Raw genomic sequence first — 461,373 nt, forward strand, 5'->3', positions numbered from 1 at the left:
GGGATCAGCGACAGTCCCGGCGGCAACGTGTAGCGCGCACCACCGAGCCGCCATCGCGACACGCCAGGCGGCGTGGCGGCGACTGTTGCCGGCGGCAGAAGCATCTGCGGCGTCGTTTCGGTCAGCATCAAAGGTCCGCCTCCTCAGCCAGCATCCGGCGGAAGCTTTCGATCTGCGTGGCCAGGTAATCGGCACCGCGGCGGGCACACGCGGCGCGCGGATCGCCCAGGGTTCCACTCGCCGTTACCCNCCGCAGTCCCTCGCGCCGTAGCTGTGGCATCACCGCCGGCATCGGGCCGGTGTAGCCGGCGGCGGCGCGATCCATCCGCACCAGATCCGGGTGGATGTGCAGCATCTCCGAGGTTTCGCCCTCCCCCGCATGCAGTCCGACCGCTTCCGGAGTGATCCCATCCGTCGCGGCGATTTCCGCCAGTGTCTGGCTCATCGCCGGCGAACCGCCGAGCACCCGCACCTGCAGTCCCGGCACCTGATTGCGCAAGCGCGTCCGCGCAATCTCGATCGCCGCGGCATTGCCCGTGCGCCGATAGCAGGACCAGCTGTCGGACCCCCAGCCGGCCAGACGCCGGCCGCAATCGACGATCACCCGCGCCAGCGTTTCGTGGTCGAGACTGATGAGACCCGGGAAGCCGGTGTGCTCATCGGAGCAACCGACCGGCAGCACCGGCGCGACCAGGGTTCNGGGCAGCGCCGCCGCCAGTCCACCGGCGAGTGCCGTGGCGCGGATGCTGTCGGTGGCGAGCGGCAGGTGCGGGCCGTGCTGTTCGGTGGAGCCAAGCGGCAGAATGACCGTGGTGATACCAGAGGTAACGGCGTCTGCCACCTGTGGGGCGGTCATTTCAGCGAGCAGGCACCTCATGCCGGCTGATCCAGGAAGCCGCGATTCTTGAGAAAGGTGAGGATTGCCTCGGCCGAGTCCTCCGGCTCTCCCTCCACCAGTTGCGTCGTCTTGCGGCCAACGCCGGCCGACATGATCTGACCGACGCGCTCGTGCGGTGGCAACGCACCCGAGGGGATCATGATCGTGCGCGGCCGAGGTCGCGGCGGCGTCACCGCGTGCACCGTTGAAGCGGGAAAGTTCAGGTCGAGCGGCGAGAGCCCCAGGTCGGGGAGATGGCGGACGGGAATAGTGGCACGGCGCGCCTGCATCAAGCGCGGCAGGCTGGCGTAACGCAGACGGATGTTTTCGGCGGTGATGGCGAGCACCGCCGGCATCGTCACCTCCCCTTCCGATCGACCGCCACGGGCGAGGCGGCGCTGGAAGTAAACCTGTGCCGCATGGATCTCCAGGTGGAGAATATCGGTGACCACCGGCCAGTCGAGGTATTCGCCCAGCAGCGCCGGGATCTTTCCCGTGCCGCGGGCGAAGCTGCGCCAGCCGCAGAGAACCAGGTCGGGCAGGCCTTCCGTCCGCAGCGCCGCAGCGAGCAGTATCGAGGTCACTGCCGGTTTGGTGGTGGTGCGGCTCTCGTCCCACAATCGCAGCACCCGGTCGGCGCCGACGGCGAGCGCGTCNNGCAGCACCGCCTCGGCGTCCACCGGGCCCACCGTCAGCGCGGATATCGTATCGCCTTCGGCGCGCAACCGCAGCGCAAGCTCGAGGGCAACCGCATCGGCGGGGTTGAGGATGTGCAACGTCCGGTCGGGGTCGATCTCGCCGGAAAGAGGATCGACCTCGATCGTCTCCGGGTCGGGCACGAGCGTCAAGCAGACGGCAAAGCGCATCGCCCTAGGTCCCCATTATGATTCACGAAAGGTGACGCCATAGCCCCCGCAGGATAGGTCCAGCGCAACGCCCCTTCTTTGCTGCACACCAAAAACATGTACCACATTCGAAGCATTGCTCATAATTAAAGAGGACACTCCCATCATCAAGCGGGACAAATAGATTAGCCGGACAAATGGATACGCATGACTTCACCGCACACGATTTGCATTTTTCCGGGTCGACAACGATGTGCGGCGTATCGTCCACTTTGAAGCGAACGGTACGCATTTTTTCTTCATGGGTGTTCATTGCCATGCGTCGTTCTTCCTCACCATAGATAGCTTCTTGCCGCCTGATACAGGTCGCTCAGCAGCTGCCTCGGCTTCGCCTTGAACTGGCGCAGCGTCCGCAGCGACAGCGGCAGGATCTTCTGCTTGGCATTACCGTCGACCCGGAACAGGCGCTCCATGCCTTCGGCGACCATTTGCGGGTAGAGATTCTGCACCCGGTCGCTGTTGATGANAATGGGGGCATGGCGGTAGGTGCGGAAATCAGTGAACACGTTGCATGGCCACAGCAGTTCGGTGTACCGCGCCAGCGTGTAGCGGCTGAAGTCGCGAACCCGGTGCGCCTCGATCGCCGTCTCCGCCGCGGCGATGCCGGACTGCATGGCGTAGTTCATCCCCTCGATGTACAGACCGGTAGCGAGACAGAAGCCAGCGGCATCGCCGGCGATCAGCATGCCCGAGGCCACCAGCTTCGGCATCATGTCCCAGCCAGCCTCGGGAATCAGATGTGCCGAGTACTCGCGCAGTTTCGCGCCGCGCACCAATGGGGCGACGGCCGGGTGCGACTTGAACAACTCCAGGAGGTCGTAGGGACGCTTTTTGGTTTCGACCAGCGAGGCGACCTGGGCGATAACGCCCAGCGACAGCGAGTTGCGGTTGGTATAGAGAAAGGCGCCGCCGTGAACATCTTCGGTGATCGCGCCGACGTATTCCTGCACCGTCCCCTCATTGCCGGTGAGATGAAAGCGCTCGCGGACGATCGCCTCGTCCAGTCCGAGCACCTCCTTGACCCCAAGCGACATCTCCGTCGTCTTCAGACGCCGCTGTAGCCCGGCCTTCTGCGCCAGGAACGAGTTGGCGCCGTCGCAGGCGATGACCACGTCGGCGCGCAGTTCGCCTTCATCGCGACGAACCTTGACGCCAGTCACCCGGCCGCGCTCGATAATGACGTCATCGACGACGGTGGAGGTGAGCAGAAATGCGCCGGCCGCTTCCGCCTGAGCGGCAAACCAGCGGTCGAACTTTGGCCGCAGCACGGTAAAGGCATTGAACGGCGGCTCGGTATAAGCGGGGCTTGCGGAACGGAAGTCGAGCGAAACCGCCGTCGTCGATGACAGCAGCAGCAGATTGCGACGACTGATGTAGCGCTCCACCGGTGCCTGCTCCCACCAGTTGGGGATCAGCCTGTTGAGGATCGCACTGCCATAGAACGATGCACCGGAGACGTTCTTTGCGCCCGGGTATTCGCCGCGCTCGATGAGGAGAACATTGAGACCGGCGCGGGCCGCAACCAGGGCCGCGGCGCTGCCGGCCGGACCGGCACCGACGACGATGACGTCGAAGTGGTCGCTCGGCTTGGGCGCTTTCATCCGATTTGTTCTCCCGTCAGCGCCGCGGGCGTCGATCCGGGCGAGGTTTCGAGCTCGGCATCGGCATGGCTGCGCAGCTTGCGGATCAGGATCGGCACAATCTGATGGAGATCGCCGACCACCCCCAGGTCGGCCATCTTCAACAACGGCGCGGTGCGGTCGGTGTTGATGGCGATGACGGTTTCACTGCCGGTGATCCCGGCCACGTGCTGACCGGCGCCGGAGACACCCAGCGCCAGATAGAGCTTAGGGGCGACGATCTTGCCGGTGGTGCCGATGTAGCGGTCATGCGCCAGCCAGCCGCGATCGGCGACGACCCGGGTACCGCCCAGCGAGGCCTTCAACTCGTCCGCCAGTTGCTGCAGTTCCGCCATGCCCTCCGGTCCGCCGACGCCCAGCCCGCCGGAGACGATCCTTTCGGCATCGCCAAGGTCCACATCCTGCGGATCGGGAGGATGGGTGCGCAGCGTCCGGTCGCGGAACGACGACGGGGTGAGCGCCGGCCGGACGACCCGCACGTCGGCCTTGCGATCGGCACGGCCGGGGCCGACGCCACGCACCCCCGGGCAGAGCAGCACCATCACGGCGGTACCACGGGCCCAGATCTGGCGTTCATGCAGCCTGCCGTTGTGGCTGACCCGGAACACCTCCGGATAGCCCTCGTCGGTCAACTTGACGCGAATGCAGCCGGTGGCCATCGGGATCCGCCAGCGTACCGACAGCCGCGGCAACCAGGCGCAGGTGTAGCCGCTGTCCGGGGCAAGGGTCAGGATCGGGCGCGCCTCCTGCAACAGCGGTGGCACCGCCGCCAGCCAGCCGTCGGCGGTGAACTGCGCCAACGCCTGGTGTTCGATGACCGTCACCCGATCGGCCCCGTGCGCGGCAAGCTCATCCGCCAACGCCTCGACCTCATCGCCAGGAAGGATAGCATGCACGTCGGCGCCGATGCCGTCGGCAACCTCGCGCGCTTCCTCGACACACTCGAGGCTTTCCGGCGTCAGTTCGCCGAACCCGGTCTCGGCGATGACGACGATGGACGCCGGCATCAGACCGCCCTCCCAGCTTTTTCGCCCTCGATAATCGCCGCATGGGCGCGGCGCGGTGCGACACAGTCGCCGATACGGTAAAGCTCCGGCACCTGGGGCTTCAGCCGGTNGTAAAGGCGGCAGTCGGCGCGGCGATGCACCGCGAGGACAATCGTGTCCACCTCGGGAAACTGGACGATCTGCCCCGAGTAGTTGTGCAGCGCCGTGACCACCCGATCCTCGATGCTGAGCACCGAGTGATTGGGGGTGCAAGTAATGCCGAGCCGCCGTGCCTGGCGATACCAGTTCTCCAGGTCGAGGGTGACGCCCAGGTCCTGACCGACGTAGAGCGTCTGGGTCACCACCTCCACTTGGCAGCCATGCTCGGCGAGGAACTCGGCGGTGCTGGTGGCCTCGTGGAAGCCCAGCCGATCGATCACCAGCACCCGGTGACCCGGTTTCACCCGACCGGAGAGAATATCGGTCACGTCGGCTACGCTGGAGGATCCGTCAGCGCCGGGGATTGCGGAGCGGTCGGGGAGCGAGCCGGTGGCGACGATGACCGCATCCGGCTGCGCCGCCAGCACCGTCTCGGCGGTGGCGGCAACACCCGTCTGCACGTCGACTTGCAACTGCTCGACCTCGTGCAGGAGGTTGCGGACGATGTCGCCGAACTCGGCGCGGTTGGTCACCTGCACCGCCCAGACAATCTGGCCGCCGAGGCGCTCCTCCTTCTCGAGCAGCGTCACCTTATGACCGCGGCGGGCGGCAACGACCGCCGCCTTCAGGCCGGCCGGACCGCCACCAACAACTGTCACTCGCTTCGGCCGGACCGCCGGCTGCAGGGTGCCGATGCCCAGCGTCTGCTCCCGCCCGGTGGCCGGGGTTTCGATACAGCCCAGCCAGCGGTTGAGGCCCATCCTACCGACGCATTCCTGATTGCATGACAGGCACAGCCGGATGTCGTCGGCGCGGTTCTCGCGCGCCTTGCGGGCGAACTCGGGATCGGCGATCTGCGCCCGAACGATGCCGACGAGATCGGCGTGGCCCTCGGCGAGCAGGCGCTCAGCCTGGATCGGGTCCTTGACCCGGCCGACACCGATCACCGGCAGATGCACCGCCTTGCGGATCGCCGACGGGATGAACATCGCGTAGTTGGGCGGGATGCGCATCGACGCCTCGATCATGTAGAGCGTCTGCGTCGCGGTGCCGATGCTGGTGTTGATGACGTCGATCTGCCGGTCGCGTTCGAGCAGGCGCGCCAGATCGACCGCCTCCTCGATGGTGATACCGTCCTGGATCAGTTCGTCGCCGCACAGCCGCACGCTCAGTACATAGTCGCGGCCAACCGCGAGCCGGATCGCGCCGATGATCTCGCGCAGGANTTGCGCCCGGTTCTCCAAGTTGCCGCCGTACTCATCGCTTCGCCGGTTGGTGCTGCGCGACAGGAACTGACGGACGATCGAGGAGTGCGAGCATTGCAGTTCGATGCCGTCGAAGCCACCCTTTTTCGTGTAGCTGGCGACGGTGGCGTAGCCCTCGATGATCTGCTGGATGTCTTCGTGCTCAACTGCCTTCGGCACCTCGCGAAACAGCGGATCGGCAATCGCCGACGGTGCCCAGGCCGGCAATCGGGTAAACATGCCGCTCGCCTGGCCGCCGTTATGGTTGATCTGGGCGAGGATCGGCACGCCCTCGGCATGCACCATCTCGGTGATCCGCCGATAGCCCGGGATCACCGTCGGGTGGAAGGCGTGGATCAGCTTCTCGTACGGGTGGTCGGTCGGATGCGTCGAGTGCTCTTCGGTGATGATCAGGCCGACGCCGCCGCGTGCCCGCTCCCGGTAGTAGTAGGCGTGGCGGTCGCTCGGCATGTAGTCCACGGCATAGTTAGTCAGGTGCGCCGAGAAAACGATCCGGTTCTGGACGGTGATGTTGCCGACCTTGAGCGGGGTGAACAGCAGACGCGACGGGCCGCTCATCTCAGACCTCCCGTCCGGCGCGATAGCCCTCGAGAATTGCCTGGCTCAGGTAACGGGGCGCCACGCAGTCGCCAGCGCGAAACACCCGCTGCCCCACCTGCTTGAGGGCGAAGTAGAGATCCTCGTCCGGGACCTCGTGGGTGACGGGAACCACCAGATCCACCTCGTCGATCCTGATCGGCCGACGATCAAAACAATCGATGCCAATGATCGCCCGCTCCGCCACCGTCTCCGCCGTGATCTGTGGCCGGAAGGTGATCGCCTTCGCCGCCGCCCGTTGGTTCCACGGCGTCAGTTCCAGCGACGCGGTGAGGCGCTGGCCGACGAACATGTCGCTGGTCACCACCTCCACCTGCCAGCCGTGGTCGGCGAGCCATTCCGCCACCTCCATGCCGACGTGATCACCGATCGCATCCAGAACCACGACCTTGCCACCCGTCTCCGGGGCGTCGCCGTTCAGGATCTGGCGGGGCGTTAGCACGCGGGTGCCATTGGTGAACGTTACACGTGACAGGCTGCCCGGCCGGCCGCCGACGGCAACGATGACCGCGTCCGGCTGTTCGTCGCGCACCAGTGCCGGTGTCACCTCGACCCCGGTGCGGATCGTCAGGTTCAGCCCACGCACCTGGGTTTCGAGCCAGTCCACCGCCAGTGCCAGCCGCTCCCGTCCGGGCGCATTCGCCGCCAGTCGCAACGCCCCGCCCAGCCGATCGCTGCGCTCGCAGATGGTCACCGCGTGACCGCGCTGTGCTGCCACCCGCGCCGCCTCCAGACCGGCCGGACCGCCGCCGGCCACCATGACCCGATAGTGCACCGGGGCGCGGGTCAGGGCGGCAAACTCCACCGCCCCCTCATCGCCAGCGGCCGGGTTGTTGACGCAGCTGAGGCGCGGGTTCTGCACCAGGCCGATGACGTTATCCTGGTTGGACAAGATGCACGGTCGCACCGCGGCGAGATTGCCGTAGCGGACCTTGGCCGGCAGCTCCGGATCGGCGATCAGGGCGCGGGTCATTTCCACCGCATCTGCACCACCGTCGCGCACCAGGCCGGCCGCCATTGCCGGATCGACGATACTGCCCTGTGCGAACACCGGCACACCCACCGCCCGCTTGATCACGCCGGCCAGATGCGCCGCAAACCCCGGCGGCGCGTAGAACCCGGGGCGGGTCATGTGTCCGCTGTAGATGCTGCCGCTGGTGACGCTGATGAAATCGATCACCCCGTCGACGGCAAGCAGGTCGGCGATTTCGGCCGCATCCTCTGGCTTGATACCGGCCCACGGCGCGTATTCGTCACCGACCAAGCGAAGCCCGACAACGCCGGCGCTGCCGACCGCATTGCGCACCCCTTGCAGGACGGTGCGAGCGAAATGCAGCCGGTTGTCAAGGCTGCCGCCGTAGCCGTCGCTGCGGAAATTCGTCAGCGGCGAAAGGAACTGGCGGATCAGGCTGTCCTGACCGGCGTTGATCTCAACCCCGTCGAGCCCGCCCGCCATGACATAGCGCGCCGCCTGCATGAAGCCTTCGACGACAGCGGCGATGTCGTCTTCCTCCATCTCTTTCGGCATCTCGCGGCTGTTGACTTCCGGCACCGGCGACGGCGCCCACAGGGGCAGCTGCGAGTAGTGACTCGACCCCTGCATGCCGCTGTGGGTTAGTTGCGCCAATGCCAGGGCACCGTGACGATGGATCGCATCAGCGACCAGCTTGTAGCCTTCGACCACCGATGGGTCGTAGCCGAAGATGGCGTATTCGTACGGCCAGTCGGACGGATGAACGACACTGCCTTCGAGGACGATGGTGCCGGCGCCACCGGCGGCACGGCTGGCATAGTAGGCGGCGTGGCGTTTCTCGAAGCGATTGTGGGTGGCGAAGTTGGTCTGATGTGCGGCGAAGACGAAGCGATTTGTCGCCCGCATACTCCCTAGCTGCAGGGGCGCAAACAAACAGCCGTAATCATCCTGGCGTAGTTTGTTCATCTAATCCTGGTCCTGCGGGCCGATGCGCCGGCCCTCCTCCTGTTGGTTTTCTTTGCCGCTTCGCCATCGCCGGGACGTTCATGCCCGGCTGATTTTTTCAGCGATGCAGGTCGTCAGGCACGCACTGGCTCGCCCACCCCCGCGGTTGCCTGCAGCGGGGCCATCACACGGCGTCTCGACATTTTCGAACACGCAGTCGGGGTCGGGGGCGTCCGGCGACCAGCCGACGAAATGCTTCACCGCCATACAGCCGCCGTGGCAGCTTTCGTAGGCGTTGCAGCTCTGGCAGTTGCCGCCCACCTGCCACTCGCGGAGGTGCGCAAACAGCGGTGCCTCACGCCAGACCGTGGTGAATCCACCCACCTCGCGGACATTGCCGGCGCGAAACTCGGGTGCCAGGGTGAATGGACAGGCGTAGACGTCGCCCACCGGATCGACGCAGCAGACGATGCGGCCGGCGCCACACATGTTCAGGCCATCCATCGGCTGGCCGTAGGCCGAGAGATGGAAGAAGGAATCACCGGTCAGCACATCGCGATGCGCCAGGAGCCAGTGGTAGAGGTGACGATTCTGCGCATGGGTCGGCCGCAGTTCGTTCCATACCGCGGCGCCACGGCCGGTGGGACGCAGCCGGGTGAGCCGCAATTCGGCAGCGTAGGAACACGCAAGCGCGTAGAGGTCGTCAATCTCCGGAAAATTTGCTCGGGTGACGGTGGCGTTGATCTTGAACCGTACGCCGTGGGCGGCGAGGCGATCCATCGCCGCGCGCGCCCGGTCATAGGAGCCGTCACCTCGAACAGGATCGCTGGTCTCGGCAGTAGCGCCATCAATGCTGATTTGCAGGTCGAGATAATCGCGCGACGCGACCCAGCGCGCCGCAGCATCGTCGATCAGCGTGCCGTTGGTGCTGAACTTGACGCCGATCTTGTTGTCGAGCGCGTGCTCCATCAGTGTGAAGAAGTCAGGCCGGCTCATCGGCTCGCCACCGCCGACGTTGATGTAGAACACCTTCATCGCCGCCCACTCGTCGAGAAGGCGCTTGGCTTCGTCGGTCGAGAGTTCGTCGCGGCGACGCTTGCCAGATGACGAGAGGCAATGCACGCAGCGCAGGTTGCAGCCGTAAGTAATCTCCCAGGTCAGACAGATCGGTGACTGCAAGCCCTGACGAAAGACCTCGTAGCTCATCCCTGCTCCTCCTGTTGGATCCCGGCGGTTCCGGCCCGATCGACGATCAGCCAGCCGCCGTGATATTCGAAGTATTGGCAGTGCCCTCCGGTCAGCCGGCCCAGCGCCTGCAGGCGGTCCTGGTCGAAAACCTGACGGTGGCCGAAGCGCGGATCGGCAACGTCCTCGAAGGGGACAGCGACGATCAGCCGCCCTCCGGTCAACGCCCACAGGTTGGCGACTGCGGCGACGGTTTCCGCGGGGGTAAGGTGTTCAAGGAGATGGATGGCGGTGACGACGTCGAAAGGGCCGCCGGAGCCAGCGAGGCCGCTTCGGACGTCGGCGGCGAGAATGTCGGCGTGGACAAACGCCACACCCGGAATGCCCCGCGTCCGCCGATAGTCTTCGGCGAGCGCCACCAGGGCCACGTTGAGATCGCAGCCGGTGATCGCTCGCCTAGCAACGGCGCCGGCAGCGGCCCCGGCAACGGCCCCTTCGGCGGTCGCTAGGTAGAGTGGCAGGAAGCCGAAGCAGGTGGCGACATCGAGAAGGCAATCGCATTTCACGTCACCGACGAGGGCCGCTACCTGGGCATAAATGGCGCGGAAGCTGGCATTGAAGTCGGCGGCACCGTTGCTCGGGCGAGACGTCGACGTCGGATGCAACGCTGCGAGCGTGTTGTCGTAGAAGCGGTGCCAAGCCCGCCGTTCGTTGCCGTCGATGGAACGGACGATCGCGCCGACGTAGCGTTCGAACGTTTCCTGCTCGCTGCAGGCATAGCCGTTCGCTGGGGGAGACAGGCTCAGCCGCGCCCTGGCGAGCAGCGGCAGCAATTCATCGGCGACGTAGCCACCAATATTGTTGTCGATCTGCTCGGGGCAGAACTCATGCACAACGACGATATCGTCCGCATCGCACTGCTCTGGCATCAGCCCCCAGATCGTGAAGTGGTCGCTGCGGGCGAGAGGCGCCGCCCGATCGGCGAGGCCGTCAATGAGCAGACCGTGCCGGTGGCGAGCGAAGGTGAGTGGGCTCATCGCAGGGTCACCGACCGGCTCAAGCATGGTCCGCCCCGGTGGCAAAGCGGCGGAACAGCGCATCCGCAACGTCGCCGAGCTGGGTAAGGTTGCGCACCACTTCGGCGCGATGGCAGACCGGCTCATAGAGCGGCATGTCGGAGCTGCCGAGCCCCCAGCTGCCGCGCGGTTCCGGCGACAGCCAGATCAAATGTTTGGCACGTCGCCGGATCTCCTCCAGGGCGGCGACGTTGGGTGGATTGCGGTTGCCGCGGCCATCGCCGAGGACGATCACCGTCGTATGGTGGGTCACGCTGGCGAGGTGACGCTGGATGAAGATGCCAAGGGCCCGGCCGTAGTTGCTGTTGGCATCGCAGTCAACGAGGCTGCCATCGAGAACTGCGGCAATGGCATCGTCGATACTCAGTTGTTCGAAGTATTGGCTGGCCTCAGCGAGCTCACTGACGAACACAAAGCTGCGCACCTGTTCGAACAAGGACTGCAGGCTGTAAACGAGGTGCAGCATGAAACGGGCGGTGTTGCGGACCGACATGCTGACGTCACAGATGACGACGATCCGCGGCTTTTCGTTGTGGTGGTGGGTGACGACCGGTTTGAACGGAATGCCATCGTAGATCATGCTTGCCCGGAGCGTCCGCGCCACGTGAATGCGGCCATGATGCCCGACGACGCGACGGTAAGAGCGGGCGCCGCGCATGCGCCGACCGAGACGGCGGACCATGTCTTCCATCTGGCGGTGTTCGGCTTCACTGAATTGCTGCCGCGGCGCCGGCCGGCGTTTTGCCTGCGCGTTGGCTGTCTTCGTCCGCAAGGCAAGTTGTTGCAGCAGGTAGCGTTTGAGTGCCTCCGGCAGATGATCGATGACGGACGCGGCCTGCTCCCGGAGCTGATCGAAGAGTGTGCCATCGGTGTCGATGTCGTGCACGTCATCCAGCAGTTGTTCGAGCGCGGCGATGGCGAGATCGGCGTCCAGGGTCGGCTGGCCATCGGCGAAATTGAGCTCCCCGGNTCGGGCGCCGCTGCCGGGGCTGCGAACGTTGACTTGATGCGTTGAGCGCTGCATCACCTGATCGAGCAACGCGTCCGCCCGTTTGAGCAGAAGATTACGAGCCAGTTCTTCAAGGCTGCCGGGTTGAATCTTCTCCGTCTTTTCCAGTCCGCCGCCACCGCTGTTGAGGGTAATCCCGTCGTCCTCGGTATCCAGCACCACCTGCTGCGTCGCTGGCAGCACGGCATCGGACACGCCGCCAGCGTCATCGCCGGCAATTGATGTCATCGACCGCGGGGGACTGAAGAAAAGATCAAACATCTCCTCGAACACCGGTGCGTCATGCACATCCTTGATCAGCGTCGCGCGCAGGGTGTTGCGCGTCGTCTCCCGGCTATCGAGGGTGACCCAGGTGAGGGCCCGCATCGCGTCGATCGACTCTGCCGGCGAAATGCCGATCCCGGCCCGCTTGAGAGCGCGGATGAAGTGATTGATCACGGCGTCCATCACCGCTCCTCGTCGGCGTTCGCCGGCCGGATCCGGTCGCGGCCGTAATAGCGCGCCGCATGCTCCCGCTTGCGCGCCTCCATCTCATCCAGGTTCGGAACCGACTGCGGTGTCGGCGGCCGCACCGGCAGTGGGCGGTCAGCGGCGGTGCCAGACGTCTCCGCTGCGCCCTCTTTCAACCCCTCAAGCAGCCAAGCCATACGCTCGCTCACCTGGCCGATGTCGCGTTCATATTTGACCAGGAGCTGCAGCGTCTCCTCGACCAGGACACGGTCGAGCGACGTGACGTTGAGCAGCACCAGCGCTTGCATCCAGTCGAGGGTTTCGCTGATGCTGGGGGCCTTGCGCAGGTCGAGGCTGCGCATGCGCTGGATGACGTTCACCGCCTGTGCTGCCAGAGTGGCACTGATATCCGGCACCTTGAGACGGATAATGGCCAGTTCCCGCTCTTCGTCCGGATAGCCGATGAACAGATGCAGGCAGCGGCGTTTCAGGGCGTCGCTCAGGTCGCGGGTATTATTGCTGGTGACGACGACGTAAGGCGGCGTCGTCGCCTTGACGGTGCCGATCTCGGGCACGGTGACCTGATAATCGCTGAGCACCTCAAGCAGGAACGCCTCGAACTGTTCCTCGGCTCGATCGATTTCGTCGATGAGCAGGACCGCTGGTTCAGGCGACGTAATCGCCTGCAGGATCGGTCGCCGGACGATAAAATGCTCGGAAAAGAAGATGTCCTCGTGCTGGCGGAGACGGTCCACCGCGGCACGCAGATCACCGACATCTGCGAAGAAATGGCCGATCTTGTCGCGTAGGATTTGCGTATAGAGTAGTTGCTTGCCGTATTCCCACTCGTAGAGCGCCCGGGTTTCGTCCAACCCACCGTAACACTGCAGTCGGATCAGCGGTCGTTGCGTCGCCTCGGCGATCGCCTTCGCCAGTTCAGTCTTGCCGACGCCCGCCGGCCCTTCGATCAGGATCGGCTTGCGGAGCTTTTCCGCCAGATAGGCGACAGTGGCCAGCTTCCGGTCACAGATGTACCGATGCATAGCAAGCTGATCGATCGTCTGATCGATGGACTGAAACATGGCCGCTCCCGCTCTCTCGACCCGCCCACACGAGCGAGGGCGGGTCAGGCATTCTTGGCGACAGGTCTCTACGTAGGCGGCCGCCTAGTAATATGAGCCGACGAGCGCGTGCTTCACGACTGGTGCAACCGCGTCGAACGTTACTTCCCGGGCATTGCCTGGTGTCGAGCCGTCACCTTGAACGTGGCGGGTGATGCGATCGACGTTGTGGTCGTCGCCGTTGATCCCGCCGTTCATCCATTGCGCGTACTTACCTTTGCCCATCTGCGATTTGGTGTAGTTGCCGATGCTGGCAAAGTTTTCGGGAATGCCCACGTCCTTGCTCAGCTTGATCGCCGCTTCGAGGGCACGATCAGCGGCGGCGACGTCGCTCAAGCCGTCGACGTTTTCGCNCATCGCCCGGGCGATATCGCGGAACCGCTTGTAGCAGGTTGGCATGTTGAATTCCCACACGCGGGTGAGGCCGATGGCATTGTTCAAGCCATGATGGCTGTCGTAGAAGGCACTGACCGCGTGAGAGATAGAGTGAATGATGCCAAGACCGCCACTATTGAACGCCTGCGCCGAAATATACGACGCGTACATCATGTTGACTCTGGCCTCGTAATTAGTTGGCTCGAATACGGCGCGGCGAAGGTTTTGCGCCACCAGCTCAATTGCTTTCAGGGCATTGCCGAGGCTGGGCATGAAATCGAGCCGCGAGACATAGGGCTCTGAGGCATGCGCCAGCACGTCGAAGCCGCAATAGGCGGTCAGGTCCTGTGGCAAGGAAAAGTGGAGGACCGGGTCATTGATGCTGAGCGTCGCCGGACAGTTGTCATCGAAGCCGAGCCACTTGTAAGGCGCCTTGTCCGACGTGGTGTCGGTGATGACGAATGCCCAGCTGGTTTCCGAGCCGGTGCCGGCGGTGGTGTTGACGGCGATATGCGGCGGATTATTCGGATTCTCCGACTTGTTGAAGCCATCGAATTCGTTAACGTTGCGGCCGTCATGCGCGACGACGAGGCGGGCACCCTTGGTCGCGTCAGTAGTGCTCCCGCCACCGACTGAAATAAAGCTGTCGCATTTCTCCTTCATATAAAGATCGGCAATCTCCATGGAATTGTAATCCTTGGGATTGGACTCGATCTTGTCGTAGACGATGACGTCTATACCTTGATACTTAACCTTACCGACAATATCATCGATAATTCCTGTACCGCGCAGTCCGCTCGTCGTCAGCAGCGACCGTTTAAAGCCCAACTTCTTGGCTTCGACGCCGATCAGCTCATAGGAACCAGGTCCAAGCAGACCGCGCGGAATACGATGAAACTCTTTGATCGGAAATTGCCACAGCTTTTCGACTTGCATGACGAGCGTCCTCCCTCAGTGTGGGCCAGCGTCGTGGAAGTTCATGTGCCGGGGTCTTTCCTCGGGAACACTTGTCTTCCAACCGGTCCCAACGCTATGTACCGAAGGAAGCATGCCACGAGTATTACACGGACGCGCCGCTACTTTGGTAGCTCGACTTTGGTCGGACATCGCCGGGCCTGGTGCTGCCTCGGCTTTGCAACCGCTTTTCGTCGAATGGCCTCACCCTCGCCGATGCGACATAATCGGTGCGCGATCCTCAGCTTAGGCATCAAGATCATAAGGAGGGCGTGATGCCCACCGTGACTACTTTGCGCGACGTGGCCGGGATCGGCCATCAACCGGCGGCGTTGAGCCAATCGGCGCTGGTGATCATCGACTGTCAGAACACCTACCGCGAGGGAGTGATGCAGCTGGTAGGCGTGGAACCGGCTCTGGCGGAAGTAGCCCGCCTGCTGGTGCGTGCCCGAACCGCCGGCATTCCGATCTTCCACGTCATGCACGATGCCGGCCCCGGGACGCCCTACGACATCCGTGCCGAGATCGGCCAGATCAGCGATCCGGTGCGTCCGCAAGCCGGCGAACCAGTGATCGTCAAGACGTATCCAAACTCGTTCTGGGAGACCGATCTCGATAGCCAGCTGCGGGCACTGGGAATCCAGAGTCTGGTTCTGTGCGGCTTCATGACCCACGTCTGCGTCAATTCAACCGCGCGCGGCGCCTTCAACCTCGGCTACCAAGCGACGGTGGTGGGCGACGCGACGGCGACTCGCGATCTGCCCGGCGTTGATGGCAGCATCGTCCCTGCGCCGACGCTAAAGGCGGCGACGCTCGCCGGCATCCGTGATCTCTTCGCCGTCGTCGTCTCCAAGGTGGACGATCTGCCGGCCTGAGGCGCTCCCAATCGAAGACGGCCAGGGCGGCGGCGGAGGAACGCGGGGATCGTCAACCGATCCCGCACCTCTGCCCGGCGCTCCGAATGAGTTCGGTCAAAAAACCTTCATTATTCGGAAGCGTAGACCGAATACTTCCTTAAATTGACCTTGCGCCCAGACATCGGTCGTGACTCCCGCTTGAAGCTGCAGTGACGGCTCTGGGAAATATTGGGTGATCAGGCGAAGCTGCTGCACCCGCGTTGCCCCACCATTACTATCGCCGTTTACTTCCGTCACGCCGCCATACGTGCCAGAGTAACCACCACCGACTTGCCAGTTCGGCGTGATCGCATAACGCAGCCACGCCTGGAGTTGATAGGAATTATCCTGCGATAGGGTTTGCTTGCCTCGCTCCCCGTAGTCGTCATTGTCTTCGTAGAACGTAGTGTCGGCGATCAGGTCCGTGGTCCATTTCTCGGCGAAACCCTGGACAAACCCCACCTGGAGCACCTGCTTGAAGCGGTTCTCACCGACGTTCAAAGGCTTGCCGTCTTGATACTTACCTGTCGGGAAGAAAAAAAACGGCGTGAAACCCAGCCACCGCTTTTCATCCGGTTGATTAATGAACCAGAAGGTGCTGGCGATAATCGTGTCACCCAGCCCGAAGGAACTATCGAGGTTCTCGCCGCCCAGCTTACCGTTGTTCAGCGCACCGAAGGTGATAAAGATCTGAGGATCAGCCGTTATGCCTAGAAGATCCGTGTAATGGACAAGACGCAAGATGCCGATTTGCGTGTTCAGGCTGCTGTTGGAAATTCTGTCGCCCGTTTTGGTCTTAAAGCTGTTGTTCCATCCGAATAACGCGTAGCCCAGCGCCAAATTCGTTCCCGGTGCTGCCGCGGCATAGTCGCCCGGGTCCACGTCGAGCGCGGCTGCCGTCGGCGGCAATCCGGCCAGCGCGCCAAGTCCGACGGCGAATGCCGTAGCGACAATAGATAACCTATTGTTGCTCATGTCTACTTCCTCCCTCGCTCATGTTCATTGTATTCGCCATCTTGTACAAATACAGTAACGAGGTATCGCGCCTTGTTCTTGTTCGAGCGCGCCAAGATTTGGCTGACAACGACAAGCTGTTCTAGACTTTAGTCGAACGAGAGCGGTTTCGTCTAACCTGCCTCTTGTCTGTCACGTGGACGCGTGTAACCGTTGCATACGCAACTCGCTCGCGAGCGCCATTCGACAGACCGTTCGCTTGCGGCGATAGCGGGGGAAGGGATGCGAATGGAGACGCCGATGCAGGCCCCGAGCGCGCCCGATCGTGCATTGCCAGGTCGCGATGCCGGGCAGCGTCGCGTCGCGCCAGCGGCAGAACCACCATCGGCCGGCGGTCACGAGTTCATCGAAGTCATCGGCGACGACGGCGAAGAGGGCCGCGACCGGCCGCTTCCCGGCGCTGGCGACCATGATCATTACCTGCTGATCCTGCAGATCGAAGGCCGCTGCGTTGCCCAGGTAGCCGGATCACGGGTGCCGCTCGCGGCCGGCGACGTTCTGCTCATCGACACCAACGCCGCGGCTCGGCTCAAGGCATTCGGCCGTTCGCGCCAGCTGTGTCTCGCTCTGCCCTATCCGCCCTCGCGACAGCATTTGTCGACGCGCGATCCACCACCCGCCGGCGCGATCCGCGGCGGGAGCGGCATCGGAGTGGCACTTCGCAGCCTGCTCCTGGCGATGCGCAGCATCACTGGGATACTGACCGTCCGGGAGCAGCAGGGATTGCACGCTGCCGTACTCGATCTGGCGCTGACGGCGCTCGGCGCCGAAGCGGCGCGCGGCCAGGAACCGGTGCCGTATCGGCTGGAGGCACCGCGGCAGCTGGCTCCGCTTCAGGACACGATCGAACACTGGCTGGCCGATCCCAGCCTTTGCCCGGCGCGGGTAGCGGCAGCGCATGGCATCTCGACCCGTCAGCTGCACCGGCTGTTTAGGCAGGTGGGCACATCGTTCAGCGAGTTTGTCCGCCATCGGCGGCTGGAACACTGCCGCGACGATCTTGCCGATCCAGGGCTGCGCGGGTTGCCGATGACCGAGATCGCCTTCCGCTGGGGGTTCAGCGATTCATCGCATTTCAGCCGCTGCTTTCGTGCCGCCTACGGCTGCACGGCGCGCGATTTCCGTGCCGGCCGGCAGCCGCGCATGACCCACGCCGAGGGACGGACGTAGACGTAAAAGTCCCCGTGACGATCGCGGTCTGACCCGGGGAGAGTAGGATCCCGCCTCCTGTTGCCGCTGGACGCGCTGAGCTCTGCTTGCCAAGTGTGCTTGGCGGCGACGTTCCGCCTCTCGTCATGCCCCCGGCGCTTAGACTTTTGTCGCATCCGGTCGTGCGCCGACACGGTGATACACTCGTAATCTGATATAAACGGCATGAACCGACAAAGTTGATCCAGGCGCCGACGTTGCATAGCGAAGATGAGAACTAGAACTGGTCGCTCTGAGCTGCGAGTTTCGCAACTCAGCTAGGAGTGGAACCACGTACCTCAATATGGTACCCTTATAGAAGCATGCTGGTGCTGTTGCAGCGCCAAGGCAGCGTAATTTAACGAAAATGTGCTGGCTGTAAACGTTAGTGCGACTCAATCGCACCGCGAAGCCAGCGAGGGAGGCGAGATGTCCGTGGAGACCAAGGCCTGTGTTCGGCGGGGCTTTTCTCGCGCCCGAGATGCGGCTGAAGCCGCCGAACAGCTATACAATTCGATCTATCATCCCGAGTCCGCTCTAGCCGTTTTTTTCTGTTCCACCGATTACGACCTGCACGCCCTTGAACGCCAGCTGAACGAGCGGTTCATCGGCGTCCCGCTAATCGGCTGCACCAGCGCCAGCGAAATAACGCCGGCCGGCTACATGACCGGTAGTATCGTCGGTTTTTCCTTGGCGAAGCCCGATTTCGTCTCAGTCTCGGCCTCGATCCAAAGCCTGCGCAATTTTTCGATCGCCGACGGTCACGATATTGTCCGCAATCTGCGCCTGGAACTGGATCAGTCGTCGGAAGGCATGCCAACTGACAACGCCTTTGCCTTCCTGATGATCGACGGATTGTGCACCTGCGAGGAAATGGTTCTGAGCGCCATCGCATCAGCGCTCGGCGACATTCCGATGTTCGGCGGGGCCGGTGGCGGACTAACCTTCCAGCGCAGCTACGTCTTCCAGAACGGTCACTTCCAAAGCGATGCCGCAGTGCTCGTCCTCGTGCGAACACGGCTGCCGTTCAAGCTGTTCACCAACGACCACTTCATCAGCTCCGGAACCAAGATGGTCGTGACCGAGGCCGATCCTGTGAGCCGGATTGTCAGCGAGATCAATGCCGAACCGGCCGGACGCGAATACGCCCGCCTCGTCGGTCTGGAAGTCGACGAACTGTCACCGATGATCTTCGCCACCCATCCGGTGGTGGTGAAGGTGGGCGGCCGCTATTACACCCGTGCCATCCAGAAGGTGAACGAAGACGAAAGCCTTACCTTCTTTTGTGCAATCGACAAGGGCATCGTCCTCACCGTCGCCAATGGGACTGACCTGCTTGAGAACACCCGAGCCTTGTTTGATCAGATCTACAGCGAAATTGGTCTGCCGCAACTGGTCATCGGCTGCGACTGCGTTCTGCGTGCGCTCGAATTGGAGGAGAAGCGGCTGACAGAAGCGGTGGGCCGGTTGTTCGCACGCAACAACGTCATTGGCTTCGGCACCTTCGGCGAACAGTACCAGGCGATGCATGTGAACCACACTTTCACCGGCGCGGCGATCGGGTTCGGGGCCAGGTTTGGGAGTATTTGACTCGCAGGACGCCCCGGTCATGCCCGACTTAAACCTGCCACTCGACACGGCGAAGCTGCAGAAGATCGTCAAGGTTTTGATGGAGCAGGTGGAACGGGGCATCGATTCACAGGGCAATGCCTACTCCTTGTTCCAGACCGCAATCGTCCTCGAAGACAAAGTGCGCGAGCGTACGCGGCGGCTGGAAACAGCGCTACGCGAGCTGGAAAAGATCAATCACGAACTCGGCGCCGCCAAGCAACAAACCGAGACGGCGCAGATACGGCTGATGGAGGCGATCGAAAGTATCTCCGAAGGCTTTGCCCTCTTCGACCACGACGACCTTCTGGTGCTGTGTAACAGTCGCTTTATCGAATTCTGGTCGGGAGGTCGCAACATCCGCGAAGTCGTGCGCCCTGGTATTCCCTTCCGCGACATCTCGCGCTGGATGGTGGAGAACGGGATCGTCGCCAACATCGATGACGATCCGGAAGCCTGGCTGCGCGATCGCCTCTATCGGCACAGCAATCCAACCGATCCTACCGTGGTTCGCCTCACCAGCGGCCGGTGGCTGCAGATCCGAGAGCGACTGACCCAGGATGGCGGAATCGTCGGCATCTACACCGACATCACCGAGGTCAAGCTGGACGAACAGCGACGCCGCGAGCAGGAGCTGGCGGAAAAATCGATTCTGCTGCAGTCGACCCTCGATCACCTGATGCAGGGGGTCTCGGTGTTCGACAAACACTGCCAGCTGGTGGCCTGGAACGACCGGTTCCTCGAACTCCTCGACCTGCCCGAGTGGCTGGTGCGGCGAGGCGCCTCGTTCGCCGATTACGTCCGCTATCGCTCGGCGCGCGGCGATTATCCGGAAGAAACGGAAAGGGCTATCGCGCGGCGCACCGAGCAGGTGCGGCAGGCCTTGTCGACCAAGAGCGAGCAACTGCTGCACAACGGCACCGTGGTGGACGTGCGCTGCGATCCGATGCCNGGGGGTGGCTTCGTCACCACCTATACCGACGTCACCGACCGCAAGCTCGCCGCCCGCCAACTGCGCGAGGCCAACGAGAGCCTGGAGCGGCGCGTCCGCGAGCGCACGACAGAGCTGACCACGGTCAACGCCAAGCTGCGGCAGGAGATCTTCGGGCGGGTGAAGATCGAGGAGGCATTGCGCCAGGCGAAGGCCGAAGCCGAGCAAGCCAACTTGAGCAAGACCCGCTTTCTCGCCGCCGCCAGTCACGACCTGCTGCAGCCGCTGAATGCGGCGCGGCTGTTCGTCACCGCGCTCGCCGACCGGACGCTGCCGGAAAAGGAAGCGGCGTTTGTCTCGCAGATCGAGCGCGCCCTCGAGTGCGTCGAGGGACTGTTGGGGACGCTGCTCGACATCTCGAAACTGGATGCCGGCGCCATCACCGCCGAGAAGACCGATTTCGTCATCGGTGACCTGCTGCAACAGCTGGCTGAGGAATACGAGCCGCTCGCCCGCGTGGAGGGCCTGACACTACGCGTCGTCCCTTGCTCCAAGGTCGTCCGCAGCGATCTGGCACTCCTCGGCCGGGTGCTGCGCAATCTCCTCACCAATGCGATACGCTACACCCCGTCGGGTCACGTTCTTCTCGGCTGCCGCCACCGTGGCGACGTCGTCCGCATCGAGACACTGGATACCGGCCTCGGCATACCCGAGGCATCGGTCGGCGAGATCTTCGATGAGTTCAAGCAACTCCACCCCGACCGCGACAAGAGCAAAAGCTTCGGTCTCGGGCTTGCCATCGTCCGCCGCATTGCCCGGGTTCTCGGCCATTCGATCGGTGTGCGCTCGGTCGTCGACAAGGGCTCGGCGTTCTGGATCGACGTACCGGTCGGCGTCCTGCCGCAAGCGCTGCCGAAGCGGGAGGCGACCACCGCTTCGCTCGATACGCTGTCGTCGGCGCTGGTAGTCGTCATCGACGACCAGGAAAGCATCCTGCTTGGAATGCGCGAACTCCTGCAGGGCTGGGGGTGCAGCCCTATCGTTGCCGTCGATGGCCGGACGGCTCTCCTGGACCTGGCGCGGGGCGAATGCAGACCGGACATCGTCATCGCTGACTACCATCTCGAGAACGGTGCCAACGGTGTCGATGCGGTGGAGGAAATTCGCCATGTCTGCGGCCGCGACATTCCAGGGCTAATCATCACCGCCGATTGCAACCCAAAGGTCGCCGGAATCGTCCGCCGGCACGGTTTCCATCTGCTGCGCAAACCGGTCAAGCCAGCGAAGCTGCGGGCGCTGGTCTCACACTTGCTGGCGCGGCCATGACGATCCGATTCCCTTCGCCCGGCTCAACTGCCATCACTGGGCAAACCGCCTCCGTTACGGCCTAGGTTTCGCCCAGTTCGCGGGCGGCAATCACCGCCTGGGTGCGGCTGAAAACATGCAGCTTGCGCAGGATGGCGGTGATGTGCGCCTTCACCGTCGACCTTGATCCNNCCAGCTCGTAAGCGATGATCTTGTTGGATTTGCCCTTGGCGAGCCGCTCGAACACTCGCAGTTCGCCTTGAGTGAGCGCCGCCACCCGGTCGTGCAGCTTCGCCGCCGGCTCGCCGCCGCCGCCCCTGGCCTCGGTCAGTTCGCACGGCAGGAACACCTCACCGTCCATCACCTGACGCAGCGCATCGCCGATCTGGCTGCGTGAGAACGACTTCGGAACGAAGCCGGCGGCACCGTAGGTAATGGAGTCGCGGATGATCAAATCGGCGCTCGCGGCGGAAACGACGACAATCGGCACCTCAGGCACGGCGTTGCGCAGTTCAACCAAGCCGGAGAATCCAACCGAGCCCGGCATGTTGAGATCAAGCAGAATCATGTCGAGATCAAGCGCCGCCGCCTGCGTCGCTGCGATGTTCACCGCCGGAAACGACACNNCCGCGCCGATCAGCTGACGCGCCTCGTCAAGCGTGCTGGCTTCATAGATCCGGTGATCAGCGAACAGGCTGCCGATGACCTGACAAAGCGCTGCACGGAAGAGAGGATGATCGTCGGCAATCATGACCGTGAACATCAGTCAACCTCTCTCGCGTCGAGAAACCACCACGTTTGCTTGGTTGGTTGGTGGTCCTGAATGCCAGCAGCATCCTTCCGGCGACGTCCCGCCGCCGCTGCCTGATCCGGTCACCCACCCCATCCGGTCGCCGCCGACAGCCATCGCACCGCAGCCCGATGGTAGCCACTGACATCATAAGACAACGGGTATCCGCGTACATTGGCGAAAGGTCGGAGAGGCGGTGACAACCGGCGGCGGCCCTCGCAAGGCGGCCCCGCAAGCGGCGACAATGACGTGCGACAAGACTCGACCAAGGTCTCATTTACTCTCCTTTTGCCTGGCGCCAGTGTAGCAGCATTATAATCATGTATGGCTTCGCTCTGGGGCGCGGCGGCAGCGCCACCGACAGCCATGGGAGGAGAGGTCCGATGATCCATCAGGCGCTTGAAGAACTCAATAAGTCCGTGGTCATCCGACCGCGTTACGACAATTTCATTGGCGGCCAATGGGTACCGCCGGTGCGCGGCCAATACTTCAGCAACCTGACGCCGGTGTCCGGCAAGCCGTTGTGCGAGATTGCTCGCTCCACTGCCGAGGACATTGAGAAAGCGCTCGATGCGGCGCATGCAGCGAAGGATGCCTGGGGCAGGACTTCGCCCGCCGAGCGCGCGCGGGTCCTCAACAAGATTGCCGACCGGATGGAGGAGCGGCTGCACGTCCTAGCGATGGTCGAAACGCTCGACAACGGCAAGCCGATCCGTGAGACGACGGCAGCCGACCTGCCGCTTGCTATCGACCACTTCCGCTATTTCGCCGGTTGCATCCGCGCCCAGGAAGGTTCGATCTGCGAGATCGACCACACCACGTTTGCCTATCACTTCCATGAGCCGCTGGGCGTCGTCGGCCAGATCATCCCGTGGAATTTCCCGCTGCTGATGGCGGCCTGGAAGGTGGCGCCGGCGCTCGCCGCCGGCAACTGCATCGTCCTCAAACCGGCCGAGCAGACACCGATGGGCATCCTCGTCTGGGCGGACATCGTCGGCGATCTGCTGCCGCCGGGCGTCCTCAACATCGTCAACGGCTTCGGCGTCGAAGCCGGCAAGCCGCTCGCCTCCAACAAGCGGATCGCCAAGATCGCCTTCACCGGTGAGACGACCACCGGCCGACTGATCATGCAGTACGCGTCGGAAAATATCATTCCGGTGACGCTCGAACTGGGTGGCAAGTCGCCAAACATCTTCTTTGCCGACGTCATGGCCGAAGACGACGACTTCCTGGATAAGGCCCTGGAAGGCTTCGCGATGTTCGCCCTCAATCAAGGCGAGGTTTGCACCTGTCCGTCGCGCGTCCTCATCCAGCAGAGCATCTACGATCGCTTCATGGAGAAGGCGATCGCCCGGGTGAAGAAAATGAAGCAGGGCAATCCGCTCGACCCCACGACGATGGTGGGTGCCCAGGCCTCGAACGATCAGCTCGAAAAGATCCTCTCCTACATCGACATCGGCCGCAAGGAAGGNGCAAAGGTCCTGACCGGCGGCGCTCAGGCCAAGCTCGAAGGCGAACTGGCGGGCGGCTACTACGTCGAGCCCACCGTGTTCGAGGGCCACAACAAAATGCGAGTGTTCCAGGAGGAAATCTTCGGCCCGTGCGTTTCGGTCACCACCTTCAAGACTGAAGAGGAAGCGCTCGAAATCGCCAATGATACCCTCTACGGCCTCGGCTCCGGACTGTGGACGCGTGACGGTGGCCGCTACTTCCGCGTCGCGCGCGGGCTGCAGGCCGGCCGGGTCTGGGTTAACTGCTATCACCTTTATCCGGCCCACGCGGCGTTCGGCGGCTACAAGCAGTCCGGCATCGGCCGCGAAAACCACAAGATGATGCTCGATCACTATCAGCAGATCAAAAACATGCTGGTCAGCTATGATCCGAAGGCACTCGGCTTCTTCTGAGCCGATGGTGTGGGGCCGGCGTTGGCGGTATCCTCCCGCTGCCCGCCGGCCCCGATTGTCTTGGTCGACGAGAGGAGTGCATCCCTGTGGTGGACCGCGTTGTTGCGACCGACGCCGCCGCTGCCGTTATCGAACGACTGAAGCGGCTGCATGGCCCGTTGATGTTCCACCAGTCAGGCGGTTGCTGCGACGGCAGCTCGCCGATGTGCTATCCCGACGGCGAGTTCAGGGTCGGCGGCGTCGATGTTCGTCTCGGCGCCATCTGCGGCTCGCCGTTCTGGATGTGGTCGGATCAATATGCCTACTTTGCCAACAGCCAGTTGATCATCGATGTGGTCCCGGGACGTGGTGCCGGCTTTTCCCTCGAAAGTCCGGAGGGGGTTCGATTCATTACCCGCTCCCGGGTGTTCAATGACGCGGAAGCGGACGAACTCGCCCTGCAGGCGCCGCTTCCCCGCGGCGGCTCTTGAACCCTTGGCGTGACGGCGCGCGCAGAACAGGACGGACGGGTCTTGTCACGCTAACGGTAGGCGGCAAGGCGATCCGTCTGGCTGCGGTAAATCGGCACGCCCGCGCTGGTCCGTGGTAAGCGAAGCTCCGGCCGCACCTGCTTTTCGCTTGCCAGAGTGCTCGGTCTTGACCTCGGCCGCAGCGGAATGGGTCACGCGGCGGCGCGGTGGAGGGCGTCCTGCTCGGCCTTCCATGCCCAGGGGGTGAGCTCGGCGAGGCGGCGGTTCGGCCAGCCGGAGACGAGGCGGGCGAGCACGTCGGCGAGCCAGGCTTCCGGGTTGACCGCGTGCCACTTGCAGGTCTCGATCAATGACGCCAGCACCGCCCAGTTTTCCGCTCCCAGGTCATGGCCGGCGAAGAGTGCGTTCTTGCGATTGAGAGCAATCGGCCTCATTGAGCGCTCGATGACGTTCGGGTCGATCTCGATCCGGCCGTCGTCGAGGAAGAGGGTCAGCCCCTCCCACTGGTTCAGCGGGTAGCCGATCGCCTCGCCCAGCGGCGACTTCTTCGACAGCTGCGCCCGGCATTGCTCGAGCCATGGCCGCATCGCGTCCAGCAGCGGCTTCGTCCGCGCCTGCCGGACGGCTCGCCGTTCGCAGGCGGGCCTGCCACGAATCTCCGCCTCGATCTCGTACAGCGCGGCGATCCGCCGCAGCGCCTCATGGGCGATCGGCGCCGGCCGCTTCTGTGCGACCTCGTAGAATCGCCGGCGGCAGTGTGCCCAGCAGTGGGCGAGGAGGACGCCGCCGTCGGCGGACCCGGCAGCCGCTTCGTCGCCCGCAGCCCCGGCCACCGCCTTGTAGGCGGCATAGGCGTCGGTCTGCAGGATGCCGCGGAAGTCCTTCAGCAGCGTGGCCGCGTGCGCGTGGCCGCGGCCGGGTGCGTAGGTGAACACCACCGCCGGCGGATCGGCGCCGCCCCACGGCCGGTCGTCGCGGGCGATCGCCCAGAACCAGCCGGTCTTCGTCCGGCCGCGGCCGGGATCGAGCACCGGTGCCGGCGTCTCGTCGACGAACAGCTTCGCCGAGCCGAGCAGATCGTCGCGCAGCAGCCGCCACAGCGGCTTCAACTCGGCCGCCGCGGTGCCGACCCAGGAGGCCAGCGTCGAGCGGTCGAGGGCGATACCCTGCCGGGCGAGCATCTGTGCCTGGCGGTAGAGCGGCGCATGGTCGGCATATTTCGCCACCAGCACGTGCGCCACCAGCCGTTCGGTGGGCAGGCCGCCCTCGATCAGCCGCGGCGGCGCCGGCGCCTGCACCACAGCACTCCCGCAGGCGCGGCAGCCGTACTTCGGCCGGCGGGTGACGATCACCTGCCAGCGCATCGGGATCACGTCGAGGCGTTCGGAGCGGTCCTCGCCGATGATGTGCATCGCACCGGAGCAGCACGGGCAGATGGTCGTCGGCGGCTCGATCACCACCTCGATCCGCGGCAGATGTCCGGGCAGGGTGCCGCGGTTCTGCCGCCGCTCGCGGGCGCGGGCCTCGCGTCGCGGCGGATCGGCCTTCTCCGCCTCGGCGTCGGCTTCCGCCACCGCCTGCTCGAGGTCTTCAAGCGCCAGGTTCAGCTGGTCGGGGTCGAGCGCCTCCGACCGCCTTCCGAACTGCATCCGCTGCAGCTGGCGGATGAAGTGCTGCAGCCGCTCGTTCCGGTCCTCCAGCCCGCGGCGCAGGGCCCGCTCGGCGGCGAGCTCGGCCCGCATCGCCAGCAGCGCGGCGCGCAGCGCGGAAGGATCGTCGGGGATCGCGTCGAGGTCGGTCATGAGCGGCGATTCTAAGCACGATGCCAGACGCTTACCAGAGTTCTTGTGGCTTCCCCGGCAGGCCGGCACAGCCTATTGTGCCTTCTTCGGTCGACCGAGACGCGGCGCGTGCATCCGCGACCAGTCGAGGCCATCCAACAGCGCCGCCAGCTGCGCCGCCGACAGCCGCATCACGCCCCCGGTCACCGGCGGCCAGCGAAAGACGCCTGCCTCCAGCCGTTTCCACACCATCACCAAGCCGCTGCCGTCCCAGACGAGCAGTTTCAGCCTGTCCGATCGTTTGCAACGGAAGACGTAAATTGTCCCGGAGAAGGGGTCGTGCCCCAGCGCCGTCTGCACGATCGAAGCGAGTCGGTCGGCGCCGCAGCGGAAGTCGACCGGCCGCGTCGCCACCAGCACCCGGACGCCTGAAGGCGGGACGATCATCCGAGCGCCTTCAGCGTCCGGAGCACGTCCGCCAGGAGCACCGGATCGGCGCCCGGCGACACCCGCACCCGAGCACCGGCAAGCTCGATCTCGATCGCCGGACTGCCGGCTGGACAACGCCCCTCGCTCACCACTACCGGCACGAAGTCGAGCGGTACCGCGTCCGCCGTCGCCGCGTCCGCCGCTTGGCGCAACTCCTTCCGCCAGGCATACAGCTGGTTGCGGTGCAGCCCGTGCCGGCGGGCGACCGCGCTCGCCACGGCGTCGGGGGCGAAACTTTCGGCGACGATCCGCGCCTTCTCCTCCCAGCTCCACCGCCGCCGCCGCTCACCCCACGGCAGTACCTCGCCCTGACGGGCGCTTTGCCAATTAATTGGCACCTTACTTGGCAAACGATCCACGCGGCGCCTCCGTCCTGGGAGCCGCCATCATCCGCGAGCAATCACCGGCCGCAACGTGGGGTCAGAGCTCCGCTTACGGTCCGTGGTGTTCGCCTGGGTCAACAGTTCCGCCACATCGAGCTTCAGCCGCCCTGCGAGCGCGGCGTCCGGAGTGAACAGAGGTCATACTTTTGCAGTTGCGAAGAGACCCGCCGCTTTTGTTTGCCTGCGGCGCTTGTGTTTACAGTTGTATCCACAACGGCATGGCCGCTGCCGGTAGAAGCTGCATAATTATGCTTATTTCTAAGGCTGATGGCTGATCGACCTAATTAAATCAGGATCAAAATATCAACCATAGCGTTATTGCAGCGCGAAAAAGCCGAATAAATTAACTATAAGGTGGCACTTGCACCGGCTTTCGCTCGAATAACAGCACGAAATACATCCGATCAAGTGCGCTGAAAATCGCAGGCTTCTATAGTAGCGGCAAAACTTTGTGGCGACCGTTCGAAGTTATCCCCTCGTCTTGTCCTAACTATGCCCTGCGCCATCATCTTGATCGCGGCTGGCAGGTATTGCCTGCAGCGCCACTTTAGTTGGCGCGCACCGTCCCCTTACTTGGCGGTCGCTAAATAAAGATACCTGAATGGCGCCGTAAAGTACCTAATTTCACGGGATCTTCATAAATAATATGTACACAAAGGCGATCACGAAATGTGATCAAGCGTGTCTAAATCATAGATAAGGGTGGTCATGCGTTGTAATAAAATACAACTATAGGGTATAGAGTCTGTGTCATACAGGCTAGCTATGGCCATAAATCCATGGCCAACAACGCGAGGTGCGTACAGATTATACATATTTTATCAGTACCTACATTAATAAGTCATAATCATGCCACACTATGCTCCTACGTTCTCACCCGTCAGAGGTATGGCTAAATATCGCAGCCCTATTCAATAACTAGGGCAAGCTTCATTAATGTTACATTGGAGAATTACTCCCAATGTAAATAATCACCAAGGGGGCAGCGCCAAAGAGGTGGTGTCTGCAATGCACAAATGCCCCGATAAACATCCCACCTGCGGGTGATGCGTTCGTCGGGATTGATCGTGCTTTCTACGGCACGTAGTTGGCCGGTTCGAGTGGGGGTTCAGGCCGATAAGCATCGAAAGTATTCGTGCCTGAGCAAAACAAAATGTCTTCTGTGAAAGGGGATCTATTGCGATGAACACGCAACAGAGTGTCGCAGCGAGACCGGACGCACGCGGTAAATCAACAAATGATGGGTTAGCCATCTTTTGCAATGAAAACATAGATTGTGCTCAAAAGAGCGTATTGCCGTTACGAGACACAAAAAAGCACAAGCGCTCTTGCATAAAATCATGGAGAACCTGATGAACTCACTATCCAGGCATGTCGGCCGTTATAGCCGTTATATATGTCTCACCAGGAGGGGTTTTTGCCATATATCGTGGCGATATTGGCGATTTTTTGTGCGTTTACTCGGCCATCTTTCGCCGATGCGCCGATCCTGCCCTTGCTACCGTTCGACCGTCCCTCGCTAACAACGTTGCAAGCCTCCGACCACAAGGCGTGTGCTGTCTGGCATGTCTGGCGGACCTCCATGGACAACAAGGACCCCGCGAGCGATCAGTTCACCCTCCAGCAAATGAGTCCAACCGGAAACAACGGGCTTTATTACGGCTCTGGCGGCCGAATGCGGCAGCGGCCGCTGCCTAGGCCGGTGAGTTCGGACCCACAGTGGAAAATCCGTGACATGGAGGACGACGTCGATCGCGCCTCGGCTATCGGCCTCGACTGTTTCTTCCTCAGCCTCTGCACCATCTCTAACGGCTCCGTCTGCTGGGACGAGTTCCGCGACTTACTCGTGGCAGCCAATAATCGCAACAATGGCTTCAAGATTGTGCCGATGATGGATGTTGCCTCACTCATGAACGCCGGCAAAACCGGTGCCGAGATAGCAAGTGCCTTGGCATCGATTGCCAATAACCCGGCGCTGATGCGGGATAAAAACGGACATATCTACATCGGTGCCACCAACGGCGACCTGGCTCCCCTGTCCTGGTGGCAGGCGATCAAATCCAACCTGCTACAGCGTGGCATAGAAGCTTCGTATGTGCTCACCGTCCAGGCGTACGTGAAGAGCAAACCTACCTACATGCCCTTCGCCGACGGCTACGGGAACATGGGCGCGGGCACGCCGCTAAGCGTCACCGACGCCTCCGATCGGGTGGCCGAACTGCACCAATTGGGCAAGATTCACGTGACCAGTATCAAGCCACAGGACTTCCGCCCGTCCAAATTCTGGTACCTTGAACCCAACAACAGTGTCCTTCTCCGCAGTGTACTGACCAATGCCATCAGCAGCGGGAGCGACTGGCTGCTGTTCAATAGCTGGAACGATCGCACCGAATCGCACGAACTGGCGCCCTCCACCGGCACGCAGTATGCGTTATATGACGTGGCAGCCTATTATATCACCTGGTTCAAGACCGGAAGCCCGCCACCGATTGTGCGCGACGTGCTTTATTACTTCCACCGCATCATGTGGACGACCACCCCCTTCGATCCCACCAAGCAAACAATGGCGTTCTTCCGCCATCCCTCGGAAGACAAGCAGCAGCCAGTGAACGAGATCGAACTGCTAGCCTTCCTGACCGCGCCGGGAAAACTGCAGATTTCCCTCGGCGGCAAGGCAACCCCGCAGGATGCGCTGGCTGGCATCACCTCGTTCCGCATCCCACTCGCGGCGGGCAAGCCGACGTTCAAGCTGATTCGCAACGGTCTAACCAAGATCAAGCTGACCAGTGCTTTTCAGATTCGCAACACCACCACGTGGCAGGATCTGCTTTACCGCGGCGGCGGCTCCACCCGCCCGGTAGTCGACATGGTGGCCAATCCGCCGGTTACCCAATAGCCGGGGTCCGGCAACGACGCGGGCGGCGACGCACAGTCACCGCCTGCAACCAATCCCTTTGATCGGCGCGTTGGCACGGCGACGGTGGACAACCGTCGCCGTTGCCGTCTCAGCAATGCGCGCGTCCATGCCCTGACAGGAAATGGTGGCCCCGCTCGCCAGTTGAAACCCGCCACTGACGGACGCCATCGGCGCAGGGGCATGCGAACATAAAACTGGCGAAAACGGCTACAGAAACAGCAGGACAAAATAAAAACATTCCGAGACAAAATAAAGCAAAACTTGGTCAAGTGTGACATCAAGCGTCCGAAAAATACCACAATAAAAATTGATATAACGCCCTCGTTCGCGTCATCATCGATGGTGATTGCATAAATGTGCACAAAATTCAAAAAAGAGAGTGCACTCCATAAACGCTCTAGCGTAGAAAAATGGAATGGAGAAACTTATGAACGCGCCATTCAACTTATGCGGTTATTTGTGCCGCAGGGCTCGATTTTTAAATCGGGATTTCCCGCTATCGCTACTTTTTGTAATGGCGATATTTAGTCTCATTAGCGCACCAGCGCTAGCCGATCCCGCAATCGGACCTCTACTCCCGTTCAATCGTCCTGAACTCAGTACCCTGCACGCCTCGCCAAAGAAGGCGTGTGCCGTCTGGCATGTCTGGCGGGTATCGATGGACAACAAGCCAGCGGCCAATGATCTGTTTACCGTCAACGAGATGAGCCCTTACGGCCACAACGGTAAATACTACGGGGCAGGCGGGCGAATGCGGCAGCGGCCACTGCCACGGCCGGTGAGTTCGGACCCACAGTGGAAAATTCGCGATATGGAGGACGAAGTCGATCGCGCCTCGGCCATCGGCCTCGACTGCTTCTTCCTCAGCCTCTGCACCATCTCTAACGGCACCGTCTGCTGGGACGAACTGCGCGACATGCTGGTGGCCGCCAGGAATCGCAACAACGGCTTCAAGGTCGTGCCGATGATGGATGTCGCCTCACTCAGGAACGCCAACCGAACCTCGGCGCAGGTGGCGGCAGCCATTGCGTCCGTCGCCACCAGCCCGGCACTGATGCGCGACAAAGCCGGACGAATCTACATCGGTGCCACCAACGGCGATCTGGCCCCACCGTCCTGGTGGCAGGGGATCAAATCCGGCCTGGCGTCGCGCGGCATCAACGTGTCCTTCATGCTTACCTTGCAGAGCTACGCCAAAAGCAAGGATAAATATATGTCGCTGGCGGACGGCCTCGGGTCGATGGGGGCCGGCACGCCGATGAGCATCACCGACGTGTCTGGACGGGTGCAGGAACTGCACAACAAGGGCAATATCTACCTTAACGGCATCCGGCCGCAGGATTTCCGTCCGAAGGCCTTCTGGTTCCTCGAGTCGAACAACAGCGAGCTGTTCCGCAAGGCGCTGACCAGCGCGATCACCAGCGGTAGCGACTGGCTCATCTTCAACAGCTGGAACGATCGCGAGGAAACGACCGAGTTTTCACCCTCAACCGGCACCCAATGGGCCTTCTACGACCTGGCCGCCTACTACCTGACTTGGTTCAAGACCCGCCAGCAGCCGCAGATCGTCCGCGATGTGCTCTATTACTTTCACCGCGTCATGTGGACGTCGACGCCCTATAACCACAACAAGCAGACGCGGGCGTTCTACGAACATGAATCGGAAAGCAAACAGCCCCTCGCCAACAATATCGAGCTGGTCGGCTTTCTGAAAAATCCGGGGACACTGCAGATTTCGATCGGCGGCAAGACCTATTCGCAGGACGCCGGCAAGGGCATCACCTCGTTCCGTGCCCCGCTTGCGGGGACGACCCACCTTCCGCTTGCTGCGTAATGGCAACACGCAAGTTGCCATGCAGAGCGCCTTCCAGATCCGCAACACCACCACGTGGCAGGATTTCGTTTACCGCGCCGGCAGTTCCAGCCGCGAGCCCGTCGCTATGGTCGCCAATCCGGCTGTGACAAACTAAGGCCGCATCGCACCCAGCGGGCAACCTTCAAAGGCGGCGGCATCGTGTCGCCGCCTGTTTGTCGCGCCGACAGCGTGCGGGCGACAAACGCGGTGAATGGTCGGAGTGAGTGGATTCGAACCACCGGCCCCTGCCTCCCGAAGACAGTGCTCTACCAGGCTGAGCTACACTCCGACCGCGGCCGCGACGCTATATAGCCCGGCCGCGTGGCCAAGGGCAAGCAGTGCTCGTCAATGAAGGACGGGATCAATTTCCCGCCGCCCTCACCCCGCCCCTCTCCCAGAGGGAGAGGGAGGGCCCGTGAAAGCGGGAGGGTGAGGGAAAGGGGGTCAGCCTCGCTCGTCGCCCTCCTCGGCTAATTGGTCCCTTCGGCGAGCGCCTGCTCGATCAGCCGGGTATCCGGGCCGGGCCGGGCGGCGATATTCAGCCCGGCGCTGCGGCCATAGCACTCGATCACCTCGCCCTGGCGACGGACGAACCCGGCAGCGACCACCGGCAGCGGCGCCAGGATCGTCGCCACATAGCGATGCATGAAGCCGCGACCGAAGAGCACCGGCACCTCGCCCGAGGGCGCCTGGACGACGAGATATTTCATTGCAAGTTCCCTGCTGAGGGTTGCGCACCACCGTTAGGCGCGGCCGAAATTATCGTTTCATGACCTTCCCCGGCCGCAGTGCAGCCGCCTACCTTACCGTCAGCACCACTTTGCCTGTGGTCTTGCGCGCCTGCAGGGCCTGTAGGGCGGCGACAGCATCGGCCAGCGGATAGGTCTGCGAGACGTGCGGCTTGATGTCGCCAGCGGCAAGCCAGTGCAGCAGTTCCTCGAAGGAGGCACGCATCCATGACGGGTTCAGGGTCTGGTATTGGCCCCAGTGGAAGCCGAGGACGGAGATGTTCTTGACCAGAAGGATATTGGCCGGAATCTGCGGCACGTTGCCCGAGGCAAAGCCGACGATGAGAATGCGGCCGCCGAGCGCCGTGCAGCGCAACGACGCCTCGAACAACGCCCCGCCCACCGGGTCGTAGACCACGTCGGCACCACGGCCGCCGGTGAGTGCCTTCACCTGCTCGCGCAGATCGGCGTCGCCGGACTCGATCAGGTGATCGGCGCCGGCAGCCGCCGCCACCTTCAGCTTCGCCGCCCCGTTGGCGGTGGCGATCACCGTCGCCCCCAGACGTTTGCCGATCTCGACCGCAGTCAGGCCGACACCGCCGGCAGCGCCGTGAACCAGCAGTGTCTCGCCCGCTTTCAGCCTGGCGCGATAAGCAAGGCCGAGGTGAGAGGTCCCGTAGGCGATGGGAAAGCCTGCCGCCGCCACCGCCGGCACGCTGGNCGGCGAGGCAAAAACCTGCGCCGCCGGCGCCACCACCTCNNCATCGGCGAAACCGCCGTGATCGACCACCGCCATCACCCGCTGTCCTCGGCGGAAGCTGGGGACGTCGGCAGCGCAGTCCAGCACCCGGCCGGCGACTTCGAAGCCGGGGACGAAGGGCGGCGGCACCTTGTTCTGATACTTGCCGGCGATGATCAGCGTGTCGGCGAAATTAACCCCGGCCGCATCCACCGCGATCCTCACCTGACCGGCACCCAGTTGTGGCGACGGCACCTCTTCGACGCTCAGATCGCCCGGTTCGCAAAAAGCCTTGCAGACGACGGCACGCATTGTAAATCCCCTTCCCCAGGTATGGGCCGTTCGGCTGCAGCGAGGCTCGCCAAGCGGATGATTTGATTTTAAGGCAGCTAGTAAGGCACCGCGGGTCGCGGTGCCAGCATGGTGGAGCAACAGTGCGGGGATATTTCGGCATCGGCGTCGAAGATGTGGCGAAAGCGATGAATGTCGGCGCGCTGTGGCGGACGGCGCATGCGTTCGGCGCCAGCTTTGTTTTCACCGTCGGCCGCAGTTACGCCGCGCGCGAAGGTGGCCAGGCTGACACCGCCCGCACCGAGGCGGAAGTCCCGCTCTATCACTTCGATACTNNCCTGCGGACGTTCTGNCTGCCGCGCGGCTGCCGGCTGGTGGGGGTGGAGATCAGCGACGACGCGATCGAATTGCCGAGCTTCCACCACCCGCGGGCTGCCGCCTACGTCTTCGGCCGCGAGCGTCTCTCCCTGTCACCGGCGCTGCTCGCCCGCTGTGACCACGTGGTCAGCATTCCGAGCCGCTTCTCGCTCAACGTCGGTATCGCCGGCGCCATCGTCATCTACGATCGCATCATCAGCCTCGGCCGTTTCGCGCCGCGGCCGGTGGCGACGGGTGGCCCGACCGAGGCGCTACCGCCACCGGTGTTCGGCAAGCCGCGGTTTCGTCGCACCGATGTACCGGGCCGCGACTGAAGCGGGTCGGCAGTGCCGCCGCAGCCATCAGCTGACAAGCGCCTGCAGCCACTCGGGTGCCGGACGACAGCGGCCGACGGTGTATCCCTGGGTGTTGATGATCGGTGCCGGCAGATAGGCGCGCACAGTGGCAACGCCGCGAGCGTTGAGCGGCGCCAGCCGGGCGAGCAGCGCTGCCATCGCCGTCTCGCCGCCGCGCTTGGCACCATCGTCGATCTTCACCGCGATCCCCTGACCGAGGGAGGGNNGCAGCGCCGCCGCCGCCACGCCCTCGGCGCCACTCTTGACGATCACCGCACCGCCGGTGGCGGCGATGATCTGGGTATCGAAGCGCCCGGTGCCGCCCACCAGCGAAGGACACGCGGTCATCGCGCCGATGAGCCGCCGAGCCGCTGCCGCGTGCTCGGCGGACAGGCCTTCGCCGCTGCCGAAGCGGGCAAAGGCAAGGGCGAGACCGGCGAGGGGCATGGCAAAGGTCGGCACGCCGCAGCCATCGATGCCGACGGGCAGTCGGCTGATGTCGATGCCGGTCAGGGCGGAGAGGGTCGCCATCACCCGCTGCTGCACCGGATGGCCGATCTCGCCGTAATTCTCCGCCGGTGCGCCCAAGTGGCGGGCGACGGTGAGGAAGCCGGCGTGCTTACCGGAGCAGTTGTTGTGTAGCCGGCAGGGCGCTTCACCGGCCGCTGCCAAGGCGCTCGCCGCCGCCGTATCGATAGGCGGGTGCGGGCCGCAGATCAGCGCGTCCTCGCCGAGACCGAGTCGCCGCAGCCAGCCGGCGACGGTCTGCACGTGCACCGGCTCGCCGGAATGCGAGCCGCAGGCAATCGCCAGCTCGGCGGCGGTGAGGCCGAAGCGCAGGCCGGCACCACTTTCGAGAATCGGCAGCGCTTGCAAGGGTTTGACCGCGGAGCGAGGGTAGATGAGGGCTTCATAGTCGCCCCAGCCGGCAAGCAGCCGGCCGTCTGCCCCCATCACCACGGCAGCACCGCGATGAATGCTTTCGACCGAATCGCCTCTGGTCACTTGCACGAGTACGGGATTGGCGGATAAGGGCAACGGAACTCTCAACAGCCTAAAAACACGCTCGTTTTTTGCAGATGGCCGAATGGTTTGCAATCCGGCCACGCATCGCGACAATTCCGGCCTTACCACAGCCACAACAGGGGAGAAGCCGCGTCATGAGTCAGATGCGATCCCAAACCCGCTTGGCTTTCGGCAGTGTTATTGCTGTGGCCGCCGTTGCCGTCGCTGTCGCTGCCCATGCCCAGGAGGTCCTCGGGACCTACGATGCCTGGACGGCGTTCAACGACAAGTCCTCAGGGAAGCAAATCTGCTACATCGGCAGCAAGCCTAAAAAAGCCGAAGGCAACTACACCAAGCGCGGCGATGCGTTCGTGCTGGTGACCCACCGCCCGGCGGAGAAGGTAGTAGGCGAAGTCAGTTTCGAGGCCGGCTATACGTTCAAGACCGGCAGCGAGCCGACGGTGACCATCGGTTCGCGGACGTTCACCTTGTTCACCAAGGGCAGCAACGCCTGGGCGCAGGACGCCAGCGCCGACAGGTCGCTGATTGCGGCGATGAAGGGCGGCAGTGAAATGGTGGTCAAAGGCACATCGAGCCGCGGCACGCCGACCACCGACACCTACTCGCTCAGTGGCTTCACCGCGGCGTACGGCTCGATCAGCAAGTCCTGCGGCATCTGAGCCGCTTGCTTACGGCATCACGCCTGGCGAATTTCCCCGTCCTCCCTGGTTGCACCCGCCGGCAAACCGCCGCAGATTGGCGGTTGGAAGTTTTATTCGTCCGCGGGAGGTGATGATGGTGGCGTTCTGGCGCCAAGGCGTGGCAGCGGCGGTGGCCGGCTGGTTGGTGTGCGCCGGGTCCATGCCTGCCGTTGCGAGCGAGGCAATCACCAACATCGATGCCGCCGAGGCCGGACAACTGGTAGCCGCCGGGATGCCGCTGATCGACGTGCGGCGGGCAGACGAGTGGCAGGCGACAGGCGTTGTCGCCCATAGCCATCTGATAACCGCCTTTAACAGCGAGCCAGTTGATGCCGGGCTTTCTCGACCGCATCAAGGCCGAGGTCAAGCCGGGGAGCCGGTGGTGATCATCTGCCGCAGCGGCAATCGCTCCAGTCAGGTGGCGCGGCTGCTCACCGAGCAGGCGGGCTTTACCCACGTCTATAATGTTGCCGGCGGGATTATCCAATGGGCGCGCAACGGTCAGCCGCTGCAGCCTTGTGCCAACTGCTAGGGCGATGACGGTGCTGCCTGCAGCCCCGGATGATGCGCCCTCGCCGACGTTGCCGTCGCTGATCGGCTTTGACCGCGACGATCTGGCGGCGACCCTGGCGGCGATGGGCGAACCCGGGTTCCGTGCCCGTCAGTTGTGGCACTGGATCTACCACCGTGGTGCTACGGATTTTGCCGCGATGACGACGCTGGCGAAGGATCTGCGCAGCCGTCTGGCGACGACGTTCACGTTGCAACGGCCGCGCGTTGCCAGCGAGTTGCGCTCCAGCGATCGCAGCCGCAAGTGGNNCTTGCTGGCCTTCGAGGACGGCAATCAGGCCGAAACCGTCTTCATTCCGGAAGAGGATCGCGGCGCACTGTGCATGTCGTCGCAGGTGGGATGCACCCTGACCTGCGCCTTCTGTCACACCGGTACCCAGCGCCTGGTGCGCAACCTGAGCGCCGGCGAGATCATCGGCCAACTGATGCTGGCGCGCGACAGTTATGGCGAATGGCCGACGCCCAGCGGCGAACGCCTGCTCTCCAACATCGTGATGATGGGGATGGGCGAACCACTCTATAATTATGACAATGTGGCCAAGGCACTGCGGATCGCCATGGACCCCGAGGGCATCGCCATCTCCAGGCGGCGGATCACCCTTTCCACCTCCGGCGTGGTGCCGTTGATCCGCCGTGTGGGCGAGGAGCTTGCAGTCAAGCTTGCCATCAGCCTGCACGCGGTGACCGATGAGCTGCGCGACGAACTGGTGCCGATCAACCGCAAGTATCCCATCGCCGAGTTGCTGCAGGCCTGCCGCGACTACCCGGCTGCCGACAATGCCCGGCGAATCACGTTTGAATATGTGATGCTGAAAGGTGTCAACGACAGCCCGGCCGACGCCCGCGCCCTGCCCCGCCTCGTCGCCGGAATTCCGTGTAAATTCAATCTGATCCCGTTCAATCCGTGGCCCGGGGCAGCGTTCGCCTGTTCAGACGAGGCAACGATGGCGGCCTTCGCGGCTATTCTCAACAATGCTGGGTACACGGCGCCGGTACGCACACCGCGCGGGCGCGATATCATGGCTGCCTGCGGCCAGTTGCGCTCGGCAAGCCTGCGCGCGAGCCGTTCGCGCCGGCCATTGGATGCTGCCGGGGTGCCAGGACCGACGACGGCAGGCGAGACCCGGTCGGAGAACACCGCCGCGGAGTCGGCGTGACGAGAGGCGAAGAGGGATGCGGTTGCGTTATGTTCTGGCGATTGTCGGGATTTTGATCCTGGCCGGACTCGGCTGGTGGCTCTTTGGAGGTGGCCCCCGCGGTGAACTCGGCTCGGTTTCGACCAACTTTCGCTGGCTTGGCCCGAACGACAAGATCATCGTCGATGGCTTCGACGATCCCAAGGTCGAAGGCGTCGCCTGTCACATCAGCCGGCCGGAACGCGGCGGGGTCAAGGGAGCACTTGGCGTTGCCGAGGACGTCTCCGACGTTAGCATCGCCTGCCGCCAGGTCGGTCCGATTGTGATCAGGGAGCCGATCGAAGATGGCAACAAGGTCTTTGACGAGCGCAGATCTATGATTTTCAAGACATTGCAGGTAGTGCGGTTCTTCGATGCCAAACGCAACGTACTGGTCTACGTCGCCTACACCGACAAAGTAGTGACCGGCTCGCCGCAGAATGCCATCTCCAGCGTGCCGCTGATGCCGTGGGGCGGAGTGCCGCCAAAGTTGCCGGCGGCGACCAACTGAGGTCAGCGATGGCGCGGCCAGAGGTGACACGGTTTAGCCGCGTCACGGTCAGGGTATCGTCGGGGCGGCGCCCGGCGCCCACCTCGGGTCGCACCTTAGGTGAAATGTCGGCTTGAGGTGACAATGCCGCATTTTGTGCCTATATAAAGAATATATTCTTTTTGCTGCCCTTGTTCGTGGTATGTTCCCGCCACATCAAAGTCCGGGAGAAAGCCATGGATCAGGCCGAATTGGCGCAATTGGGCGTCCTTCTCCATTCGCACAGCTGGCAAGACAGTCACGATTGGGCGCGCGCCCTCGGGCAACTGGCCGGCCTGTCCGACAGTGAGATGGATACGGTTCTGCGTGCCGCCACCGAGACGCCGGGCGAAGAAGCGGTGCCGGCGCTGGCATAAGCCGGCGATCCGTAATTCCCCATTACGGGCTCGGCACCGGCTCGACGCGGGTTTGCCGCGGCCGAAACTGCGTCGTGCAACATCAGTACCCCATAAGCGCCATTCATGTATGATCCTTGATCGCATGCAAAATCAGGGCATGCAAACAAGGGAACAGGCGTGGGGAGCAAACGATGACCGGATCGCAACAAAACGGCCGACCGTCCTTGCGGATTGCGGCGGCAAGCGCTTGGGCTATCGGCCTCGCTGCATTGACGTTTGCCGTTCTGGCGCCCTCCGCCGTGGCGCAGTCGCCGGCCGCGACCGCCGCCGCGCTGCCAGCGGCACCGATCGCGCTTGCTGTCTTCACGCCACCGCAGGCGGTCACCGGTTCCGACGGCGAGCGGCATCTGGTCTATGAACTGAAGATCACCAACGCCAGCCCGGTCGGCACGGTGCTGGACGGCGTGACCGTTTTCGATCCCGAGACCCGGCGTGGCTACGTCGGGTTTGAAGGCGCATCCTTGGGTGAGCGGCTGCGCATCCCGAACGTACCGCTGGGCCAGCACCCCATCCCCATCGGCGCATGGGGCGCCTTCTTCATCCACGTCTCGGTGCCGACCGATGTGCCCTTCCCCGGTCGCTTGTCGCACGATGTGACCACCAATCCCGCCACCTCGCCCTACCCCGCCAACACTCTTGGCGGGGAGACGCAGGTCAACACCGCACCGCCGATCGTCCTCGGGCCACCGTTGCGCGGCAGCGGCTACATCGCCGGCGATGGCTGCTGTGATGCGCCGCGGCATGTCCAGGCGCTGCTGCCGATCGACGGCGGCTGGTGGAACGCGCAGCGCTTCGCCATCGACTGGGAACAGCTCGACACGCAAAACCGGCTGTGGGTGCCGCAGCCCGGGCGGGAGAAGACACCGCTGGTCACCGACTTCCACATCTACGGCAAGGACATCCTCGCCGTTGCCGACGGCACCGTTGTCGCCGTGACCAAGGATCTGCCCGACCAGCCGCCGCTGACGATGCCGTCNGATCTGCCGCTCGACCAAGCGGACGGCAACCACGTCATCCTCGATCTCGGCCATGGCACCTTCGTCCTCTACGCCCATATGGCGCCAGGCTCGGTCGCGGTCGATCTGAACCAGCGCGTCAGCAAAGGCCAAGTGCTGGGCAAGGTGGGCAACTCGGGCAACACCAGCGCGCCGCATCTGCACTTCCAGGCGATGGACCGGCCGTCGTCGCTGGCGGCGAACGGCCTGCCCTACGTGTTCGAGCGCTTCCACATCACCGGCTTCGATCCGAACGGTTCGGTCGATTTCCAGGATGCCGAAGATCGGGGGACGCCGGCAACGATCACCCCCGTCTGGCCGCCGAGCGAGCACGCCAACCAGTTGCCGCTCAACGTCACCGTCGTCGACTGGCTGAATTAGGTTATCGCAGCTGAGGTAGCATGCGACGGCAGTTCTAGCGTCGAGCCATCATCGGCGCGGACCCACACCGTAATCGACGTGGGATTGTGCAGCGCTCTCCCGTGCTCAGCGCGCTGCAGCTGCGCCGCTGCCGCTAGGTAATCGAGCACCTCGATCAGCGGCGCATGCCAGATGCCGCTCGCCTCGGCCATCATCCGGCAGAACGCCGCCATGTAGGCCCAGTCCTTGCTCCGATCGGCGGTCATGAAGCCGTCCAGCTCGAAGCTGTGGCCACGGACGCGCATCCACTGCAGCGCGTCGGCCGGGCGCTCGATCAGCCGCCGTCCCCAGTCCATCGCCTGGCCGTGGTGGCAGGTGGTCGTCAGCCGCATGGTTGCCTCGGGTGGCCGCAGATCGTCGGTGTCGGTCACCCCGCGGCCATAGGCGAAGCCGGCAGCCGCCGCCATCGTTTCGATGCGCGCGTCATGGGTGCCGAACGGATAGGCCAGCCCGCGCACCGGCTGCCCCGTGAGGCTCTCCAGGGCGGCCTTGTCGTCGCGCAACTCCCGGTCGACGTCGGCAGCGGCCAACTGGCCGAGGTCGGCGTGCGTCGCCCCGTGACAGGCGACCTCGTGGCGCTGATAGAGGCGAGCCACCTCGTCGCGGCCGACGCGGTAGTCCTGGCCGAGGGTGGATGAGGTGAGATGAAACGTCCCCCGCAGCCCATAGGCATCGAACAGCCCGACCAGCCGCCGATCATGCTCGCTGCCGTCGTCATAGCTCATCGACAGCGCCTTCATCGCGCCGTTGGGGAAACAGATCTGCACGCTTCGCCGCTCCTTCATGGCCGGCTCCCCAGTGGGAACACTGAGCCGTGATCCAGCCTATCAGCACTGTCGCCGGGATGACATCAGCGCACGCCGGAATCCGCCGTGAGGGAGCGGATGGTATTCCCGCGGCGAAGGTCGGCCATGCCAGCGCACAGTCAATCGCGGACAGGCGGACGAGCCGGCCTCGGCGGTCGCAGGCGCTGGTCGCCAATAGGGGACTCTGCTGTATCCCGATTGCAGCCTCTAGTAATGTGCGATACGAGATGTTCAGCGGACTTTGTAGGGTGGCTTAAAGATGAGGCATAGCGCACCGAATGCGCTGGGCCCCGTCGCGTCGTGTGGCGGCTCATACTTCGCACTAACGCCGCCTTGCCTCAATTAACTCAATGCCTGTGAGCTGATGGCAAAAAACGTTCATGAAATCCGCGACCCCATCCACGTGTTCGTCCGGCTCAGTTCGGATGAGCGGAAAGTCCTGGATTCGCGACCCTTTCAGAGGTTGCGACACATTCATCAGCTGGCCTTGACGTACCTCGTCTACCCCGGCGCCACCCACAAACGCTTTGAGCATTCGCTCGGGGTGATGGAGCTGGCGGGTCGCGTCTATGACGTCATCACCCGCCCTGAGAACATCTCCGACGAGGTTCGAGACTACCTGCCGGAAATCAGCGACGGTTACCAAAGGGAGTATTGGCGGCGCACCGTGCGCATGGCCGCCCTTTGCCACGACCTGGGACATCTGCCGTTCTCGCACGCCGCCGAGAAAGAGCTTCTGCCCGCTGGTTGGAAGCATGAACGGCTGACCGCAGCAATCGTTCAAAGCCAGGAAATGGAGCCGATTTGGTCGGGGATGAGGCTAACGCCGAACGACATCATCAAGTTGGCCCTTGGTCCCGGGGAGGCAGCAAAGTTCGAGGACACAGCGCATCTCATTTTCTCGACCTGGGAAACGATCCTTTCCGAGATCATCCTCGGCGACGCCTTCGGCGTCGACCGCATGGACTATCTGCTGCGCGATTCGCACCACGCTGGTGTCACCTACGGACGCTTCGATCATTATCGTCTGATCGATACTTTACGAATTCTGCCGACGCCACCTTCCGGCGAGGGCGAAACGCGCGGAGAACCAGCGCTTGGCATCGAGGANGGGGGCATCCAGTCGGCTGAAGCCTTAATGCTCGCCCGCTATTTCATGTATTCACAAGTCTACTTTCACTTTATCCGCCGGATTTACGACATACATATTAAAGATTTTCTTCGGGAATGGTTGCCAGATAGCAATTTTTCGACGGAAATTGAAAAGCACCTCGGTATGACGGATAATGAAGTCGCGGCTGCGATCCTCGCAGCCGCGCGAGACTTNTCGAGCGAGAAGGGGTATCAAGCGGCGCAGCGCATCGTCGGTCGAAGGCACTTCAAAGTCGTTTACGAGCGCACCCCGGCTGACGTCGCTGTCAACCTGGAAGCTGGCGAGGCAGTGTTTCGGGCGCTACAGAACCAATTCGAGCCAGATCTGTTCCGTCACGATCGTTATAGCCAGACGGGCGGCGCTCCGAATTTTCCCGTAAGAAGACGTGACGACTCCATTGAATCGTCGCTGACGATGTCGAGCACGCTGGAACGCGTGCCAGTCGTGATTACCGATTACGTCTTTGCAGACCGAAAAATCGCCAAGGAGACCGCTGACTGGATGCAGAAGAACCGGCGGCGTGTGATCGAGCCAACGGCTGAGGGAGGCCCCGGTGGAAAGACTTAAGAAGGCAGCGATTATCACCCGCTTGATCGAAATGCTCCGCCAACGCGGCAGTTGGTGTGGGGAGACGCACATACAAAAAGCCATGCTTTTCCTTCAGGACATGCTCCATGTCCCGACGGATTGGGACTACGTCCTCTACCGGCACGGCCCGTTTTCATTTGATCTGCGTGATGAGCTGACAGCTCTGCGCGGGGACGAGATCATCAAGCTTGAGCCGCAGCACCCNCCGTATGGTCCCAAGGTTGGCGTCACCGAACGGGCCAGCTACGTGCAGGGATTGTTCGAGAAGACTGTGAGAGAATACGAGCCACGGATCGCCTTCGTGGCCGACTGGCTCGGCGCGAAAGGCGTGACCGAGCTCGAACGGTTGGCGACTGCCTCCTGGGTGACAAAGGAAAGCCCATCCATGTCGGTGGCAGAGCGGGGACAGGCCGTGACGAAGCTCAAACCGCACATTGACCGCGCCGAGGCCGATCTTGCCGTTGACGCCGTGGACAAGATGGCTGACAAAGTGCGATCGCTCGTCCACTGAGCGAGGCTGGGCGCTCCCTTCGGAACTCCACCACCATAGCGGATGGCGCTATTACAAGGTCGGAATAGCCATCTGGCGTATTCCGACGCATGTCTTCAGCCGCCGCGTTCGCCGGCCTGAACATCCTTCGCCGCGTCTCCAACCCACCCACATTCATAACCGGCCGGCGTGAGACGCATGAACGGAACGCGGCGTACGCTCAGTCCGCCGGCGAAACGACATGTCGGTACGCGATCGGATTGAAGTGGGCGTCGACCTTGTGCGCCGCGCTGTCCTCTGCGTCGCGAATGGGATCAAAATTCGCCTTGCAGGACCAAGCCCAATCTTAGCAGCGACGGCAAGTCATTCATTGGAATCCGCTCCGCAGGGGCTATATCGACCTGCCGTGTCGCTGCGACACCGTGCCCTTATGCGTACCTGAAATAACGTCGTGGTATGCAGAATTGAAAAAATATGCTTTCACTGCAACGCATCTCCTTATCTGGCTTGATGCTGCTCGCCGCCAGCGCGGCCTTCGCCGCCGAGGACCTGCTCTACGAAACGCCCCAGGAAGAATTCGAAACGCTGCAACAGAAGAACCAGCCGAGCGCCCGGGGTAACTTCGGCAGAATCCGGCTCGACAACTGGGGATATTTTCAGGAGAACGTCAACGGCACCGACCAGTGGCAGTACCGAGCGCGGCTGTTCGTGCCGTGGGTTTTCGGCAACGAATGGATCGCCACCCTGCGCGCCGACGTACCGATCCTCTACACCAACAACAAGGGACCGGCCAACCGGGACGGCGGCTACTCGGTTGGCGTCGGCAATATCTTCTTCGAGCCGATCTTGGACACCGCGCCGGTTCTGCCGAACCTCACGCTCCGCACCAGCCTGCGGTTCATCCTGAAATCGCCCGATGGCCCGCCGTTCGGTGTCGACAACCAATACCAGATCGCGCCCGGCGCCGGCTTTACTTACCGCATGCCGGATGTCCTGCGCGGTGTAATCTTCAGTCCCTATTTCCGGTGGATACGCGGATTCAACGGCGACGAGCCGGACACCCAGCTGACCGATACCGTGCAGATGATCCCGGCGACCACCTTCCGCCTCGCCGAAGGATGGTCATTCGCATTCTATGGCGAGAATCCGATCACCTATAACCGGAACACCGAACGGTGGTTCGCGCCACTCGACATGCTCCTCATCTATCGCGCGCTCGAGAACCTCGAGTTCGCCTTCGGCGGCGCGACCAAAATCGGCGATCCCGCGGGGGCGACCTACAATTACATCATCAACGGCCGCGTGACCTTGTTCTTCTTCTAGCGAGCGTAGCTGCCCCCGGTAGGATGCGGCGCAATAAGTCCCCACAGGGCGGTAGCAACCATTAAGCCGCCGTTGGCCGTACGGTCCAAGGGGTTCCGCAGGCGACGAGGGTGTTGGCGAAGATGAGGAGTTTGCGGGCGCGGGCGACCAGGGCGACGCCATGGGGTTTGCCGCGATCGAGGGCGGAGAGAAGGGCGGGCAGCGGCTTTTCGAATGCCGCGAGGATCTCGCAGCGGCGCGGGTTCGGCAGTTGAACCCAGGTTGGCGTGCGTCGCCCCATGACAGGCGACCTCGTGACGCCGATAGAGCCGCGCCACCTCGTCGCGCCCGACGCGGTAGTCCTGGCCGAGCGTCGAGGAGATGAGATGAAACGTCCCCCGCAGCCCATAGGCATCGAAAAGCCCGACCAGCCGCCGATCATGCTCGCTGCCGTCGTCATAGCTCATCGACAGCACCTTCATCGCCCCGCCGGGAAAACAGATCCGCCCGCCCCGCCGATACTTTGGCCGAGTGATTTCAGTCCAGGGCATCCCCGTACCTGCGCTGCAATCAGCGCAACAATGCGAAGTGTTTCAAAGCTTTGGCTAACGCACGGCGACGACGATCGGCATTTGGGGGAAGCTACAGGGAAGGTTTTGCCGGATCGCGGCAAACGGCGGGGAAGCCGGGGAAGGCCGCGGCGCCGCCGGACCGGGCGAGGCTTGCCGGCGGCACGGAGTTGGGATGCCGCTTCCGACCGCGCGGGACTCTGGCAGTGCAATCGCGCTATCGTGCTCGCAGGCGGCAGGAGCCGGATATATGGCACACGACGAGGATCTCGCCCGACTCCGCCAGGGAGTCATCGTCTGGAACGTCTGGCGGGAGCAAAACCCCGGCCGCTGGTGGATAAACCTCATCGGGGCGGACCTCGGCGGGGCGGACCTCGGCTTGGCGGACCTCCGCGGGGCGAGCCTCATCGAAGCGAACCTCTCTGGGGCAAACCTCAGCGGGGCGCAACTCCCCGGGGCGAGCCTCGGCAAGGCAAACCTCAGCGGGGCAAACCTCCGTGGGGCGAATCTCATCGGGGCGAACCTTATCCAGACGGACCTGACGAATACCGATCTCACAGGCTGTTTTGTTTACGGAGCTTCCACATGGGACCTGAAGCTGGAGGGGGCCAAACAACGCGATCTCGTGATTACCCGTTTCGGTGAGCCCGCGATCACCGTCGACAACCTGGAAGTCGCGCAATTCATTCACCTGCTTCTCCACAACGAGAAGATCCGCAACGTCATCGACACGATCACCTCGAAAGTCGTGCTGATCCTCGGTAACTTCACGCCTGAGCGGAAAGCGGTGCTCGATGCCTTGCGGGATGAGTTGCGCCAGCGCGACTACCTGCCGGTGCTTTTTGATTTTGATAAGCCGCGTGCCCGGACAAGTCTGGAGACGATCTCGACCCTTGCACACATGGCGCGGTTCGTTATCGCAGATATCACGGACGCTAAGAGCATCCTTCAAGAGCTGCAGGAGATAGTACCGAAAAATCCTTCGGTGCCGGTTCAGCCCCTCCTCATTGCCGCGCAGGGGGAGCCAGGCATGTTCGATTTCTTTCGGCAGTTTAAGTGCTTGCTGGAGACCTATCGCTACGACGCCCCAGAACACCTGATCACGGACCTCGGCGAGCGGGTGATTGCTCCTGCCGAGGCGAAGGTTCGCGAGTTGCGAGGGTAGCGCCCTCGCCGTTTCCATAAGCGATCTTCTGACGTCTACCGCGGGGTTGTCCGGCGACGATCGGGGCGGCGCCGGCGTCGCCCGGCGGCGCGTACCAAAGCGCCGTCAGGATTGCCGACACCGACGGCGCAACACGGTTTGGCTGCGGATGGTCGGCTAACTCACGGGCGATCGGGGCAGGTGGGGGCCGTAGGCTGGGGGCAGGGTCAAGGGTGCCCGGGGTGTTTTATGCGGCGGCGGCGGATCGCTCACCGCGGGGCCCGGTTTCCGGCTGTGGGGCGGTTTATGGCGGGGGCGCCGGTCGGGGGCAAGGAAGCGGGGCGACAGGGAGCTCCGCTGGGCGAGGGTCCCGACCGGCAGGCGCTACCCTCGCCGAACCTTGGCGATTACGCGATCCCAGCGGCGGGCCGAGGCGGTGGCTGCCGCTGGCGGCCGAAGATGGACGCCGAACTGAGGACGAGACGCCGGGCACCATGTCTCGGGCGGGCGATCGTCACCACCGTCTTCGCCGTCGCCTTCGCCGGCCAGGTGCCCGAACCGTGAGCGGATAACCGCTTCCCAGCCCGCGTAGGGCGGATTCGAAGCGAAGCGCAATCCGCCGCATGCGAGTGCGGGCGCTCCCACGTCCGGCAGGTCACGCTACGCTTTAGACCTGCCCTACTTCGGTCTCAATGCGCATCATAGCTGACGCTGGATTGGCGGAGGTCAAGTGGAGCATGGCCGGCCCGCCGGCGACGCGACAAGGCCGTGCTTGACCGGATTGAAGTGGACGTAGTCGATGTGCGTCGCATAGTCCTCGTCGTCGCGGATGGTATGCTCCCAGAGCGGCGTTGCCAGATGGCGCGTTCACCGTCGGCTTGGCGGACACCCGATCGACGCTCCGTCCTCGGCAAGTCACGGGCGAAGAAGGTCTTGATCAGCCGCCAGCGGGTCGAAAAATCGTCAGGAGCAGCCAACTCCATCAGGAGGCCCCCTCGTTTTCCCATGTCGACATTCGCGTCAAGCGAACATCAATCGGCCGCGCGGTTGGGGAATGGTCCGGCCCAAGTCTCGCGCGGTTTCAATCCACTCCCTCATAACAGTCTCAAGCTGCTGCAAGGCATCCTGATGTGTTTTGCCGTCGGCCATGCAACCCGGCAATTCAGGCGCTTCGGCGATAAAGGCCTGATCTTCGGCGCTCCAGTAGATGATGACTTCGTACCTGAGGTCCATGCTACAGTTCCAATTTGTATCGCTGTATGGCGTTACGTACCTGTCGAANNCCTGATAGGGTTTTGCCTTGGCGCCAATCGGCTGGAGGTTCAGGATTTCCTCAACCCCGTAGCGGGTGAATATGTGGTGATCTCCACGAACTCGTTCCTCAAAGCCCAACGCCAGCAGCAAACTGCGCAAATCGGCAAACGGAATATTGGCGTCGGATCTTCCCAGCAAAACCTGCTGCAGTGTTTTCCCGTGCTTGCCCATCAGCTTTGACAGCCCGTTGATAAAGGGGCAGCGAATGATACGTATCCCCGGCTACTCCCCCGCCTCCGGATCATACCCGAGGTTGGGGGCGAGCCAGCGCTCGATCTCGCGCCGGCTTACGCCCTTGCGCCTCGCGTAGTCCTCCACCTGGTCGCGGTGGATGCGGCCGAAGCCGAAGTAGCCTGCGTAGGGCGGATTCGAAGCGAAGCGCAATCCGCCGCATGCGAGTGCGGGCGCTCCCACGCATCCGGCAGGTCACGCTTCACTTTAAACCTACCCCTCTTCGGTCGGTTCGGACGTGTCAACTTGGCTCGCGATATCCAGTTCCGGGCAAAGGCAGACGTGCCCTGCCCCCGCGCGTTCGACAAAGGCGGTCAGTCGCGGTCCGCACATCGGATCGTTGTCGCGATAGGGAGCGAAGCGACGGGACACATTGCCAAGGCGCGGGTAAACTATCTGTGGACGGCTGTAGCCTTAAGTCATCTGCCGCGTGGAGCGAAGCAATGAAGGACTTGGCGACCATATTAGCGGACCTTCGCGAGGCCGTGACGGAGTTGAAAGCGCGCTACCCGATCCGCCAGATCGGTGTGTTCGGCTCTTACGCTCGGGGTGAGCAGCGACCGGAGAGCGACCTCGACCTCGTCGTCGACCTGGGGCCGGGGTTGACGTTGATTGACCTCGCCCGCCTCGAAGGCGAACTGGGCGAGCGGTTGGGGTTGCCGGTCGAGATCGCTATCAAGGACGGGCTAAAGCCGAGAATCGCCAAGCGCATCCTGGCCGAAGCGATCATCGTNGTGACCCGCGATCCGCTCCTCTACCTTGATGACATGCTCAGCTATGCCCGGCAGGCACAGCAGTTCGTTACTGGCGTGACTCCAGAAGCGTTCATGGACGACACGCGCACGCAGTATGCCGTCAAGTACGCCCTGCACGTCGTCGGCGAAGCGGCAGCGAGGGTTCCGCCTCCCATCCGCAGGCGTTTTCCTCAGATCGCATGGCAACAAATCATCGGCATGCGTAACCGCTTGGCGCACGACTATCTCGGCACCCGCCTCGACATCGTGTTTGCGACGGCACGCGACTTCGCGCCGGTGTTGATCACCCAGCTCGAACCCATCATTGCGCAGCTAGAAGCCGATCCTGAACCCTGACGGATTTGGAACCGGCCTAGACAGACGACCGGCAGGCGACCGTCGCAATTGGGATCGACGCACGGCCCCGGCCAAGACCTGTTCAGGGCCAAGCCTGAACAATTCGGAAAGACGGTGCCCACGCGAGACGACGGCAAACGTTCCGCCTATCCCTCCCCCGTCGCCGGATCGTACCCCAGGTTCGGTGCCAGCCAGCGTTCGACTTCGGCGAGTGGCATGCCTTTGCGCCGGGCGTAGTCTTCCACCTGATCGCGGTGGATGCGGCCGAGGCCGAAGTAGCAGGCTTCGGGGTGGGAGAAGTAATAGCCGGAGACGGATGCCCCCGGCCACATGGCGAAGCTTTCGGTGAGCTCAATGCCGGCGTTGGCTTCGGCGGCGAGCAGGTTGAACAGCGTCCTCTTCTCCGTATGGTCGGGACAGGCGGGATAGCCCGGCGCCGGACGGATGCCGCGGTAGGCCTCGGCGATGAGGTCTTCGTTGCTGAGCCGTTCGTTGCCAGCGTAGCCCCAATACTCCTTGCGCACCCGCTCGTGCAACCGCTCGGCGAAGGCTTCCGCCAGCCGGTCGGCCAGCGCCTTGGCCATGATCGAGGCGTAATCGTCGTGGCGGGCTTCGAAGTCCTTGACCACGTCGTCGAGACCGTGACCGGCGGTGACGGCGAAGCCGCCGATCCAGTCCGCCACGCCGCTTGCCTTTGGCGCGATGAAATCGGCCAGCGCCAGGTTGGGTCGGACGCGGCCGTCCTTGCCCATGCGCTCGCGGGCCATCTGTTGGCGCAGGGTGTGAATCACCGCCAGCACCCCACTCCGCGTCGCATCGGCGAACACTTCGATGTCGTCGTCGCCGATGGAGTTAGCCGGCCACAAACCGATCACCGCCCGTGGCCGCAGCCACTTTTCGCCAACGATACGGGCCAGCATCGCCTGCGCATCGGCAAAGACACTGCGCGCCGCCTCGCCGACGACGGGATCGTCGAGAATGTCGGGATAACGGCCGGACAGCTCCCAGGTCTGGAAGAATGGCCCCCAGTCTATGTCCGNCTCCACCAGTTCGCCCAGGTCGTAGCCGTCGAAGATGTGGAGGCCCTGCGCCACCGGTGCCGGCGGTTGGTAGGCATCGAAGGCAAGCTGCAGCCGGTTCGCCCTGGCATCGGCCAGCGACAGCCAGGTCCGCTGCTTTTGGCCGCGGGCATGCGCCTCGCGGATGTGGGCGTAGTCGTCCTTCACCTGCGCCACGTAGAGCGCCCGCTCGTTGCCGGACAACAGACTGCTGACGACACCAACGGCGCGCGACGCGTCGACGACGTGGACCACCGGGCCCTCGTAGTTGGGGACGATCTTGACCGCGGTATGCACCCGACTGGTGGTGGCGCCGCCGATCAGCAACGGCTGGCGCATCCCGAGCCGCTGCATCTCCTTGGCGACGAACACCATCTCGTCGAGCGAGGGCGTGATCAGCCCGGAAAGGCCGATGATGTCGGCATGCTCCGCCTCGGCCATTTCGAGGATGCGGGCCGAGGGCACCATCACCCCCAGATCGATCACCTCGTAATTGTTGCACTGGAGAACGACGCCAACGATGTTCTTGCCGATGTCGTGCACGTCCCCTTTGACGGTGGCCATGAGGATGCGACCGGCGGCGCGGCGCGGCTTGCCCTCGCGCTCCGCTTCCATGAACGGCAGCAGATAGGCCACCGCCTGCTTCATCACCCGGGCACTCTTCACCACCTGCGGCAGGAACATCTTGCCGGCGCCAAACAGGTCGCCGACGACGTTCATCCCCGCCATCAGCGGCCCCTCGATGACGGCAAGCGGCTGGTCGAAGGTTTGCCTCGCCTCTTCGGTGTCGGCCTCGATGTGTTCGGTGATGCCGTTGACCAGCGCGTGCGTCAGCCGCTCGCCCACCGGCAACTCGCGCCAGGCAAGGTCCTGCTCCTTCGCCTTGCGCCCGCCCTTGAAGTCGGCGGCGATTTCGAGCAGGCGTTCGGTGGCGTCCGGGCGGCGGTTGAGGATGACATCCTCGACCCGCTGGCGCAGCAGCGGCTCGATCTCGTCATAAACCGCGATCTGCCCGGCATTGACGATGCCCATGTCCATGCCGGCAGCGATCGCATGGTAGAGGAAGACCGAGTGCATCGCCTCGCGCACCCGGTCGTTGCCGCGAAAGGCGAAGGAGACATTGGAGACACCACCCGAGACCAGCGCCCCTGGCAGTGCCGCCTTGATCCGCCGCGTCGCTTCGAAATAGTCGACGGCGTAACCGTTGTGCTCCTCGATGCCGGTGGCGACGGCGAAGATGTTGGGATCGAAGATGATGTCTTCCGGTGGGAAGTGGACGCGCTCGACCAGCAGTTTGTAGGCGCGGCTGCAGATGGCGACCTTGCGCTCGGCGGTGTCCGCCTGCCCCGCTTCATCGAAGGCCATGACGACGGTGGCCGCTCCGTAGCGACGAATGGTGCGGGCGAGGGCGAGAAACGANNCCTCTCCCTCCTTGAGACTGATGGAGTTGACGATCCCCTTGCCTTGCAGGCATTTCAGCCCGGCTTCGATCACCGTCCACTTGGACGAGTCGACCATCACCGGAACGCGGGCAATGTCCGGCTCCGCGGCAATCAGGTTGAGGAAGCGGACCATCGCTGCCTCGGCATCCAGCATCGCCTCGTCCATGTTGACGTCGATGACCTGGGCGCCGTTGGCGACCTGATCGCGGGCGATGTCGAGCGCCGCGGCGAAGTCGCCGGCGAGGATCATTTTGCGGAATTTGGCGGACCCGGTGACGTTGGTCCGCTCACCGATATTGACGAAGCTTCCGATCACGGCTGNGACGATGGCAAAGGGTTCGAGGCCGGCGAGGCGCAGTGCCCGCGGCAGGGTGGGAATGGCGCGCGGCGCCACGCCGGCGACGGCATCGGCGATGGCGCGGATGTGCTCCGGCGTCGTCCCGCAGCAGCCACCGACGATGTTCACCAGGCCGTCGCGGGCCCAGGACTGCAAATGGGCGGCGGTCATCGCCGGTGTCTCGTCGTATTCACCAAACGCATNCGGCAGCCCGGCGTTGGGATAGGCGCAGACGCGGGTGTCGGCGATGCGGGCGAGATCGGCGATGTGCGCCCGCATCTCCGCCGCACCCAGCGCGCAGTTGAGGCCGATCGATAGCGGCACGGCGTGGCGGACAGAATTCCAGAATGCTTCCACCGTCTGCCCGGAGAGCGTCCGGCCGGAGCGGTCGGTGATCGTCCCGGAGATCATCACCGGCAACACAATGCCGCGCGCCTCGAACACCGTGTCGGCCGCGAACAGCGCCGCCTTGGCGTTCAGGGTGTCGAACACGGTTTCGATCAGGATCAGGTCGCTGCCACCCTCGATCAGCCCGTCGACGGCCTCGCTATAGGCGGCCACCAGCGCATCGAAGTCGATGTTGCGGAAGCCGGGGTCGTCCACCCGGGGCGAGATCGATGCCGTCCGGTTGGTGGGACCGACCGATCCGGCAACGAAGCGCGGCCGTGAAGGATCAGCGGCGGTGACCTCATCGGCGGCACGCCGCGCCAGCCGTGCGCCCTCCACGTTCAGCTCCCGCGCCAGCGCCTCCATGCCGTAATCGGCCATGGCGATGCGGGTGGAACTGAAGGTGTTGCTCTCGATGATGTCGGCGCCGGCAGCGAGGTATTCCTTGTGAATGCCAAGGATCATCGCCGGCTGCGTTAGCGTCAGCAGATCGTTGTTGCCCTGCAGGTCGCTTGGCCAGTCGCGGAAGCGCTCGCCGCGATAGACGGCCTCGTTCGGCCGATGCCGCTGGATCATCGTCCCCATGGCGCCGTCGAGGATGAGAATGCGCTGCCGAAGCGCCGTCTGCAGCTGGGCGAGGCGATCTTCGCGGCTCAAGGTGCTCATGCTGGCGATCCTGTTGCTGCTGCCAGCGCTGTCGGTTCGCACGGGCGCACGCCGAGCACGTGGCAGATGGCGAAGGTCAGATCGGCACGGTTGAGGGTATAAAAGTGAAAGCGAGTGACGCCGCCGGCATGCAGCGCCCGGCACTGTTCCACCGCCATCGCCGCCGCCACCAGCCGCCTGGTATCCGGATCATCGTCGAGACCAGCAAACAGATCCGGCATCCACGCGGGAATACTGGCGCCACAGGGGCCGGCGAAGCGGACCACCTGGGCGAAATTGGTCACCGGCAGCACGCCTGGGATGATCGGCACGGTAATGCCGGCCTTTTCCGCCCGCTCGACAAAGCGAAAATAGACGCTGACGTCGAAAAAGAACTGGGTGATGGCGCGACTGGCGCCGGCGTCAATCTTGCGCTTCAGATTGTCGAGGTCGGCCGCGGCGCTCAGCGCCTCCGGGTGTGTCTCCGGGTAGGCGGCAACCGAAATGTCGAAGTCGGCGATCCGCTTCAGCCCGGCCACCAGATCGACGGCGTAGGGGTAGCCGTCGGGGTGAGGGGTATAGCGATCGCTCCCCTCGACGGGGGATCGCCGCGCAGGGCGACGATATGGCGAATGCCCGACTGCCAGTAGTGGCGCGCCACCTCGTCGATCTGGGCGACTGGCGCCGACGCAGGTCAGATGCGCCGCCGGTTCCAGCGCGGTTTCTTGCCGCAACCGGACAACGGTAGCATGCGTCCGCTCGCGCGTCGTCCCCCCGGCACCATAGGTGACCGAGACATACGCCGGATGCAGCGTCGCCAGCCGCTTGATGCAGGCCCACAGGCTCTGCTCCATCTGTGGTGTCCGCGGCGGAAAGAATTCAAACGAGACATGCACATCCCGCGGCAGCGGCGAGGCCACCGGCAGGTTGCGAAACGATCTCAGCGCGTGGGTATGCGCCGACACGGACGATCCTCCTACAGACTATCGATGCCCCCGAAGCCACCGGACCGCCGCGCTGGCGCGAAGCAACGCGTACCGCAGGCGCTGGGGTTAGCCGTCGGTCAAGCCAATGAGCTGGAAGCAGCCCGCAATCGCGCGCCACCGCACCAAGCATTCTCTGGCGGCGGACCGTACCCGAAGAAGCCCCTGCGACACACTGGTTTTTTTGCGACGACTGTGGTACCGCGAAGATCGATTGCCGTGGGGTGGAACGGCTCAAGGTGCCGGATCGGGCCACTGGATCGAGCTCAAGGCTGGTCTTCCCCAGCACCGCGTAACTACAAGAGAGACATCGGTCTTCATGATGAACATCCAGGCATATGCCTTTCGCTCGGTTCGCTCCCTGGCGCTGCAGAGCGCCCTGCTGGGGCTAGTGGCGGCGACGCTTCTTGCCGGCTGCGCCACCCCGCCGCCGAAGTCCGACCCGGAAGCCTATGCCGAATTCAAGGCGGACAATGATCCGCTGGAGCCGTTGAACCGCGGTATCTTTGCCTTTAATCAGGTCCTCGACGGGTTATTTCTCAAGCCCTTCGCCGAGTTCTACAAGCTTTTGCTGCCGCCACCGGTGCAGACCGGCATTCACAATGTCCTCAATAACCTGCGTGCACCGGTGATCCTGGTGAACAACCTGTTGCAGGGCGAGGGCAGCGAGGCGGCAAACACGGCCGGCCGCTTCGTCATCAACACCACTCTCGGCGTCGGCGGTTTCGGCGATGTGGCCGCATACTGGGGGATGCCGTACCGTGACGAAGACTTCGGCCAGACCCTGGGTGTCTGGGGAGTCGGCGAGGGCCCGTTCCTGATGCTGCCGCTGATCGGCCCGTCCAACCCGCGCGATGCCACCGGCCTGCTCGTCGACAGCATGTTCATCGATCCCCTCGGTATCGTCGGCACCTACGTCTTCGATGCGCCGCAGACGATGCAGACGATCTCTTTTATCCGCTTAAGCTTGACCGCGGTTGACGCCAGGGCGCGCAATTACGACGCGCTTGCCGACCTGGAGAAGAACTCCCTCGACTTCTATGCCGCGCTGCGTAGCCTCTATCGGCAGTATCGTCGCGGCGAAATCTACAACGGCGTGCCACCGGCCAATGATGACGCGCTGAAGGATGCACCAGAGGGCGTCATCGAGTAGGACGTCTTCGAGCCGGGCATCATCGCCTGACGCGGCGCCAACCGCTCAGCTACGCCGGAGCGGCTTGTACTTGATCCGGTGCGGCTGGTCGGCCTCGGTGCCGAGGCGGCGGTGCCGATCCACCTCATAGTCCTGGTAGTTGCCCTCGAACCAGACGACGTCACTGTCGCCCTCGAAGGCAAGGATGTGGGTGGCGATGCGGTCGAGGAACCAGCGATCGTGGCTGATGACGACGGCGCAGCCGGCGAAGCGCTCCAGCGCATCCTCCAGCGCCCTGAGCGTCTCCAGATCGAGATCATTGGTCGGCTCGTCAAGCAGCAGGACGTTGGCGCCCGACTTCAGCATCTTCGCCAGATGCACCCGGTTGCGTTCACCGCCCGAGAGGTCCCCCACCTTCTTCTGCTGGTCGGCACCGCGGAAGTTGAACTGGGCGACATAGGCGCGGCTCTGCATCTTGCGCTTGCCGAGTTCGATCTCGTCGTTGCCGCCGGAGATCTCCTGCCAGACGTTATTCTTCGCGGTCAGGGCGTCGCGCGACTGGTCGACGTAACCCAGCACCACCGTCTCACCGACGCGGAAGGTACCACCGTCCGGCGGCTCTTGGCCGGTGATCATCCGGAACAGCGTCGTCTTGCCGGCGCCGTTGGGTCCGATGACACCGACGATGCCGCCCGGCGGTAGCCGGAAGCTCAACTCGTCGATAAGCAGGCGATCGCCGTAGCCCTTGCGCAGTTTCTGCGCCTCGATGACCAGGCCGCCAAGGCGGGGGCCGGCGGGAATGATGATCTGCGCCTGGGTGATCTGCTCCTGGCCGGCTTCGGCAAGCAGGTCTTCATAGGCGGTGANTCGCGCCTTGGCCTTCGCTTGGCGGGCGCGCGGGCTCTCGCGGATCCATTCCAGTTCGCGGGCGAGGGTTCGTTGCTTCGCCGCCTCCTGCTTCTCCTCCACCTCGAGGCGCTTTTGCTTCTGTTGCAGCCAGGCGGAGTAGTTGCCCTCGTAGGGGATGCCGCGGCCGCGGTCGAGTTCGAGGATCCAGCCGGTGACGTTGTCGAGGAAATAGCGGTCGTGGGTGACCAGGATGACAGTGCCGGTGTAGTCCTTGAGGAACCGCTCCAGCCAGGCGACAGACTCGGCGTCGAGATGGTTAGTGGGCTCGTCCAGCAGCAGCAGGTCCGGGTGTTCGAGCAGCAGCCGGCACAGGGCGACGCGCCGCTTCTCGCCACCGGACAGCGTCGCTACCTCGGCATCGGCCGGCGGGCAGCGCAGCGCATCCATGGCGATCTCAATTGTCCGGTCCAGCTCCCAGCCGCCGACGGCATCGATCTGCTCCTGCAGCTCGCCCTGTTCCTCGATCAGCCGCATCATCTCGTCGTCTTCCAGCGGCTCGGCCAGTTGCATGCTGATTTCGTTGAAGCGATCGAGGTGCGCCTTGGCCGCACCCAGCCCGGCAGCGACGTTCTCGCCGACGCTCAGCGCCGGGTCGAGCTGCGGCTCCTGTGGCAGGTAGCCCACCTTGACCCCATCGGCCGGCTTGGCGTCGCCGGCAAAGTCGTGATCGAGCCCGGCCATGATCTTCAACAGCGTCGACTTGCCGGCGCCGTTGATGCCGAGGACGCCGATTTNTGACCCCGGCAGGAAGGAGAGCGTAATCTCCTTGAACACCTCGCGCGGCGCCCCAGGAAACGTCTTGGTGAGCCCTTTCATCGCGTAGATGTACTGGTAGGAGGCCATGTCGGTCAGAATCCGGCTGCACGAGGGAGAGCGAGGCGGGTTGGCAGCAAACAGCCGAGGGTTCTACCCCGCCCACCCCACGCGAGGCAAGCGAGCCGGTAACGGCGCATCCGCCTCCCCCGCCCGCGGGACGGTCGGCGGCGGTGGTGATGGCTCCCAGGTGCGCCGATCCATGTTGCCGCTTGCGGCGGTCCACGATCCTGCGCTGATCGACGAGATTAAGTCGGAATAGCCTTCAGGTTGTTCCGACGCCTGCCAACGCCGGAGCCTGAGCATTAACAGGAGACTCGCTTGACGTTCAGCACATAGCGAATACGCCAAGACTAACCCGCCGCACACAGGCTGATCCGCTAACGTCTCAAACAGAGCGCGATGATTTCCGAATCCGCGAAATATTCTCGTGCCGCAGTAGCGAATGCAACTCAACTCTTTAGGACGCTCTTGACTCTCGGCTGAAATTAGGAGGACTTCTTCACCTCTTCACTGGCGTCGCTTGCCTCTCCTGAAAATCCTGCGACCGGACTTCCGTGCAACCGATTTAACGCGGCTTCGAGCGCGCGGATGCGTTCGTCGCGCTCGGCAAGCGTAGCGGCGACATCGGCGGCTTCGAAGCGCTGCGGGATGTGCTGCGGGCAATTCGCGTCCCAGGCAGATAGGGTGAAAAGGATCACCTGTTCGGGGCGCGCCCTGTAGCCTCCGGGCATCAGCTTCTCCGTCAGTTCGGCGTCGCCTTCGACGACGCGTGCCTCGCCCCAGATCTTGATGCGCCGCTGGTGCGCATAGTCGATCAAGAACAGATGGGCTCTCGGATTATCCGCGAGATTGCCCTGCGTGATGAATTGCCGGTTGCCGGTGAAATCGACGAAGCCAATGGTCTGATCGTCAAGCACCCGCAAGAAGCCCGGTGGGCCACCACGATGCTGGATGTATGGTTGCCCCTCCAAATTCGCGGTGGCCAGGAAGACGCTCGTCTGCGCCTCGATGAAACCCGCGAGTTCAGGCGTGATCCTGGTTGCCCAGGAGCCTCGTTCCTCCATTCGCGCATAGCCGTGACGGGATCCCTTGCGCGCCTGTACCGATTTGACGGATGGCGTGAAAGCGACGTCGCTGGCATAGGCCTTGGCACTGGCCATGATTCACCTCCTTAAAAGCCCAGATCGCTCAGGGAAGGATGATCATCAGGACGGCGACCGAGCGGCCAGTGGTACTTGCGATCGCTCTCTGTGATGGGAGCATCGTTGATGCTGGCGAGGCGCAGCCGCATCAGCCCGTCCGCGCCGAATTCCCAGTTTTCGTTACCATAGCTGCGAAACCAGTGCCCGCTGTCATCGTGCCACTCGTAGGCGAAGCGCACGGCAATGCGGTCCTCGCGAAACGCCCAAATCTCCTTGATCAGTCGATAGTCGAGTTCGCGCTGCCACTTGCGCGTCAGGAATGCTTCGATAGCCTCACGGCCCTGCAGGAACTCGGCGCGGTTACGCCAGCGACTGTCCGTCGTATAGGCGAGTGCGACTCGCGCCGGATCGCGGCTGTTCCATGCGTCCTCGGCCAGCCGGACCTTGTGCGCGGCGGTTTCGCTGGTGAACGGCGGAAGTGGCGGACGGGTCATGGTGATGTTCCCCAATGGCGTTTGCGGCCCGCGACCGCCGGCAACGCGAACCGTGCGAAGCCGACGGCGGGCATTCCCGGTGTGAACGTCAAGCGGCCTTGCGAGCGGTGACGACGGGAAAGTCGATGTCGGTCTTGGCAACTTCGTTGATGTAGTTGGTCCAGGTATTCAGGGCCACGTGCAGCACCATCTCGATGATCTGCGCGTCGTCGTAACCGGCGAGCTTGACCGCTCGCAGGTCATCCTCGCCCACATGGCCACGCTCTTGCGCGACCTTGGCGGCGAAGCGGACGGCGGCATCGGCCTTCGGATCCATGGAAGCGCCATTGCGGTTGGCAGTGATTTCGGCATCGTCGAGTTTGGCGACATTCTTACCAAGATAGGTGTGTGCCGACAGGCAATAGCTGCAGCCATTGATCTCGGCGACGGCCAGGGCGATGCGCTCACGCGTCGGGGCGGGCAGGGCACCCTTGTTCAGCGCCCCGAAGAGTCCGAGATAGCCTTCGAGTGCGGCCGGGCTGTTGGCGATCAGGCGGAACATGTTCGGGACAACACCGAGTTGCTTCTTGACGGCGGCGAGCAGCGGCCGGGAAGCTTCAGGAGTGTCGTCAATCGTCGCTGGGGTCTGGATGCGGGACATCGTCGTTTCCTTTCGGGTTTCGCCGGAGCGGCTTGATGTCAAGGAACCTAGCTCCTTCCATAAAAAGGCGGCAGATGGTATATGTGAGATCATACCTCTCGAAAATTGGAAGCCTGGGTGGACCGTCTGCAATCGATGTCGATTTTCCTGGCGGCGGCTGAATCAGGCAGTCTTTCGGCCGCGGGCCGCCGCCTCGGCATGCCGCTCGCAACGGTGAGCCGGAAGATCTCGGAGTTAGAGACACATCTCGGGACCCGGTTGTTTCACCGGTCAAGCCGCCAGCTCACGCCGACAGATGCGGGCCGGTCCTATCTCGTCGCCTGTAAGCGCATTCTTGAGGACGTCGAAGAGGCCGAGCTCGTCGCTGGGGAATACCGGGCGCCAAGGGGCGACCTCGCGATCACTACGCCGATCGTCTTCGGCCGCCTGCACGTGCTGCCGGTGGTGATGGACTTCCTGAAGGCCTTTCCGGATATCAATATCCGGATCATACAGGCTGACCGGGTGGTCGATCTTGTGGAGGAGCATATCGATCTCGCCGTCCGGATCGGCGAACTCNNACTTCCCGATAGCAACCTTGTTGCGATCAAAGTTGGTTCGATCCGGCGGGTGATTTGCGGCAGTCCCGGCTATTTCGCCGAACGCGGCACACCGAGCAGCCCTGGTGACCTTGATGCCCTCGCTTGCATCACGTTCGAAAGGCTGACGCCTGCAAACACATGGAACTTTACGATCGACGGACGTGACGCTTCTGTCGCTATCCGCGCGCGCCTGATCGTCAATACCGCCGAGGCAGCCATAGACGCGGCCGCAGCGGGGCTGGGAATCACCCGTGTGCTTTCCTACCAGATCGCCGATCGAGTGCGGGCCGGAACGCTCGTGGTGGCACTAGAAACGTTCGAGCCACCGCCTTCGCCCGTCAGTCTCGTCTACGCCGGCCAGCGGCTGCTGCCGCAAAAGCTGCGCGCTTTCCTTGATTTCGCAGCACCACGATTGAAGTTCGAGTTATTGCACGACGCAGGCTGGGGCCCCGCCCGTCCGGCTCAGCGTTGAAGAAGAGCCTCAGCTCCACGCCCTTTGTTGGGTTGTTTCCCAGTGGCGCGCTTGCGGCGAAAGCCACTCAGACCAGCAATGGCGATCGAGCCCGTAGTTGGCGATCCGCAACTTTTTACAGTGGGCCCGACGATGCGAATTAGCGCCACTTGCCGGTTTTCTCGCCAACGACGCTACCGAAGGTAGAGCGGGCTCGATCGTCAAGAGGATCGAGAGACGGTTCGCTTCGTCCCCATCAACACTGCGAAGGCAAAGGCAACGGCGGGTGCATGACGCTACCCGACCGAAGCCTCATGGCAATGACGAGCCGTCATGCTCTCGTTAAGCAACAAAACATAGTATAACGACAAAATAACGACACATTAACTAATACAAAACGACGGATAGAAGACATATAGATCAGCCTTGACTTACCATACCGCCGCGCTCATCATTATAAATAGCTGAAGGAAGACGTCATTAATGGACAATAATAACGCACACTAAAGCATTAATTTGCTCAATATGCGTTATAAGCGTGGACGACGAACAAATAAAAATATCAATCGACTTATAGTTCTTCGTTAAAGTGTCAAAGCCTTCTGATACGCAGCCAATCGCTTGATACGTTGGCATGAATGCTCAGCGCGCCTATTTTGTCTGTATTTTGGGGCTTCTAACTTCACAGGGGGAATTGATCTATGCTCTTGGGAGACACAGAATATGAGCACGAGAAACCGTTCCTTACTTATCGCGGCTGGCGCGGCATCCGCACTTCTTGCACTTTCCATTGAACCGGCAATGGCTGGCTCCCGCATATGGGATAATACTTCCTCGACATGCGGATCCCTCAACTGTTCATCCCTGACAATCCCGGGGACCGTAACAAATCCGGCAAGCAATAACGACCCGTTCGAGATCCAGGTCTATGCCGCGGCCAACCAATGTCTTCGCCTCGAGGTGACGCAGTCGGTTCAGAACATCGACCTCGAGATGGTCGTCCGGGCGCCGAACGGCAGCATTTACCACCGTAACGACGATGGCTCTGGTGGCGGCGTGTTCGCCAACCCCGTAGTCAAGATCAATGGCACACCGAATGCGGGCTGGTATTCCGTTTCCATCAACCATTGGCTTGGAACTGCATCCTACGCCGACTTTGTCATGCTCTATGGGCGCTACAATGTGAACAACATCAACTGCTCCGGTGCCACAGCGCCCGCCTCGGCGCAGCAAGCCGATGCCGCCCCGGTAAAAGTGGACACCCCTTCCCGACCGCTGGTCCCCGGCCAAGGCACAGTGTCCAAATAAGCTGACTGTTCGTCCTCATCAGTTCGTCCACGAAACGGCGTGCGGTGCATCACATGTGTTCCGCACGCCACCCTTAACGAACCTCTGCCGCCGCTACCAGGCTGCAGGGAAAGCCAGCTACGTACGATCATTCTCGTTCTATTTGCTCGTGAAGTACCGAAGCCGCTCGCTGCTCTCGCGTTAGTCGAAGTCAAATAGCCGCTTTATTTGTGTGCCTCACCATCTCGCATGAAGCTTCAAGCTTACGGATGGCAAAGAGTGCGGAAACGAAGTTTAGCAATGTTCGCAGATATTCTGGCGATCGGCGATTCGCTTCTGGTAGAAGATTATGCGCTTGGCGAATGCATCGCGGCAGCAGACGACCGGCAGGAAATATCAGGGATGGTGTTCAGGGCGGTCGTAACGCCGAGAATTGCCGCCGCACTGCGGCAACACCTCCCGCCATTTAAACCCGGCTCCACCCCACGCTAAACACCGTTTCGCGTCAGCGCACCCTGTCAATCGCCTCACATTCCCTAAACCGGGCATCAGTGAGCCATCGGAGCGCACTATTTTGCGCAGCATGCTGTGCAATTGCGCTCATGCTTCGACGCCAAGCCTGCTGAGACAGCCTCGCAATATTTTGTTTCGCCGCGTTCATGATTGCGCATCGTGCTTGATCGCATCCGTGATAGGGTTGCGGTCCTTTGGTGAAGTGATGTGTTGGCGGTCGGTCATGACAATGAACGCCTCGCCCGCCACTTTTTCCGGCACCGCAGCAATGCTGATGGTGGGTTCGGACCACTCCCCGCAAATGAACGACAGGAGTATTACAGTGCTGTTTCCAGGCGGCTTTACGTTCGCTAATTTCGTGGCCGATGTCTTTACTGTATTTATATTTATCCTCTGGTTATGGTTGTTCATAACCGTGGCCAGCGACCTGTTTCGCCGCAAGGACGTATCCGGCTGGGGCAAGGTCCTCTGGGTCATCTTGCTGGTCATCCTGCCCTACATCGGTGTCTTCGCTTATCTGCTCACGCAAGGTCGTGGCATGGCCGAGCGGAATCAGGCGCGAAGCCTCGAAGCGCGGGACAATTTGCGTCAGATCGTCGGCTTCAGCGCTGCCGACGAGATCGAGAAGTTGGATCGGCTCAAGGCGTCCGGCTCCATCTCCGATCAGGAATATGGACGCCTGCGGGCGCGCGTGCTGCAGTAGCGAGCCATCAACGTTGCTGCATGCCAGATCTGTTGCAAAGCCATTGGAATATGATGGAGATTTAACGTAGCCTGTTTCGCTGGTGCAATATCAGGGCTGTGCTCATCCGTGATTTAGTGCGGGCCATTGCGGAAGCGGAACTCGGTGAAATGAAAAACACTTTTGGCAATTCGAGCCGCCATGACGACGACGGACTGGCCATCGCTCATGTTGCGCGCGCACGCGCAGCTGCTGTCGCCGCAACCACCACATCGGCGCTAAGCCGGGGCGACGCGATTGCTGCCGGCACCGTCCATGCTTCCGGGCATGACGGTGCCAACGCCAAGGTGATGCCGCTGGCGCTGGCCGCCATCGGCATCGTCTATGGCGATATCGGCACCAGCCCGCTTTATACCCTGAAGGAATGCCTCAGCGGCGTCCACGGCATCGGCGCCGGACGGGAAAGCGTCCTTGGCATCCTGTCGCTGGTGCTGTGGGCTTTGATCCTCGTCGTCACCGTCAAGTACGTGCTGTTTATTATGCGCGCTGACAACCGCGGTGAGGGCGGCATTCTGGCGCTGATGTCGCTGGCGCAGACGGCCAGCCCGCACCGCTCGATGCTGGTGGTCGCCGCCGGCCTGCTCGGCTCAGCGCTGTTCTTCGGCGACGGCATCATCACCCCCGCCATCTCGGTGCTGAGCGCCGTCGAAGGCATTGAAATTGCCGCCCCTAGCCTCGCCGAATACGTGGTGCCGGCGGCAATCGGCATCCTCGTCGCCCTGTTCGCGGTGCAGCGCCACGGCACCGCTGCTGTCGGCCGGCTGTTCGGCCCGATCATGGTGCTGTGGTTCGCCACCCTGGCGATCCTGGGTGTTGTCCAACTTGTTGCCAATCCAAGCGTCCTTGCGGCGGTCGATCCGCGCTACGCCGTCAGCTTCTTCGCCACCCACGGCCTCATCGGCTTCCTAGCGCTTGGCGCCGTCGTTCTCGCCGTTACCGGCGGCGAGGCGCTGTACGCCGACATGGGCCATTTCGGCGCCCGTCCCGTCCGCCTCGCCTGGATCGCCTTCGTCCTGCCCAGCCTCGCCCTCAATTATCTCGGCCAGGGGGCGCTGGTCCTGGCACACCCCGAAGCCGCCAGCAACCCATTCTACCTTCTTGCCCCCGGCTGGGCACTGCTGCCGCTGGTGGCGCTGGCGACGATGGCAACGGTCATCGCCTCGCAGGCGGTGATTTCCGGCGCCTACTCGCTAACGCAGCAAGCGATCCAGCTCGGCTTCTGCCCGCGGATGGAGATCCGCCATACCTCCGAACATCAGCAGGGGCAGATCTACATGCCCGAGGTCAACGAGCGGTTGTTGATCGGCGTCGTCGCCCTGGTTCTGCTATTCCGCTCCTCCGGCAACCTCGCTAACGCCTATGGTATCGCCGTGACCGGGACGATGACGGCAACGACGCTTCTCGCCTGGGTCGTCGTCCGCCGCGTCTGGCACTGGTCAGCCTTACCGGCGGTGGTGGTCGTCGGTGCCTTCCTGGCCATCGATCTCGCCTTCCTCGGCGCCAACCTGATGAAGGTGCACGAAGGCGGCTGGATTCCGCTGGCACTCGCCGGCCTGCTCTGCTTCCTGATGACCACCTGGCGGCGCGGCAGGATCACCCTCGCCCAACAGCTGCGCGAGGACAGCATTCCGATTTCGACCTTCCTCGACCGGCTGCACCGCAACACGCCGGTGCGCGTCGGCGGTACCGCCATCTATCTGACCCGCCACACCGACATGCTGCCCAATGCCCTACTCTACAACCTCAAGCACAACAAGGTGATGCACGATCGGGTGGTGCTGCTGACGGTGGAAAACGTCGATGTGCCGCGGGTGGCGGAAGCCGAACGGCTGCGAATGGAAACGTTGCGCCCGGATCTGCTGCGCATCTTCGTCCGCTACGGCTTCATGGAGATCCCCGACATCCCGCAGGCGGTAGCCGACTGCAGCCGCTTTGGCCTCTATTTCCGTCCCGAGGAAACCTCCTATTTCCTCGGCCGGGAAAACCTGATCCCCGCCACCCACCCGCCGTTTTCGCGCCTGCGCGAGCGGTTCTTCATCATCCTCTCGCGCAACTCGGTCAGCGCCACGGACTTCTTCCGTATCCCTCCCGACCGGGTGGTCGAATTGGGGGCGCAAGTTCCGATCTGAGAACCCGGCCGCGCGTGAGCTGCGCGATTTAAGCGGACCGTGACGTTGTCCGGATACAGACAGAACAGAGCCACGGAATGCCTTGGACGGCCATCAGGCGGCCAACCTATCGGCGCGACGGACTGATGTCTGCATTCGATGCGACATCTGACGCGTACCTCAATACTGCTCGTTCCCGGCCAATGTGCGGAGGCGATCGGTGCCTGCGGCGAGGTCGGGGATACGCTGGACGCGCTTCAGCGGATGGAAAGTGAGGACGCCTATGGCGACGAGACCGCCATAGAAGACGAGACCGGAAGCGAGAACCGCCGGGCCGGGAAGCGGACCTACGGAGGTGCGTTCCCACAGCTCGGCCAGCGTCGTCAGTGGTGTCGGGTGGACGGCGATCTTCGCCCAGTAACTCACCACCTGAATACCGAAGATCCAGCCGTAGTTGCGACGCAAGCGCAAGCCGATCGCATCGATGAGCGTGGTATGCAGCTGCATCCGCCGCAGGTCCGCCGCCAGCACCTGATTCCATTCGCGATCCTTGCGGCTGTCGCCGCCCACCAGCATCGGCTCATAGAAGTGATTTTCCAGCACCCGGACGCGCGTATTCCAGACGTCGAAAAACTGGTACCGCCGCGCTTCAAACAGCAGGAAGGCGGCGAGCAGGAAGGAAATGAGGACAATCGGCAACGGTGTAGCGGCAATATTGCTGAATGTCACCGACAGCGCGATCCCTGTGGTGACCACGGCCCAGTTGGACGTGGTATCAAGGCGGGTGCGCCAGACGGTGCTGCGATACATCTCGCCGCGATAAAGATGTGCCAGGGCGCCGATCTCGGCAGCATTGTAGTGGGAAGCGCCAAGGTAGGGGGACTGGTCGGTCGCACCGGCGTTCTCGGACATCGTCGGCCTCCGCTGTTTTTGTTGGCGCGCATCAGACGGCAACACAATACTAAGATTGGGAATGATCCGCAGCTCTGAAAGGTGCAGGCGTGCGCCGCCAGCCAATCCCAGCCAAACATTGACGATGGCAGGACGGGTGAGGCAAGAAAGGCAGCCGGCGGCTTCGGCGGCAATGATGGAGTTTGGGTAATTACGTGATGGCTTCCGCATTTCGGCTGGCAGCGCGCCGGCAAAGCATTCCGGTGCAGATCGGCCCGGTCACCGTCGGCGGCGATGCGCCGGTGGTGGTGCAGTCGATGACCAACACCGACACCGCCGACGTGGAGTCGACGGTCAGGCAGGTGGCCGCTCTCGCGCGTGCCGGCTCGGAGCTGGTGCGGATCACCGTCGATCGCGAAGAGAGCGCCGCGGCGGTGCCGCATATCCGCGAGCGGCTCGATGCTGCGGGCGTCGACGTACCACTGGTTGGCGACTTCCACTACATCGGCCATAAGTTATTGACCGATTACCCGGCCTGCGCCGAGGCGCTGGCCAAATACCGGATCAACCCCGGCAACGTCGGCTTCCGTGAGAAGCGCGACCGCCAGTTTGCGACGATGATCGAAGTCGCGATGCAATACGACAAGCCGGTGCGTATCGGCGTCAACTGGGGCAGCCTCGATCAGGAAGTGCTCGCCCGGATGATGGACGCCAATTCCAAGGCGGCGTCGCCGAAATCCGGTGACGAGATAACCAACGAGGCGATGGTGGTCTCGGCGGTGGAGAGCGCGCAACTGGCCGAAGAACTCGGTCTGCCGGCGAACCGGATCATTTTGTCGTGCAAGGTGAGCGCGGTGCAGAGCCTGATCGCCGTCTATGGCGACCTCGCAGCACGCTGCAACTACGCCCTGCACCTGGGCCTGACCGAGGCCGGCATGGGATCGAAAGGCATCGTCGCTTCGACGGCAGCACTGGCGGTGCTGTTGCAGCAGGGCATCGGCGATACCATCCGCGTCTCGCTGACGCCGGAGCCGGGCGGCGACCGGGCGCAGGAGGTGATCGTCGCCCAGCAGATCCTGCAGACGATGGGCTTGCGCTCGTTCATGCCGCTGGTCACCGCATGCCCCGGCTGCGGGCGGACGACGAGCACCCTGTTCCAGAAGCTGGCCGGTGAGATCCAAGACTACATCCGCGACCGGATGCCGGTGTGGGCCACCACCTTCGAGGGTGTGGAGACGATGAACGTCGCCGTCATGGGCTGCATCGTCAACGGCCCGGGAGAGAGCAAGCACGCCGATATCGGCATCAGCCTGCCCGGTACCGGTGAAGACCCGGCCGCCCCCGTCTTTATCGACGGCCGTAAAGCGATGACGCTACGCGGACCCAATCTCGCCAGCGACTTCCGTGGCATCGTCGAAGACTACGTGGAGAAGCGCTATCCCAGGCGTGATCCGGGTACGGCGGCGGAACCGCTCGCTGCGACGAGCGCCTGAGCGCGACCATGCCTGACCTTCGCCCCGTTCGCGGCACCCGGGACTTCCTGCCCGAGGACAGCCGATTGCGCCGCCACGTGGAGACGACCGCGGAGCAGGTGGCTGCTGCCTGCGGCTACGGGGAAGTGGCGACGCCGATCTTCGAGTTCACCGAGGTGTTCGCCCGTACCCTGGGCGACACCTCCGACGTGGTCACCAAGGAGATGTACACCTTCGCCGACCGCGGCGGCGAAACCATCACGCTCAGGCCGGAGAACACCGCCGGCATCGTCCGCGCCTTCATCTCCAACAAGCTGACGCAGCAGCTGCCGCTGCGCGCCTTCTACCGCGGGCCGATGTTTCGCTACGAGCGGCCGCAGAAGGGCCGGCTGCGCCAGTTCCATCAGGTCGGAGTCGAGCTCCTGGGTGTCGCCGACCCGTTGGGCGACGTGGAGGTGATCGCGCTCGCCTACGAATTTCTCGCTGCCCTCGGCCTCACCGAAACCACCGCACTCGAGCTCAACAGTCTGGGCGACGGGGAGAGCCGTACAGCCTATCGTGCCGTGCTGGTGGAGTACCTGCGCCAACATCACGGGGCACTGTCAGAAGACAGCCGCGTCCGCCTGGAACGCAACCCCTTGCGCATCCTCGATTCCAAGGATGAGGGCGACCGGCGGATCGTCGCCAAGGCCCCTCTCCTCGTCGACCACCTGAACGAGGCGTCGCGCACCGTCTTTGCCCGCACCCTCGCCGGTCTTGAGGCGCTGGCCATACCCTACACCCACAATCCGCGCCTGGTCCGCGGCCTCGATTACTATTGTCACACCGCCTTCGAGTTCACCACCCAGGCGCTGGGCGCCCAGGGGACGGTGCTTGCCGGTGGTCGTTACGACGGTCTCGTGCAGCAGATGGGCGGGCCGGCGACGCCCGGCACCGGCTGGGCGGCCGGCGTCGAGCGGCTGATGGATCTGGTGGTAGCACCGGCACCAGCACCGCGGCCGGTGGTGGTCATCGCCCTTGGCGCCGAGCAGCAGTTGCCGGTGATGACGCTGGCGAAGCGACTACGCGTCCCGGGCCAGGTGGTGCTGTTCGCCTTCGGCGGCAATCTCGGCAAGCAGATGAAGTGGACGAACCGGGTCAACGCGCGTCGGGCGGTGATCATCGGTTCGGAGGAACTCGCCCGTCACGTCGCCACGGTGCGTGACATGGATACCGGCACGCAGGAGGAGGTGTCGCTCGCCTATCTGGACGAACACCTCGCGCTCCTGGCGTGAGCTGGCACCGCCGGCGCGGGCGGTGGGTACGGTGAGTGACGAAGCCGCGTCCGAAGGCGGTCAGGTGCGCCCCTTCGTCGTCGGCGCCAACCAGCACTGCAGCAGCCTCGCCCTGCGCGACCGCCTGTATGTCGAGCCGGCAGCGCTGACCGACGTGCTCGACCGCCTGCGGNNCGGGCGAGATCTTCCCCAGGTGCTGCTGCTCGCCACCTGCGACCGAGTGGAGATCGTCGGTGCCGACGCAGATCCCGAAGCAGCAGCCGCAAAGGCGATCGCTGTTCTGTCCCGGCATGCGGGGCTCGACGACGCTGAACTGTCCGGCCAGTTTCTGTCGCTGAACGACGCCGACGCCATCCGCCACCTGTTTCGCGTCGCTGCTTCGCTGGACAGCACGGTGATCGGCGAGCCGCATATCCTGGCCCAGCTCAAGGCGGCACTTGCGGCCGCCCGCACCGCGGCGACCACCGGTCCCGACCTGGAAGCGATGATGCAAGCGGCACTCGCCATCGGTAAGCGGGTGCGCAATGAAACCAGCATCGGTGAGCGCGCGGTCACCGTCACCGCCGCCACGGTCGAACTGGCGCGCAGTGTTCACGGCGCTCTCACCGAGCGCACGGCGCTGGTGATCGGCGGCGGCGAAATGGGCGATCTGATTGCCAGCGCGCTACGTGAAGCTGGACTGCGCCGGCTCAGCTTCTCCCATCCGCGGCCGGAGCGAGCGGAAGCCCAGGCGCGGCTGCATGAATGCCATATGGTCGCCTTCAATAGCCTGGCAACGGCATTGGCAGAGACCGATATCCTTGTCGGATGCCTCGGCGTCCGCCAGCATGCGGTGGGTTTCGAGATGATGCGGGCGGCGCTCAAGACGCGCCGCCAGCGGCCGGTGTTGCTGATCGACGCCGCGGTGCCGGGCGATTTTGATCCGACGATTGACCGCCTCGATGCCGCTTTCCTGTATACGTTCGACGATCTGGAGAACGTGGCGGCCCGCGGCAGGGCGTCGCGCCAGAACGAAGCCGCGACCGCCTGCACCCTTGTTGAGGACGCGGTGGCGGCGTTCCAGCGAGAACGGTCGGAACGGCTGGCGGTGCCGCTGCTGGCGTTGATCCGCGGCTATTTCGAGGGCGTCCGCGCGGATGCCCTTGCCGACGCTGGCGCCGACGCCGAGAAAGCAACGCGTCTGTTGATCAACCGCCTCTTGCACGGTCCGACGCAGGCGTTGCGTAGTCTGGCGGGGCAGAGTGAGCAGACAAACGAGGACCGCGAGCAGCTGGCAACGTTGCTCAGGCGATTGTTCCAGATGAACGACGATGGTGATGGAAACAATGACGGCGCTCGATGAACGACTGGATCGGATGGTGGCCCGCCACCAGGAGGTGGCGGCTCGGCTGGCCGAAACGCAGGGCGCCCTGCCGGAAAACTATGCGCAGTTGAACCGGGAGCTGGCGGAGCTGACCACCGTGGTCGAGGCGATCAACCAGCTGAAGCGGGCACGCGCAGAGCTGAATGACCTCGAGGCGATAGCGGTTGACGCCAGCGCTGATTCGGAGATGCGCGAACTGGCGCGCGAGGAAGGGCTCGAATTGAAGCGGCAGCTGCCGGAGCTGCAGCACCATGTGCAGGTGTTACTGCTGCCGAAGGACGTAGCCGACGAGAAGAACGCCATTCTCGAGGTGCGTGCCGGTACCGGCGGCGAGGAGGCGGCGCTGTTTGCCGCCGATCTGTTTCGCATGTATCAGCGCTACGCCGAGGCCAAACGCTGGCATTTTGAGGTGATGAGCATCAGCGAAACTGGTATCGGCGGGATGAAGGAAGCAACGGCGACCATCGCCGGCAACGCCGTCTTCGCCCGTCTGAAGTTCGAGTCCGGGGTGCACCGGGTGCAGCGGGTACCGGAAACGGAAGCCAGCGGTCGCATTCACACATCAGCCGCCACCGTCGCCGTGCTGCCGGAAGCGGAAGATGTGGACGTGGCGATCGAAGAAAAAGACCTGCGGATCGACGTCTACCGCTCCAGCGGCCCCGGCGGCCAGTCGGTGAATACCACCGACAGCGCGGTGCGCATCACCCACCTGCCCACCGGCATCGTCGTCACCCAGCAAGACGAGAAATCGCAGCACAAGAACCGGGCGAAGGCGATGAAGATTCTCCGTGCCCGCATCTATGAGCTGGAACGGGAGCGGCTTGCCAACGAAAGGGCGGCCGATCGCAAGAGTCAGGTGGGCTCTGGCGATCGATCGGAGCGGATCCGCACCTATAACTTCCCACAGAGCCGGGTTACCGACCACCGGATCAACCTGACGCTGCACAAGCTCGAGCGGGTGCTGAACGGCGAGCTGGACGAACTGATTGAGGCGCTGATCGCCACCGATCAGGCGCAGCGGCTGGCACAGGACGCATGAGGGGAGCGCCCACGATCGCCCAGGCGCTGGCGACGGCTCGTGCCGCACTGGCCGACGCCGGCATCGATCAGCCCGCGCTCGATGCGCGGCTGCTGCTGGCGGACGCGACCGGTCTCAGCCGCGCGCAGCTGATCGGTTGGGGCGAACGGCCTCTCGCCGCCGTCGAAGCCCAGCGCCTCCACGCCGCCCTGCAGCGTCGCCTGGCACGCGAGCCACTTGCCTACATTCTCGGCCGCAAGGAGTTCTGGAGCCTCGATTTCGCCGTCGATCGCCACGTGCTGATCCCGCGGCCGGACAGCGAGACGCTGGTGGAGGCGGTACTGGCCTCGGTGGCGGATCGCCATCGACCGCTGCGGATCCTCGATCTCGGTACTGGCAGTGGCTGCCTCTTGCTGGCGTTGCTGAGCGAATTGCCCGCAGCCCGCGGCGTCGGTGTCGATTGCTCCGTCCAGGCGCTGCAGCTCGCACGACAGAATGCCGAGCGGCTGGGATTGGCGGCGCGTACCGGCTTCGTCAGCAGCGATTGGGGTAGCGCGCTTGCGGGCCGCTTCGATCTCATCGTCGCCAATCCGCCCTACGTGACCGAGGCTGACTGGCAGCAATTGATGCCGGAAATCAACCGCTACGAACCACGCGCAGCGTTGGTCGCGGGCAGCGACGGACTAAGCGCCTATCGGCGCATTCTGCCGCACGTGCGCCGACTACTCAGTGACACCGGAGCGATCTTTTTGGAGATTGGTACCGAACAAGCCGAAGCAGTGATTGACATCGCTGCCTCTGCCGGGTTTGAATGCGCCGACATCAGGGATGACTTGGTGGGGTTTGCGCGTTGCTTACGACTGCGTTTTAGTCGACGCCCCATCGGCCAACAAACGGCTTGGAAACAAAGCGTTTCCTGTTTAATGTCAAGAAAGCGGTGAAGTTACCGCCTTGGGTGGCGCCGTAAGGTGCCTTTACTCCGACTCCTGTTTCGGCTGCCGTGCCCCTAACCTAACGGGGCTTGGGTTTCGTTTGGGACCCGACGTGTTGCGGCGCAGGCGTCGAGATAACTCATAAATCTGCATTTTGGTGCAATGAAACACAATACTAACCTCAGAAGAGGGCGTAACCGTGGTAATGGGAAACGGTACGTACCTATTCGAAATCAAACTTTCGAGAGTAACGGTCCCGACGGCAAAATTCGTGGGACTGCGCAGCAGNNGGTTTTTGAACGTTATCTCGCTCTTGGGCGCGATGCATCCTCTTCCGGGGACCCTATATCAGCGGAAGGCTATTTTCAGCACGCCGAGCACTACTTTCGATTGTTGCATGCGGCTGAACTTGCAGAAGCTGAGCGCGCGGCGGAACGGATCCGTCGGTTTGGCAACACCCCGGATGGACAGCCTGAACCGGTTGCGCTCGATGCGCTCAACGATGATTCCCTCGACGAAGGCCCGGAAGAGCTTACGTACTAGGTGCGCTCACGCCGATCCGGACCAAACCCGTTACTGCTGCTTCGCGGGTTTAATCCGCGTCTTTGCCTTCGCTTGGGTCTGCAATGATCTCCTCCTCGTCCGCTGACGGCTGAACGCCTTTTCGGTGTAGCGTCCGCGGCGCGCGGGTGGTCGCGGCAACGCCACCCAGCTTAGCCTGGAGTTCGATCGCGCGGGCCGCTGCACCCAACTGATGCTGATCGATCGCCCGACAATACACCGTCTCGAGTTTGCTGAGCAGCGCATCCACGTCCCGACACTGCCCGTCGGCAATCGTGGTATGTAACTCGCCGATGCGCTGGATGATGCCGGGCAGCTTCAACAGACGGTATCCGGTGTTGCGCGCCGATTCGGGACGATAGCCCGCCGCACGGGCCGCCTGCGCGGCGTTGGCACATTCGACGAACAGCCGGCAGAAGCGCTCCTGGCGAGGTTTAAGAGTCATGGCCCGTCCTGATTGCGCAGATCTCTTGAGGACTATAGGCCTACAATTACGTCACGTCAAGAACTTGTAGCCAAGCATCCTGACTTTTGTCCTATAATGTGCTTGCCGATAGTGGGTGCTCCGCCACAACTGGTGACGATTGCAACCGCGGTCGCCAGCGGCGTAACAGCAGCGCATTGCTCACCACACTGACCGAACTGAGCGCCATCGCCGCGCCTGCCAGTGCCGGATTGAGCAGGCCCAACGCCGCAACCGGCAGTCCGACCACGTTGTAAACGAAGGCCCAGAACAAGTTCTGGCGGATCTTTCGCCACGTCGCCCGCGACACATCCAGCGCCGCCCCTACCAGCCGCGGATCCGGTCGCATCAGGGTAATGCCCGCCGCCTCGAGCGCCACGTCGATGCCGGAGCCGATGGCGAGCCCCACATCGGCAGCGGCCAAGGCCGGCGCATCGTTGACGCCATCGCCGACCATCGCCACCACCCGCCCGGCACTGCGCGCCCGGCGCACCGCCGCCACCTTGTCGTCGGGACGCATGGCGGCGCTCACCTGCGTGATGCCGAGGCTTTTCGCCACCTGACGCGCCACCGGCTCGGCGTCGCCAGAGAGCATTTCCACCTGAATGCCGCGCTCCTGGAGCTGAGCCACTGCGGCGGCGGCCTCCATCCGCAATGGATCCGTGAGCTCGATCGCCGCCGTCAGCGCGCCATCAAGCGCGACGAGCACGGTGGTCCGGGCCCGCCCCTCGGCGCGACTGACCACTGCGGCGGCGGCCGTCGCATCGATCCCTTCCGCCTGTAGCAGCGCCGGTGTTCCGATCACCACCGTGTGGCCCTCGGCGGTGCCGACGATGCCCAGACCTGGCCGGCTGCGCACATCCGTCGCAGCGCGCCACACCAGACCCTGGTCCTCGGCATGGGCGACGATGGCGCGGGCAAGGGGATGTTCGCTGCCCGCCTGCACCGCTGCCACCAGTTGCAGCGTGGCGTTTTGCTCACCCGCCAACATGGTGATCCCCACCACCTCCGGGTGCCCCATGGTCAGGGTGCCGGTCTTGTCGAACAGCACCAGGTCGACACGATGCGCTCGCTCCAGCGCGTCGATGTCACGGATCAGGATGCCATGTCGGGCAGCGGCGCCGGTGCCGGCGACAAGCGCCGCCGGAGTGGCGAGGCCGAGCGCACAAGGGCAGGCAATGACGAGAACGGCGACCGCGGCGGTCACCGCCTGCTCCACCGTGCCGTCGGCGATGAGCCAGCCGGCGAAGGTGAAGCCGGCGATCGCCACCACCACCGGAACAAACACCGCGCTGACGCGATCGACCAGTCGCTGCACCGGGGCCTTACCGGATTGGGCGTTCTCCACCAGCCGTATGATGCGCGCCAGCGTCGAATCCGCACCCACCGCCGTCGCTTCGATGCGCAACAGGCCGCTGCCGTTCACCGCACCGCCGGTCACCCGGTCACCGGAGCGGCGTGGCACCGGCTGGCTCTCGCCGGTGATCAGCGCCTCATCCACCTCGCTTTCGCCGGTCAGCACGATACCGTCCACCGGCAGCCGCTGGCCGGGACGGACAACCACCACGTCGCCGGCAGCGACGGCGGCGATGGCGACGGTCTGTTCCTGTCCGTCACGCTCGATCGTCGCCGACTCCGGCCGCAGGCGCATCAACTCGCGGATCGCCGCCGTGGTGCCGCGCTTGGCCCGGCCTTCCAGCCACTTGCCGAGGGTGACAAGGGTGATGATCGCAGCCGAGGCCTCGAAATACAGGTGAGCGCCACCGTGGTCGGCGGCCAGATTTGGCGACTGAGTTGGCGCCAGCATTCCCCACAGCAGGACAGTGAGGCTGTAGGCATAGGCGACGCTGGTGCCCAACGCGACCAGCAGGTCCATGTTGCCGCTGCGGTTGCGGATCGCCCGCCAGGCACCACGATAGAAGCGCCGGCCGATCCAGAGTTGCACCGGCGTTGCCAGGAGAGCCTGCCACAACGGCGGTACCGCTACGGCGACGCCGAGCAGCGGCAGCACCATGTGGGCGATCAGCGGCAGGGTCAGCGCCAACGCCAGCGCCAGTTCGAGGAGATCCCGCCGACCCTCGGCACGCTCCACCGCCGCCCGCTCGGCTTCCTGTGCCAGCAGCGCCGCGGTATCGCCACTGCGAACCACGGCACGAAAACCGATCGCTTCGATCGCTGTCACCAGTTGTGCCGCCTCCACACTCTCAGGGAGCAGGTGCACGTCGGCACGTTCCAGGGCGAGATTGACATCGGCCGCCACCACCCCCGGCGTCGCCCGCAATGCCTTCTCCACCCGTCCGGCGCATCCGGCACAGTGCATGCCGCTAACATCAAGAACGTGCGCCTGCGTCGGCACGGCAAAGCCGGTGGCGCGCACCCGGGCGACAATGGCGGCAGTGTCGGCAGCAGCCGGATCGTAGGTGAGATCGGCACGACCGATCGCCAGATTGACGGCCGCCGCACGCACCCCCGGCTCGGCACCCAGCGCCCGCTCCAGCTTGCTGGCGCAGCCGCCACAGGTCATCCCCTCCACCGGTAGGCGCAAGACTACGCTGTCGTTGCCGCGACGCTCCGCGAGGGGTACCTTCGACGACGCCCCGTTCACCGCCGGCAGTGTCGTAGCCGTTTCCATCGTACCCTCATCCTTCAATGCCACGGTCCGGGAGACTACCAACCGGCAAAGCCCGTCGCCGAATCCATCACCACCACAACGCCCTCGTTACTAAGAATCGCCATGCCTCGCCGTCTGCGCAAGGGTTGGCGTTGCCTGCCAGCCGAAGCGTCGGCGACATATCGGGCAGCGACTACCGCGTAACCGGTTCTCTGCTGCTTTTTTAGGCCATAGCGCTTCACTTCTGGTGCTGGTCTGGTGATGGCCTCCCTCCGTTGGCGGCTAATCGATGGCGGACTGAAAGTAGAACGTTCGCTCCAAACCGACGATGCGGGCGAAATGATCGGACCGCTGGCAGTGGACTCTATCTTGCTTAATTATTCAGTTTGCCGGACCCGAAGCTCTGTCGCCCGCGATGCCGTGGATGACCAGATATTCAGGGAGCGCGGATCGGCGTGCAGGGAAGGAGCATCGGAGTGTCGACACCAGCGGTTCGTTCGCTATCATGCCGAACGCTCCTACGCGCACTCTGCGCCGAGCATCACCGAAGCGGCATTCCGTTGGTAATCCGCATCAGGCGTCCATTCGTCACCCTGAGTGACTAAGAACCAGATTCACGAACAAGGCCCCGACCGACGCGCGCAATCGTCAATGTCGTCGGTGCTCACTGCGGCAGAACAGGATCGCTTATGGCTATCGACGTCGCGTTGACCCACGAAACCGTCTACCGGTACGACAGGCTGGTCCAACTCGGTGCGCAGGTCATTCGCTTGCGGCCGGCACCTCACTGCCGCTCGCGAGTTCTCTCCNNCTATTCATTGGATGTCTCGCCGCAGCCGCATTTTCTCAACTGGCAGCAGGATCCTCAGGGCAACTACCTGGCACGGCTCGTCTTTCCGGAGCGGGCGCGAGAGTTCCGCATCGTTGTCGATCTGGTCGCGGAAATGTCGGTGTTCAATCCATTCGACTTCTTCCTTGAGCCGGAGGTGGAGTCGTTTCCCTTTCCCTATGCGCCGTGGCTGCAGAAGGAGCTGGCGCCCTACCTGACGCCGCTCCCGGCAGGTCCGTTGCTGAGCGAGTGGCTCTCCCGGATCCCGGCGACCGCGGAGCGAACGATCGATTTCCTGGTGCAGCTCAATCAACGCCTGCAGGCGGATATTTCCTACGTCATTCGCCTCGAACCGGGCATCCAGACTTGCGAACAGACGCTTGGCCTGGGCACCGGTTCCTGTCGTGACACCGGCTGGCTCCTGGTGCAGATCCTTCGCCATCTCGGCCTCGCCGCCCGCTTCGTCTCCGGTTACCTGNNAATCCAGCTGAAGCCGGACGTGAAGTCGCTCGACGGCCCCGTTGGCGCGTCGCATGACTTCACCGACCTGCACGCTTGGGCCGAGGTCTTTCTGCCGGGTGCGGGCTGGATCGGTTTCGATCCCACGTCGGGACTGCTTGCCGGCGAAGGCCACCTGCCGGTCGCCTGCACGCCCGACCCGGAAAGTGCGGCACCGATCACCGGTGGTGTCGAGCCGTGTGAGGTCGAATTTTTCCACCGCATGTCGGTGCACCGCATCCGCGAAACGCCGCGGGTGACCAAGCCCTACACCGACGAGCAATGGGCGGCGATCGTGACGACCGGTGACCGGGTCGACGCGGTGCTGCAGGCGAACGACGTCCGCCTTACCGTCGGCGGCGAGCCGACGTTCGTCTCCATCGACGACATGGACGGCGCCGAGTGGACAAGCACTGCCGACAGCGCGACCAAGCGTCGCCTCGCGGCCGAGTTGATCGGCCGCCTGCGTGACCGGTTTGCCCCGGGTGGGCTGCTGCACTTTGGCCAGGGCAAATGGTATCCCGGGGAGTCGCTGCCACGCTGGGCATTTGCTCTCTACTGGCGACGCGACAGCAAGCCCTTGTGGCGCGAACCGGCGCTCGTTTCGCGCGACAGCGGCAACGAGCCGGCGACGCTCGACGATGCCGAAGCCTTTGCCCAAACGCTTGCCGAAACGCTGGGCATACACCCGGGTTATGTCATCCCCGCCTACGAAGACCCCTTCCCCTACATCGCCCGCGAACGCTCACTACCGGAAAACGTCGACCCCTTCGATTCCAAGCTTGAGGACGAAGAGGAACGGGAACGGCTGGCGCGGGTGTTCGAGCGCGGTCTCGGCAATCCCATAGGTTTCGTCCTGCCGGTCCAACGCTGGAACTCTCGTGACGGTGCCCGCTGGATCAGCGAGGTCTGGTCGTTTCGACGCAAGCGGCTTTGCGTGGTGCCGGGGGACTCGCCATTGGGCTTCCGCCTGCCCCTCNNGAAGGCCCTGCCGTGGATTCCGCCTGTCTGGTATCCCTATTCCTCACCCATGGATCCGTTTGCGCCGCGCGAGCCGCTGCCTGATCCGAAGCCATTGAGTCAGGTGATCAAGCAGCAGGCTGCTTACGGCGCCGGCGGCCGGCCAAAGCGGGCGAGACAGGTGGAGCAGCCAAGCCCCGACAGCAGCGGCAACTCGGTGCGCACGGCACTCTCCGTCGAGCCACGCGATGGTCACCTGTGCATCTTCATGCCCCCGGTAGACACCACTGACGATTATGTCGAACTGGTGATGGCGATCGAGGACACCGCGGCGACCCTCAACACGCCAATCCGCATCGAGGGCTACACGCCGCCGCCGGACCCGCGCCTCAACCTGATCAAGGTCACGCCCGATCCGGGGGTGATCGAAGTGAACATCCACCCCTCCCATTCCTGGGCCGAGTTGGTGGAGGTGACCACCGAGCTTTACGAAGAGGCACGGTTGTGCCGCCTCGGCACGGAAAAGTTCATGCTCGACGGCCGTCACACCGGGACCGGTGGCGGCAACCACATCGTTGTCGGCGGCTCAACACCGGCAGACAGCCCGTTCCTCCGCCGCCCCGATGTGCTGCGGAGCCTGATTGGCTACTGGCAAAACCATCCGGCGCTCTCTTACCTCTTCTCTGGTCTGTTCATCGGCCCCACCAGTCAGGCGCCGCGGGTGGACGAAGCGCGCGACGACCAGCTCTACGAATTGTCGCTGGCGTTTCGCCAGATACCCGAGCCGGACGCGGCGAGCCAGACCCCGCCCTGGCTGATTGATCGCATTCTGCGCAACCTGCTGGTGGATGTGACAGGCAATACCCATCGCGCCGAGATCTGCATCGATAAGCTCTATTCTCCGGACAGCAGCTCCGGGCGACTGGGTCTGGTGGAATTCCGCGCATTCGAGATGCCACCGCACGCGCAGATGAGCCTCGCGCAGCATCTGCTGCTGCGTTCATTGATTGCCTGGTTCTGGCGCGTGCCCTATCGCCGTCCCCTCACCCGCTGGGGAACCAGCCTGCACGACAGGTTCATGCTGCCCTATTTCGTTCACCAGGACTTACTCGACGTGATCGAAGACCTGCGCGGTGCCGGCATCGCCTTCGATCCCGCCTGGTTCGCACCACACTTCGAGTTCCGCTTCCCCCTGATCGGGACCATCGACCTGGAGGGTGTCAACGTCGAGCTGCGTCAGGCACTGGAACCCTGGCATGTGATGGGCGAGGAAGGAGCCATCGGCGGCACCGTCCGCTACGTGGACTCCTCGCTCGAACGCCTGCAGGTTCTGGCGACCGGGCTCGTTCCCGGGCGGCACGTCGTGAGCTGCAACCGTGTGCGCGTGCCGCTGCGGGAAACCCAGCGTAAGGCCGAAGCGGTCGCCGGCGTTCGTTACCGTGCGTGGCAGCCCGCCTCATCGCTGCAACCCACCATCCCGGTCAACACGCCGTTAACCTTCGACGTATACGATCAGTGGTCAGGACGTTCCCTCGGTGGTTGCGTTTATCATGTGGCGCATCCGGGCGGGCGAAACTACGATACCTTCCCGGTCAACGCCTACGAGGCAGAAAGCCGGCGTCTCGCCCGGTTTTTCCGCATTGGCCACACGTCGGGTTCATTCCAGGTGCAGGACGCGCCGGTGAACGATGAATTCCCGATGACCCTTGACCTGAGGTGGGCGTGGGGCGCTTGATGAGCAGGAGGCAGTCCCATGGTAACCGATCGCGGCGCCGCCTGCCGGGCGGATGTGGGTTGCGCTTACGTAAGCGCATGGAGGTACCCAGGCCGTGTCTGGTTTGCTCGTTCCGGATGACATGATGAGCACGGCTGAAGCCGAGTCGCTGGCATCGACTGGTGCAGGGGGCTGTTACGCTCGTATCAGCCCCTGCGTGGCATCTACGATGAAATGATCGGCGAAGATCGCCAGCTGCGGTCGCATTGGCGTCAATTTGTCGGCGCCATCGAAAGCCTGCCGCCGCGTGAACTGGCNCGGCGTTGGCGATTGGCCGAACGGCTGCTGCATGAGAACGGCCTCACCTACACCCTCGATCCGGGCGGCGAGCGTCCCTGGGAACTGGATTTTGTTCCGCTCGTCATCAGCGGGGAGGAATGGCGGGAGATCGAGGCCGGGCTGATCCAGCGGGCACGCCTGCTCAATGCGATCATGGCCGATCTGTATGGCGCGCAGACGCTGTTGCGCGAGGGCGCNCTGCCGGCGGCGCTGATCTTCGGCAACCCGCACTTCCTCCGTCCCTGTCACAATATCGTCCCCAAGGACGGCAATTTTCTCCATTTTTACGCCGCCGACCTAGGCCGCTGCGCCGATGGGCAATGGCGGGTATTGGGCGACCGTACCCAGGCTCCCTCCGGCGTCGGCTATTCGCTGGAGAACCGCATCGTTCTCTCCCGCTGTCTGCCGGAGCTGTTCCGCACCTGCCACGTCCATCGTTTGGCCAGCTATTTTCAGACGTCGCACGACTGCCTGGTACGCCGGACCGCGCGGGAGAACCCGCGCATCGTCCTGTTGACGCCCGGCCCGAGCAGCGAGGGCTATTTTGCCCACGCCTATCTCGCGCGCTACCTCGGCTATACGCTGGCGGAGGGAGGCGATCTTACCGTCCGCGATAACCGCGTCTACCTGAAGTCGGTGGATGGCCTAAAGCTGGTTGATCTGATCGTACGTCGTGTCGATTCCGAGGATTGCGACCCACTGGAGTTGCGTGCCGACTCGACGCTCGGAGTGGCCGGCCTGCTGCAGGCGGCACGCGCCGGCACCGTCGCCCTATCCAACGCGCTCGGCAGTGGACTGGTGGAAACCAAGGCACTGATGCGCTTCCTGCCCGAGCTCTGCCAACACATACTCGGCGAAGATCTTCGCCTGGCCAGCACCCCCACCTGGTGGTGCGGTCTCGAAGAAGACCGCGAGCGGGTTTTCGAAAGTCTCGACACCCTGGCCATCGATAGCGCCTTCATGCGTCGGCCGTTGCTGTCGGCGGCGGAAGGCATCGTTCTCGGCAGCGACTTGACTCGCGACGAGCAGGCAGCAGTACGCAAGCGCCTCGCAGCCCGCGGCCTTGATTACGTCGCCCAGGATATCACCGCGCTGTCGACGACGCCGGTCTGGGTGGACGAACACCTTGAGCCGCGCTCGATGAGCATCCGTGTTTTCCTGTCCGCCAAGGACGGGACCTATTCGGTCATGCCGGGCGGCTTAACCCGCGTCGCCGCATCGCGCAACGCGCATGCGATTTCCTTGCACCGGGGCCAGGGCACCAAGGACACCTGGGTGTTGTCCGACGAACCGGTGCCGACGATCACGCTGCTGCGTTCGCCCCTGAGCTACGCCCGGCCGAAGCGCACCGGCAAGGACCTGCCGAGCCGGGCCGCCGACAACCTGTTCTGGCTCGGTCGCTATACTGAGCGAGCAGAAGACTTGGTGCGCGCCTTGCGCAGTGTGGTCAGCCGGTTGACCGAGGACGCGGCGCCGGCGAGCGACTATTCGGCNGCTTCGCAGCATCCTGCGGGTGCTGCTGGAACGCGGCGAAGGCCCGCCCAGCAGCCCCACGCCCCCACCAGCGACTGGCGGCTTGGCGCGCATCAGTCGGTGATCGAGCGCAAACTGCTGACGTTGATGTTCGATCGCGGCTGCAGTTACGGACTGCAGGAGTCGCTCGAGCACCTGCATCGCACCGCCTCACTGGTACGCGACCGCCTCTCCGCCGATGCCTGGTCCATTCTCAGCCGGCTGCATTCGAAGAGCACCGGTCGTCTGGACGTCGGCGAGCCGACGTCCGGACGCATCGATATGGGCGGGTCGCTGGAAATCCTCGACGATGCCGTACGGTCGCTATCGGCATTCAGCGGCATGGAAATGGAGAACATGACCCGCAACCACGGCTGGCGCTTCCTCGACATGGGGCGACGGGTGGAACGGGCGCTGCATCTGGCGCAGCTGCTGCGCAGCCTCATCGCTCGCGGCGATCCGGAAGCGGATGGCACTCTGGTGATGATTCTCGAACTGGCCGACAGCATCATGACCTACCGGTCGCGCTATCTGACGACGCCGCTGGTCCCGCCGGTGATCGATCTCCTGGTGCTGGATGAAACCAATCCACGCTCCATCGCCTTCCAGATGAGCGTGCTTGACGATCACGTGGAACGGCTGCCGCGCGATACCGAACTGTCGGATGTGCGCAGTCCGCAACAGCGGGAAGTACTGTCACTCCTGACCGAGATCCGCCTGTCGGACATCGCCGAGCTGTGCCACCAGGACTCCAACGGCCGTCGGTCAGCCCTCGACCTCCTGCTTCGTCGCATCGTCACCTCCATGCCGCGTCTGACGGAGCTGATCAGCCGTGACTATTTCAGTCACGCCGAGGTTCGTCGGCCGGTCGACCTTCAATAGGGGCCCGAGCCAGATGCCGCGGTCACTGGTCGATGCTGAGGAGAAACACACCGTGGATGGTAACGGCTTGCAATCAGTTGTTCCAGGTCAGTCACCGGACCAGCTATCGCTACTCGGTGCCGGTGTCGCTCTCCCATCATGTGCTGCATCTGACGCCACGGTCGTGCATGAACCAGATTTGCCACAGCACGACGCTGAAGATCTCGCCCATACCGACGGCGCGAGGCTCCGGCCAGGACTACTACGGCAATCCGGTCGATTTCATCACCTTGCAGCATCAGCACAAGGAGCTGGTGATGGACGCCAGGAGCGTCATCGAGGTGTTGCCGCGGCCAGTTCCGAAGGCGTCGATAACCCCCGCCTGGGACTCCATCTACGTCAATCTCTCCCGCGACACCTCGGAGGAGGGACTGGAGGCGATTCAATATGCCTTCGAGTCACCGCAGACACGCACCACCGACGACATCCGTGCCTACGCCCGCAAATCCTTTCCCGTTGGCCGGCCGGTTCTCGAAGGCGCGCTCGATCTGACGCAGCGGATCAATCGCGAATTCACCTTCGACACGACGGCGACCACGGTATCGACGCCGGTGGAGGACGTGTTGCGGACGCGCCGTGGCGTCTGTCAGGATTTTGCCCATCTGCAGATCGCCTGCTTGCGCGCACTGCAACTGCCGGCTCGCTACGTCAGCGGTTACATCCTGACCCATCCGCCGGAAGGGCGGGACAAGCTGGTGGGTGCCGATGCATCGCACGCTTGGCTCTCTGTCTGGTGTCAGGAGGACGGCTGGGTTGATCTTGACCCCACCAACGACGTGGCGGTGGCGCTTGAGCACATCACCCTCGCCTGGGGCCGCGAGTACAGCGATATCAGCCCGGTCAGCGGCGCCATTTTTGGCGGCGGAGCACACAGCATCCAGGTGGGCGTGGACGTCAATCCGCTAGAACAGGATAACTGAAGCAGCTGCCGCGCCATCGGCTGCAAGCGCCGGCGCGGCTGACGCCAGCGCGCTTAACTCAGCGCGCCTGCAGCGGCGGCCGTTCGCTGCCGCCCGATTTATCGCCGAATAGGTAACGAGCCAGAACCGGCGACTTCAACACGAGAAACACCAGGATCGCCATTGGCCCGAATGCATTGACCAACGCGAGCAATGTACCGCGCATCCCGTAGATCGTGTACGAGGTGGCGATCGCGACCATGATCAGATACAGGTTCATCTTACCGTAATCGACGCCGGCAGCGCACACGTAGTCCATTCTTCGATAGAGATATCCCACGAACAGACCGCCGAGCCACGCACCGGCGTACGAAAAATCAATGTAAAACTCGGCAGGCAGGGGCGTTGACAGGTTGGTCATTGAATAACCAAGGTCCCTGCCAACCATAATGCCGGTCCCCTCGCCTTTTCCCTTCCAGATTGAGCGTGGAACGAAGAATAGCATCGACGAGAGAAGCTGGTTTCCATAGGTATAGCCATACATATCCGTATGCTTCACCGTGTTCATCGTCGTCTGGAAACCATCAAAATCCATCTGCTTGAGGTAGGTAATTGGATCTTCAATGTTCTCCTCAAGGCCACTCGAACTGCTATCGTAGTGTCTCAATACATTCAGCCATTGGAACAAGCTGAACATGGCGAGCAGCATGCCGACGACAAGACCAACGCGGATCCAAGGACGCCAGTTCTTCAGGAAGACGATCAGAAACGACAGCAGGATGCCGAACTGCCAGTTTCTGGCCAAGGCCGGGAGATAATTCACCACCAGGAAAATCGGCGTCAGCGTCGCCACTAGCGGTACGCCGATGAGCGCATTGATCGCCGGTCGTTCATGTCGCCAACGGCGGACCGCGTAAATTGCTAACAACAGACCAACCAAAACCATGCAGCGCGGCAAGCTGAGAAGAAGGCCGATCTGAATCTGCGACATGCCAAGGGTATCGAGGATATTTGACTTGAACTCGCCGCGAGTCGACAGCAACACACTCAAGCCGAATCGCTTGATACACAACAGGCCGAGAACAATAGCGGTCAGGCAGAAGAGCGTAATTGGGACAATGCGACTGCTCTCTTCGCTTTTCCTGATCATGGCAACGGCGTCATCGTAGCGATGACGACCGACCAACTGCTGACCGACGAAGAAACAAAGCAAGAAACCTGCGGTGACGAGCGCTGCCCTAGTGGCGACAGGATCGCTGTACAGCACATCAGCCATCTGGAAGGTGTTCGACGAAACCTGCACTAGGCCAGGCAGCAAATAGAAGAAAGAAAAATAAAACATGCAAAATATACTCGGAAGCGCCTGTAACGGCTCGAGCGCTCGCAACATCAATACAAAGGTCGTACAAAAGAAACAGATGATAAGAATTGACGATGCTATCTCATACTGCGGCCGCGCCTGAAACACGATCACGATCGCCGCGGTAAAGCATAACGTCGCGAAGAGGCCGGCGATCAGAATGCGGAACGGCAGGGAGAGCATCGGCATCGGTCCTTCGTCACAGCAGACGTCACGGCGATGTCTCCTCGACGGAGGAGCACTTCACGCCCTCGACTCGCCGGATCATCAACGAACCCAGGCGGGCAAACGTCCCCAGGGGACAGTCCATGGTCGCTTTATCCGCCAACGGCGGCAAGAAATCCAGGGTGGAGATCACATACGACCGCTCCCTGATCCTCACATCCCATAAACGTGACCACGCCACAGCCGCACTGGATGACGCCGCTGACAACTGCCCATCTATGCTTCGAGAGCGAAGCCGCCGCCGCGGAGGCCCCGTCCTGACACCGCATCAAGGCGACGGCAGTATACCAGAAGGGAGAGACGCATGCGCTACCTGCACACCATGGTCAGGGTCGGAGACCTCGAGCAAAGTCTTGATTTTTACTGCCACAAGTTCGGCCTGAGCGAGGTACGGCGGATGGAGAATGCCGCCGGCCGATACACCCTGGTCTATCTCGCCGCGCCGGCGGACAAGGTGCGTGCACGCGCGACTCAGGCGCCGTTGATCGAGCTGACGTATAACTGGGACGAACACGCTTATGATAGCGGCCGCAACTTCGGCCACCTGGCATTCGCGGTCGACGATATCTATGCCGTCTGCCAGCGCTTGCACGACCAGGGGATCGTCATCAACCGGCCGCCCCGCGACGGCCGGATGGCCTTCATCCGCTCGCCCGACGGCATCTCCATTGAACTGCTGCAGCAAGGCGAGGCGCTGGCGCCGGCGGAACCGTGGGCGAGCATGGCGAACACCGGCACCTGGTAAGCAGCCAGGCGGCAAGGCTGATCCGGCCACCCGGGGATTGGTGGGGCGCCCATGTTCCTCGGCAGCCGTCGCTTCCGCCCTTGGCGGCTCTTCCGACGAACGCTACAAGCAATCCTGATAGGGAGCGCACGCTGGTGAACGGCTGCGGTGCCGGCCCGGGTTCGAATGCGCAACGCCAGCTGGCCGCGCCAGGGAATGCCCATGCAATTCCGAGGGATGTCGGTGAAATACTGGGGACTGCGTCTGATTGCGGCGGCGATCGCTCCCGTCGCCCTGGCGGCGATCATCCTCTTCGCCCTAACAACAACGGGCGTCCGGGCGCAGGTCGTCGACTGGAGTGGCCCAAAGACGCCCACCGCCGCTCCGGCCGAGATTGCCGGCACATACAATCGCGGCTGCATCGGCGGCAGCGTCGCGTTGCCCCTCGACGGGCCCGGCTATCAGGTGATGCGGGTCTCCCGCAACCGCTACTACGGTCATCCCGAACTGGTGCAGTTTATCGAAACCATAGCGGCTGAGCTGGCGGCGGTCGGCCATCCGGGTCTGCTGATCGGCGATCTGGGGCAGCCGCGCGGTGGGCCGATGAACTCTGGTCACCGCAGTCACCAGATCGGCCTCGACGTGGACATCTGGTTCCTGCTCAAGCCCGCCGGCGGACTGAACGCAGCGGCACGGGAGGCGCTGCCGGCGCCATCGCTGGTGATCCCCGGCGGCGACAGCGTCACCGACGACTGGAGTGAAGCGCAGACACAAGCATTGCGCACAGCAGCGCTAGCGCCCGAGGTGGACCGCATTTTCGTCAATGCGGCGATCAAGCGACACCTGTGCGATACGGAAACCGGTGACCGCAGCTGGCTTAGCCGGATCCGGCCATGGTGGGGCCACGACGACCACTTCCATATACGCGTGGCCTGTCCTGCCGATCAGCCTCTGTGCGAGTCGCAAGCGCCCCTGCCACCCGGCGAAGGCTGCGATGCCAGCCTCGACTGGTGGTTCTCCGCCGAGGCGGCGGCGGAAGCGGCCAAGCCGGCCAAGGTACCGCCCCGGGCACTGAGCCTCGACGATATGCCGCCGAGCTGCCGCAGTATTTATTATGGTGAGTGATGTGGGACGGATGCGGGCAAGACAGCGTCTGACCCGCGCCATGCCACATACCCTCGCGGCTGGCATCGCCCTCGTGCTGCTCGCCATCGCTGCGCCGGTCGCCCGGGCGCAGACCACCATCAGCGCACCACCGCCCAACCTGTTGATCGACGGCAATCCGGACGAGTGGACCGACCGCCCCACGACGCTAACGTTCCTCCCGGCCACCCCGCCGCCCGCGGCGGACGCGTCTGGGTGGCGCAGTCGGCGGACGGTCTGATCATCGCCGCACGCGTCAGCGGTCCCGCCCCCAACTTTGCCAAGGCCGCGGCGGACATGGCCGCAGGTGATCATGTTGAGCTGTGGGTGGCACTCGCCGACGAGGTCGCCCTGCCGGAAGTGGGCTGGGGCAACCAGTTTGGTCCGGTGCTGCTGGAGTCGGCGGACGCCTGCGCCAAGAACGACGACATCGCCGACGACGCCAACGCCGTCGCCGAGTGCCGCACCTGGTACATGGAGCAGCAGGCCTATCGGCGCCAGTTTCGCAAGCTCTTCGTCCGCCAGTGGCAACTGGCACCGGCGCTCGCAGTGGAAACCTTCGCCCGCCCGGCGTTCGCACAGATGTCGCCGGAGGCCAGGGAGAAGATCAGCGCGCTTGCCCCGTCGGCCGCGGCCGCCGACCTCCCCACCGTCCGCTTCGCCCCGGTCGCCGATGGCGGCTATGGCTTCGAAGTCGCCGTTCCCTGGTCAGCGCTTCCGCCCTCGCCCACCCTCGACCTCGCTCGGCTGCGGCTGATGCTGGACGTTTTCTCACCGGGCAGCGACGGCAAGTACGGCCCCTTCTCGTCCACCGCAGCGGAGCGCAAATATGCTGAGGTGGCGACAATGACTGTCCTTCGCCTCGACCCGGTCCGGCACTGGCGGCTCAGCGATTGCGGTTACCCGCTCACCGCCGACGACCAGTGGGGCGAACAGACGCTTCCGGCCTACTTCTTTCCGTTGGCGGGCGAGGTTCTGCGGGACATCTTCGTCATTGAGAACGATGTGGCCGGCTATCAGTACACGGCTGGCGGCTATTCGCCGGTGATCACTCCGACTCGGTTGTTCAGCCAGCGACTGACCCCGGACCTGGTCCTCTGCGGTCCGCCGTTCGCCGTCCGCCGAAGCTCTCAGACCCGCTTCATCGATGAACTCACGCTCAGTCCCGGAGCCCGCGTGAAAGCGGTGAACGACGGCTGGCTGATCGCCCAGGGTCCCTTCGTCGGGCAGGCCAACCGGTTCGGTTCCGGGGCCTGTGGCGCCTGTCCCACCATCAGCCTGCAGGTCCTGTTTCTTCCGGCAGCCAACAGCAGCCCCCTCGTGGTCGCCTTCAACGACACTTGGCTGATCGAGGACGAGGACGTGAAGGAGGCAGGCGGCCGCAATGCGCGGGTTACCCTCAGCGACGACCTGATGACGATCACCGCATGGGAAGGCGAGGTCCCCGACGACCAGCCGAAGGCGTTGTGGACGCGCATTCGCAAGTGCTACGACGGGGCGAAGCACCTCTTCGCCGACTGCGCCCGCGAGGAAAACGTCAAGCCGCCGCTGGATATCCCGATGCCGCCCGAGGAGCCTGCGCCCTAGGTGAAGCTCAGGACTTGAGCATCGGGCGCTCCCCAACGCTCTCGGCCAGTTGCGTCAGGAACTGATTCTGTTCCTGCTGCAGTTCGATCAGCTTGGCCAGTTGCTCGACGCGCACAGCGTCCAGCTTCTCATGCAAACGCATGATCTCCAGTTCCGCCTTGAGATTGACCTCGTAATCGTGCGCCGCGGCGAGCCGGTCCTTATCCGACTGCCGGTTCTGCGACATCATGATGATCGGCGCCTGAATCGCCGCCAGCATGGACAGGATCAGGTTGAGAAAGACAAACGGATACGGATCGAAGGGCTTCCCAACCACCAGCACCACCGTGTTGATGAGTGCCCAGATGACCATGAAGCCGGCGAAGATCAGGATGAACGTCCACGAGCCGCCGAACTCCGCCACCTTGTCGGCGAGACGCTCGCCCAAGGTCATCTGCTGATCGTGGTCGCGATTGATGTCGCGACTGATGTGGCTGTGCTCGGCAATGCGGGCGAGGACGCGTCGCTCCCGCTCCGCCAGTCCGTCGAGCCCTCGATGCAGCAGCCGCTCGGCCAGATGGGTGACTTGCTCGTTCATGTTCGCATTCCGCATAGGCATGAGTCCGCCCCGCGTGGGCATCAGCACGGCCGCCGCAGCCGTCGTGCCGTGGATGTCACTTGGCGATGGTAATGGGGATCCCGATCTGATTGACCTCGGTCACCGTCGCTTGGAACAGCTCGTAGAGAATGGTAAACGCCAATTTGTCCCAACGAGAGGTGCCGACGGAATAGAAGCGTCCCAAATATTCGATCGCGCGGTCGCTGTCGGTGGGGCGATCGTCGGTAACACGAATATCCAGTGTGTTGACAGGGTTGCGCCTTTCGTCGATCGGCCCGCTGCGTGGATCCGGCGTGACGCCTTCTTCGGGAAATTTCTCGATGCTCTTGCCGACGAAGTCGAGAATGGCGAACAGGCTACGCAGCTTGAATGCGCCGCGAATCTGGAACGGCGCCCCCAACTCGCCGCTGCGGCCGGGAATTTGCCCATCGCGAACGTCGACGAAGACGAAGTTCTCAGGATAGACGGAAGCTACTTCGTTGAGTTCCTGCCGCTCGGCGTTGGTCCGGCGGATGTCCCGGTCGGTGATCACCACCCGCCCGCGCACCCGCCGCGTCAGGGTGAAGGTGCCGTCCGCATTCTGCCGCCAGGAGAGGTTGTTCTCGAGCGCCTTGGTAATGTCATCGGTGCTGGGCTGCGACCTGACGCGATCGAGGATCACCTGCTCATAGGTCAGGACGCTTACGTGCAGTCGGCCGGCGTCCTGCAATGCCCCCAGATGCAGGACAATCTGGCGAAACCTGTGGAACTGTGCGCGTTCGGTGATTTTATTGAAGTAGAACGCCTCCACCTGATTGTTGGCGTCGAGCACCTCGATACCGTCGGCCATCAGGCGGCTCAGCAATTCGATGCGCACCCCTGAAAGCCGAAGAAGGCGAAAACGTTCTCGTTAAACGGCTGGAGAACCCGTTCAGTGAACTCCTTGCCGGACATGGGCAAGATCGAAAAGGTAGGATTCTCCGAGGCGCGCGACTCCAGGCTGAGGGACAGCAGGTCCGTCCCCCGACCCTTCGAACACCGAACCGCCGATGCTGCCGCCGGTCTCGAAGTTGAAGGTAGCGGCGATGCTGGAGGTGACGGTGAAATGCGGTGGCCGATCGTCGCTCAGCCGCGCTACGTTCAGCAGCAAGATGTCCTGATCCAGTTGCCCCACCGTTTCATCGTAACCGAGAACGGATTGGCGTAACGCCGGTGGGCCAACGCAGCCCCCGAGCCCAAAGAGCGATACAACGATCGCCACCGCACATGCACCTCGCATCGCCGCCCCCATATCCCGGCGCCCGCCGTCGCGGGCACGTATCCGTTGCGGTGCCACGTCTTTCGCCGTGCCTGCGGAGTATGGGCGGAACCCTTGTTTGAGGCAATTGACGGATTGCGAGCGCACACTGTCCGGAGAGCCTGCCGGTCCACGGCGCTGGGCGTGCGGACGAATTGAACTGTATGAGGACATACGGATAGCTTAGCGTTAACGTGCGAGGATCACGCTGCGCGGCAACTGCGGCGATGGGGTGTGCCAAAGGTATGGGGGAGTCCCAACCTCCTCTGGCCGGCAGCAAATGAGCGGAGAACCGCGTGTGGGCACAGCCATGAAGATCGCTTTCCTCGCCTCGGAGGCGGTGCCATTCGTCAAATCTGGTGGTCTTGCCGATGTGGCAGGGGCCTTGCCGAAGGCTATGGCGGCGCGCGGGCACGAGGTTATCGTCATTCTGCCCAAATACCAGATGATCAACAGTGAGCATTGGCGGCTAGAGCCGTTCATCAATCCGCTAGGTGTGTGGATGGGAGACGGCGAAGAGTGGTGCTCGACCACCACATGCCCGGTTGGTAACGTTCGTTATTATTTTATAGAGTCGAATAAATATTTCGATCGTCATGGAATTTACCATGATGCTGAATTTGAAGATTATCGAGACAATGCGCGTCGTTTTGGTTTCTTTACCCGCGCAGCTCTGCAGCTCTGCCGCGATTCCGGCTTTGCCGCCGACATCATCCATGCGCACGATTGGCAGACGGCGCTCGCCCCCGCCTACCTCAAGGTCTGGCATTGGGATGATCCGGTGATCGGGCGCGCGGCGAGCGTGCTGACCATTCATAACATTGCCCATCAGGGCAAGTATGACCGCGCCGATTACGAGCATCTCGGCCTGCATTGGCACAACTTCACCGCCGACAGATTCGAGGATTTCGGCGGCATCAACATGCTCAAGGGCGGTATCTATTTCGCCGACATGGTGACGACGGTTAGTCCTACCTACGCCGATGAAACCCGCGGCGAAGTGGGAGGCAACGGCCTCGGCGAGGTGCTGTGCAACAAGGGTGACCGCTACTGGGGGATCCTCAACGGTGCCGACTACGATCACTGGGACCCGGCAATCGATCCGCTGATCCCGCGCCAGTATCGCCCACGTGCCAAGACCGGCAAGCGCATCTGCAAACGGGCACTGCAGGAGCGGCTCGGTCTCGAGCCTGCGGCGGACATCCCGCTCATTGGCGTTGTCGGCCGCTTCGTCGATCAAAAGGGCTTTGACCTGCTTGCGGAGTCGATCGAATGGATCATCGGCAGCATGCGCGTGCAGATCGCCATTCTCGGCGCCGGCGAGAAAGAACTGGAGTGGACCTTCGGGCCGTTGCCGGGGCGCCACCCCGGCCGGATAGGCAGCTACATCGGCTATAACGAGGAACTGGCGCACTGGATCGAGGCCGGCGCCGACTTCCTCTTGATGCCGTCGCGCTTTGAGCCATGCGGCCTCAACCAGCTTTATTCGCTGAAATACGGCACACTACCGATCGTCCGCGCCACCGGCGGGCTGAACGATACCGTCATCCAATACGACGAGCGCACTGGCGAGGGCACCGGCTTCAAGTTCCTGCTGCCCACCGCCCAGGCGGTCTACGACACCGTCGGCTGGGCGGTGAGCACCTACTACGACCGGCCAAAGCACATGAAGAAGATGATCGCCGCCGCCATGGCCGAGGACTTTTCCTGGAACCGCAGCGCCGCCGCCTACGAACACGCCTACGCCAAAGCGATCGAGATCAGGCGCAGCGGCGCGTGAGCCAACCGCATACGGCAGGGCGGCTGGCTGCAACGGGGCGGTGTCGGCGACAGGAACCAGGCCGAGACAAGATTCATGCGTTTTGGCGATCGGCGGTCACCAGGGCCAAAAACTCGCGCTGCGCCCGGGTGACGTAGCGTTCCTTATGGCGCAGGGCGAGGAACTGACGGCGGGGCAGTGGCAACGGTACCGCTGCCAGCGTTCCCGCCCGCAACGCACTCGCCACCACAAGCCCTGACATCACGGCAACCCCCGCCCCGGCCTCGACCGCAGCGCGCACCGCCTCGTTCGACGGTAGCTCGAAGACCACATCGAGCCGGTCTGGATCGATACCGGCGGCGATCAGCGTCACCTCGAACAGCGCCCGTGTTCCCGAACCGCGTTCACGCAGGATCCACCGACCGAACGGCACGTCGCGCACCAAGTCGGGCGGATGCTGCGTCCACGGATGACCGGGCGGAGCGACCAGCACCATGTCGTCATCGGCGATGGCGATCACCGCCAGGTGCGGATCGTCGACCGTACCTTCGACCAGCCCCAGGTCGGCCGCNNCGCCGGCGCGAACATGCGCCGCCACCGTCTCGGTGTTGCCGATGTCCACCGCCACCGTGACATGAGGGAAGCGCTGGCGGTAGCGATGAACGACGCCGGGAAGCCAGTAGTTGGCGACGGTCTGGCTGGCTGCGAGGCTGAGGGAACCGCGCTTGAGGCCGGCGAGATCAGCGAGTACCGCCTCGGCGGCGGCGGCCCGCTCCAGCACCGCCTTCGCTTCGACCAGGAACAGCCGGCCGGCTTCCGTCAGCACGATCCGCCGGCCGATCCGGTCGAACAGCTTGGTCTCATAGCGCGCTTCGAGCGCCGCGATCGCCGCACTCGTTGCCGACTGGGTCAGGTTCAGATCCCGCGCCCCTTGGGTGACGTGTTGGCGCTCGGCAACGGCGATGAAAATGCGAAGCTGCTCGAGCGTCATCAAAGCCTTCCTCAGGCGGTCATCGTCACCAGCATGAGGCTGAACAGGGCGATGAACAAGAAGGCGGCGAGGCCCAGCAGCAGCGGCCGGAGCCCCTTGGCGCGCAGCCGGCGGATATCCGTCTCCAGCCCCATCGCCGCCAGCGCCATTGCCAACAGGAACGTGGTGGCGGGAACAAGCACCGCCTTGGCGTCGGCGGGGATGGTGACCACGCTGTTGAGGCCGACGAGGGCGACGAAGCCGAGGACAAACCACGGCATCGGCGCACCACCATGGCTATGGCTCTCGGTGGTGTGACGGGCACGACGCGATGCCATCGCGCCGAGCGCGATCACCACCGGGGCCAGCATCATCACCCGTGACAGCTTGGCGATGGTGCCAAACTCGCCCGCCTGTCTGCCATCCTGGAACGACGCGGCGACCACCTGGGCGATTTCGTGGATCGACGCACCCGCCCACAGCCCGAAGGCGTGCGGATCGAGGTGGAGGAGCCCCGGCAGCAGTGGATAAACGAACATCGCGATCGAACCGAAGACGGTCACGCACGCAACCGCGTAGGCGACGTCCTCATCGGACGCACGGGTGACGGTATTGGTGGCGATGACCGCCGAAGCACCGCAGATCGAGGTTCCAGCAGCAATCAGTTCGCACAGCTTGCGCTCGACGCCGATCAACCGGCCGAGCCAAGTGGTAAAGACGAAGGTGGCGACGAGCGTCAGCGCGATGACAGCGATGCCCCTCGCCCCCACCTCGGCCACCTGCGCTGCGGTGAGCTGCAAGCCGAGGAGGATGATGGCAAACCGCAGCACCCGGCGCAGCGAAAAGGTGACCCCGGNCTTGGCCCGTCGCGGCGTGCCGATCAGGTTATGAAAGGCGATGCCGATGACGATGGCGAGGATCATCGGGCTGAAAATGCCGACACCGGGAATCTGCCGCAGCGCATACGCCGCCCCGGCGATCGCCGCTGTCAACAGTACGCCGGGGAGGATGCTTGCAGACCGGTGNNCGCCGTGGCGGCGGCAGAAGGATGGGCGACCGGCAGCGGCCGGCTCTCCATCGAAGGTGGCAGATCGTGAGCAGGCGTAGCAACGGCAGGCATGACCGAACTCCCCAAAAGCTCGGCACACCTTCGCACCTGCACATTGATCAGTCTAACGGATCGTATATGTGATTTTGTTCGTTGAAAACGAACGATCGCCGCGCCACCCGGCTCCCGTGCGCGCTACGCCAGGGAACATCAGCCGATAGCCCCGTGTTTGCACGCCATCTCACCGCCGCAACAGCGATTGGCAACGACGGCGGTGTTGATTTGATTCGGCAACGGAAGATTGAGATTGGTCATGATGGCAATGAACTCACCCAGCGTTTTGCCATCGCCAAGACGCGGATTGCGCAGCCGCTCCTGACCGACGGAGCTGACCCGCCGCTGGTTATAGTCGTGCCCCGGGTAGACGAGGGTGTCGTCCGGCAAGCTCAGGATGCGAGCGTGTACCGAGGCGTAGAGCGCCGCTGCGTCGCCACCCTGCAGATCGGTGCGGCCACAACCCTCGATAAGCAGCGCGTCGCCGGAAAACAGCATTGGCGGGGCGCGATCGGCGAGAAGGTAACAGGCACTGCCGACGGTGTGCCCCGGGGTATGCAGCAGCCAAAGCTGCAGCGCGCCCACCGTCAGCGGTTCTTCCTCGCTCAGTTGCACATCGGCACAGGCGACGCCCTCGGCCGCCGGATAGACGACCTGGCAGCCGCGGCGCCGGCGCAACTCCCAGGCCGCTGTCAGGTGATCGGCGTGAACGTGCGTCTCGATGCTGTAGACGAGGCGAAGCCCCAGCGACTGCAACAGGTGTAGATCGCGATCGATCGTCTCCAGCACCGGATCGATCAGGATCGCCTCCCCGGTCCTCACGCAACCGAGCAGGTAGGTGTAGGTCGATGTCTCCGGCTCGAACAACTGACGGAACAGCATCGTTACCGCCTCAGATTTCGTAGTTGCAGGCGTCCCAGGACAGCGCATTGAGGATCTGGTCCATGGTCTGCGATGGTTCGCCGGCGACGACGGCGCCCACTTGTCGCGCCGGCACCCCGGCGACGGTGGCGTTCGCCGGCACCCGACGCAGCACCACCGAGCCGGCGGCGATCCGCGAGCATTCGCCGATCTCGATATTGCCGAGGATCTTCGCCCCGGCGCCGATCATCACCCCGCGGCGAATCTTCGGATGACGGTCGCCCGATTCCTTGCCGGTGCCGCCCAGGGTGACGTTCTGCAGGATCGACACATCGTCATCGACGACCGCGGTGGCACCGACGACGAGGCCGGTGGCGTGGTCAAGGAAGATGCCGTGGCCGAAACGGGCCTCCGGGTGGATGTCGGTCTGGAAAACGTCCGACGAGCGGCTCTGCAGATAAAGGGCGAAATCCTTGTGGCCGGTCGTCCACAGCCAGTGCGCCATCCGGTGCGTCTGGATAGCGTGAAACCCTTTGAAGTAGAGGAACGGTTCCAGGAAGCGGTCACAGGCCGGATCGCGCTGCATCACCGCGGCAATGTCGGCGCGCATGGCCGCCGCGATCGTGGGATCAAGGGTCACGGCGCGGCGAAAGATGGTCGTCAACAGGCAAAGTGGCACCGTGTCGTTCTTCAGTCGGGTGCCGATGCGATGGAAGACAGCCTCCTCGAAGGACGGCTGGTTGATGATCGACTCGAAGAAGAGGGACGCCAGCATCGGTTCCTGCGCCACCGCGTCTTCCGCCTCGCGCTGCAACTGCAGCCACAGCGGCTCGTTGTCGTCTTTACGGCTGCCGACGCGAGTCTCGGCAAGCTCCTCACCAACGACGGCCAGATGGGAGAGTGTGGAGCGAAGCATGGCGTCCCGCCTTTCCGAAGGCTGTTGCATCAATCGAGGACCGGGCTGCGGCTGGCTATCCGCTGCAGGGCGGCAGTCAGCGCGTCGATGTCAGCGGACGTGTTGTAGAAGGCCAGTGACGGCCGGACGGTGCTCTCAAGACCGAAGCGGCGCAGGATCGGTTGGGCGCAATGGTGCCCGGCGCGCACGGCGATACCCTCCTGATTGAGAGCGGTGCCCACGTCCTCACTGCGGAAGCCATCGAGGACGAAGGAGAGCACAGCCGCCTTTTCTGCAGCGGTGCCGATCAGCGTCAGCCCCGGCACCGTCTTCAGCCTGTGGGTCGCGTAGGTGAGCAGGCTGTGCTCGTAGGCGGCGATGTTCTCCAGGCCGATCCGCTCCACATAATCCAGCGCCGCCCCGAGACCGACGGCATCGGCGATATTGCCGGTCCCGGCTTCGAAGCGCTGTGGTGGCTCCTGGTACTCGGTCTTATCGAAGGTAACGTCCCGGATCATGTTGCCGCCCCNCTGCCAGGGGCGCATGCCTTCCAGGACCTCGCGTTTGCCGTGGAGCACGCCGATCCCGGTGGGGGCGAAGATCTTGTGACCGGAGAAAACGAAGAAGTCGCAGTTGAGGCGTTGCACGTCGGTGCGCAGATGGGAGACCGACTGGGCACCATCAACCAGGACCTTGGCGTCGTATCGCTTCGCCATCTCGATCATCCGCGCCGCCGGGGTGACCGTACCGAGCGCGTTTGAGACTTGGGTGAACGCCACCAAGCGGGTGCGCGGCCCTAGCAGCCGCTCGTACTGATCAAGCAAGACCTGACCTCGGTCATCCACCGGCACGACCTTGAGCCTTGCGCCGGTCTCCTGACACAGCATCTGCCATGGGACGATGTTGGCGTGATGTTCGAGCCAGGTGATGAGGATCTCGTCGTCGGCGGTGATGTTCTGCCGCCCCCAGGTCTGGGCAACGAGGTTGATCGCTTCCGTGGTGCCGCGGGTGAAGACAATCTCCTCCACCGAAGACGCATTCATGAAGCGACGCACCTTCGCCCGCGCTTCCTCGTAGGCATCGGTGGCACGGGCCGCCAGCGTGTGCGCCGCCCGATGGATGTTGGAATTTTCGTGCTGGTAGAAATGAACCAGCCGGTCGATGACGAACTGCGGCTTCTGGGTGGTGGCACCGTTGTCGAGCCAGATCAGCGGCCGTCCGTTGACCTGTTCCTGCAGGATCGGGAAGTCGCGGCGGATGGCGTTGACATCGAAGGGCGGGTGGGCGCTCGCGGGCGACATGGCGGTGCCGGGCGCGGCAGAGAGACCCGACAGCGCCGGGGCGGCACCGGCAAGCACCGGTGCAAGCAAGCTACGTAGCTCAGCCTCCCAGGGTAACGGCACCGGTGAAACCCTGGTTCCCCGGGTCGTTGCCGCTGCCGTCTCGGGTGTGGCGGCGGGCGGCACGGTGGATGCCATTCCCCCAGTCGCGTCCTGGAGGAAGTAAGGAACACCGCCACCGGCAGCACCGCCCGCGCTGGGTCGCGCTACGGTGGTGCCGGCCAACCGCGGGCCGAGGATCGAGCGCAACTCCGCCTCTCCTGGCAACGGCACCGCCGCCGGCGTCGTTTTCAGCAGGGCGGGGGTGGCAACGATGGCAGCTGGCGCCACCACGCTCTCCGCTCCTGGCGGAACTGTGCCCGTTGGCAGCGGTGCCGAGGCAGAGCCGCTGGGTGGGGTAGACAACATGGCGCTGCCAAGGCTGGCAATCAGCGCCGCCGTAGCCGGTGAAGCAAATGCATCGGTGTCGGCAGGGAAAGCTCGCTCGGCAAGGAAAGCTTCCGGGGCTGGGACGCCCGGCCCCCGCCGGCGCGACGGTAATCCGCCGCGCGCCTGCATCATGACCCAGCTCAGCTGTAGACATGGTACTGATCCAANCTCGACGTTCTCGAGCACGCCAAGCGCATCTTCCGTCAGCACCGCCAGCGAGCAATACAGAGAGACGAGGTAGGAGGCGATGGCCTTGTGGTTGATGCCCATGAAGCGGACCGACAAGCCCATGCCCTGCTCGCCCGGCAGATTCGGCTGAAACAGCCCGACGACACCCTGACGCGCCTCGCCCGTCCGCAGCAAGAGAATGCTGGTCTTGCCGTCGACGATCTGCACCTTGTCGGAGGGAACCAGTGGCAGGCCGCGCCAGGTCAGGAACGACGAGCCGAACATGGTGACGGTTGGAGGCGGCACGCCACGCCAGGTGCACTCGCGGCCGAAAGCGGCGATCGCCTGTGGGTGAGCGAGAAAGAATGCCGGCTCCTTCCAGACTTTGGCAATCAGGTCGTCGAGATCGTCCGGCGTCGGCGCACCCGCACGGGTGCTCAGTCGCATCGATGGCGCGGTGTTACTCAGCAGGCCGTATTCAGCGTTGTTGATCAGCTCGCTTTCCTGCCGCTCCTTGATCGTTTCGATCGTCAGGCGCAGCTGTTCGGCAATCTGATTGTAGGGTGAGCTGTAAAGATCGGATACGCGGGTGTGGATATCGAGAACGGTATTGACCGCACTCAGCATGTACTCGCGCGGGTTCTCTTCGTAGTCAACGAAGGTCTGCGGCAGATCTTTCTCGTCGCGGGTGGAGCAGTCCACCGCCACGTTTGAAGCGTCCTTGACCTTGTTCAGTCGGAAGATGCCGGCCTCGACCGGAATCCATTGCAGGCAGTGCACCAGCCAACGCGGCGTAATGCTGCCCATCTGTGGGGCGGTCTTGGTGGCGTTGGCCAGCTGCCGCGCCGCCACATCGCCGAGGGCGGAGTGGATGATCGGATCATTAGGCATGCGAAGGTCTCTTTTCTTGGTGGTGCAGAAGATAAATCATCAATTTATGATGCACATCTTCAAGTAATGCACCAATAACAGAAGACTCTGTAAGGTTGGCAACGGAGCGGTAAAGCAACAACACGCAACATGCCGATCGCGCTTGCGGGCGGATTATCAGCAAATGGATTTTTAGGCGCAAGACAGCTCACGATCCGGCCGACCTTTTCCTCCAATAAAACAGACGATCGTCTGTTTTATTCGTTTTCCGTAAATGCAAATTATTTACTGTTCACAAGGTCGCTATAGACGATGACCAGATACATGACCGCCTCGTGACTGCCGCCATTCCGATACGAATGCGGAACATCCGCCTCGAATAGGATCGCATCGCCGGCAGCCAGCCGATGACGCTTTTCCCCAACATCCACCTCGATCGCGCCACGTTCGACCACCAGGTTCTCGATCGTGCCGACCGGATGCGCTGGCGCGGCCTCGATACCGCCAGCCGCAAGGCGCAGGTGATAGAACTCCACCCGCCGGTGAACGTGGGGTGGGAACAGCGCCCGCGAGGCGAAAGCGCCATCGTGGGACATCAGCACCTTGGCGTTGGCGGCGCGGATGACCGACGCAGCCTCAGCCTGCGCATCGACGGTGAACGCGGCAAACGGGACGTCAAGCGCCCGGGCGACCTTCCACAGCACACCGATAGACGGCACGCTGCGTCCCAATTCGATCTGGCCAAGCATCGCCCGACTGACACCCGAAGCGGCAGCTAGACGGCTGAGCGAGTGGCCCCGCTGGGTGCGCAGGCGCCGCAGGTTGCGGCCGACGACGTCGGCCAGATCCATCTCCTCCTCAGCCGCCACGTAACCACGCGCCGACGCTGCCGCCAGAGGTGCCCCCAGGGGCGCCCCCAGAGGTGCCGTTGACGACTCTGAGTCCGGTCCAGCTTGCGAGGCGAGCGGATAAGCAGGAAACTCCACAGGCTGGCCAGTGCGTTTGTTTCGATGGTCGCCGTCCATGACGTGCCCTTCTGCTTGTCGCTCACTCGACGCTACCACCCGTCCGGACAGGTCCGGATCAGGCGGCAGCGGGCGGACGAATGTTGCGTCCGGCTCCGGTCTGGCTCAGCGCCGACCTGCCGAAGATCAGGTTTTCGATCACCTCGCGTGCCTGACGGGAAATTTCCGGCACGCCGACAATATCGCCGCAGGCGCCGCGACTGAGTGGCCCGATCACATGGACACCAACGGTTTCGCTGCCCGCGTGGACAAGAGCGTTGTTGCGACCGACGACAAAGCCGAGCCGCGTCGCATGCGACTGGGCAAGACGGCGGCGCAGCAGCGCCTGGATGAACGGATTATCGATCTCAGCGACGTTGTGCGTCGGCCCGACGCAGCTGACGACGAGATCGAAATGCTCGTCCACCACCTCTGCGCCCAGGCGTGGGTGAAGGCGGATCGCGACATCGATGCCGTCGGCGTCGGGGCTCGGCCGGGCGGCGATTACCCGACCGGAGCGCAACTGCAAGCGTCCTTCTGTCCGAGCACGATTGACCGTCACCACCACCTGCGGCGCCATCCGATAGCGGTGTGCGTCCCAGAAAATGCGCGCGTGGCGGATCAGACGGCACTGCTCGCTGACCGCGAGACGCCGCCACAACGTCCCACCCCGCTCGCGCGTGGTCAGGATCACCGAATTACATGAGTCTCCGGTGCGAACCGCCGCGGCACACGCCTCGCGCATCAACCGGATCACCGCGCTGGCGGGCGCATCGTCGGGAAGCGACTCGAAGGCAACCGGCGCCTTGGGGCTGTCGGCGTAGGGGCGAGCGAGCAGGCCGCGGCGGGAGATGGCGACAATTTGCCCACGATGCTGCTGCTCTTCCAAGGACGACAGCACGTCACCCATAGTAAGGCCCTGGCCAAGAACGAGGATACGAGCGTCCGGACCAAAGTCGGCAAGGGCGCCGGCATCCCACGGATCGCCCAGCACGCGCCCGGTCGCCATCACCGCCGCATCGCTGAAAGGCCACGGCGGGACGGTGGTGGTATGGCCGATACAGACGGCGACGATATCGACGTCGACGCTGGCACCATCAGCAAGGCGAAGGCGCCATCCGGCTTCGCCTGTACGCTCGATGTCGACGGCAGTGGTACGACGATGGCGCAAGGTGCTGGCCGGTGCTGCGGCGCGGACCGTAGCGTCGAGGAGATCGATCACGTAACGGCCAAAATCGCGGCGCCGCGCGAAAAATANGCCGTCGCCCGCATCGCTGGCGGCATCGCTTCGGTCAAGCCCTTGGCAAAAAAACCACTCACGAAAATGCTCTGGCTGCTCGTCGAACAGCGTCATCCGGTGGGTGGGCACGTTGAGTCGATGCTCCGCGTGCGTCGTCGAATAGGCGAGTCCGAGACCGAGATCGTCGCGCGGCTCAATGATGTCGATCCGCAGCGGCGAGCGCGCAGCACGCAAGGCATGGATGGCGACGATGGCGCCGGTGAAGCCACCGCCAACGATGGCTAACCTGGTCATCGCCCCGCCCTCGCCGCCTGTATTGCGTTTTGGTGTATCGCCACCGGCTGCGTCGGCAGCAGCGGAGCCTGCGCCTGGCTGTTCCGCTCGCGAGCGTGTCCGACGAGGCAACGGCTAGCGGCGAGAGACGACGACCGGCTCGACATACCAGAGAAGGCCTCCGCCAACCGGCGGTGGGCGGTCTGTTGCCGGATGTGGCGCTCCGCCCATCCGGCTACTGACGAGCGATAAAGGTAGCGCAGGGCGTCGGCTGCTTCGCTGACGGCATCGTCAGCGCGACTCACCGCCGACGCCAGGGTGGCAAAGCCGTGCGGCAGATCTGCGTAAACGGAGAGCACGTGCTGGGTGCCGGCGACCCGCAAGCGCTCAGCCAAACGCAGCGTATCATCCAGGAGGCAGTCGAGCCCGGCCCCGATCAGCAGCGTCGGTGGCAGCCCGCTCAGATCCGCGTGGAGCGGTGCCGCATACGGGTTTCTTCGATCCGCCGGATCGGGAACGTATTGCTCCCAGAACCAGCGCATCCGTGCCGTCGTAAGCCCGAACCCGCCGCTGCCGAAGGTTCTGTGTGAGGGTGTATCGAGGTCGTCACTGAACATGCCGTACAGCAGCGCCAGGAACGCAGGCGCGGCCTCGCCGCTGTCGCGCAGCGCGCAGGCGGTCGCCAAGGCGAGATTGGCGCCGGCGGAGTCGCCGATGAAGGCAATCCGGCCCGTCGCGATGCCGAGTTCGCCGGCATGCTGGACGATCCACCGCACGGCGGCGAGAGCCTCCTCCACCTGCACGGGAAAGCGATGCTCCGGCGCCAGGGAGTAACCGACGCCGCATACCGGCATCCGGGCGCGGATGGCAAGATCACGCAGCAGCCGTTCGTGTGTGGTCACACCGTTGAGGACAAAACCGCCACCATGAAAGTACACGGCAAGCGGACTCACCTTTCTGCGGCCTGGATAAAAAATGCGCAAAGGAACCGGCCCCACCGGGCCGGGGATTCTCTGTTCAATGATCCGGTGCAGGCGAGGCAGCGGGTCCTGCCAGTAGCCGTGCCAGGCGAGGGCGTCCTGCCGGGCGCGGGCAAGTGATGTAGCGAGCGGGTCAGCGGGCTGCACGCCGTCGCGTCGTGCCCTCAGGATGGCGCGACGGTATTCATGATTCAACCGGTCGGCGTCCAGAAGGTTCGGCAATGCGGAGCCATCCATCAGCGACGCTCCGGCCAACCGATTGTGGCGACACTCACTTGAGGTGCTGAGACAATCATCGGCGTCCTCCTTCTCTGCCGGCCCGATCCGCACGCGCGGAATTGCCGTGTGATCTTTAATGGCGAAAGCTAATATTAGTAAGTCGATTTAGTCAATAGAGAATAGGATTAATTCGAATCAGCTTTCTCTAACATATTGACAGAACGTGATTTATCCCCACTGCGGAACGCGCTGGCAAAGCCATCTCCGGCTGTGCAGGTGCTGCTCCCACCATCCTTGAGCCGCCGCCGCCTCCCGGCTACGATCGTGCCATGCTCAATCCCCGCCTCGACGCGCTTACCGACTATCCCTTCGATCTGCTGCGGGCCCTGCTGCGTGGTGTTGAGCCACCAGCGGGAATGACGCAGCATTGGCTTTCGGTAGGGGAGCCGCGACATGTGCCGCCGCCTCTGGTGGCCGAGACCATCGACCGCCATCGGGACGACTGGGGCCGCTATCCGCCAATCGAGGGTACGCCGGCGTTTCGCACCGCGGTCGCCGCCTGGCTTGCCCGACGCTACCGTCTGCCGCCGTCTCTGCTCGACGCTGACACACACATCCTGCCGGTGGCCGGCACCCGCGAAGCGCTGTTCCTGATCGCCGAAGTGGCCGTACCACGGCGCAAGGCCAAGGCCAGGCCGGCGGTGCTGATGCCCAATCCCTTCTATCAGGTCTACTATGGCGGCGCGGTGATGACCGGCGGCGAGCCGGTATACCTGCCGGCGACCGCCGCCACCGGCTTCCTGCCCGACCTGGATGCAATCGATCGCGCCACCCTCGACCGCACCGCCCTCCTCTACCTCTGTTCACCCGCCAACCCGCAAGGAGCCTGCGCCAGTCTCGACCTCCTCACCAAGGCGGTAACGCTCGCTCGCCGTCACGACTTCGTCCTTGTCGTCGACGAGTGCTATGCCGAGATCTACGACAAGACTCCTCCCGTCGGCGCCCTCGAAGCCTGCGCCGCCTTGGGCGGCGGCCTCGCCAATGTCCTGGTCTTCCACTCGCTCTCGAAGCGTTCGAGCGTGCCCGGATTGCGCTCCGGCTTTGTCGCCGGTGATGCAACGCTGATCGCCGCCTTTCGCCGCTTGCGTTCCTTTGGCGGTGCCGCGCAGCCATTGCCGGTGCTCGCCGCGGCGACGGCGCTGTGGCAGGACGAGACGCACGTGGCGGCAAGCCGGGCGCTCTACCGCGCCAAGTTCGACATGGCAGCCGCCATCTTCGGCAATCGATTCGGCTTNTTTCGCCCCGCNGGTGGCTTCTTCCTCTGGCTCGACGTGGGCGATGGCGCAAGCGCCACCCGCCGACTCTGGGGCAATGCCGGGGTTAGGGTCCTGCCGGGAGCCTATCTTTCCAAGGCGCAAGCGGATGGAAGCAATCCGGGAGCGTCCTTTATCCGCATTGCCCTGGTGGATCAGCCGGCGGCGGTAGAAGACGCTTTGAGGCGGATTGAACGCCACTTATAAGCATTCTATCTGTTCATCGTCGAGAGTATACGAGGATGCTGCGTACCGGCACCCTGTCGATCCTCCCGGCCGGCACCGCAGTGTTCATGCGGCGGCGGCTGGCTGAGGTCGGTGGTCTTGCGATTCTCGTCCTGGCTGCGCTGCTGCTGGCAACCTTCGTCAGCTACGATCCAGCCGATCCCTCTTTTAATAATGCCACCGGCGCAGTTGCCACCAACTGGCTTGGCCGTCCGGGTGCGCATATCGCCGATCTCTTCCTCCACAGCTACGGTGCCGCGGCGTTGCTGGCGGTGGTCGGCTTGGCCGGCTGGGGCTGGCGACTGTGTCGCAAGCTGTCGCTGACCCGGCCGGTTCTCCGCGCGATGGCGCTGCTGCTGGCCGTAGCCCTGCTTGCTGTCGCCCTGGCCTCCATCCCCGCGGTTCCCGGTTGGCCACTGGTCGCTGGCACCGGCGGTGCCATCGGTGCTATCTGCCTGCGTGCGGTGCAATGGCTCCTTGGCTCCTCCGCCGGTGGTTTCGACCCCAGTGCGATCACCGCCATATTCGGTGGCTTGGCAACCGTCGCCTTCCTTTACGGCTCGGGCCTCTCCTTCAGCGATTGGGGCATTCTGTGGCGCGCTCCGGCCCGCTCGCTGGCCGCGGCCCGCGGTCTCGCCGCCCGCGGCGCCGAGGCCAAGCGAGACATCAGCGGCTGGGCCCAGGCGTTGCGCGCACGGTTCCGTCGCCGCACCGATAAGGCGCCCGAAGACGATGACGACGGCGATTATGAGGACGGTTATGAGGACGCCTACGCGGATGGGAGCGACGTTGACGCATCGATCAAGGCGCCGTTAACCGAGGAAGGGATCGCGCAGCGCAGCGGTCCCGAGGTGATCGTTACCCCGAGGCCGCGGCCAAAGCGCGATCGCAAGGGCGGTGCGACCCAGGGTCGCCTCGACTTCGATCAGCCGCTCCGCTATCGGCCGCCGGCGCTCGATCTGCTGAAGCCGACCGCCGTCAGCGTCGTCGGCGACGGTCTCAGCCGCGATGCGCTGGAGCAGAACGCACGAATGCTGAAGACGGTGCTCGACGACTTCAGCATCCGTGGCGAAATCGTCAAGGTGCGTCCCGGCCCGGTGGTCACCCTTTACGAACTGGAGCCGGCACCAGGCACCAAGAGTTCGCGCGTCATCGGCCTCGCCGATGACATCGCCCGCTCGATGAGCGCCATCTCCGCCCGCGTCGCTGTGATCCCGGGACGCAACGTCATCGGCATCGAACTGCCCAATCAGCGGCGCGAGACGGTGGGGTTGCGCGAATTGCTGGCGACGGAGGCCTTCGAGCGGTTCGGTGGTCAGCTCAGTCTCGCCCTCGGCAAGGACATCGGCGGCGGATCAGTCATCGTCGACCTGGCACGAATGCCGCATCTCTTGATCGCCGGCACCACCGGCTCCGGCAAGTCGGTGGCGATCAACGCGATGATCCTGTCACTGCTGTATCGGGCGACTCCCAGCGACTGCAAGTTCATCCTCATCGATCCGAAGATGCTGGAGCTATCGGTCTATGACGGGATCCCTCACCTCCTGACTCCGGTGGTTACCGAACCGGGCAAGGCGGTGGTGGCGCTGAAGTGGACGGTGCGCGAAATGGAGGAGCGCTACCGTGCCATGTCGCAGCTCGGCGTCCGCAACGTCGCCGGCTTCAATCAGCGCATCGCCGAAGCGAAGCAGAAGAACGAGCCACTTAGCCGCCGCGTCCAGACCGGCTACGACGACAACGGCCAGCCGGTATTCGAGGAGCAGAACCTGCAGCTCGAACCGCTGCCGCTGATTGTCGTCGTCGTCGATGAGATGGCCGACCTGATGCTGGTCGCTGGCAAGGATATCGAGGCCGCGGTGCAGCGGCTGTCACAGATGGCACGTGCCGCCGGCATTCATCTGATCATGGCAACGCAACGGCCCTCGGTGGACGTCATCACCGGCACCATCAAGGCCAACTTCCCCACCCGCATCAGCTTCCAGGTCACCTCGAAGATCGACAGCCGTACCATTCTCGGTGAGCAGGGAGCGGAACAACTGCTGGGTCAGGGCGACATGCTGTTCATGGCCCCCGGCGGCCGGGTGACCCGTGTGCACGGCCCCTTCGTTTCCGATGCCGAGGTGGAAGCGGTGGTCGCCCACTTGAAGGCGCAAGGCGAGCCCACCTACATCGAGGCGATCACCCAGGCCGAGGACGAGGACGGCGAATCCGGCTTTGCCAGCGAAACCGAGGAGCAGGACGAGCTTTACGACGAGGCGTTGGAAATCGTCCGGCGTGACCGCAAGGCGTCCACCAGCTTCATCCAGCGGCGCCTGCAGATCGGCTACAATCGCGCCGCGCGGATCGTCGAGCGCATGGAAGCCGAGAACATCGTCTCCAAGCCGGACCGGGTCGGCCGTCGCGAGGTATTGCTCCGCGGCGACGACGACTGATCCTGTAACACTGAGTGCAAGTCCCGGCGGCTTTGCATTATCGGAAGGACGCACCATGGACTTGCGACGTGGCCTGTTAGCTTTGGCAGTGGCGGCACTGCCGCTTCTGCCCGGCGAAGCGAGCGCTACGATTCCGTCGTCGCTGCAACTGACGGCGGAGACACGCCAGGAGCTGCAGGACATTCAGGCCTACCTGAACACCATTCGAACGGTTGAGTCCGACTTTCTGCAGACATCGTCGAACGGCGAGCATGCGTCAGGGCGGCTGTACATGTCGCGGCCTGGCAAGCTCAGGGTCGAGTATACGCCACCGCCGGCGATCCTTGTCGTCGCCGACGGTACCTTCCTGATCTATTACGACAAGGCGCTCGATCAGGTGAGCTACGTGCCGCTGAGTGCGTCTCCGGCCGGCATTCTCCTCGACAAGCGGATCAACCTCGACGATCCAGCCCTAACCATCACCGACGTCGTTGATGATGGTGACACGGTTCGCATCAGTGTCGTGCGCACCGAAAGCGCCGGCGATGGATCGCTGACGCTGTTTGTGACCAAGTCACCCTGGCAGCTTTCCGAGTGGGAAGTCACCGACGCCCAGGGAATCACCACCCGGGTGACGCTGGCCAATCCGGTCTTTGGCGGATCGTTGAATGCGAAGCTGTTCGAGTTCCGCAATCCCCGCATGCCAGGGGAAGGCGATTATCCCTCCGGTCGCTAAAGCGTGTCGTCAGGCGTTGATGGAGGAATAGGCTTCGCGGCAGGCGGGCCCGGTCGACAGCCATTCGTAGCCGCCATCTTTTGCCGCGACTGACGACAGGTCCTAGAAGCCCAAATCTTCGGGCAGCACCCGGTTTGGCGGGCTGTGGCCGTCGCAGAAGCTCTTGATGTTGATGATCACGCAATCGCCCATGCCGATGCGGCCCTCGGTGGTGGCCGAACCCATGTGCGGCAGCAGCACCACATTGTCGAGCTGCAGCAGCTTCGGGTTCACCGCCGGCTCGTTCTCGAACACGTCCAGACCGGCGCCGGCGATCTCGTGCGCCCGCAGCATCTTCACCAGCGCGAGTTCATCGATGATCTCGCCGCGCGCGGTGTTGACGATGAAGGCGTGCGGCGGCAACAGCTTCAGCCGCCGCGCCGAGAGCAGGTGATAACTGGCCGGGGTATGCGGGCAGTGGACGGTGATAATGTCCATCCGCGCCAGCATCTGATCGAGGCTCTCGTGGTAGGTGGCCTCCAGCTCGGTCTCGATCTCCGGATGCAGACGGCGGCGGTTGTGATAGTGAATTTTCATGTTGAAGGCGCGCGCCCGGCGCGCCACCGCCTGACCAATGCGGCCCATGCCGACGATGCCGAGCCGCTTGCCGGAGACCCGCTGTCCCAGCATCCAGGTGGGTGCCCAGCCGGTCCAGTGACCCTCCCGCAGCACCCGCTCGCCTTCGGTGAGCCGGCGCGGCACGGCGAGGATCAGCGCCATCGTCATGTCGGCGGTGTCCTCGGTGAGCACGTCCGGCGTATTGGTGACGACGATGCCACGCTCGCGCGCCGCCCGCAGATCGATGTGATCGAAGCCGGTGCCAAAGTTGGCGATCAGCTTCAGTCGCTCTGCGGCGGTGTTGATGATCACCGAATCGATGCGGTCGGTCACCGTCGGCACCAGAACGTCGGCGACCTGCGCCAGTTCCAGGATCTTGTTGCGGCTCAACGGCTCGTCGGAGAGGTTGAGGCGCACGTCAAACAGCTCCATCATCCGCGTCTCAACGACATCGGGGAGCTTTCGGGTTACAACGACGAGCGGTTTTGCTTTGGGCATGCCGGTCCGTGAGCGGCTTATCTCGAAATGTTATGCGGGGTTAGCAGGCTCCTGGGTGCCTGTCCAGCAGAGCTACGATATGATGGTGACGTAAGCGTGATATAGTAAGTTTTTGGCAAATGAAGCTCAAAATATTGAAAGCGATCCGGCGAATTCCTGGGGGAAAAACGATGGCGGCGAGGATCTTCGTAATCCTGGCGATGCTGCTGGCATCGGTGGCGGCGGAAGCCGATGCCGCGCCTAACGATTCCGGCCTGCCGATTCCACGCTTCGTCAGCCTGCGCTCCGGGGAGGCCAACATCCGCACCGGTCCGGGTGAGCAGTATCCCATCAAGTGGACCTACCAGCGGCAAGGGCTGCCGCTCGAAGTGGTCGCCGAATATCACCACTGGCGTCGCGTCCGCGACTGGCAGGGCACCGAAGGCTGGATGCATTCGAGCATGCTGACCGGCAAACGCGCCTTCATGGTTATCGGCGATGGCAGCGCGGTGTTGATCCGCGCCGACGCCAACGCGTCAGCGCGGGTGGTCGCCCAGGTGGAGCCGAAGGTCGTCGGCCGGATCGATGCGTGTGCCAAGGGCAGCGACTGGTGCCGGGTGCGGGTGGACGACGTCAAAGGCTGGCTGCCGCGCAAAGCCATGTGGGGAATCTATCCCAACGAGGAGGTGGACTGAGCGGGAGCCGCAGCCGCGCCACCACCGCGTCATCTCGGGCTAAATCAACGTGTCCTGATCGCTATCGTCCTTCCGCCCGCTCCGCCTGGCGGCGTCGANNTCGTCGCTCCCGCCTCGCCATCGGCCATGCGCAGCCTTACCCCGGCGCGTGGCCGCAGGTCGCCGACGCGGGTGAGCAGTCGGCCAAGGCGATCGTAGACCAGGGCAAACCCCCGCTCCAGCACCCGCTCGTAGGAATAGCTATCGAGCAGTGCCGCGGCCCGCTGGAAGCGGTCGAGACGATCGCGGACCAGCACCGCAATCGACGTCTCCAGCGCCCGCGCCTCGCCGTGCAGCCGTTGCCGGGCGTGGGCGATCCGCGGCTCCGGGCTCTGCAACCGCGCCGCGGTCAGTGCCAGATCCCGCCGCCGACGATCAAGACCGACAGCAAGGCCATTCGCCAGCCGCTCTCCCCAGTCATCCAGGCGCTGGCGGGCGTCGTCGATCAGCCGTTGCGGTCGCGGCAGGCCGCGCTCCGCCGCGATCAAGCGAGTTCGCCGTTCGCCGAGGCTGCGGTTGGCCGCCCCTAGCAACCGCGTCGTCAGATTGAGGGTGCGGGCAACCAGTTCGAGGCGAACCGGAACCGCCATTTCCGCCGCCGCCGTGGGTGTCGGCGCCCGCCGGTCGGCGGCGAAATCGATCAGCGTCGTGTCGGTCTCGTGCCCCACCGCGGCAATCAGCGGGGTCGCCGAGCCGGCGGCGGCCCGCACCACCACTTCTTCGTTGAACGTCCATAGGTCCTCGAGCGACCCGCCGCCGCGGGCAACGATGAGCACATCTGGCCGCGGCACCTGGCCACCGGTGGCAAGCGCATTGAAGCCGCGGATCGCCTTCGCCACCTGCTCTGCCGCCCCAGGCCCCTGCACCAGTACCGGCCACAGCAGCACCCGGCGCGGGAAGCGATCGGCAAGCCGGTGCAGGATGTCGCGGATGACGGCGCCGGTGGGCGAGGTGACGACGCCGATCACCTCGGGAAGGTAGGGGATCGGCCGTTTGCGCTCGGCATCGAACAGCCCCTCGGCGGCCAGCGTCTTGCGGCGCTCCTCCAGCAGCTTCAACAGCGCGCCTTCGCCGGCGATCTCCAGCCCTTCCACCACCATTTGGTACTTGGAGCGGCCGGGATAGGTGGTCAGCCGCCCGGTGGCGATCACTTCCATGCCGTCCTGCGGCCGCAGGGCAAGCCCGGAGGCCGTCCCCCTCCAGCACACACTATCGAGGACCGCGTCCACATCCTTGAGCGCGAAATAGATGTGGCCGGAGGAATGCCGCTTACAGCCGGAGATCTCGCCGCGCACGCGCACGAGATCGAATTGCCGCTCGATCTGCCGTTTGACCGCCTGCGCAATCTCGCTGACGGAGTAAACTTGCAGGTTGTTGGCACCGGCGGGACGAGTGGGATAGCTTGTCATCCGATGCAGTATGAAGCCGGGACGAGGCGACGCAAGTCCGCGTGCGCGACAATCGGCACAGCTGAGGAAGAGGGTCCATGAAGGTTCTGGTTGTCGGCTCGGGAGGCCGCGAACACGCGCTGTGCTGGGCAATCGCCAAATCGCCCTTGTGCACCGAGATCCTCTGCGCACCGGGCAATGCCGGCATCGCCCAGTTGGCACGCTGCGTCGATGTGGGCGCCGAAGATGTGAATGGTCTGGTCAGGCTCGCCCAGCGTGAACGCGTGGACTTTGTCGTCGTCGGCCCGGAGGTAGCGCTGGTCAATGGACTGGTGGACCGGCTGAGCGCGGTGCGGATCAAGGCCTTCGGTCCTTCGGCGGCAGCGGCGGCGATCGAGGGCTCGAAGGTGTTCATGAAGGACCTCTGTGCCCGCTATGGGATCCCCAGCGCCGGCTTCGCCCGCTTCGACGAACCGGACGAGGCAAAGGAGTACATCCACCGCCACGGCGCGCCGATCGTCGTCAAGGCCGACGGGCTCGCCGCCGGCAAGGGGGTGATGGTCTGCCGCAACGAGAACGAAGCCTTCGCCGCCATCGACCACATGATGATCGAGGCGGCTTTCGGTGAGGCTGGACAGCAGGTGGTGATCGAGGATTTTCTCGAGGGTGAGGAGGCGAGCTTCTTTGCCCTCGTCAACGGGCCGCGCGCCATCGCCTTCGCCACCGCGCAGGACCACAAGGCCGCCTTCGACGGCGACCAGGGCCCCAACACTGGCGGCATGGGCGCCTACTCACCGGCGCCGGTGGTCACCGCCGAGATGGCCGAGGTGGTGATGCGCACCATTATTCAGCCGACGGCGATGGCGATGGCGGCTGAGCATCGGCCCTACGTGGGGGCACTCTTCGCCGGTCTGATGATCACCGCCAAAGGGCCGGTGCTGCTGGAATACAACGCCCGCTTCGGTGATCCCGAGTGCCAACCGATCCTGATGCGCCTGAAGAGCGATCTGCTCGCGGTGTTGCTGGCGTGCGTCGAGGGACGGTTCGATCAGATCCACCTCGACTGGGAGGCGGACCCCGCGCTGCTTGTCGTCCTCGCCACCCATGGCTATCCCGGCCATTACGCCAAGGGTTCGCTGATCGGCGGCCTCGATGCCGCAGCTAAGGTCGACGGCGTCACCGTTTTCCATGCGGGAACGAAAGCTGCCGGTGGGCGGATCATCGCCAGCGGTGGCCGCGTGCTCGGCATCGGCGCCCGCGGCGCAAGTTTTAGCGAGGCGCAGCAGCGTGCCTATGCTGCGGTGGACCGGGTCGACTGGCCAGAAGGTTTCTGCCGCCGCGATATCGGCTGGCGAGCCGTCGGACGCTGAACGTGGCTGATGCGAGGGAAATGCAAATGAAAATCGACGATCTCGACGCGCAGACGCGCACGGAGCTGGAGGCAGCCGCCTTCCGCGGCCTTGTCGCGCATTTGCAACGGCGGACCGACGCGCAGAACATCGACCTGATGAACCTGGCCGGCTTCTGCCGCAACTGCCTCGCCAAGTGGCTGCTGGCGGCGGCGAAGCAGCACGGCATCGATGCCACGTACGAAGATGCCCGCACCTTCGTCTACGGTGAACCCCTCAGTGCCTGGAAGGCGAAGCACCAGACCGAGGCGACGGCGGAGCAGCAACAGCAATTCGAGGCCACGAAACCCCTGCATGCGGTGATCGAGGGGATTTGATATCCGCTTCGCCAACAAACGCTGGATGGAACGCTTCGATGGATTTCCTCATACAGCTGGCAATCGTCCTTGTGTGCCTGTTCTACGGCGCGCGCAAGGGCGGGGTTGCTCTGGGGCTGCTCGGCGGCATCGGCATGGTGATCATGGTCTATGTCTTCCGGCTCAATCCGGGCAAGCCGCCGGTGGACGTCATGCTCACAATCATCGCCGTCGTTGCCGCGTCAGCAACCCTGCAGGCATCCGGCGGCCTTGATGTCCTGCTGCAGATCGCCGAGCGCCTTCTGCGCCGCAACCCACGCATCATCTCAATTCTGGCGCCGTTCACCACCGGCGGGCTGACGATGCTGTGCGGCACCGGGCACGTGGTCTACACGATGCTGCCCATCGTCTACGACATCGCGATCAAGAACAATGTCCGGCCCGAGCGTCCGATGGCTGCCAGTTCCATTGCGGCGCAGATGGGGATCATCGCCAGCCCGGTTTCGGTTGCCGTGGTGTCGCTGGTCGCCTTCCTCGCCAAGTCGCCCATTGACGGCCACACAGTCGATTTCGTCCAACTGCTGTCGATCACGATCCCCTCAACGCTGTGTGGCATCCTCGCCATCGGTATCTTCAGCATGTATCGGGGCAAGGACCTCGACAAGGATCCGGATTTTCAAGCCCTCATTGCCAATCCAGAGAGCCGCGCCTACGTCTACGGCAGCACGACTTCGCTGCTCGGCACGACGCTGTCACGCAACCAGTGGACGGCGATGTTTATCTTCGTCGGCGCAATTGCCGTGGTGGCGATCCTCGGAGCCTTCGAGGGCCTGAGGCCGCAAATCGCCGGCAAGCCACTGAACATGGTGCTGACCATCCAGATGTTCATGCTGCTGGCCGGCGCGCTGATCGTCATCATCACCAAAATGGATGCGGCGAAGATCGGCAAGACCGAGGTGTTTCGCGCCGGCATGGTCGCCGTCGTCGCGGTGTTCGGTATCGCCTGGACCGCCGACACCATGTTCGAGGCGCATCTGCCAACGCTGAAGCTGGTTCTCGCCGACACCGTCCGGGAGCATCCGTGGACTTATGCGTTGACGCTGCTGATCGTCTCGAAGTTCGTCAACTCGCAGGCGGCGGCAATCGCGGCGCTGGTCCCGGTGGCGCTGTCGATCGGCGTCCACCCCGGCTACGTCGTCGCTTTCGCGGCAGCCTCCTACGGCTATTACATTTTGCCGACCTACCCCAGCGACCTCGCGGCGATCCAGTTCGATCGTTCGGGGACGACGCATATCGGCAAGTACGTCATCAACCACAGCTTCATTCTTCCTGGACTGATCGGCGTCTCCACCTCGTGCACCGTTGGCTTCTTCCTCTCGCTGAGCCGGGGGCTGATTTAACAGGACAGTCGCCCGCCGGCCTCCTCATCCGACAGACAGCGTGCACCATGAGCCAGTCCCATAGGGTGACGAGCTATTGCATCACCGGCGGATCAGCAAGCATGTCCACCGGTGGCCGCGAGGAACTGCCGGCACGGTAGAGAAAGTCCTGGAATTCGACCTTCGAGCGAATTTCGAAGGCGCTTGCGAAGTCGATCACTACCGTGCCGCCACGCAGCAGCCGGAATCGAGGGCGCCCAGGCGCCAGGGGGACGGAGAAGGAGGTGATCCCCGCCTTCACCTCCTGCTTGTAGGTCTTGCCGCCGATCTCGATCTCGATCGTTCCCGGTTCGGTAAGGAAGGCCAGCAACTCGATGATATCCACCGGCGGTGCCCCATCACGCGCCTGGAACGATCCCTGCTGCTCCGGTGACTGCGCCTGGGTTGCCGCGGGCATGATGCGATGAAAGTAATAAAGCACGTCGCGGGTGATCGGCGGCTGCTTGCCGGTCTTGAACCAGGTGCCGTAATAGGCCGTCAGATCGTAGTAGGCGTACTGGATCCCGGTAGACGGGGCAATTTCCGACCCTTCGGCGTAGTCGTTCCAGGTGATCACCTGCACCCAGTCGGCCCCTCCTTCGCGCGCCACCCGCCAGCTCTCGCGAAACAGGCCGCTGCCTTCGGGTTCCCAAAAAGGCGCNNGGCTCTTCGGCCGCGAGTCCTGCGGCGCCACCGGCGCCATCCAGATCTTGCCCTGCTGATGCACAGCGGCGGCGGCTGGCAGATACTTTTCCGCGCCGGCGGGCGTCCGCCGTCCCCAGTCGGAAACACCTTCGCTGATCGCCGCGTACTGCGACATCCCCTGTTGCCACCCCTGAAACACCGGGACGAAGTACACCTTCACTCCCGACGCCTTCAGTATGGCGAACAGCTGTTGCCACCAGTCCACAGGCAGCTTCTCGGCGGAAAAGGCGGATAATACCAGCCGCCCGTCGTCCGTATGGTAGACTGACGGGTTGTTTGCCACCTGCAGGATGGCGGGCGCCACCTGCTGTGGCGTGCGGTCCTTGTTGGTCACCGCGTCAATCATCAGCATGACGACAAAGTTCGGATCGACGCGCTGCGCGGCGTCCAACATCGCCAGCAGCTTGTCGTAGTGCACGTTTGGCGGTGGACCGACGATGTTGAAGATAAATCCATCGACACCGATCGCCGCTGCCCGGCGAATCTCGGTCTCCATGTCGCGCGTTCGCCAGTCACTGTCGCTAACCACCGGCCGCGGCAGCGGCCGTTCGCGTGTCATGCCACCACCGGCGGCAAACTTGCCTCCTTCGCCTTCGGCGCGGGTGAAGTTGCGACTCCAATAGTCGTTGTCCGCCGGCTGGTTGTCGAGCGAGATGGGAAAGATGTGCCAATGCGCAAAGACCTTGCGCGGCGATGCCGCCAGCACCGCGACCGATGGCGGATCGAAGGGCCACGTTTTCGCCGCCGTATCGCGTGTCGCGGCAACGGAGCCGTCACCCTCCACTTCCCGCGGCGAATAGCGAGGTGCACTGGCAAGCTGCATGTCCGGCGTGGCCGCTTCACCCGACGGTGGCTGCTGCACGGCGACCGGTGGATCCACTACCGGCTCCGGCGTCGCCTCAGCGGCTGAGGCACCGGCGACTGCCGCAAAGAGAAGCAGTGAGGCGAGCACAACCCGTCCGCGATGCCAAACACTCATCCCGGTCTCCTGTTGATCACACTGTGGATATGCACGCTTTGTCTAGCTGCGGCGACGCGCATTGCCGATACGAACGCTACCCAGTCTCATTCAAGGTGGATCAGCCATGCAACACGAGCCTAGCGCAATCGCGACCATGGTCAACGAAGTTCATGTGACGTTGATTGGGGCAGTGGCCGTTGTCGCCGCGAGGCCTTCGGTGGCATCCACCAGCGTCGCGCGGGCGAAATCTGCCTCCTGCTGCCGCGCCCACATGGCCGCGTAACGCCCGGCAAGCGCCAAAAGCTGCTGGTGACGGCCTCTTTCGACGATGCGCCCCGCCTCAAGGACGACGATTTCGTCGGCATCCACCACCGTTGACAGCCGGTGGGCGATGATCAGGCTGGTTCGACCGCGTGCCACCTCCTGCAGCGACGCCTGAATCTCCTTTTCCGTATGGGTATCGAGCGCCGAGGTGGCCTCATCCAGCAGGAGAATCGGCGGNNATTCTCTGAGAATCGTTCGCGCGATGGCGACGCGCTGCTTCTCACCTCCTGAGAGTTTCAGTCCCCGTTCACCGACGCGGGTCTGATAGCCCTCCGGCTGGGCTACGATAAAATCGTGAATGCGCGCGAGGCGCGCCGCCCGCTCCACTTCGGTTTGCGTCGCCCCCGGCCGGCCATAGGCGATGTTGTAGAAGATGCTGTCGTTAAACAGTACCGTGTCCTGGGGGACGATTCCGATGGCAGCGCGCAGGCTGTCCTGGGTCACGGCGCGGATATCCTCGCCGTCGATGCGGATCGCCCCGCCGGTGACGTCGTAGAAGCGGTAGAGGAGACGCGAGATCGTCGACTTGCCGGCACCGCTAGGGCCGACGATGGCGATGGTCCGTCCGGCGCCGACGCTGAAAGAGACATCGGCCAGCACCGACCGGCGCGGATCGTAGGCGAAGGACACCCGATCGAAGACGATTTCGCCCCGGCTTACCTGCAGCGGCTTCGCCCCGGCGCTATCCTCCACCTCGGCATTCTCGTCCAGCAGCTTGAACATCTGTTCCATGTCGATCAGCGACTGATTGATCTCGCGATAGACGAAGCCGAGGAAATTGAGCGGCAGGTAGAGCTGGATCAGGTAGCTGTTGACCATGACGAAGCCGCCGACGGTCATCGTCCCCTTCGCGACGCTGTCCGCCGCCATCAGCATCAGCGTGATCAGGCCGACGGCAATGATCCCGCCCTGGCCGATGTTCAGCAGGCTGAGCGTGACCTTGCTTTTCACCGCGGCGCGTTCGTAGGCGCGCAACGCCAAATCGAACCGTTTGCTCTCGTGTGCCTCGTTGCCGAAATATTTGACGGTTTCGAAGTTGAGCAGGCTGTCGATCGCCTTGGTGTTTGCCTCGCTGTCGCTCTCGTTCATCCGCCGTCGGTACTGGGTGCGCCACTCGGTGACCCACACCGTCCAGACGATGTAGAGGGCGATGCAGACGAAGGTCACCGCCGCATAAAGGATGCCGAACAGTGACCAGAGGATGCCGCAGACGAGCAGAATCTCGATCATCGTCGGCAGAATGTTGAACAGCATGAAGTTCAACAGGAAATCGATGCCCTTGGTGCCGCGCTCGATCGCCCGGCTGACCGCACCGGTACGACGGTCGAGATGGAAGCGCAGGCTGAGTGCATGCAGATGCCGGAAGGTCTGCAGGCCGGCGGTGCGGATCGCCCGTTGCGCCACCTTGGCAAAGACCGCATCGCGAATTTCGCCAAAGACCTGCGACAGTGTCCGCGCCACGCCATAGGCGACGATCAGCGCCACCGGGATGGCCGCCAGGGTGCGGAATTCGTCAGTGGCCAGGGCATCGACCACGTGCTTGTAGATCATCGGGATACCGACGCTGATCGCCTTGGCGGCAATCAGGCTAAGCAGTGCCAGCACCACCCGCAGGCGCAATCCCCGTGCTCCCTTCGGCCACAGGTAGGGCAGGAGGGTGCCGATAACCGCTAGATTGCCGCGACCACGGTTTGCTCCGTCAACGCCTGAACGTGGTCGCATCGGCGATCAGACTCCTGTCCAGCCACATCCCCGCCGGGCACGGCGGCGATCGTACACTATATGGGACGCGACAAGCTGGCTCCACCGGCACCGCCCGGGCGGTGAACCAGGATCATCAGGGGGTGGGCAGCAGTTCGAACAACAGAAGCAGCGTATGCTGGAAGGTGTTCTGGTTGTCGTCGGAGGCAAGGAAGACCAAGGTTTCGCCGCTGGCACCGCGTCGCACCGCCATCGCTTCCATGTTATCGAAGGTGAGCGAGCCCTCGAAGCGGGCGATTTCTTCCGGTCGCAGCGCTCCGCCGGTCTGCAGCTGCTTGCCACCGATGCGGCGGAGGCGTGCCGCGAGCAGGGGAAAGCGGCGTTCGAGGATCAGCACGTCACCGTTCGGCAGCGTCGCCGCCTCGGTGGGTCGGAATCCCGCGTCGGTGGGCCAGACCAGCGGCCGCCATGGTGCCGGCCCGGTCCAGCCACGCACACCACTGCCTACGCTCCCGGCGTCCACCTCCATCGTTTCGGTGATGATCAACAGCCGGCCATCGGCGAGCGTGGTCAGTGCTTCGATCCCGCCGTTCACCGGCGCGTCAGCGAGTTCAGGCGGCGTGGCGAGCGTTTCGCCGGGGCCGCCGATGCGGCGATAGCGCACCAGCCGGTGGCGGCCTTCGAAGGCGACGATATAGCCGCCTCCCGGCGCTTCGGACACCGCCTCGGCATCGGCGTCCCGTTTGCGCGTCAGCGCCCGGCCGGCGGCGTCGCGTAGCGGCTCCAGCGCCACGTCGGCGACGCCAACGAGGCGGCCCTTGGCGTCGTAACGGAGCGCACCGGCCATCCAGAAGCCCACGTCGGTTATGGCGACGAACCGTTTGCCGTCAGCACTGACGCGCAGACCGGAGAGACCGCCGAAGCGCGGATCGCTTCGACCGCAGTTCGAGACCGCCGCGAAACTCCAGCGCTCCCACCCGCGTCCGCTCCGGGTCGCCAGCGTCGAGCGGCACGCTGCGGACGCTCAGCGCCAGCGGCTCGGCACGGGCGGCACCGGACAAGGGAGGTGCTGACAGGGCCGACAGCACCAGGAAGAACAGAAGAACGCGCCAGCGAATGCGCGTCGTCGGGCGTTGTAAACGATTCATCAATGACCGACCTATGCAGGGTCGCTAACGCGCGGGGGCCACCAGGCCCCGGCAGGCGGCGCGCACCATAGCGCAGGTTAGGCGACGGAGAGCAGCGATTTGCGTCTCGTTCTCGCCGCAGGCGCCGGCGTCTGCCGCCGTTGTTCCACCGCTGGAGATCGATAGAGTGAGCGCAGCATGACCCAAACCTGGAGCCGTCGCGTCGTTGTTCGCAGTCTCGGTGCCGGATTGCCCCTGGCGGCGGTCCTCGCCGATGCAACGCTGGCCCGTGCCGCCGCAGCAACGCTGTCCGAGGTGAGCATTCCTGTTGCCGGCGGTCAGCCGCTGCGCGCCTCTCTCGCCCTGCCCGCTAAACTCCCGGCACCCACGGTCATGCTCATCCATGAGTGGTGGGGCCTGAACGATCAGATCAAGGCAGTGGCGGCGGAGCTGGCTCAGGCAGGCTATATGGCGCTGGCGGTGGACCTGTATGACGGCAAGCAGGCGGGTTCAGCCGAGGAGGCCGGCACGCTGATGAAGGCGGTCGATGCCGCCGTTGCCGAAAGCCAAGTGGCGGCCGGCGTCGATTGGCTGCGTGCGGAGACGCGCTCCACCGGTAAGGTGGGAACAGTCGGCTGGTGCTTCGGCGGCGGCTGGTCGCTGCGCGCCAGTGTCGCCCGGCCGGTGGATGCGACCGTCGTCTACTACGGCGATGTCAGTCTGCCCGCCGCCAGGCTCGCCCGACTACAGGGTCCCGTCGTCGGTCACTTCGCCAACCGCGATCAATGGATCAACCGGGCGATGGTGGAGGGGTTCGAGCGGGCGATGGCCGAGGTCGGCAAGACGTTGACCGTCTACTGGTACGACGCCGATCACGCCTTCGCCAATCCCACCGGCGCCCGTTACGACGCCGAGGACGCCAAGCTGGCCTGGGAGCGGACGCTCGACTTCTACCACGCCAACCTGCGCTGAAGGCCGCCAGCGGCGGTGGCGGGTGGCCTACTCCCGTCGGCCACCCGGGCGGCTTTTCCTCAGAACTTGTAGCCGAAGCCGAAGCCGAAGACCCACGGGTTGAGATCGAAGTTGCGACTGTCGATCTTGACGCCACCCGCATGTGCCGTCGCATCCGGCGAGATCATGATGTACTTGGCGTCGGCGTTGAACACGAAGTTGGAATCAGGGAACTGAAAGTCGAAACCGAGCTGAAATGCCGGGCCGATGGCGTCGTCGATGGAGAGGCTATCGACAACAGGACCTCCCGACTCGTCGAAGAATATCGTGTAGTTGAGACCGACACCAACGTACGGGCTGACCATCGTATCACTGAAGAAGTGGTACTGCGCAAGCAGCGTCGGCGGCAATACCCAGGTATTGCCCAGGTCGACGTTGCCGAGCGCGGTGTTGTTCGCTTTGACGGAATGCTTGCTCACCGCGGCGATCAACTCGACAGCGATCGCATCGGTAAAGAAGTAGGAGAAGTCGATTTCCGGCGTGTAGCTGGTGCTGACGCGAATGCTGCCACCGATCGGGCTCAAGGAGCCGCTTTCATCCGGCATCACCACCAGGCCACGAATACGAACAAGGAACTCGCCTTCTTCGTGCGCCAAGCTGGGGTTGGTACTGCCGCAGTCAGCGCGAGCAACGCGACACCGGCGAGTGTTGCAATTTTATGCTTCATCTTTGCGTCCCCTCTTACAGGCGAGTGGGCCGCATGGACGGGCGCGGCCATATGTAAGTTTCTAACGTTTTGTAATTACTGGTCTATCCATGCAGCCATAATATTTATGTGGAAATTAATCAAGCGCGTCGGGCGCGGCCCAGGCAGCAGCGTGCATCTCCGCATCCATGTGTGGCGAATCAGCTACAGTTGGTGGCGGTGCCGCGAATGCGGCGGCAGCTGGCTAGAGCGGAATCCTACCAGTCTGGATCGTATCCGCAGGCGCTGAAGTAGTTTGCGCACTCGGCTGGGGTGAAGTCGTCGGCGAAGCGGCCGATGGCGGCCCAGAGGGCTTCGACGGTGCGCTCGGCGGCCTTGCGGAGCAGGGCCTTGAGCTTCGCGAACGCCTTCTCAATGGGGTTGAAGTCGGGGCTGTAGGGCGGCAGGAAGAGGAGGCTGGCGCCCGCGTCCTTGATCAGCGCATCGGTGCGCGGCCCCTTGTGGCTGGACAGGTTGTCCATGATCACGATGTCGCCGGGGCGGAGCTCGGGGACGAGCACCTTCTCGACATAGGCATCGAAGGCGTCGCGGTTGATCGCTCCGGTGAGCACGAAGGGGGCGATCATGCCGCGCATGGTCAGGGCGCCGACGAAGGTCGTGGTCTTCCAGTGGCCATGGGGAAGCCCATGCGCAGCCGCTCGCCGCGGGGCGCGCGGCCGTAGGTACGGCCCATGTTGGTCTTCGCCCAGGTCTCGTCGATGAACACGAGGCGCTCCGGGGCCAGGTCGATCTGGCCGTCGAACCACGCCTCGCGCTGCTTCAGGATGTCGGGGCGGTCCTGTTCGGTCGCATGGCCGGTCTTTTTTGCGCGTGAGCCCGTGGCGGCGGAAGAACCGCTGCAGCGTGCCGTAGCCGAAACCGTGGCCCCGCTCGGCCAGCGTCGCGCGCAGCTCTTCGGTGGTGACGTCCGGCGTCGCCTCGATCAGCTGCCGGATCAGCGCGCCTTGCGCCTCGACGCGGGCGGAGCGGCGGTCGCCGCCGAGCGGGCCAGGGCGCGGATCACCCTGCGTCCGCTCCAGCGCCCGCCATCGGCTCACGCTGGCGGCGCTGACGCCGAACCGCGCCGCCGCCGCGCGATGGCTCGCGCCTTCCGCCACCGCCTTGAGAACCCGGACGCGAAGATCGAGGGAAAGCGCTGTCGACATGTCCACCGGCCTCCTCCTCCGGCAGACATCTTGAATCAGAACCAGCCCCCAATGGGAATCCCCAACGATTCACTCAGATCGGCCTCCGCTCTAGTGGCTGCTGCGTCCGCGGGGCTGCTTCGGCGCGCCGCCGCGTTGCGGCCCACGCTGCCGCGGCTCGCCGTCCTCGAATAGTTCGGCGAGGTTCTGCAGCATCGTCCNCCNCAGTTCCTCGGCATCGACGAGGGTCACCGCACGTTGGTAGTAGCGGGTGACATCGTGGCCGATACCGATGGCGGTCAATTCCACTGGCGAACGCGTCTCGATCCACTCGATGACGTCGCGGAGGTGGCGTTCGAGGTAGTTGCCGGGATTGGCCGACAAGGTGGCGTCATCCACCGGCGCACCATCGGAAATCACCATCAGCACCCGCCGCTGCTCGGCGCGGCCGATGAGCCGGTTGTGAGCCCACAAGAGGGCCTCGCCGTCGATGTTTTCCTTCAGCACGCCTTCCCGCAGCATTAGGCCGAGGTTGCGCCGGGCGCGCCGCCAGGGCACGTCGGCGGCCTTGTAGACGATATGGCGGAGGTCGTTGAGCCGGCCAGGCCCTTTCGGACGCCCGTCGGCCACCCACCGCTCACGCGATTGCCCACCTTTCCACGCCCGGGTGGTAAAGCCGAGGATCTCCACCTTGACGCCACAGCGCTCCAGGGTGCGGGCGAGAATGTCGGCGCTCATCGAGGCGACAGTGATCGGCCGGCCGCGCATTGACCCCGAGTTGTCGATCAGCAGGCTGACCACGGTGTCGCGAAAGTCGGTGGCCTTCTCCTGCTTGAAGCTGAGCGGATGAAAGGGATCGATGACCACCCGCGCCAGCCGGCCGGCGTCCAGCAGCCCCTCGTCCAGATCGAATTGCCAGGCGCGCGTCTGCTTGGCCATCAGGCGGCGCTGCAGCCGGTTGGCGAGGCGGGCGACCACGCCCTCAAGGTTGGCGAGTTGCTGGTCAAGCTGTTCGCGCAGGCGGCCGAGTTCTTCTGGGTCGCACAGCGACGCTGCGTCCACTACTTCGTCGTAGTCAGTGGTAAAGGGGTGGTAGGCGAGCAGACTGGACGGCGACGGCTCCGGATGATTGGGGCGGCGCGAGGTCGGGCCGGCCGGTGACCTGCCTCCTTCGCCCGGCTGATAGTCTTCGCCCATGGCCTCGTCGGGCTGGCCGCCCTGGTCTTCGCCCTCGCTGCCGTGCGCGGTGGATTGGCTCACGGAGACGGAACCCTCCGAGCCGCGCGACTCCCGCTGCTGCTCGGTCTTTTCCTCCTTCTCGTCGGCGTCACCTTCCTGGTCGGCATCGCTCTCCAGCGAGGGATCATCCTGGTCGAGGAGGCCGAGTGCATGGATCAAATGCGCCGAGGCCTCGGCAAAAGCCACCTGATCGCCCACCGTCTCCGCCAACCGCCGCAACCAGATGCTGCCACGTTCCTGCAGCACCGGCCGCCACGGATCCACCAGCGGCGCTGCCAGCGCCGGCGGCTTGATACCGCTCAGGCGTTCACGCACCAGAAGGCTGATGGCGTCCGCCGCCATTGACTCGTCCAATCCCTGCACCTTGGCGTAACCCTTGCTCCGGCAGGTGTGATCGAGCAACGCTTCCAGGTTGATGCCGACACCGGTGAGGCGTTTCGAGCCCAGCCGCTGCACCCGGACCTGCTCCAGTGCATCGAAGATCGCCCGCGCCGGCTGGCTGGCCGGCATCCGCCGCTGGTGCAGCGCCGCGTCGTGATAGCGCAGCAACAAGGCCGCGGCATCGGCGGCGCCGCGCAGGCGGGCGACGTCCTGTGTCGCCGGTCGTCCGGCGACACCCGGTAACCGCACCCGATTGCCGCGCAGATCGACCTCGCCACTGCCGTAGCTGATCGCCACGTCGGCGCGTCCGGCCATCGCCCGCAGTGCTGCCGAAGTCACTCGCTTCAGCAACGCCTGGGCCTGTTCCTGCTTCTTGGTGCTCACGCTCGCATCATGTCGCTGTTGTCATCGATGGCCAGGGGCGCAGGCCGGTTAGCGATGAGCGATGGTGCGCATCGCCGAGTCCGGCAGATCTTCGCCGAAGCAACGCTGATAGTATTCGGCCACCGTCGAGCGTTCGATTTCGTCGCATTTGTTAAGGAAGGTCAAGCGAAAGGCGACGCCGATACTGCCGAAGATATGCGCATTCTCCGCCCAGGTGATGACGGTGCGCGGCGACATGACGGTTGAGATGTCGCCGTTGATGAAGCCGGCACGGCTCAACGTCGCCAGTTCCACCATGGATGATACCTGATCCCGACCTTCGCGGCTGTTATAGCCGGGAACCTTGGCGAGGATGATCTCCACCTCGGCATCGTGCGGCAGATAGTTGAGCGTCGCGACGATGTTCCAGCGATCCATCTGCCCCTGGTTGATCTGCTGCGTGCCGTGATAGAGGCCGGTGGTGTCGCCGAGGCCGATGGTGTTGGTGGTGGCGAACAGACGGAAGAAGGGATGCGGCCGCAGGACCTTGTTCTGGTCGAGAAGCGTCAGCTTGCCCTCCACCTCCAGCACCCGCTGAATGACGAACATCACGTCCGGCCGGCCGGCGTCATACTCGTCAAAGACCAGGGCGGTGGGACGCTGCAGCGCCCAGGGCAGGATTCCCTCGCGAAACTCGGTCACCTGGGAGCCCTCGCGCAGGACGATCGCATCCTTGCCGACGAGATCGATCCGGCTGATGTGGCTGTCGAGGTTGATGCGGATGCAAGGCCAGTTGAGCCGCGCCGCCACCTGCTCGATGTGGGTGGACTTGCCGGTGCCGTGATAGCCCTGGATCATCACCCGGCGGTTGTGGGCGAAGCCGGCGAGGATGGCCAGCGTCGTGTCGCGGTCGAACTGGTACGCCTCGTCACGATCGGGGACGTGACTATCCGGGATGCTGAAGGCGGGCACCTCCAGTTCGCTGTCGATGCCGAAGGTCTGGCGGACCGAAAGCGCAATGTCGGGCGCATTGAGGGGGATCGGCTTGCGGCGGCGTCGCTGGTGCCGTGGATGGTCATGCTCGACTCTTTATTCCCGTTAACGAAGGCAGCGGAACACCCGCCGGGAGCCTCGCCCTTTACGGGGAGAGGCTGGTCATCACCATACGATAGGCCTCGCTTATGGTCTTAAATCGTTCTTCGGAAGCCTTATCGCCACCGTTGGCGTCAGGATGATAGCGCTTTACCAATAATTTATACCGTGCCTTGACCGTCGCCACCGTCACCGGTGGCTCAAGCTCTAGCGCGATTAGGGCGCGGGCGAGGGGTGAGGCGGCGCGCGGCGGCGGCGGTTGCGGCTGCTCCGGCGGCTCGCCACTGCCGTCGTCCTGCCAGCGGAAGCGATGGTTATAGCCTGCCGAGCCCGGTCCTAGCGGCCACGTGGGTCGCTGCCAGACGGTATCGCGGCGGATATCCGCCTCCACCTCCGCCTCGGACATGCCGATGTAATAGTTCCACGCGGCATTATATTGGCGCACATGCTCAAGACAGAACCACCAGTAGTCCTGCAGATGCAGCCGCGACCGCGGCGCCCGATACAGCCCCTGCTGCTCGCAGGCACACCAATCGCACCCGCGGGCTGCCGACCCTTGCCGGCCCGCCTCCACCCGCCGGCAGACCGGCTCCGTGCGACCGTCCTCGCTCATGCAGCTACTATGGTTGCTCCCTCCAGCCGGCGCAAGCCACGCCCGTGCGCACCGCACCGGCACGGCTGCATGGCTTCGAAGCGCTTGATCCGCAGCGCGTTCGGCAGGAAAACGACGCTAGCGTTCGTACCCAGCCCCAACTTCAGCAGCAAGAATGAGGCCCATGACCGTCGCCGACCGGATTCGAGACAAGCTCACCCTGGGCCTCGCCCCAGCCCGCCTCAGCGTCGTCGATGACTCGCACCGTCACGCCGGCCACGCCGGCAGCCGGCCGGGANNGGAGACTCACTTCAGCATCGAAGTGGTGGCTGCCGCCTTCGCCGGCCAGTCGCGCCTGGAGCGCCACCGCCTGGTCAACACGCTGCTCGCCGAGGAACTGGCGGGACCAGTTCACGCCCTGGCGATCAAGGCACTGGCCCCGATGAGGCCGGCTGAACGGCGGCCTAGAGACGGCAGCGCGGCGCGACGACCTTACGGTGCCTGCATCAGCACCCGGCCGACCTTGCTGTTGTCATTGTAGACGAGAAAGGCGGCGATATCGCGCTTCTCCGCCGCGGCGACCATGCCGATGCCAGGAACGACGAAGCGTGCCTGGTTGTCCTCCACGGAAGCGGGGCCGATCTGCCCGCTGTACTGCCACGCCAGTAACGCGGCGTTGTACGTACCCGCCGGTACGGTGACCTGATAAGCACCGACGTAGGTCAGCGTCAGGTTGAGCGTGCCGGTATGGTCGGGCTGGCTGCCCGGATCGCCGAGATCGTAAACGCTGGCGTTGATGGTAAAGGTTTGCACGTCGCCTGGGTTCATCCCGGCGATGAGTAGTGGCTCCGCCGGTTGGTAGCGGGTCGTCACCCNCTGGTCCTCGTCGTTCTCAGAGACGACGCTCAACGACTGTCCAGGCATCTCAGAGAGAAACACGACGCGATCGCCGACCTGGTAGCGCCAACGCTTGCCCGAGGTGTCACGCGATAAGGGTGCGATGACGTGCGATTCCATCGTGCCTGCCTGATCGCCGCTGACGACTTGATACGTCCGCGTGCCTGCAGTCAGATGCGCCAGCGATGCATCGATGGTGAACCCGGGGACGGCCGGCCCGACCACGCCCGGTAGATAGTTCTGCGCCTGCGCCGCCAGCTTTGCAGGCAGCGGGATCACTGCGCCTTCCTGCGCTATTGCGATCCTTGGCGCCATCGTTGGTGCGGCTAACGCGAGCGCAACGACCGCGGCCGCGGCAAAACGGCGGCCGCTTGCCGTGTTGTCCATGACGTTTTCCCTACAGAGTACGTGAATGATGTCGAGAGCCTTTGCCCCGCCGCCGCGCATGCGATCGACGGGGCTGTTCCCCTTAGACGCCGGAATTAGCGCCGGCGCAACGAGATCGCGCCGGCGATGGGCTGCATCCTGGCGTTGGTGGCGATAAAGAGAAAGCCGCCAACAAGACCAAAGTTCTTCAGGAACGGCCAGAAATTATCCATCCAGTCGGCGCTGCGGAAGGGGTAGTCCCAGAAGTTGTGGAACAGCACCCCGGTGACGATGCAGTAGAAGCAAAAGAGCAGTGCAAACTGGCGGCGATAGACATCGAACAGAATGCCGAGCGAGCCGAAAACCTCCAGGCAGCCACCCAGCAACAGCAACAGCCAACCCGGCATCGGCATCCCCGATGCATTCGCCTGGGCGACGGCGCTGCTGTAGTCGAAGATCTTGTCGAGCGCACTGAAGGGAAACAGCAGGATCAGGCAGAAGCGGGCCAGGCCCGGCAGCCAGCGGTCGATCATCCCCATCGGGGCATCCCCTTCAGCATGTGATCGTCATTAAAAGCCACGGCGGCGCTCACCGCTGCACCAGTCGCATGGCGTGCCCGTCCGGATCCCGCACCATCACCGCCCGGGCAAAACCGAGCGGCTCGTTCGGCATCGTTATCACCTCCGCAGAGATGAAACGCACCCCCGCCGCCCGGAGCACGTCGGCAGCCGCATTGACGTCCTCCACCTCCAGAGTCGTCTGCCAGTGCCAGAGGTCGTCCGCCTGGGTATCGAGCGGCATCGGCCGGCCGCCGGGCGGCGCCTCGTATTGCAGGAACTCCACGTGCGGCGGCACATCTGCCGGCACCACGGCGGTGACGCGAACACGGGCACCGAAGGTGCCATCGAGGTATTCCTGCGTCGAGCCCACATTGAGGCTGCCGCCCGCCACCTTCATGCCGAGAAGATCGCGGTAGAAGCCGAGGCTCGCCTCGGTGCTGCCGACGGTGATCGCGGTGTGATCGATGCCGAGGAAGAGACGGTTGCTCGCCTTGTGCCAGCGCGCCAGGCCTTTGCCTTCGGGAAACCACAGCAGTTCGAGGTTGTGATTGTCGGGATCGCGGAACTTGATCGCCTTGATCCCCGCCGCCGGAACGTTCGAGGCAGGAATAGTCTGCGGCTCGGGCGAGATCTGACGCACACCGAACTGCTGCAGCTGCGCGTACGCCTTGTCCATGTCGCTGACGACGATCGCCATGTGCTCGAACCACAGGTCGTTGCTGCGCGACGGTACCGGGATTGGCCGGCCATCGGGCGGCGACGTGTAGGCGGTCAACTCGACGATCTGGTCGCCCAGTTGCAGGTGGACGATGCGGGCATTGGAAGCGAATACCCCCTCCAATTGCTCGTAGTCGGCGCCGGTGACGCGAATGTCGGTCACCTTCTGGAAGTCCAGCACCTGGGTGTAGAAGGCGATGGAGCGTTCCATATCGGCAACAGTGAAGCCGATCATCGCCAACCGGCTAACGCCGATCGGCTGCGCCTCGCGCGCCGGCGCGCCTGTTGCCACCAGGCAGAGCAACAGTAGGCCCAAACCGAACGCAAGACGCCTCGCCATGCTGGCCACGTCACCGCTCATCATGCCGCGCTCCACCCATGCCACTCGCTTGATGCCACCCTGGCTCATGTTGCAGCCGCCGCCGGCGGCGCCGATCGACGGGTCAACGCCAGCGTCAAAACGATCAGCACCGCGGCGATGGCCATCGCCCAGAGATAGACCTGAGACAGCGGCAGATCGCCCGCTTCGCGCAGCGGGCCGACGGCAAAGGCGCCGATGCCGAAGCCCGTCATGTAGGCGGCAACCATCCAGCCGGAGACGGTTTCGACAAAGCGCGGCGACTCGCCGCTGGCCGTACCGATGCTGAGTGGTAGGCAGGCGGAGCACGCCAGCCCGGCGAGAGCGAAGGCCATGACGCCCAGTGTCGGCCCAGAGGCCAGCGCCACCGCGGCCAGCGCCAGCATGATCAGCACTGGCAGCAGGCGGAAGATCTTCGCCGGCGGGATCCGGGTGGAGAGCACCGCCACCAGCAGCCGGCCCACGGTCACTGCCGCCCAGAATACCGCCAGCGCCAGATTGGCAGTGGCCGGTGTCAGGCCGCGCTGCTGATTGAGGTAAACGGTGCCCCAGTTGCCGAAGAGGGTTTCACAGACACCATAGAGCAACGCGAAGCAGATCCAGATCCAGAAGCGTGCCGGCAGCGCGCGGATCACCGCCCAGGCGCCGGCAGTCTGACCGGAGCCGGTTTCGCTTGCCAGCACCAGTGGCTGCGTCCGCCCGAGGCCGGCAAGCAGGAACATCGCCGTTGCCGCCGCCAGCGGCAGCAGCCACCAGCGGCCGCCGTCCGCCAGCATGGCGATAATCAGTGGTGCCAGCGCGGTACCGGTGCCGAGCAGCGTGTGCAGGGCGGTGAGCGCAGTTTCGCTCCGCCGTGGGAAGAAACTGGCGGCGTAGGCGTTGATCGCCGTCAGCGTCGCCCCAAAACCTAGCCCGAGCAGGCCGGTAGCGAGAAGCACCAGGGCGAAGGCAAGCCAATGGACCTGGGTGAGCAGCGAGCTCAGGGCAAAGACGCTCATCGCCAGCGCAGTGGAGAGAAAGCCGGCGAGCAGAATGGCGCGCAGACCGTGCCGCCGTGCCAGCGCCGGGGCAAACAGCGATGCCAGCACCGCGCCGGCAACGAGCGGCAGAAAAATGCTGCCATATTGGTTGCTGGTGAGGCCGTAGCCATCCACTGCGGTGAGAATGGTTGCCGCCGCCGGAAAACTGACCAGGGCAATGCCCAGCGCCAGACCGCCGCCATAGACGGTGCCGATCTCGATTGCGCGCGCCATCCGATCAGCCTCGCATCGGCCCGGGGAGCCCCCGGTCCGCCGGCGTTGTCCCTACGCCCGTCGCCAAGCCCTTCGCTGCCACCGCGATCCCCGCTGCCCTGGCCATTCGCACGTGTGCGTCCGCCGCTAGCATCCGGCGAGGTCGCATCCGCCGATCGGTCCGTTGATACCGAAGACGGATGTTAGTGAAAGGGCGAGAAGAGACAAAGGAAAATAGACATACTGGCGCCAAGGGGCAGCAAAGACGCGGGCGAACGGCAGCGGCGTTGATTCCCCTTGAGTTTATGGTTTCTCAGCAGAGGCTGACCTTGCCGTGGCGACGATACTGCGGCGATGAGGATCTGATGCACCCTGCAGGTCGGAGGAATTTGGACCGATGGCGACGAGTGCGATGCGGAAGGTGCTCATCATCGGCGGCGGCTTCGGCGGCGTGTTCACTGCCCGGCACCTGCAGCGCCAGGCGCGCGGCCGCATCGCCGTTGAACTGATCAGCCGGAATAACTTCTTCGTTTTCCAGCCCCTGCTGCCCGAGGTCGCCGGCGGCGGCATCCACCCCGCGGACGCGGTGGTGCCGCTCAGGCTGTTCCTGCCGGGAGTGACGGTACGCGTTGCCGAGGTGCGGACGGTCGACCTGGCGAAGAAGACCGTCCACGTGGCCGCCGGCCGCGGTGGGGAGATCGATCAACTCGCCTACGATCACTTGGTGATCGCGCTGGGCCAGGTGGTGGATCTGTCGCGCACCCCCGGTCTGGCCGAGCGCGCCCTGGTGATGAAGGATGTGACCGACGCCTTCCATATCCGCAATCACGTGCTGGGATGTCTGGAGGAGGCGGCGACCACGATGGACCCCCGCCGCAGGACAAGCCTTCTCACCTTTGCCGTCATCGGCGGCGGCTTCACCGGCGTCGAAACCGTGGGCGAAGTGCAGGATCTGATCCGCAAAGCGTTGCCTTTCTACAGCTCCGTGCGGGCCGCGGACATCCGCATCGTCCTCCTCCAACATGCGGCACGCATTCTCCCCGAACTGCCGGAGCATCTCGCCGCCTACGCGGCGGACAGACTACGCCGACGAGGGGTGGAGATCCTGGTGAAGACGGGGGTCAAGGCGGTGGACCTTGAGCGCATCGAGACGGATAGCGGCCAGACGATCGATGCCGGGACGATCATTGCCGCCATGGGCAACGCGCCGTCGCCGCTGGTGCAACGACTGCCACTGCCACGCGAGCACGGCCAGATCCTCGTCGATCGACATTTGCGCGTCCGTGACAACGACCACGTCTGGGCGCTCGGCGACAACGCCCGCATTCCGCTTGACGATGCCGACGACGCCAGCGCGGCACATGCGCCAGCGCTGGCCCAGTTTGCCTATCAGGAAGCGAAAGTGCTGGCGGCCAACATCCTCGCCTGCATCGACGGCCGGCCGCTGACGCCCTTCGTTTATCGTTCGCTCGGCACCATGGCCTCCCTCGGTGGCCGCCAGGGCGTCGCCGAGGTACTGGGGATGAAGTTCAGCGGCTTCCTCGCCTGGCTGGCGTGGCGGTTGTTTTATCTCAGCCTGATCCCGGGGCTGTCGACCCGCGTCCGCATCGCCACCGACTGGCTGCTCGATCTCATCGTCAGCCGTAGCATCGTCGAGATCCGCGCCGGCAGCACCCCGTCAGGCTTCGTGCGGTATTTCGCCGGCGATGTGGTGGTGGAACCGGGGGTGGAACCGGGCGGGGTTTACGTCGTGGTTTCGGGTCAGTTCCGCATCGATGCGCCTGACGACCCGGCGACGCCGCCGCGCGTGCTCGCGGCCGGAAGCTGGTTCGGCAACCGTTTTCGCGACCAGGAGTTGGCGACAAACGAACAGGCGCGCGCCGACACCGACGCTGTCGCCTATTTCGTCGCCCAGGAAGACCTGGCGCGCCTTGCCACCGTCCGCGCGCTGCTCGACGATCACCATGCGCCGGCGCCAATCGGCCTCTAGCAGCCTGTCGGACTTAACGCGAGGCGGAGCTGTGGGTTATAGAATCCGGGCATGGATTCACGCCCCCGGCCCGGACCTCTTCGGCATGAGCAACTTCCGCCCGATCGACCGCGACAGCGGATTTCTGATGCCGCCGTCGGTGGACGAGTGGCTTCCGCAGCGGCACTTGGCGCGGTTCGTGGTGGAGGTGATCGCGGGGCTGGATCTGCGGCCGATGACCGGCAGCTACCGTGGCTCTGGGGAAGCGTCCTACCACCCCAGCCTTCTGCTGGGCATTCTGATCTACGGCTACGCCACCGGGGTGTTCTCCAGCCGCAAGCTGGAGCGGGCGACCTATGACAGCGTGGCGTTCCGCTTCATCGCGGCGAACGATCATCCGGACCATGACACCATCGCCGCGTTCCGCCGACGCTTTCTGCCGCAGATCGAGAAGCTGTTCGTCCAGGTGCTGGTGCTCGCGCGCGAGATGGGCGTGCTGAAGCTGGGAACGGTCGGGCTCGACGGGACCAAGGTCCACGCCAATGCCAGCCGGCACAGCGCGCTGTCCTATGACCATGCGGGCAAGCTGGAGGCCCAACTGCAGGCCGAAGTGGCCGATCTCATGGCCAAGGCAGAAGCGGCGGACCAGGTGGACATCGCTGACGGCATGTCGATCCCCGACGAACTGGCGCGACGTGAGGAACGGTTGTCCAGGCTCGCCGAGGCCCGGGCGAAGATCGAGGCCCGCGCGAAGGAACGCTTCGAACGGGAGCAGGCAGACCATCAGGCGAAACTCGCAGCACGGGACGCCAAGGCAGCGGCCACCGGCAAGAAGCCCACGGGCCGTGAGCCGAAGCCGCCGGTGGCGACGCCGCTGCCCACGGATCAGATCAATCTGACCGACGAGGAAAGCCGCATCATGGCGGTGGCGGGCGGCGGTTTTGAGCAGTGCTACAATGCGCAGGCGGCGGTGGCGGCGGGCAGTCTGCTGGTGGTGGTCGCCGACGTGGTGCAGGCGCCCAACGACAAGCAGCAGCTTACACCCATGCTGGACAAGATCGGCACTCTGCCGGACGTGCTCGGCAGGCCGGACATGCTGTTGGCGGACAATGGCTACTTCAGCGAGGCGAATGTGCAGGCCTGTGTGGCCGGCGGGATCGAACCGCTGATCGCACTTGGTCGCGAGGCGCATCATCTCAGCCTGCAAGAGCGCTTCGCTGCGGCGCCACCGGCGCCCGAAGACCCCACCCCGGTTCAGGCGATGGCGTATCGGCTGCGCACGCCGCAGGGCCGCGCGCTCTACGCCCTGCGCAAGCAGACGCCCGAGCCAGTGTTTGGCATCATCAAGTCCGTGCTGGGGTTCCGGCAGTTCCTGCTGCGCGGGCTCAATGCCGCCCGTGGCGAGTGGAGGCTTGTGACCATGGCATGGAACCTGAAGCGGATGTTCGCCCTCAGCCGCGCCGTCTAGCAGCCTGTCGGACTTAACGCGAGGCGGAGCTGTGGGTTATAGAATCCGGGCATGGATTCACGCCCCCGGCCCGGACCTCTTCGGCATGAGCAACTTCCGCCCGATCGACCGCGACAGCGGATTTCTGATGCCGCCGTCGGTGGACGAGTGGCTTCCGCAGCGGCACTTGGCGCGGTTCGTGGTGGAGGTGATCGCGGGGCTGGATCTGCGGCCGATGACCGGCAGCTACCGTGGCTCTGGGGAAGCGTCCTACCACCCCAGCCTTCTGCTGGGCATTCTGATCTACGGCTACGCCACCGGGGTGTTCTCCAGCCGCAAGCTGGAGCGGGCGACCTATGACAGCGTGGCGTTCCGCTTCATCGCGGCGAACGATCATCCGGACCATGACACCATCGCCGCGTTCCGCCGACGCTTTCTGCCGCAGATCGAGAAGCTGTTCGTCCAGGTGCTGGTGCTCGCGCGCGAGATGGGCGTGCTGAAGCTGGGAACGGTCGGGCTCGACGGGACCAAGGTCCACGCCAATGCCAGCCGGCACAGCGCGCTGTCCTATGACCATGCGGGCAAGCTGGAGGCCCAACTGCAGGCCGAAGTGGCCGATCTCATGGCCAAGGCAGAAGCGGCGGACCAGGTGGACATCGCTGACGGCATGTCGATNCCCCGACGAATTGGCGCGACGTGAGGAACGGTTGTCCAGGCTCGCCGAGGCCCGGGCGAAGATCGAGGCCCGCGCGAAGGAACGCTTCGAACGGGAGCAGGCAGACCATCAGGCGAAACTCGCAGCACGGGACGCCAAGGCAGCGGCCACCGGCAAGAAGCCCACGGGNNCCGTGAGCCGAAGCCGCCGGTGGCGACGCCGCTGCCCACGGATCAGATCAATCTGACCGACGAGGAAAGCCGCATCATGGCGGTGGCGGGCGGCGGTTTTGAGCAGTGCTACAATGCGCAGGCGGCGGTGGCGGCGGGCAGTCTGCTGGTGGTGGTCGCCGACGTGGTGCAGGCGCCCAACGACAAGCAGCAGCTTACACCCATGCTGGACAAGATCGGCACTCTGCCGGACGTGCTCGGCAGGCCGGACATGCTGTTGGCGGACAATGGCTACTTCAGCGAGGCGAATGTGCAGGCCTGTGTGGCCGGCGGGATCGAACCGCTGATCGCACTTGGTCGCGAGGCGCATCATCTCAGCCTGCAAGAGCGCTTCGCTGCGGCGCCACCGGCGCCCGAAGACCCCACCCCGGTTCAGGCGATGGCGTATCGGCTGCGCACGCCGCAGGGCCGCGCGCTCTACGCCCTGCGCAAGCAGACGCCCGAGCCAGTGTTTGGCATCATCAAGTCCGTGCTGGGGTTCCGGCAGTTCCTGCTGCGCGGGCTCAATGCCGCCCGTGGCGAGTGGAGGCTTGTGACCATGGCATGGAACCTGAAGCGGATGTTCGCCCTCAGCCGCGCCGTCCAGCCTGCGCGGCCAGTTCCGCAGGCGCGCCAGCGCGACCGCACCGCCCAAAATGGCGCTGACAGAGGCGCCGACGCACCGATCCCTACGCAGGTCCGGCGACGCCCGAGACGCAAGTCCGACAGGCTGCTAGCCTGCGCGGCCAGTTCCGCAGGCGCGCCAGCGCGACCGCACCGCCCAAAATGGCGCTGACAGAGGCGCCGACGCACCGATCCCTACGCAGGTCCGGCGACGCCCGAGACGCAAGTCCGACAGGCTGCTAGGCCACCGCGTCGCCGGCGCAGCAAGGCTGGCAATGGGAGAAGGGAGCGTCCATGGATTGGCTGATCACCGAGGGACTCCCGTTGCTGGCCAGGGTCTCGCTCGTCATCCTCTTTCCTTTCAGCGCCCTGGACAAGATCGTCAACTGGTCGAGTGCGCTGGCCCAGGCCAAGTCCAGCTTCCTGCCGGGTGGACCGGTGTTGCTGCTGCTGGCGATACTGGTGGAGGTGGTGACGCCGATCTGTATCGTCACCGGCTGGCAGGACCGGCCGGCGGCGTTCGTGCTCGCCGGCTTTTGCGTCATCACCGCCATTCTCTACCACCGCTTCTGGCTTTATCCGCGCTTCTTCTTCGCCGACAGCGAAGGCCGCCCACACCTGTGGGACTTCCTCAAAAATTTCGGCCTCGCCGGCGGCCTGCTGCTGATTGTTCTCGGCAGCGGTGCCCCTTGAGGATCGCGACAGCAGGATGAAGGAGGCAACGATGGTTGCTATCGACTCTGTTCAACCGCCGCGCATGCCCTACTGGCATGTCTGGACCGACGAAGCTGGGGCGACGCACCAAAGCCACTGCGAGCTATCCGCCTTCCGACTGGAAAGCATGGGCGGCAAGGCAGCGGCGCAGTGGAACGACCGGCTGTTGACCGCGGCCAGCTCGGTACTCTTCAGTGTGCTCCCCGTCGGCTGGGTGGGTGACTGGCACGAAAACCCGAAGCCGCAATGGATCGTCCCCCTCGCCGGTGTCTGGTTCGTTGAAACCACTGACGGCACCCGGGTGGAGATGGGGCCGGGCGAGATCTCCTTCGGCGGCGATCAGCGGGCGCGACCAGACAAAAATGGCTGCGTCGGCCACCGGTCGGGAACCGTCGGCGATGTGCCAGCGGTGTTGATGGTGGTACAACTGGAGGACGACAGGTTCATCGGCGCCCGTCCTGGCGCCTTCAGCTAACCCCAGCCGGGCAGGCCTGCGATGCAGGGGTTCGACGTGGTCGATCGGCGCTTCAAGCGCTTCGTCCTCTTTAATGCGTCCTTGGAGACGCTGGCTGGCGGCTTTCGCTGGCTGGAAGGGCCGGTATGGTTCGCCGATCACCAGTGTCTGCTGTTCAGCGACATTCCCAACGATCGCATCCTGCGCTGGAGCGAGGCAGGCGGGGTGCAAGTTTTCCGGCAGCCGGCAGGGTTTCCCAATGGCCAGACCCGCGACCGCGAGGGCCGGTTGATCACCTGCCTGCATCGCCAGCGTGCCGTGGTCCGCACCGAGATCGACGGCACGATCACCGTCCTCGCCGACCGTTTCGCCGGCATGCGGCTGAACTCACCCAATGACGTGGTGGTCAAAGCGGATGGCAGCATCTGGTTTTCCGACCCGCCCTACGGCATCCAGACCGATTACGAAGGCGGCAAGCAGGAGTCGCAACAGCCTTCGCGCGTCTACCGCCTGGATCCACGCTCGGGCGCGATGACGGTAGTCGCCGACGATTTCGATGGCCCCAACGGACTGTGCTTCTCGCCCGACGAGCGGCGCCTGTATATCGCTGATACCGGTCTGCAGTTCGCCGACTCGCCGCGGCAACACATCCGGGTGTTCGATGTGGAGGGATCCGGTGCCCGCCTGCGCAACGGGCGGATTTTTCACCAGGTGAGCCCCGGCAACGCCGACGGCTTTCGCTGCGACGAAGAGGGGAACGTGTGGACGAGTGCCGACGACGGCGTCCACTGCATCGATCCCGCGGGCGACCTGCTGGGCAGGATCCTGGTCCCGGCGAAGGTGGGCAACCTGACCTTCGGCGACCGGTGGCGCAGCCGCTTGTTCATCTGTGCCTCACAGACGCTCTACGCCATCTACGTCAATCAGCGCGGCGCGCAGCGACCGTGATCAGGCGCCGAAAAACAAAGCGGCCGGTACTGGGATAGCCCAGTACCGGCCGCCAAGCTCAGGTCAAGTCACGAACGTTGGTTCGTGCAGTCCTTAGAAGCGGTAGAGTGCGCCAACACCAGTGTTGACCACGCCACCCCAGAAGACCTCGTTGCGAACGTTGTAGTCGTAGGCGACCTTGCCGTAGAGGCCGAAGTTGCGAGTGAGGTCATAGCTCAAGCCAACTTCCGGACCGGTGATCGCACCGTCCTGGACGCCCGCAAAGCCGGTGTAGCCACCGAACCAACCGACGTACGGATGAACCTTGTCGAAGTTCATCTGATAGGCAACACCACCGACCGCACGATAGCCCCAGCCATCGTTGGCGGAGGTGCCGAGGGTGTTGAAGCCGACGCCATCAACGAACAGCTTGACCTGCGGGATCGGCAGGTAGTCAATCCGGATGTCCGGGCCGAGCAGGCTGGCCGACTTGCTGTTCGGGCTATCGGTCTCGCGGAGGTTGTAGCCATACCACGGGCCGAATTCGACCGCCCACTTCAGCGGCGGCGGCGGCGGCGGCGGCGGAGCCTTGGCCTGAACCGGCGGCGGGGAGCTGGCGGTGCGGGCGGGCGCGGGAAATCNGATTTCCGCGCGGCGGTTCTGCGCCTCGCGGACGTTGTCCTTGGTCGGCACCAGCAGATCGCTCTGACCGCGACCATAGGCAGTGATCACGCCTGCGGGAACGCCAAGACGGATCAGTTCCTTCTTCACCGTGTCGGCGCGACGCTCGGACAGGCCCTGGTTATAGACCGGGGAGCCCGAGGTGTCGGTGTGGCCGACGACGGTCAGCTTCACCTGACCGGACTTCTTGAACGCGTCGGCGGCCTGGGCGACGACGCGCTGGGCCTCGGCAGTCAGGTTGTATTTATCCCAGTCAAAGAAGACCAGGAACTTCTGCATGTTTTGCTGCTGCGCGGGGCTTGCGGCCACCGGTGCCACCGGTGCCGGCATCGCCGGCTTCGGCGCCGTCTGCGCCGCGAAAGCCGCAGGAGCCGTCAGGGCCAGGATCGAGCCCGCGACCAGTAGGGTCCTCATACTTACCTCCTCAAAGGATAATATCCCGACGTTCCGCTGAGCGGTTAACCACCCATATACTCTCGCAAACGGGGAAGTGTGCCGCCATTCGCTCGGAAAGATCGCCATCTTCATGCATTCCGAACCAGTTGTGGCACATTTGCGACATGGATTGGAGCGGTCAGGTGAAGCCGAATTGGGTACCGCATGGGATCGTTATCCACCGGAGCCAACCCGACGCCTCTCTCTTGCAGTCCATCAGGGGCTGTCTAATCACGATCGCATTTACCACATTTCGCCTATCGGTGCACAAGGCAATCGTGTCCTTTTCGGCGTTGGCAACCCTTTGCAACGGCCTGATTGCCCGCATCCTTCTCGCGGTGCGCCTGAAATATCACACATGAATATCACAGCCGGGCACCACACCATGCCGTCGATAAGCGGTTAAATTCTACCACACCGGGAGCAACCATGTCCGATGCGCATCGTTGTCACGACCAGCATGACCTCGTTTTTTCGTTGCAGGTGGGGCAGATTTTACCCCTTGGGCCCGACGGCGTCCCCAGCGGCTTCATCAAATCGTCGCTTGCAGGACCGGTTTGCGTCACCCCGCTCGGCCTCGCCGGAGATGCGCAGGCCGACCTGAGCGTACACGGCGGGCCGGAAAAGGCGGTCTACGGCTACGGGCTTGCCGCCTATGCCCTCTGGCAGGAAGCCTTTCCCGAACACGCGTCGCTACTGCGTCCGGGCGCCTTCGGTGAAAACCTGACGATCAAAGGTCCGACCGAGGAGACCACGTGTCTCGGCGACGTCGTGCACATCGGCACTGCGNNACTGCAGGTCTGTCAGCCGCGCCAGCCGTGCTTCAAGTTGGCGCTCCGTTTCAGCGACAAGCGGATGCCGAAGGCGATGATCCGCAACGGCCGCTCCGGCTGGTACTACCGCGTCCTTACTCCCGGAACGCTCGCCGCCGGCGACCAGGTGCGGCTGGTGGAGCGGCCCAATCCCACTTGGCCGCTTAGTCGCTTCAATGCCTGCCTCGCTGCCAAGACATGGGACGCTGCAGAGGCGCTGGAACTGGCAACGCTGCCGGGTCTGGCGTCGCAGTGGCAGCAGGCAGCACGGGAAGCCTGCCACTCGACCACGACATAGTTGTATCAGCCACCACGAGTCGTCTTTTCCGCCGCCATGGCATGATCGATGCACACATTACGCGAGCATCACCGCCTGCAGCTCCGCAACGCCCGCCTTTGCAGCGAAATCGGCAACCCATACCGACGCATCCGCGGCCAAGGCCGTCTCGCGCGAGGCCAGCGACGACGACGGCTTCAAGCCGCCGGGACCAGCGCCCGAGGGTCCCGATTCGCGGCGCTTATGAGCGAGCGGCGAGCGGCCTGCCGACCGTCTGGCTGGCCTCCAGCGCCGCCGCAATATCCTGGCTGAGCGAGCCGAGGAGTTGGCTCATCGCCGCGGTAATCGCCGCGAAGTCGGTGCCGCTGGCGGCCGTGGTATAGGTGGCCGCGTTGGTGGTGAGGTAGGTACGGCCGCCATCGGCGAACAGCGTCCATTGCGCCACCAAGGTGACGGTGCCGTCGGAGGCTTCCTCGAACTGGGAAATATCCACGTGCACGACCCGATCCACCGGCAGCGCCGCGCTGATCGGGAAGGCGACCACCTTGCTGCTCCTGAGAAGCCGTGCGAGGTTGGCGACGATCACGTTGGTGGCGTTGCTATCCAGCGGGCCAGCCCATTGGCTGTCGCGGGCGACGTAGATCTCGTTTGTCCGCGCCCGGGTTACCAAACCGTTCTGATTGAGGTATTCGGGCAGCCGCACCGTCTGCACCGCGACGATCTGCGAGCCAAAGGACGACAGCCCAGCCTCGGTACCCGCCGTTGGCGTCAACGTGTAGTAGCTGATCGGCGTCGATGGTGCGAACAGCGAGCCACAGCCGGTCAGAGCGGCGAAAATCGCCAGGGCGGCCAACCGACGCAAAGCGGGAAACGACGCACGAGCGATCACTTGCTGTCTCCTGATTTCGCAGCGGGACGACCGACGAGCAACGCGTTCGGATCCCGCTCGATNNCGTGTTCATCAGCGCGCGCGTACCGGGCCGCGCTCGCCACCTCCCGCAAGGTGTTGATCAATTCGTAAGTCAATGGCGCCCCCGGTTCCAGCATCCCNNGTTGACCGTCCCAAGCAGCTTGTCAGCGTTATCCATCGACGTTTGCGCACCGCCGAGCGCGCGGTCGACCTCGCGGATTGTCGACTTGAGCTCTCCCAGTCGCAGATTTGCCTCCGACACCGTCGTCTTGGCNGCCACCCGAAAGCTGCTCGACATTGCCCAGGATCGGCCTCATCCGTGCGTCCAGCGCCGCCACCGCGGTCTTTGCCTCGGCGAGTGTCTGGTTGGCGTTGCCGATCGCCTGCGTCAATTGCGGATCGTTGATCACCTTGTTGGCGCCGGCGAGGAGTTCCCGGCCGTCCTTGATCAGGTCATCCAGCGGCAGTTTCGACAGCTTCTCCATCAGGTCCTGGATGGTGGCGGTGACCTGGGTCATCTCCGACGGCACCGTCGGAATCTCGATGCCCGCCAGGTGCCCCAGCTGAACGTCGGTCGCCGGCAGGTTCGGGAAGAAGTCGATGGTGACGTTTACCTGATTGGTGACGAAGTTGGGCAGCGACTGCTGCGCCCGCAGCCCGCTGTCGATGAAGCGCTTGATGAGTTCACCGGACCCCCGCTTCGCCTCGGCATGGGCGATCTGCTCTGCCGTGCCACCCACCATCTGCATGTTGTCGCCATAGAGGACACCACTGACCGGGATGTAGATCTTCTGGTTGCCGGCGTCGAACTGCAGCTGAATGTCGGTGATCTTGCCGACGCTGACGCCGCGGAAGGTGATTGCCGAGCCCACCTGCAGGCCTTTGACCGAGCCTTCGAAGTACATCACCACCGGCACCGTCGGCTGGAACAGCTTGCCACCGCCGAACAGAATGACGATCGCCATAATCAGACCGATCGCCCCGAGGACGAACGCCCCCACCAGGGTCGGATTGACTTTACGCATCACGAAGCTCCTGCGGAGGAGGAGGGGGAAGACGCGGAGGCGGCTGAGGATGTGGCAGCGGCCGGCAGTGCGACCTCGTTCAAAGTTCCTTCGCGGGTGAGGAACTCGCGCACCATTTCGTCGTTGGTGGTTCGAACCATCTCCTTCGGATCCCCTACCGCGGTCGCGGTTCGCTTGACGTTGTCGAGGAAGACGGAATTGTCGGCAATGGCGAAGATGCTTGGCAGCTCATGGGTGACCATGACGATGGTCGCCCCCAGATCGTCGCGCAGTTGCAGGATCAGGTCATCGAGACGCTTCGAGGTGATCGGATCGAGGCCCGCAGAGGGCTCGTCGAAGTACAGGATCTCCGGATCGAGCGCCATCGCGCGGGCAAGACCAGCTCGTTTCATCATGCCACCTGAGATCGCCGACGGGAAGAAATCCTCGTAGCCAGCGAGCCCCACCAGTGCCAGCTTGGTCGAGACGATTTCGCGAATTTGCCCCGGGGGCAGCGTGGTGTAGGTCTGCAGCGGCAGGGAAACGTTCTCGGCCAGCGTCATTGAGGTGAACAGCGCTCCCGACTGGTAGAGAACACCGGTACGCCTGAGGATGCTTAGCCGGTCCGCCGGCTTGGCATCCCATAGACTCTCGCGACCGTAGTAGACCTTGCCGGCGGCCGGCGTCTGCAGACCGATCAGGTGGCGCAGCAGCGTGCTCTTGCCACAGCCGCTGCCGCCCATGATGACGAAGATGTCGCCGCGCTTGACGGTAAAGTTCAGGTCCTTCTGGACGACGAAACTCCCGAACGCCATTGTCAGCTGCTCGACGGTGATGATCGGTTCGCCGCGGGCTGACTGGGCCATCGTTGCCCTCCTACTGACCCACCGGAAACGGCGGCGCCAGCACGCCGAAGATGCCGTCGCCGACGATGATGGCGACGATCGCCATCACCACCGCCGACGTGGTCGCATCGCCCACCGCCGCGGCGCTGCGGCCGCAGTTGACGCCCTGCATGCAGCCGCTGAGCGCCACCAGCAGCCCGAACACCGCGCTCTTGCACAGGCCGGTGACGAACACCGACAACGGCACCGCGGCGAACAGCTGATTGACGAACTGTTCCGGCGTAATGCCGAGAACCAGCACCGCGATCACCCCGCCACCGAACATCCCCAATAGATTCGCGTAGAGGTAGAGAAGCGGCATCATCAAGATCAACGCCAGCATGCGCGGCAGGACGAGGAAGTCCATCGGCTCCAGGCCCATCGTTCTCAACGCATCAATCTCCTGGTTGACCTGCATTGTACCGATCTGGGCGGCGTAGGCGGCCCCGGTGCGGCCGGCCATGATGATCGCCGTCATCACCGCTCCCACCTCGGCGGCCATCGACATGCCGATCAGATTGGCAACGTAAATCTGGGCGCCGAACATCTGCAGCTGTGCGGCGCCGAGGAAGGCCATGGTCAGGCCCTGCAACAGGCTGAGCAGCGAGACGATCGGCAGTGCATCGACGCCGGCCTGCTCGATGAACAGCCACAGGTCGGAATGGCGAAATCGCGCCGGCCGGCCGGTAAGCAGGCGGCCGAAGCTCATCGCCGCCTCGCCGATGAACGCCATCAGCCGGCCAGTTCCGGCAGCGAAGTCGATCGCCGCTTCGCCGAAGATCGTCACCAGCGATCGACGGGATCGCTTCTCGGCGGCGCCTTCCACCGGCGGTACCGCCGTCGCCAAATCGATCAGTCCGCTCATGCCCTGCGGTAAGCCATCGCGGTCGATGGTGAGTTGCTTGCCCTTGGCGTGGCGGATCACGCCAAGGAGAAACGTCAGCAGCGCGGTGTCCCAGGCGCCCAGCGCCCGGGTATCGAAGGTGACACGACGAACAGCGGGAGCCGCATCGATCTCGCGGATTGCGTCGCTTACGGCTGGCAGTTTGCCGCGCACCGTCCACGCTCCGCCAAGGGCGAGAAGCAGGGTAGCCGCATCGGGGTGGGCGTACTGAACGCCGGCAGCGATTTCTGGCGCGGGTGAATTGTCGTCGACCAAGGCGGAGGTCACCTCAGAGCACGAGTTCGGCAACGCCAAGCGGCGCAGCAGTGAAAGCATTGCATAGCGCGAAACTGCAGCGATGGTAAATGCAGTTCGCGAAACATGACGTCGTTTACCTCATATGGTTGGCGATACCATCATAGATTGTTGACGCGAAACTGCGGCTACTGCGCAAACCTGACAATGTCCGGTCACCGCCACCATTGCCGTCGCCGACTGTCGCAAACACCACAATCCCCATCCATTAACTGGAACCGGTGGTGCATCGAGTACCCGAGAAATTCGCTCCATTTTTGTGCATCACAATATCATCTGTGTGCAGGTGCGGCGCACGCTTCGGTATACGCAATCTGGAATCAGCGCAAGAATGGAAGGAGTTAACCACAGCGGTGACAGCCGCCCGCAGTCACCCGGAGTAGTTGCGACACTTTCGCCACGGCTGATGCCCTCCTCCGGTGGCATAGCCATTGCTTAACGCAACGCAGAGCGGGTGCGCGGATGGGTCCCAAATGGGTCACGCCGCATCCGCCTCACCGTTAGCGCCTGCATAAAGGCGGCCGCTAGCGGTTGCCCTCTTAAGTCCAATGATTGAGGAGCCTCATGCTTGACGCTGGACTGAACCGGCCGGCGCGGAACGGCGCGGAAATTCTGCGCGATCCACGGCTGAACAAGATTTCTGCCTTCAGCGAAGACGAGCGAGAGCAGCTTGGCCTCCTCGGACTGGTTCCTGAAGGAATCGACAGCGAAGATCAACAGATTGCGCGCGTTCGGATGCAGCTTTCGCGCAAGACGTCAGCGCTTGGTAAGTACATTTACCTTACGTCTTTGTTGGACAACAACGAGACGCTGTTTTTCCGTGTGCTGATGTCCGATCCGGCCGCCTATATGCCGATCGTCTATACTCCCACCGTCGGTGAAGCCTGCCAGAAGTTTGGCCACATCCTGCGTCGCCCGCGCGGCCTTTACCTTTCCGCCAACCGTCGNGGGCGCATTCGCGACATCCTCCGCAACTGGCCTGAGCCGGATGTTCGCTTCATCGTCGTCACCGATGGCGAGCGCATCCTTGGTCTGGGCGATCTCGGTGCCAATGGCATGGGGATCCCGATCGGCAAGCTCGCCCTTTACACCGCCTGTGCCGGCGTGCCACCGCAGGTCACGCTGCCGATCGTCCTTGACGTGGGAACCAACAATCAAGAGTTGCTGGACGATCCGCTTTACCTTGGCCTGCGCCAGCCGCGGCTGCGCGGCGCCGAATATGACGAGATGATCGAAGAGTTCGTCATGGCGGTGCAAGACGTTTTTCCGCGCTGCTGTATCCAGTTCGAGGACTTCGCCAACATCAACTCGATTCCCATCCTCGCCCGCTATCGCGATCGGGTGTGCTGCTACAACGATGATATCCAGGGAACGGCAGCCGTCGCCGTCGCCGGCATCTTCGGCGCCCTGCGCATCCTCGATGCGAAGATGGCCGAGCAAACCTTCCTGTTCCTTGGCGCCGGCTCGGCCGGAACCGGCATCGCCGACCTTCTGGTCAAGACGATGATGCAGGAGGGCGTGTCGGAGGCGGAGGCGCGCCAGCGCTGCTGGTTCGTCGACAGCAAAGGCCTCGTCGTCGCCAGCCGCACTGAGCTCGCCGACTTCAAAAAGCCCTACGCCCACGAACATCCGCCGGTGCCAGACTTCCTGCAGGCGATCGAGGAGCTGCGGCCGACGGCAATCATCGGCGTCAGCACCATCGCCAAGGCGTTCAATCAGGATGTCATCGAGGCGATGGCGCGGATCAACGAGCGGCCGATCGTCTTCCCGTATTCGAACCCCACCTCGCGCTCCGAGTGCACGGCGGAAGAGGCCTACACTTGGTCGGACGGCAGGGCGATCTTCGCCGCCGGCAGTCCCTTCGCGCCGGTAGAGCTCAACGGCCAAACGCTGGTGCCGGGTCAGGGCAACAACGTCTACATCTTTCCCGCTGTCGGCATGGCGGTCTATGCCACCGAGGCGGAACGGGTCACCGATGAGATGTTCATCGTTGCCGCCCGGGCGGTGGCTGAGCAGGTCTCGGCGGAAACGCTGGCAACCGGACTGATCTACCCGCCGATGGCCGATATCCTCAAGTCCTCGCTGCAAGTGGCGAAGCGAGTCGCCGACTACATCTTCGACGTCGAACTGGCCCGCATCGAGCGCCCGGCCAACGTCGACGAACTGATCGAGGCGAGCGTCTATCAGCCACGCTACCGCAGCCTGATCTGACCTCGCGCCCACGGCCAGGGGCATGGATGCGGTGGCGGTTGACGCCGCCGCATTTTCCAGGCTGGCTGCGCTCATGCGGACAGCGTGTTTCACCAGCGATGACGACGCCTTTGCCCTGCTCGACGACGGCAGCGGCGACGGCTGCTGGCTGCTTGAACGGCCTACCGCGATCATCGCCTGCGATGAGGCCGACGAAGTAGCCGCCAGCCTTGCCGCCATCGAGGTGGCCGTCGCCGGCGGGATGACCGCGGCCGGCTTCTTCACCTACGAGCTGGGCTACGCGCTGGAGCCGGTGCTGCGGCCGCTGCTACCGGCCGGGCGCCCACTGCCGCTCCTCTGCGTCGGCCTGTTTCCCCGCGTTCAACACATCTCACGGCCGGCGGCACGACGTTGGCTCGCCCTGCGCTCCGGCCAGCCGGCCAGCGTCAGCCTTGCCGCGCCGAGCTTCGATCGCGATGCTTACCGGGCGGCGTTTGCCGCGGTGCGGGCGCTGATCGGCGCCGGCGACGTCTACCAGATCAACCTCACCTTCAAGCAGCGGCTGCAGCTCGATGGCGATCCATGCGCTCTCTATCTGGAGTTGCAGCGCCGGCAGCGGGTCGGCAACGGCGGACTGCTGGCGATGGCGGGGTGGCACATCCTGTCGCTGTCGCCGGAGCTGTTTCTTCACCTCAAGGACGGTCGGGCGCTGGTGCGGCCGATGAAGGGAACCGCCGGCCGCGGCCTCACCGCCGCGGCGGATCGCGAGCGCGCCGCGTGGCTGGCGGCGGACGAAAAATCGCGGGCGGAAAACCTGATGATCGTCGATCTGCTGCGCAACGACCTGGGCCGGCTTGCGCCGATTGGCGGTGTCCGCGTCAGCGATCTCTACAGCGTCGAGACGCTGCGGACCTTGCATCAGATGACCTCCGGCATCGAGGCGACGCTGCGGCCGGGGGTGACGCTGGCGGAGTTGTTCGCCGCCCTCTTCCCCTGCGGCTCGGTGACCGGAGCACCGAAGATCCGGGCGATGCAGATCATCCGGGCGTTGGAGGGCGAACCGCGTGGTGTCTACACCGGTGCCATTGGCATGATCCGGTGCGATGAGCAGGGCGGGCTGGATCTCCGCCTGAACGTCGCCATCCGCACCCTCAGCATCGACGCCGAGGGTGCCGGCGAGCTCGGCATCGGCAGCGGCGTCGTCTTCGATTCCGACGCGGAGCGGGAATACGACGAATGCCTGCTCAAGGCCCACTTCCTCACCCAGCCGGGCGAACCCTTCGCCCTGATCNNAGAGACGCTGCGCTGGGATGCCGCCGAGGGCTACGCCCTGCTCGACCGGCACCTCGATCGCCTCGCTGCCTCGGCGCGCTACTTCGTCATTCCCTGCGATCGGGACCAGGCACGGCGGACGCTTGCCGCGGCAGCGGCCGACTTCACGGCCACGGAGATGCGGGTGCGGCTCAGCCTCGACGAGGAAGGGGAACTGGCACTGACGGCAGGACCGCTGGCGCCGCTGCCAAGTGTGCTGCGCTATGCCCTCTCGCCGCAGTCGCAGCGCTCCGACGACCCCTTCCGCTATCACAAGACGACGCGGCGCGACGCCTATGAGGCGGAGCTGGCGCGGCTGAAGGCGGCGACCGGCTGCGACGAGGTGTTGTTCGTCAACGAGCGCGGCGAACTCAGCGAAGGCAGCTGGAGCAACCTGTTCGTCCGCCGCGGCAGCATCCTTCTCACCCCGGCCAGCGGCTGCGGTCTCCTGCCGGGCACGCTGAGGGCGGAATTGCTCGACGCCGGCGAAGCGATCGAGGCGGTGCTGCGGCCGGCCGACCTCGCCGGCGCCGGCACGGTGCTGCTCGGCAACGGGGTTCGCGGCCTGATGCCGGCCCTGCCGGTGGCCGCAGCCGATGCGACACGCGAACCCGACCGGCGCGTCACCGCCGCCAACCGGCCGGAGTCTCTCTAACCGTTTATAATATAACGATTATAGGTCTAGTGACGGCACAAACGTCGTCATTTGTCGTCATCTGCCATCAGCTGTCGTCAATTCACCGGCGCCGGGCCGGCCTCAACGTCATAGAACATAAAGCGAACATACGCTAATGACGTTGCGCAGTCAACCGCCGGCCCCAGCGGTTGACAGTGGCGTTATCGCACACGTGTTCGTGGCCCTCCCATTCCGCCGTGGCACGAAACGGCAGGACATGCCAAGCTTTTCCCCACATGCAATTGCAACGCAACCGCTGGCGCGTGACGTCTGGCGGTGGGGTGAGATAGGGGAGTTAGAATGTACGACCGTGGCGGACCTTGGCCCTCGGCGCGGTCCTGTCGCTTACGCTGGCATCGAGTGCCGGCGCCGCCTGGACCGGCCAGCTCTCGCAAGGCACCAGCAACATCATCGGCAACGAGTCCTGCGCTTCGCCGGCGGCCGGCAAGGCCGTCTGCGCCGCACGCAGCCTCACTAACACCTTCGCCGTCAACAAGTATGCCACCGGCGCCTGGAGCGGCTGGAGCACCCTTGCCGGAGTGATCACCTCGGCGCCCAGTTGCGCCAGCGACGGCACCGGTGTGGTCATCTGCGCCGCCCGCGACGCCAGCAGCGCCCTGTTCTATACGCGCTATGACGGCACGGCGTGGAGCACGCCGGCAAAGGTGGGTGGCCAGCTCGCCTCGGCACCCAGTTGCGCGTCGTTCAGCGCCGGCCATGTGCTCTGCGTCGCACGCAGCCTGACCGGCGGCCTGACCGCGAGCGCGTTCAACGGCACCACCTGGAGCGCCTTCAGCGCGGTCGCCGCGACGACCATTTCCGATCCCGGCTGTGCCGGCGATGGCAAGGGCGGCGTCATCTGTACGGTCAACACCACCACCGGCGCCGTTCTCGCCACCCGCTTCAACGGCACCGCCTGGAGTGGCGTCATCAACCTGGGCGGCGTCGCCACCACGGCGCCCACCTGCACCTACCTCGGCCTCACCGGCCAAGTGGCGTGCTTGGCCCGCGGCAGCAACTCCGCCCTCTACGTCAATCGCTTCAACGGTGGCACCTTTGCGCTGGCTGGCTGGAGTGGCTGGGGTGGCCTCGGCGGCCAGGGCAGCTCAAAGGTGAGCTGCGCCAACACCGGCGCCGGCCTGTTGGTCTGCGGCGTCTTCGCCCTCACCGACAGCGCGCTTTGGGTAGATAGCTTCAACGGCACGACATGGAGCGGTTGGGGCAAGGTGGGTGGCACCGGCATCGGCGATCCCAGTTGCACATCGACGGCTGCCGGCAAGGCACTGTGCGCCCTGGTCAGCGTCAACAACCGTGGCTTCTCCAGTGTCGGACCGTGAGGGTCGGCTGAGGGGGGCGAGGTGGCAGGTTCTGGTGCGGCGGCTCCACCCTCACCCGGCGCGTTCGCGCCGACCTCTCCCTGAGGGAGATGTTTTGGGAAGTTCCCCTCTCCCGCGCGGGAGAGGGTGAGTTGTGTGAGGGTGGGCCGGGTAAGGGCGTCCGCCCCCATGGTCCTATGCATCGGCCGGACGAAAGATGGATCCAGCACGCTGCTCCGTCTCGGGATACCATCAAGGCGTGTGCCGAGCGTGGCTCCCTGGGGAAACAGCGGCAAATACCTCAAATGGCCTAGTCAAGGCGAGGAATAACGCTTCTCTCACGCAGTATTAAGACTGCGACGCAGTTTCGGCGTTGACCCTCCTGTGTATACGCGGGTATGGTTACCTGCTTTCATATTGCAAGCGGGGGATATCCCAATGAGAAGGACGCGTGAACGGGCGCTGATGCGGTGCCTGAAGGGTGGAATTGCGTGCGGTGCGATCGTCGCCGCTCTCGCCATCGGCGGTGCGGCACAGGCGGGGCCGGCCCCGTTGTGGGTCGAGCAGATTGGATCGGACCGCTACGACTACGNNGCAACGGAGTGGCGACGGAGTGGCGACGGACACGGCCGGCAACGTCGTCCTCGCCGGATCTACCTCCGGATCGCTCGCGCCCGCTGTGAACGGCTACGATGTCTGGGTGGCAAAATACAACCCGCTGGGCACGAGACTTTGGATAAAGCAGTTTGGGACCGGTTACAACGATTACGGGACGAGTGTTGCGACGGATGGGTCCAACAACATCCTCGTCGCCGGCTACTCCCTGGGCGACTTAGGCGGCCACAACAAGGGCGGCAACGATGCCTTTGTTGCCAAGTACAACGCAGCTGGCACCCGCCTATGGGCAAGGATGATCGGGAGCAAGAGNCTTTTTGAAACGGCAAACGGGGTCGCCGCCGATAAGGCCGGCAACGTCTTCATCTGCGGATACACCAGCGGCAAGCTCGGTCAAGCGCAGTTCGGCGACGACGACGCCTGGCTCGCCAAATACAACGCCGCGGGAACGCTGCAGTGGGTGCGCCAGCTTGGCTCATCGCAAGACGAGGTGTGCAACGCCGTGGCGACGGACAAGGACAACAACATTGTCCTCGCCGGGACCACCTACGGTCCCTTGGGCGGCCCCGATCCGAAGAACCTCGACCGGGTCCCCTGGATCGCCAAGTACAATACCGCCGGCACGCTCGTCTGGGTAAAGCAGGTTGTCTCGGCGGGCGTCCACTTCGGCAACAGCGTCGCCACCGACAAGACCGGCAACATCCTGGTCGGCGGGACGGCCCTCGGTCGGATTGTTCCCGGCCCCTACAACGGGATCGACGCCTGGGTCGCCAAGTACAACGCCGCCGGCACACGGGTGTGGATCAAGCAGTACGGGACNGGGGGAAGCGACTATGGGAACGGCGTTGCCGCCGACGGAGACGGCAACGTGCTGCTGACCGGCCGCGTTCGCCATTATCCGCTCGGGGGTGCGGCCAAGACAGACGCCTTCATCCGCAAATACAGCGCTGCAAATGGCACGGTGCTGTGGACGCGTATCCTCAACTCGTCGGGCAATGAGAATGATGTCGGCAACGCTGTCACAGCCGACAGTCTCGGCGACGTTTACATCGCCGGCTCGACAGACGGCGATCTCGATGGCCCAAACAAGGGCAGAAATGATGCTTTCCTCGCCAAGTTCTCGAAGCAGTAAGCGGGCGGCGCGCCCAGTGGTGCTGCAGTTGCGCAATGCGGCAGTTCCACCATCCTCCGGCGCATTCGCGCCGACCTCTCCCTGCAGGGAGAGATTTTAGGGGAGTTCCCCTCTCCCGCGGACGGGGAAGGGCGGCCCGCAGCGAGTGGGGGCTGGGCTTTAATTTGCGGCGTTCAGCGCATAGCCGGTACCGCGGACGGTGCGGATGATATCGTCTTCGCCAGTGGTGCCGAGCGCCTTGCGCAGGCGGCGGATGTGGACGTCGACGGTACGCAGTTCCACGTGGATGTCCCGACCCCAGACCTGATCGAGGAGCTGCTCGCGGGAGAAGACACGGTCGGGGCGCTCCATGAACAGGCGCAGGATGCGGAACTCGGTGGGGCCGAGATGGATCGGCCGGCCGCGACGGCTGACCCGATGGGTACCGAGGTCCATGCTGATGTCGGCACAGACCAGCCGCTCCTCGCTTAGTGCCGGGCGTGTGCGGCGGAGGACGGCGCGGACGCGGGCGATCAGCTCCGACGGCGAGAAAGGCTTGACCACATAATCATCCGCACCACATTCGAGGCCGCGTACCCGATCGCCCTCCTCGGAGCGGGCGGTGAGCATGATGATCGGAATCGCCCGCGTATCGGTGCGGGTGCGCAGCCGCTGGCAAAGGCTGATGCCGGAGATGCCGGGCAGCATCCAGTCGAGAAGAATCAGGTCCGGCTGCTTTTCGTCAACCGACACCATCGCCTCCTCGCCGTCGGCGGCAACGGAGACATCGAAGCCGGCGCGGTCGAAGTTGTAGCGGAGGATTTCGGCCTGAGCCTGCTCATCCTCGACGATCAAAACATGTGGCTTCACGCTCCGCTGATCCCTGTTGGATGTCGATTGCCGCGCTCGCCCTGCCGGCGACCAGGCTGTCGACCGCTATGGATGTGGCTGCACGACGGTAAAGCTCGACGTGTCGTCCTTCGGCCGCTCGTCGAGCGGGGCGCGGCCCTCGACCAGAAAGGCGACGACCTCGGCAATATTGGTGGTGTGGTCGCCGATCCGCTCGAAGTTCTTGGCGATGAACAGAAGGTGAGTGCATGAGGTGATGCTCCGCGGATCCTCCATCATGTAGGTGAGGAGTTCACGGAAGATGCTGGTGTACAGGGCGTCTACTTCCTTGTCGCGCAAGCGGAGTGCCTGCGCCTTGTCGCTATCGCGGCTGAGGTAGGCGTCAAGCACGTCCTTCAGCAGTTCCAGCGCCAAGTNTGCGAGGCGGGCCACCGTCTGTACCGAGGCGAGCGGCGGCATCTCTGCCAGGACGACGGTGCGCTTGGCGACATTCTTGGCATAATCGCCGATCCGCTCCAGCATCGCCGACGTCTTCAAGGCGCCGATGATCTCGCGCAGGTCGCGCGCCATCGGCTGGCGCAACGCCAGGATGCTAAGCGCCTGCTGATCGACGGCGGCCTCCATCTCGTCGATGCGAACGTCGGTACCGGTGACACGAAGCGCCCGCTCGGTATCGCGGCGGACCATGGCGACGATCGCCTCCGACAGCTGCAACTCAGCCAGGCCGCCCATCTCGGCGATGACGTTGTTCAGCCGTTTCAGCTGATCATCGAATGCCTTGACGATGTGCTCCGACGTCATCGTTTACACCTCCCGGTCATGACTGCGCCTGTTGCCGTCAAATCCCCTTCGACGCCATATATTGTTTTAATTATCCGAACCGCCCCGTGATGTAGTCCTGCGTCCGCTTGTCCCGGGGATTGGTGAAGATCTTTTCCGTATCGTCCGTTTCCACCAGCACCCCCAGGTGGAAGAAGCCGGTGCGCTGCGAGACGCGCGCCGCCTGCTGCATCGAGTGGGTGACGATGACGATGGTGTAGTTGGTGCGCAATTCGTCGATCAACTCCTCGATGCGCGCCGTGGCGATGGGATCGAGGGCCGAGCACGGCTCGTCCATCAGGATCACCTCCGGTTGCACGGCAATGGCGCGGGCGATGCAGAGCCGCTGCTGCTGACCACCGGAGAGGCTGGTGCCCGGCTGGTCAAGGCGGTCCTTCACCTCGGAGAGGAGGCCGGCCTTTTCGAGACTGCCGAAGACGATCTCGTCCAGATACTGCCGGTCGCTGGCGAGGCCATGGATGCGCGGCCCGTAGGCGACGTTTTCGTAGATCGACTTCGGGAACGGGTTCGGCTTTTGAAAGACCATGCCGACGCGGGCGCGCAGGTGGACCACGTCCATTTCCCGGGCGTAGATGTCCTGGCCGTCGAGGAGCAGGCTGCCGGTGACGCGGCAGGTATCGATGGTGTCGTTCATCCGGTTGAGGCAGCGCAGGTAGGTGGACTTGCCGCAGCCGGACGGGCCGATCAGCGCCGTCACCTCATGCCGGTAGATGCTAAGCGAGACGCCCTTCAACGCCTGCTTGGTGGCGTAGTAGACATCGACGTTGGTGGTGACAAAGGTCGGCTCGGGTGTCGGCGTGAGCAATGGCCCATGGATTGAGCCGGGCATCACCGTGCTCCCCGGATTAACCAGCGACGCCGCCGCCGCCGTTCGCAGGACGCTCATCGGTTTCTCCGTCGTCATGGTTGCGACTGCCGCCGGGTTGGTGTCGGCATCTTGCCCCTCACCACGTCCGCTCGAACCGGCGGCGCAAGACGACCGCAATCAGGTTCATCAGCACGAGGAAGCCCAAGAGGATGGCGATGGCCGCCGCCGCCCGTTCGACGAAGGCACGCTCCGGCGCATCCGACCACAGATAGATCTGCACCGGCAGCACCGTCGCCGGATCGAGCGGGCTGGTGGGAATGTCGACGATGAAGGCGACCATGCCGATCATCAGCAACGGCGCGGTTTCGCCCAGCGCGTGTGCCATGCCGATGATGGCGCCGGTGAGCATGCCGGGCATGGCGAGGGGGATGACGTGGTGAAAGGTGGTCTGCACCTTCGAGGCGCCGACACCGAGGGCGGCTTCGCGGATCGAAGGCGGCACCGACTTGATCGCCGCGCGCGAGGCGATGACGATGGTGGGCAGCGTCATCAGCGCCAGCACCAGGGCGCCGACCACCGGCGTCGAGCGTGGCAGTCCGAAGAAGTTGATGAAGACGGCGAGGCCTAGGAGACCGAAGACGATGGACGGCACCGCCGCCAGGTTGTTGATGTTGACCTCGATCAGGTCGGTCCAGCGGTTCTTCGGTGCGAACTCCTCGAGGTAGACGGCGGCACCGACGGCGAGCGGGAACGACAGCAGAATCGTGATCACCATGGTCCACAAGGTGCCGACGAGACCGCCCCACACCCCTGCCAGCTCGGGCGAGCGCGAGTCGCCGGCGGTGAACAAGGTAGTATTGAACACCCGCTCGATCATCCCGCGCTGCTGCAGCCGCGTGAAATAGTCCAGCTGTCGATCGGAGACACGCCGCGCCGACTCTTCGCTGCTGGCCATGATGTGGCCCTTGGCCAGCTGGTCGATGTCGTCGGCGACTGGAACGAGCAGCTCAATACGCTGGCCGATCAGCGACGGGTCCGCCATCACCCTCTCGCGCAGACGATAGGTGGCACCGGGGCTGATCATCGCGAACAGTTCGCGGCGATCCTGCCGGCCGGTGGCGTCGGGAAACAGGTCCTCAAGGGCGTCGCGAACCAGCCGCTGGTAATCGACCCGCGACAACGCGTCGGCATCGCCCGGCGCCGTAAGATCGAACTCTTGCGGGTAAAGGGTGATCGGCAGGCGCAGCATCGTCTGGGTGAAGGCNNGGGAAGGGGCGGTGCTGATGATGGTGAACAGCAGCGTCGCCAGGGCGGCGACGGCAAAACAGATGGCGATCACCCCGTAGGCACGAAAGCGCCGCTCGGCAGCATAGCGCCGCGGCAGTCCCGCGGTCACCCTCGCCGCCACCGTCGCCGCATCAAGCGCCGGTATCGCCGCCGGTGCCACGGCTGAGAAGCCGCTATTCATATTGTTCCCGATACGCCTTGACGATCCGCAGGGCGATGATGTTCAGCGCCAGGGTAACGAAAAAGAGGACGAGACCCAAGGCAAAGGCCGCCAGGGTCTTGGAACTGTCGAACTCCTGGTCGCCGACGAGCAGCGTGGCGATCTGCACCGTTACCGTGGTCACCGCCTGCAGCGGATTGACCGTCAGGTTGGCGGCGAGACCGGCCGCCATGACGACGATCATCGTCTCACCAATCGCCCGTGAGGCGGCAAGCAGGAAGCCGCCGACAATGCCGGGGAGCGCCGCCGGAATGACCACCCGCATGATCGTCTCCGACTGGGTGGCACCGAGGCCGTAGGAGCCTTCGCGCATCGCCCTTGGTACGGCGGTGATTACGTCGTCCGACAAAGAGGAGACGAAGGGGATGATCATCACCCCCATCACCAGCCCCGCCGCAAGGGCGCTTTCCGAGGAGATGACGAGGCCCACCTGCTCGCCCGTCTGGCGGACGAAGGGGGCGACCGTCAGCGCGGCGAAGAAGCCGTAGACCACGGTAGGGATGCCGGCGAGGATCTCCAACAGCGGTTTGATGACGGCACGGACGCGTCGGTGGGCGTATTCGGACATGTAGATTGCCGACAGCAGGCCGACCGGCATGGCGACACACAGGGCGATGAAGGAGATCAGCAGGGTGCCGACAAAGAGCGGGATCGCTCCGAACAGGCCCGATCCTGCCACCTGGCCGGCGCGCAAGGCGATCTGCGGGCTCCACTCGGTGCCAAAGAGGAAGTCAATCGGCGAGATGCGGAGGAAAAACCGCACCGCCTCGAACACCAGCGAAAAGATGATCCCGACCGTGGTCAGGATCGCCAGCGTCGAACTGGCGATGAGAAACCCACGGATCACCGCTTCAACCTGATTGCGGGCGCGCAGGCGCGGCACGATCTTCCGGCGCGCCCAGGTCAACCCGGCAATGGCGAGGGCAACACCCAGCACCGCAAGGGCGATGCGGCTGACCAGCAGCAGATGACGGTAATGCGCAGCGGCCTGCAGCATCATCGGATCGGCGACCTGACTGGCCACGTCGCCGCGGGCGAGGTTGCGAATGTCGCTGAGCATCAGGCCGAGCTGTGCCGGCGACAACGACTGCTGCTCGGCGCTCAGCGCGTTGACCAGCAGCGCCTCAACCAGCCGTGGTTCCAGCACCAGCCAGAGCGTTACCAGCGCCAAGGCCGGCAGCGCACACCACAAGGCGACGTAATAGCCATAGTAGCTGGGAAGTGAATGCAGGGGTTGGCCGGAGCGGGATGAGGCGGCCAGCGCCCGCTGCTTTCCCAGCTGATAACCGACCGCAGCGAGCGCCAGGATCAGCAGGAGGACTGCCCAAACGACCATACGACCTCTGTACTACCGACCGCAAACGCTTCGTTTTCTCGTCTTGAACACCGTGACCGCATTATTGTCGCCCGTCGGCACGGCGTTCCCTGGTCAAGTTGAAAGTATGGCCGATCCGCCTCGAACCGACAACGGCTGCCGCCGCCGGTCCTGAGTACGGACCTCGCCATCNNCACCCTACATCGCAACGTTGCTGGCGAGGCTCAGTGCCTGCTTGCGCACTGCCGCCCGCTCGGCATCGGGCAGGGCAATGAGACCCTTGTCGGCCAAGTAGCCTTCGGGACCAAAAGCCTTGTCGCTGACGAATTCGGCGACGAACTCCTTGATGCCCGGGACCGCTGCCACATGCGCCTTCTTGACATAGAAGTAGAGGGAGCGGGCGATCGGATACTTGCCGCTGGCGATGTTGTCGTAATTATCCTCAACGCCGTTGATTTTGCTGCCCTGGATCTTCTCCTGGTTCTGATCAAGGAAGCTGTAGCCGAATATGCCGAAGGCATTCGAATTGGCTTCCAGCTTGCGGACGATCAGCACGTCGTTCTCGCCGGCCTCGATGAAGGCACCATCTTCGCGGATGCCCTGGCACACCGCTTTGTGCTTTTTCTCGTCACTTTTTTTCAGATCAGCGATCGCCGGAATCTGGTTGCAGCCACCTTCCATCGCCAGTTCGACGAACGCGTCTCGTGTCCCGGACGTGGGCGGTGGCCCGAGAACCTCGATCTTGGCGTCGGGAAGGGTGGGGCTGATCTCGCTCCACTTACTGTAGGAATTGGGCTTGAAGCCGCCGGAGCCGTCCGGAATATCCTTGGCCAGGGCGAGATAGAGCTGCTCTAGCGTGATTTCCATCCGCGGCGCGGCTTTCGAATTGGCAAGGACGATGCCGTCAAAGCCGATTTTCACTTCGGTAAGTTCGGTGACGCCGTTGGTGACGCANNTTTCGATCTCTGACTTCTTGATCGCCCGCGATGCGTTGGCGATATCCGGAGTATCGATGCCGACGCCGCTGCAGAACAGCTTAAAGCCGCCACCGGTGCCGGTACTTTCGATCACCGGGGTCTTGAACTTGGTCGTTTTGCCGAACTCTTCCGCCACCCGCGTGCTGAAGGGATAAACGGTGGACGATCCGACGATACGAATCTGGTCACGCGCCTCAGCGCTGGCAGCGAGCGCGACAGATGCCACAAAGGACATCATCAGAATCTTTCCGATCATTGCCTACTCCCGATTTTCCGGGTCAGAGAACCGGCCTGCGGGGTCGCCGCCCCGCGCCGAAGGACGCGGTTGTAAGGGGGACGGACCGCCTGCGCCAAGGTGGATATCATGGCGGCATGACAATTACGCTACGCTTTTATGACATCATCGCGATCGGTGCCAGTTTCCGTCGCAGGCTCAGGCGCTTGCTGCTTCACCGCCGGAAGAAAGATCGTAAACGTGCTACCGCGTCCCAACACGCTTTCGATGGTGAGCCGGCCGCGATGACGATTGACGATGTGCTTGACGATGGCGAGGCCGAGGCCGGTGCCGCCCAAGCGGCGCGAGCGACCCTCATCAACGCGGTAGAAACGCTCGGTCAGCCGCGGCAGGTGGATCGACGGAATGCCCTCGCCTTCGTCGGCAACCGCGATCGACACGCCGGGCTGATTCGTTCCCGGCAGACGATCAATTGACCTGGCGAGGATGCGGATGCGGGTTTGCGGGCGACCATACTTGACGGCGTTGTCCACCAGATTGTGGACCACCTGGGTGAGTTGATCCGGATCGCCGACCACACAGGGTAGCGCCGGCTGGCAGTCCACCTCCATCGTCATCTGCTTCTTTTCCGCCCGCGGTGCCAGCGTACACGCCGCTTCGTCGACCAGTGCCGCCATATCGACAACGACGCGCGGGGGAATGTGTTCGTTGATCTCCACCCGGGAGAGCGACATCAGGTCATCGACCAGACGCGCCATTCTGTAGGCCTCGCCCTGCATCAGCGTCAGGAAGCGGATGCGCGCCTCGTCGTCTTCGCTCGCCGGGCCGAGCAGGGTCTCGATAAAGCCGATGATCGCCGACAGGGGCGAACGGAGTTCGTGTGACGAGTTGGCGACGAAATCAGCGCGGCTCTGCTCCGCTCGCTTGACGTTTGTTTCGTCGCGAAACACCAGGACGATCTGCGTCGGCTGGCCTGAAGCCGACTTCGCCAGTCCGGCGGCAAAAACGCAGAAGGTCCGTGGGACAGGCGACGGCAGGGTGACCTCTTCGCTGAAGTTAGGCGCGCCTTGCGCCACGCTCTCGGCGGCGGCCAGGACCACCGGGTGGCGCAGCGACAGAGCCAGATCGCTATCCACCGGCCCTACCCCAAGCGTCTCGCGCGCGGCGCGATTGCTGGCAAGGATTTCACGCCGATTATTGAGCAGGATGACCGGATCGGGGAGACATTCCAGCAGTTCGGCCGGAACGGCTGACGGCCTGGGGTCGACCGGTGGCAAGGGCTGAATGCCGTCGCGGCGGCGCCGCCAGAGACCCAACCCGGCGACGGCGATGGCGAGGAGGATCGCCACACACGGGCGGGGTTCGATTACCTGCAACGCCATCAGCAGCGCGGTCACGCCAACGGGCAATAGCAGCGCGAGGACGACCGCTCGGTTGCGGTTCTTATCAGCCATCATGGTTACGATCTGCCATGGTCACCCCGGCAGCGCGAGAGCCCGCGGCCGGCAAGCGGCGAGAGCGGGGAAGCCCGAAGTCAGGCATGAGCGTCGGGCAGGGGCAAACTCCCGCTGTCGCCGACGACGCGATTACGACCAAAGCGCTTGGCAAAATGCAGTGCGTGATCCGCCCGCGCGAGAAACTTATGCAGCGGCTCACCGAAGTTGAACTGGGCAACCCCGATTGAAACACTCACCCGCCCCAGTTGATCGCCCGTTCGCAGGTGGACGACACACTTGCTTGCGACCCGCTGGCGGATGCCTTCCGCAAGCGCCGCTGCATCCTTTAGCCGCGTTCGCGGCAGGATAATCGCAAACTCCCCGCCGCCATAGCGCGCGACCGTGTCCTGGCCCTTGAGGCTTTGCTTCAGCGTTACCGCCAGAAGTTTCAGAACCTGGTCGCCAGTCGTGTTGCCGTGGGCGGCATTAAACGTCTTGAAGTGATCGATGTCGAGCATGAACACGGATAGCGGGGTCTCACTGGCGATTGCTTCGCGTGCCGCTTCGCCCAGGATGTGATCGAACATCTTGCGATTGGCCAGCCCGGTCAGCGCGTCCGTCATCACTTCCAGCCGGGGCACCTCCAGTTGCTGGCGAAGTCTGCACACTTCCTGTAGGCTTTGGCGCAGTTGCTCTCCAAGGTCGCGGCTTTGTTTGGCAATGGCCCGCGTTTCGCGCAGGATAGCGAGGATAAGCAGGCGCAGATCCTTGCCGGTGCGCATACACTCCACGACGTCGCTCGCCTCTTCGAGACTGCTGCCATAGGAGCAGGCGGCGTTCGCCGTCGTCTCCGCCGCTGCCAGCACCTTCGCCAGTTCGGCTTCCATCCGATCGGCGACCAGTTGCGCCGGTACGGTTTCGGGCACGGTGGCGCAGAAGGTGCGGAAGACGGCGTNGCACCTCCTCCTCGGAGGGCGCCGCCGGGTAGTAAAAATTAATTCGAGGGCCTGGTTGAGCTGCGGATTCTCCCGGCTTGCGTAGCCATGCCACAAGCTGTAGTTGTGCGGATGCGGTGCGATATCACGCTGGCGCATCATGCCGAGCGCGGTTTCAGCAACCGCGTTAGCCTCTTCCAGCGAGTGGGAGAATTCCATACCTGTTCCCCGGCGGGACTACGCCACCCTAGCAGACCAGGACAGTATTATGCCGCGCCGTTAACAGCGGATGAAAAGCGCCGGAGAAATTGCTCGCTTGCGAGCGTATTCGGGACGGGTTTACGGTCGCCTGACACCGGCTAAGTCAGCTGCGGGGAAGCGGCGCTGGGGACTGGGCCGCCCCCGCCACTCGCCGCGGCCGGCGGGCTGTCCTCGCTGCGCGGGGTGAACAGGTGGACGTTATCGGCGATCCGCTGCCAAGCCGGCTGGTGCGAGATGGCCAGCACGGTAAGCCCGGTGTTGCGGCATAGATCGCGAATGTGGCTGCAGATTTCCGCTTCGGTCTCCGGGTCGAGACCGGTGGTGGCCTCGTCCAGAATCAGTAGTCTTGGTTGCAGCAGGAGTGCGCGGGCGAGCGAAATGCGCTGGCGCTGACCGCCGGAGAGGCGTTGACCACGCTCGCCGACCTGACGGTTCATGCCCTCCGGACTTTCGAGGACGAACGACCAAGCGCCGGCTGCCCGCAGCACCGCCTCCACCTGCTCGGGCGACACGCCTTCCTCCCAGAGACAGACGTTCTGGAAGATGGTGTCGTGGAAGAGGGTGATCTCCTGCGGCACGTAGCCGATCAGCCGCCGCCAGCTATGCAGGTCGATGTCCTGCAGGTCCTGACCGTCGATCAGAATCCGTCCCGCCTGCGGCCGATGCAGGCCGACGATGAGATCGACGGTGGTGGATTTGCCCACCCCCGATGGCCCGGCGATGGTGGTGATCTGACCGAACGGGATGGTCAGCGACACGTTGTCGAGGACGATCTTGTCGCCGTAGCCGAAGCTGATGCCTTCGAGAGTGACCCCCTGATTAAGCGTCGGCTGGCCGCTGCCCGACGAAATCTCGGCTTCGTTACGGGCCGTCTTCAGCAGCCGCTCCAGCGACTGAAACTGGTCGTAAGCCTGGGTAAACTTCTGGAAATCCCGCTGGATCGGGGTGATCGCGCCCACTGTCCGCACCAGCAGCAATGCCATGATCACCACTTCGTGCAGCGACAGGTTGAACGTGTTCAGGGCGACAAAGAAACTCGCGGCGATCATGCAGCCGATGATCGGTTCCTGCAGTTCCACCGCGTATTCGCTGCTGAACACCCGCGTTCGCAGCGCTCCCGCCAGCAAGCGGGCGTTGTCCTCGAACATGCGGCTGAAGTGCTCGGTGCGGCCCATGGCGCGGACCTGCTTGATGCCGATCATCGCGTCGGTGAACGTGCTGGCGCCGGCGCGCATCTGCTCCCGATAGCGCCGCGCCGCACGGCGGCTGCCTTGCACCATCTTGCCGAAGGATATCAGCATCGCCAGGCCGAGAAAGAGGGCGAAAACGAGCAGTGGCCAGGAGATGAAGGCGGCGAGAATCAGGAACAGGAGCGACTGCAGCCCGTTGGCGAGCATCGAGGTCACCCGCTGAAAGCACTCGCCGACGGCGGCCGCTTCCGCTCCGGTGGCGTGGACCATGCGCCCCAGCGACTGACGGATGAAATAGGACCATCGCGCCCGCAACAGCGCCTTGATCATTTCAAGCTGAAAGCTGCTGGTGATTTCGCCAACGATATCGCTGACGTAGCGCATGACGTTGACGCCAATGAGCGCCTTCAGGCCAAGGCCGATGAAGATCACCACCAGCAGATAGGCTGGATAAAAGGGAATACCGATGCTGGAAAAGAGCGATTGCACCGCGATGGCGATGCCCTTCGACTCCCTCAGTTGCGCCGTCGAGGCCAGCAACGGAATGATCATCGTCAGGCCAATCAGTTCCATCAGGCTGGAAAAGAACAGGCCGACGATCACCAGGTAGCGCTGCCGGGGGGGAACCAGCCGGAGCACACGGCGCATGGCGCGCGCCCAGCCCCAAAGCTTGGAGGGCAGGCTGCGACGTTTCTTATGGCCGGAAGTGGCGTCCTTCGCAGGGGTGGTCTTCATCGCATGGTCTTTCCGTGACTTACCGCCGTGCGCATGTTTTTTTCTCGCAATGCGCCGACGCCGAGGGTGGGGCCACCCTCGGCCCCACGCAACACCGCGCGCGCAATACCGGCACGCCGCTGGCCCGCCGCCAACAGCGGCGAGTCCGGCCGGCACTCTATATACCGGATCGGCAATCGTCACGATCACCCCACCATCGGCGGGCACAGGCACCACCAAAATGTTGCATTGCAGCAACATCATCGCCGCCCATCATCGCCGCCGGCCGGGGGACGGTCAGCGAGATCCAGTCCTTGACACTCACTGAGGTGCGACCTACCTCTTTGGCACTCACCGGGTGAGAGTGCTAACAACGCCGCGCACGCGGATGTTTTTAACAGCATGGAGGGTAAACCATGAAGTTTCGTCCCCTGCACGACCGCGTCGTCGTCAAGCGGATCGAGCAAGAAGCGAAGACCAAGGGCGGGATCATCATTCCTGATTCGGCCAAGGAAAAGCCCCAGGAAGGCGAAGTGGTCTCTGTCGGTCCTGGCGCACGCAACGAGAACGGCGAGATTATCGCGCTCGAGGTCAAGGCGGGCGATCGCATTCTTTTCGGTAAATGGTCCGGCACGGAAGTTAAAGTCGATGGTGAAGATCTCCTTATCATGAAGGAATCTGACATCCTGGGCATCATTGAAAAGTAATTTATTGAGCGGAACTAAAGGGAGCACGACGATATGGCTGCTAAGGACGTAAAATTTTCCTCCGATGCCCGCGAGCGCATGCTGCGTGGCGTCGATATCCTTGCCAACGCGGTTAAGGTAACGCTCGGCCCGAAGGGACGCAACGTCGTCCTCGACAAGAGCTTCGGCGCGCCGCGGATCACCAAGGACGGCGTCACCGTCGCCAAGGAGATCGAACTTTCCGACAAGTTCGAGAACATGGGCGCGCAGATGCTGCGCGAAGTGGCCTCGAAGACCTCCGACCTCGCCGGCGACGGCACCACCACCGCGACCGTGCTCGGTCAGGCGATCGTCCGTGAGGGCGCGAAGGCAGTGGCCGCCGGTATGAACCCGATGGACCTGAAGCGCGGCATCGATATCGCCGTCGAAGCCATCATCGCCGATCTGAAGTCCCGTTCGAAGCCAGTTTCCACCAACGCCGAAATCGCTCAGGTCGGCACGATCTCCGCCAATGGCGAGAAAGAGATCGGCGCCATGCTGGCGCGGGCGATGGAGAAGGTCGGCAAGGAAGGCGTGATCACCGCCGAAGAGGCGAAGAGCCTGACGAGCGAGCTCGAGATCGTCGAAGGCATGCAGTTCGATCGCGGCTACACCTCGCCCTACTTCATCACCAATGCCGAGAAGATGACCTGCGAGCTGGAAAGCCCGTGGATCCTCATTCACGAGAAGAAGCTCTCCGGCCTGCAGCCGCTGCTGCCGGTGCTGGAATCGGTGGTCCAGTCGGGCCGGCCGCTGCTGGTCATCGCCGAGGACATCGAGGGCGAGGCGCTGGCGACGCTGGTCGTCAACAAGCTGCGCGGTGGCCTGAAGGTCGCAGCGGTGAAGGCGCCGGGCTTCGGTGATCGTCGCAAGGCGATGCTCGAAGACATCGCCATTCTCACTGCCGGCCAGGTCATCTCCGAAGACCTCGGCATCAAGCTCGAGGGCGTCACCCTCGATATGCTGGGCACGGCGAAGAAGGTGGTNATCATCACCAAGGAAGAGACCACCATCATCGAAGGTGCCGGCGCCAAGGAAGAGATCCAGGGCCGCTGCACCCAGATCCGGGCGCAGATCGAGGATACCACCTCCGACTACGACCGCGAGAAGCTGCAGGAGCGTCTGGCGAAGCTCGCCGGTGGCGTCGCGGTGATCCGCGTCGGCGGCGCGACCGAGACCGAGGTGAAGGAAAAGAAGGACCGGGTCGAGGACGCAATGCACGCGACCCGCGCTGCGGTTGAGGAAGGCGTGCTGCCGGGTGGCGGCGTCGCCCTGCTCTATGCCACGCATGTGCTCGAAGGCCTNCACCCCTATAACGCCGACCAGCAGGCGGGGATCAACATCATCCGCAAAGCGCTGCAGGCACCGGTGCGGCAGATCGCCGAGAACGCCGGCGTCGATGGTGCGGTGGTCGTCGGCAAGCTCTTCGACAAGGCTGACCTGAGCTTCGGCTTCGATGCCCAGCACGAAGAGTATGTGGACATGTTCAAGGCCGGCATCATCGATCCGACCAAGGTGGTCCGCACCGCGCTGCAGGACGCCGCGTCCGTCGCTGGCCTGCTGATCACCACCGAGGCGATGATCGCCGAGAAGCCGGAGCGGAAGTCCCCGCCGATGCCGGGCGGTGGCGGCATGGGTGGTATGGGCGGCATGGGCGATATGGACTTCTAAGTCTGTCTGACCCACGCGTTCAAAGTTACGGAAGGCCGCGGTTCACCCCGCGGCCTTTTGCTTTTCTATTCACTCCCCATCATATGGGCTACCTTAACAAAAAAATGTGGCAATCGACGTTTCGTTGCCATGATTTGTGACCTACAATCGATTGAGTTCGCTCAAGGCAAGCAACCGGTCGACACATGCTCCACCGCATTGAAATCGAGAACTACCGGTCGATCCGAGAGACACAGACGATCGATCTGAGGCTGCCGCGAACAGCCCCGGACATGCCGCGTTTCGTTGCATCGCATGGAACCGCCGACGTCCACCTGCCGACGGTGGTCGCTTTTTTCGGACCGAACGCGTCAGGCAAGACCACCGTTTTGCGGGCGCTGACGAGCACGCTCGATTTTGCGGTGCATAGTTTTTTCCTGCCACCAGATCAGCCCGTTCCATATTTCCAGCCATTCCGGTCCGCTGCTTGGTGGGACCGCCCGACGCGAATCGCCGTCGACTTCGATGCCGAGTGGATCGGAGGAGTCGGCCATGTTTACCGCTACGAGCTGACGATCAACCACAGCAGGAGCGCTGGCGCCGCAGTGCTAACGGAAGCGCTTTTGGTGCGAGACGGGCGGCGGCTCCGCGCTCTATTTCGAAGAGATGCGCGCGGCATCCGCTGCGCTTCGGAGCTTGATCTGCCACCCTCCGACAGCCGGCTGAAGGCCGTCCGCCCCAATGCCAGCCTCATTTCGACGATGGCTCAGCTGAACCATCCAATGTTTCGAACTGCCTGGAACGACATCGCGTTGACCCAGCGAAATCTTTTTGATTTGCAGACGGCGCCGTTCAACATCGAGTCCGCACTCCGGTTTCTGCATTCCGACGAGAACGCGCTGGCAGATTTGCAAAGACAACTTGGCCGACTCGATCTGGGCCTACAGAATATGACTATCGAAAATACCTCCCATGGGCTTGTCGCCGTATTTCAACACGAAGGTCTGGAGGGGACGGTTCTGCTGGGAGAAGAGTCGAACGGGACGCGACGATTCCTCGCGATGTTCCCGGTACTTTGGTTCACGCTGCAGACCGGCCGGCCGGCAATCATCGACGAGTTTGACGTGGACCTGCACCCGCTACTCGTTCCAGAACTCCTCAGCTGGTTTCATGACCCGGTTGTGAATCGCTACAAGGCGCAGCTATTTTTTGCCGGACATAACGCGGCACTCATGGAGTATCTTGAAAAAGAAGAGATATTCCTCGTCGAAAAGTCGCGCGGTGGCGCCAGTACGGTGACGGCTTTGCGCGATTTTCAGGGGTTGCGGCGGGAGCCGAGCTTACAGAAGAAATATCTTGGTGGCGCTTTCGGCGCTGTTCCGAACATTGGCTGACAGTGGCAAGGCATCACATCCGCCAACGCCGCAGGATATTCATTGCATTTGAGGGCGCGTCCGAACGCGCCTTTTGCGCGTGGTTGCAGGATCTGTGCGATGCATCCCGATGTCACAAGCATCTCGTTCGACCAACGGAAATGCGTGGCGGTGATCCGTTATCTCTGGTGGACCAGACATTAAAGCTCCGCGGGCAAGACCAGGAGCGCGCCGGACGTCATGTTCGGAGCGTGCTGCTGATTGATACGGACCGCCTGGAAGATGGCAGTGAGCGGAGCCGGGAGGCAATTGAACTTGCCCAGCGGAGCGAGTTGGTTTTGATTCGCCAGCGACCTTGCTTTGAAGGCGTGCTCTTGAGGTTACATGCGGACCATTCGCAGACCTTCCCTCATTACGCGCGAGACGCCGAACATCGCCTGATTAAAACGTGGCCATCGTACCGCAAGCCGGTGAACCGACAGCAATTGGCGTCGCGGTTCCAGCTCTCGGACCTTGTGCAGGCCGCACAAGCGGACACTGAGATTTGTACGCTTCTGCAGATTCTCGAGCTGCCGACAAATCTGCCATAAGCTCCGCCGCGAAGGCGAACGCGGAGCCATCAAGAAATACAGCCTGCCGTCATCCATTAGGATGCGATATCCTAGCAGCCTGTCGGACTTGCGTCTCGGGCGTCGCCGGACCTGCGTAGGGATCGGTGCGTCGGCGCCTCTGTCAGCGCCATTTTGGGCGGTGCGGTCGCGCTGGCGCGCCTGCGGAACTGGCCGCGCAGGCTAGACGGCGCGGCTGAGGGCGAACATCCGCTTCAGGTTCCATGCCATGGTCACAAGCCTCCACTCGCCACGGGCGGCATTGAGCCCGCGCAGCAGGAACTGCCGGAACCCCAGCACGGACTTGATGATGCCAAACACTGGCTCGGGCGTCTGCTTGCGCAGGGCGTAGAGCGCGCGGCCCTGCGGCGTGCGCAGCCGATACGCCATCGCCTGAACCGGGGTGGGGTCTTCGGGCGCCGGTGGCGCCGCAGCGAAGCGCTCTTGCAGGCTGAGATGATGCGCCTCGCGACCAAGTGCGATCAGCGGTTCGATCCCGCCGGCCACACAGGCCTGCACATTCGCCTCGCTGAAGTAGCCATTGTCCGCCAACAGCATGTCCGGCCTGCCGAGCACGTCCGGCAGAGTGCCGATCTTGTCCAGCATGGGTGTAAGCTGCTGCTTGTCGTTGGGCGCCTGCACCACGTCGGCGACCACCACCAGCAGACTGCCCGCCGCCACCGCCGCCTGCGCATTGTAGCACTGCTCAAAACCGCCGCCCGCCACCGCCATGATGCGGCTTTCCTCGTCGGTCAGATTGATCTGATCCGTGGGCAGCGGCGTCGCCACCGGCGGCTTCGGCTCACGGCCCGTGGGCTTCTTGCCGGTGGCCGCTGCCTTGGCGTCCCGTGCTGCGAGTTTCGCCTGATGGTCTGCCTGCTCCCGTTCGAAGCGTTCCTTCGCGCGGGCCTCGATCTTCGCCCGGGCCTCGGCGAGCCTGGACAACCGTTCCTCACGTCGCGCCAGTTCGTCGGGGATCGACATGCCGTCAGCGATGTCCACCTGGTCCGCCGCTTCTGCCTTGGCCATGAGATCGGCCACTTCGGCCTGCAGTTGGGCCTCCAGCTTGCCCGCATGGTCATAGGACAGCGCGCTGTGCCGGCTGGCATTGGCGTGGACCTTGGTCCCGTCGAGCCCGACCGTTCCCAGCTTCAGCACGCCCATCTCGCGCGCGAGCACCAGCACCTGGACGAACAGCTTCTCGATCTGCGGCAGAAAGCGTCGGCGGAACGCGGCGATGGTGTCATGGTCCGGATGATCGTTCGCCGCGATGAAGCGGAACGCCACGCTGTCATAGGTCGCCCGCTCCAGCTTGCGGCTGGAGAACACCCCGGTGGCGTAGCCGTAGATCAGAATGCCCAGCAGAAGGCTGGGGTGGTAGGACGCTTCCCCAGAGCCACGGTAGCTGCCGGTCATCGGCCGCAGATCCAGCCCCGCGATCACCTCCACCACGAACCGCGCCAAGTGCCGCTGCGGAAGCCACTCGTCCACCGACGGCGGCATCAGAAATCCGCTGTCGCGGTCGATCGGGCGGAAGTTGCTCATGCCGAAGAGGTCCGGGCCGGGGGCGTGAATCCATGCCCGGATTCTATAACCCACAGCTCCGCCTCGCGTTAAGTCCGACAGGCTGCTAGCGGAGGATGCATTCAGCAATTCCGTAGTAAGGCGTCAACCTCGGCAAGCGTAACGCCCTTTACGACTCGCAGCAGACAAAATAATAGTGGGCGGCAGCGCCGGCGGTGCGCCGCTGACGGTGTCAGCGGCGACGCTCAGGCCTTGCTGTCGGTGCGCAGGCCGTCGATCGTTCGCTCGATGCCGCTCCAGATCATTGGGCTCATCACGAACATGGGCTTGGTGACGATGGTGTAGGTGATCGTCTGTTGCTGCTCATCGTGGGCGTAGTCGAGAACGATCTTGCCAAAGGGCGTCGCCGTCGTCGCCGTGCCGTTGAAATCGTCGCTCGGCCGAAATTCGGTGCCGTGCCGCTCCCGTCCCAGGGCCTGGAGCTGTTCCCAGGTCTGTTTCGTCACCCCATTGAAGGTCTTGCTCTCGGGCATCGGGACGGTTCCTCTCAATCGCTTGCTGTTGATCCGCTACCTCGGGGAGACGGCGGCGGCATCAGACCGACGCGCCGGCAACCGTTCCTTAGTGCACGCCAAAGGCCTCGTGCAAGCTGGCCACTGTTGCCGCGTCGAGTTGCAGCGCGTTCGCCAGCGAGCGCAGATAGTCTGTCTCCGCCGGTGTGTCTATGTCGATCGCCAGCAGCGACGCCCCGTAAACCTGGATTGCCAGGTCGGGCCGGCCGGCAACCGCCTCGACCAGCGCCGCCGTGGCGAGCGGCTTGGACAATTCCGCCTCCACATAGGCCTGCGCCTCGGCATCGGCGCCGTCCTCGACCAGCCGGCCGAGAATGCGCGCCCTTTCCGTCGCATCCACCTGACCGTCGGCCTTGGCGGCATTGATCATCGCCTGCACAACAATAGCGGCGGCCTCGTCAAGCGCCTGTTCCTCCGCCGGTGTCGATGGCTCGTAAAGTCCCACCGGCGGCGGTACTGCGGCCGAAGCTCCCGACTGCGCCCGCGCCTGCAGCGCCGAATAGGCGAGGCTGCCGAGGATGGCCATCAGCCCGCCGCCGAGCGCACCCCGGCTGGCGCCACGGCCACCGCCGAGCAGCGCTCCCGCCAGCGCGGCAAGGCCGCCGATCGCCAGTGAATTGCCGCCGCGCCCCCGCCAGAAATCTGTCCAAGGACTGATTCCGCCATGTTGGCAAGACCACCGAGGCCACCTTGACCCAGGGCCTCACTCAGCCCGCTTTGGCCAAAACCGCCCTGTCCGGCGCCACCTTGACCAAAGCCACCTTGACCAAAACCACCTTGCGCTGCGCCACCCTGGGTTGCGCTGCCCTGGCTAGCGCCGGCGAGACCGGAGAGTTGCGAAAGGATGTCAGACAGCGGGTTGCCACCCTGGCCGAGGCCGGACGGCCCCATGGCGTTGCCCAGCCGTTCGTTGGTGGAACCGGAGAGACCGGATTGCAGCAACCGGCCAAGAAGATCGCGGGCGTCAAACATGCTTTGCCTCCTTGATGGACCCAACACGGTGCACCCTTCGTCGGAAGCAGTCGTTAGCGATCGCGGGCGTCTGCTTTTGCTTTCTCAGTAACACAAGGGACCGCGATTGTCGCGCGATTGGTAACCAACCTCAGCGGCTGATCAGGATGGCACGAAAATCGTTGACGTTGGTCCGGGTCGGCCCGGTGACCAGCAGATCACCCAGCGCGGCGAAAAAGCTGTAGGCGTCGTTGTCGGCAAGCAGCGCCCGCGCATCGAGGCCGAGAGCCGCGGCCCGCACCAGACTGTCGGGGCGNNGGATGATGGCACCGGCATTGTCCTCGCTACCATCGATGCCATCCGTATCGGCAGCCAGGGCGCAGATGCGCGGGTGGCCGGCAAGAGCGATTGCCAGCGCCAACAGAAACTCCGCATTGCGCCCACCGCGGCCCTTGCCGCGGACGGTCACCGTCGTCTCGCCACCGGACAAAAGGACGCACGGCGCCGCCGCCGGCTGGCCGTGGGCGGCCACCTGGCGGGCGATGGCGGCCAGCACCTTGGCCACATCCCGCGCCTCGCCCTCAAGGGCATCGCCGAGGATCACCGGCTCGATCCCGGCTTGGCGCGCCACGTCTGCCGCCGCTTCCAGCGCGTCCTGGGCGGTGGCGATGACCATCGCCCGGCTGCCGGCCAGGCGGACGTCACCCGGCTTCGGTGTTTCGTCTACCGCAGCGGCCAGATGCGCCGCCACCTTGTCCGGCACTTCGATACCGTAATGGGCGATGACGCGACGCGCCTCGGCGAAGGTGCCGGGATCAGCCACCGTCGGCCCGGAGGCAATGACCGACGGATCGTCGCCGGGTACGTCGGAGATGAGCAGCGCCACCACCGGCGCCGGCGCGGCGGCGACAGCGAGCCGCCCACCCTTGATCGCCGAGAGGTGCTTGCGCACGGTGTTGATCTCGTCGATGGCTGCGCCCGACCGCAGCAGCGCCTGCGTCACCTGGCGCTTATCGGTGAGCGTCACCCCCGGCGCCGGCAATGCCATCAGCGCCGAGCCGCCGCCGGAGACGAGACACAGCAGCAGATCGTCGGCACCAAGGCCAGTCGCCAACTGCAGCATCCGCTCGGCAGCCAGTTGGCTTGCCGCGTCCGGGTTGGGGTGCCCCGCCTCCACCACTTCGATCCGCTCGGTGGGCACGCCATGGCCATAGCGGGTGACAACGACGCCGCTAAGTGGCCCTGGCCAGGTCCGCTCCACCACCGCCGCCATCGCAGCAGCCGCCTTGCCCGCGCCGACGACGACGGTTCGGCCGCGCGGCGGCGGCGGCAGTGCCGCGATCAGCCGCGCATTGGCCATCGCCGCTGCCACGGCGGCATCGAACATGCGACGAAGGATCGTTTCCGGGGGCATGGTCACCCTCCTACACGGGGCGAGACAGGGGCAGGGGCGAGACGGCTGGGCCGGGAAGACAATATCGATGCCCGCGGTGGCAGATCGAGACACAGATCGAGCCCCTGCCGCCAGTGGGGAAGTGAAACGGCAAATACCGAGCGCAGCAGCGCGGTATCGAGGACCGAATAGGCCGGGCGCGGCGCCTTGCTGGGATAGTCATGACTCGAGATGGGTGCCACGTGCGCGACCGAGCCGTCGGGGCGCGGTGAGGCGGCGAGGATTGCCCGGACGAAGTCGTACCAGCTGCATTCGCCGGCCGCGGCTAGATGATAGGTGCCGCCCAGATCCCGCAGCGGCGCCCAGTCACCGCCGCCGCGCGAAGCGACCAGAACCTGCGCCGTCACCTCGGCAACCAGCCGCGCCCAGGTGGGTGCTCCCAGCTGATCATTGACCGCGCGGATGTCGTCGCCGCCTCGCGCCAGCCGTTGCATCGTTGTCAGTATGTTGCGGCCGCGCGCGGCGTAGACCCAACTGGTGCGCAGGATGAGATAGGCGATGAGACCACTGGCGCGGATCGCCGCCTCGCCGGCGAGTTTGGAGCGACCATAGGCATTCAAGGGCGCCACCGGGTCCGTCTCCGTCAGCGGTCGTGCCGCCCGGCCGTCGAAGACGTAATCGGTGGAGAAGTGCACGAAGATGGCGTCGAGGCGCTTCGCCTCCGCCGCCATCACCGCCACCGCATCGCCGTTGACCGCCATCGCCGCCGCCGGCTCGCTCTCCGCCTGATCGACCGCGGTATAGGCGGCGGCGTTGACGATCAGCTGCGGCTGCACTTCGCGCAGGGCGGCACGGATCTCCTCCGCCTGCATCAGGTCGGTATCCTCCCGCCCCAGGGCTACGACACGGCCGAGCGGGGCCAGCGTCCGCTGCAACTCCCAGCCGATCTGTCCGCTGCGTCCGAAGAGGACGATGCTAGGCACAGGCACGACCTCCAGTACTCACTGTTCTGATCCGCGACTGCGTTCCGGCGTGGCCAGTTAGCCGCGATAGACAGGCAGCCGCGCCGGGTCGAGTTCGCTCAGGTGCAGGCCCTGCGCATCCTTGGCTGAAAGCACCGGCGTCGCCACCGGCCAGGCGATCTGCACCGTCGGATCGTTCCAGATTATAGTAAACTCGGCGCCTGGGTTATAGATGTCCGTGCACTTGTAGCAAACGAGGGCGGCGTCACTGCTGACGCAGAAACCGTGCGCGAACCCGGGCGGGATGTAGAGTTGCCGTCGGTTTGCCGCCGACAGCTCGACGCCGAGCCAGCGGCTGAAGCAGGGTGAGCCACGACGCAGGTCGACGGCAACGTCGAAGATGCTGCCGGTCAGCGCGAACACCAGCTTGCCCTGTGGGTTGGCGGTTTGCAGGTGCANGGCGCGCAGGACGTCACGGCGCGACAGGGATACGTTGTCCTGGACGAAGGCTGCGGTGATCCCCGCCTGTTGATAGCGCAGCTGCTGGTAGCTCTCGAAGAAGGTGCCCCGGTCATCCTCGAACAGCTCTGGCTCGATCAAGAGGACGCCCGGCAACGTCGTCTCGGTCGTTTTCANTCCGCTGGCACCCGCCGACCCGCTGGCCTCCCGCAGCAGCGCCTGCAGGTAGCCGCCATACGCCGACTGCGCCGTGGCGGCGGCCAGCCGAGCCAGTTGTTCATCGTCGATAAAGCCCATCCGCCACGCCACTTCCTCCGGGCAGGCGATCTTCAGGCCCTGGCGTGCCTCGATGATCTGGACGAAGGCAGCCGCCTGATGCAACGCCTGATGGGTGCCGGTGTCCAGCCACGCCATGCCGCGGCCGAGGATTTCCACCCGTAGCTGCTGTCGTGTCAGGTAGGCGCGGTTGACGTCGGTGATTTCCAGTTCGCCACGCGGCGAGGGGAGCAGAGCGCGGGCGATCTCCACCGCCTGATGGTCATAAAAATAAAGACCGGTCACCGCGAAGTTGGATTTCGGCTGCGCCGGCTTCTCCTCCAGTCGGATCGCCCGTTGCTCGGCGTCGAACTCTACCACGCCATAACGCGCTGGATCGCTCACCGCATAGGCGAAGATGGTCGCGCCCTCGGTCTGGGCCGAAACCTGCTGCAGTCGCTCGGCAAGGCCGTGGCCGAAGAAGATATTGTCGCCGAGAATGAGGCAGACGGGGGCGCCGCCACTGAAGTCGGCGCCGATCAGCAGCGCCTGCGCCAGTCCTTCCGGGCGCGGCTGCACCGCATAGCTGAGCTCAATGCCCCACTGGGAGCCGTTGCCGAGCAAGCGCGTAAAGAGCGGCAGGTGATCCGGGGTGGAGATGACGAGGATGCGGCGAATTCCCGCCAATAGTAGCGTCGACAGCGGATAATAGATCATCGGCTTGTCGTAGACCGGCAGCAGCTGCTTGCTGATCACCTCCGTCGCCGGATAGAGGCGACTGCCGCTACCGCCGGCGAGAATGATCCCTTTGCGTCCGCCGTTCACCATGTCGCGACCGTCCCCTTCTGGCCCTGGTGTGCATCAGACAGCGTGGTCGCCACAATCCCGTTTCTCGTCGGCATTCAGCCGATCGTCGCCGGTGAGACAGGGTTGCCACCAGTCCTCGTTGGCGAGGTACCAGGCGACCGTCTGCGCCAGGCCGCGCTCGAAGCTGGTCTGCGGCTGCCAGCCAAGGCTGGTCGCGAGCTTGCTGGCGTCGATGGCGTAGCGCAGGTCGTGCCCCGGGCGATCGGCGACGAAGCGGATCAGCTGGGCGTGCGGGCGATGCGGCGATGTGGGCAGCAGCCGATCGAGGAGGCTGCAGACGCAGTGCGCCACCTGCAAGGTGGTCCGCTCGCAGCCGCCACCAATGTTGTAGGTTTCGCCCACCTCGCCCGCGTTCAGCAGCTGCCAGAGCGCCGCCACGTGATCATCCACGTACAGCCAGTCGCGCACATTGGCGCCGGCGCCATAGATGGGTAGCGGCCGGCCGGCCCGCGCGTTCAAGATCAGCACCGGGATCAGCTTCTCCGGGTACTGATACGGCCCATAATTGTTGGAACAGTTGCTGATGATCGCCGGCAGCCCGTAGGTGTGGTGCCAGGCGCGCACCAGATGATCGGCCGCCGCCTTGCTGGCGGCATAGGGAGAGTTGGGCCGATAGGGCCGGTCCTCGCGGAAGGATCCCGTCGCTCCCAGGCTGCCATAGACCTCGTCGGTGGACACGTGCAGGAGGCGAAACCGCGCCCTGGTGGCGGCATCGAGGCTGTCCCGGTAGGTGCGCACCGTCTCCAGCAGGACAAAGGTGCCGACGATATTGCTTTCGATGAAGGGTCTGGGGGCACCGATCGAGCGGTCCACGTGCGTCTCGGCGGCCAGATGCATCACCGCATCGGGGCGATGGCGGTGGAAGACGGCGGCCAGCGCCGGCGCATCGGCGATGTCGAGCCGCTCGAAGCGATAGCGCGGGTCATCGGCGATCGTCGTCAGCGATTGCAGGCTGCCGGCGTAGGACAGTTTATCGACGTTGACCACCCGCGCCTGGGTGGTCGCCATCAACAGGCGGATCAGCGCACTGCCGATAAAGCCGGCGCCGCCGGTAACGAGGATCGTCGGCTGTGCGGTGGCGAACAGGCTCATCCTGGTGGCGATTCCTTCCAACGGCGATCCCTCCGCCACCCGCATCATCGTCGCTACGCATGCCGTTGCCCTGGGCAAAGACGACCGCTATGAGAAAGGGAGCTGAACGCCAAGCACAAGGGGCAGCAAAGCAATGGCGACTGGCGGCAGCGGCGGTTTGCACGCCGGAAAGTATATCCTGACCGGCATCCTGACCATCATCCCGCTCTGGGTGTCGTTGATGGTGTTCGAGTTCGTCCTCGGCACGTTGTCCAGTGCCGGGTTGCCCTGGTTGCGTCTTCTCGCCAACCGGCTGCGCGTCGATGCCCCGCTGCTTGCCGACTGGCTGACGCGCCGCTGGGTGGACGAATTGCTGGCGGCGATCATCACCCTCGTCGGGCTCTATCTCATCGGCTGGTTTGCAACGCAGGTGGTCGGCCGGCGCATCATCGGCTTTTTCGAACGGCAGATCGCCCGCATTCCCTTGCTGAGCTTCGTCTATAGCGCGGTCAAGAAGCTGACATCGCTGCTGCAGGACAAGCAGGGCAGCGCCCAGCGGGTGGTCATCGTCAACTTTCCCAACGATCGTCTTAAATGCGTCGGTCTGTTGATGAAGACGATGACCGATGCCACCAACGGTAACGCGCTGGCCGCGGTCTACGTCCCCACCGCGCCTAATCCAACCTCCGGCTATCTGGAAATCGTGCCGATGGATCAGGTGATCACCACCGACTGGACGGTGGATCAGGCGATGAATTTCGTCATCAGCATGGGCGCGATCGCGCCGGACCACGTGCATTATACTCGCGATGTGACAGCGCCGGTGTAGCCGCCCACGCGCGCGCTCAGGCCTGGGCACTCTCCAGAAACTCGATCAGGCGCTCGACGAACCGCTCGGGCTGGTCGACGTGCACCCGGTGGCCGGCCTCCTTGATCACGGTGAATTCGGCCTGCGGAAACATCGCGAAGATGCGGCCCTGGTGCTGCGGCTGGATGTAGTCCGACTGATCACCGCTGACGAACAGGGTGCGACCTTCAAACTCCCAGTCGGCGACGTAGGGGAAGTCGAGCAGTTCCGCCATGGAGCGGCGGATGGCATCGAGGTTGATTTTCCACACCAACCCCTTGGGGCCGGTCGCCAGATTCTGCACCAGGAACCGGCGCAGCGCCGCCTCCGGGATGGCGGCGGCGAGGGCGGCGTCGGCCTCGGAGCGGCGGCCGATCCGCTGCATATCGAGCCCCTGCATGGCATCCACGTAGTCGCGATAGTCGTGGCGATAGCGGACCGGGGCGATGTCGATCACCACCAGTTGCTCCACCAGCTTGGCATCGCGCAGCGCGAACAGCATCGCCGTCTTGCCGCCAAGACTATGGCCGACGACGACGGCCTCCGTCAGGTGGTGATCGGTGATGAACGCCGCCAGATCATCCGCCATCTCGGGAAAGCTCATGGTCGGCGTCCATGGCGACTCGCCATGGTTGCGCAGGTCGAGGGTATAGACGCGATACTCGCTGGCGAGGCGCAGGGCAATGGTGTGCCAGTTGCGGGCGTTGCCGAACAGGCCGTGCAGAATGATGATCGGCCGGCCTTGTTTGCCGTAGTCCCGAAAGGCAAGGGGAATGCTGCTCACGTCTGCCTCCGCTGGTTTGTCATTATCGGACGCGTTGTCTGCGGTGCGCTCGCGTCTCGTCGCCGGCGCATGATCGACGAATTGGCGGCAGACGGCTAGGATTCAGCGCGGGCGATGCCAAAACAAGGATGCCGGGAGAAAACGATGACCGACGATGATGCGGCGCCGCCGCTAACCGAGACGAAGCGCGAACTGGACCTGGCGCTGGCGGCGCTCGCCACCCCGGGGCCGGCGCCATCGGCAACCTGGAATGCCGGGTCACCGATCTGCAGGTGCGCCTGCTCGCCCCCGCCCGTTCGCTGGCCGACATTGCCGCCCGCCTCACCCTGATCCGCGACCTGGTCGCCGGCCTCGGCCAGCCCGGCTACCTGCTGCAACTGGTCAACGCGACGCTGGCGGACGTGGAGCGAATGCGGGGGAGGTGGAGAGTTATGATGCCGTATAGTTAGGTACCTTCATATCCCCGGTACGGAGCTTGATTTGTGACTCTTGCTTATACTTACGAAGATTATTTATCTGCACGTGAACTAAATAAACCACAACAGCAAAAACTCCCCCAGATGAATTAAGATATTATATCTTATCCTGTCGCCATATTGATATGTCGTCATAAAAGTGTATAATTCTAAAAATTCCTTATTGGCGTTTTCATGAAGCGTTGCCATGATGCCACGCGCAAAGATGGCCAAAAGCTTATAGTCTATGTAGAGGGCCTGAAAATTAAGCCATGAAAATATAAAATAACCAATCATAATTCCAATAATTTCAATTGCCCAAAAAGGTCGCGCTACCTTGTTAAGTCCGATAAATACAGCAACATGTATTCCCATAAAGATGTTCCACAATGTATCGATTTGAGCGCTCTGATTCATATATCCGCTAAGTATGTCCATATTATTTTTATCCACATGCAATGACTGGCGTTAATTTTGCAGATTCCAGGCTCCATGTAAGACTGGATGCGCCCATTTCTTCATCGTAACATCGATAGTTTCTCCAGCAACACTTTTATATGACCAGTTCGGATCGACTTGGCGAACAAGGGCGTTCCTATTATAATTTATAATTTCAGAGCGTAATAAAACTGATTCAGAGTCACTTATGTAACCTTTATATTTCAATATCTCTATGAGTTGCGCATCAAATGTATACTGATACCATGGGTCGCTAAAATTTATTCCATCTGACTGGTTACATTTTAGGTTATTAGTGAAGCGATAATTCATGTTCTCGCCAAAAAGGATTGGTGCGGATAGTATAGAACCCGGAGCCCTCATTGGAATATTATTTATTATTCCTAATATTGATGGCAAAGGGCGCCTATGTAAGTTCCCATCCGCATCCGGATAGTCCAGTGATATAACACCGCCTGCGAGCATGCGGCCACTTTCTAATATTACTTTCTTTGTATCATCACAAAAAGATTTTTGTTCTTGTGAAAGCGTGGAGAATTGCAGATTATTGACGTCGCCCAAGAACCAAACATCGCATTCTGTTGAAAAATAGTAATTAATAGCATAACAAATATCATGCCGCTGGCAGGCAGCATCCAGATCATCGCTCGGCGGAATTTGAATTAACTCTATTAGGTCTTTTAATTGAGATCCTGTATTAACGTTTGGATGATTAGGTCCGCAAAAATTTCCATGTGTTGGAATGCTTATGTTGTTTACCAACGAGCAAGCGCTGACAAACAAAATAAATGAAAAAAAACCGAGCGCAACTATTGGGCGCCAAGTAGATCGCGCAATGCCGTGCGTATACATGTTTGTGTGCACAAACAGAGGGTAACTGTTTACTTATTATACGCGTCCCACCTGGATTAGCGCAAACAGTAAATATATATATACACGACATGGGTAATTGCGAAGCAACATACATACCCATGATGTACAACATGTGGCTAAAGGAACCTCCAAAGTCGTTAACATTACTGCACAGCAATAAATGGCAAATGTGACGACGTGCGCTACCTTTGGAAGTATCGTCAGTCGGCGGGTTTGGGGCAGAGGTTTGGAGATCTCCTTTTCCCGGAATGCCAATCAGGCACGGTAATGGGTTAGGACGCATGTCCGCCGATTACCGTCCAACCAAGCGTTGCTCTACGCACCTTGCCCCATCGTTATCATAGAAGTCACCACTCGCCGGAGGGTGTGGCGCCTAGCAGCCTGTCGGACTTGCGTCTCGGGCGTCGCCGGACCTGCGTAGGGATCGGTGCGTCGGCGCCTCTGTCAGCGCCATTTTGGGCGGTGCGGTCGCGCTGGCGCGCCTGCGGAACTGGCCGCGCAGGCTAGACGGCGCGGCTGAGGGCGAACATCCGCTTCAGGTTCCATGCCATGGTTACAAGCCTCCACTCGCCACGGGCGGCATTGAGCCCGCGCAGCAGGAACTGCCGGAACCCCAGCACGGACTTGATGATGCCAAACACTGGCTCGGGCGTCTGCTTGCGCAGGGCGTAGAGCGCGCGGCCCTGCGGCGTGCGCAGCCGATACGCCATCGCCTGAACCGGGGTGGGGTCTTCGGGCGCCGGTGGCGCCGCAGCGAAGCGCTCTTGCAGGCTGAGATGATGCGCCTCGCGACCAAGTGCGATCAGCGGTTCGATCCCGCCGGCCACACAGGCCTGCACATTCGCCTCGCTGAAGTAGCCATTGTCCGCCAACAGCATGTCCGGCCTGCCGAGCACGTCCGGCAGAGTGCCGATCTTGTCCAGCATGGGTGTAAGCTGCTGCTTGTCGTTGGGCGCCTGCACCACGTCGGCGACCACCACCAGCAGACTGCCCGCCGCCACCGCCGCCTGCGCATTGTAGCACTGCTCAAAACCGCCGCCCGCCACCGCCATGATGCGGCTTTCCTCGTCGGTCAGATTGATCTGATCCGTGGGCAGCGGCGTCGCCACCGGCGGCTTCGGCTCACGGCCCGTGGGCTTCTTGCCGGTGGCCGCTGCCTTGGCGTCCCGTGCTGCGAGTTTCGCCTGATGGTCTGCCTGCTCCCGTTCGAAGCGTTCCTTCGCGCGGGCCTCGATCTTCGCCCGGGCCTCGGCGAGCCTGGACAACCGTTCCTCACGTCGCGCCAATTCGTCGGGGATCGACATGCCGTCAGCGATGTCCACCTGGTCCGCCGCTTCTGCCTTGGCCATGAGATCGGCCACTTCGGCCTGCAGTTGGGCCTCCAGCTTGCCCGCATGGTCATGGTCATAGGACAGCGCGCTGTGCCGGCTGGCATTGGCGTGGACCTTGGTCCCGTCGAGCCCGACCGTTCCCAGCTTCAGCACGCCCATCTCGCGCGCGAGCACCAGCACCTGGACGAACAGCTTCTCGATCTGCGGCAGAAAGCGTCGGCGGAACGCGGCGATGGTGTCATGGTCCGGATGATCGTTCGCCGCGATGAAGCGGAACGCCACGCTGTCATAGGTCGCCCGCTCCAGCTTGCGGCTGGAGAACACCCCGGTGGCGTAGCCGTAGATCAGAATGCCCAGCAGAAGGCTGGGGTGGTAGGACGCTTCCCCAGAGCCACGGTAGCTGCCGGTCATCGGCCGCAGATCCAGCCCCGCGATCACCTCCACCACGAACCGCGCCAAGTGCCGCTGCGGAAGCCACTCGTCCACCGACGGCGGCATCAGAAATCCGCTGTCGCGGTCGATCGGGCGGAAGTTGCTCATGCCGAAGAGGTCCGGGCCGGGGGCGTGAATCCATGCCCGGATTCTATAACCCACAGCTCCGCCTCGCGTTAAGTCCGACAGGCTGCTAGGGCCTGTTGAGATTCAGGATTCCATCCTTGGCTTGATTGTGATTCAAGCTATGGATGGAACGTTTTGTACTGACAGACGCCCAATGGGCGAGAATGGAACCGCACTGCCTGGGCAAGCCAACGGACGCGGGTCGCAGCGGCAGAGACAATCGGCTCTTTGTCGAGGCGGTTCTGTGGGTAGTTCGCACGGGCAGTCCCTGGCGTGATTTGCCGGCCTTTTTCGGCAACTGGAACACCGTCTTCAAGCGCTACCGAGACTGGGTCAAAGCCGATGTTTTCATTCGGCTTTTCGAGGCTTGCTCGGATGATCCCGATATGGAGTACGCCATGGTCGACGCCACCATCGTCAAGGTTCACCGCCATGGCCAGGGCGCAAAAGGGGGACTCATACCAGGGTGCGTAGAGTTTGACTCTCTTGGGGGTTTCTTGTGGTGTGGGAATTGCTTTGATCGGGGCCGGCGATGGCGGCGTGGGAGACGGCTCGATGGGGGCGGCGGTGCGTTTGCGTGAGGATTTCGGCGCGGAGGAGCTGCGCCGGTTGGCCTGCAAGGCGGTGAACGGGCTGCAGGCCCGGCGGTTGATGGCGCCGCCGGCGATTGCTGATGGCAAGAGCCGGGCCGAGGCGGCGAGCGTCGGCTTGATGGACCGGCAGACGCTGCGGGACTGGGTCGTTCGCTTCAATGCCGAGGGGCCGGCTGGGCTGATCGACAAGCCATCACCGGGCCGGCGGGCGAAGCTGACGCCGTCACACAAAGAGGCCTTGCGCCAACTGGTCGAAGATGGACCTGGCCAGCACAAACCCGATCTCGTCCGCTGGCGGCGCGCCGACCTGGCGGCGGTGATCAAGGACCGGTTTGCCGTCGATTGCCACGCGACAACGATCGGTCGGATGTTGCGGCAACTGGGGTTTTCGCACGTCAGCCCGCGGCCACGGCATCCGGAGAAGGACGACCAAGCCGCGGACACGTTTAAAAAAACTTCGTCGAGCGGGTGACGGACCTCGCCAAGGGGCTGCCGGAGGGGACACCCGTGGAGATCTGGTTTCAGGACGAGGCGCGTGTCGGCCAGAAGAACGGTCTCGTCTACCAGTGGGCCAGACGTGGCACGCGACCGCGGCAACCGAAAGACCAGCGCACCGCCTGGGCCTACATCTTCGGTGCGGTCTGTGTGTATGGCGGTGACAAATTAGGCCACGTAGCGGCGGTGATTGGTGCTGCCGCGCCGGAGTAAAATCTGGCCAGTGGTTAGGCGGTCTCTTTTTTGTGGGGGCGGCCGGGGATGTTTGCCGTGGAAGTCTACGCCGCCGTTCGGCATTTCGTTTTCATCGAGGGCAACAGCCGGCGTGAGGCGGCCCGGTGTTCGGGCTGAGCCGTGAGACGGTTTCGAAGATGTGCCGGTTCTCGTTGCCGCCCGGCTACACGCGAACGAAGCCGGTGAAGAAGCCGAAGCTCGGGGTGCTGCTGCCGGTGATCGACGCCATCCTCGAGGCCGACAGGACGGCGCCTTCGAAGCAGCGGCATTCGGCCAAGCGGATCTTCGAGCGACTGCGCGACGAGCACGGTTATGCCGGCGGTCTGACGGTGGTGAGGGACTACGTCCGGGTTGCTCGGGGAGATTGCGGGAGACCTTCGTGCCGCTGGCTCATCCGTCCGGTCATGCGCAGGTCGACTTTGGCGAGGCGATCGGCGTGATCGGCGGCGTCCGGCAGAAGATCCACTTCTTCTGCATGGACCTGCCGCAATCGGATACTCCTTTCGTGAAGGCCTATCCGGCGGAGACGACGGAAGCCTTCCTCGACGGGCATGTGTCGGCATTCGCCTTCTTTGGCGGCGTGCCGTTGTCGGTGCTTTACGACAACACGACGCTCGCGGTGGCGAAGATCTGCGGCGACGGCAGGCGGGAGCGCACCCGGGCCTTTACGGAACTGCAGAGCCCATTACCTGTTCCAGGATCGCTTCGGCCGTCCCGGCAAGGGCAACGACAAGGGCAAGGTCGAGGGGCTGGTGAAGTATGCTCGATCGAACTTCCTGACGCCGATCCCCCAGGCGGCAAGCTTCGACGATCTCAATGCCATGCTGGAAGAGCGCTGCCGGCAGCGACGAGGCGAACGCGCCGGTCGCCACGGCGAAACCATCGGCGAGCGTCTCGTCGCCGACCTCGAAGCCTTCCGGGATTTGCCGGCGGTGCCATTGGAGCCGAGCGAGAAGCGGGCGGCCCGTGTCTCATCGACCGCCCTGGTCCGCTACCGCGGCAACGACTACTCGGTACCGACGGCATACGGCTTCCGGGATGTTGTGGTGAAGGGCTTCGTCGACGAGGTGGTGATCCTTTGTGCCGGCGAGGCGATCGCCCGGCATCGTCGCTGCTATGGCACGGGCACCTTCGTATTCGAGCCGCTGCACTAGGGCCTGTTGAGATTCACCGTGAGTTTATGACGGCGGCGACGAGATAGATATTGGCGCTGAAGCTTTGGTCTGTTTTGTCGGCACGCATGGCGATGCGCTTGAACTCTTTGAGCTTACAGAAGAAGTTTTCGATGAGATGGCGCCATTTGTACATCTCGGCATCGAATGGGAGAGGCTTGGTCCGGCGCGGATGCTGGGAGATGACGATCTTGGCGCCGCGCTCGTTGAGCTCAGCGACGATGTCGTTGCTGTCGAAGGCTTTGTCGGCGATGAAAGCGTCGAATTGGAGGCCGTCGATGAGCGGGGCAACGCCGACGGTATCGAAGCGGTGGCCCGGCAGGAGTGCGAAGCGTACGAGATTGCCCAGGGCATCGGTCAGGGCCAGGATCTTGGTCGTCATGCCGCCCTTGGAGCGCCCTATGGCCTGGCTCTGAGTCCCCCTTTTGCGCCCTGGCCATGGCGGTGGACCTTGACGATGGTGGCGTCGACCATGGCGTACTCCATATCGGGATCATCCGAGCAAGCCTCGAAAGCCGAATGAAAACATCGGCTTTGACCCAGTCTCGGTAGCGCTTGAAGACGGTGTTCCAGTTGCCGAAAAAGGCCGGCAAATCACGCCAGGGACTGCCCGTGCGAACCACCCACAGAACCGCCTCGACAAAGAGCCGATTGTCTCTGCCGCTGCGACCCGCGTCCGTTGGCTTGCCCAGGCAGTGCGGTTCCATTCTCGCCCATTGGGCGTCTGTCAGTACAAAACGTTCCATCCATAGCTTGAATCACAATCAAGCCAAGGATGGAATCCTGAATCTCAACAGGCCCTATCTGGCGCTGATCGAGACGAAGCCGAATGCCCTCGACCAGGCGGCGGCGCTGAAAGACTGGGATCTGCCGGAGGCGTTCCAGCACCTGCGCCATCTCCTCGAGGCGCGCATGGGCAACCGCGGCAGGCGGGAGTTCATCCAGGTGCTGCGGCTGATGGAGGCGATCCCGATGGAGATGGTGGCGAGCGCGGTCAGCGAAGCGATCCGGCTCGGCGTCATCGGCTTTGATGCGGTCAAGCAGATTGCTCTGGCGCGCGTCGAGCGGCGGCCGGCCCGGCTCGACCTGACGGCCTATCCACATCTGCCGAAAATGGACGTCAGGATGACGGCGGCGGCTGACTACGCCGTTCTCGTTCCCGGGACAACGGCATGACCGGCAAGGCGGGCGCTGATGCGATGCCGGCGGGAACGACAAGCGGCACACCGCAGGTTCTGCTGGCGCATCACCTCAAGCAGTTGAAGCTGCCGACCGTTCTGCGGGAATACGACAAGATCGCCCGCGAATGCGCACGCGACGGCGTCGATCATCCCCGCTATCTGCTGCGCCTGGTGGAACTCGAACTGATCGACCGAGAACGCCGAATGGTCGAGCGGCGGATCAAGGCAGCACGCTTCCCGGCGGTCAAAAGCCTCGACACCTTCGACTTCACCGCGATTCCCAGCCTCAACAAGATGCTGGTGCTCGAGCTGGCCCGCTGCGAGTTCATCCTGCGCCGGGAGAACGTCATCGCGCTCGGCAACAGTGGCACCGGCAAGACCCATGTCGGGCTCGCCCTCGCTCTTGCCGCCTGCCAGAAGGGGTTCACCGTCGCCTTCACCACCGCGGCCGCCCTCGTGCACCAGTTGATGGAGGCGCGTGACGAGCGCCGCTTGCTGAAGCTGCAACGCGATCTCCAGTCGGTGATGTTGCTCATCGTCGACGAACTCGGTTACCTGCCGCTGTCGCCGACCGGGGCGGAACTTCTGTTCGAGGTGTTCTCCCAGCGCTACGAGCGCGGCTCGACCCTCGTCACCTCCAATCTGCCGTTCGAGGACTGGACCTCGGTGCTGGGATCGGAACGGCTCACCGGCGCGCTGCTCGACCGCCTGACCCACCACGTCCATATCCTCACCATGAACGGCGACAGCTACCGGTTGAAGCAATCCGCCGGACGTCGTCGTCCCCCCACCGCAGCCGATCGGGCGGAGCAAAACCAGACCACCGCCGAGACCGTCGATCCCGAGACCGGCGAAACCAGCAAGCCCTGATCCCCGAGGCAAAGCCGACGCACGGCAAGGGGCCCGATCGGGCCCCTTGCCGTGATTGCACCGCTCTCGCCCAAATGGCCTGCTTTTACTCCGCTACAGTGGCCCAGAATTGCTCCGCCGTTGACAGGTCTGCCCGGCCCGCGACACCGGGGCGGCGCTAGTGATGCCGCGCGCCGACACCGAGGCGATGCGGTTGCATCTGGAGGAAATCAGCCGCACGGTGGCGCCCGGCGCCCACGGCGTCGTCGTCATCGACAAGGCCGGCTGGCACACCACCCCGGCGCTGGCGGTTCCGGCCAACCTCTCGCTGCTCCACTTGCCGCCCTGCAGCCCGGAGCTCAACCCGCAAGAGAACATCTGGCAGTTTCTCCGCCAAACCTATCTGTCCAACCGTGTGTTCGATGGCCACGAGGCCATTGTCGAAGCCTGCTGCAAAGCCTGGAATGCCCTGCTCGACGAGGCCGGCCGCATCGCCTCCATCGCCACCCGAACCTGGGCCATCATCGGTCAGTAATTATGCTCGCTGGTATCAGAGCCAGGCCATAGGGCGCTCCAAAGGCGGCATGACGACCAAGATCCTGGCCCTGACCGATGCCCTGGGCAATCTCGTACGCTTCGCACTCCTGCCGGGCCACCGCTTCGATACCGTCGGCGTTGCCCCGCTCATCGACGGCCTCCAATTCGACGCTTTCATCGCCGACAAAGCCTTCGACAGCAACGACATCGTCGCTGAGCTCAACGAGCGCGGCGCCAAGATCGTCATCTCCCAGCATCCGCGCCGGACCAAGCCTCTCCCATTCGATGCCGAGATGTACAAATGGCGCCATCTCATCGAAAACTTCTTCTGTAGGCTCAAAGAGTTCAAGCGCATCGCCATGCGTGCCGACAAAACAGACCAAAGCTTCAGCGCCAATATCTATCTCGTCGCCGCCGTCATAAACTCACGGTGAATCTCAACAGGCCCTAGTACTACAGTTGCGTTTCTAGTCGTTTCTTGCGGTGACTGCTGGCGGCTGTCGTTTGGTGGCTGCGGCGCCATCGTGAGCAGGCCCAGACGAAGGCGGGATGGGTTTTCGCCCGGAACAGGATCCTTTCGAGCATGTGGCGGATTTCCGGCGTGGCGAGCGGGACGGTCATGCGGCCGCGGCGGCCGGACTCGTTTTGTCCCGTTTATCGAAGGCGATCCGGCGCTGGTCGGCCGNNACAATTTGGCGAGGAAGGCGGCGGCAGCGAGGACCAGGCTCATGTGGCGATGCCATCCGTGCCAGGAGCGCGCCTCGCAGTGATCGAGGCCGAGGTCGTCCTTCGCCCGCAGGAAGCACTCCTCGATCGTCCAGCGGAGGCCTGCGGCAGCGGCAAGCTCGGGCAGGGACGTGCCTTGCCGGGCATAGGCAAGGTAATAGGCGAGTGCTTGCGCATCACGCCGGCTGCGGCGGATGAGCAGCCAGCGCTCGAAACCGTCATCCGTCGACCATCCGAGCGGCAGCCTTGCCCAGTCGTAGAGCCTTGGACCCTTCGCCCCCTCGCCGGCGGTCAGCGACGACCACGCATCGTCCGCCAGCGTGTCCAGCATGGTGGCAGGGTCGGTCTGGACGAGGGTCCCGTCCTCGAGGAAGCGAAGGGTGTGGTTGGAGCGTACGGCAAGGACATAAGGCTGGCCGCGGCCCTCGAGCAGGTGCCGGAGTTGACTGTCCGAGCCGTAGAGCGCATCGGCGAGAACCCAGGCGCAAGGCGGGCCGGCGTCGAGCGTCCGCTCGATCATCTCCCGCGCCATCGCCGGCTTGGTCTTGAATTCGACGTCGTCCGGCACGGCGGCCGTCCGGCGGCGCGTCGCATCGTCCGCCCAGTCTTTCGGCAGGTACAGCTGCCGGTCGATGAGCGCGTGGCCCCAGCGGCTGGCGTAGGCGACGAAAACGCCGACCTGGCAGTTCTCGATCCGGCCGGCGGTGCCCGAGTACTGACGGCCGACACCCACCGAGTGCCGGCCCTTCTTCAGGAAACCGGTCTCATCGACAACGAGCACGCCGCCCGGATCACCCAGCGCGTTCGTCACGTACCCGCGCACCAGATCGCGAAGCTGGTCTGCCGACCATGAACTGCGTCCGAGCAGTGACTGGAGGCGATAGGGTGCCTCGAGGCCCGCCTGTTCGGCCAGCATCCAGCCGGTCTTGCGCGATGCCGCCGAGAACAGCCCGTCGATGAACATCCCGGCCGAACGGCGCGTCTCCGCCCGCCCCAGCGCCGGCGCGATCACCCGCCTCAACCCCTCGAGCTCCGCCTTCCAATCAACAAGCGTGCCCGCCCATTCCGCCACACCCATCCGTCGCCCTCCCACAGCCGCAGGCAACGGAACCATATTAGAGGATAAAATGCAACTGTAGTAGTAGAGCGGAATCCTACCAGTCTGGATCGTATCCGCAGGCTCTGAAGTAGTTTGCGCACTCGGCTGGGGTGAAGTCGTCGCGCGAAGCGGCCGATGGCGGCCCAGAGGGCTTCGACGGTGCGCTCGGCGGCTTTGCGGAGCAGGGCCTTGAGCTTCGCGAACGCCTTCTCAATGGGGTTGAGCGCGTAGCCCTTGTGTGGACGGCCCCCTGGGTGCAAGGGGTGAGGGGGAGAAAATCTGATCTGGTGCGATGGCAGTCGTGTGTCCGGCCTGTTTTGCGCGGCACGATGTCCGCTGGCCCAGATGGGTTCCGCGATCCACGCCCAAACGGATTAGCGGCCTTGATGGCCACCGGGCTACCCGGGTTCTGTGGATCGTCGGCTCGACCGATCAGCATCTCTCTTCCTCAGCCCTGCACCCTTGGCATCAAAGAGTGGTCAGGCGGTGGCCGGCTGGCGATACGCCTCGCCGCGCGTCATCATCGCCCAGACGATGCGCGCCATCTTGTTGGCCAGGGCGACCGCCGCGAGCTTGCGCGGCCGCCTTGCCAGCAAAGCGATGAGCCAAGCCGAGGCTCTTCCCGGCTTGGCCTGCCTGATCACCGCGGTTGCTCCCAGCACCAGCAGCTGGCGCAACCGCTCATCGCCGGCGCGGCTGATCCCGCCCAGCCGCGTCTTGCCGCCGGTGGAATGCTCGCGCGGAGTCAGCCCCAGCCAGGAGGCGAAATGCCGCCCCGACTTGAACTGGCTGAAGTCGACCCGCAGCACCAGGCTCAGCGCGCCGATCGGCCCGATCCCCGGCACCTCCGCCAGCATCTGGCTGGTTGGCGTCTGTTTGTGTTGCGCCACCAGCCGGGCGTCGACCTCGGCCAGCCGCGCATCCAGCCGACCGATCTCGGCGCCCAGCAACGCCAATGCGTCCCTCGCCGGCGTCGGCAGCTCCGCGTCCTCGGCGACGTCGGCCAGCAGCTTTGCCACGCCTTGGCGGCCAAGGCGGCCGACATGACCGAACTCGGCCGCGTGTCCGCGCAGCGCGTTGACCAGCTGCGTGCGTTGGCGCACCAGGAGCTCGCGCACCGACAGCAGCATCGCGTTGGCCTGCTGCCTCGCCGACTTGACCGCGACCTCGCGCATCTCCGGCCGCGCCGCGGCTTCGCTGATCGCCTCGGCATCGTTGCGATCGTTCTTGCCGCGCTTGACGAAGGGTTTGACGTATTGCGGCGGGATCAACCGCACCGTGTGGCCGAGCCCAGCCAGCACACGGCCCCAGTGATGCGAGCCGCCGCAGGCCTCCAGCACCACCTCCATCGGCGGTCGGCGCGCGAAGAATGGCACCATGTCCTGGCGGCGCAGATTGCGTCGCAGCACCGCCCGCCCGTCGGCATCCGTGCCATGCAGGGTGAAGACGGACTTGGACGTGTCGATCGCAATGCGGGTAAGCTCGGTCATGGACGGCTCCTGTTCACTTCGACAGCGAACCTTGGCACCAGATGCCGCGGGGCCGTCCACCCCAACGGATTAAGTTGTCGTAGGGCGGGTCTAAAGCGCAAGCGTGACCCGCCGAATGCGTTACTCGCCGCAATCCTTGTCCGACGAAGACTGTTCTCCCGCCCCGAGCCAGCTTTCCGGATACAACCCGCGCCCGACAGCGGACTTGAACGTCGAATACGGCCACGCCGCTGGTTCACGGACGTAGCCATGCTTGACCGGATTGAAATGAACATAGTCGATATGCGCGGCGAAATCTTCATCGTCGCGGATCGCATGCTCCCAATACCGGCGCTGCCAGATGCCGCGCTCGCCCTTTCGCAGTCGTGCATCGGATCGCCGCTCGCAAACAGGCAGGCTGCGAGCGAAAATCGACTTGATCAGCCGCCAGCGGGTCGCGAAGTCGTCGTCATCCGGCGGCAGGGTCCAAACGCAATGGAGATGATCGGGTAGCACGACCCAGGCGTCGATCGTGAACGGTCGGCTCCGGCCCACCAGACGAACCGCGTCGCGCAAGAAATCAATGTGTCGTATCAACAAGTCGTTGCCCCGCCGTTCGAGCAGGTTGACCGTGAAGAAATAACATCCACCGGGCACGCGGTAGCGTCGGTAGTCGGGGATGGTTCTTTTCTCCGGTTCGGTTTCGATGTGCCGATACATTCGGCGGGTCACGCTTCGCTTTAGACCCGCCCTACCGCGTCCTTACGCCGAAGCGACGCAACTGGCGAGCAGACGCAAGCTTCTCCGGGCGGCGAAGGCTCTGACGCTGCCCGCACCGTCAATGATATGGATCCGCGGCGTCGCGGAGGCCGTCGCCCATGAAGTTGAAGGCGAGGACGACCAGGATCACCGGCAGCATCGGCAGCAGCAGCCAGGGATAGAGTTCCACTGCCTCGATGTTCTGCGCCTCGGTCAGCAGTACGCCGAGGCTGGTGACCGGGGNGCGCAGGCCGAGACCGAGGAAGCTGAGCGCCGTCTCGCCCAGGATCATCGATGGAATCGCCAGCGTCGCCGAGGCGATCAGGTGGCTGAAGAAGTTCGGCAGCAGGTGAAAGCCGATGATCCGTGCCGGCGAGGCGCCGAGGAACTGTGCCGCTCGGCAGAAGTCCTCCTCGCGCAGCGACAGGAGCTTTGAGCGCACGGCGCGGGCCAGACCGGGCCAGTCGAGCAGCCCGAGGATGACGGTGATGCCGAAGTAAATGAGGATCGGACTCCAGTCCACCGGCAGCACGGCGGAAAGCGCCATCCACAGCGGCAATTCCGGCAGCGAGCGGAGGATCTCGATCAGCCGCTGGACGACGCTGTCGATCCAACCGCCGAAGTAGCCGGCGAGGCCGCCGAAGAACAGGCCCAGCACGATACTGATCGTGACGCCGATCAGGCCGATGGTGATCGATATCCGGCCGCCGTAGATCATTCGTGACAGCATGTCGCGGCCGAGCCGGTCGGTGCCGAAAAGAAACAGCGTCCCGCCCTCGGCCGGACAGATCAGGTGTCGATTGCTGCGCACCACGCCGAACCACGCATAGCGGTCGCCGCGGCAGAAGAAGCGGACGCGTTGAACCTTCTCGGTGTTGACCCTGTACTCCCGCGCCAGCGTCTCCATGTTGAGCTGATAGTCGAGACCATAGACAAAGGGGCCGACGAAGCGGCCGTCGTGAAACAGCCGCAGCCGTTGCGGCGGCGCATAGATGAAGCCGGTGTGGCGATCGTTCAGTCCGTAGGGGGCGAGGAACTCGGCGAACAAAACCGAGAGATAGAAGAAGATCAGCAGCGCGGCCGATATCACCGCCAGCCGGTGACGGCGGAACTTCCACCAGATCAGCTTCCACTGCGGCGCCATGTAGTAGCGCTCCATCGCCGGCGTCAGCCGCTCTGCCTCTTCGATGACGAAGGGTGCCGGATCGACGAAGTGCGGCAGGCGATCGGCCGCGGCATCCCGTCGCATCATTCCGCCCTCCTGCGGACGCGGATGCGCGGATCGAGCACCGCCAGGAGGATGTCGGAGACAAACATGCCGACGACGGTGAGCAGGGCCAGGAACATCAGGAACGAACCGGCAAGATACATATCCTGGCTCTGCAGGGCGCGCAGCAGCACCGGCCCCGTGGTTTGCAGCGACATCACCGCGGAGACGATCACCGAACCGCCGACGACGCTGGGCAGCAGGTTGCCGATATCGGCGATGAAGGGATTGAGTGCCATCCGCAGTGGATACTTGCGCAACAGTTTGCCCGGCGGCAGGCCCTTGGCACGACCGGTGACCACGTACTGCTTCTGCAGTTCGTCGAGCAGGTTGGCGCGCAGGCGGCGGATCATCCCGGCGGTGCCGGACATGCCGATGACCAGCACCGGCACCCAAAGATGCGCCAGCACCGAGCCCAGCTTCGCCAGCGACCAGGGTTGGTTGATGTATTCCGGCGCCATCAGCGTGCCGATCGAGGTGCCGAAGGTGACGTTCGCCAGATACATCAGGATCAGCGCCAGGAGGAAGTTCGGCGTGGCGAGACCGATCAGGCCGATGAAGCTGAGACCGTAGTCGGTCCAGCTGTACTGGCGGGTTGCCGCCAGGACGCCGATCGGAAAGGAAACAACATAGACAAACAGAACGGTAAAGAAATTGAGGATGACGGTCAGCAGCAATCGATCGCCGACAACATCCCTGACCGGTTTATTGTATTCGAAGGAATATCCCATGTCACCATGCAGAAGGCCGAACACCCAGCGGCCGTATTGTTGGATCAGTGGCTGGTCGAGACCATACTGCTGCCGCAAGAAATCGATCTTTTCTTTCGCCGCGGCGTCACCCTCGCTGGCCAGCTCGGCCATGTAGGTGCTCAGATAGTCGCCCGGCGGCAGCTGAATGATGACGAAGACGAGGGCGCTGATCACCAGCAACGTCATCGCCATGATGAACAGCTTACGGGCCAGGAACGTCAGCATTGTTCGACCTGTCGACAGCACGCGGGGATGAAACGGGAGGCGCTTCGTCAAACCAGAACGTATCGGGATGATAGACGCCGAAATGTGCCCCCGGCTCCCAGTTGTAGAGACCCCGTTCGGGGACATTGCGGAGCCTGGCGTTGACGATGACCGGTTGCGGCACACCGCGGACGGTGCCGATGGAGAACGCCTGCTCGGCGCGGATCGCCAGCATCCGCTGCCATAGCGCCGCCTGCTCGGCACGACTGGCAGCGCTGGTCCAAGCGGTGTTCAGCGCCAGCAGCGACGCCGCCGGTTCCAGGTCGACCGGTTCGCCGGAGCGACCATTGCTCTCATAATACTGCCCCCATTTCGGCCAGCACAGCTGTTGCTGATTGGTCGGCGCCAGCTCCTGCGGCGACAGGGTTGGGGTGGCGAGGCCGTTCTCCAGCCCATACCAGACGGACAGGAGCGCGGCACCGGAGAAGACCCGGTTGCGCATCAGTTCCCGCTGTTCAGGCTTGATCAGCAGCTGAATCCCCGCCTCGAACAGGCTATCGCGGATCAGCTGCAGGATCGCCACCTGCGTCGGATCTTCACCTGCCGTCTCCGCCACCAGCCGTAGCGGCACGCCGTCTGGCAGTTGGCGGATGCCGCTAGTTCCACGCTGGGTGAGGCCGATCTCGTCGAGGAGCCGGTTGGCAGCGGCTAGATCGAACCGTGCCCAGGCAGTGGCGAAGTCCGGTTCGTAGAGCGGGCTCTCCGGCAGGACGGTATCGTTGCCCTCCTGCGCCAGGCCGTAATAGACGACTTCATTGATTTCCGTGCGGTCGATCGCCAGCGACAGCGCCCGGCGGAAGCGCACGTCACGCAGCAGTGCCCGCCATTGCGGGTCAGTGGCGTTCAGGTTCGGATACAGCGCCAGCTCGGAGCCGCGCGCCGACCGCCACAGCCGCACCTGATAGTCGTTGCGCCGCTCGCCCTGCTTCAGCACGGTGTAGTTGTCGAAGGTCAGCCCGCGCGCCTGCAGATCGGCATCGCCGGCCGCCGCCTTGGCCGGGATCAGCGACGCGCTGACGATGGACATTGCCACCTGATCCACATAGGGCAGCTGGTGACCGGCATCATCGATGCGGTGATAGAAGGGATTGCGTTCGAACAGGAACCGCGACGAGGGCGGCAGCGTCTTCAGCACCCACGGTTCCAGCGTTGGCAGGTCGGGGTTGTCGTTCTTGTAGGGCTGCGCCTTGTTCATGAACAGCGCCACCCAGTTGCGCGCCCCCTGCTCCTTCGCCAGCGCCTTCAGCGCGTCCGGCGGGGTGTAGGCGGGATGAAACTGCTTCAGGTAATGGGCAGGCAGAAAGATGTAGTCCGGTCGCGCGCCTGCCAGTGCCGGCAGGAAGAAGGGGTTGGGCGTGTCCCAACTGTAGCGAACGGTGGTGGCATCGGGAAATTCGACCCGCGGCGGCTTGCCACCGGCGAGCAGGAACCGATCCGGGCCGCCGGGTGATAGCTCAGGGTTATTGGCCACGTTCTCCCAGAAGAAGCGGAAGTCCTCGCTGGTGAACGGCTGACCATCCGACCATTTGTGACCGGGACGGAGGTGGAGGGTAAAGACTTTTTCCCCCTCCTCCTCGATGCCGGCAAGGAGATCGGGCACCAGAGCCCACGTCTCGTCGTAGCCAACCAAGCGGGCGTAGCCATAGACGACCATCATCCGCACGTCCTTCGGCTGGCTCATCAGCATCCTGAGCGTGCCGCCGTAACGGCCTGGCGTGCGACCAGCCACATCCATCGGCACCACCTGCGGGATGGCGGGAAGTCGCTGCTGCACCGGTGGCAATGTGCCGGCGGCCACCAGCGGTGCCAGCACCGGCGGCTCGATCATCTCGGCAGCTGCGGTCGGTGTCGACCGCGTCATCGCACCAACCAGAGCGAGTAGCAGCACCGCCAGGAGGGCTGCGGTTCGCATCCTCACGCCGCCGCCGCGCTAGGGCGTTCGCGGGCCCGGACACGATGGCCGCCGCCCAGTTCGATCATCCCCATCGCCGGACCGCCCACCGCCGCCTCGCCGATCCCGGCTGCGGCGTCAGGCTCGTTGAAGGNGGGCGGCCAGGCTGCCGGCGAGGAAGCGCGATTGTCCATCAGCCGGGCGAAGTCGAGCGGCCGGCTCGGATCGGGATAGGGCACGGCGGCAAGCAGCGCCTGGGTATAGGGATGCAGCGGATTGCGGAACAGCACCTCGCGCGGCGCTTCCTCGACGATGCGCCCGGCGCACATGACGAGGATGCGGTCGGCCATGTAGTCGACCACCGCCAGGTTGTGCGAGATGAAGAGATATGTCAGCCCCAGGTCTGCCTGCAGGTCCTTGAGCAGATTGAGGATCTGCGCCTGCACGGAGACATCGAGGGCGGAGACCGGCTCGTCGCAGATGATCAGGTCGGGCCGCAGCGCCAGCGCCCTGGCGATGCCGATCCGCTGCCGCTGGCCGCCGGAAAAGCTGTGCGGATGGCGGCGCAGGCCGCGCGGATCGAGTCCCACCCGCTGCATCAGTTCGGCCACCAGTTCGCGTCGATAGGCCTCATCGCCGCGGCGATGGATGATCAGCGGCTCGCTGAGGATGTCGTACACGGTCATCCGCGGATCGAGCGAACTCTGCGGATCCTGGAAGATGTACTGGATACGCCGACGATAGGGGAACTTGCTGCGGCGATCGAGGCGGAGGAGATCGACCGTCTTGCCCTCGTCGCTGTAGATCACCTGCCCCTGATCAGGGACGACGCCGCCCATGATCACCTTGCTCACCGTCGTCTTGCCGCAACCGCTCTCCCCAACGAGGCCGACGCATTCACCGCGGCGAACGCTGAAGCTCACATCGGCGACCGCCGTCGTCGTGCCACCACCGCCGAGGCCGAACAGCCCGCCGCCGCGGCGATTGCGAAAGCGCTTGACCAGGTTCGCCACCTGCAGCAGCGGCAGGTCGTCCTGCTGCGCCCGGCGCGGGCGCGACACCGGCTTCAATAGGTGGCCATGAAAGGGTGGGATCTCGCGCAGCGGCTGCAGCCGCTCGCCCGGCTTGATGTCGAAATGCGGCACCGCGCCTAGCAGTCCCCGTAGGTAAGGGTGTTGCGCTGCGCCAAAGATGGTGTCCACCGGTCCGCTCTCGACGACGCGGCCGCGATACATCACCACCACTTCATCGGCGATGTTGGCGACGACGCCCAGATCGTGGGTGATCAGGAGGATCGCCATCCGCAGCTCGGCGCGGAGGTCGGTCAACAGCTTCAGAATCTGCGCCTGAATGGTGACGTCAAGGGCGGTGGACGGTTCGTCGGCGATCAGCAGCGATGGCCGGCAGACGAGCGCCATGGCGATCATCGCCCGCTGCCGCAGGCCGCCGGACAGCTCGAAGGGATAGGTGTAATAGGCGCGCGCAGGATCGGCGAAACCCACATGACGCAGCATTTCGACTGTCAGCCCGCGCGCCTCCTTACGGCTGATCCGGCAGTGGATGGTCAACGCCTCGCTTACCTGGTCGCCTACAGTGTGCAAGGGCGACAAGGACGTCATCGGCTCCTGGAAGATCATCGCCATGCGCTTGCCGCGCAGGGCGCGGAAGGACGCGCTGCTGGGATCGAGCCGCGCCAGATCGATGACGCCCCCCGTTGCNNCCGGATCGTAGAACAGGATCGAGCCGGCGAGAATGCGCCCCTGGCGCGGCAGGATGCCGAGAATGGCGTGGGCGGTGACCGACTTGCCGGAGCCGGATTCACCGACAAGGGCAACCACCGAACCGGGACGGACGCGAAAAGAAACGCCGTTTACGGCGTTGATCATCCCGCTCATGCTCTGAAAGCCCACCGCCAGATCCTTGACCTGCAGCAGGTTGGTCATTGGTGGAAGGCCTCTGCCGCGCTCAGCCAGCGCACCGCAGGATGACCGCGCGTTGCCTGCAGCAGTTCGCCGATGAAAGCCCAGCACGCTTCGTCGTGAAAGGAATGATGCGTCATCACCCCTGTCGGTTCCTGCGTGTCGACGCGCCCCTGCCGGCGAGCGCTGAGGTGGGTCAGCAGCTGTGCCAAGGCCGCTTCGCTACCGGCGAAGCGGCGCGACTGCCAGTTCATAATGTCCACGTGGACGTTGACCTGCCGCACTCCCGGTGCTGCATCGGCGGCCGGACGCGGCCCAAGCGTGGAGACGCCGGCAAGCCCGGCCCGCGGCAGCGCCGGCAGGAGAGCCGCGTCGATCCGGTTCCAGGGTGCCACCAGCACCGGCACCGCGCGGGCAAAGGCTGAGAGCTTGTTCCAGCCGGCCGCCAGCTCGGTGATGCGGACGTCGACCGGTCGTTCCGGGCCGTATTCATTCTGGCGCTCGCCGCCAGCTGAGTGGTCTGCATGCGCCCAGCCGTGTTGCAGCACCCATATTTCGCCGCTGTCGACGGCGAGCCGGTCGCGCAGCGGCGCGCCGGTGTCGGCCGGAATTACGGCGAGGGCGACCGGAACCGCCAGTGCGACCGCCAGCGCCAGCAGCCGCTCCAGCGCTGGCGCCGGATGCACAGCGTCATCATCGCGCCACCACAGCGTCGCGCTGCGGCCCGCGGCCTGCCAGGCGTCCAGTTCGGTGTGCAGATCGTTCCAGCCCGCCATTTCACCCTCACGCCGNNCTACCGGTGGCTGCCGACACCAGGCGCTGACCAGCTTTGCCGTCGCCGCGGCGCCGTCCATGTCCACCGCCAGCGTCGCCGGGGTTTGCGCCAGCGCCTGGTCGACGGCGGCGGCCAGCGCCCTTGATGTCAGCTGATCGGCTTCGAGGAGAGTGACGACACCGCGCGCGGCGAGCGCCTGCGCCCGGAATGTCTGCTCCGTCTCCCCCGGTGCGGCGAAGGGAACGATCACCGCGCCGACGCGAGCGTTCAGGATGTCCATCATCGTGTTGTAACCACCCTGCGAGATGGACAGCCGCGCCTGACGCAGGAGCTGCGGCAGATCGTCGCGCCAGCGTTCGACGATCACCCCTGACGGCGCGTTCCAGGCCAGATCGTCATAGACCGCGTTGCTGAGGTTGGGGCCGGTGATGACCCGCCAGACTCGCTTGGCCGCCTGCGTCAGCGGTCGGGCGGCGATAGCCGAGCGCAGCAGCGGCTCGCCCACGACGCCGCCACCCACCGAGACCACCACATCGCCCGCTTCCGTTAGCGATGCCGCTTCCGATGCCGGCGCTGCTCCGTTCACCGCTTCGGCGACGTAGCCGGTGTAGAGCAGCTTGTCGGCGATGCCGGCCGCTTCCGGGAAGGTGGCGGTCAGCGGATAGAGCTGCGGATCACCGTGAACGAGCACATGGTCGAACCATTGGCGGACCAGCTGGACACTGCGTTCGTTGCGTGCCGGATCGGCCTTGGCCACCAGGGCATCGCGCACTGAGGAGACGATCCAGGGGCGCGGCTCGGCCACCCGCGCCGCCTCCAGCAGCGGCAGCAGCTCGAAACGGAACTGCAGCCGGCCGAACGGAAACAGCTCGAGGATGAGGACGTCCGGTCGCAGGGCTGCGAACTCGGTCAACAGCCGGGCAACGCGGCCTTCGCGCCAAGCGTCGTCCACCGGTTGACCATTGTCGTCGATCAGGATCTTGAAGCTTTCGTCGGCGGCACGCACCGCCGGCAGCTGGATGCGCGCACAGCCTGTGAAGTCGATGCCGGCGACGTCGCGTCCACCCAGCACCACCGCCACATCCAGGCCAGCCTCGACCATGGCCGCGGCGAGCAGTGAGGCCCGCTTCAGGTGGCCAACACCGAGCAGATGCTGGACGTAGAACATCACGCGGCCGGACATGCCGGACGGCCTCCTTCTTCGCCCGCAAAACGAGCCAACAGCGGCTGCAGATGACGGCGAAGCAGCGCCGCCCCCACCTCGGTGCTGTGGTGGCGCCGCGCCTGCAGCGCCGCCGCGTCTCCCTGGCTGCGCCGCAGCGCTGGATCGGCGAGGAGGCTGGCAACCGCGGCGGCAAAAGCAGCCACATCGCCGGGCGGGGTCAACCGGCCGGTGCGACCATCGGCGATGATGCCGGCGACCCCTGGCCGGGCCCCGGCCACCACCGGTAACGCCGCCGCCTGCGCCTCGATCAGGGCGACACCGAAAGCTTCGCCGATCGCCGGCCACAGATAGAGATCGGCCGCGGCGAACAGCCCGGGCAGCGTGTCACCGGCGACTTCGCCGAGCCAGACGACGCGATCGGCGACCGGGGCAAAGGCGGCGCGCACCTTCGCTGCCGCCGGACCGTCGCCGGCGATGATCGCCTGCCAGGGCTGGTCGCCGAGCCGGGCAAGTGTCGCGGCAAGAAGACGATAGGACGCAAGCTTCGCGCCGTCGCGCATCATCGCCGCCGTCAGCAGCCAGGGATGGCCGACGTCGAGGTGGTGGCGTGCCGCCAGGCGCCGCCGGTACTCCGCGCGCCGGGACGCGGCGGCGGCAAAGGGGGCAACGTCGATGCCGGGTCGGATCGGCACCAGTCGTGACGGAGCGGCCAGGAGGGGGAGGACGCCCTCGTCGTCATCGGGATTGGGACTGAAAACGAGATCGGCAGCAGCGATCGCCGCCGCGGCGGCGCGGTAGCCGCGTGCCCAGCTGCCGTTCGCCTGCTTGGCCGCGTGCGACGCCTCCGCCACCACATAGGGGATGCCGAGGCCGGCGGCGACCACCGGCCCCAGCCAGTCCGGCGCTTTGTGATAAAGATGATAGGTGAACCAGAGACGTGGCCGGGCAGCGGCTGGCAGAGCGCGATAGCGCTGCAGCAACGTCGCCGCAATCGCCCGACCGTGTTCGCCAAGGCGAGCCTGACAGGCATCGTCGCCAGCGGCATCGAAGGCGACGAAGCGCGATGCCAGCCGCGGCCGATAGCCAGCGCGCTCGAGCGCCGCCCACAAGGACCGCGCCATCTGGCGGTCGCCCGAAGGCACCGGATGATCGGGCGGCTTCATCGGGGCATAGAAGGCGATAGGCATGTGGCGGTTGGCTCTGGATTGCCGCCAAAGCGGCGGGCTAAGTCGTTGACACCCTCATGGTACGAGAATACGCGGCGGACGCGCTGCATGCCAGCGATTGCGAGGCATTCACGCTCCATCGGTGCGCGGGCCAGCCGCTCGATCGCCGCCGCCAGCGGCGCCGCTTCGCCGGGCGGCACCAGGAGCCCGGTCTCACCGTCGACGATCAGCTCCGGGATTGCCGACACCGCGGTGGAAATGCAGGCGAGTCCCTGGCTTTGTGCCTCCATCAGCACATTCGGCAAGCCGTCGCGGTCGCCATCATCGGCGATGCGGCAGGCGAGCACGAACAGATCGGCTTGGCGGTAGTGGTGCAGCACCTGGTCCTGCGGCAGCGCTCCCAGCCAGTCGANTCGATCGTCGATCATGAGGCGGTGCGCCTCAGCCTGCAATTGGGCCAGCAGGGCGCCGGTACCGATGTGGGTGAGCCGCCAGTTGAGCCCCGCCGGCAGTTGCGCCAGCGCGGCGAGCAGCACCGCGTAGCCCTTCTTCGCCACCGCCCGGCCGACGGAAAGCAGCCGCACCGGCTCACCAGCACCATCGCGTGGCGGACGCGTGCCCGGCGGGGGCGGAAAGCGCTGCAGGTCGAGGCCGTGATAGACGAGGCTGACGCGTCCGGCATCCGGCGCCAGCGACTGCAGATNGTGCAGGTTGGCCCGCGTGCAGGTGACCAGCCAACGGAGGTCCGCCAGCTTTTCCCGCTTCTCCCACGCCGGGATGGTCCAGATGTCCTTGGCGTGCGCGGACGCACTCCACGGCAACTGCCGCAGCGCTGCAGCATAGCGGGTCACCGAAGCGGGGGTGTGCAGGAAATGCGCATGCAGCCACTCGATCGCCGGCGGCAGTTCAGCGGCCAGCACCAGCGCCTGGCCGAAGCGGCGGAAGCGATTGCGCGTCGGTTCGCGGCGCAGATCCCGCAGCCATAGCCGCCGCGCCTCACCATAGCCTGGTAGCCGCCGCCCGTGCCACCAGGCGCGCAGCGCCCGCAGCGGCTGCCAGTGCAGATATTCCGGCAGATAGGTGACTGGGGCGGTGATTTCCCGGTGAATGGGGTGGATCGCCGAGTCGGTGGGATGGCGCAGGGAAAAGATGTGGATAGCGACGCCCTGCTGCTCGAGACCGCGGATCTCCTGGGCGATGAAGGTTTCCGACAGGCGCGGATAGCCCTTGAGGACGAACGCCACCGGCTTTGCCATCTCAGCGGGCGGAGTCGGCGTTGACCGCGCGCGGATACCAGCTTTGCCGTTGCTGCAACAGCAGGTCGACCATGCCGCAGATGCGCTCAATGCCATCCAGCAGGCCCGGGATGCGCACCGCCGATGGCAACGGCTGCTGTGGCAATGCGCGCAAGGCCGCCGCCAAGGCGCCGGGATCTTCGATCGCCTCCGGCGTCAGCATCCGAACCAGTCCCAGCGCCTGCGCCCGTTCCGCCCGGATCAACTGTTCCAGCCTCGGCTCCCGGCGGGNGACGATCATCGCCGGCTTGTCGAGCGACAGGATCTCGCAGAAAGTATTATAGCCGCCCATGGCGACAACGCCCATCGCCCCCGCCATCAGGGTTTCCAGATTGGCATCGAAGGTGATGGCCTCCACCCGAGCGAGGCGGGCGGTCCGCTCCATGAACTCCGCCTGCAGCACCGAGTGCATGAACGGCCCCAGCACCAGCAAGGCGGTGTAGGGCATGGCGGGATCGTGTTCGTAGGCGCGCAGCACCGCATCGACCAGCGCCGCGCCGTCACCACCACCACCGGTGGTCACCAGAAGATAGGGCGCATCGGCGATCACCGACGGCACCATCGAGGCGCGCGGTGCGGGTTGGACGGTGCGGCGCAGATAGCCGGTGTAATGGACGTTGCGGGCAATGCTCGCCGAAAGATCGATCCCCTCGAGAGCGTTGCAGATGCTGGGCAGGCCGTAGACCCAAATCTGGTCGTAGAAGTGCGCGAGGGCAGGGGCGACGTTCTTCCGCTCCCATTCTTCCGCCAGCTGGCCCGGTTCGTCCATGACGTCGCGCAGCCCCAGGACGAGCGGCACCCCGCGCGCCTTCAGCATCGCCAGCGTCTCGCGCACCTCGCCGCGCAGACCCAGCGGCTCCTTGTCGACGAGAAAGAGGTCGGGGCCAAAGGCATCGGCGGTGTTGTGGATGATCTGACTGCGAATGGCGAGGATATCGCGCAGGCCGATGTCGAGGCTGAGCGGCGTATAGTCGCCATCCTTCAGCTTGATGACGCCGGGAATGCGGACGAAGTCGACCCGATTGGCGAAGCTGAAGCTGCCGATGATCGGCGAGCCGGTGAGGATCAGCACCTGCAGATCGGGACGGTGCTGCACCAGGGCGTGGGCGATGGTCCGGCATCGGCGCAAATGGCCAAGACCGAAGCTGTCATGACTGTAGATGAGGAGACGACGCTGTCCGCCACGCTGCCGCATGGATCGCCTCTGAGGTTGCCGACCTGAATTTGCTGCTAGCGCCACGCCGCTGTCTAGAAATAACTAACGGGCCTTGAAAACACTAGCGATTTCGCCATCAACTTCTAGGATGGCATCAACTCGCGAGTGCTCCAAAGTGGGGAGTGTTAACGCCAATCGCTCGCATTTAGCTTAGTTCCCATAGGTAAATAAACGGCATTCCGAATGAAAAAAACAATATTCGGATTTATTCGTTTCTACAGCTGGAAGCAGCAACTCATATTATTGGTTATAACGGGAATATCTTTACCATTCCTATACGCGTCCCTTGACCTTCCAAAGACCATTGTCAACAAGGCTATCGATGGCCATAACTTTCCTGCTTTGTTTCTTGGTTTTAGCCTCGATCAGATTGATTATTTATTTGTATTGTGTGCCATTTTTCTCATTCTTGTCGGCATCAACGGTGCCTTCAAATATTTCATAAATGTTTATAAAGGGTTAGTCGGCGAGCGGATGCTTCGTCGGCTCCGCTATCAACTATACAGCCGGATTCTGCGCTTCCCGCTGCCGCGCTTCCGACAGACGTCGCAAGGAGAATTGATTGCCATGATCACCGCCGAGGTGGAGCCGCTCGGCGGCTTTATCGGCGATGCGGTGGCACAGCCGATGTTTCAGGGCGGCACCTTGCTGACGATTCTGACCTTCATGTTCGTCCAGGACGTGGTTCTGGGCCTCGCCGCGGTGGCGCTCTATCCGCTGCAGGTCTACGTCATTCCGAAACTGCAGCGCCAGGTGAACCAGCTTGGCAAGGAGCGCGTTCGCACCGTCCGCCGCCTGTCGGAACGGATCGGCGAGACGGTCTCAACGGTCAGCGAAATCCACGCCAACGATACGGCAGAGCGGCACCGGGCCGATTTTGCCGCGTGGTCGGGAACGATCTTCGACATTCGCTTCCGCATCTACCGCAAGAAATTCTTTATCAAGTTTCTCAACAACTTCATTGCCCAGTTGACACCGTTTTTCTTCTATTCCATCGGCGGCTACCTCGTCATCCGCGGCCAGCTCTCGTTTGGCGCCCTCGTTGCGGTCCTCGCGGCCTACAAGGACCTGTCATCGCCGTGGAAGGAATTACTCGACTGGTATCAGCAGAAAGAGGACACGCGGATCAAGTACGAGCAGTTGGTGGAGCAGTTCGATGCGCCGGGGCTTCTCGACGACGCCTTGCTGGCGACGGCGTCCGCCGAGGTGCCGCACCTGCAGGGCCCGGTGATCGCCAGCAACCTGGTGTACGAGGAAGAGGGAGGGGTGCGGCTGGTGGATGGGATCACCTTCAGCTTCGAGCTGAAAGAACGGGTGGGGATCATTGGCGGTAGCGGCGCCGGTGCCGATACGGTCGCCCAGCTCCTGGCTCGCCTTCTGCTGCCAACCGGTGGCAGCATCCATTTTGGCGACGTTAGCGCGGCGCAACTGGGCGAAGCGGTGACCGGCCGGCGGATCGCCTATGTCGGTCCGGAGGTGACCCTGATCGTTGGCTCGATCCGCGATAACCTGCTCTATCCCCTTCGCCGCCAACCGCTGCGGCCGGCGACCTACGAAGGCGAAGCCTTGCGCAAGCATCTCTATCGGCAGGACGAAGCGGAGCGCAGCGGTAACACAACCAGCGACCCGAAAGCGGAGTGGACGGATTATGACGCCGCCGGCGTTGCTGACGAGGCGGCCCTTCTCAGCCGGATCATCGAACTGCTCGACGTGGTCGACCTGGGCGAGGACATGTTCAGCCTCGGACTGCGTCAAAGCCTGAAAGCCGCGGAGCAGCCGGAGCTCGTGGCGCGCATCCTCACCGCCAGGCGGATGCTGGGCGAACGATTGCGCGACGCCAGCCTTGCCGATCTGGTGGAGACCTTCGACCCAGAACGCTACAACTCGAACATGTCGGTGGCCGAGAACATCCTCTTCGGCACCCCGGTGGGCCCTGCCCTGGCGCCGGAGCAGATCGCGGCAAACCACTATATGCGTCAAGTCCTCGACCAGTTGGAGCTGACCGAGGAGATGGTGGCAATCGGTCTCAGCGTCGCCAAGATCATGATTGATCTGTTCCGCGACATCCCGCCAGGACACGAGACTTTCGAGCGCTTCAGCTTTATCAGTAGCGATAATCTGACTGAACTGCAGGCGGTGGTCCGGCGCGTCGAAGGTTTGCCGCTGGCCGACGCCGAGGAGGAAGATCGCGCAGCGCTCCTCTCCTTGCCGTTCAAACTCATTCCTGCCCGGCACCGGCTGGGCGTCTGCACACCCGAGCTCGAAGCCCGCTTCCTCGTCGCCCGGCATGCCTTCGCCGTGGGCTTGCCTGCCGACCTCCGTGGCTCGATCGCCTTTTTCGACCCCGTGACGTACAACGACCCGGCCTCCGTGCAGGACAACATTCTCTTCGGCAAGCTGGCTTACGGCCGGCCCTTCGCCCAGCGGCGGATCGGCGCCCTTCTGGCCGAGGTGGTGGAGGAACTGGGACTGCGCCAGGATATTGCTGATCTCGGCCTCGGATTTCAGGTCGGCATCGGCGGTGGGCGGCTATCGGCGGTGCAGCGGCAAAAAGTCGCCCTGGCACGCGCCCTGCTCAAGCGCCCTGACCTGCTGATCCTCGATCGGGCGCTCGATACGCTCGACGCATCATCGCTGCGGGCGGTGGTCGGGCGTCTCCTTGCGGCGCGCGATCACAGCGGCCTGATCAGTGTCATGGGACCCGGCGCCGAAACGGACGGATTCGACCGCCGGATCGTGATCGAAGCGGGACGCATCGTCGAACAAGAGTCGATGCTGGAGCAGCAGGCCGGGATCGAGCACGATGCCAGAGCACAACAATAAGCGACACCTCGCTGCCGCACCACGGGCGCAGGACGCGGACCGACAGGACGGAGATGATCGATGAACTACGGGATCACCGTTGCGCTGCTTCGCCGGGTACCGATCTTCGCCAGCATGGAAGCCGGTGCACTGAAGCTGCTCGCCTTCTCCAGCACTTACCTGACGGTGGATGACGGTGAAATCATCTGTCACGAGGGCGACGCGTCGGATGGCGTCTACGTCATCGAAGCAGGGAAGGTGGAGGTTCTCGTCGAGCGGGGTGACACGCGGGTGCGGGTTGCCGTCGTCGGCCCCAACGAGGTGGTTGGTGAAATGGCAGTCATCCTCAGTCAGCCGCGCAGCGCGACGCTGAAGGCGCTGGGACCGGGCCGGCTGGTGAAGATCGACGCCGATATCTTCCTGAGCACCGTGACCGGCAATGCCGAGTCGGCGCTGGGGGTGCTGCGCATACTGTGCGCGCGGCTGAACGGGATGCTGCGGCGCTATGAGGATCTGTCGCGTCGGCTCGACCATCCCGGCTAAGTTTCGACGCCCCTCGCCCGGGTTAGCGACGCCAAGGGCAAGACCCGCTGTCAAATGGCATCGCTGCCCGGCTCGGGAACCGCATCGCGCGCATCTCCCCCGCGCAGCATCAGCGCCAGCAGCGGAAAAATCAGCACCGAGAGGATACCGGAACCGACCAGCGCCGCGGCGTTCTCGGGCGCGACCCGACCGGTCGCTTTGCCGATGCTGGCGATGACGACGATCAGGGGCAGCGACGTCGCCGAGAACAGGGCGAGAGCGAGCCTGTCGCGCCGCAGCAGATGGCGATGATAGAGCAGCGCCGGCACACCGCGGATCACCAGCAGCAGGATGAGGAACATTGGCACGCGGATGAGCGTATGGGCGCTGGCGAAGAGCGCTGCCACGTCGATCTGGGTGCCGCTGACGACGAAGAAAATGGGGACCAGGAAGCCGAAGCCGATCGCATCGAGCTTCTGGCGGAAGGCTTCCGACTCCGGTCCCCGCGCCACCAGGCCGACAACAGCGCCGGCGGCAAAGGCGCCGAGGAGCAGATTGAGGCCGAAGACATCGGCGAGAACCACCATCGCCCCGAGGAGCAGCATCGACAGGCGCACCGGCAACTGGCTGGTGGTGTGCAAGGTGCGCGCCATGATCTGCACCANCCGCGGCGGCCGCACCCGCAAAACGAAGGCGGCCAAGGCAAGGGCGATGAAGACAAAGGTGAGCAGCAGGCCCGAGCGCAGCGCCATCGCGCCACCACCGGTGGTGATCAGCGAAAAGAGAATGATCGGCCCGAACTCGCCAATCGCCCCGGCACCGAGGACGAAGCGGCCGAAATCGCACTGCACCTCGCCCGCCTCCCNGCGCAGGATCGGCAACAGCGTGCCGATCGCCGTGGTCGCCAGGGCGACGGCGATGAAGAGCGGCTCAGTCACCAAACCGGCCACGGCGAGAGCGTAGGCGAGCGCCAGTGCCAGGGCCATCGACAGCAACCAACCCAGAATACCGAGGCTGAGCGGCGGACCGCGCAAGGTGGAGAAATCCAGCTCAAGGCCGGCGAGGAAGAACAGGAAGGAGAGACCGAGGGCGGAGAGAGTCGGAATGCTGCCCTCGGCCGCCACCAGGTCGAGACCCTGCGGGCCGATGACAATGCCGAATAGCAGCTCAATCACCACCAGCGGCAGGCGAAAACTGAGCGGCAGCTCATTGATCAGCGGCGCCAGTGCGGCGACGAACAGGATGATCAGCAGCACATGCTGATGGTGCGGCATGTCAACTCCCCGGCACAGGCGCACCGTCAGCCTTGGTTTGGATCAGAAGGGATTGAGCATTTCGGCCTGCGGCTCCGCCGCGTGCTCCCCGGCAGCGGGAAGGCTCGCCGCTGACGGCTCCGTTTCGGCGGCGACCTCGGTCAACTGCGGGCGGGGAGGAGATGCAGCAGCCTCCGTTGCCGCTGTTGCATTTTCTGGCGTCTCCTCCTCGCGCGCTGGGTCGCTCACGCTCGGAGGGGCGGGTGCCGTCGTCGCCTCTTTCGCCGCGGGCACTGTTTCATTCGCCGCAGGCGCAGGCGGGCGCGGATGCGACGGTGCGGTGCTCGGTCTGGCGGCGGTGGGGACGTACAAGCGCGTCGTCAACAGGGCATTGTCGACCCAGCCGTCGAGATCGCCGTCACGGGCCGAGACGTAGGCATAGCCGGAGTCCAGGCCAGTTCGGGTGACCGGCTCCTTCAGCCGCAGAAAGCCGACGATTGGCGACGCTTCATTCGGCTCGGTGTGCACCGCAACCTGATCGTTTGCGGTCAGGAAGCGCTGACCCGGCTGCGTCTCGGATGGGCGGACCACCGTCGGTTCGCCCAGCAGGCTTCCCACCGTCCGATCAACGGTCTGGCAGCCGCCGAGGCCAAGAGCAACGGCGGTCAAAACGACATGAGAGGTGCGGGTCATGGAGCGGCTGCCTAGCAAGTGCCATCAGAAAGGAAGCGATGCGGTGAGCCAATCCTGCGCGAGACGCGACCGACAATCAAGGGGCGGCAGGCGGCGGGATCGAAGACGCCCGAGTGGGTCCGCAAAGCCGAGTCGAGCCGCCAATTCCGTTGGCGTGCCGGGCTCTTGGTCGCCATGATGGGGCAGAGAACGGATGGCGAGGACGAGGCGGGGGATGGCGGATCACAACGAACGCAACGAAAAGCCGATCAGGCTCTTCTATTCCTATTCGCATGAGGACGAGGCGCTGCGACTCCGCCTCGAAAAGCACCTAGCAGCCTGTCGGACTTGCGTCTCGGGCGTCGCCGGACCTGCGTAGGGATCGGTGCGTCGGCGCCTCTGTCAGCGCCATTTTGGGCGGTGCGGTCGCGCTGGCGCGCCTGCGGAACTGGCCGCGCAGGCTAGACGGCGCGGCTGAGGGCGAACATCCGCTTCAGGTTCCATGCCATGGTCACAAGCCTCCACTCGCCACGGGCGGCATTGAGCCCGCGCAGCAGGAACTGCCGGAACCCCAGCACGGACTTGATGATGCCAAACACTGGCTCGGGCGTCTGCTTGCGCAGGGCGTAGAGCGCGCGGCCCTGCGGCGTGCGCAGCCGATACGCCATCGCCTGAACCGGGGTGGGGTCTTCGGGCGCCGGTGGCGCCGCAGCGAAGCGCTCTTGCAGGCTGAGATGATGCGCCTCGCGACCAAGTGCGATCAGCGGTTCGATCCCGCCGGCCACACAGGCCTGCACATTCGCCTCGCTGAAGTAGCCATTGTCCGCCAACAGCATGTCCGGCCTGCCGAGCACGTCCGGCAGAGTGCCGATCTTGTCCAGCATGGGTGTAAGCTGCTGCTTGTCGTTGGGCGCCTGCACCACGTCGGCGACCACCACCAGCAGACTGCCCGCCGCCACCGCCGCCTGCGCATTGTAGCACTGCTCAAAACCGCCGCCCGCCACCGCCATGATGCGGCTTTCCTCGTCGGTCAGATTGATCTGATCCGTGGGCAGCGGCGTCGCCACCGGCGGCTTCGGCTCACGGCCCGTGGGCTTCTTGCCGGTGGCCGCTGCCTTGGCGTCCCGTGCTGCGAGTTTCGCCTGATGGTCTGCCTGCTCCCGTTCGAAGCGTTCCTTCGCGCGGGCCTCGATCTTCGCCCGGGCCTCGGCGAGCCTGGACAACCGTTCCTCACGTCGCGCCAATTCGTCGGGGATCGACATGCCGTCAGCGATGTCCACCTGGTCCGCCGCTTCTGCCTTGGCCATGAGATCGGCCACTTCGGCCTGCAGTTGGGCCTCCAGCTTGCCCGCATGGTCATAGGACAGCGCGCTGTGCCGGCTGGCATTGGCGTGGACCTTGGTCCCGTCGAGCCCGACCGTTCCCAGCTTCAGCACGCCCATCTCGCGCGCGAGCACCAGCACCTGGACGAACAGCTTCTCGATCTGCGGCAGAAAGCGTCGGCGGAACGCGGCGATGGTGTCATGGTCCGGATGATCGTTCGCCGCGATGAAGCGGAACGCCACGCTGTCATAGGTCGCCCGCTCCAGCTTGCGGCTGGAGAACACCCCGGTGGCGTAGCCGTAGATCAGAATGCCCAGCAGAAGGCTGGGGTGGTAGGACGCTTCCCCAGAGCCACGGTAGCTGCCGGTCATCGGCCGCAGATCCAGCCCCGCGATCACCTCCACCACGAACCGCGCCAAGTGCCGCTGCGGAAGCCACTCGTCCACCGACGGCGGCATCAGAAATCCGCTGTCGCGGTCGATCGGGCGGAAGTTGCTCATGCCGAAGAGGTCCGGGCCGGGGGCGTGAATCCATGCCCGGATTCTATAACCCACAGCTCCGCCTCGCGTTAAGTCCGACAGGCTGCTAGAGCGGAGGCCGATCTGAGTGAATCGTTGGGGATTCCCATTGGGGGCTGGTTCTGATTCAAGATGTCTGCCGGAGGAGGAGGCCGGTGGACATGTCGACAGCGCTTTCCCTCGATCTTCGCGTCCGGGTTCTCAAGGCGGTGGCGGAAGGCGCGAGCCATCGCACGGCGGCGGCGCGGTTCGGCGTCAGCGCCGCTAGCGTGAGCCGATGGCGGGCGCTGGAGCGGACGCAGGGTGATCCGCGCCCTGGCCCGCTCGGCGGCGACCGCCGCTCCGCCCGCGTCGAGGCGCAAGGCGCGCTGATCCGGCAGCTGATCGAGGCGACGCCGGACGTCACCACCGAAGAGCTGCGCGCGACGCTGGCCGAGCGGGGCCACGGCTTCGGCTACGGCACGCTGCAGCGGTTCTTCCGCCGCCACGGGCTGACGCGCAAAAAAGATCGGCCATGCGACCGAACAGGACCGCCCCGACATCCTGAAGCAGCGCGAGGCGTGGTTCGACGGCCAGATCGACCTGGCCCCGGAGCGCCTCGTGTTCATCGACGAGACCTGGGCGAAGACCAACATGGGCCGTACCTACGGCCGCGCGCCCCGCGGCGAGCGGCTGCGCATGGGCTTCCCCCATGGCCACTGGAAGACCACGACCTTCGTCGGCGCCCTGACCATGCGCGGCATGATCGCCCCCTTCGTGCTCACCGGAGCGATCAACCGCGACGCCTTCGATGCCTATGTCGAGAAGGTGCTCGTCCCCGAGCTCCGCCCCGGCGACATCGTGATCATGGACAACCTGTCCAGCCACAAGGGGCCGCGCACCGATGCGCTGATCAAGGACGCGGGCGCCAGCCTCCTCTTCCTGCCGCCCTACAGCCCCGACTTCAACCCCATTGAGAAGGCGTTCGCGAAGCTCAAGGCCCTGCTCCGCAAGGCCGCCGAGCGCACCGTCGAAGCCCTCTGGGCCGCCATCGGCCGCTTCGCCGACGACTTCACCCCAGCCGAGTGCGCAAACTACTTCAGCGCCTGCGGATACGATCCAGACTGGTAGGATTCCGCTCTACTACTACAGTTGCATTTTATCCTCTAATATGGTTCCGTTGCCTGCGGCTGTGGGAGGGCGACGGATGGGTGTGGCGGAATGGGCGGGCACGCTTGTTGATTGGAAGGCGGAGCTCGAGGGGTTGAGGCGGGTGATCGCGCCGGCGCTGGGGCGGGCGGAGACGCGCCGTTCGGCCGGGATGTTCATCGACGGGCTGTTCTCGGCGGCATCGCGCAAGACCGGCTGGATGCTGGCCGAACAGGCGGGCCTCGAGGCACCCTATCGCCTCCAGTCACTGCTCGGACGCAGTTCATGGTCGGCAGACCAGCTTCGCGATCTGGTGCGCGGGTACGTGACGAACGCGCTGGGTGATCCGGGCGGCGTGCTCGTTGTCGATGAGACCGGTTTCCTGAAGAAGGGCCGGCACTCGGTGGGTGTCGGCCGTCAGTACTCGGGCACCGCCGGCCGGATCGAGAACTGCCAGGTCGGCGTTTTCGTCGCCTACGCCAGCCGCTGGGGCCACGCGCTCATCGACCGGCAGCTGTACCTGCCGAAAGACTGGGCGGACGATGCGACGCGCCGCCGGACGGCCGCCGTGCCGGACGACGTCGAATTCAAGACCAAGCCGGCGATGGCGCGGGAGATGATCGAGCGGACGCTCGACGCCGGCCCGCCTTGCGCCTGGGTTCTCGCCGATGCGCTCTACGGCTCGGACAGTCAACTCCGGCACCTGCTCGAGGGCCGCGGCCAGCCTTATGTCCTTGCCGTACGCTCCAACCACACCCTTCGCTTCCTCGAGGACGGGACCCTCGTCCAGACCGACCCTGCCACCATGCTGGACACGCTGGCGGACGATGCGTGGTCGTCGCTGACCGCCGGCGAGGGGGCGAAGGGTCCAAGGCTCTACGACTGGGCAAGGCTGCCGCTCGGATGGTCGACGGATGACGGTTTCGAGCGCTGGCTGCTCATCCGCCGCAGCCGGCGTGATGCGCAAGCACTCGCCTATTACCTTGCCTATGCCCGGCAAGGCACGTCCCTGCCCGAGCTTGCCGCTGCCGCAGGCCTCCGCTGGACGATCGAGGAGTGCTTCCTGCGGGCGAAGGACGACCTCGGCCTCGATCACTGCGAGGCGCGCTCCTGGCACGGATGGCATCGCCACATGAGCCTGGTCCTCGCTGCCGCCGCCTTCCTCGCCAAATTGNNTCGGCCGACCAGCGCCGGATCGCCTTCGATAAACGGGACAAAACGAGTCCGGCCGCCGCGGCCGCATGACCGTCCCGCTCGCCACGCCGGAAATCCGCCACATGCTCGAAAGGATCCTGTTCCGGGCGAAAACCCATCCCGCCTTCGTCTGGGCCTGCTCACGATGGCGCCGCAGCCACCAAACGACAGCCGCCAGCAGTCACCGCAAGAAACGACTAGAAACGCAACTGTAGTACTAGCGCACATGCGCTGGAACGGCCTGATCGCCGAGTGGCACGACCGGCAGATCGGCGCCAGCGACGATTGGGAAAGCGCCATCGATGCGAACCTGGAGACGTCGGAGATCATCCTGCTTCTGGTGAGTCCCAGCTTCTTCGCCTCGCCCTACTGCTGGGGCAAAGAGATGACGAAGGCGCTGGAGCGACACGCGCGCGGCGAGGCGCGGGTGATCCCGGTCATTCTCCGCCCCTGCCGCTGGACCAGTACTCGCCTCAAGGTGCTGCAGGCAGTGCCGAAGGACGCGAAGGCCGTCACCACGTGGGCGAACGAGGACGAGGCGTTCGACGACGTGGCGACGCGCATCGAGGCGGTGGTGGAGGCGTTGCAGAAGGCGGATGCGGGTGCGGCNGAAAGCGCCCTCACCCCGGCCCTCTTCCGCAAGCGGGAGAGGGGGAAACGAACCTCTCCCCCGGGAGAGGTCGGCGCCCTTGCGCCAGGTGAGGGGGACGCCGCACCGCTGCCTGAGCGCCCTCACCCTCCCGCTGACGCGGGTCCCTCCCTCTCCCGCGCGCGGGAGAGGGCCGGGGTGAGGGCCGCCGCCGTACCCAAGCCAACCGAAAAGAACGGCATCTACATCGGCACCAACCCCCGCGACCTGCCCGATTTCGCGGTGTTCAAGGACGACGACTTGCCGTGGCTGCCGGAGATGGTGGTGATCCCGGCGGGGACGTTCCTGATGGGCTCGCCACCGGGGGAGGAAGGACGTTGGGATGACGAAGGCCCGCAGCATCGGGTGACGATCGGCAAGTGGTTCGCGATCGGCCGCTACGCGGTGACCTTCGCCGCCTACGACCACTTCTGCGAGGTCACGAAGCGGGTTAAGCCCGGCGACGAGGGGTGGGGCCGCGGCCAGCGGCCGGTGATCAACGTGAACTGGGAGGATGCAAAGGCCTATGGGGAATGGATGTCGGTCGAGACCGGCCAGCCTTACCGACTGCCGTCGGAGGCGGAATGGGAGTATGCCTGCCGGGCGGGAACGACGACGCCGTTTTCCTTCGGGGCGACGATCACGCCCGTCCAGGCGAACTACGACGGCAACTCCAGCTACGGCGGTGGGCCGAAGGGCGTTGACCGGGAGCAGACGGTTTCCGTCGGCAGCCTGCCGGCGAGCCTGTGGGGATTGCATGAGATGCACGGCAACGTCTGGGAGTGGTGCCTTGATGGGAAGAGAACCTACACCGGCAAGGCGGTAGCGGATCCGCTGGGACCGATCGACTCCGGCGTCGACCGTGTGCTGCGTGGCGGCTCCTGGAACTACGCCGTGCACCACGTGCGCTCGGCGTGCCGCTTCGCTTCCGATCCGGACGACCGCTGCTGCAACTTCGGCTTCCGCTGTGCCCGAGTTCAAGAGCCGTGAGCCAGGCAAGTGGGCCGGAGGCTCGTCAGGCGCCGCGACCGAAGCAAGCCGCGGGGACGAAAGGCCCACCCTCTCCCGCGGGCGGGAGAGGGCCGGGGTGAGGGGGCGGAGCCCCGGTTGCGCGGGGCAGCGGCGTTCCCTCACCCGGCGCATGCGCGCCGACCTCTCCCGAAGGGAGAGGTTTTTGGGTTCGGCCTTGCCGCGTCAACGAAACCTCAATGATCCTGGGTGATGATGCAGCTCTTTCCCCTCGCCCCGCTTCGCGGGAGAGGGTAGCCCGCAGAGCCGGGTTAGGTTGACGGGGTGCACGCAATGATCCAGGAAGCGTCGATCCAACAAGCCCGGCAACTCCGCCGCGATGCGACGCCGGCGGAGCGAACCCTCTGGCGGCATCTGCGCAACGGGCAGCTTGCCGGCCTGAAATTTCGCCGCCAGGTACCGATCGGGCCCTACATCGTCGATTTCGTTTGTGTGGAGACGAAGGTGGTTGTCGAGGTCGACGGCGGTCAGCACGCGGACAATGCCGCGGATCGGCTGCGGGACGGTGCGCTGCGGTCGAAGGGATATCGCGTCGTTCGGGTGTGGAACAGCGAGGTGATGGAAAGTATCGAGGGGGTGTTGGCGAACATTGCCGGGGCGTGTGGTTGCGGAGAGTGAGTCCGGCCGCAGTCGCCCTCACCCGGCGCGGCCGCGCCGACCTCTCCCAGAGGGAGAGGTTCTTTTTGCCCTCGCCCGCTCCGCGGGGAGAGGGAGGCCCGAAGGGCCGGGTGAGGGGGCGTCTACCCTCGCAGCGTCCCCCCCGTCGCCTTCTCCACCGCGGCGACGATCCGCCCCGCCACCGCCTCGATCTCGGCGTCGGTCAGCGTGCGGTCGACCGGCTGCAGGACGACGGTAATCGCCAGCGACTTCTTGCCTTCGCCCAGCGTTTCGCCGACGAAGACGTCGAAGACGCGGACCTCGGTGATCAGCGCCTTGTCCGCCCCCTNGGCGGCGCGGATTACCGCCTCGGCGGCGACGCCCTGGTCGACGACGAAGGCGAAATCGCGCTCAAGCGGCTGGAAGGGGGACAGGCTCAACGCCGGTTTCGCCGTGCCCTTGGCGCGGGCGGGCGGGATCGCTTCGAGGAAGACCTCGAACGCCACCATCGGCGCCCTAGCGCCAAGCAGCTGCAGCACCCGCGGGTGTAGCTCGCCGAAGGCGGCCAGCGGCTGCTTCGGGCCGAGACGGAAGACGCCGGAGCGGCCGGGGTGATACCAGGCGGGTGCGTCGATGGTCAGCCCCAGCCGGTCGACGGGAGCGCCGAGTGCTGCCAGCAACGCCAGAACATCCGCCTTGGCATCGAAGGCATCCACTGGGCGGACCCCATCGGCCCAATGCCGCGGCGCCAGACGGCCGGCGCGGATGCCGGATGCCGCCATCGCCTGGTCTTCCGGTGCGTCACCGGCATACTGCGGGCCAACCTCGAACAAGGCCACATCGCGCAGGCCCCGATCGGCGTTGCGACCGGCGGCGGCGATCAGGTTGGGCAGCAGGCTGGGCCGCATCACCGCCAGTTCGGCACTGATCGGATTGACCAGGGTCAGGGTGTCGGCACCGCCGCCGAAGGCTGCCGCGGCGGCAGGCGCCAGGAAGGAGAAGGTCACCGCTTCCGTCAGCCCGCGCGCCGCCAGCGTCCGCCGCGCCAGGGCGCGCTTGCGCTGTGTTGGGGTCAGTGCCGTAGCTGGTAGGTCGCCTTCGCGCGGCAACGGCGTCATCGGGATGCGGTCGTAACCGGCGATGCGCACCACCTCTTCCACCAGACAGGCCTCGCCGACGATATCACTGCGCCAGCTGGGGGTGGTCACCGGCCAGGGGGAGGCGCTGCAAGCGATGCCGAAGCCGAGGCTGCTGAGGATGCGCGCACTCTCTTCGTCCGAGACGCGCACACCGGTGAGCGCCTGCACCCGCTGCGGGCGAAAGGCGATGGGGGTTGCGGTCGGCGGTGCGGCGCCAGCGACGACGATGTCTGAGGCCTCGCCGCCGCAGAGATCGAGGACCAGCCGCGTCGCCAGCTCCAGACCATCCACCAGGAACGCCGGATCGATGCCGCGTTCGAAACGGAAGCGGGCATCGGAGATGATATTCAGGGCGCGGCCGGTGGCGGCGGTGCGGCGCGGATCGAACAGCGCNNCCGACTCGAGAAACACCGTCGTCGTCGCCGCGGTGCAGCCGGTGCGCTCGCCGCCGATGACGCCGCCCAGTGCCTCCGGCCCAGCGTCGTCGGCGATCACCGTCATCTCCGGCGTCAGCGCGTAATCTTCACCATTCAGCGCCAGGAGGCGTTCGCCGTCACGGGCGAGGCGGACTTGCAGCGAGCCACGAACGAGGGCGGCATCGAAGACATGCAGCGGCCGGCAAAGATCGAAGGTCAGGTAATTGGTGATATCCACCAGCACCGAGATCGGCCGTAGGCCGATCGCCTGCAACCGCTCCTTCAGCCAGCGCGGGCTGTCGCCATTGACGACACCGCGGATCAGCCGGCCGGCAAAATACGGGCAGGCATCAGCCGTCGCCGCATCGAAGGCGAGCGAAACGCCGATTGGTGAGAGGTAGCTGCCGGCGACCGGCACGATGTCGAGCGGCTTCAGCGTCCCGAGGCCAGCGGCCGCCAAGTCGCGGGCAAGGCCGCGGACACCAAGGCAGTCGCCGCGGTTGGGGGTGATGGCCACATCGAACAAGGGATCGTTCAGGCCAAGGACGGCAGCGACCGGCGCGCCGACAAGGGCGTCCGCCGGCAGCTCGATGATTCCGGTGTGCGCATCCGACAGCGCCATTTCGCGCTCGGAAAGCAGCATGCCGAAACTTTCGACGCCACGGATGGTTGCCGGCTTGAGGACGGTGCCGTCCACCGGAATGGTTGAACCGACGGGGGCGAAGGCACCCTTCATGCCCGCCCGCGCGTTGGGCGCGCCGCAGACCACCTGCAGCGTTTTCGTTCCGGTATCGACGACGCAGACGCGCAGCTTGTCGGCGTTGGGGTGCAACTCGGCCGCCAGCACCTCGGCAACAACGAAATCGCGCAGGCCGGCGGCGCGGTCGACCAGCGCTTCGAGTTCGTGGCCGATCATCGTCAACCGCTCGGCGATCTCCGCCGGTGAGGCGTCGGTTTCCAGGTGCTGCTGCAGCCAGGCGAGAGTGAACTTCATTGGCCGAGCCCCGCAACCACCGAGGGCACAGCGAGGGCGGCAAAGCCGTAATGTCTGAGCCAGCGCAGGTCGGAGTCATAGAAGGTGCGCAGGTCGGGAATGCCATATTTGAGCATGGTAATTCGCTCCAGGCCAACACCGAAGGCGAAGCCCTGGTAGCGCTCGGGGTCGATACCGCAGTTGGCGAGCACCTTGGGATTGACCATGCCACAGCCGAGGATCTCGAGCCAGTCGGCGCCGTGGCCGATCTTCAGCGTTCCGCCTTGCCGGCTACAGCCGATGTCCACTTCCGCCGAGGGCTCGGTGAAGGGAAAGTAGCTGGGACGAAAGCGCACCGGCAGGTCGTCGATGGCGAAGAAGGCACGGAGAAAGCCGATCAGGCAGCCCTTCAAATGGCCCATGTGCGTCGTCTCGTCGACGATCAACCCCTCGACCTGATGAAACATCGGCGAGTGGGTGGCGTCGGAATCACAGCGGTAGGTGCGGCCGGGGGCGATGATGCGGATCGGCGGCTGCGTCGCCAGCATGGTGCGCACCTGCACCGGCGAGGTGTGGGTGCGTAGAACCATCCGTGCTCCGTTGCGCTCGCCCGGCAGATAAAAGGTATCCATCTCCTGGCGGGCGGGATGCTCCGGCGGAATGTTCAGCGCGGTGAAGTTGTTCCAGTCGGTCTCGATGTCCGGCCCTTCGGCGACGGCAAAGCCCATCTCGCCGAAGATGGCGATCACCTCATCGACGGTCTGGCTCAGGGGATGGATTGCCCCCTGCGGCGCCGGGCGGGCGGGAAGCGTCACGTCGATCCGCTCGGCCGCCAAGCGTGCTGCCAGAGCGGCATCGGCCAGATCGCGCTTGCGGGCTTCGAGCGCCGCGATCACCTCCTCCTTGAGCACGTTGATCGCTGCGCCCGCGGCGCGGCGCGCCTCGGCGTCGAGGGCTCCCAGGCCCTTGACCAGACCGGTGATGCGGCCCTTCTTGCCAAGTTCGGCGATGCGGATGCGCTCCAGCGCGTCGGCATCGGCAGCTGCGGCCACATCGGCCTGGACCGCCGCTTTCAGGTCGTCGTAATCGCTCATCGCCTGTCTTTCACGGGTTCTCTCGCCGGGCGGGCCTCTCGCGACGTCACCGCCGCTTCGCCAAGCGCTGTGTCATCACCGGACGCGCGAGTGGCCATCGCGAGATGGCCAGGACGAGCCCGACGATGACGACAGGGAAAGCGGGGAGGCTTAGGCGGTATGGGCCAGGGTGTCCTGGGCCTCAGTGTCTTGTGCCAGGGCGTCCGCCGCCTGCTTGACCAGCGATCTGAATGCGTCTGGTTCGTGCACGGCGAGATCGGCCAGGATCTTGCGATCAAGCTCGATGCCGGCCTTGACCAAGCCGTCGATGAACCGGGAGTACGTCATGCCGTGACTGCGGGCGGCGGCGTTGATCCGCTGGATCCACAGGGCGCGGAAGGTGCGCTTTTTCGCCCGGCGGTCGCGATAGGCATATTGCAGCCCCTTCTCGACCCTTTCGATGGCGATGCGGAAGGAGGTGGAGGCGCGACCGCGGTAACCGGTAGCGCGATCGAGAACCTTTTTGTGACGGGCGTGGGTGGTGACGCCCCGCTTGACGCGTGCCATCGATCAGCCTCCGTAGGGGAAGAACTGTTTGGCGAGGCGCTGTGCCTCGGGGGCGAGAATCATCGTCCCGCGCGCTTGCCGCTTCATCTTTTTCGACCGTTTGCGCAGGTTATGCCGCTTGCAGGCGACATTGGCGCGCACCTTGCCGGTGCCGGTCATCCGGAAGCGCTTTTTCGCTCCGGCTTTTGTTTTCATCTTGGGCATTTCGGGTCATCGTCCTTCCGGTCTGGTGCCGCGCTGACCCGTGGAGGGTGGACGGGCACGGATGCAGGATCGGGGGACGCGAGCGGCTGGGCATGCCCTTTCGCCGGACCGCTACTGCCTGTCACCCCGGGGAGGGGGAGGTTATAGGGCGGGTGCGACGATGAAGCAAGGCCGCGAACTAGGGCTGGCCGGCAAACCACACCTCGAGCGGCGAGGATTTGCCACCCAGGTTCGGCTGCACCTCAACGGATTTGTAGCCCTGCTTCGCCAGGACGCAGCCGAGGGTCTTCACCTGCGGTTGCTGCGCGGCATCGAAGTAGCGGATCTGCATCTGCGACGGCGTTTCGTCCACCTTCTGCGTCCCGGGCGCATTGAAGCCGGCGGCGTTGAGGGCGCCGCGCAGCGCTTCCGCCGTCTGCCGGGAGACCGAAGCGGGATACTGGATGTAGACCGTGCCGCTGCCGGCTCCGCAACCCGCCATGCCGCCGGAGATCCAGAACAGCGCCCCGCCGACGGCGAGCAGCGCCGCACCGGCGGCGGCCAGCCACACTTTCGGTAATCCCGGCCGGCGCGGCGGTGCCGGAGGTGACGGCGTTACCGGCGGTGGCGGATGGATGGTGCCATCGGCCGTCGGTTTGCCCGTCAGCGCCCGCACGGCCGCGAACAGTTGCTCGGCGCCGGGATGATCCGCCCCCCCTCCCAGCCGGAGAGGTCAGCAGTCTGCATCGACCGGAAGCCCAGCGGCGGCTCGCCGCCATCGAGCAGCGCCGGCACCAGCACGTGCCGGTTGCTGCCGGACTGCGCTTCGTCACGCACCCAGCCGGAGCCGGCCGACGCCCGCGACCACAGGACGATGACACAGCCGGCCGACTGCAGTTCGCGTTCGATGACCTGGGTGTAGGAGTTGCCGACCTGGATATCCCGATCCCACCACACGGAGTGCCCGCGTACCACCAGCGCCTTGGCCAGACGCTCCGCCGCCGGGCGATCCTCCCGCGCGTAACTGATGAAGACATCCGCCGCCATCGTCCTGCCCCGTCCTGTTTACTTTTGCCTGTGCGCCGGCCGCCTACCCTACCGGTCCAGACCTAGCACATCCGCCCCATGACGGCCATAAGGCGCGGTTTCTGGTCGTGTCTCAGTCTCAACGCCTACTTCCTAAGGTCCCGCCGTGATCCGACGAATTATCCCAGGTGCAGACATAGTGGTGGGCGGGAAGCATTTGCCTGCGACGTCTGCTATGGAGGACGAAGCGGAAGCCGCAGACCCAAGGTTTAGCTGTCTAGCCCGGATGCAGCGAATCGAAATCCGGCATACTACTTCGTTCGATGAGCAACTCCCTTGTTTTGACGAGGGATTGACCTGCTCGAAGCTTTGTAGAAGCCTCGTCGGGCTGGACGAGATAACACAGCACCCGATGGTTTAACTTAGGACTTCCCCAGACGGCAGGCTTTCCACCCGTTCGGCCAGATTCAAGCGCACCCCGGGCTACGCGAGCTAACGCTCCGGTTGAGGGGGCGCGGCGCGCTTTTTGCCGCGTCCCTCTAATAACGGTGCTTAACGTAGTGCGGAGTCGGATTTCAATGGCGGCAGGTGGCGAAGTAGCATGGCTGCCATGGCCGGAGGAATCTCGTGTCTCCTACCTGCTGCGGGAGACCGGGTCGTCTCGTCGGGCGTCGAGAACGACTGCGGCCCTGTCGCGCCGATGCGCTGCAGCAGGAAACTGAAACTGCCGCTACCAGAATAATCATATCCAAGCATATCGCCGTGGTTATTGATGGCGGCGATGTAGCTAAATCTCGCTCCCGAGGGAAGGTTCTCCACCAGAGAGGCCAAGTTCAACCGTACGCCGGGCCTGGGCACAAGATAGCTGTTTTTGTAATATGGGCCGGGGCCGGGGTCTGGCACGGCCGTGATGACGATCAGGTTGTTGTCGTTGAACAGCAAGTCAAAGCTGCTGATGGTCTCGTCAAAATAGGTCTTGAAATGCCCATTGCGGTCCCACACCCCGACGCGTTCATGGTAGCCGTTAGCACAAGGGTAGCAGAATGAGTAGCCGAGCACATCGCCGCGGTTGTTGATGCCCATGCCCCAGGCGAGGTTGTCGGGCGGGACGGGGTCAAGCAGCGTCGCCTCGCCGGTGCGGGGATTGAAACGAAATCCGCGGGCGCCATTGTATGGATCGCCGGTCCTTCCCGCGATGATGCCTTGATTGTTGATGATGCCTTGAGTGTTGATACTGACAAAGCTAGGACTCGTGACGGTCGGGCCGAAGTCGAGTCGGGTGGCCTGACCCTTCTCGTAGAGCACCCAGCCGCCGCCCGCGACAAAGGCGGTGCCCGAATCGTTGAGCGCGTAAACGAAGGAGGAGACCTCCCNCGGCTGCGGCGGGATGAGTTCCACTTGGTTGCCGCGGAACAGCGCAGCCTGTGTGAAGTAGTTGACGGGATCGATCAGCACGCCGCCCCCGATGGTACCGCCTGCGTTGATGGGACCGCCCCACCCGGGTTGAAGGACGGTCACGGCCCCGTCTTTATAGATCGCGACGCTGATATCGAAACACGAGACATCGTCGCAGTTGTAGACAATGCCGGAAACTACACCGCGGTTGTTGATCCCGGAGAAATTGAAGAAATCGAACCCCGGCGGGGCCTTATCATCGAGCGGAACATAGTGATAGCGAAACTCCTGCGCCTGGGCCGCTGCGGCCCAAAGTCCAAGAGTGAGCGCGATGACCCAACCGAACCAACCTGAATGCAAGCGTCTCATGGCAACCTCCAGTCCCTTGTACGCCATTGATACCTCCCTCTCTTCGCTAGGAACGCGTTTTTTACGAGTTATTCTGATTTGCAGCTTTCGCGGGGAAAGCCGGATGTCCGATGGCCGGTCGCCGACCAGACCGGTCAGGGGCGAACTCGGCAGCGGCCCAACACACGTGAAGCAATCAAAATGGTTTCAGATACCCGAGGAGATTCACCCCCGTGCCTGCGACCGCAGCAATGATGTGCTCTGAATTCTTGAGGTGCTCGATACTTGGCGCGCCAACAACCTTTCCCAGTCCAGACATACCCGGACCGAGCCACACTTCGCGCCTTTCGCGAACTCCCCGCTAATGCGTCAGTTGGAAAAGCCGCTGCAGGTCATCGCGGCCTTCCTCACAATTATGAGGCGAATAACGTACCAGGATTTTCTGCATGGATAAATCGATTTTAATTCTGATTTGCAGCATGTAGCTCGGGTTAATTGTGGCAAGGGCGAGTTTAAAACGGAGCGTGTCACGCCCTATGCTGTCACCGAACCCGACAAATTTAGAGGGCTAGGACTCGCCTTGAACCCGCCATAAAATGTCCGATCAACCTTCGTCACCGGACCCCACGCCGGCCCACAATCGGGACGCCGCTGAGTCCGGAGTTGGCGAAGCGCGTAATTCCAAGCTGCGACACCATCCGGTTTCTCAGTGTACTGGCAGGTGGGGGAAGAGCTTCGGTGATGGGTTGCGTCACGGACTCCACCCCAGTGGCCGCCGGGCGCCATTACAAGGGTGAATAAGTTTCGCGTAATCCGCCGCAGCTGTCACCGCATGGCAAAGGCATGCGTCAGAATACGGCTGCGGTTATTCCGATTTAAGCGAGCCACATATAGCAATAATGGTTATTCTAAAAATACCCCCCGCTATCGAGCAGTATATTCACAGACATTACCAAGATGGTGGCGGATTTATTCCCTGGTGATATGAGCCATCCTTCTGACGCCAATCTCTAGTGGTGACTTAACTGAGCGGTGACCAAAGACGGTGGCTAACCGGTCGATGGGCGTCACGGAGGAACTTGCCGAGCAAACCGGCGTTGGCTCTGATAACCAAGACAGGCGGCAAGGTTGAGTAGGATGAAGGAATCAACACAGGCTAGTCGCGGAAAAAATGCGAACTGGCCGGGGAGAGATCCCCGGCGAGGCTGGAAAGACGTTTTGCTGCGGATCAAGGATGAGGTCGGCAATGACAATCTGTCGATCGTTTCTGCCGGCGTTGCCTTTTTTGCGCTGTTCGCCATTTTTCCGGCAATCACTGCGCTGGTCACCCTCTACGGCCTAGTGACCACACCGGATCAGGCTGAACAGCACCTGGCGCCGCTGCACGATTTATTGCCCGGTAGCGCCTTTGACATCCTGGCCGACCAGACCCGCCAAGTTGCCTCGGTAGCAACAGGATCGCTGGGGTTCGGCCTTGTGCTTAGCCTGGGGCTCGCCATCTGGAGCGCCAACGCAGGAACCAAGTCGATCATCACCGCCCTCAATATTGCTTATGAGGAAAAGGAAAAACGCGGCTTTATCCGTCTCAGCCTGTGCTCGATAGCGTTTACCATCAGCGGCATCCTTTTCGTCATCGTCGCCTTGACGGTGATTGCTGCGGTCCCTGCGGCGCTGGCTTTTCTGGATTTCGACCCTGGGCTGGCGCAGTCCCTGCTCCTCATGCTGCGCTGGGTTCTCATGGCGGCACTGATGGCAGTGGGTCTTGCTTTCCTCTATCGCTATGCGCCAAGCCGCCGGCCGGCAAAGCTGCAATGGTTGAGCCCGGGCGCCATTGCCGCGACACTGCTTTGGCTCGCGGCTTCGATCGGCTTCTCGCTCTACGTCCGCCACTTCGGCACCTACGACAAGACCTTCGGTTCGCTCGGTGCCGTCGTCATCTTGCTGATGTGGTTCTATATTTCTGCCTACGTCGTCTGTCTTGGCGCGGAACTGAACGCCGAACTCGAACGCCAAACCCATCGCGATTCCACCATCGGCCCGGAAAAGCCGATCGGCGAACGCGACGCCTTCGTTGCCGACAACAAGCTGGCTTGATAGGGCACCGAGTGACGATCTGCGGGGTTGCGCCCCCTCTATGCAATCGCAGCCTCAGGAACAGTTAGGGTCGGGTGCAGATGCGGACGAGGCCGTAATAGTTCCACATGGCGCAGGGGCTGAAATCGAAGGTGTAGGTGCCGCTCTTCGGCAGGGTCGCCTCGATCACCCCGTCCTCGCTGTCGGCCGTGGGCGTGAGCAATTTCTGGTCGGGACCAGAAATGCTCGGAGAGCGGAATTCCCACTCGATCTTGTTGCTGTTGGCAAAGGTCTGATCGTAGGAATGGGTGATCCCGTGCATTTCGACGCGGACCTTCTGCCCGGCGGCAAACGTGCCCTGGAAGTGGGTCGCCGTCCCCTCGTAGTCCCAACATACTGCGCCGGGCGTGAAGCGGATTTTTTCCAGCTTCGGATTGACGCAGGACGATGCATAGGCATTGCCGACCGAGAGGCAGGTCAGCAGGGCAAGGCTCAGCGCTCGCAACATCGCAAATCCCCACAAACAAAGACTTCCCCCAGCACGGCCGCGGCCGAATGAATTGATCAGCGCATTGTCAGTGACGCCGCGGCGCAGGCCGACGATCGCGGCGGGCAGCCGCCGTCTAGCGTGTGACGGTGACCGGACAACCGCAGATGGGGCAGGTTGCGGTTTCGGACGTCGCCGAAGGGTCGCTGGCGAGGCGAGACCGCAGGGTCGTAGCAATTCCGACATGCTCTGAGGAGCCGCCACACCGGTTCGCGTAGGCGAACCCTGGGCCGCTTTTCGAGCTGATCTGCTCGACTTCAAACGCGCGCGTCTGCCTGGTGGCTGCGAGTGCCGCCGTCAACCCGGCTCCCCAAGCAGCCGTCTGGAGCAATAGCGCACGACGATTGACCGTCACTTTAGGCACGGCGTATCCCCTAAGCAGGTCCGACAAGCAGCGAAACAGGGCGATCGCCAATAGACTTTAGCGCGCCTCTGTGCTCGCAACGCATTACAAGTTATTCATGCGCTCAGACGAGACAAGGAAGCGGCCAAGCGGACGGTGACGCCAACCCCTACCGCGGGGCGATAACCATCACCATCTGCTTGCCTTCGAGCTTGGCGTGCTGCTCCACCTTCGACATTTCGTCTAGTTCGTCGCGAACGCGGTCGAGAACTTTCATTCCCAGGTCCTGGTGGACCATTTCGCGGCCACGAAAGCGGATCGTCACCTTGACCTTGTCGCCCTCTTCAATAAAGCGCCTCATGCTGCGCATCTTGACTTGGTAATCATGCTCATCGATGCCCGGACGCATCTTGATTTCCTTGACCTCGATGATCTTCTGCTTCTTGCGCGCTTCGTTGCGCCGTTTCTGCAGCTCGTATTTGAACTTACCGAAATCGAGGATTTTGCAGACCGGCGGCTCTGCCTGTGGCGCGATCTCCACCAGATCGAGACCGACGGCCATGGCCATCTGAATCGCTTCACGGACGGTGACCACGCCCACCTGTTCGCCATCCTGATCAACGAGGCGGATTTGCGAAGCGTCTATTTCTTCGTTGACGCGCGGCCCATCACGGGAGGGCGCTGACTGCGACGGGAACTTGGCGATCGTTAGTCTCCTTTATGTTGGCGGATGCGCAATGCGCAGCGTACGCCCAAACGGGCGCCGCCACGGCCAACGGGCCGGGCGTCGCGGCGGTTACGCGAAGTCATCGCGGTGGGGGAAAATGATGGACAAACTGAGGGAGAGTGCGTGAAGGCCGCAACCAACGGTGAACTGAGCCGGCACGCACTTCAGCCTCGACCGTCGGTGAACCGACGCCGTGACCGGACGGATATGCCCGCTAAGCCGCTCTAACGCGTCGGCGAAGCCGCCGATTTGCTCGAACAATCACCACTCCCATGTGGTCGGATCTTCGCAGGATGACAAGCGAGGCTGCACCCCTCGCATCGGCGCAGCGCCTGCCTTGGTCCTACGTTGCCGACGGTCCCAGACTCTCCATCGTAAGTTTAGCAATCGCCTCAGCAAGGGCAACTACTTCCTGGGCTTTGCCACCTAAACGGCGAATGGCGACCGTCCCCTCCTCCTGCTCACGCGCACCGACCACCAGCAACACCGGCACTTTGGCAAGGCTGTGCTCGCGAACCTTGAAATTGATTTTCTCGTTGCGGAGGTCGGTTTCGGCGCGAATGCCGGCAGCGCGCAGTGCCGCCAGCACCTGGACCGCATACGCATCGGCCTGGTTGGTGATCGTCGCCACCACCACCTGCAGCGGCGCCAGCCAGAATGGCAGCCGGCCGGCGTGGTGCTCGATCAGCACGCCGATGAAGCGCTCGAAGGAGCCAAGGATCGCCCGGTGCAGCATCACCGGCCGGTGCTTCTCGCCGTCTTCGCCAACGTAGTTGGCCTCGAGGCGTTCGGGCAGGACGAAGTCCACCTGCAGCGTGCCGAGCTGCCAGTCGCGGCCGATGGCATCGCGAAGGACGAATTCCAGCTTTGGCCCATAGAAGGCGCCCTCGCCTGGATTGAGTTTGGTCTCGAGGCCAGCCGCCTCGGTGGCCTCGCGCAGCGCCCCTTCTGCCTTGTCCCAGGTGGCATCCGAGCCGGCCCGCTTCGCCGGCCGGTCGGAGAACTTGACCACCACCTCGGTGAAGCCGAGGTCGCGATAGATGCTCTGCAGCAGATCGCAGAAAGCGAGCGTCTCGGAGGTGATCTGATCTTCGGTGCAGAAGATGTGCGCATCGTCCTGGGTGAACGCCCGCACCCGCATCAGGCCGTGCAGAGCCCCTGAGGGCTCGTTACGATGGCAGCAGCCGAATTCGGCCATCCTGAGCGGCAGGTCGCGGTAGCTCTTGATCCCCTGGCGGAAGATCTGCACGTGGCCGGGACAGTTCATCGGCTTCAGCGCCAGGATCTTCTCTTCGGCGGCAGCCGTGAACATGTGCTCGCGGAACTTCTCCCAGTGGCCGGAGCGCTCCCACAGGGTACGATCGATCAGTTGCGGCGTGTTGACCTCGACGTAGCCTTCCGCCTCCAGCCGCCGGCGCATATAGGCCTGCAGCGTCCGGTACAGTGTCCAGCCGAGCGGATGCCAGAAGACGGCGCCGGCTGCTTCCTCCTGCAGGTGGAAGAGGTTCATCTCGCGGCCGAGGCGGCGGTGGTCGCGTTTTTCCGCTTCCTCCAGCATGGTCAGATAGGCATCGAGCTGCTTCTTCGACGCCCAAGCGGTGCCATAAATGCGCTGCAACTGGGCGTTGCGCGAATCGCCGCGCCAGTAGGCGCCCGCCACCTTCATCAGCTTGAACGCCTTGCCGAGGCGAGCGGTGGACGCCAGGTGCGGCCCACGGCAGAGGTCGAGCCACTCGCCTTGGCGATAGACGCTGATCGGCTCATCCGCCGGCAGGTCTTCGATGATTTCCGCCTTGTAGTGCTCGCCAATCGACTTGAAGTGGAGAATCGCTGCGTCGCGGTCCCAAACTTCGCGGCGAATCGGCTCGTCGCGATCGACGATCTCGCGCATCTTCTCTTCAATGCGCGGCAGATCCTCGGGCGTAAATGGCTCCGTTCGGGCGAAGTCGTAATAGAAGCCGTTCTCGATCGCCGGACCGATGGTCACCTGAGTGCCGGGATAAAGTTCCTGCACCGCTTCCGCCATCACGTGCGCGGCATCGTGGCGCAGGAGCTCGACCGCACCCGGATCGTCGGCGGTGACCAGCGACACCGTCGCATCGGCCTCGATCGGCAGCAGGAGGTCCTTCATCGCCCCGTCCACACGCACGGCGAGCGCCACCCGCGTCCAGTGCGGCCCGAGATCGGCGGCGAGATCGGCGCCAGTGACCGGATGATCATAGGCAAGGGTTCTGCCATCCGGAAGGCGAATGGAAATCGTTTGCGGCGCGGAAGCTGCTTGATCCACGTTATAACTGCCGTTGACGTTGCAAAATGAACGGTCGCTACTGTAGATGGCGATCCGCGCTAGTCAAGGCACCCCTCTAGCAGCCTGTCGGACTTAACGCGAGGCGGAGCTGTGGGTTATAGAATCCGGGCATGGATTCACGCCCCCGGCCCGGACCTCTTCGGCATGAGCAACTTCCGCCCGATCGACCGCGACAGCGGATTTCTGATGCCGCCGTCGGTGGACGAGTGGCTTCCGCAGCGGCACTTGGCGCGGTTCGTGGTGGAGGTGATCGCGGGGCTGGATCTGCGGCCGATGACCGGCAGCTACCGTGGCTCTGGGGAAGCGTCCTACCACCCCAGCCTTCTGCTGGGCATTCTGATCTACGGCTACGCCACCGGGGTGTTCTCCAGCCGCAAGCTGGAGCGGGCGACCTATGACAGCGTGGCGTTCCGCTTCATCGCGGCGAACGATCATCCGGACCATGACACCATCGCCGCGTTCCGCCGACGCTTTCTGCCGCAGATCGAGAAGCTGTTCGTCCAGGTGCTGGTGCTCGCGCGCGAGATGGGCGTGCTGAAGCTGGGAACGGTCGGGCTCGACGGGACCAAGGTCCACGCCAATGCCAGCCGGCACAGCGCGCTGTCCTATGACCATGCGGGCAAGCTGGAGGCCCAACTGCAGGCCGAAGTGGCCGATCTCATGGCCAAGGCAGAAGCGGCGGACCAGGTGGACATCGCTGACGGCATGTCGATCCCCGACGAACTGGCGCGACGTGAGGAACGGTTGTCCAGGCTCGCCGAGGCCCGGGCGAAGATCGAGGCCCGCGCGAAGGAACGCTTCGAACGGGAGCAGGCAGACCATCAGGCGAAACTCGCAGCACGGGACGCCAAGGCAGCGGCCACCGGCAAGAAGCCCACGGGCCGTGAGCCGAAGCCGCCGGTGGCGACGCCGCTGCCCACGGATCAGATCAATCTGACCGACGAGGAAAGCCGCATCATGGCGGTGGCGGGCGGCGGTTTTGAGCAGTGCTACAATGCGCAGGCGGCGGTGGCGGCGGGCAGTCTGCTGGTGGTGGTCGCCGACGTGGTGCAGGCGCCCAACGACAAGCAGCAGCTTACACCCATGCTGGACAAGATCGGCACTCTGCCGGACGTGCTCGGCAGGCCGGACATGCTGTTGGCGGACAATGGCTACTTCAGCGAGGCGAATGTGCAGGCCTGTGTGGCCGGCGGGATCGAACCGCTGATCGCACTTGGTCGCGAGGCGCATCATCTCAGCCTGCAAGAGCGCTTCGCTGCGGCGCCACCGGCGCCCGAAGACCCCACCCCGGTTCAGGCGATGGCGTATCGGCTGCGCACGCCGCAGGGCCGCGCGCTCTACGCCCTGCGCAAGCAGACGCCCGAGCCAGTGTTTGGCATCATCAAGTCCGTGCTGGGGTTCCGGCAGTTCCTGCTGCGCGGGCTCAATGCCGCCCGTGGCGAGTGGAGGCTTGTAACCATGGCATGGAACCTGAAGCGGATGTTCGCCCTCAGCCGCGCCGTCTAGCCTGCGCGGCCAGTTCCGCAGGCGCGCCAGCGCGACCGCACCGCCCAAAATGGCGCTGACAGAGGCGCCGACGCACCGATCCCTACGCAGGTCCGGCGACGCCCGAGACGCAAGTCCGACAGGCTGCTAGTCAAGGCACCGGGCGAGGCATGGCGACGGGGCAGAAAGAATACGCCGTCGGCGATGCGGTGTCGGCCGCATTGCGGTGGGATTTGCCCCAGGCGGGTGATATGCTTGCCGCCGGTGCAAGGGTGCGGCGGATCGGATCGCGAAAAGGGGCGATAATGAGCCATTCGGCAGCAACCGCGGCTACAATCGACGTCGGCGCAGGAGAAACCCTTGCCTACGTCCGCCAACCCGGCACCACGCCGGGCGTGGTGTTTCTGACCGGCTACAAGTCAGACATGACCGGCCAAAAGGCCTTACGGTTGGAGGCGCTCTGTCGCGCCCGCGGCCAAGCCTTCATCCGTTTCGACTATTACGGCCATGGCCAGTCGGCGGGCGAATTCGTCGATGGCACTATCGGTCGCTGGCGTGACGATGCGGTGTGTATCCTCGACCAGCTGACTACGGGACCGCAGGTTCTGGTGGGATCGAGTCTCGGTGGCTGGATCATGCTGCTCACGGCGCTGATGCGGCCGGAGCGGGTGGCGGGGCTGGTTGGCGTGGCCGCGGCGCCGGACTTCACCGAGGATCTGATTGCGCCGCAGCTCAGCCCTGGCGAACGCGCGGTTCTCGACGCCGGCGGCATCGTCAATCTGTCCAGCGTTTACGATCCCTCGCCGACGCCGCTGAACAAGCGATTCCTCGACAATGGCCGCGAACATCTGCTGCTGCGAGACGAAATCGCCCTCGACTGCCCCGTCCGGCTGATCCACGGCATGCAGGACGCCGATGTTCCCTGGCGCACATCGCTGCGGCTGGCGGAGCGATTGCGCACTACGGACGTGGAAGTGACGCTGGTCAAGGACGGTGAACACCGGCTGTCGCGCGAGGACGACCTCGAAAACCTGTGCGCGGTGCTGGAAGAGCTGCTGCAGCGACTGGAGCGAAAGGAGAGGTAAGGCATGGGATGGTTCGCCCGAAGGTCTTGCGCACTGTTGGCATGCACGGTGCTGCTCGGTACCGCCGCCGTCCTGACGGCGGCCCGGCCGGCGGCGGCGGCATCCGGCTCGGTGTTTGCCATCGCCGAGGTCATCGAAGAGGTGCAACGGCAATTGGCCGCGGCCGACCAGAACGATAGTCAACTTCACGTGGACGACGCTTCGCTGGAACTGACCCTGGTTGAGGGGGTCGGCAGCAAGGCCGGTGGTCTCGCCGTGCCCGGTGCCGACTTCACCTTTGCCAGCAAGGATGACGGCGGCCGACCGTCGCTGAAGCAGCGGCTGCTGCTTGACGTGGCGGCGACCAAGGGGACGAAGACGGCGAGTAACGGTGGCAGCGGCAAGCTGACGGCGGCGATCCAGGAGGTCAAAGCGTCCGTGCAGCAGGCGATGGCGGCCGGTGGCAATTTTGAGCTGAAGAAACTGACCCTCGACTTCGATTTCGCCGTGGAACGCGACGGAAAGGGGGCGCCCAGCCTGATCGTCTACGCCCGCGATCGGCATATCGACAGCCCAAGCGTGCAGGGGATCAAGGTTCGCTTCACGACAAAGGAGAAATAGGCCAAGCTTGTGCCTCTTTGTCGTCGTGCGAAAGGATAGCCGATGCCGCGCAGCCGGGCGAACGAAGGATGGCGGTGCGCCGCTGGCAGATGGCTCTCGGCGCTGTGCCTGCTGCTCGCCGCCGGCTGTCAATCGTCCTTCGGCCCCTCCTTCACCCCACCCGAGGTCAGCGTTGAAGGCTTCGACCTCAGCCGCGCCGGCCTGTTCAGCCAGGAGCTGACGATCACGCTGCTGGTGGAGAATCACATGACGCAGGCGATGACCATCGAGGCGGTGGACCTCGATCTGGAGGTCAACGGCAGTCGCCTCGGCTCGGGGACCACGCTAAAATCAATCCCGCTCGACGCCGAGCGGGCCGTGGTGGTGAATGTGCCGGTGAAGGTGAAGACGCAGGATATCCTCGACGTCGTCCTGGCGATGGCCAGCCGGTCCAGTCTCGAGTACGAAATTTCCGGCCATGTCCGCATCCGCGGTGGCGCGGACGGTGGCAGCGAGACGGTTCGCTTCAACGATGACGGCGCGTTCGACCTGCCGCTGGCGCCCAGCCGTTTTCAGAACATCGCCGCGGATTACTTGCAGATCAGATAGCCAGTGATGCCGCCGGTGGCGGCGGACAGAACCGACATCGGCCACGTCTTCTCTTCGCTCGACGCAACGGGAGAGGTCGGCACCGCCGCCGCAGGCAGCAGACCGCTATTTCACCTGCGCCTTATCGATCGCCGCATCGTCCATCTGCAGACGATAGAAAATCGCTTTCTTCAATAGCGACGCTCTCTCCTCCCCTCGATTTTCTACACTCCGGACTTATGTGGCATGCGCCGCTGGCGATCGAGTGGGACAGTCGGAATGGCCGAAATTAGAACAAAATACGAGCATGGTGTTTCACAAGCAACCTCGCGGCGGCTGCTACATAAGTCTGCTTTTACGCCGAACTGGAGTCCCGCGTCGTGGCGGCGTAGGACGCAAAGAAACCCGCCTCCGAACAACCCGGAGCGGTTCATACACGCCGCTCTCCCCGATTTCTGCACAAACGCCTCGTTGAGGGCCTCAAAAGGCGGTCTGGCCGATGGGCCGGTTGCGAAGGCGGACTAGAAGACGACGTAAACGGCATGGCCAAGTGCCCGAATGCCGGTTACCGCCGATCCTGCAAACGTCGGTTTCGTTGCGTCGCGAGTTCGTTCGGAGCACACTTCTTGGGCTGGGACAGCCCCCTTAGCTGATCCGGCGAAAGTGAGGGGACCGCAAACGGGAGGAGGCGATGAAGCACGGACCTGCAATTTGCGCGTTGTTCTTGTTTGCCAGTGTAGCCAGCGTGCCGGTCATGAGTGGCCGCGCGCTAGCCCAAACCGCCTCAAAACCGAATATCGTCATCATCTGGGGCGACGATATCGGCCAAACCAACGTCAGCGCCTATTCCCGTGGCCTGATGGGCTACGAGACGCCGAACATCGATCGAGTTGCCAAGGATGGCGTGCTGTTCACCGACTATTACGGCGAGCAGAGCTGTACCGCCGGTCGGTCGGCCTTCATCACCGGCCAGAGCGTCTATCGCACCGGTCTCAGTAAAGTGGGCCTTCCCGGCGCCGATCTCGGCTTGCGCAAGGAAGACCCGACCATCGCCGAGATGCTGAAGGTGCAAGGCTATGCCACCGGCCAATTTGGCAAGAACCACCTGGGCGACAAAGACGACTTCCTGCCGACGGCACACGGCTTCGACGAGTTTTACGGCAACCTCTATCACCTCAACGCCGAGGAGGAGCCGGAGCTTGCCGACTACCCGAAGGATCCGGAGTTCCGCAAGAAGTTTGGCCCGCGCGGCGTCATCCATAGCTGGGCGAACCCCGATGGGACGCAGAAGATCGAGGACACCGGTCCGCTGACGCGCAAGCGGATGGAAACGATCGACGACGACATCGCCGCCCGCGCCGCCGAATTCATCGACAAGCAGGCAAAGGCAGGCAAGCCGATGTTCGTTTGGGTGAACTTCACCCACATGCACTTCCGCACCCACCCCAAGCCGGAGAGTGTCGGCCAGGCCGGTCGCTGGAACGGTCCCTATGCCGATACGATGATCGATCACGACAAGAACGTCGGTACCGTCCTCGACAAGATCGACGCGCTCGGCATCGCCGACAACACCATCGTCATGTACTCGACCGATAACGGACCACACATGAACTCGTGGCCGGACGCAGCAATGACCCCGTTCCGCAGCGAGAAGAATTCCAACTGGGAAGGCGCCTACCGGGTCCCAGCCCTGGTCCGCTGGCCAGGACATATCAAGCCCGGCACCGTCTCCAACCAGATCATGTCGCACCTCGACTGGATGCCGACGTTGTTGGCCGCCGCAGGGCAACCCGACCTGACCGACAAACTCCTCAAGGGGTACAAGGCCGGCAGCATGACCTACAAGGTTCACCTCGACGGCTATAACTTCGTTCCCTGCCTGACCGGCCAGGAGAAGAAGTGCCCCCGCGACGATTTCTTCTACTTCTCCGACGACGGCGACCTGACAGGTCTGCGCTATGACAACTGGAAGTTCGTCTTTGCCGAACAGCGGGCGCCTGGCACGCTGCAGGTCTGGGCCGAACCTTTCGTCCATTTACGAGTTCCCAAGCTGTTCAATCTTCGCTCTGACCCGTACGAACGCGCCGACGTGACGTCGAATACCTATTGGGACTGGTACCTCGATCACGCGTTTCTGCTGGTACCGGCGCAGCAGTACGTTGCGAAGTTCCTTGGGACGTTCAAGGACTTTCCACCTCGCCAGAAAGCGGCGAGCTTCACCATCGACCAGGTTCTTGAGACGCTGCAAAAGTCTGGAGGATAAACTATTCTGGGGCTGAGAATGCGTTTTACAGTAGGAAGGTGCGTCACCGTAGCCGCTGGCATCTTCGGACGGGACGTTTATTAAGAACCAAGCGTACCCCGATGAAATCCGGGACGCCCTGAAGCGGCCCCCTAGCAGCCTGTCGGACTTAACGCGAGGCGGAGCTGTGGGTTATAGAATCCGGGCATGGATTCACGCCCCCGGCCCGGACCTCTTCGGCATGAGCAACTTCCGCCCGATCGACCGCGACAGCGGATTTCTGATGCCGCCGTCGGTGGACGAGTGGCTTCCGCAGCGGCACTTGGCGCGGTTCGTGGTGGAGGTGATCGCGGGGCTGGATCTGCGGCCGATGACCGGCAGCTACCGTGGCTCTGGGGAAGCGTCCTACCACCCCAGCCTTCTGCTGGGCATTCTGATCTACGGCTACGCCACCGGGGTGTTCTCCAGCCGCAAGCTGGAGCGGGCGACCTATGACAGCGTGGCGTTCCGCTTCATCGCGGCGAACGATCATCCGGACCATGACACCATCGCCGCGTTCCGCCGACGCTTTCTGCCGCAGATCGAGAAGCTGTTCGTCCAGGTGCTGGTGCTCGCGCGCGAGATGGGCGTGCTGAAGCTGGGAACGGTCGGGCTCGACGGGACCAAGGTCCACGCCAATGCCAGCCGGCACAGCGCGCTGTCCTATGACCATGCGGGCAAGCTGGAGGCCCAACTGCAGGCCGAAGTGGCCGATCTCATGGCCAAGGCAGAAGCGGCGGACCAGGTGGACATCGCTGACGGCATGTCGATCCCCGACGAACTGGCGCGACGTGAGGAACGGTTGTCCAGGCTCGCCGAGGCCCGGGCGAAGATCGAGGCCCGCGCGAAGGAACGCTTCGAACGGGAGCAGGCAGACCATCAGGCGAAACTCGCAGCACGGGACGCCAAGGCAGCGGCCACCGGCAAGAAGCCCACGGGCCGTGAGCCGAAGCCGCCGGTGGCGACGCCGCTGCCCACGGATCAGATCAATCTGACCGACGAGGAAAGCCGCATCATGGCGGTGGCGGGCGGCGGTTTTGAGCAGTGCTACAATGCGCAGGCGGCGGTGGCGGCGGGCAGTCTGCTGGTGGTGGTCGCCGACGTGGTGCAGGCGCCCAACGACAAGCAGCAGCTTACACCCATGCTGGACAAGATCGGCACTCTGCCGGACGTGCTCGGCAGGCCGGACATGCTGTTGGCGGACAATGGCTACTTCAGCGAGGCGAATGTGCAGGCCTGTGTGGCCGGCGGGATCGAACCGCTGATCGCACTTGGTCGCGAGGCGCATCATCTCAGCCTGCAAGAGCGCTTCGCTGCGGCGCCACCGGCGCCCGAAGACCCCACCCCGGTTCAGGCGATGGCGTATCGGCTGCGCACGCCGCAGGGCCGCGCGCTCTACGCCCTGCGCAAGCAGACGCCCGAGCCAGTGTTTGGCATCATCAAGTCCGTGCTGGGGTTCCGGCAGTTCCTGCTGCGCGGGCTCAATGCCGCCCGTGGCGAGTGGAGGCTTGTGACCATGGCATGGAACCTGAAGCGGATGTTCGCCCTCAGCCGCGCCGTCTAGCCTGCGCGGCCAGTTCCGCAGGCGCGCCAGCGCGACCGCACCGCCCAAAATGGCGCTGACAGAGGCGCCGACGCACCGATCCCTACGCAGGTCCGGCGACGCCCGAGACGCAAGTCCGACAGGCTGCTAGCCCGAACTATTCACCGGGGAACAAGGCGCGTCGTGTGTTAAATCGTGGATGCGCGCAAGGGTTGATATTGGCGAGTGGGTTGGTTTCCGCCGCGGCGGGATGGGGGATCGGTCGGGTCGAGAGGCGCTGGTGGTTGCGGGGAACGGGCTCGGAAGGGGGCGCGCCGCCCCGGCGATCAGGTGACGAGACGCGGCAGGCGGCGGAGGACGAGTTGGCAGATTGCCTGATCAGCGGCGCTGGTCGGCAGGTGGACCTTGATCTTGGTCTTCATCTCGACGACGCGGGCGGCGACCTTGACGAGGCGCCGCCGCAGCGTGTCGAACTGGGCGACCCGCCAGGACGAGCGCTTGGGCATCAGCGCGCGCAGACTCCACAGCAGCCAGTAGGCGCCGGCGTGCAGGAGTGAGGCCCGACCGTGCGCGGAGCGCGCGTAAGCAGGCCGAANCCGGAACTGGTTGGCGGTGGCCTTGGGGCACGAGGTGCGGTCGGCGGCGAGATGAGTTTTCCACGCTTTGATGTGGTTCTCCGCCTGGCCGCGCCGGCAGTAGAGGTCCTGGTACAGCGAGCGACCGCTGCCGTGGCCGAGGTTGGTGACGACGAAGCGGGTGTCGGTGCCGTCGCTGCCGGCCTCGACGCGGCCGACGACGCGACGGACCCGGCTCCAGGTCTTGGCGGCGTCGAAGAATTCCTTGAAGCGGCGGANCCTGCCGCCGGTCGGCGCGGCCACGAAGCGCGCCGCGGTGCTTGCCTCCAGGCCGGTGACATGGCGCTTCAGCGTGCTGGTGGGGGCGAGGCCGAGGATGTAATCGAGGCCACGCGTCTCGCACCAGTCGAGCACCTCCGGGCAGGCGTAATGGCTGTCGGCACGCAGCAGGATCTCCACCTGCGGCCAGTGGGCGCGGATCGCGCGGACGAGGCGACGGAGAAAGGCGCGGATCGCGACGCCCTTCGGTCGCTTCGCCGGGCGCAGGAGGGCGGTGACGAAACGACCGTCGGCATCGAAGACGACGATCGGCTGAAAGCCGTATTCGTCGTAGTGGGCGTTAAACAGGCGCAACTGCTGGCCGCCGTGCACCGCATCGAAGGTGTCGTCGATATCCAGCGTGATCCGTCGCGGGACTTGGCGGAACGAGCCGCACCAGACGTCGACCAGAGCCCGGCCCAGCCGCAGCAGCGTCCGCGCATCGAGCAGATTCTCCAGCCGCGAGATGGTTGACTGCGAACACAGGTCCCGGTCCGACGGCACGCGTTCGAGCGCCAACTTGAACAGCGGATCGCCGCGCAAGCCGGTGGCGTCATTGCCGTCCTCGTAGCCGGCGGCAATCATCAGCATCCGGAAGCGGATGATGTCGGCGAGCGTGTGCACGGTGCTGCCGGGATCGCGCGGATCGTCGATGCAGGCGGCGAGGCGATCGGCGACTTCCAGCCGGCGCTCGATCTCGCGCAGAACCAACAGGCCGCCGTCGGACGACAGCCGACCGCCATCGAACCGGGCGACCAACTCTTTGCCGGCAGCCGGTGACAGGCCAGGCAGCGGCAGCGTCGGATCAACCATGGCGGGTGGGCGCTGCGGAAACGACATGGATTGGCTTCGAGAACCGAATCCTAGGCGATTCCAATGAACTACGCTGCACCCGCCGATCAGGACGCATAATCCGTTGGGGTGGACGGCCCCGCGGCATCTGGTGCCAAGGTTCGCTGTCGAAGTGAACAGGAGCCGTCCATGACCGAGCTTACCCGCATTGCGATCGACACGTCCAAGTCCGTCTTCACCCTGCATGGCACGGATGCCGACGGGCGGGCGGTGCTGCGACGAAATCTGCGCCGCCAGGACATGGTGCCATTCTTCGCGCGCCGACCGCCGATGGAGGTGGTGCTGGAGGCCTGCGGCGGCTCGCATCACTGGGGCCGTGTGCTGGCTGGGCTCGGCCACACGGTGCGGTTGATCCCGCCGCAATACGTCAAACCCTTCGTCAAGCGCGGCAAGAACGATCGCAACGATGCCGAGGCGATCAGCGAAGCCGCGGCCCGGCCGGAGATGCGCGAGGTCGCGGTCAAGTCGGCGAGGCAGCAGGCCAACGCGATGCTGCTGTCGGTGCGCGAGCTCCTGGTGCGCCAACGCACGCAGCTGGTCAACGCGCTGCGCGGACACGCGGCCGAGTTCGGTCATGTCGGCCGCCTTGGCCGCCAAGGCGTGGCAAAGCTCGCTGGCCGACGTCGCCGAGGACGCGGAGCTGCCGACGCCGGCGAAGGACGCATTGGCGTTGCTGGGCGCCGAGATCGGTCGGCTGGATGCGCGGCTGGCCGAGGTCGACGCCCGGCTGGTGGCGCAACACAAACAGACGCCAACCAGCCAGATGCTGGCGGAGGTGCCGGGGATCGGGCCGATCGGCGCGCTGAGCCTGGTGCTGCGGGTCGACTTCAGCCAGTTCAAGTCGGGGCGGCATTTCGCCTCCTGGCTGGGGCTGACTCCGCGCGAGCATTCCACCGGCGGCAAGACGCGGCTGGGCGGGATCAGCCGCGCCGGCGATGAGCGGTTGCGCCAGCTGCTGGTGCTGGGAGCAACCGCGGTGATCAGGCAGGCCAAGCCGGGAAGAGCCTCGGCTTGGCTCATCGCTTTGCTGGCAAGGCGGCCGCGCAAGCTCGCGGCGGTCGCCCTGGCCAACAAGATGGCGCGCATCGTCTGGGCGATGATGACGCGCGGCGAGGCGTATCGCCAGCCGGCCACCGCCTGACCACTCTTTGATGCCAAGGGTGCAGGGCTGAGGAAGAGAGATGCTGATCCGGTCGAGCCGACGATCCACAGAACCCGGGTAGCCCGGTGGCCATCAAGGCCGCTAATCCGTTTGGGCGTGGATCGCGGAACCCATCTGGGCCAGCGGACATCGTGCCGCGCAAAACAGGCCGGACACACGACTGCCATCGCACCAGATCAGATTTTCTCCCCCTCACCCCTTGCACCCAGGGGGCCGTCCACACACGTGTTAGGTATCTCAGCCCGCTTGTTGATCGTCTCCGCGGCCGGCGTCAACTCCCTCTAGTTTTTTCTCTGGAAGGCTCGGCAACAAACGGGCGCCCGCTTTCGCTTGGCCCCGGCGCTTCCGGGTGCGTGCGCGCCTCCCGGATGAGGCGTCCGACGAGCGCCGGGTCGGCGGTCGCAGCACGTCCACTCATCGAAAAATGATGCTTAAATAACGCAGAAGCATGCGTCGTATTGCCTCTCACCTACAGAACATTCGTGACGAATAATTGACGGGGCCATCAAAGAAAATTTCTCGAAGCTCCTCGAATTCTCACGTACATTGGAATCTAAGGATATTTTCGTCGGTACGGCAGACAACTTAAGGATCGTAACACGGCGTGATAACCCAACAGCGGGGGAAGATGCGACAGCAAGCTAGCCCTGGACATCCGGGGTCGTCGCCGGGACCACCGCCGACGTCGATTGCGTGGCACCAGGATGGGCAACATCCGACGCCGGCACGCCGATCGCTGCGAGACCGCACGTCAACAGCCGCCGTCGGTTCCTCCTTCTCGGTACGACCGCGATGGCGACGATCGTCGCTGCCTGCTGCCGCCTGCCGTCCAGTCGCATCGACGCGGCGGCGGGGCGAGGACGGCCGGCGCGCCTGCCGATCGCCCATGACGGCGGCGACGGTGAGGACCTGCCGCTGTGCATCGACGTCCACTGCCATATTTTCAACGGACAGGACGTCGACGTTGCCGGCTTCATACGCGGCCCCGTCGCTTCGGACGTCAGCCCGGAACTGCACGACTTCCTCAAGGCGCTGGCCGACCTGGCCGCCGAGGTCGTCTACGGCATCGCTCCCTCCGGAGCAGACGAAGCGACCGCGCTCGACGCCCGCCTGCCACCGGAGCGCGGGCTCGAAAGCGCCACCGACCCCGCTGCGGCGGTACGCCAACGCGAACGCGCCCTCGACGTGGCACTGGCGCAGCAGCTCGCCGAACGCTTTCGCGGCACCGACATCAAGCAGAAGTACCAGGCNGGTGCAGCAGACTGGCGGGGGCTGGAGTCGGCGCTGCCGCCACCCGAGCCGGCGGACTTCACTGCCGACGAACTGCAGCGGATTCTCTCNGACAGCGCCGACAGAACTGGAGGCCGCCGCTGCCGGGCCTGACCCCGTGGTGGTTTTCGCCTGGTCAAGCGCCTGTGCTCGCGCCGCAGCGACAACGCGTATTGGCTGGCCGAGACCTATTCAAGCGGACGGCCGCAGGTCAACCTGTTCATGCCGGCGCTGGTCGACTTCGACTACTGGCTCGGCTGTTCCAGCACCCGCACCTCGATTGCCGATCAGGTCGTCGTCACCGAGAAAATCGCCGTGGCAAGCGGCGGCGCCATCCTTCCCCTCGTGCCGTACAATCCCTGGACCGACGCCGTCAACGACGATGCGTCCATCCGTCTCGTCCGCGACGCGGTCGAAAACCGCGGCTTCGTCGGTGTGAAGATTTATCCGCCGATGGGCTACCTGCCGTACGGCAATGCGTCCCTGCCACGCCAGGCCAACTGGCCGGGGTGGTGGCGCGTGCGCAACTTCGGATCGCGACTCGACGAAAAACTTCTCGCCCTCTACCTCTGGTGCCGCGACAACGAAGTGCCGATCCTTGCCCACTCCAGCCACTCGCAGGGCGCGACGCCGGAGACAGCAATACTCGCCGGGCCGGCCGGCTGGCGGACGGCGCTGGGTGCCTGTCCCGGGCTCAGGGTCTGCCTCGGGCACTTCGGCGGCGACAACGAATACTCGCAAGCTGAAAAGTTCGCCTGGGCGCACGAGTTCGTCGCCCTGATGCGTGAGCCGCCGTCCACCAACCTCTACGCCGATCTCAGCTACCTCTCCGGCCTGCTCACCGACAGGGCGGACGTGGAGACGCTGCTGCGGGGCGTCCTGTCGTCGGATATGGCTGGCCGCTTCATGTACGGCAGCGACTGGCATCTCCTCATGATCGAGCGGGATGCGCCATCCTACGCGACACGGCTCGACGGATTTCTCGCCACGGTCGGCGATCCGGCGCAGCCGGCGGGCCTCAGGCGGAGCGTGTTCTTCGCAGCCGCCGCGACGTTTTACGGGCTGCGGTCGGGAGCCGCCACCCGTCGCCGCCTCGACGACTTCTACGCCCGCAACGAGGTCGCCCCGCCGCCGTGGATGAGGGCGCTCGACACCGACGGCGCGAATTCCCTCGCCTCATCCGCATCTTGACGATTTCGCAACGGAGAAAATACATGCGAAAATCAGCCGCCCGATGCGCGACACGACTGGGCGCCCTGATCGCAGCAACCACCGTCTCGGGCTGCGCGATCTTCCTCCCGCCTCACTCGAAATCTAACTTTCGGGAGGAGGAGGAGGTCAAGATCGAGATGATCAAGACCTGCGAAGAACTCAACCAAGACATCCAGGCTGTGTTCACTGACGCGGGCGATTCACCAAAATATGACCCGTACGAAAAAGTATTCGGGCCGAAGTGTGTACAGCTCCAGGAACCCGCGCGAGGCGGCGGGAGGGAATCCGCTGTCGCTGCCGCTGTTGTCGCCGCGGCGGTCGGCCTCGCCGTCGACTACGTTCACGATCAGCTGAAGAAGGAAGCGACCCTCTACGAAGCGCAGTGGGAACAGCGCATCGCCCGCGATGATTTCTGGTCCGCCGGACAGATGAAGTACGTAGGCTTTCGGGTCACCCGCACGGTCGAGGGCAAACCGGGCAAACCGGCGACGACCGCCGTCTTCGCCTTCCACCCCTCGCAGGACGGACAGTTCTTCCTCGTCGCGCCGATGGTGTATCGGCTTGAGCGGGCGAAGGCGAAGGTGTTAAGCGACGAATGGGAGACGGTCGCGACCCCGTGGGTCCTGCTGACCTTCCCCGGCAAGTTTGCCCGGATCGCCGGGCACTCGATCGACGCCCAGGTCGCGGTAGAGATGGCGGCGTTCTGGCTCGGCAAGGACGACGACAGACGGACCGAGAGCATCGCCGCGTTCGTCCTGCCGATCAGGGGGTACAACCTTGACAAGAACCGAGTGCTCACTCCCGGCGACGGCTTGCCGGCGTCACCCGTCGGCTGGCTCGCGGCGGTGCCCCGCAGCAGGGGAGCCGACTCGCCGGCGCCGGCCGGCAATTTCACGCTGAAGGTGCTGGTCACCGAAAAGGACACGTCGAACGCCCAGCAGCTCCTGGTGCAGGCGGCCGACAAGCTCCAGGAACAGAAGCCGGCGGTCCAGAACTACATCCTCAAGGGCCTCGGCGTCGGAACACCCGTCAACTAGGGGGAAGGGCTATGGCGACCACCGATCCGAACCTCGCGCGACAGTTTCTTCACAGCTTCTCCCGTACTCTGGAGGGGGCGGAAGCCGCGACGCGTGGGCTGCGTGATCAGGGTGACGTGAGGAGCAAGATTGATGCCTGCCGCCAGGGGCTGGCTTTGATCCGGGAGAAGGCGGAACGCCGCAGCACCGGGGCGTCATCGGGGCTGGAGAGCTTGGCCGCACCCGCGTCGGCGTCGCCGCCGCCAACCCGCGATGCGCACGACGACGTCGTCGGCGACGCTGAGAAAGGGCTGTCCCGCCTCCTGGCCGAGGGCGAGAGTGCCCGGCTGTCGCGCGCGGAAGCGTTCGGCCTGGAAGTCGTTCTCCTCACCGACGGCAGCCGGCCATCGCTGTTCGTGCAGAACGATAGCATCGACTTCGCGGAGAGATGGAACGCGGCGACGGCAGGCAACTGGCGGACACGGCTGCAGGCGAGACTGCCGCGCATCCGGGACGCGCTGCGCTCGGTCGGGCGTGTCGATCTCGTCGATGGCAGCCAGCGCAACGCCATCGGCACCGCCTTCCTCATCGCGCCGAACCGGGTCCTGACCAATAAGCACGTGCTGCAGGACATCGCCTTCCGCGACGGCGGGCAATGGCGGTTCATCGGCCGGATCGAAGTCGAGTTCGCCGGTGAGCTCGACGTGCGGCGCGAGAGGCTCTGCCTCGTTACCGGCGTGCATTTCGCCAGTCGCGACGCAATCAGCGAGGACATCGAGTTGGCGAAGATGGACGTGGCGATCCTCGACATCGCTCCCGCCGGAAGCGACCCGCTCCCGCCGCCGCTCTCCATTCTCGCCGACGATACGGAGCTCGTGCGCGGCGCCGAGACGTATCTCGTCGGGTACCCGGCGGTGGCCGACGACGCTCTCTCGAGCGAGGACGTCAGACGCACCTTCGGGACGGCGATCTACGGCCGGAAGCGGCTTTCCCCGGGCACCGTCATCGACGGACCGCTGACCTTCGAGGACGGCAACACCCCCAACCGCGTGTTCACCCATGACTGCTCGACACTGGGCGGCAGCTCCGGGTCGTGTGTGCTCGACCTGTTCGAAGGCGGACGCTACGCCGTCGGCCTGCATTTCGGCGGATTGAAGGAGGCGGGCGCCAACTACGCACACGCCCTGCAGCGCCTGCGCGACCCCCTCGAGGCCGCGGGCGCGACGTACGCGACACCTCGGGGCTGACCTCGGCGCGGTAGCAACCATTAAGAAAAATAAAGGGCCATTTGTCCCACGGGGTTCGGCGGCGATGGCGGTGGGGTCGGTCGCCGGCAGGTGTCGGCGACGCCCGCTCGTAGCTCGCACGCTACTACACGGCATTGGCTAATGCGCTGATCAACACTCTCTTAGTACTACAGTTGCGTTTCTAGTCGTTTCTTGCGGTGACTGCTGGCGGCTGTCGTTTGGTGGCTGCGGCGCCATCGTGAGCAGGCCCAGACGAAGGCGGGATGGGTTTTCGCCCGGAACAGGATCCTTTCGAGCATGTGGCGGATTTCCGGCGTGGCGAGCGGGACGGTCATGCGGCCGCGGCGGCCGGACTCGTTTTGTCCCGTTTATCGAAGGCGATCCGGCGCTGGTCGGCCGACAATTTGGCGAGGAAGGCGGCGGCAGCGAGGACCAGGCTCATGTGGCGATGCCATCCGTGCCAGGAGCGCGCCTCGCAGTGATCGAGGCCGAGGTCGTCCTTCGCCCGCAGGAAGCACTCCTCGATCGTCCAGCGGAGGCCTGCGGCAGCGGCAAGCTCGGGCAGGGACGTGCCTTGCCGGGCATAGGCAAGGTAATAGGCGAGTGCTTGCGCATCACGCCGGCTGCGGCGGATGAGCAGCCAGCGCTCGAAACCGTCATCCGTCGACCATCCGAGCGGCAGCCTTGCCCAGTCGTAGAGCCTTGGACCCTTCGCCCCCTCGCCGGCGGTCAGCGACGACCACGCATCGTCCGCCAGCGTGTCCAGCATGGTGGCAGGGTCGGTCTGGACGAGGGTCCCGTCCTCGAGGAAGCGAAGGGTGTGGTTGGAGCGTACGGCAAGGACATAAGGCTGGCCGCGGCCCTCGAGCAGGTGCCGGAGTTGACTGTCCGAGCCGTAGAGCGCATCGGCGAGAACCCAGGCGCAAGGCGGGCCGGCGTCGAGCGTCCGCTCGATCATCTCCCGCGCCATCGCCGGCTTGGTCTTGAATTCGACGTCGTCCGGCACGGCGGCCGTCCGGCGGCGCGTCGCATCGTCCGCCCAGTCTTTCGGCAGGTACAGCTGCCGGTCGATGAGCGCGTGGCCCCAGCGGCTGGCGTAGGCGACGAAAACGCCGACCTGGCAGTTCTCGATCCGGCCGGCGGTGCCCGAGTACTGACGGCCGACACCCACCGAGTGCCGGCCCTTCTTCAGGAAACCGGTCTCATCGACAACGAGCACGCCGCCCGGATCACCCAGCGCGTTCGTCACGTACCCGCGCACCAGATCGCGAAGCTGGTCTGCCGACCATGAACTGCGTCCGAGCAGTGACTGGAGGCGATAGGGTGCCTCGAGGCCCGCCTGTTCGGCCAGCATCCAGCCGGTCTTGCGCGATGCCGCCGAGAACAGCCCGTCGATGAACATCCCGGCCGAACGGCGCGTCTCCGCCCGCCCCAGCGCCGGCGCGATCACCCGCCTCAACCCCTCGAGCTCCGCCTTCCAATCAACAAGCGTGCCCGCCCATTCCGCCACACCCATCCGTCGCCCTCCCACAGCCGCAGGCAACGGAACCATATTAGAGGATAAAATGCAACTGTAGTAGTAGAGCGTGATGAGATCAAGTTCGAGCGTAGCCGCTGTTGACGAGGTAGTTTGCGCATTCGGTGGCTGAGACGCTGTCGAGGATGCGGGCGATGGCGGTGCAGACCTCAGGAATCCCCTCATTTTGAGTTTTTTGATACGGATCAATGGGTTGCTACGGATGAGCTTTGCGGCGGCGGTCGGTTATGCAGGGTGAGAGGAAGGTTTCGAGGGTTGGGGTGGGGAAGTGAACGGGGTAGCGCGTCCTGAGTTTCGTTTGACCGACGTTCGTCGGTTTCTTGATGGGGTTTTCGCGGGGCATGTTCACGCCAAACGGATCGCGTCGCTGGCCAACGGCACGCTGGGGGTGATGACCGGTGCGTCGCTGGCGGTTTCGATGATCGGCCATGCGTTGGCGCAGGCGCGGGGATTGCTGACCAAGCATGCGGTCAAACAGGTCGACAGGCTGCTGAGCAACGCCGGCGTCTCCGTCTGGGAGATGTTCGGGCAATGGGTTCCGGAGGCGGTTGGCGGCCGCAAGGAAATCGTCGTCGCCATGGACTGGACCGATTTCGACGCCGACGGGCAGGCGACGCTGGCGCTCAATCTGGTGACCGGGCACGGCCGGGCGACGCCGCTGTTGTGGCTGACGATGCTGAAGGCGGAACTGGCGGGCCAGCGCAACGCCATCGAGGATGCGTGTCTCGGCCGCCTTGCCGGGGTGCTGCCGGCGGCGACGACGGCGACGATCCTCGCCGACCGCGGCTTCGGCGACCGCAAACTGTTCGATTATCTGACGAAATTGGGCTTCGCCTATGTCATCCGGTTCCGCGGCGACATCCGCGTCGACGCCGCCGACGGAGAAAGCCGGGCGGCGGCCGAGTGGGTCGGCAAGGGCGGCCGGGCGCGCCATCTGCGCGGCGCCTCGGTCACTGCCGCCGCGCAACCGGTCGGCGCCGTCGTCTGTGTCCACGCCAAGGCGATGAAGGAGCCCTGGTGTTTGGCGACGAGCAAGGCAGACGCATCGGCCCGCGAAATCGTCAACCTCTACGCCAGACGCTGGACCATCGAGCCCAGCTTCCGCGACACCAAGGATCTGCGCTTCGGCATGGGGCTCGGCGCCGTGCGCATCGGCGATCCGCAGCGCCGCGACCGCCTGCTCCTGCTCAACGCCTTCGCCGTGCTGTTCCTCACCCTGCTCGGCGAGGCCGGCGAAGCGCTCGGCATGGACCGCCACCTCAAGGTCAACACCGCCAAACGCCGAACCCATTCCCTGTTCCGCCAGGGCTGCATGCTCTACGACCTCATCCCGGCCATGCCCGAACCCCGTCTCCGGCCGTTGATCGAAAGGTTCCTCGAAATGCTAAAAAACAAACCAATCACCGCCCAACTGACGAACATAGCTTAAATGAGGGGATTGATGAGGGTGCAGACGGCGTCGCGGGTTCGTTCGGCGGCGTTGCGCAGGCAATGCTTCAGCTTGGCGAAGAGCTGCTCGATCGGGTTGAGGTCGGGCGAGTATTTCGGCAGGAACAACAGCGTGGCGCCGGCGGCGCGGCGCACCGCTTTGGTCTTGTGACTGCCGAGATTGTCCATGATGACGATGTCGCGCGGCTTCAGCGTCGGCACGAGGGCTTTCTCGACGTAGAGCTGGAAGCATTCTTTGTCAACGGCGGAGCAATTCTGGGCCACTGTAGCGGAGTAAAAGCAGGCCATTTGGGCGAGAGCGGTGCAATCACGGCAAGGGGCCCGATCGGGCCCCTTGCCGTGCGTCGGCTTTGCCTCGGGGATCAGGGCTTGCTGGTTTCGCCGGTCTCGGGATCGACGGTCTCGGCGGTGGTCTGGTTTTGCTCCGCCCGATCGGCTGCGGTGGGGGACGACGACGTCCGGCGGATTGCTTCAACCGGTAGCTGTCGCCGTTCATGGTGAGGATATGGACGTGGTGGGTCAGGCGGTCGAGCAGCGCGCCGGTGAGCCGTTCCGATCCCAGCACCGAGGTCCAGTCCTCGAACGGCAGATTGGAGGTGACGAGGGTCGAGCCGCGCTCGTAGCGCTGGGAGAACACCTCGAACAGAAGTTCCGCCCCGGTCGGCGACAGCGGCAGGTAACCGAGTTCGTCGACGATGAGCAACATCACCGACTGGAGATCGCGTTGCAGCTTCAGCAAGCGGCGCTCGTCACGCGCCTCCATCAACTGGTGCACGAGGGCGGCTGCGGTGGTGAAGGCGACGGTGAACCCCTTCTGGCAGGCGGCAAGAGCGAGGGCGAGCCCGACATGGGTCTTGCCGGTGCCACTGTTGCCGAGCGCGATGACGTTCTCCCGGCGCAGGATGAACTCGCAGCGGGCCAGCTCGAGCACCAGCATCTTGTTGAGGCTGGGAATCGCGGTGAAGTCGAAGGTGTCGAGGCTTTTGACCGCCGGGAAGCGTGCTGCCTTGATCCGCCGCTCGACCATTCGGCGTTCTCGGTCGATCAGTTCGAGTTCCACCAGGCGCAGCAGATAGCGGGGATGATCGACGCCGTCGCGTGCGCATTCGCGGGCGATCTTGTCGTATTCCCGCAGAACGGTCGGCAGCTTCAACTGCTTGAGGTGATGCGCCAGCAGAACCTGCGGTGTGCCGCTTGTCGTTCCCGCCGGCATCGCATCAGCGCCCGCCTTGCCGGTCATGCCGTTGTCCCGGGAACGAGAACGGCGTAGTCAGCCGCCGCCGTCATCCTGACGTCCATTTTCGGCAGATGTGGATAGGCCGTCAGGTCGAGCCGGGCCGGCCGCCGCTCGACGCGCGCCAGAGCAATCTGCTTGACCGCATCAAAGCCGATGACGCCGAGCCGGATCGCTTCGCTGACCGCGCTCGCCACCATCTCCATCGGGATCGCCTCCATCAGCCGCAGCACCTGGATGAACTCCCGCCTGCCGCGGTTGCCCATGCGCGCCTCGAGGAGATGGCGCAGGTGCTGGAACGCCTCCGGCAGATCCCAGTCTTTCAGCGCCGCCGCCTGGTCGAGGGCATTCGGCTTCGTCTCGATCAGCGCCAGATAGTGCAGCGGCTCGAATACGAAGGTGCCCGTGCCATAGCAGCGACGATGCCGGGCGATCGCCTCGCCGGCACAAAGGATCACCACCTCGTCGACGAAGCCCTTCACCACAACATCCCGGAAGCCGTATGCCGTCGGTACCGAGTAGTCGTTGCCGCGGTAGCGGACCAGGGCGGTCGATGAGACACGGGCCGCCCGCTTCTCGCTCGGCTCCAATGGCACCGCCGGCAAATCCCGGAAGGCTTCGAGGTCGGCGACGAGACGCTCGCCGATGGTTTCGCCGTGGCGACCGGCGCGTTCGCCTCGTCGCTGCCGGCAGCGCTCTTCCAGCATGGCATTGAGATCGTCGAAGCTTGCCGCCTGGGGGATCGGCGTCAGGAAGTTCGATCGAGCATACTTCACCAGCCCCTCGACCTTGCCCTTGTCGTTGCCCTTGCCGGGACGGCCGAAGCGATCCTGGANACAGGTAATGGCTCTGCAGTTCCGTAAAGGCCCGGGTGCGCTCCCGCCTGCCGTCGCCGCAGATCTNNTCGCCACCGCGAGCGTCGTGTTGTCGTAAAGCACCGACAACGGCACGCCGCCAAAGAAGGCGAATGCCGACACATGCCCGTCGAGGAAGGCTTCCGTCGTCTCCGCCGGATAGGCCTTCACGAAAGGAGTATCCGATTGCGGCAGGTCCATGCAGAAGAAGTGGATCTTCTGCCGGACGCCGCCGATCACGCCGATCGCCTCGCCAAAGTCGACCTGCGCATGACCGGACGGATGAGCCAGCGGCACGAAGGTCTCCCGCAATCTCCNCCGAGCAACCCGGACGTAGTCCCTCACCACCGTCAGACCGCCGGCATAACCGTGCTCGTCGCGCAGTCGCTCGAAGATCCGCTTGGCCGAATGCCGCTGCTTCGAAGGCGCCGTCCTGTCGGCCTCGAGGATGGCGTCGATCACCGGCAGCAGCACCCCGAGCTTCGGCTTCTTCACCGGCTTCGTTCGCGTGTAGCCGGGCGGCAACGAGAACCGGCACATCTTCGAAACCGTCTCACGGCTCAGCCCGAACACCCGGGCCGCCTCACGCCGGCTGTTGCCCTCGATGAAAACGAAATGCCGAACGGCGGCGTAGACTTCCACGGCAAACATCCCCGGCCGCCCCCAAAAAAAGAGACCGCCTAANNCCACTGGCCAGATTTTACTCCGGCGCGGCAGCACCAATCACCGCCGCTACGTGGCCTAATTTGTCACCGCCATACACACTCTCGCCGTTCATCGGCCCGTCGAGCAGCCACGGTGCGTCGACGCCATCGTGGCGGAGCGCGGCGATGAAGGTGCAGGTTTTCCAGTGCGCGTGCGGCACCTTCGCCTCGAGCCGCTCGCCGCAGGGCGCCCAGCCGCGCAGCGCCGCCATGTTGGTCTTGGTCCAGGTCTCGTCGATGAAGACGAGGCACGCCGGATCGATGCGGCCCTGATACTTCGCCCACTGCGCCCGCCGTCGGGCGATCGCCGGCCGGTCGCGCTCGCTGGCGATCAGGACTTTTTTATATGAGAGCCCCTCGGCGTGGACGAACTCCCACACCGAGCGATAGTCGACGGTGAGCCCGCGTTCGCCGGCGAGTTCCTGAACCAGGCCACGCTGGGTGAACGCCTTCTCGCGACAGCGCTGGCGCAGCCAGTCGGCATGCTCGCCGCTGATTTTCTTCGGCTTGTGCCCGCCCATCTTGCCGGCTGCCGCGCTGCCGGTCTCCTGCCAGCGATCGACCCACTTGATCGCCGTGCTGACCGCGACGCCGAAGTGGGCGGCCGCCTGCCGCCGCGACAACCCGCCGTCGATCACCGCCGCGACGACCCGTAGACGCAAATCGAGGGAATACGCTCTCGCCATCCATGCCGGCCTCCTCCTCCAGCCCGCATGGTGGGGCACATTCCACGCCAAAACGGAATCCCCTTTCGAATCAACGTCATCTCATCCCGCTCTAATGCCTAAGGCCTCGTCCTGGCGGGTCGCCCAGTTCGACATCGTCGAGATGAAAACCAGGATCAAGGTTCATTTGCCGACCAGCGCTCCCGATCAAGCGGTTCTCCGCTTCGCCCTCGGACGGATGCCGCGGCTCATCATGTGAACACCGGGGCGGTGCGCCTCCTCCCGAGCCCGTTCCCCACAACCACCAGCGCCTCTCGACCCGACCAATCCCCCATCCCGCGACAGGCGGAAACCAACCCACTCGCCAATATCAACCCTTACGCGCATCGCTGATTCAACACCCGACGCACGTTGTGTCCCGGTGAATAGTTCGGGTTAGGTGCCGTACTTGACCGAGCAGCCGTAGGACTGGGTCAGCGGCGTGGCGACGGGCTGGCCGCTCTTGGTCGCCGCCAACGCCTCGCGCACGTAATTGTGCGCCGCGGCCGGGTTGGCACCGGTGTTGCGCGGCTGGTCGTCGATCGCCCCCATGTAAACGAGGATCCCCGCGGCATCAATCACGAACATGTGTGGTGTGGTCTTGGCATTGTAGAGGTGGCCAATCGTCCCCATCGGGTCGAGCAGCACCGCCGTCGGCGCCGCACCACGCGACACCGTCAGCTTGTTCGCCTCCGCGGGCGTGACGTTGCCCTGCTCCTTGGGCGCCGACGAGACGATAGAGAGCCAAATAACACCGTCGGCGGTGGCTGCCTTTTGCAGCGCCTGCATGTTGCCGCTCTCGTAGTGACGCTGTACGAACGGGCACTCGTGATTGGTCCAATCAAGGACGACCACCTTGCCGCGAAAATCAGTGAGGGAGACCGTCTTGCCATTGCTGTCGGTGGCGGTAAAGGGCGGTGCTGGTTGGCCGAGCACCGGCCCGGCGGCGGCCATGCGCGCGTTGGCCAGCATCACTAGCACCGCCACGACGGCGGCAAAGGCCACCCAGCCGAAACGCTCGGCCGTCATTCGAAGGATGCCTGCACGCTGGATCGACATAGTTCTGTCCTCTGCTTGGTAACGGTTCAAAGTAAGCATCTGAAAGGCGACAGCAGTCGTCACGAGGGCACCGGCGCCCTGACCGTGTAGCCGATCCGCCCCGTCGCCCGCTCAAGCACCAAAACGCCCGATAACTCCGGCGGCACTGACGCAACGTTGGCCGGCCGCACCAGCCGCAGCCGCAAGCCATCGGCGCCTCGCTCCAGCGTTTGCGGCGCCGCATCGTCGATCTGGCCAAAGGCGTCGGGGAAAAACCAAGCACCGGTCACGGCACCGGAGCTTGGTGCAGTCGCTGCTGTGGCAGCGTCAAGACTCGAGATCGCCACAACGATGGCGCCGTCGTGAGTACTGACGGCAAGAGGTGCCTGAACCGGCTGCGGCACCTGCGCCGCGGCGACGGCAAAGGCGCGGGCGATCGCCGGGGCTGCCGGACGCGCCATCGTCGCCTCCACCGCCACCACTGGCAGTGTCAACGTCACCTCTGCCTGTTCCGGTACACAGATTTCAGCACAGACCAGCCAGTCAACCGCGGCAGCGAGCGGCGCCGTGGTTCCCGGCGGCAGCACCGCCGGTGGCGTCATCCGTGCGGTCAGCCAGACATCGCCAGCATAGCCGTAGCTGACGATGCCACCGCTGGCGAGTCGCTCCGGGATCGGCCAGGCGAGCGGCGCGGCAGTGAAACCTTCGGGTAGCCGCCACTCCACATGGGTGGGGGCGCCGGCCTCGCCCGGGTTGGACCAATACGTGTGCCAGCCCGCGGGCAGTTGCAGGCGGACTGCCAAGGTGAAGGGCACCCCGGCGGCAATCGCCTCGGCATCGGCGACGAGCGACACCTTGGCAATGGGCGATCCGGGGGCGATCCGGGNGCCGGCAGCGATGGTCGGCGCTACGGCAAGGACACTCAGTAACAGCGGACACGCCCGCCCAAGCCGCAGCCATCGTCGCGACCGTACCCCCGCCGTCCAGGCGTGAAGTTCTTCACCTGCCCGTCGTCGATCGTAGCCATATGCCGTCCGATCGTCCTGTCAGCCCAACCCTGCGCCACCACCTACGGTCGCCGCGACAACCCGGCCAGCTGCGATGCACCGCCTTGCAGGTAGGGACAGCGGTCGCAGCGACAAGAGGCAACGAAGTTCACAATTTGCGGAAGCGACGATGCGCCGGCGACCCCTGGGTGCTACCGACGATCGCCATCCTGCGGCTAGGAGACCTGCGCGCGGGTATGTCTGGACGAAGCGCTTGGATGATGATTCCCTCAATCTGGGCAATGGATTGGGATGAAGCATGCGCCAGCGGCGGATTGGTTGGGAGGGCTTCGGGTTTGGCAATGGCAGCACGGCACGCCGTTCGTCGTTGGACGACTTGGCGAAGCTGATCGATTGGATGCCGATTGAGCCGCACCAAGCCGACATCGCGAGCGCGGCGAAGGGAGAGCCGGCTTGGCCGCCCCTGGCCCTCTTCAAAGCGATGCTGCTGACGGTGTGGTCCCATCTCTCGGACGTCAAGCTCGCCGAAGCGCTGGATGACCGTTGGTCATTCCGGCGGCTCTGCGGATTTTCGGCCCTGGAGAGGACACCGAAACGGACGGCCTTCGTGCGTTTTCGCAAGGCACGGGTGGCGCGCGGACTGGACAAGGCGCTGTCGCGTGCGGGGGCGGATCGAGACAATCTTCGGCACACGGAAGCGCAGCTATGGCTTACGCCGGATGAGATGGCGNGGGCTCACCAAGGAGGCTGCCCAGGTCCGTTTCACCGAAAGTGCGTACAACCTCAAGCGCGCGCTGACGATCCTTGCCGCTGCAGCGTGACAAGCGTGGGCTCGCCATGACCGCAAACCCCAAACGGAACCAATAGCCCCGGCAGCGGATGACACGACCTTTGAGCAACACCAGAAACCGCGAAAAATCGCTGCGCAGACCTACCCGCGCACAGGTCTCCTACTATACACAGCCCTCGTAAACGCCACGAGTGCGCGTTCTCTTCTCCCTTGACCCTCGAACTCAGGCGGGAAAGCCAGTCTAGCGCGGCTTTCCCGCCTGCTTTTTTTGTCGCAGTGGCCAGAGGAGTCAGATCTGGAGGAGACGGGCGGCAGGTAAGGCTGCCAACAGCGTCACCACTCCCGCTTCGATCATGGGAACATCGTCCCGTAGATCGCGGCGGGTCAGGCCGATGGCGCGCAGGCCCATTTCGCAGACAATGAAGCGGACATCGAGGGCGACGCACGCCTCCAGCAGTTCAGCGAACCCTGCCACCCCGCGGCGGCAATAACGATCGTCGATCTCGCCACCGCTGGCACCGCCCGCCGCCGGCAGCTGCCGCCAGGTGTCGCCGGTCACCAGGGCGCGGATCGCTTCGCCGGTGAAGAACAGCGTCGCCGGCCCACCGATCGCCGCTGCCGCCGCGGCGAGGACGAGGGCGTAGTGGACGCGTTCGTAATCGCCGGAAAAGACGATCACCGACAGTGCACCCGCTGCCGCCGCCAAGTCTTCGGTCTCGCCACTCTCAGTGGGCATGGATCGACAGGTCGTGAATCGACGGCTGGTCGCCGCAGAGGGGGCAGCCAGAATCGGGGCGGACGCGGATGCGGCGGAAGATGCCGCGCAGTCCGTCACAGATCAGCAGGTAGCCGGCGAGACTCTCGCCGATGCCGAGCAGTTCCTTGATCACTTCCGTCGCCTGCAGCGAGCCGATGACACCGCAGAAGGCGCCCAGCACGCCCGCCTCGGCGCACGACGGCACCTCTCCCGGCGGCGGCGCCTCGCGAAACAGGCAGCGATAGCAGGGCCCGCGTTCAGCACCCGCCGCCCTTGGATGCGATCGGAAGGTCGCCACCTGGCCGTCGAAGCGGAGGATGGCGCCGGAGACCAGCGGCCGGCGGGCGAAGTAGCAGGCGTCGTTGACGAGAAAGCGGGTGGAGAAATTGTCGCTGCCGTCGGCGATCACGTCATAGTCGCCGATGAGAGCGAGCGCGTTCGCCGCAGTCAGCCGCGCGGCATAGGGGATCACCTGCACCTCCGGGTTGATGCGGGCAATACTTTCCTGCGCACTCTCCACCTTCGCCCGGCCCACCGCTTCGGTGGCATGAGCAATCTGCCGCTGCAGGTTGGAGAGGTCCACCGCATCATCGTCGATGATGCCGATGGTGCCGACGCCGGCCGCCGCCAGATAAAGCAGCAAAGGCGAGCCAAGGCCGCCGGCGCCCACCACCAGCACGCGCGAGGCCAGCAGTCGCGCCTGCCCCTCGCCGCCGATCTCGTCCAGCAGGATATGGCGCGCATAGCGGCGCACCTGCGCATCGGTAAAGCTCATGCGTCCTTGTTGATCATGGCGGCGAGAGCGTCGGCCGGCGCTACCGGCGGCTAGTCGAAGTCCAGACCATCGAACAGCGCCGTCGACAGGTAGCGCTCGGCGAAGGAGGGTAGAATGGCGACGATCCGCTTGCCCTGCATATTCGGCCGCCGCCCCACCTCGATTGCCGCCGCCAGCGCGGCGCCGGAGGAAATGCCGACGGGAAGTCCCTCCAGTCGCGCCACCTTGCGCGCATGGACGAACGCCGTTTCGTTGGCGATCTTGATCACCTCGTCGATCATGCGGATGTTCAGCACCGCGGGAATGAAGCCGGCGCCGATGCCCTGAATCTTGTGCGGCCCCGGCAGCCCGCCGGAGAGGACCGGGCCNNTGTCCTCCGGCTCGACCGCGACCACGCGCAGCCCGGGACGACGTGCCTTCAGCACCTCGGCACAGCCGGTGAGGGTGCCACCGGTGCCGACACCGCTCACGACCACATCGACCTCGCCGCCGGTGTCGCGCCAGATCTCCTCGGCGGTGGTCCGGCGGTGAATCTCCGGATTGGCGGGATTGGAAAACTGCTGCAGCATGATGGCCCCTGGCGTACTGCCAACGACTTCCTCCGCCTTGGCGACGGCTCCCGGCATGCCCTTCGCCGCCGGCGTCAGGACAATGCGCGCGCCTAGCAGCGCCAGCATCTTGCGGCGCTCGATCGACATGCTTTCCGGCATGGTGAGGATCAGCTTATAGCCGCGCGCGGCGCAGACAAAGGCGAGCGCGATGCCGGTGTTACCGGAAGTGGGCTCCACCAGCGTTGCCCCCGGTTTGATGCGGCCGTCGGCTTCCGCCGCATCAACCATCGCCAAGCCGATCCGATCCTTCACCGAATGCAGCGGATTGAAGAACTCGCACTTGCCGAGAATTTCGGCCTCAACCCCGGCGTCGGCGGCAAACTTGGCCAAGCGGACGAGCGGAGTGTTGCCGATGGTTTCGGTGATGCTGTCGTAGATGTGGCCTTGTGCTGCTGGTAAGTCGACGTCCGTCAAGCGGTCATCCATCAAAAGAACCTCCCGGTTCGGTGCATTGCATTGCCGTCTGGCCGGCAGCCGCGAGCCGGCATGGAGCCCTCAAATGGAAAAATCGAGTTTGGCTCGTCCTTCGCTCGCAATGCCGGCATTGTTTGCACGCAGGCAAAGCTCGTCAATGGTAACCTCATCGAGCTGTGCCATGATGTCCTGTTGTAGATGGGACCACAGCGGCCGCACCACCTTAAGTCCCAATGCCGAGTTCAAATCGGCCTCGTCATCGTCCTCATCCGGCTCGGCGTTATGGACGACGCGGACAATTTCGCCAACCGTGATCCGCCGTCGCTCACGGGCGAGCCGATAACCGCCGCGCGGACCGCGCACCCCCACCAACACACCCTGGCGGACAAGGTTCTGCAGCGCCTGTTCGAGATAGCGTCGGGGATTCCCTGACGTTCGGTAATCTCGCGACTCTGTACGGGTTCGGCGCCTGAATGATAAGCGATATCAAGCACTGCTTCGATGGCAAACAGTGTCTTCCGCGATAGCCGCAGCACCATGCTTTATGACCCCCGCCCCCGACAATCGTCGCCGCATGCGTTCCTGTTGATCCAAAGCCGCCATCGTTCCGTTCCGACGGTGACAGGCTCGATCGCTCATCCCACTGGATCGACGTGACAGGCGCAACCACCATCTGGGCTATGCGCATGCCGCGATCGAGACGAAATGTCTGCGAGCCGAGGTTGATCAGGATGACGCACACTTCACCTCGATAGTCTGCGTCGATGGTTCCCGGGCTGTTGAGCACGGTGATGCCGTGCTTGGCGGCAAGCCCGGAGCGTGGCCGCACCTGGGCTTCGTACCCCGGCGGCAGGGCGATCGCTACCCCGGTGGGGACCAGCGTCCGTTGCAGTGGTGCGAGTTCGATGGGTTCGCCGATGGCAGCGAGCAGATCGACGCCAGCACTGAGCTCCGTAGCCCGCGNTCGGCAGCGGCANNGGTCGCTGGCATGGTCGAAGCGATGGATGGGTACGCTCAGCATTCGATNCTGCTCCGGCCGCAAGGTTTCGGTAATGCGTTGCACCAGTCGCTCCGCCACGTCGTCCTTGCTCATTTCGGGCCACTCTTCGATACCGGTGGCGCTGATCAGGTGGATCGTGTTGCGATCGCCACCAAAGGTGCCGGTGGCGGGCGAGACGTCGTTGGCGAGGATCCAGTCGCAGCCCTTGCGTTGACGCTTGGCGCTAGCGTGCTCGAGGATGCGTGTCGTCTCTGCTGCAAAGCCAACCACCAGTCGCGGACGCCGGTCGCCCTGTTGGCTGAGCGTGGCGAGAATGTCGGGGTTTTCCATCAGTGCGATTGCCGGCGCCGCCGCCGTGGCATCCTTCTTGATCTTGTCGCTGACCATGTTCGCTGCCCGCCAGTCGCTGACCGCAGCAGCGCAGACGACGATCTCCACCGGCAATGCCGCTTCACAGGCGGCGAGCATCTCGCACGCCGTTTCCACCGGGATGGTGCGAACGCCATCGGGGTCGGCGAGGCGGGTGGGACCGGACACCAACGTGGTTTCGGCGCCGGAGCGTGCCAGTGCCGCGGCGATTGCGTGCCCTTGCCGACCGGAGGAGCGATTGGAAATGAAGCGGACCGGATCGAGCGGTTCAACCGTCGGCCCGCTGGTGACGAGGGCGCGCAGACCTTGCAGCCGTGCGCCGGCGGCGAAAAAGGTTTCCAGAGCGGTGACCAACGCCGCCGGCTCGGCCATGCGACCCGGCCCCCACTCGCCACAGGCCATGTCGCCTTCATCCGGGCCGACAATGGTTACGCCGCGCCGGCGGAGAGTGGCGACGTTATCCCGGGTAGCCGGATGCAGCCACATCCGCACGTTCATCGCCGGGGCGACGATCACCGGCTTGTCGGTGGCGAGGAGTGCCGTCGACGCCAGATCGTTGGCGAGGCCGGCCGCCATGCGGGCGAGGAGATCAGCGGTGGCCGGCGCCACCAGCACCACATCGGCTTCACGCGACAGCCGGATGTGGCCCATTTCGCTCTCGTCGGTGAGGGAAAAGGCGTCCTGGTAGACCTTGTCTTCGCTCAGTGCCGCCAGCGACAGCGGCGTGACGAAGTTTGCCGCCGCCGGTGTGAGGATGCAGCGCACCGTGGCCCGTCGCTCCCGCAAGCGGCGGATGAGCTCCAGACACTTATAGGCAGCGATACCAGCAGAGATGACAAGGAGGATACGCTTATTGGCAAGCACGCTCATGCTACGGACAATTAACGATTCACATTTGTTATAAGCTGGGGGTAGACTCGCACATTCACAAGCGCGGGGGCGCGGCGGAAGCACGCCGCCGTGCGGGCAGGCCAGCCTCAGTGAAGCATGGCGTAACCCACTGCCGCAGCGGCGATGATCCATGGCAGCCACTGACCGAAATTGCCGCCGTTGCCAGCGAGGGAGGCCATCGTTTCGGGATGCAGTCTGATCCGTCCTTCGGCGAGCAGTGCTGCACCCTTCTCGGCGAGACGAACGGCGTCGGTGATGCGCGTCGCCGTCGTTCCCAAATCCTCGGCCATTTCGCGCAGCCGCACGTCGGGGCGCATCTGCGTTTGCATCCAATCGGCGATCATCGGCCGCGCCAGGGTCCACATGTTGATGTCAGGACAAAGCGCGCGCCCGGTGCCTTCTGCCACCAGCATGGTTTTCTGCAGTAGCAGCAACTGCGGCTGGATCGCCATGCCGAAGGTTTCGGTGACGCGAAACAGGTGACTGAGAAGGTGGGCGACGGAAATTTCGTTCTGCGGCTTGTCCAGGATCGGCTCGGCGATCGACCGGCAGGCCTGGGCGAAGGCGGCGACTGAGCGATCGCGCGGGATCCAGCCGGCACGGAAATGCACATCCGCCGCCAGTTTGAAATCGCGACTGAGGAAGGCGAGAAGGAGTTCGGCAAGGTGCCGGCGATCGGCACGATCGATGCGCCCCATGATGCCGAAATCCACTACGGCAACTCTGCCGTCCGGCTGCACAAACATGTTGCCGGGATGCAGATCGGCGTGGAAAAAGCCGTCGCGGAAGACTTGGCGGAAGAAGGATTCGGCGGCGATCGCCAGGATTTTCTCCGGATTGAAGCCGTCGGCGACCAGCCGCTCACGATCATAGATGGGAATGCCGGTAACCCGCTCCAGCGTCAGCACCCGCTGGCCAGTGCGGGACCAGTCCACCGCCGGTACGTAGAAGTTACGATCGTCAGCGAAGTTTTGGGCAAGTTCGGACGCGGCGGCGGCCTCCATCCGCAGGTCCATCTCCATCGCCACCGACTCGGCCCACAAGGCCACCGTTTCCACCGGGCGCAAGCGGATGAACTCCGGTCGCACGCGTTCCACATGCTTCGCGCCCCAGCGGAAAAGATCGAGGTCACGACGGAAGGCGGCTTCCACGTCCGGTCGCAGCACCTTGACCGCGACCGCGCGCCCTTCGGTGGTCTCGGCAAAGTGCACCTGGGCGATGGACGCTGCCGCCACCGGCTGATCGTCAAAACGCCGGAACAGCGTCTCGATCGGCGCGCCCAGCTCCGCGGCGATGATGGCGCGGGCCTCCTCGGCCGGAAAGGGCGGCAGGCGGTCCTGGAGGTGGGCGAGGTCAGCGGCGAAGTCGTCGCCGAACAGATCGGCGCGCGTTGAGAGTGCCTGCCCCAGCTTGATGAACGACGGGCCGGCAGCAACTAGCGCCCGCGCCAGCTTCTCGCCCGGGCGTCCGGGTTGCGAAGTGCTGATGGCGCGCAGCATCGGCCGCACCAGCGGTGGCAAGGGGAGGTTCAGTAACGGCGCAAGCGCGTCCTGGCGGGCAAGGGTGCGCACCAGCGACAGCATGCGGATCAAATTGCGCAGGGTCTGCAGCACCGGCTTAGTCGGCGCCTGTGTCGGCTCGCATGCGCCTGCTACCAGGGACTCGCTCCAAGGTAGGTGTGCGCATCAGATCCGCCACGCCGAATGCAGCGCGGCAATGCCACCGGACAAATTGCGATAGCTCACCCGTCGGAGCCCGGCGTCGCCAATCATCTTCGCGAACACCTGCTGGGAGGGAAACCGGCGGATGCTTTCGGCGAGATAGCGATACGAGCCGGCATCGCCGGCGACGAAGCGACCCAGAAGCGGAAGGATGTTGAAGGAGTAGGTATCGTAGACGCGATCGAGAACGGGCAGGCCGACGCGGCTGAATTCGAGACAGAGAAAGCGGCCGCCCGGTCGCAGCACCCGTCGTGCCTCGGCAAGCGCCTGTTCGATATGGGTGACATTGCGGATGCAGAACGCGATCGTGTAGGCATCGACCGAGGCATTGGCGACCGGCAGCGCCTCGGCGTCGCCGCAGACCCAGGAGAGGCCGTCGATCAGGCCGCGATCGATGGCGCGGTCGCGACCGACCGCCAGCATCTCACGATTGACGTCGACCACCACCACCGAACCGGCGCCGCGCTGGCGCAGGCGGAAAGCAATGTCGCCGGTACCGCCACCCACGTCGAGAACCTGTATCCCCGGACGCGGGGCAAGCCAGTCGAGCATCGCGCCCTTCCACAGGCGGTGGATGCCGCCGCTCATCAGGTCGTTCATCAGGTCATAGCGGCTGGCGACCCGATCGAAAACGCCACGGACCAGCTTCGCCTTCTCCGCCGCGGCGACGCGACGAAAGCCAAAGTGAGTCGTGTCGTCCTCGGAAGCAGGAGCGTCGGACGGCGGTACGGACGATTGACCGGGGGTGTGCTTGAACATGGCGACGGCACCATAGCCGAAGGCACTAGCGTGCGCTACCCTGGCGCCACATCCCTTTTATCGAAGCCGCGATGCCCGAATTGCCTGAAGTGGAAACCGTTCGCCGCGGCCTTGTGCCCGCGTTCGTCGGCCATTGCCTGACCGGCGTGGTGCAGCGGCGCCCGGATCTGCGTTTCCCTCTGCCCGACGATTTTGCCGGCCGTTTGCGCGGACGACGGATCGATGCCATCGACCGACGTGGCAAGTATTTGCTGCTATTGCTTGAAAACAGCTGGGTGTGGATCGCCCATCTCGGCATGTCTGGCCGGTTTCGCATCTTCCCCGACGCTCCGGATGGCGAGGAGGCGCATGATCATCTGCTGTTCACCACCGACGCCGGGGCAACGGTCACCTTCAACGATCCCCGCCGCTTCGGCTTCATGGACTTGGTGATGGCAAGCGAGGTCGACCGGCATCCGATGCTGATGCGCCTCGGCCCCGATCCGCTCGGCCCGCTGTTCGATGCCGCCTATCTTGCCGCCCGGCTGCAGAGTCGCCGGACGCCGATCAAGGCGGCACTGCTCGATCAGGGCATCGTCGCCGGCATGGGCAACATCTACGCTTCGGAGAGCCTGTTCCGGGCGCGGATCGCCCCTGACCGCCTGGCCGCTTCGCTGACACCGCAGCAGGTGGAGACCCTCGTTGCGTCGATCCGCAGCGTGTTCGTGGAAGCCATCGCCGCCGGTGGCTCCAGCCTGCGCGATCACCGCCAACCATCCGGCGAACTNGGGTTTTTTCAACACCATTTCGCGGTATACGGACGGGCCGGTCGTCAATGCCCTGACTGTCGCTGTAACGTTGCCGAAACGGGTGGCATTCGTCGCATCGTTCAAAGCGGCCGAGCGACGTTTTTCTGCGGGCGTCACCAGCGATAAAGGCCATGCGGAGTCCCGCCGCAGCCATCGCCGGTGCCGAAAATCCAACCAAGAGAGGACAAGGAGGGGAANGTGATGGCTTACGAATTCATCATTGCCGAAGCACGCGGCGCGGTCGGCGTGATCCAGCTCAACCGTCCGAAAGCACTGAACGCACTCAATGCCGAACTGATGATGGAAGTGGCGGCAGCGGTGGACGCCTTCGAGGCGGACGAGAGCATCGGTTGCCTCGTCGTGACCGGCGATGAGCGGGCGTTTGCGGCGGGTGCCGATATCAAGCAGATGAAGGATAAGACCTTCATGGACTGCTACAATGAAGACTTTCTGACCCGCAAGTGGGAACGGATCGCCATTTGCCGCAAGCCGGTGATTGCGGCGGTGTCTGGTTTCGCGCTCGGCGGCGGCTGCGAACTGGCTATGATGTGCGACATGATTGTCGCTGCTGATAATGCGGTCTTTGGCCAGCCGGAAATCTCCATCGGCGCCATTCCCGGTCTCGGCGGAACGCAACGACTGACCCGCGCCATTGGCAAGTCGAAGGCGATGGATCTCTGCTTGACCGGTCGACAGATGAAGGCCGAAGAGGCAGAGCGCGCCGGTCTGGTGGCGAGGATTGTCCCGCTTGCCGATCTGATGACCGAGGTCATGAAGATGGCGACCAAGATCGCTTCCACCTCGCGGCCGATTGCGATGATTGCCAAGGAGGCGGTCAATCGCGCCTTCGAGAGCAGCCTAGCTGAGGGCCTGTTCTTTGAGCGGCGGATGTTCCACGCGATCTTCGCCACCGAGGACCAGAAGGAAGGCATGAACGCCTTCGCCGAGAAGCGCAAGCCGGCCTTCAAGCACCGCTAGACGTGTAGAGCGCGACGCAGGCGATTTTCCGGCGGATAATCCTTCGGCGGATCACGATCTTCGGCGGGCCGGGCGCAGCGGGGCGGCGCCCGGTTCTTCGACGCCTTCCCGGGCGCCATGCCGCCTGCTGCAGCACAGCGCCGGTTGTTGTTCCCGGGCATCAGGCGGACGCAATTCAGGTGCAGACCGTTGACGCTCCCCGCTCGGGGAGGCTACAAGTCCTTCCCCCTTCTCTCAACCAGGACAAGGACACCATGAGCTATGGCGAATAACGCCTCGGCCAAGAAACGCATTCGTCAAACCGCGCGGCGGACCGAGGTCAATCGCGCCAGGGTCTCGCGTATTTCGCACCTTCCTGCGCAAGGTCGAGTCAGCGATCGCAGGTGGCAACAAGGTTGAAGCAGAGGCGGCATTCCGTCTGGCGCAGCCGGAGTTGATGCGCGGCCGCAAACGCGGCGTCGTGCACGTCAACACGGTCTCGCGCAAACTTTCTCGGCTCAGCGCGCGTATCAAAGCCATGCAAACCTGATTTGCCTGTGCTGGCGGCAAAGGGGCCCTGCCCTGTCGCCGCGACGCCAGGACAGCGCCTGAACACGATGCAGCGAGCTCTCTTTCATCAGGGCAGCGAGGCGCTTCGCTATTGACAAATACTTCATTGCTTTTGTTTGAGGTTTTTGTCGGGCGCGGCGCTGTGGCTGCCGCCAGATTTTCTACCATAGGTAGAGAACTGAAGAATCAAAAGCGCCAAAAAGTGTCAAGCGCTTTTTTTGGGTCGTTCCGGTTTCGGTCTTATTGCGCAGGTTACACCGGATCATTACAGTTTCATTGGTCTCCACGTTTTTACAAAGAAATATAAAGAAAAGGGCAAGAAACTCTTTCGCAGCTGCAAAATGTTCTTTTGCGAGGCGGGGGAGGCTTGCGGTTATTGAGAAAGCAGTCGCGGAGCGGGATTGATCTCTGTGCGGCGGATAGGCGTACAGAGCATGTGTAGCGAAGGCGGGATGTGCTTGTCGGGAGTTTTGCGGCGAAGGATCGGGGTCGGGACCTTCCCACGGGGGTGGGGACTGTATCTGTGGGTAACGGATAGTAGCTTTCATCGTCAGCACGGCAGAGGGCCGTCGTAAGACAAGACGCGCGACAGTCAGCGCTTTGGTTGGTTTCGTGTCGTTGTCAACAGTGTCATCAAGACGCTGGCGAGCATGCTTACCCAAAACCTGAAACGCAATATTCACGCACGTATTTCGCTCCGGAACGGATCGGTAGCCGGATTAGCGACGGCGGGAGCATCATGGACATTGAGCGAAGCGGTTCTTTGGACAATCAGTGGAAGAAAATCAGTGGGTTACTTCGCGCTGAGTTTGGTGAGGCAGCCTATCGCAGCTGGTTGAAGCCCATGACGCTGCATGGGCAACGCGAAGGTAAGGTTACCCTGACCGTGCCCACCCGTTTTATGCGCGATTGGGTGATGGCGCACTACGCCGACCGCATGTCGGCCCTGTGGGGAAGCGAGAACCCAGCCGTCCTCGCTGTGGATGTGGTGGTGCATCGCGATGAGACCCCGCCGCAGTGCGGTTTGCACAGCGTGAAAGCGCCAGCGCTGCGCTTTGCGGCGCCAGCGAACGGAGCGTCGAAGAACGGAACGCCGACCAACAGAATGCCGGCGAACGGAACAGCAGTGAACGGAACAGCGGCAAGACTTGACGTGGCCGAAATGCCGGAGTCGACAATCGCCTCCGGCGATGACCTGAGCGCGCCGCTTGATCAGCGATTCTCCTTCGACAACTTCGTCGTCGGCAAACCGAACGAGTTTGCTTATGCGGCAGCACGCCGGGTGGCCGATGCGGCGAAGGTGTCTTTCAACCCGCTTTTCCTCTATGGCGGTGTCGGTCTGGGCAAGACCCACCTGATGCACGCCATAGCTTGGTACATTCGTGAGCGTTACCCGGCACGTAAGGTTGTCTACCTTTCGGCCGAGAAGTTCATGTACCACTTTATTCGGGCGTTGCGGGAGCAGAACACCGTCAACTTCAAGGAGCAGTTCCGCTCCGTCGATGTGTTGATGATTGATGATGTTCAGTTTATCAGCGGCAAGGACTCGACGCAGGAAGAATTTTTCCACACCTTCAACACTCTCGTTGACCAGGGGCGGCAGATCGTCCTGTCCGCTGACAAGTCGCCGAGTGACCTGGAAGGGATCCAGGATCGTCTCAAATCCCGCCTCAACAACGGTCTGGTCGCCGACATCCACGCCACAACCTACGAACTGCGGCTCGGTATCCTGCAGTCGAAGGCGGAGCGGATGGGCCTCGTCATCCCGCGCAAGGTGATGGAGTTCCTCGCCCAGCGCATCAGCTCCAACGTGCGTGAGCTGGAGGGGGCACTCAACCGGGTTGTCGCCCATGCGCAGCTGATCGGCCGCGAAATCTCGGTCGAGACGGCACAGGACGTGCTGCATGATCTCCTGCGCGCTAACGATCGACGGGTCACCATCGACGAGATCCAGAAGCAGGTGGCGGCCCACTTCAACATCCGCATTGCCGACATGTCCTCGGCTAGGCGGGCGCGGGCGGTGGCGCGGCCACGCCAGGTGGCGATGTACTTGGCGAAGCAGCTTACCTCCCGTTCGCTGCCGGAGATCGGCCGCAAATTCGGTGGCCGTGACCACACGACGGTGATGCACGCCGTGCGCAAGGTCGAAGAACTGCGGGCGCAGGATGCGGCGTTTGCGGAGGACCTAGAGCTGCTGCGACGGATGCTGCAGGGCTGAGGCGGCTGTGGCGGATTTCGCTCGCAAGGCGTTGTTCCTCTGCTATACTCCCCGCATTAGTAAAGCTGGCATCCGCCCGACAGCGGTGCCGCAACGGCACTAAGCCGGCATAACCAGCTACTGCCAGGGTAATCAACAGCGCCCAGGACGTAGCCTAAGCCCGAGACCCGTTCACATCATGAAACTTACCATCGATCGGGCGGCGTTACTCAGAGCCCTCGGCCACGTGCAAAGTGTCGTCGAGCGACGCAATACCATTCCGATTCTCAGCAACGTCAAACTCGAGTCCAAGCCGACGGAGCTGCATCTCAGTGCCACCGATATGGATTTGGAAGTACTTGAGATGGTTGGGGCAAGCGTGGCAGCGCCGGGATCGGCGACCGTGCCGGCTCACACCCTCTACGATATCGTCCGCAAGCTGCCGGACGGTTCCGACGTCAAGCTCGATGCGACCGGAGGCGATCGGTTGACGCTGGTCTGCGGTCGATCGCGGTTTACCCTCGCCTGTTTGCCGGTGGAGGATTTCCCGCTGATGGCAGGTGGCGACCTCACGCATCAGTTCCGGCTCGCCGCTGCTAGCCTACGCAGCCTTATTGATCGCACCCGATTCGCCATTTCCACCGAAGAGACCCGCTTTTATCTGAACGGCATCTACCTGCACGCCGCAGTTCGCGACGGCGTCGACGTCCTGCGCGCTGTGGCTACCGATGGCCACCGGCTGGCCAGTGTCGAGGTGCCGCTGCCCGATGGGGCGGCAGGTATGCCGGGTGTCATCGTCCCGCGTAAGACGGTCAGCGAGGTGCGCAAGCTGATCGACGGTGCAGAGGACGAACTGGAGATTGCCCTGTCCGCCAGCAAGATCCGTTTCAGCAGTGGCTCAGCGGTGCTGACCTCGAAGCTGATTGACGGTACGTTCCCCGATTACGAGCGTGTCATCCCGGCGCACAACGACAAGACCCTTGATGTGGACTGCAAGCAATTCGAAGCGGCGGTCGACCGGGTCGCGGCGATTTCGAGCGAGCGGTCGCGGGCGGTGAAGCTTCGGCTGGATAACGGCATCCTAGAACTGACGGCGAGTAGCCCTGAGCACGGGACCGCCCAGGAAGAACTCGAAGTCACCTACGCTGGCGAAGCGCTCGAAATCGGCTTCAACTCCCGCTATCTCCTCGATATTACTACCAATATCGAAGGCGAGTCGGTGCGCCTCAACATGGCGGATGCCGCCTCGCCAACTATCATGCGGGAAGTGGGCGACGCCAGCGCCATCTACGTGCTGATGCCGATGCGCGTTTAGGTGGCGCCGCCGCGCGACCAGCCGATTTGGCAATCGTGAGTACACGCGAAGACGAGAGAACGGCAGCAGATCGATCACAGGACGCATTCGCCGGCCGCGTATCGGTGGCATCGCTGGCACTGGTCGATTTTCGTTGCCATCAGACATTGCGCTTGGAGACGGGAACGATGCCCGTGGTGCTCACCGGCCCCAATGGCGCCGGCAAGACCAGTATTCTCGAGGCGCTGTCGCTGTTGGCGCCGGGGCGTGGACTGCGTCGTGCCCGACTGGCCGAACTGGCGCGCCGCAGCGACGGGACGAAGGCATCCGGCTGGTCGGTGGCCGTGCGGGCGCGGACGCCGGAGCGAGCGGTCGACATCCGCACCGTGTGGAGCCATGACCCGGCGGCGGCGACGACACGTGAGCGGCGCCAGTTGACTATCGACGGAGTTGCGGCCAGAGGCCAGGCGGCGCTGAGCGAGGTGGTGGCGCTGAACTGGCTCACCCCGGACATGGATGGCCTGTTCGGCGAAGGCAGCGCCGTCCGGCGACGGTTTCTTGATCGCCTCGTCTTCGGCCTCGATCCGGCGCACGCGGCGCGCACCAGCGCCCACGACCGGGCAATCCTGCAGCGCTCGACCCTGCTACGCCAGCCTCGCCCGGATGCGGTCTGGCTGAACGCGATCGAGGACGGCATCGCTCGCGATGCCGTCGCCATTGTCGCCGCGCGGCGCGACGTGGCGGCACGGATCAGCGAGGCTTGCGGTGATCGGGCGGGGCCGTTTCCGGCGGCAACGCTCGCCNNAGAAGGGTCGGTGGAACGCTGGCTCGACGATGGTCCGGCGCTGGCGGCGGAAGATCAACTGCGCGCGGCGCTGGCGCGTTCGCGGCCGACGGATGCGGAGGCCGGCGGCGCCGCGGTCGGTGCGCATCGCAGCGACGTAGTGGTGCGTCATGCCGCTACCGGCCGGCTGGCGGCCGATTGCTCCACCGGCGAACAGAAGATGCTGCTGATCGCGGTCGTCCTTGCCAGTGCGGCGCTGCAGGCGGCGCGGCGGCAGATCGTACCGCTGCTGCTGCTCGACGACGTCCCGGCGCACCTCGATCGGTATCACCGCGAGGCGCTATTCGCCGCCGTTGCCGCCCTTGATGCCCAGGCGTGGTACGCCGGGACCGATCGTGAGGTGTTTGCGTCCCTCGCGGGAACTGCCCAGTTTGTTGCCGTCGGCGACGATCCATCCCGCGGCGACGGCGTTCTGCCGCCCGGGGCAAATGCGGAAGGAGGCCAATCCGGCCCATGAGTGAGCGCACCCGAAGCAAAGCCACCGCCGAGGTTTATGACTCTACCTCAATCAAGGTTCTGCGCGGCCTCGATGCCGTCCGCGAACGACCGGGGATGTACATCGGCGACACCGACGACGGCTCCGGCCTGCATCACATGGTCTACGAGGCGGTGGACAACGCCATCGACGAGGCCTTGGCAGGCTACTGTGACACTATTCTCGTCCAGCTCAATGCCGACGGGTCGGTCACCGTTAACGACAACGGTCGCGGCATTCCAGTCGACATCCACCAGGAAGAAGGCGTCTCGGCAGCGGAAGTAATCATGACCCGCCTGCACGCCGGCGGCAAGTTCGACCAGAATTCATACAAGGTCTCGGGCGGCCTGCACGGGGTGGGTATCTCCGTCGTCAACGCGCTCTCCGATTGGCTCGACCTGACGATCTGGCGTGACGGCAGCGAATACTTTATGCGCTTCGTGCGCGGCGAAGCGGAAAAGCCGCTGGCGGTGGCTGGTCCGGCGCCGAAAAAGCGCGGCAAACCCATTACCGGCACCCAGCTTACCTTCCTGCCATCGGCGAAGATCTTCAAGATCACCGAGTACGATGTGGCGACGCTGGAGCACCGGCTGCGCGAACTGGCCTTTCTCAATTCCGGGGTGCGCCTGCGACTGGCGGACGCGCGGCAGGTGTCGCCGCAAGCGATTGATCTGCACTACGAGGGCGGGTTGGCGGCTTTTCTTGCCTATCTTGATCGCTCGAAGACNGCCGTTGATCGGCACCCCGTCGTCATCAAGGGCGAGCGCGACGGCCTCGTTGTCGAGGTAGCGCTGCAATGGAACGACAGTTACCACGAAACCATGCTGTGCTTTACCAACAACATTCCGCAAAAGGATGGCGGCACCCACCTGGCTGGCTTTCGCGGCGCGCTGACGCGCACGGTGCAAGGCTACGCGCAGCAGGCGGTGAAGAAGGAGAAGGTCTCGATCAGCGGCGACGATGCCCGCGAAGGCCTGACCTGCGTGCTGTCGGTGAAGGTGCCGAGCCCCAAATTCTCGTCGCAGACCAAGGACAAGCTGATTTCGTCGGAGGTCAAGCCCATCGTCGAAGAGGTGGTGCGCGAACGTCTCGACCGCTGGTTCGAAGAAAATCCGGGTGATGCGAAGAAGGTGATCGGCAAGATCGTCGAGGCCGCTTCCGCCCGCGAGGCGGCACGCAAGGCTCGCGAACTCACCCGCCGCAAGGGGGTCTTTGAAGTCACCACCCTGCCGGGCAAGCTCGCCGATTGCCAGGAGCGCGATCCCGGCAAGAGCGAGTTGTTCCTCGTCGAGGGCGACTCTGCCGGTGGCTCGGCAAAGCAGGCGCGCAACCGTGCCAATCAGGCGATCCTTCCCTTGCGTGGCAAGATCCTCAACGTCGAACGCGCCCGTTTCGATAAGATCCTCAGTTCTGGCGAGATCGGCACGCTGATCTCGGCGCTAGGAACCGGGATCGGCCGCGATGATTTCGACGTCGGCAAGTGCCGCTACCACAAGGTCATCATCATGACCGACGCCGATGTGGACGGTAGCCACATTCGCACCCTGCTGCTCACCTTCTTCTTTCGCCAGATGCAGGAGATCATTGAGCGCGGGTATCTCTATATCGCCCAGCCGCCGCTCTACCGGGTGAAGCGCGGCTCGTCCGAGGTCTATCTCAAGAACGAGGGTGCGTTGCAGGAGCATCTGCTGGCGGCGGTGATCGACGAGGGTGTCGTCTTCACCGATGGTCGCGGGGTGCAGATCGCCGGCAAGCACCTGCGCGAGTTGTTCGACGAGGCAAAGACGCTGAAGGGCCGGCTGGAGCGCTTGGCGCAGCATGTGCCGCTGCGCATTCTCGAGCAGGCGGCGATCATGGGCTTGCTCGATCGGCAAAACCTGGCCGACCGGGTGCACGCCGAGGCCCTCGCCCGGCAGGTGGCGGAACGCATCGATGCGCTCGAAGCGCCGAGTGAACGGGGATGGACGGCCGTGCTGCCGCCGGATGACGGCATCGTCTTCGCCCGCAGTCTGCGTGGCGTCGCGGAGAAGCACATTATCGACGCGGCGCTGCTCGATTCCAGCGAGGCGCGCAAGCTGAGCGAGAAAGCCGACCTCCTCCACCAGACCTATGCCCAGCCGGCGACACTGCAGATCAAGGATAAGCTGCATCCGATCAGCGGGCCTGCGGCATTGGTGACAATGGTGGTCGAACTGGGACGCAAGGGCGTCAGCATTCAGCGCTATAAAGGCCTGGGCGAGATGAACCCGGATCAACTCTGGCAGACCACCCTCGATCCCGAAGCGCGGACGCTGCTGCAGGTGCGGATCAACCACGCCGACGATGCAGAAGAGGTGTTTTCCACCCTGATGGGCGACACCGTCGAGACCCGCCGCGAGTTCATCGAAAGCAATGCCCTGAAGGTAGAAAACCTCGACGTGTAAGGGGGCAACGGCAGGAGGGAGTGGCAACGTCCTTTTCCCCTGCACCGCGCCGTTTCCATTTGCCGGCGCTCTCCCGCCACGCATACGTCACCAGGATTAATCCACCTCAATTGAGGAAAGTGCATACCCGACATTCGCCAGAAACGCTACTTTCGCGAGTCCATGTGCAGACCATGGTGATTTTGCTATCGAGCCTTTAGAGCGGGTTCTGATCATGCTGGGTCATAACCGCACGAGTTGAAGTAGTTGGCGCATTCGGCGGGCTGGAAGATGTCGACGAGTTGGCCGATGAGGTCCCAGAGGCCGGCGACGGTTCGCTCGGCGGCCTTGCGCAGTATGGCCTTGAGGCGAGCGAAGGCCTTTTCGATCGGATTGAAGTCGGGGCTGTAGGGCGGCAGGAACAGCAGGGTCGCACCTGCGGCTTCGACCATCGCGCGCACCGATGCGCGCTTGCGGCTCGCGAGGTTGTCCATGATGACGATGTCGCCGCGACGCCGTTCGGGCACGACGATGTGCGCCACGTAGGCCTCGAACCATGTGCCGTTGACCGGCCCGTCGAGCACCATCGGCGCGACCATGCCGCTCAGCCGCAGTCCGGCGATCAGCGTCGTCGTCTTGCGACGGCCGTGCGGAACGCCCAGCCGCAGGCGTTCGCCCTTGGGCGAGCGGCCATGGCTGCGGGCCATGTTGGTCGCGGTCCAGGTCTTATCGATGAACACCAGGCGCAGCGGATCGAGATCAATCTGGCCATCGAACCAAGCTTGGCGCTGCCTCGGGACGTCCGGGCAGTCCTGCTCGACGGCGTGGCCGGTCTTTTTNNTCCGCGTGGTGCGATGGCGGACGAAGAAGCGGTGCAGCGTCGCGGTCGCCACCGCCAAGCCCTTGCCGGCCAGCTGCACCCGAAGCTCATCGAGCGTGATGTCCTTGCGCGCCTCCCACAGCGCGGGGATATCCTGCCGGCGCTGCTCGACACGACGCGAGCGCATGTCGCCACTCTGGCGCTTGGCGGCGCCGCTGCTGGTGGCGAGCCGCTGCGCCTGCCAGCGGATTGCCGTCGAAGGCGCCACCCAGAACCGGGCCGCCGCTCCGCGGCAACTCATCCCCGCATCAATCGCCGCCAACAGCCGCGGCCGCAGATCCATCGAAAGAGGCTGACCCATCCATGCTGGCCTCCTTGCCCAGCCAGCATCTTGAATCAGCCCCGCACCCGCTTGTGAATCCCCAGCGATTCCCAATGATCAGAAAACGCTCTATGCATAAGATATTGATTTGCAAATGTTTTCTCAAGGAGCGCAGGCCTTTGGTCAGCCCTCGCTTTGACGGGCTGTGGTCGTCGCAGAAGCTATTGATGTTGATGATCAAACACCATCCTGCGCCTTGCGGCGTTGAACCAAGGCACCTCTAACTCGGGCGAGGTTCAACGGCTGCCGAGTGGCAAAGGCTTCGCCATGGTTTAACGCAGCGCGAGAGCAATGGATCTCTGCAAAGCTATGCAAAAAATGCATGGCTTTATGTTCCCTTGGCATTGGTGAAAGGTTACGGCGCCACCCACCTCTCGCAATGAGAGATGGGGTAATTTCTTGCCCTTTCTCGCGGATGGTTCCCCTGCCATCCGAATGCTTCCTCGAACGGAAGCATGAAGCGCCCGGTTATCCCCCTGGCCGGGCGCTTTTTTAACCCCCTTATCACGCGTTCGTGAGCAGAAACGGCAATAGGCGTCGCTTTAATTTGTCCCGACGTTACCTAGTCTTGCCTTTGATTGACGCGGTTTGCGCGATTCACGGAACGAGGCGGTAGCCGCCGGGCTCAGTGACCAGAATGCTGGCATTGGAAGGATTGCTCTCGATCTTCTGCCGCAGCCGGTAGACATGCGTTTCCAGCGTATGCGTGGTGACGCCAGCGTTGTAGCCCCAAACCTCATCCAACAGCACCTCGCGGCTGACCACGCGATCACCGCAGCGGTAGAGGTACTTCAGGATGGCCGCTTCCTTGTCAGTGAGACGGACCTTCTTGCGGGACTGATTGTTGATCAGCATCTTGGCGCTGGGCTGGAACGTATAAGGGCCAATAGCAAACACGGCATCGTCGCTGCGTTCATGCTGGCGGATGTGAGCGCGCAGCCGGGCCAACAGCACCCCGAGGCGGAACGGCTTGGTGATGTAGTCGTTCGCACCGGCATCGAGACCGAGGATGGCATCGGCGTCGGTATCGGCGCCGGTGAGCATGATCACCGGACACTTGATTCCCGCCCGCCGCAGTTGCCGACAGGCGTGCCGGCCGTCCACATCGGGCAGCCCCACATCGAGGAGGATAATGTCGAACACTTCCGCCTTAGCGCGCTCGACACCTTCGGCCCCGGTGGGCGCCACCTCCACGGAAAATTCCTCGTGGAGATGCAGCTGTTCGGCGAGCATCTCGCATAGCGCCTTGTCGTCATCGATGAGCAATAGCCGCTTGCCGGTGGTCACGCGCGGTCCGCTCCCTGCTGTTCCGAGGCTGAACTGGCGAAGAATACTATCGCGAACGAATTCGACAATAGGTAGAGTGACCGTCGTCGCGCCACTGCCCTTCTCCGTCGTGCGGTTCCAAGTCGATGTGTGGCTACATTCCTCATTGAAAGGTAAGACCGCCCTGTGACGACGCGACGGCATCTGGTCCCTGTTCCCGCGACGCGTGAGCCGCTGTCAATGCGAGCCGTGGAACGCGCCATGAGCGACATCCGCCGCGGCGCCGCGGTCGTGCTCAGCGGTAGCGAGGGAGCGGCGATCCTGGCCCAGGCGGCGGAAGCGGTGACGCCGGAGAATCTGCAGGCGATCGAGGAAGCCGGTCGCCGCGCCACCGAACTGGTGATCACCGCGCGGCGTGCATCGGTGCTGCGACTCGCCGCGTCGGGATTGCGCAGCGTCGCCGTCAGCAGTGTCAGCAACGATCGACTCACCCCCGAGCTGGTTTATGCGCTGGCCGATCCGCTTTCGACAGGCGCACTGCCTGCACCATCGTCGCTGCAGGTGCGGGAGCTGGCGCCGCATTCCTGCGAGCAGGCCGCCGTCCTGCTTGCCAAGATCGGCCGGTTGCTCCCGGCGGCGATTGTCTCGGCGATTACCGACCCCACCGCCACCGACGTACGCGCTTGGGCGGCGCGCCACGATTTCCTCTTCGTCGATGCCGGGGACATTTTTCAATACGACCATATGCAGGCACGCACCCTACGCGCAGTGAGTGAAGCGCGTGTCCCGCTGCTTGGCGCTGAAAGTGCCAGGATCATTGCCTTCCGGCCGTTCGATGGGGGACTCGAACATCTGGCCGTATTGCTGGGTGATCCACGCCCACCGGACGCAGTGTTGACACGGCTTCACTCAGAATGTTTCACGGGTGATCTGCTCGGAAGCCTGCGCTGCGATTGTGGTGATCAGTTGCGCGGCGCCATCGGCGAAATCAGTCGGGCAGGGGGCGGGGTGTTGCTGTATCTGGCTCAGGAGGGGCGCGGCATCGGCCTCGTCAACAAACTGCGCGCCTACGTGCTGCAGGACGACGGATTCGACACCCTGGACGCCAACGGCCAACTGGGTTTCGACGACGACGAACGGGTGTACCTGCCGGCAGCGCAGATGCTGCGGCAGCTGGGTTTCGCCCGCGTCCGTCTGCTGACCAACAACCCGGCCAAGGTCAACGCGCTGATGCGGCTTGGGATCACGGTGGAAGAACGGGTGCCGCACGCCTTCCCGACCAATCGTCATAACGAAGGCTACCTGCGGACCAAGGCAACGAAGAGCGGCCACATCCTCTGAGCGCCGTAATGCGTCGTGCGGGAATGGATCGCGCGGGAATGGATATCGTCGTCACCGTAGCAGGACCTGACGGTCATCCCCTGCTCCGCTGGAGCGGCGGTACGGCGCGATGCGCCATCGGTCGCGGCGGCATCAGCTGCGACAAGCATGAGGGCGATGGGGCGACACCCGTCGGTCGTTTTCCCCTCCGCCAGGCGCTCTATCGGGCCGACCGCATCGCACAGCCTGCAACCGCGCTGCCGCTGCAACGCATCGGCCGCGATGATGGCTGGTGCGACGATCCTGCCGATGCTGCCTACAATCGTCCGGTGCCGCTGCCCTATGCGGCCAGCCATGAACGGCTGTGGCGCGACGACGCGCTCTACGACATCCTCATCGTCGTCGGCCACAATGACGATCCGGTGCGGCCCGGCCGTGGCAGCGCCATTTTCATCCATGTCGCCAGCGCCGATTTCACCCCGACCGCCGGCTGTGTCGCCTTAACCATTGCGGACTTGCAGACGCTGCTACGTGCCTGCCGGCCGGGCGATCAACTCATCGTCGCGGCTAGCTGATCGACGTCATGACCCGTCGACGTCATTGCCGGTCGGCGTCATTGCCGGTCGGTGGGCGATAGCCAAAGATGGCAGTGCCAACGCGGACATGGGTGGCGCCGAATTGTACCGCCACGGGGAAGTCGCCGCTCATCCCCATGCTGAGCCCCTTAAGGCCATTGCGTCGGGCGATCTCCCGCAGCAGCGCGAAATGCAGCGACGGCTCTTCGTCCACCGGCGGAATACACATCAAGCCACGCAGGTCGAGCCCGGCGGCGCGACACACTTCGACCAGCGCGTCGGTCGCATCCGGAAACACTCCCGCCTTCTGCGGCTCCTCACCGGTATTGACCTGGATAAATACCGCCGGCCGGCGTCCCTCCGCCTCGGCCGCTTGGGCAACAGCCTGCGCCAGGTCGGCGCGATCGATGCTCTCGATCACGTCGAACAGCCGCACCGCGCGTCGCGCCTTGTTCCGCTGCAATGGTCCGATCAGATGCAGCACCAGATCCGGATACGCCGCCTTCAGCTCCGGCCACTTGGCTTCCGCTTCCTGCACCCGGTTTTCGCCGAAGGTGCGATGACCGGCTTGCAGCGCCGGGAGAATCGCCGCCGCCGGGTGAGTCTTCGTTACCGCCACCAGCGTTACCTCGGCCGGCTCACGGCCGGCCACCCGCGCCGCCTCGGCGATCGCCGCCTGAACCGCCGCAAGACCCGCCGCAACCGGAGGCTCGCACTCTGCCTGCTCAGCCGGCATGATCCGCTCCCATGGTCCCTGTCCTTCCCGCCGCCATCGCCATCGCCAGCATGCGCTGTGCTCCGCACTATCCCAGCCTAGCAGAGGCGGCAGCCCGCCTCAAACCACCGCCGTCCGCGCACCGGCTGCCGTCGCTCATCCTGATGACCGACCGCCTGCGCCTGGCAGATCCCTTGACGGCGGTCGGCAGGCTGCCGCGCGGTGCGGCGGTGATCGTGCGTGAGTTCGCCGCAGCGGATCGAGCCCGGCTGGCGGCGCGGCTGCGACCCATCTGTCGGCGGCGCGGCTTGCGGCTGCTCATCGCCGGCGACTGGCGGCAGGCAGCGACGCTACGGGCAGACGGCCTGCACCTGCCGGAACACCAGCTCCGTCGCGGCAGCCGTCCGTGGGCCGGATACGCGCGCCACTGGCTGATTACCGCCGCCGCCCATTCCCGCCTGGCACTGCGGCAGGCGATGACCATCGGCTGCGACGCTGCCCTGCTCTCCCCGGTCTTTCCCACCGCCAGCCATCCGGGGCAGCCAGTGCTCGGGGCGCTGCGCTTTGTCCGCCTGGTCCGAACTGCGCCACTGCCGGTCTATGCCCTGGGCGGCATCACGGCGCTGACCGCGGTGCGTCTCGCCGGTAGCGGCGCGGCCGGTTTCGCAGCCATCGGCGGGCTTAGCTCGATGTCGCGGAGCTGAGCGCGTCTTCATCGTCGCCATAGCCAAAGGCGGCGATGAACGGCGCCAGCGTCGGCAGCAGCGGCGCAAAGGCGTCGGCATAATTGCGCCAGCGATCGATGGAGCGGCGATAGATCGGCTGCACCACCTGATGATAGCTCGGCGTGGCAATGGCCCGCGTCTGCGCCCGCTCACGATAGCCCAACACCGCATCATCCCAAGGCAAATCGAGAAAGCTGAGGATGCGCCGCGTCTCCCCGGCAGGTCGCTGATCAGATCTTCGTAGCGCACCGGCAGAACACGCGGCGCCAACACCCGCACATACTGCTGCCACAGCGCCATCACCTGCGCATAAAAGCTGGCAGCGCCGGCAAGGCTACCGAAGTGGACCATCGCCGCGTTCGGCTTGAAGGCTTGCATGAAGCCGCTGAGAATCACATCGCAGGGGTGACGCAGCGCCAGAATGAATTGCGCATCCGGGAACAAACGCAGGATCAGTCCCGCATCGATGGTGTTCAGCGGCATCTTGTCGACAACGCGCCCCACAGGTTCGCCACCCAGGTGACGCTGCACCTCCTGCCGATAGCGGCGGCGCAGCCTGATGATTGTTTCGGCATCGAAGCTGCCGAGCGCATCGGGATAGCCTGCGGGGAGCGCATCCACCTCACGACGGATGACATCGATAGCGTCTTTCTCCTCCAGGGTAGAGAGCAGGGGATGGGCATCGAGGATCTGGTCGAGGAGCGTGGTGCCGGAGCGAGGAAAGCCGATCAGGAACACCGGTGCCGGTGCCGCATCGGGTGGTGGTGACGGGCTCCAGCCGGCGACCCACGGCAGAGTAAACCGGGCGCTGAGCCGTTCGATCAGGTCTGGAAAGAAGCTCCGGTCCGCTGCGGCGAGCGGCCAAGCGTCCTCCATCAGCGCGTTCGCCCGGACAAAGGCGGTATAGGCGCCAGGGTAATCGCCCTCCCGGTCGAGGGTCATACCACGCTCGAAGGCAAGCATCGCCCGCGCGTCCGGATCGATCCCGTCGTCGGCCGGAGCCTGCTGCAAGCGGGAAAGTGCGGCCTCCATCCGGCCGAGACGCCGTTCGGCGCGAGCAGCGGCGAGCAGTGCCCGCACAGCCCTCGGCTCACGGCGGAGCGCCGCGTCGGCGGCGGCGATCGCCTCCTCCAGCCGGTTGCTGCGTTCGAGCAAGGCTGCCAACGCGGCGTGCGTCTCTGCGTCTTCGGCATCAAGATCAAGGGCGCGACGATAGGCCGCTTCCGCCTCGCTCCGACGGCCGAGATCGGCGAGCGAATCGCCCAGCCACCGCGCCGCTTTGGTATAGTCCGGGCGGAGACGGAGCGCCTGCTCGAAACTGCCGACGGCTTCGCCCGGTTGGTCGGCGAGGTGCAGGGCACGGCCCTGATTGGCATGCGCCTCGGCGTAATTGGCGCGCAGCGAGATGGCCTGGCGGTAGCTGGCAATCGCTTCCACCCATTGCCGCCGGCGCTGCCAAGCGTTGCCGAGATTGTTGTAGGCTTCGGGATAGGCGGGGTCACGGGCGATCGCCTGCCGCAAGGCAGCAGTCGCCGCATCCACGTCACCGCGCTCAAGGAGAACAACGCCAAGACTGTTGGCATAGGACGCCTGGGCCGGATCGGCGGCGATCGCCGCACCGATCAGAGACTCGGCACGGGCGGTGTCCCCCGGTGATGAGCGATCAAGCCGGTCAGGTGTAAGGCGTCGGGCTGCCGCGGATCGAGCCGCAGGGCTTGTTGGTAACAGGCCTCCGCCCGTTGCCAGCGGCCCTCGCGATGGAACTGCACCCCGTCGCGCAACACAGGGGGTGATCTCGCGCGCGGACCGGTTACCTGGGCGAGGATTTTTCATCACCAAGCCCTCACCTCCAGCGCTCTGCTAACGCGTTGGATCAACTCGTTCCAATCACCCAGCCGCGACTGGCGAAACAGTCGCATTGTCGGATACCACGGCGAATCGTCGCGATCGACCAGCCAGCGCCATTCCGGAACGGGCGGAACCAGCAGCCAGACAGGCTTCGCCAGCGCACCGGCAAGATGGGCTACGGCGGTGTCGACGCTGATCACCAGATCCAGGCAGGCCACCGCCCCCGCGGTTGCGGCGAAGTCGGTAAGCATCGCGCTGGCGTCGATCAGCCCGGCGTCGCCAAGCGCCGCGGGAGATTGTCGTCCCACCTGCAGGGAGACGAACCGGGCCGCTGCCGATGTCAGCAGTGGCAACAGCGCTTCTGGCGGCATCGAGCGATGGCGATCGTTGGCGTGCGCTGAATTACCGGCCCAGACGAGGCCGACGCGTGGACGATGGTCGCGGCCGAGTCGCTGATCCCAGAGTGCCACTGCGTCCGGCTCGGTGCTGAGATAAGGGACGGCGGCGGGAATGGTGTCGAGAGTGGTGCCGCAAAGGTGCGGCAGGCTCATCAGCGCCACCTGGGCGTCAACCGCTGGCAGCGGTTCCACCGGCGTGATGACCGCGGTGAGCGGGCCGTGCGGCGGCAAGAAGGAGGCAGCGAACAGTCGCTGCAACGGCGCAGGGCATTGCAGCAGGATATGGGCGCCGGCGGCGGCCAGCAGCGGCGCATAGCGGGCAAACTGGATCATCGATCCCAAACCCTGTTCGCCGCGCAGGAGAATCGTCCGGCCGGCCGGGTCACTCCCGTCCCAGCGCGGTAGCGCCGACCGGTCGGCATCGCGGACGAAGCCCTCGGCGCGCCAGCGCCATTCATACTCCGCCCACCCATCGCGGAAACNGCCCCAGCTGCAGCAACAGTGTTGCCCGATTAGTGCGCCAAGTCGGGTTGTCGGGTTGCTGCTGCAGGGCGCTGTCGCAGGCATCGAGGGCGTCAGCGATTTTTCCCTGGTCGCGGCGTACCAGCGCCAGATTGGCAGCAGCCGCGGCGTAGTCAGGCTTGACCTCCAGTGCGCGGCCAAGAACGCAGGCTGCCTCGTCAATTTCGCCCAGCACCTGCAGTGCACTGCCAAGATTGTTGAGGGTCTCTGGGCTGTTCGGTGCGNCGCAGCAGGAGCTGACGATAGACCGCCACCGCTGCCTCGGCGTCTCCCGCACGCAGATGGGCATTGCCAAGGGTGTTGCCGGCGGCGAGCAGGTTCGGGTCAAGCTCGACAGCCCGCCGCGCGGTGGCAATCGCAGCGGCTGTGTCGCCCTTCGCCAGTTGAATGGCCGCAAGGGTAGCGTGGAAGGCNGGCGGTACGTGGCGCCACCTGCAGCGCAGCAGTCACCAGTCGTACGGCCTGTTCATGGTTGCCCTGCGCATGCAGCAGCAGACCCAGGAGGTGCAGTGCGTCTGGATGATGCGGATTGATAGCCAGAATGCGGCGATAGCCGCTGGCGGCTTCCTTGATGTGGCCCGTCTGATGGGCCCGCACTGCGGCCTTGAGCAGCGTCGCTAGTTGCGTCGTCGTGGTGGACTTAATCTTTGGCGGCATCTGCGACGCCCGAGCACTCATGCTTGTGGCTTGCCTAGCCCCGATATCGACGTTTGGCGCGGTGGCATGCCGCCATCGCGCGCCACGTGGCGAAGCAACGAAAGCAGAAAGCACGCGGCACCACAAGGTGCCCGCCATCCAACCCTGATAGCGCAGATCTAACAGACATGGCCGGCTGTTGCGACCGCCGGCTTAGGTAATGATAGGGAGGGCGGCCGCTGCCGTCCTCCCTGGTCAAATGCGAGGCACGTCGACTTAGAAGTTCAGTTTGATCGCAGTTGCCGCACCAACGCCCTGGTTGTTGTAACCAGTTACTTGCGGGGTGTCAGTCTGGAGGTCGTAGGCGAACACACCGCCCACAAGACGAATGCCCGGGCCCATCGTCCAGGTGCCACTCAGCACCGCCTGCTGCAGGCTCTGGTCGTTGCCGGTGTTGTTCGCCAGCGCCGGGTTGGTGGACGAGATCACGCCGGGGCTCTGGCCATACATGTAGTCAAGGCCAATCTTATAGGGGCCGAATTCGTAAGCAGCACCAACGGTATAGCTATAGCCGCCGAGCGAGTACGAGGAGACGCCGCCGGTGTTGTTGGTGGCCTGCACCGTATTCTTGTTCATCGAGTCGATGAAGGCGCCGCCGACGCTAAAGCCGCCGTAGGCAATCTGCGCGCCAAGATTGTAGGCGAACACGTCGCTGCCGTTCTTGCCGACCGGCTGTACCTTGGAGCGTGGGAAGTATTGCACGCCGCCCGAACTTTGGAGACCGATGACACCGAACTGCTGGGTGTAGTTGACGCCACCCGCCCAGCCGTTGGCGTACCGGTTCTGCCCCGCAGCAATCTGTGTGCCTTGGTAACCCGCGTTGCCGTTCCGGACAAAATAGGAGCCGTTGTTGTTGTCGCCGCCCGCCTCAGCCTGTGGGATATACGACACACCTGCCTGCAGACCGGCAAAGCGAGGGGTGATGTAGGTAAATTTGCCGGAGTCATTGTCGAGCAGGCGGAGGTTGGTAGTCCCGACCGGGGTATCGAAGTAGCTGGAGATACCGGTGTTGACCCACGCATCGATATTAGTGAAGTCGCCTTCGTCGAGGACGATGCCGCCGTCCGGTGCGGTGACGTGCAACAGGTAGCCAGCGTTGTTCTCGTCACCGAGAATGAGCTGACCAAGCGACGGGCCCTGCAGGAACAGATACGATTCGTCGATCTGATCGGCATCGGTATTGGCTTCGACCTGGACGTTGACACCGACGGTCAGGCCGTTGTCGAGGGTAGTCTGGCCGATGAAGCAGATTTCGCTGTTGTGCTTCTGATCTACGGCGTTGGTCTTGATTGTGTTAGGGCCGGTATCCTTGATGTCCTGGCTTAGACCGACGCCCCACTGTTGATGGTAACCAGAGATACCAAGCTTGATCCGCTCCGCCGCCTTGGAAGTGGCTTCTTGTGCGGCCGCGTCCCCAGCGGCGCCTGCAACGAGCGCAGCAGTCGCCAGCGCTGTCGTTGCTAGTAGTATCTTCTTCATGCGTAACCCTCGCTTGATCTGAAGAGTTCCCTTGGATACTCCGGCACCGACGCCCCTATGGAGACGTCGACGAATTATCAACGCCCGATATCAACGCACGGTCGCCCGGGTCGATCAAGGGTACTGGCGGCTAGAGTGTGCTGATTTTTCAGCACTGTGGCGACATCGCCACACGGCTATTGCCGGCCCGGGGTGCGGCAGCTGTTGACAGCAGCGATGCGGCGGTTTACGAGCGATTTGGTTCAGCCAAAGACTTGGGCAATGCACAGAACCCACTTCACGCATTCCGCTGCCGCACTCCTCCTGGTGTTGGCAACCGCTGTCGCCGGCTGCAGTGGCGTCGAACCGGAAGGTACCTTTCCGAACCGTGGCCGTGGCGATTCGACACCCTACAACAGTCCGAGTTCGGTCTTCGGCCCCGGTGGACTCTCCTTCGGTGGTGATAGCGCGAAGACCGACGAAGGCGCGGGTACTGGCAGCATCGCCGTCAATGGCTTTCTGTGGCGGGCATCGCTCGACACTGTGGCCTTCATGCCGATGGCCTCTGCCGATCCTTTCGGTGGCGTGATCATTACCGACTGGTACGCCATGCCGGAGGCACCGGACGAGCGCTTCAAGGTCAATGTCTATATTCTTGCCCGCAGTCTGCGTGCGGATGGCGTTCGGGTTGCGGTGTTCCGTCAGGTTCAGGCCGCGAATGGCTCATGGCAGGATGCCAGTGTCGCCCAGGATACCAACACCCGAATCGAGGACGCTATCCTCAGCCGCGCCCGCCAGCTTCGCTTCGATACGCTGCAAAGCAAGTCGTAGCGCCGTCCGCAGACAAGCCGGTTTGGTCGTGACGTAAGCGCGGCTAATCCCCAGCGGCACCGCGTCGAGGGAACTGCATATGTCGCGCTATAACGTCGCCGAAACCGAAGCCAAGTGGCAGGGCATTTGGGAGGAACGGCGTACGTTTGTGGCGCCGCAAGCCGCGGTGGCTGGCGCCGAGGCTCCGCAACGCACGTACTATGTCCTGGAGATGTTCCCGTATCCCTCGGGGCGAATCCATATGGGCCACGTGCGAAACTATACCCTCGGTGACGTGGTTGCGCGTTACAAGCGGGCGCAGGGATTTGCAGTGCTGCATCCCATGGGCTGGGACGCCTTCGGCCTCCCGGCCGAGAATGCCGCAATCAAGAACCGCGTTCATCCCGGGGTATGGACCAAGGCCAATATCGCCACCATGCGCGAGCAGTTAAAGCGCATGGGGCTCTCCTACGATTGGTCGCGCGAGATCGCCACCTGCGATCCGGACTATTACCGCCACGAACAAAAGATGTTTCTCGATTTCCTCGACGCCGGCCTCGCCTATCGGCGTGAAGCCTGGGTCAACTGGGATCCGATCGAGCATACCGTCCTTGCTAACGAGCAGGTGATTGACGGCTGCGGCTGGCGCTCTGGTGCTCCCGTCGAGCGCCGGAAGTTGTCACAATGGTTCCTGCGCATCACCGATTTTGCCGATGAGCTTCTGGAGGCGCTGCCGTCTCTGGAGCGTTGGCCGGAGCGNGTGCGAGTGATGCAGGAAAACTGGATCGGCCGTTCCGAGGGCGCGCACGTGTCCTTTGCGCTTGCCGAACGTGCCGACCGCCTGGAGGTTTACACCACCCGGCCGGATACGCTGTTCGGCGCCTCCTTCTGTGCCATTGCTGCTGACCATCCGCTGGCGTTGAGCATGGCCGAAGGTGATCCGGCGCTGGCGGAGTTTCTCGCGGACTGTCGCCGCGGCGGCACCACGGAAGCAGCGATCGAAACGGCGGAGAAGCGTGGTTGCGATACAGGCCTGCGCGCCGTGCATCCCTTTGACCCGACGTGGCAACTACCGGTCTATGTTGCCAATTTCGTCCTCATGGATTACGGGACCGGCGCCATTTTCGGCTGTCCGGCCCATGACCAGCGCGACCTCGACTTTGCCCGCAAGTATCAACTGCCGGTGAAGCCGGTGATCTGCCCGCCTGATCGCGACCCGGGCGAGTGGCGAACATTCTGGGCCAATGAGCAGCCGGTTGAAGCGTACACCGGCCCCGGCACGCTGATCGGCTCCGAGTTCCTCGACGGGCTCGATGCCGAGGTGGCGAAGCGGACGGCGGCGGCGCGGCTGGCGGACCTCGGCGCCGGCGGCCTTGCCGTCAGCTATCGCCTGCGTGACTGGGGCGTCTCCCGCCAGCGCTACTGGGGCTGCCCAATCCCGGTGATCCATTGCCAGAGCTGCGGCGTCGTACCCGTGCCGGTGGCGGACTTGCCGGTACGCCTGCCGGAGGATGTAGATTTCTCCGCCCCCGGCAATCCGCTTGACCGCCATCCCACCTGGAAGCACGTGCCATGCCCCAAATGCGGCATGCAGGCGCTGCGGGAAACCGACACCTTCGATACCTTTTTTGAGTCGTCGTGGTATTTCGCCCGCTTCTGTTCGCCGCAGGCGAGCGTGGCCTTCGACCGGGCGGAGGTTGAAGCGTGGCTGCCGGTAGACCAGTACATCGGCGGTATCGAGCACGCCATCCTGCACTTGCTCTACTCGCGCTTCTTCACCCGTGCCTTGAAGCGGTGCGGCTATCTCTCCGTCGACGAACCCTTCGCTGGGCTGATGACACAAGGCATGGTCTGCCACGAGACCTACCGCCGTGGCGATGGCGAATGGCTGTCGCCCGAGGAGATCGAACGACAAGGCGACGGATGGGTGGAGCGCGCGAGTGGTGCTTCGGTCAGCGTCGGCCGCTCGGAGAAGATGAGCAAGTCGAAGAAGAACGTCGTCGATCCCGAGGGCATCATCGCCGTTTATGGCGCCGACACGGCGCGCCTGTTCATGCTCTCCGACAGCCCACCCGATCGCGACCTGGAATGGACCGAAGCCGGCGTCGAAGGCGCCTGGCGTTTCGTCAATCGACTTTGGCGCCTGATCACCGAGGCACCAGCCGATCTACCGCCTGTTGCAACAGACCTCAGCAGTGCTATCGAACCGGCGCTCCGGACCATTCTGCAGGACACGCATCGCACGATCGCCCGCATTACTGAGGATCTCGATCGCTTCGCCTTCAACCGCGCCGTTGCCCGCCTGCGCGAATTCACCAACGTTCTCGGCGACGCCAACGCGCAGTTGCTCACGAATGGTGCCTTGCATCGCCTGGCGCTGGAGACGCTGGTGAAACTGACGGGACCGATCATGCCGCATCTCGCCGAAGAGCTGTGGGAGCGCCTAGGACATCGCTCGCTGCTGGCAGTTGAGCCATGGCCGGTCGCCGATCCCGCGTTCCTAGCAGATGAGCGGATCACCATCGGGGTGCAGGTCAACGGCAAACTACGGGGCACGATTGAGGTTGCCAGCGAAGCCAGCGAAGCAGACACCCGATCGGCGGCGCTCGCTCTTCCCAACGTGGTCAAGGTCATGGCTGGCAAGGCACCGCGCAAGGTGATCATCATTCCGAAGCGGATCGTCAATGTTGTCATCTAGACGTACGAGCCTTGTGCTGGGCTTCCTGGCCAGCCTCGCTGTCGCGGGCTGCAATATCCGGCCACTTTACGCGCCACCAACGGCGGACGCGTCCGAAGAGGATCGTACGGTGGTGGAGGATCTCGCAAGTGTGTCCGTGGACCCAATCGCCGATCGCCGCGGCCAGATGTTGCGCAACCGCCTGTCCGCCATGCTGAGTGCGGATGATGCCACCGAAACGCAGAAGTATCACTTGAATATCGATCTCAATGAATCGGAGGAATCGCTGGCGCTGCGCCGATCCGGCTTTGCCACACGGAGTACTCTGCGTATCACTGCCGTCTATCGCCTGTACGACAATAGCACCGGCCAGCCGGTTCTAGCCGGGTCGGCGAATGCGATGTCCAGTTACGATCTGCTCGACAGCGATTTTTCCACCCTGGCTGCCATCAATGACGCGCGTGCGCGTGTGGTTGATCGCCTCGCCGGCGATCTGCGCAATCGCCTCGCCGTTTACTTCGCATCGCAACCACCTGCTGTCGTCGCGACGCCGTGAAGCTGACGCCGACGCGCTGGTCGGCCTATCTACGTCAGCCCGATCCGGCCTTCGGGCTGGTCCTGGTCTATGGACCGGATCGCGGTCTGGTGCGGGAGCGCTCGGATCAGCTGGCAGAACGTATCCTTGGCGGCGATGCCGATCCCTTTCGCAGCATTGAGTTCAGTGCATCGCAGTTACGCTCAGCGCCGCTGATTCTTGCCGATGAGGCGTTGGCGTTTGGTCTTGTTCCCGGGCGTCGGCTGTTACGGGTTCGCGATGCTGCGGACAGCATCGTCGAGGCGGTCCGCCTGCTGCTGAACCACGACACCTGGCCCGGGTTTGTCCTCCTGGAAGCGGGCGACTTAAGCAAGCGTTCCTCCTTGCGTGAGCTGATCGAAGGCGCGCGCCATGCCGCAGCGGTGCCCTGCTACGAAGACGATCCCGCCACCCTACGGCAGGTGGTTGCCGAAACGTTGAAGGCAGCAGGGTTGAGTCCGTCGCCTGAGGTGACAGAGTTTCTCGCTCAGCATCTGGGCAATGACCGTGCGATCACGCGCAGCGAGTTGGAGAAGTTGGTGCTCTACATGGGACCGGTAGCACCCGGTCAATCTCGGACGCTCACGCTCGACGACGTTGCGGTGATCGTCGGTGACGCCCGTGCCATCGCCTTGGGCGGGGTTGCCATGGCCGTTGGTTCGGGGAGCCGGGCAGCTGCCGTGCGGGCAATTGCGGAGGCGGCGGCAGAGGGCTTGGAGCCGATTGGTCTGCTGCGAATGGTCGCGGCACATCTGCAACGGCTTTATCTGGCGGTCGGTGCGGTTGCCAGCGGACGGCCGGTAAAGGATGCCGTCGCCGGCCTGCGGCCGCCGGTGTTCTTTCGCGACCTGGAGGCTTTCAGCCGTCAAGTTCAGCTCTGGTCACCGGCGTCGCTCGAAGCCGCCTTACTGATCATCCTGGAGACGGAAATGCGCTGTAAACAGACCGGAGAGCCGCAGCGCCTGCTTGCCGAGCAGGCATGCCTGCGGGTGGCCGATCTCTCCAGGTCGCCTCGGCGGGGTGCGTCGCGCTCCTAGCAGCCTGTCGGACTTAACGCGAGGCGGAGCTGTGGGTTATAGAATCCGGGCATGGATTCACGCCCCCGGCCCGGACCTCTTCGGCATGAGCAACTTCCGCCCGATCGACCGCGACAGCGGATTTCTGATGCCGCCGTCGGTGGACGAGTGGCTTCCGCAGCGGCACTTGGCGCGGTTCGTGGTGGAGGTGATCGCGGGGCTGGATCTGCGGCCGATGACCGGCAGCTACCGTGGCTCTGGGGAAGCGTCCTACCACCCCAGCCTTTCTGCTGGGCATTCTGATCTACGGCTACGCCACCGGGGTGTTCTCCAGCCGCAAGCTGGAGCGGGCGACCTATGACAGCGTGGCGTTCCGCTTCATCGCGGCGAACGATCATCCGGACCATGACACCATCGCCGCGTTCCGCCGACGCTTTCTGCCGCAGATCGAGAAGCTGTTCGTCCAGGTGCTGGTGCTCGCGCGCGAGATGGGCGTGCTGAAGCTGGGAACGGTCGGGCTCGACGGGACCAAGGTCCACGCCAATGCCAGCCGGCACAGCGCGCTGTCCTATGACCATGCGGGCAAGCTGGAGGCCCAACTGCAGGCCGAAGTGGCCGATCTCATGGCCAAGGCAGAAGCGGCGGACCAGGTGGACATCGCTGACGGCATGTCGATCCCCGACGAATTGGCGCGACGTGAGGAACGGTTGTCCAGGCTCGCCGAGGCCCGGGCGAAGATCGAGGCCCGCGCGAAGGAACGCTTCGAACGGGAGCAGGCAGACCATCAGGCGAAACTCGCAGCACGGGACGCCAAGGCAGCGGCCACCGGCAAGAAGCCCACGGGCCGTGAGCCGAAGCCGCCGGTGGCGACGCCGCTGCCCACGGATCAGATCAATCTGACCGACGAGGAAAGCCGCATCATGGCGGTGGCGGGCGGCGGTTTTGAGCAGTGCTACAATGCGCAGGCGGCGGTGGCGGCGGGCAGTCTGCTGGTGGTGGTCGCCGACGTGGTGCAGGCGCCCAACGACAAGCAGCAGCGTAAGCGGAGCTCTGACCCCACGTTGCGGCCGGTGATTGCTCGCGGATGATGGCGGCTCCCAGGACGGAGGCGCCGCGTGGATCGTTTGCCAAGTAAGGTGCCAATTAATTGGCAAAGCGCCCGTCAGGGCGAGGTACTGCCGTGGGGTGAGCGGCGGCGGCGGTGGAGCTGGGAGGAGAAGGCGCGGATCGTCGCCGAAAGTTTCGCCCCCGACGCCGTGGCGAGCGCGGTCGCCCGCCGGCACGGGCTGCACCGCAACCAGCTGTATGCCTGGCGGAAGGAGTTGCGCCAGGCGGCGGAGGCGGCGACGGCGGACGCGGTACCGCTCGACTTCGTGCCGGTAGTGGTGAGCGAGGGGCGTTGTCCAGCCGGCAGTCCGGCGATCGAGATCGAGCTTGCCGGTGCTCGGGTGCGGGTGTCGCCGGGCGCCGATCCGGTGCTCCTGGCGGACGTGCTCCGGACGCTGAAGGCGCTCGGATGATCGTCCCGCCTTCAGGCGTCCGGGTGCTGGTGGCGACGCGGCCGGTCGACTTCCGCTGCGGCGCCGACCGACTCGCTTCGATCGTGCAGACGGCGCTGGGGCACGACCCCTTCTCCGGGACAATTTACGTCTTCCGTTGCAAACGATCGGACAGGCTGAAACTGCTCGTCTGGGACGGCAGCGGCTTGGTGATGGTGTGGAAACGGCTGGAGGCAGGCGTCTTTCGCTGGCCGCCGGTGACCGGGGGCGTGATGCGGCTGTCGGCGGCGCAGCTGGCGGCGCTGTTGGATGGCCTCGACTGGTCGCGGATGCACGCGCCGCGTCTCGGTCGACCGAAGAAGGCACAATAGGCTGTGCCGGCCTGCCGGGGAAGCCACAAGAACTCTGGTAAGCGTCTGGCATCGTGCTTAGAATCGCCGCTCATGACCGACCTCGACGCGATCCCCGACGATCCTTCCGCGCTGCGCGCCGCGCTGCTGGCGATGCGGGCCGAGCTCGCCGCCGAGCGGGCCCTGCGCCGCGGGCTGGAGGACCGGAACGAGCGGCTGCAGCACTTCATCCGCCAGCTGCAGCGGATGCAGTTCGGAAGGCGGTCGGAGGCGCTCGACCCCGACCAGCTGAACCTGGCGCTTGAAGACCTCGAGCAGGCGGTGGCGGAAGCCGACGCCGAGGCGGAGAAGGCCGATCCGCCGCGACGCGAGGCCCGCGCCCGCGAGCGGCGGCAGAACCGCGGCGCCCTGCCCGGACATCTGCCGCGGATCGAGGTGGTGATCGAGCCGCCGACGACCATCTGCCCGTGCTGCTCCGGTGCGATGCACATCATCGGCGAGGACCGCTCCGAACGCCTCGACGTGATCCCGATGCAGTGGCAGGTGATCGTCACCCGCCGGCCGAAGTACGGCTGCCGCGCCTGCGGGAGTGCTGTGGTGCAGGCGCCGGCGCCGCCGCGGCTGATCGAGGGCGGCCTGCCCACCGAACGGCTGGTGGCGCACGTGCTGGTGGCGAAATATGCCGACCATGCGCCGCTCTACCGCCAGGCACAGATGCTCGCCCGGCAGGGTATCGCCCTCGACCGCTCGACGCTGGCCTCCTGGGTCGGCACCGCGGCGGCCGAGTTGAAGCCGCTGTGGCGGCTGCTGCGCGACGATCTGCTCGGCTCGGCGAAGCTGTTCGTCGACGAGACGCCGGCACCGGTGCTCGATCCCGGCCGCGGCCGGACGAAGACCGGCTGGTTCTGGGCGATCGCCCGCGACGACCGGCCGTGGGGCGGCGCCGATCCGCCGGCGGTGGTGTTCACCTACGCACCCGGCCGCGGCCACGCGCACGCGGCCACGCTGCTGAAGGACTTCCGCGGCATCCTGCAGACCGACGCCTATGCCGCCTACAAGGCGGTGGCCGGGGCTGCGGGCGACGAAGCGGCTGCCGGGTCCGCCGACGGCGGCGTCCTCCTCGCCCACTGCTGGGCACACTGCCGCCGGCGATTCTACGAGGTCGCACAGAAGCGGCCGGCGCCGATCGCCCATGAGGCGCTGCGGCGGATCGCCGCGCTGTACGAGATCGAGGCGGAGATTCGCGGCAGGCCCGCCTGCGAACGGCGAGCCGTCCGGCAGGCGCGGACGAAGCCGCTGCTGGACGCGATGCGGCCATGGCTCGAGCAATGCCGGGCGCAGCTGTCGAAGAAGTCGCCGCTGGGCGAGGCGATCGGCTACCCGCTGAACCAGTGGGAGGGGCTGACCCTCTTCCTCGACGACGGCCGGATCGAGATCGACTCGAACGTCATCGAGCGCTCAATGAGGCCGATTGCTCTCAATCGCAAGAACGCACTCTTCGCCGGCCATGACCTGGGAGCGGAAAACTGGGCGGTGCTGGCGTCATTGATCGAGACCTGCAAGTGGCACGCGGTCAACCCGGAAGCCTGGCTCGCCGACGTGCTCGCCCGCCTCGTCTCCGGCTGGCCGAACCGCCGCCTCGCCGAGCTCACCCCCTGGGCATGGAAGGCCGAGCAGGACGCNCCTCCACCGCGCCGCCGCGTGACCCATTCCGCTGCGGCCGAGGTCAAGACCGAGCACTCTGGCAAGCGAAAAGCAGGTGCGGCCGGAGCTTCGCTTACGCAGCAGCTTACACCCATGCTGGACAAGATCGGCACTCTGCCGGACGTGCTCGGCAGGCCGGACATGCTGTTGGCGGACAATGGCTACTTCAGCGAGGCGAATGTGCAGGCCTGTGTGGCCGGCGGGATCGAACCGCTGATCGCACTTGGTCGCGAGGCGCATCATCTCAGCCTGCAAGAGCGCTTCGCTGCGGCGCCACCGGCGCCCGAAGACCCCACCCCGGTTCAGGCGATGGCGTATCGGCTGCGCACGCCGCAGGGCCGCGCGCTCTACGCCCTGCGCAAGCAGACGCCCGAGCCAGTGTTTGGCATCATCAAGTCCGTGCTGGGGTTCCGGCAGTTCCTGCTGCGCGGGCTCAATGCCGCCCGTGGCGAGTGGAGGCTTGTGACCATGGCATGGAACCTGAAGCGGATGTTCGCCCTCAGCCGCGCCGTCTAGCCTGCGCGGCCAGTTCCGCAGGCGCGCCAGCGCGACCGCACCGCCCAAAATGGCGCTGACAGAGGCGCCGACGCACCGATCCCTACGCAGGTCCGGCGACGCCCGAGACGCAAGTCCGACAGGCTGCTAGGCAGTGGCGCGAGTCAGAATGGCCGGCTCCTCAGCCGACTGCAGAGCCGAACGGATCGTCGCTGGCCAGCGCGTCGTCGATATCCGACACATCGAGTGCAGCATCGATCGCTGTGACCGCGGACCTCGGCGTCGCCTGAGGTTGATTGAGCCGCAGCAGGATATCGTCCAACTGGTCGAGGTTGTGGTAGTGTAGCGTCAGGCTACCGCCGGAACCTTGGAAGCGAATTTCCACCCGCAGGCCGAGGAGAGCGCTCAAATCGCGCTCGAGCGATTCAGTATTGGGATCCTTGCCGATTGGCGAACGCCGCGTGGTGGACGGTACGTTCGGCACCGGATTGGCCTCGCGCGGCTGCTCCTTGCCGGCACGGACCAGTTCCTCAGTGGTGCGAACGTTGAGGCCGCCTTTCACCACCTGTTCTGCAAGTGCGATCGGATCCTCGGCGGTCAGCAGCGCCCGCGCGTGGCCAGCGGTTAGCGTGCCGGTATCCAGCATCGATTTCACCGGATCGGGTAGCGTCAGCAGCCTCAGCATGTTGGCCACATGGCTGCGGCTCTTGCCGACCACTTTCGCCAGCACCTCCTGGGTGTGGTTGAATTCTTCCAGCAGGCGACGATAACCCTCTGCTTCTTCCAGCGGTGACAAATCCTGTCGCTGCAGGTTTTCAATCAGCGCCACTTCCAGCGCTTCAGCGTCGGTCATGTCTTTGATGATGACCGGGATATCATGCTGCTGTGCTCGTTGCGCCGCCCGCCAGCGCCGTTCCCCGGCAACGATTTCGAAGCTGGAGGGATCGTCGGGCAGACGACGAACAATCAGCGGCTGCAGAATTCCCTTCTCGACGATGGATTGCGCCAGCTCTTCGAGGTACTCCTCCTTCATCCGTCGTCGCGGTTGATTCGGGTTGGGGCGCAATTGGTCGATGCTGACCGTGCGCGGCGAGCGGAGGCGATCTAGTTCGGCGTAGTCCTCGCTGTCGTCGCCGATCAGGGCCGAGAGGCCGCGCCCAAGGGTGGTCCGCCGTTTGGGTTCGGTGCTCATCACGCCACCAGCGCCTGTTCGCGTCGCAGCACTTCACCCGCCAAGTGCAGGTAAGCTTGCGAGCCGGCGCAGGACATGTCGTAAATCAGCACCGGACGGCCGTGCGATGGCGCCTCGGAAACGCGAACGTTGCGGGGAATCACCGTCTGATACACCTTGTCGCCAAAGTGACTGCGCACATCCGTCGCCACGACGTCGGAGAGATTGTTGCGGCGATCGAACATGGTCAGGACGATGCCCTGAATATCCAACGTGGGATTGTAGGCACGCCGGACGCGCTCAATGGTGCGCATTAGATGCGCAATGCCTTCGAGGGCAAAGAATTCGCACTGCAGGGGGACCAGCACCGCCTGTGCCGCGACCAGGGCATTGATGGTCAGCAGGCCCAGGGCTGGCGGGCAATCGATCAACACATAGTCGAAATGTTTGTCGCCACGCTGGGTCAGGGCACGCTGCAGGAAGGACTCGCGTTTGGCCAAAGCCGCCAGCTCGATTTCAGCGCCTGAGAGGTCGACGCCTGAAGGAACAACATGCAGGCCCGGGACGACGGTGGGTTGCAGTGCCTCGCTTAGAGCGGCCTCACCGATCAGCACGTGATAGGCATTGGATCGACGCCTTGCCTGCGGGATGCCGAGCCCGGTGCTGGCGTTGCCTTGGGGATCCATATCAAAGATGACCACCGAGCGATGCGTTGCGGCCAACGCGGTGCCAAGATTGATCGCCGTAGTCGTCTTGCCCACGCCACCCTTCTGATTGGCGATGGCAATGATCCGCGTNNTGGCCGATCAGGCTGCGGCGATGGCTCATGGGTCATGACGCGGTTCGATCTCCTGCAGTGTGACAACGCACCCGTCCGGATCACTCAGGCTGGCGACGGTGTGCGCGCGCATCTTCCACGCTTTGCTTGCGAGCGTCAATTCCTCGGCGATTCGGCGCCCCTTGAGAAGAATAACCAAGCCATCCGGTTGCAATATCGGCGCAATCACCGGCAGCAAGCGATCGAGTGGACTGAGCGCTCGGGCGGTGATCACGCGGGCGCTTGCGGCTGGCAACGCTTCGATTCGCTGATTGCAGACGGCGACGGGAGCGTCGGTTAGCCGCGCTGCCTCGCGCAGGAACGCGCATTTGCGCGCATCACTGTCCACCAGGGTCGCCGGTAGGTGGCTCAGGATGGCAAGGACAAGACCTGGAAACCCAGCGCCACTGCCGAGATCGAACAACGGTGAGGGCGAAGCCGGGAGCCGGGGCAACAGTTGTGCACTGTCGAGGATGTGCCGGCGCCATGGATCGGCGAGCGTGCTCGCACCAACGAGATTAATCCGGCGTTGCCAATGTGCGAGCAGGTCGAGGTAGGCGTGTAGCCGTTCCAACGTGGCGGTATCGATGGGGACAAGGGCTTGAAAATCGTCCGGCGACAGTGGCGGCTGTTTCACGTGAAACAATCTCCGGCAGCGTCCTCGGCCGTGGTTGACACAGCCCGCGGCGCTTCCTGTCGACGCACNATGGGCGAGGAGAGCCGTCAGTGCAGCCGGCGTCATGCCAGCAATCTGCCCCGCTGCCGCTAAACTTGCCGGGCGAGACTGAGTCAGTTTGCTGCGAATCTCGGTGGAGAGGCCAGCAATCCGCGTGTAATCAAGGTCCGCGGCGAGTTCCAGTCCACTGTCACGCCGATAGGCGCGGATGTCTGCCTCCTGACGCTGCAGGTAGCCACGATAGCGGGCGTCGTTTTCGAGTTGTTCAGCAATCGCCGCCGGAATAGCTGCCAGATCTGGCGCCATCTTGGCCAGTTCGCCAATGGTAATCGTCGGGTCCTCGAGAAAGGCCAGTGCAGGTCGCCGACTTCCGTCGCCCTGTACTTGAACGCCGGCTTCGGATAATTCGAGCGCGGTAACTTTCCAGGCCTGCAGTCGCGCCAACGCTGCTTCCAAACCGGCACACTTCTCGCGATAGTGCGCCGCGCGGGTGGAGGACACCATACCTGCCGCAATGCCGCGTTTAGTCAACCGTCGATCGGCGTTATCGGCTCGCAGGCTGAGCCGATACTCAGAGCGTGAGGTGAACATGCGGTATGGTTCTTCCGTCCCCTGCGTTACCAGGTCGTCGACCATTACCCCAATAAAAGCCTCGGTTCGATCGAGACTAAAGCCGCTGCTGCCTCCTGCCGCCAATGCGGCGTTCGCCCCGGCGATCAGCCCTTGCCCCGCCGCCTCCTCATAACCGGTGGTGCCATTGATCTGACCGGCGAGAAAGAGTCCATCAACCGCAGCCACTTGCAAAGTTGGCAGCAATTGGCGTGGGTCAGCGAAATCATACTCGATGGCGTACCCGGGACGGAGCATCACCGCATCCTCGAGGCCCGGGATCGTCTTCAGCAGATCCGCCTGCACCGCCGCCGGCAGCGAGGTTGAAATGCCATTGGGATAAACGGTGTTGTCATCCAGCCCTTCCGGCTCGAGAAAAATCTGGTGCCGATCCCGCTCGGCAAAGCGCACCACTTTATCCTCGATCGAAGGGCAATAGCGTGGACCGATACCCTTGATCTGGCCGCTGAAAAGCGGCGCCTGATGCAGGTTAGCACGGATCACCGCGTGACTGCTGGGCGTGGTGGCGGTGATAAAGCAGCGAACCTGCGGCGTGGTAATCCGCTCGGTGAGAAACGAGAAGGGGACAGGCGGGTCGTCACCATCCTGCGGCTGCAGACGATCCCAGTGGATGGACCGCCCATCCAATCGCGGAGGTGTGCCCGTCTTCAGCCGGCCCAGGCGCAAACCCAACCGGCGCAAGGCATGGCTAAGGCCTGCTGCTCGTTGTTCACCGGCGCGGCCGGCGGGAAGTTGCGCCTCCCCCACATGGATAACGCCGCGCAGGAAGGTCCCGGTGGTAAGCACAACCGCGCCGGCTTCAATATAGCGACCGTTCGCCAGCATTACCCCGGTAACCCGCTGTCCGGTAATTTGCAAATCGGCGACGAAGCCTTCCTCAATGCGCAGCTGCGGCCATTCAGTGAGAATGTCCTGCATCGCCTTTCGGTATAATCGTCGGTCCGCCTGAGCACGCGGGCCACGCACCGCCGGGCCCTTGCTGCGGTTAAGGATACGAAACTGAATGCCGGCGCGATCGATAGCCCGGGCCATGACTCCATCAAGGGCATCGATCTCACGCACCATCTGGCCTTTGCCCAGGCCGCCGATCGCCGGATTGCATGACATTGCGCCGATGGAATCGCGGCTTTGCGTCACCAAAGCAACGGTAGCGCCAAGGCGCGCTGCAACTGCCGCCGCTTCGCATCCAGCATGGCCGCCACCGACAACCACAACATCATACGCATTCACTGCCTTTCCCTCCGCCGCGCGTGATCTGACGTTTCACGTGAAACATTGAACGTCATTTGCCAAGACAGAACTCGGCAAAGATCATGTCGAGCACTTCTTCCACGTGCACTCTGCCGGTTATCCGCCCAAGCGCCTGTGCTGCCGAGCGCAGCTCTTCTGCCACCAGCTCCACCTCACTCTCGGCTGCCATCCGCTGTAATGCCGCCAAGCAGGCACGAAGCCCTCCCTGATGGCGTTCTCGCGTCGGCGCAATCCCACCGCTGGTATCGAAGTTCCGCTCCAATTCAACGATGATCCGCGCCCGTAAGCGATCGAGCCCGAAACCTGTACGCGCTGAGACGCCAATCACCTTAGGGTTCGACGTTATCGAGGCGGCATCCGGTTGCTGCAGATCCCACTTACTCACTACCACGATTGCCGGGACCTCTGTCATCATGACGGTCGCTGCCCCGCTCACTTCCCCAACGCTGCCGTCATGAACAATAATCCGGAGATCAGCGGCGGCAGCACGCTGTTGCGCCCGCCGCACTCCCTCCGCCTCCACATCGTCATCGGTGACGTGCAGACCCGCCGTATCGCAGAGAATGACCGGAAAGCCACCAAGGTCTAACGGAACCTCCAGAACATCGCGCGTGGTCCCAGGCCGTGGCGAGACAATTGCCACATCACGGTTGGCCAGCGCGTTGACCAGGGTCGACTTGCCGGCGTTGGGCGGCCCAACAACGACGATCTCGATCCCCTCACGCAGGCGCCGGCCTTGCGCCGCCTTCGCCAAGTGGCGGGAGATGTCACAGGCCAGCGTTGCCGCTTCACCCTGCACCGAAGCAGAAAGGTCAGCTGGAATATCCTCATCGCTGAAGTCGATGGCCGTTTCCACGTGTGCCAACGCCCGCAACAAGCGGCTGCGCCAACCATCGTAGAGACGTGCCAATTCGCCATCCAGCTGCCGCACCGCCTGTCGCCGCTGCGCCACTGTTTCGGCAGCGATCAGATCAGCCAGGGCTTCGGCTTCGGTAAGATTGAGTTTGCCGTGCACAACGGCCCGGCGGCTGAACTCACCCGCCTCGGCACCACGCAGGCCGGGGATCAGACCCAGCGTCTCCACCACCCCGGCGATGACGCTGCGCCCGCCATGAAGATGAAACTCAGCAACGTCTTCGCCGGTAAAACTGTTGGGAGAAGGAAACCAGAGCACTAACGCGTCGTCGACAAGATCGCCCTCGTGATCATATAAGCGGCGGCGGCTGGCTCGTCGCGGCGGGGGAACCTCACGCCGCGACAGCCGCTCCACCGCCCGCATTGCCGCAGGACCCGATACACGAACGATAGCAACGCCGGCACGGACGCGAGCGGTGGCCACCGCAAAGATGGTGTCGTCCACCATCGCTTGCGCTACCGCCGACCCCCGGTCCCCTCGGGTGCAGCCGATGCGACATCCCCGCCAGATGTCACAGTAGCAATCGTTTCCGCCGCGTCCGCCTCCGGCATCAACAGCCGGCTGACGCGTCCGCCCTGCTGCAGATGAATGTCGAGGATTTCATCCACGTCGGCTGTGGTGCGGACCTGATACCAGACCCCTTCCGGATAGATCACAACGGAAGGACCGAGTTCGCAACGATCAAGGCAGCCGGCACTATTGATGCGAACGTCGTCAAGCCCCAATTCCTTCGCCCGCGCCTTCATATAATTGCGCAGCCGCTCGGAATCCTTGCGTCCGCACGACCCACGCGGATGCCCGGCGGGTCGCTGGTTGGTGCAAAAAAAGACATGGCACCGGTAAAACATATGCTGCGCCGGCGCTTACGCGCTCAACCCTCGTTGCCTGCGCCTTCATCGCGTCCGGAGGTGAAGCGCGACCAGAGAAACTTCTGCCATTGCTCTATCCCGGCAACGCTGGCCGGAAGCCACATCTTGACCAGTGCATCCGGCTCCATCGCCGACATCGTCTTCAATAGCCGCCCCTCAATCTCCTTCATCAACGCCTGCTGCATCGGCTTCAAGTCCGGAAGCCCAAACATGGTGCGCGCTTCATCCGGCGTGCAGTCAATATCTACATGAATTTTCACTCAAAACTCCCTTGCGAGCGGGTTAGAACCTCCCAGCCGCGCCCTGTTGGCTCCGGCTGTACCGTCGCTTGCGCCAGCGCGCGACCAACACAACCTAAAGACCGGGGATGCTCTTGACAATGCCAAGAGCCTCGCAATCGCAACTCGAACGGAGACGCGCGTGACGATGGCCGGCACCTTTCCGGAGACGAATCAATTGGGCTCCGAAACCAGCCCGTACCTGCTGCAGCACCGCCACAATCCGGTGCACTGGCGCCCATGGGGACCGGCGGCGTTGGCGGAAGCGCGAGCGCTGGACAAGCCCATTTTGCTCTCGGTGGGTTATGCCGCCTGCCACTGGTGCCACGTCATGGCGCATGAGAGCTTCGAAGACCCGGAGATCGCCGCGCTGATGAACGGTCACTTCGTCAACATCAAGGTTGATCGCGAGGAACGTCCCGATCTCGACCTGGTGTTCCAGTCTGCGCTGTCAATGCTGGGCGAGCAGGGCGGCTGGCCGCTGACGATGTTTTTAACTTCGAGCGGTGAGCCGTTCTGGGGCGGCACCTACTTCCCGCCGCGGCAAAGCTATGGCCGCCCGGCCTTCGCCGATGTGCTGCAGCAGTTGGCCGCCGTCTACCAAGATCAACGCGACAAGGTGAAGAAGAACGTTGAGGCGCTCCGTACCGGCCTCGACAAGCTCGCCACGCCCGAGCCGGGCAAGGGTCTGACGACCGCGGTAATCAACGACGTTGCCACCGCTGCACTGCGTGTGGTGGACCCCATTCGCGGCGGTACCGCAGGCGCACCGAAGTTTCCGCAACCAGCGTTCTTTCGCCTGATCTGGCGAACCTATCGGCGAACCGGCGCGGTGATGTTTCGCGATGCGGTCACCCTGACCCTTGATGCGCTCTGCCAAGGCGGCATCTATGATCATCTCGGCGGCGGATTCGCTCGCTACGCTACCGACACCAACTGGCTCGTCCCTCACTTCGAAAAGATGCTCTACGACAACGCCCAGCTGGTGGACTTGCTGACCGAGGTGTGGCTGGTAGAGGCCAATCCACTCTACGCCCAACGAGTCACTGAGAGCATCGACTGGCTTCTCAGCGCCATGCGTGTCGACAATGCCGCCACCGGCAGCTTCGCGTTTGCCAGCGCCCTTGATGCCGACAGCGAGGGTGAAGAGGGCCGCTACTACGTCTGGAGCCGGGCAGAAATCGAAGCCATTCTCGGCGAAGCGGCGCCACTCTTCTGCCGTGCCTACGGCGTCACGGCTGCGGGCAATTGGGAGGGGCAGAATATCCTCCATCGCCGGCGCAACGAGGGTGCCGATGAACCGGCCCTTGCCGCGCAATTTGCCGCCTGCCGCGCCCGCCTTCTCGCCCAGCGCAGCAAACGCGTGCCGCCACAGCGCGACGATAAGGTCCTCGCCGACTGGAACGGCCTGATGATCGATGCCTTGGCCCGCGCATCGGTGGCCTTCGACCGGCCGGACTGGTGCGTCGCCGCCATTTCCGTCTATCGCTTCATTGTCGAGACCATGCAGCAGGACGATCGCCTGCTCCACGCTTGGTGTGGTGGCCGCGCTGCCCATCCCGCAGTGCTCGAGGACTATGCAAACATGGCCCGCGCCGCGCTGACCTTGCACGAAGTGACCAGCGATGCTGCTTTCCTGATGCAAGCGCGCCGGTGGGTGGCGACGGCGGAGCGCTATTACTGGGACGCTGCCGGAGGTGGTTACTTTGTCGCTGCCAGCGACACCGACGACCTGCTGGTCCGACCGAAGACGATCGCCGACCACGCGGTTCCTTCCGGCAATGGTGTGATGGTCGAAGTCTTGGCGCGGCTGTTTTATCTCACCGGCGAGGCCAGCTACCGGGATCGTGCCGAGAGCGTTGCGACGCTGTTTTCCGGTGACAATCAGCAATATCTGCTGGGAGTTCCCGGTCTTCTCACCGCCTTCGAGTGGCTCTCCCAACCTGTACGCCAGATCGTAATCCTTGGACCGCTGGACGATCCGCAGACTCTGGCGCTGCGACAGGCTGCGCTCGCAGCCCCGCAGCCACTGCAAGTCGTCCAGACGCTTGCCTTCGACGTGGTGCTACCCGCTGGCCATCCAGCGACTGGAAAAACCTCCGCCGATGGCCGCCCCGTGGCCTTTGTCTGTGTCGGNCCAAGCTGCGGTCTACCGATCGCTGATCCGCTCGCTCTGCGCGAGGCAATGCGATCAACCGATGCAAGCAATGGAGTTGCCGCATGGCGCACGTAAGTTTTGCTACTCCCGTCGGCGCGATGACTGTTTTCGCCCACGAGGACGCACTCGTTGCCCTCGAATGGGGCTCCACCGCCGCCACCGAGGCGACGCCATTCCTTGAGCGTGTGCGTGACGGACTACTGCGCTATTTCGATGGCGAAGCTTTGCCGCTCGATTGGTCCCTAGCACCGGCCGGCACTCCCTTCCAGCAGCGAGTATGGAATCGACTCCGCGCCATTCCCTTCGGGACCACCGTCTCCTATGGCGCCCTCGCCCACGACGTGGATTCGGCGCCGCGGGCGGTCGCCAGCGCCTGCGCCCGCAATCCTTTGCCAATCGTCATTCCTTGCCATCGGGTGATTGCCGCCGACGGCGGCCTCGGCGGTTACTCCGGCGGCGAGGGGCTGCCAACCAAGGCGGCGCTCCTCAGCCTCGAGGGAATAACCATCCCGCTGTCAAAGTGCCCGGCGTTCGTCTGACAAGCTGCTGTCCGTCCATCCTTAAGCAGGAGAATCGCCATGCCACGCGCCATTCGCATCCATCACCCGGGTGGCCCGGAGGAAATGCGTTGGGAGGAGGTCTCGGTCCCGTCGCCGGGTACAGGCCAGGTTCGTCTGCGGCAAACCGCCGTCGGCCTCAATTTCATCGACGTCTATCATCGGAATGGGCTCTACCCGCTGCCGGAGCTACCGGCGGTCCTCGGCATGGAGGCAGCGGCAGAGGTCATTGAGATCGGGCCTGGCGTCACTGACCTGAAGCCCGGGCAACGCGTCGCTTATGCCAGCCCGCCGGTCGGCGCCTATGCTGAAGAACGGCTGATGCCCGCCGACCGTTTGGTGCCGCTGCCTGCCGACATCGACGACCGCACCGCCGCGGCGATGATGCTGCAGGGAATGACGGCGCAATACCTGCTGCGGCGGACTTATCCGGTCAAGCCCGGGGATGCGATCCTGGTGCACGCGGCGGCGGGCGGCGTCGGGCTGATACTCTGCCAATGGGCCAGCTACCTGGGTGCTACGGTGATCGGGACCGTTGGCTCGGAGGAAAAGGCAGTGCTCGCTAGGGCCAGCGGCTGTGCCCATCCTATCGTTTACACGCGCGAGGACTTCCCTGCGCGCGTCCGCGAGATTACTGCCGGTGCTGGTGTCGCCGTCGTTTACGACGGGATCGGCAAGGACACCTTCATGGGCTCGCTTGATTGCCTCCAGCCGATGGGAATGCTGGTGTCCTTCGGCAATGCCTCGGGGCCGGTACCGCCCTTTGAGCCGGCAATTCTCTCGGCGAAGGGATCGCTGTTCCTGACCCGACCGACACTGATGCATTACACCGCCAAGCGTGCCGACCTCCTTGCCTCCGCTGCCGAGCTCTTTGCGGTGGTGCAGTCCGGTGCAGTGCGCATCGCCGTACATCAGACCTATCCGCTGGCCGAAGCGGCGCAGGCTCATCGCGATCTTGAAGCACGCAAGACAACTGGTTCGACCATCCTGCTGCCCTGAGCACTCCGTTCCGACGCATACATGGCCTATGGCGTGGCGCATGCGCCACGCCATAGGCTGATACTCGTTGTGGTGGCCGTCTGTCCGCCACTTTGTCGCCACTTTCATCAACCAGAAGACGAAGGATCGGCGGAGTCGACCTTGCGTCCTTCGCCACGATGCGGCGGTAAACATGTGGGCGCACTGCGCACCGGCGCTGGGCCACTTGCGGGTCGTTCGAAGCGTCTCCCCCGCCGCTGATACCGACGGACGACAGCCGGAGGAGAAGCATGGACCAATTCGAGATTGATGCGCGCCATCGTGCACAGATCGGCGGGCGAAGCCCGGTCTCCATCTTTCTGGATGCATCGCGCCGGCGTATCCTGACCGACTTGGTGGTGCATGTGACTGACGGCACAGGACCGATGCTGTTGGTCGGCGATGTGGGCAGCGGCAAGACCACACTGCTGCGCCGCGTCGCCGAGGAGGCGGCCGCCCAGGATATTCCGGTCATCTTTCCCGCCAATGCCGGTGGCGGCGCCGGCCCGTTGCTCGCGCTGCTGGCGACAAGCAAGGAGTGGCTGGCAGGGGACAGCGCCGACGTCGACCATTTCGATGGCGCAAATGCAAGCGAATCGCAGTCCTCCTTCCCGCAGCTCGACACCCGCCGGCCGACAGCGATCCTGATCGACGACGCCGAGGCCTACCCGATTAGCCTGTGGCACCAGCTGGCCAACCTTGTGCGCTCCCCGCACCCCACGCGACGATGCCGCCGCTGATCCTCACGGTAACGTCGGATATGCTCGACTGGCTGAACTCGGTGACGCTGTTCGGCGAACAGGCAACAGACGACCGTGTACGACGTCTGCAACCGATGGTGCCGGCTGATGTCTGCCGCTATATCGCCCATTGCATGAAAGCCCAGGGTCATAGCCGGGCCTTGATCCCGCCATCGGCGGTGACACGGATCGCGGTGGCCACCCGCGGCCTACCTGGGCCGATCAGCCGGTTCTGCGACGAATTGCTGACGCTTCCGACCGTGCGTAAGGGTAGCGAGATTACCGCCGAGTTGATTGCTTCCCTAACGGCGGGACTTGCCACGTTGCAGCCGGACCCTTCACCCAAACCGAGCGACACCGCGCGTGCGCCGGAGGCAACGGAAGCAGCGGAGCCGTCCACCGTCGAACTCCCGCCGGCCGCGAGTTACGCAACGACGAAGCCGGCATGGGAGGATATGTCACGGCAGGGGGCTACCGACGTTCCACCGTTGCGGCGCTTCACGGCGGCTGAATCAGCATGGGCCGACACTGACCGACACGACAGTGCCGATGTGACGTTCTCGGCATTGTCTGGCCGCGGCACGACGGCAACGCCGTCGCCCTTTATGATGAGAAGCGTCGGAGCGGTACGCTGTTCCAGAAGCGCCGGCGGCGTCGATGGCCAACGATGCTGGTGGCGGCCGGTACCGTCGGCATCGCAGCGGTTGCTGTCGGCGCCATGCTTGTGGTGTTGTCGGGACGCCCTTCTACCGACACCGGCGCGATGAGCGGTACCCCTGACGAGCAGATCCCAACGTCCTCGCCGATGCTGAGCCAGCCGCAGCCTTCATCGTTACCGCTCCGGCGAGGCGGCTTAGCCGACACCGAGGCCAGCCCGAACAAGGCTGCGCAACCCCTGGCAGCGCAATCGCCTTCGGCGACAAACCAACTGGCGACGCCGCTTGCTCAGACAATGCCTGTACCGCGCAGCGATCCCTTCGCCATGGCGTCACCGCTGACCACGTCAGCCCCGGCGCCGACTACGGCACCAACGCCGGTTCCGGCAGGAGAGCAGGCGCGGGCGTCAGACGCAACGCACCCGCCGACCGCACCAGCGGCGCGGCCCAACGCCACCGGTGCACCGTCTCCCTCGTCTGCCACCCTGCCGTCGCCGTCCCGGAGGCCGGCGGCGGCAATGGAGACCAAAGCGACCGCGAAGTTGCCGGACAATTCGAAGGCTAAAGACAGTGCCACCGCCGCACGGCCTGCCGCCGGTAAATCCAGCGACAAGGACGCCAAGAGCGCGCCGCCGGAAGACGAGGGGTCACGAACGGAGGCGACAACCAGCGACGATGCCAACGCCGCAGACACGCCCACACCGCCCCGGCCGGTGAATGAGATCATCGCCATGGGCGACGAATTTCGCTCCTCCGGCGACCTACCCTGGGCGCGTAAGTTCTATCAGGCCGCGCAGGACCGAGGCAGTGCGAAGGCAACGGTGGCGCTCGCCCAAACCTACGATCCACGCTACGTCGATAATCAACACCATCCCGATCCGGCAATGGCCCGGCAGCTTTATACTGAAGCCGCCCGCCATGGGGACAGCTCGGCAGCAAAGCAACTGCAGGGACTCGATCGCTGGCTGGAAGATAGCCACTGATTGTCAATGCTGATCGCCCGCCGCGCAACCGCGCGGTCAGCGCCTGTGCAGCCTGAAGACGTCGGCAAAGACGGCGTCCGGCAGTGCGATGCCCTCGCGCTGCAGGTAGCGATCGGCATCGGCCGCATCGTAAACGACCATAACCGCCCGCTCGCCCCAATGCTCCAAGCGGACCATGCCTTCGGCACGATCGCAGCCGATCTTGGTGGGCAGTTCGAACAGGCGATGCAATCGACCAGGGTCGAAGGGACTTTCCCCCGGGGATGGCCNGCTCAGGCTGCCGTCCACAAGCTCAGCGGGGCGCTCGAGCCGCCATACGGCGGCGATGCCGTCCACGTCCATGGTCGGGCCGGCTAGAATCAATAGGTCGTCGCCGTCAAAGCTCAGGTCGCGGATGCCCATGCCGCCAAGCCAGAGGAAGTGCTTGATCACCTGCGGACCACCATCGCCTACTCGGCTCAGGCGAAGCGTGCCTGGGGTGTCGCTCTGCTTCGGTTCCACAGCGAGGATGATCGCCCAGCCGCGGAGCACCGGTCCGCGCAGCCCCAGGTATACCCGACCCTGGCGAACGGCGAGTCCCTCAATATCGAAGCCGTTGTCCTTGCCAGGAAGCGGCAGGTAATCCTCGTCCTTAGCCGCACGCATCGGCCGGACGAAGGGCGCCAGATGAGGATCGTCGCTTAGCGCCCGGATCAAAGGGTTCTTGCCATTCTCCCCGGTCAGGACTGCGGACGGGTGCGCGCCATCGGCGGCGGCGGTGACGATGACCCCATCATCGACAGTGAGGCGCGCGAGCAGACAGCGGCTTTGATCGACCGCGACCTTGTACAGGCGATGTCCGTCGCGATCGCCCTCCTTCGGCTTTTTACGCTTGGTGCTGTGGGAGCCGACAAGCCAAAGCTGATTGCCCGCCAATTCGAGCCCCTCGATATCGATTTCACCTTCGTCATCCTTNNGGTGGGGGCTCAGCGGCACGCGCGGCAAGACGTCGCACAGCCGCGTCACTGCGGTGAGAACGAAGGCCCCGGTGCCGTCGTCACGCAAGGTCAGTATGGTGTTGCGGCGAGCTGCCACCTTCGCTGTCTCGCTACTGGCACCGATGCCGAATGTTTCGTCACCAGCGAGCCACAACACCCGGCCAGCGGTGGTATCTGCGCAGGCAAGGGCGGAGAGATCGCCCAGCGACTTACTATCGATCGCCAGTTCGGGTCCCTGCAGCCGAAGCAGCGTACGCCCAAGCAGATAGCCTTGGGTCATCGTTCCCTCACCTTATCAATCGCGTGGGACAGATCGTCGTTGGCAAATATTCTGCCCCCTGGGTGGCTTTGCCCAGGTTTTAGCCCAGATCCTCATCGCGTCGTTAGCGCACGCTTTCCGGCGGGCGAGCCGGTCTGCGAAGAGTGGGCGTGACCGCCACCGGTCACGAAACGAGTAATCGTCGCTTACTCAATAACTCTTGCGCTGGCGAGCCGACCCTGCTAGCCTTCGCAGCATGAACACACCCCTGCGCCGATACGAATTCAGCGAACGGCTGGCCGAGATCCTCGGCGAGTCCCGCCGCGACCTCCGCTTCCGGGTCACCCTGCTGATCACCGGTGGCCTAGTACCAGCGGGACCACGCGGCCCCGGCTCGCCGCTTGCCACCCCGGACTACGCCGCCGACCTCTTGATCGGCGTCCTCGCAGCGCCGCAGCAGGTGCACACGGTGGATGCCGTCCGCTGCTACCGGGCGCTTCGCCCCGCGGATGCGCCGTTAGCGGACGCCACACCCGGCATTACCGTCGGCGCCCCCGCACGCGACTTGGCAGCCGCGCCGAGCGTGAACCGCCGCTGNCTCAGCGGTCGGCCCTGCTTCGGCGAAGCGATGGCGCAACTGCTCGAACTCTCCCGCGATCTGGAAACCCGTGCCCTCCTTGCCGACACCCTCTTCGGCATCTGGATCGCCCGCGGCTTTCCGGCGGCGACATTGCAACTGGCCAGTTGGTCCGACGGTCGTCGCCGTCTCTTCAGCCAACGCTACGAGCCGGTTTCCGGCGAACCACCGCCCGCCTGGCTCGATGCCGAGCGTGGCGGCAACGCCGACCCCGGCCTGTTCCACAGCGTTTTTCTTCCCGCCGCCAAGCTGATCCACATCGGCATGCTGACGGCACCCAACAAAGAAAGGACGTTCCCCGTGATCGACCTGGGCAACAGACTGAACGACCTTGCCGAACTCGCCCGCCAGCGCCGTCACCGCCGGCCCTGGCAGTCCTTCCTCGGTGCGGCGAAGAACGCGATCGCCGTCACCGATCGGATCGAAGCCGAACCAAGCCACCTCATCGAGATAGCCGACTTCGGCAGCAACCCGGGTGAACTGCGGATGCTCACCTACGTGCCGAATGACCTCCCCGCCGGAGCTCCCCTCGTCGTCGTCCTGCACGGCTGCACCCAGACCGCTCACTCCTACGACGACGGCACGGGCTGGACGACACTTGCCGATCGCTACGGCTTTGCCGTGCTGCTGCCGGAGCAGCGCCGACGCAACAATCCGTTGCGCTGCTTCAACTGGTTTCGCCCCGACGACACCAGCCGCGACGTTGGCGAGGCGTCGTCGATCCGGCAGATGGTGGCACAGATGGAGCTGATGCACGGCTTCGATCCGGCGCGCGTCTTCGTCACCGGCCTATCGGCTGGNGGGGCCATGACCTCGGTCATGCTGGCAACCTATCCCGAGGTCTTCGCTGGCGGTGCCGTGATCGCCGGCACGCCCTACCGCGCCGCAACCGGGCTGCAGGATGCCTTCGAGGTCATCTTCCAGGGTCGCAGGTTGCCGTCAGAAGAATGGGCCGGACGGGTGCGAGGTGCCTCAGGCCATAGCGGGCCGTGGCCGAAGATATCGGTCTGGCACGGCGATGCCGACAGCACGGTGAAGCCGTTGAATGCGGAGGAAATCCTCAAGCAGTGGACAACGGTGCACGGACTGCCGAGCGACCCCGCCCACGAGGAAAGCGTCGACGGCCATCGCCGCCGGGTATGGCGTGATGCCGAGGGGCGTGAGCTTGTGGAGGCCTATACCATCTACGGCATGTCGCACGGTCAACCGATCATGCCACACGGCGACGATGGCTGCGGCATCCCCGCCCCCTTCATTCACGACATGGGAATTTCATCAGCATACCACATCGCCCGCTTCTGGGGGATCACCGAAAACCGGCGGGAGAACGTCACCCGACGCCGCCCGGCGCGGCCTACCGTCGATGTCACGCCGGAGGTGATTGCGGTGGATGAGCCGCTGCGCTCGACCAGCGCCACGGATGTCATCGTCATCGACAGCCGCGGCCAGGCACGTGACGAACGCCGCAGCGCCGGCGAGCGCCTTCACCGCTATCGGGACCGGAACGCCGGCGATGAGGCCTCGGGCGTTGGCGTCGACGTGCATGGCATCATTACCAAGTCCTTCGAACTCGCCGGTCTGCTGAAACGCAAGCGAGACGGGACGACAGAAACCACCAACACTGGCGCGCCGCTTGGCATCGACATTCCCCAGATCGTCAGCACCTCCCTGGCGGCAGCCGGACTGTTCAGTCGCGACCGCTCTGGAGCGCCCACCGACAGTCCTGGCAGCGCTAAGAGCGGTACCGCCACACCGCTCGACATCCCGTCAATTCTGACCAGGTCCTTCGAGGCGGCGGGACTGCTGAAGACGGTGCGCGACATTACCCCACCGCCGACGGAGGTCCGCTCCGAAGGCAGCTCCTTGGATGGCGACGGCCCCGCTGGCACCGGCCTGGAGGGAAGCGGCTGGACGCTGCTCGCCGCCGACCCTGCCGTCCCCGGCGCTGGCTCCATTCTCTTTGGCCATGCGTCCTCAGGCCTTGACGGTACCACCGGCACGGTCAAGCGGACACTAGCCTGCCAACTCAACCTCGAGCGGCGGCCGCGCCTCAGCTATCGCCGTCGCCTGGACCTGAACGCCGCCGTCAATATGGCCACCACCGCTGCATTTACCGTCCTCGTCGAGGGCGTCGCGGTCGACGAGGTGTCCGCGGTGGGTNNGATGGACTACCAGGAAGCGGACTGGACCGAGCGGCGCGAAATCGACCTCACCTGCTTCGCCAACCGTACGGTCACACTTACTTTCGAACTCACCGCCAACGCCAACGTCGGCGCCGAGGTGGCAGCGAAGGCCTGGATCCGCGACATTACCCTGCACGAGGCGGCAGCGACTGCCGCGACCGTGGACGCCTAAAAGCCCCACCCGAGAGACAACACCTGCGCCAGCGGGGTCAAAGAAGGGAGGGAGCGTCTGTTACCAGACGCTCCCTCTTCTTCGCCACAATATACCGGCAAGGTTACGATGGGATGCTGCTTGCCTACCGCGGCCTCAGCGAGTCTGCCGTCTGGCCAAACAGAATCTTCCGGCTGTCGTCGTTCACCGTCGGCCGTTCCATCCAGGGCTCACCTTTGGCGTAGGCTCGCTCTGTCGCCGGTCGATTGCGCACCGCCTCGAACCACCGCCTCAGGTTGGCAAAGGCATCGAGGTCCTGTTGCTGGCGCTTCCAGGGCACGATCCAGGGATAGATCGCCATATCGGCGATGGAATAGGCGTCTCCAGCAATAAAGCTACGACCCTCCAGGCGCCGGTCAAGGACGCCATAAAGCCGGTTGGTCTCCTTGACGTAGCGCTCCATGGCGTAAGGGATCTTTTCCGGCGCATACTGAACGAAGTGATGGTTCTGCCCGGCCATCGGCCCGAGGCCGCCCATCTGCCAAAACAACCACTCCAGCACGGTCTTGCCGCCACGCAGATCGGCGGGCATGAACTGGCCGGTCTTTTCGGCGAGGTAGACGAGGATCGCCCCGGATTCGAAGACCGAGATCGGCTCGCCACCGTCGGCCGGCGCGTCATCGACAATCGCCGGCATCCGGTTGTTGGGGCTGATGGCGAGAAATGCCGGCTGGAACTGCTCGCCGGCGCCGATATTCACCGGCTGAATCGTGTAGTCCAACCCGGCTTCCTCAAGGAACAAGGTGATCTTGTGCCCGTTGGGCGTTGGCCAGTAGTAGAGAGTAATCATCGATCGGTCTGTCCTCAGTTCGCACGAGCGGCGAGGTGAACCCCCAGCCGTAGCCCCCAGGCGTAGATGCTCAACGCCGGATTGACCCGGCTCGCCCGCGGCAGCACGCTGCCATCGGCGACGTAGAGCCCCTCCATGCCATGCACCTTGCCGTTAGGGTCGACGACGCTCGCCGTCGGATCGCTGCCGGTGACCAGGGTGCCCAGCGCATGCGCGGTGCCGGCAAGTCCGGACCAGCGATCGGTGCCGCTAAATCCGGCACGTCGCAGCTTGGCTGCGAAATCCTCGATGATCGCTTCGTGCTGTTCCTTCGCCGGCATTATCCGGTCGAGTTCATAATCAAGGGTTGGCGCACCGCCCGGATTGGCGATCACCCGGTTATCCGGGTGCGAGCCGTCTTCGGTGGTAACGAAGAAACCGAGGGCGCGGGCGCCCAACGTGTCGCTGACCAGTTGCGGAATAAAGCTTGGTAGTTGCGTCGCCAGAATCTCGCCGTCGAGCCAGCCAAGGCACTGCAGCGTCGAATGAGGATACTGTTCGTTGGTGAAGATCGCCGTCTTGCGCAGAAGATCGCTGTTCTTGCCGGTGGAAAAAACGACCAGGGCGCTGTTGATGTGCATCTTGAAATTGCGACCCACCAAGTCGGCGCCGGGCAGTACCCGGTCGAGGCCGGTACGCACCAGGTAGTCATGGAGCAACCGCGGCGAACTCATCGCCCCACAAGCGACAACCACCACCGGGGCGCTGTAAACAGAGGCGTCGGCGCAGACGACGCCGGTGACCACCTCCGGCGTGCCGGGCACATGGGTGAGGCCGACCACTTCGTTATCGATAACAAGGCGGAAATTAGGCTGGTTCTCGATCGGCATGATCAGATCCTGCTCCGCTTCCCCCTTGTAGCCCATCGGCGAGGCATAACCGTCGAAGTGCTTCGCTTCCTCGGGGTCTTGCAGGATCTCCGGCTTCAGCCCAAGCGGCAGCGCCGCCGGATGCCAGCTCGGATCGGCAGCAACGATAGTGTCGATCACCTTCTGCAGTTCCGGTTCATTCGGAAAGGTGCTTACGTGCAGCAGTCTCTCGGCCTCAGTGTAATACGGCAGCAGCTCGCTGAGACCGAACGGCCAGCCGAGGCATTGGTGCAGCGGGTCGCCGCGAAACTCATGCTCGGCGAAGCGCAATAAGGCCGCCCCATACCATTTGGTCTTGCCGCCGACGTTGTAATGCTCGCCGTTGGGCACGAAGCCGCGGCCGCGACCGTCGCGCCATTCCACCTTGTTGGCGTAGCGACCAAGTTTGAAGACCTCACGGGTGGAAATGGTCGAACAGTCACGCGGTAGCCGGCCGCCTTTCTCGATCAGGACAACTCGCTTGCCGCTCTTGACCAGCTTATAGGCCGCGGCGGCTCCGCCCGCCCCCGAACCGACCACAATGACGTCGAATCCTTCAGGCATCCCCGGACCTCATCCAGACTGATTGTTTGCCGCTGCTCCCTTGCGCGCGCCGAGCCGCGTCGACGCCGGCACGACCTCATCCGCCAGTGGCAAAGCCCGGATAGCAGGTCATGCCGCCGTCGACGAAGATCGTCGTGCCGTTGATATAGTCAGCCATGTCGGACGCGAGAAACACCGCCACGTGACCGATATCGTCCGGCTCACCGATCCGCTTGTACGGTACCAATTCCATCAGCGAGGCATAAGCCTCTGGAGTGCTCCAAGCCTCGGTGTTGATCGGCGTACGGATGGCGCCTGGCCCGATCGAGTTGACGCGAATACGGTGCGGCGCCAGTTCCTGGGCGAGGCTCTTCATCATCATGTTGATGCCACCCTTCGAGGTAGCATAGTTGACGTGACCACCCCAGGGGATCACCTCGTGCACCGAGCTCATGCAAATAATCTTGCCGCGGGCGACCGAGACCTCCTGACGGATCGGCCGGCGAAGGAACTCGCGCACCGCCTCGCGGATGCAGAGAAACTGGCCGGTCAGGTTGACGTTGAGTACGGTGTTCCACTGGGCGAGCGACATGTCAACGAAACCGGAGTCGCGCTGCAGTCCGGCGTTGGCGACGAGGATGTCGAGGGTTCCGAAGGCGGCGACCGCCTGCTTGAACATCTCCGCCACCTGGAGCTCATTGGCGACGTCGGCCAGAATGGCGAGGCTCTTGCGGCCTTCCGCCTCGATCGCCTGCACCACCTCCTTTGCGGCATCATCGCCGGCGACGTAGTTGACGATCACATCGGCGCCGGCGCGGGCGAGATTGATCGCCACGGCGCGGCCAATACCGGAATTGGCGCCAGTCACCAGAGCTTTTTGCCCGGCGAGCATCTTTGGACAGGCCTTATAATTCGGCAATTCGTCGTTAAACGCGGGTGCGTCAGTCACGGAATGCCCTCCCAGAGTTGAAGTCCAAACGTTTTAGTCGGGGAATGACGTAAGGTCTACGGGCTCGCCGGCGGCCGATTGAGTTCGTCGATCAGATTGGCAACCAAGCCGCTCCAACCCGTCTGGTGCGAAGCGCCGACGCCACGGCCAATATCACCATGAAAATATTCGTGAAACAGGATGTGATCGCGGAAATGTGGATCGCTGGCAATCCGTTCGTACTGACCGAGCACCGGACGCTTGCCGTCGGCATCGGCGAGGAAGATCCGACACAGGCGTCGGGCAATCTCGTCTGCCACTTCCGCCAGCGTCATCATCACCCCGGAGCCCGTCGGGCACTCAACTTTGAAGTCGTCGCCATAGAAGCTATGGAACCGGCGCAGACTTGCCACCAGCAGGTAATTGACCGGCATCCAGATCGGTCCCCGCCAGTTGGAATTGCCGCCAAAAAGGCCGCTGTCGGATTCAGCCGGCAGGTATTTCACCTCATACCGCCGCCCGTGACAGTTGAAGACGTAAGGTTGGTCAAGGTGTTCGCGCGAAAGAGCGCGGATACCGTAGGGCGAGAGAAAGGCGCCCTCGTCGAGGACGCGCTGCANGGTCTTCTTCATCCTGAAGGCGCGGGCGATCGACAGCAGCCGGCGGTTCTCGCTTCCCGGCCGCTGCCAGTAGGAAACCAGCTTCGCCAGATCGGGCTTGTGGTGGAGATACCACGTCATCCTGGCGCTGAATGCCGGCAGACGGGCCAGAAGCTCATCGTCGAGGACTTCGACCGCAAAGAGGAGGATGAAACTGACGGCCGAATGCAGCCGCAACGGCGTGGCGCTGCCATCGGGCATCATCAGCATGTCGCAATAGCTCTCCTCCTGTTCGTCCCACAGGCCGACGCCCTTGCCGCCGATGTTGGTCATGGACGCGGCGATGGCGAGGAAATGCTCGAAGAACTTGCTGGCAATGTCCTCGTAGACGGGATTGTGCAGCGCCAGTTCGATGGCGATGCGCAGCATGTTGAGGCAGTACATGCCCATCCAGGCGGTACCGTCCGCCTGATTTAGATAGCCCCNCGTCGGCAGCGGCGCCGAACGATCGAAAACGCTGATGTTGTCGAGGCCAAGGAAGCCGCCCTGGAAGACGTTGCGGCCGCGCGGGTCCTTGCGATTGACCCACCAGGTGAAATTCAGCAGCAGCTTGTGAAACATCCGCTCGAGAAAGGCGATCTCGCCCGTCCCGGTGAGCGAACGCTCGAAGGAATACATTTCCCAGGCTGCCCACGCCTGTACCGGCGGGTTGACGTCGCTGAAGTTCCATTCGTAGGCCGGGATCTGACCGTTCGGATGCATGTACCACTCGCGGCAGAACAGCAGCAGCATCTCCTTGGCGTAGCGCAGGTCGATCCGCGCCAGGGTGACGCAGTGGAAGGCGCTGTCCCAGGCGGCAAACCAGGGATACTCCCACTTGTCCGGCATCGAGATGACATCGTGCGCGTCCACATGCCGCCAGTCGTAGTTGCGTCCACTGCATCGGCTGGCCGGTGGCGCCGGTTCGCCAGAATCGCCGTCGAGCCAGCGGGGCACGTCGTAGAAGTAGAACTGTTTGCTCANCAGCATGCCGGCGAACGCCTGGCGCTGGACGAGGCGCTGGTCGGCATCGGCAATGTGCTGCTGCAAGCCGGCGTAAAACGCGTCCGCGTCGCTGCGGCGGGCGGCAATAATGGCATCGAAGTCGGCAAAGGCGTTGGCGGCGGGCTCGCCCGGCATCAGACGGACGCGTACAGTAGCGCTGCCCCCGGCGGNGATGTCCAGCTGGTAAAGTCCCGCCACCTTGGTGCCGCTGTTGGCCGGGTTGACCGCCGCCTGGTTGCCATGGACGACGTAATCGTCGAACCCATCCTTGAAGAAGCCCGGTGCGTCGGTAACGCCATATAATCGACGGGCGTTGGTCTCGTTGTCGCAATAAAGCACGGTCTGCGGCGTCTGCCAGTGAATGGTAAACGCCCCCAGCCGATCGTGGGCAATCCGCGCCGCACTGTTTTTGCTGGCGTCGGTGCCGGCATCAGTGATCGACGGCTTCCTGCCGTTCAGGCCCCACGTCCAGGTGTTGGNGAAGCAGGCTTGCGGCAGGACATGTAGTGTCGCTGTCTCCGGGCCACGATTGGTAACGGCTATTCTGAGAGCGATGTCGTTGACGTCGGCCTTAGCGTATTCGATCTCCACGTCGAAGTAGCGGTCCTCGTCAAAGACACCGGTTTCGATCAGCTCGAACTCCGGATCGAGCTTGCCGCGGCGGGCGTTGGCGCGGATCAGCCGATTGTAAGGGAAGGCAGCCTGGGGATACTTGTAGAGCATCCTGGCGTAGGAGTGGGTCGGTGTTGCGTCGAGATAATAATAGTATTCCTTTACGTCCTCACCGTGGTTGCCCTGCTGATTGGTGAGGCCGAACAACCGCTCCTTGAGGATCGGATCCTTGCCGTTCCACAGCGCGACGCTGAGGCAAAGAATCTNGCGATCGTCGCAGAAGCCGCCGATGCCATCCTCGCCCCAACGGTAGGCGCGCGAACGCGCCTGATCATGCGTCAGATAGTCCCAGGCGTCGCCGCCCTCGCTGTAATCCTCGCGAACCGTACCCCACTGACGCTCGCTGACGTAGGTGCCCCACCGCCGCCAATCGGTGCCGCCGGCATCGGCCGCCTGCAGCCGCAGCCGCTCGGGGTCTACACGCACTGGGTCCGCCATCTGTTTCCCCGCCGCATACGAGTCCCTACTGCGTGACCGCCCGCCGAGGGCAGCTGCCGAAGTTGCCCGAACACCCTGATCACAGCAGCATAGCCGGACTGCCGACGAACACCAACGCCCGACGGATGCAGCTAAAGAACTCCATCGCCCTGACCCCGCCGCGTCGTGCGTTATAGCCAGCGCGGACACCCCATTCGAGGACTTCTATGCCTTCAATACCCCAAAAGGGCTGGATTGCCGCCTTGTGCATGGATTACGCTGCAGCATGACACAACGGGACATCCCGGCCGCCCTGTCCGACCGCGAACGCCTCGACCGGCTGCGGCTGATTCGCAGCGAGAACGTCGGTCCGGTGACCTGGCGGCGGCTGATCGATCGCTACCGCTCGGCAACCCGCGCACTGGCGGTGCTGCCGGAGCTGGCAGCGGCGGGCGGCAGCAAGCAAGCGATCCGCCTGACCAGCGACGCCGAGGCGGCGGCCGAGTTGGCGGCACTCGCACGCCTGGGTGGGCGGCTGCTGGTCTGGGGCGACCGCGACTATCCGGCCCGCCTCGCCGCCATCGACGATGCACCGCCGACACTGAGCGTGATCGGCGACGGGGCGTTGTTCGCCCGTCGCAGCATCGCCATCGTTGGCAGCCGCAACGCATCGGTCAACGGCCGCCGCTTGGCCGCGCGCCTCGCGGCCGATCTGGGTGAAGCCGGTTTCGTCATCGTCTCCGGCCTTGCCCGCGGCATCGATGGCGCCGCCCACGCCGGTGCGATCGCCAGCGGTACCGTCGCCGTCGTCGCCGGTGGCATCGACATCATCTATCCGCAGGAGCACGCTGCACTTTACGATTCGATCCGCCGCCAGGGTGCGGTGGTGGCAGAACTGCCGCCCGGTGCCCAGCCACAGGCACGGCATTTTCCCCGCCGCAACCGGATCATCGCCGGCCTCGCCGAGGCGGTGCTGGTGGTGGAGGCGGCGATGAAGTCGGGCTCGCTGATCACTACCCGTTACGCACTGGAACAGGGGCGCGAAGTGTTCGCCGTGCCCGGTTCGCCGCTCGACGCCCGCGCCCAGGGGAGCAACGACCTGATCCGTCAGGGGGCTACCCTCACCGAGACGGCCGAGGATGTGTTGCGCGTTTTAACCGGCCGACAGCCGCTGCCGTCGGCCCGGGTTCGTGCCTCGCCAGAGACGTTCGAGCAGCAGTATCCGCTCGCGCCAGCGGTGCCAGACCCCACGTCCGCTGACGACCGGGCACGGCAAATTCTCGCCGAGGCGTTGTCCCCGTCACCGGTCGCCGTTGACGAAATCATCCGTAGCTGCCAATTGTCCCCGACGCTGGTCACCACCATTCTCCTCGAATGGGAATTGGCCGGCCGTTTGGAGCGTCATTCGGGCAACCGGGTAGCATGGATTGGTGCCGCTTCCGCACGGGGGTGAGCGGATGAACGTCGTCATCGTCGAGTCGCCGGCCAAGGCCAAGACGATCAACAAGTATCTGGGTCCTGAGTTCGCCGTTCTGGCGAGCTATGGTCACGTGCGCGATCTGCCGGCGAAAGACGGTTCGGTCAAGCCTGATGCTGACTTTCAGATGGACTGGGAGGTTGACCCGCGGGCGCAGAAGCATCTGAAGGCGATCGCCGACGCGCTGAAGGGGGCTAAGCGTCTTTACCTTGCTACCGACCCCGATCGCGAAGGTGAGGCGATTTCCTGGCACGTTCGCGAGGTGTTGGGCGAACGTAAGGTGCTGGGCGGCATCGATATCAAGCGCGTCGTCTTTAATGAGATCACCCGCAACGCCGTTCTCGACGCCTTTGCCAATCCACGCGATCTCAACAAGGAGCTGGTCGACGCCTATCTGGCGCGACGTGCTCTCTATCTCGTCGGTTTTACCCTCTCGCCGGTGCTGTGGCGCAAGCTACCGGGCAGCCGCTCGGCCGGCCGGGTGCAATCGGTCGCGCTGCGACTGATCTGTGAGCGCGAAGCCGAGATCGAGGATTTCCGCAGCCAGGAATACTGGAGTATCGAAGGCACCTTCCGCACCGAGGCGGGCGAGACCTTTACCGCGACGATGACGCATCTGCGCGGCACCAAGCTCGATAAGTTTGACCTCCCAAATCAGGCAGCGGCCGACGCTGCGGTCGCGGCGGCGCTCGACCGCAGCTATCGCATCGGCAAGGTCGAGCGCAAAACGACGAAGCGCAATCCGGCGCCGCCCTTCATCACCTCCACCTTGCAGCAGGAAGCCGCACGCAAACTGGGGTTCGCTGCAGCGAAGACGATGCGCATCGCGCAGAAGCTTTATGAAGGTGTCAGCGTCGGCGGTGAGACAGTGGGCCTGATCACCTATATGCGAACCGATGGGGTGCAGATGGCGGCCGATGCCGTCACCGCCTGCCGCGAGGTCATTGCCGCAGACTTCGGCGATACCTTCCTGCCAGAGAAGCCGCGATTCTATAAGAGTAAGGTGAAGAACGCGCAGGAGGCGCACGAGGCGATCCGCCCCACCGACCTTCGTCGTCGTCCGGATGATATCAAGCCCTATCTCGACCCAGATCAACTGAAGCTCTACAAACTAATCTGGCGGCGGACGCTCGCCTGTCAGATGGCGTCTGCCCTCATCGACCAGACAGCGGCCGACGTGGTCGCCGACGATGGTCAGATCATCTTCCGCGCCACCGGCTCCATCGTCGCCTTTCCTGGCTTTCTGCGCGTCTACCGCGAGGGCCGTGACGATCCGGAACCCGANCAGCAAGGCCAAAACGGGGAGACCCCAGCCGCCGATGACGCCGAGCGGATCTTGCCCGATCTCATGCCAGACACGCCGGTGACGACCGACGCCATCACCCCGGACCAGCATTTTACCCAGCCGCCGCCGCGCTATACCGAGGCCAGTCTGGTCAAACGGCTGGAGGAACTGGGCATCGGCCGGCCTTCCACCTACGCCTCGATCATCTCGGTGCTGCAGGAACGCAAGTACGTGCGCCTCGAGAAGTCGCGTTTCCTGCCCGAGGACCGCGGTCGGCTGGTCACCAGCTTCCTTACCAGCTTCTTCGAGCGCTACGTCGCCTACGGGTTCACCGCCGAGATGGAGGAGAAGCTCGACGACATCTCCGGTGGTCGGATCGACTGGAAAGAGGTGCTGAGCGCTTTCTGGGAGGATTTCAGCGCTACCGTCGACGGCACCAAGGGCCTCAGGATCAAGGAGGTCCTGGACGCCCTCGACATGCTCCTCGGTCCCCACTTCTTCCGCGAGGGGGAAAGTGGCCGCGACCCGCGTGCCTGTCCGGGGTGCGCCGACGGCCGCCTCAGCCTGAAGCTTGGCAAGTTCGGCGCGTTCATCGGCTGCTCCAACTATCCCAACTGCCGCTACACCCGGCCCCTGGTGCCGGTCACCGGCGACGAAGCCGAGGCGGAGCAGGCGGTCGCCGGTAATGGCGGCCGGACGCTGGGCGAGGATCCGGCGACGAGGCTGCCGGTCATGCTACGCAAGGGACCCTACGGTTATTACGTGCAGCTCGGCGACAACGGCAGCGGCGACGCCGCCGATACCAAGACGAAGACGAAGCCGAAACGGGCCGCACTCCCACGCGGCGTCGATCCGCAAGCGATCAATCTCGATCAGGCGGTGGGATTGTTGTCGTTGCCGCGCCAGCTGGGCCTCCACCCGGAAACGGGCGACGCGATCATGGCCGGCCTCGGTCGCTTCGGCCCTTACCTGAAGATGGGCGACGTCTACGTCTCACTGAAGGGCGACGACGACGTGCTGTCCATCGGCCTCAATCGCGCCGTCGACCTGCTTGCAAAGGCAGCGACCGGCAAGAAACCGGGCCGGGTGCTCGGCAATCATCCCGACGACGACAAGCCGGTGCGGCTGCGGCCCGGCCGTTACGGCGCGTATGTTGAGCACGGCGCAACGCGCGCCACCATCCCCGCGTCGCTCGACGAGCCGACGCTGACGCTTGAGGCTGCCATTGAACTGCTCGCCGCCAAGGCGGCAAAGGCTGGGCCGACCGGCAAGGCGGCAAAGCCTGCCAAGGGGGTGAAAAAGCTGAAAGCCGCCAAGGGCGCCGTCAAAGATGCCGCGGAGGATGCCGGCGAGGCATCGGTTGCCGAGGCGAAGCCGGCAACGCGTCGCAAGCGAGCCGCCGCGGCAAAACCGGCTGCGGCAGCGGACGCCGCCGCCACCACCGAGGCGCCGCCGAAGCCGACTCGACGACGCAAGGCCGGCGGCGCTTGAGCTATATCCTCGCGTTTGACGACCACTGCACTCACGGCCCAGCGGAGACTGGCTGGCGATGAACGCCAAGCCTGTCCCATTTCCCACGCGCGAGCAGATCCTCGACTTCATTCGAAACAGCGAAGCGCGCGTCGGTAAACGGGAGATCGCCCGCGCCTTCCATCTCAGCGGTGACCAGCGCACCCAGTTGAAGCAGGTGCTGAGGGAACTGGAGACGGACGGCAGCCTGAGCCGGCACCGCGGCCGCCGCTACGGCGAATTGGGGCAGCTGCCGAGTGTCACTGTCATCGCCATTTCCGGCACCGATACCGACGGCGAAACGATTGCCCGGCCGGTGCAATGGGCGGAGGATGGAGCACCGCCGCTGATTTACGTCTCCCCTGACAAACATGGTCGCGGCGCCTTTGCAGTGGGCGAACGCGCCCTGGCACGGCTGACACCGATCGGTCCCAACACCTACGAGGCGCGGATCATCCGCCGTCTGCTCGCCGCGCCGCCGCGCGCCCTTGGCGTCTACACCATCGTCGGTGAGCAGGGGCGCATCATCCCGGTGGACAAGCGGGCACGCGACGAACTGATCGTGCCGCCGGGCGAGGCGGGCGACGCCGAGCCGGGTGAATTGGTGTGGGCGGAAGTTCGCAGCGTCCGTTCGCTCGGTCTCAAACACGCCCGCATCGTTGATCGCCTCGGCCCGGTGAAAGGGGCGAAGTCGATCACGCTGATCACGCTGCACGACCACGACATCCCGATGAAGTTTTCCGAGGAGGCGTTGCGTCAGGCGACTGCTGCCGGCCCGGCGCCGCTCGGCAACCGCGAGGATCTGCGGGGCGTGCCGCTGGTCACTATCGACGGCGAAGATGCGCGCGATTTCGACGACGCCGTGTGGGCCGAGGCCGACGATGATCCGGCGAACACCGGCGGCTGGCACCTGATCGTCGCCATCGCCGATGTAGGTTGGTACGTCCGTCCCGGCTCGCCGCTCGACCGCGCCGCGTTCGAGCGGGGCAACTCCGTCTACTTCCCCGACCGCGTCGTCCCGATGCTGCCGCATGAGCTGTCGAACGGCTGGTGTTCGCTCAATCCGGCGGAGGATCGGCCGTGTCTCGCCGCGCACCTGTGGATCGACGGCGAAGGTCAGCCTNNGTGTCGCCATCGCTTTAGCCGCGGGCTGATGCGTTCGGCGGCGCGGCTGACCTACCGCCAGATGCAGCACGCCCGCAACGGTGCACCAGACGAGATGACGGCGCTGCTAAAAGATACGGTACTGACCCCGTTATATTCGGCCTACGCGGCGTTGGCGGCGGCACGGGCCAAGCGTGGCGTGCTTGAACTCGACGTCCCGGAACGTCGGGTGTTGATCGGTACGGACGGACTCGTCAGCGGCGTCGAGGTGCGGGAGCGGCTCGACAGTCACAAGCTGATCGAGGAGTTCATGATCCTCGCCAACGTCGCCGCCGCCGAGACGCTGGAAGCGCAACGCCAGCCGTGCATGTACCGCATCCACGACCAGCCGTCCGTCGACAAACTGCAGTCGCTGCGCGATTTTCTCGATACCCTGGGGCTGTCAATGCCGGCCGGCCGCATGGTGCAGCCGCGCGACTTCAACCGTATCCTCGCCAAGGTTGCGGACACCGCCGAGGCGCGGCTGGTCAATGAAGTTGTGCTGCGCTCGCAGGCACAGGCCTGCTATAGTCCAGATAACATTGGTCATTTCGGCCTGGCACTGCGTCGCTACTGCCATTTCACCTCACCGATCCGCCGCTATGCCGATCTCCTTGTCCATCGGGCGCTGATTGATGCGATGCGGCTGGGTGACGGCGGTCTGGGCTCCGAGCCAGCGGACCTTGCCCGCATTGGCGAGCATATTTCGGCCACCGAGCGGCGCGCCACGGCGGCAGAACGCGACGCCGTCGACCGGTTCACGGCGTCCTTCCTCGCCGAGAAGGTAGGCACCATCCAGCGCGGGCGGATCACCGGGGTTACTCGTTTCGGCCTGTTCGTCAGCCTCGACGACAGCGGCGCCGACGGCCTGGTGCCGATCTCCACCCTGCCCGACGACTACTACGAGCACGACGAACGCGGCCACCAGTTGATCGGCCGCGAGCACCGGCTAACCTTTCGCCTCGGTGATGCGGTGGACGCGCGGATCGTCGAGGCGCGTCCGCTCACCGGCGGCATTCTGTTCGAACTAATCCGCGGCGTCGGCGAGGGCGTAAAGCGACTGACCCGGCGGCCGCCGCGCGGCGGCGGTCCCGGCAATCGCAAGGCAGGCAGACCTGCGCATCGGCCCTCGCGTCGCCGCTAGCGAAAGGACGGCTGATGCAGCCGAAGGATTTGTTCACCACCGCACCGTTCCCCTCCTGCCATGCCTCCACAGTGGCAGAAAGCGGCGGCGTGCTTGTTGTCGCCTTCTTTGCCGGCAGCCGCGAGGGCGCCAGCGACGTGGGCATCTGGGTGTGTCGGCGCGAACGCCAGACCTGGAGCGAGCCGGTTCGGGTAGCCGTCGGTAGCGTCAAGTTCCGCCGCCATCCGTGCTGGAATCCGGTACTATACCAGCCGCCGACAGGCCCGCTGATGCTGTTCTACAAGGTTGGCCCCACGCCCAGCCGCTGGTGGGGGATGCGGATCACCTCCGACAACCACGGCCTCACCTGGTCGCCACCCGAGCGCCTGGCCCGCGGCATCCTCGGTCCGATCAAGAACAAGCCGATCCATTCGCCGGGCGGCGCCCTGCTNTGCCCCTCCAGCTGCGAGCGCAATCGCTGGCGCATCCACGTGGAACGCTCGGAGGACGGTGGCGCCAGCTGGCACCGCGGCCGGCCGCTCAACGACGGCCGCGCCTTCTTTGCCATTCAACCGACGCTGCTTGCCCACCCGGGCGGCCGGCTACAGCTCTTGTGTCGCACCCGGCAGGGCGTCCTTGCCGAGTGCTGGTCGGAAGACGACGGCCATCACTGGACGCCACTCGTGGCGACGCACCTGCCGAACCCGGACAGCGGCATCGATGCCGTCGGCCTCCGCGATGGCCGTTTCCTGCTCATCTACAACCACACCCAAGTCGGCCGGTCGCCGCTCAACCTGATTGTCTCCGCCGATGGCAGCGAATGGCAGGCGGCGCTGGTGCTGGAAGACGAGCCGGGTGAGTTCTCCTACCCGGCAATCATTCAGGCCGGCGACGGCACGGTCCACGCCACTTGGACCTGGAACCGACGCCGTATCCGCCACGTGGCGCTTGATCCTGCGGCGCTGCAGCCGGTGCCTTTCGACGAATACCACTGGCCGGAAGGATTTCGCGGCTGGCCGTAAACGGCAGCGGCTGGAACCGGACACCCGGCACAACCAAGCGCCAGCTCAGCGCCGACGCAACGGAGGTCGCGCAGTCAACGCCACTTTTGCCGAAGATGCGGGCGGTGTGGGTTGGACCTCTGCCTGCAATTCCCTGAGCCGATAAAGGGCGTCGAGCGCTTCGCGTGGGGTGAGCGCATCGGGATCGATCGTCGCCAGCGCTTCCAGCACTGGTGAGGCCGGGGCAGGCAGCGGGAAGGCTGGCGGCGGCGGCGGGCGCACCACCGCCGCGGCGAACAGCGGCAGATCACAGGCGAGCCGCGTCAGGTCGGAGGTCTGTTCGCCCTTCTCCAGCGTATGCAAGATCTCCTCGGCGCGCACAACAACCGCCGCTGGCAACCCGGCGAGGCGTGCCACGTGTACGCCATAGGAGCGGTCTGCGGCGCCCGGCGCCACCTCATGCAGGAAGACCACATCACCGCGCCATTCCTTGGTGCGCATGGCATGACAGGCAAGGTCGTCGAGCCGGGCGGCCAGTGCGGTCAGTTCATGATAATGGGTGGCGAGCAGACCGCGGCAGCGGTTGGCGTCGTGCAGGTGTTCAACAACCGCCCAGGCGATGGACAGGCCATCGAAGGTGGCGGTGCCTCGACCCACCTCATCAAGGATGACAAAGGAGTGCTGACCGGCGTCGCGAAGGATGATCGCCGTCTCCACCATCTCCACCATGAAGGTGGAACGGCCGCGGGCAAGATCATCGGCGGCGCCGACGCGGGAAAACAACCGATCGACAACGCCGATCCGCGCTGCCTCGGCCGGAACGAAGGAGCCAACCTGGGCGAGAACGACGATCAGCGCATTCTGGCGCAGGAAGGTACTCTTGCCGGCCATGTTGGGGCCGGTGAGCAGCCATAACCGCTGGCCGGCCGTCAACGCACAGTCATTGGCAACGAAAGCGCCGCCATCGCTCGCCGCCAGTACCACCTCCACCACCGGATGCCTGCCCGCCGTCACCTGAAACTCACGGCTGTTGTCCACCTGCGGTCGGACGTAACGACCGGCAGTTGCCAGCTCGGCCAGACCGGCGGCAACGTCAATGCGGGCGATCGCTGCTGCAGTACGGGCGAGGGCCGCACCCTCCGCCAGAACCGAGTCGGTCAGCTGCTGGAAGAGGGTGAGTTCGAGGGCCAGGGCTTCGTCGGCAGCGCGGGCGATGCGCCGCTCCAGGTCAGCGAGTTCGACGGTGGTGTAACGCGTCGCGTTCGCCATCGATTGCCGGGGCAGAAACGGACCCGCGGCCCCGGCCGGCACCCGCTCCGCCTGTTTCGCCGGCACCTCGACGTAGTAGCCGAGAAGGTTGTTGTGGCGGATCTTCAACTGGGCAATGCCCGTCTCGTCGATGTAGCGGGCTTCCAGATCGAGGACCAAACGGCGGCTGTGGTCGCGCAGTGTCCGCAGTTCGTCGAGCGTCGGATTGAAGCCAGCAACGATGAACTGGCCGTCGCGGCTGATCGCCGGCGGGGCCACGATCAGGGCGGCGGCAAGCTGCAGCATCAGCGGTGCGTGCTCACCGAGATCGGCAGACGCGTCAACGAGAACAGCCGCCAGCGGCGGGGANNGAGGTGGCGCACGCCCGGCGAGCAGCCGGCGCAACTCCGCAGCTGCCGCGAGCGCGTCGCGCACCGCCGCGAGGTCGCGCGGACCGCCGCGCCCGAGGGCAAGGCGGGAGATTGCCCGCTCCAGATCCGGGCAGCGCCGAAGCTGCGTGCGCAGCCCGCTGCGCAGGCCTTCGTCCTCGACCAGGGCTTCGACCGCATCGAGGCGCCGGGCAATGGCCACAGGATCGGTCAGCGGTGCTGCGAGCCAGCCGGCGAGAAGCCGTGCCCCGAGGCCGGTTAAGGTGTGGTCGATGCGGTCGAGAAGGCTGCCCTTGCGCGCGCCGTCCAGCGTCTGCATTAATTCGAGGTTGCGGCGGGTGGCAGCATCGATCTGCATCACCCCGCCATCGGCAAGACGCCGGGGCGGGGCAAGCTGGGGCATTCGCCCTTTCTGCGTGAGTTCGACGTAATCGAGCACTGCGCCGGCGGCGGCAACTTCGGCGCGGGCGAAATCGCCGAAAGCGGCGAGACTGCCGACGCGAAACAGCGCCTTCAGTCGGCGCTCACCGGCGAGGCTGTCGAAACGGGCCGCCGGCAGCAGTGTCAGGCAGGTCTGCCAGGGCGCAAGGATCGGCCGCAGATCCGGGCGAGCGGCGAGCGTATCCACTGCCAGCACCTCACGCGGATCAAGCCGTGCGAGGGTGGAGGCAAGCGCTACCGGCGTCGTCGTCTCTGTCTGGAACGCACCGGTCGAGATGTCCACTGCGGCGACGCCGATCACGCAGCCCACCTCTGCCAGGGCAACGAGGTGGTTGGCGGCGCGAGCATCAAGCAGAGTGTCCTCGGTAAGGGTACCGGGGGTGACCACACGGACCACATCCCGCTGCACCACCGCCTTGGCGCCGCGCTTGCGCGCTTCTGCCGGCTGCTCCAACTGCTCGCAGATCGCCACCCGGAAGCCCTGGCGGATCAGCCGGGCGAGATAGCTCGTGGCNNTGTGCACCGGGACGCCACACATGGGGATGTCACTGCCCTGGTGCTTGCCGCGATGGGTGAGGGCGATATCGAGCGCCGCCGCCGCCTTCACCGCATCATCGAAAAACAGCTCGAAGAAATCGCCCATACGAAAGAACAGCAGCGCATCGGGGTATTGCTCTTTCACCGCCCAATACTGAGCCATCACCGGCGTCGCAGGGGACGGGGGGCGGCTGCGTCGCGGCCAGCCGCATCGGCGGCGCCGTCTTCGGTCTCGGCCATCGGCTCCGGTTGGTCTCGCAAGCAGCGGCGCTCCGTGCGAAAATGAAGTTGGCGAGTGTAACCGCCGCACGGGCAACGAAACCAGACTGACGGGCAAACTGAGGGAAGGAATATCCGGCGATGAGCGGCAGCCAAACGGGCGTAACGTTCCCGACGGAGGTGGTGGGGGTGATCGCCACCAGGGACGAGTTCGAGGCAGCGGTCAAGTCACTGCAGGCCGCCGGCTTTACCCGCAGTGACTTGAGCGTGCTCGCTTCGCATGACTCCATCGATGCCGCGGGGCAGTCGGCCACCTCGTGGCGCGACGCGTTGGTGGCGATGGTGGGCGAACTCAAATACGAAGGCCCGCTGGTGGCGTCAGGGGCGATCGTTCTTGCCGGCGGTCCGGCGGCAGCGACGCTGGCGGCGGTGATCGGTGCTGCGGTCGGCGGCGCCGCTATCCGCGACATGCTGCAGGAAGTGACGGCGAAACCGCACACCGAGGAATTCGCCCGCGCCCTCGACGCCGGCAGCCTGATCCTCTGGGTCAACGTCGGTGATCCCAGCCGCTTGGCGCAGGCGATGTCGATCCTCGAGCGCCATGGCGCCGTCAACGTGCACGTCACCCAGGGAAAAACCATGGCGGCAAGCGCCTAGGCATTGCTCGGTAGCAACGGCCACGGCCGGCGGGAATGGGGAAAAGAAGCAGGAGGAAACGGCGATGAACAATCGGCTCGATTTCGGCGCGGTGGAAAGCCTTCGGGTCGACGTGATCAGCGAGACCGGCTGGTTCGACGATGCGACTTTCAAGGCAGATATGGTCGCCTACGGCGGCAGCGAACAGAGCCAGTACCGTGTCGCTTGGACTCCCGAGAATGCCGGCGGTTACTCGGCCTTGCTGACCATTACCGGCCTCGACGGCGCGGTGCGACGCATTCTGCTGGATACGGGCTGGAATCGCGCCTGGATGGACGAAGCCTACGCCCGTCATGGTATCGATCGCATGCTCGAGCGGGGTGAAATCGACCTTATGGTGCTGTCGCACTGGCACCTGGACCATTTCTGGGGGATCGAGACGACGCTAAAACACGATCCGCGGTTGCCGCTCTATGCACCCGCCACTTGGTCGAGCGAAGACCAGGCGCTGCTCCAGGAAAGGGCGGTGATCCGCGTCGACGATAGTGCTGGCCGGCCGGTGGACATCTGCGCTAACGCGGTGGCTTATGCCGGCGAACTCACCCTGACCTCACCCGAGGGTGAAGATGGCAGCGGCCTTTATCGGCTATTTCCCGGCGTCGCCATGCACATGTTCGATGCGTCGATGCTGCTCAGGGTCCGCGGTGAGAACGTTCTTTATATAAACGTCGCCGACAAGGGCATCGTCACCGTCACCGGCTGCGGCCACCCCGGAATCATGACTCTGCTCGACTTCGCCCGGACGCGATTTCACCAGGAGCGCCTCTATGGCTGCTACGGCGGCCTGCACCTCAGCATTTTCGATCAATGGAAGCCGGAATTCGACACCATCATCGAGGAGGTCAAGGCATCGGGGATGGTGAAGATGGGCTGCAACCACTGCACCGGCTGGATGTGGGCGGAGAAGGCAGCGACGCACGGCGTCCCGATCGTTGAGGGCTCCGACGCCTATCTGCGCTATTCGCGCCATTCCACTGCCGCCCATGGCAGCCACGCCTTCCTTGGCAACGGCGATTCGGTGACTTTCTAGGCGAATCCGCGGCTGGAATGGGCGCCAGATGGGCAGGCGGGCGAGTGCACATCGTTGCATCGTCTGCTATAGGGGAGTTCATCGAACGGGGCGCACCCCTGCGCCTCTCCTGACACTAATGCTTGCGATGCCCCGCTGCGGCAGCCCGCGCGGGCCGAGGAGTTTCTTGCCATGCCGATGCCGATCCGCCGCGCGCTGATTTCCGTCTCCGACAAGAGGGGGATCGAGGACCTGGGTCGGTTCCTTGCCGCCTCCGGCGTCGAAATCCTCTCCACAGGTGGCTCGGCCAAGGCCCTGCGCGATGCCGGCGTCCCGGTGATCGAAGTTGCCGATTACACTGGCTTTCCCGAGATCATGGACGGGCGGGTGAAAACGCTGCAGCCAACGCTGCATGGCGGACTACTCGCCATCCGCGGTAATCCCGCGCACGAGGCGGCGATGCAGACGCACGGCATCCAGCCCATCGACCTCCTGGTGGTCAATCTTTATCCCTTCGAAGCGACGGTCGCCCGCGGCGCGGCCTTCGACGAATGCGTCGAGAACATCGATATCGGCGGTCCGGCGCTCATTCGCGGCGCCTCGAAGAATCACGCCTTTGTCTGCGTCGTCGTCGATCCCGCCGATTACGAGCCGCTGATGCAGCAGATGCAGCAGCAGGGTGGCGGCACGACGCCGGACCTGCGCCGGCGGTTGGCGGCGAAGGCCTTTGCCCGCACCGCCGCCTATGACGCGGCGATCGCCAGCTGGTTCGCGGCGGTGGCGGGCGAAACTTTCCCCGAGCAACTGATCATTGCCGGCGTGCGCCGCCAAGCCATGCGCTATGGCGAGAATCCGCACCAATCGGCAGCCCTCTATAGCATCAACGACCCACGCCCGGGCGTGGCTTCGGCGAAGCAGATCCAGGGCAAGGAACTCAGCTACAACAATCTCAACGATACGGATGCCGCCTACGAACTCGTTGCCGAGTTCGCCGAGCCGGCGGTCGCCATTATCAAGCACGCCAATCCCTGTGGCGTGGCCGTGGGTGAAAGCATCACCGAGGCCTATTTGAAGGCACTTGCCTGCGATCCGGTCAGCGCCTTCGGCGGCATCATCGCCGTCAACCGGCCGATCGATGCCGCGGCCGCTGCCGAAATGGGCAAACTGTTCCTTGAAGTGATCATCGCACCGGCGATTGACGCCGAGGCCGCGGCTGTGCTTGCCCACAAGAAGAACCTGCGGGTTCTCGTCGCCGGCGCGCTACCGGACGCCGGTCATCCTGGAATCGTCTTCCGCTCGCTCGCCGGCGGATTCCTCACCCAGTCGCGTGACATACTGACCACGGGCGAAGACCTCAAGGTCGTCACCCGACGTGCGCCCACCCACGCCGAAATGACCGACCTGTTGTTTGCCTATCGCGTCTGCAAGCACGTGAAGTCCAACGCCATCGTCTTCTGCAAAGCTGGCACGACCATCGGCGTCGGCGCCGGACAGATGAGCCGTGTGGATGCCGCCCGCATCGCGGTGAGCAAATCCGAGGATGTGCGCCAGGAAGCGGGGGAAATGACGCCACGGACGACCGCCTCGGTTGTCGCTTCGGATGCCTTTTTTCCCTTTCCCGACGGTCTCCTGGTTTGCGCCGATGCCGGCGCTACGGCAGTGATCCAGCCAGGCGGTTCGGTTCGCGACGCCGAGGTCATCGCCGCAGCAGACGAACGGGATATAGCGATGGTGTTCACCGGGCTGCGGCATTTCCGCCACTAAAGCCGGTGGCGCCACGCCGGCCGGGTACGCCATCTTCCTGCCATCCTTGGCGGGCATGCCAAGCAGTGCGTGCATGGGATGGCGGTAACGCCCGTTTTTACAATTCGATGGTTTACCGCTAAACGTGCCGAGACTATGATTGAAATTAATTCGCGTTAAGAATGTAAAGCGCTCCTGATGGGACTGCCGCACTCTCAAGATGTGGCCTATAGCCGAAGCGGCGCCATTCCCGCTGTCGATGAAGCGCGGCCGGGTGCTCTGACACAGATCGGGCGTACCTTTGCCTTGCCATTGCTGGTGCTGAGCGCCAGCACGATGTGGCTATGGCACGGCGCCTCGCCGCACGTGACTGGTGCCGTTTCGCTGCGGGAACGGTGGGTGATGCTTAACCGGCTGCAGCGTCGGCTGCAGACGTTGCGCGAAACCGGCATGCCCTTCGAACTCAACGACGCCGTTCCCTTCCGCTGGCGCCGGATCGGCGTTTTCGGCCCGCTGGAGGACCCGGGATCGCATTTCCCGCATGTGCATCCGCACATCGTCCGGCTGTTGCAGACCTGCGAACGATCCGTGGTCATTCTCGAACGCGCACCGCAGTTACTCGTCTACATCACCTTCGGCCCGAGGGACGATGTTCCCGCCGCCAGCGACGTGTGCATTACGGCGGAGCGAATCGTTGTCTCCCACTACAATCGCGACTGCGTCGATTACATCGACTTCAGCCGCCTCGGCTAGTCGGCGGCCGCCTATCAAGGGCGGCGCAACGCCCCTCAACCCAGGCGCTGATTCTATTTTCATCTAAGTGCTGCTCTCGCTCGCACCATGCCATCGCTCCCCAACGAGGACGTCACGATCGCCATGCGGATCGTGAACTGGCGCGTTCCTTGCGTAGGGAATGACGCCGACATTCACGTTTCGTGGGGGAAACGGCGAAATCTCTTAGCGCGGCAATTTAATGGCTCGCGAACGGAGACCTTCTTACGTAACCGGCACCCATGCGTTGTGTGGTGCCGATCACAGTCGATGCACGGGCCTGGGTATAGCATCATCTCCCTAGGCATCTTGATCCCGACATGAGGACCACTTGCGGTGAAACATTCTCTTCTGCACGATATTATGAGCGAGTTTGTGGTGCCCCTGGCGCTGGTTTCCATGGTCATCGGTCTGATCACCTTCTGGCCCTTCGGCAACTGACTGCCGCGCCGACACAGTCCGGACGGGTTGGGTCATCCGTCGTCAGTTATCTTCCAGCGGTGTCGGCATCTCCGGGTGGTGATCCGCGGCCAAGCAGTGGCGATGATCGGCCAACGATTCGATTACACGGCAATCCGCCACCGCTCCGCCGCGGCATTGGGTGATGATCCGCTCTAGCTCCGTCTCGAGCGCCCTTAATCGCACCAATCGCAGCCGAACCTGGGCAAGATGGCCGCGGGCAATGCGATCGATCGACGAACATGGCTGATCGGGATGATCGGCTAGCCGTAACAGCTCGCGAATCGCCGCAAGCGGAAAGCCAAGTTCCCTGGCGTGACGCAGGAAACTGAGGCGGCGGCGCGCCGCATCGTCATAGAGGCGTTGATTGCCCGAGGTGCGCTCAGCCGCCGGCAACAGCCCGATCCGCTCGTAGTAGCGGATCGTCTCTACCTTGCAGCCGGTGGTAGCAGCCAAGCGGCCGATTGTCAGCAAGCGGTTGTCCGACATTTTTCCCTTGAACCTGTAGTCGCTACAGCTTGCATCATCAGATTGATCGGCGATGCGACGCCTGCAAGCAGGCGGGTTGTAAGCCACGACAGGCGAGCGGAGGTTTTCATGGCACAAGGCTGCGGCTGCGCCAGCAAGGCATTTGACGGTGCCTCCACCGGCTACCGACGGGTGCTGATAGCGGTTATCGCGATCAATGCCGCGATGTTTATCACCGAACTGACGTCGAGCTTTATTGCCCAGTCGCAGGCGCTGCAGGCTGATGCCCTTGATTTCCTCGGCGACACGCTCACCTACGGCGTAACCTTGGCGGTGATCGGCTTGCCGCTCGCTTGGCGTGCCACCGCCGCATTGGCGAAGGGTGTGAGCCTGGCCGTACTGGCGTTGGTGGTGCTTGGCTTTAGTCTTTATCGTTTTGTCGTTCAGGGCTCGCCGGAAGCGAGCGTCATAGGTGCGGTCGGTTTGCTGGCGCTGTTGGCCAACCTGATCGCCGCGTTGCTGCTCTTTCGTTTCCGCAACGGCGACGCCAATGTCCGCTCGGTGTGGCTTTGCAGCCGCAACGATGCGATCAACAATCTGGCGGTCATCGCCGCAGCTGCCGGTGTCGCCATAACTGGTACAGCCTGGCCCGATCTGGCCGTCGCGTTGGTGATGGCAGCCCTGTTCATGTCCTCATCGTTGCAGATCATTCGCAGTGCCCGCCGCGAACTGCGGCCGGGTCTGGAAACGCCCGAGTCCGCCCGGTGCGAGTCCACCCCGGCCTAACCGCCGTGTTAGCGCTGCAGCAGCGCCTTCGCCGCCGCGCGCACGCGGGCGTTTTCCGCGCCCTCCAGGTCGTGCAGCAACGCTCGCACCTCTTCGCGCTCGCGGTAGCCGGCGAGGCGTTCGATGCCGGCGAGGCGCAAGCGCTCCTGCTCGTCGGCATTGGCCACCAGTTCCAACAACATCGGCGACGGTTCATTGGCAGTCGGATCGACGGCATTGATCGCCGCAAGACGGACTTCGGGGCTTTCGTCGACAAGCGCCGTCTGCACCAGCGCATAGCCCGACTCGCCGGAGAACTGGGTCAGGGCACGCAGTGCCGCCACCCGCACCTGAACGTCGGGATCGTTTTCGATCACCTCTCCCAGGGCGTTGACCCCGTCGTCGCCTGAGGTGGGATAGATGGTGCCGATCTTACGCACCCGGAGCGCCAGCGGCGGCAAGGTTGAGTCATCGTCATAGGTCCAGCCCAGGTTGCCGTCGAAGGGCGTCACCACGGCGCGGGCGACCGTATCCTTGGGAGGCGATGAGCCGGGACCGATCGCCTGTGGCTCAATCGCCTTCTCTGTCTCCGCCCCCGGGCCGAACACACGGATGCGGGTGATGCGACTGGCGACGCCGCTGGCCGAGGGGGCATACTCCACCATCAGGTGATTGGGCGCCACCAGCCGTTCGAGGCCGTCCTGTATCGGCACATCGCTGAACGACTGTGGCCGGGCAAGTCCCAATTCGCCGCGGACGAGTATCTTCGCCCCGGTGCCTTGCGCCACCTGGGTGAGGATAACGACGATAGGCACCTCCGCCACCTCGGCCGAGATGCGGCCACGCTCGATGCGGACGCTGGCGTCGTCGCTCGCTGCCTTTGCCAGCGCTGCGCCCTGGCCGTAGCCGAGGCCGCCGAGGACCGTCGCGAACAGGCAAACGACCGACGTCGCGATGATCGAGCCGGTCCTTCGCCGCCGGCGATCGAAGACGGGTCGTGCGCAACGATTGGTCATAGCTGCCAGATAACCCTGCCCGCGGTTCAAGCGCAAGCGGTCGCGGCCGTGCGGCCGGCGATCACCTCCCCGCCAGCAGTTGCGTCGATGCGCCAACGGTGCTTCACTGCTGCGTGGACGCGATAGTTTCCGACGGCTGGCAACGAAGGATCCGGCAGCCTTGAGTGAATCCCCCAGTGGTTTTGCCGCCGATCCCTTGGCCCACGCTGCCTCCCGGCAATGGTCAACCGATCAGCCGCCAGGAACACCGCCCGTAGTCGGCTTGATCGGTGGTAGCGGTCTCTATGCCATCGATGGTCTCACCGGGTCCGCTTGGTTGCGGGCATCTTCGCCCTGGGGCGAGCCCTCCGACGAACTGCTGCTCGGCTATATCGGCGATCAGAAGGCGGTTTTTCTGCCGCGCCACGGCCGGGGCCATCGGATCCCGCCCAGCGACCTCAACAACCGCGCCAACATCGATGCACTGAAGCGCCAGGGCGTCACCGAAATCGTTTCACTCTCCGCCTGCGGCTCGCTGCGCGAGGACCTGCCCCCGGGAACCTTCGTCCTCGTCGATCAATTCATCGATCGCACCTTCGCCCGGGCGAAGAGTTTCTTCGGCGAGGGGTTCGTTGCCCACGTAAGCATGGCGCACCCGGTCTGTTCCCGTCTCGGTGCAGAGATCCTCGCCGCCGGCGAGGAGGTCGGCATCCCGATCGTCAATGGCGGCACGTACTTGGTGATGGAAGGCCCACAGTTCTCCACCCTCGCCGAATCCAACCTTTACCGCGGCTGGGGTTGCGACGTCATCGGCATGACCAACATGCCAGAGGCGAAACTCGCTCGTGAGGCGGAGCTGTGCTACGCCAGCCTTGCCATGGTCACCGATTTCGATTGTTGGCATCCCGACCATGACCACGTGACGGTCGACTCGCTGATCAAGGTGCTCAACGACAATGCCGATCGGGCGCGGGCGCTGATCAAGGCCCTGGTGCCACGATTGGCCGGTCGCAACGTCGCCTGCCATCAGGGCTGTCACACCGCACTCGCGACGGCGGTGATCACGCCACCCCACGCCCGCAGCCCGGACCTTGCCGCCAAGCTCGACGCCGTCGCCGGCCGCATCATGGGGAATGTGGGCAACCCGTAGGCGGCGTACGTTTCACCGGTGGGGCGGATACGACGCGGCTTCACCGACTCCCCGCGCCCCACGACCTCGCAGACTCCCGATCGCCGTCACGGCGAGGTTATCGACGCCACCTCGCAAAGCTGACGCCATCGCCCAGATATGATCGGGGCGATGGCGCGGGATCGCGGCGAAGAGCAACCGGGTGCGCACCTCTTTGGAAGCAGCAGCGCAAACAGACGCGCGGCGGACTTGAATCAGAAATTCAAGGATCAGGGAGCACAAAGCGATGAGAGTGGGGATGATCGGCGTCGGACGGATGGGCGCCGGGATGGCGGCGAACCTGCTGCAGGCCGGCCATGAGCTCTGCGTCTACAATCGCTCGCCGGAGAAGGCAGCCGCGTTGATCGCCCAGGGGGCACGCGCCGCGGCCAGCATCGCTGATGCCTGCGGTGGCGATGCGGTGCTGAGCATGCTCGCCAATGACGAAGCAGTCGAAAGTGTGGTTTTCGCCGACGGTGGCATCGCTGCCAGTCTGCCGGCCGGCGCCCTCCACATCTCTTCGAGCACGATCAGCGTCGCTCTGGTGGAGCGGCTGACGGCTGCCCATCGCGACGTTGGGCAGCGGTTCGTTGCCGCACCGGTATTTGGCCGGCCGCATCTGGCGGCAGCAGGTCAACTGTTCGTCATCGCTGCCGGCGAACCGGCGGCAATCGAAGCAGCGACGCCAGTCCTCGACGCCATCGGCCAGAAAACCTTCGTCGTGGGAGAGACGCCGCAGATTGCCAATCTGATCAAGATCAGCGGCAATTTCCTCATTGCTTCGGTAATGGAATCGTTGGGCGAGGCAATGGCGCTGGTGGGTAAGGCCGGAATTGACCGGCGACAATATCTCGAAATTCTCACCTCGACGCTTTTCAACGCACCTGTGTATTCCACCTATGGTGGCTTGGTGGCTGACGGTAATTTCGAGCCGGCCGGCTTCGCCGCGCCGCTGGGCTACAAGGATATCCGCCTCGCCCTCGCCGCCGCGGACGAACTTCGTGTGCCGATGCCGTTGGCCAGCCTGCTCCGCGACCGCTTCCTCACCTTGCTCGCGCAAGGCGGCGACCATCTCGACTGGTCGGCGATCGGCGGTCTGGCGGCAAAGGATGCGGGCGTGCCTTACCGTTGAGAACGACCAGCCGCTCACGCGTCCACGAACACTTTCGCCAAACCTGCTTCCAGTGAGGTAATGCATGGAAGAGATCGCGATTGGCGCCTCCGGCCTCAGCACATCCCGCATCGGTCTCGGCACTTGGGCGATCGGTGGCTGGATGTGGGGCGGCAGCGATGAAGCCCGATCCATCGCCACCATCCGCGCTGCGGTCGAGCGGGGCATAACGCTGATCGATACCGCCCCCGTCTACGGCTTTGGCCGGTCGGAGGAAATCGTCGGCAAAGCGCTCGCTGAAGGCGGTCTGCGCAATAAGGTGCAGATCGCCACCAAAGTCGGCCTGGCGTGGCAGAATGGCCAGGTGTACCGCGACTCGCGGGCGGAACGGATTCGCCAGGAGATCGACGACTCGCTGCGGCGGCTGCGGACGGACGTCATTGACCTCTATCAGGTGCACTGGCCGGACTTCGAAACCCCGATCGAGGAAACGGCGCGGACGCTGGAAGATCTGCAGCGCCAGGGTAAGATCCGCGCCATTGGCGTCAGCAACTATGCCCCAGCGCAGATGGATGCCTTCCGTGCGGTCACCCGGCTCGACGCCGTTCAGCCGCCCTACAACCTTTTCGAGCGCGAGATCGAGGCCGATGTGCTGCCCTATGCGACGAGCAGCGGTCTCACCGTCCTCAGCTATGGCGCATTATGTCGCGGCCTGCTCAGCGGTCGGATAACACCGGAGACCACCTTTGATGGCGATGATTTACGCAAAGTCGATCCCAAATTCCGGAACGCTCGGTTTCGCCAGTATCTTGCCGCAGTGGAAGCACTGAAACGGCTGGCGCAGGATCGCTTCGGCAAATCGGTGCTGACGCTGGCCTTGCGCTGGGTGCTCGATCAGGGACCGACCGTCGCCCTCTGGGGCGCCCGCGATCCGGCACAGCTCGATCCAATGCACGACGTGGATGGCTGGCACATCGACGAGGCCAGCAAAGCCGAGATCGACGCGATCCTCAATCACTGCGTCACCGATCCGGTGTCGCCAGCGTTCATGGCACCACCCCGCCGCCGGCCGAATACGGTACGGCCGGAAAAGCGCTAGAGCGGAGGCCGATCTGAGTGAATCGTTGGGGATTCCCATTGGGGGCTGGTTCTGATTCAAGATGTCTGCCGGAGGAGGAGGCCGGTGGACATGTCGACAGCGCTTTCCCTCGATCTTCGCGTCCGGGTTCTCAAGGCGGTGGCGGAAGGCGCGAGCCATCGCGCGGCGGCGGCGCGGTTCGGCGTCAGCGCCGCTAGCGTGAGCCGATGGCGGGCGCTGGAGCGGACGCAGGGTGATCCGCGCCCTGGCCCGCTCGGCGGCGACCGCCGCTCCGCCCGCGTCGAGGCGCAAGGCGCGCTGATCCGGCAGCTGATCGAGGCGACGCCGGACGTCACCACCGAAGAGCTGCGCGCGACGCTGGCCGAGCGGGGCCACGGCTTCGGCTACGGCACGCTGCAGCGGTTCTTCCGCCGCCACGGGCTGACGCGCAAAAAAAGACCGGCCATGCGACCGAACAGGACCGCCCCGACATCCTGAAGCAGCGCGAGGCGTGGTTCGACGGCCAGATCGACCTAGCAGCCTGTCGGACTTGCGTCTCGGGCGTCGCCGGACCTGCGTAGGGATCGGTGCGTCGGCGCCTCTGTCAGCGCCATTTTGGGCGGTGCGGTCGCGCTGGCGCGCCTGCGGAACTGGCCGCGCAGGCTAGACGGCGCGGCTGAGGGCGAACATCCGCTTCAGGTTCCATGCCATGGTTACAAGCCTCCACTCGCCACGGGCGGCATTGAGCCCGCGCAGCAGGAACTGCCGGAACCCCAGCACGGACTTGATGATGCCAAACACTGGCTCGGGCGTCTGCTTGCGCAGGGCGTAGAGCGCGCGGCCCTGCGGCGTGCGCAGCCGATACGCCATCGCCTGAACCGGGGTGGGGTCTTCGGGCGCCGGTGGCGCCGCAGCGAAGCGCTCTTGCAGGCTGAGATGATGCGCCTCGCGACCAAGTGCGATCAGCGGTTCGATCCCGCCGGCCACACAGGCCTGCACATTCGCCTCGCTGAAGTAGCCATTGTCCGCCAACAGCATGTCCGGCCTGCCGAGCACGTCCGGCAGAGTGCCGATCTTGTCCAGCATGGGTGTAAGCTGCTGCTTGTCGTTGGGCGCCTGCACCACGTCGGCGACCACCACCAGCAGACTGCCCGCCGCCACCGCCGCCTGCGCATTGTAGCACTGCTCAAAACCGCCGCCCGCCACCGCCATGATGCGGCTTTCCTCGTCGGTCAGATTGATCTGATCCGTGGGCAGCGGCGTCGCCACCGGCGGCTTCGGCTCACGGCCCGTGGGCTTCTTGCCGGTGGCCGCTGCCTTGGCGTCCCGTGCTGCGAGTTTCGCCTGATGGTCTGCCTGCTCCCGTTCGAAGCGTTCCTTCGCGCGGGCCTCGATCTTCGCCCGGGCCTCGGCGAGCCTGGACAACCGTTCCTCACGTCGCGCCAGTTCGTCGGGGATCGACATGCCGTCAGCGATGTCCACCTGGTCCGCCGCTTCTGCCTTGGCCATGAGATCGGCCACTTCGGCCTGCAGTTGGGCCTCCAGCTTGCCCGCATGGTCATAGGACAGCGCGCTGTGCCGGCTGGCATTGGCGTGGACCTTGGTCCCGTCGAGCCCGACCGTTCCCAGCTTCAGCACGCCCATCTCGCGCGCGAGCACCAGCACCTGGACGAACAGCTTCTCGATCTGCGGCAGAAAGCGTCGGCGGAACGCGGCGATGGTGTCATGGTCCGGATGATCGTTCGCCGCGATGAAGCGGAACGCCACGCTGTCATAGGTCGCCCGCTCCAGCTTGCGGCTGGAGAACACCCCGGTGGCGTAGCCGTAGATCAGAATGCCCAGCAGAAGGCTGGGGTGGTAGGACGCTTCCCCAGAGCCACGGTAGCTGCCGGTCATCGGCCGCAGATCCAGCCCCGCGATCACCTCCACCACGAACCGCGCCAAGTGCCGCTGCGGAAGCCACTCGTCCACCGACGGCGGCATCAGAAATCCGCTGTCGCGGTCGATCGGGCGGAAGTTGCTCATGCCGAAGAGGTCCGGGCCGGGGGCGTGAATCCATGCCCGGATTCTATAACCCACAGCTCCGCCTCGCGTTAAGTCCGACAGGCTGCTAGCCCCGGAGCGCCTCGTGTTCATCGACGAGACCTGGGCGAAGACCAACATGGGCCGTACCTACGGCCGCGCGCCCCGCGGCGAGCGGCTGCGCATGGGCTTCCCCATGGCCACTGGAAGACCACGACCTTCGTCGGCGCCCTGACCATGCGCGGCATGATCGCCCCCTTCGTGCTCACCGGAGCGATCAACCGCGACGCCTTTGATGCCTATGTCGAGAAGGTGCTCGTCCCCGAGCTCCGCCCCGGCGACATCGTGATCATGGACAACCTGTCCAGCCACAAGGGGCCGCGCACCGACGCGCTGATCAAGGACGCGGGCGCCAGCCTCCTCTTCCTGCCGCCCTACAGCCCCGACTTCAACCCCATTGAGAAGGCGTTCGCGAAGCTCAAGGCCCTGCTCCGCAAGGCCGCCGAGCGCACCGTCGAAGCCCTCTGGGCCGCCATCGGCCGCTTCGCCGACGACTTCACCCCAGCCGAGTGCGCAAACTACTTCAGCGCCTGCGGATACGATCCAGACTGGTAGGATTCCGCTCTAATACTACAGTTGCGTTTCTAGTCGTTTCTTGCGGTGACTGCTGGCGGCTGTCGTTTGGTGGCTGCGGCGCCATCGTGAGCAGGCCCAGACGAAGGCGGGATGGGTTTTCGCCCGGAACAGGATCCTTTCGAGCATGTGGCGGATTTCCGGCGTGGCGAGCGGGACGGTCATGCGGCCGCGGCGGCCGGACTCGTTTTGTCCCGTTTATCGAAGGCGATCCGGCGCTGGTCGGCCGACAATTTGGCGAGGAAGGCGGCGGCAGCGAGGANNCCAGGCTCATGTGGCGATGCCATCCGTGCCAGGAGCGCGCCTCGCAGTGATCGAGGCCGAGGTCGTCCTTCGCCCGCAGGAAGCACTCCTCGATCGTCCAGCGGAGGCCTGCGGCAGCGGCAAGCTCGGGCAGGGANNCGTGCCTTGCCGGGCATAGGTGTCAACGGCGGAGCAATTCTGGGCCACTGTAGCGGAGTAAAAGCAGGCCATTTGGGCGAGCGGTGCAATCACGGCAAGGGGCCCGATCGGGCCCCTTGCCGTGCGTCGGCTTTGCCTCGGGGATCAGGGCTTGCTGGTTTCGCCGGTCTCGGGATCGACGGTCTCGGCGGTGNNGTCTGGTTTTGCTCCGCCCGATCGGCTGCGGTGGGGGACGACGACGTCCGGCGGATTGCTTCAACCGGTAGCTGTCGCCGTTCATGGTGAGGATATGGACGTGGTGGGTCAGGCGGTCGAGCAGCGCGCCGGTGAGCCGTTCCGATCCCAGCACCGAGGTCCAGTCCTCGAACGGCAGATTGGAGGTGACGAGGGTCGAGCCGCGCTCGTAGCGCTGGGAGAACACCTCGAACAGAAGTTCCGCCCCGGTCGGCGACAGCGGCAGGTAACCGAGTTCGTCGACGATGAGCAACATCACCGACTGGAGATCGCGTTGCAGCTTCAGCAAGCGGCGCTCGTCACGCGCCTCCATCAACTGGTGCACGAGGGCGGCTGCGGTGGTGAAGGCGACGGTGAACCCCTTCTGGCAGGCGGCAAGAGCGAGGGCGAGCCCGACATGGGTCTTGCCGGTGCCACTGTTGCCGAGCGCGATGACGTTCTCCCGGCGCAGGATGAACTCGCAGCGGGCCAGCTCGAGCACCAGCATCTTGTTGAGGCTGGGAATCGCGGTGAAGTCGAAGGTGTCGAGGCTTTTGACCGCCGGGAAGCGTGCTGCCTTGATCCGCCGCTCGACCATTCGGCGTTCTCGGTCGATCAGTTCGAGTTCCACCAGGCGCAGCAGATAGCGGGGATGATCGACGCCGTCGCGTGCGCATTCGCGGGCGATCTTGTCGTATTCCCGCAGAACGGTCGGCAGCTTCAACTGCTTGAGGTGATGCGCCAGCAGAACCTGCGGTGTGCCGCTTGTCGTTCCCGCCGGCATCGCATCAGCGCCCGCCTTGCCGGTCATGCCGTTGTCCCGGGAACGAGAACGGCGTAGTCAGCCGCCGCCGTCATCCTGACGTCCATTTTCGGCAGATGTGGATAGGCCGTCAGGTCGAGCCGGGCCGGCCGCCGCTCGACGCGCGCCAGAGCAATCTGCTTGACCGCATCAAAGCCGATGACGCCGAGCCGGATCGCTTCGCTGACCGCGCTCGCCACCATCTCCATCGGGATCGCCTCCATCAGCCGCAGCACCTGGATGAACTCCCGCCTGCCGCGGTTGCCCATGCGCGCCTCGAGGAGATGGCGCAGGTGCTGGAACGCCTCCGGCAGATCCCAGTCTTTCAGCGCCGCCGCCTGGTCGAGGGCATTCGGCTTCGTCTCGATCAGCGCCAGATAGTGCAGCGGCTCGAATACGAAGGTGCCCGTGCCATAGCAGCGACGATGCCGGGCGATCGCCTCGCCGGCACAAAGGATCACCACCTCGTCGACGAAGCCCTTCACCACAACATCCCGGAAGCCGTATGCCGTCGGTACCGAGTAGTCGTTGCCGCGGTAGCGGACCAGGGCGGTCGATGAGACACGGGCCGCCCGCTTCTCGCTCGGCTCCAATGGCACCGCCGGCAAATCCCGGAAGGCTTCGAGGTCGGCGACGAGACGCTCGCCGATGGTTTCGCCGTGGCGACCGGCGCGTTCGCCTCGTCGCTGCCGGCAGCGCTCTTCCAGCATGGCATTGAGATCGTCGAAGCTTGCCGCCTGGGGGATCGGCGTCAGGAAGTTCGATCGAGCATACTTCACCAGCCCCTCGACCTTGCCCTTGTCGTTGCCCTTGCCGGGACGGCCGAAGCGATCCTGGAACAGGTAATGGCTCTGCAGTTCCGTAAAGGCCCGGGTGCGCTCCCGCCTGCCGTCGCCGCAGATCTTCGCCACCGCGAGCGTCGTGTTGTCGTAAAGCACCGACAACGGCACGCCGCCGAAGAATGCGAATGCCGACACATGCCCGTCGAGGAAGGCTTCCGTCGTCTCCGCCGGATAGGCCTTCACGAAAGGAGTATCCGATTGCGGCAGGTCCATGCAGAAGAAGTGGATCTTCTGCCGGACGCCGCCGATCACGCCGATCGCCTCGCCAAAGTCGACCTGCGCATGACCGGACGGATGAGCCAACGGCACGAAGGTCTCCCGCAATCTCCCCGAGCAACCCGGACGTAGTCCCTCACCACCGTCAGACCGCCGGCATAACCGTGCTCGTCGCGCAGTCGCTCGAAGATCCGCTTGGCCGAATGCCGCTGCTTCGAAGGCGCCGTCCTGTCGGCCTCGAGGATGGCGTCGATCACCGGCAGCAGCACCCCGAGCTTCGGCTTCTTCACCGGCTTCGTTCGCGTGTAGCCGGGCGGCAACGAGAACCGGCACATCTTCGAAACCGTCTCACGGCTCAGCCCGAACACCCGGGCCGCCTCACGCCGGCTGTTGCCCTCGATGAAAACGAAATGCCGAACGGCGGCGTAGACTTCCACGGCAAACATCCCCGGCCGCCCCCACAAAAAAGAGACCGCCTAACCACTGGCCAGATTTTACTCCGGCGCGGCAGCACCAATCACCGCCGCTACGTGGCCTAATTTGTCACCGCCATACACATGGCAGGGTCGGTCTGGACGAGGGTCCCGTCCTCGAGGAAGCGAAGGGTGTGGTTGGAGCGTACGGCAGGGACATAAGGCTGGCCGCGGCCCTCGAGCAGGTGCCGGAGTTGACTGTCCGAGCCGTAGAGCGCATCGGCGAGAACCCAGGCGCAAGGCGGGCCGGCGTCGAGCGTCCGCTCGATCATCTCCCGCGCCATCGCCGGCTTGGTCTTGAATTCGACGTCGTCCGGCACGGCGGCCGTCCGGCGGCGCGTCGCATCGTCCGCCCAGTCTTTCGGCAGGTACAGCTGCCGGTCGATGAGCGCGTGGCCCCAGCGGCTGGCGTAGGCGACGAAAACGCCGACCTGGCAGTTCTCGATCCGGCCGGCGGTGCCCGAGTACTGACGGCCGACACCCACCGAGTGCCGGCCCTTCTTCAGGAAACCGGTCTCATCGACAACGAGCACGCCGCCCGGATCACCCAGCGCGTTCGTCACGTACCCGCGCACCAGATCGCGAAGCTGGTCTGCCGACCATGAACTGCGTCCGAGCAGTGACTGGAGGCGATAGGGTGCCTCGAGGCCCGCCTGTTCGGCCAGCATCCAGCCGGTCTTGCGCGATGCCGCCGAGAACAGCCCGTCGATGAACATCCCGGCCGAACGGCGCGTCTCCGCCCGCCCCAGCGCCGGCGCGATCACCCGCCTCAACCCCTCGAGCTCCGCCTTCCAATCAACAAGCGTGCCCGCCCATTCCGCCACACCCATCCGTCGCCCTCCCACAGCCGCAGGCAACGGAACCATATTAGAGGATAAAATGCAACTGTAGTACTAATACAGAGCGCGATTAAGGCTGTCCCCCCCGCCACCGCGGCCGCGTCGTACTTCGTGGCATTGGCTGGAGACATCGAACACAAAAAATCGTCGACCTAATCGGTGCAAACCTTTGCGCCCGGCCGCACCCGTGGTATCGGACATGGGACTCGTGGGCGAAGCAAAGATCTTCGCCGCCGGCAACACACCGGTGGGACATGGAATTCTATCGCATTTACCGTCGCGTCCTCGGTCTTCTCCGTCCGGAGCGAAATCTGGCGCTGCTGCTGGTGCTGGCTAATATCATCGTAGCCATGCTGTTCTATGCCGAGCCGGTGCTGTTCGGTAAATTAGTGGATGTGCTGGCGAAAATTGGCACCCAGCCGAAGGCCGCTACGTGGAACGAGAGCCTGCGGATCCTGGCCATCTGGGGCGGTGTCGGCCTTACCGCCATCGTCGCCAACATGCTCGTCTCCCTGCACGCAGATCGGCTGGCGCATCGACGCCGCTTAGGCGCCATGGCGCTCTACTTCGAGCACGTCCTCAGTCTACCGCCCGCGTTCCATACCGCAAGTCACTCCGGGCGCATCCTGAAGACGATGCTGCAGGGGGTGGACAGCCTGTTCGGCATCTGGCTCGCCTTCTTCCGCGAGCACCTCGCCACCTTCATCGCTATCGTCATCCTGCTGCCGCTGTCGCTGTTCCTCAACTGGCAACTGGGATTGCTGCTGGTTGGCCTGATCATCGTCTTCGCCGTCCTTACCTTTCTCGTCATCGCCCGAACGGAAAAGGCGCAACGGTCGGTCGAGGAATACCACTCGCGCCTCGCCATGCGCGCCGGCGATGCGCTCGGCAACGTGCCGCTCGTTCACAGCTTCACCCGCCTCGCCGCCGAGGCCCGCTCGCTCAACTTCATCATGCGTCGGGTTCTGGCGGCGCAGTATCCGGTCCTCAACCTGTGGGCGCTGGCAAGTGTTTTGGCGCGTGCCGCCTCCACCATCACCATCATCACTATCTTTCTTCTCGGCACCTGGCTCACGCTGAACGGTAAGGCCAGCGTCGGCGAAATCGTCAGCTTCATGGGTTTCGCCACCATGCTCATCGGCCGTCTCGACCAGGCGATGGGCTTCTTCTCGCGCCTGTTCTTCCAACTGCCGCAGCTCGCCGACTACTTCAAGGTGATCGATACGGAATCAACGGTGAAGGAGAAACCGGGCGCGATCGCCGCGACGCAAGTGCGCGGCGACGTCGAGTTCTATCATGTCAGCTACGCCTACGACGGTCGTCGCTCGCCAGCGGTGAGCGACCTGACATTCGCGGTCAAGGCCGGCACCACGGTTGCCCTCGTCGGCGCAACGGGCGCCGGCAAGAGCACGGCGATGGCGCTGCTGCATCGGCTGGCCGATCCACAAGAGGGCACCATCCGCATCGATGGCCTCGATATCCGTGATCTCACCCTGGAGTCCTTGCGACGCAACATCGGCGTCGTCTTCCAGGANTCGACCATGTTCTACCGCACCATTGCCGAGAATCTGCGCGTCGGCCGACCGGATGCCAGCGACGAGGAGGTGATCGAAGCGGCGCGCTTGGCCGAAGCGCACGACTTCATCATGCGCCAGGCGAAAGGCTACGAGACCGTGGTCGGCGAGCGCGGCGTCACGCTCTCCGGCGGCGAGCGGCAGCGGGTCGCCATCGCCCGCGCGCTGCTCAAGGATCCACCCATCCTCATTCTCGACGAGGCAACGAGCGCGCTCGACGCGGTGACCGAAGCCCGGGTGCAGNNAAGGGCGTTGCAGCGGCTGATGCGCGGCCGCACCACCTTCGTCATCGCCCACCGCCTGTCGACCATCCGCAGCTGCGACCTGATCCTCGTCTTTCAGCAGGGCCGGATCGTCGAGCGTGGCCGTTTCGAAGAACTGGTCTATCGCGGCGGCATTTTTGCGAACTTAGTACAAACCCAGCTCGGACCGCAGGCAGCGGATGGCGGTGAAGCCTGGCAATCGGGACGCCCCGAACCCGGGGCTGGTTAGGGAGCGTTACGCGTGACTTTTGTCCTCGATCCCCGCCTCGCTGCCGACACCATCGCGCTAGGGCAACTGCCGCTGTCGCGGTTGTTGCTAATGAACGACAGCCAGTATCCGTGGTTGATCCTGGTGCCGGAACGACCGGCGCTTAGCGAGCTGTTCGATTTAGAGGCGAGTGACCGGCAGCAGCTGATGCACGAGATCTCTACCGTCGCGGCTGTGCTGGCCGAGGTATGCCGACCAACGAAGATCAACGTCGGCGCGCTCGGCAACATCGTCCGCCAGCTGCATGTCCACATCGTCGCCCGGAACGAGGGCGACCCGGCGTGGCCCGGACCGGTGTGGGGGAAAGTGCCGGCGCGGCCGTACACCGACGAGGCGGTGTGCTGGTGGCAACGGGTGACCGCTGCTATGGCCGAACGCGAAGACGCGTTTACCGCAAGTCGCTGACTCAAGGTCGCTCACGGCTGGCGCGGCGCTACTGTAACGTTTGCAGCTGGATGATCTCAGCAATCAGCCGTTCGGCGGCAAAAGGCTTGCCGAGCAACGGCGCCGCACCAAGCCAGTCGCCGAGCTGCGCGCGTGAATAACCGGAAACGGCGAGAAACGGTATGCCCTCGGCGCGTAGGCGCTGGGCGATCGGTGCTGCGCTTTGCCCATTCAAGTTAGCGTCAAGAATGACCACGTCGACCTTCTCCTGCTCAAGCGTACGTAGGGCGGCAGCGGTATTGCGGACGATACCGACAACAGTAAATCCAGCAGTCGTTACCGTTTGCTCCATATCCAGGGCGATCAGGGGTTCATCTTCGATAATCAAGATGTTGGCGCCCATTCTCCNGTCCTGTACAGCGAACACGAACTCGCTTTTATTACCTTGTTCAATCTCATCGGTGGCATAGACCACTTCCTTGGCGGGAGCGGTGAGGCGCCATTTAAGCCCGTCCGGATCGAACTTCAGTTCGACGCTCCCAGAAACGCGGCGNNGCGGNNCGGCCATGCGTTCGATGACGGTACTGCCAAACCCGCACCGCACCGGCGGTTGTACCGGCGGTCCGCCGCTCTCGGTCCAACTCAACAGGAAGCGTCCATCATCGACGTTTCGCCAATGGATAGCAACGCTCCCCTGCTCGTTGCAAAGCGCGCCGTACTTGACCGCGTTCGTCGCCAGTTCATGCAGCGCCAGCCCGATCCCCTGTGCCGCCGCCGTTGTCAGTCTGACGTCGTCGCCGCTGATGACGATGCGTGCATTCCTCGTCTCGCCGAGATGACNTGTCTGCGACAGGATCAGGTCTTCCATCGAGACCCAGCGCCAGTCGCCGCCGATGATCAAGTCCTGGGACGCTGCCAGACCCTGCAATCGATATCCCAGGTCAGCGGCAAAATCCGACGGCGGGGAGTTCTTCGCCGTCTGACGTGCAATCGACTGCACCACGGCAAGCAGGTTTTTCGCCCGGTGATTGACCTCGCGCATCAGCAACTGCACGTGCTGCTCAATGCGGCGGCGCTCGGTAATATCAGTTACGGTGCCCACGAGGCGAACCGGTATGCCCTTCTCGAAGGTGACATCACCATCGGCGCGGATCCATCGCACCGCGTGGTCCTTGGCGTTGATGAGACGAAAGACCGCGTTGTAAGGCCCTGCTGCATCGGGATTGAGCGCATCGTCCACCGCCGCCTGCACCATCGCCCGGTCGTCGGGGTGGACGCCGGCCATGAACACGGCGTAATCAATCACCGCGTCGTCCTCGACACCCCACAGTTCGCGCATGGTGTGGTCCCATTTGATCAGCCCCGTGCGCGGATCGAAATCGTGCACGCCGAGCTTGCCCGCTCGCAGCGCTGCCGCCAGGCGCTCCTCGCTTTCATGCAGGGCGCACAAGGCGTCTTCACGTTGCAAGCCGGTGGAAATGACGTTTGCCACCGCCTGGATAAACTTGATGTCGTCTGCGCTGAAGGATCGGACGACTTCTGAATGGACACCGAGAACACCCCAGTTGCCACCCGGTCCGGCGATGATAGTGCTGATACCGCTACGAATACCGTTATCTGTCAATAGCTTGGGCGTGGTGAAGCGCCGTTCTTCGCTCAGGTCCTCGACGATCACCGGCTCGCGGACCTTGAGCGTGTAACCCGCCTGACTCGTCCCGCCGGCAACCAGCGTCCCTTCGCTTTCGCGAAAGCCGAACCGGGCAACAAGTTCGAAATTTTCACCGTCGGGTAGCGTTTTCAGGATTTTGCTGTAACGCGCATTGAGCAGTACCGCCATGCGCTGCGGTGCCGTCTCCATCAACTCCGACGCCGGTTGACCACGCAGGATGGCGCCGCTCAGGATGGCGACAAAATCCTGCTGCGCCGCACGCCGTTCGGCAGCCGCTTGCGCATGGATGAGATCGGTTATCTGCACGAAGGTGGCGACGACACCGTCCACAGCGCCGTCAAAGCCGCGATAAGGCAGAACCCGCATCGAAAACGTTCTGTCCTCACCCTTGATCTGCACTTTGGTCTCGATTGGATGCTGAAGGTTCAGCACCTCCTTGACGATCCCCTTGATGCCCGGCAAATCGATCCTGGGAACAATCTCGGTAATTAGCCTGCCAGTATCGCTATCCGTAATATAGAATAATTCCTTAGTTGTTGGTGTGAAACGGCGTATATGCAGAGTGCGATCAAGAAATAGTGTGGCGATCTGTGTGCTCTCCAGCAAATTCTGCAAATCATTGTTACTTAGTCGGAGTTCCTCAACCTTGGCTGCCAGCTTGGAGTTGACGCGCTCCAGTTCCTCGTTCGCCGATCGCAGCTTTTCTCTCGAGGTTTTTAATTCCTCATTAGCTGATTTCAGCTCATCATTCGAAGACTCGAGCGCTTCGGTCATCGTCTGCAAGTATTCCTCTGCGGCACTCAACTCGTACTCAAGCGCCGCTACTGGCGTATCTCTGTCGTCCTGCGGAACGGTAACGTTGCCCGGTTCATATGCTCCGCAATCGTAAAATACCATCAGGAACATCGGCAGCGCATCCTCGCATGGCAGTGACGTGCATGTGAGGCGAACACATGAGTATGTTTTGCCGTCATTAACCAGGACGGTGCTGCGTTCGCCACTTGCCATACACCGAGAGAGCACCGTTCCCAAATCCATCCGCAGTTCCGGCCGGACCATGGCGAGAAGATCGCGCGTTGCAGTGCCGACTGGCATCGACAGAAAATAATCTGTGTCGCCACCAGTATAGAACACGTCCCGGTCTTGGGAGAGGATGGCGTAGGCAGGGCAGCAACTGTCGAGCAGCATACGTGCGGTCACTGCGACAGGAGACGGGAGTTCTATGCGCTCTAGAGCGGAATCCTACCAGTCTGGATCGTATCCGCAGGCGCTGAAGTAGTTTGCGCACTCGGCTGGGGTGAAGTCGTCGGCGAAGCGGCCGATGGCGGCCCAGAGGGCTTCGACGGTGCGCTCGGCGGCCTTGCGGAGCAGGGCCTTGAGCTTCGCGAACGCCTTCTCAATGGGGTTGAAGTCGGGGCTGTAGGGCGGCAGGAAGAGGAGGCTGGCGCCCGCGTCCTTGATCAGCGCATCGGTGCGCGGCCCCTTGTGGCTGGACAGGTTGTCCATGATCACGATGTCGCCGGGGCGGAGCTCGGGGACGAGCACCTTCTCGACATAGGCATCGAAGGCGTCGCGGTTGATCGCTCCGGTGAGCACGAAGGGGGCGATCATGCCGCGCATGGTCAGGGCGCCGACGAAGGTCGTGGTCTTCCAGTGGCCATGGGGGAAGCCCATGCGCAGCCGCTCGCCGCGGGGCGCGCGGCCGTAGGTACGGCCCATGTTGGTCTTCGCCCAGGTCTCGTCGATGAACACGAGGCGCTCCGGGGCCAGGTCGATCTGGCCGTCGAACCACGCCTCGCGCTGCTTCAGGATGTCGGGGCGGTCCTGTTCGGTCGCATGGCCGGTCTTTTTTGCGCGTGAGCCCGTGGCGGCGGAAGAACCGCTGCAGCGTGCCGTAGCCGAAACCGTGGCCCCNNGCTCGGCCAGCGTCGCGCGCAGCTCTTCGGTGGTGACGTCCGGCGTCGCCTCGATCAGCTGCCGGATCAGCGCGCCTTGCGCCTCGACGCGGGCGGAGCGGCGGTCGCCGCCGAGCGGGCCAGGGCGCGGATCACCCTGCGTCCGCTCCAGCGCCCGCCATCGGCTCACGCTGGCGGCGCTGACGCCGAACCGCGCCGCCGCCGCGCGATGGCTCGCGCCTTCCGCCACCGCCTTGAGAACCCGGACGCGAAGATCGAGGGAAAGCGCTGTCGACATGTCCACCGGCCTCCTCCTCCGGCAGACATCTTGAATCAGAACCAGCCCCCAATGGGAATCCCCAACGATTCACTCAGATCGGCCTCCGCTCTAGCGGATGAGCGACGTTCGGCCCGTCCGGTACCTCCGACCCACCAAAGATCGGGTGCCAGGGGAAAGCGGTGCGAGCATCAGCGCACGTCCGCCCGTCTGTCCCTCTTAGGGCACTCTTGCCCTGTAGTTGCGCCAGCCTTTTCAGGTAGGGCAGGAGAACAGTCAGCATCTCCGCCGACGGCAACGATTTATGGCGAGGAGGTTTGCTGCACAGGTTAACGACCCTCCGCCCGCATGATCAAAGTTTAGCCCGTACTATACAACGCCATTGCGCACTTCAGGGTTCCAGAGCATGGACCCTTATGGCACGCATCAAGTGCAACCATCGTCCATGCAGCCGCCGTCGATCGTTGGGCAGCTATGGCATCTATCCTAAGTAATAATACTGTCGTTATCGGTGGACATATGTGGCGCTGTGAGTCCAAAAAAATGGAGGAGGCTGACCATGTCCTGCCCACTGTGCATGCCGGAACTCTGCTGAAGGAGCCGGGGCACCAGCCTGCGCTGAAAACGCAGGCCATTTTCGAGGATGTAACAATCGAGGATTTGCTCGGCCCAGCTTTACCCGTCCCGATTGCCGCGAACCGATCTTGCGTCAGCGCATGTACACCGACTGAAACAGTGCAAGGTGCTTTCCCTCGGCATCACTGAGTTCAAGAAACTGGCCGGCAATATGCCAGTGTCGCGTTTTGCTCAGCACCTCCGCCAGACGTTGCTCCAGTTTATCCAGCGGCGGCAGGCATGCCATCATCGTCGACGCGGCCGCTTTGAACTTCAGTTCGTCGCCGCGCACCTCATAGCCGCCGATCATCTGGTTGCAGCCAACGGTGGCATTGAAACGCATACCGTCGTCGCGCAGGATCATGTGCGGCTCCCGCTGCCGATTGGCGGCCGGTACCAACTCGTCGCCAAACTTGACGATCCGCCAATAGGTGTTGGTCAGCGTGGCGTCGGCGCGATTGCGTTCGCAGAGTTCACCCGGCCAGACGTTGATGAAGCGTTCGACAACGGCGGTGGTTTCGGTCCCTTCGCCTTCCATGCGCGGCCGCTCGACGAGATTCCCTTCGAAGGTCACCATCAGCGGCTGTCCCGGGGCGCGGCGTGACTGCAGGTAGGCGCGTTCCAGGCGACGGAAATCGCCCTCCATCGCCACCGGATACGAACGATCGGTGTGACACTCGGTCAGCCGCGCCGCATCAGCCAGGTAGACGAACATGCCGCTCAGAATTTGCGGTTGGGGAGTGGATGCCGGCTGTGCGTCGCCACTCGTGCCCTGCGTCGCGCCCGCGGGTACATCCGTCGCCGGTTTCTCCGCGGCTTCGGCCGCCGGCTCCGCCACTTTACGCATCGTTATCGCAATTGCGGCTGGGGCGCCGCGTGTGAGCACCGGATGCACCGTGTCTGACGTAAACAGCAGTTGGCCGGCCGCAGTGATACGGGTACGCACGCCATACGTGAACCGCTGGTCAATCTTGGCGGGGTCATAGGCAAGAGCAAAGGCGATGGGAGGTTGGCCAGGGCCGGGAATTTCCGTGCGGGAGATTACGACGGCGGGCGCATCGAGCCGACTGATGTCCTCAAGCGTAGCCTCGAAGACGGCGTCGGCCGGCAGCGTGATGCGCTCACGATAGCTTGCGGTTCCGGTAACCTCTGCCGCCGTACTTGTCACAGGGCGCATAATCGCAAACAAAAGTGCGATCGCAATCAGGTGAAGAATAACCCGGATGCGCATTGGCTTTTCCAGCCCCCTGTTCGTATCAACCAGCGCTATGCTATCACGATCCGGACGCTGGAACAGTGACGGCGTTTGTTTTTGGCTGCTGCCATCAATGGCTTCACCTTCAGGAATCAAGCGCCAACCTCAAAATCCGTGCAGTCCTTTGACCACATCGAGATAGTCTGGTTCGCTATGATTGACGAAGCCATGACGAATTAAGAAATCAATAACAACAAGCGCACAATTAAACTTGAAATCGTCGGTGTTACGCACTGTTTCCATGACCCGCGATATTGGCCATAGATAGAATTCGCTTATCTCACCGTCGCTATTGCTTGGAACAAAATCTTCCGGCAGTTCGATATCGAAGGTATAGAGCACATCACGCCGCAGGCCTTTGCTCCGTTCTGTGCAGTAGCTGATGGCGCCGACCGGTCGTGCGAGGGCGGCAATCTCCGGTGATATACTGGCTTCCTCCTCGCTCTCCTTGAGCAACGTCTCCCAAATGGTGTGATCTGCCGACTTGCCGCCAGCGACGATCTGGTCGAGCTTACCGGGAGCCGTGGGTTTATCCAGGCTGCGTCGACCGACCCACATCCGCATGTCGGCGCCACGACCGACGAAGCCGTTGACATGGATGCCGCTGCCGTAGGTGCCAAAAAGTGGAACGGCGGCGCGCTCGATCAGCAGCAGCGGTGGCGCGCTAGGATGCGCTGCGACCGGGTACAGTTCGTCACGCCAACCATTGACGACACCTTGTTGCGACAACGCACGCAACACACGGTCCACGGCGGCCGTCCGAGCAGCGGGCGTGATGAGCGCCGTTGCCAGATTGACGCTGCCGGCGTTGACGACGAAGACATCAGCAAACGCCGCCAGTCTGGCAGCAAGCTCCGGGGTAACAAATCCCACCACGGCGTCGTCGATCTGGAAGGGCAGATACCGATCCGGATTGAACGCCGTGCACGCGTGGATACGGTCAAGAAAGCTCATCAGTCCTCGCGGTCAACCAAGCCTCTGGTCTACAAGCCGGCGAGGTTTTCGCCAAGCCGTTTGCCGCGCAGGAATCCCGCTGTCTGCCGTCAAACCCCGAGCAGGCAGCGAATCAAATCGCCAAAGCCCGCTCCGTCAGGCAACCGATGTCTGGCCGCGATCGCGTCCGGTGCGGATATACGCGACGGCGCAGTGCTTGGAACAATAAGGCTTTCCAGGCACCACCTGCTCGCCGCAAAAATGGAAGGCCTTGTCACCAGGGTTACCAACCGGCCAACTGCACATCTCCGAGGTCAAAGCTTCCAACTTGACCACGTCGGCAACGTCGGCGGTGTCCTCGTCGTCCTTCGCTGAAGGACGACGCTTCGGCAGGCCCAGCCGGTGAACTTTGCCGATGACCGCGTTTTTGGTGATTCCCAGCCGTCGGCCGATTTCGCTTGTCGACAGCTCCTCATTCCAAAGGGCGATCAGGGCGGCGATGCGTTCGGGTGTCCACTCGGCAGAAGTCATCGGGCCAGTGCTCGTCTCTCAGTGGGAAGAATCTGTCTTGTACGGGTGACGTTGCGCCCGATTCTCGCGAATCGCGCTCTTCATAAGCAAAGTCACCCACCATTCTTACCATCTTTACGGCATTTGTCTACAAGATATAGGGTTATCCACAACATTTCGCGTTCGAGGGGCAAACACACCTTCGATTTGGATGATACCCGCTATATTCCACTCTTGTGGCGCAACAATGCGCCTTGTCCGTACAGTGGCAGTCAGCCCTGTCGAGCACCGATGCTCCCATGTTTTCGCCTGACCGGTCGGCCCCAGCGCTGATGCCAAGGAGCGAGCCGTCGTCCCGATAGAAGACGAAGCCGCCCAAGGTCGCATTCGGCAGCATGCCTCTCGCCCAATCAGGCGCCTCGTCGATCGCATGGAAGCGGGTTGCTCCACCGGTAGGATCCTGGATCGCCGCCGCCATGGCGCGACGAGCGATCCGCAGGCACGAGGCGTAGGCAGGATGATCCTCGATCACGACCCGCTCTGCGCCATCGGCTGCTGTCAGTGCTGCCAGGTGACGGGCGAAGTGGCGTAGACGCGCGACGTCTGCATCCTCGACAGTCGTTTCAACCCGATCGCCTCCGGGAGCGCACCCTGTGGATGCCTTCACCTGATTGGCGAGCGTTGCCGCGATTGCTTCGAGGGTCCGAATTTGCTCGCCACGGCCGAGCACGAACAAGATTTTCGCAAATGTGGCAGTCAGTTGAGCAGCTTGCTGCTGCACCTGGGCGCGGCTGGGCTCGGTGGTGGCCAAGATGATCTCCATGAATACACATCAGCGGTGAGCGGCAGCGGGGATGGGCCGCCCCGATTCCGGCTCGCGGCTCCGGCCGGCGAAGCCGTCAGACGTCGAAGCTGCTGGGGGCGGTGGTACCGGCCGATAAGGGCCGCCAGTTCAGGCGACCGGAGGCGACGGCGTGCGCCGGGGCCAGCACTCGCGGCAGGCGGACCGGCTCACTGAGGAGGCAACCGGCGACGGCGTCGAGCCCGTCGTCGCGAACCCGGGCGCCTGGACGCCATTCGCGCATCTCTTCTATGAAAGGCGTCGACCAGACGCTGGCATGGGCGTGCAGACGCCCGGCGGCAAGCACCGCGTCGAACGCATCGATGATCCGCAGGTCCTTATTACGGGTGGATACGTGCTCACGCACCACGCACGGCGCCCGAATGGCGCTGGCCTCGCGTTGCAGCAGGCTGGGGAGAAAGCGGCCGATGCCGTTGGTCTCGATGGTGACCACCGGCAGGTAATGGGTGCGGGCAAAATCGGCCACCTGCCGGCAGAGCTGGGTCGCTTCATCAACTTCCTGCGCCCGCGCCGGGTCGTGGGTGAGATAGCGGACGCTGTGTAGCCAGCTGTCCCCCTCACGGTCGGTGTAGACGGCGGCAACCACATTAGCATCGCCGCGGTTCGGGGCGCCGAAGGAAGGGTCCCACCAACAGGACGCCGACACTAGGCGGCGCGTGCCCAGCATCAGGACGCTTTCCTGGTTACCCTCGGTATAGTCGAGGCTATCGCTGTAACAATGCAAACGATCGGGATCGAGACGTCCATCAAGGATGTTGCGCGGACGCAGCATCATCTGGCTGTCAAACTTGGCCGGACCCGTGCGCAGTCGGATGGCCTCGATTTTGGTCGTCGAATAGCGCTCAGACCAGCGGCTGTTGCCGTTTGCATCGAGAATCGGAATCTCAAGGCGACGAAATCCGGCAAGTAGCGGCGTCGTCTTCCCTAGCTCGGTCCCGTTCGATATGGAATAGATCGAATGATAGGTATGTGGCGTACCAACGAATAATTGAAGTCCGCCGGGAACGAGAACGTACTCTATTTCACGCAACCTTGTACGAAGCTCCGTACGCTTTTGCGGCGTATCGCAGGTATTCGGGACTTCCACATCATCGCAAATGACTACGTCAGCACGCAGCCCGGTGACATTTGCGCTGATCCCCTTTGCCAGCATCGACGGATCGCGCAGCTCTGCCGCGCGGCTGATCGTGAACTGATCGGCAGCCCATTGGTCGCTGCGTGCGGGCTTCAGTCTCGCCGTGAGCGGATGTCGCTCGATGATGCGGCGAACGTTGCGCACCATCTTACGCGCCACGGCAAAATCGCCGGCCAACACCAGGACACGCAGATCCGGATTGCGATACAGCAGCCAGCTGCAGAACAGCCCGACGAGGGTCGATTTGCCGGAGTTGCGAAATGCCAAGAGCACGAGATCACGCTCGCCGCTGTCCCAGGCCGTTGCCAGCCAACGCCCGATCTCCACATGCAGGTCGGGCGTTGGCAAGCCCTGGGTCTTGTTCCAGATCCAGACGAACTGCGGAAACCCCGCCCTGCTCATGCCAAGAATCCCGGGCGAGGCCCGAACAGACGTGCAGCGCATCGTGAATGGTTCCCAGGTCGATCTCGCATCACTCGCATCCCCAATCCACGCGGGGTCAGTTTGCGGCCAGCGTCGACAATTCGGGACAATCGCGCTGCAGTTCTTCGAGCCATGGCTGGCCGAGGCGGGAATCCGCTGCCGCACGTTTGATCGTCATCGGGCTCAGCAGCGGATCGAGGCAACGCAGGCGACGCAGGCGCTGACGCTCGATGTTCGCGTCCACCAGGGTATCGAGGACGGATTGTTCTGCGGCCGCTGTCGAAGAGTCGGTCATCTCTCGGGCGCGCTCCACGTATGTACAGGACGACAACGTTCCAGCGAGGCACGCCAGGAGAAGCAGCGGCAATCGCACTGTCCTCAAAATAACTGCGCTGAAGAAAGTCCGGAAACGAACCTTGTCAGTAAGCATGGCCATGCTCCATTACGTCGGACACACAATGTCAATCGCCCAGCAAGATACTGGACGCGTGCCGTCTCAAAGGTGGTGGAGATCTGTTAGAATACTGAGAGCGAGTTCAGGTTTGTGGGCTACCGTATTGGTCGAGAGCTGCCTCGGCTTCTTCGATTAACTGATGGATATGGTCATCATCACCAGGACTAATCTCACTGCTCACATCGGCTGCGTTGCGCGCCCACTGCGCCAGCTTAATCAGCAGATGGACGTGCGCGAGTGCGGCGCGGCAATTCGCCTGAAACGCGGCAAAGTCCTTCGACCCTTCGGGTGGTGTGCTGTTAGCGAAGTAGGCATAGACAGAAAGCGCCTTATCAAGCAGGCGCGAAAGGCGCGTCACTAGATCCTGACGCAGTCCTTCCCAGGCATCGTCTTTCAAGGCGCATCCCTCATCGTGAGAGCATGATCGAAGAGCCAAAATTGCTGAACATACAGATGCCGTTGTGCATCAACAGGCTTAACGTCGATCATGCATATTGCAGAATTCTCAACTCTTCGACATCGCTCTAATGTAGAAACCGCTTTCGAATGTGGGCTTCTATTACTAAAAGCATTCAGCAGACGTTGTTCTATTGTGGTACCACCAAACGTAAATTACCATCAGGTAGCGGCGCTACATTTTCTGTACGCTGCGCGGCCGGGGAGCGTTGTTCGATAATATTGCGCTCCTCTAATTGAAGCACGAGGATGACGCTGAAGACACACATCGTCAATACCATCACCCCACCAATAAGAACATGAAATACCTTTTCTTTAACATCGTGCGCTGTGAATTTTGAAACCCAGGTCATCTGAAATTCTTCGAGACGCGTATCAATATCCTTCTGTTTAGTATCCAGTATAAGGACCTGCGAGTACGTTTCACGTATCGTATCCATCAGGCCATTGAACAAACGTGCCTTAATCAAGCTGATATCCACGCGCAGTTCGTTAGTCGAATGGCTGATCTCGTCTATCTTCCCCATTTGTTCCAGGACTCGAGTCACAAATTGCGCATCTACGTTGGCGGCCTGATCAACGTAACCTGAAGACATGCGGGTCGTCATAAAGTGGATCTCCGAGCGTTAAAATCGGTGTCGGTAGCGCTGCTTGCCGAGCGTTAGAGTGGCGTGTCGGAGCTGGCGCATGCTTCCAGTAGAGCGATCGGACGGCACTCGCGGCAAGGTGCAAGTCCTTGATCCTAATGACAGTATTCGCAAATCTAGAACGGGCATTGCACCCGCTGATCATCGTTGCCGTCACTCACGCGAGACCGTCATCCTTGGCGGCTATTCATCAAGAAGTGAAAGGCCGCCGGAAACTCCCTGCCGCACCAGCGAAAGTCCGTTGCGGTAGGCGGGATACGTGCTGTCCAACAAGCTCTTCGACTGCCCCCAACGGTACTCATCGTTGATCCGTTGGATACGCTGATTGGCAAGCTCAACCGAATCCGCGTCCTCCTGGGCGGCATCGCCGGCGAGAGTTGCCAGTGCGGCCGTGCTGGAGCCGCCGCCACTCGTGCCTTGCGCGCCAAAGCGGGCACGGCTGGAGGCAAGTTGGCGTTCCAGGTTGTCCTGGCGCGTCCGCTCCTCGATCTGTTGCGAAGTCTTGATCTGGTCGGCTTGCGACTGGGCGGCGGCGGCGGCTGATGCCGCATTAACTTTTGCTTTCTCTTTGCTCTGCGCGTTATCCATCGCGTACTGCATGGCAGAGAAAGCGGTGGATGTAGCGAACCCACCCATGGACAGTCTCCTCGTTTATCTGCAGTGGCAGGAAGCTGGCGGGATACGGTGTTCGACGCTGGTTACGACGCCTCTGCTTGCGACGCAGGCCAAACCAGCTCAGGTGGTGACACTGAATTCGGTCATCACCGAAAGCAGGGTGAAGGGCATTGGCGTATCCTGTTCGATCCGCCAGATCGATTCCAAGCCACCTTGCCGCCAACCGAGCACGCGAATGCGCTTGTCACCGGAAAAGCGCGGTGGCGGCGCATCGAAATGGTGATCGACACCCAAACGGCGGAAGGGCACCTCTTCCAGCCCATTGCCGACATCCAACCGCAGACAGGCAGTGTCCCAGACGCGGAAATTGATCGCGATCGGCCGCATCCGGTTGGCAATCTGCGCATCTCCCGGCAGGGCGGGAGGGAGCGGCTCCACAATGTGAGTGTATCCCAGTCCCGCCTGCAGCGACGTCACCGGATCTTCAAGTGTCACCTTGCCATCGGTAACATCGACATCTGGAGCGGCTACCCCGTTGGCGACCACTTTGACCGTATGGCCTTCCAGGTGCGACAGGCCCGCCCACTCCGCCGTTGCAGNTGTATCACTCATGCCGACCAGGCCGGCGTCGACGCATAAATCGGAGTCGAAGACTTCAATAAAGGTGCCGCCGGCGCGCTCCACGAGAACGAACATCTGCTCGCCGACGGCAGCAACGCTGCGGAAAGAGCCTTGCGTCTCCAGTCGGCTCCACGCCGTGACTTCTTCGTCGCGGTAAACGGTGAGGGTGGCGATGTGGCCGGCTTCCATCACCACGTGAAACAGCCGGTTGGCCTTGTCGTAGTCCATGGCGATCGGCTTGGCGAAGAGATGGTGCGCCAGCAGCGCCGTATCCCCCGACTGATAAGCCTGTTCGGTGTCGCTATAGATGAACTCACGCAACTGTGGGCCGGTGCGCGGCACGAACAGGGTCGCGCCATCCACGTCGCGCGGCGGCAGAGTGCGGTCGATGGGTGATCCAACGCGTGTCTGTCGATGCACCTGAATGTTGGTCGGCGTCAGAGGATCGCCCGCCACCATCCACTCCGCCCCGGACGTGAACACCTGCAGGTGGCGACCAGAGAAGACATGGCGAATGGCGTTGACCTGATCGGAAAGAATGGGAAAGTCGATTGCCTCATCGTCCCGCGCCTTGCCAACGGAAAAATTGAACAGATCGGACGACTTGGACAGCCAAAGGCGGTTCGGAAGATCACGCGACCCGCCAACGACAAGACGATCCTGGTGAAAGCAGACTGACGCCGGCCACCCACGGGCAGCCGACCATGCCTGCTCGCTCCAATCCACCGTCGCGTCGGTCCCGGTCAACGGTTCCTGCACCGACGCGGCCGCGCGGCTTGGATTGATCAAGCCGGTGATCACTACTTCCTTGTCGTTCAGACGGAAGCGGCTGCCAATGTGCTGCGCGGTGAAAACGTCCGCATTGGCGTCAAGGAAGATGCCCCCGGTCGTCGCCGATGGTTTCAGGGTGATATTCCAGGCGACGAATTTGTGCTGTGGCCAAAACCTCCGGTTAAGCTCGGACGTGGTGTCCTGGGCGATCTGCCAGTCCGCGAGTGCCCATCGACCATCAGCCAGGCGCGTCAGCTGCTTCGGTGGTGTATCCGGATGAACGACGAGGAGCGTATCGGCGCTCTGCGTCCAATTGAGCTGGTGGACCTGCTCGATCGTCCACGGAGTGACTAGTTCGGCGACGTGGGTACCGGATTGATAGATATCGAGCGCACGGTCAGTGAGGACGAAAAGGTAGGTCTGCTCAACATTGAATTCGAAGGCGATCAGCCGGCCGTCGCCCTTGGCCATATCGACGAACCGCAGGCCCCAGCGGCGAAACACGCCACCCGTAGGGTGGATGAAGACGTTTGTCAGCCGACGCGCGCCGTTCAGATAGGCGCGAAGGTCGGTGCGTCCGAGCAGGTCGGGCGAGAGCTCTCCCGAGGTAAAGCTCGTTTTGTAATTGCTGACGTGCGGCATCAGTAGCGACTCGCAATAAGGGTGAAGTCATCGACTGCTGCGGGCGTTTCCTCCTGCGCGTCGATCAGTCGCGCACGGCGAGCCTCGTACTCAGCCACCTCTCGCAAGGCCTCCCAGCGGGCGGTGCTGTCCGTCAACGGAATGCAGAATTCCGCCGCCAGATTGGCGATCAGCGTCATGTCGAAGAACGGTGGGAAATCGGTCTCAAGCGGACGAAAAATATAGGTCAGCACCACATCGCTCGCGTCCGTCCGCAGCTGTCGTTGCGCGATCTTGTAGACAAGGCCGGCGCCGCGTCCGTCGGTACCGGCGGAAAGAACGCGAATGCAATCTGCAGGGAGCTGGAACGCATTTTGGAAGTCCGCGATAGGCGGCGTCGCCAGCATCGTCAATCGCTGTTGCGTCGTCGCGAAGTTCCATGGGTGGGCAGAGAGCAGGGAATCGCGCACCGTCGGATACAGACTGGCGGCGATTTCCGCTTCGGCTGTTCCCTCTTCGAAGGAGGAGATGCTGTTCGCGCCAACCTTAAGCAGCGCACGTGAGCACAGGTCGATCTGACTGAGCGCCATGTCGGTCTTTCCGCATCAAAGGGAGGGGGCAGGGCAGGGCGGCGGCTGTCGGAGCGTGCGCCCGGTCATCGCTTGCACAAAACCGACGCCAATCCCCCCCTGCCAGCGCCACGCCAGCGCGGCAGGAGGATTGGAACGCTTGCGCTTCGGTACACCTAGTCGGTGTTGTCGGCGCCGACCCGGGTCAGATTAGCGACGTCAACAACGCCGGCCGAGCTACGCGCGACGAGGAAAATACCTGCTGCCGGTGTGCCGTCGGTATCGCAGTTGGCCATCATCATGTCGCCAACACGCAGCATCTCCACCGCCTGGCTGAAATAGCCGGTGCTGTCCACCTGGTCGGCAGTGTCAGTGGTGCAGTAGTGCCAAAGCGTAAAGCCGTTGGCGTAGCCGAGGACGCTCAGATTGTGAGGATTGTAAGCCATGGCTCGGACCTCTCAGCTCTCGATGCAGCGAAGCGCGACGACGCCGTTCGGATCGATCAGACAGGCGCCTTGGCTCATCATGTTGTTGACGAAATGGGCGGCACGATCGCCGTGCCAAGTGATATCGGTCTTCACGTCAGAGCCGGTGGCATGACCGATTGCCGTCTTGTGGTACCAGAAGCAGCTCCGGACCGCGGCCGCCTTGGGCAGGCCGGAGTGGGGCAGCCAAAGGGTACCCAGCCAGCGCTTTGCCTGCGTTCCCTTCCAGGGCAGTTCGTCGTCGCCGATGTAGTCGGCGTTGGCGAACTCTTCGATGTTGAGCAGTTCGCTCCACTGCTTCCAACCGATCACGGCGTAGCGCTGACCGTCGTCGGGAACATCGGCTTCGCCCAGCACCTCAAACGCGGTGAGGATCTTCGCCTTGGTTAGACCGTCGGTGGCGAGGCCGGCAAAGTTGGTCGAACGGGCCAGTTCGCCGATGATCAGCTCGTCGGACTTGCGGCCAAGGGCGAAAGCGCCGGCGCGTGCCACCACCTGCTGTTCGTTGATGTTGGTCTTCAACTCGTCGAGCTTGTCGATCCAGTCGCCGGCATAGAAGTCCTGCAGAATGCATTCCACCGGCTCGTGGTCCACATTCATCACCGGCACCATGCCATGACGCGCCTTGGTGCTGGCGGTACCTTTGCCGACCTTCTGAAACGTGGTGGTCGCTCCGACAACGCTATCCTTGGAGCGAACGGTGTTGCGAAGCTTGGAGCCCATCTGCTGATACTGCACATGGACTTCGGCCTCGAAATTCTTGACGAACGAGAGTCCGATCGATGTGGACATTCAAACTCACTCCTGATGCCTGGGGAGGCGTGAATGCAACCGACCGCGGTTGTGGCGTCGCCGCCGCAGCGGAGTACGAACCGGAGGTAGGGCCCTAGATCGTCCACATACGCTGGGGTTGTCCGTTCCGGCGGATTGGGAAAATGGAGGCTTAAGCGATGATAACGGGGGCTGTGTCTTTACCCTCGGTCATCGCCAGGAACTGCGGGGCGCCGAACTCCGGAGTCCGACGCCCCGCACGCGAGCCGCGCCACCTTGGCGGGCGCGCTCATCTCTAGTCGACGTAAAGACGACGAAAGCCGTCACGAACTTTGTTGACGACGGCCGGATCGTGGTCCCGCCAATAGCGGGGATCACGCATCATTGAGCGCAGTTCCGCATCATTGGGCACGCCACCGATGCTGCCGATATCGCGCGACAGACCAGGCTCGTTGCTGCTGTCACCCATCATCTTGTGCATAGTGACCACCCCTTCAAAGGTGGTCGACAGCGCCTCGAACACCCGCGGCGGCAAGTGCGAGCGGCCCCAGGCGGCAACCTGGCGAGCGACTTCCCGCCACCGTTCCTTGCCGCCGAAATGCTGTTCCAGGCGCTTGCTCTGGTTGTCGGCCTCAAACAAGGAGGCCAGTTCACCGATCAGCGGCAGCAGGTGATCGCAGGCCAGATCGTACACGAGCTGCGCCTGCTCGTTGCTGAAGCCAGCCTGATGCAGCCGCTGGTTCACCTGCGGATCAACCGTCAGCAGATCGTCGCGGACGGAGATTCCGTACGCGTCGGGGGTGGGTGGAACGTCGCGGGTGGGAAGGCTGCTCAGCTTACGTTCCAGATCGAGATAGGACTTGATGAGCGCGTCCTGCCGGACCTCGCCCGCCTTGTCGTCCCAGAACTTATCCGGAAGGTTCGCCGGTCGTGCCGAGGCCTTCGCCTTTGCGGTTCCCGGGTTAGCAACCCCGGATCAGCAGCCGATGTCTCGGCGGTGCCGGCTGCGAGTCCGGCAGTCAGGAGATTATCATTCATCTGTGTTACTCCGTGTGACAACAGCGGTCTCCTGTTCCGGCTCACTCATGGCTGCTGCTGGCGAACTCAAGGCGCCGCTGCGCAAGCCCTGAGCCGATAGCTTGATTAAATACGCAACCAGCGAGCGTTGGCCTTCAAGATGGCGCAGCATCGTCTCCGACGCGCCGGGGCCGAGCGTGCGTTCGAGGGTAAAGGTGCGGAGGTGTTTGATGACGCGCTGACCGTCAGGGCTGCAGAAGCAGCGTGCCGCCGCGTTTGCCAGCCCCTGGTCTCCAGGCGTTGCGGCTGACGCGGCACCGGCGGGACGCAGCGCTTCGAACCAGCTCCATCCTGTTTCGGCGCGGTTCATCGGCTGCCTCGTGTTTCCGGTGCAGTGAGCTGGCGAAGAAATGTGGCGAGCACGGCTTCCGCAGTGGCACCCGCTGTAGCCGGCGCCGCCGTGGGATCAACGCTGGCCGCAAATGCCGCCAGTCCTGGTGCCGGAGCCCCAGCCACCTCGGTGGCCGGCGCCTCGCGCATCAACTCCACCGGAACCCCAAGCGACGTGCCGAGCCAGCGAGCGGTGGCCTGCGGATCGATTGCTGCCAGACCTTCGGGACCAAGGTTGCGAACGCTGTCGAGCCACATCAGCGTGTTCTGCACGTCGAGCTGCGCCTGGAAACGGGCTTGTGGCGAACGGTAGTCCAGGGCAACGAATCGGTGGTCGAGGGGGAAATCCTCGATTTCACCGCGGCGGGCGAGGATCGACCGCGCCCGGCTCACCAGCGGCGCCATAAGTTCCGACTGCAAGCGGCCGTAAGCCGCCCCAAGGATGCGAGCGATCTCCGCCGCCCGCTGCAGAACCTCTGTTGCCGTCATCCGCGGGCCGTTGATCTGGCCCAGTTGTTCGACAAACAGCGCTTTGCGTATGCGCTCTCGCAACTGATTCAGCACCAGATCGGAGACATCGAAGCGACCAGGCGCCTGCAGTGGCGTCAAACCGGCGGAGCCGACCGCTTTGGGAATGATCGTGCCCGGAATGAGCTTGATCGTTGCCGGATTGATGACCCCGTCGTCGTCCGCCTGCCAGATGCCAGTCACGGCGATGGACGCATTCTTCAACACCAGTTCCACCACCTTGTTGGCGGTGCGGATGTCAGGCAGTGCCTTCATCACCGGCGATCGGCCGTAGATTTCGCCGGGAGCTTTCAGCCAGCGAAAATTGATAAAGGGCGACGAGGCGAAGCGACCCTGGGCGAGAATTAGCGGCTCGCCATCGCGGTCGGTGTGCGTTTCGGCGACGGCAACGTAGCGATAGCCGTTGCCGTCCGGGATCACCGCTTCGATCACGGCGAGACGCTGATCCGACCGCCTGTCCTTCGAACCGAGAATGCGTTCCGCCTCCACCGACAGCTGAAACCGGGCACTCAATTGCGCGGGAGTCAGCTCGCAGCGTCGGTAGGTCACGTCGAGACGGCCACCGGCGCCTTCGTCGAGGACAGCGTGCGCCAGCGGCACCGCGGTGAAGCGGAACGCCGATGGTTCGCCCGGCGGCGCCTCTTCAAACAGCAGGCATGCGGTCCCGGCGGTCACCAGATCAAGATAGCACTGGTGCATTTCGACCGCGAAGTTCGACCGCTCGATGTGTGACTGCATGATTGCCGTCGCTCGCTCCAGCGCGGCGCCGAGCTCTGCCCGATCGCTGGCCACCACGTCCGGGCCAACGGAGAAGCCGAACCAACGCCCGCCGGGTGGGGTCAGCTGCGACATGATGCTGGCTGCCAGCTGATCGACCGCATCCGGCGCTGTGCCGTCAAACAATCGATCACCACGGCGAGGGCCAAGAGAATCGCCGCGTACGGCGCTATCGCGCGAGGGAAGGGCGAAATCGTAGCAGTCCTGCCACACTCCTTCCCATGCCGATCGTCTGTCCTTGGCCGATTGATACTGGGCTATCACATCCTTCGGCAGAAATGTGTTCATTCTGCTTACTCACCGAGGAGCGACTTGCGTGTTGCATCCGTCGCACTCAGGACCAGTAAGCCGCGCGGTGAGGTGGCAATGGTTGCCGCCTGTCCGCGTGCCTGTCGTTTCAGGGAGTCAATGCGTTCCTGTTGCGCTGTCTCCTCAGCCGTCGGGGCGGCAGTGGTCGTCTCGATGGGCGTGACCACCGCTGGTGCTTCGGCCGTCTTGGGTTTCGGCGTTTTGATTAGGCCTCCCATTGGGCTGTCCTCCTGATCGGTNNCACTTACAAACGGTGAAGGCGATGGACGCACGTGGGGCGGCCGATGAAAGGGATATATACCTTTAATGGGGCCATAGTCNNAAGATTTTTTTCCTTCTCTTCGTAATTGGATGACGCCAGGACGATGGAGAAAGCGGTATAACTGCCAGGGGGTGAATACCCGCGGCGCTCGCAGCCCAAGAACCCGCTTGACCGTCTCGACGCAGGTAAAGGGACGCAAAGGTGCACAGCGTAGGGGAGGGACGTGAGCCACGGTCGCGACGACGATGAACCCGTGATTCCGGTACCATGTCACCAACTCGCCGGCCGACCATCCTACCGCCGCATCCAGGTCAGTATGGTGTGAGAGAGGGTTACAAATAATCCAGATGTCACTCCGCTGTACGGCGACAAAACAGTGACGAAATCCTCGACGCAACAAACGAAGCCATCGCAAGCTTGCATCATCGCTAAAAACAACAAGTGCCGGTAAACCATCGCTGCACCTATATAGCGACGCATCGCCGTTTCTGTTGTCGCTAATACTGTTTGTAGTCAACCAACGATGCCTTTACTACGCAATATTGTGCTGAGTCGATCCAGCGCTTCATCCCACAACCGCGCTGAGTTCTGCTCATCGCGGCAGCGTGCATCGGGAGGATGGCCGCGCAGACCAAAGGTACCGAGCACCGACATATGCGGTCGGCTGAGGACGCCACGCCGGTGCAGCGTCGCGGCCGCTACGTAGATGTCATCCGGATCGCAGGGTCGCTGCGGACCGCCGCTGTCGCTGAATCGCGCACCATCGCGGCGAACTTGCTGGCAACGGACAAACCAGAACCATGCCTCCTCGGCGCTGGCGAAGCACGCTGAGACGGCGAAGGTTTGCGAGGAAGCGTAGGTGCGAACGTTTGCCATGAGCCCTCACGGAACGAAACATGTATATGCGCAGCGTATCCGCTTTTCATCCTATGTCAATTATTTTATAGGGAAATGTACCTGGTGCAAGGTCGGGCCGAATGTGGGATAATTAGCCCATGTCTAGGCATCAGGACATCTGGCGTGCAATTGATCGGCTGGCCGAGCGGCACGGTCTGACGCCCTCTGGTCTTGCCCGCAAAGCCGGGCTCGATCCCACCACCTTCAACAAGAGCAAGCGCATCACCCGCGACGAGCGAGCGCGATGGCCGAGCACCGAAAGCATCGAGAAAATTCTTGATGCCACTGGCGCCACCTGGGGCGAATTCGTCTCCTTCATGAACGAAGGAACGTTCAAGAACATTCCCCTGATTGGCTTCGCCCAGGCTGGTGCCGCCGGCTTCTTCGACGACGCCGGCTATCCGGCGGGGGCAGGTTGGGAGGACATTCCGTTTCCGGACATTGGCGATCCGCACGCCTATGCGCTCGAGATCAGCGGCGACAGCATGGAGCCGGTTTATCGCGACGGCGATGTGGTCATCGTCTGCCCACAAGCGCCGCTTCGTCGCGGCGACCGCGTCATCGTCAAGACGCGCGAGGGCGAGATCATGGCCAAGATTCTAAAGCGCAAAACGTCTAACAAGTACGAATTGCGCTCCTTGAATCCGGAGCATCCAGACCGTTGGCTAACCACTGAAGAAGTGGAGTGGGTCGCTCGCATTCTGTGGGCAACGCAGTAGTCCGCTGCGCTCGGCCTCGTCGCTGATAAGCTTCCATCTTGACATTGATGTAGGCATATGATCCTATGGCGGGTCGAATCTCGGCTTAAGGATCCTCCGTGTCATCGCCGCCTGCAACCCTCGCCGATTTACATCGCTGCTACGATGGACCAATCCCCGACGGCCTTCGCGATCAAGCCCTCGCCGGCTCTTTGCTGACCGTGCCAACGCTGCGTCAGCGCGCTAATCGCGACCTCGACCAACTGGCCCTTGCAACCAGCCGATCGCTTGCCGGCTGGCGCGCCGCGGCACGAGGCATCGATGCCGCCCTATGCGCGGCGGCTGATCCAGCGCCGGTACGCCTCGCCCAGGCATTGCGGTCACATCGCGAAACCGCCGTGGCGTTGCACGCCAAGCGCTGAGAAAAGAGCGAATTTGTGTTACGATCATTCCAATAACTCAACCGGGAGGATCGTGATGACGGGCATTTCGCTGGCGACGCCTGCGGGCGCGCCCGTAGAGATTTCACCTGAGGTAGTGGATAAGCTGAAACGGGAACTCCGCGGAGCACTGCTGACGCCCGCTGATCCCGGCTACGACGACGCGCGCTCGGTGTGGAACGCGATGATCGACAGACGGCCGGCGCTGATTGTCCGCTGCGCCGGCGCCGCCGATGTGCTTGCCGCAGTTCGTTTCGCCCGAGATTATGGCCTACTGCTCGCGGTGAAGGGAGGCGGACACAATATCGCCGGCAGCGCCGTCTGCGACGGTGGACTGATGCTGGATCTGTCGCTCATGCGCTCGGTGCACGTGGATCCCTGGAACCGTACCGCCCGCGTCGAACCCGGTGCCATCCTCGCCGATCTCGACCGGGAAGCGCAGGCGTTCGGCCTCGCCACGTCGCTCGGCATCAATTCCACCACCGGCGTCGCCGGCCTGACACTCGGCGGTGGCTTCGGCTGGCTCAGCCGTAGCTTTGGCCACACCATCGACAATCTTCTTGCGGTCGACGTGGTGACCGCCGCCGGCCAATTGGTTCGCGCCAGCGCCGAAGAGAATGCCGACCTGTTCTGGGGCCTGCGTGGCGGCGGCGGCAACCTTGGCATCGTTACCTCCTTCACTCTTCAACTCCACCCGCTCGGTCCGACGGTGCTGGCTGGTCTGATCGTCTACCCCTTCAGTGAGGCGCCGGAGCTGCTTCGCCGCTATCGCACCTTCGTCGCTGCAGCGCCGGATGCACTGACGGTGTGGACGGTTCTACGTAAAGCGCCACCGCTGCCCTTCCTGCCTCCCGATGTTCATGGCAAGGAGGTGGTGGTCTTTGCCCTCCTGTACGCCGGCGACGTGACCGAGGGCGAGCGGGCGATTGCACCTCTCCGCGCCTTCGCCACCCCGGTGGGAGAGCATGTCGGACCGCTACCGTTTTGCGCCTGGCAGGCGGCATTCGATCCGCTACTGACCCCCGGAGCCCGCAACTACTGGAAGTCACATGATTTTGCCGAGCTGAGCGACGCTGCGATCGACCTCATGGTCGACTACGCGCGGAAATTGCCGTCGCCGGAATGCGAGATCTTCATCGCCCACCTAGACGGTGCCGCCGGACGGGTGGCCTCAGAGGCAACGGCGTTTCCCCATCGCGACGCCACGTTTGTCCTCAACGTGCACGGCCGCTGGCGGAACGCCGACGATGACGACGGCTGTATCGGCTGGGCGAGACGCTTTTTCGCCGCCACGGCGCCGCACGCCACCGGCGGCGTCTACGTCAACTTCATGACCGACGACGAACAGGACCGCGTCCGCGCCGCCTATGGCGCCAATTATGACCGGCTGGCCGCTCTGAAGGCGAAGTACGATCCCGACAACCTGTTCCAGGTTAACCTGAACGTAAAACCGGCGGTCTGATCCGGAGCCGGCAGCCGTGGCGGGCAGTAGGGCGGGTCAACTCCCGCCCTAGCAGCCTGTCGGACTTAACGCGAGGCGGAGCTGTGGGTTATAGAATCCGGGCATGGATTCACGCCCCCGGCCCGGACCTCTTCGGCATGAGCAACTTCCGCCCGATCGACCGCGACAGCGGATTTCTGATGCCGCCGTCGGTGGACGAGTGGCTTCCGCAGCGGCACTTGGCGCGGTTCGTGGTGGAGGTGATCGCGGGGCTGGATCTGCGGCCGATGACCGGCAGCTACCGTGGCTCTGGGGAAGCGTCCTACCACCCCAGCCTTCTGCTGGGCATTCTGATCTACGGCTACGCCACCGGGGTGTTCTCCAGCCGCAAGCTGGAGCGGGCGACCTATGACAGCGTGGCGTTCCGCTTCATCGCGGCGAACGATCATCCGGACCATGACACCATCGCCGCGTTCCGCCGACGCTTTCTGCCGCAGATCGAGAAGCTGTTCGTCCAGGTGCTGGTGCTCGCGCGCGAGATGGGCGTGCTGAAGCTGGGAACGGTCGGGCTCGACGGGACCAAGGTCCACGCCAATGCCAGCCGGCACAGCGCGCTGTCCTATGACCATGCGGGCAAGCTGGAGGCCCAACTGCAGGCCGAAGTGGCCGATCTCATGGCCAAGGCAGAAGCGGCGGACCAGGTGGACATCGCTGACGGCATGTCGATCCCCGACGAATTGGCGCGACGTGAGGAACGGTTGTCCAGGCTCGCCGAGGCCCGGGCGAAGATCGAGGCCCGCGCGAAGGAACGCTTCGAACGGGAGCAGGCAGACCATCAGGCGAAACTCGCAGCACGGGACGCCAAGGCAGCGGCCACCGGCAAGAAGCCCACGGGCCGTGAGCCGAAGCCGCCGGTGGCGACGCCGCTGCCCACGGATCAGATCAATCTGACCGACGAGGAAAGCCGCATCATGGCGGTGGCGGGCGGCGGTTTTGAGCAGTGCTACAATGCGCAGGCGGCGGTGGCGGCGGGCAGTCTGCTGGTGGTGGTCGCCGACGTGGTGCAGGCGCCCAACGACAAGCAGCAGCTTACACCCATGCTGGACAAGATCGGCACTCTGCCGGACGTGCTCGGCAGGCCGGACATGCTGTTGGCGGACAATGGCTACTTCAGCGAGGCGAATGTGCAGGCCTGTGTGGCCGGCGGGATCGAACCGCTGATCGCACTTGGTCGCGAGGCGCATCATCTCAGCCTGCAAGAGCGCTTCGCTGCGGCGCCACCGGCGCCCGAAGACCCCACCCCGGTTCAGGCGATGGCGTATCGGCTGCGCACGCCGCAGGGCCGCGCGCTCTACGCCCTGCGCAAGCAGACGCCCGAGCCAGTGTTTGGCATCATCAAGTCCGTGCTGGGGTTCCGGCAGTTCCTGCTGCGCGGGCTCAATGCCGCCCGTGGCGAGTGGAGGCTTGTGACCATGGCATGGAACCTGAAGCGGATGTTCGCCCTCAGCCGCGCCGTCTAGCCTGCGCGGCCAGTTCCGCAGGCGCGCCAGCGCGACCGCACCGCCCAAAATGGCGCTGACAGAGGCGCCGACGCACCGATCCCTACGCAGGTCCGGCGACGCCCGAGACGCAAGTCCGACAGGCTGCTAGGCGTGCTACTGGATCGAGAGGATGAAGCGGCGGTTGAGCGGCTGGATCGGACGGGCATTGTTCGGGAACAGCTTGGCGAAGGCGGCGATCTGCGCTGCCGACGCGGTCACCGGTTCCTTGAGGACAACCCAGTTGACGATCTCCGAGCACGGCGGCGTCGTCAGCGATCCTTCGTAACGGTAAGCGGCAGAAGAACTCGGCAGCAACCCCTTGGCGTCGATGCTTGAAACCAGCGGCTTTTCGCCTTCGTGCTCCGGCATCGCTGCCCACAGCGGGGCGAGCACCGAGTTCTCGGTGCCTTCAACCAAGAAGACGCCCAGCACGGTGAGCCCGTCGCCGCTCGTCGCCTTGTGGACGAAGTGAACCTCCATCGGCGATCGTTTGCCGTCAACAGCGTGCTCGCTCAGATGGTGGAAGTGAAACTGCGCCAGTTTGTACTCGGCACCGTCGAGCGACAGGCCGCCCGCGTCGGGCGTGTTGATCTGAATGGTATGGCCGTTGTTGAGGATAATTCCATGGCTGATTGGTTGCCAATTGACGCTCGCGGCATCCAATTCTGCGGTGATGGCATGGCTGAGATCGATCGGTGATTGCTGCCTGCCGGTGCCGCACACTGCATAGGCGGACTCCAGTTCACCCCAGGCCGCGGGACCGTTGCTGCCTTCGTACGACCAGTGCGGCTTGGCATCGGAAGCGACAGCGCTGCGGCCGAGAAGTCCGGCGCAGAGCGGGCACGCAACAATACCCATCACGCCATGGACAAAAGTGCGCCTGTTCATGGATCATCCTCCCTGTTTCTTATCGCTGCTCCCTTGTCCCATAGCGGCCCATTTGGGGTCAACACTGTGCGTCTGGATAGACCGTGACGACCTAACAATGCGCCTAACAGCAATCGCCATCACGGCGCGCCACCACGATTGCTGGCAACATTGATGGCATGCATCCTCGCCCGCCCTTCTTCTCAACGTCATGGCCGTCCTTGTCGCGGCCATTCACGGCAACGCTTACAGCCGTGGTGCACAGTGTTCATTGAGCATCGCAGCGTGTGCTCACGGCTCCCCATTGCGATAGCGGACCGCGCCACGCCATTCGTCAAAGGAGGTTAACCGTAAAGAAGTAACACCCGCCTGGCACCAGCAAACGCCGGCCTTTGGCTATCGCCGATCCCCTGCTAATCGATCCGGCAAACAGAGTAGAGTTATGAAAGTTGAGGTTTCTATAACATCGTAGGGTAGGTCATGACCCAACAATTGGCGACGGCGGCGGGCGAAATGGTGGGTCGCGAACCGCGCTTCCCTTGCTTACACTACCCCTGAACAACCCCAGGATCTTCTCCACGGCCAGAGTTACCGTCAGGCGGCCGTCGTGGAGGTCGTGTTCAATGGTTGGCAGGGCTTCCTTCACCGATGGGTGGTTGACCAAATCTGACATCAGGCGGTCCTGCAGCGTCGCCCACATGAACTTGATCCGCTGCTTGCGGCGTTTCTCCTGAAATTCCCCCGACGCATCCAGTTTCGAGCGGTATTCGCTCAGCTTCGCCCACACCTCATCGAGGCCCTTGTTGTGCAGGGCCGAAGCCATGACCACCGGCGGTGCCCAATTGGGGCTGCGCTGCTGCATGATATGCAGCGCGTTACGGTAGTGAACAACTGCCTGCCTGGCGCGAATCTCGTTGTCGGCGTCGGCCTTGTTGACGACGAGCATGTCGGCCATCTCGAGCACGCCCTTCTTGATCCCCTGCAGTTCGTCGCCGGCGCCCGGCAGCATCAGCACCAGGAAGAAGTCGGTCATGTCGGAAACAGCCACCTCCGACTGGCCGGCGCCGACCGTCTCCACCAGGATGACGTCGAAGCCCGCCGCCTCGCAGGCGACAATGGTCTGCCGCGTCGTCCGGGTGACCCCACCCAGGGTGCCGCCGGATGGCGACGGCCGGATGAAGGCGTTCTCCTGGACGCTGAGCTGCGCCATCCGCGTCTTGTCGCCGAGGATGCTGCCGCCGGTGAGCGGGCTCGTCGGATCGACCGCCAGCACCGCCACCCGCTTGCCGGCGTCGATCAGGTTGCAGCCGAACGCCTCGATGAAGGTGCTCTTGCCGACGCCGGGAACGCCGGTGATGCCGATGCGGAACGCCTTGCCGGAATGGGGAAACAGCTTGAGGCTGAGCTCGGCGGAGAGCCGCTGGTGCGCAGGATTGCGGCTTTCGATCAGAGTGATGGCGCGTCCCAGCATCGAGCGGTCGCCAGCTAAAACGCCTGCTGCCAGCGCATCGACGTCGGGACGGCGGGCGACGGCCGACGAGCGTGGCGGTTGCGCAATCGTCGCCGCCGGCGGTTCCTCACTCACCGCCATCAAACCGTCGGTGGTCCTTGTCATGACAATCCCTCCCTTGCTCCGCTTGGCCAGTCCGGCCCGGAACCCGGGTCGCGGGGCGTCGCGGCCGGGCATCGGGGAGGAAGGCCTCTCCGATGCCCGGCCGCTGCCGTTTAGGCCGCTTCGCTGGTGTAGCCCAGCTTCTTGTTCAGCGCGTTCACCAGCGTGATCGCCGCTTGGCTGATCACCGTGCCTGGCGGGTAGATCGCCTCGGCTCCGGCGGCATAAAGCGCTTCATAGTCCTGCGGCGGGATAACGCCGCCAACGACGATGAGGATGTCCTCGCGGCCGAGCGCCGCCAGTTCCTTTTTCAGCTCCGGCACCAGCGTCAGGTGCCCGGCCGCCAGCGAGCTGGCACCGACCACGTGGACGTCGTTTTCCACCGCTTGGCGCGCCACTTCGCCCGGAGTCTGGAACAAGGGACCGATGTCGACGTCGAAGCCGAGGTCGGCGAACGCCGAGGCAATCACCTTTTGGCCACGATCGTGCCCGTCCTGGCCCATCTTGGCGATGAGGATACGCGGGCGCCGGCCATCATTGGCCTCGAAGGTTTCGACCATCTTGTGCACTGTCTTGACCACGTCGGACTTCTCCCCGACCTCGCCGCTATAGACACCGGAGATCGCCTTGATCTCCGCCTTATGGCGGCCGTAGACCCTCTCGAGGGCGAACGAGATCTCGCCAACCGAACACTTGGCGCGGGCAGCTTCGACGGCGAGCTGAAGAAGGTTACCTTCGCCGGTTTCGGCGGACTTTGTCAGCGCATGCAACCGCTGCTCGACCACCTGCGGGTCGCGCTCCTTGCGCAGCTGTTCGAGCTGGGCGATCTGCTGGGCACGCACCTGGGCGTTATCGACCTTGAGGACGGGGACGTCCTCCTTTTCGGACAGCAGGAACTTGTTGACGCCGACCACCGTCTGCCGACCGGAGTCGATACGCGCCTGCGTCCGCGCCGCTGCTTCCTCGATGCGTAGCTTGGGGATGCCAGCCTCGATCGCCTTGGTCATGCCACCCGACTGCTCGACCTCCTGGATGTGACCCCAGGCCTTCTCAGCCAGCTCGCGGGTCAGCCGCTCGACGTAGTAGGAGCCGCCCCACGGATCGATGACCTTGGTGGTGCCGCTCTCCTGCTGCAGGAACAGCTGGGTATTGCGGGCGATGCGTGCCGAGAAGTCGGTCGGCAGCGCCAGCGCTTCGTCGAGGGAGTTGGTGTGCAGCGATTGGGTGTGCCCCTGGGTAGCGCCCATTGCTTCAACGCAGGTGCGCACGACGTTGTTGAACACGTCCTGCGCCGTCAAGCTCCAGCCGGAGGTCTGCGAGTGGGTGCGCAGTGCCAGCGACTTGTTGTTCTTCGGCTCAAATTGATTGATCAGCCGCGCCCACAGCAGCCGGGCGGCACGCATCTTCGCCACTTCCATGTAGAAGTTCATGCCGATCGCCCAGAAGAACGACAGCCGTGGCGCGAACTTGTCGATGCTGAGTCCCGCCTTCAATCCGCAGCGGGCATATTCGACACCGTCTGCCAGCGTGTAGCCCATCTCCAGGTCTGCCGTCGCCCCCGCCTCCTGCATGTGGTAGCCGGAGATCGAGATTGAGTTGAACTTCGGCATGTTCTGCGAGGTGAAAGCGAAGATATCCGAAATGATCCGGATCGATGGCGACGGCGGGTAAATGTAGGTGTTGCGGACCATGAACTCCTTGAGAATATCGTTCTGGATGGTCCCGGCAAGTTGCTCGTGCTTCACCCCCTGCTCTTCGGCGGCGACAATATAGAGTGCCAGGATCGGTAGCACCGCACCGTTCATCGTCATCGACACGCTCATCTGGTCGAGAGGGATGCTGTCAAACAGCACCCGCATGTCCATGATCGAGTCAATGGCAACGCCGGCCATGCCGACGTCACCCGCTACCCGCGGATTGTCGGAATCGTAGCCGCGGTGCGTAGCGAGGTCGAAGGCGACCGACAGACCCTTCTGCCCGGCCGCGAGGTTGCGACGGTAAAAGGCGTTGGAGTCCTTAGCGGTGGAAAAACCGGCATATTGGCGGATCGTCCACGGCTGGGTGACATACATCGCCGGGTAGGGGCCGCGCAGGTAGGGCGGAATGCCGGCCATCGTATCGAGATGGTCGATGCCCTCAAGGTCAGCGGCGGAATAGAACGGTTTGACTGGGATCTGCTCCGGCGTCACCCACGTGAACGCCTCAGGCGGCTGGCCGCTTTCGGCGCGAAAGCGTTCGGCCCAGGCGGCATAATCACGACCGTTCCCGGCAGGCGGCAGGTTGCCGGATAGCAGCGGAACTTGGGTGAAATCGGGAAACGCGGCCATGGTCAGATCACTCCCAGGTGGGCGAGAACCGATCGGTTGGTCTGCAGAACGTCACCGCCCATGAAGATGAAGTCGTCAATGCCTGCAGTCTTATACAGGTCTTTCTTGTCTCCGGGGGCGCCGGCGAGAAACAGGTAGCTGCACCCGGCAGCCTTCAACGCCTGCGCCGTCGGCTCCGCCAATTGCTCATAGACCGAGTCCGAAGAGCAGAGGACGGCAACCTGGGCTCCACTGTCCTTGAAGGCCTCGACGCACGCGGCGGCCTCGTTGAAGCCGGCATTGCCGATCGCCTCAAGGCCTGCGACCTCGAAGAAGTTCTTGGCAAAAGTGGCCCGGCCGGTGTGCTGGGCGACGGGGCCGAGGTTTGCGAGGAAGATCGTCGGCCGGACGCCAGTTTTCGCCTTGTAGGCATCAGCAGCGTCGCGCAGGTCCTCAAACTGCTCGGCAACCCGGTGTCGCGGCAGTGCCGTCACCGTTGTTGCCGTTCCGGCGAGGGCGCCGGCGAGTTGGCCTATGGTCGCACCCGCTGCCGCCGCAGCTGCCGCAGCCGGAGCAACGCCACCGGCCGCAGCCGTTTTCACTGCATCGACGACGCTTGACGAAACGCGGCTGGTCTTCATCCGGTCCACCGCAGCGCGCCAGATGCCCAGCATGTCCGGCTGTTCCACGTCGACCGGCGCCTCCAGCACGTTGGGGAACTCGCTGACGCCAGTCACCGGATCACGCCGCTTGGCCAGCGCTCCTTCCCGCTCCTTCCAGGAGGAGGCGATCTTCTTGGCGATGCTGCCGTCCTGGATCCCGGCAAGGATACCGCCGGCCTTCTCGATCGCCTGGAACTCCGCCCAGGCAACCTTGGCCAACTCGTCGGTACGGCTTTCCACGTACCAGGAACCGCCGGCAGGATCGATCACCTTGGCGAGGTTGGATTCCTCGGCAAGGATGATCTGGGTATTGCGGGCAATACGCCGGCCCAGCTCGGTGGCATAACCAATTGCGGCATCGAACGGCCGCACGGTGACGGAGTCGGCACCACCGACCGCGGCAGCGAAGCAGGCCACCGTTGTCCGCAGCATGTTCACCCAAGGATCACGCTTGCTGAACATCCGCAAAGCGGTGACCGCACCGAGGCGCATCGCCCGCGCCGGCTCCGNACGCACACCGCACGCCTCGGCAATCCGTGCCCACATCTTGCGAGCAGCGCGCAGCTTGGCAATGGCGAGGAACTGATCGCAGGTGACAGGATAGGTGAACAAGATCTGCCGGCACGCATCATCGACGGAAAGTCCGGCAGCGGTCATAGCCTTCAGATAGGCCAGCGCCGTAGCCATCGAGATGGCCAGGTCTTGACTCTCGTTGGCCCCTGCATCGTGGTACGGCGAGGTATCGACGGCAACCGCGGTCGCCTGCGGCCAAGTCTTGGCGGTATAGGCGGCGAGATCGGCCATCTGCGCCAGCGCTACGTCCGGAGCAACTGGCAGGGAGCCGCTGCCAGCCAGCACTCCCAGCGGGTCGGCGTTGAAGGCACCCTTCGCCGCGGTAGGTCCAACACCACGGCGGCGCCACAGGGCGTCGAGCAGGGCGGCACCGGCGACAAACTGGGCGCCGGACCCGAGCGAGATCGTCATCAGTTCGGGAAGCACGCCGGTAAGCAGCCGGTCGAAGTCGTCGAGTGAGGCAATCGCGACGCCATTTGCGCCGACCAAGGCGTCGGCGCCATCCTGGTCGGGATCAAGCCCAGCCTTCGCCGCGGCATCGAAGACAATGTGGACCGAAGTCACGCCGCGCGAGAGATCGCTGAGGATAAGATCGTTGCAGCGTGACGGATCTGGATAGTCGTACGACTGCCGCATGTCCCAGTCGTTTACTCGGTTACCGGCGGCGCGGCTGCCGCGGGTGAACGGCATGAAAGCCGGAAAGCCGGAAGGGTCGTCTGTCGCTGGCCAATCCTGAGCTGTATAGATTGGCCTGAGGGTGACACCTTCATAAGTCTTTGTGTACATTCGTTTGTCAAAGGGAGCCCCCTTCAACGCCTTCTCCACTTCTGCCACCCATTGATCATAGGTAGGCAGGGAAAAGCCTTCGGCAAATTTTATTGGCTGATCGGTCATGGCAGTCCCGCGCTCAACTCCGGTTCAGACGGCATGGCGTTCCCGTAGCGCCGGCGGGCCTCCTACCCAGACGACACCACACTGCGACGTCCCGTCGCAATCTTCGTCGCGCCACCCTAAGACCGCCGGCAAAAACCGTCAAGGAGAGCCCTCAGTGCCCGACAATCTCTTCGACCGCTCGCTTTCAGATACTAGGCGAGTCAGGAATTCCTGGGCATGAGCGTGATGAAGACCACGCGTCCAGCCAATCGCGGCGACTGGCAGGCGAATACATCGCGTGTGCTGCCGGCAATAAAAGTGGCCGGAGGGATAAACCCTCCGGCCCCAGGTCAGCCGGGTCAGGATGAAAGGGAGAGCGAGACCGATGGGCGAACCCAGCGCGCCGCGCTACTGAACTGTTTCGCCATGGAGCGAGATGTCGAGACCGGCGACTTCCGATTCTTCATCCACACGCAGGCCCATAACGAGATCGATCACCTTAAGGATGATGAAAGTGGCGATAGCACACCAAATGATGGTCACGAGGCAACCTTCCACCTGCAACCACACCTGACCAGCGTTGCCCTCGAGCAGACCAGAGGTACCGCCGATCGCTTTTTCGGCAAACACACCGGTGAGGATTGCACCGATCAGACCGCCCGTTCCATGGACGCCGAAGACGTCGAGAGAGTCGTCATAGTTAAAGGCGTGCTTCAGCCAGACCGCACCGATATAGCAACCAACGCCAGCACCGATGCCGATGAACAACGCCCCCATCGGACCGACAAAACCTGATGCCGGGGTGATCGCCACCAGACCGGCGACTGCGCCGGAGATGATGCCCAGCACGCTCGGTTTGCCGCGCAGGATCCATTCGACGAACATCCAGGTCATCGCCGCCACGCCAGTCGCAATCTGCGTGGTGGTCATCGCCATACCCGCCCGCGCGCCCGAGGCGACCGCGGAGCCGGCGTTGAAACCGAACCAGCCGACCCACAGCAGCGAGGCGCCGATCAGGCTGAGGATCAGATTGTGCGGCGCCATGTTGTCGACGCCGTAGCCTTTACGCTTGCCGATGACGATGCAGGTGACGAGGCCGGCAATACCGGCGTTGACGTGCACCACAGTTCCGCCGGCAAAGTCGAGAACGCCCATACCGCCGAGGAAGCCACCGCCCCATACCCAGTGCGCAATCGGTGCGTAGACGATGATCGACCACAATGTCATGAAGACCAGCATCGACGAGAACTTCATCCGGTCGACAAAGGCCCCGGTGATGAGTGCCGGGGTGATGATCGCAAACGTCATCTGGAACATCATGAACACCGACTCTGGAATCGTCGGCGCCAGTGGATGTGTGCCCTCCAGGCTCAGACCCCTGAGAAACACCTTATTGAGTGAACCAATGTAGGTATTGAGACTGCCGCCATCGCTGAATACCAGCGAATAGCCGATGACAAACCAAAGCACGGTGGCCAGCGCGCAGATGGCGAAGCTCTGTACTGCGACGTCGAGGACGTTCTTCTTGCGCACCATGCCGCAGTAGAACAAGGCGACGCCCGGGATGGTCATCATCAACACGAGGGCCGTTGACGTGAGCATCCATGCGGTATCACCAGTATCAATCACCGGTGCTGCGGCAGTGGTAATGTTTACCGTTTCTTCAACAACCGTCGAGTCTTGCGCCAGGGCCGCGCCAGCAGAGGCAAGCAGCGCCATTGCTGCAAGACCCCATGGCCCCATGACTTTTCGTGTAGCGTTCATTGTTCTCTGCTCTCCTTGCAGCAATCGTACAGGTTGTCACGCTCCCTGCGGGACGTGCCCCCGGCCTCTATGATCCACTCACCCCCGCTCTGGGCATCGTGCTCCCGTATCGCCACGCGAACGGCGGTTTCACGTGACGAACCGTCGTCCAACGCCAGGACTCCCCGAGCAGCCAACACGGTCGCTACCGATGTGCGATCGGTACAACGGCAGATGGTCTGAAGGAGAGTCCACGGTGAATGGCCCTGAAACGTCGATAAGTGCTAGTGGGCAGGATGCGTCACAGTGCATCCCCATCGGTATCGCGCCGGTGCGAATACGCACCGCCTTTGACACGTCCATGACGAAAATCTTGCCATCACCGATCTTCTCGGTGCGGGCGGAACCAATCACGGCCTCGACGACACGCTCTGCCAGATCGTCGCTGACAACGATTTCCAGCTTTATCTTGGGCAGAAATTGCACGGTGTATTCGGCGCCGCGGTAGATTTCGGTTTGCCCTTTTGCCGGCCAAAACCTTTGACTTCGGTAACGGTCATGCCATGTACCCCAAGCGAGGTGATCGCTTGGCGCACTTCATCCAGTTTGAACGGCTTGATAATCGCCATAATCATTTTCATCGTTTTGACCCTTTGTTGGCCTGTAGGTGCCTCGGACGCGAACGCCGCGGTCGTCTCACGCGAAGCTGCTCTGTTCGATCCCGAGGTTTACCCCCTCTTCGGAACCACCCCGGTCTTGCGGTCCTCTTCCTTCACGAACCATGCCACCTCGGCGTGTGGCAAAAAAACTATTGTTAATCAGTTCACTATAATCATTTTGGAAGAAAATCCTGGCATCGCCTGCAATATGAGCAATATAAGACCTGCCTAACTTATGGGCAGTTCGGGACAAAAGATCATCGCTAGTCTCATCACCGGCTGGACAGCACGATCACCATCTCGCGCTTGATCCGCCGGGTAATCGGCATAAAAAGAGCGTCGAAGGATTCAATGTCACTGCAAAGCGCCGGAACGATAAGCCGTATGGAATCGCTTGAGAGCAATGCCACGGGGCGAACAAATCAGCCGCTGTGGGCAGACGTGCTGATCATCGGCGGTGGCTTCGTCGGCAGCACCCTCGCCATCGCCCTCGCTGACGCTGGATTGACCGCCATGGTTGTTGAAGCCGGGGTGCCGGACGCTGCCCTGTCTCCCCAATTCGATGGCCGCGCCTCAGCGATCTCACTTTCTTCGCAGCGGCTGCTCAACCGGCTGGGCATTTGGCAGGATCTTGCTGCCGACGCCGGGCCGATGCTGGACATTCGCGTCGCCGACGGCAACTCCCGGCTTTTCCTCCATTACGATCACCAGGAAATTGGTGATCAGCCTTTCGGCTACATGCTGGAAAACCGCCACCTACGCCAGGCCATCCTTGCCCGGATGCGGCAGACGCCAGGGGTGCGGCTGATGGCGCCGGCACGGGTCAACGGTCTCGACTGCGGCGCTCGCGGCGTCACCGCGACCCTAGCTGATGGCAGACAGTTGAAGGCGCGGCTTGCTATTGCAGCTGACGGCCGCGACTCCCGTACGCGCGAGGCCGCCGGAATTCGCATCACCCGCTGGAGTTACCAGCAGACTGCCATCGTTTGCACGGTACGCCACCAGCGGCCGCACTGTGGTGTTGCCCACGAGCACTTCCTCCCCGCGGGGCCCTTTGCCATTCTGCCGCTCACACCGGGCGATCGGTCATCCATCGTCTGGACCGAACGCGCCAAACTAGCGCCCTTGATCATGGCCGGAAGCGATGCGNNCAGTTTCTCGACGAGCTTACGCCGCCGATTCGGTGATTTCCTCGGCGAAATCCACATTGAGGGCCCGCGTTTCTCCTACCCGCTGTCGCTGCAATATGCGGAACGGAGCGTCGGGGAGCGACTTGCTCTCGTCGGCGATGCTGCGCATGCCATGCATCCGATCGCCGGTCAGGGCCTGAACATGGGTTTTCGCGATGTTGCTGCCCTGGCCCATGTCCTGGCCGATGCGCGCGCTCGGCGGCGTGATTTGGGTGCACGCGCAGTACTGGCGCGCTACCAACGCTGGCGGCAGTTCGATAACACGCTGATGCTGGCACTCACCGACGGCCTGACGCGGCTCTTTTCCAACGACATAGCGCCCATTCGGGCGGCGCGCGACCTCGGCCTCGCCGCCGTCAACCGGATGCCAACGCTAAAGCGAGTGTTCATCCGCCACGCCATGGGCATCGTCGGCGATCTGCCGCGACTGATGCGCGATTAACGACCTGGACGAACTTGGGTGAAGATGGGTAGGCGCGGTGACGCCAGCAAGCAGCACCACCATTCGTTGACTGTAATTAGCTGACTGCAGCTGCAGCACGTGGCAGCAGCAGGAAGTAGCGACCCGGCTGTTTCATCAGCCCCGCACGCAATTCCGCTTCGTCGCCCACGCCCCAGAAGACATCGCCGCGGATCGGCCCCTTGATCGCGCCGCCGGTATCCTGCGCCACCACCAGCCGATGCAGCGGCGCCCCGCCCTGCACCGGGTCCGTCGTTTCCAGCCAGATCGGCACGCCATACGGAACAAAGGAGGGATCAACGGCCAGACTGCGACCGGGCGTCAGCGCCACGCCATGCGCGCCGATGGGTCCGTCGCCGTCGAGAACGCGGAAGAACACGTAGGACGGATTCATGTTCATTAGCGCGTCCGCTTGGTTCGGATGGGCAATGAGCCAGTCCCGGATCGCTTGCATCGACATCTGTTCCGGAGTGACCTCGCCGCGACGGATCAACTCGCGACCGATCGGAAAATACGTGAAGCCGTTGTTGCCAGCGTAACCCACGCGCAGAACGCTGCCATCATCCAACCGCACCCTGCCGGATCCCTGAATCTGCAGAAAAAAACNACCGATCGGATCGTCGGTCCACACCAGTTCAAGCCCGCGCCCGGCCAGCGCCCCAGCTTCGATCTCCGCCCGGCTCGGCAATTTGCGTCCGGTGTTGCCGGGTGCCCGGTAAAGCGGTGTGCTGAAGCGTTCGCTGCGCCGATAGGAGCCGTTGAGCATCGGCTCATAGTAACCGGTGAACAGGCCCTCATTACTGCCGGCACTTTCCACCAGGTAAGGCACGAACCACTCTTCGAAGAAGGCGCGCGCCGCAGAGTCGTTGCTGCGGGTGCTGTTGGCGGCACTACAGGCCCGCTGCCAATGACCAGAGACACCGAAGGGACCGCCGTTGCCGCTGTTGGCGACAGCACGCTTGCCGGAGATGTTGGTGCATGAACGGCGAAATGCCTGCAGCGCCTGCGCGTGATTGTCGTAGGACCAGTTCGGCAGATCACCAAAGGTAACCGGCATCAATTGAAAGCCGCCCATAGTGACGGAGGGTGCTGCCGCAGGCGGCGGCGGTGGCACAGCCGATGGCCGGCTAGAGGATGAATACGCTGGCGGCGTTGATTCGCAACCAACAACGGCAGCCAGCAACGACAGAACAAGGGCGCAGCGCCACCCCTGATGCCATACCATGGACCACATGCGCTCCACCCCTCGCATCCTCTGCCTCACAGAAACTTTGTTGAGTTCACTCAGGAGCGCCAGTGGCGACAAGTGTCCAGTTAGGATCGCCCGCGCGGGTATCGCGGGCAAAGGTCCAGAAGTCAGTCACGTCGCTGACCGTGTTGGGATCGCCCTCAATAACCGCACCCTGGGCGTCGCGCACCACGCTAAGTTGCTGGCTAACAAACTTGACCGTCAGATGCGCTGTTCGTCCGGCCATGTAGGCTTCAACAAAATCGGCAGAGAGAATGCCCACCAGCGTTGTTTCCAGCTTCTCGCCGGCCTGCTGACGCTCGTGAATTGTCTGTTCGAAATTCTTGAACACGTCGCCGCTAAGCAGAGGCTGCAGACTGCCGGTGTCGCCGTTAACGAACGCCTGCAAAATCCATTCGAACGCCTTGCGCGCTCCGGCAAGAAACTCGTGCTGATCAAAGGACGGATCAGCCACCCGAATCTGGGTCAGACCGGCTTCAAGTGAGGCTGGTGCAACCGACAGGCCATCCGGCGCCGCATCCGCAGCATCGGCTTCGCCACGGTCCATCTTGCCGTTGGCCGACTCCGGTGTCCGGTCTGCTTTTGGCGGAAAGGCGAGCGGTTCTTCGCGCTTGCCTTGAAAGCCATCACGCCGTCCCAGCACGCTGCGCAGCCGTAACACGAGAAAGGCCGCGACCAACGCAAACAGAACAATGTCTAGATAGTAACCGTCACCCATACCGATTTACGCGCAGCCACAGGTGTGCTGCCCAATGGGGTGGGAAGAAACGCATGACCCACCCTACTGGTTCGCTGGCTTCAGGTCCAGGGTCGCTTGCGCTTTTTCCGCGCTACCGCTAGCGCCATCGCCTGCACATTCCCCATCTCCTCCCCTATGAACACTCTGATCGCCTTGGCCTTCGTCGCCTTGCCCTTCCTCGATATCGCCTCGCTGATCAAGGCAGGGTCCCTCTTTGGCTTTCTGCCAACCGTTGGTCTTGTCCTCGGAGCAGGCCTCCTCGGTACGTGGCTCGTTCGCCACCAGGGATTGACCATCGGGCGCTCGGTGCAGGCAACCCTAGCGGCGGGACGACTGCCGGTGGTGGAAGCCTTCGACGGTGCCTGCCTCCTGATCGCCGGAGGATTGTTTCTGTTTCCGGGGTTAGTAAGCGACGTCGTCGCCCTTGCCTTGCTGATTCCAGGCGTGCGTGCGGCGCTGCGCCGGATGCTGGCGAGGCGAATACGCGAGGAAGCAGCCACGGTCCTCTGGACCAGCGGGCCAGGTGGTATCCCCCAGCCGATGGACGGTGGCGACGTCATCGACGCTGATTATGAGGTCGTTCGCAGCGAGAGCGATTCGCCGTCGCCAGCCCGGGCTGCACCGCCAGCCGCTCTGCCTCCCGGCTCGGCCGAACCGCCGACGATTGTTCGTCCCAAGGATCCGTGCTAGCGAGAGGCACGTTACACGGACAGGCAACGACGCAATCAGGGGCGCAAGCAATGAGTAATGCAACCAGCGGCAAGACCGATGGCGGAATGCCGGCGGGTGACGGGCAGGCATCGGCCGAGCAGCGTCCGCCGATCGTTATAAATGCCCAGTACGTCAAAGACTTTTCCTTCGAAGCGCCCACGGCACCGGCCATCTTCCCACAGCTGCAACGCCAGCAACCCGACATCAACGTCAAGGTTGACGTTCAGGCGCGTGCGCTCGATGTGGCAAACAGTTTTTACGAGGTGCTGCTGCAGATATCATCAGAGTGCAAGGTTGGCGATGACGTGGCGTTCGTCGTCGAACTCACCTATGGCGGCGTCTTTACTCTCAATGTCCGCCCGGAAGACGTCCGGCCGGTGCTGTTGATCGAGTGCCCGCGGCTACTTTTCCCCTTCGCCCGGCATGTGGTTGCTACGGCAACGATGAATGGCGGCTTTATGCCATTGATGCTGGGACCGATCGATTTCGTTAATCTCTACCAAAGCCAGGCGGCGGAAGCCCAAGGCGGCAGCGAGCCCGTCACCCTCGTCTAATCAGGCGTGAGCGCCAAGCCGGTCAACCGGCGTCGGCGCTTCTTCCGCCTGTACTCGATCCGGATTCAACGTTCATTGGCGAGCGCGGGCATCAGTTCCAGCCACAGCGGATTCTTCAGCTTTAGCACCAGAGCGACGTGAGCGGCTGCCTCCTCGGCCGAGGGTTCGATCAGCCGTGGTGTTCGCACTGGTGCGGATGCCTTCTGCGCTGCGGCGCGATTGCGCACCAAGGTCAAGGTGGGCTCACGGCCCCCACGCAGTTGCACGTANNCCTGCGCCAGGAGTTGTGCATCCTTGAGCGCGCCGTGCAGGGCCCGATCAGCAAGATTGATATCGAAGCGGCGGCATAGGGCGTCCAGGTTGGCCAGTGCGCCGGGAAATTTCTCCCGCGCCAAGCGCACCGTGTCGATTGCCCGGCTCGCCGCCAACGGTGGCCGTCCCAAGCGCTTCAACTCGGCATTGAGAAACCCCAGATCGAACGCGGCGTTGTGAATGACCAGCGTCGCGTCGCCAAGAAACGCCAGCATTGCGTCCGCCACCTCGGCGAACCGTGGTTTGTCGGCAAGAAAGGCTTCCGACAGGCCATGCACTGCAAACGCCTCGGCCGGCATGGATCGATCCGGGTTGAGATAACAATGATAGGTTTCCCCGGTGGGAACGTGATTGCAGAGCTCAACGCAGCCGATTTCGATGACGCGGTGCCCGGCTGCCGGGTCGAGGCCAGTGGTTTCGGTGTCGAGGGCGATTTCACGCATGCGATTTGCTTACTTGATGGCGACGAGCGCGGTCAACGGGCAGAGCGTCACAGTGACCAGCACCGCCGCGCACCAGCGTAGCGACAATATGAGCGATGTGCTGTCGGGTAAGTGCTTTACCCAGTCCCGAGGGAATGACGAAATCGGCACGACGACGCTTCTGTGCATCGGGCAGCTGACGCGCCAGGATGGCAACGACGCGCGCCTCGCTGAAGTTCGGCCGGTGGCGCAACCGTTGCCACTGCAGGAACAAGGGTGCAGAAACCACGGCGACAGCGTCACACGTGCGCTCGGAACTGGTCTCGTAGAGAAGTGGAATGTCGAGCACCACAAGCGGCGTGCCACGTCGCCGCTCCAGCGCCAGAAACCGCTCCCGCGCCTCGCGAACCAGTGGGTGCAGAATCTGTTCTAGCCGGTGCAGCAGGGTGGCGTCGGCAAAGACGCGCGCTCCCAATAGCGTCCGGTCCACTCGCCCGTCGGCAACGACCCCGGAAACATCCGGTCAATGGCCGCTACCGCGGCACCACCACGATCGAGCAGGCGGTGCACTGCCTGATCCGCGTCGTAGACGGGTACGCGCAGGCGGCGAAACATGGCCGCGGCGGTACTCTTGCCCATGGCGATGGAGCCGGTCAGGCCGAGAATGATCATTGGCGGGGAGACCGGCAAGAACGAACGTGCGCAGCTCTGCCGTCACCTCCGGGTCGACGCCGAACCAAGCGGCGAAGCCGGCGCGCGCCTGATGCAGCAGCATGCCGAGGCCATCAACGATCCGATGACCACGATCGGCCGCATCGCGCAGCAGCGGTGTCAGCAGCGGCGTATAGACAATGTCGGCAACCACCGCGTCCGCCGGCAGCGTCGACAGCGACAACGGCAACGGCGGCTGTCCCCGCATCCCCAGGCTGGTGGTATTGACCAAGAGCGACACCCCGGCGAGCGACGCCTCACGCTCATCCCAGCTGAGCACCCGTGCTCCTTGAGCAAAGGCCGCCACCAACGCCTGTGCCCNGTTACGGTTGCGGTTGACCAAGCNGATCTCGGCAAATTCCATGCTCTGAAGCGCATCGACGACGGCGCGCGCNNTGCCCCCGGCACCCAGCACCAACGCCGTTGCTCGCCTCCCGGACCATCCTGGCAGAGCTTCACGTAGGCTTTCCGCAAAGCCGTAGCTATCGGTGTTCCGACCTTCAATGCGTCCATCAGAGGCGAAAACCAGAGTGTTGACCGCGCCGATGCGTGCCGCTTCGGGTGAGATGCGGACAAGAAACGGCAGAACCGCCTGTTTATGCGGTACTGTCACGTTGGCGCCGACGAAACCCAGCTTCGGCAACGCCAGAAGCGCTTCGGTCAAATCTGGCGGCGATACCGGCAACGGCACATACGCGCCATCAATGCCGTAGCGGCGCAACCAGTAGCCGTGCAGCCGCGGTGACAACGAATGCGCCACCGGCCAACCGATCACCCCGGCAACGCGCGCCTTGCCGCTCAACGCCGGTGCGTTGCCTTCATCGCTCTTTCATGCTGACTCTGCGTTCCCCAAGCCTAATACGTCGCAAAGACCAAACCTGCCTCGTAGCGAAGAAAGGTCAGAAATGGCAGCAGCGGCAAGCCCAGAATGGTGAAGTGGTCGCCTTCCACCCGTTCAAACAACCGAATTCCCAAGCCCTCGATCTGGTAGGCGCCGACGCTGCTGCAGGCATCATCACCGATCAGATCGAGATAGCTTTCAAGCAAGGCATCGTCAAAGGGCCACATGGTCAGCATTGCTGTGTCCACCGCTTGCCACAGGGTCGCCCCGTCGCGGACCACCGCGGCGCCGCTGATCAGTCGGTGCTTCCCACCTCGCAGCGATGCAAGGACTGCACGTGCCTCGTCGCGGTTCCCCGCTTTCGTCAACCAGCGACCCTCATACTCAAGCAGCTGATCGGCGCCGAGAACCAGAACACCCGGGTGTCGCGCCGCCACCGCCGCCGCCTTGGCACCGGCCAGGGTGATCGCGGTCGCCTCGGTTGTNNTCAGCCCCTCCGCCCGGCAGCGCTGCTTTAGCACCGCCTCATCCACGTCCGCCGCGTCACAGCGAAAATCCAGGCCCGCACGTGTCAACATGTTGGCACGGGTCATGCTTGCCGATGCCAGAACAAAGAAAGAGGACGTTTTGCGACACATTCTTTTCATCCCGCGGTCGTAACTGCCCCCAACCCCCCGGGGCATAAGGCCGGGACAAAATATGGACGACAGATTCTGCCGCCAGAGGCTGGGGATAGTCCGAGCGATTCGCGGCAAAATGCGCACGGGTGAATCAGGTCACTGGCGAAGCGTGAGTCATGGGGACAGTAGCCTGGAAGCAGGACGGTGCCCTCGCTTTCCCCGCTTGCTGCCCCGCCGCACATTGCCCGCCGGCAGCGGCAGTTGCCACGCTTATCCCCAGCTTTGCGGCGGTTTGTCCCCCATCCCAACCGGTGTCTGCCGACACCACCTGCGGCACGGGATATCCGCTCGCTAACAAATAATCCTCCTGATCTGACTGCCCTACTACACTCAACAACCTTTAAGTAAGATCTTTAGTATGATAGGGGAAAAAAGGAAAAGGTCGGGTGTGTCCGTGAGGGCATGATTTCCCGCCCGCCACAGCAACCGCCGCTGAGTATCACACCCTTGTCCAGCAAGCTCCTGATCGACACCCTGGCAGGACACTCGCAGGCACGCATTCCCTGCTGGTTTATGCGTCAGGCTGGTCGCTATCTGCCCGAGTATCAGCGGTTGCGGGCTGAGTATCCCGACTTCCTGCGCTTCTGCTACACCCCCGACGCCACCGTCGAGGCAGCGCTGCAGCCGTTGCGCCGTTTCCGTTTCGACGCAGCAATCCTGTTTAGCGATATCCTGGTGATTCCAGATGCGCTTGGCCAACCGCTCCGCTTTGCCGAGGGCGAGGGTCCGCTGTTGTCACCGATCCGCCATGTTGAGGCGATCCACGCGCTGCATCCGGCTCGAGTTGAGGCGCATCTGGCGCCGGTGATCGCGTCCGTCAGTCGGCTGGCGGCAGCGTTGCCAGTGGATGTGGCACTGATCGGTTTTGCCGGCGCACCCTGGACGCTTGCCCACTACATGGTTGAAGGCCGGGGCGGCAGCGATGGCGCCACCGTCCGCCGCTGGGCTTGGCGCGAGCCCGATACTTTCCAGGTGCTGATCACACTGCTGGTAGAGGTAATCGTTGCATATCTGCAGCGCCAGATCGAGGCGGGTGCCGAGGTGGTACAACTGTTTGACAGCTGGGCGGGCGGCCTTCCCGAGACGCAATTTCGCCGCTGGGTGATCGAACCGACGCGTCAGATCGTCGATAGGCTGCGGGCAGTGGCGCCGACGGTGCCGATCATCGGCTTTCCGCGCGGTGCCGGCGCCCTGTACGAAGCCTTTGTGCAGGAAACGGGCGTGAGCGCGGTCAGTCTCGATCAGGCGGTGCCGGCTGGCTGGGCAGCAAAAGCGCTGCAGCCCCACTGCGCCGTTCAGGGTCATCTCGACAACCAGCTGCTGCTGACCGACGGGGANGAACTGTCCTTCGAAACGGTGCGCATTCTCGAAGCCTTTGCCGGTGGGGCTCACGTCTTCAATCTCGGCCACGGCATTCTGCCCGAGACGCCAGTCGATCACGTGGGCGCGGTGGTCGAACTGGTGCGCGACTGGCGCCAACAGTAGGCAGATTGTGTCCGCCAGGATTGCCGTCGTCCTCTTTAACCTTGGCGGCCCGGATTCGCCCGCTGCGGTCCGACCTTTCCTTTTCAACCTGTTTAATGATGCGGCGATTATTGGCCTGCCGCAGCCGCTACGCTACCTGATCGCCTCGCTGATCTCGCGGCGGCGGGCGGTGGTGGCGGCGGAAATCTATGCGCGTTTGGGCGGCAGTTCGCCGCTGCTGGCGGAAACCCGGCGCCAGGCACAAGCACTGCAGCAGGTGCTGCGCGACGGTGGCCTCGACGCCACCACCTTCGTCTGTATGCGCTACTGGCATCCCATGAGTACGCAGGTTGCCGCTGCCGTCGCGGCGATGGCACCGGATCTGGTGTTACTTCTGCCGCTCTACCCGCAGTTCTCGACGACAACGACGGCGTCCTCGCTCGCCGACTGGCGGCAGGCCGCGGCAGTAGCTGGTCTGGTTGCACCGACGCGCACCGTCTGCTGCTATCCCACACAGCCGGGCTTGGCAGCCGCCGTCGCCGATTTGCTGGCGACGGCGCTCGCATCGACCGATCCTACTCAGCCGACGCGGGTGTTGTTTTCCGCCCATGGTCTGCCGAAGCGGGTGGTAGCCCGTGGCGATCCTTATCCCTGGCAGGTGGCGGCAACGACACGCGCTGTGGTGGTGGCGTTGGGCCGTTCGGGTCTCGATCATGTGGTCTGCTACCAGAGTCGGGTAGGGCCACTGGAGTGGATCGGGCCGTCGATCGAGGCTGAACTGGAGCGGGCCGCGGCGGACGCGGTGCAGGTGGTAGTGGTGCCCATCGCCTTCGTTTCCGAACACTCGGAGACGCTGGTGGAACTCGACGTGGATTATCGGACGCGGGCCGATGCGCTTGGCATCAAGGGCTATGTCCGGGTGCCGACAGTCAGCTGCCATCCGGTGTTCATCGATGGTCTCGCTGCGCTGGTTCAATCGGCACTGAGCGGTGCAGGCGGACCAGCGCCCGCCAGTGGCCGCAGACTCTGTCCGGCGGATCAGCCCGGGTGTCCATGTTTGCCATCGACGCCTGCTGCCACAGCCCCTATGTGAAGGGCGTTCGAGCAAAGCGACAGGACAGGTTTGAGCGACGATGGACTATCTCTGGGTGAAGGCCCTGCACGTTATCAGCGTCATCGCCTGGATGGCGGGGCTACTCTATCTGCCGCGGCTCTTCGTCTATCACACCCAAGCGGCCGTCGGCTCGCCGGAGTCGCAGACGTTCAAAGTCATGGAGCGGAAACTGCTCCGCTTGATCATGAACCCGGCGATGATTGCGAGTTGGGCCTTCGGGCTCTGGTTGATCGTTATCCTCGGCTCCTCGGCAATGACTGCTGGCTGGCTGCACGGCAAGTTGGCCCTGGTGGTCTTGCTTTCGGTGGCGCACGGCTTTATGGCCCGCTGGCGGAAGGACTTCGAGCGGGATACCAACCGGCACACGGAACGGTTCTTCCGCATCGTTAACGAAGTACCGACTCTGCTGATGATCGGTATCGTCATCCTCGTCATCATAAAGCCGTTTTGATCAGGCGATCGCACCGCAGTCAGGGGTGTCGCTGTCGCGAACCTTGGCGGAGAGAAAAAGTGTAATGAGAGTTTGACAACGACCCTTGTCTTGGGCCATCTATAAAGCGTAATCACGAGTAAGACCTCAATCCAAACATTCCAGGTTTCACCAGCGTCGCCCAATGCCGGCCGCGAGTTGCGGTTGTGCTTTCAGAAGGGGCGACTGCGCCGGATTTCCGAATTGGCCAATGCGACCATTCGATGGAAATCCAGCTGGAGCAGCTGATCCTCTATGCAACTTAAAGAACTGAAAACAAAGCCTCCGGCCGAGCTCCTCACCTATGCGGAGGAACTCAAAGTCGAAAACGCAAGCTCACTGCGCAAACAGGAAATGATGTTTGCGATTCTCAAGCAGCTCGCTGAGAATGATATTGCGATCTTCGGCGACGGAGTCCTCGAAGTCCTCCAGGATGGGTTTGGCTTTCTCCGCTCGCCGGAAGCCAACTACCTTCCTGGTCCTGACGACATCTACGTCTCACCAAGTCAGGTCCGGCGTTTCGGACTACGGACCGGTGATACGGTTGAGGGCGAGATNCGCGCACCAAAGGATGGCGAGCGCTATTTTGCGCTATTGCGGATAACGGCGATCAACTTTGCTGATCCGGCGGAGGTGCGCCATCGCATCAACTTCGACAATCTGACGCCGCTCTACCCGCAGTCGCGTCTTGGCATGGAAACGGAGGAGGCACCCACCAAGGATGTCACCTGCCGGGTGATCGATCTAATCACACCCATCGGCAAAGGCCAGCGAGCGCTGATCGTCGCCCCGCCGCGCACCGGTAAAACGGTGATGCTGCAGAATATCGCCCACGCCATCGCCCGCAACCACCCCGAGTGCTACCTCATCGTCCTGCTCATCGACGAGCGGCCGGAAGAAGTCACTGACATGGCCCGTTCGGTCAAGGGCGAGGTGATCAGTTCCACCTTCGACGAGCCAGCGTCCCGCCATGTTCAGGTCACCGAGATGGTGATCGAGAAGGCGAAGCGTCTGGTCGAGCACAAACGTGATGTGATCATTCTCCTCGACTCGATCACGCGCTTGGCTCGCGCCTACAACACCGTCGTTCCTTCGTCAGGCAAGGTGCTCACCGGCGGCGTCGATGCCAATGCTTTGCAGCGGCCGAAGCGCTTCTTCGGTGCGGCGCGCAATATCGAAGAGGGTGGCTCGCTCACCATTATCTCTACGGCGCTAATCGATACCGGCTCGCGCATGGATGAAGTCATCTTCGAAGAGTTCAAGGGCACTGGTAACTGCGAGATCATCCTCGACCGCAAGCTCTCCGACAAGCGCACCTGGCCTTCCATCGATATCACCAAGTCCGGGACGCGCAAGGAAGAGCTGCTGGTGGACAAGGGGACACTCTCGAAGATGTGGGTCCTGCGCCGGGTGTTGATGCCGATGGGCGTTGTCGATGCTATGGAGTTCCTTCTCGACAAGCTGAAGAGCTCGAAGAGCAACAATGATTTCTTCGAAGCGATGAACAGCTGATGCGGGAGGGCCAAATTCCTTTTGGCCCTCAACGGCACCGCATGCTAAAGCCGATTGGGCACACCGAAGAGCAGCGTCTGCGACGTCGACGACTTGATCGGCGATGGCGGTTTGCCCTTTATCGGTGGTGCGAAGCGAGCGGGTATCGGCGGTCAGCGGTGGCGCCGGCCGGCTCAGCCGAAGGCGGCTCTGCGTTCATGCCAGATGAGGCAGTGGAAATTGTATGCGAGGTTGGCCATGCCGATCTTGATCGTCGCCCGCGGCACAACCGATCGTCAGGACGAACAGACCCATCCGCGATTTCTGCTCGGCAAACGGATGCTCGACCTTAGCACACACTATCGAGCGGGCCCGGTTGGCGTGTCGATGTGCCGCCGGACTTTTGGTCCTCATCGGTAAATCAGCACAAGAGACGCGGCATGAACTCGCCGGACAACTCCGTTGACAAACACCTGAGGCGATGATTGTCGCATCGACCAGCGTTCCCGTCTTAACCCGGATTGCCTTTGCCCTGAGTTGGGCGTGATTGTGTCGAACGGCGCCTTGTCCAGTCCGCACTACCAGTGCCTTGCGGAAACGCACGAAGGCCGTCCGTTCCGGTGTCTTCTCCAGGGCCAAAAATCCGCCAAACCGCCGGAATGGCGAACTGTCATCCAGCGCTTCGGTGAGCTTGACGTGCGAGAGATCTGACCACACCGTCAGCAGCTGCTGGCGCATGCTTCATCCCAATCCATTGCCCAGATTGAGGGAATCATCATCCAAGCGCTTCGTCCAGATATACCCGCGCACAGGTTTGCTAGGCTCGCCTGAACCGGCGTTCATCCCCTCACTGCGCGTGGACGATCCGTCACGCCTGCGAACCGAGGCAAATTTCGCTGATGCGCAATCACACCGGTGACGATACCGGGCCGATTGTCGCGTGACTTGGCGACCGATCCGCATCCGGGGAATTTCCCCGGGAACTCACTCCCCCAGCGCGGTGGTGGTAGCCGATTTCGGTCGTGAGCCCTTCACCAGCCGCTCGCTTAACCCCTGCAGAACAACGAAGAACACCGGTACGAACAGAATGGCGAGGAAGGTCGAGGCGAGCATGCCGCTGAACACCGCCGTTCCCACCGCCCGTTGACTGGCCGAGCCAGCGCCTGACGCGAAAACTAGCGGGATGACACCGCAGATAAAGGCAAAGGACGTCATCAGGATCGCCCGCAGGCGCTTGTGGGCGGCGGTGATGGCCGCCTCGTGCAAGCTGTCCCTNNGTTCGAGGCGCAGTTTGCGGGCAAACTCGACAATCAGAATCGCATTCTTGGCCGCCAGCGCAATCAGCAGTACAACACCGATCTGCGTGTACATGTTGGTATCGTAACCGCGGATGGCGAGACCGATCACGGTTCCCAGCAGCGCAAGCGGCACCACCAGAACCACCGCCGCTGGCATGAACCAGCTTTCGTACTGGGCGGCGAGGACGAGAAACACCAGAACGATGCCCATACCGAACACTAGCAAAGTCTGATTGCCCACTTTCTTTTCCTGTAAGGCGGCACCTGTCCACTCGTAGCCCATGCCGTTCGGCAATTTTTTAGCTGCCATCTGCTCCATCAGCCGCAGTGCTTCCCCGGAACTGAAGCCAGGCGCGGCTGCGCCGTAGAGCGAGGCGGCAGGAAACAGATTGTAGCGGGTCACTACTGGGGCGCCGAGCGTCTCGCTCACCTTCATCAGCGTGCCGAGCGGAATCATCTGCCCCGTCTGGTCACGCACTTCGAGCCGCTTGATGTCGGCAGGATCGAGCCGGAACCGTGTGTCTGCTTGGACATTAACTTGGTAGGTGCGACCGAACAGGTTGAAATCGTTGACGTAGGCCGAGCCGAGATACGTTTGCAGCGTATCGAACAACCGGTCGAGCGGAACCCCCAGCGTCTTCGCCTTGTCGCGATCGATGTCAACAAAAAGCTGCGGCGTTTCGGCCGTGAACGTGGCGTTGAGATTGCCGAGGCCGCTCTGGTTGCGGCCAGCGGCGACCATCTCCTGACTGATTTGCTGCAACAGGGGCAGACCCAGATCGGCGCGATCCTGGACGACCATTTCGAAGCCGCCGGTCTGGCCGAGGCCGTCGATGACCGGTGGGGGAAAGGCAAGCACAAACGCGTCGCTAATCCCGAAGAACTTCTGCTGCAGACTGCCGAGGATCGCCTCTTGCGTCAGACCGGGGCGATCTTTCCAGTCCTTCCAGGCGATGAACGTAGCGGCCGAGTTGGACTGGTTGACGCCATCGAGGATCGACAGGCCGCCCAGGGTCACCCAGGAATCGACGCCCGGTTCATGAGCGATAATCTCGTTCATCTGGTTGGTGACCTCCCGGGTGCGCGCCTGCGAGGCGGCATCGGGAAGCTGGATGGCAACAATGCCATAACCTTTGTCTTCGGTCGGTAAAAAGCCGGTGGGCAGCCGTAGATACCACCAGACCGTCAGCGTGATCAGGCCGAGGAAAACCAGCATCGCAATGCGGGCATGGTGAACCATCACCGCAACGACACCAGTATAGAATCGCTCGAAGGTGGCATAGCCGCGGTTGAAGCCGCGATAGAAGGCGTTCTTCTTCTTCCCGCTCGGCGGTCGCATCCACAGTGCCGCCTGCGCCGGCTTCAGCGTCATCGCATTGAGGGCGCTAATCAGCGCCGTTGCGGCGATGACGAGAGCAAACTGACGGAATAGCTGGCCGGTAATGCCGGGAAGCATCGACGCCGGCAGAAAGACCGACGACAGCACCAGGGTGATGCCGACGATCGGGCCGATCAGTTCGTGCATCGCCTGGATGGTCGCATCTCGCGGCGACGCGCCTCGCTCCATGTGGTGTGCCGCCCCTTCGACGACGATGATGGAATCGTCGACGACGATGCCGATGGCAAGTACCAACGCAAACAGCGTCATCAGATTGATGCTGAAGCCAAGCGCCAGCATTACCGCGAAAGTGCCGAAGATGGTCACCGGCACCGTGGTCGCGGGGATCAGCATCGCCCGCCAGTCCTGCAGAAAGATCAGGATGACAACCAGCACCAGCATTCCCGCTTCCATCAGCGTCACATAGACCTGCTTGGTCGCGGCATTGACGAAGGTTGTCGTATCGTAGGGAATATCCTGGGCAATACCGGCAGGGAACTCTTTGGCGATGTCGTTTATTGCATTGCGCACCCGCGTCGCAGTCGCCAGCGCGTTTGCCCCCGGCTGAAGATAAATCAGCACCAGAGTTGCCGGCGTGCCGTTCTTCTCGGCGTAGGTCTCGTAGGTTCTGGCACCCAGTTCCACCGACGCCACGTCGCGGATACGGGTGATCTTGCCCGCCTCCTGCCGATCCGACTTAAGGATGATATTGCCGAACTGCTCGGCATCAGTAAGCCGACCCTGAGTATTGATCGTGTACTGGAAGCTCTGGTCTGTGGGTTGCGGCGGCGCGCCGAGCCGGCCGGCCGCCACCTGCTGATTCTGTTCGCGCACGGCTTCGAGAACATCAGTGGTGCTGAGGCCGAGTGACCGGAGTCGGTTCGGGTCGAGCCAGATGCGCATGCTGTATTCGGCGGCGCCGAACACTTCGGCCTTGCCCACACCCTCGAGACGCGCCATGCGGTCCTTGACCTGCAGCAGAGCAAAATTGCTGAGGAAGACGTCGTTATAGGCGCCATTGGGCGAGGTAATCGCGATCACCAGGAGAATGTTGGGCGAGGTCTTCTCCACCTTCACCCCCTGGCGGCGGACCTCTTCCGGCAGCCTCGGTTCGGCGACACTGACCCGGTTCTGCACCAGCACAGTGGCGATATCGAGGTTGGTGCCGACTTCGAAGGTCACGGTCAGGGAGTAGGTGCCGTCGGAGGCACTCTTCGAGGACATGTACAGCATGCCTTCGACACCGTTGACTTCCTGTTCGATCGGCGAACCCACCGTCTCGCTGACGATTTTGGCGTTAGCACCGGGATAGCTGGTGGAGACGCTGACCGTCGGCGGCGTGATCTCGGGATATTGCGCCACCGGCAACAGGGTCAGGCAGAACACACCGATCAGGATCGTGACGATAGCGATCACATTGGCGAAGATCGGGTGATCAATGAAAAACTTGGGCATGGGGGCGGCTTATCCTGCCTCAGTGCGCCGCTGCCGGCTGGCTGCCGCCCGCTGGTGACGACGTGGCGGCGCCGTTCGATCCATCCGCATCCTCTGGCTGTGGCTGCGCCGGCACGCCATCGCGCACCCGCTGCAGACCGCTAACGACGATCCATTCGTCGCCCTTCAGCCCGTCGAGAACGACGCGGTGGCCATCGACGAGGGTGCCGAGCTTGACCTGCATCTGCCGGACGATGTTATCGACACCAACGGTATAGACGTACTTGCCGCGTTGATCGGTGCCGATCGCCCTCTCCGGCACCATGATCGCATTGGCGATCTGACCGATCGGGGCACGGATGCGCACGAACAGGCCGGGGAGAATGCGCAGGTCGGCGTTGGGAAAAGTGCCTCGCATCAAAAGCGTTCCGCTCGCCGGATCGACGCCGACGTCGGCGAAATCAAGCTGACCGCGGTAAGGAAAACCGTCCTGGTTGGCAAGCCCCATGTCCAGCGCCACGGCAACCGCACCCGACGGGCTGATAAGACCCTTGGACTGGGTTGCGGCGCTACCGATCGATGTCGCCGACTTGTCGCCCAGCTTCAACAGGTCGAGTTCGTTGAGGTTGAAATAGGCATAGATCGGATTGAGGCGGACGAGCGTCGCCAAGTGGGTGCTTTCGCCCGAGCCGACAAGATTTCCCACGTCGACGAGACGCCGGCCGATGCGGCCGTCGAAGGGCGCGATGATCCGGGTGTACCCGAGATCGAGCTTGGCTTGATCGAGCTTGGCGATGGCACCGGCCAGCGCCGCCTGCGCGCTGTCGCGCTCCACTCGCCATTGCAGCACGTCGGTATCGGCAGCGGCCTTCTGCCTCGACAGTCGGTCAAAGCGGGCAAATTCGATTGTTGCCCGATCGAGTCGCGCTCGTTGCTGCGCCACCTCCGCGTCCGCCTGGCGCACCGTGGCTTCGAAGGGCTTCGGGTCGATGAGGAACAGGAGTTGGCCCTTACGCACGATCGAGCCGTCGTCGAAATTGACTTGCTCGAGAAAGCCCTCGACGCGGGCGCGCAATTCGACCGTTTCCACCGCCCGGGTGTTGCCGTTGAATTCGAGATAGTTGGTGACCGCCTGGCGCGCCGGCTTGGCGACCGTTACTTGCGGCGGTGGCGGCGCGACGTAGGCGTTGTTCTTATCGTCGCAAGCGGCCAGTCCCGTGAGCATAACAGCCAGGAGAACCCTGAGCACACGCGCTCGCTGCCGCCCTACCCCCATCGATCCTGGCAGACGCATCCTATGATTCCTTGTTCGTGGCGCCACCAAGACTTAACCCCACATTTTAACCAACTACTCGAAACACCGAGCTTGAGCCAGTTGAAAACCTACAATTCGAGGTAGCCTTGCCAGCCGTCACTGCAGCTATTGGCTTTCATTAGAGCGGAGGCCGATCTGAGTGAATCGTTGGGGATTCCCATTGGGGGCTGGTTCTGATTCAAGATGTCTGCCGGAGGAGGAGGCCGGTGGACATGTCGACAGCGCTTTCCCTCGATCTTCGCGTCCGGGTTCTCAAGGCGGTGGCGGAAGGCGCGAGCCATCGCGCGGCGGCGGCGCGGTTCGGCGTCAGCGCCGCCAGCGTGAGCCGATGGCGGGCGCTGGAGCGGACGCAGGGTGATCCGCGCCCTGGCCCGCTCGGCGGCGACCGCCGCTCCGCCCGCGTCGAGGCGCAAGGCGCGCTGATCCGGCAGCTGATCGAGGCGACGCCGGACGTCACCACCGAAGAGCTGCGCGCGACGCTGGCCGAGCGGGGCCACGGTTTCGGCTACGGCACGCTGCAGCGGTTCTTCCGCCGCCACGGGCTCACGCGCAANAAAAAGACCGGCCATGCGACCGAACAGGACCGCCCCGACATCCTGAAGCAGCGCGAGGCGTGGTTCGACGGCCAGATCGACCTGGCCCCGGAGCGCCTCGTGTTCATCGACGAGACCTGGGCGAAGACCAACATGGGCCGTACCTACGGCCGCGCGCCCCGCGGCGAGCGGCTGCGCATGGGCTTCCCCCATGGCCACTGGAAGACCACGACCTTCGTCGGCGCCCTGACCATGCGCGGCATGATCGCCCCCTTCGTGCTCACCGGAGCGATCAACCGCGACGCCTTCGATGCCTATGTCGAGAAGGTGCTCGTCCCCGAGCTCCGCCCCGGCGACATCGTGATCATGGACAACCTGTCCAGCCACAAGGGGCCGCGCACCGATGCGCTGATCAAGGACGCGGGCGCCAGCCTCCTCTTCCTGCCGCCCTACAGCCCCGACTTCAACCCCATTGAGAAGGCGTTCGCGAAGCTCAAGGCCCTGCTCCGCAAGGCCGCCGAGCGCACCGTCGAAGCCCTCTGGGCCGCCATCGGCCGCTTCGCCGACGACTTCACCCCAGCCGAGTGCGCAAACTACTTCAGCGCCTGCGGATACGATCCAGACTGGTAGGATTCCGCTCTAGCAGCCTGTCGGACTTGCGTCTCGGGCGTCGCCGGACCTGCGTAGGGATCGGTGCGTCGGCGCCTCTGTCAGCGCCATTTTGGGCGGTGCGGTCGCGCTGGCGCGCCTGCGGAACTGGCCGCGCAGGCTAGACGGCGCGGCTGAGGGCGAACATCCGCTTCAGGTTCCATGCCATGGTCACAAGCCTCCACTCGCCACGGGCGGCATTGAGCCCGCGCAGCAGGAACTGCCGGAACCCCAGCACGGACTTGATGATGCCAAACACTGGCTCGGGCGTCTGCTTGCGCAGGGCGTAGAGCGCGCGGCCCTGCGGCGTGCGCAGCCGATACGCCATCGCCTGAACCGGGGTGGGGTCTTCGGGCGCCGGTGGCGCCGCAGCGAAGCGCTCTTGCAGGCTGAGATGATGCGCCTCGCGACCAAGTGCGATCAGCGGTTCGATCCCGCCGGCCACACAGGCCTGCACATTCGCCTCGCTGAAGTAGCCATTGTCCGCCAACAGCATGTCCGGCCTGCCGAGCACGTCCGGCAGAGTGCCGATCTTGTCCAGCATGGGTGTAAGCTGCTGCTTGTCGTTGGGCGCCTGCACCACGTCGGCGACCACCACCAGCAGACTGCCCGCCGCCACCGCCGCCTGCGCATTGTAGCACTGCTCAAAACCGCCGCCCGCCACCGCCATGATGCGGCTTTCCTCGTCGGTCAGATTGATCTGATCCGTGGGCAGCGGCGTCGCCACCGGCGGCTTCGGCTCACGGCCCGTGGGCTTCTTGCCGGTGGCCGCTGCCTTGGCGTCCCGTGCTGCGAGTTTCGCCTGATGGTCTGCCTGCTCCCGTTCGAAGCGTTCCTTCGCGCGGGCCTCGATCTTCGCCCGGGCCTCGGCGAGCCTGGACAACCGTTCCTCACGTCGCGCCAATTCGTCGGGGATCGACATGCCGTCAGCGATGTCCACCTGGTCCGCCGCTTCTGCCTTGGCCATGAGATCGGCCACTTCGGCCTGCAGTTGGGCCTCCAGCTTGCCCGCATGGTCATAGGACAGCGCGCTGTGCCGGCTGGCATTGGCGTGGACCTTGGTCCCGTCGAGCCCGACCGTTCCCAGCTTCAGCACGCCCATCTCGCGCGCGAGCACCAGCACCTGGACGAACAGCTTCTCGATCTGCGGCAGAAAGCGTCGGCGGAACGCGGCGATGGTGTCATGGTCCGGATGATCGTTCGCCGCGATGAAGCGGAACGCCACGCTGTCATAGGTCGCCCGCTCCAGCTTGCGGCTGGAGAACACCCCGGTGGCGTAGCCGTAGATCAGAATGCCCAGCAGAAGGCTGGGGTGGTAGGACGCTTCCCCAGAGCCACGGTAGCTGCCGGTCATCGGCCGCAGATCCAGCCCCGCGATCACCTCCACCACGAACCGCGCCAAGTGCCGCTGCGGAAGCCACTCGTCCACCGACGGCGGCATCAGAAATCCGCTGTCGCGGTCGATCGGGCGGAAGTTGCTCATGCCGAAGAGGTCCGGGCCGGGGGCGTGAATCCATGCCCGGATTCTATAACCCACAGCTCCGCCTCGCGTTAAGTCCGACAGGCTGCTAGAGCGGAGGCCGATCTGAGTGAATCGTTGGGGATTGAACGAACCCGCTGTCGCGGGAGTGGGGTGATCGGTTAGCAGGGACAGCTCCCGTCTGAGAGGATTACGGCGTGTTGAAGCCCTATTCTCAGACAGGAGCACCTCGATGGCCGAGATGAGCCCTCTGCGCCGGCGCATGACCGAGGACATGACGGTCCGCAATCTGTCGCCGGCGACGCAACGGTCCTATCTGCACGCGGTCAGCAAGTTCAGCCGCCACTTCGGTCGCTCGCCGGACCAGCTTGGCCTGGAGGACGTGCGCGCGTTCCAGGTCCATCTGGTGTCGACCGGCATTTCGTGGCCGGCGCTGAACCAGACGGTGTGTGCCCTGCGGTTTTTCTACGGCGTGACGCTCGGGCACGGCGAGATCCCGGAGCGGATCCCCGCGCGCGAGCCGCACAAGCTGCCAGTGGTGTTGAATGCCGATGAAGTGGTGCGCTTTCTCGAGGCGGTGCCCAGCCTGAAGAGCCGCGCTGCGCTGGCAACGGCCTATGCGGCACAGCTTCGCCACCCACCTGCTGGAGAACGGCACCGACATCCGCATCATCCAGGTGCTGCTTGGCCACGCCAATCTGTCGAGCACGGTCCGCTATACCCGGGTCTCGAACGGCCTGATCCGGCGAACGCAGAGCCCGCTCGACCGGCTGACGCTGGAGGTCGTGCCGCCCGCCTGATGCGGCCGCACGATGGCGGCCAGATGGGAGGTGGCGGATGTCTTCCGCCGCCATGGGGATGCTTATCGCCGGGCGCACGACGGCCATCTGGGCCGGGTCGAGCGGCGGGTGATGAGTGCGGTCGCGCTGTGCCGGACGGCGGCGCTGGGCGGCCATGCCGAGGGTTGCGCCGACTGCGGCTTCGTCCGCCACGCTTACAACTCCTGCCGCAACCGGCACTGCCCGAAGTGCCAGGGTCAGGCCCGCGCCGAGTGGCTGGCTGCCCGGCAGGCCGAGCTCCTGCCGGTGCCGTACTTCCACGTCGTCTTCACGGTAGCGTCGCCGGCGGCCGAGATCGCCTTCCAGAACAAGCAGACGGTCTATGCCATCCTGTTCCGCACGGCGGCGGAGACGCTGCGCCGGATCGCCGCCGACCCGAATCACCTCGGGGCCGAGATCGGTCTCGTCGCCGTGCTCCACACCTGGGGCCAGACCCTGCAGCATCATCCCCATGTCCATTGCGTCGTACCCGGCGGTGGCCCGTCGCCCGACGGCACCCGCTGGGTCGCCTGCCGGCCCGGCTTCTTCCTGCCGATCCGCGTCCTCTCGCGGCTGTTTCGCCGGCTGTTCCTGGACGAACTGCGCGCCGCGTTCGACGCTGGTCAGCTCGGCTTGTTCGGCGATCTCGCCCACCTCGCCGACCCGGCCGGCTTCGCTCGTCGCCTCCGCGATCTGCGGCGGGCCGAATGGATCGTCTATGCGAAGCCGCCGTTCGGTGGGCCGGAACAGGTGCTGGCCTATCTCGCTCGCTACACCCACCGCGTCGCCATCGCCAATTCGCGGCTGATGACCGTGACCGAGGATGACGTCACGTTCCGCTGGAAGGACTATCGTCACCACGGCAAATCGAAGGTCATGGCCCTCGACGCCGACGAGTTCATCCGCCGCTTCCTGCTCCACACCCTGCCGGACGGGTTCCATCGCATCCGCCATTACGGCTTCCTCGCAAACGGCCACCGCGCCGCGAAGCTGGCGCTGTGCCGCGAGTTGTTGGCCGCGCGACCGATCATCGAGCCCGCAACACCGACTGAGCCGAAGCAGGCCACCATTGCGTTCGATCGCTGCCCCTGCTGCGGCGGCGCGATGATCACCTTCGCCATCCTCCTTCGACCACCGCCCCGCCCCTCGTTCCGCCAGGACACCTCATGAGCCGCCGGCATCCTTGCCGCTCCGCCTGTCCGGCACCGACGCTGCCGTGCGTCGGTGCCCATAGCCTTGTCCAACAGCCTGCCCGGCTGCGCCAGATCCGGCGCAGCGCCCCTCGAACGCGCGGTTCAGCTCACTGCCGCGACCAACCGCCCGGCATCGCCGGCCTCGACCGCTCCCGGGCAATTCTCATGCAGACCCGCCCGAAAGCTGTCTCGGACCACCAGACGCGGCAACAATCCCCATAGCTCGCCGGCCATCCGCGGGTTCGCTCAATCCGGCTTCAATGAGGTCGCGCCGACGCACGCCAAACACCTCGTCACGCGACCTCACAGAAGCCTCCAGATTCCCATTGGGGGCTGGTTCTGATTCAAGATGTCTGCCGGAGGAGGAGGCCGGTGGACATGTCGACAGCGCTTTCCCTCGATCTTCGCGTCCGGGTTCTCAAGGCGGTGGCGGAAGGCGCGAGCCATCGCGCGGCGGCGGCGCGGTTCGGCGTCAGCGCCGCCAGCGTGAGCCGATGGCGGGCGCTGGAGCGGACGCAGGGTGATCCGCGCCCTGGCCCGCTCGGCGGCGACCGCCGCTCCGCCCGCGTCGAGGCGCAAGGCGCGCTGATCCGGCAGCTGATCGAGGCGACGCCGGACGTCACCACCGAAGAGCTGCGCGCGACGCTGGCCGAGCGGGGCCACGGTTTCGGCTACGGCACGCTGCAGCGGTTCTTCCGCCGCCACGGGCTCACGCGCAAAAAAAGACCGGCCATGCGACCGAACAGGACCGCCCCGACATCCTGAAGCAGCGCGAGGCGTGGTTCGACGGCCAGATCGACCTGGCCCCGGAGCGCCTCGTGTTCATCGACGAGACCTGGGCGAAGACCAACATGGGCCGTACCTACGGCCGCGCGCCCCGCGGCGAGCGGCTGCGCATGGGCTTCCCCATGGCCACTGGAAGACCACGACCTTCGTCGGCGCCCTGACCATGCGCGGCATGATCGCCCCCTTCGTGCTCACCGGAGCGATCAACCGCGACGCCTTCGATGCCTATGTCGAGAAGGTGCTCGTCCCCGAGCTCCGCCCCGGCGACATCGTGATCATGGACAACCTGTCCAGCCACAAGGGGCCGCGCACCGATGCGCTGATCAAGGACGCGGGCGCCAGCCTCCTCTTCCTGCCGCCCTACAGCCCCGACTTCAACCCCATTGAGAAGGCGTTCGCGAAGCTCAAGGCCCTGCTCCGCAAGGCCGCCGAGCGCACCGTNCGAAGCCCTCTGGGCCGCCATCGGCCGCTTCGCCGACGACTTCACCCCAGCCGAGTGCGCAAACTACTTCAGCGCCTGCGGATACGATCCAGACTGGTAGGATTCCGCTCTAGCGGGACATGACCTGCCGCAAACAAGTCACGAACGGGGTGAAGAGGGGGGTATGCTACTCGTCGTCGGTGCTGGCAATATCAGGGGTAATCTCGTACTCGATTGCCGACCGATCGTAGCGACGCGGTTCCCGCGTCGTCCAATAACGCCACTCCATCGCCTCATCCCAATAGATGACCGTCCAGTGGGAGAGTTCGCGCTTCACCGCTTTGGCAAGAGCGAAGCCGTCATTGGAGAAGGCGACAAAATCGAACTGCGAGCCCATCGGATCCTCGAAGGCGTCACCAGTGCAACCCTGTTCCCAGCACGTGTTCCACAGGTAGAGGTGGTCGCGCAGTTCTTCGCTCACCGGCAGCTCGCCAATTGTGCGGGCATCCTCATCGGCCAGCCAGTAACCGAGTCCCCCTCTTCCGCCATGATCTTGACTGTTGGCACCGACGCAATCTCCCCGCGAGGGTACAAAAGCGGGCTCAACGCTCTAGCAACGGTGAGCCAATCGACCAGATATGACCAAAGGGATCACGTACTTTGCAGTGGCGTCCGCCCCGGAACTGATCCGCCGACGGGATACCGACGGGAGCAACCGGCAGCCGCCGTCCTTGATCGGAAACGCGTCACTCAGCATCACGTGACCGCCGTTGATTATCAGCGGTGGCATACCCGATGCACGACGCCAGTGGCGGCCCGCCGAGAGTGCCTCGGCTATCCAACTCCCGATCGCACCACGGCGCAAGACGTGACTGCCGCGGCAGGAGTGGCCATGGACAACTAAGATGGCCCTTGTGTTAAACTGCACAGAAGAATTGTTCATAGAGGTCCGCAGGTCGCCGTGCAGCAAATGAAGCCTACTTAGTTGGCCAACTGCTCGTGGCCATGCCAGGGATGAAGGATCCCCGATTCGCCAAGTCGGTTATTTACATGTGTGCCCACAGCGCCGACGGCGCCATGGGTCTGGTCCTTAACCGGGCACTGGATCAGCTATCCTTCACCGACCTGCTCGATCAGCTGGGTATCGACGCGTCTGGCATGAGCGATACGATCCAGGTGCATTTTGGCGGCCCGGTGGAAACGGGACGAGGCTTTGTCCTCCACTCGCCGGATTATCAGCAGGAGGGTACCCTGGTGGTTTCTGCGTCGGTGGCGCTGACGGCAACCGTCGACATCCTGCGGGCGATCGCGGCCGGAAATGGTCCGCACCGGCATCTTCTGGCGCTGGGATACGCAGGATGGGGGCCGGGTCAGCTCGACGGTGAGATTCGCGCCAATGGCTGGCTCAACGTTGCCCCTGACGATGACCTGGTGTTCGACGGCGACCTGACGCGCAAATGGGACCGAGCCATGGCCAGGATTGGCATCGATCCGCGCATGCTTTCCGACGCCGCCGGACACGCCTAGGGCGATTGCCGCTGTCCGTGCGGGTTGACACCTGATTCGGGCGTAATGGCCCGGAATGGGGTTGGCGTGTCCTTTCCTGGACGCATATGGTTGATGCGCCTGTCGATCGCCAAGGATGTGCCGGCCAATGCAACCAGGACATTTCGTCGAGATCGTCTCCCTGTCACTCTTTGGCTTGTTACCGATCGTCAATCCGTTCAGCGTCGCACCGCTCTTTCTGACGCTCACGGCCGATATGGACGAGCGCACACGTCGTCAGCAAGCACTGAACGCGTGCGTCTATGGCTTTCTCATTCTGCTCACGTTTCTTCTTCTCGGCAGTTTCATCATCGACTTCTTCGGCATTTCCGTCTCTGGCATCCGTGTTGCTGGCGGGCTGATCATCGCCTTCATCGGCTTTCGTATGCTTTTTCCCGACCCGCATCCGGCCATGCACACGGGCGCCGCCAGCGATCAGCGCATCACCGATGTTTCCTTTACGCCACTGGCGATGCCGAGTCTTGCTGGCCCGGGGTCGATTTCGCTTGCCCTCTCCGCAGCTGGACGAATGCAACTGCAGAACGGCAGCCCCTTCTATCTTACCTACGGTGCAGTCATTCTCGGCATCGCCCTCACCTTTGTCATCGCTTACTTCACCCTCCTTGCCGCCAGCTACATGGTTCGTTTCCTTGGCAGGAGCGGCACCGATGCGATGACACGCATTTTCGGCTTTCTGCTGATCTGTATCGGTGTCCAGTTTTTCCTGACCGGCATCGCCTCCTTCTTCCGGCTGCAGGTGAACTAGCCAGCCGGCCGAACTATGGCTCAATGGAGTAGTTCCGAGTCGTGGTTGACGTGATCGTCTTCACATGCATGCCGTGAAATTATCACTACCATACCTCCATCGCTTGCGGATCCACGGGCACTCGCGGATCGGCGCAAAGTGACCCGGTCAATATTGCGTCATGACGCGATGGGGAGTGTGACGGAAATGCAGAGTGAAAACAGTCGGCAGATCAACCGGCATATTGGTTCAGGTTTGCTGCTTGCCCGCACTGTTCGCGGTGCCAGCCTGAAACAACTGGCGAATGCGACTGGTTTGAGCATGCAGCGACTTGAACGACTTGAAATTGGAACGGCGGAAGCGACCCCACGTGATTTGCTGCTACTGGCAGCGTCCCTTGGTATCCCGGTGCAATTTTTCTTCGAAGGGCTGGAGGATGAGGTTCATGAAGCGGCCCGTCACCAGGCTGCCGTGCATGATTGTGCCGTTCATTAGCCAGTCGAATCCGGTGAGATCGGACGATCCAGGCAGGAATCGATTGATGGAATGGCCGCGCGCTCTCTTCGTCCATTGATACGGTCGCAACAAGAGATATCGCCGACTGCGGACGATGCCATCATGGTCATCCGGCCCTCATTAACATTGCGTAATTAGAGCCGTCCGCTAGACTTTTCCGCCTCGGGGAAATCATGAGCGTTGACGTCAAGATTTGGTATGATCGTCAGCCCACCACATCCTCCGAAACCAGAACCAGGTAAACTGGCATTGCGCACCGTCATGCGCCGTGCGAGCGCCTTGTGCGTCTGCCGCGTATTGACTCCGCTCTTACGCAACCGACCGGGGGCAGCCGAGGATTTTGACGATGGCAAATCGACGCATCCTACTGATCAACCCGAAAGCCGACTCGCTGATTACCCAGCCGATGCTGTTCGGGCGCGCTCTGTTTTCGCCACTTACTGGCCTACTCGCCGTCGCCGCGCTGATCCCGCAGGATCGCTACGAGGTGGTGATGGTAGACGAGAACGTGGAGCCGATCGATTTCGATCTCGCCATCGACATGGTCGGCATCTCGGCAATGACCTGCTACGTCAAGCGCGGCTACGCCATCGCCGATCGCTTTCGTCGCCGCGGCGTGCCGGTGGTGATGGGCGGCGTCCACCCGAGCTTCATGCCGNNAAAAGCTCTCGACCACGCGGATGCGGTTGTCGTCGGTGAAGCGGAACTAGTCATGGCGCGCGTGCTCGATGACCTGGAACAGGGACAACTCGGCGGTATCTACAAGGCAAAGATGCTGAGCGCGATGGAAGACATCCCGCTGCCGCGTTACGACCTGATGAAGAGCAACCGCTATTTCAACCGCACCTTCATCCAGACGGCGCGTGGGTGCCACCATGCTTGCGCGTTCTGTGCCGAACACATGATGTACGGCCTCAAGTTCCGCTTTAAGCCGATCGATCACGTGCTGCGTGACATCGAAGCCTGCGGCGACCGGCTGATCACCATCGGCGATGCCGATTTCTTCGGCGTCAAGGATCGAGCGATGCAGGTGATGCGGGCGATGAAGGGCCGCGGCATTCGCTGGCAGGCGGGAGTCAACACCGCATCGGCGCACGATGAAGAGCTTCTCGCCATGGCGGCGGAAAGCGGTTGCTATCAGCTGTGCATCGGCTTCGAATCCNNAATGTCGAAAGCAACGTTGCGCAACGTACACAAATACCAGAACAAACCGGAAGACTTTCACAACCTCGTCGACAAGATCCATCGGCATGGAATGATGGTTCTCGGCTTGTTCATGTTCGGGTTCGACGGTGACGATCCTTCCGTGTTCGATGAAACGGCGAAATTTACCATCGACGCAGAGTACGACTCCTGCGCCTACTCCATCTTCACGCCCTATCCAGGCACCGTCACCTGGTACGAGATGGTGCGCGCCGGTAAGATCGTATCCTGCGACTGGAGCAAGTACGACCAGAGCAATATCGTCTATCAGCCAGAGTGCATGAGTGCCGAAGAGCTGCGCGATGGCTATCGCCGCACCTACGAGCGGTTCTACTCCTACCGGTCGATGGCGAAGCGATTTCCGCTCCGTGGCAGTCGGCCGCGCGGGCTGTGGTCAATTTATAATATGTTCTATCGCCAGATCGAGGTGCGCGGTATCGGCGCGCGCGAGATGATCGCGCCGCCGACACCGATGCCGGCGCACGTCGCCCAGCCACCGATGACGCCGCAGCACGCCGTCTGGCGGGAAATGGTGGAGGACAACCACGCCCAGCATGAGGCGGCTCGGCGGCGCCCTATGCCCGCCGGCATTCACGCCAGTGCCCATATGGATGCAGAGCTGGCCGCCTTGGCGCCAGCCGTGGACGGCTGATCGAACGGCAAGCGCGGAGCCTGTTGCTGCCACCCTGTATGAACGGGTGCGATGATCCCATTAGTGTACCGCCGGAGGCAGCAGCGCCCGCAATTCTCGCGCCAGATCCAGGTGCGAATAGGGCTTGAGCAGCCACGGGATCTTGTCTTTCAGCCATCGTGCGTGCAGCGCGGCTTCGTGCGCATAGCCGGTGGTGAACAGCACCTTGATGGTGGGGTCTAGTGCGTGAACCGCATCGGCGAGGTCGATGCCGTTCATCCCACCCGGCAATTCGATGTCGGTGAAGAGCACGTCGGGACGCGACGAGGCCAGGAGTGCCAGCGCATCCTTTGCATTCTCTGCCTGCATGCTGCGCAGTCCCAGGCGCTCCAGCATCATCACCGCCACCTTGCGCAATTTCGGTTCATCCTCAACGACGAGGACCACCGAGTCACCAAATTCACCCGCGGGCTCTTCCGCCGTTGCTTCCTTTCGGCCCTGCGCTGACAGTGGACCCCGTGGCAGGTAGAGCTTGACCGAGGTGCCGTGTCCAACCCGGCTGTAGATGCTGATGTGGCCGCCAGACTGCTTGACGAAGCCGTAGACCATGCTCAGGCCGAGTCCGCTACCCTGGCCTATTTCCTTAGTGGTAAAGAACGGCTCGAATACCCGCTCGATAATGTCCGGCGACATGCCGCTGCCGCTGTCGGTGACGCCGAGCATCACATACTCACCAGGCAACACCTCTTCGCATTGCCCGCAGTAATCCTCGTCGAGTCGCGTATTCCGCGTCTCCAGATTGAGCAACCCTCCTGTCGGCATCGCGTCGCGGGCGTTCACCGCAAGATTGACAATCGCCCGTTCCAATTCGCCGCGATCGGCAACGGCTTGCCAGAGGTCAGGCGCCAGCGAAATGTCGATCCGGATGCGGGCGCCCAGTGTTCGCCGCAAAAGTTCGCTCATGCCGTGCACAATGTTGTTGATGTCGATGACAGCAGGCTTGAGCGGCTGTTTGCGGGCAAAGGCCAGCAGCCGGTGCGTTAGCTCACCACCTCGCCTTGCTGACCAAAGTGCATCGTCAAGGTAATCGCGAACCTTGGTATCGTAGCCACCAATCTTTTCGCGCATAAGCTGTAAATTGCCGATGACAATGGCTAGTAAATTATTGAAATCATGTGCAATGCCGCCGGTGAGTTGCCCCACCGCCTGCATCTTTTGCGAATGACGAAGCTGTTCTTCCATTTCGCGGCGGATGGTGATGTCTTCTTTGACTGCGACAAAATGGGTGATTTTTTCCTCAATCTTGACTGCGGCGATCGATGNCCAGCTCTCCCAGTACAATTCACCGTTCTTCTTACGGTTCAGAAATTCTCCCCGCCACACCCCGCCAGCGGTGAGTATGCGCCAAAGCTCTGCGTAAGCTTCGGGTGAAGTGTGCCCGGACTTGAGAATGCGCGGATTCTGACCGATGGCTTCTTCGGAGGTGTAACCGGTAACCTTGGTAAACTCCGGATTGACGTACTCGATTTTACCATTGCAATCAGTGATAACCACTGACATGGGGCTTTGATCGACTGCCTGAAAAAACTTGCTCAGGTCCGTTAGCCATTTTTTTGTGCCGTAATCTCTCGGGCGTAGATGGCAACTTCGGTGACTGGCTTGTCGGACTGAATGACCGGATAGTACCAGAACTCGAACCAACGTGCGTGCGCCTGCACCTCGCAATGTTGAGCGATGCGGGTTGCTGCTACTTCTCCGACGGTAGCCAGACGCATTTCTGCCTGATCCCGAGGCAGCAACTCATGAAGTCGGGAGTCGATCAGGTTGGCGACAGTTGTTCGCTTCGCCAATCTNGCGTTCCGCCGCCTTGTTGATGGCGAGCACATTGCCTTCAATGCCGATGAGCAGGATCTCATCCGCACTGGCATCGAGGAGCGCGCGCACCCGATTTTCGGTCGCGCCGAGGGCGCGCTCGGCCTCCTTGCGAGCGGTGACGTCCGACGCCATACTCACGACCAATCGCTGACCGTGACTATCCCGCCCAAGCGGCGCAGAGGAGAGCGCCCAGACACGTCTCCGTCCATCGGCGGTACGTATGGCATGCTCGCCCTCGTCCAATGGGGCCTCGAGTGCATAGAGCCGGTCGATTTCAGCCCGGATGGCGGCACGATCAGGTTCCCTGTAGGCTCGCTCCGTCCAATCGGCGATGGTGCCTATATCGGCGCGATCATAACCGGTCAGTTGCAGCCAGGATCGGCTGAGATGGACCACCGTCCCATCCTCGGCATGTACCATGATCGGAAAAGGCGCATGCTCCACGGTCCGTCGCAGCCGGGCTTCGCTCTCGCGCAATGCATCCTCGGCATGCTTTCGTTCGGTGATATCTTCGCTAAAGAGAACAATACCGCCAACCTTGTCGCCGGCATCGAACCAAGGCTGAATCTCCCAGCGCACCCAGTCTACTTGACCGTTGGCGTGGACAAACGGCTCGCCTGCGGAACGCTTGGTCTCAGCGAATTGCAGACCTCGCTGTTGCGCAACCCGCCAGTGGACAGGAACGTCCGGAAAAAGCTCATAGTAGCTGCGCCCGATCAGTTCCCGGCCTTGTAACCTGTAGTCGGTGATGAACCGCTCGCTGACCGCAACGTAGCGCATCTCGCTATCGAACATCGCCATCGCCACCGGCGCGGCATCGATGAAGTGGCGCAGTCTCGCTTCGCTTCGACGCAATGCCGCGAGGCCGACTTCCCGCGCCTGATCGAGGCGATCGACGCGGACGCCACTCCAAAGCAGGCTGGTCACCAGCAGCGCCATTGTAGCCAACGCCGAGAGCCCAACCTGAAATTCTGGTTCGTATAGCCCGGCGGCGGCACCGACGGCGAACAGCCAGGCAAGTAGCAAGGGCCCGACAATTGTTACCGGCAGTAGCATGCGTGCCCAGACAGCACCTGGGCGGTCGCCGCAGAGCACCGCCATCCAACCGACGTCCGGGCGCAAGGTCAATGCGCCGATAAACAGGATACCGAGGATCATTGCCGTGAGCACTGCAATCGGCGTCACGAAGGCCACCGATTGCAGCCTGCCGCCGCCGAACAGATAACCGACCAAAATTGTCGCCATCAGCAATAGCCCAAGCGCTCCGAGAGCGGCATAAATTGCCCGCAACCACCTTCGCTCCGCCCCAACAAGCAGCAACATCCCGCCAAGGGCGATGAAGGCGGACGCGGTCACCGGCGCGAGGCGGGCTGGAGACGACAGACCTGTATGGTTGCTGACGGCGCCGGGAAACAGCCATCGATCGATGCCAGACTCAGCACCGGACAGGTGTTGAAGCAGAATCTGCAGGCCGATGATCAGAACCGCACCGGCTAGGACGTAGGTGAGGATCACGGCAGGCCGCCATGTCCTGGTGGCGAAGAGCAACGCTGCACCGGCGATTACTGTACTGACGGCGGCCCAGGGCTGTATGGCAAATGCTTCCGGCAACCCGCTCTTAAGGATGGGGAGTTGCAGCGTCCAGCCCAAAAGGACTGTGCTGCCGAGCACGAGGGCGGCGATGCCGCATAGTTGCGGGAGTTTCTGTCCAGCCCACAGACCTTTAGCTCTCGCTCGTACCACCGGTGCGGCGACACCGGCGGCCGATCGCGGCGTTTCGGCATGCAGAGACAGCGCCTGCCAGATCAACATGCCGAGGAGAAAGAATGCTGTGGAGACGCCGGCAAGCCAGCCGACGCGTTCCGTGCTCCAGAATGACGGCGATGCCGCATACCACTTTGCGTAGAGCTGCGCATAGTCCGGCGACTTGATAAATCCGGCAACGACATCGTCAAGCCGGTCGCGCAACCCGGGCAGGTTTTGACGCACGGCAATAGCCCGGTGCGATTCGGCGATAGGACCGCCAAGGACCTTGATTCGGTCGGTGACGCGCGCGTGGTCGGCGACCTTCCAAACCGCGGCGTCGAAGGAAACGAGGGCGTCAACCTCCCCCGACAACAGATCAAACAGGGCGTGCTTCAGTTGCGTATAGGGTAGCAGACGCGTTCTCGGATAGTTCTCGCCGAGGAATTCGGCGGAAAATCCGCCGCTGATCACCGCCACTCGGCGTCCGGTAAGATCGGTCCAACCGCGCGGGTCTGCATCCGCGCGAACGAATAGCGAAATCGATGAGGTGACCAGCGGACGGGTGAACAGCATCCGCTGCTCACGCGCACTGGTCATGGCGACAATGGGAATCACATCGGCCGCATCCTGCTCCAGCGTGGTGATCACATCGGGCCAGCCCTCCATTACGCGATAGGTGATGTTCAGCCCAGCCCGCTTTGCTACCGCAGTCATCATATCGACCGCGAAGCCATCGGGACGGCCATCAGCATCGAGCGTGTACTCGGGGTAGAGATCTTGAGCTACGGCGACGATCACCGGTGTCGTTTCCACGTCCGCCGCCGCTGCCATGCCAATGCCGACACAACAACCAGCACCGATGCACACAATCGTGCTGGTGATCGCGAGGATACGGAAGGCGAAGCGCAGGTGTTCACCCATGGTCGTTTCCTTGCGTGGGACGAGATTGAGCTCAGCCTCGGCAGTCCCGTCCTACATTGGTTCTGGAGCCAACGCGGCGCGGAGCAGTTCGAGTTCCACTGGCTTGTGCAGCATTGTGACCGGCCGTAGGCCCTTGTATTCCGCTAGTATTTTGGCGTGGGTGGCGTAATCGGGGGTGAATCCGGTGATGATGATTAGGCGCGCGGCCGACTTTTGCTGTGCCAGCCAGAGAATTAGCTCGTTGCCATCCATCCCGGGCATGATCATATCGACGATGATCGTCGTCGGATTAAAGCCCCCATATGCGTCGATGAACGCTGTCCCCTCGGTGGTGACGCACACGGCATAGCCGAGGCTTTCGGCAACGTTCTTAATATAGCGGCCGAATGCGGGTTCATCGTCGCAGACCAGCAATCGTTTGTCGTGCTTCGCCGGCATGGACTTCACCTCTGAACGCGCAAATTTTTCTATTATTAGCGTACTTCAACTTTTTGGGTCACTGAAGAGATATTGCAGCCGCGGGCGGTGTGACCATCAGGCAGACGTCGACGCATGCCATCGATCGCGACTTATTCCTGGTTGCCTCCTTGGCCACTCGCTTCTAAGTATCCGAAGGTAAACAAACATCAAGGGTCATTGGGGAGAGATATCATGGCCTTCCTCGCCGCTCGTCTCGGCCGGATCAAACCGTCGCCCACCATCGGCGTGACGCAGAAAGCCGCCGAGCTGAAGGCGGCCGGCCACAGTATTATCGGCCTCGGTGCCGGTGAGCCGGACTTCGACACACCTGACCACGTCAAGGCAGCGGCCAAGGCGGCGATCGATCGCGGCGAGACCAAGTACACGGCGGTCGCCGGCACACCAGCGCTACGCCAAGCGATTGCACGCAAATTCAAGCGTGACAATGAGTTGGTATATACGTCGGACCAGATTACCGTCGGCTGTGGCGGCAAGCAGGTGCTCTACAACGCCCTGATGGCGACGCTCGAGCCNGGGGATGAAGTGGTGATCCCAGCCCCCTACTGGGTCTCGTACCCGGATATGGTGCTGCTCGCCGAAGGTGAGCCGGTCATCGTCCCCTGCGCTGCCGCACGGGGCTTCAAGCTCAACCCCGCAGATCTCGACAAGGCGATGACCCGCAATACCAAGTGGGTGATTCTCAACTCGCCGTCCAACCCCACCGGTGCGGCTTATACCTACGTCGAAATGCGCCAGATCTGTGACGTGTTGTTGCAGCACCCGCGGGTGTGGGTGATGACCGACGATATCTATGAACACATTGCGTATGACGACTTCCGCTTCGTGACGCCGGCGCAGGTGGAGCCGCGGCTTTTTGATCGCACGCTGACCGTCAACGGCTGTGCCAAGGCCTACGCCATGACCGGCTGGCGCGTGGGCTATGCCGGTGGGCCGAAGCACCTGATCGACGCGATCAACATGATCCAGTCGCAGAGCACGACACATACCTGCTCGATCAGTCAGGCCGCCGCCCTCGCAGCTCTCGACGGCCCACATGACTTTCTTATCGAGCGCAACCGGGTGTTCAAGGAGCGGCGCGACCTCGTGGTTGCGATGCTCAACCAGGCGGCGGGGCTGCAATGCGCGGTGCCGGAAGGAGCGTTCTACGTCTATCCGTCCTGCGCCGGGGTGATCGGCAAACGGACGCCGGCGGGTGCGACGATTGCCAGCGACGAGGACTTTGTTGGCTATCTGCTCGAATCGGCGGGGGTGGCGGTGGTGCACGGTGCCGCGTTCGGCATGTCGCCTTTCTTCCGCATTTCGTATGCGACGGCGACATCCGCGCTTGAGGAGGCATGCCAGAGGATTCAGCGCGCCTGTGCAGCGCTAGCCTGAGCCGGACGATGCAGGGGGAACGGCCAGAAACTCCGGCACGTGTCGATGGATTAGTTGCCAGCGAAGACTCTACCGACGCAGCGCATCCACTGCTCCTGCCCACCCGCTCGGGGCGGCGACGCATGCCGGTTCTGGTCGCGCTGGCGTTGACGGCTGGCGGAGTCGGCTATTACGTCTGGACGGCCATGCTGCCGTCGCCGGATGGTTCGCCGGCACCAGTGGTCGAAGCCGATGCAACGGCGAGCATCGAGGCAAGCAATCCCGGACCGCGTGCGGTTCGTGACTGCGACGATTGTCCGGAGGTGGTGACCGTTCCCGCCGGCTCGTTTCTGATGGGTAGCGCTGCCGATGATCCAGCGGCGGCACCCGAGGAACAACCGCAGCATCAGGTGACGATTGCCGCCCCGTTTGCCATCGGTCGCACCGAGGTCACCTTTGCCGAATGGATCGCCTGCGTTGCCGACGGCGGCTGCAACGGCTACCGGCCACCACACGAAGGCTGGGGTGGCGGTCCACGGCCGGTGATCAACATCAGTTGGCACGACGCCGAGAACTATGTGGAATGGCTGGCGCGCAAGACGGGCAAGCCCTACCGCCTACCCACCGAGGCGGAGTGGGAATATGCCACCCGCGCCGGTACCACTACCGCGTATTGGTGGGGAAACGACATCGGTCACAATCTTGCCAACTGCAAGACCTGTGGCAGTGCTTGGGATGAACAGCAGACGGCTCCGGTCGCGTCCTTTCGTGCCAATGTTTTTGGCCTCTTTGACGTGCACGGTAACGTCTGGGAATGGGTGGAAGACTGCTGGCAGCCTGACTACAAGGCAGCTTCAACGCAGGGGTTGCCGCCCAACTCGCGCCGCGGCTGTAGCAAACGCACGCTGCGCGGTGGTTCCTGGGACAATTCTCCGGACTTATTGCGTTCGGCGGCGCGNCTGTGGGGCCAGGCGGACGGTCGCGACAACTCCATTGGCTTTCGCGTCGCCTTGACGCTGCCCGCGACAGATGACGCCGCAGCGGGGCGTTAACTCTTCTGGCAGACAGGAGCGCCTGAGCGGTTAGTGGGTAGCCGGTTTCATCGCATCAGCGGCGCCGACTCGTAATTGGTCGCCGCGAGACGGCCCTTTTCCCGCGCCCAGCTGTCGTAGCGGTCAAAGACGGCCCAGGCTTCGTCCTCCACCGCCTGGTGGTTCTGGGTGTAGCGGAGGGCGAAACCCTCGACGCCCCAGCGGGCGTATTGCTCCACATGACCCAGCTCGTGGACCCAAATTCGAATTTGCTCCGCGGTTGCCTGATCGCGAAAAACGATGACGTCTCCCAGCGTCACCGCCTTGACCGGTGGCAGTAGGAACAAGGGTGCCAGCGGTGGCCGGCTGGTCCCCCAGCTCACACGGTAGCGCACTCGATCTAGCGTCGGCCGGTCGAAAAACCCCACCAGCTTGCGCCGAACCTCGGGTGGAATAGGGGCGACACCGGCGTTGATGGCTGCAAGACGCGAAGCAGCGATGGCATCCTGCAGCGCCGGCCCCATCTCTTTCGACGCCGCCGTCGCCGCTGTGTCACGTGCCAGCGTCAGCCCGGCAGTAAGGAGACTATCCTCGCCCAATGCCGCGCGTTTCAGCGTCTCGATCCCCTGTTGCAGGCGTGACGACTCGGCTATGGCCGCTGTACCGGCTTCACGCCACCGCCCGCCGACGATAAGGGCAATAACGAACACGGTCAGCACGAGGAAAACAAACCGCACCCTTCGATCCTTTCGCCCACGTTCCCTACCGCATCGCACCAATATGGGCATGCATTGCAGTGGCACGCGAGGGGGATAGATGCAAGTATGCCGCAGTGCATAAATATCACGGTATGTGGCTTGACCGCCAGACGCCTTACTTGTAAGGGTGTTAGTGGAACTATCGCGCAATGTTGAATGTACTATGACCGGCAGGCAGGTATTTCCGTTGGGGCTTCAGAAAAAGGTGAGGGCGATGAAACTCAAGCAATGCTCGTTTGTGGCTTACGGCCTGATCGGTGCCATGAGTATCGGTCTTATCGCCGGATGCTCGACCGCCAATCAACCCGGCGAGGCCGAGTTCAATACGGCAATGAACGCATGTCAACGCATGAACCAAGTGGACGAGCGCGACCTGTGCGTCAACAATGCAATGATGAAATATCATACTGCCATCAATAAAGGAATGGCAACGACTGCATCCTGCCCCAAGAGCACGTGCTAGCGTTGTTAGCTATTGGTTCGAATGGTATCTGCAGCTTCGGCGTAATTGCCAGGGGGTAGAGGTCGATCTCTTCCCTCTGGCGGACGGAAATGGTGCGTACTCCGTGATATCGTTGTCGCCTGCAGGTGCTCCGCTTCGATTATCATTCGTCGACTATCGTCCATAGATCTGCATCCAACGGTCTCTAGAGCGACCGGAGTTGATGTTGCACACTTGGCTAGACGCGTGTGCGGTCGCGTGAAGCGGGATCAGGGAATAAGGAACTCAATCTGTTTCCCGAAATGGGGCTGTTTGCCATCGGCAAACGCTTCGGTAATTGCGCCTTGCCGACAAAGGTCGCTTTGACTTAACGGTGGTTTGAACCCGGCGGCCAAGGCAAATAATGCAGTGGTTAGCAAGCCGCGCGCCTACAATACTGCGATTGTGTACAATACATAAAGTTGAGGGCCAATCAAATCAGCCCTTGGCGGCTCGTTCGGGTCGGGTCAGATGGTGAGCGATGGCAAGAATGACGCGGGGCGGAGGTTGGCCGGCCGTCGGTTATGCCTGGTCGAAAGCACGTGAGGCCGGCGGTATCGTTCCCCTATACAAGGCGCTGCGGTCGAAAAACGCCTGCAAGAGCTGTGCGCTCGGCATGGGCGGCCAATCCGGCGGCATGGTCAACGAGGCGGGCCACTTTCCGCAGGTCTGCAAGAAATCGATGCAGGCGATGGCGGGCGACATGCAGGCACCAATCCCGGCGGAATTTTGGCGCCAGCACAGTATCACCGAACTGCAAGCACTGACGCCCAGCACACTTGAACGGTGCGGGCGGCTGGTTGAGCCGCTGCTCTATCGTCGCGGCCAGAGTCATTACACCCCGATCGACTGGACGGAGGCGCACGACCGCATCGCGACGACGCTGAAGGCGACGCCAGCCGAGCAGTCGTTCTGGTACGCTAGTGGCCGCAGTTCGAACGAGGCGGCGTTCCTGCTGCACCTGTTCGCCCGCATCTACGGCACCAACACGGTCAATAACGTCAGCTACTACTGCCACAATGCCAGCAGTGTCGGCCTCGCCAGCGTTACCGGCAGCGGGACGGCCACCATCGTCCTCGATGATATCGAACACGCGGATATGGTCTTCGTTATCGGTGGTAATCCCGCTAGCAACCATCCGCGACTGATGCATTCGCTCATCCATCTGCGACGACGCGGCGGCCGTGTCATCGTCATCAATCCAGTGGTCGAAGTCGGTCTCGTCAACTTCAGTTCCCCGGCNGACGTGCGCAGTCTGCTCTTCGGCAGCGAGATCGCCAATCTTTACGTTCAGCCACATATCGGCGGTGATCTGGCGCTGCTGACCGGCGTGGCGAAGCAGATCGACAAAATTGGGGCGATCGACCTGGAGTTTCTCCAACAGCACTGCACCGGCTGGACCGAACTCGCGACCCGTCTGCGTGGCCTCACCTGGGAGGAAATCTGTGCCAAGAGCGGCGTCGACCGCAACGAAATTGACACCATTGCCGAGATGTACGCCAACAGCCGCAACGTCGTCTTTGCCTGGACAATGGGCATCACCCACCACACCCACGGCGTCGATAACGTGCAGGCGATCGCCAACCTGGCGCTGATGCGCGGCATGGTTGGCCGACCGCATGCCGGACTGCTGCCGATCCGCGGTCATTCTAACGTTCAGGGCATCGGCTCAGTCGGCGTAACACCAAAATTGAAGGACGCGGTCTTCGAGCGGCTGCAATCTCACTTTGGCATACGGTTGCCGACGACCCCCGGGCTCGACACCATGGCGGCAATGGAAGCGGCAGCGGACGGACGGCTGAGCGTCGCTTTTTGCCTCGGCGGCAATCTGTTCGGCTCCAACCCCGACGCCACCTTCGCGCGTGAGGCTTTGTCCCGGTTACAGCTTTTGGTTTACATCAATACCAAGCTGAATACCGGTCACGCCCATGCCCTGGCGGCGGAGACGATCATCCTGCCATCGCTGGCGCGCGATGAGGAGCCGCAGGCGACGACCCAGGAATCCATGTTCAACTACATCCGTCTGAGCGACGGTGGTCCGCCGCGTCACCCCGGACCGCGCAGCGAGGTGGAAATGATCGCGCAGCTCGCCGATGCGGTGATTGGTCCCGCGGCGCCGATCAACTGGCAGGAGATGGCACAAACCCGACGCATTCGCGAAGCAATCGCCGCCGTCGTTCCCGGATTTGAGGAGATCGGCCAGATAGACGAAACGAAACAAGAGTTTCACGTTAGCGGCCGCGTCTTTCACGCCGCACGTTTCGCCACCTCCGATGGTCGGGCCAATCTGCACGTTCACACCCTGCCGCCGCTGCAGGGTGCAGAGGGAACGCTCAGGCTGATGACGGTGAGGAGTGAAGGCCAGTTCAACACCGTCGTCTACGAAGATGATGATATTTACCGCGGCGTCCAGGGCCGTGATGTCATCCTATTGCATCCAGAGGATATGGCGCATCAGGCGTTGCGTGCCGATCAGCGGGTAACAGTACGCAGCGAAACCGGAACCCTCGCCAACATCCGCGTTGTCCCATTTGCGAATATCCGCGCTGGCAATGCGCTCATGTACTATCCGGAAGCCAACGTCCTCGTTCCCCGTACAACCGATCCGCAATCCAAGACCCCGGCGTTCAAGAACGTGCTGGTGACGCTTGAACCAAGTATTTTCAATAGTCCTGAATACGCTCAGCGCTGATAGGGAGAGTCAAGGCCAGCGTGACCGAGGTCTCTGCCGTCGACTAGTCCTGTAACGTGATAGCTGGCTGCTTCGGCATGGTCAGCGTCAGTACGCCATCAGCAAAGCCAGCGGATACGCTGTCGGCAACGACCGGAATCGAAAGGGTTATGTGACGTTTGAACTTGCCGTAGGTGCGCTCGGAGTAGCTGTAGCCGGTCTCTGCCGCCTTTCGCTCACCACGGATCGTCAGCACTCGGTCGCTCAGCGTGATTTCTGCGTCATCCGCCACGCTAGTACTACAGTTGCGTTTCTAGTCGTTTCTTGCGGTGACTGCTGGCGGCTGTCGTTTGGTGGCTGCGGCGCCATCGTGAGCAGGCCCAGACGAAGGCGGGATGGGTTTTCGCCCGGAACAGGATCCTTTCGAGCATGTGGCGGATTTCCGGCGTGGCGAGCGGGACGGTCATGCGGCCGCGGNNCGGCCGGACTCGTTTTGTCCCGTTTATCGAAGGCGATCCGGCGCTGGTCGGCCGACAATTTGGCGAGGAAGGCGGCGGCAGCGAGGACCAGGCTCATGTGGCGATGCCATCCGTGCCAGGAGCGCGCCTCGCAGTGATCGAGGCCGAGGTCGTCCTTCGCCCGCAGGAAGCACTCCTCGATCGTCCAGCGGAGGCCTGCGGCAGCGGCAAGCTCGGGCAGGGACGTGCCTTGCCGGGCATAGGCAAGGTAATAGGCGAGTGCTTGCGCATCACGCCGGCTGCGGCGGATGAGCAGCCAGCGCTCGAAACCGTCATCCGTCGACCATCCGAGCGGCAGCCTTGCCCAGTCGTAGAGCCTTGGACCCTTCGCCCCCTCGCCGGCGGTCAGCGACGACCACGCATCGTCCGCCAGCGTGTCCAGCATGGTGGCAGGGTCGGTCTGGACGAGGGTCCCGTCCTCGAGGAAGCGAAGGGTGTGGTTGGAGCGTACGGCAAGGACATAAGGCTGGCCGCGGCCCTCGAGCAGGTGCCGGAGTTGACTGTCCGAGCCGTAGAGCGCATCGGCGAGAACCCAGGCGCAAGGCGGGCCGGCGTCGAGCGTCCGCTCGATCATCTCCCGCGCCATCGCCGGCTTGGTCTTGAATTCGACGTCGTCCGGCACGGCGGCCGTCCGGCGGCGCGTCGCATCGTCCGCCCAGTCTTTCGGCAGGTACAGCTGCCGGTCGATGAGCGCGTGGCCCCAGCGGCTGGCGTAGGCGACGAAAACGCCGACCTGGCAGTTCTCGATCCGGCCGGCGGTGCCCGAGTACTGACGGCCGACACCCACCGAGTGCCGGCCCTTCTTCAGGAAACCGGTCTCATCGACAACGAGCACGCCGCCCGGATCACCCAGCGCGTTCGTCACGTACCCGCGCACCAGATCGCGAAGCTGGTCTGCCGACCATGAACTGCGTCCGAGCAGTGACTGGAGGCGATAGGGTGCCTCGAGGCCCGCCTGTTCGGCCAGCATCCAGCCGGTCTTGCGCGATGCCGCCGAGAACAGCCCGTCGATGAACATCCCGGCCGAACGGCGCGTCTCCGCCCGCCCCAGCGCCGGCGCGATCACCCGCCTCAACCCCTCGAGCTCCGCCTTCCAATCAACAAGCGTGCCCGCCCATTCCGCCACACCCATCCGTCGCCCTCCCACAGCCGCAGGCAACGGAACCATATTAGAGGATAAAATGCAACTGTAGTAGTAGAGCGTGATGAGATCAAGTTCGAGCGTAGCCACTGTTGACGAGGTAGTTTGTGCATTCGGTGGCTGAAACGGTTTCGAGGATCCAGGCGATGGCGGTGCAGACGGCGTCGCGGGTTCGTTCGGCGGCGTTGCGCAGGCAATGCTTCAGCTTGGTGAACAGCGGCTCGATGGGGTTGAGGTCGGGCGAGTATTTCGGCAGGAACAGCAGCGTAGCGCCAGCGGCGCGGATCGCTCGGCGTACGGCCTTGGTCTTGTGACTGCCGAGATTATCCAGGATGACGATGTCGCGCGGCCTCAGCGTCGGCACGAGAATTTTCTCGACGTAGAGCTGGAAGCTGTCACCGTTGATCGGCCCGCCGAGCAGCCACGGCGCCTCGACGCCATCGTGGCGGAGCGCGGCGATGAAGGCGCAGGTCTGCCCGTGCGCGTGCGGCACCTTCGCCGGGAGCCGCTCGCCGCCGCGACAACCCGTCCTCCGTCACCGCTGCAACCAGCTGATGACGCAGCTCCAGGGAATACGCCCTCGCCATCCATGCTGGCCTCCTCCTCCAGCCAGCATGGGGGAGCACATTCCACGCCGAAACGGGATCCCCTTTCGATTCAACCCCATCGGATCCCGCTCTAGCCGTGCTGGCTTTCCTGCTGCCAGCGCAGAATCGTCTGGCGCAGTGCCTCAAAACGGGCGCCGACGGTTTCGCCGAACAGTGGATCTTCTTCGCTGGTCATCTCGGCGGTCAACGCCTCCCAGTCCGCGGCGGTCAAAGCCTGCAACGCGGCGGGGAAGAACACATCCTCTTCCATACGCATGTGCGCCATTTGCACTTCGATGAAGCCGCGCGCCCAGCGAACGAACGCTTCGCGCGGAACCTGGGCTTCGTCGAGCACGGCGTTCAGCCCGGCAGAAAACTCGCGCGTGCGCACCGCGATTATCTCGTGCTCATGCCGAAGGTCGCCAATCTGCTGCGCCACCGCCGGGTCGCGCGACAGCAGCCGGGTATAGACCATGTCTTCTTTCGGGTGATGGTACAGGTCGGGGAAAGCGAGAAAATAATCGACCGCAGAGCGAATCACCTCATAATCCGGACGTCCCCCTTGCTCAAATTCGTTGATCTGCCATTCGAGCGTCTTGACGAGGGACGCCATATTGGCATGTTCTCGGCGCAGCACCCGAATGACTTCCGACATGACTCTGACCCTCTCCATTGTCACCGCAGCGTCCGTCCGTTCGTTGCTAACGAACCCATGGGTCCGCCTAGCACACGACGAAGGCTGGCGCCATGGGTTTTCTCGGCCTTCGTTCGCCGTGCTGCCGTCGCAATCGCGGCGTGTCCTGTTCACGCGATCTCGTCCGCTGTCCCCCGCGCATTATCGCGCCTAACCGAGGCGATTATTCTTGTCCCCGATTTCTCAGCGGCTTCCCGTCATGTTTGCGGCATTCATGCACCGAGTTCGCCGAGCTCCGGTGCTCGTGCTGTTGCTCATGGCGGTGCTCAGCGCCGGTGCCTTCGTCTATACCCTCAACCACATGAAATTGAATACGTCGGTGGTGGATCTGCTGGATCCCGACCTACCGTTCATGCGCAACGCCGCGGAGTTCGCGCGCGCATTTCCGCAGGACACCAACGTCATCGTCGTTGTCGTTGATGGCGACACGCCGGAACAGGCGACGGCGGCAGCAGCGCGGCTCACAAGCGAGCTGTCGGCGCATCCCGAAGCTATCAAGAGCGTGTTCTATCCCGAGGGTGATCCGTTCTTTCGCCGGAACGGGCTGCTGTTCGCCTCGATCGCCGATCTAGAGAGCCTGAGCGGCCAGTTGGCGCAAGCACAGCCCTTCCTCCTCAGCCTGCATCGGGACCCCTCGCTGCGCGGCCTTGCCAGCGTCCTGACGCTGTCGCTGCGCAACGTGGATGCGATGGGTGGCGACGGGACGGTCCCGGCAGATTTCGACCGCTTCCTCACCGAAATCGCTGCCAAGGTCAAGGCGGCGGCCAGCGGCACAGCGAGCCCCTTTTCCTGGGAAAGTCTCTTCTCCGACGGGCCACCCGAGGCGGGCAGCCGGGCGGATCGCCGCCGGCAAATCCTGATCGTCGACCCCGTCCTTAACTTTGCTGCCATTGCGCCTGCCGGGCCCGCCGTCGATCTGATCCACGCCACCGCCCGCGAGGCGGGGCTGACGCCGGAGCACGGTGTCCGGGTTCGCCTTACCGGTGAGCTGCTGATGCTGCAGGACGAACTCACCAGCGTCGAACAGAGCACCGGCGTCGCCAACCTGGTGACCACCGCCATCGTTATCCTTCTGCTGGCCGTTGGCCTGCGCTCGTTTCGCCTCGTCCTCGGAACGCTCGCCGCCCTTGTTGTTGGGCTGACGCTGACGACGTTTCTCGGCCTCGTCATCTTCGGCCAGTTCAACATGATCTCGGTGGCCTTCGCCGTGCTGTGCATCGGCATCAGCGTCGACTTCGGTATTCAGTACGGCCTTCGCTATCAGGAAATTGTCGATCGCGGCGTTCCGCCGGGGCTGGCGCTAGAGGAAGCGGCGGCCGGCATCGGCGGGGCGCTGACACTGGCGGCAGTCACCGCGGCGATCGGCTTCCTGTCGTTCCTGCCCACCTCCTATCGCGGCCTAGCCGAACTGGGTGCCATCGCCGCCATCGGCATGGGTCTGGCGCTGCTGACCAACCTCACCGTCCTGCCGGCGGTGATCGCCCTTTGNCCGACCCGCGCCCGTGATCCCAGCGTGGAGACGGTGAATTTACAACGTCCGCTGCAGCGCTTCGTCGAGCGCCATCCAAAAGCGGTTGTCGGTGTGGCGCTGGCGCTGGCGATCGGCTCCCTGATGCTGCTGCCAAGGGTCTGGTTCAACGACTCAGCACTTGATCTGCGCGATCCGTCGGCGGAGTCGGTGGCGACGACCATGGAGCTGCTGCAGGATTCCCGGGTCGATCCCTATCGGGCGACCGTCCTCGTCAACAATGAGGCGGAAGCGAGGGCGCTGGTAGCGACGCTGAAGGCGTTGCCGGAAGTGCGCGAAGCGACGACGATCTTCGATCTGGTACCAGCGGAACAGAACGAGAAGCTGCGGCTGATCGACGACATGGCACTGTTCATGGGCCCGCTACTCACCCCCATCGCCAGCGAACCCGCGCCCTCGACGGAGGAGTTGCGCCAGTCCCTGGCCGCTTTGCAGACGGCATCAGCCGCCGCGGCAGAGCACTACGCCAGTCCTGGTGCCAAGGCCCTGGCCACGTCGCTTGCCGACCTGAAGCCGACGCAGGCCAACCTGGACGCATTGCAGAGCGCTATGCTGGCCAGCTTTCCCGCCGCCATCGAACAGCTGCAGCAGAGCCTGCAGGCAAGTGCCTTCACCGTCACCGACCTACCGCAGCCGCTGCGGGTTCGCAAAGAGGCGGCGGATGGTCGCATCTTGGTGGAGGTGTTCCCGGCCAAGGATGCGCGCATTCAGGCCAACCGCGTCGCCTTCGCTGCCGCGGTGCAACGCGTCGCGCCCGGCGCCAGCGGCGAGGCGATCATCGCTACCGAGGGCGGCCGCGCCGTGGTGGAGGCGTTCCTGGAGGCGGGCATCCTCGCGGCGATAATCATTCTCGCGGTGCTCTATCTCGTTCTGCGCAGCGTTGCCGATACGTTGATGGTGATGGCGCCGCTGGTGTTGGCGGCCCTGCTGACCATGTCGATCACGGTGCTGTTCAAGGTGCCGCTCAATTTTGCCAACGTGATTGTCTGGCCGTTGCTGTTCGGCCTGGGGGTCGCCAGCGGCATCTACATGGTGCTTCGCCATCGCCAGGACCCGACGGCGCAGCTGTTGGAAACATCGACGCCGCGCGCGGTGCTGTTTAGTGCCATGACGACGATCACGTCCTTCGGCTCGCTCGCTATCGTCAGGCACCCCGGTATGGCCAGCATGGGACTGCTGCTGGTGATCGCCATCGCCTTGTCGCTGCTGTCGACGATTATCGTCCTGCCGGCGTTGCAGGTGGTCTTCGGCAAGAATGGCATTCAGCCAAACAGCGGCGGATAGCACACCCCGGCCGGTGCAGTTTGGCCGATGCAGTCTGGATCGATGCAAACGGCCCCGCCAACTCGAGCCGGCGGGGCCTAGAGCAATCGATGCGAGAGTTATGTCAGCTCACCAGCTAGTGGCGGTGCAGCGACAGGTTCGAGCACTCCATCACCGGCTGTGAGTGTGGGGCTAGAAGCTCCAGCGATCGCCGGAGGCGACGATCGGCCGTTCTACTTCTTCACGCCACTCGCCACCGCTGCGGTGATGCGGGCGAACGCTCCCGCTCCCGGTCATGAAGGAATCGGGAACAACTGCGAAAAATACGGGATCGACTCGATCGTGTTCGATGTTGTACAAAAGATGGTTCATGTCTCTGGTATCCTTTCACATTGTCCCGCACCAGCGATTGATAGCGCAAGCGGTGCGAGGCAGATCGTCTCCCAAATCAGGGACACTGGCCGGCCGGGGTGCTGGTTCCACTCCGGCCGGTCGCTTCCCATCTGAGCTTCCATCCCGGTAAAGTCAACGGGGATCTGCTCCGCCCATTGGCAGGCAGATGCGGCACACCGCTTTGGTGCGGCGCACAATTTCGGCAAAAACCTTAGTTTTTTAATGCGTTAAACCATGATCAGGTGGCAGGGATCACTGCAAGCTGGTGCGGGACTTTTTCTGCGTTCCAGACCGAAATGTGACCGAGCTGCAACAGAAACGGTGAAGGAAAAGCCGAAATGCCTGGCTGAGGTATGTGTCAATTGTTACAGACAAGGGTAATTTTCTTTTAATAATAGTCCGGCTTCTTAATATTTTCTCTTTTCTGTCGGCTGATCAAATGAACGACGCTTTGCTGCTAAGGACACTGTGATTATGACCATTAAATAACGTGCCGCTAATGTTTGACCGGTTGGCTGCCTGTCACCTGTTCGCAAGGCTGCCGCGGCCTATATCCGTGCCCACCACTCAGCTAGTACTACAGTTGCGTTTCTAGTCGTTTCTTGCGGTGACTGCTGGCGGCTGTCGTTTGGTGGCTGCGGCGCCATCGTGAGCAGGCCCAGACGAAGGCGGGATGGGTTTTCGCCCGGAACAGGATCCTTTCGAGCATGTGGCGGATTTCCGGCGTGGCGAGCGGGACGGTCATGCGGCCGCGGCGGCCGGACTCGTTTTGTCCCGTTTATCGAAGGCGATCCGGCGCTGGTCGGCCGACAATTTGGCGAGGAAGGCGGCGGCAGCGAGGACCAGGCTCATGTGGCGATGCCATCCGTGCCAGGAGCGCGCCTCGCAGTGATCGAGGCCGAGGTCGTCCTTCGCCCGCAGGAAGCACTCCTCGATCGTCCAGCGGAGGCCTGCGGCAGCGGCAAGCTCGGGCAGGGACGTGCCTTGCCGGGCATAGGCAAGGTAATAGGCGAGTGCTTGCGCATCACGCCGGCTGCGGCGGATGAGCAGCCAGCGCTCGAAACCGTCATCCGTCGACCATCCGAGCGGCAGCCTTGCCCAGTCGTAGAGCCTTGGACCCTTCGCCCCCTCGCCGGCGGTCAGCGACGACCACGCATCGTCCGCCAGCGTGTCCAGCATGGTGGCAGGGTCGGTCTGGACGAGGGTCCCGTCCTCGAGGAAGCGAAGGGTGTGGTTGGAGCGTACGGCAAGGACATAAGGCTGGCCGCGGCCCTCGAGCAGGTGCCGGAGTTGACTGTCCGAGCCGTAGAGCGCATCGGCGAGAACCCAGGCGCAAGGCGGGCCGGCGTCGAGCGTCCGCTCGATCATCTCCCGCGCCATCGCCGGCTTGGTCTTGAATTGAATTCGACGTCGTCCGGCACGGCGGCCGTCCGGCGGCGCGTCGCATCGTCCGCCCAGTCTTTCGGCAGGTACAGCTGCCGGTCGATGAGCGCGTGGCCCCAGCGGCTGGCGTAGGCGACGAAAACGCCGACCTGGCAGTTCTCGATCCGGCCGGCGGTGCCCGAGTACTGACGGCCGACACCCACCGAGTGCCGGCCCTTCTTCAGGAAACCGGTCTCATCGACAACGAGCACGCCGCCCGGATCACCCAGCGCGTTCGTCACGTACCCGCGCACCAGATCGCGAAGCTGGTCTGCCGACCATGAACTGCGTCCGAGCAGTGACTGGAGGCGATAGGGTGCCTCGAGGCCCGCCTGTTCGGCCAGCATCCAGCCGGTCTTGCGCGATGCCGCCGAGAACAGCCCGTCGATGAACATCCCGGCCGAACGGCGCGTCTCCGCCCGCCCCAGCGCCGGCGCGATCACCCGCCTCAACCCCTCGAGCTCCGCCTTCCAATCAACAAGCGTGCCCGCCCATTCCGCCACACCCATCCGTCGCCCTCCCACAGCCGCAGGCAACGGAACCATATTAGAGGATAAAATGCAACTGTAGTAGTAGAGCGGAATCCTACCAGTCTGGATCGTATCCGCAGGCGCTGAAGTAGTTTGCGCACTCGGCTGGGGTGAAGTCGTCGGCGAAGCGGCCGATGGTGCGCCAGAGGCCGTCGACGGTTCGCTCGGCGGCTTTGCGGAGCAGGGCCTTCAGCTTGGCGAACGCCTTCTCGATCGGGTTGAAGTCCGGGCTGTAGGNGGGCAGGAACCGCAACTCGGCGCCGGCGGCTTCGATCGCCGTGCGGACGGCGGGCGATTTGTGGCTTGAGAGATTGTCCATGATTACGATGTCGCCGGGCTTGAGCTCGGGCACGAGGATCTGGTCCACATAGGCCTCGAAGGCCCGCTGGTTGATCGGGCCGTCCAGTACCATGGGCGCCACGATGCCCGCCAGCCGAAGGCCGGCGACAAACGTCGTGGTTTTCCAATGCCCGAACGGCACGCCCATGCGCAGCCGTTCACCCCGCGGGGCGCGGCCATGGGTGCGTGCCATGGCGGTGGACGCCCAGGTCTCGTCGATGAAGACCAGGCGGTCCGGATCGAGATCGGCCTGGGCCTCGAACCAGGCCAGTCGGCGCATCAGAACATCCGCACGGTCCTGCTCGGTCGCGTGCCCGGTCTTTTTGCGCGTGATGCCGTGGCGCTGGAAGAAACGGTGCACCGTGCCGATGCCGACCGGCGTGCCCCGTTCGGCCAACTGACGCTGCACTTCAACCAGCGTGATGTCGCGCTGCTCTTCCCACAGGCCCAGGATGAAGCCCGCCTGCGCTTCGATCCGGTGCGAATTCTTGTCGCCGCCCTGCGGCTTCGGCGCAAAATCCCCGTCTTGCGCAGNTCGCGCGTGCCACCGGATCGCCGTCGACGGCGCGACGCCGAACCGCGCCGCGGCCTGGCGGCAGCTCATTCCTTCATCCTCGATCGCCGCGATCACCCGCCGGCGCAGATCCATCGAAAGTCCCAGCCCCATGCATGCTGGCCTCCATCCCCAGCACGCAGCTTGAATCAGAAAATCAATCTCTTGGGAATCCCTTGCGATTCCCGACGCCCGGAAACCGCTCTAAGCGCAGGCGACGGGTGGGACATTGCCGCAGTGTTTGCGCCGACGAAACGGCAGCATTCAAATCCTTGGCATACCGCCCTTTTTGGCGTAAATTAACCCTGAAGGGGGTAATCCGAATGGTGGCACGGGTTAACACGGTCGCCTTTCAGGGGATCGACGTTCTCGATGTGGACGTACAGGTGCACATTGCCTCGGGCATGCCGACCTTCGCCGTGGTTGGATTACCTGACAAGGCGGTGGCTGAAAGCCGCGAGCGGGTACGCGCGGCGCTGGCGGCGATGGGTCTTGGCCTGCCGCCGAAGCGGATTACCGTCAACCTAGCTCCCGCTGACCTGCTGAAGGAAGGTAGCCACTTCGATCTGCCGATCGCCATCGGCCTGCTCACCGCCATGGGGGTGCTACCGCAGGATGCCGTCGGCGGGTATGTCGCGTTGGGTGAGCTCGGCCTCGACGGTGCCCTGGCTGCGGTGGCCGGCGTGCTGCCGGCAGCGGTGCATGCGAGCAGCCGGGCGCTGCACTTGATCTGCCCGGAAGCGCAGGGCGGCGAGGCGGCATGGGCCGGCAGCATCGAAGTCCTGGCGCCGTCATCGCTGCTGGCACTGATCAATCACGTCAAGGGGACGCAGGTGTTGTCGGCGCCACAGCCGAAGCTGCAGGCGGACAACGGCCACTATCCCGACCTCGCCGACATCAAGGGCCAAGAGACGGCGAAGCGTGTGCTCGAGATCGCTGCCGCCGGTGGCCATAATCTGGTGATGGTCGGACCGCCCGGTTCCGGCAAATCAATGCTGGCGCAGCGGCTGCCGGGACTGCTGCCGCCACTGGAGCCGGCGGAGGCGCTCGAAGTCTCGATGGTGCACTCGATCGCTGGCGCCCTGCGCGAAGGCGGCCTTGTCCGCCGCCGTCCCTTTCGCGATCCGCACCATTCCGCCTCAGTGGCAGCCCTGGTTGGCGGCGGCCTCCGGGCCCGGCCGGGCGAGGTGTCGCTGGCACACCTGGGAGTGCTGTTTCTCGACGAGCTGCCGGAGTTTCCCCGCCCGGTGTTGGAAGCGCTGCGCCAACCGCTGGAAACCGGCCGCGTTGCTGTCGCCCGCGCCAACAACCACGTCACTTATCCTGCGCGCGTCCAGCTGGTGGCGGCGATGAACCCCTGCCGCTGCGGCTTCCTCGACGATCCCGCCCGCGCCTGCGGCCGCGCCCCACGCTGCGCCCAGGACTATCAGGCGCGCATCTCCGGGCCGGTCTTCGACCGCATCGACCTGCACGTGGATGTGCCTGCCGTCTCCGCCGCCGACCTGACCCTGCCGCCACCGACGGAGAAGACGGCGCAAGTGGCAGCGCGGGTGGCGCGTGCCCGGNNGGCGGTGCAGCGGCAGCGCTACCGCGCCGCCGGCGGGACGACACCGGTGCGCACCAACGCCGAGGCGGAGGGGGCGCTGCTGGAAGCGGTTGCCCGCCCCGACGACGATGGTCTGCGATTATTGACGGAAGCGGTTGACCGGATGCACCTCACTGCCCGCGGTTACCACCGCGTTTTGCGCGTCGCCCGCACCCTCGCCGACCTCGACGGCACCGACGCCGTCCGCCGCATCCACATCGCCGAGGCCCTCTCCTTCCGCCGGATGGTGCCGGGCAGGGGCGGGTGAAGTAGTCTCGTCTCCAGTCAAAAGCTCGTGCTCGATCATCGGCTGTGCCCGCTCTGTTGCAGGGAGAGTTCGGCTCGACGCACTAGATGGCGGCGCAGCTCGGAGCGGCCGGCGGCAGTGTATCGTCCACCGCCAAGGCGGTGGCGGCACGAGAGAATGGCCATAAAGATGGCGGTCCTCGCAAACAGGCGTAGTCCACCGCCTCGCGGCCGGAGCCGTTGCGGTAACCAGGCGAAGGAGCAATGCGATGAGTGCGCTGGCCACGCCTTGGTTTCGCCACCGATTAACCGTATATTTAAGTTGGTCAATCGCTTGCGGGACTGCCGGTAAAGCACGTATCCTGAGCAGTCGGGCGGTTGCCGGATGTTTATGTCTCACTGCGGAGAAGTGGTTTCGAGCATGTCCAGATCATCGCTCACCGTTGCCGCCTTTGCCCTTGCGCTCGCCAGCGCGGCGCCGGCTATGGCCGGCGAAGCTACCAGCGGCTGGGCTATCGATCGCGGCGACAACGCCGCCAACGTGCAGGTGCGGCTGGCACCAGGAGCGGAGGATCGTTCGGCGGCGGCCGGCTGTGAGTGCACGCCGACGCCATCGGGCAGCGAATATGTCTTTCCCTCCGCGTCGGGGGTGACCGTCATCATCGCCCCGGGGTCCGGGTATGGGCCATTTCTGGCGCCCTATGGCGCTACGGGTTATAGCCCTTACGTATTCGGCGGGTCGGGCGTGTCGCCCCGGGTCCTTGTCTGGGCCAGCCCGGGTGGCGGCACCTACTGAGCGCGGCGTGACCGCGCCAGCTGTCTGTCCTCTGGCCGCCCGCTGTCCGCGACGGACGCTTTCGCTTGCCACTTGGCGCCGCCACGATCCCGACACCGCTCAGCCCTTGATTCGCTTTGATCGCACACCATTCTCATGACGCTGGAAGGCTTGGGCGCCGTCATCGTCAACGATGTGCTGCCGGTTGTTAGTGACGGTAATCGATCCCTGGCCTGCCTTACCGGCGGCGGTTTAGCAGGAGGAAAAGGTGAAAAAGATGGCTTTGGCGGCGGCGGCATTGATCGCCTCGCTTGGCCTAATCGCCCCGGCCGGGGCTGACGCCTATGATGGGCGTCCCCAACCGGCGCCATACGGGCATTTCATTCCCCCGGACCGCATGCCCGAATGGGCAATCCGCAACCGGCGAGCGCCCATCGGGAACGCCAGGGTCCTGATTATGATCACACCGGCTACCGCGACCACGATCGCGATGCATGGCACCACGACGACGACCATGATCGCGGGGAATGGCGAAAGCATGCTGACCACGATCGCGGCGAGTGGCGCCACCACGACGACCACGACCGACCGTACGCCTCAAACGGCAATGGGCGCCGCTACCCAGCGGTTGGCGGTCCCTGGTTTCGCTAAGGGCGAGATCGTTAAAGGCGACGGTAAACATGTAACGCGGCGGGCACAGTGATGCGGCCGACCGCCAGCTCCTCCCCCAAATGAAAGCGCCGCGGCCCGTCCTGGACCGCGGCGCAATCAGTTTACTCTGTACTCGGCGAAAACTTAGCCGATCCGCAGCAGGGCGATGATCGTCGCCAAGGTGCCGATCGTGGCAAGACCATAGAGCGTGAGTGCGACGATGCTGTCGGCGCGGATGCCGAAGTCGTGCGCACACACCCTCAGCCGGTGCGCCGCGTGCCAGAGGGCGAGGAAGATGATGCCGAACAGCGCCAGCTTCGGGATCCACAGCGAGAAGAAGCCGTAGATCGAGGGGTAGGAGAGGCCGCTCTGATCAAACAGGCCGATGGCCGGTCCGATGCCGGTGATGAAGATCATCGCCGGCAGGACGAAGGCACAGACGGTACCGCCAGCGGCAAACAGGAACCAGAAGATCGCCTTCGGTGAGGGTTTGCTGACTGCGCTCATGGCTTACCCCACTGCGGCGAGAACGATGAAGAACAGCGACACGATAGCGAACACGCCGTAGTGGGCGCCGACGAGAATATTCCCCGGCAGCACCTCCTCACCGCGCATGATCCGTGTCGCCTGCGGCACTGCCTTGAACCACGACGTGGTGTGGATCAGGAAGAAGGCGAACGCGACCAGATGAAAGATGATACCAATCGGGCTCGTCACCGCCGCTAGCCAGCCCTCCCATGCCTCCCGGCTCTCGCCCAGGCGGAACAGGCCGACGATCAGAATGATGGTGTAGATGGTGACGAAGATCGAACTGATCTCGTGCAGCATGTAGGTCTTATAGCGGGCGCTGGTCATGAACCAGCAGGTCCGCGACAGTTGCTGCTTGTAGGGTTTCCGCCCGCTCATTTTTTGCCCCCTGGCAGGAATGAGGTCAGGTAGTCCATGGCGCTGGAGAACTTGCTCTGCTGGATCGCACCTGCTGGGTCCACGTGCTTCGGGCAAACCTGTGAGCAGGCACCGACGAAGCTGCATTCCCAGACGCCTTCGTAGCTGGCGACCACGTGCTCACGCGCCGAGCGGCCAACATCGCGGCTGTCCATGTTGTAGCGATGCGCCAGTGCCAGTGCCGCCGGTCCGATGAAGGCGCCGTCGGTCAGTCCGTACTGCGGACAAACCGAATAGCAGAGCAGGCAGTTGATGCACATGGAGTACTGTTTGAAGTTCATCAACTGCGCGGGCGTCTGCAGGTATTCGCCTTGCGCGATCGTCTTCTCTTCTTTCGGGATGATGTAAGGTTTGACGCTCTCCAGCTTCTCGACGAAGTCGTCGATGACCACTACCAGATCGCGCTCAATCGGGAAGTTGGCCAGCGGCTCGACGCGGATCTTGCCGTCGGGGTAGTCGGTGAGGAACGCCTTGCAGGCGAGCTTCGGCTCCCCGTTGATCACCATGCCGCAGCTGCCGCAAACGAACATGTGGCACGACCAGCGGTAGGACAGTGTCTGGTCGATGTCGTCTTTGACCACGTTGAGGGCATCGAGAACGACCCATTCCTCTTCGCAAGGCACGGAATAGGTCTGGAAGAACGGCTTCTCGTCCTGCTCGGGGCGATAGCGCAGGACTTCCAACTGAATGATGCGCTGGCTCATGCGGTTTTCTGACCTCCTGCNGGCAGCGCCGTAGACACGCTCGGCGGGTTGCGACGTGGTGATGACGACGTCGGAGTAGTCGATACGCGGATCGGCGCTGGAGTTGAAGTACGCCAGCGAGTGCTTAAGGTATTTCACGTCGTCACGCTTTTCGAAGTNCGAGGCGCGCTGATGCGCGCCGCGCGACTCCTGCCGTTGTAGTGCCGAGATCGCTACCGTTTGCGCCACTTCGATCATCGCCCCCAGCTCCAAGGTCTGGAACAGGTTGGTGTTGAATACCTGGCTCTTGTCTTCGAGGGCAATGTTTCGGTACTGCTCGCGCGTCTCGGCGACGACGCGGCAGGTATCAGTCAGGCTCGATTCCGTGCGGTAGATGCCGCAGCCTTCTTCCATCGCATGGTTCATCTTGCGACGCAGATTGGCGACGCTGACACCGCCGGTGTTGCGCCGGAACAGTGCCTTCACCGCGCCTTCGGCATCGTTCGCCTGGGCCTGAATCGTCTCCGCCCGCGGCTGAGGCCGTCCCGACTTTATATACTCGACGGCGTGCCGTCCGGCGCGGGCGCCGAAGACGAGGAGTTCACCCAGCGAGTTGGAGCCGAGGCGATTGGCGCCGTTGATGCTGACGCAGGCGCATTCGCCCGCGGCGTAGAGCCCGGCGATTGGCGTCTCAGCATCAATGTTGGTGTGGATACCGCCCATCATGTAGTGAACCACTGGGCGAACCGGCACCAGATCTGTGACCGGGTCGGCACCCACATAGGCGCGCGACAGGTCACGCACCAGCGGCAGCCGCTCATCGATCTTCTTTTCGCCGAGATGACGCATATCAAGCCAGACGATATCGCCCCATTTCTCGGACTTGACGGTGCGGCCCCTCTGCTGCTCCTGCCAGAAGGCCTGACTCAGCCGGTCGCGCGGCCCAAGTTCCATCGATTTCAGAACCGGCGTCGGTGTTGCCGGGCCGAGGTTGTAGTCCTGCAGATAGCGGTAGCCGTCCTTGTTGAGCAGGTAGCCGCCCTCGCCACGGCAGCCCTCAGTCAACAGGATGCCGCTGCCTGGCAAGCCCGTCGGGTGATATTGGACAAACTCCATATCCTTAAGCGGCACGCCGGCGCGGTAGGCCATCGCCATGCCATCACCAGTCTTGATCGCACCGTTGGTGGTGAAGGGGAAGATCTTGCCAGCGCCGCCGGTGCAGATGATCACCGCCTTACCGCGGAACAGCTTCATCTCGCCGGTGCGCATCTCGATGGCGGTCACGCCATGGCAGGCACCATTATCGACCATCAACTCGGTCGAGAAGTATTCGTCGAAACGGGAGATCGACGGATACTTGAGCGAGGTTTGAAACAGCGTGTGCAGCATATGGAAGCCGGTCTTGTCGGCGGCAAACCATGTGCGCATGATTTTCATGCCGCCGAAGGGCCGCACCGCCACGTGACCGGTGCCTTCACGGCTCCACGGACAGCCCCAGTGCTCAAGCTGCACCAGTTCCTTTGGAATCTCGTTGACGAACAGTTCGACCGCATCCTGGTCGGTGAGCCAGTCACCGCCGGCCACCGTATCGTGGAAGTGGTACTCAAGGCTGTCGTTCGATTTGACGACACCGGCCGCACCTCCTTCCGCGGCGCAGGTATGGCTACGCATCGGATAGACTTTGGAGATGAGGGCAATCTTCAGTTTGGGATCGGCTTCGGCGCAGGCGATCGCGGCGCGCAAGCCGGCTCNCCNCGCACCAACGATTAAGATATCCGCGTCAATGACTTGCATTGGGTTCTCCCGTAGCCTCCCCTTGGCAGTTGCGCGAGTATACCGATGACGCGGCTAAACGCCAGCATGGCTGCTTCTTAGACGCACCTGAAGCCGGGGTGATTGGACTTACGTAGGAGGTGCGGCAACTCGCTGACCCGGGCTGCTCAGCCTGGTCGCCTGCCCCAATCGCTCGCCTGGGGTCATCGACCGATCGGCGATTGCTGGCCGTGGATCAGGGGGCTAGCAGCCTGTCGGACTTGCGTCTCGGGCGTCGCCGGACCTGCGTAGGGATCGGTGCGTCGGCGCCTCTGTCAGCGCCATTTTGGGCGGTGCGGTCGCGCTGGCGCGCCTGCGGAACTGGCCGCGCAGGCTAGACGGCGCGGCTGAGGGCGAACATCCGCTTCAGGTTCCATGCCATGGTCACAAGCCTCCACTCGCCACGGGCGGCATTGAGCCCGCGCAGCAGGAACTGCCGGAACCCCAGCACGGACTTGATGATGCCAAACACTGGCTCGGGCGTCTGCTTGCGCAGGGCGTAGAGCGCGCGGCCCTGCGGCGTGCGCAGCCGATACGCCATCGCCTGAACCGGGGTGGGGTCTTCGGGCGCCGGTGGCGCCGCAGCGAAGCGCTCTTGCAGGCTGAGATGATGCGCCTCGCGACCAAGTGCGATCAGCGGTTCGATCCCGCCGGCCACACAGGCCTGCACATTCGCCTCGCTGAAGTAGCCATTGTCCGCCAACAGCATGTCCGGCCTGCCGAGCACGTCCGGCAGAGTGCCGATCTTGTCCAGCATGGGTGTAAGCTGCTGCTTGTCGTTGGGCGCCTGCACCACGTCGGCGACCACCACCAGCAGACTGCCCGCCGCCACCGCCGCCTGCGCATTGTAGCACTGCTCAAAACCGCCGCCCGCCACCGCCATGATGCGGCTTTCCTCGTCGGTCAGATTGATCTGATCCGTGGGCAGCGGCGTCGCCACCGGCGGCTTCGGCTCACGGCCCGTGGGCTTCTTGCCGGTGGCCGCTGCCTTGGCGTCCCGTGCTGCGAGTTTCGCCTGATGGTCTGCCTGCTCCCGTTCGAAGCGTTCCTTCGCGCGGGCCTCGATCTTCGCCCGGGCCTCGGCGAGCCTGGACAACCGTTCCTCACGTCGCGCCAATTCGTCGGGGATCGACATGCCGTCAGCGATGTCCACCTGGTCCGCCGCTTCTGCCTTGGCCATGAGATCGGCCACTTCGGCCTGCAGTTGGGCCTCCAGCTTGCCCGCATGGTCATAGGACAGCGCGCTGTGCCGGCTGGCATTGGCGTGGACCTTGGTCCCGTCGAGCCCGACCGTTCCCAGCTTCAGCACGCCCATCTCGCGCGCGAGCACCAGCACCTGGACGAACAGCTTCTCGATCTGCGGCAGAAAGCGTCGGCGGAACGCGGCGATGGTGTCATGGTCCGGATGATCGTTCGCCGCGATGAAGCGGAACGCCACGCTGTCATAGGTCGCCCGCTCCAGCTTGCGGCTGGAGAACACCCCGGTGGCGTAGCCGTAGATCAGAATGCCCAGCAGAAGGCTGGGGTGGTAGGACGCTTCCCCAGAGCCACGGTAGCTGCCGGTCATCGGCCGCAGATCCAGCCCCGCGATCACCTCCACCACGAACCGCGCCAAGTGCCGCTGCGGAAGCCACTCGTCCACCGACGGCGGCATCAGAAATCCGCTGTCGCGGTCGATCGGGCGGAAGTTGCTCATGCCGAAGAGGTCCGGGCCGGGGGCGTGAATCCATGCCCGGATTCTATAACCCACAGCTCCGCCTCGCGTTAAGTCCGACAGGCTGCTAGGGTCTGGTGATGCACGGCATAACTTGGCAGCGGCTGGCACCGCATCTGCGCGATCTGGGCCGCCAGGCGGCGCCGGTGGTCCTCGCCCGCTCCGGTGTGATGCTGCTGGCCCTCGTCGATACGGTGGCCGTCGGACGCTTCGCTGCCGACGAGTTGGCGGTGCTGGGCTTGGCACTGGCGCTGGTAACGATGCTGCTGCTGGCGGGGATCGGCCTCCTGATGGGAACGCTGATCGTCACCGCGACCGAGTATGGCGCCGGCCGCCTCGCCGCCTGCGGTGTCGTCTGGCGGCGGTCGCTTGTTTATGCCAGCGGCCTCGGCGTGATGATGGCGGTGGTGTGCGGGTTTGGGGAGCCGATTTTGCGCCTGTTCGGCCAGTCGCCGGATCTGGCGGCACGGGCAGGGCCGGTGGTGCAGATCCTTGGTTTGGGGCTCGCGCCACAGCTCATTTTCGTGACAACCCAATATTTCCTTGAGGGAATCCGCCGGCCGGAGCCGGGGATGCTGCTGATGCTAGCGGCGAACATCCTGAATGCCGGTCTCGACGTGGTCCTCGTCTTCGGCCATCTCGGATTGCCGGCGCTGGGGGCTCTGGGATCGGCGTGGGCGACCACCCTCGTTCGCCTGTTCCTCGCCCTCGGCGCACTCCTTTATGTGGCGGGAATGACCGAGCGGCACCGCTTCTTCCCGGCCGACGGGTCCGACGGGGACGCGCCGCCGGCCGCCGTGCAGCGCCACATGGGCTATGCCGCCGGCGTCAGCATCGGCATTGAGGGCCTCGCCTTCAACAGCCTCGGCCTGATCGCCGGCTGGCTGGGAGAACTGCCACTCGCCGCGTTTACCATCGGCCTCAACCTGATTGCCTTCATCTTCATGCTGCCGGTGGGACTGGGTGCGGCGACAGCGGTACAGGTGGGAGCCGCTACCGGCCGCGGCGACCGTGCGGATGCGGCGCTGGCCGGTTGGGCCGGCCTCGCCGTGTGCCTGATGGTGATGCTGGTCATCGCCACTGTGTTCAAGGTACTGGCACCAAACATCGGCGCTTTCTACTCCAGCGATCCGGCACTGCGCCACGTCCTCGATCCGGTGCTTGCCGTGCTCACCTTTGTCATTGTCGTCGACGGTGGCCAGGGGGTGATGGTGAACGCCGTTCGCGGTCACGGCGACACCTGGACGGCGACGGCACTGACCGCGCTGAGCTTCCTCGTCCTCATGCTCCCGGCAGCGTGGTTGCTGGCGGTCGAGATTGGTCGCGGCGTCAGTGGCCTGTTCGAGGCGACGCTGATCGGCTGCACCGTTGCTCTTGTGGCACTGGCATGGCGCTTCCGCGCTCTGACTCGTGCCAGCCATGGCAGCGGCCGCCGGCCGCTTCCCATCGGTCGGGCTTCCGATTAAGCTCCAGCGCTCGGCCAGAGCAGATCGGGGAGCGGAAACGGTTAGTCGGAGACCGGGAACGGTGCGACGGCAGACGCGCGCCATCAGGCGCGACCCGGTGTGGCGAGAGTTTGCCCACTGGTGCCATACTCGTGGGTTAAGGCCGTTGCCGGCGCATCCATGGACCCTCGCCGCCTACGCCCGCTGGTGTGAATCACAGCATCGTCCCGAAACCATCGTCGAACGCATTCGCTCGATCGCCCGGGTGCATGTGCTGGCCTGCGTGCCATCGCCGGATCGACATCCCATCGTCGGCCGGACGCTCAGCCAACTGCGGCTGAGGGAACAGACGCGTTCCCATCGGGCGGCCCTGTTCGAGGCTGACCCGGCAGATGGGAGCGGCGAACAGGCCCCTTCGGCGCCAGCGAGTGCCGACGAGGGCGAGCGTGAAGCTGAGCGCTCCACGCCGCGGCGGTCTCGCAGCATGCGTTCGACGCCGCGCCTGGTGCCGCGCCGGCCGAAGCGTTTGGAACGGTAATCTCGCTCGATCAACACGAGAGCGTGGGCTTAGCCGCCGACTTCACTCGGTGCTGCGCTGGCTGTTGCGGCCTGCGGCGCCCCGCCGCCCCACCACTTCGAGAGGTGCCGCTGCATGACCTTCTCGGGCATGTCCTCGTAGTGGGAGACGTCGTTGAACAGCATCAGCCGCGCCCGGACCGAGTCGCGGAAGTCGAGTACATTGAGACAGCAGGGGTGTTGGTCCAGCCGATCACGATAGCCGCGGGCGTCGAAGCCGAGTTGGCTGCTGATCAAGAGACGAATTGTTGCCTTGTGCGAGACGACGAGTACCGTCTGATCGGTGTGGGCGAGGACGATCGCGCGGATCACCGGCAGGGCGCGCGCCAGTACGTTCAGGCCCGATTCGCCGCCGGCTGGCGTAAACGTGAACGGGTCCTCCTCCCAGGCGCCGTATTCGTCGGGAAAAGCCGCCTCCACCTCGTCGCGGCGCAATCCCTCCCAATGCCCATGGTCGATTTCGCGCAAACCCGCATCCAGGCGTAGGCTAAGGGCATGCGGCCGGGCGGCGATGCTTGCCGTCTCCACCGTCCGTTGCATTGGACTGGCGTAGATGGCGGCAAGGCGGAGTTTCGACAGCCGTTCGGCGAGGCCCGCTGCCTGGCGGCGACCCTCGTCGGAGAGCGCCACATCGGTGGAACCGGCGAAGCGGTCTTCCGCCGACAGCATCGTCGCCCCATGGCGCACCAAGAGAATACGCGTCGTCATCCCATTTCTCCTCCCGCGTTGCCTTATTTATTGGCATGTCTTGCCGAGCAGGCCGTTGTGCAACGGCTGCCGGTCGCATTCGGCGCTTCGACCACTCCCGCGACCACCGGGCGGTGACTATCTTACCACGCACGGGGAGGACCCCGCCGCCCACTCTTACGTTCAGCGACGGTGGGATGGTCAGAAACAAGGAAGCGAACGCGATGACTCTATCGCCCGAGGGACAGCGTCTGGTTGAGGACGTGGCCCATCGCCATGGCTTCAGCGTCGATGCGGTAACACAGATGCTGCAGGCGGTCGCCCGAGGTGGTGGCAACCAGGCTCAGTTCAACCACTTTGAGTTTGGGGGCATGGGCCAGTGGTCACAGGGCGGCATGATCATGATCGGCGACATGTTCAACAACGGGCTCAAGGCGCGCGTCGATTCGTTGTGCAATGAACTGGCGGGCGCCGTCGGCAACAGCCGGCTGATGGACGCACCGACGGGGAACTGGCAACAGCAGGGGCAAAGTGGCGGTGGCTTCAGCAGCAGCTTCGGCAGTGGCATGGGCGACGTCAGCTTGTTCGTCGGCGGTGGCGCGGGTGGTGGCAGCAACTGGTGGCCGGCCGATCTCGGCTCGCCCAGCAGCACCGGTGCACAGAACGACGTGCGTTACGCTTGGTTTCCCGCCACCCGCCGGCTTGCCATCGATTTGCGCGGCGAGGTGACCGTCTACGACACCGGCGATCACCAGATCGGCGGCGTCTCGCAGCAGCAGGGTGGCGGCGCATCGCTGACTTTCACCAGCCAGTATGGCTTGGTTCGCGTTGCCGACCTACCGGTAGTCGCACCGGCAAAGGTGACAGGCAACACTCCCCCGGCACGCCGGTCGAGGAGCCGAGGCGGACGCCGCCAGAATCGCCACCCGAGCTGCCACCGGAATTGCCACTGTCGCCGGTGGAGAAGCCGGCCGAGACCCCGGTGGAGTTGCCGCCAGCTGCGCCGCCGACGCCAGCGGAGGCGGGGACGCAGGCACAGGCGCAAGCGCCGGTGGCTACCCCCGGCGGCNGACGTTTTTGCGACGCTGGAAAAGCTGGCCGACCTGCACGCCCGTGGCATTCTCTCTGCCGAAGAGTTTCAGGCGAAGAAGAAAGATCTGCTGAGCAGGCTCTGACGCGCGGGCGGCCTCGAAGACACGATGGCAATATAATAGGGAGCTGGCGATGACAGCGAAGCGGACCACGCGCAAGGCGACGACACTTGCCCGGATGATGCTGGCAATCCCGCCGGCGACGGCGACGGTGTTGTCGAAGCGACTGCCGATGCTGGCCGCGGCTGCAGTTAATCCGAAGCAGCGCCATCGCCGCGAGGAAGAGCAAATGGTCGCAGAAAAGGTCGCCGCCGGGATCGATGCCGGTACCGCTACCAGCCAAGCCCTGGTCACCGGCGGCCTCGCCATCGCCGGTGCCTGGTGGAAGGTGGTGGGCGGCCTGACGGCGAACGCTTTTGCGTCGGCCCCGTTGGCGAAAGGCGGGCGGCGGGCTGGGCGCGCCACTGCTGGGAGCGCCCTTGGCAGCGACTGGCAAAAACTTGCGGTCACAACCGTCGATGTCGCCATCACCGCCGCCACCGCCGCGATCCGCCCGGCTCACCGCAAGGTCACCGCCAACGCGCGCCGACTGGGAAAGTCAAAGCCAGGGTCGTGAAAACCTGACCTCCCACCTACCGCCCGCAGCTGTGGACGCGCCCGGAGACCAAAGCTTGGGCGCTACGCGGTCTGCGGATTAACGGCCAATGGCGCTGTCACTCACCAGGAGCTACACGGATGCGTTATAAAACCCTTGGTAGCACCGGGCTCATCGTCTCGCAGATCTGCCTCGGCACAATGACTTTCGGCGGCAAAGGCTTTTGGACCGCGATCGGCACGCTCGACCAGTCCGTCGCCGATGACATCGTCGCTCGCGCCTTCGCTGCCGGGGTCAATTTCATCGATACCGCCGACGTGTACTCGGAAGGGCTGGCGGAAGAGATCACAGGCGAAGCCATTCGCCGCTCTGGACGACCGCGCGCCGATGTGGTCCTGGCCACCAAGGTGTTCGGCTCCACCGGCCCCGGCCTCAACGATCGCGGCGCATCGCGCGGCCATATCATGGCCGGCATTAAGGCTAGCCTGAAGCGGCTCGGCACCGATTACGTCGATCTCTACCAGATCCACGGGCTCGACTGGCTAACGCCGATCGAGGAGACAGTGCGAGCGCTGGAGGATCTCGTCCGCCAAGGTCATGTCCGCTACATCGGCGTATCCAACTGGTCGGCGTGGACGATCATGAAGGCGCTCGGTATCGCCGACCGGTATGGCTGGACCCGGCCGGTTACCTTGCAGGCCTACTACACCCTTGCCGGTCGCGATCTGGAGCGAGAGATCGTCCCCCTGCTGCAGGCCGAGAAGCTTGGCCTAATGGTCTGGAGCCCGCTCGCCGGCGGTCTGCTCACCGGCAAGTACAACCGTGATGGCAGCGGGCCGGAGGGATCACGGCGCACCACCTTCGATTTTCCGCCGGTCAACCGCGACCGGGTTTTCGACTGCGTCGAGGCGATGCGGCCGATCGCCGCGGCGCATGGCGTTTCCATCGCTCGCATTGCTCTTGCCTATGTTCTCGCCAAGCCCTTCGTCATGGCGGCGATCATCGGGGCGAAGACGGTCGAGCAGCTCGACGACAATCTGGCGGCGACGGAGATCAGCCTCTCCGCCGAGGAACTGCAGCAGCTCGATGCGGTGAGTGCGCTGCCGCCGGAGTATCCCGGCTGGATGATCGAACACCAGGGGCGGATGCAGGGGCGAGCACAGGTATCGATGGGCAACGATGCCTGAGCCGGCAATGGCGGGCGCCGCCACCGCGGCGCCTTCGCCGGCGCTGTTGACCGTCATCGCCGTCGCCACCGGGGCGCTGGTGGCCAACCTCTACTACGCCCAGCCCCTCGTCGCCACCATCGCCCCCGAGATCGGCATCCGCCCCGACCTCGCCGGTTCCATCGTCAGCGTTGCCCAGATCGGCTACGGCCTTGGCCTGCTCCTCCTCGTTTCGCTGGCCGATCTGGTCGAGAACAAGATGCTCGTTCTGCTGTTGCTCGCCATGACGACCGCCGGCGTCGTCGGCCTCACCCTGTCCACCTCATTCGCGACCTTCGCCGTCGCCGCCTTTGTCGTCGGCCTCTGTGCCACCAGTGCGCAGGTGTTGATCCCGTACGTGGCGCGCCTTGTTGCGGACGAGCAACGCGGCCGCATCGTCGGCAACATCATGGCTGGTGTCCTCACCGGCATCATGCTCGCCCGGCCGGTTTCGCTCTTCGTCGCCGCAAGCTTCGGCTGGCGCGCCGTCTTCTGGGGTTCCGCCGGTCTGATGCTCGGCAGCGGGGTCCTGCTCGCTCGGATGATGCCGCGGTATCGACCGGCCCCCGGCATGCATTACGGCCAGATCCTCGCCTCCATGGTCGGTCTGATGCGCGACGTGCCGGCGGTGCGTTGGCGCTCCGCCTATCAGGCGTTGCTGTTCGCCGCCTTCAACATGCTGTGGACGGCGGCACCGATGATGCTCACCGACCGGTTCGGCATGAGCAATTACGGCATCGGTCTGTTCGCACTCGCCGGCGCCGGCGGCGCTCTTGCTGCCCCGCTGGCCGGCCGTCTTGCTGATCGCGGTCACAGCGTGGCACTGACTGCGGGCGCCATGCTCACCCTCGCCCTCGCATTCTTCCTCACGCCCTGGGTGGTGGCGACGGCGGTGCTGGCCCTGCTGGTGGTGCTGACCATCGGCATCGACGCGGCGGTGCAGACGAACCACGTGGTGAGCCAGCGGCTTATCTTCGCTGCCCCGGCGAACGTACGCGGGCGCGTCAACGCCCTCTACATGACGATCGTCTTCGCCGGCGGCGCGGCAGGATCGATGCTGGGGACGCTCACCTACCACATGGGCACATGGACGCAGACGGCCCTCGTCGCTGGTGCCCTCGGTGCGGTGGCACTGGTCTTCTTCGGCATCGAGCAGTGGCTTGGCCGCAAACAGCCGCCGCCCAGAAAGGCCAATCCGGCATGACCCCGCGCCCCTCGTTGAATCATTGAGGGGCGATGTTCATCTCGCAAGAATGAATGCCGGTCTCAGTCGAGGGGGCGCGGAAATCGGACTGAGCCGTAACCAGACTGATGTCATATGCCCGTATTCGAACGCTGTCAGGGGCAATGTCGACGTGGCGAAGACGGTGACGGTCCGGTGAATTCAGGCAATCGCCAATCCGCCCCATTCCCGGCAAGCCGAGGGCACATGTAGCAAACAGAAAGTCGTGTATCGTGGCGCTGATCTTCGGCTGACCCCATTCACCGCAGGGCAGACGCCATGTCCACGCCGGGAAAAACGCCGCTGCACAGGCTTGCTGTCGTGACGCTGCTGACCGGCGCCGCAGCCGGTCTGGGCGGCATGGGATTGGCACTGCTGCTGCATCTCATCCAGCATCTTGCCTATGGCTATAGCCTCGATGCGGTGATCAGCGCCGAGAGCTTCCTGCAGGGAGTCAGCGACGCCTCGCCGTTGCGCCGCGTCCTCGTCCTGAGCTGCTGCGGCGCTTTGGCAGGCGGCGGATGGTGGGCTCTCTACCGCTACGGGCGGCCGCTGGTAGCGATCAAGCAGGCGGTGCAGTCGCCTGGCCAGCCGATGCCCCTACCGGAAACATCGATCCACGTTCTCCTGCAGATCGTTACGGTCGCCCTGGGCTCTCCCCTCGGCCGGGAGGTAGCACCGCGCGAGATCGGCGCCGCGCTCGCCGGCCGGCTGTCGCGGAGGGCTGGCCTCACCGTCGAGGAGAGCAGGATCCTGATCGCCTGCGGTGCCGGCGCCGGCCTGGCGGCGGTCTACAACGTGCCGCTGGCGGGCGCCTTGTTCGTCCTGGAGGTGCTTCTCGGCACCTTCAGCCTGTCCGCGGTGCTGCCCGCGCTGGTCACCTCGGCGATCGCCGCGCGGATCGCCTGGATCGGGCTTGGCGATGCGGTGCAATATCCAGTCATGCCGTTCGCCATCAACGGCTCGCTTCTCGTCTGGTCGGTGCTGGCAGGCCCGATCTTCGGCGTCGCCGCCTATGGCTTTACCCGCTTGGCGACGGCAATGACGGCAAAGGCACCCCGCGATTGGCGCTTGGTGCCGTCGGCGCTAGCGGCGTTCATCGGCATCGGCATCCTTGCCACCGGCTTGCCGCAACTGCTTGGCAACGGCAAAGGGCCGATCCAGCTCAGCCTCGCCGATGATCTGTCCATCGGTCTGGCCCTGGCCCTGCTGCTTATGCGCACGTTGGTGACGCTGGCGGCGCTTCGCGCCGGCGCGAAAGGCGGAATGCTGACGCCCGGCATGACCATCGGCGCGTTGCTCGCCACGGTCATCGGCGGCCTGTGGACGATGATGTGGCCGGGCGAACCGCTGGGCGCGTTCGCCCTCGTCGGCGCTGGCGCATTCCTTGCGTCCTCGATGAAGATGCCGCTGACCGCGATCGCCCTGATCCTCGAGTTCACCCACGCACCACAGGATGTCTTATTCCCCGTCATCTTTGCGGTGAGCGGCTCTTCGGTGGCGGATCGGCTCTGCGACCGCTGGTTCAGCCGCGTCCACCCGCTCGAACAAGGGACGGCGCGCCAGGATAACGACGCGACGAACGTCACCCACGTCTGATCCCCGGCTGTTGAAGTGGTCACGACGCGAAATTACACACCCCGTACGGGGGGTCTGCGTCAGTTTGGCCCTGATCAGCCAACGGCTGGAGCCGCTTGATCCCAGGAACGACCGTTTGGCGGTCGGTCTTGTCAGCATCCGCTATGGTACGCATCGCGACGGTGAGCGGCCCGGATCGTCGGCGATTGGCTTCCCGTAGATACCGTCTTCAGCATCAAGTGGCGATGTTGGGATTGAACGGTGTGTTGTGCTTGAGGACGCCAAAGGCGATGTGGACGAGCTTTCGCATCGCCGCGCCGAGGGCACTCATCTTGGATTTGCCGGCGTCGAGGAGGCGCTGATACTGGGCGCGGATCAGTGGGTTGCAGCGGGTAGCGACCATCGCCGGCAGGAACAGCCTGGCCCGCCAGCGGGCATCGCCGGCCTTCGACAGTCGCGGCCGTTTGAGAACGCTCGATCCGGACTGGAATTCGACCGGCACGAGGCCAAGGAATGCCGCTGCCTGACGAGCAGAAGCGAAGCTTCGACCACAGAACAGGGTCAAAAACCACAACGACAGCTTAATGCCAATGCCGGGGATGCTTTCCAGCAGCACACGTTGCTCTTTCAGCTGCGGATGACTGTCGAGATGGTCGTCGACCTGTTGGCGCAGCCGGCCGATCTCCGCCGCCAGTGCGTCCAGCATCGTCTGCAGCGAGACGAGCACCGCGTCGGGGGCCGGCTCGGCGCGCGCCGTCTCCAGCCGGTTGAGTTCACGGGCGTGGTCCTGTTCGAGGGCGGCAAGCCGACCGAGCAGCGCCTTGAGCTGGCGGACGTCGGCCGGCGGCGGCGCCCAGGCGGGCGGCTGCAGGGCATCGCCGAACAGGGCGAGGATCAGGCCGTCGTGCCGGTCGGTCTTTGTCCGGACGCCCAGGCTCTCGGCGAAGCGCTTGACTTGCAAGGGGTTGACCACCGAGACACGACAGCCGGCGTCATGCAGGAAGGTAGCCGCCGCCTCGTGATAAACGCCGGTCGCCTCGAGGATGATATGCACGTCCGCCGCCGCGGCACCGGTGACCCGCGTCGTCCAGGCAAGCAACGCCGCATGTCCGTCGGCGGTGTTGGCGACGGATTTCGGCCGCGATTGCCGGCGGACGGCATCCCGAAGCCAGGCGCAGTGCAGCTTTTCCTTGCTGACGTCGACCCCGATCACCTGCATCCGAACCTCCGTCGTCGTTGCGGCGACCTCCCGACCGACTGACCTTGTGGATACGGACTTGCAGCATGGTGCTGCGTCCTCGATACCGTCCAGCCTCAAAGAGGTCGAAGGTGTGGACCGGGGGCACAATCTACGCATCGGACTCGCAGTCCAAGGGCAGGTCCATGCTCACCCGGTCCACCATGAGGCCAGCTACGCCTCATGCCCGGCAAGATACAAGGGCAGGTCTAAAGCGAAGCGTGACCTGCCGGATGTGCCGGTGCATCCACCGCGTGCGGCGAGTTGCGCTTCGCTCCGAACCCGCCCTACAAAATTACCCGTTGGGGTGGACGGCCCCGCGGCATCTGGTGCCAAGGTTCGCTGTCAAAGTGAACAGGAGCCGTCCATGACCGAGCTTACCCGCATTGCGATCGACACGTCCAAGTCCGTCTTCACCCTGCATGGCACGGATGCCGACGGGCGGGCGGTGCTGCGACGAAATCTGCGCCGCCAGGACATGGTGCCATTCTTCGCGCGCCGACCGCCGATGGAGGTGGTGCTGGAGGCCTGCGGCGGCTCGCATCACTGGGGCCGTGTGCTGGCTGGGCTCGGCCACACGGTGCGGTTGATCCCGCCGCAATACGTCAAACCCTTCGTCAAGCGCGGCAAGAACGATCGCAACGATGCCGAGGCGATCAGCGAAGCCGCGGCCCGGCCGGAGATGCGCGAGGTCGCGGTCAAGTCGGCGAGGCAGCAGGCCAACGCGATGCTGCTGTCGGTGCGCGAGCTCCTGGTGCGCCAACGCACGCAGCTGGTCAACGCGCTGCGCGGACACGCGGCCGAGTTCGGTCATGTCGGCCGCCTTGGCCGCCAAGGCGTGGCAAAGCTGCTGGCCGACGTCGCCGAGGACGCGGAGCTGCCGACGCCGGCGAGGGACGCATTGGCGTTGCTGGGCGCCGAGATCGGTCGGCTGGATGCGCGGCTGGCCGAGGTCGACGCCCGGCTGGTGGCGCAACACAAACAGACGCCAACCAGCCAGATGCTGGCGGAGGTGCCGGGGATCGGGCCGATCGGCGCGCTGAGCCTGGTGCTGCGGGTCGATTTCAGCCAGTTCAAGTCGGGGCGGCATTTCGCCGCCTGGCTGGGGCTGACCCCGCGCGAGCATTCCACCGGCGGCAAGACGCGGCTGGGCGGGATCAGCCGCGCCGGCGACGAGCGGCTGCGCCAGTTGCTGGTGCTGGGGGCGACCGCGGTGATCAGGCAGGTCAAGCCGGGAAGAGCCTCGGCTTGGCTCATCGCCCTGCTGGCACGGCGGCCGCGCAAGCTCGTGGCGGTCGCGCTGGCCAACAAGATGGCCCGCATCGTCTGGGCGATGATGGCGACCGGCGAGGCCTATCGCCAACCGGCAACCGCCTGACCACTCGTTGATGCCGCAGGTGCAGGGCTAAGGAAGAGAGATGCTGATCGGTCGAACCGACGATCCACAGAACCCGGGTAGCCCGGTGGCCATCAAGGCCGCTAATCCGTTTGGGCGTGGATCGCGGAACCCATCTGGGCCAGCGGACAGCGTGCCGCGCAAAACAGGCCGGACACACGACTGCCATCGCACCAGATCAGATTTTCTCCCCCTCACCCCTTGCACCCAGGGGGCCGTCCACACACGCGCTACGAGGGCTGTAGCCCGTCATGGAGCGAAGCGGAATGGGGGACCAAGCGCGGCGGGGAGCCCTGGATTTTTCCGGTGCTCCATCCGGCCTACGCTTTCTATCCAATAACGCGCATGTTATTGTCTGTCATTTGCGCTAATAAGAATTTTCCTAGGATGCCGCATGACGTCGTTGACTTACGTGCTCGCCGGATGCGCATGCCTAGCCCTGAGCGGTTGCGCGAATCCGCCGGTCACTATGAACTGTGCCACCTTCGGGGCGTCATCGACGGAACGCGAGCCGGAGAGGGTCGACCTAGCCACATTCTCCGTCATGCCTCCAGCGTCGAATGGCATCGAGTGGTGTACGGCCATCCATGACGCGGAGAGCGTTGCGTTCTTCACCTCGCCAGTGATGGGCCAGACTTTCGCCACTCGCCCGGATGATCGGGTGTTACTGGATACGGTCTTCCTCGGTGTTCTGACACTCGTCACGGCAAAGCCCCTCGAGTCCCAGAGCGACCTGGAAGCGTTCGCCAGGCAGTGGGTCGGCAACGGAATGTACCAGCACTACGACGCTGCTTACGGCCTTCCGATCGCCGATCTCGCTGCGGCGGACGCCCGCTACCGGACGCTGAGCAGCAGTGTCGCGCCCGCCCCCTCTCGGATCGAACAGTGCGTCGAATACAGTCGCGTTGGCACGGAGCACAATGATTCTGCTCCCGAACGCGGTGTGCTTGAACAGCACGACCGAGGGATTCTCTGCCGTCTGCCGTCGAAAGCGAACATGCTGGTGCTGGCTGGACTGAGCGAACGTTTCCTGCAGGGCGCACCGGTAGACCCGACCTTCTTCGACCACCTCGACAAGGAGTTCAACACGCCGTTCTCCGCATCCCTGCGATTCAGGTGAGGCGAGAAAAACGCGCAGGTTTTCGACTGCGAGTCGCAAATGGTGTCTGCGATGTCTGTAATACGTTTCGTAGATCTCTGCTTCATCGTGCTCTTGATGAGCAGCTGCGTTCCCATTCCGACGCCATCTCTCATCAAAGACCAGACGACTCCACCAGCACGGTCACCTCTCGCTGCCAATGAACCAATCCTTCTTATCGAGAATGATACGTCATCAACACTAACAAATAAGGCACCTATATTTGCCGGAATCCCAAAGCAGATCGATTTGACACACTGCGTTGCAAAGAAACTTGCTCAGGATGTTCCGCCAGTGACCGTACTATTTCCAAGTTCTTTTAAAGAGAGCCGGCGCGCCATGTTACAGTCGGGGGCAGATGTATTACGCAATGTGGCGCTCGTGCCTGAACTACAGAAGCAGCTGTCGACCCTGCGGGTTCGATACGTCGTCGAAATAAGGATCGTCGATTTTAACGCCAACATCCGGCTGCCTCTTCATCCGATCATTCTGCCGGCAGGCGTTTGGTGGGAGGAAGATGAAGTTTCCATCATGGCTGATGTCGTCGATTTATCAATGCTGGAAGATGTTGAACCGACAAGGACAACCGTTTATGGAGAGGTCTTGTTGATTCAGTGGGTATTTGGCGTTTTATTCTATCCGATGCTCGAAACATGGTCCTGCAAAGCCATTTCTGAGCAACTGCATCAGTTCCTGACCACCGAAAGATCGTCACAGGACTCATCAGCGGCGGTAGCGCCGGACTACAACGCTTGGCGCAGGGAATGGTTACAAAAAGCCGCGGACAACGGAGATACGGAGGCAAGAGGGGCGTTGGATAAGCTGCTGTTAGAGCACGGCGATGGGGTGAAGTCACCCTAGCAAGTTACGTGCGTCAAGTTCAGCCCGCCCTACCGCGTCCGCTCACCTCCGTCAACAGACGCAATTTGGAAACAGAGTGGGCAATTTGCGACGTCCGCTTCTGGCGATGTTCTACGCGACGTGTTGCATGCGGTTGGCGAAATCCTGGCCAGACGTTGCCGGCGGCAGAGGCTTGTTGTCCGCCTTGTACAGCGCGATGGTCTCCTCAACGATTTCGCAAAGCTCTGAAAAAACCTGACGTTCGTCGTCACCGTGACAACCGCCGTAAAGCAATCCGGGCGCACTGCCGACGTAACAGTTATCTTCTTCGGACCATTCGACAAGCTTGGCATACTGCGCTATCTTTCACTTCTGCTCTCCCGAATGGCATGCCGCAAAGCGCGAACCTGGTACTGCTTAGCATTGTCGCCGAGGCCGCCGGAAATTGTCAGCGGTCGGCTGCACCATTCATGCACGAAATTGCGGTGGCTGCCCTTACTGCCGCGGTTGACGAAGCCGGCTTTCTCCAACTCCGCAATGAGGTCGCGAACCTTGACCGGCAACCGCCTGCAATCCTACCGAGCGTTCTCACCAGCAAGATACCGTTCACAGTTTCCAACGCAAGGCCTGCCGCAACGACGTTGGCAGCGTCTCCATTGGTGCTGACTGCGGCGGTTCCGGCGTCCGCTTTTCGATGCTGGCAATCGTCGCACTTGGCGAGAATCAACTCTACCTCAAACAGGAACTCTCCCAGCGAAATTCAACCTGACCCACTACCCCCGCCGGCTCTTCCTTGCCGGCATGCGTGGCGGGCGGTATCGTGCGGGAGGGGTAGTCCTATCGAGGACGCCCCGCACCAAGCCAATTCTGGCACTAATCAATCATTGGGTAGGGAGCCCGGGGGAAACGATGAAGGACCTGATGCAGGAGCTGCACGGACTCTATTTCGAGGACCTGAAAGAAGGCATGTCGGCCTCGTTCGGCAAGACGGTCACCGATGCCGATATTTGTCTGTTCGCCGGTCTCTCCGGTGACACCAATCCTGTCCACCTGAACGATGCCTTCGCCAAGGAGACGATGTTCAAGGGGCGCATCGCCCACGGCATGTTCGGCGCGTCACTGATTTCCGCCGTCTTCGGTACCAAGATGCCCGGGCCCGGCTGCATCTATGTCAGCCAAACGCTGAAGTTCAAGGCGCCGGTCAAGGCAGGCGATACGATGATTGCCCGTGTTACCGTCAAATCACTGAACGAAAAGAAGAAGTTTGTCGAATTCGACACCGTCGTCCTCGTCGGCGACAAGAAGGTGATCGAGGGCGAGGCGACGCTGATGGTGCCGGCGCGCGGCTGATCACAGGAGCCGGTGCCGGCGTTGATGCCGGAACACCCGCTGCAAGGCGAGGCTGCCCGCTGGTTCGACAGCCTGCGCGACCGGCTGGTCGCCGGCTTCGAGGCGATCGAAGATGAACGGCCGGGCGACACTCCGCCCGGCCGGTTCGTTCGTACACCCTGGTCGCGGCCGGGTGGCGGCGGCGGGGTGATGGCGATCCTCAAGGGCCGGGTGCTCGAGAAGGCCGGTGTCAACGTTTCCGTCGTCGAGGGCGAGTTCTCGTCCGAATTCCGCGGCCGCATTCCCGGCGCCACCGATGATCCCCGCTTCTGGGCCGCCGGGGTCTCGGTCGTCGTCCACCCGTGCTCACCGCACGTCCCGGCGGCGCATATGAACACGCGGATGATCGTCACCACCCGCGCCTGGTTCGGTGGTGGCGCCGACCTGACGCCGGTATTCGCCGATGCCGATGACACCGCCGCTTTCCACCGTGCACTCAAGAGCGCTTGCGACGCGGCCGATCCCGGCTACCACCCCCGGTTCAAGACCTGGTGCGACGAGTACTTCTTTCTGCCGCACCGGCGGGAGGCGAGAGGCGTCGGCGGCATCTTCTTCGATGAGTTGAACAGTGGCGACGCGGCTGCCGACTTCGGCTTCGTCCGCGGCGTCGGCCTCGCCTTTCTCGACGTTTACCCGCAACTGATCCGCCGCCACATGCATCGTCCATGGACAGCAGACGAGCGACGGGCACAGCTAATCAAGCGCGGCCGCTATGTGGAGTTCAACCTCCTTTACGACCGCGGGACGCTGTTCGGGCTGAAAACCGGCGGCAACCCGGAAGCGGTGCTGATGTCGCTGCCGCCGGAGGTGGCTTGGCCCTGAAGCTACGGCCCGGCCTTGATGCTGTGGCCTGATGTGGCGCACAGACGAAAGACTATCCAGCGATGCGTCCGGGGTGAGCCCGGACGAGTCGCCGACGCTTAGCCTACCACCAGACGGATGGAATTCCCTTAATGCTGCAACCGGGCGTGGTCGCGGCGTGGCTTACGGCGCAACCGAGGTCGAGACCCATCTGGATCGACCCACTCGAGCACTGTGCCGGGGTGCCCTGGAACGAGTAGCCGAAGATCGGACCGTCACCCGAGCCGCCCTTATGCGCCCAATGCTGCGCCGTGATCGTCGTGTCGGTCATCTTGGAAGAGTCGACGCCGAACTGCTTCAGGTAAGCGGAGATTTCGGCGGAGCAGGTGGCGTCTTGCGCTTGCGCGCCAACAGTTCCACCGATCAACATCAATACCCCGGCGACGGGGGCAAGCAATGCCATCTTCATCGTCATCTAACTCCCTCTACCAGGCGCTTCCCGGAAACCTGTCTCTCTGGGATTCAGTCGTGCGCGGCCGGGCGGCCGGTAGGTGAGGTGCGTTGTCGACGACCCGTTGTGCCGCGTCGGCTCAGTATTGCAAGGCACGGCAACGCTCCGTCAAGCCTGCCAGCAGGATTGGCGCTCTGTTGCAACGGTGCTGTGCATATATGCAACACACCGCGGGAGGACTCGAACGGGAGCACCGGTTGTGGATTTCTTGACCTGGCATTGTTGACGTTTGCGCCTACGACGAGCCTTTGCCCGCACGCTACCCAATCAAAGCGTGTAGATGCGCGAGGCAAGCGGCGCGATCGGCGACGTAGCCACCCTCCGCCCACCACGCTTCCACCTGCGCCATCAGTCGCCCCACGTCGGGTCCGTGGGCGATTCCGGCCGCCACGGCGTCACGCCCGCGTAAGGGAAATACCTTCGCTTGCCAAGTCCGGGCGCGGTCGAGCATCACCTGCCAGTCCCGACTGCGCGTCGATCGGCTGGCGCCTAGGTGCGCCCGTTCCGCCGCCCACGCCAGCAGTATGAGGTCGATCACCGTGGCCTTGCCGTGGCGATACAGCGCATGCAGCAGGTTCAGCGGCGGCAACTCGGGCGCGAGCGCAAACGCCGGAACTGCTAGGGAGATCAGGCGTTCGCGCTCACGGTTGGATAGGCGGAGCCGATCACCAAGCTGCGTTGCCCCTTCGGCGGTAGTGCTTACCACCGCTGCCAGCCGCCGGATCGCATCAACGCTGACCGTGCCGGGTGGCAGGCCCGACTGTTCTAGCCACACCAGCTGCCGTAACCGGCCGAGTTCGCTTGCCTCCGGCAGCACGTGTTCGAGCACGTGGTGCGAGCGCATCAGCGCGAAAGCATCGTTGGGATTCGGCGCCTGCAACGTGCGCAGGATCTCGATCCGTACTCGCTCGCCCGACAGGAGCGTAACTTTGTCGGCCCATTCGCGGCAGGCGATCAGGGCGTCGGCGTCGGGCGGCTGCTTGCCATAATGGGCATAGAAACGAAAAAAACGTAGTAAGCGCAGAACATCCTCGCCAATGCGCGCGCGTGCGTCGCCGACGAAGCGGATGCGCCCCTCGGCCAGATCCTGCAGCCCACCGAAGTAGTCGTAGACGCGACCATCCGGCGTGCACGACATGGCATTGATGGTGAAATCGCGCCGGGTGGCATCGGCGACCCAGTCGTCGGTGAAGGCGACCTTCGCCCGCCGCCCATCGGTCTCCACATCAATGCGTAGTGTAGTGATTTCGAACGGAAGTCCTTCGACCACGGCGGTGACGGTGCCGTGGTCGATGCCGGTGGGAATCACCTTGATTGCCGCCGTGGCCAATAGCCGCATGACCGCGGCGGGCGGCAGTGCCAGCGCCAGATCGATGTCACGGACCGGCCTCTTGACGATGGCATCGCGGACGCAGCCGCCGATGAAGCGGACTTCGTTGCCCTCGACGGTCAGCGCGGCGACGACGCGTCGGCAGGCCGCCTGCGTCATCCACGGTTGTGGGGCGAGCTTGCCGAGCGGCTGTTCCCCGCTTGATCCATGCAACAGCTCGAAGACCCGCGTGTCTTCGCCGCTGCCGTCGCCAGGATGCCGCCAGACGCTCATCGTTGTTCAATGCTCATCGTTGCCTACGCGGTGCAGACGTTGCAGCTGCCGGCTTCAGTCGCGCACGACGCGCCCAGGAACCACCCGTCCGTCCTCGAGATGCGGCGCCACATAGCGTCCGCCGGGCGCCTCACCCGTGGTCAGGGCGGTATGGATAAGCCCGGCCGACATTAACGCCACGCCGGCGAGCACCAACCAGAACCACGGTCCCTGGGTTAGTGACGCCGGCTTCCTGGTGCCGGAGCCGTCACCCGTCGCCGCTTGCCGACAACCGGTGGCCCACCACCAGACAAGATAGACGACGGTTGGCAACAGCAGTGGCAGGAGATACTGCAGCAGGATGCGGTTCATCGCCGACCGATGAGGATGTCGTAGAAATTGACCAGCATGCCGGCGGTTGCTCCCCAAATGAAATGCCGGCCGTACGGCATTGCGTAGAAATGCCGTTCGACCCCCTCGAAGGATGCGGTACAGCGATGATGGTTGCTGCTGTCGAGGAGGAAGGCGAGCGGCACCTCGAAAACCTCCGCCACCTCGTGCGGGTCCGGCCGCACCATAAACGGCGGGGTGACGATGCCGACGACGGGGATTATAACGAATCCGGTACGTGTCACATAGGTATCGAGATGGCCTATCAGCCGGACGTGCCGCCGCCCGATACCCACCTCTTCCTCGGTTTCCCGCAGCGCCGTATCCGCAGGCCCGCCATCATCCGGTTCGATGTGGCCGCCTGGAAAACTCACCTGTCCGGCGTGATGCGCAAGGTGCGCCGTGCGCTGGGTCAACAGGACGTTGATCTGCCCCGGCCGGTCGACAAGCGGCACCAGCACCGCCGCCGGTTTTAGCGGCGGCAACGGATCCATCCCGGCGTTGAGGTCATGATCGCCACGCGACGATGCAAGGTCGTCGGGCGGAGTCGCCGCAGCGGGAATTACCCGGCGATCGCGAAGGCGATCCTCCACCCAGACACGATCCATGACGAACTGTGCATTATCCATCCACCGATCCCAGCGAAAAGAACTGGCCGCTGCTCCACACCCCCAGGTGGGTTCGGCCACTGTCCTCTCTCTCCTCGCCTAATGCCACAAGTTCATAAAATACCGCTCGCGTCAGCCGCGCTTCGCGTCGACCCGGAAGTGCAACGTAGGGCGAAGGCTCGTGGCTTACGGGATCGATGACCACCCACAGCGGATGCTGCTCGTCCACGGTGACGATCTCATCCACATTGGTGCGGAAACTCAGCATCCGTTCGCACCCCTGGCCGCCAACGAACAACTCTACGGCGATAAAGGGCGCGTCTTCCACCTCGATCGGCCCCATCTCATGCGGTGTGATCAGCCAGTAACGGCCTTCCGCATCGCGCTGCAGGCTCGAGGCAAAGAGGCAAAGGAGCTCTTTGCGCCTTATCGGCGAGCCGTGATAATACCAAATACCGTCTCGATCGATGCGAATGCCGAGATCGTCATAGACCGTGCGTTCGTGCGGTGTGTCCAGCCAGGCGCTGGGTGATGCGGCGCCGGTGGTGGAGGCGGTATGCGGTGCTGAGGGCTGCGGCGAAGTTGCGAACGTTGATTTTGTCAATGCGCTCACCGATCAGTCGACAATTAGGAGCGATAGGGTGACGGTCCGGCCTCTCAGTCCGATCAGCGAACCACCATACTCAGCTCATATAGACGCGATTGAGCAACTCGCCCAGCAGATTGCCGCGGCGCGGGAATCGATCGGCCGCGTCATCTTCGGTCAGGACCAGGTCATCGACGAGACGCTGAGCACGCTGCTTGCCGGCGGTCACCTGCTGTTGATCGGCGTGCCCGGGCTCGGCAAGACCCGGCTTGTGGAAACGCTCGGTCGCGTTTTCGGGCTGGAGGAACGGCGGGTCCAATTCACTCCTGACCTGATGCCAGCGGATATCCTCGGTAGCGAAGTGCTCGAACAGCACGAGGATGGGCGCCGACATTTTCGCTTCATCGAGGGGCCGGTCTTCTGCCAGATGCTGATGGCGGACGAAATCAACCGGGCCAGTCCGCGTACCCAATCGGCGCTGCTGCAGGCGATGCAGGAGCAGCGGGTTTCGGTTGCCGGCCACTATCACGGCCTGCCGTCGCCATTTCATGTCCTGGCTACGCAGAATCCGTTGGAGCANGGGGGGACTTACCCGCTGCCGGAAGCGCAGCTCGACCGTTTCTTCATGCAAGTGGACGTGGGCTATCCCGATCGGGCGGCCGAGCGGCAGGTGCTGCTTGCCACCACCGGTGCGACCGATGCAACCGCGCACCAAGTGATGGCGGCGAGCGAGCTTGTCGCCGCACAGCGGCTGATCCGCCGCGTACCGGTGGGCGAACAGGTGGTCGAGGCGATTCTCGACCTGGTTCGCTCCGGTCGTCCGAATGAAAGTGCGCTACCGATTGTCCGCCAGCACGTTGCCTGGGGTCCCGGACCGCGTGCCTCGCAAGCGCTGATGCTGGCGGTGCGTGCGCGGGCGGTGATGCAGGGACGGCTGGCGCCGTCGGTGGACGATATCCTCGCCGTCGCCCATCCGATCCTCCGCCACCGGATGGCGCTGGGATTCGCCGCGCGCGCGGAAGGGGTGCCGATCGATCGGATCATCGCCGCCCTTTGCGAGCGNGATCGCGTGATCCACCCCGGTACCCCAGGTCAGGAGCTGCTCGCTGCCGGCCATCGGCTGGCCGGCTCGCTGCCGCCGCTGCTGGTGGCGGCGGAGCGAGTGGCGGCCACAGTATGGCAGGGGGTGCATGGTCGTCGCCGTGTCGGCCAGGGGGATGCGTTCTGGCAGTTCCGACCCTATCAGTCGAGCGACCCACCGCAGCGCATCGACTGGAAGCAATCGGCCAAGTCGGATCAGGTCTACGTTCGCCAGTCGGAATGGGAGGCGGTGCAGAGCGTCTGGCTGTGGCGCGATGCCTCGGAGTCCATGGCCTACCGGTCGCGACGCGGTCTGCCGACCAAGCGTGACCGCGGCGACTTGCTCGCCATGGCGCTGGCAGCGCTGCTTGCCCGCGCGGGAGAACATTTTGCCCTGATCGGCGCCACCGCGGCAGGCAGTAGCTTGTCGCCGGCCACCGGTCGACTGGCGTTGATCCGCCTTGCTGCCGCCCTCACCGCCTCAGCCGGACCGTCGCGATCCCTCCCCTCTGCCGCGCAACTCTCCCGCTACGCCCGCATCGTTCTCTTCGGCGACTGGTGGACGTCACCGGTGGACGTGGAAGCGATGGTCGACCGGTTAAGTGCCGCCGGCATCCGTGGCCATCTGGTGCACATCCTCGATCCGGCAGAGGAATCGCTGCCGTTTAGCGGGCGTGTTCTGTTCGAAGGCTGCGAGGGGGAGGGCGGGGTGCTGCTCGGCCGCGTCGAGTCGCGCCGCGAGGAATACCGGGCGCGCCTGATCGCCCATCGCGACAGCCTGCAGGCGATCGCACGGGTATTCGGTTGGACCTACCTGCAGCACCATACCGACCAGCCGCCGGCCCCTGCGCTGCTGTCCCTCTACGCCGGGCTGGCGGAGTTGCGGGGGTTTTAGAGCAATGCTGGCGCTAGGCTCGCTTGCATTCACCGCGCCGTGGGCGCTGGCCGCCTTGGCACTCCTGCCGGCGCTGTGGTGGCTGCTGCGGATAACTCCGCCGGCGCCGCAGCGGCTGCGCTTTCCGCCGATCCGACTACTGCTGGATCTCGAACGGCGGGAAGAGACATCGGCGCATACGCCCTGGTGGCTGTTGTTGTTGCGTCTGCTGCTGGCGGCGACGCTCATTCTCGGCGCAGCGCGCCCGCTCCTCCACCCGCAGGCGGCCGTGGGTGGACAGGGACCACTCTTTTTAATCGTCGACGACGGTTGGGCAGCGGCGCCGCAATGGACGGCGGTGCGCGACACGCTCACCGACCTGCTCAACATCGCCCAGCGGCAACAGCGCAGCGTCGTCCTGGTGACCACTGCGCCCACGGCTTCCCAGTTGGTGCCGACCTTGACGCCCGCTGCCAGCGTCCGCGAGGCGGCACTGCTGCTGGAGCCGAAGCCCTGGCCTACCGATCGGCTGGCGGCGGTGCGGGCGCTGGTGGCAGCCAATCGCACCGCCAACTGGCCGCCCGGGAGTGTCGTGTGGCTCGCCGATGGTCTCGCCGAAGACGGCAGCCGGCCGGCTGGCCCAGGGCAAGGGCAAGCGCAAGGGCAGACGGCCGAACTCGTTGCTGCCCTGCGTTCGCTCGGACCAGTCAGTGCCTACCTGCCCGCGGCGGGAAGTCATGCGCTGCTATTGAAGCGAAATGACGACAGCAGCCACCCGCTAGCGGTGACGATCGTCCGTCCGGCGCCAGCCGCCGCCCTCGCTGCCTCGCCGACCCTGCGCTTCATCGCCGAGGACGGCAGCGTCATTGCCCGTGAACGGGTGACCCTGGCTGAGGGCATGACGTCGGCAACGAGCCAGCTGCAAATGCCTGCGGAATGGCTGCAGCGACTGGCCCGGGTGCAGATCGAAGGCAATGCGTCCGCGGGAGCGGTTCTGCTTGCCGACGCCGGCTGGCAGCGTCGGCCGGTCGGCTTGCTCAGTGAAACGCCGGCGTCGGGTGAGCGGCCGCTGATCGGCGCCTTTTATTACGTCGAACGCGCCCTCGAGCCCTTCGCCGAGATCCGCCGCGGTACGGTAATCGACCTGCTGCACCGCGACCTGTCCATGCTGGTGATGGCCGACGCGGGGTCCCTCGATCCCGCTTCGGCGGCGGCGGTGCGCACCTGGGTCGAAGGCGGCGGCGTGCTGCTGCGCTTCGGCGGGCCGGGCCTGCTGCAGGCGGCGAAGAGCGCGGATCCGCTGCTGCCCGAGCGGCTGCGAGCGACCGATCGGCTGATCGGCGGCGCGCTCTCCTGGGGAACCCCTGGGCGATTGGCGCCCTTCGAGGCGACGAGCCCCTTTGCCGGCCTGTCGATTCCGGACGACGTGGAAATCCGCCGCCAGGTGCTGGCCGAACCCGAGCTGGACGTGGCCGGCCGGACCTGGGCGCGGCTGGAGGATGGTACCCCCCTCATCAGCGCGGCCAGGCTTGGCGCCGGCTGGGTGGTGCTGGTACACACCACCGCCAACGCCGACTGGTCGAGCCTGCCGCTCTCAGGGCTGTTCGTCGAGATGCTGCACCGCATCCTCGATCTTGGCCGCGGCGTTGCAGCCATAGCGGCCGACGCACCGCCGATGCGGCCGATCGAGACCCTGGACGGCTTCGGCCGGCTGGGTCCTCCGCCGGCAGGAACCGCGTCCATCACCGCCAGCGCCTTCGCCCACATCGACCTCGGGCCGCAACACCCGCCCGGCTATTATGGCAGTGAAGATGCGCGTGCTGCCCTCAGCCTGTCGTCGCGCATCACCACGCTCACGCCCCTCGGCGACCTGCCGTCGACAGTCAGTCTCGCTCGTTACGGCGCCACCGCTGAGCACGACCTGCGGCCATGGCTGTGGGGACTGACACTGCTCCTGGCGTTGGTCGATCTCGGTCTCAGCCTCGGCCAACGCGGCCTGCTGCCGCGCTGGCGCCGGGCAGGGGCGACGATCCTGGTTGGGCTTTGCCTTGCCGGCCTTGCCGCTACGTCGGCGCCGGCGGCACCCGCCTCCAGCCGCACCGGCAGCGAGCGCAGCCGAGTCGACACCGACGACGGCCAGACGGTGACCGATGGCACCGCGGTCGCTGCCGCGCTCGCACCCCGGCTCGCCTTCGTGCGCACCGGCGATGCTGCCATCGATGCGATCAGCGAAGCAGGGCTCGCCGGGCTGACAACGGTGATCAACCGGCGCACCGCCGCCGAGCTGGCAGCGCCGGTGGGCGTCGATCCAGGCCAAGACGAGTTAGCTTTTTACCCGCTTCTCTATTGGCCGCTGACCGGCGCGGAGCCCTCGCTAAGCCCGGCGGGCGCCCGGCACGTCATTGCCTTCATGCGCACCGGCGGCACAATCCTGTTCGACACCCGTGGCAGTGATGGCGATTGGAATGCGCTCGCCCGCCAGCTCGATCTGCCGCCGCTGGTGCCGGTGGACGACGATCACGTGCTGAAGCGCTCCTATTACCTGCTTGCCGACCTGCCGGGCCGGTGGAGCGGCCGGCCGGTTTGGGTGGAGCCCTCGATGGATACGATCAACGATGGCGTCTCGACGGTGGTTGCCGGCAGCCAGGATTGGGCTGGCGCCTGGGCGGTGGACGCGTCCCGCCGGCCGTTGCTGCCGGTGGCACCCGGTGGCGAGCGCCAGCGCGAAATGGCCTACCGCTTCGGCGTTAACCTGGTGATGTACGTGCTGACCGGCAACTACAAGGCGGATCAGGTGCACCTGCCGACGATTCTCGAGCGGCTCGACCAATGACGTTGACGGGCTCACCCTTCAACCCATCCTGCCGCCGTGGCTGCTGGCGGGAGCCGCTGCCGTCGCCCTGGTCTTGCTGGGCTGGGCGCTGTTTCAGGGTGGTCGTGGTGTCTGGCTGCGGGCCCTGTCGTTTCTTGTCTTGTTCGTCGTCCTGTTCGATCCCCGGCTGGTGCGCGAAGAGCGGACGCCGCGCCAGGACGTGGCGCTGGTGGTGGTGGACGACTCACCGAGCCAGCGGACGCCGCAACGCCAGGCACTGACGGCGCAGGCGCTGGCGGCAGTGCAGGCGCAGCTCGCCCGGTTCAAAGGGGTGGACACCCGCATCGTCCGTGCCGCCGCCGACAGCAGTGGTGGTGAGACCCGCTTGTTTGGGGCCATTGAACATGCGCTGCCGGAAGACGCCGCCGGTCGGCTGGCCGGGTTGTTGCTGATCACCGACGGCCAGGTGCATGACGTGCCGGCGACGACGCCGCACTGGCTCACTGCGCCGGTGCATGCGCTGCTCACCGGTGCTGCCGATGAATTCGACCGGCGGCTGACCATCGTCGAAGCGCCGGCCTACGGCCTCGTCGGCACGACGGCTGAGGTCAAGGTGCGGGTAGAGGATCTGGGCGTCAAGCCGGGGAAAGAGCCGGTTTCGTTACGCATCCATGTCGATGGCGAGGAACGACCGCCGATGCTGATGGCGCCGGGCGAAGAGCAAACGGCGCCGCTGCCGCTCGATCATGCCGGGCCGGCGGTACTCGAATTGGCGGTGGACGGGGCGCCGGGCGAGGTATCGCCAGTCAATAATTATGCTGCGGTGGTGGTCAACGCTGTCCGCGACCGACTGCGGGTGCTGCTGGTTTCGGGACAACCGCACCCGGGCGAGCGGGTGTGGCGCAACTTGCTGAAGTCCGACCCCTCCGTAGACCTGGTGCACTTCACCATCCTGCGGCCGCCGGAGAAGGACGACGCGACGCCGTTGAAGGAACTGTCGCTGATCGTCTTTCCGGTGCAGGAACTGTTCGAGCGGCGGCTCGCCGACTTCGATCTGGTGGTCTTCGATCGTTACGCCCTGCGCGGCGTTCTCCCCGTTCCCTACTATGACCGGATCGCCGACTACGTGCGCGGCGGCGGGGCGCTGCTGCTTGCCGTCGGCCCGGAATTCGCCGGCGAGCGCAGTCTTGCCCATACCTCGCTCGGCAACATTCTGCCCGCCGCTCCCACCGGCCGCATCCTCGAGCGTGCCTTCCTGCCGCAGGTCACTCCAGTCGGCCGCCGCCACCCGGTGGCCTCCGACCTGCCGGGGGCGGCGCCGGCCGACGATAGCGACACCACCGCCGATCCCGCCTGGGGACATTGGTTTCGTGCGATCGAAGCGGAGAGCCATGGCGGCGAGGCGCTGCTGCAGGGACCGGGGGCAAATCCGCTGCTGCTGGTCGATCGCGTCGACAAAGGGCGGGTGGCCTTGCTGCTTAGCGATCAGATCTGGCTGTGGGCTCGTGGTTACGAGGGCGGCGGTCCGCACGGTGAGCTGCTGCGCCGGCTTGCCCACTGGCTGATGAAGGAGCCGGAACTGGAGGAGGAGAGCCTCACCGCCGGTGTCGTTTCCGGCCGGTTGAGCGTCCAGCGGCGTAGCCTGAGTGCCGGCGATCGGGAGGTGACGGTCACCAGCCCCTCCGGGCAGGAACAGCGGCTGACACTGGCGGACGGCGCCGATGGACTTGCGCACGGCGAGGTTCCTGTCGACGAACAGGGGTTATGGCGGGTGACGGACGGGGATCGGACGGCGCTCGCCGCGGCCGGACGGATCAATCCGCCGGAGCAGCGCGACCTGCGCACCACCGCCGAACGGTTGGCACCGTTGGTGGCGGCAACGAAGGGCGGCATCAATTGGCTGGCGAGTGGGACACCGGAGGTGCGTCGGATCGAAAAGGGCGATCAGGCGGCAGGGAGCAACTGGATCGGCCTCGTCCGCAATCGCGCCTACACCGTCACCGGGGTGCGCCAAGTCTCGCTGGTGCCGGTCCTACTGGCGCTGGCACTGGCCTTGTTCGCCTTCGCCGGCGCCTGGTGGCGAGAGGGGCGCTGAGCCGCCCCGTTCCGCCGGTGATCCGACAGGCGGCTCGGCCGCAGGCAGCCCCTACTCGGCCGCTGCGCCGAGGAAAATCTCGCTCACCTTGCTGTCGGCGATGCTGATGATCATGCCGCCATAAATCGAACCGGCGACGATTGTCTTGCCGCGTTGGCCGGCACCCCGATCGACGAATGGGGCATAGGCAGCGAGTACCTCTTCTTCGGTGGAACCGATGTGAATGCCCCGCGTCGTCGCCAGTGTGCTTGGCGCGAAGATGACGATCGAGGTGACCACTTTCGGGCCACCCTTGGCGCTGGAGGCCATGGTCAGGTTGACGCCGCAGGCGGGGAACGACCACTTCTGATTGTAATCAGAGGTGGCTTCGGAGAATTCCTCCTTGCCCTTGGAGACCGGACAAGGCAGCGCCGCCAGCGCCTCCTTCTCGCCGATGCCGATCGACAAGGTGCCCAGTCGCTCCATCCGCAATAGGCAAAACTCGTCTTCAATGAATGTCTTGCGACCACTCTTACCGGGCGTGAGGCACTCGGCGAGCGGATCGGCAGCAGCAGGCGCTTCAGCGGGGCTGGGTGGGGCGACCGAACTTGTTGGTGAGGCCACGGACCCTGGCGATGCTGCAGGCGGCAGATTGTCGGCGAACGCCGGCAGTGCGAACAAGCTGATTGCCAGAGCCAGCGATCGCCAGGAGAGCGTCGAGCCTAGGCATGTCGGTTCGACTTCGCATCGCATCGCGGTTCTACCCACCTATTCCTCAATCGGTCGTTCTGATGACGCGCAGCCGCAAGGGGCCGCTTGATCTTGTATGCGTTGCCGCCGGGCGCTAGCCCACACGAACAGCCGCTTCGCCGGAACACTCGCCACGACGGTGGCATCCGATTCGAAACGGGGACCGCGCGGACGGAAAAATAGAGCGGGAAGACGACGTGGTCGATACCGACAGCGATCGCGACGTCCCATATCACCCGAAAGCAGCAAATGGGAAGTCGGGAAATTCGGTATGGGCCAGTTGATAGCAGGGGTGTGGCAGGATCGCTGGTATGACACGCTTGCCACCGGCGGTCGCTTCGTGCGCCAGGAAGCGGCCTTTCACGGCACGATCGCCGCGGCCGGAACGACGTCCTTTCCGCCCGCTGCTGGCCGCTATCACCTCTATGTCTCCTTGGCTTGTCCTTGGGCGCATCGAACGCTGATCATCCGGGCGCTGAAGGGGCTGGAGGACGTGATCAGCGTCAGCGTCGTCGAGCCGCTGATGCTGGAGAACGGCTGGGAAATGGCGGATGGCGCGGATCCAGTGAACGGTGCCCGCTATCTGCATCAAATCTATACCCTGGCGCAGCCTGACTACAGTGGCCGGGTGACGGTGCCGGTGCTTTGGGACCGGGAGGCCGGCACCATCGTCAGCAATGACTCCGCCGAGATCATCCGCATGTTCAACAGCGCTTTCGATGCGCTGGGCGCGCGTGGCCCAGATTTCTATCCCGTGGCACTGCGCGCCGACATTGATGCAATGAACGCCTTCATCTACCCCGCCATCAACAATGGCGTCTACCGTGCCGGCTTCGCGACGACGCAGGATGCTTACGAGGAGGCGTTCGATGCGCTGTTCGCCGCCCTCGATACGCTCGAAGCATGGCTGGCTCCTCAGAATCCCCTCATTTTGAGTTTTGATACGGATCAATGGGTTGCTACGGATGAGCTTGGCGGCGGCGGTCGGTTATGCAGGGTGAGAGTAAGGTTTCGAGGGTTGGGGTGGGGAAGTGAACGGGGTAGCGCGTCCTGAGTTTCGTTTGACCGACGTTCGTCGGTTTCTTGATGGGGTTTTCGCGGGGCATGTTCACGCCAAACGGATCGCGTCGCTGGCCAACGGCACGCTGGGGGTGATGACCGGTGCGTCGCTGGCGGTTTCGATGATCGGCCATGCGTTGGCGCAGGCGCGGGGATTGCTGACCAAGCATGCGGTCAAACAGGTCGACAGGCTGCTGAGCAACGCCGGCGTCTCCGTCTGGGAGATGTTCGGGCAATGGGTTCCGGAGGCGGTTGGCGGCCGCAAGGAAATCGTCGTCGCCATGGACTGGACCGATTTCGACGCCGACGGGCAGGCGACGCTGGCGCTCAATCTGGTGACCGGGCACGGCCGGGCGACGCCGCTGTTGTGGCTGACGATGCTGAAGGCGGAACTGGCGGGCCAGCGCAACGCCATCGAGGATGCGTGTCTCGGCCGCCTTGCCGGGGTGCTGCCGGCGGCGACGACGGCGACGATCCTCGCCGACCGCGGCTTCGGCGACCGCAAACTGTTCGATTATCTGACGAAATTGGGCTTCGCCTATGTCATCCGGTTCCGCGGCGACATCCGCGTCGACGCCGCCGACGGAGAAAGCCGGGCGGCGGCCGAGTGGGTCGGCAAGGGCGGCCGGGCGCGCCATCTCTGCGCGGCGCCTCGGTCACTGCCGCCGCGCAACCGGTCGGCGCCGTCGTCTGTGTCCACGCCAAGGCGATGAAGGAGCCCTGGTGTTTGGCGACGAGCAAGGCAGACGCATCGGCCCGCGAAATCGTCAACCTCTACGCCAGACGCTGGACCATCGAGCCCAGCTTCCGCGACACCAAGGATCTGCGCTTCGGCATGGGGCTCGGCGCCGTGCGCATCGGCGATCCGCAGCGCCGCGACCGCCTGCTCCTGCTCAACGCCTTCGCCGTGCTGTTCCTCACCCTGCTCGGCGAGGCCGGCGAAGCGCTCGGCATGGACCGCCACCTCAAGGTCAACACCGCCAAACGCCGAACCCATTCCCTGTTCCGCCAGGGCTGCATGCTCTACGACCTCATCCCGGCCATGCCCGAACCCCGTCTCCGGCCGTTGATCGAAAGGTTCCTCGAAATGCTAAAAAACAAACCAATCACCGCCCAACTGACGAACATAGCTTAAATGAGGGGATTGATGAGGCTCTAATGACGCGATATTGACGTGGGACAGTCAACGCAGAGACTTCGTCGACACATTCGCAGCAAAGACCGCGCGACTCCTTGGGTTTATCGAAGTACGCGCCATCCCAACGGATCTACGATGGTAGCAGAAACCTTAGCCCTGCGCCCAGTCTTGACAAGACACCGACGATGATTCTCCGAGCAAAGGTGCCGGCGCATATCGCCGGCGCCAATGCCCCAAAGCCGGCGTCGTCAGCATCTCTGCAACGTCGCGGAGTAATTGGCCTTCGTCGATCTCGACCAATGGCGAAGGCATGCGCGCCGACAGCAGCCGCAGGCAACGTTGCCTGCCGCCGCTTCATGCCGCCACGGGCAAACCGTCGGCGGCGGTTTCCAAGGCGGCCCAGAGCTTGCGGAAGAGGACATCCTCCATCTGAGCAAATCCCGCCACATAACGTTCCGGCTTGGCGTTCAGCGCCTGCAGTCGCTCAAGCATCTGCGTCAGATGCAGTTCCTCTTCGGCCAGGATGCTCTTGAGCGACAGGCTGCCCGAACGGGCGGCCAGTGCCTCTTGATACAACCGGTAGGTCCAGATGGCGCGCAGCTCGACAATCAGCGAGACATAAAGGTAGGGGATCTCCACATCCACGTCCGGCCCCAGCTCGGCGGCGATATTGGCGTCGAGGCGACCGAAATACATCCGCGCCGAGGCTGGGCTCAGCGTCTCTGCCGCGTCGTACTCGAGCGTGCGCCGGGCCAGCGTTTCCGCCGCCTTCTTGAAGAAGAAGGCATGCCGCGTCTCTTCCGCCAGATGCTTGAGGATTTCCCGCCCCAAGGGACCCTCGGTCTGGCTGACCATGATCTTGCGGCTGCCGATATGCTCCATCATCGACAAGGTGTTGAGAAACCGGGCGTGCTCCTTCGGACGCTCCACCCACCACGCCAGGCGGCGGCGCACCGGCTCCACCAGATCGGCGCTAGAGGTTGCGGTCTCGGAGAGCGGCCAAGCAATCGTCGATGACATCGTAGATCCAGTCGAGTTCTTGTTCTGTGATGCAATACGGTGGCAACAGGTAAACCACATTGCCGAGGGGACGCAACAGCACGTCACGGCCGAGGAAGAAGCGATAGAGCCGCGGCCCCAAGTCGGAAAGGTAGCCGGACGCGTCGGTGTCCAAGTCGAAAGCAGCGATCGTACCGCATTGGCGGACGTTACGCACCGCTGCCTGTGCCGCCAGCGCCTGCAGACGGCGGGCGTGCTGAGCGGCGATGGCACCGATGCGCGCCAGCACCGGCTCCGTCTCCCAGATTTCGAGGTTCGCCAGCGCCGCGGCACAGGCGATGGGGTTGCCGGTATAGGATGAGCTGTGGAAGAACATTCTCCNCCGGTCCTCGGACCAGAAGGCCTCGTAGAGCCGTCGCGTTGCCAGCGTCACCCCCATCGGCAGGAAGCCGCCGGTAATGCCTTTCGACAGGCACATCACGTCCGGGGCGATGCCGGCCTGTTCCANGGCGAACAGGGTGCCGGTGCGACCGAAGCCGGTCAGCACTTCGTCGGCAATGAGGAAGACATCGTAGCGGCGGCAGAGCGCGTGCAACTCCCGCAGCACCCACGGCGGATAGACCTGCATGCCGCCAGCGCCCAGGACCAGCGGCTCCAGGATCAGGGCGGCGATTTCGTTTCCGCCGTTGTGCAGCAGGGCGGCGAAGGCATCGATCGTTCGCTGCTCCGTGCCGGCGGCGGGGAAGGGCAGAAATTCCACGTCGAACAGCATCGGTTGGTAAGGGGCGGTAAAGATGCTGCGCCCACCCACCGACATCGCACCGAAGGTATCGCCGTGGTAGCCCTCGGCGAAAGCAATTACCCGGTGGCGGGCGTGACCCTGGTTGTGCCAATAACCCACGGCCATCTTCACCGCCACTTCCACCGCGGTCGAGCCGGAGTCGGAGAAAAAGGCAAACTCCAGTGATGCCGGCGCCAGTGTCAGGACCTTGCGCGCCAACTTTTCGGCAGCGGGATGGGTGAAGCCGGCGAAGATCACCTGCTCCAACCGCGCCGCCTGTGCGGCGATGGCGGCGGCGATTTTCGGATGTGCATGGCCGTGGGTGTTGACCCACCAGGAGGAAATGCCGTCGAGGATGCGCCGCCCGTCACTGGCGATCAGCCATGCCCCTTCGCCGCGCTCGATCTCGAGCATCGGCCCGGCAGTCGCATGCTGGGTGAAAGGATGCCAGATCGGCGAGGCGCCCGTAGCGGACGCCTTGGGAGGCGAGGCCCCAGGGATTGAGGACTTAGTGGGCGANNGGACAGCACGGAAATCGCTCGGATCGAAGTTGTCGGCAAAGGCAGCAGTGAGTGCAGACGGATTGACTGCCGGCAAGTGTGGCAGTCGCCCCAGCCGTCGGACCTTGGCGAACGTGCAGATGGTCTGTTCGCTGTCCGGCACCGGATCGCCGATGAAGAGGACTCCCAAGAGCGGGATTTGCCGCCGCTGCAGCGCCTCGATCGATAGCAGTGCGTGATTGATCGTGCCGAGCCCGGTGCGTGCGCACAGCACCACTGGCGCCTGCCAGCGCTGGAAAACGTCAATGAAGAGGGTGCGCCGATTGAGCGGCACCATTACCCCTCCAGCACCCTCGATGACCAGCGGGCAGTCCTGCGGGGTGGCGGGGAGCGCCAGCGACAGAGGGTCGATCTCCACCCCGTCCAGTTCCGCCGAGCGATGCGGTGACAGCGGCTCAGTGAGCAGCCAGCGCTCGGGCAGGAAGCGATCGGAATCGAGACCGGTCATCGCCGCGACGGCGGCGGTGTCGGTGCCGTCGGCAATGCCGGACTGCACCGGTTTCCAGTAAACAGCGTCGAGCGCCAGCGTCAGCATAGCCGCCGCCACCGTCTTGCCGATGCCGGTATCGGTCCCGGTGATCACCACCGCCCTCATGCTGCGTCTTCCGCCATCAACGGGTGGAGCACCCGGGCGAGCCCGGCGATTTCGTCCTCGCTGCGGTCGACCCCGATGCTGATGCGTAGCCGCGAGGTACCGGCGGGAACGGTGGGCGGGCGGATGGCACGCACGTCGTAGCCTGCCTGCTGCAGCGCCGCTGCCGCCCGCAGCGCCCGATCCTCGCTGCCGAGGATCACCGGGACGATCTGCGTCGGCGCACTGGCATTCGTCGGGCGCGAAGCCGGCAACAGCTGCTGCGCCGAGGCGATGAGCGCGTACAGCCGCTGGCGCCGCCACGGCTCTTCGTCCACCAGCTGCAGGGCGCGATGGACGGCGGCGGCGACGTAGGGCGGCGGCGCCGTCGAATAGATGAACGGGCGAGCGGCGTTGATCATGTAATCGACCACTGTCGCCGGTGCACACAACAGGCCGCCAGCGACGCCGAGTGCCTTGCCGCAGGTGTGCAACACGATCAGTCGCTCGTCGTAGAGACCCTCGCTGAGGCCGCGGCCGCTGGCGCCGAAGACGCCGGTCCCGTGCGCCTCGTCGACAATCAGTGTTGCGTCGTGCCGGGCGGCTAGCCCTCGAAGCTCGGCAATGGGTGCCTGATCGCCGTCCATGCTGTAGACGCTCTCCACCGCGATCCAGACATGCTGGGCTCCCGCCTGGCGGGCACGGTGGATGGCTGCCTCGAAGGCATCCACGTCGTTGTGGCGTGCCTTGTAGCGGCTGGCATGTCCGGCATGCACGCCCTCCTTGACGCTGGCATGGACGTACTCGTCGAAGACGACGGCATCCCGCCGGTGCGGCAGGGTGGTGAACAACGCCAAGTTGGCGAGAAAGCCGGTGGAGAAATAGAGCGCTCGCTCGGCGCCGAAAAACGCCGCAGCGAACGCCTCCAGCTCCTGGTGCCCAGGATGGTGACCCCGCAGCAACCGCGAACCGGCAGCACCAACCGGCGCGCCATCGTCCAGGGCGTCGATGATCGCCTGTCGGAGCGCCGGGTGCGTGCTCAGCCCAAGATAGTCGTTGGACGAGAAGTCGATCCCGCGTGGCAGGCTAAGCGAGCGATACCGGAACCCGCTCTTCAGTCGTCCGATGTCCGCTGCAAGCCGCTGCATCGCGATCCTTTGGGCNNACTCCTTGTCCGGCTCCCGCCCGCGCAGTCCCAGTTCGGCGAGGAGGGTCTGGTCGAAATCCACGTCCGGGTTGGGCGTCGTCAGCAGCTTCTCGCCGGTGAAGATGGAATTGGCTCCGGCAAGGAAGGCCATTGCCTGCGCTTCGCGCGGAATGGTCAGCCGACCGGCGCTCAGGCGCACCATCGCGCGCGGCAGCAGGATGCGGGCGACGGCGATAGCACGAACCCACTCGAAGGTGTCAAGCGGCGGCGTATCCGCCAGCGGTGTGCCGTCGAGGGGGACCAGCGCGTTGATCGGCACACTTTCCGGTTGCGGATTGAGGTTGGCCAGCGTGTGCAGCAGCTTGATCCGGTCAAGCTTGGCCTCGCCCAGGCCGAGAATGCCGCCGCAGCAGACGGAGATGCCGGCGTTCGCCACGTTGGTGATCGTCCGCAGGCGATCCTCATAGGTCCGCGTGGTGATGATTTCGCCGTAGAACTCCTCAGAGGTGTCGAGGTTGTGGTTGTAGGCGGACAGCCCGGCTTCAGCGAGACGGCGCGCCTGATCCTCGTTGAGCATGCCAAGCGTGCAGCAGGCTTCCAGACCCATGGCGCGCACGCCGCGGACGATGTCGAGCACCCGATCGAAGGCGCGACCGTCGTTGACCTCGCGCCAAGCGGCACCCATGCAGAAGCGGGTCGAGCCTGCATCCTTGGCGACCTTTGCCGCTGCCAGGACTTCGTCGGTCTTCATCAGCCGTTCGGAGACCACGTCGGTGTCATAACGTGACGACTGGGGACAGTAGGAACAGTCCTCGGGGCAGCCACCGGTCTTGATCGACAGCAGCGTGCACAGTTGCACCTCGGCTGGATCATGATACTTGCGATGAATACCCGCCGCTTGAAACACCAGTTCCAGTAGCGGTAAGTCGTAGAGGTCGGACACAGCCGAGAGGGTCCAGGTCTGGTTTATCGCACTGGTAGTCGCCATCATGCGTGTTCTTTTGCCTATGGTTTCTTGCATCTGCGCTGCCGCGGAGGCCTCGCGTCCTGTCCGGCCATCGCATGCAAGCTGCCGGGCAATCGCGCACCCCTCCCTAAACGTGGCAGGGCCAACACGTTGGCAGGGAAAGCTCCCCTCAAGCCGGCGGAAGTAACGCACGGGTACGCAGGAGGCGTCAAGAGGAACCCACGCGGTGCTGATCTGTGGCGCGCGAGAAGCTGCCTCAGCCCTCGCTTGTCGCCGCAAGGAGAAGCCCGGGCGGCAGCGCCTCACCGAAAATGCCGAGGCGTTCGGCGCGTTCGATCGGCAGGAACTCACGCAGGCGAGCGGTGCGCAGGGNGGCGACCCCCGCCTTCTCCAGCCGGCGGGCGATCCGGCCGCGCAACGACTTCGGCAGGTCGAGGACGCGGTTGTCGACGACGCGGGCGGCGCGGAGAAATAGGCTGTGAATGTCCGCCAAGCTCGGATCGGACCAGTCCAGCGCCGTGAGTGCCTGGTAGGCTTCTTCCACCAGCTCCGGTGAGACGACCGCTTCCGGGCCGGCATAGAGCG

Annotated in this window: 375 protein-coding genes, 1 tRNA gene and 43 pseudogenes (2 of these 419 cut by a window edge); 185 read left to right on the forward strand and 234 right to left on the reverse strand. The window is 63.9% G+C overall.

From position 1 onward, the window contains the following. The 12 genes from mftF to mdo form a co-directional block, all read right to left on the reverse strand. A protein-coding gene (gene mftF, locus HQ394_RS08635; RefSeq protein ID WP_190262892.1) for a mycofactocin biosynthesis glycosyltransferase MftF crosses the window boundary here: on the reverse strand, positions 1-128 show its start. The gene continues 1,411 nt to the left of window position 1, outside the view; 128 of the gene's 1,539 nt are visible here — the first part of the coding sequence; it begins with the start codon at positions 126-128; the stop codon falls past the left edge of the window. Then, positions 128-877: a creatininase family protein gene (locus HQ394_RS08640; protein WP_223291965.1), complete on the reverse strand. Its 750-nt coding sequence runs from the start codon at positions 875-877 to the stop codon at positions 128-130. The genes mftF and HQ394_RS08640 overlap by 1 nt, the downstream gene beginning before the upstream one ends. Next, on the reverse strand, positions 874-1,743 hold the full coding sequence (locus tag HQ394_RS08645) for an electron transfer flavoprotein subunit beta/FixA family protein (RefSeq protein WP_223291966.1): 870 nt from the start codon (positions 1,741-1,743) through the stop codon (positions 874-876). Before HQ394_RS08645 ends, HQ394_RS08640 begins: the two co-directional genes overlap by 4 nt. Before the next feature lie 311 nt (positions 1,744-2,054). Further along, entirely contained in the window at positions 2,055-3,383 is a 1,329-nt protein-coding gene (locus HQ394_RS08650) for an FAD-dependent oxidoreductase (protein WP_190262895.1), read from the reverse strand. Then, a complete protein-coding gene (locus tag HQ394_RS08655) occupies positions 3,380-4,429 on the reverse strand; it encodes an electron transfer flavoprotein subunit alpha/FixB family protein (protein ID WP_190262896.1) in 1,050 nt (349 codons plus the stop codon). The genes HQ394_RS08650 and HQ394_RS08655 overlap by 4 nt, the downstream gene beginning before the upstream one ends. Beyond that, on the reverse strand, positions 4,429-6,390 hold the full coding sequence (locus tag HQ394_RS08660) for a mycofactocin system FadH/OYE family oxidoreductase 2 (RefSeq protein ID WP_190262897.1): 1,962 nt from the start codon (positions 6,388-6,390) through the stop codon (positions 4,429-4,431). The genes HQ394_RS08655 and HQ394_RS08660 overlap by 1 nt, the downstream gene beginning before the upstream one ends. A gap of 1 nt (position 6,391) precedes the next feature. Beyond that, positions 6,392-8,368 (reverse strand): oxidoreductase, encoded by a 1,977-nt coding sequence (locus HQ394_RS08665; RefSeq protein ID WP_190262898.1) that lies wholly within the window; start codon positions 8,366-8,368, stop codon positions 6,392-6,394. A gap of 78 nt (positions 8,369-8,446) precedes the next feature. Next, the gene (mftC, locus tag HQ394_RS08670; protein WP_190262899.1) at positions 8,447-9,553 is read right to left on the reverse strand and encodes a mycofactocin radical SAM maturase; all 1,107 of its coding nucleotides are present in this window, start codon (positions 9,551-9,553) and stop codon (positions 8,447-8,449) included. Continuing rightward, on the reverse strand, positions 9,550-10,596 hold the full coding sequence (locus HQ394_RS08675; RefSeq protein ID WP_223291967.1) for a class I SAM-dependent methyltransferase: 1,047 nt from the start codon (positions 10,594-10,596) through the stop codon (positions 9,550-9,552). The genes mftC and HQ394_RS08675 overlap by 4 nt, the downstream gene beginning before the upstream one ends. Next, on the reverse strand, positions 10,589-12,064 hold the full coding sequence (locus HQ394_RS08680; protein WP_190262901.1) for a VWA domain-containing protein: 1,476 nt from the start codon (positions 12,062-12,064) through the stop codon (positions 10,589-10,591). Before HQ394_RS08680 ends, HQ394_RS08675 begins: the two co-directional genes overlap by 8 nt. Beyond that, positions 12,064-13,149, reverse strand: coding sequence for an AAA family ATPase (locus tag HQ394_RS08685; protein ID WP_190262902.1), 1,086 nt, complete (start codon positions 13,147-13,149; stop codon positions 12,064-12,066). Before HQ394_RS08685 ends, HQ394_RS08680 begins: the two co-directional genes overlap by 1 nt. Positions 13,150-13,233: 84 nt before the next feature. Next, positions 13,234-14,499 carry an NDMA-dependent methanol dehydrogenase gene (gene mdo, locus HQ394_RS08690; RefSeq protein ID WP_190262903.1) on the reverse strand — a complete coding sequence of 422 codons (1,266 nt, stop codon included), beginning with the start codon at positions 14,497-14,499 and terminating at the stop codon, positions 13,234-13,236. A 293-nt stretch (positions 14,500-14,792) separates the two neighbouring features. Here mdo and HQ394_RS08695 point away from each other — a divergent pair, with 293 nt between their 5' ends. After that, positions 14,793-15,392: a cysteine hydrolase family protein gene (locus HQ394_RS08695; RefSeq protein ID WP_190262904.1), complete on the forward strand. Its 600-nt coding sequence runs from the start codon at positions 14,793-14,795 to the stop codon at positions 15,390-15,392. 96 nt (positions 15,393-15,488) lie between these two features. Here HQ394_RS08695 and HQ394_RS08700 read toward each other — a convergent pair whose 3' ends face one another. Continuing rightward, positions 15,489-16,388 (reverse strand): transporter, encoded by a 900-nt coding sequence (locus HQ394_RS08700; RefSeq protein WP_190262905.1) that lies wholly within the window; start codon positions 16,386-16,388, stop codon positions 15,489-15,491. 279 nt (positions 16,389-16,667) lie between these two features. On the opposite strand from HQ394_RS08700, the gene HQ394_RS08705 reads away from it, so the two are divergent. From HQ394_RS08705 to HQ394_RS08715, 3 genes are all read left to right on the forward strand, one after another. Then, the gene (locus tag HQ394_RS08705; protein ID WP_190262906.1) at positions 16,668-17,597 is read left to right on the forward strand and encodes a helix-turn-helix domain-containing protein; all 930 of its coding nucleotides are present in this window, start codon (positions 16,668-16,670) and stop codon (positions 17,595-17,597) included. Between the two features lie 447 nt (positions 17,598-18,044). Further along, complete coding sequence (nosP, locus tag HQ394_RS08710) at positions 18,045-19,205, forward strand: nitric oxide-sensing protein NosP (protein ID WP_190262907.1); 1,161 nt, start codon at positions 18,045-18,047, stop codon at positions 19,203-19,205. Between the two features lie 268 nt (positions 19,206-19,473). Continuing rightward, on the forward strand, positions 19,474-21,480 hold the full coding sequence (locus HQ394_RS08715; RefSeq protein WP_456151568.1) for a NahK/ErcS family hybrid sensor histidine kinase/response regulator: 2,007 nt from the start codon (positions 19,474-19,476) through the stop codon (positions 21,478-21,480). Positions 21,481-21,541: 61 nt separating this feature from the next. Here the strand turns inward: HQ394_RS08715 and HQ394_RS08720 are convergent, their stop codons facing one another. Next, positions 21,542-22,222: a response regulator gene (locus HQ394_RS08720; RefSeq protein ID WP_190262909.1), complete on the reverse strand. Its 681-nt coding sequence runs from the start codon at positions 22,220-22,222 to the stop codon at positions 21,542-21,544. 410 nt (positions 22,223-22,632) lie between these two features. On the opposite strand from HQ394_RS08720, the gene adh reads away from it, so the two are divergent. Both adh and HQ394_RS08735 read left to right on the forward strand, forming a co-directional pair. Then, complete coding sequence (adh, locus tag HQ394_RS08730; RefSeq protein WP_190262911.1) at positions 22,633-24,153, forward strand: aldehyde dehydrogenase; 1,521 nt, start codon at positions 22,633-22,635, stop codon at positions 24,151-24,153. 89 nt (positions 24,154-24,242) lie between these two features. Then, entirely contained in the window at positions 24,243-24,623 is a 381-nt protein-coding gene (locus HQ394_RS08735) for a DUF779 domain-containing protein (protein ID WP_407644724.1), read from the forward strand. A gap of 191 nt (positions 24,624-24,814) precedes the next feature. On the opposite strand, the gene tnpC (HQ394_RS08740) is transcribed toward HQ394_RS08735, so the two are convergent. The 3 genes from tnpC (HQ394_RS08740) to tnpA (HQ394_RS08750) all read right to left on the reverse strand — a co-directional run bounded on the left by tnpC (HQ394_RS08740) (position 24,815) and on the right by tnpA (HQ394_RS08750) (position 27,231). After that, positions 24,815-26,425 (reverse strand): IS66 family transposase, encoded by a 1,611-nt coding sequence (gene tnpC / locus HQ394_RS08740; RefSeq protein ID WP_190262913.1) that lies wholly within the window; start codon positions 26,423-26,425, stop codon positions 24,815-24,817. A gap of 72 nt (positions 26,426-26,497) precedes the next feature. Next, complete coding sequence (tnpB, locus tag HQ394_RS08745; protein ID WP_190260124.1) at positions 26,498-26,851, reverse strand: IS66 family insertion sequence element accessory protein TnpB; 354 nt, start codon at positions 26,849-26,851, stop codon at positions 26,498-26,500. Continuing rightward, positions 26,848-27,231: an IS66-like element accessory protein TnpA gene (tnpA, locus tag HQ394_RS08750; protein WP_190260387.1), complete on the reverse strand. Its 384-nt coding sequence runs from the start codon at positions 27,229-27,231 to the stop codon at positions 26,848-26,850. Before tnpA (HQ394_RS08750) ends, tnpB (HQ394_RS08745) begins: the two co-directional genes overlap by 4 nt. Before the next feature lie 1,627 nt (positions 27,232-28,858). Between tnpA (HQ394_RS08750) and HQ394_RS08755 the strand changes: the two genes are divergently transcribed. Beyond that, positions 28,859-30,172: an endo-1,3-alpha-glucanase family glycosylhydrolase gene (locus HQ394_RS08755; RefSeq protein WP_223291968.1), complete on the forward strand. Its 1,314-nt coding sequence runs from the start codon at positions 28,859-28,861 to the stop codon at positions 30,170-30,172. A 679-nt stretch (positions 30,173-30,851) separates the two neighbouring features. After that, on the forward strand, positions 30,852-32,027 hold the full coding sequence (locus tag HQ394_RS08765; RefSeq protein ID WP_190262916.1) for an endo-1,3-alpha-glucanase family glycosylhydrolase: 1,176 nt from the start codon (positions 30,852-30,854) through the stop codon (positions 32,025-32,027). Positions 32,028-32,260: 233 nt separating this feature from the next. Here HQ394_RS08765 and HQ394_RS08775 read toward each other — a convergent pair. The 3 genes from HQ394_RS08775 to HQ394_RS08785 form a co-directional block, all read right to left on the reverse strand. Further along, positions 32,261-32,337: transfer RNA gene (locus HQ394_RS08775), tRNA-Pro, on the reverse strand. Positions 32,338-32,518: 181 nt separating this feature from the next. Next, the gene (locus tag HQ394_RS08780) at positions 32,519-32,758 is read right to left on the reverse strand and encodes a hypothetical protein (protein ID WP_190262918.1); all 240 of its coding nucleotides are present in this window, start codon (positions 32,756-32,758) and stop codon (positions 32,519-32,521) included. An 88-nt stretch (positions 32,759-32,846) separates the two neighbouring features. Further along, positions 32,847-33,827 (reverse strand): NADPH:quinone oxidoreductase family protein, encoded by a 981-nt coding sequence (locus tag HQ394_RS08785; RefSeq protein WP_190262919.1) that lies wholly within the window; start codon positions 33,825-33,827, stop codon positions 32,847-32,849. A gap of 155 nt (positions 33,828-33,982) precedes the next feature. On the opposite strand from HQ394_RS08785, the gene HQ394_RS08790 reads away from it, so the two are divergent. Continuing rightward, positions 33,983-34,498 carry an RNA methyltransferase gene (locus tag HQ394_RS08790; protein WP_456151569.1) on the forward strand — a complete coding sequence of 172 codons (516 nt, stop codon included), beginning with the start codon at positions 33,983-33,985 and terminating at the stop codon, positions 34,496-34,498. A 27-nt stretch (positions 34,499-34,525) separates the two neighbouring features. Here HQ394_RS08790 and HQ394_RS08795 read toward each other — a convergent pair whose 3' ends face one another. Further along, positions 34,526-35,659, reverse strand: a complete 1,134-nt coding sequence (locus HQ394_RS08795) for an asparaginase (RefSeq protein WP_456151506.1) — start codon at positions 35,657-35,659, stop codon at positions 34,526-34,528. A 29-nt stretch (positions 35,660-35,688) separates the two neighbouring features. Between HQ394_RS08795 and HQ394_RS08800 the strand changes: the two genes are divergently transcribed. The 6 genes from HQ394_RS08800 to HQ394_RS08825 all read left to right on the forward strand — a co-directional run bounded on the left by HQ394_RS08800 (position 35,689) and on the right by HQ394_RS08825 (position 40,294). Next, positions 35,689-36,204: an invasion associated locus B family protein gene (locus HQ394_RS08800; RefSeq protein ID WP_223291970.1), complete on the forward strand. Its 516-nt coding sequence runs from the start codon at positions 35,689-35,691 to the stop codon at positions 36,202-36,204. A 115-nt stretch (positions 36,205-36,319) separates the two neighbouring features. Next, positions 36,320-36,757, forward strand: coding sequence for a rhodanese-like domain-containing protein (locus HQ394_RS08805; RefSeq protein ID WP_223291971.1), 438 nt, complete (start codon positions 36,320-36,322; stop codon positions 36,755-36,757). 4 nt (positions 36,758-36,761) lie between these two features. After that, entirely contained in the window at positions 36,762-37,952 is a 1,191-nt protein-coding gene (gene rlmN / locus HQ394_RS08810; protein ID WP_190262924.1) for a 23S rRNA (adenine(2503)-C(2))-methyltransferase RlmN, read from the forward strand. Between the two features lie 16 nt (positions 37,953-37,968). Next, positions 37,969-38,481: a CreA family protein gene (locus HQ394_RS08815; protein ID WP_190262925.1), complete on the forward strand. Its 513-nt coding sequence runs from the start codon at positions 37,969-37,971 to the stop codon at positions 38,479-38,481. A gap of 215 nt (positions 38,482-38,696) precedes the next feature. Further along, complete coding sequence (locus HQ394_RS08820) at positions 38,697-38,876, forward strand: hypothetical protein (RefSeq protein ID WP_190262926.1); 180 nt, start codon at positions 38,697-38,699, stop codon at positions 38,874-38,876. A 173-nt stretch (positions 38,877-39,049) separates the two neighbouring features. Beyond that, a complete protein-coding gene (locus HQ394_RS08825; RefSeq protein WP_190262927.1) occupies positions 39,050-40,294 on the forward strand; it encodes a M23 family metallopeptidase in 1,245 nt (414 codons plus the stop codon). Here the strand turns inward: HQ394_RS08825 and HQ394_RS08830 are convergent. After that, positions 40,291-41,118, reverse strand: coding sequence for a polysaccharide deacetylase family protein (locus tag HQ394_RS08830; RefSeq protein WP_190262928.1), 828 nt, complete (start codon positions 41,116-41,118; stop codon positions 40,291-40,293). The two genes, HQ394_RS08825 and HQ394_RS08830, sit on opposite strands and share 4 nt — an antisense overlap. Positions 41,119-41,503: 385 nt before the next feature. Here HQ394_RS08830 and HQ394_RS08835 point away from each other — a divergent pair, with 385 nt between their 5' ends. Further along, positions 41,504-42,859: an HD domain-containing protein gene (locus tag HQ394_RS08835; protein ID WP_190262929.1), complete on the forward strand. Its 1,356-nt coding sequence runs from the start codon at positions 41,504-41,506 to the stop codon at positions 42,857-42,859. Between the two features lie 985 nt (positions 42,860-43,844). Next, positions 43,845-44,693 carry a hypothetical protein gene (locus HQ394_RS08845; protein WP_223291973.1) on the forward strand — a complete coding sequence of 283 codons (849 nt, stop codon included), beginning with the start codon at positions 43,845-43,847 and terminating at the stop codon, positions 44,691-44,693. Between the two features lie 61 nt (positions 44,694-44,754). Here the strand turns inward: HQ394_RS08845 and HQ394_RS19780 are convergent, their stop codons facing one another. Together HQ394_RS19780 and HQ394_RS21135 are read right to left on the reverse strand one after the other, a co-directional pair. Further along, positions 44,755-44,973 (reverse strand): hypothetical protein, encoded by a 219-nt coding sequence (locus HQ394_RS19780; protein WP_223292155.1) that lies wholly within the window; start codon positions 44,971-44,973, stop codon positions 44,755-44,757. 19 nt (positions 44,974-44,992) lie between these two features. Then, positions 44,993-45,223 (reverse strand): annotated as a pseudogene (locus tag HQ394_RS21135) (hypothetical protein); the annotation flags it as partial. Positions 45,224-45,491: 268 nt separating this feature from the next. On the opposite strand from HQ394_RS21135, the gene HQ394_RS08855 reads away from it, so the two are divergent. After that, positions 45,492-46,406, forward strand: a complete 915-nt coding sequence (locus HQ394_RS08855) for a pentapeptide repeat-containing protein (protein WP_223291974.1) — start codon at positions 45,492-45,494, stop codon at positions 46,404-46,406. A 285-nt stretch (positions 46,407-46,691) separates the two neighbouring features. Beyond that, the gene (locus HQ394_RS08860) at positions 46,692-46,949 is read left to right on the forward strand and encodes a hypothetical protein (protein WP_190262934.1); all 258 of its coding nucleotides are present in this window, start codon (positions 46,692-46,694) and stop codon (positions 46,947-46,949) included. Positions 46,950-47,405: 456 nt separating this feature from the next. On the opposite strand, the gene HQ394_RS19790 is transcribed toward HQ394_RS08860, so the two are convergent. Both HQ394_RS19790 and HQ394_RS08870 read right to left on the reverse strand, forming a co-directional pair. After that, complete coding sequence (locus HQ394_RS19790; RefSeq protein ID WP_223291975.1) at positions 47,406-47,870, reverse strand: type II toxin-antitoxin system HicB family antitoxin; 465 nt, start codon at positions 47,868-47,870, stop codon at positions 47,406-47,408. A 51-nt stretch (positions 47,871-47,921) separates the two neighbouring features. Further along, positions 47,922-48,113, reverse strand: coding sequence for a vitamin B12 dependent-methionine synthase activation domain-containing protein (locus HQ394_RS08870; RefSeq protein ID WP_190262935.1), 192 nt, complete (start codon positions 48,111-48,113; stop codon positions 47,922-47,924). Between the two features lie 260 nt (positions 48,114-48,373). On the opposite strand from HQ394_RS08870, the gene HQ394_RS08875 reads away from it, so the two are divergent. Continuing rightward, complete coding sequence (locus HQ394_RS08875; protein ID WP_190262936.1) at positions 48,374-49,021, forward strand: HepT-like ribonuclease domain-containing protein; 648 nt, start codon at positions 48,374-48,376, stop codon at positions 49,019-49,021. A 146-nt stretch (positions 49,022-49,167) separates the two neighbouring features. Here HQ394_RS08875 and metH read toward each other — a convergent pair whose 3' ends face one another. Both metH and HQ394_RS08885 read right to left on the reverse strand, forming a co-directional pair. After that, positions 49,168-52,911 carry a methionine synthase gene (gene metH / locus HQ394_RS08880; protein WP_190262937.1) on the reverse strand — a complete coding sequence of 1,248 codons (3,744 nt, stop codon included), beginning with the start codon at positions 52,909-52,911 and terminating at the stop codon, positions 49,168-49,170. Then, on the reverse strand, positions 52,908-53,855 hold the full coding sequence (locus HQ394_RS08885) for a methylenetetrahydrofolate reductase (RefSeq protein ID WP_263053779.1): 948 nt from the start codon (positions 53,853-53,855) through the stop codon (positions 52,908-52,910). Before HQ394_RS08885 ends, metH begins: the two co-directional genes overlap by 4 nt. 337 nt (positions 53,856-54,192) lie before the next feature. Between HQ394_RS08885 and HQ394_RS08890 the strand changes: the two genes are divergently transcribed. After that, a complete protein-coding gene (locus HQ394_RS08890; RefSeq protein ID WP_190262938.1) occupies positions 54,193-55,026 on the forward strand; it encodes an MlaA family lipoprotein in 834 nt (277 codons plus the stop codon). Between the two features lie 45 nt (positions 55,027-55,071). Here HQ394_RS08890 and ettA read toward each other — a convergent pair whose 3' ends face one another. The 4 genes from ettA to HQ394_RS08915 all read right to left on the reverse strand — a co-directional run bounded on the left by ettA (position 55,072) and on the right by HQ394_RS08915 (position 59,006). Beyond that, entirely contained in the window at positions 55,072-56,757 is a 1,686-nt protein-coding gene (ettA, locus tag HQ394_RS08895) for an energy-dependent translational throttle protein EttA (RefSeq protein ID WP_190262939.1), read from the reverse strand. A 458-nt stretch (positions 56,758-57,215) separates the two neighbouring features. Then, positions 57,216-57,890 (reverse strand): pyridoxamine 5'-phosphate oxidase family protein, encoded by a 675-nt coding sequence (locus tag HQ394_RS08905; protein ID WP_190262941.1) that lies wholly within the window; start codon positions 57,888-57,890, stop codon positions 57,216-57,218. Between the two features lie 11 nt (positions 57,891-57,901). Further along, positions 57,902-58,366, reverse strand: a complete 465-nt coding sequence (locus HQ394_RS08910; protein ID WP_190262942.1) for a nuclear transport factor 2 family protein — start codon at positions 58,364-58,366, stop codon at positions 57,902-57,904. 88 nt (positions 58,367-58,454) lie between these two features. Beyond that, positions 58,455-59,006: a carboxymuconolactone decarboxylase family protein gene (locus tag HQ394_RS08915; protein WP_190262943.1), complete on the reverse strand. Its 552-nt coding sequence runs from the start codon at positions 59,004-59,006 to the stop codon at positions 58,455-58,457. 135 nt (positions 59,007-59,141) lie between these two features. On the opposite strand from HQ394_RS08915, the gene HQ394_RS08920 reads away from it, so the two are divergent. From HQ394_RS08920 to HQ394_RS08940, 5 genes are all read left to right on the forward strand, one after another. After that, positions 59,142-60,059 carry a LysR family transcriptional regulator gene (locus HQ394_RS08920; RefSeq protein WP_456151570.1) on the forward strand — a complete coding sequence of 306 codons (918 nt, stop codon included), beginning with the start codon at positions 59,142-59,144 and terminating at the stop codon, positions 60,057-60,059. 702 nt (positions 60,060-60,761) lie between these two features. Then, a complete protein-coding gene (locus tag HQ394_RS08925) occupies positions 60,762-61,346 on the forward strand; it encodes a hypothetical protein (RefSeq protein ID WP_190262945.1) in 585 nt (194 codons plus the stop codon). Between the two features lie 279 nt (positions 61,347-61,625). Beyond that, on the forward strand, positions 61,626-61,817 hold the full coding sequence (locus HQ394_RS08930) for a hypothetical protein (RefSeq protein ID WP_190262946.1): 192 nt from the start codon (positions 61,626-61,628) through the stop codon (positions 61,815-61,817). A gap of 244 nt (positions 61,818-62,061) precedes the next feature. Next, positions 62,062-62,541 carry an SHOCT domain-containing protein gene (locus tag HQ394_RS08935; RefSeq protein WP_223291976.1) on the forward strand — a complete coding sequence of 160 codons (480 nt, stop codon included), beginning with the start codon at positions 62,062-62,064 and terminating at the stop codon, positions 62,539-62,541. A gap of 149 nt (positions 62,542-62,690) precedes the next feature. Then, positions 62,691-64,709: a potassium transporter Kup gene (locus HQ394_RS08940; RefSeq protein WP_223291977.1), complete on the forward strand. Its 2,019-nt coding sequence runs from the start codon at positions 62,691-62,693 to the stop codon at positions 64,707-64,709. Between the two features lie 159 nt (positions 64,710-64,868). Here HQ394_RS08940 and HQ394_RS08945 read toward each other — a convergent pair whose 3' ends face one another. Beyond that, on the reverse strand, positions 64,869-65,600 hold the full coding sequence (locus HQ394_RS08945) for a DUF2270 domain-containing protein (RefSeq protein ID WP_190262947.1): 732 nt from the start codon (positions 65,598-65,600) through the stop codon (positions 64,869-64,871). A gap of 197 nt (positions 65,601-65,797) precedes the next feature. Here HQ394_RS08945 and ispG point away from each other — a divergent pair, with 197 nt between their 5' ends. The 6 genes from ispG to HQ394_RS08975 all read left to right on the forward strand — a co-directional run bounded on the left by ispG (position 65,798) and on the right by HQ394_RS08975 (position 72,181). Next, positions 65,798-67,072 (forward strand): flavodoxin-dependent (E)-4-hydroxy-3-methylbut-2-enyl-diphosphate synthase, encoded by a 1,275-nt coding sequence (ispG, locus tag HQ394_RS08950; RefSeq protein ID WP_190262948.1) that lies wholly within the window; start codon positions 65,798-65,800, stop codon positions 67,070-67,072. 8 nt (positions 67,073-67,080) lie between these two features. Then, complete coding sequence (hisS, locus tag HQ394_RS08955; protein WP_190262949.1) at positions 67,081-68,325, forward strand: histidine--tRNA ligase; 1,245 nt, start codon at positions 67,081-67,083, stop codon at positions 68,323-68,325. 64 nt (positions 68,326-68,389) lie between these two features. After that, positions 68,390-69,667 (forward strand): glutamyl-tRNA reductase, encoded by a 1,278-nt coding sequence (hemA, locus tag HQ394_RS08960; protein ID WP_456151571.1) that lies wholly within the window; start codon positions 68,390-68,392, stop codon positions 69,665-69,667. Beyond that, entirely contained in the window at positions 69,651-70,727 is a 1,077-nt protein-coding gene (gene prfA / locus HQ394_RS08965) for a peptide chain release factor 1 (RefSeq protein WP_223292072.1), read from the forward strand. The genes hemA and prfA overlap by 17 nt, the downstream gene beginning before the upstream one ends. After that, entirely contained in the window at positions 70,724-71,647 is a 924-nt protein-coding gene (gene prmC / locus HQ394_RS08970) for a peptide chain release factor N(5)-glutamine methyltransferase (protein WP_190262952.1), read from the forward strand. The genes prfA and prmC overlap by 4 nt, the downstream gene beginning before the upstream one ends. 153 nt (positions 71,648-71,800) lie before the next feature. Next, complete coding sequence (locus HQ394_RS08975) at positions 71,801-72,181, forward strand: DUF4167 domain-containing protein (protein WP_190262953.1); 381 nt, start codon at positions 71,801-71,803, stop codon at positions 72,179-72,181. A 49-nt stretch (positions 72,182-72,230) separates the two neighbouring features. Here the strand turns inward: HQ394_RS08975 and HQ394_RS08980 are convergent, their stop codons facing one another. Beyond that, positions 72,231-72,644 carry a terminase small subunit gene (locus tag HQ394_RS08980; protein WP_190262954.1) on the reverse strand — a complete coding sequence of 138 codons (414 nt, stop codon included), beginning with the start codon at positions 72,642-72,644 and terminating at the stop codon, positions 72,231-72,233. 91 nt (positions 72,645-72,735) lie between these two features. Then, positions 72,736-75,294: a heavy metal translocating P-type ATPase gene (locus HQ394_RS08985; RefSeq protein WP_190262955.1), complete on the reverse strand. Its 2,559-nt coding sequence runs from the start codon at positions 75,292-75,294 to the stop codon at positions 72,736-72,738. A 668-nt stretch (positions 75,295-75,962) separates the two neighbouring features. Between HQ394_RS08985 and HQ394_RS08990 the strand changes: the two genes are divergently transcribed. From HQ394_RS08990 to HQ394_RS09000, 3 genes are all read left to right on the forward strand, one after another. Then, positions 75,963-79,295 (forward strand): transglutaminase family protein, encoded by a 3,333-nt coding sequence (locus HQ394_RS08990; RefSeq protein WP_190262956.1) that lies wholly within the window; start codon positions 75,963-75,965, stop codon positions 79,293-79,295. Positions 79,296-79,508: 213 nt separating this feature from the next. Next, on the forward strand, positions 79,509-82,007 hold the full coding sequence (locus tag HQ394_RS08995; RefSeq protein WP_190262957.1) for a circularly permuted type 2 ATP-grasp protein: 2,499 nt from the start codon (positions 79,509-79,511) through the stop codon (positions 82,005-82,007). Positions 82,008-82,063: 56 nt separating this feature from the next. Then, positions 82,064-82,966, forward strand: coding sequence for a transglutaminase family protein (locus tag HQ394_RS09000; RefSeq protein WP_190262958.1), 903 nt, complete (start codon positions 82,064-82,066; stop codon positions 82,964-82,966). A gap of 58 nt (positions 82,967-83,024) precedes the next feature. Here the strand turns inward: HQ394_RS09000 and HQ394_RS09005 are convergent, their stop codons facing one another. Continuing rightward, the gene (locus HQ394_RS09005) at positions 83,025-84,494 is read right to left on the reverse strand and encodes an O-antigen polysaccharide polymerase Wzy (RefSeq protein WP_190262959.1); all 1,470 of its coding nucleotides are present in this window, start codon (positions 84,492-84,494) and stop codon (positions 83,025-83,027) included. A 340-nt stretch (positions 84,495-84,834) separates the two neighbouring features. On the opposite strand from HQ394_RS09005, the gene HQ394_RS09010 reads away from it, so the two are divergent. The 4 genes from HQ394_RS09010 (at position 84,835) to HQ394_RS09025 (ending at position 87,984) form a co-directional block, all read left to right on the forward strand. After that, positions 84,835-85,275, forward strand: coding sequence for a VOC family protein (locus tag HQ394_RS09010; RefSeq protein WP_190262960.1), 441 nt, complete (start codon positions 84,835-84,837; stop codon positions 85,273-85,275). A gap of 201 nt (positions 85,276-85,476) precedes the next feature. Then, positions 85,477-86,379, forward strand: coding sequence for a penicillin-insensitive murein endopeptidase (mepA, locus tag HQ394_RS09015; RefSeq protein ID WP_190262961.1), 903 nt, complete (start codon positions 85,477-85,479; stop codon positions 86,377-86,379). 10 nt (positions 86,380-86,389) lie between these two features. Continuing rightward, positions 86,390-86,638 (forward strand): hypothetical protein, encoded by a 249-nt coding sequence (locus tag HQ394_RS09020; RefSeq protein ID WP_190262962.1) that lies wholly within the window; start codon positions 86,390-86,392, stop codon positions 86,636-86,638. Beyond that, on the forward strand, positions 86,614-87,984 hold the full coding sequence (locus HQ394_RS09025) for a DOMON domain-containing protein (RefSeq protein ID WP_190262963.1): 1,371 nt from the start codon (positions 86,614-86,616) through the stop codon (positions 87,982-87,984). The genes HQ394_RS09020 and HQ394_RS09025 overlap by 25 nt, the downstream gene beginning before the upstream one ends. 7 nt (positions 87,985-87,991) lie before the next feature. On the opposite strand, the gene HQ394_RS09030 is transcribed toward HQ394_RS09025, so the two are convergent. From HQ394_RS09030 to HQ394_RS09040, 3 genes are all read right to left on the reverse strand, one after another. Continuing rightward, positions 87,992-88,561: a DUF1003 domain-containing protein gene (locus HQ394_RS09030; RefSeq protein WP_190262964.1), complete on the reverse strand. Its 570-nt coding sequence runs from the start codon at positions 88,559-88,561 to the stop codon at positions 87,992-87,994. A gap of 76 nt (positions 88,562-88,637) precedes the next feature. After that, a complete protein-coding gene (locus HQ394_RS09035; RefSeq protein ID WP_190262965.1) occupies positions 88,638-89,438 on the reverse strand; it encodes a hypothetical protein in 801 nt (266 codons plus the stop codon). A gap of 54 nt (positions 89,439-89,492) precedes the next feature. Then, positions 89,493-89,822, reverse strand: a complete 330-nt coding sequence (locus HQ394_RS09040; protein WP_190262966.1) for a hypothetical protein — start codon at positions 89,820-89,822, stop codon at positions 89,493-89,495. 334 nt (positions 89,823-90,156) lie between these two features. On the opposite strand from HQ394_RS09040, the gene glgA reads away from it, so the two are divergent. Further along, the gene (glgA, locus tag HQ394_RS09045; protein WP_223291978.1) at positions 90,157-91,638 is read left to right on the forward strand and encodes a glycogen synthase GlgA; all 1,482 of its coding nucleotides are present in this window, start codon (positions 90,157-90,159) and stop codon (positions 91,636-91,638) included. Between the two features lie 73 nt (positions 91,639-91,711). Here glgA and HQ394_RS09050 read toward each other — a convergent pair whose 3' ends face one another. From HQ394_RS09050 to HQ394_RS09085, 8 genes are all read right to left on the reverse strand, one after another. After that, positions 91,712-92,608, reverse strand: a complete 897-nt coding sequence (locus HQ394_RS09050) for a LysR family transcriptional regulator (RefSeq protein ID WP_190262968.1) — start codon at positions 92,606-92,608, stop codon at positions 91,712-91,714. A gap of 11 nt (positions 92,609-92,619) precedes the next feature. After that, positions 92,620-93,735 carry a YeiH family protein gene (locus HQ394_RS09055; protein ID WP_456151507.1) on the reverse strand — a complete coding sequence of 372 codons (1,116 nt, stop codon included), beginning with the start codon at positions 93,733-93,735 and terminating at the stop codon, positions 92,620-92,622. A 110-nt stretch (positions 93,736-93,845) separates the two neighbouring features. After that, complete coding sequence (locus tag HQ394_RS09060; RefSeq protein ID WP_190262969.1) at positions 93,846-94,571, reverse strand: MBL fold metallo-hydrolase; 726 nt, start codon at positions 94,569-94,571, stop codon at positions 93,846-93,848. Between the two features lie 10 nt (positions 94,572-94,581). Continuing rightward, positions 94,582-95,466 carry a serine O-acetyltransferase gene (gene cysE, locus HQ394_RS09065; protein WP_190262970.1) on the reverse strand — a complete coding sequence of 295 codons (885 nt, stop codon included), beginning with the start codon at positions 95,464-95,466 and terminating at the stop codon, positions 94,582-94,584. Positions 95,467-95,495: 29 nt separating this feature from the next. Then, entirely contained in the window at positions 95,496-98,273 is a 2,778-nt protein-coding gene (locus HQ394_RS20765; protein ID WP_223291980.1) for a family 2A encapsulin nanocompartment cargo protein cysteine desulfurase, read from the reverse strand. 260 nt (positions 98,274-98,533) lie between these two features. Next, complete coding sequence (locus HQ394_RS09075) at positions 98,534-99,103, reverse strand: helix-turn-helix domain-containing protein (RefSeq protein WP_223291981.1); 570 nt, start codon at positions 99,101-99,103, stop codon at positions 98,534-98,536. Positions 99,104-99,335: 232 nt separating this feature from the next. After that, complete coding sequence (locus HQ394_RS09080) at positions 99,336-100,790, reverse strand: FAD/NAD(P)-binding protein (RefSeq protein ID WP_190262972.1); 1,455 nt, start codon at positions 100,788-100,790, stop codon at positions 99,336-99,338. Further along, positions 100,787-101,971 (reverse strand): alpha/beta hydrolase, encoded by a 1,185-nt coding sequence (locus HQ394_RS09085; RefSeq protein WP_190262973.1) that lies wholly within the window; start codon positions 101,969-101,971, stop codon positions 100,787-100,789. Before HQ394_RS09085 ends, HQ394_RS09080 begins: the two co-directional genes overlap by 4 nt. 413 nt (positions 101,972-102,384) lie before the next feature. Here HQ394_RS09085 and HQ394_RS09090 point away from each other — a divergent pair, with 413 nt between their 5' ends. The 3 genes from HQ394_RS09090 to HQ394_RS09100 are packed head-to-tail and all read left to right on the forward strand — an operon-like array spanning position 102,385 to position 106,653. Continuing rightward, positions 102,385-103,488 (forward strand): aminotransferase class I/II-fold pyridoxal phosphate-dependent enzyme, encoded by a 1,104-nt coding sequence (locus tag HQ394_RS09090; RefSeq protein WP_456151572.1) that lies wholly within the window; start codon positions 102,385-102,387, stop codon positions 103,486-103,488. Between the two features lie 35 nt (positions 103,489-103,523). Further along, a complete protein-coding gene (locus HQ394_RS09095) occupies positions 103,524-105,938 on the forward strand; it encodes an FtsK/SpoIIIE family DNA translocase (protein WP_190262975.1) in 2,415 nt (804 codons plus the stop codon). A gap of 55 nt (positions 105,939-105,993) precedes the next feature. After that, positions 105,994-106,653: a LolA family protein gene (locus HQ394_RS09100; protein ID WP_223291982.1), complete on the forward strand. Its 660-nt coding sequence runs from the start codon at positions 105,994-105,996 to the stop codon at positions 106,651-106,653. Positions 106,654-106,755: 102 nt separating this feature from the next. On the opposite strand, the gene HQ394_RS09105 is transcribed toward HQ394_RS09100, so the two are convergent. Next, the gene (locus HQ394_RS09105; RefSeq protein WP_190262977.1) at positions 106,756-107,748 is read right to left on the reverse strand and encodes a 2-hydroxyacid dehydrogenase; all 993 of its coding nucleotides are present in this window, start codon (positions 107,746-107,748) and stop codon (positions 106,756-106,758) included. 170 nt (positions 107,749-107,918) lie between these two features. Here HQ394_RS09105 and HQ394_RS09110 point away from each other — a divergent pair, with 170 nt between their 5' ends. After that, positions 107,919-108,422, forward strand: coding sequence for an SH3 domain-containing protein (locus HQ394_RS09110; RefSeq protein ID WP_190262978.1), 504 nt, complete (start codon positions 107,919-107,921; stop codon positions 108,420-108,422). A gap of 44 nt (positions 108,423-108,466) precedes the next feature. Here HQ394_RS09110 and xseA read toward each other — a convergent pair whose 3' ends face one another. Then, positions 108,467-109,870, reverse strand: a complete 1,404-nt coding sequence (gene xseA, locus HQ394_RS09115) for an exodeoxyribonuclease VII large subunit (protein ID WP_190262979.1) — start codon at positions 109,868-109,870, stop codon at positions 108,467-108,469. Positions 109,871-109,947: 77 nt separating this feature from the next. Here xseA and purD point away from each other — a divergent pair, with 77 nt between their 5' ends. Genes purD through HQ394_RS09130 form a run of 3 tightly spaced genes read left to right on the forward strand, consistent with a single transcriptional unit; the run spans position 109,948 to position 112,954 of the window. Beyond that, positions 109,948-111,219: a phosphoribosylamine--glycine ligase gene (purD, locus tag HQ394_RS09120; RefSeq protein ID WP_190262980.1), complete on the forward strand. Its 1,272-nt coding sequence runs from the start codon at positions 109,948-109,950 to the stop codon at positions 111,217-111,219. 26 nt (positions 111,220-111,245) lie between these two features. After that, positions 111,246-111,575, forward strand: coding sequence for a DUF1244 domain-containing protein (locus HQ394_RS09125; protein ID WP_190262981.1), 330 nt, complete (start codon positions 111,246-111,248; stop codon positions 111,573-111,575). A gap of 38 nt (positions 111,576-111,613) precedes the next feature. Further along, entirely contained in the window at positions 111,614-112,954 is a 1,341-nt protein-coding gene (locus HQ394_RS09130) for an anaerobic C4-dicarboxylate transporter (protein WP_190262982.1), read from the forward strand. A 73-nt stretch (positions 112,955-113,027) separates the two neighbouring features. Here HQ394_RS09130 and HQ394_RS09135 read toward each other — a convergent pair whose 3' ends face one another. The 4 genes from HQ394_RS09135 to HQ394_RS09150 all read right to left on the reverse strand — a co-directional run bounded on the left by HQ394_RS09135 (position 113,028) and on the right by HQ394_RS09150 (position 117,811). Next, a complete protein-coding gene (locus tag HQ394_RS09135; RefSeq protein WP_190262983.1) occupies positions 113,028-114,656 on the reverse strand; it encodes a glycoside hydrolase family 71 protein in 1,629 nt (542 codons plus the stop codon). Between the two features lie 150 nt (positions 114,657-114,806). Then, the gene (locus HQ394_RS09140; RefSeq protein WP_190262984.1) at positions 114,807-116,684 is read right to left on the reverse strand and encodes an ABCB family ABC transporter ATP-binding protein/permease; all 1,878 of its coding nucleotides are present in this window, start codon (positions 116,682-116,684) and stop codon (positions 114,807-114,809) included. 115 nt (positions 116,685-116,799) lie between these two features. Next, a complete protein-coding gene (locus HQ394_RS09145; RefSeq protein WP_190263225.1) occupies positions 116,800-117,663 on the reverse strand; it encodes an esterase-like activity of phytase family protein in 864 nt (287 codons plus the stop codon). Beyond that, positions 117,551-117,811, reverse strand: a complete 261-nt coding sequence (locus HQ394_RS09150) for a hypothetical protein (protein WP_190262985.1) — start codon at positions 117,809-117,811, stop codon at positions 117,551-117,553. Before HQ394_RS09150 ends, HQ394_RS09145 begins: the two co-directional genes overlap by 113 nt. Before the next feature lie 177 nt (positions 117,812-117,988). On the opposite strand from HQ394_RS09150, the gene HQ394_RS09155 reads away from it, so the two are divergent. Beyond that, entirely contained in the window at positions 117,989-118,762 is a 774-nt protein-coding gene (locus tag HQ394_RS09155; RefSeq protein ID WP_190262986.1) for a dienelactone hydrolase family protein, read from the forward strand. Positions 118,763-118,821: 59 nt separating this feature from the next. Here the strand turns inward: HQ394_RS09155 and HQ394_RS09160 are convergent, their stop codons facing one another. The 5 genes from HQ394_RS09160 to HQ394_RS09180 form a co-directional block, all read right to left on the reverse strand. Next, positions 118,822-119,397 carry an OmpW/AlkL family protein gene (locus tag HQ394_RS09160; protein ID WP_190262987.1) on the reverse strand — a complete coding sequence of 192 codons (576 nt, stop codon included), beginning with the start codon at positions 119,395-119,397 and terminating at the stop codon, positions 118,822-118,824. A gap of 307 nt (positions 119,398-119,704) precedes the next feature. Further along, complete coding sequence (locus tag HQ394_RS09165; RefSeq protein ID WP_223291524.1) at positions 119,705-120,652, reverse strand: IS630 family transposase; 948 nt, start codon at positions 120,650-120,652, stop codon at positions 119,705-119,707. Positions 120,653-120,742: 90 nt separating this feature from the next. Further along, complete coding sequence (gene cobT / locus HQ394_RS09170) at positions 120,743-122,635, reverse strand: cobaltochelatase subunit CobT (RefSeq protein ID WP_223291983.1); 1,893 nt, start codon at positions 122,633-122,635, stop codon at positions 120,743-120,745. A gap of 48 nt (positions 122,636-122,683) precedes the next feature. Further along, positions 122,684-123,655: a cobaltochelatase subunit CobS gene (gene cobS / locus HQ394_RS09175; protein WP_190263227.1), complete on the reverse strand. Its 972-nt coding sequence runs from the start codon at positions 123,653-123,655 to the stop codon at positions 122,684-122,686. Positions 123,656-123,752: 97 nt separating this feature from the next. Beyond that, complete coding sequence (locus HQ394_RS09180; protein ID WP_190262988.1) at positions 123,753-124,319, reverse strand: J domain-containing protein; 567 nt, start codon at positions 124,317-124,319, stop codon at positions 123,753-123,755. A 163-nt stretch (positions 124,320-124,482) separates the two neighbouring features. Between HQ394_RS09180 and HQ394_RS09185 the strand changes: the two genes are divergently transcribed. Next, the gene (locus HQ394_RS09185; RefSeq protein WP_190262989.1) at positions 124,483-124,839 is read left to right on the forward strand and encodes a BolA family protein; all 357 of its coding nucleotides are present in this window, start codon (positions 124,483-124,485) and stop codon (positions 124,837-124,839) included. Positions 124,840-125,677: 838 nt separating this feature from the next. On the opposite strand, the gene HQ394_RS09195 is transcribed toward HQ394_RS09185, so the two are convergent. Genes HQ394_RS09195 through HQ394_RS09205 form a run of 3 tightly spaced genes read right to left on the reverse strand, consistent with a single transcriptional unit; the run spans position 125,678 to position 128,449 of the window. Next, on the reverse strand, positions 125,678-126,100 hold the full coding sequence (locus HQ394_RS09195; RefSeq protein WP_190262991.1) for a DoxX family protein: 423 nt from the start codon (positions 126,098-126,100) through the stop codon (positions 125,678-125,680). Positions 126,101-126,149: 49 nt separating this feature from the next. Beyond that, positions 126,150-127,247, reverse strand: coding sequence for a VOC family protein (locus HQ394_RS09200; protein ID WP_190262992.1), 1,098 nt, complete (start codon positions 127,245-127,247; stop codon positions 126,150-126,152). Beyond that, the gene (locus HQ394_RS09205; protein ID WP_190262993.1) at positions 127,244-128,449 is read right to left on the reverse strand and encodes an MFS transporter; all 1,206 of its coding nucleotides are present in this window, start codon (positions 128,447-128,449) and stop codon (positions 127,244-127,246) included. The genes HQ394_RS09200 and HQ394_RS09205 overlap by 4 nt, the downstream gene beginning before the upstream one ends. Positions 128,450-128,825: 376 nt before the next feature. Here HQ394_RS09205 and HQ394_RS09210 point away from each other — a divergent pair, with 376 nt between their 5' ends. From HQ394_RS09210 to HQ394_RS09235, 6 genes and pseudogenes are all read left to right on the forward strand, one after another. Next, a complete protein-coding gene (locus tag HQ394_RS09210; protein ID WP_190262994.1) occupies positions 128,826-130,418 on the forward strand; it encodes an FAD-dependent oxidoreductase in 1,593 nt (530 codons plus the stop codon). An 85-nt stretch (positions 130,419-130,503) separates the two neighbouring features. Next, the gene (locus HQ394_RS09215) at positions 130,504-131,865 is read left to right on the forward strand and encodes an IS1182 family transposase (RefSeq protein WP_190260069.1); all 1,362 of its coding nucleotides are present in this window, start codon (positions 130,504-130,506) and stop codon (positions 131,863-131,865) included. An 85-nt stretch (positions 131,866-131,950) separates the two neighbouring features. Next, positions 131,951-133,300: pseudogene (locus tag HQ394_RS09220) on the forward strand (transposase); the annotation flags it as partial. A gap of 326 nt (positions 133,301-133,626) precedes the next feature. Beyond that, positions 133,627-134,025: a DoxX family protein gene (locus tag HQ394_RS09225; protein WP_190262995.1), complete on the forward strand. Its 399-nt coding sequence runs from the start codon at positions 133,627-133,629 to the stop codon at positions 134,023-134,025. Between the two features lie 31 nt (positions 134,026-134,056). Continuing rightward, a complete protein-coding gene (locus tag HQ394_RS09230) occupies positions 134,057-134,521 on the forward strand; it encodes a cupin domain-containing protein (RefSeq protein ID WP_190262996.1) in 465 nt (154 codons plus the stop codon). Positions 134,522-134,542: 21 nt separating this feature from the next. Further along, positions 134,543-135,448, forward strand: coding sequence for an SMP-30/gluconolactonase/LRE family protein (locus tag HQ394_RS09235; RefSeq protein WP_190262997.1), 906 nt, complete (start codon positions 134,543-134,545; stop codon positions 135,446-135,448). A gap of 93 nt (positions 135,449-135,541) precedes the next feature. Here the strand turns inward: HQ394_RS09235 and HQ394_RS09240 are convergent, their stop codons facing one another. After that, complete coding sequence (locus HQ394_RS09240; RefSeq protein ID WP_456151508.1) at positions 135,542-136,636, reverse strand: OmpA family protein; 1,095 nt, start codon at positions 136,634-136,636, stop codon at positions 135,542-135,544. 336 nt (positions 136,637-136,972) lie between these two features. Here HQ394_RS09240 and HQ394_RS09245 point away from each other — a divergent pair, with 336 nt between their 5' ends. Further along, entirely contained in the window at positions 136,973-137,653 is a 681-nt protein-coding gene (locus tag HQ394_RS09245; RefSeq protein WP_190262999.1) for an MOSC domain-containing protein, read from the forward strand. 57 nt (positions 137,654-137,710) lie between these two features. Here HQ394_RS09245 and HQ394_RS20455 read toward each other — a convergent pair whose 3' ends face one another. The 5 genes from HQ394_RS20455 to HQ394_RS09265 form a co-directional block, all read right to left on the reverse strand. Continuing rightward, positions 137,711-137,833, reverse strand: a complete 123-nt coding sequence (locus HQ394_RS20455; protein ID WP_263053780.1) for a hypothetical protein — start codon at positions 137,831-137,833, stop codon at positions 137,711-137,713. A 40-nt stretch (positions 137,834-137,873) separates the two neighbouring features. Next, the gene (locus tag HQ394_RS09250) at positions 137,874-138,521 is read right to left on the reverse strand and encodes a PqiC family protein (protein ID WP_190263000.1); all 648 of its coding nucleotides are present in this window, start codon (positions 138,519-138,521) and stop codon (positions 137,874-137,876) included. A 191-nt stretch (positions 138,522-138,712) separates the two neighbouring features. Then, positions 138,713-139,567, reverse strand: coding sequence for an MlaD family protein (locus tag HQ394_RS09255; RefSeq protein ID WP_190263001.1), 855 nt, complete (start codon positions 139,565-139,567; stop codon positions 138,713-138,715). Further along, positions 139,567-140,412, reverse strand: a complete 846-nt coding sequence (locus HQ394_RS09260; protein WP_190263002.1) for an ABC transporter ATP-binding protein — start codon at positions 140,410-140,412, stop codon at positions 139,567-139,569. The genes HQ394_RS09255 and HQ394_RS09260 overlap by 1 nt, the downstream gene beginning before the upstream one ends. 10 nt (positions 140,413-140,422) lie before the next feature. Beyond that, a complete protein-coding gene (locus tag HQ394_RS09265; protein WP_223291984.1) occupies positions 140,423-141,589 on the reverse strand; it encodes an ABC transporter permease in 1,167 nt (388 codons plus the stop codon). A gap of 603 nt (positions 141,590-142,192) precedes the next feature. On the opposite strand from HQ394_RS09265, the gene HQ394_RS09270 reads away from it, so the two are divergent. From HQ394_RS09270 to HQ394_RS09285, 4 genes are all read left to right on the forward strand, one after another. Further along, positions 142,193-143,839 carry an NAD-dependent malic enzyme gene (locus HQ394_RS09270; RefSeq protein WP_190263004.1) on the forward strand — a complete coding sequence of 549 codons (1,647 nt, stop codon included), beginning with the start codon at positions 142,193-142,195 and terminating at the stop codon, positions 143,837-143,839. 241 nt (positions 143,840-144,080) lie between these two features. Next, positions 144,081-145,784, forward strand: a complete 1,704-nt coding sequence (pabB, locus tag HQ394_RS09275; RefSeq protein ID WP_456151573.1) for an aminodeoxychorismate synthase component I — start codon at positions 144,081-144,083, stop codon at positions 145,782-145,784. Positions 145,785-146,125: 341 nt separating this feature from the next. After that, positions 146,126-147,142: a hypothetical protein gene (locus HQ394_RS09280; RefSeq protein WP_190263006.1), complete on the forward strand. Its 1,017-nt coding sequence runs from the start codon at positions 146,126-146,128 to the stop codon at positions 147,140-147,142. A gap of 679 nt (positions 147,143-147,821) precedes the next feature. After that, a complete protein-coding gene (locus HQ394_RS09285) occupies positions 147,822-148,868 on the forward strand; it encodes an SBBP repeat-containing protein (RefSeq protein ID WP_456151574.1) in 1,047 nt (348 codons plus the stop codon). Between the two features lie 159 nt (positions 148,869-149,027). Here the strand turns inward: HQ394_RS09285 and phoB are convergent, their stop codons facing one another. From phoB to HQ394_RS09330, 9 genes are all read right to left on the reverse strand, one after another. Beyond that, positions 149,028-149,717 (reverse strand): phosphate regulon transcriptional regulator PhoB, encoded by a 690-nt coding sequence (phoB, locus tag HQ394_RS09290; protein WP_190263008.1) that lies wholly within the window; start codon positions 149,715-149,717, stop codon positions 149,028-149,030. 66 nt (positions 149,718-149,783) lie between these two features. Further along, positions 149,784-150,497, reverse strand: coding sequence for a phosphate signaling complex protein PhoU (gene phoU / locus HQ394_RS09295; protein ID WP_190263009.1), 714 nt, complete (start codon positions 150,495-150,497; stop codon positions 149,784-149,786). Between the two features lie 70 nt (positions 150,498-150,567). After that, the gene (gene pstB, locus HQ394_RS09300; RefSeq protein WP_317629026.1) at positions 150,568-151,422 is read right to left on the reverse strand and encodes a phosphate ABC transporter ATP-binding protein PstB; all 855 of its coding nucleotides are present in this window, start codon (positions 151,420-151,422) and stop codon (positions 150,568-150,570) included. Positions 151,423-151,480: 58 nt separating this feature from the next. Then, positions 151,481-152,812, reverse strand: a complete 1,332-nt coding sequence (gene pstA / locus HQ394_RS09305; RefSeq protein ID WP_190263010.1) for a phosphate ABC transporter permease PstA — start codon at positions 152,810-152,812, stop codon at positions 151,481-151,483. Next, positions 152,805-154,187: a phosphate ABC transporter permease subunit PstC gene (gene pstC, locus HQ394_RS09310; protein ID WP_190263011.1), complete on the reverse strand. Its 1,383-nt coding sequence runs from the start codon at positions 154,185-154,187 to the stop codon at positions 152,805-152,807. Before pstC ends, pstA begins: the two co-directional genes overlap by 8 nt. Before the next feature lie 177 nt (positions 154,188-154,364). Next, a complete protein-coding gene (locus HQ394_RS09315; protein WP_190263012.1) occupies positions 154,365-155,399 on the reverse strand; it encodes a substrate-binding domain-containing protein in 1,035 nt (344 codons plus the stop codon). Between the two features lie 128 nt (positions 155,400-155,527). Continuing rightward, positions 155,528-156,835, reverse strand: a complete 1,308-nt coding sequence (locus HQ394_RS09320; RefSeq protein WP_190263013.1) for an ATP-binding protein — start codon at positions 156,833-156,835, stop codon at positions 155,528-155,530. A gap of 77 nt (positions 156,836-156,912) precedes the next feature. Then, positions 156,913-157,740 carry a GGDEF domain-containing protein gene (locus tag HQ394_RS09325; RefSeq protein ID WP_190263014.1) on the reverse strand — a complete coding sequence of 276 codons (828 nt, stop codon included), beginning with the start codon at positions 157,738-157,740 and terminating at the stop codon, positions 156,913-156,915. 368 nt (positions 157,741-158,108) lie between these two features. Next, entirely contained in the window at positions 158,109-159,935 is a 1,827-nt protein-coding gene (locus HQ394_RS09330; protein ID WP_190263015.1) for an ABC transporter ATP-binding protein, read from the reverse strand. Between the two features lie 395 nt (positions 159,936-160,330). Here HQ394_RS09330 and groES point away from each other — a divergent pair, with 395 nt between their 5' ends. The 4 genes from groES to HQ394_RS09350 all read left to right on the forward strand — a co-directional run bounded on the left by groES (position 160,331) and on the right by HQ394_RS09350 (position 164,252). Beyond that, positions 160,331-160,621 (forward strand): co-chaperone GroES, encoded by a 291-nt coding sequence (gene groES, locus HQ394_RS09335; RefSeq protein ID WP_190263016.1) that lies wholly within the window; start codon positions 160,331-160,333, stop codon positions 160,619-160,621. 33 nt (positions 160,622-160,654) lie between these two features. Further along, the gene (gene groL / locus HQ394_RS09340) at positions 160,655-162,310 is read left to right on the forward strand and encodes a chaperonin GroEL (protein WP_190263017.1); all 1,656 of its coding nucleotides are present in this window, start codon (positions 160,655-160,657) and stop codon (positions 162,308-162,310) included. A gap of 185 nt (positions 162,311-162,495) precedes the next feature. Further along, positions 162,496-163,683 carry an AAA family ATPase gene (locus HQ394_RS09345; protein WP_190263018.1) on the forward strand — a complete coding sequence of 396 codons (1,188 nt, stop codon included), beginning with the start codon at positions 162,496-162,498 and terminating at the stop codon, positions 163,681-163,683. Between the two features lie 2 nt (positions 163,684-163,685). Further along, positions 163,686-164,252, forward strand: a complete 567-nt coding sequence (locus HQ394_RS09350) for an RloB domain-containing protein (RefSeq protein WP_407644725.1) — start codon at positions 163,686-163,688, stop codon at positions 164,250-164,252. Positions 164,253-164,453: 201 nt separating this feature from the next. On the opposite strand, the gene HQ394_RS09355 is transcribed toward HQ394_RS09350, so the two are convergent. The 8 genes from HQ394_RS09355 to rfbB all read right to left on the reverse strand — a co-directional run bounded on the left by HQ394_RS09355 (position 164,454) and on the right by rfbB (position 172,345). Continuing rightward, positions 164,454-165,815, reverse strand: a complete 1,362-nt coding sequence (locus HQ394_RS09355; protein WP_190260069.1) for an IS1182 family transposase — start codon at positions 165,813-165,815, stop codon at positions 164,454-164,456. A gap of 224 nt (positions 165,816-166,039) precedes the next feature. Next, the gene (locus tag HQ394_RS09360) at positions 166,040-166,327 is read right to left on the reverse strand and encodes a hypothetical protein (RefSeq protein ID WP_190263020.1); all 288 of its coding nucleotides are present in this window, start codon (positions 166,325-166,327) and stop codon (positions 166,040-166,042) included. Between the two features lie 88 nt (positions 166,328-166,415). After that, positions 166,416-166,979 carry a tellurite resistance TerB family protein gene (locus HQ394_RS09365; protein ID WP_223292074.1) on the reverse strand — a complete coding sequence of 188 codons (564 nt, stop codon included), beginning with the start codon at positions 166,977-166,979 and terminating at the stop codon, positions 166,416-166,418. Then, on the reverse strand, positions 166,892-167,338 hold the full coding sequence (locus HQ394_RS19800; protein ID WP_223291986.1) for a hypothetical protein: 447 nt from the start codon (positions 167,336-167,338) through the stop codon (positions 166,892-166,894). The genes HQ394_RS09365 and HQ394_RS19800 overlap by 88 nt, the downstream gene beginning before the upstream one ends. 130 nt (positions 167,339-167,468) lie before the next feature. Continuing rightward, on the reverse strand, positions 167,469-168,704 hold the full coding sequence (locus tag HQ394_RS09370) for a glycerate kinase type-2 family protein (RefSeq protein ID WP_456151575.1): 1,236 nt from the start codon (positions 168,702-168,704) through the stop codon (positions 167,469-167,471). A 29-nt stretch (positions 168,705-168,733) separates the two neighbouring features. Next, the gene (gene rfbD / locus HQ394_RS09375; RefSeq protein WP_190263022.1) at positions 168,734-169,693 is read right to left on the reverse strand and encodes a dTDP-4-dehydrorhamnose reductase; all 960 of its coding nucleotides are present in this window, start codon (positions 169,691-169,693) and stop codon (positions 168,734-168,736) included. Positions 169,694-169,750: 57 nt separating this feature from the next. Then, complete coding sequence (rfbA, locus tag HQ394_RS21490; RefSeq protein WP_190263023.1) at positions 169,751-171,214, reverse strand: glucose-1-phosphate thymidylyltransferase RfbA; 1,464 nt, start codon at positions 171,212-171,214, stop codon at positions 169,751-169,753. A gap of 33 nt (positions 171,215-171,247) precedes the next feature. Next, a complete protein-coding gene (gene rfbB, locus HQ394_RS09385; RefSeq protein ID WP_190263024.1) occupies positions 171,248-172,345 on the reverse strand; it encodes a dTDP-glucose 4,6-dehydratase in 1,098 nt (365 codons plus the stop codon). On the opposite strand from rfbB, the gene HQ394_RS20460 reads away from it, so the two are divergent. Both HQ394_RS20460 and HQ394_RS09390 read left to right on the forward strand, forming a co-directional pair. Beyond that, positions 172,329-172,451: a hypothetical protein gene (locus HQ394_RS20460; protein WP_263053781.1), complete on the forward strand. Its 123-nt coding sequence runs from the start codon at positions 172,329-172,331 to the stop codon at positions 172,449-172,451. The two genes, rfbB and HQ394_RS20460, sit on opposite strands and share 17 nt — an antisense overlap. Before the next feature lie 27 nt (positions 172,452-172,478). Then, entirely contained in the window at positions 172,479-173,153 is a 675-nt protein-coding gene (locus HQ394_RS09390; protein WP_190263025.1) for a DUF502 domain-containing protein, read from the forward strand. A 16-nt stretch (positions 173,154-173,169) separates the two neighbouring features. Here HQ394_RS09390 and HQ394_RS09395 read toward each other — a convergent pair whose 3' ends face one another. The 5 genes from HQ394_RS09395 to HQ394_RS09415 form a co-directional block, all read right to left on the reverse strand. Further along, the gene (locus tag HQ394_RS09395; protein WP_190263026.1) at positions 173,170-173,955 is read right to left on the reverse strand and encodes an alpha/beta fold hydrolase; all 786 of its coding nucleotides are present in this window, start codon (positions 173,953-173,955) and stop codon (positions 173,170-173,172) included. Positions 173,956-174,050: 95 nt separating this feature from the next. Then, the gene (locus HQ394_RS09400) at positions 174,051-174,332 is read right to left on the reverse strand and encodes a hypothetical protein (protein WP_190263027.1); all 282 of its coding nucleotides are present in this window, start codon (positions 174,330-174,332) and stop codon (positions 174,051-174,053) included. 150 nt (positions 174,333-174,482) lie between these two features. Next, on the reverse strand, positions 174,483-174,848 hold the full coding sequence (locus HQ394_RS09405) for a hypothetical protein (RefSeq protein ID WP_223291987.1): 366 nt from the start codon (positions 174,846-174,848) through the stop codon (positions 174,483-174,485). 30 nt (positions 174,849-174,878) lie between these two features. Continuing rightward, entirely contained in the window at positions 174,879-175,721 is an 843-nt protein-coding gene (locus HQ394_RS09410) for a hypothetical protein (protein WP_190263029.1), read from the reverse strand. A 524-nt stretch (positions 175,722-176,245) separates the two neighbouring features. After that, complete coding sequence (locus tag HQ394_RS09415; protein WP_190263030.1) at positions 176,246-177,613, reverse strand: transposase; 1,368 nt, start codon at positions 177,611-177,613, stop codon at positions 176,246-176,248. Positions 177,614-177,756: 143 nt separating this feature from the next. Here HQ394_RS09415 and HQ394_RS09420 point away from each other — a divergent pair. From HQ394_RS09420 to istA (HQ394_RS09435), 4 genes and pseudogenes are all read left to right on the forward strand, one after another. Then, positions 177,757-178,086, forward strand: a pseudogene (locus HQ394_RS09420) (IS5 family transposase); the annotation flags it as partial. A gap of 85 nt (positions 178,087-178,171) precedes the next feature. Beyond that, on the forward strand, positions 178,172-178,696 hold the full coding sequence (locus tag HQ394_RS09425; RefSeq protein ID WP_223291988.1) for a helix-turn-helix domain-containing protein: 525 nt from the start codon (positions 178,172-178,174) through the stop codon (positions 178,694-178,696). Next, positions 178,693-178,932 (forward strand): hypothetical protein, encoded by a 240-nt coding sequence (locus HQ394_RS09430; protein WP_190263032.1) that lies wholly within the window; start codon positions 178,693-178,695, stop codon positions 178,930-178,932. The genes HQ394_RS09425 and HQ394_RS09430 overlap by 4 nt, the downstream gene beginning before the upstream one ends. A gap of 48 nt (positions 178,933-178,980) precedes the next feature. Further along, positions 178,981-180,104 (forward strand): annotated as a pseudogene (gene istA / locus HQ394_RS09435) (IS21 family transposase); the annotation flags it as partial. Positions 180,105-180,120: 16 nt separating this feature from the next. Here the strand turns inward: istA (HQ394_RS09435) and HQ394_RS09440 are convergent. Continuing rightward, positions 180,121-180,871: pseudogene (locus tag HQ394_RS09440) on the reverse strand (IS5 family transposase). 55 nt (positions 180,872-180,926) lie between these two features. On the opposite strand from HQ394_RS09440, the pseudogene HQ394_RS09445 reads away from it, so the two are divergent. From HQ394_RS09445 to HQ394_RS09460, 4 genes and pseudogenes are all read left to right on the forward strand, one after another. Next, positions 180,927-181,301 (forward strand): annotated as a pseudogene (locus HQ394_RS09445) (IS21 family transposase); the annotation flags it as partial. Then, the gene (istB, locus tag HQ394_RS09450) at positions 181,298-182,176 is read left to right on the forward strand and encodes an IS21-like element helper ATPase IstB (protein ID WP_317628934.1); all 879 of its coding nucleotides are present in this window, start codon (positions 181,298-181,300) and stop codon (positions 182,174-182,176) included. The pseudogene HQ394_RS09445 and the gene istB (HQ394_RS09450), both read left to right, overlap by 4 nt. A 127-nt stretch (positions 182,177-182,303) precedes the next feature. Then, positions 182,304-182,690 (forward strand): annotated as a pseudogene (locus tag HQ394_RS09455) (transposase); the annotation flags it as partial. Positions 182,691-182,706: 16 nt separating this feature from the next. Continuing rightward, positions 182,707-183,126, forward strand: a pseudogene (locus HQ394_RS09460) (IS5 family transposase); the annotation flags it as partial. A gap of 19 nt (positions 183,127-183,145) precedes the next feature. On the opposite strand, the gene HQ394_RS21495 reads toward HQ394_RS09460, so the two are convergent. From HQ394_RS21495 to HQ394_RS09515, 12 genes and pseudogenes are all read right to left on the reverse strand, one after another. Next, positions 183,146-183,313, reverse strand: coding sequence for a hypothetical protein (locus HQ394_RS21495; protein WP_190260090.1), 168 nt, complete (start codon positions 183,311-183,313; stop codon positions 183,146-183,148). Further along, a pseudogene (locus tag HQ394_RS09465) lies at positions 183,310-184,496 on the reverse strand (IS701 family transposase). The gene HQ394_RS21495 and the pseudogene HQ394_RS09465 overlap by 4 nt, the downstream one beginning before the upstream one ends. A 76-nt stretch (positions 184,497-184,572) precedes the next feature. Further along, positions 184,573-184,738: pseudogene (locus tag HQ394_RS09470) on the reverse strand (IS630 family transposase); the annotation flags it as partial. Positions 184,739-184,996: 258 nt separating this feature from the next. Then, positions 184,997-186,007: an IS110 family RNA-guided transposase gene (locus HQ394_RS09475; RefSeq protein WP_190260057.1), complete on the reverse strand. Its 1,011-nt coding sequence runs from the start codon at positions 186,005-186,007 to the stop codon at positions 184,997-184,999. Between the two features lie 120 nt (positions 186,008-186,127). Next, a complete protein-coding gene (locus HQ394_RS09480; RefSeq protein ID WP_223291476.1) occupies positions 186,128-186,706 on the reverse strand; it encodes an REP-associated tyrosine transposase in 579 nt (192 codons plus the stop codon). A 118-nt stretch (positions 186,707-186,824) separates the two neighbouring features. After that, positions 186,825-187,997 carry an ABC transporter permease gene (locus HQ394_RS09485; protein WP_190260058.1) on the reverse strand — a complete coding sequence of 391 codons (1,173 nt, stop codon included), beginning with the start codon at positions 187,995-187,997 and terminating at the stop codon, positions 186,825-186,827. Beyond that, positions 187,994-188,989 carry an ABC transporter permease gene (locus tag HQ394_RS09490; protein ID WP_190260059.1) on the reverse strand — a complete coding sequence of 332 codons (996 nt, stop codon included), beginning with the start codon at positions 188,987-188,989 and terminating at the stop codon, positions 187,994-187,996. Before HQ394_RS09490 ends, HQ394_RS09485 begins: the two co-directional genes overlap by 4 nt. After that, positions 188,967-190,940, reverse strand: coding sequence for an ABC transporter substrate-binding protein (locus HQ394_RS09495; RefSeq protein WP_223291477.1), 1,974 nt, complete (start codon positions 190,938-190,940; stop codon positions 188,967-188,969). The genes HQ394_RS09490 and HQ394_RS09495 overlap by 23 nt, the downstream gene beginning before the upstream one ends. A 2-nt stretch (positions 190,941-190,942) precedes the next feature. Next, positions 190,943-192,862 (reverse strand): ABC transporter ATP-binding protein, encoded by a 1,920-nt coding sequence (locus HQ394_RS09500; protein WP_190260060.1) that lies wholly within the window; start codon positions 192,860-192,862, stop codon positions 190,943-190,945. Further along, on the reverse strand, positions 192,859-194,796 hold the full coding sequence (locus HQ394_RS09505; RefSeq protein ID WP_190260061.1) for a glycosyltransferase: 1,938 nt from the start codon (positions 194,794-194,796) through the stop codon (positions 192,859-192,861). Before HQ394_RS09505 ends, HQ394_RS09500 begins: the two co-directional genes overlap by 4 nt. After that, positions 194,781-195,965, reverse strand: a complete 1,185-nt coding sequence (locus HQ394_RS09510) for a glycosyltransferase family 4 protein (protein WP_190260062.1) — start codon at positions 195,963-195,965, stop codon at positions 194,781-194,783. The genes HQ394_RS09505 and HQ394_RS09510 overlap by 16 nt, the downstream gene beginning before the upstream one ends. Next, complete coding sequence (locus HQ394_RS09515; protein ID WP_456151412.1) at positions 195,938-197,296, reverse strand: glycosyltransferase family 4 protein; 1,359 nt, start codon at positions 197,294-197,296, stop codon at positions 195,938-195,940. The genes HQ394_RS09510 and HQ394_RS09515 overlap by 28 nt, the downstream gene beginning before the upstream one ends. 1,342 nt (positions 197,297-198,638) lie before the next feature. Here HQ394_RS09515 and HQ394_RS09525 point away from each other — a divergent pair. Both HQ394_RS09525 and HQ394_RS09530 read left to right on the forward strand, forming a co-directional pair. After that, positions 198,639-201,278, forward strand: a complete 2,640-nt coding sequence (locus HQ394_RS09525; protein WP_223291478.1) for an ABC transporter ATP-binding protein/permease — start codon at positions 198,639-198,641, stop codon at positions 201,276-201,278. Positions 201,279-201,338: 60 nt separating this feature from the next. Beyond that, positions 201,339-201,800, forward strand: a complete 462-nt coding sequence (locus HQ394_RS09530; RefSeq protein WP_190260066.1) for a Crp/Fnr family transcriptional regulator — start codon at positions 201,339-201,341, stop codon at positions 201,798-201,800. Positions 201,801-201,850: 50 nt separating this feature from the next. Here HQ394_RS09530 and HQ394_RS09535 read toward each other — a convergent pair whose 3' ends face one another. From HQ394_RS09535 to HQ394_RS09545, 3 genes are all read right to left on the reverse strand, one after another. Next, entirely contained in the window at positions 201,851-203,053 is a 1,203-nt protein-coding gene (locus tag HQ394_RS09535) for a cation:proton antiporter (RefSeq protein ID WP_190260067.1), read from the reverse strand. Positions 203,054-203,095: 42 nt separating this feature from the next. Then, positions 203,096-203,725: an SH3 domain-containing protein gene (locus HQ394_RS09540; RefSeq protein WP_190260068.1), complete on the reverse strand. Its 630-nt coding sequence runs from the start codon at positions 203,723-203,725 to the stop codon at positions 203,096-203,098. 440 nt (positions 203,726-204,165) lie between these two features. Continuing rightward, entirely contained in the window at positions 204,166-205,527 is a 1,362-nt protein-coding gene (locus HQ394_RS09545) for an IS1182 family transposase (RefSeq protein WP_190260069.1), read from the reverse strand. Positions 205,528-205,706: 179 nt separating this feature from the next. Between HQ394_RS09545 and HQ394_RS09550 the strand changes: the two genes are divergently transcribed. From HQ394_RS09550 to HQ394_RS09560, 5 genes and pseudogenes are all read left to right on the forward strand, one after another. Then, a protein-coding gene (locus tag HQ394_RS09550; RefSeq protein WP_407644692.1) for an IS630 family transposase occupies positions 205,707-206,655 on the forward strand; the annotation gives its coding sequence in 2 pieces (ribosomal slippage) (positions 205,707-206,044 and positions 206,043-206,655; 951 coding nt in all). Between the two features lie 76 nt (positions 206,656-206,731). Then, positions 206,732-207,918: pseudogene (locus HQ394_RS21500) on the forward strand (IS701 family transposase). Further along, entirely contained in the window at positions 207,915-208,082 is a 168-nt protein-coding gene (locus tag HQ394_RS21505; protein WP_190260090.1) for a hypothetical protein, read from the forward strand. Before HQ394_RS21500 ends, HQ394_RS21505 begins: the two are co-directional and overlap by 4 nt. Before the next feature lie 11 nt (positions 208,083-208,093). After that, on the forward strand, positions 208,094-209,485 hold the full coding sequence (locus tag HQ394_RS21510) for an SUMF1/EgtB/PvdO family nonheme iron enzyme (RefSeq protein WP_223292076.1): 1,392 nt from the start codon (positions 208,094-208,096) through the stop codon (positions 209,483-209,485). Between the two features lie 312 nt (positions 209,486-209,797). Next, positions 209,798-210,142: an endonuclease domain-containing protein gene (locus HQ394_RS09560; RefSeq protein WP_190260072.1), complete on the forward strand. Its 345-nt coding sequence runs from the start codon at positions 209,798-209,800 to the stop codon at positions 210,140-210,142. Between the two features lie 122 nt (positions 210,143-210,264). Here the strand turns inward: HQ394_RS09560 and pheT are convergent, their stop codons facing one another. The 6 genes from pheT to HQ394_RS09590 form a co-directional block, all read right to left on the reverse strand. Next, positions 210,265-212,670: a phenylalanine--tRNA ligase subunit beta gene (pheT, locus tag HQ394_RS09565; RefSeq protein ID WP_190260073.1), complete on the reverse strand. Its 2,406-nt coding sequence runs from the start codon at positions 212,668-212,670 to the stop codon at positions 210,265-210,267. Beyond that, positions 212,667-213,743 carry a phenylalanine--tRNA ligase subunit alpha gene (gene pheS, locus HQ394_RS09570; protein WP_190260074.1) on the reverse strand — a complete coding sequence of 359 codons (1,077 nt, stop codon included), beginning with the start codon at positions 213,741-213,743 and terminating at the stop codon, positions 212,667-212,669. The genes pheT and pheS overlap by 4 nt, the downstream gene beginning before the upstream one ends. Positions 213,744-213,893: 150 nt before the next feature. Continuing rightward, positions 213,894-214,289 (reverse strand): 50S ribosomal protein L20, encoded by a 396-nt coding sequence (gene rplT, locus HQ394_RS09575; protein WP_190260075.1) that lies wholly within the window; start codon positions 214,287-214,289, stop codon positions 213,894-213,896. A gap of 3 nt (positions 214,290-214,292) precedes the next feature. Then, entirely contained in the window at positions 214,293-214,493 is a 201-nt protein-coding gene (rpmI, locus tag HQ394_RS09580; protein ID WP_190260076.1) for a 50S ribosomal protein L35, read from the reverse strand. Between the two features lie 178 nt (positions 214,494-214,671). Then, positions 214,672-215,148 carry a hypothetical protein gene (locus HQ394_RS09585; RefSeq protein ID WP_190260077.1) on the reverse strand — a complete coding sequence of 159 codons (477 nt, stop codon included), beginning with the start codon at positions 215,146-215,148 and terminating at the stop codon, positions 214,672-214,674. Next, entirely contained in the window at positions 215,136-215,519 is a 384-nt protein-coding gene (locus HQ394_RS09590; protein WP_190260078.1) for a toll/interleukin-1 receptor domain-containing protein, read from the reverse strand. The genes HQ394_RS09585 and HQ394_RS09590 overlap by 13 nt, the downstream gene beginning before the upstream one ends. Before the next feature lie 2,940 nt (positions 215,520-218,459). Between HQ394_RS09590 and HQ394_RS09600 the strand changes: the two genes are divergently transcribed. Beyond that, the gene (locus tag HQ394_RS09600) at positions 218,460-219,335 is read left to right on the forward strand and encodes a YihY/virulence factor BrkB family protein (RefSeq protein ID WP_223291479.1); all 876 of its coding nucleotides are present in this window, start codon (positions 218,460-218,462) and stop codon (positions 219,333-219,335) included. Positions 219,336-219,399: 64 nt separating this feature from the next. On the opposite strand, the gene HQ394_RS09605 is transcribed toward HQ394_RS09600, so the two are convergent. The 3 genes from HQ394_RS09605 to thrS form a co-directional block, all read right to left on the reverse strand. Next, a complete protein-coding gene (locus tag HQ394_RS09605; RefSeq protein WP_190260081.1) occupies positions 219,400-219,822 on the reverse strand; it encodes a hypothetical protein in 423 nt (140 codons plus the stop codon). Between the two features lie 551 nt (positions 219,823-220,373). Further along, positions 220,374-220,910: a translation initiation factor IF-3 gene (gene infC / locus HQ394_RS09610; protein ID WP_190263232.1), complete on the reverse strand. Its 537-nt coding sequence runs from the start codon at positions 220,908-220,910 to the stop codon at positions 220,374-220,376. Positions 220,911-221,274: 364 nt separating this feature from the next. Further along, the gene (thrS, locus tag HQ394_RS09615; RefSeq protein ID WP_190263233.1) at positions 221,275-223,188 is read right to left on the reverse strand and encodes a threonine--tRNA ligase; all 1,914 of its coding nucleotides are present in this window, start codon (positions 223,186-223,188) and stop codon (positions 221,275-221,277) included. 195 nt (positions 223,189-223,383) lie between these two features. Here thrS and HQ394_RS09620 point away from each other — a divergent pair, with 195 nt between their 5' ends. The 7 genes from HQ394_RS09620 to HQ394_RS09650 all read left to right on the forward strand — a co-directional run bounded on the left by HQ394_RS09620 (position 223,384) and on the right by HQ394_RS09650 (position 230,821). Next, the gene (locus HQ394_RS09620) at positions 223,384-224,745 is read left to right on the forward strand and encodes an IS1182 family transposase (RefSeq protein WP_190260069.1); all 1,362 of its coding nucleotides are present in this window, start codon (positions 223,384-223,386) and stop codon (positions 224,743-224,745) included. 149 nt (positions 224,746-224,894) lie between these two features. Further along, positions 224,895-225,809 carry an alpha/beta hydrolase gene (locus HQ394_RS09625; RefSeq protein ID WP_223291480.1) on the forward strand — a complete coding sequence of 305 codons (915 nt, stop codon included), beginning with the start codon at positions 224,895-224,897 and terminating at the stop codon, positions 225,807-225,809. Between the two features lie 3 nt (positions 225,810-225,812). Continuing rightward, complete coding sequence (locus tag HQ394_RS09630) at positions 225,813-226,409, forward strand: hypothetical protein (protein WP_190260082.1); 597 nt, start codon at positions 225,813-225,815, stop codon at positions 226,407-226,409. A 42-nt stretch (positions 226,410-226,451) separates the two neighbouring features. Continuing rightward, entirely contained in the window at positions 226,452-226,997 is a 546-nt protein-coding gene (locus tag HQ394_RS09635; RefSeq protein ID WP_190260083.1) for an LEA type 2 family protein, read from the forward strand. A 15-nt stretch (positions 226,998-227,012) separates the two neighbouring features. Next, entirely contained in the window at positions 227,013-227,174 is a 162-nt protein-coding gene (locus tag HQ394_RS09640) for a hypothetical protein (protein ID WP_190260084.1), read from the forward strand. A 493-nt stretch (positions 227,175-227,667) separates the two neighbouring features. Further along, the gene (locus HQ394_RS09645; RefSeq protein ID WP_190260085.1) at positions 227,668-229,239 is read left to right on the forward strand and encodes an arylsulfatase; all 1,572 of its coding nucleotides are present in this window, start codon (positions 227,668-227,670) and stop codon (positions 229,237-229,239) included. Positions 229,240-229,459: 220 nt separating this feature from the next. Continuing rightward, a complete protein-coding gene (locus HQ394_RS09650; protein ID WP_190260069.1) occupies positions 229,460-230,821 on the forward strand; it encodes an IS1182 family transposase in 1,362 nt (453 codons plus the stop codon). Between the two features lie 305 nt (positions 230,822-231,126). On the opposite strand, the gene HQ394_RS09655 is transcribed toward HQ394_RS09650, so the two are convergent. Continuing rightward, positions 231,127-232,506, reverse strand: coding sequence for an IS1380 family transposase (locus tag HQ394_RS09655; protein ID WP_190263235.1), 1,380 nt, complete (start codon positions 232,504-232,506; stop codon positions 231,127-231,129). Between the two features lie 168 nt (positions 232,507-232,674). Here HQ394_RS09655 and HQ394_RS19825 point away from each other — a divergent pair. From HQ394_RS19825 to HQ394_RS09680, 5 genes and pseudogenes are all read left to right on the forward strand, one after another. Continuing rightward, a pseudogene (locus tag HQ394_RS19825) lies at positions 232,675-233,043 on the forward strand (IS110 family transposase); the annotation flags it as partial. After that, positions 232,952-233,686 (forward strand): IS110 family RNA-guided transposase, encoded by a 735-nt coding sequence (locus HQ394_RS19830; RefSeq protein ID WP_263053711.1) that lies wholly within the window; start codon positions 232,952-232,954, stop codon positions 233,684-233,686. The pseudogene HQ394_RS19825 and the gene HQ394_RS19830, both read left to right, overlap by 92 nt. Positions 233,687-235,198: 1,512 nt before the next feature. Next, entirely contained in the window at positions 235,199-236,167 is a 969-nt protein-coding gene (locus HQ394_RS09670) for an amidohydrolase family protein (RefSeq protein ID WP_190260087.1), read from the forward strand. A 23-nt stretch (positions 236,168-236,190) separates the two neighbouring features. Then, entirely contained in the window at positions 236,191-237,225 is a 1,035-nt protein-coding gene (locus HQ394_RS09675) for a hypothetical protein (protein WP_190260088.1), read from the forward strand. A gap of 11 nt (positions 237,226-237,236) precedes the next feature. Then, complete coding sequence (locus HQ394_RS09680; RefSeq protein WP_190260089.1) at positions 237,237-238,451, forward strand: trypsin-like serine peptidase; 1,215 nt, start codon at positions 237,237-237,239, stop codon at positions 238,449-238,451. A gap of 167 nt (positions 238,452-238,618) precedes the next feature. Here the strand turns inward: HQ394_RS09680 and HQ394_RS09685 are convergent, their stop codons facing one another. Both HQ394_RS09685 and HQ394_RS09690 read right to left on the reverse strand, forming a co-directional pair. Next, a complete protein-coding gene (locus HQ394_RS09685) occupies positions 238,619-238,786 on the reverse strand; it encodes a hypothetical protein (RefSeq protein ID WP_190260090.1) in 168 nt (55 codons plus the stop codon). Further along, the gene (locus HQ394_RS09690; protein WP_190260091.1) at positions 238,783-239,967 is read right to left on the reverse strand and encodes an IS701 family transposase; all 1,185 of its coding nucleotides are present in this window, start codon (positions 239,965-239,967) and stop codon (positions 238,783-238,785) included. The genes HQ394_RS09685 and HQ394_RS09690 overlap by 4 nt, the downstream gene beginning before the upstream one ends. Positions 239,968-240,286: 319 nt before the next feature. Here HQ394_RS09690 and HQ394_RS09695 point away from each other — a divergent pair, with 319 nt between their 5' ends. Further along, positions 240,287-241,417 (forward strand): IS4 family transposase, encoded by a 1,131-nt coding sequence (locus tag HQ394_RS09695; RefSeq protein ID WP_190260092.1) that lies wholly within the window; start codon positions 240,287-240,289, stop codon positions 241,415-241,417. Here the strand turns inward: HQ394_RS09695 and HQ394_RS09700 are convergent. The 5 genes and pseudogenes from HQ394_RS09700 to HQ394_RS09715 all read right to left on the reverse strand — a co-directional run. Then, a complete protein-coding gene (locus HQ394_RS09700; RefSeq protein WP_407644737.1) occupies positions 241,414-241,803 on the reverse strand; it encodes a transposase in 390 nt (129 codons plus the stop codon). The two genes, HQ394_RS09695 and HQ394_RS09700, sit on opposite strands and share 4 nt — an antisense overlap. Continuing rightward, positions 241,800-242,650 (reverse strand): annotated as a pseudogene (gene istB, locus HQ394_RS09705) (IS21-like element helper ATPase IstB). The gene HQ394_RS09700 and the pseudogene istB (HQ394_RS09705) overlap by 4 nt, the downstream one beginning before the upstream one ends. A gap of 23 nt (positions 242,651-242,673) precedes the next feature. Then, on the reverse strand, positions 242,674-243,267 hold the full coding sequence (locus HQ394_RS21515) for a Mu transposase domain-containing protein (protein WP_456151576.1): 594 nt from the start codon (positions 243,265-243,267) through the stop codon (positions 242,674-242,676). Positions 243,268-243,279: 12 nt separating this feature from the next. After that, positions 243,280-244,176, reverse strand: a pseudogene (gene istA, locus HQ394_RS21520) (IS21 family transposase); the annotation flags it as partial. 112 nt (positions 244,177-244,288) lie between these two features. Beyond that, positions 244,289-244,915: pseudogene (locus tag HQ394_RS09715) on the reverse strand (IS630 family transposase); the annotation flags it as partial. Between HQ394_RS09715 and HQ394_RS21145 the strand changes: the two are divergent. Further along, positions 244,893-245,153: pseudogene (locus HQ394_RS21145) on the forward strand (hypothetical protein); the annotation flags it as partial. The pseudogenes HQ394_RS09715 and HQ394_RS21145 overlap by 23 nt on opposite strands. A gap of 176 nt (positions 245,154-245,329) precedes the next feature. On the opposite strand, the gene HQ394_RS09725 reads toward HQ394_RS21145, so the two are convergent. Both HQ394_RS09725 and HQ394_RS09730 read right to left on the reverse strand, forming a co-directional pair. Further along, positions 245,330-245,962, reverse strand: coding sequence for a thioredoxin family protein (locus tag HQ394_RS09725; protein WP_190260095.1), 633 nt, complete (start codon positions 245,960-245,962; stop codon positions 245,330-245,332). Between the two features lie 89 nt (positions 245,963-246,051). Beyond that, positions 246,052-246,825, reverse strand: coding sequence for a protein-disulfide reductase DsbD domain-containing protein (locus tag HQ394_RS09730; RefSeq protein WP_190260096.1), 774 nt, complete (start codon positions 246,823-246,825; stop codon positions 246,052-246,054). Between the two features lie 550 nt (positions 246,826-247,375). Here HQ394_RS09730 and HQ394_RS21525 point away from each other — a divergent pair. After that, entirely contained in the window at positions 247,376-247,819 is a 444-nt protein-coding gene (locus HQ394_RS21525; RefSeq protein ID WP_456151577.1) for a transposase, read from the forward strand. 238 nt (positions 247,820-248,057) lie between these two features. On the opposite strand, the gene HQ394_RS09740 is transcribed toward HQ394_RS21525, so the two are convergent. From HQ394_RS09740 to ubiE, 8 genes and pseudogenes are all read right to left on the reverse strand, one after another. Beyond that, positions 248,058-248,504, reverse strand: coding sequence for a DsrE family protein (locus tag HQ394_RS09740; RefSeq protein WP_190260097.1), 447 nt, complete (start codon positions 248,502-248,504; stop codon positions 248,058-248,060). Next, positions 248,494-249,300, reverse strand: a complete 807-nt coding sequence (locus HQ394_RS09745; protein WP_190260098.1) for a HesA/MoeB/ThiF family protein — start codon at positions 249,298-249,300, stop codon at positions 248,494-248,496. The genes HQ394_RS09740 and HQ394_RS09745 overlap by 11 nt, the downstream gene beginning before the upstream one ends. 50 nt (positions 249,301-249,350) lie before the next feature. After that, positions 249,351-250,337 (reverse strand): cysteine synthase A, encoded by a 987-nt coding sequence (gene cysK, locus HQ394_RS09750; RefSeq protein ID WP_190260099.1) that lies wholly within the window; start codon positions 250,335-250,337, stop codon positions 249,351-249,353. A gap of 69 nt (positions 250,338-250,406) precedes the next feature. Beyond that, positions 250,407-250,861 (reverse strand): annotated as a pseudogene (locus HQ394_RS09755) (RrF2 family transcriptional regulator). 50 nt (positions 250,862-250,911) lie between these two features. After that, positions 250,912-251,346: pseudogene (gene dut, locus HQ394_RS21530) on the reverse strand (dUTP diphosphatase); the annotation flags it as partial. A gap of 18 nt (positions 251,347-251,364) precedes the next feature. Next, positions 251,365-252,564, reverse strand: a pseudogene (gene coaBC, locus HQ394_RS09760) (bifunctional phosphopantothenoylcysteine decarboxylase/phosphopantothenate--cysteine ligase CoaBC); the annotation flags it as partial. A 107-nt stretch (positions 252,565-252,671) separates the two neighbouring features. Next, positions 252,672-254,198, reverse strand: a complete 1,527-nt coding sequence (gene ubiB / locus HQ394_RS09765; protein ID WP_190260100.1) for a 2-polyprenylphenol 6-hydroxylase — start codon at positions 254,196-254,198, stop codon at positions 252,672-252,674. A gap of 72 nt (positions 254,199-254,270) precedes the next feature. Continuing rightward, entirely contained in the window at positions 254,271-255,065 is a 795-nt protein-coding gene (gene ubiE / locus HQ394_RS09770; RefSeq protein WP_190260101.1) for a bifunctional demethylmenaquinone methyltransferase/2-methoxy-6-polyprenyl-1,4-benzoquinol methylase UbiE, read from the reverse strand. A 71-nt stretch (positions 255,066-255,136) separates the two neighbouring features. On the opposite strand from ubiE, the gene mutM reads away from it, so the two are divergent. The 3 genes and pseudogenes from mutM to rpsT all read left to right on the forward strand — a co-directional run bounded on the left by mutM (position 255,137) and on the right by rpsT (position 257,360). Continuing rightward, the gene (gene mutM / locus HQ394_RS09775; RefSeq protein WP_190260102.1) at positions 255,137-255,979 is read left to right on the forward strand and encodes a bifunctional DNA-formamidopyrimidine glycosylase/DNA-(apurinic or apyrimidinic site) lyase; all 843 of its coding nucleotides are present in this window, start codon (positions 255,137-255,139) and stop codon (positions 255,977-255,979) included. 75 nt (positions 255,980-256,054) lie between these two features. Continuing rightward, entirely contained in the window at positions 256,055-256,831 is a 777-nt protein-coding gene (locus HQ394_RS09780; protein ID WP_190260103.1) for an enoyl-CoA hydratase, read from the forward strand. Positions 256,832-257,092: 261 nt separating this feature from the next. Continuing rightward, positions 257,093-257,360: pseudogene (rpsT, locus tag HQ394_RS09785) on the forward strand (30S ribosomal protein S20). Between the two features lie 181 nt (positions 257,361-257,541). Here rpsT and HQ394_RS09790 read toward each other — a convergent pair. After that, positions 257,542-258,063 (reverse strand): hypothetical protein, encoded by a 522-nt coding sequence (locus HQ394_RS09790; RefSeq protein WP_190260104.1) that lies wholly within the window; start codon positions 258,061-258,063, stop codon positions 257,542-257,544. A 56-nt stretch (positions 258,064-258,119) separates the two neighbouring features. Here HQ394_RS09790 and dnaA point away from each other — a divergent pair, with 56 nt between their 5' ends. The 4 genes from dnaA to gyrB all read left to right on the forward strand — a co-directional run bounded on the left by dnaA (position 258,120) and on the right by gyrB (position 264,613). Continuing rightward, the gene (gene dnaA / locus HQ394_RS09795) at positions 258,120-259,598 is read left to right on the forward strand and encodes a chromosomal replication initiator protein DnaA (RefSeq protein ID WP_190260105.1); all 1,479 of its coding nucleotides are present in this window, start codon (positions 258,120-258,122) and stop codon (positions 259,596-259,598) included. A gap of 178 nt (positions 259,599-259,776) precedes the next feature. Next, the gene (gene dnaN / locus HQ394_RS09800) at positions 259,777-260,892 is read left to right on the forward strand and encodes a DNA polymerase III subunit beta (RefSeq protein WP_190260106.1); all 1,116 of its coding nucleotides are present in this window, start codon (positions 259,777-259,779) and stop codon (positions 260,890-260,892) included. A gap of 104 nt (positions 260,893-260,996) precedes the next feature. Beyond that, positions 260,997-262,172 carry a DNA replication/repair protein RecF gene (recF, locus tag HQ394_RS09805; protein ID WP_456151578.1) on the forward strand — a complete coding sequence of 392 codons (1,176 nt, stop codon included), beginning with the start codon at positions 260,997-260,999 and terminating at the stop codon, positions 262,170-262,172. After that, positions 262,169-264,613 carry a DNA topoisomerase (ATP-hydrolyzing) subunit B gene (gyrB, locus tag HQ394_RS09810; protein WP_190260108.1) on the forward strand — a complete coding sequence of 815 codons (2,445 nt, stop codon included), beginning with the start codon at positions 262,169-262,171 and terminating at the stop codon, positions 264,611-264,613. Before recF ends, gyrB begins: the two co-directional genes overlap by 4 nt. Before the next feature lie 212 nt (positions 264,614-264,825). Here the strand turns inward: gyrB and HQ394_RS09815 are convergent, their stop codons facing one another. After that, a complete protein-coding gene (locus tag HQ394_RS09815; RefSeq protein ID WP_190260109.1) occupies positions 264,826-265,773 on the reverse strand; it encodes an IS630 family transposase in 948 nt (315 codons plus the stop codon). Positions 265,774-266,391: 618 nt separating this feature from the next. After that, positions 266,392-267,081: a response regulator transcription factor gene (locus tag HQ394_RS09820; RefSeq protein WP_190260110.1), complete on the reverse strand. Its 690-nt coding sequence runs from the start codon at positions 267,079-267,081 to the stop codon at positions 266,392-266,394. A gap of 240 nt (positions 267,082-267,321) precedes the next feature. Here HQ394_RS09820 and HQ394_RS09825 point away from each other — a divergent pair, with 240 nt between their 5' ends. After that, on the forward strand, positions 267,322-268,401 hold the full coding sequence (locus HQ394_RS09825) for a GTP cyclohydrolase II (RefSeq protein ID WP_223291482.1): 1,080 nt from the start codon (positions 267,322-267,324) through the stop codon (positions 268,399-268,401). A 38-nt stretch (positions 268,402-268,439) separates the two neighbouring features. Continuing rightward, positions 268,440-268,955, forward strand: a complete 516-nt coding sequence (locus HQ394_RS09830) for a L,D-transpeptidase family protein (RefSeq protein ID WP_190263236.1) — start codon at positions 268,440-268,442, stop codon at positions 268,953-268,955. A gap of 22 nt (positions 268,956-268,977) precedes the next feature. On the opposite strand, the gene HQ394_RS09835 is transcribed toward HQ394_RS09830, so the two are convergent. Further along, a complete protein-coding gene (locus tag HQ394_RS09835; RefSeq protein ID WP_190260112.1) occupies positions 268,978-269,691 on the reverse strand; it encodes a YggS family pyridoxal phosphate-dependent enzyme in 714 nt (237 codons plus the stop codon). Positions 269,692-269,834: 143 nt separating this feature from the next. On the opposite strand from HQ394_RS09835, the gene HQ394_RS09840 reads away from it, so the two are divergent. Further along, the gene (locus HQ394_RS09840) at positions 269,835-270,374 is read left to right on the forward strand and encodes a thiamine phosphate synthase (RefSeq protein WP_223292078.1); all 540 of its coding nucleotides are present in this window, start codon (positions 269,835-269,837) and stop codon (positions 270,372-270,374) included. On the opposite strand, the gene HQ394_RS21155 is transcribed toward HQ394_RS09840, so the two are convergent. The 8 genes and pseudogenes from HQ394_RS21155 to HQ394_RS09885 form a co-directional block, all read right to left on the reverse strand. Then, complete coding sequence (locus tag HQ394_RS21155; protein ID WP_190260114.1) at positions 270,352-270,561, reverse strand: hypothetical protein; 210 nt, start codon at positions 270,559-270,561, stop codon at positions 270,352-270,354. The genes HQ394_RS09840 and HQ394_RS21155 overlap by 23 nt on opposite strands. Before the next feature lie 62 nt (positions 270,562-270,623). Then, positions 270,624-272,033: pseudogene (locus HQ394_RS19850) on the reverse strand (sulfotransferase); the annotation flags it as partial. Then, entirely contained in the window at positions 272,018-272,179 is a 162-nt protein-coding gene (locus HQ394_RS21160; protein WP_407644693.1) for a tetratricopeptide repeat protein, read from the reverse strand. The gene HQ394_RS21160 and the pseudogene HQ394_RS19850, both read right to left, overlap by 16 nt. Before the next feature lie 48 nt (positions 272,180-272,227). After that, complete coding sequence (locus HQ394_RS09865; RefSeq protein ID WP_190260117.1) at positions 272,228-272,974, reverse strand: glycosyltransferase family 9 protein; 747 nt, start codon at positions 272,972-272,974, stop codon at positions 272,228-272,230. Positions 272,975-273,095: 121 nt separating this feature from the next. Beyond that, a complete protein-coding gene (locus tag HQ394_RS20470) occupies positions 273,096-273,440 on the reverse strand; it encodes a tetratricopeptide repeat protein (RefSeq protein WP_456151579.1) in 345 nt (114 codons plus the stop codon). Further along, positions 273,322-273,606: a tetratricopeptide repeat protein gene (locus tag HQ394_RS21165; RefSeq protein WP_407644738.1), complete on the reverse strand. Its 285-nt coding sequence runs from the start codon at positions 273,604-273,606 to the stop codon at positions 273,322-273,324. The genes HQ394_RS20470 and HQ394_RS21165 overlap by 119 nt, the downstream gene beginning before the upstream one ends. Next, a complete protein-coding gene (locus tag HQ394_RS21170) occupies positions 273,488-273,958 on the reverse strand; it encodes a tetratricopeptide repeat protein (protein WP_456151413.1) in 471 nt (156 codons plus the stop codon). The genes HQ394_RS21165 and HQ394_RS21170 overlap by 119 nt, the downstream gene beginning before the upstream one ends. A 117-nt stretch (positions 273,959-274,075) precedes the next feature. Next, complete coding sequence (locus HQ394_RS09885; protein WP_190260119.1) at positions 274,076-275,338, reverse strand: porin; 1,263 nt, start codon at positions 275,336-275,338, stop codon at positions 274,076-274,078. Between the two features lie 261 nt (positions 275,339-275,599). On the opposite strand from HQ394_RS09885, the gene HQ394_RS09890 reads away from it, so the two are divergent. From HQ394_RS09890 to HQ394_RS19855, 9 genes and pseudogenes are all read left to right on the forward strand, one after another. Continuing rightward, positions 275,600-276,148 carry a DUF3576 domain-containing protein gene (locus HQ394_RS09890; protein ID WP_190263237.1) on the forward strand — a complete coding sequence of 183 codons (549 nt, stop codon included), beginning with the start codon at positions 275,600-275,602 and terminating at the stop codon, positions 276,146-276,148. A 79-nt stretch (positions 276,149-276,227) separates the two neighbouring features. Further along, entirely contained in the window at positions 276,228-278,825 is a 2,598-nt protein-coding gene (gene leuS, locus HQ394_RS09895; protein WP_190260120.1) for a leucine--tRNA ligase, read from the forward strand. Then, positions 278,815-279,360, forward strand: coding sequence for an LPS assembly lipoprotein LptE (gene lptE / locus HQ394_RS09900; protein ID WP_223291483.1), 546 nt, complete (start codon positions 278,815-278,817; stop codon positions 279,358-279,360). The genes leuS and lptE overlap by 11 nt, the downstream gene beginning before the upstream one ends. Continuing rightward, on the forward strand, positions 279,357-280,415 hold the full coding sequence (gene holA, locus HQ394_RS09905) for a DNA polymerase III subunit delta (RefSeq protein WP_190260122.1): 1,059 nt from the start codon (positions 279,357-279,359) through the stop codon (positions 280,413-280,415). The genes lptE and holA overlap by 4 nt, the downstream gene beginning before the upstream one ends. A gap of 85 nt (positions 280,416-280,500) precedes the next feature. Continuing rightward, a pseudogene (locus tag HQ394_RS09910) lies at positions 280,501-281,473 on the forward strand (transposase); the annotation flags it as partial. Between the two features lie 57 nt (positions 281,474-281,530). Then, a complete protein-coding gene (gene tnpA, locus HQ394_RS09915) occupies positions 281,531-281,914 on the forward strand; it encodes an IS66-like element accessory protein TnpA (RefSeq protein ID WP_190260123.1) in 384 nt (127 codons plus the stop codon). Further along, on the forward strand, positions 281,911-282,264 hold the full coding sequence (tnpB, locus tag HQ394_RS09920) for an IS66 family insertion sequence element accessory protein TnpB (RefSeq protein ID WP_190260124.1): 354 nt from the start codon (positions 281,911-281,913) through the stop codon (positions 282,262-282,264). Before tnpA (HQ394_RS09915) ends, tnpB (HQ394_RS09920) begins: the two co-directional genes overlap by 4 nt. Before the next feature lie 72 nt (positions 282,265-282,336). Next, positions 282,337-283,920: pseudogene (tnpC, locus tag HQ394_RS09925) on the forward strand (IS66 family transposase); the annotation flags it as partial. Positions 283,921-283,944: 24 nt separating this feature from the next. Next, positions 283,945-284,463, forward strand: a complete 519-nt coding sequence (locus HQ394_RS19855; RefSeq protein WP_223292080.1) for a transposase — start codon at positions 283,945-283,947, stop codon at positions 284,461-284,463. Between the two features lie 160 nt (positions 284,464-284,623). Here HQ394_RS19855 and HQ394_RS09930 read toward each other — a convergent pair whose 3' ends face one another. From HQ394_RS09930 to HQ394_RS09955, 8 genes and pseudogenes are all read right to left on the reverse strand, one after another. Continuing rightward, the gene (locus HQ394_RS09930; protein WP_190260126.1) at positions 284,624-285,634 is read right to left on the reverse strand and encodes a ParB/RepB/Spo0J family partition protein; all 1,011 of its coding nucleotides are present in this window, start codon (positions 285,632-285,634) and stop codon (positions 284,624-284,626) included. Continuing rightward, complete coding sequence (locus HQ394_RS09935) at positions 285,634-286,404, reverse strand: ParA family protein (protein ID WP_190263238.1); 771 nt, start codon at positions 286,402-286,404, stop codon at positions 285,634-285,636. The genes HQ394_RS09930 and HQ394_RS09935 overlap by 1 nt, the downstream gene beginning before the upstream one ends. Before the next feature lie 33 nt (positions 286,405-286,437). Beyond that, complete coding sequence (gene rsmG / locus HQ394_RS19860; RefSeq protein WP_223292081.1) at positions 286,438-287,052, reverse strand: 16S rRNA (guanine(527)-N(7))-methyltransferase RsmG; 615 nt, start codon at positions 287,050-287,052, stop codon at positions 286,438-286,440. A gap of 102 nt (positions 287,053-287,154) precedes the next feature. Further along, a pseudogene (mnmG, locus tag HQ394_RS09940) lies at positions 287,155-288,897 on the reverse strand (tRNA uridine-5-carboxymethylaminomethyl(34) synthesis enzyme MnmG); the annotation flags it as partial. Between the two features lie 3 nt (positions 288,898-288,900). Beyond that, positions 288,901-288,966, reverse strand: a pseudogene (locus HQ394_RS21175) (hypothetical protein); the annotation flags it as partial. Positions 288,967-289,018: 52 nt separating this feature from the next. Next, a complete protein-coding gene (gene mnmE, locus HQ394_RS09945) occupies positions 289,019-290,350 on the reverse strand; it encodes a tRNA uridine-5-carboxymethylaminomethyl(34) synthesis GTPase MnmE (RefSeq protein ID WP_190260128.1) in 1,332 nt (443 codons plus the stop codon). 8 nt (positions 290,351-290,358) lie between these two features. Then, positions 290,359-290,751, reverse strand: a complete 393-nt coding sequence (locus HQ394_RS09950; protein ID WP_223291484.1) for a (2Fe-2S) ferredoxin domain-containing protein — start codon at positions 290,749-290,751, stop codon at positions 290,359-290,361. A 23-nt stretch (positions 290,752-290,774) separates the two neighbouring features. Then, positions 290,775-291,032, reverse strand: a complete 258-nt coding sequence (locus tag HQ394_RS09955) for a DUF6489 family protein (protein WP_190260129.1) — start codon at positions 291,030-291,032, stop codon at positions 290,775-290,777. Between the two features lie 166 nt (positions 291,033-291,198). Between HQ394_RS09955 and HQ394_RS09960 the strand changes: the two genes are divergently transcribed. The 5 genes from HQ394_RS09960 to HQ394_RS09980 all read left to right on the forward strand — a co-directional run bounded on the left by HQ394_RS09960 (position 291,199) and on the right by HQ394_RS09980 (position 296,289). Further along, on the forward strand, positions 291,199-293,283 hold the full coding sequence (locus HQ394_RS09960; RefSeq protein WP_190263239.1) for a thioredoxin domain-containing protein: 2,085 nt from the start codon (positions 291,199-291,201) through the stop codon (positions 293,281-293,283). Continuing rightward, positions 293,271-293,747 (forward strand): methylated-DNA--[protein]-cysteine S-methyltransferase, encoded by a 477-nt coding sequence (locus tag HQ394_RS09965; RefSeq protein WP_190260130.1) that lies wholly within the window; start codon positions 293,271-293,273, stop codon positions 293,745-293,747. The genes HQ394_RS09960 and HQ394_RS09965 overlap by 13 nt, the downstream gene beginning before the upstream one ends. Positions 293,748-293,786: 39 nt before the next feature. Further along, the gene (locus HQ394_RS09970; protein WP_190260131.1) at positions 293,787-294,764 is read left to right on the forward strand and encodes a quinone oxidoreductase family protein; all 978 of its coding nucleotides are present in this window, start codon (positions 293,787-293,789) and stop codon (positions 294,762-294,764) included. Positions 294,765-295,033: 269 nt separating this feature from the next. Beyond that, positions 295,034-295,522, forward strand: coding sequence for an ATP-binding protein (locus HQ394_RS09975; RefSeq protein WP_190260132.1), 489 nt, complete (start codon positions 295,034-295,036; stop codon positions 295,520-295,522). Next, on the forward strand, positions 295,510-296,289 hold the full coding sequence (locus HQ394_RS09980; RefSeq protein ID WP_190260133.1) for a hypothetical protein: 780 nt from the start codon (positions 295,510-295,512) through the stop codon (positions 296,287-296,289). Before HQ394_RS09975 ends, HQ394_RS09980 begins: the two co-directional genes overlap by 13 nt. A 178-nt stretch (positions 296,290-296,467) precedes the next feature. On the opposite strand, the gene HQ394_RS19865 is transcribed toward HQ394_RS09980, so the two are convergent. Further along, positions 296,468-296,662 carry a hypothetical protein gene (locus HQ394_RS19865; protein WP_223291485.1) on the reverse strand — a complete coding sequence of 65 codons (195 nt, stop codon included), beginning with the start codon at positions 296,660-296,662 and terminating at the stop codon, positions 296,468-296,470. A gap of 34 nt (positions 296,663-296,696) precedes the next feature. On the opposite strand from HQ394_RS19865, the gene HQ394_RS19870 reads away from it, so the two are divergent. After that, positions 296,697-297,161 (forward strand): SEL1-like repeat protein, encoded by a 465-nt coding sequence (locus HQ394_RS19870; RefSeq protein WP_223291486.1) that lies wholly within the window; start codon positions 296,697-296,699, stop codon positions 297,159-297,161. A gap of 36 nt (positions 297,162-297,197) precedes the next feature. Here HQ394_RS19870 and HQ394_RS09995 read toward each other — a convergent pair whose 3' ends face one another. Continuing rightward, positions 297,198-298,418: a DUF3616 domain-containing protein gene (locus tag HQ394_RS09995; protein WP_190260136.1), complete on the reverse strand. Its 1,221-nt coding sequence runs from the start codon at positions 298,416-298,418 to the stop codon at positions 297,198-297,200. Between the two features lie 880 nt (positions 298,419-299,298). Between HQ394_RS09995 and HQ394_RS10000 the strand changes: the two genes are divergently transcribed. Beyond that, a complete protein-coding gene (locus HQ394_RS10000; RefSeq protein WP_456151580.1) occupies positions 299,299-301,389 on the forward strand; it encodes an extracellular catalytic domain type 1 short-chain-length polyhydroxyalkanoate depolymerase in 2,091 nt (696 codons plus the stop codon). Positions 301,390-301,513: 124 nt separating this feature from the next. On the opposite strand, the gene HQ394_RS10005 is transcribed toward HQ394_RS10000, so the two are convergent. The 4 genes from HQ394_RS10005 to HQ394_RS10020 all read right to left on the reverse strand — a co-directional run bounded on the left by HQ394_RS10005 (position 301,514) and on the right by HQ394_RS10020 (position 307,329). Continuing rightward, complete coding sequence (locus HQ394_RS10005; RefSeq protein ID WP_190260137.1) at positions 301,514-302,218, reverse strand: glutathione binding-like protein; 705 nt, start codon at positions 302,216-302,218, stop codon at positions 301,514-301,516. Positions 302,219-302,232: 14 nt separating this feature from the next. Then, complete coding sequence (locus HQ394_RS10010) at positions 302,233-303,669, reverse strand: FAD-dependent oxidoreductase (protein WP_190260138.1); 1,437 nt, start codon at positions 303,667-303,669, stop codon at positions 302,233-302,235. 76 nt (positions 303,670-303,745) lie between these two features. Further along, positions 303,746-304,597: an SDR family oxidoreductase gene (locus tag HQ394_RS10015; RefSeq protein WP_223291488.1), complete on the reverse strand. Its 852-nt coding sequence runs from the start codon at positions 304,595-304,597 to the stop codon at positions 303,746-303,748. 56 nt (positions 304,598-304,653) lie between these two features. Continuing rightward, on the reverse strand, positions 304,654-307,329 hold the full coding sequence (locus HQ394_RS10020) for an MGH1-like glycoside hydrolase domain-containing protein (RefSeq protein WP_223291489.1): 2,676 nt from the start codon (positions 307,327-307,329) through the stop codon (positions 304,654-304,656). Positions 307,330-307,594: 265 nt separating this feature from the next. On the opposite strand from HQ394_RS10020, the gene dprA reads away from it, so the two are divergent. The 4 genes from dprA to HQ394_RS10040 all read left to right on the forward strand — a co-directional run bounded on the left by dprA (position 307,595) and on the right by HQ394_RS10040 (position 314,867). Continuing rightward, entirely contained in the window at positions 307,595-308,761 is a 1,167-nt protein-coding gene (gene dprA / locus HQ394_RS10025; RefSeq protein ID WP_190260139.1) for a DNA-processing protein DprA, read from the forward strand. Between the two features lie 4 nt (positions 308,762-308,765). Continuing rightward, positions 308,766-311,561, forward strand: a complete 2,796-nt coding sequence (topA, locus tag HQ394_RS10030) for a type I DNA topoisomerase (RefSeq protein ID WP_190260140.1) — start codon at positions 308,766-308,768, stop codon at positions 311,559-311,561. A 58-nt stretch (positions 311,562-311,619) separates the two neighbouring features. Further along, entirely contained in the window at positions 311,620-313,866 is a 2,247-nt protein-coding gene (rnr, locus tag HQ394_RS10035) for a ribonuclease R (RefSeq protein WP_190260141.1), read from the forward strand. 14 nt (positions 313,867-313,880) lie between these two features. After that, positions 313,881-314,867: a sialidase family protein gene (locus tag HQ394_RS10040; protein ID WP_190260142.1), complete on the forward strand. Its 987-nt coding sequence runs from the start codon at positions 313,881-313,883 to the stop codon at positions 314,865-314,867. 45 nt (positions 314,868-314,912) lie between these two features. Here the strand turns inward: HQ394_RS10040 and mutS are convergent, their stop codons facing one another. After that, positions 314,913-317,624: a DNA mismatch repair protein MutS gene (gene mutS / locus HQ394_RS10045; RefSeq protein ID WP_190260143.1), complete on the reverse strand. Its 2,712-nt coding sequence runs from the start codon at positions 317,622-317,624 to the stop codon at positions 314,913-314,915. A gap of 197 nt (positions 317,625-317,821) precedes the next feature. On the opposite strand from mutS, the gene HQ394_RS10050 reads away from it, so the two are divergent. The 4 genes from HQ394_RS10050 to HQ394_RS10065 all read left to right on the forward strand — a co-directional run bounded on the left by HQ394_RS10050 (position 317,822) and on the right by HQ394_RS10065 (position 321,881). Beyond that, entirely contained in the window at positions 317,822-318,337 is a 516-nt protein-coding gene (locus tag HQ394_RS10050; protein WP_190260144.1) for a hypothetical protein, read from the forward strand. Positions 318,338-318,401: 64 nt separating this feature from the next. Next, positions 318,402-319,406, forward strand: coding sequence for an MBL fold metallo-hydrolase (locus tag HQ394_RS10055; RefSeq protein ID WP_190260145.1), 1,005 nt, complete (start codon positions 318,402-318,404; stop codon positions 319,404-319,406). Positions 319,407-319,577: 171 nt separating this feature from the next. Beyond that, positions 319,578-321,149 carry a bifunctional phosphoribosylaminoimidazolecarboxamide formyltransferase/IMP cyclohydrolase gene (gene purH / locus HQ394_RS10060; RefSeq protein WP_190260146.1) on the forward strand — a complete coding sequence of 524 codons (1,572 nt, stop codon included), beginning with the start codon at positions 319,578-319,580 and terminating at the stop codon, positions 321,147-321,149. A 177-nt stretch (positions 321,150-321,326) separates the two neighbouring features. Then, positions 321,327-321,881 carry a hypothetical protein gene (locus HQ394_RS10065; RefSeq protein WP_190260147.1) on the forward strand — a complete coding sequence of 185 codons (555 nt, stop codon included), beginning with the start codon at positions 321,327-321,329 and terminating at the stop codon, positions 321,879-321,881. Positions 321,882-322,382: 501 nt separating this feature from the next. Here the strand turns inward: HQ394_RS10065 and HQ394_RS10070 are convergent. Then, complete coding sequence (locus HQ394_RS10070) at positions 322,383-322,847, reverse strand: MerR family transcriptional regulator (RefSeq protein ID WP_263053714.1); 465 nt, start codon at positions 322,845-322,847, stop codon at positions 322,383-322,385. Positions 322,848-322,955: 108 nt separating this feature from the next. Here HQ394_RS10070 and HQ394_RS10075 point away from each other — a divergent pair, with 108 nt between their 5' ends. Further along, positions 322,956-323,612, forward strand: a complete 657-nt coding sequence (locus HQ394_RS10075; protein WP_190260148.1) for a cation transporter — start codon at positions 322,956-322,958, stop codon at positions 323,610-323,612. 8 nt (positions 323,613-323,620) lie between these two features. On the opposite strand, the gene HQ394_RS10080 is transcribed toward HQ394_RS10075, so the two are convergent. Next, a complete protein-coding gene (locus HQ394_RS10080) occupies positions 323,621-324,607 on the reverse strand; it encodes a HEAT repeat domain-containing protein (RefSeq protein WP_190260149.1) in 987 nt (328 codons plus the stop codon). 196 nt (positions 324,608-324,803) lie between these two features. On the opposite strand from HQ394_RS10080, the gene HQ394_RS10085 reads away from it, so the two are divergent. The 4 genes and pseudogenes from HQ394_RS10085 to HQ394_RS10100 all read left to right on the forward strand — a co-directional run. Beyond that, the gene (locus HQ394_RS10085; protein WP_190263244.1) at positions 324,804-325,736 is read left to right on the forward strand and encodes an S-methyl-5'-thioadenosine phosphorylase; all 933 of its coding nucleotides are present in this window, start codon (positions 324,804-324,806) and stop codon (positions 325,734-325,736) included. Positions 325,737-325,983: 247 nt separating this feature from the next. Next, entirely contained in the window at positions 325,984-326,886 is a 903-nt protein-coding gene (locus tag HQ394_RS10090; protein ID WP_263053797.1) for an NAD(P)-dependent oxidoreductase, read from the forward strand. Positions 326,887-326,950: 64 nt separating this feature from the next. Beyond that, the gene (locus HQ394_RS10095) at positions 326,951-327,964 is read left to right on the forward strand and encodes an aldo/keto reductase (protein WP_190260151.1); all 1,014 of its coding nucleotides are present in this window, start codon (positions 326,951-326,953) and stop codon (positions 327,962-327,964) included. A gap of 90 nt (positions 327,965-328,054) precedes the next feature. Further along, positions 328,055-328,479 (forward strand): annotated as a pseudogene (locus HQ394_RS10100) (helix-turn-helix domain-containing protein); the annotation flags it as partial. Positions 328,480-328,606: 127 nt separating this feature from the next. On the opposite strand, the gene HQ394_RS10105 reads toward HQ394_RS10100, so the two are convergent. Next, positions 328,607-329,968 carry an IS1182 family transposase gene (locus tag HQ394_RS10105; RefSeq protein WP_190260069.1) on the reverse strand — a complete coding sequence of 454 codons (1,362 nt, stop codon included), beginning with the start codon at positions 329,966-329,968 and terminating at the stop codon, positions 328,607-328,609. 85 nt (positions 329,969-330,053) lie between these two features. Between HQ394_RS10105 and HQ394_RS10110 the strand changes: the two are divergent. Further along, positions 330,054-330,580, forward strand: a pseudogene (locus HQ394_RS10110) (IS630 family transposase); the annotation flags it as partial. 15 nt (positions 330,581-330,595) lie between these two features. Here HQ394_RS10110 and HQ394_RS10115 read toward each other — a convergent pair. The 5 genes and pseudogenes from HQ394_RS10115 to HQ394_RS10135 all read right to left on the reverse strand — a co-directional run. Further along, the gene (locus tag HQ394_RS10115; RefSeq protein ID WP_190260090.1) at positions 330,596-330,763 is read right to left on the reverse strand and encodes a hypothetical protein; all 168 of its coding nucleotides are present in this window, start codon (positions 330,761-330,763) and stop codon (positions 330,596-330,598) included. Further along, a pseudogene (locus HQ394_RS21535) lies at positions 330,760-330,971 on the reverse strand (IS701 family transposase); the annotation flags it as partial. The gene HQ394_RS10115 and the pseudogene HQ394_RS21535, both read right to left, overlap by 4 nt. Before the next feature lie 173 nt (positions 330,972-331,144). Then, a pseudogene (gene istB / locus HQ394_RS10125) lies at positions 331,145-331,997 on the reverse strand (IS21-like element helper ATPase IstB). Between the two features lie 23 nt (positions 331,998-332,020). After that, positions 332,021-333,519: pseudogene (istA, locus tag HQ394_RS10130) on the reverse strand (IS21 family transposase). Positions 333,520-333,632: 113 nt separating this feature from the next. Continuing rightward, a pseudogene (locus HQ394_RS10135) lies at positions 333,633-334,376 on the reverse strand (IS701 family transposase); the annotation flags it as partial. A 263-nt stretch (positions 334,377-334,639) separates the two neighbouring features. Between HQ394_RS10135 and HQ394_RS10140 the strand changes: the two are divergent. Beyond that, positions 334,640-336,451 (forward strand): glucan ABC transporter ATP-binding protein/ permease, encoded by a 1,812-nt coding sequence (locus HQ394_RS10140; protein WP_190260154.1) that lies wholly within the window; start codon positions 334,640-334,642, stop codon positions 336,449-336,451. A gap of 12 nt (positions 336,452-336,463) precedes the next feature. Further along, complete coding sequence (locus HQ394_RS10145) at positions 336,464-336,895, forward strand: HIT domain-containing protein (RefSeq protein ID WP_223291490.1); 432 nt, start codon at positions 336,464-336,466, stop codon at positions 336,893-336,895. A gap of 28 nt (positions 336,896-336,923) precedes the next feature. Here the strand turns inward: HQ394_RS10145 and HQ394_RS10150 are convergent, their stop codons facing one another. From HQ394_RS10150 to HQ394_RS10245, 19 genes are all read right to left on the reverse strand, one after another. Then, entirely contained in the window at positions 336,924-339,731 is a 2,808-nt protein-coding gene (locus HQ394_RS10150; RefSeq protein ID WP_190260155.1) for a PAS domain-containing protein, read from the reverse strand. A gap of 54 nt (positions 339,732-339,785) precedes the next feature. Continuing rightward, complete coding sequence (locus HQ394_RS10155) at positions 339,786-340,736, reverse strand: IS630 family transposase (RefSeq protein ID WP_190260156.1); 951 nt, start codon at positions 340,734-340,736, stop codon at positions 339,786-339,788. A 688-nt stretch (positions 340,737-341,424) separates the two neighbouring features. Beyond that, positions 341,425-342,681, reverse strand: coding sequence for a YbaY family lipoprotein (locus tag HQ394_RS10160; protein WP_190260157.1), 1,257 nt, complete (start codon positions 342,679-342,681; stop codon positions 341,425-341,427). A 9-nt stretch (positions 342,682-342,690) separates the two neighbouring features. After that, positions 342,691-343,539 (reverse strand): DUF4743 domain-containing protein, encoded by an 849-nt coding sequence (locus HQ394_RS10165; RefSeq protein ID WP_190260158.1) that lies wholly within the window; start codon positions 343,537-343,539, stop codon positions 342,691-342,693. Positions 343,540-343,674: 135 nt separating this feature from the next. Further along, complete coding sequence (locus tag HQ394_RS10170; RefSeq protein WP_190260159.1) at positions 343,675-344,049, reverse strand: GcrA family cell cycle regulator; 375 nt, start codon at positions 344,047-344,049, stop codon at positions 343,675-343,677. 142 nt (positions 344,050-344,191) lie between these two features. Next, a complete protein-coding gene (locus HQ394_RS10175; RefSeq protein WP_190260160.1) occupies positions 344,192-344,851 on the reverse strand; it encodes a cell wall hydrolase in 660 nt (219 codons plus the stop codon). Between the two features lie 76 nt (positions 344,852-344,927). Further along, the gene (gene terL, locus HQ394_RS10180) at positions 344,928-346,427 is read right to left on the reverse strand and encodes a phage terminase large subunit (RefSeq protein WP_190260161.1); all 1,500 of its coding nucleotides are present in this window, start codon (positions 346,425-346,427) and stop codon (positions 344,928-344,930) included. Positions 346,428-346,524: 97 nt separating this feature from the next. Further along, entirely contained in the window at positions 346,525-346,743 is a 219-nt protein-coding gene (locus HQ394_RS10185) for a hypothetical protein (RefSeq protein WP_190260162.1), read from the reverse strand. Positions 346,744-346,984: 241 nt separating this feature from the next. Continuing rightward, positions 346,985-347,299, reverse strand: a complete 315-nt coding sequence (locus tag HQ394_RS10190; protein ID WP_190260163.1) for a hypothetical protein — start codon at positions 347,297-347,299, stop codon at positions 346,985-346,987. Between the two features lie 190 nt (positions 347,300-347,489). Continuing rightward, a complete protein-coding gene (locus tag HQ394_RS10195; protein WP_190260164.1) occupies positions 347,490-347,966 on the reverse strand; it encodes a hypothetical protein in 477 nt (158 codons plus the stop codon). A gap of 222 nt (positions 347,967-348,188) precedes the next feature. Beyond that, positions 348,189-348,641, reverse strand: coding sequence for a hypothetical protein (locus HQ394_RS10200; protein WP_190260165.1), 453 nt, complete (start codon positions 348,639-348,641; stop codon positions 348,189-348,191). Positions 348,642-350,653: 2,012 nt separating this feature from the next. Next, entirely contained in the window at positions 350,654-351,223 is a 570-nt protein-coding gene (locus HQ394_RS10210; RefSeq protein ID WP_190260167.1) for a hypothetical protein, read from the reverse strand. Between the two features lie 155 nt (positions 351,224-351,378). Then, positions 351,379-351,648 carry a hypothetical protein gene (locus tag HQ394_RS10215; RefSeq protein WP_190260168.1) on the reverse strand — a complete coding sequence of 90 codons (270 nt, stop codon included), beginning with the start codon at positions 351,646-351,648 and terminating at the stop codon, positions 351,379-351,381. A gap of 12 nt (positions 351,649-351,660) precedes the next feature. Further along, positions 351,661-352,479, reverse strand: coding sequence for a phage capsid protein (locus tag HQ394_RS10220; protein ID WP_190260169.1), 819 nt, complete (start codon positions 352,477-352,479; stop codon positions 351,661-351,663). A gap of 274 nt (positions 352,480-352,753) precedes the next feature. After that, positions 352,754-353,323, reverse strand: a complete 570-nt coding sequence (locus HQ394_RS10225) for a capsid assembly protein (RefSeq protein ID WP_317629038.1) — start codon at positions 353,321-353,323, stop codon at positions 352,754-352,756. Between the two features lie 165 nt (positions 353,324-353,488). Then, positions 353,489-353,845, reverse strand: coding sequence for a Bbp19 family protein (locus HQ394_RS10230; protein WP_190260171.1), 357 nt, complete (start codon positions 353,843-353,845; stop codon positions 353,489-353,491). Continuing rightward, entirely contained in the window at positions 353,842-355,458 is a 1,617-nt protein-coding gene (locus tag HQ394_RS10235; protein WP_190260172.1) for a portal protein, read from the reverse strand. The genes HQ394_RS10230 and HQ394_RS10235 overlap by 4 nt, the downstream gene beginning before the upstream one ends. A 5-nt stretch (positions 355,459-355,463) precedes the next feature. Next, positions 355,464-355,697 (reverse strand): hypothetical protein, encoded by a 234-nt coding sequence (locus HQ394_RS10240; protein WP_190260173.1) that lies wholly within the window; start codon positions 355,695-355,697, stop codon positions 355,464-355,466. A 557-nt stretch (positions 355,698-356,254) separates the two neighbouring features. After that, a complete protein-coding gene (locus HQ394_RS10245) occupies positions 356,255-356,617 on the reverse strand; it encodes a hypothetical protein (RefSeq protein WP_190260174.1) in 363 nt (120 codons plus the stop codon). 119 nt (positions 356,618-356,736) lie between these two features. Here HQ394_RS10245 and HQ394_RS10250 point away from each other — a divergent pair, with 119 nt between their 5' ends. From HQ394_RS10250 to HQ394_RS10265, 4 genes are all read left to right on the forward strand, one after another. Continuing rightward, complete coding sequence (locus HQ394_RS10250) at positions 356,737-357,357, forward strand: S24 family peptidase (protein ID WP_190260175.1); 621 nt, start codon at positions 356,737-356,739, stop codon at positions 357,355-357,357. 98 nt (positions 357,358-357,455) lie between these two features. After that, positions 357,456-357,758: a hypothetical protein gene (locus HQ394_RS10255; RefSeq protein WP_190260176.1), complete on the forward strand. Its 303-nt coding sequence runs from the start codon at positions 357,456-357,458 to the stop codon at positions 357,756-357,758. A 55-nt stretch (positions 357,759-357,813) separates the two neighbouring features. Next, positions 357,814-359,238 carry an FAD-binding oxidoreductase gene (locus tag HQ394_RS10260; protein ID WP_190260177.1) on the forward strand — a complete coding sequence of 475 codons (1,425 nt, stop codon included), beginning with the start codon at positions 357,814-357,816 and terminating at the stop codon, positions 359,236-359,238. Positions 359,239-359,375: 137 nt separating this feature from the next. After that, a complete protein-coding gene (locus HQ394_RS10265; protein ID WP_190260069.1) occupies positions 359,376-360,737 on the forward strand; it encodes an IS1182 family transposase in 1,362 nt (453 codons plus the stop codon). A 135-nt stretch (positions 360,738-360,872) separates the two neighbouring features. Here the strand turns inward: HQ394_RS10265 and HQ394_RS10270 are convergent, their stop codons facing one another. The 6 genes and pseudogenes from HQ394_RS10270 to HQ394_RS19875 form a co-directional block, all read right to left on the reverse strand. Beyond that, on the reverse strand, positions 360,873-361,646 hold the full coding sequence (locus HQ394_RS10270) for a carbonic anhydrase (RefSeq protein ID WP_190260178.1): 774 nt from the start codon (positions 361,644-361,646) through the stop codon (positions 360,873-360,875). Positions 361,647-362,103: 457 nt separating this feature from the next. Next, positions 362,104-363,240 (reverse strand): methylmalonyl Co-A mutase-associated GTPase MeaB, encoded by a 1,137-nt coding sequence (gene meaB, locus HQ394_RS10275; RefSeq protein WP_223291491.1) that lies wholly within the window; start codon positions 363,238-363,240, stop codon positions 362,104-362,106. A 110-nt stretch (positions 363,241-363,350) separates the two neighbouring features. Continuing rightward, positions 363,351-365,564, reverse strand: coding sequence for a methylmalonyl-CoA mutase (gene scpA / locus HQ394_RS10280; protein WP_190260179.1), 2,214 nt, complete (start codon positions 365,562-365,564; stop codon positions 363,351-363,353). Between the two features lie 2 nt (positions 365,565-365,566). Next, positions 365,567-367,672, reverse strand: a complete 2,106-nt coding sequence (locus HQ394_RS10285; protein WP_190260180.1) for a methylmalonyl-CoA mutase family protein — start codon at positions 367,670-367,672, stop codon at positions 365,567-365,569. Positions 367,673-368,059: 387 nt separating this feature from the next. Continuing rightward, the gene (locus tag HQ394_RS10290; RefSeq protein WP_223291492.1) at positions 368,060-369,370 is read right to left on the reverse strand and encodes an ammonium transporter; all 1,311 of its coding nucleotides are present in this window, start codon (positions 369,368-369,370) and stop codon (positions 368,060-368,062) included. 325 nt (positions 369,371-369,695) lie between these two features. Continuing rightward, a pseudogene (locus HQ394_RS19875) lies at positions 369,696-370,035 on the reverse strand (P-II family nitrogen regulator). A 402-nt stretch (positions 370,036-370,437) separates the two neighbouring features. Here HQ394_RS19875 and HQ394_RS10300 point away from each other — a divergent pair. Next, positions 370,438-371,685 carry a UbiH/UbiF/VisC/COQ6 family ubiquinone biosynthesis hydroxylase gene (locus HQ394_RS10300; protein ID WP_190260181.1) on the forward strand — a complete coding sequence of 416 codons (1,248 nt, stop codon included), beginning with the start codon at positions 370,438-370,440 and terminating at the stop codon, positions 371,683-371,685. Positions 371,686-371,761: 76 nt separating this feature from the next. Here HQ394_RS10300 and mltA read toward each other — a convergent pair whose 3' ends face one another. Both mltA and HQ394_RS10310 read right to left on the reverse strand, forming a co-directional pair. Further along, the gene (mltA, locus tag HQ394_RS10305; protein ID WP_456151414.1) at positions 371,762-372,955 is read right to left on the reverse strand and encodes a murein transglycosylase A; all 1,194 of its coding nucleotides are present in this window, start codon (positions 372,953-372,955) and stop codon (positions 371,762-371,764) included. Positions 372,956-372,983: 28 nt separating this feature from the next. Continuing rightward, entirely contained in the window at positions 372,984-373,670 is a 687-nt protein-coding gene (locus HQ394_RS10310) for a Tim44/TimA family putative adaptor protein (protein WP_190260183.1), read from the reverse strand. 156 nt (positions 373,671-373,826) lie between these two features. Here HQ394_RS10310 and HQ394_RS10315 point away from each other — a divergent pair, with 156 nt between their 5' ends. Both HQ394_RS10315 and secB read left to right on the forward strand, forming a co-directional pair. Next, positions 373,827-374,381 carry an FxsA family protein gene (locus HQ394_RS10315; protein ID WP_190260184.1) on the forward strand — a complete coding sequence of 185 codons (555 nt, stop codon included), beginning with the start codon at positions 373,827-373,829 and terminating at the stop codon, positions 374,379-374,381. 50 nt (positions 374,382-374,431) lie between these two features. Next, positions 374,432-374,956, forward strand: a complete 525-nt coding sequence (secB, locus tag HQ394_RS10320) for a protein-export chaperone SecB (protein ID WP_407644695.1) — start codon at positions 374,432-374,434, stop codon at positions 374,954-374,956. A gap of 65 nt (positions 374,957-375,021) precedes the next feature. Here secB and dnaQ read toward each other — a convergent pair whose 3' ends face one another. The 5 genes and pseudogenes from dnaQ to HQ394_RS10340 all read right to left on the reverse strand — a co-directional run bounded on the left by dnaQ (position 375,022) and on the right by HQ394_RS10340 (position 377,925). Then, the gene (gene dnaQ / locus HQ394_RS10325) at positions 375,022-375,711 is read right to left on the reverse strand and encodes a DNA polymerase III subunit epsilon (RefSeq protein WP_190260185.1); all 690 of its coding nucleotides are present in this window, start codon (positions 375,709-375,711) and stop codon (positions 375,022-375,024) included. Then, positions 375,704-376,165: a dephospho-CoA kinase gene (gene coaE / locus HQ394_RS10330; protein WP_317628936.1), complete on the reverse strand. Its 462-nt coding sequence runs from the start codon at positions 376,163-376,165 to the stop codon at positions 375,704-375,706. The genes dnaQ and coaE overlap by 8 nt, the downstream gene beginning before the upstream one ends. Further along, entirely contained in the window at positions 376,120-376,362 is a 243-nt protein-coding gene (locus HQ394_RS20770; RefSeq protein ID WP_317628937.1) for a dephospho-CoA kinase, read from the reverse strand. Before HQ394_RS20770 ends, coaE begins: the two co-directional genes overlap by 46 nt. Positions 376,363-376,381: 19 nt before the next feature. Further along, a pseudogene (locus HQ394_RS10335) lies at positions 376,382-377,203 on the reverse strand (shikimate dehydrogenase); the annotation flags it as partial. A 53-nt stretch (positions 377,204-377,256) separates the two neighbouring features. Continuing rightward, the gene (locus tag HQ394_RS10340) at positions 377,257-377,925 is read right to left on the reverse strand and encodes a Maf family protein (protein WP_456151415.1); all 669 of its coding nucleotides are present in this window, start codon (positions 377,923-377,925) and stop codon (positions 377,257-377,259) included. A 429-nt stretch (positions 377,926-378,354) separates the two neighbouring features. On the opposite strand from HQ394_RS10340, the gene hemE reads away from it, so the two are divergent. The 4 genes from hemE (at position 378,355) to rho (ending at position 382,481) form a co-directional block, all read left to right on the forward strand. Beyond that, positions 378,355-379,407, forward strand: a complete 1,053-nt coding sequence (gene hemE / locus HQ394_RS10345) for a uroporphyrinogen decarboxylase (protein ID WP_407644740.1) — start codon at positions 378,355-378,357, stop codon at positions 379,405-379,407. Positions 379,408-379,414: 7 nt separating this feature from the next. After that, positions 379,415-380,479, forward strand: coding sequence for a ferrochelatase (hemH, locus tag HQ394_RS10350; protein WP_223291494.1), 1,065 nt, complete (start codon positions 379,415-379,417; stop codon positions 380,477-380,479). A 40-nt stretch (positions 380,480-380,519) separates the two neighbouring features. After that, positions 380,520-380,951: a protoporphyrinogen oxidase HemJ gene (hemJ, locus tag HQ394_RS10355; protein WP_190260190.1), complete on the forward strand. Its 432-nt coding sequence runs from the start codon at positions 380,520-380,522 to the stop codon at positions 380,949-380,951. Positions 380,952-381,224: 273 nt separating this feature from the next. Next, positions 381,225-382,481, forward strand: a complete 1,257-nt coding sequence (gene rho, locus HQ394_RS10360; RefSeq protein ID WP_190260191.1) for a transcription termination factor Rho — start codon at positions 381,225-381,227, stop codon at positions 382,479-382,481. 195 nt (positions 382,482-382,676) lie between these two features. Here rho and HQ394_RS21180 read toward each other — a convergent pair whose 3' ends face one another. From HQ394_RS21180 to HQ394_RS10380, 3 genes are all read right to left on the reverse strand, one after another. After that, positions 382,677-383,198: a transposase gene (locus tag HQ394_RS21180; RefSeq protein WP_407644696.1), complete on the reverse strand. Its 522-nt coding sequence runs from the start codon at positions 383,196-383,198 to the stop codon at positions 382,677-382,679. Between the two features lie 246 nt (positions 383,199-383,444). After that, on the reverse strand, positions 383,445-386,591 hold the full coding sequence (locus tag HQ394_RS10375) for an efflux RND transporter permease subunit (protein WP_190260192.1): 3,147 nt from the start codon (positions 386,589-386,591) through the stop codon (positions 383,445-383,447). Between the two features lie 19 nt (positions 386,592-386,610). Beyond that, positions 386,611-387,795 (reverse strand): efflux RND transporter periplasmic adaptor subunit, encoded by a 1,185-nt coding sequence (locus HQ394_RS10380; protein WP_223291495.1) that lies wholly within the window; start codon positions 387,793-387,795, stop codon positions 386,611-386,613. Between the two features lie 302 nt (positions 387,796-388,097). Between HQ394_RS10380 and HQ394_RS10385 the strand changes: the two genes are divergently transcribed. After that, positions 388,098-389,048 carry an IS630 family transposase gene (locus tag HQ394_RS10385; RefSeq protein ID WP_190260194.1) on the forward strand — a complete coding sequence of 317 codons (951 nt, stop codon included), beginning with the start codon at positions 388,098-388,100 and terminating at the stop codon, positions 389,046-389,048. 139 nt (positions 389,049-389,187) lie between these two features. Here HQ394_RS10385 and HQ394_RS10390 read toward each other — a convergent pair whose 3' ends face one another. Beyond that, positions 389,188-390,549: an IS1182 family transposase gene (locus tag HQ394_RS10390; protein WP_190260069.1), complete on the reverse strand. Its 1,362-nt coding sequence runs from the start codon at positions 390,547-390,549 to the stop codon at positions 389,188-389,190. Between the two features lie 271 nt (positions 390,550-390,820). On the opposite strand from HQ394_RS10390, the pseudogene HQ394_RS19880 reads away from it, so the two are divergent. The 4 genes and pseudogenes from HQ394_RS19880 to HQ394_RS10405 form a co-directional block, all read left to right on the forward strand. Continuing rightward, positions 390,821-390,967: pseudogene (locus HQ394_RS19880) on the forward strand (phage integrase N-terminal SAM-like domain-containing protein); the annotation flags it as partial. A gap of 196 nt (positions 390,968-391,163) precedes the next feature. Further along, positions 391,164-391,346 (forward strand): annotated as a pseudogene (locus HQ394_RS19885) (tyrosine-type recombinase/integrase); the annotation flags it as partial. A 12-nt stretch (positions 391,347-391,358) separates the two neighbouring features. After that, a complete protein-coding gene (locus HQ394_RS10400; RefSeq protein ID WP_190260195.1) occupies positions 391,359-392,534 on the forward strand; it encodes an IS91 family transposase in 1,176 nt (391 codons plus the stop codon). Between the two features lie 401 nt (positions 392,535-392,935). Then, positions 392,936-393,885: pseudogene (locus HQ394_RS10405) on the forward strand (IS630 family transposase). A gap of 66 nt (positions 393,886-393,951) precedes the next feature. Here HQ394_RS10405 and HQ394_RS10410 read toward each other — a convergent pair. Continuing rightward, entirely contained in the window at positions 393,952-394,245 is a 294-nt protein-coding gene (locus tag HQ394_RS10410) for a hypothetical protein (protein WP_190260196.1), read from the reverse strand. Positions 394,246-394,733: 488 nt separating this feature from the next. On the opposite strand from HQ394_RS10410, the pseudogene HQ394_RS10415 reads away from it, so the two are divergent. The 4 genes and pseudogenes from HQ394_RS10415 to HQ394_RS10430 form a co-directional block, all read left to right on the forward strand. Beyond that, positions 394,734-395,291: pseudogene (locus HQ394_RS10415) on the forward strand (YqgE/AlgH family protein); the annotation flags it as partial. Positions 395,292-395,418: 127 nt separating this feature from the next. Further along, positions 395,419-396,075, forward strand: a complete 657-nt coding sequence (locus HQ394_RS10420; RefSeq protein WP_223291496.1) for a MarC family NAAT transporter — start codon at positions 395,419-395,421, stop codon at positions 396,073-396,075. A gap of 186 nt (positions 396,076-396,261) precedes the next feature. Further along, positions 396,262-396,549 (forward strand): helix-turn-helix domain-containing protein, encoded by a 288-nt coding sequence (locus HQ394_RS10425; RefSeq protein ID WP_190260198.1) that lies wholly within the window; start codon positions 396,262-396,264, stop codon positions 396,547-396,549. 427 nt (positions 396,550-396,976) lie between these two features. Further along, entirely contained in the window at positions 396,977-398,425 is a 1,449-nt protein-coding gene (locus tag HQ394_RS10430; RefSeq protein ID WP_456151581.1) for a B12-binding domain-containing radical SAM protein, read from the forward strand. A 60-nt stretch (positions 398,426-398,485) separates the two neighbouring features. Here HQ394_RS10430 and HQ394_RS10435 read toward each other — a convergent pair whose 3' ends face one another. From HQ394_RS10435 to HQ394_RS10450, 4 genes are all read right to left on the reverse strand, one after another. After that, the gene (locus tag HQ394_RS10435; protein WP_223292084.1) at positions 398,486-400,000 is read right to left on the reverse strand and encodes a PAS domain S-box protein; all 1,515 of its coding nucleotides are present in this window, start codon (positions 399,998-400,000) and stop codon (positions 398,486-398,488) included. 5 nt (positions 400,001-400,005) lie between these two features. Next, entirely contained in the window at positions 400,006-400,179 is a 174-nt protein-coding gene (locus HQ394_RS10440) for a hypothetical protein (protein ID WP_190260201.1), read from the reverse strand. A gap of 25 nt (positions 400,180-400,204) precedes the next feature. After that, positions 400,205-402,946 carry a PAS domain S-box protein gene (locus HQ394_RS10445; protein ID WP_190260202.1) on the reverse strand — a complete coding sequence of 914 codons (2,742 nt, stop codon included), beginning with the start codon at positions 402,944-402,946 and terminating at the stop codon, positions 400,205-400,207. Positions 402,947-402,997: 51 nt separating this feature from the next. Then, complete coding sequence (locus HQ394_RS10450; protein ID WP_190260203.1) at positions 402,998-403,384, reverse strand: response regulator; 387 nt, start codon at positions 403,382-403,384, stop codon at positions 402,998-403,000. Between the two features lie 213 nt (positions 403,385-403,597). Between HQ394_RS10450 and HQ394_RS10455 the strand changes: the two genes are divergently transcribed. Both HQ394_RS10455 and HQ394_RS10460 read left to right on the forward strand, forming a co-directional pair. Further along, positions 403,598-404,800, forward strand: a complete 1,203-nt coding sequence (locus HQ394_RS10455) for a pyridoxal phosphate-dependent aminotransferase (RefSeq protein ID WP_190260204.1) — start codon at positions 403,598-403,600, stop codon at positions 404,798-404,800. A gap of 185 nt (positions 404,801-404,985) precedes the next feature. Next, positions 404,986-405,831, forward strand: coding sequence for a formylglycine-generating enzyme family protein (locus HQ394_RS10460; RefSeq protein ID WP_456151582.1), 846 nt, complete (start codon positions 404,986-404,988; stop codon positions 405,829-405,831). A 47-nt stretch (positions 405,832-405,878) separates the two neighbouring features. Here the strand turns inward: HQ394_RS10460 and HQ394_RS10465 are convergent, their stop codons facing one another. Beyond that, complete coding sequence (locus tag HQ394_RS10465; protein WP_190260206.1) at positions 405,879-406,547, reverse strand: eCIS core domain-containing protein; 669 nt, start codon at positions 406,545-406,547, stop codon at positions 405,879-405,881. A gap of 184 nt (positions 406,548-406,731) precedes the next feature. Between HQ394_RS10465 and HQ394_RS10470 the strand changes: the two genes are divergently transcribed. Together HQ394_RS10470 and HQ394_RS10475 are read left to right on the forward strand one after the other, a co-directional pair. Continuing rightward, the gene (locus HQ394_RS10470) at positions 406,732-407,031 is read left to right on the forward strand and encodes a hypothetical protein (protein WP_190260207.1); all 300 of its coding nucleotides are present in this window, start codon (positions 406,732-406,734) and stop codon (positions 407,029-407,031) included. 508 nt (positions 407,032-407,539) lie between these two features. Beyond that, on the forward strand, positions 407,540-409,741 hold the full coding sequence (locus tag HQ394_RS10475; protein ID WP_223291497.1) for an FdhF/YdeP family oxidoreductase: 2,202 nt from the start codon (positions 407,540-407,542) through the stop codon (positions 409,739-409,741). A 43-nt stretch (positions 409,742-409,784) separates the two neighbouring features. On the opposite strand, the gene HQ394_RS10480 is transcribed toward HQ394_RS10475, so the two are convergent. From HQ394_RS10480 to HQ394_RS10495, 4 genes and pseudogenes are all read right to left on the reverse strand, one after another. Then, positions 409,785-409,976: an Hsp20/alpha crystallin family protein gene (locus tag HQ394_RS10480; protein WP_190260209.1), complete on the reverse strand. Its 192-nt coding sequence runs from the start codon at positions 409,974-409,976 to the stop codon at positions 409,785-409,787. Between the two features lie 224 nt (positions 409,977-410,200). Beyond that, positions 410,201-411,370 (reverse strand): annotated as a pseudogene (locus HQ394_RS10485) (IS701 family transposase); the annotation flags it as partial. Between the two features lie 79 nt (positions 411,371-411,449). Beyond that, positions 411,450-411,893, reverse strand: a pseudogene (locus HQ394_RS10490) (IS630 family transposase); the annotation flags it as partial. A gap of 164 nt (positions 411,894-412,057) precedes the next feature. Then, complete coding sequence (locus HQ394_RS10495; protein WP_190260211.1) at positions 412,058-412,603, reverse strand: hemerythrin domain-containing protein; 546 nt, start codon at positions 412,601-412,603, stop codon at positions 412,058-412,060. A gap of 271 nt (positions 412,604-412,874) precedes the next feature. Between HQ394_RS10495 and HQ394_RS10500 the strand changes: the two genes are divergently transcribed. Beyond that, a complete protein-coding gene (locus HQ394_RS10500; protein WP_190260212.1) occupies positions 412,875-415,472 on the forward strand; it encodes an MMPL family transporter in 2,598 nt (865 codons plus the stop codon). 171 nt (positions 415,473-415,643) lie between these two features. Here HQ394_RS10500 and HQ394_RS10505 read toward each other — a convergent pair whose 3' ends face one another. The 4 genes and pseudogenes from HQ394_RS10505 to HQ394_RS10520 all read right to left on the reverse strand — a co-directional run bounded on the left by HQ394_RS10505 (position 415,644) and on the right by HQ394_RS10520 (position 418,802). Next, complete coding sequence (locus tag HQ394_RS10505) at positions 415,644-415,823, reverse strand: hypothetical protein (protein WP_190260213.1); 180 nt, start codon at positions 415,821-415,823, stop codon at positions 415,644-415,646. Positions 415,824-416,421: 598 nt separating this feature from the next. After that, a complete protein-coding gene (locus HQ394_RS10510; protein WP_190260090.1) occupies positions 416,422-416,589 on the reverse strand; it encodes a hypothetical protein in 168 nt (55 codons plus the stop codon). Then, a pseudogene (locus tag HQ394_RS21540) lies at positions 416,586-417,775 on the reverse strand (IS701 family transposase). Before HQ394_RS21540 ends, HQ394_RS10510 begins: the two are co-directional and overlap by 4 nt. Before the next feature lie 76 nt (positions 417,776-417,851). Further along, a complete protein-coding gene (locus tag HQ394_RS10520) occupies positions 417,852-418,802 on the reverse strand; it encodes an IS630 family transposase (RefSeq protein WP_190260214.1) in 951 nt (316 codons plus the stop codon). 209 nt (positions 418,803-419,011) lie between these two features. Between HQ394_RS10520 and HQ394_RS10525 the strand changes: the two genes are divergently transcribed. The 3 genes from HQ394_RS10525 to HQ394_RS19890 all read left to right on the forward strand — a co-directional run bounded on the left by HQ394_RS10525 (position 419,012) and on the right by HQ394_RS19890 (position 421,997). Next, complete coding sequence (locus HQ394_RS10525) at positions 419,012-420,541, forward strand: YifB family Mg chelatase-like AAA ATPase (RefSeq protein WP_190260215.1); 1,530 nt, start codon at positions 419,012-419,014, stop codon at positions 420,539-420,541. A 399-nt stretch (positions 420,542-420,940) separates the two neighbouring features. Beyond that, positions 420,941-421,315 (forward strand): hypothetical protein, encoded by a 375-nt coding sequence (locus HQ394_RS10530; protein ID WP_190260216.1) that lies wholly within the window; start codon positions 420,941-420,943, stop codon positions 421,313-421,315. 247 nt (positions 421,316-421,562) lie between these two features. Then, a complete protein-coding gene (locus HQ394_RS19890) occupies positions 421,563-421,997 on the forward strand; it encodes a hypothetical protein (protein WP_223291502.1) in 435 nt (144 codons plus the stop codon). 92 nt (positions 421,998-422,089) lie between these two features. On the opposite strand, the gene frdD is transcribed toward HQ394_RS19890, so the two are convergent. The 4 genes from frdD to HQ394_RS10565 all read right to left on the reverse strand — a co-directional run bounded on the left by frdD (position 422,090) and on the right by HQ394_RS10565 (position 427,081). Then, entirely contained in the window at positions 422,090-422,452 is a 363-nt protein-coding gene (gene frdD / locus HQ394_RS10545; protein ID WP_190260219.1) for a fumarate reductase subunit FrdD, read from the reverse strand. Between the two features lie 3 nt (positions 422,453-422,455). After that, a complete protein-coding gene (locus HQ394_RS10550; protein WP_190260220.1) occupies positions 422,456-422,851 on the reverse strand; it encodes a fumarate reductase subunit C in 396 nt (131 codons plus the stop codon). Further along, positions 422,848-425,367 carry a fumarate reductase (quinol) flavoprotein subunit gene (gene frdA, locus HQ394_RS10560; RefSeq protein WP_322790424.1) on the reverse strand — a complete coding sequence of 840 codons (2,520 nt, stop codon included), beginning with the start codon at positions 425,365-425,367 and terminating at the stop codon, positions 422,848-422,850. Before frdA ends, HQ394_RS10550 begins: the two co-directional genes overlap by 4 nt. Positions 425,368-425,719: 352 nt before the next feature. Continuing rightward, on the reverse strand, positions 425,720-427,081 hold the full coding sequence (locus HQ394_RS10565) for an IS1182 family transposase (RefSeq protein ID WP_190260069.1): 1,362 nt from the start codon (positions 427,079-427,081) through the stop codon (positions 425,720-425,722). A gap of 98 nt (positions 427,082-427,179) precedes the next feature. On the opposite strand from HQ394_RS10565, the gene HQ394_RS10570 reads away from it, so the two are divergent. Both HQ394_RS10570 and HQ394_RS10575 read left to right on the forward strand, forming a co-directional pair. Then, on the forward strand, positions 427,180-428,565 hold the full coding sequence (locus HQ394_RS10570) for an MATE family efflux transporter (protein WP_190260221.1): 1,386 nt from the start codon (positions 427,180-427,182) through the stop codon (positions 428,563-428,565). Between the two features lie 145 nt (positions 428,566-428,710). After that, a complete protein-coding gene (locus HQ394_RS10575) occupies positions 428,711-429,082 on the forward strand; it encodes a hypothetical protein (RefSeq protein ID WP_223291503.1) in 372 nt (123 codons plus the stop codon). 29 nt (positions 429,083-429,111) lie between these two features. On the opposite strand, the gene HQ394_RS10580 is transcribed toward HQ394_RS10575, so the two are convergent. After that, on the reverse strand, positions 429,112-429,828 hold the full coding sequence (locus HQ394_RS10580; RefSeq protein ID WP_190260223.1) for a histidine phosphatase family protein: 717 nt from the start codon (positions 429,826-429,828) through the stop codon (positions 429,112-429,114). 545 nt (positions 429,829-430,373) lie between these two features. Here HQ394_RS10580 and HQ394_RS21545 point away from each other — a divergent pair. The 5 genes from HQ394_RS21545 to HQ394_RS10605 all read left to right on the forward strand — a co-directional run bounded on the left by HQ394_RS21545 (position 430,374) and on the right by HQ394_RS10605 (position 435,519). Further along, positions 430,374-430,982 (forward strand): SHOCT domain-containing protein, encoded by a 609-nt coding sequence (locus HQ394_RS21545; protein WP_456151583.1) that lies wholly within the window; start codon positions 430,374-430,376, stop codon positions 430,980-430,982. Positions 430,983-431,031: 49 nt separating this feature from the next. After that, a complete protein-coding gene (locus HQ394_RS10590) occupies positions 431,032-431,514 on the forward strand; it encodes a hypothetical protein (protein ID WP_190260225.1) in 483 nt (160 codons plus the stop codon). Positions 431,515-431,633: 119 nt separating this feature from the next. Next, positions 431,634-432,680: an aldo/keto reductase gene (locus tag HQ394_RS10595; protein WP_190260226.1), complete on the forward strand. Its 1,047-nt coding sequence runs from the start codon at positions 431,634-431,636 to the stop codon at positions 432,678-432,680. Beyond that, positions 432,673-433,902, forward strand: coding sequence for an MFS transporter (locus HQ394_RS10600; RefSeq protein WP_223291504.1), 1,230 nt, complete (start codon positions 432,673-432,675; stop codon positions 433,900-433,902). Before HQ394_RS10595 ends, HQ394_RS10600 begins: the two co-directional genes overlap by 8 nt. A 297-nt stretch (positions 433,903-434,199) precedes the next feature. Then, positions 434,200-435,519 (forward strand): chloride channel protein, encoded by a 1,320-nt coding sequence (locus tag HQ394_RS10605; protein WP_190260227.1) that lies wholly within the window; start codon positions 434,200-434,202, stop codon positions 435,517-435,519. 214 nt (positions 435,520-435,733) lie between these two features. Here the strand turns inward: HQ394_RS10605 and HQ394_RS10610 are convergent, their stop codons facing one another. Beyond that, positions 435,734-436,717 carry an IS110 family RNA-guided transposase gene (locus tag HQ394_RS10610; protein ID WP_190260228.1) on the reverse strand — a complete coding sequence of 328 codons (984 nt, stop codon included), beginning with the start codon at positions 436,715-436,717 and terminating at the stop codon, positions 435,734-435,736. Positions 436,718-437,102: 385 nt separating this feature from the next. On the opposite strand from HQ394_RS10610, the gene HQ394_RS10615 reads away from it, so the two are divergent. From HQ394_RS10615 to HQ394_RS10625, 3 genes are all read left to right on the forward strand, one after another. Beyond that, entirely contained in the window at positions 437,103-438,113 is a 1,011-nt protein-coding gene (locus HQ394_RS10615) for an IS110 family RNA-guided transposase (RefSeq protein ID WP_190260229.1), read from the forward strand. 412 nt (positions 438,114-438,525) lie between these two features. Continuing rightward, entirely contained in the window at positions 438,526-439,251 is a 726-nt protein-coding gene (locus tag HQ394_RS10620; protein WP_223291505.1) for a hypothetical protein, read from the forward strand. Positions 439,252-439,563: 312 nt separating this feature from the next. Then, positions 439,564-440,130, forward strand: coding sequence for a hypothetical protein (locus HQ394_RS10625; protein ID WP_223291506.1), 567 nt, complete (start codon positions 439,564-439,566; stop codon positions 440,128-440,130). Positions 440,131-440,468: 338 nt separating this feature from the next. Here the strand turns inward: HQ394_RS10625 and HQ394_RS10630 are convergent, their stop codons facing one another. Next, on the reverse strand, positions 440,469-440,672 hold the full coding sequence (locus HQ394_RS10630) for a type II toxin-antitoxin system HicA family toxin (RefSeq protein ID WP_190260232.1): 204 nt from the start codon (positions 440,670-440,672) through the stop codon (positions 440,469-440,471). Between the two features lie 346 nt (positions 440,673-441,018). On the opposite strand from HQ394_RS10630, the gene HQ394_RS10635 reads away from it, so the two are divergent. Next, the gene (locus HQ394_RS10635) at positions 441,019-441,459 is read left to right on the forward strand and encodes a MaoC family dehydratase (RefSeq protein ID WP_223291507.1); all 441 of its coding nucleotides are present in this window, start codon (positions 441,019-441,021) and stop codon (positions 441,457-441,459) included. Between the two features lie 24 nt (positions 441,460-441,483). Next, a complete protein-coding gene (hemF, locus tag HQ394_RS10640; RefSeq protein ID WP_190260233.1) occupies positions 441,484-442,320 on the forward strand; it encodes an oxygen-dependent coproporphyrinogen oxidase in 837 nt (278 codons plus the stop codon). A 103-nt stretch (positions 442,321-442,423) separates the two neighbouring features. Here hemF and HQ394_RS10645 read toward each other — a convergent pair whose 3' ends face one another. The 5 genes from HQ394_RS10645 to HQ394_RS10665 form a co-directional block, all read right to left on the reverse strand. After that, positions 442,424-442,768, reverse strand: a complete 345-nt coding sequence (locus HQ394_RS10645; protein WP_223291508.1) for a hypothetical protein — start codon at positions 442,766-442,768, stop codon at positions 442,424-442,426. Positions 442,769-443,069: 301 nt separating this feature from the next. Then, entirely contained in the window at positions 443,070-444,413 is a 1,344-nt protein-coding gene (locus HQ394_RS10650; protein ID WP_190260235.1) for a CCA tRNA nucleotidyltransferase, read from the reverse strand. A 54-nt stretch (positions 444,414-444,467) separates the two neighbouring features. Continuing rightward, a complete protein-coding gene (locus HQ394_RS10655) occupies positions 444,468-444,764 on the reverse strand; it encodes a DUF6111 family protein (protein WP_190260236.1) in 297 nt (98 codons plus the stop codon). Further along, on the reverse strand, positions 444,761-445,411 hold the full coding sequence (locus tag HQ394_RS10660; protein ID WP_223291509.1) for a CoA pyrophosphatase: 651 nt from the start codon (positions 445,409-445,411) through the stop codon (positions 444,761-444,763). Before HQ394_RS10660 ends, HQ394_RS10655 begins: the two co-directional genes overlap by 4 nt. Beyond that, on the reverse strand, positions 445,404-445,994 hold the full coding sequence (locus tag HQ394_RS10665) for a DUF1285 domain-containing protein (RefSeq protein ID WP_223291510.1): 591 nt from the start codon (positions 445,992-445,994) through the stop codon (positions 445,404-445,406). Before HQ394_RS10665 ends, HQ394_RS10660 begins: the two co-directional genes overlap by 8 nt. Before the next feature lie 61 nt (positions 445,995-446,055). Here HQ394_RS10665 and HQ394_RS19895 point away from each other — a divergent pair. From HQ394_RS19895 to HQ394_RS10680, 4 genes and pseudogenes are all read left to right on the forward strand, one after another. Next, positions 446,056-447,033: pseudogene (locus HQ394_RS19895) on the forward strand (AAA family ATPase); the annotation flags it as partial. A gap of 186 nt (positions 447,034-447,219) precedes the next feature. Continuing rightward, positions 447,220-447,951, forward strand: a pseudogene (locus HQ394_RS19900) (DUF58 domain-containing protein); the annotation flags it as partial. A gap of 4 nt (positions 447,952-447,955) precedes the next feature. Next, on the forward strand, positions 447,956-450,763 hold the full coding sequence (locus HQ394_RS10675) for a DUF4159 domain-containing protein (protein WP_190260238.1): 2,808 nt from the start codon (positions 447,956-447,958) through the stop codon (positions 450,761-450,763). Between the two features lie 73 nt (positions 450,764-450,836). Then, positions 450,837-452,837, forward strand: a complete 2,001-nt coding sequence (locus tag HQ394_RS10680; protein ID WP_223291511.1) for a hypothetical protein — start codon at positions 450,837-450,839, stop codon at positions 452,835-452,837. A 51-nt stretch (positions 452,838-452,888) separates the two neighbouring features. Here the strand turns inward: HQ394_RS10680 and HQ394_RS10685 are convergent, their stop codons facing one another. Beyond that, on the reverse strand, positions 452,889-453,569 hold the full coding sequence (locus HQ394_RS10685) for a hypothetical protein (RefSeq protein ID WP_223291512.1): 681 nt from the start codon (positions 453,567-453,569) through the stop codon (positions 452,889-452,891). Positions 453,570-453,837: 268 nt separating this feature from the next. Here HQ394_RS10685 and HQ394_RS10690 point away from each other — a divergent pair, with 268 nt between their 5' ends. After that, positions 453,838-454,620: a glutathione S-transferase family protein gene (locus tag HQ394_RS10690; RefSeq protein WP_190260240.1), complete on the forward strand. Its 783-nt coding sequence runs from the start codon at positions 453,838-453,840 to the stop codon at positions 454,618-454,620. Positions 454,621-455,002: 382 nt separating this feature from the next. Beyond that, positions 455,003-455,760 (forward strand): annotated as a pseudogene (locus HQ394_RS10695) (IS4 family transposase). Between the two features lie 357 nt (positions 455,761-456,117). Here the strand turns inward: HQ394_RS10695 and HQ394_RS10700 are convergent. From HQ394_RS10700 to HQ394_RS10715, 4 genes are all read right to left on the reverse strand, one after another. Beyond that, the gene (locus tag HQ394_RS10700) at positions 456,118-456,783 is read right to left on the reverse strand and encodes a hypothetical protein (protein ID WP_190260241.1); all 666 of its coding nucleotides are present in this window, start codon (positions 456,781-456,783) and stop codon (positions 456,118-456,120) included. Next, a complete protein-coding gene (locus tag HQ394_RS10705; RefSeq protein ID WP_223291513.1) occupies positions 456,737-458,698 on the reverse strand; it encodes an adenosylmethionine--8-amino-7-oxononanoate transaminase in 1,962 nt (653 codons plus the stop codon). The genes HQ394_RS10700 and HQ394_RS10705 overlap by 47 nt, the downstream gene beginning before the upstream one ends. After that, complete coding sequence (bioB, locus tag HQ394_RS21550) at positions 458,695-460,842, reverse strand: biotin synthase BioB (RefSeq protein WP_456151416.1); 2,148 nt, start codon at positions 460,840-460,842, stop codon at positions 458,695-458,697. Before bioB ends, HQ394_RS10705 begins: the two co-directional genes overlap by 4 nt. Before the next feature lie 202 nt (positions 460,843-461,044). After that, on the reverse strand, positions 461,045-461,373 hold the final stretch of the coding sequence (locus HQ394_RS10715; RefSeq protein WP_190260243.1) for a hsp70 family protein. Its footprint extends 2,491 nt past the window's final position; 329 of the gene's 2,820 nt are visible here — the last part of the coding sequence; its start codon lies beyond the right edge, outside the window; its stop codon occupies positions 461,045-461,047.

This window comes from Defluviicoccus vanus (assembly GCF_014672695.1).
GTDB classification, from domain to species: domain Bacteria; phylum Pseudomonadota; class Alphaproteobacteria; order Rhodospirillales; family Defluviicoccaceae; genus Defluviicoccus; species Defluviicoccus vanus.

Bases quoted from the DNA above. Each gene is read 5' to 3' on its own strand.
- HQ394_RS09345 (WP_190263018.1), top strand. From the start codon at position 162,496: ATGCTCCACCGCATTGAAATCGAGAACTACCGGTCGATCCGAGAGACA.
- tnpB (WP_190260124.1), top strand. From the start codon at position 281,911: ATGATCGTCCCGCCTTCAGGCGTCCGGGTGCTGGTGGCGACGCGGCCG.
- HQ394_RS09030 (WP_190262964.1), bottom strand. From the start codon at position 88,561: ATGAACGAGCAAGTCACCCATCTGGCCGAGCGGCTGCTGCATCGAGGG.
- HQ394_RS08665 (WP_190262898.1), bottom strand. From the start codon at position 8,368: ATGAACAAACTACGCCAGGATGATTACGGCTGTTTGTTTGCGCCCCTG.
- HQ394_RS09155 (WP_190262986.1), top strand. From the start codon at position 117,989: ATGACCCAAACCTGGAGCCGTCGCGTCGTTGTTCGCAGTCTCGGTGCC.
- HQ394_RS08860 (WP_190262934.1), top strand. From the start codon at position 46,692: ATGGCGGGGGCGCCGGTCGGGGGCAAGGAAGCGGGGCGACAGGGAGCT.
- HQ394_RS10195 (WP_190260164.1), bottom strand. From the start codon at position 347,966: ATGACGACCCGCATGTCTTCAGGTTACGTTGATCAGGCCGCCAACGTA.
- hemF (WP_190260233.1), top strand. From the start codon at position 441,484: ATGCCGGAACACCCGCTGCAAGGCGAGGCTGCCCGCTGGTTCGACAGC.
- HQ394_RS09725 (WP_190260095.1), bottom strand. From the start codon at position 245,962: ATGACGGCCGAGCGTTTCGGCTGGGTGGCCTTTGCCGCCGTCGTGGCG.
- tnpB (WP_190260124.1), bottom strand. From the start codon at position 26,851: ATGATCGTCCCGCCTTCAGGCGTCCGGGTGCTGGTGGCGACGCGGCCG.
- HQ394_RS09195 (WP_190262991.1), bottom strand. From the start codon at position 126,100: ATGGGGATGATCGACCGCTGGCTGCCGGGCCTGGCCCGCTTCTGCCTG.
- HQ394_RS09205 (WP_190262993.1), bottom strand. From the start codon at position 128,449: ATGGCGCGCGCAATCGAGATCGGCACCGTCTATGGCGGCGGTCTGGCG.
- HQ394_RS10380 (WP_223291495.1), bottom strand. From the start codon at position 387,795: ATGCTCACGGGACTGGCCGCTTGCGACGATAAGAACAACGCCTACGTC.
- HQ394_RS19800 (WP_223291986.1), bottom strand. From the start codon at position 167,338: ATGTTTGACGCCCGCGATCTTCTTGGCCGGTTGCTGCAATCCGGTCTC.
- HQ394_RS10420 (WP_223291496.1), top strand. From the start codon at position 395,419: ATGCAACCAGGACATTTCGTCGAGATCGTCTCCCTGTCACTCTTTGGC.
- HQ394_RS09675 (WP_190260088.1), top strand. From the start codon at position 236,191: ATGCGAAAATCAGCCGCCCGATGCGCGACACGACTGGGCGCCCTGATC.
- HQ394_RS10050 (WP_190260144.1), top strand. From the start codon at position 317,822: ATGAGCGGCAGCCAAACGGGCGTAACGTTCCCGACGGAGGTGGTGGGG.
- HQ394_RS10615 (WP_190260229.1), top strand. From the start codon at position 437,103: ATGACCGAGCTTACCCGCATTGCGATCGACACGTCCAAGTCCGTCTTC.
- HQ394_RS10115 (WP_190260090.1), bottom strand. From the start codon at position 330,763: ATGACCGTCCCGCTCGCCACGCCGGAAATCCGCCACATGCTCGAAAGG.
- HQ394_RS09740 (WP_190260097.1), bottom strand. From the start codon at position 248,504: ATGCCCACTGAGAGTGGCGAGACCGAAGACTTGGCGGCGGCAGCGGGT.
- HQ394_RS10170 (WP_190260159.1), bottom strand. From the start codon at position 344,049: ATGACTTCTGCCGAGTGGACACCCGAACGCATCGCCGCCCTGATCGCC.
- HQ394_RS09410 (WP_190263029.1), bottom strand. From the start codon at position 175,721: ATGTATACGCACGGCATTGCGCGATCTACTTGGCGCCCAATAGTTGCG.
- HQ394_RS08820 (WP_190262926.1), top strand. From the start codon at position 38,697: ATGGATCAGGCCGAATTGGCGCAATTGGGCGTCCTTCTCCATTCGCAC.
- ispG (WP_190262948.1), top strand. From the start codon at position 65,798: ATGGCTTCCGCATTTCGGCTGGCAGCGCGCCGGCAAAGCATTCCGGTG.
- HQ394_RS10600 (WP_223291504.1), top strand. From the start codon at position 432,673: ATGCCTGAGCCGGCAATGGCGGGCGCCGCCACCGCGGCGCCTTCGCCG.
- HQ394_RS09075 (WP_223291981.1), bottom strand. From the start codon at position 99,103: ATGGATCTGGCCGACGTCGTCGGCCGCAACCTGCGGCGCCTGCGCACC.
- HQ394_RS09130 (WP_190262982.1), top strand. From the start codon at position 111,614: ATGGATTTCCTCATACAGCTGGCAATCGTCCTTGTGTGCCTGTTCTAC.
- HQ394_RS21495 (WP_190260090.1), bottom strand. From the start codon at position 183,313: ATGACCGTCCCGCTCGCCACGCCGGAAATCCGCCACATGCTCGAAAGG.
- HQ394_RS08705 (WP_190262906.1), top strand. From the start codon at position 16,668: ATGCAGGCCCCGAGCGCGCCCGATCGTGCATTGCCAGGTCGCGATGCC.
- HQ394_RS09390 (WP_190263025.1), top strand. From the start codon at position 172,479: ATGGCGACTGGCGGCAGCGGCGGTTTGCACGCCGGAAAGTATATCCTG.
- HQ394_RS09545 (WP_190260069.1), bottom strand. From the start codon at position 205,527: ATGAGCAACTTCCGCCCGATCGACCGCGACAGCGGATTTCTGATGCCG.
- HQ394_RS09260 (WP_190263002.1), bottom strand. From the start codon at position 140,412: ATGGCCCAGTCAGCCCGCGGCGAACCGATCATCACCGTCGAGCAGCTG.
- HQ394_RS08830 (WP_190262928.1), bottom strand. From the start codon at position 41,118: ATGAAGGAGCGGCGAAGCGTGCAGATCTGTTTCCCCAACGGCGCGATG.
- meaB (WP_223291491.1), bottom strand. From the start codon at position 363,240: ATGACAAGGACCACCGACGGTTTGATGGCGGTGAGTGAGGAACCGCCG.
- dnaA (WP_190260105.1), top strand. From the start codon at position 258,120: ATGGACATTGAGCGAAGCGGTTCTTTGGACAATCAGTGGAAGAAAATC.
- HQ394_RS10165 (WP_190260158.1), bottom strand. From the start codon at position 343,539: ATGAGCTTTCTTGACCGTATCCACGCGTGCACGGCGTTCAATCCGGAT.
- HQ394_RS08755 (WP_223291968.1), top strand. From the start codon at position 28,859: ATGGACAACAAGGACCCCGCGAGCGATCAGTTCACCCTCCAGCAAATG.
- HQ394_RS10210 (WP_190260167.1), bottom strand. From the start codon at position 351,223: ATGGCGCTCAGTCAGATCGACCTGTGCTCACGTGCGCTGCTTAAGGTT.
- HQ394_RS09475 (WP_190260057.1), bottom strand. From the start codon at position 186,007: ATGACCGAGCTTACCCGCATTGCGATCGACACGTCCAAGTCCGTCTTC.
- ubiE (WP_190260101.1), bottom strand. From the start codon at position 255,065: ATGTTCAAGCACACCCCCGGTCAATCGTCCGTACCGCCGTCCGACGCT.
- HQ394_RS09095 (WP_190262975.1), top strand. From the start codon at position 103,524: ATGCTGCGTACCGGCACCCTGTCGATCCTCCCGGCCGGCACCGCAGTG.
- HQ394_RS10235 (WP_190260172.1), bottom strand. From the start codon at position 355,458: ATGAACACATTTCTGCCGAAGGATGTGATAGCCCAGTATCAATCGGCC.
- HQ394_RS09415 (WP_190263030.1), bottom strand. From the start codon at position 177,613: ATGAGCAACTTCCGCCCGATCGACCGCGACAGCGGATTTCTGATGCCG.
- HQ394_RS10185 (WP_190260162.1), bottom strand. From the start codon at position 346,743: ATGACCGACTCTTCGACAGCGGCCGCAGAACAATCCGTCCTCGATACC.
- HQ394_RS10660 (WP_223291509.1), bottom strand. From the start codon at position 445,411: ATGGATAATGCACAGTTCGTCATGGATCGTGTCTGGGTGGAGGATCGC.
- pstC (WP_190263011.1), bottom strand. From the start codon at position 154,187: ATGGTCGTTTGGGCAGTCCTCCTGCTGATCCTGGCGCTCGCTGCGGTC.
- HQ394_RS10580 (WP_190260223.1), bottom strand. From the start codon at position 429,828: ATGACGACGCGTATTCTCTTGGTGCGCCATGGGGCGACGATGCTGTCG.
- HQ394_RS08815 (WP_190262925.1), top strand. From the start codon at position 37,969: ATGCGGTTGCGTTATGTTCTGGCGATTGTCGGGATTTTGATCCTGGCC.
- HQ394_RS10055 (WP_190260145.1), top strand. From the start codon at position 318,402: ATGAACAATCGGCTCGATTTCGGCGCGGTGGAAAGCCTTCGGGTCGAC.
- HQ394_RS09480 (WP_223291476.1), bottom strand. From the start codon at position 186,706: ATGTATCGGCACATCGAAACCGAACCGGAGAAAAGAACCATCCCCGAC.
- purH (WP_190260146.1), top strand. From the start codon at position 319,578: ATGCCGATGCCGATCCGCCGCGCGCTGATTTCCGTCTCCGACAAGAGG.
- HQ394_RS09745 (WP_190260098.1), bottom strand. From the start codon at position 249,300: ATGAGCTTTACCGATGCGCAGGTGCGCCGCTATGCGCGCCATATCCTG.
- HQ394_RS09490 (WP_190260059.1), bottom strand. From the start codon at position 188,989: ATGCTGACGTTCCTGGCCCGTAAGCTGTTCATCATGGCGATGACGTTG.
- pheS (WP_190260074.1), bottom strand. From the start codon at position 213,743: ATGAGCGATTACGACGACCTGAAAGCGGCGGTCCAGGCCGATGTGGCC.
- pstB (WP_317629026.1), bottom strand. From the start codon at position 151,422: ATGAGCGTCCTGCGAACGGCGGCGGCGGCGTCGCTGGTTAATCCGGGG.
- HQ394_RS10070 (WP_263053714.1), bottom strand. From the start codon at position 322,847: ATGTCGGACAACCGCTTGCTGACAATCGGCCGCTTGGCTGCTACCACC.
- HQ394_RS10270 (WP_190260178.1), bottom strand. From the start codon at position 361,646: ATGAACAGGCGCACTTTTGTCCATGGCGTGATGGGTATTGTTGCGTGC.
- groES (WP_190263016.1), top strand. From the start codon at position 160,331: ATGAAGTTTCGTCCCCTGCACGACCGCGTCGTCGTCAAGCGGATCGAG.
- HQ394_RS09230 (WP_190262996.1), top strand. From the start codon at position 134,057: ATGGTTGCTATCGACTCTGTTCAACCGCCGCGCATGCCCTACTGGCAT.
- HQ394_RS10215 (WP_190260168.1), bottom strand. From the start codon at position 351,648: ATGGCTTACAATCCTCACAATCTGAGCGTCCTCGGCTACGCCAACGGC.
- HQ394_RS10650 (WP_190260235.1), bottom strand. From the start codon at position 444,413: ATGAGCGTCTGGCGGCATCCTGGCGACGGCAGCGGCGAAGACACGCGG.
- frdD (WP_190260219.1), bottom strand. From the start codon at position 422,452: ATGAGCGCAGTCAGCAAACCCTCACCGAAGGCGATCTTCTGGTTCCTG.
- HQ394_RS10590 (WP_190260225.1), top strand. From the start codon at position 431,032: ATGACAGCGAAGCGGACCACGCGCAAGGCGACGACACTTGCCCGGATG.
- HQ394_RS10595 (WP_190260226.1), top strand. From the start codon at position 431,634: ATGCGTTATAAAACCCTTGGTAGCACCGGGCTCATCGTCTCGCAGATC.
- HQ394_RS09215 (WP_190260069.1), top strand. From the start codon at position 130,504: ATGAGCAACTTCCGCCCGATCGACCGCGACAGCGGATTTCTGATGCCG.
- HQ394_RS10425 (WP_190260198.1), top strand. From the start codon at position 396,262: ATGCAGAGTGAAAACAGTCGGCAGATCAACCGGCATATTGGTTCAGGT.
- HQ394_RS09000 (WP_190262958.1), top strand. From the start codon at position 82,064: ATGGTAACGGCTTGCAATCAGTTGTTCCAGGTCAGTCACCGGACCAGC.
- HQ394_RS10620 (WP_223291505.1), top strand. From the start codon at position 438,526: ATGACGTCGTTGACTTACGTGCTCGCCGGATGCGCATGCCTAGCCCTG.
- HQ394_RS09150 (WP_190262985.1), bottom strand. From the start codon at position 117,811: ATGAATCGTTTACAACGCCCGACGACGCGCATTCGCTGGCGCGTTCTT.
- HQ394_RS10645 (WP_223291508.1), bottom strand. From the start codon at position 442,768: ATGAAGATGGCATTGCTTGCCCCCGTCGCCGGGGTATTGATGTTGATC.
- HQ394_RS08695 (WP_190262904.1), top strand. From the start codon at position 14,793: ATGCCCACCGTGACTACTTTGCGCGACGTGGCCGGGATCGGCCATCAA.
- HQ394_RS09690 (WP_190260091.1), bottom strand. From the start codon at position 239,967: ATGGGTGTGGCGGAATGGGCGGGCACGCTTGTTGATTGGAAGGCGGAG.
- rplT (WP_190260075.1), bottom strand. From the start codon at position 214,289: ATGGCACGCGTCAAGCGGGGCGTCACCACCCACGCCCGTCACAAAAAG.
- HQ394_RS10290 (WP_223291492.1), bottom strand. From the start codon at position 369,370: ATGGCGCTGCTTGCCTCTGCTGGCGCGGCCCTGGCGCAAGACTCGACG.
- HQ394_RS09530 (WP_190260066.1), top strand. From the start codon at position 201,339: ATGAACTACGGGATCACCGTTGCGCTGCTTCGCCGGGTACCGATCTTC.
- HQ394_RS10080 (WP_190260149.1), bottom strand. From the start codon at position 324,607: ATGACCAATCGTTGCGCACGACCCGTCTTCGATCGCCGGCGGCGAAGG.
- HQ394_RS10610 (WP_190260228.1), bottom strand. From the start codon at position 436,717: ATGCAGGTGATCGGGGTCGACGTCAGCAAGGAAAAGCTGCACTGCGCC.
- HQ394_RS08930 (WP_190262946.1), top strand. From the start codon at position 61,626: ATGTTCGCAGATATTCTGGCGATCGGCGATTCGCTTCTGGTAGAAGAT.
- HQ394_RS09885 (WP_190260119.1), bottom strand. From the start codon at position 275,338: ATGAAGAAGATACTACTAGCAACGACAGCGCTGGCGACTGCTGCGCTC.
- HQ394_RS10310 (WP_190260183.1), bottom strand. From the start codon at position 373,670: ATGGGTGACGGTTACTATCTAGACATTGTTCTGTTTGCGTTGGTCGCG.
- HQ394_RS21505 (WP_190260090.1), top strand. From the start codon at position 207,915: ATGACCGTCCCGCTCGCCACGCCGGAAATCCGCCACATGCTCGAAAGG.
- HQ394_RS09165 (WP_223291524.1), bottom strand. From the start codon at position 120,652: ATGTCGACAGCGCTTTCCCTCGATCTTCGCGTCCGGGTTCTCAAGGCG.
- terL (WP_190260161.1), bottom strand. From the start codon at position 346,427: ATGAGCAGGGCGGGGTTTCCGCAGTTCGTCTGGATCTGGAACAAGACC.
- HQ394_RS10700 (WP_190260241.1), bottom strand. From the start codon at position 456,783: ATGTCATCGACGATTGCTTGGCCGCTCTCCGAGACCGCAACCTCTAGC.
- hisS (WP_190262949.1), top strand. From the start codon at position 67,081: ATGCCTGACCTTCGCCCCGTTCGCGGCACCCGGGACTTCCTGCCCGAG.
- HQ394_RS09840 (WP_223292078.1), top strand. From the start codon at position 269,835: ATGACCGACCGCCTGCGCCTGGCAGATCCCTTGACGGCGGTCGGCAGG.
- HQ394_RS09510 (WP_190260062.1), bottom strand. From the start codon at position 195,965: ATGCCTATCGCCTTCTATGCCCCGATGAAGCCGCCCGATCATCCGGTG.
- HQ394_RS09320 (WP_190263013.1), bottom strand. From the start codon at position 156,835: ATGATGGCTGATAAGAACCGCAACCGAGCGGTCGTCCTCGCGCTGCTA.
- HQ394_RS09890 (WP_190263237.1), top strand. From the start codon at position 275,600: ATGCACAGAACCCACTTCACGCATTCCGCTGCCGCACTCCTCCTGGTG.
- HQ394_RS08700 (WP_190262905.1), bottom strand. From the start codon at position 16,388: ATGAGCAACAATAGGTTATCTATTGTCGCTACGGCATTCGCCGTCGGA.
- HQ394_RS10065 (WP_190260147.1), top strand. From the start codon at position 321,327: ATGGGACTGCCGCACTCTCAAGATGTGGCCTATAGCCGAAGCGGCGCC.
- HQ394_RS09495 (WP_223291477.1), bottom strand. From the start codon at position 190,940: ATGCGAACCGCAGCCCTCCTGGCGGTGCTGCTACTCGCTCTGGTTGGT.
- HQ394_RS09540 (WP_190260068.1), bottom strand. From the start codon at position 203,725: ATGACCCGCACCTCTCATGTCGTTTTGACCGCCGTTGCTCTTGGCCTC.
- HQ394_RS09105 (WP_190262977.1), bottom strand. From the start codon at position 107,748: ATGCCCAAAGCAAAACCGCTCGTCGTTGTAACCCGAAAGCTCCCCGAT.
- rpmI (WP_190260076.1), bottom strand. From the start codon at position 214,493: ATGCCCAAGATGAAAACAAAAGCCGGAGCGAAAAAGCGCTTCCGGATG.
- HQ394_RS09780 (WP_190260103.1), top strand. From the start codon at position 256,055: ATGGCTTACGAATTCATCATTGCCGAAGCACGCGGCGCGGTCGGCGTG.
- HQ394_RS09200 (WP_190262992.1), bottom strand. From the start codon at position 127,247: ATGAGCCAGGGTGGCATCAAGCGAGTGGCATGGGTGGAGCGCGGCATG.
- HQ394_RS09685 (WP_190260090.1), bottom strand. From the start codon at position 238,786: ATGACCGTCCCGCTCGCCACGCCGGAAATCCGCCACATGCTCGAAAGG.
- mepA (WP_190262961.1), top strand. From the start codon at position 85,477: ATGCAATTCCGAGGGATGTCGGTGAAATACTGGGGACTGCGTCTGATT.
- dprA (WP_190260139.1), top strand. From the start codon at position 307,595: ATGACACAACGGGACATCCCGGCCGCCCTGTCCGACCGCGAACGCCTC.
- HQ394_RS10220 (WP_190260169.1), bottom strand. From the start codon at position 352,479: ATGTCCACATCGATCGGACTCTCGTTCGTCAAGAATTTCGAGGCCGAA.
- HQ394_RS10690 (WP_190260240.1), top strand. From the start codon at position 453,838: ATGGGCCAGTTGATAGCAGGGGTGTGGCAGGATCGCTGGTATGACACG.
- HQ394_RS09630 (WP_190260082.1), top strand. From the start codon at position 225,813: ATGGGATGGTTCGCCCGAAGGTCTTGCGCACTGTTGGCATGCACGGTG.
- nosP (WP_190262907.1), top strand. From the start codon at position 18,045: ATGTCCGTGGAGACCAAGGCCTGTGTTCGGCGGGGCTTTTCTCGCGCC.
- HQ394_RS08780 (WP_190262918.1), bottom strand. From the start codon at position 32,758: ATGAAATATCTCGTCGTCCAGGCGCCCTCGGGCGAGGTGCCGGTGCTC.
- HQ394_RS19870 (WP_223291486.1), top strand. From the start codon at position 296,697: ATGGAGACCAAAGCGACCGCGAAGTTGCCGGACAATTCGAAGGCTAAA.
- HQ394_RS09005 (WP_190262959.1), bottom strand. From the start codon at position 84,494: ATGCCGATGCTCTCCCTGCCGTTCCGCATTCTGATCGCCGGCCTCTTC.
- HQ394_RS08800 (WP_223291970.1), top strand. From the start codon at position 35,689: ATGCGATCCCAAACCCGCTTGGCTTTCGGCAGTGTTATTGCTGTGGCC.
- HQ394_RS10685 (WP_223291512.1), bottom strand. From the start codon at position 453,569: ATGCGATGCGAAGTCGAACCGACATGCCTAGGCTCGACGCTCTCCTGG.
- HQ394_RS10315 (WP_190260184.1), top strand. From the start codon at position 373,827: ATGAACACTCTGATCGCCTTGGCCTTCGTCGCCTTGCCCTTCCTCGAT.
- HQ394_RS10175 (WP_190260160.1), bottom strand. From the start codon at position 344,851: ATGGAGATCATCTTGGCCACCACCGAGCCCAGCCGCGCCCAGGTGCAG.
- HQ394_RS08855 (WP_223291974.1), top strand. From the start codon at position 45,492: ATGGCACACGACGAGGATCTCGCCCGACTCCGCCAGGGAGTCATCGTC.
- HQ394_RS09980 (WP_190260133.1), top strand. From the start codon at position 295,510: ATGCCGCCGCTGATCCTCACGGTAACGTCGGATATGCTCGACTGGCTG.
- HQ394_RS09360 (WP_190263020.1), bottom strand. From the start codon at position 166,327: ATGCCCGAGAGCAAGACCTTCAATGGGGTGACGAAACAGACCTGGGAA.
- HQ394_RS19830 (WP_263053711.1), top strand. From the start codon at position 232,952: ATGCCGAGGCGATCAGCGAAGCCGCGGCCCGGCCGGAGATGCGCGAGG.
- HQ394_RS10095 (WP_190260151.1), top strand. From the start codon at position 326,951: ATGGAAGAGATCGCGATTGGCGCCTCCGGCCTCAGCACATCCCGCATC.
- HQ394_RS09950 (WP_223291484.1), bottom strand. From the start codon at position 290,751: ATGTTTTACCGGTGCCATGTCTTTTTTTGCACCAACCAGCGACCCGCC.
- HQ394_RS08915 (WP_190262943.1), bottom strand. From the start codon at position 59,006: ATGTCCCGCATCCAGACCCCAGCGACGATTGACGACACTCCTGAAGCT.
- HQ394_RS09835 (WP_190260112.1), bottom strand. From the start codon at position 269,691: ATGCCGGCTGAGCAGGCAGAGTGCGAGCCTCCGGTTGCGGCGGGTCTT.
- tnpC (WP_190262913.1), bottom strand. From the start codon at position 26,425: ATGACCGACCTCGACGCGATCCCCGACGATCCTTCCGCGCTGCGCGCC.
- prmC (WP_190262952.1), top strand. From the start codon at position 70,724: ATGAGGGGAGCGCCCACGATCGCCCAGGCGCTGGCGACGGCTCGTGCC.
- HQ394_RS09590 (WP_190260078.1), bottom strand. From the start codon at position 215,519: ATGGCGGCGGATGTCTTCATCAGTTACGCGCGGGAGGATCGCCCGGCG.
- HQ394_RS09110 (WP_190262978.1), top strand. From the start codon at position 107,919: ATGGCGGCGAGGATCTTCGTAATCCTGGCGATGCTGCTGGCATCGGTG.
- prfA (WP_223292072.1), top strand. From the start codon at position 69,651: ATGACGGCGCTCGATGAACGACTGGATCGGATGGTGGCCCGCCACCAG.
- HQ394_RS08910 (WP_190262942.1), bottom strand. From the start codon at position 58,366: ATGACCCGTCCGCCACTTCCGCCGTTCACCAGCGAAACCGCCGCGCAC.
- HQ394_RS08685 (WP_190262902.1), bottom strand. From the start codon at position 13,149: ATGTTTCAGTCCATCGATCAGACGATCGATCAGCTTGCTATGCATCGG.
- HQ394_RS10565 (WP_190260069.1), bottom strand. From the start codon at position 427,081: ATGAGCAACTTCCGCCCGATCGACCGCGACAGCGGATTTCTGATGCCG.
- HQ394_RS09125 (WP_190262981.1), top strand. From the start codon at position 111,246: ATGAAAATCGACGATCTCGACGCGCAGACGCGCACGGAGCTGGAGGCA.
- HQ394_RS08905 (WP_190262941.1), bottom strand. From the start codon at position 57,890: ATGGCCAGTGCCAAGGCCTATGCCAGCGACGTCGCTTTCACGCCATCC.
- HQ394_RS09625 (WP_223291480.1), top strand. From the start codon at position 224,895: ATGGCGACGGGGCAGAAAGAATACGCCGTCGGCGATGCGGTGTCGGCC.
- HQ394_RS10200 (WP_190260165.1), bottom strand. From the start codon at position 348,641: ATGGGTGGGTTCGCTACATCCACCGCTTTCTCTGCCATGCAGTACGCG.
- HQ394_RS08675 (WP_223291967.1), bottom strand. From the start codon at position 10,596: ATGCTTGAGCCGGTCGGTGACCCTGCGATGAGCCCACTCACCTTCGCT.
- HQ394_RS09650 (WP_190260069.1), top strand. From the start codon at position 229,460: ATGAGCAACTTCCGCCCGATCGACCGCGACAGCGGATTTCTGATGCCG.
- HQ394_RS09330 (WP_190263015.1), bottom strand. From the start codon at position 159,935: ATGAAGACCACCCCTGCGAAGGACGCCACTTCCGGCCATAAGAAACGT.
- HQ394_RS08940 (WP_223291977.1), top strand. From the start codon at position 62,691: ATGAAAAACACTTTTGGCAATTCGAGCCGCCATGACGACGACGGACTG.
- HQ394_RS10530 (WP_190260216.1), top strand. From the start codon at position 420,941: ATGTCCAGATCATCGCTCACCGTTGCCGCCTTTGCCCTTGCGCTCGCC.
- HQ394_RS08805 (WP_223291971.1), top strand. From the start codon at position 36,320: ATGGTGGCGTTCTGGCGCCAAGGCGTGGCAGCGGCGGTGGCCGGCTGG.
- HQ394_RS10010 (WP_190260138.1), bottom strand. From the start codon at position 303,669: ATGCCTGAAGGATTCGACGTCATTGTGGTCGGTTCGGGGGCGGGCGGA.
- HQ394_RS10450 (WP_190260203.1), bottom strand. From the start codon at position 403,384: ATGCCGGCGAAGCACGACAAACGATTGCTGGTCTGCGACGATGAACCC.
- HQ394_RS08945 (WP_190262947.1), bottom strand. From the start codon at position 65,600: ATGTCCGAGAACGCCGGTGCGACCGACCAGTCCCCCTACCTTGGCGCT.
- HQ394_RS10605 (WP_190260227.1), top strand. From the start codon at position 434,200: ATGTCCACGCCGGGAAAAACGCCGCTGCACAGGCTTGCTGTCGTGACG.
- hemJ (WP_190260190.1), top strand. From the start codon at position 380,520: ATGGACTATCTCTGGGTGAAGGCCCTGCACGTTATCAGCGTCATCGCC.
- HQ394_RS08890 (WP_190262938.1), top strand. From the start codon at position 54,193: ATGATGAACATCCAGGCATATGCCTTTCGCTCGGTTCGCTCCCTGGCG.
- HQ394_RS08980 (WP_190262954.1), bottom strand. From the start codon at position 72,644: ATGACTCTTAAACCTCGCCAGGAGCGCTTCTGCCGGCTGTTCGTCGAA.
- HQ394_RS10675 (WP_190260238.1), top strand. From the start codon at position 447,956: ATGCTGGCGCTAGGCTCGCTTGCATTCACCGCGCCGTGGGCGCTGGCC.
- HQ394_RS20770 (WP_317628937.1), bottom strand. From the start codon at position 376,362: ATGATCATTCTCGGCCTGACCGGCTCCATCGCCATGGGCAAGAGTACC.
- cysE (WP_190262970.1), bottom strand. From the start codon at position 95,466: ATGCTTCGCTCCACACTCTCCCATCTGGCCGTCGTTGGTGAGGAGCTT.
- HQ394_RS09210 (WP_190262994.1), top strand. From the start codon at position 128,826: ATGGCGACGAGTGCGATGCGGAAGGTGCTCATCATCGGCGGCGGCTTC.
- HQ394_RS08925 (WP_190262945.1), top strand. From the start codon at position 60,762: ATGAGCACGAGAAACCGTTCCTTACTTATCGCGGCTGGCGCGGCATCC.
- HQ394_RS09235 (WP_190262997.1), top strand. From the start codon at position 134,543: ATGCAGGGGTTCGACGTGGTCGATCGGCGCTTCAAGCGCTTCGTCCTC.
- HQ394_RS10230 (WP_190260171.1), bottom strand. From the start codon at position 353,845: ATGAACCGCGCCGAAACAGGATGGAGCTGGTTCGAAGCGCTGCGTCCC.
- HQ394_RS10550 (WP_190260220.1), bottom strand. From the start codon at position 422,851: ATGAGCGGGCGGAAACCCTACAAGCAGCAACTGTCGCGGACCTGCTGG.
- rfbB (WP_190263024.1), bottom strand. From the start codon at position 172,345: ATGAGCCTGTTCGCCACCGCACAGCCGACGATCCTCGTTACCGGCGGC.
- HQ394_RS19780 (WP_223292155.1), bottom strand. From the start codon at position 44,973: ATGGGGCGACGCACGCCAACCTGGGTTCAACTGCCGAACCCGCGCCGC.
- istB (WP_317628934.1), top strand. From the start codon at position 181,298: ATGACCGGCAAGGCGGGCGCTGATGCGATGCCGGCGGGAACGACAAGC.
- purD (WP_190262980.1), top strand. From the start codon at position 109,948: ATGAAGGTTCTGGTTGTCGGCTCGGGAGGCCGCGAACACGCGCTGTGC.
- HQ394_RS10655 (WP_190260236.1), bottom strand. From the start codon at position 444,764: ATGAACCGCATCCTGCTGCAGTATCTCCTGCCACTGCTGTTGCCAACC.
- HQ394_RS09965 (WP_190260130.1), top strand. From the start codon at position 293,271: ATGGCGCACGTAAGTTTTGCTACTCCCGTCGGCGCGATGACTGTTTTC.
- mnmE (WP_190260128.1), bottom strand. From the start codon at position 290,350: ATGGTGGACGACACCATCTTTGCGGTGGCCACCGCTCGCGTCCGTGCC.
- HQ394_RS09060 (WP_190262969.1), bottom strand. From the start codon at position 94,571: ATGCTGTTCCGTCAGTTGTTCGAGCCGGAGACATCGACCTACACCTAC.
- HQ394_RS10240 (WP_190260173.1), bottom strand. From the start codon at position 355,697: ATGGGAGGCCTAATCAAAACGCCGAAACCCAAGACGGCCGAAGCACCA.
- HQ394_RS21180 (WP_407644696.1), bottom strand. From the start codon at position 383,198: ATGCGCCAGCAGCTGCTGACGGTGTGGTCAGATCTCTCGCACGTCAAG.
- HQ394_RS09970 (WP_190260131.1), top strand. From the start codon at position 293,787: ATGCCACGCGCCATTCGCATCCATCACCCGGGTGGCCCGGAGGAAATG.
- HQ394_RS10570 (WP_190260221.1), top strand. From the start codon at position 427,180: ATGCACGGCATAACTTGGCAGCGGCTGGCACCGCATCTGCGCGATCTG.
- HQ394_RS09010 (WP_190262960.1), top strand. From the start codon at position 84,835: ATGCGCTACCTGCACACCATGGTCAGGGTCGGAGACCTCGAGCAAAGT.
- mftC (WP_190262899.1), bottom strand. From the start codon at position 9,553: ATGAGCTACGAGGTCTTTCGTCAGGGCTTGCAGTCACCGATCTGTCTG.
- HQ394_RS09825 (WP_223291482.1), top strand. From the start codon at position 267,322: ATGAGCGACATCCGCCGCGGCGCCGCGGTCGTGCTCAGCGGTAGCGAG.
- HQ394_RS09225 (WP_190262995.1), top strand. From the start codon at position 133,627: ATGGATTGGCTGATCACCGAGGGACTCCCGTTGCTGGCCAGGGTCTCG.
- secB (WP_407644695.1), top strand. From the start codon at position 374,432: ATGAGTAATGCAACCAGCGGCAAGACCGATGGCGGAATGCCGGCGGGT.
- HQ394_RS09975 (WP_190260132.1), top strand. From the start codon at position 295,034: ATGGACCAATTCGAGATTGATGCGCGCCATCGTGCACAGATCGGCGGG.
- HQ394_RS10400 (WP_190260195.1), top strand. From the start codon at position 391,359: ATGGCGGCCAGATGGGAGGTGGCGGATGTCTTCCGCCGCCATGGGGAT.
- HQ394_RS10075 (WP_190260148.1), top strand. From the start codon at position 322,956: ATGGCACAAGGCTGCGGCTGCGCCAGCAAGGCATTTGACGGTGCCTCC.
- HQ394_RS09355 (WP_190260069.1), bottom strand. From the start codon at position 165,815: ATGAGCAACTTCCGCCCGATCGACCGCGACAGCGGATTTCTGATGCCG.
- HQ394_RS10390 (WP_190260069.1), bottom strand. From the start codon at position 390,549: ATGAGCAACTTCCGCCCGATCGACCGCGACAGCGGATTTCTGATGCCG.
- HQ394_RS10105 (WP_190260069.1), bottom strand. From the start codon at position 329,968: ATGAGCAACTTCCGCCCGATCGACCGCGACAGCGGATTTCTGATGCCG.
- HQ394_RS10505 (WP_190260213.1), bottom strand. From the start codon at position 415,823: ATGAACCATCTTTTGTACAACATCGAACACGATCGAGTCGATCCCGTA.
- HQ394_RS10470 (WP_190260207.1), top strand. From the start codon at position 406,732: ATGACCGGCAGGCAGGTATTTCCGTTGGGGCTTCAGAAAAAGGTGAGG.
- HQ394_RS08985 (WP_190262955.1), bottom strand. From the start codon at position 75,294: ATGGAAACGGCTACGACACTGCCGGCGGTGAACGGGGCGTCGTCGAAG.
- HQ394_RS09635 (WP_190260083.1), top strand. From the start codon at position 226,452: ATGCCGCGCAGCCGGGCGAACGAAGGATGGCGGTGCGCCGCTGGCAGA.
- HQ394_RS09645 (WP_190260085.1), top strand. From the start codon at position 227,668: ATGAAGCACGGACCTGCAATTTGCGCGTTGTTCTTGTTTGCCAGTGTA.
- HQ394_RS09605 (WP_190260081.1), bottom strand. From the start codon at position 219,822: ATGTTGCGAGCGCTGAGCCTTGCCCTGCTGACCTGCCTCTCGGTCGGC.
- HQ394_RS10005 (WP_190260137.1), bottom strand. From the start codon at position 302,218: ATGATTACTCTCTACTACTGGCCAACGCCCAACGGGCACAAGATCACC.
- HQ394_RS09525 (WP_223291478.1), top strand. From the start codon at position 198,639: ATGAAAAAAACAATATTCGGATTTATTCGTTTCTACAGCTGGAAGCAG.
- HQ394_RS09830 (WP_190263236.1), top strand. From the start codon at position 268,440: ATGGATATCGTCGTCACCGTAGCAGGACCTGACGGTCATCCCCTGCTC.
- HQ394_RS09865 (WP_190260117.1), bottom strand. From the start codon at position 272,974: ATGATCCAGTTTGCCCGCTATGCGCCGCTGCTGGCCGCCGCCGGCGCC.
- HQ394_RS10250 (WP_190260175.1), top strand. From the start codon at position 356,737: ATGTCTAGGCATCAGGACATCTGGCGTGCAATTGATCGGCTGGCCGAG.
- HQ394_RS10265 (WP_190260069.1), top strand. From the start codon at position 359,376: ATGAGCAACTTCCGCCCGATCGACCGCGACAGCGGATTTCTGATGCCG.
- dnaN (WP_190260106.1), top strand. From the start codon at position 259,777: ATGAAACTTACCATCGATCGGGCGGCGTTACTCAGAGCCCTCGGCCAC.
- HQ394_RS10440 (WP_190260201.1), bottom strand. From the start codon at position 400,179: ATGCGTCTGGCTACCGTCGGAGAAGTAGCAGCAACCCGCATCGCTCAA.
- HQ394_RS08845 (WP_223291973.1), top strand. From the start codon at position 43,845: ATGCTTTCACTGCAACGCATCTCCTTATCTGGCTTGATGCTGCTCGCC.
- HQ394_RS10510 (WP_190260090.1), bottom strand. From the start codon at position 416,589: ATGACCGTCCCGCTCGCCACGCCGGAAATCCGCCACATGCTCGAAAGG.
- HQ394_RS10635 (WP_223291507.1), top strand. From the start codon at position 441,019: ATGAAGGACCTGATGCAGGAGCTGCACGGACTCTATTTCGAGGACCTG.
- HQ394_RS09100 (WP_223291982.1), top strand. From the start codon at position 105,994: ATGGACTTGCGACGTGGCCTGTTAGCTTTGGCAGTGGCGGCACTGCCG.
- HQ394_RS09620 (WP_190260069.1), top strand. From the start codon at position 223,384: ATGAGCAACTTCCGCCCGATCGACCGCGACAGCGGATTTCTGATGCCG.
- HQ394_RS09560 (WP_190260072.1), top strand. From the start codon at position 209,798: ATGATCCAGGAAGCGTCGATCCAACAAGCCCGGCAACTCCGCCGCGAT.
- HQ394_RS09405 (WP_223291987.1), bottom strand. From the start codon at position 174,848: ATGGACATACTTAGCGGATATATGAATCAGAGCGCTCAAATCGATACA.
- HQ394_RS09930 (WP_190260126.1), bottom strand. From the start codon at position 285,634: ATGAGCACCGAACCCAAACGGCGGACCACCCTTGGGCGCGGCCTCTCG.
- HQ394_RS09680 (WP_190260089.1), top strand. From the start codon at position 237,237: ATGGCGACCACCGATCCGAACCTCGCGCGACAGTTTCTTCACAGCTTC.
- HQ394_RS10245 (WP_190260174.1), bottom strand. From the start codon at position 356,617: ATGGCAAACGTTCGCACCTACGCTTCCTCGCAAACCTTCGCCGTCTCA.
- HQ394_RS08765 (WP_190262916.1), top strand. From the start codon at position 30,852: ATGGACAACAAGCCAGCGGCCAATGATCTGTTTACCGTCAACGAGATG.
- HQ394_RS10260 (WP_190260177.1), top strand. From the start codon at position 357,814: ATGACGGGCATTTCGCTGGCGACGCCTGCGGGCGCGCCCGTAGAGATT.
- HQ394_RS09670 (WP_190260087.1), top strand. From the start codon at position 235,199: ATGCCGGCGCTGGTCGACTTCGACTACTGGCTCGGCTGTTCCAGCACC.
- HQ394_RS09020 (WP_190262962.1), top strand. From the start codon at position 86,390: ATGCGGGCAAGACAGCGTCTGACCCGCGCCATGCCACATACCCTCGCG.
- scpA (WP_190260179.1), bottom strand. From the start codon at position 365,564: ATGGCCGCGTTTCCCGATTTCACCCAAGTTCCGCTGCTATCCGGCAAC.
- HQ394_RS09180 (WP_190262988.1), bottom strand. From the start codon at position 124,319: ATGAGCGAGGACGGTCGCACGGAGCCGGTCTGCCGGCGGGTGGAGGCG.
- HQ394_RS08655 (WP_190262896.1), bottom strand. From the start codon at position 4,429: ATGCCGGCGTCCATCGTCGTCATCGCCGAGACCGGGTTCGGCGAACTG.
- HQ394_RS08935 (WP_223291976.1), top strand. From the start codon at position 62,062: ATGACAATGAACGCCTCGCCCGCCACTTTTTCCGGCACCGCAGCAATG.